The 461373-nt window shown below is 42.6% G+C and carries 399 protein-coding genes, 18 tRNA genes, 1 rRNA gene, 4 pseudogenes and 1 riboswitch; of the genes and pseudogenes, 130 read left to right on the top strand and 292 right to left on the bottom strand.

The genetic code is table 11. The features are described from left to right. The first annotated feature begins 9 nt into the window (after nucleotides 1–9). Together D0T18_RS02150 and D0T18_RS02145 are read left to right on the top strand one after the other, a co-directional pair. Nucleotides 10–1986 carry a DUF4037 domain-containing protein gene (locus D0T18_RS02150; protein ID WP_116440378.1) on the top strand — a complete coding sequence of 659 codons (1977 nt, stop codon included), beginning with the start codon at nucleotides 10–12 and terminating at the stop codon, nucleotides 1984–1986. Continuing rightward, nucleotides 1983–2693 carry a DUF4125 family protein gene (locus D0T18_RS02145; protein WP_420870289.1) on the top strand — a complete coding sequence of 237 codons (711 nt, stop codon included), beginning with the start codon at nucleotides 1983–1985 and terminating at the stop codon, nucleotides 2691–2693. The genes D0T18_RS02150 and D0T18_RS02145 overlap by 4 nt, the downstream gene beginning before the upstream one ends. On the opposite strand, the gene D0T18_RS02140 is transcribed toward D0T18_RS02145, so the two are convergent. The 3 genes from D0T18_RS02140 to sufU all read right to left on the bottom strand — a co-directional run bounded on the left by D0T18_RS02140 (nucleotide 2690) and on the right by sufU (nucleotide 4586). After that, entirely contained in the window at nucleotides 2690–3334 is a 645-nt protein-coding gene (locus tag D0T18_RS02140; protein ID WP_205411947.1) for an HAD family hydrolase, read from the bottom strand. The genes D0T18_RS02145 and D0T18_RS02140 overlap by 4 nt on opposite strands. Nucleotides 3335–3405: 71 nt before the next feature. Beyond that, on the bottom strand, nucleotides 3406–3879 hold the full coding sequence (locus D0T18_RS02135; RefSeq protein WP_004110664.1) for a metal-sulfur cluster assembly factor: 474 nt from the start codon (nucleotides 3877–3879) through the stop codon (nucleotides 3406–3408). A gap of 32 nt (nucleotides 3880–3911) precedes the next feature. Then, a complete protein-coding gene (gene sufU, locus D0T18_RS02130; RefSeq protein WP_116440375.1) occupies nucleotides 3912–4586 on the bottom strand; it encodes a Fe-S cluster assembly sulfur transfer protein SufU in 675 nt (224 codons plus the stop codon). Between the two features lie 342 nt (nucleotides 4587–4928). On the opposite strand from sufU, the gene D0T18_RS02125 reads away from it, so the two are divergent. After that, nucleotides 4929–5603 (top strand): DUF3800 domain-containing protein, encoded by a 675-nt coding sequence (locus tag D0T18_RS02125; RefSeq protein WP_116440374.1) that lies wholly within the window; start codon nucleotides 4929–4931, stop codon nucleotides 5601–5603. Nucleotides 5604–5672: 69 nt separating this feature from the next. Here the strand turns inward: D0T18_RS02125 and D0T18_RS02120 are convergent, their stop codons facing one another. From D0T18_RS02120 to D0T18_RS02025, 20 genes are all read right to left on the bottom strand, one after another. Then, nucleotides 5673–7004 (bottom strand): SufS family cysteine desulfurase, encoded by a 1332-nt coding sequence (locus D0T18_RS02120; RefSeq protein ID WP_162861130.1) that lies wholly within the window; start codon nucleotides 7002–7004, stop codon nucleotides 5673–5675. 69 nt (nucleotides 7005–7073) lie between these two features. Beyond that, nucleotides 7074–7850 (bottom strand): Fe-S cluster assembly ATPase SufC, encoded by a 777-nt coding sequence (gene sufC / locus D0T18_RS02115; protein WP_004110671.1) that lies wholly within the window; start codon nucleotides 7848–7850, stop codon nucleotides 7074–7076. Nucleotides 7851–7859: 9 nt separating this feature from the next. Then, a complete protein-coding gene (gene sufD / locus D0T18_RS02110) occupies nucleotides 7860–9107 on the bottom strand; it encodes a Fe-S cluster assembly protein SufD (RefSeq protein ID WP_116440372.1) in 1248 nt (415 codons plus the stop codon). Beyond that, nucleotides 9107–10561: a Fe-S cluster assembly protein SufB gene (sufB, locus tag D0T18_RS02105; protein ID WP_196218462.1), complete on the bottom strand. Its 1455-nt coding sequence runs from the start codon at nucleotides 10559–10561 to the stop codon at nucleotides 9107–9109. Before sufB ends, sufD begins: the two co-directional genes overlap by 1 nt. Before the next feature lie 416 nt (nucleotides 10562–10977). Continuing rightward, entirely contained in the window at nucleotides 10978–12660 is a 1683-nt protein-coding gene (locus D0T18_RS02100; protein ID WP_076002658.1) for a CTP synthase, read from the bottom strand. Nucleotides 12661–12722: 62 nt separating this feature from the next. Further along, a complete protein-coding gene (locus D0T18_RS02095; protein WP_004110700.1) occupies nucleotides 12723–13178 on the bottom strand; it encodes a type II 3-dehydroquinate dehydratase in 456 nt (151 codons plus the stop codon). A gap of 19 nt (nucleotides 13179–13197) precedes the next feature. Beyond that, on the bottom strand, nucleotides 13198–14880 hold the full coding sequence (locus D0T18_RS02090; protein ID WP_004110702.1) for a bifunctional shikimate kinase/3-dehydroquinate synthase: 1683 nt from the start codon (nucleotides 14878–14880) through the stop codon (nucleotides 13198–13200). Beyond that, nucleotides 14877–16064 (bottom strand): chorismate synthase, encoded by a 1188-nt coding sequence (gene aroC, locus D0T18_RS02085; RefSeq protein ID WP_012913896.1) that lies wholly within the window; start codon nucleotides 16062–16064, stop codon nucleotides 14877–14879. Before aroC ends, D0T18_RS02090 begins: the two co-directional genes overlap by 4 nt. 49 nt (nucleotides 16065–16113) lie before the next feature. After that, nucleotides 16114–16620 carry a peptidase A24 gene (locus D0T18_RS02080; protein WP_162861118.1) on the bottom strand — a complete coding sequence of 169 codons (507 nt, stop codon included), beginning with the start codon at nucleotides 16618–16620 and terminating at the stop codon, nucleotides 16114–16116. An 82-nt stretch (nucleotides 16621–16702) separates the two neighbouring features. Beyond that, nucleotides 16703–17893, bottom strand: a complete 1191-nt coding sequence (mltG, locus tag D0T18_RS02075; RefSeq protein WP_012913894.1) for an endolytic transglycosylase MltG — start codon at nucleotides 17891–17893, stop codon at nucleotides 16703–16705. Nucleotides 17894–17938: 45 nt separating this feature from the next. Then, nucleotides 17939–18397, bottom strand: a complete 459-nt coding sequence (gene ruvX / locus D0T18_RS02070; protein ID WP_004110340.1) for a Holliday junction resolvase RuvX — start codon at nucleotides 18395–18397, stop codon at nucleotides 17939–17941. A gap of 54 nt (nucleotides 18398–18451) precedes the next feature. After that, nucleotides 18452–21136 (bottom strand): alanine--tRNA ligase, encoded by a 2685-nt coding sequence (alaS, locus tag D0T18_RS02065; RefSeq protein ID WP_116440371.1) that lies wholly within the window; start codon nucleotides 21134–21136, stop codon nucleotides 18452–18454. A gap of 206 nt (nucleotides 21137–21342) precedes the next feature. Beyond that, nucleotides 21343–21588, bottom strand: coding sequence for a hypothetical protein (locus D0T18_RS02060; RefSeq protein WP_004105270.1), 246 nt, complete (start codon nucleotides 21586–21588; stop codon nucleotides 21343–21345). Continuing rightward, nucleotides 21588–22034 carry a DUF948 domain-containing protein gene (locus tag D0T18_RS02055; RefSeq protein ID WP_012913891.1) on the bottom strand — a complete coding sequence of 149 codons (447 nt, stop codon included), beginning with the start codon at nucleotides 22032–22034 and terminating at the stop codon, nucleotides 21588–21590. The genes D0T18_RS02060 and D0T18_RS02055 overlap by 1 nt, the downstream gene beginning before the upstream one ends. A gap of 150 nt (nucleotides 22035–22184) precedes the next feature. Then, entirely contained in the window at nucleotides 22185–22859 is a 675-nt protein-coding gene (locus D0T18_RS02050; protein WP_012913890.1) for a histidine phosphatase family protein, read from the bottom strand. Nucleotides 22860–23159: 300 nt separating this feature from the next. Continuing rightward, nucleotides 23160–23786 carry a 30S ribosomal protein S4 gene (gene rpsD, locus D0T18_RS02045; RefSeq protein ID WP_004105277.1) on the bottom strand — a complete coding sequence of 209 codons (627 nt, stop codon included), beginning with the start codon at nucleotides 23784–23786 and terminating at the stop codon, nucleotides 23160–23162. Nucleotides 23787–24220: 434 nt separating this feature from the next. Next, nucleotides 24221–25018 (bottom strand): ABC transporter ATP-binding protein, encoded by a 798-nt coding sequence (locus D0T18_RS02040; protein WP_116440370.1) that lies wholly within the window; start codon nucleotides 25016–25018, stop codon nucleotides 24221–24223. 2 nt (nucleotides 25019–25020) lie between these two features. Beyond that, entirely contained in the window at nucleotides 25021–26232 is a 1212-nt protein-coding gene (locus D0T18_RS02035; protein ID WP_116440369.1) for an FtsX-like permease family protein, read from the bottom strand. 38 nt (nucleotides 26233–26270) lie between these two features. Next, nucleotides 26271–26684: a DUF4418 family protein gene (locus D0T18_RS02030; protein WP_004110325.1), complete on the bottom strand. Its 414-nt coding sequence runs from the start codon at nucleotides 26682–26684 to the stop codon at nucleotides 26271–26273. A gap of 142 nt (nucleotides 26685–26826) precedes the next feature. Then, complete coding sequence (locus tag D0T18_RS02025; protein WP_116440368.1) at nucleotides 26827–29817, bottom strand: ATP-dependent helicase; 2991 nt, start codon at nucleotides 29815–29817, stop codon at nucleotides 26827–26829. Nucleotides 29818–30006: 189 nt separating this feature from the next. Here D0T18_RS02025 and D0T18_RS02020 point away from each other — a divergent pair, with 189 nt between their 5' ends. The 4 genes from D0T18_RS02020 (at nucleotide 30007) to D0T18_RS02005 (ending at nucleotide 35253) form a co-directional block, all read left to right on the top strand. After that, complete coding sequence (locus tag D0T18_RS02020) at nucleotides 30007–30588, top strand: xanthine phosphoribosyltransferase (protein WP_004110321.1); 582 nt, start codon at nucleotides 30007–30009, stop codon at nucleotides 30586–30588. Nucleotides 30589–31235: 647 nt separating this feature from the next. Further along, a complete protein-coding gene (locus D0T18_RS02015) occupies nucleotides 31236–32498 on the top strand; it encodes an acetyl-CoA C-acyltransferase (protein ID WP_116440367.1) in 1263 nt (420 codons plus the stop codon). Nucleotides 32499–32584: 86 nt separating this feature from the next. Then, complete coding sequence (locus D0T18_RS02010; protein WP_116440366.1) at nucleotides 32585–33916, top strand: hydroxymethylglutaryl-CoA reductase, degradative; 1332 nt, start codon at nucleotides 32585–32587, stop codon at nucleotides 33914–33916. A gap of 23 nt (nucleotides 33917–33939) precedes the next feature. Beyond that, the gene (locus D0T18_RS02005) at nucleotides 33940–35253 is read left to right on the top strand and encodes a hydroxymethylglutaryl-CoA synthase (protein WP_116440365.1); all 1314 of its coding nucleotides are present in this window, start codon (nucleotides 33940–33942) and stop codon (nucleotides 35251–35253) included. A 217-nt stretch (nucleotides 35254–35470) separates the two neighbouring features. Here the strand turns inward: D0T18_RS02005 and D0T18_RS02000 are convergent. Together D0T18_RS02000 and serS are read right to left on the bottom strand one after the other, a co-directional pair. Continuing rightward, nucleotides 35471–35555, bottom strand: a tRNA-Ser gene (locus D0T18_RS02000). 196 nt (nucleotides 35556–35751) lie between these two features. Next, a complete protein-coding gene (gene serS / locus D0T18_RS01995) occupies nucleotides 35752–37038 on the bottom strand; it encodes a serine--tRNA ligase (protein ID WP_116431903.1) in 1287 nt (428 codons plus the stop codon). A 106-nt stretch (nucleotides 37039–37144) separates the two neighbouring features. Here serS and trxA point away from each other — a divergent pair, with 106 nt between their 5' ends. The 3 genes from trxA to D0T18_RS01980 all read left to right on the top strand — a co-directional run bounded on the left by trxA (nucleotide 37145) and on the right by D0T18_RS01980 (nucleotide 40413). Then, entirely contained in the window at nucleotides 37145–37486 is a 342-nt protein-coding gene (gene trxA, locus D0T18_RS01990; protein ID WP_012913881.1) for a thioredoxin, read from the top strand. 148 nt (nucleotides 37487–37634) lie between these two features. Next, on the top strand, nucleotides 37635–38621 hold the full coding sequence (locus D0T18_RS01985) for an aggregation-promoting factor C-terminal-like domain-containing protein (protein WP_116440364.1): 987 nt from the start codon (nucleotides 37635–37637) through the stop codon (nucleotides 38619–38621). Nucleotides 38622–38784: 163 nt separating this feature from the next. Further along, nucleotides 38785–40413: an MDR family MFS transporter gene (locus D0T18_RS01980; RefSeq protein WP_012913879.1), complete on the top strand. Its 1629-nt coding sequence runs from the start codon at nucleotides 38785–38787 to the stop codon at nucleotides 40411–40413. 53 nt (nucleotides 40414–40466) lie between these two features. Here the strand turns inward: D0T18_RS01980 and D0T18_RS01975 are convergent, their stop codons facing one another. The 10 genes from D0T18_RS01975 to pgi form a co-directional block, all read right to left on the bottom strand. Then, the gene (locus tag D0T18_RS01975) at nucleotides 40467–41177 is read right to left on the bottom strand and encodes an HNH endonuclease family protein (protein ID WP_033888582.1); all 711 of its coding nucleotides are present in this window, start codon (nucleotides 41175–41177) and stop codon (nucleotides 40467–40469) included. A gap of 51 nt (nucleotides 41178–41228) precedes the next feature. Next, a complete protein-coding gene (locus tag D0T18_RS01970) occupies nucleotides 41229–43784 on the bottom strand; it encodes an ABC transporter transmembrane domain-containing protein (protein ID WP_102155414.1) in 2556 nt (851 codons plus the stop codon). A 269-nt stretch (nucleotides 43785–44053) separates the two neighbouring features. Beyond that, on the bottom strand, nucleotides 44054–45157 hold the full coding sequence (locus D0T18_RS01965; RefSeq protein WP_012913876.1) for a LacI family DNA-binding transcriptional regulator: 1104 nt from the start codon (nucleotides 45155–45157) through the stop codon (nucleotides 44054–44056). Nucleotides 45158–45170: 13 nt separating this feature from the next. Next, nucleotides 45171–45875, bottom strand: coding sequence for a ribonuclease HII (locus D0T18_RS01960; RefSeq protein ID WP_064621818.1), 705 nt, complete (start codon nucleotides 45873–45875; stop codon nucleotides 45171–45173). Nucleotides 45876–45967: 92 nt separating this feature from the next. After that, nucleotides 45968–46756 carry a signal peptidase I gene (gene lepB / locus D0T18_RS01955; protein ID WP_004110299.1) on the bottom strand — a complete coding sequence of 263 codons (789 nt, stop codon included), beginning with the start codon at nucleotides 46754–46756 and terminating at the stop codon, nucleotides 45968–45970. Nucleotides 46757–46785: 29 nt separating this feature from the next. After that, nucleotides 46786–47151 carry a 50S ribosomal protein L19 gene (rplS, locus tag D0T18_RS01950; protein ID WP_004105329.1) on the bottom strand — a complete coding sequence of 122 codons (366 nt, stop codon included), beginning with the start codon at nucleotides 47149–47151 and terminating at the stop codon, nucleotides 46786–46788. 247 nt (nucleotides 47152–47398) lie between these two features. Further along, entirely contained in the window at nucleotides 47399–48913 is a 1515-nt protein-coding gene (locus D0T18_RS01945; protein WP_116440363.1) for an ABC transporter ATP-binding protein, read from the bottom strand. A gap of 80 nt (nucleotides 48914–48993) precedes the next feature. Continuing rightward, on the bottom strand, nucleotides 48994–50742 hold the full coding sequence (locus D0T18_RS01940; RefSeq protein WP_116440362.1) for an ABC transporter permease: 1749 nt from the start codon (nucleotides 50740–50742) through the stop codon (nucleotides 48994–48996). A 268-nt stretch (nucleotides 50743–51010) separates the two neighbouring features. After that, a complete protein-coding gene (locus D0T18_RS06790; protein ID WP_162861117.1) occupies nucleotides 51011–51148 on the bottom strand; it encodes a hypothetical protein in 138 nt (45 codons plus the stop codon). A 109-nt stretch (nucleotides 51149–51257) separates the two neighbouring features. Further along, nucleotides 51258–51414: riboswitch (M-box (ykoK) riboswitch) on the bottom strand. A 170-nt stretch (nucleotides 51415–51584) separates the two neighbouring features. Further along, entirely contained in the window at nucleotides 51585–53279 is a 1695-nt protein-coding gene (gene pgi, locus D0T18_RS01935; protein WP_116440361.1) for a glucose-6-phosphate isomerase, read from the bottom strand. 353 nt (nucleotides 53280–53632) lie between these two features. Here pgi and D0T18_RS01930 point away from each other — a divergent pair. Further along, nucleotides 53633–53705 (top strand) — tRNA-Thr (locus tag D0T18_RS01930). A 70-nt stretch (nucleotides 53706–53775) separates the two neighbouring features. After that, nucleotides 53776–53856: transfer RNA gene (locus tag D0T18_RS01925), tRNA-Leu, on the top strand. A gap of 13 nt (nucleotides 53857–53869) precedes the next feature. Here D0T18_RS01925 and D0T18_RS01920 read toward each other — a convergent pair. The 3 genes from D0T18_RS01920 to D0T18_RS01910 all read right to left on the bottom strand — a co-directional run bounded on the left by D0T18_RS01920 (nucleotide 53870) and on the right by D0T18_RS01910 (nucleotide 57521). Then, nucleotides 53870–54556 (bottom strand): non-canonical purine NTP pyrophosphatase, encoded by a 687-nt coding sequence (locus tag D0T18_RS01920; protein WP_004110290.1) that lies wholly within the window; start codon nucleotides 54554–54556, stop codon nucleotides 53870–53872. Nucleotides 54557–54578: 22 nt separating this feature from the next. Then, nucleotides 54579–55340: a ribonuclease PH gene (rph, locus tag D0T18_RS01915; protein ID WP_012913873.1), complete on the bottom strand. Its 762-nt coding sequence runs from the start codon at nucleotides 55338–55340 to the stop codon at nucleotides 54579–54581. A gap of 66 nt (nucleotides 55341–55406) precedes the next feature. Continuing rightward, on the bottom strand, nucleotides 55407–57521 hold the full coding sequence (locus D0T18_RS01910; protein ID WP_116440360.1) for an ABC-F family ATP-binding cassette domain-containing protein: 2115 nt from the start codon (nucleotides 57519–57521) through the stop codon (nucleotides 55407–55409). Between the two features lie 127 nt (nucleotides 57522–57648). Here D0T18_RS01910 and rnc point away from each other — a divergent pair, with 127 nt between their 5' ends. Then, nucleotides 57649–58488 (top strand): ribonuclease III, encoded by an 840-nt coding sequence (rnc, locus tag D0T18_RS01905; protein WP_102155418.1) that lies wholly within the window; start codon nucleotides 57649–57651, stop codon nucleotides 58486–58488. 703 nt (nucleotides 58489–59191) lie between these two features. Here the strand turns inward: rnc and rpmF are convergent. From rpmF to D0T18_RS01870, 6 genes are all read right to left on the bottom strand, one after another. Continuing rightward, entirely contained in the window at nucleotides 59192–59386 is a 195-nt protein-coding gene (gene rpmF / locus D0T18_RS01895; protein ID WP_004574042.1) for a 50S ribosomal protein L32, read from the bottom strand. A gap of 184 nt (nucleotides 59387–59570) precedes the next feature. After that, a complete protein-coding gene (locus D0T18_RS01890; RefSeq protein ID WP_004110281.1) occupies nucleotides 59571–60257 on the bottom strand; it encodes a YceD family protein in 687 nt (228 codons plus the stop codon). A gap of 2 nt (nucleotides 60258–60259) precedes the next feature. Further along, on the bottom strand, nucleotides 60260–61297 hold the full coding sequence (locus tag D0T18_RS01885; protein WP_004110279.1) for an SPFH domain-containing protein: 1038 nt from the start codon (nucleotides 61295–61297) through the stop codon (nucleotides 60260–60262). Nucleotides 61298–61312: 15 nt separating this feature from the next. Continuing rightward, a complete protein-coding gene (gene coaD / locus D0T18_RS01880; RefSeq protein WP_012913867.1) occupies nucleotides 61313–61861 on the bottom strand; it encodes a pantetheine-phosphate adenylyltransferase in 549 nt (182 codons plus the stop codon). 126 nt (nucleotides 61862–61987) lie between these two features. Continuing rightward, nucleotides 61988–62317, bottom strand: coding sequence for a DUF3039 domain-containing protein (locus tag D0T18_RS01875; RefSeq protein ID WP_004110275.1), 330 nt, complete (start codon nucleotides 62315–62317; stop codon nucleotides 61988–61990). 234 nt (nucleotides 62318–62551) lie between these two features. Next, the gene (locus D0T18_RS01870) at nucleotides 62552–63889 is read right to left on the bottom strand and encodes a nicotinate phosphoribosyltransferase (RefSeq protein ID WP_004110271.1); all 1338 of its coding nucleotides are present in this window, start codon (nucleotides 63887–63889) and stop codon (nucleotides 62552–62554) included. 471 nt (nucleotides 63890–64360) lie between these two features. On the opposite strand from D0T18_RS01870, the gene cysS reads away from it, so the two are divergent. The 7 genes from cysS to trmD all read left to right on the top strand — a co-directional run bounded on the left by cysS (nucleotide 64361) and on the right by trmD (nucleotide 71279). After that, entirely contained in the window at nucleotides 64361–65998 is a 1638-nt protein-coding gene (gene cysS, locus D0T18_RS01865) for a cysteine--tRNA ligase (protein ID WP_033888634.1), read from the top strand. Between the two features lie 106 nt (nucleotides 65999–66104). Continuing rightward, entirely contained in the window at nucleotides 66105–67775 is a 1671-nt protein-coding gene (ffh, locus tag D0T18_RS01860) for a signal recognition particle protein (protein ID WP_116440358.1), read from the top strand. Further along, the gene (locus D0T18_RS01855; RefSeq protein WP_102703369.1) at nucleotides 67772–68947 is read left to right on the top strand and encodes an endonuclease/exonuclease/phosphatase family protein; all 1176 of its coding nucleotides are present in this window, start codon (nucleotides 67772–67774) and stop codon (nucleotides 68945–68947) included. The genes ffh and D0T18_RS01855 overlap by 4 nt, the downstream gene beginning before the upstream one ends. Before the next feature lie 116 nt (nucleotides 68948–69063). Then, complete coding sequence (gene rpsP, locus D0T18_RS01850; protein ID WP_033888579.1) at nucleotides 69064–69534, top strand: 30S ribosomal protein S16; 471 nt, start codon at nucleotides 69064–69066, stop codon at nucleotides 69532–69534. A 2-nt stretch (nucleotides 69535–69536) separates the two neighbouring features. Beyond that, a complete protein-coding gene (locus D0T18_RS01845; RefSeq protein WP_004105376.1) occupies nucleotides 69537–69770 on the top strand; it encodes an RNA-binding protein in 234 nt (77 codons plus the stop codon). A gap of 1 nt (nucleotide 69771) precedes the next feature. Continuing rightward, nucleotides 69772–70371, top strand: coding sequence for a ribosome maturation factor RimM (gene rimM, locus D0T18_RS01840; RefSeq protein ID WP_033888578.1), 600 nt, complete (start codon nucleotides 69772–69774; stop codon nucleotides 70369–70371). A 41-nt stretch (nucleotides 70372–70412) separates the two neighbouring features. Continuing rightward, the gene (trmD, locus tag D0T18_RS01835; protein ID WP_004110250.1) at nucleotides 70413–71279 is read left to right on the top strand and encodes a tRNA (guanosine(37)-N1)-methyltransferase TrmD; all 867 of its coding nucleotides are present in this window, start codon (nucleotides 70413–70415) and stop codon (nucleotides 71277–71279) included. A 37-nt stretch (nucleotides 71280–71316) separates the two neighbouring features. Here the strand turns inward: trmD and rsmD are convergent, their stop codons facing one another. The 15 genes from rsmD to D0T18_RS01760 all read right to left on the bottom strand — a co-directional run bounded on the left by rsmD (nucleotide 71317) and on the right by D0T18_RS01760 (nucleotide 88498). After that, the gene (gene rsmD, locus D0T18_RS01830) at nucleotides 71317–71901 is read right to left on the bottom strand and encodes a 16S rRNA (guanine(966)-N(2))-methyltransferase RsmD (RefSeq protein ID WP_116440357.1); all 585 of its coding nucleotides are present in this window, start codon (nucleotides 71899–71901) and stop codon (nucleotides 71317–71319) included. A gap of 254 nt (nucleotides 71902–72155) precedes the next feature. Further along, a complete protein-coding gene (gene uriT, locus D0T18_RS01825; protein ID WP_004110247.1) occupies nucleotides 72156–73580 on the bottom strand; it encodes a uridine transporter UriT in 1425 nt (474 codons plus the stop codon). Nucleotides 73581–73698: 118 nt separating this feature from the next. Continuing rightward, nucleotides 73699–74637 (bottom strand): uridine-preferring nucleoside hydrolase UriH, encoded by a 939-nt coding sequence (uriH, locus tag D0T18_RS01820; protein WP_033888576.1) that lies wholly within the window; start codon nucleotides 74635–74637, stop codon nucleotides 73699–73701. Between the two features lie 320 nt (nucleotides 74638–74957). Beyond that, a complete protein-coding gene (locus D0T18_RS01815; protein ID WP_076002633.1) occupies nucleotides 74958–76106 on the bottom strand; it encodes a PfkB family carbohydrate kinase in 1149 nt (382 codons plus the stop codon). 289 nt (nucleotides 76107–76395) lie between these two features. Next, nucleotides 76396–78816, bottom strand: coding sequence for an ATP-dependent DNA helicase RecG (locus tag D0T18_RS01810; RefSeq protein ID WP_116440356.1), 2421 nt, complete (start codon nucleotides 78814–78816; stop codon nucleotides 76396–76398). A gap of 103 nt (nucleotides 78817–78919) precedes the next feature. After that, the gene (rpmB, locus tag D0T18_RS01805) at nucleotides 78920–79114 is read right to left on the bottom strand and encodes a 50S ribosomal protein L28 (RefSeq protein WP_012913853.1); all 195 of its coding nucleotides are present in this window, start codon (nucleotides 79112–79114) and stop codon (nucleotides 78920–78922) included. A 128-nt stretch (nucleotides 79115–79242) separates the two neighbouring features. Further along, nucleotides 79243–81582, bottom strand: a complete 2340-nt coding sequence (gene fni / locus D0T18_RS01800) for a type 2 isopentenyl-diphosphate Delta-isomerase (protein WP_116440355.1) — start codon at nucleotides 81580–81582, stop codon at nucleotides 79243–79245. Between the two features lie 9 nt (nucleotides 81583–81591). Then, complete coding sequence (mvaD, locus tag D0T18_RS01795; protein ID WP_116440354.1) at nucleotides 81592–82689, bottom strand: diphosphomevalonate decarboxylase; 1098 nt, start codon at nucleotides 82687–82689, stop codon at nucleotides 81592–81594. Nucleotides 82690–82824: 135 nt separating this feature from the next. After that, entirely contained in the window at nucleotides 82825–83997 is a 1173-nt protein-coding gene (gene mvk / locus D0T18_RS01790; RefSeq protein ID WP_420870288.1) for a mevalonate kinase, read from the bottom strand. Nucleotides 83998–84267: 270 nt separating this feature from the next. After that, a complete protein-coding gene (gene rplI / locus D0T18_RS01785; protein ID WP_004110231.1) occupies nucleotides 84268–84714 on the bottom strand; it encodes a 50S ribosomal protein L9 in 447 nt (148 codons plus the stop codon). Nucleotides 84715–84730: 16 nt separating this feature from the next. After that, a complete protein-coding gene (gene rpsR / locus D0T18_RS01780) occupies nucleotides 84731–84979 on the bottom strand; it encodes a 30S ribosomal protein S18 (protein ID WP_004105399.1) in 249 nt (82 codons plus the stop codon). A gap of 135 nt (nucleotides 84980–85114) precedes the next feature. Beyond that, the gene (locus tag D0T18_RS01775; protein WP_004110230.1) at nucleotides 85115–85696 is read right to left on the bottom strand and encodes a single-stranded DNA-binding protein; all 582 of its coding nucleotides are present in this window, start codon (nucleotides 85694–85696) and stop codon (nucleotides 85115–85117) included. A 150-nt stretch (nucleotides 85697–85846) separates the two neighbouring features. Continuing rightward, nucleotides 85847–86143 carry a 30S ribosomal protein S6 gene (gene rpsF / locus D0T18_RS01770; RefSeq protein ID WP_004574062.1) on the bottom strand — a complete coding sequence of 99 codons (297 nt, stop codon included), beginning with the start codon at nucleotides 86141–86143 and terminating at the stop codon, nucleotides 85847–85849. 412 nt (nucleotides 86144–86555) lie between these two features. After that, nucleotides 86556–87110 (bottom strand): peptidase, encoded by a 555-nt coding sequence (locus tag D0T18_RS01765; RefSeq protein ID WP_103013806.1) that lies wholly within the window; start codon nucleotides 87108–87110, stop codon nucleotides 86556–86558. A 530-nt stretch (nucleotides 87111–87640) separates the two neighbouring features. Continuing rightward, a complete protein-coding gene (locus D0T18_RS01760) occupies nucleotides 87641–88498 on the bottom strand; it encodes a DeoR/GlpR family DNA-binding transcription regulator (protein WP_064621441.1) in 858 nt (285 codons plus the stop codon). A 203-nt stretch (nucleotides 88499–88701) separates the two neighbouring features. Here D0T18_RS01760 and D0T18_RS01755 point away from each other — a divergent pair, with 203 nt between their 5' ends. Continuing rightward, entirely contained in the window at nucleotides 88702–89856 is a 1155-nt protein-coding gene (locus D0T18_RS01755) for a quinone-dependent dihydroorotate dehydrogenase (RefSeq protein WP_103013805.1), read from the top strand. A gap of 143 nt (nucleotides 89857–89999) precedes the next feature. On the opposite strand, the gene D0T18_RS01750 is transcribed toward D0T18_RS01755, so the two are convergent. The 5 genes from D0T18_RS01750 to D0T18_RS01730 all read right to left on the bottom strand — a co-directional run bounded on the left by D0T18_RS01750 (nucleotide 90000) and on the right by D0T18_RS01730 (nucleotide 99141). After that, nucleotides 90000–92321 carry a transglycosylase domain-containing protein gene (locus D0T18_RS01750; RefSeq protein WP_103013804.1) on the bottom strand — a complete coding sequence of 774 codons (2322 nt, stop codon included), beginning with the start codon at nucleotides 92319–92321 and terminating at the stop codon, nucleotides 90000–90002. Nucleotides 92322–92379: 58 nt separating this feature from the next. Further along, nucleotides 92380–93090 (bottom strand): Crp/Fnr family transcriptional regulator, encoded by a 711-nt coding sequence (locus tag D0T18_RS01745; protein WP_004110206.1) that lies wholly within the window; start codon nucleotides 93088–93090, stop codon nucleotides 92380–92382. Nucleotides 93091–93272: 182 nt separating this feature from the next. Then, complete coding sequence (locus D0T18_RS01740; RefSeq protein ID WP_116440353.1) at nucleotides 93273–95753, bottom strand: S9 family peptidase; 2481 nt, start codon at nucleotides 95751–95753, stop codon at nucleotides 93273–93275. A gap of 89 nt (nucleotides 95754–95842) precedes the next feature. Continuing rightward, nucleotides 95843–97327: an App1 family protein gene (locus tag D0T18_RS01735; RefSeq protein WP_064622129.1), complete on the bottom strand. Its 1485-nt coding sequence runs from the start codon at nucleotides 97325–97327 to the stop codon at nucleotides 95843–95845. Next, nucleotides 97324–99141: a L,D-transpeptidase gene (locus tag D0T18_RS01730; RefSeq protein WP_116431919.1), complete on the bottom strand. Its 1818-nt coding sequence runs from the start codon at nucleotides 99139–99141 to the stop codon at nucleotides 97324–97326. The genes D0T18_RS01735 and D0T18_RS01730 overlap by 4 nt, the downstream gene beginning before the upstream one ends. Nucleotides 99142–99522: 381 nt before the next feature. On the opposite strand from D0T18_RS01730, the gene D0T18_RS01725 reads away from it, so the two are divergent. The 4 genes from D0T18_RS01725 to rpiA all read left to right on the top strand — a co-directional run bounded on the left by D0T18_RS01725 (nucleotide 99523) and on the right by rpiA (nucleotide 104493). Beyond that, the gene (locus tag D0T18_RS01725) at nucleotides 99523–100623 is read left to right on the top strand and encodes a diacylglycerol/lipid kinase family protein (protein WP_103013802.1); all 1101 of its coding nucleotides are present in this window, start codon (nucleotides 99523–99525) and stop codon (nucleotides 100621–100623) included. 30 nt (nucleotides 100624–100653) lie between these two features. After that, nucleotides 100654–102327, top strand: coding sequence for a phosphoglucomutase (alpha-D-glucose-1,6-bisphosphate-dependent) (pgm, locus tag D0T18_RS01720; RefSeq protein ID WP_004112076.1), 1674 nt, complete (start codon nucleotides 100654–100656; stop codon nucleotides 102325–102327). A 35-nt stretch (nucleotides 102328–102362) separates the two neighbouring features. Next, nucleotides 102363–103448 (top strand): ribonuclease H family protein, encoded by a 1086-nt coding sequence (locus D0T18_RS01715; protein ID WP_012913842.1) that lies wholly within the window; start codon nucleotides 102363–102365, stop codon nucleotides 103446–103448. Between the two features lie 346 nt (nucleotides 103449–103794). Then, a complete protein-coding gene (gene rpiA, locus D0T18_RS01705) occupies nucleotides 103795–104493 on the top strand; it encodes a ribose-5-phosphate isomerase RpiA (RefSeq protein ID WP_116440352.1) in 699 nt (232 codons plus the stop codon). 151 nt (nucleotides 104494–104644) lie between these two features. Here the strand turns inward: rpiA and D0T18_RS01700 are convergent, their stop codons facing one another. Together D0T18_RS01700 and D0T18_RS01695 are read right to left on the bottom strand one after the other, a co-directional pair. Further along, a complete protein-coding gene (locus tag D0T18_RS01700; RefSeq protein WP_004268639.1) occupies nucleotides 104645–104734 on the bottom strand; it encodes a 30S ribosomal protein bS22 in 90 nt (29 codons plus the stop codon). A 105-nt stretch (nucleotides 104735–104839) separates the two neighbouring features. Then, nucleotides 104840–105496 carry a hypothetical protein gene (locus D0T18_RS01695; protein WP_004109607.1) on the bottom strand — a complete coding sequence of 219 codons (657 nt, stop codon included), beginning with the start codon at nucleotides 105494–105496 and terminating at the stop codon, nucleotides 104840–104842. Nucleotides 105497–105603: 107 nt separating this feature from the next. Here D0T18_RS01695 and radA point away from each other — a divergent pair, with 107 nt between their 5' ends. Then, nucleotides 105604–107091 carry a DNA repair protein RadA gene (gene radA / locus D0T18_RS01690; protein ID WP_116440351.1) on the top strand — a complete coding sequence of 496 codons (1488 nt, stop codon included), beginning with the start codon at nucleotides 105604–105606 and terminating at the stop codon, nucleotides 107089–107091. Between the two features lie 28 nt (nucleotides 107092–107119). Here radA and D0T18_RS01685 read toward each other — a convergent pair whose 3' ends face one another. The 11 genes and pseudogenes from D0T18_RS01685 to nusA form a co-directional block, all read right to left on the bottom strand. After that, entirely contained in the window at nucleotides 107120–107677 is a 558-nt protein-coding gene (locus D0T18_RS01685; RefSeq protein WP_064621690.1) for a cysteine hydrolase family protein, read from the bottom strand. 42 nt (nucleotides 107678–107719) lie between these two features. Next, nucleotides 107720–109069, bottom strand: a complete 1350-nt coding sequence (locus D0T18_RS01680) for a purine-cytosine permease family protein (RefSeq protein WP_240318269.1) — start codon at nucleotides 109067–109069, stop codon at nucleotides 107720–107722. A 9-nt stretch (nucleotides 109070–109078) separates the two neighbouring features. Beyond that, nucleotides 109079–109243, bottom strand: coding sequence for a hypothetical protein (locus tag D0T18_RS06910; RefSeq protein ID WP_240318268.1), 165 nt, complete (start codon nucleotides 109241–109243; stop codon nucleotides 109079–109081). Between the two features lie 79 nt (nucleotides 109244–109322). Then, entirely contained in the window at nucleotides 109323–110444 is a 1122-nt protein-coding gene (locus D0T18_RS01675; protein WP_116440350.1) for a PfkB family carbohydrate kinase, read from the bottom strand. A gap of 18 nt (nucleotides 110445–110462) precedes the next feature. Beyond that, nucleotides 110463–111515, bottom strand: a complete 1053-nt coding sequence (locus tag D0T18_RS01670; RefSeq protein ID WP_116440349.1) for an ADP-ribosylglycohydrolase family protein — start codon at nucleotides 111513–111515, stop codon at nucleotides 110463–110465. Nucleotides 111516–111626: 111 nt separating this feature from the next. Further along, nucleotides 111627–112871: a bifunctional riboflavin kinase/FMN adenylyltransferase gene (ribF, locus tag D0T18_RS01665; protein ID WP_162861115.1), complete on the bottom strand. Its 1245-nt coding sequence runs from the start codon at nucleotides 112869–112871 to the stop codon at nucleotides 111627–111629. Between the two features lie 61 nt (nucleotides 112872–112932). After that, nucleotides 112933–114036: a tRNA pseudouridine(55) synthase TruB gene (gene truB / locus D0T18_RS01660; RefSeq protein WP_102703349.1), complete on the bottom strand. Its 1104-nt coding sequence runs from the start codon at nucleotides 114034–114036 to the stop codon at nucleotides 112933–112935. A 48-nt stretch (nucleotides 114037–114084) separates the two neighbouring features. Beyond that, entirely contained in the window at nucleotides 114085–114639 is a 555-nt protein-coding gene (rbfA, locus tag D0T18_RS01655; protein ID WP_076002622.1) for a 30S ribosome-binding factor RbfA, read from the bottom strand. 2 nt (nucleotides 114640–114641) lie between these two features. Beyond that, nucleotides 114642–117182, bottom strand: a pseudogene (gene infB, locus D0T18_RS01650) (translation initiation factor IF-2); the annotation flags it as partial. Between the two features lie 176 nt (nucleotides 117183–117358). Continuing rightward, nucleotides 117359–117506, bottom strand: a pseudogene (locus D0T18_RS07020) (translation initiation factor IF-2 N-terminal domain-containing protein); the annotation flags it as partial. Nucleotides 117507–117824: 318 nt separating this feature from the next. Then, the gene (gene nusA, locus D0T18_RS01640; RefSeq protein ID WP_116440348.1) at nucleotides 117825–118907 is read right to left on the bottom strand and encodes a transcription termination factor NusA; all 1083 of its coding nucleotides are present in this window, start codon (nucleotides 118905–118907) and stop codon (nucleotides 117825–117827) included. Nucleotides 118908–119077: 170 nt separating this feature from the next. Between nusA and D0T18_RS01635 the strand changes: the two genes are divergently transcribed. After that, nucleotides 119078–120079, top strand: a complete 1002-nt coding sequence (locus D0T18_RS01635; protein WP_102703347.1) for a hypothetical protein — start codon at nucleotides 119078–119080, stop codon at nucleotides 120077–120079. Nucleotides 120080–120351: 272 nt separating this feature from the next. Here the strand turns inward: D0T18_RS01635 and D0T18_RS01630 are convergent. From D0T18_RS01630 to D0T18_RS01415, 42 genes are all read right to left on the bottom strand, one after another. After that, a tRNA-Ser gene (locus tag D0T18_RS01630) sits at nucleotides 120352–120437 on the bottom strand. A gap of 90 nt (nucleotides 120438–120527) precedes the next feature. Continuing rightward, nucleotides 120528–121445 carry a tRNA pseudouridine synthase A gene (locus tag D0T18_RS01625; RefSeq protein ID WP_004109639.1) on the bottom strand — a complete coding sequence of 306 codons (918 nt, stop codon included), beginning with the start codon at nucleotides 121443–121445 and terminating at the stop codon, nucleotides 120528–120530. Nucleotides 121446–121563: 118 nt separating this feature from the next. Beyond that, nucleotides 121564–122841 (bottom strand): Mbeg1-like protein, encoded by a 1278-nt coding sequence (locus tag D0T18_RS01620; RefSeq protein ID WP_116440347.1) that lies wholly within the window; start codon nucleotides 122839–122841, stop codon nucleotides 121564–121566. 127 nt (nucleotides 122842–122968) lie between these two features. Continuing rightward, a complete protein-coding gene (rplQ, locus tag D0T18_RS01615) occupies nucleotides 122969–123403 on the bottom strand; it encodes a 50S ribosomal protein L17 (RefSeq protein WP_004129014.1) in 435 nt (144 codons plus the stop codon). Nucleotides 123404–123480: 77 nt separating this feature from the next. Next, the gene (locus D0T18_RS01610) at nucleotides 123481–124476 is read right to left on the bottom strand and encodes a DNA-directed RNA polymerase subunit alpha (RefSeq protein ID WP_004574084.1); all 996 of its coding nucleotides are present in this window, start codon (nucleotides 124474–124476) and stop codon (nucleotides 123481–123483) included. A 79-nt stretch (nucleotides 124477–124555) separates the two neighbouring features. After that, complete coding sequence (gene rpsK / locus D0T18_RS01605; protein WP_004105468.1) at nucleotides 124556–124954, bottom strand: 30S ribosomal protein S11; 399 nt, start codon at nucleotides 124952–124954, stop codon at nucleotides 124556–124558. Nucleotides 124955–125037: 83 nt separating this feature from the next. Continuing rightward, nucleotides 125038–125415 (bottom strand): 30S ribosomal protein S13, encoded by a 378-nt coding sequence (rpsM, locus tag D0T18_RS01600; protein ID WP_004105472.1) that lies wholly within the window; start codon nucleotides 125413–125415, stop codon nucleotides 125038–125040. A 144-nt stretch (nucleotides 125416–125559) separates the two neighbouring features. Continuing rightward, nucleotides 125560–125673 carry a 50S ribosomal protein L36 gene (rpmJ, locus tag D0T18_RS01595; protein ID WP_003842636.1) on the bottom strand — a complete coding sequence of 38 codons (114 nt, stop codon included), beginning with the start codon at nucleotides 125671–125673 and terminating at the stop codon, nucleotides 125560–125562. A 20-nt stretch (nucleotides 125674–125693) separates the two neighbouring features. Beyond that, on the bottom strand, nucleotides 125694–125912 hold the full coding sequence (infA, locus tag D0T18_RS01590) for a translation initiation factor IF-1 (protein ID WP_004105485.1): 219 nt from the start codon (nucleotides 125910–125912) through the stop codon (nucleotides 125694–125696). 142 nt (nucleotides 125913–126054) lie between these two features. Further along, nucleotides 126055–126615 carry an adenylate kinase gene (locus D0T18_RS01585; protein WP_012913828.1) on the bottom strand — a complete coding sequence of 187 codons (561 nt, stop codon included), beginning with the start codon at nucleotides 126613–126615 and terminating at the stop codon, nucleotides 126055–126057. A 28-nt stretch (nucleotides 126616–126643) separates the two neighbouring features. Further along, the gene (gene secY / locus D0T18_RS01580) at nucleotides 126644–127987 is read right to left on the bottom strand and encodes a preprotein translocase subunit SecY (RefSeq protein ID WP_004574086.1); all 1344 of its coding nucleotides are present in this window, start codon (nucleotides 127985–127987) and stop codon (nucleotides 126644–126646) included. A gap of 195 nt (nucleotides 127988–128182) precedes the next feature. Further along, complete coding sequence (rplO, locus tag D0T18_RS01575) at nucleotides 128183–128638, bottom strand: 50S ribosomal protein L15 (protein ID WP_004109667.1); 456 nt, start codon at nucleotides 128636–128638, stop codon at nucleotides 128183–128185. A gap of 2 nt (nucleotides 128639–128640) precedes the next feature. After that, on the bottom strand, nucleotides 128641–128823 hold the full coding sequence (gene rpmD, locus D0T18_RS01570; protein ID WP_004105491.1) for a 50S ribosomal protein L30: 183 nt from the start codon (nucleotides 128821–128823) through the stop codon (nucleotides 128641–128643). Next, nucleotides 128823–129551: a 30S ribosomal protein S5 gene (gene rpsE, locus D0T18_RS01565; protein WP_004574087.1), complete on the bottom strand. Its 729-nt coding sequence runs from the start codon at nucleotides 129549–129551 to the stop codon at nucleotides 128823–128825. Before rpsE ends, rpmD begins: the two co-directional genes overlap by 1 nt. Beyond that, nucleotides 129548–129919: a 50S ribosomal protein L18 gene (rplR, locus tag D0T18_RS01560; protein WP_004109670.1), complete on the bottom strand. Its 372-nt coding sequence runs from the start codon at nucleotides 129917–129919 to the stop codon at nucleotides 129548–129550. The genes rpsE and rplR overlap by 4 nt, the downstream gene beginning before the upstream one ends. 1 nt (nucleotide 129920) lies before the next feature. Beyond that, on the bottom strand, nucleotides 129921–130460 hold the full coding sequence (gene rplF / locus D0T18_RS01555; RefSeq protein WP_004109673.1) for a 50S ribosomal protein L6: 540 nt from the start codon (nucleotides 130458–130460) through the stop codon (nucleotides 129921–129923). A 16-nt stretch (nucleotides 130461–130476) separates the two neighbouring features. Continuing rightward, nucleotides 130477–130875: a 30S ribosomal protein S8 gene (rpsH, locus tag D0T18_RS01550; protein WP_004105495.1), complete on the bottom strand. Its 399-nt coding sequence runs from the start codon at nucleotides 130873–130875 to the stop codon at nucleotides 130477–130479. A gap of 86 nt (nucleotides 130876–130961) precedes the next feature. After that, nucleotides 130962–131147: a type Z 30S ribosomal protein S14 gene (locus D0T18_RS01545; RefSeq protein WP_003808046.1), complete on the bottom strand. Its 186-nt coding sequence runs from the start codon at nucleotides 131145–131147 to the stop codon at nucleotides 130962–130964. 1 nt (nucleotide 131148) lies between these two features. Continuing rightward, a complete protein-coding gene (gene rplE / locus D0T18_RS01540) occupies nucleotides 131149–131721 on the bottom strand; it encodes a 50S ribosomal protein L5 (RefSeq protein WP_004109679.1) in 573 nt (190 codons plus the stop codon). Further along, nucleotides 131718–132053 (bottom strand): 50S ribosomal protein L24, encoded by a 336-nt coding sequence (gene rplX / locus D0T18_RS01535; protein WP_012913827.1) that lies wholly within the window; start codon nucleotides 132051–132053, stop codon nucleotides 131718–131720. Before rplX ends, rplE begins: the two co-directional genes overlap by 4 nt. A 1-nt stretch (nucleotide 132054) precedes the next feature. Then, complete coding sequence (gene rplN / locus D0T18_RS01530; RefSeq protein WP_004574089.1) at nucleotides 132055–132423, bottom strand: 50S ribosomal protein L14; 369 nt, start codon at nucleotides 132421–132423, stop codon at nucleotides 132055–132057. 90 nt (nucleotides 132424–132513) lie between these two features. Continuing rightward, nucleotides 132514–132780 (bottom strand): 30S ribosomal protein S17, encoded by a 267-nt coding sequence (gene rpsQ / locus D0T18_RS01525; RefSeq protein ID WP_004114365.1) that lies wholly within the window; start codon nucleotides 132778–132780, stop codon nucleotides 132514–132516. A gap of 2 nt (nucleotides 132781–132782) precedes the next feature. Next, the gene (gene rpmC / locus D0T18_RS01520) at nucleotides 132783–133034 is read right to left on the bottom strand and encodes a 50S ribosomal protein L29 (protein ID WP_004105502.1); all 252 of its coding nucleotides are present in this window, start codon (nucleotides 133032–133034) and stop codon (nucleotides 132783–132785) included. Further along, complete coding sequence (gene rplP, locus D0T18_RS01515; protein WP_004109684.1) at nucleotides 133034–133453, bottom strand: 50S ribosomal protein L16; 420 nt, start codon at nucleotides 133451–133453, stop codon at nucleotides 133034–133036. The genes rpmC and rplP overlap by 1 nt, the downstream gene beginning before the upstream one ends. A 4-nt stretch (nucleotides 133454–133457) precedes the next feature. Beyond that, nucleotides 133458–134276: a 30S ribosomal protein S3 gene (rpsC, locus tag D0T18_RS01510; RefSeq protein WP_004574090.1), complete on the bottom strand. Its 819-nt coding sequence runs from the start codon at nucleotides 134274–134276 to the stop codon at nucleotides 133458–133460. Nucleotides 134277–134278: 2 nt separating this feature from the next. Then, nucleotides 134279–134638 carry a 50S ribosomal protein L22 gene (gene rplV / locus D0T18_RS01505; RefSeq protein ID WP_004105510.1) on the bottom strand — a complete coding sequence of 120 codons (360 nt, stop codon included), beginning with the start codon at nucleotides 134636–134638 and terminating at the stop codon, nucleotides 134279–134281. Nucleotides 134639–134654: 16 nt separating this feature from the next. Then, on the bottom strand, nucleotides 134655–134933 hold the full coding sequence (rpsS, locus tag D0T18_RS01500; RefSeq protein ID WP_004114357.1) for a 30S ribosomal protein S19: 279 nt from the start codon (nucleotides 134931–134933) through the stop codon (nucleotides 134655–134657). A 15-nt stretch (nucleotides 134934–134948) separates the two neighbouring features. Continuing rightward, nucleotides 134949–135779 (bottom strand): 50S ribosomal protein L2, encoded by an 831-nt coding sequence (gene rplB, locus D0T18_RS01495; RefSeq protein WP_004574091.1) that lies wholly within the window; start codon nucleotides 135777–135779, stop codon nucleotides 134949–134951. A 34-nt stretch (nucleotides 135780–135813) separates the two neighbouring features. Then, nucleotides 135814–136110 (bottom strand): 50S ribosomal protein L23, encoded by a 297-nt coding sequence (rplW, locus tag D0T18_RS01490; protein ID WP_004105515.1) that lies wholly within the window; start codon nucleotides 136108–136110, stop codon nucleotides 135814–135816. Nucleotides 136111–136115: 5 nt separating this feature from the next. Further along, nucleotides 136116–136781 (bottom strand): 50S ribosomal protein L4, encoded by a 666-nt coding sequence (rplD, locus tag D0T18_RS01485; protein WP_012913826.1) that lies wholly within the window; start codon nucleotides 136779–136781, stop codon nucleotides 136116–136118. A 5-nt stretch (nucleotides 136782–136786) separates the two neighbouring features. Beyond that, on the bottom strand, nucleotides 136787–137437 hold the full coding sequence (gene rplC, locus D0T18_RS01480) for a 50S ribosomal protein L3 (protein WP_076002619.1): 651 nt from the start codon (nucleotides 137435–137437) through the stop codon (nucleotides 136787–136789). A 16-nt stretch (nucleotides 137438–137453) separates the two neighbouring features. Next, nucleotides 137454–137762, bottom strand: a complete 309-nt coding sequence (rpsJ, locus tag D0T18_RS01475; RefSeq protein ID WP_003808013.1) for a 30S ribosomal protein S10 — start codon at nucleotides 137760–137762, stop codon at nucleotides 137454–137456. Nucleotides 137763–138084: 322 nt separating this feature from the next. Further along, complete coding sequence (gene adhE / locus D0T18_RS01470; protein WP_116440346.1) at nucleotides 138085–140790, bottom strand: bifunctional acetaldehyde-CoA/alcohol dehydrogenase; 2706 nt, start codon at nucleotides 140788–140790, stop codon at nucleotides 138085–138087. Between the two features lie 356 nt (nucleotides 140791–141146). Further along, a complete protein-coding gene (gene rpsI, locus D0T18_RS01460) occupies nucleotides 141147–141635 on the bottom strand; it encodes a 30S ribosomal protein S9 (RefSeq protein WP_004105525.1) in 489 nt (162 codons plus the stop codon). Nucleotides 141636–141652: 17 nt separating this feature from the next. Beyond that, nucleotides 141653–142102: a 50S ribosomal protein L13 gene (rplM, locus tag D0T18_RS01455; RefSeq protein ID WP_012913824.1), complete on the bottom strand. Its 450-nt coding sequence runs from the start codon at nucleotides 142100–142102 to the stop codon at nucleotides 141653–141655. Nucleotides 142103–142362: 260 nt separating this feature from the next. Next, nucleotides 142363–144537 carry a 4-alpha-glucanotransferase gene (malQ, locus tag D0T18_RS01445; RefSeq protein ID WP_102703343.1) on the bottom strand — a complete coding sequence of 725 codons (2175 nt, stop codon included), beginning with the start codon at nucleotides 144535–144537 and terminating at the stop codon, nucleotides 142363–142365. Nucleotides 144538–144545: 8 nt separating this feature from the next. Then, the gene (locus D0T18_RS01440; protein ID WP_116440345.1) at nucleotides 144546–145172 is read right to left on the bottom strand and encodes an AbrB family transcriptional regulator; all 627 of its coding nucleotides are present in this window, start codon (nucleotides 145170–145172) and stop codon (nucleotides 144546–144548) included. 10 nt (nucleotides 145173–145182) lie between these two features. After that, nucleotides 145183–145851: a YigZ family protein gene (locus tag D0T18_RS01435; protein WP_102155447.1), complete on the bottom strand. Its 669-nt coding sequence runs from the start codon at nucleotides 145849–145851 to the stop codon at nucleotides 145183–145185. Nucleotides 145852–145867: 16 nt separating this feature from the next. Further along, nucleotides 145868–146161: a metal-sensitive transcriptional regulator gene (locus tag D0T18_RS01430; protein WP_004109707.1), complete on the bottom strand. Its 294-nt coding sequence runs from the start codon at nucleotides 146159–146161 to the stop codon at nucleotides 145868–145870. A gap of 183 nt (nucleotides 146162–146344) precedes the next feature. Next, a complete protein-coding gene (locus D0T18_RS01425) occupies nucleotides 146345–149194 on the bottom strand; it encodes a peptidase (protein WP_116440344.1) in 2850 nt (949 codons plus the stop codon). Between the two features lie 307 nt (nucleotides 149195–149501). Next, nucleotides 149502–149588: transfer RNA gene (locus tag D0T18_RS01420), tRNA-Ser, on the bottom strand. A gap of 112 nt (nucleotides 149589–149700) precedes the next feature. Then, complete coding sequence (locus tag D0T18_RS01415) at nucleotides 149701–150633, bottom strand: EamA family transporter (protein ID WP_004105538.1); 933 nt, start codon at nucleotides 150631–150633, stop codon at nucleotides 149701–149703. Between the two features lie 109 nt (nucleotides 150634–150742). Between D0T18_RS01415 and dinB the strand changes: the two genes are divergently transcribed. Next, a complete protein-coding gene (dinB, locus tag D0T18_RS01410; protein ID WP_116440343.1) occupies nucleotides 150743–152053 on the top strand; it encodes a DNA polymerase IV in 1311 nt (436 codons plus the stop codon). 34 nt (nucleotides 152054–152087) lie between these two features. Here the strand turns inward: dinB and fdxA are convergent, their stop codons facing one another. The 10 genes from fdxA to D0T18_RS01360 form a co-directional block, all read right to left on the bottom strand. Further along, nucleotides 152088–152420 carry a ferredoxin gene (fdxA, locus tag D0T18_RS01405; protein WP_004109733.1) on the bottom strand — a complete coding sequence of 111 codons (333 nt, stop codon included), beginning with the start codon at nucleotides 152418–152420 and terminating at the stop codon, nucleotides 152088–152090. Nucleotides 152421–152542: 122 nt separating this feature from the next. Next, a complete protein-coding gene (locus D0T18_RS01400; RefSeq protein ID WP_064621619.1) occupies nucleotides 152543–154174 on the bottom strand; it encodes an APC family permease in 1632 nt (543 codons plus the stop codon). 290 nt (nucleotides 154175–154464) lie between these two features. Next, entirely contained in the window at nucleotides 154465–155736 is a 1272-nt protein-coding gene (locus D0T18_RS01395; protein ID WP_116440342.1) for an FAD-binding protein, read from the bottom strand. A 124-nt stretch (nucleotides 155737–155860) separates the two neighbouring features. After that, nucleotides 155861–156031 carry a 50S ribosomal protein L33 gene (gene rpmG, locus D0T18_RS01390; RefSeq protein WP_004105548.1) on the bottom strand — a complete coding sequence of 57 codons (171 nt, stop codon included), beginning with the start codon at nucleotides 156029–156031 and terminating at the stop codon, nucleotides 155861–155863. Between the two features lie 53 nt (nucleotides 156032–156084). Continuing rightward, a tRNA-Met gene (locus D0T18_RS01385) sits at nucleotides 156085–156158 on the bottom strand. Nucleotides 156159–156162: 4 nt separating this feature from the next. Beyond that, nucleotides 156163–156234: transfer RNA gene (locus D0T18_RS01380), tRNA-Thr, on the bottom strand. Nucleotide 156235: 1 nt separating this feature from the next. Beyond that, nucleotides 156236–156317: transfer RNA gene (locus D0T18_RS01375), tRNA-Tyr, on the bottom strand. Nucleotides 156318–156428: 111 nt separating this feature from the next. After that, nucleotides 156429–157526, bottom strand: coding sequence for a histidinol-phosphate transaminase (gene hisC / locus D0T18_RS01370; RefSeq protein WP_116440341.1), 1098 nt, complete (start codon nucleotides 157524–157526; stop codon nucleotides 156429–156431). Between the two features lie 193 nt (nucleotides 157527–157719). Next, nucleotides 157720–158013, bottom strand: coding sequence for a co-chaperone GroES (groES, locus tag D0T18_RS01365; protein ID WP_004114319.1), 294 nt, complete (start codon nucleotides 158011–158013; stop codon nucleotides 157720–157722). Nucleotides 158014–158185: 172 nt separating this feature from the next. Then, nucleotides 158186–159268, bottom strand: a complete 1083-nt coding sequence (locus D0T18_RS01360; RefSeq protein ID WP_116440340.1) for a hypothetical protein — start codon at nucleotides 159266–159268, stop codon at nucleotides 158186–158188. A gap of 309 nt (nucleotides 159269–159577) precedes the next feature. Between D0T18_RS01360 and D0T18_RS01355 the strand changes: the two genes are divergently transcribed. Continuing rightward, nucleotides 159578–159754 carry an FmdB family zinc ribbon protein gene (locus tag D0T18_RS01355; protein ID WP_004574103.1) on the top strand — a complete coding sequence of 59 codons (177 nt, stop codon included), beginning with the start codon at nucleotides 159578–159580 and terminating at the stop codon, nucleotides 159752–159754. A gap of 112 nt (nucleotides 159755–159866) precedes the next feature. Further along, a complete protein-coding gene (locus tag D0T18_RS01350; RefSeq protein ID WP_162861113.1) occupies nucleotides 159867–160646 on the top strand; it encodes a CpaB family protein in 780 nt (259 codons plus the stop codon). 131 nt (nucleotides 160647–160777) lie between these two features. Here D0T18_RS01350 and D0T18_RS01345 read toward each other — a convergent pair whose 3' ends face one another. From D0T18_RS01345 to D0T18_RS01240, 22 genes are all read right to left on the bottom strand, one after another. After that, nucleotides 160778–160981 carry a hypothetical protein gene (locus D0T18_RS01345; RefSeq protein WP_004109746.1) on the bottom strand — a complete coding sequence of 68 codons (204 nt, stop codon included), beginning with the start codon at nucleotides 160979–160981 and terminating at the stop codon, nucleotides 160778–160780. After that, nucleotides 160978–164736: a helicase gene (locus D0T18_RS01340; RefSeq protein ID WP_116440338.1), complete on the bottom strand. Its 3759-nt coding sequence runs from the start codon at nucleotides 164734–164736 to the stop codon at nucleotides 160978–160980. Before D0T18_RS01340 ends, D0T18_RS01345 begins: the two co-directional genes overlap by 4 nt. A gap of 17 nt (nucleotides 164737–164753) precedes the next feature. Beyond that, nucleotides 164754–166085, bottom strand: coding sequence for a variant leucine-rich repeat-containing protein (locus D0T18_RS01335; RefSeq protein WP_116440337.1), 1332 nt, complete (start codon nucleotides 166083–166085; stop codon nucleotides 164754–164756). Nucleotides 166086–166638: 553 nt separating this feature from the next. Beyond that, the gene (locus D0T18_RS01330; protein WP_116440336.1) at nucleotides 166639–167217 is read right to left on the bottom strand and encodes a peptidase; all 579 of its coding nucleotides are present in this window, start codon (nucleotides 167215–167217) and stop codon (nucleotides 166639–166641) included. A gap of 596 nt (nucleotides 167218–167813) precedes the next feature. Then, complete coding sequence (locus D0T18_RS01325) at nucleotides 167814–169070, bottom strand: ATP-binding protein (RefSeq protein WP_076002612.1); 1257 nt, start codon at nucleotides 169068–169070, stop codon at nucleotides 167814–167816. 210 nt (nucleotides 169071–169280) lie between these two features. After that, nucleotides 169281–169661 carry a 50S ribosomal protein L7/L12 gene (gene rplL, locus D0T18_RS01320; RefSeq protein WP_004105575.1) on the bottom strand — a complete coding sequence of 127 codons (381 nt, stop codon included), beginning with the start codon at nucleotides 169659–169661 and terminating at the stop codon, nucleotides 169281–169283. Nucleotides 169662–169758: 97 nt separating this feature from the next. Beyond that, nucleotides 169759–170280, bottom strand: a complete 522-nt coding sequence (gene rplJ / locus D0T18_RS01315; protein ID WP_004109752.1) for a 50S ribosomal protein L10 — start codon at nucleotides 170278–170280, stop codon at nucleotides 169759–169761. A gap of 390 nt (nucleotides 170281–170670) precedes the next feature. Next, entirely contained in the window at nucleotides 170671–172065 is a 1395-nt protein-coding gene (locus D0T18_RS01310) for an NCS2 family permease (RefSeq protein WP_076002611.1), read from the bottom strand. Between the two features lie 253 nt (nucleotides 172066–172318). Further along, a complete protein-coding gene (gene pstB, locus D0T18_RS01305; protein WP_004109757.1) occupies nucleotides 172319–173098 on the bottom strand; it encodes a phosphate ABC transporter ATP-binding protein PstB in 780 nt (259 codons plus the stop codon). 88 nt (nucleotides 173099–173186) lie between these two features. Then, entirely contained in the window at nucleotides 173187–174224 is a 1038-nt protein-coding gene (gene pstA / locus D0T18_RS01300) for a phosphate ABC transporter permease PstA (protein ID WP_004109758.1), read from the bottom strand. Next, a complete protein-coding gene (gene pstC / locus D0T18_RS01295) occupies nucleotides 174225–175172 on the bottom strand; it encodes a phosphate ABC transporter permease subunit PstC (RefSeq protein ID WP_100066732.1) in 948 nt (315 codons plus the stop codon). It abuts the gene before it with no gap. A gap of 106 nt (nucleotides 175173–175278) precedes the next feature. Further along, nucleotides 175279–176505 carry a phosphate ABC transporter substrate-binding protein PstS gene (gene pstS / locus D0T18_RS01290; RefSeq protein ID WP_116440335.1) on the bottom strand — a complete coding sequence of 409 codons (1227 nt, stop codon included), beginning with the start codon at nucleotides 176503–176505 and terminating at the stop codon, nucleotides 175279–175281. Between the two features lie 206 nt (nucleotides 176506–176711). Further along, entirely contained in the window at nucleotides 176712–177437 is a 726-nt protein-coding gene (mtnN, locus tag D0T18_RS01285) for a 5'-methylthioadenosine/S-adenosylhomocysteine nucleosidase (RefSeq protein ID WP_004109761.1), read from the bottom strand. Beyond that, complete coding sequence (locus D0T18_RS01280; protein ID WP_103013785.1) at nucleotides 177430–177936, bottom strand: hypothetical protein; 507 nt, start codon at nucleotides 177934–177936, stop codon at nucleotides 177430–177432. The genes mtnN and D0T18_RS01280 overlap by 8 nt, the downstream gene beginning before the upstream one ends. A gap of 113 nt (nucleotides 177937–178049) precedes the next feature. After that, nucleotides 178050–179231, bottom strand: a complete 1182-nt coding sequence (locus D0T18_RS01275) for a 3-deoxy-7-phosphoheptulonate synthase (RefSeq protein ID WP_004109763.1) — start codon at nucleotides 179229–179231, stop codon at nucleotides 178050–178052. A 199-nt stretch (nucleotides 179232–179430) separates the two neighbouring features. After that, a complete protein-coding gene (locus D0T18_RS01270) occupies nucleotides 179431–180765 on the bottom strand; it encodes a C1 family peptidase (protein WP_004105599.1) in 1335 nt (444 codons plus the stop codon). 111 nt (nucleotides 180766–180876) lie between these two features. Then, nucleotides 180877–182301, bottom strand: a complete 1425-nt coding sequence (locus D0T18_RS01265) for a coiled-coil domain-containing protein (protein ID WP_116440334.1) — start codon at nucleotides 182299–182301, stop codon at nucleotides 180877–180879. Nucleotides 182302–182477: 176 nt separating this feature from the next. After that, entirely contained in the window at nucleotides 182478–183443 is a 966-nt protein-coding gene (locus D0T18_RS01260) for a purine nucleoside phosphorylase YfiH/LACC1 family protein (protein ID WP_012913800.1), read from the bottom strand. A gap of 14 nt (nucleotides 183444–183457) precedes the next feature. Then, nucleotides 183458–184321 carry an aldo/keto reductase gene (locus tag D0T18_RS01255; RefSeq protein WP_076002605.1) on the bottom strand — a complete coding sequence of 288 codons (864 nt, stop codon included), beginning with the start codon at nucleotides 184319–184321 and terminating at the stop codon, nucleotides 183458–183460. Nucleotides 184322–184567: 246 nt separating this feature from the next. Continuing rightward, nucleotides 184568–187348 carry a polyribonucleotide nucleotidyltransferase gene (locus D0T18_RS01250; RefSeq protein WP_116440333.1) on the bottom strand — a complete coding sequence of 927 codons (2781 nt, stop codon included), beginning with the start codon at nucleotides 187346–187348 and terminating at the stop codon, nucleotides 184568–184570. A 345-nt stretch (nucleotides 187349–187693) separates the two neighbouring features. Further along, complete coding sequence (gene rpsO / locus D0T18_RS01245) at nucleotides 187694–187963, bottom strand: 30S ribosomal protein S15 (RefSeq protein WP_004109774.1); 270 nt, start codon at nucleotides 187961–187963, stop codon at nucleotides 187694–187696. A 130-nt stretch (nucleotides 187964–188093) separates the two neighbouring features. Then, nucleotides 188094–188837, bottom strand: coding sequence for a hypothetical protein (locus D0T18_RS01240; RefSeq protein ID WP_004109776.1), 744 nt, complete (start codon nucleotides 188835–188837; stop codon nucleotides 188094–188096). A gap of 227 nt (nucleotides 188838–189064) precedes the next feature. Between D0T18_RS01240 and D0T18_RS01235 the strand changes: the two genes are divergently transcribed. Beyond that, a complete protein-coding gene (locus D0T18_RS01235) occupies nucleotides 189065–189751 on the top strand; it encodes a DedA family protein (RefSeq protein ID WP_004109778.1) in 687 nt (228 codons plus the stop codon). A 115-nt stretch (nucleotides 189752–189866) separates the two neighbouring features. Beyond that, a tRNA-Ala gene (locus D0T18_RS01230) sits at nucleotides 189867–189939 on the top strand. Nucleotides 189940–190028: 89 nt separating this feature from the next. Here D0T18_RS01230 and D0T18_RS01225 read toward each other — a convergent pair. From D0T18_RS01225 to D0T18_RS01180, 10 genes are all read right to left on the bottom strand, one after another. Then, nucleotides 190029–192362 carry a hypothetical protein gene (locus D0T18_RS01225; protein WP_102703332.1) on the bottom strand — a complete coding sequence of 778 codons (2334 nt, stop codon included), beginning with the start codon at nucleotides 192360–192362 and terminating at the stop codon, nucleotides 190029–190031. Between the two features lie 35 nt (nucleotides 192363–192397). Continuing rightward, the gene (locus tag D0T18_RS01220) at nucleotides 192398–194311 is read right to left on the bottom strand and encodes a serine/threonine protein kinase (RefSeq protein WP_102155469.1); all 1914 of its coding nucleotides are present in this window, start codon (nucleotides 194309–194311) and stop codon (nucleotides 192398–192400) included. 190 nt (nucleotides 194312–194501) lie between these two features. Further along, on the bottom strand, nucleotides 194502–195863 hold the full coding sequence (gene murA, locus D0T18_RS01215) for a UDP-N-acetylglucosamine 1-carboxyvinyltransferase (protein WP_004109784.1): 1362 nt from the start codon (nucleotides 195861–195863) through the stop codon (nucleotides 194502–194504). Nucleotides 195864–195954: 91 nt separating this feature from the next. Beyond that, nucleotides 195955–197247: a metallophosphoesterase gene (locus D0T18_RS01210; protein WP_102703331.1), complete on the bottom strand. Its 1293-nt coding sequence runs from the start codon at nucleotides 197245–197247 to the stop codon at nucleotides 195955–195957. Between the two features lie 531 nt (nucleotides 197248–197778). Beyond that, nucleotides 197779–197850 (bottom strand) — tRNA-Gln (locus tag D0T18_RS01205). A gap of 40 nt (nucleotides 197851–197890) precedes the next feature. Beyond that, a tRNA-Glu gene (locus D0T18_RS01200) sits at nucleotides 197891–197963 on the bottom strand. A gap of 184 nt (nucleotides 197964–198147) precedes the next feature. Beyond that, nucleotides 198148–199710 carry a glutamate--tRNA ligase gene (gltX, locus tag D0T18_RS01195; protein ID WP_116440332.1) on the bottom strand — a complete coding sequence of 521 codons (1563 nt, stop codon included), beginning with the start codon at nucleotides 199708–199710 and terminating at the stop codon, nucleotides 198148–198150. A 56-nt stretch (nucleotides 199711–199766) separates the two neighbouring features. After that, complete coding sequence (locus D0T18_RS01190) at nucleotides 199767–200735, bottom strand: hypothetical protein (RefSeq protein ID WP_116440331.1); 969 nt, start codon at nucleotides 200733–200735, stop codon at nucleotides 199767–199769. 28 nt (nucleotides 200736–200763) lie between these two features. Next, a complete protein-coding gene (locus D0T18_RS01185) occupies nucleotides 200764–201456 on the bottom strand; it encodes a histidine phosphatase family protein (protein WP_116440330.1) in 693 nt (230 codons plus the stop codon). Between the two features lie 34 nt (nucleotides 201457–201490). Further along, nucleotides 201491–201997 (bottom strand): GtrA family protein, encoded by a 507-nt coding sequence (locus D0T18_RS01180; RefSeq protein WP_064622127.1) that lies wholly within the window; start codon nucleotides 201995–201997, stop codon nucleotides 201491–201493. A gap of 84 nt (nucleotides 201998–202081) precedes the next feature. On the opposite strand from D0T18_RS01180, the gene D0T18_RS01175 reads away from it, so the two are divergent. Then, nucleotides 202082–202429: a phenylpyruvate tautomerase MIF-related protein gene (locus D0T18_RS01175; RefSeq protein ID WP_004574134.1), complete on the top strand. Its 348-nt coding sequence runs from the start codon at nucleotides 202082–202084 to the stop codon at nucleotides 202427–202429. Between the two features lie 113 nt (nucleotides 202430–202542). Here the strand turns inward: D0T18_RS01175 and brnQ are convergent, their stop codons facing one another. Both brnQ and argS read right to left on the bottom strand, forming a co-directional pair. After that, on the bottom strand, nucleotides 202543–204099 hold the full coding sequence (gene brnQ, locus D0T18_RS01170) for a branched-chain amino acid transport system II carrier protein (protein WP_116440329.1): 1557 nt from the start codon (nucleotides 204097–204099) through the stop codon (nucleotides 202543–202545). A 257-nt stretch (nucleotides 204100–204356) separates the two neighbouring features. Continuing rightward, nucleotides 204357–206153, bottom strand: a complete 1797-nt coding sequence (gene argS / locus D0T18_RS01165) for an arginine--tRNA ligase (protein WP_116440328.1) — start codon at nucleotides 206151–206153, stop codon at nucleotides 204357–204359. Between the two features lie 112 nt (nucleotides 206154–206265). Here argS and relB point away from each other — a divergent pair, with 112 nt between their 5' ends. Further along, nucleotides 206266–206502, top strand: a complete 237-nt coding sequence (relB, locus tag D0T18_RS01160; RefSeq protein WP_102703327.1) for a type II toxin-antitoxin system RelB family antitoxin — start codon at nucleotides 206266–206268, stop codon at nucleotides 206500–206502. Then, complete coding sequence (locus tag D0T18_RS01155; protein ID WP_012913788.1) at nucleotides 206486–206752, top strand: type II toxin-antitoxin system RelE family toxin; 267 nt, start codon at nucleotides 206486–206488, stop codon at nucleotides 206750–206752. Before relB ends, D0T18_RS01155 begins: the two co-directional genes overlap by 17 nt. 95 nt (nucleotides 206753–206847) lie before the next feature. On the opposite strand, the gene valS is transcribed toward D0T18_RS01155, so the two are convergent. The 4 genes from valS to D0T18_RS01135 all read right to left on the bottom strand — a co-directional run bounded on the left by valS (nucleotide 206848) and on the right by D0T18_RS01135 (nucleotide 212757). After that, nucleotides 206848–209625, bottom strand: a complete 2778-nt coding sequence (gene valS, locus D0T18_RS01150; protein ID WP_116431952.1) for a valine--tRNA ligase — start codon at nucleotides 209623–209625, stop codon at nucleotides 206848–206850. A gap of 48 nt (nucleotides 209626–209673) precedes the next feature. Next, nucleotides 209674–211161 (bottom strand): ABC transporter substrate-binding protein, encoded by a 1488-nt coding sequence (locus D0T18_RS01145; protein WP_102703325.1) that lies wholly within the window; start codon nucleotides 211159–211161, stop codon nucleotides 209674–209676. A 130-nt stretch (nucleotides 211162–211291) separates the two neighbouring features. Beyond that, nucleotides 211292–211966: an endonuclease III gene (nth, locus tag D0T18_RS01140; RefSeq protein ID WP_004109815.1), complete on the bottom strand. Its 675-nt coding sequence runs from the start codon at nucleotides 211964–211966 to the stop codon at nucleotides 211292–211294. Further along, entirely contained in the window at nucleotides 211966–212757 is a 792-nt protein-coding gene (locus tag D0T18_RS01135; RefSeq protein ID WP_033888627.1) for a response regulator transcription factor, read from the bottom strand. Before D0T18_RS01135 ends, nth begins: the two co-directional genes overlap by 1 nt. Nucleotides 212758–212997: 240 nt before the next feature. Between D0T18_RS01135 and D0T18_RS01130 the strand changes: the two genes are divergently transcribed. Beyond that, a complete protein-coding gene (locus D0T18_RS01130) occupies nucleotides 212998–213789 on the top strand; it encodes a beta-carotene 15,15'-monooxygenase (protein ID WP_116440327.1) in 792 nt (263 codons plus the stop codon). 149 nt (nucleotides 213790–213938) lie between these two features. Here the strand turns inward: D0T18_RS01130 and D0T18_RS01125 are convergent, their stop codons facing one another. Continuing rightward, nucleotides 213939–214433, bottom strand: coding sequence for an inorganic diphosphatase (locus D0T18_RS01125; RefSeq protein WP_004105658.1), 495 nt, complete (start codon nucleotides 214431–214433; stop codon nucleotides 213939–213941). A 321-nt stretch (nucleotides 214434–214754) separates the two neighbouring features. Between D0T18_RS01125 and D0T18_RS01120 the strand changes: the two genes are divergently transcribed. The 5 genes from D0T18_RS01120 to D0T18_RS01095 all read left to right on the top strand — a co-directional run bounded on the left by D0T18_RS01120 (nucleotide 214755) and on the right by D0T18_RS01095 (nucleotide 222295). Next, nucleotides 214755–217175: an acyltransferase family protein gene (locus D0T18_RS01120; protein ID WP_081378953.1), complete on the top strand. Its 2421-nt coding sequence runs from the start codon at nucleotides 214755–214757 to the stop codon at nucleotides 217173–217175. 103 nt (nucleotides 217176–217278) lie between these two features. After that, nucleotides 217279–218859 carry a glucose-6-phosphate dehydrogenase gene (gene zwf / locus D0T18_RS01115; RefSeq protein ID WP_012913784.1) on the top strand — a complete coding sequence of 527 codons (1581 nt, stop codon included), beginning with the start codon at nucleotides 217279–217281 and terminating at the stop codon, nucleotides 218857–218859. Next, nucleotides 218856–219797, top strand: a complete 942-nt coding sequence (locus tag D0T18_RS01110) for a glucose-6-phosphate dehydrogenase assembly protein OpcA (RefSeq protein ID WP_004109831.1) — start codon at nucleotides 218856–218858, stop codon at nucleotides 219795–219797. The genes zwf and D0T18_RS01110 overlap by 4 nt, the downstream gene beginning before the upstream one ends. Nucleotides 219798–219851: 54 nt before the next feature. After that, complete coding sequence (pgl, locus tag D0T18_RS01105) at nucleotides 219852–220676, top strand: 6-phosphogluconolactonase (RefSeq protein WP_116440326.1); 825 nt, start codon at nucleotides 219852–219854, stop codon at nucleotides 220674–220676. 281 nt (nucleotides 220677–220957) lie between these two features. Beyond that, a complete protein-coding gene (locus D0T18_RS01095) occupies nucleotides 220958–222295 on the top strand; it encodes an ATP-binding protein (RefSeq protein ID WP_004109838.1) in 1338 nt (445 codons plus the stop codon). Nucleotides 222296–222384: 89 nt separating this feature from the next. Here D0T18_RS01095 and gndA read toward each other — a convergent pair whose 3' ends face one another. Further along, entirely contained in the window at nucleotides 222385–223839 is a 1455-nt protein-coding gene (gene gndA / locus D0T18_RS01090) for an NADP-dependent phosphogluconate dehydrogenase (protein ID WP_004109841.1), read from the bottom strand. A 425-nt stretch (nucleotides 223840–224264) separates the two neighbouring features. On the opposite strand from gndA, the gene nrdH reads away from it, so the two are divergent. The 5 genes from nrdH to D0T18_RS01065 all read left to right on the top strand — a co-directional run bounded on the left by nrdH (nucleotide 224265) and on the right by D0T18_RS01065 (nucleotide 229467). Beyond that, the gene (gene nrdH / locus D0T18_RS01085; RefSeq protein WP_102155485.1) at nucleotides 224265–224525 is read left to right on the top strand and encodes a glutaredoxin-like protein NrdH; all 261 of its coding nucleotides are present in this window, start codon (nucleotides 224265–224267) and stop codon (nucleotides 224523–224525) included. 3 nt (nucleotides 224526–224528) lie between these two features. Continuing rightward, nucleotides 224529–225029, top strand: coding sequence for a class Ib ribonucleoside-diphosphate reductase assembly flavoprotein NrdI (gene nrdI, locus D0T18_RS01080; RefSeq protein WP_004109846.1), 501 nt, complete (start codon nucleotides 224529–224531; stop codon nucleotides 225027–225029). Nucleotides 225030–225114: 85 nt separating this feature from the next. Further along, complete coding sequence (gene nrdE / locus D0T18_RS01075) at nucleotides 225115–227340, top strand: class 1b ribonucleoside-diphosphate reductase subunit alpha (RefSeq protein ID WP_102155486.1); 2226 nt, start codon at nucleotides 225115–225117, stop codon at nucleotides 227338–227340. A gap of 82 nt (nucleotides 227341–227422) precedes the next feature. Then, nucleotides 227423–228502: a class 1b ribonucleoside-diphosphate reductase subunit beta gene (nrdF, locus tag D0T18_RS01070; RefSeq protein ID WP_116440325.1), complete on the top strand. Its 1080-nt coding sequence runs from the start codon at nucleotides 227423–227425 to the stop codon at nucleotides 228500–228502. Between the two features lie 371 nt (nucleotides 228503–228873). Beyond that, nucleotides 228874–229467, top strand: coding sequence for a hypothetical protein (locus D0T18_RS01065; protein WP_041160459.1), 594 nt, complete (start codon nucleotides 228874–228876; stop codon nucleotides 229465–229467). Between the two features lie 212 nt (nucleotides 229468–229679). Here D0T18_RS01065 and D0T18_RS01060 read toward each other — a convergent pair whose 3' ends face one another. Further along, complete coding sequence (locus D0T18_RS01060; RefSeq protein ID WP_004109873.1) at nucleotides 229680–229967, bottom strand: addiction module antidote protein; 288 nt, start codon at nucleotides 229965–229967, stop codon at nucleotides 229680–229682. Then, nucleotides 229961–230239, bottom strand: a complete 279-nt coding sequence (locus tag D0T18_RS01055) for a type II toxin-antitoxin system RelE/ParE family toxin (protein ID WP_004109878.1) — start codon at nucleotides 230237–230239, stop codon at nucleotides 229961–229963. The genes D0T18_RS01060 and D0T18_RS01055 overlap by 7 nt, the downstream gene beginning before the upstream one ends. A gap of 409 nt (nucleotides 230240–230648) precedes the next feature. On the opposite strand from D0T18_RS01055, the gene D0T18_RS01050 reads away from it, so the two are divergent. Continuing rightward, a complete protein-coding gene (locus tag D0T18_RS01050; protein WP_076002593.1) occupies nucleotides 230649–230861 on the top strand; it encodes a hypothetical protein in 213 nt (70 codons plus the stop codon). Between the two features lie 189 nt (nucleotides 230862–231050). Next, nucleotides 231051–231311, top strand: coding sequence for a hypothetical protein (locus tag D0T18_RS01045; protein WP_012913776.1), 261 nt, complete (start codon nucleotides 231051–231053; stop codon nucleotides 231309–231311). Between the two features lie 38 nt (nucleotides 231312–231349). Here the strand turns inward: D0T18_RS01045 and D0T18_RS01040 are convergent, their stop codons facing one another. Together D0T18_RS01040 and D0T18_RS01035 are read right to left on the bottom strand one after the other, a co-directional pair. Continuing rightward, nucleotides 231350–232567, bottom strand: coding sequence for a sensor histidine kinase (locus D0T18_RS01040; RefSeq protein ID WP_116440324.1), 1218 nt, complete (start codon nucleotides 232565–232567; stop codon nucleotides 231350–231352). Further along, complete coding sequence (locus D0T18_RS01035) at nucleotides 232561–233301, bottom strand: response regulator transcription factor (RefSeq protein WP_103013776.1); 741 nt, start codon at nucleotides 233299–233301, stop codon at nucleotides 232561–232563. The genes D0T18_RS01040 and D0T18_RS01035 overlap by 7 nt, the downstream gene beginning before the upstream one ends. 194 nt (nucleotides 233302–233495) lie before the next feature. Here D0T18_RS01035 and D0T18_RS01025 point away from each other — a divergent pair, with 194 nt between their 5' ends. Continuing rightward, nucleotides 233496–233999, top strand: coding sequence for a hypothetical protein (locus tag D0T18_RS01025; protein WP_103013775.1), 504 nt, complete (start codon nucleotides 233496–233498; stop codon nucleotides 233997–233999). Between the two features lie 182 nt (nucleotides 234000–234181). After that, on the top strand, nucleotides 234182–234418 hold the full coding sequence (locus tag D0T18_RS01020) for a hypothetical protein (protein ID WP_162861111.1): 237 nt from the start codon (nucleotides 234182–234184) through the stop codon (nucleotides 234416–234418). A 12-nt stretch (nucleotides 234419–234430) separates the two neighbouring features. Here the strand turns inward: D0T18_RS01020 and D0T18_RS01015 are convergent, their stop codons facing one another. The 8 genes and pseudogenes from D0T18_RS01015 to D0T18_RS00980 form a co-directional block, all read right to left on the bottom strand. Beyond that, a complete protein-coding gene (locus tag D0T18_RS01015) occupies nucleotides 234431–235030 on the bottom strand; it encodes an FMN-binding protein (protein WP_103013773.1) in 600 nt (199 codons plus the stop codon). Nucleotides 235031–235074: 44 nt separating this feature from the next. Then, nucleotides 235075–235920, bottom strand: a complete 846-nt coding sequence (locus tag D0T18_RS01010) for an ABC transporter ATP-binding protein (protein WP_103013772.1) — start codon at nucleotides 235918–235920, stop codon at nucleotides 235075–235077. Nucleotides 235921–235960: 40 nt separating this feature from the next. Continuing rightward, on the bottom strand, nucleotides 235961–237328 hold the full coding sequence (locus D0T18_RS01005) for an ABC transporter permease (protein ID WP_116440323.1): 1368 nt from the start codon (nucleotides 237326–237328) through the stop codon (nucleotides 235961–235963). Next, nucleotides 237318–238652: an ABC transporter permease gene (locus tag D0T18_RS01000; RefSeq protein WP_103013770.1), complete on the bottom strand. Its 1335-nt coding sequence runs from the start codon at nucleotides 238650–238652 to the stop codon at nucleotides 237318–237320. The genes D0T18_RS01005 and D0T18_RS01000 overlap by 11 nt, the downstream gene beginning before the upstream one ends. Nucleotides 238653–238664: 12 nt before the next feature. Next, entirely contained in the window at nucleotides 238665–239936 is a 1272-nt protein-coding gene (locus D0T18_RS00995; protein ID WP_012913769.1) for a DUF2318 domain-containing protein, read from the bottom strand. Nucleotides 239937–240008: 72 nt separating this feature from the next. Next, the gene (locus D0T18_RS00990) at nucleotides 240009–240653 is read right to left on the bottom strand and encodes an iron transporter (RefSeq protein WP_004109905.1); all 645 of its coding nucleotides are present in this window, start codon (nucleotides 240651–240653) and stop codon (nucleotides 240009–240011) included. A gap of 95 nt (nucleotides 240654–240748) precedes the next feature. Further along, complete coding sequence (locus D0T18_RS00985; protein WP_116440322.1) at nucleotides 240749–242467, bottom strand: FTR1 family iron permease; 1719 nt, start codon at nucleotides 242465–242467, stop codon at nucleotides 240749–240751. Between the two features lie 241 nt (nucleotides 242468–242708). Then, nucleotides 242709–243347: pseudogene (locus tag D0T18_RS00980) on the bottom strand (type I restriction endonuclease subunit R, EcoR124 family); the annotation flags it as partial. Here D0T18_RS00980 and D0T18_RS07085 point away from each other — a divergent pair. Then, the gene (locus D0T18_RS07085) at nucleotides 243289–243708 is read left to right on the top strand and encodes a relaxase family protein (RefSeq protein WP_205411946.1); all 420 of its coding nucleotides are present in this window, start codon (nucleotides 243289–243291) and stop codon (nucleotides 243706–243708) included. The pseudogene D0T18_RS00980 and the gene D0T18_RS07085 sit on opposite strands and share 59 nt — an antisense overlap. 490 nt (nucleotides 243709–244198) lie before the next feature. On the opposite strand, the gene D0T18_RS00970 is transcribed toward D0T18_RS07085, so the two are convergent. The 27 genes and pseudogenes from D0T18_RS00970 to D0T18_RS00845 form a co-directional block, all read right to left on the bottom strand. Further along, complete coding sequence (locus D0T18_RS00970) at nucleotides 244199–245452, bottom strand: DNA cytosine methyltransferase (protein ID WP_116440321.1); 1254 nt, start codon at nucleotides 245450–245452, stop codon at nucleotides 244199–244201. Nucleotides 245453–245481: 29 nt separating this feature from the next. Beyond that, on the bottom strand, nucleotides 245482–247344 hold the full coding sequence (locus tag D0T18_RS00965; RefSeq protein WP_116440393.1) for an ATP-binding protein: 1863 nt from the start codon (nucleotides 247342–247344) through the stop codon (nucleotides 245482–245484). Between the two features lie 41 nt (nucleotides 247345–247385). Then, entirely contained in the window at nucleotides 247386–248342 is a 957-nt protein-coding gene (locus D0T18_RS00960; RefSeq protein ID WP_116440320.1) for a HaeIII family restriction endonuclease, read from the bottom strand. Between the two features lie 13 nt (nucleotides 248343–248355). Then, a complete protein-coding gene (locus D0T18_RS00955; RefSeq protein WP_116440319.1) occupies nucleotides 248356–249378 on the bottom strand; it encodes a DNA cytosine methyltransferase in 1023 nt (340 codons plus the stop codon). Between the two features lies 1 nt (nucleotide 249379). Next, a complete protein-coding gene (locus tag D0T18_RS00950; RefSeq protein WP_116440318.1) occupies nucleotides 249380–249601 on the bottom strand; it encodes a helix-turn-helix domain-containing protein in 222 nt (73 codons plus the stop codon). Nucleotides 249602–249747: 146 nt separating this feature from the next. Next, on the bottom strand, nucleotides 249748–250224 hold the full coding sequence (locus D0T18_RS00945; protein ID WP_431834806.1) for a hypothetical protein: 477 nt from the start codon (nucleotides 250222–250224) through the stop codon (nucleotides 249748–249750). A 55-nt stretch (nucleotides 250225–250279) separates the two neighbouring features. After that, on the bottom strand, nucleotides 250280–250408 hold the full coding sequence (locus D0T18_RS07080; RefSeq protein ID WP_431834805.1) for a hypothetical protein: 129 nt from the start codon (nucleotides 250406–250408) through the stop codon (nucleotides 250280–250282). Between the two features lie 266 nt (nucleotides 250409–250674). Beyond that, on the bottom strand, nucleotides 250675–251634 hold the full coding sequence (locus D0T18_RS00935) for a VirD4-like conjugal transfer protein, CD1115 family (RefSeq protein ID WP_240318265.1): 960 nt from the start codon (nucleotides 251632–251634) through the stop codon (nucleotides 250675–250677). 117 nt (nucleotides 251635–251751) lie between these two features. Then, entirely contained in the window at nucleotides 251752–251991 is a 240-nt protein-coding gene (locus D0T18_RS07075) for a hypothetical protein (RefSeq protein WP_240318264.1), read from the bottom strand. Beyond that, nucleotides 251988–252203 (bottom strand): DUF3801 domain-containing protein, encoded by a 216-nt coding sequence (locus tag D0T18_RS07070; protein WP_431834808.1) that lies wholly within the window; start codon nucleotides 252201–252203, stop codon nucleotides 251988–251990. Before D0T18_RS07070 ends, D0T18_RS07075 begins: the two co-directional genes overlap by 4 nt. A gap of 26 nt (nucleotides 252204–252229) precedes the next feature. Further along, nucleotides 252230–252472 carry a hypothetical protein gene (locus tag D0T18_RS07065; RefSeq protein WP_431834804.1) on the bottom strand — a complete coding sequence of 81 codons (243 nt, stop codon included), beginning with the start codon at nucleotides 252470–252472 and terminating at the stop codon, nucleotides 252230–252232. Further along, nucleotides 252472–253074 (bottom strand): DUF6017 domain-containing protein, encoded by a 603-nt coding sequence (locus tag D0T18_RS07060; RefSeq protein WP_205411945.1) that lies wholly within the window; start codon nucleotides 253072–253074, stop codon nucleotides 252472–252474. The genes D0T18_RS07065 and D0T18_RS07060 overlap by 1 nt, the downstream gene beginning before the upstream one ends. 558 nt (nucleotides 253075–253632) lie before the next feature. Continuing rightward, nucleotides 253633–253866 carry a CD1845 family protein gene (locus D0T18_RS00920; protein ID WP_116440317.1) on the bottom strand — a complete coding sequence of 78 codons (234 nt, stop codon included), beginning with the start codon at nucleotides 253864–253866 and terminating at the stop codon, nucleotides 253633–253635. 11 nt (nucleotides 253867–253877) lie between these two features. Beyond that, nucleotides 253878–254728: pseudogene (locus D0T18_RS00915) on the bottom strand (KilA-N domain-containing protein). 59 nt (nucleotides 254729–254787) lie between these two features. Then, nucleotides 254788–255600 carry a type I restriction-modification system subunit M gene (locus tag D0T18_RS00910; protein WP_116440316.1) on the bottom strand — a complete coding sequence of 271 codons (813 nt, stop codon included), beginning with the start codon at nucleotides 255598–255600 and terminating at the stop codon, nucleotides 254788–254790. A gap of 225 nt (nucleotides 255601–255825) precedes the next feature. Beyond that, the gene (locus tag D0T18_RS00905) at nucleotides 255826–256863 is read right to left on the bottom strand and encodes an FAD:protein FMN transferase (protein WP_162861122.1); all 1038 of its coding nucleotides are present in this window, start codon (nucleotides 256861–256863) and stop codon (nucleotides 255826–255828) included. Nucleotides 256864–257367: 504 nt separating this feature from the next. Then, nucleotides 257368–258087 carry a Fic/DOC family protein gene (locus D0T18_RS00900; protein ID WP_102155513.1) on the bottom strand — a complete coding sequence of 240 codons (720 nt, stop codon included), beginning with the start codon at nucleotides 258085–258087 and terminating at the stop codon, nucleotides 257368–257370. An 18-nt stretch (nucleotides 258088–258105) separates the two neighbouring features. Next, on the bottom strand, nucleotides 258106–258291 hold the full coding sequence (locus D0T18_RS00895) for an antitoxin VbhA family protein (protein WP_012913757.1): 186 nt from the start codon (nucleotides 258289–258291) through the stop codon (nucleotides 258106–258108). 737 nt (nucleotides 258292–259028) lie between these two features. Next, on the bottom strand, nucleotides 259029–259343 hold the full coding sequence (locus tag D0T18_RS00885; protein ID WP_033888552.1) for a F0F1 ATP synthase subunit epsilon: 315 nt from the start codon (nucleotides 259341–259343) through the stop codon (nucleotides 259029–259031). A gap of 2 nt (nucleotides 259344–259345) precedes the next feature. Next, the gene (gene atpD / locus D0T18_RS00880) at nucleotides 259346–260833 is read right to left on the bottom strand and encodes a F0F1 ATP synthase subunit beta (protein WP_012913756.1); all 1488 of its coding nucleotides are present in this window, start codon (nucleotides 260831–260833) and stop codon (nucleotides 259346–259348) included. Nucleotides 260834–260839: 6 nt separating this feature from the next. Continuing rightward, nucleotides 260840–261844: a F0F1 ATP synthase subunit gamma gene (locus D0T18_RS00875; protein ID WP_004574170.1), complete on the bottom strand. Its 1005-nt coding sequence runs from the start codon at nucleotides 261842–261844 to the stop codon at nucleotides 260840–260842. 3 nt (nucleotides 261845–261847) lie between these two features. Beyond that, nucleotides 261848–263509, bottom strand: coding sequence for a F0F1 ATP synthase subunit alpha (gene atpA, locus D0T18_RS00870; RefSeq protein WP_012913755.1), 1662 nt, complete (start codon nucleotides 263507–263509; stop codon nucleotides 261848–261850). A gap of 16 nt (nucleotides 263510–263525) precedes the next feature. Beyond that, nucleotides 263526–264107 (bottom strand): F0F1 ATP synthase subunit delta, encoded by a 582-nt coding sequence (locus D0T18_RS00865; RefSeq protein ID WP_064621453.1) that lies wholly within the window; start codon nucleotides 264105–264107, stop codon nucleotides 263526–263528. A gap of 99 nt (nucleotides 264108–264206) precedes the next feature. Further along, complete coding sequence (locus D0T18_RS00860; RefSeq protein ID WP_004109948.1) at nucleotides 264207–264749, bottom strand: F0F1 ATP synthase subunit B; 543 nt, start codon at nucleotides 264747–264749, stop codon at nucleotides 264207–264209. Nucleotides 264750–264804: 55 nt separating this feature from the next. Then, complete coding sequence (gene atpE / locus D0T18_RS00855; RefSeq protein ID WP_004109950.1) at nucleotides 264805–265038, bottom strand: ATP synthase F0 subunit C; 234 nt, start codon at nucleotides 265036–265038, stop codon at nucleotides 264805–264807. A gap of 77 nt (nucleotides 265039–265115) precedes the next feature. Further along, nucleotides 265116–265970 carry a F0F1 ATP synthase subunit A gene (atpB, locus tag D0T18_RS00850; protein ID WP_004109952.1) on the bottom strand — a complete coding sequence of 285 codons (855 nt, stop codon included), beginning with the start codon at nucleotides 265968–265970 and terminating at the stop codon, nucleotides 265116–265118. Between the two features lie 201 nt (nucleotides 265971–266171). Next, entirely contained in the window at nucleotides 266172–267203 is a 1032-nt protein-coding gene (locus tag D0T18_RS00845) for a homoserine O-succinyltransferase (protein ID WP_116440315.1), read from the bottom strand. 155 nt (nucleotides 267204–267358) lie between these two features. Between D0T18_RS00845 and D0T18_RS00840 the strand changes: the two genes are divergently transcribed. Beyond that, nucleotides 267359–267432 (top strand) — tRNA-Met (locus tag D0T18_RS00840). Here D0T18_RS00840 and D0T18_RS07005 read toward each other — a convergent pair. Then, the gene (locus tag D0T18_RS07005) at nucleotides 267392–267637 is read right to left on the bottom strand and encodes a helix-turn-helix domain-containing protein (protein ID WP_226988350.1); all 246 of its coding nucleotides are present in this window, start codon (nucleotides 267635–267637) and stop codon (nucleotides 267392–267394) included. The genes D0T18_RS00840 and D0T18_RS07005 overlap by 41 nt on opposite strands. A 165-nt stretch (nucleotides 267638–267802) precedes the next feature. On the opposite strand from D0T18_RS07005, the gene D0T18_RS00830 reads away from it, so the two are divergent. The 4 genes from D0T18_RS00830 (at nucleotide 267803) to D0T18_RS00820 (ending at nucleotide 273476) form a co-directional block, all read left to right on the top strand. Next, the gene (locus D0T18_RS00830; protein ID WP_116431970.1) at nucleotides 267803–268636 is read left to right on the top strand and encodes a tyrosine-type recombinase/integrase; all 834 of its coding nucleotides are present in this window, start codon (nucleotides 267803–267805) and stop codon (nucleotides 268634–268636) included. 198 nt (nucleotides 268637–268834) lie between these two features. After that, the gene (locus D0T18_RS00825) at nucleotides 268835–269893 is read left to right on the top strand and encodes a GumC domain-containing protein (protein ID WP_004109958.1); all 1059 of its coding nucleotides are present in this window, start codon (nucleotides 268835–268837) and stop codon (nucleotides 269891–269893) included. Nucleotides 269894–270078: 185 nt separating this feature from the next. Beyond that, nucleotides 270079–270471, top strand: a complete 393-nt coding sequence (locus tag D0T18_RS06895) for a hypothetical protein (protein WP_240318263.1) — start codon at nucleotides 270079–270081, stop codon at nucleotides 270469–270471. A 155-nt stretch (nucleotides 270472–270626) separates the two neighbouring features. After that, nucleotides 270627–273476, top strand: a complete 2850-nt coding sequence (locus D0T18_RS00820) for an LPXTG cell wall anchor domain-containing protein (protein WP_240318262.1) — start codon at nucleotides 270627–270629, stop codon at nucleotides 273474–273476. Between the two features lie 115 nt (nucleotides 273477–273591). Here D0T18_RS00820 and D0T18_RS06785 read toward each other — a convergent pair whose 3' ends face one another. Further along, nucleotides 273592–273957 (bottom strand): hypothetical protein, encoded by a 366-nt coding sequence (locus tag D0T18_RS06785; RefSeq protein ID WP_162861110.1) that lies wholly within the window; start codon nucleotides 273955–273957, stop codon nucleotides 273592–273594. 384 nt (nucleotides 273958–274341) lie between these two features. Between D0T18_RS06785 and D0T18_RS00810 the strand changes: the two genes are divergently transcribed. Together D0T18_RS00810 and D0T18_RS00805 are read left to right on the top strand one after the other, a co-directional pair. Further along, complete coding sequence (locus D0T18_RS00810; protein WP_226988337.1) at nucleotides 274342–274830, top strand: hypothetical protein; 489 nt, start codon at nucleotides 274342–274344, stop codon at nucleotides 274828–274830. Then, nucleotides 274814–276106 carry an MFS transporter gene (locus D0T18_RS00805; protein ID WP_076002578.1) on the top strand — a complete coding sequence of 431 codons (1293 nt, stop codon included), beginning with the start codon at nucleotides 274814–274816 and terminating at the stop codon, nucleotides 276104–276106. Before D0T18_RS00810 ends, D0T18_RS00805 begins: the two co-directional genes overlap by 17 nt. 408 nt (nucleotides 276107–276514) lie before the next feature. Here D0T18_RS00805 and D0T18_RS06985 read toward each other — a convergent pair whose 3' ends face one another. Further along, on the bottom strand, nucleotides 276515–276637 hold the full coding sequence (locus D0T18_RS06985) for a hypothetical protein (protein WP_255358933.1): 123 nt from the start codon (nucleotides 276635–276637) through the stop codon (nucleotides 276515–276517). A 78-nt stretch (nucleotides 276638–276715) separates the two neighbouring features. Between D0T18_RS06985 and D0T18_RS06890 the strand changes: the two genes are divergently transcribed. Then, a complete protein-coding gene (locus D0T18_RS06890; RefSeq protein WP_240318261.1) occupies nucleotides 276716–277264 on the top strand; it encodes a hypothetical protein in 549 nt (182 codons plus the stop codon). Nucleotides 277265–278000: 736 nt separating this feature from the next. On the opposite strand, the gene D0T18_RS00785 is transcribed toward D0T18_RS06890, so the two are convergent. From D0T18_RS00785 to D0T18_RS00770, 4 genes are all read right to left on the bottom strand, one after another. Further along, nucleotides 278001–278339: a hypothetical protein gene (locus tag D0T18_RS00785; protein ID WP_004109968.1), complete on the bottom strand. Its 339-nt coding sequence runs from the start codon at nucleotides 278337–278339 to the stop codon at nucleotides 278001–278003. Nucleotides 278340–278622: 283 nt separating this feature from the next. Further along, on the bottom strand, nucleotides 278623–279648 hold the full coding sequence (locus D0T18_RS00780) for a tetratricopeptide repeat protein (protein WP_102703311.1): 1026 nt from the start codon (nucleotides 279646–279648) through the stop codon (nucleotides 278623–278625). A gap of 41 nt (nucleotides 279649–279689) precedes the next feature. Further along, on the bottom strand, nucleotides 279690–280754 hold the full coding sequence (locus tag D0T18_RS00775) for a DUF8094 domain-containing protein (protein WP_004109972.1): 1065 nt from the start codon (nucleotides 280752–280754) through the stop codon (nucleotides 279690–279692). Next, nucleotides 280747–282543, bottom strand: a complete 1797-nt coding sequence (locus D0T18_RS00770; protein WP_004109974.1) for a hypothetical protein — start codon at nucleotides 282541–282543, stop codon at nucleotides 280747–280749. The genes D0T18_RS00775 and D0T18_RS00770 overlap by 8 nt, the downstream gene beginning before the upstream one ends. A 79-nt stretch (nucleotides 282544–282622) precedes the next feature. Between D0T18_RS00770 and D0T18_RS00765 the strand changes: the two genes are divergently transcribed. After that, nucleotides 282623–283612, top strand: coding sequence for an FKBP-type peptidyl-prolyl cis-trans isomerase (locus tag D0T18_RS00765; RefSeq protein ID WP_004109977.1), 990 nt, complete (start codon nucleotides 282623–282625; stop codon nucleotides 283610–283612). A gap of 97 nt (nucleotides 283613–283709) precedes the next feature. On the opposite strand, the gene nucS is transcribed toward D0T18_RS00765, so the two are convergent. The 24 genes from nucS to D0T18_RS00645 all read right to left on the bottom strand — a co-directional run bounded on the left by nucS (nucleotide 283710) and on the right by D0T18_RS00645 (nucleotide 306884). Beyond that, the gene (nucS, locus tag D0T18_RS00760) at nucleotides 283710–284417 is read right to left on the bottom strand and encodes an endonuclease NucS (RefSeq protein WP_064621458.1); all 708 of its coding nucleotides are present in this window, start codon (nucleotides 284415–284417) and stop codon (nucleotides 283710–283712) included. 36 nt (nucleotides 284418–284453) lie between these two features. Then, nucleotides 284454–285887, bottom strand: coding sequence for an amino acid permease (locus tag D0T18_RS00755; RefSeq protein ID WP_100066729.1), 1434 nt, complete (start codon nucleotides 285885–285887; stop codon nucleotides 284454–284456). A gap of 237 nt (nucleotides 285888–286124) precedes the next feature. Further along, nucleotides 286125–288878: an ABC transporter permease gene (locus tag D0T18_RS00750; protein ID WP_116440314.1), complete on the bottom strand. Its 2754-nt coding sequence runs from the start codon at nucleotides 288876–288878 to the stop codon at nucleotides 286125–286127. 13 nt (nucleotides 288879–288891) lie between these two features. Then, on the bottom strand, nucleotides 288892–289593 hold the full coding sequence (locus D0T18_RS00745; RefSeq protein WP_004105770.1) for an ABC transporter ATP-binding protein: 702 nt from the start codon (nucleotides 289591–289593) through the stop codon (nucleotides 288892–288894). Nucleotides 289594–289702: 109 nt separating this feature from the next. After that, nucleotides 289703–290323 carry a DUF5701 family protein gene (locus tag D0T18_RS00740; RefSeq protein ID WP_004109989.1) on the bottom strand — a complete coding sequence of 207 codons (621 nt, stop codon included), beginning with the start codon at nucleotides 290321–290323 and terminating at the stop codon, nucleotides 289703–289705. Nucleotides 290324–290375: 52 nt separating this feature from the next. Continuing rightward, nucleotides 290376–291443, bottom strand: coding sequence for an aspartate-semialdehyde dehydrogenase (locus D0T18_RS00735; RefSeq protein ID WP_116440313.1), 1068 nt, complete (start codon nucleotides 291441–291443; stop codon nucleotides 290376–290378). 101 nt (nucleotides 291444–291544) lie between these two features. Next, the gene (locus tag D0T18_RS00730; RefSeq protein WP_004105778.1) at nucleotides 291545–292114 is read right to left on the bottom strand and encodes an ACT domain-containing protein; all 570 of its coding nucleotides are present in this window, start codon (nucleotides 292112–292114) and stop codon (nucleotides 291545–291547) included. A gap of 63 nt (nucleotides 292115–292177) precedes the next feature. Further along, nucleotides 292178–292942: an aspartate kinase gene (locus tag D0T18_RS00725; protein WP_004105780.1), complete on the bottom strand. Its 765-nt coding sequence runs from the start codon at nucleotides 292940–292942 to the stop codon at nucleotides 292178–292180. Nucleotides 292943–293071: 129 nt separating this feature from the next. Then, nucleotides 293072–293680: a recombination mediator RecR gene (recR, locus tag D0T18_RS00720; protein ID WP_004105782.1), complete on the bottom strand. Its 609-nt coding sequence runs from the start codon at nucleotides 293678–293680 to the stop codon at nucleotides 293072–293074. Between the two features lie 6 nt (nucleotides 293681–293686). Further along, nucleotides 293687–296092: a DNA polymerase III subunit gamma/tau gene (dnaX, locus tag D0T18_RS00715; RefSeq protein WP_116440312.1), complete on the bottom strand. Its 2406-nt coding sequence runs from the start codon at nucleotides 296090–296092 to the stop codon at nucleotides 293687–293689. A 105-nt stretch (nucleotides 296093–296197) separates the two neighbouring features. Further along, entirely contained in the window at nucleotides 296198–296602 is a 405-nt protein-coding gene (locus D0T18_RS00710; protein ID WP_116440311.1) for an Rv3654c family TadE-like protein, read from the bottom strand. After that, a complete protein-coding gene (locus D0T18_RS00705) occupies nucleotides 296599–296979 on the bottom strand; it encodes a TadE/TadG family type IV pilus assembly protein (protein WP_102703309.1) in 381 nt (126 codons plus the stop codon). The genes D0T18_RS00710 and D0T18_RS00705 overlap by 4 nt, the downstream gene beginning before the upstream one ends. 29 nt (nucleotides 296980–297008) lie before the next feature. After that, on the bottom strand, nucleotides 297009–297284 hold the full coding sequence (locus tag D0T18_RS00700; RefSeq protein WP_033888546.1) for a DUF4244 domain-containing protein: 276 nt from the start codon (nucleotides 297282–297284) through the stop codon (nucleotides 297009–297011). Between the two features lie 138 nt (nucleotides 297285–297422). Then, nucleotides 297423–298070 (bottom strand): type II secretion system F family protein, encoded by a 648-nt coding sequence (locus D0T18_RS00695; protein WP_004110027.1) that lies wholly within the window; start codon nucleotides 298068–298070, stop codon nucleotides 297423–297425. 3 nt (nucleotides 298071–298073) lie between these two features. Next, the gene (locus D0T18_RS00690; RefSeq protein WP_004110029.1) at nucleotides 298074–298649 is read right to left on the bottom strand and encodes a type II secretion system F family protein; all 576 of its coding nucleotides are present in this window, start codon (nucleotides 298647–298649) and stop codon (nucleotides 298074–298076) included. 29 nt (nucleotides 298650–298678) lie between these two features. Continuing rightward, nucleotides 298679–299755, bottom strand: coding sequence for a TadA family conjugal transfer-associated ATPase (locus D0T18_RS00685; RefSeq protein ID WP_004110032.1), 1077 nt, complete (start codon nucleotides 299753–299755; stop codon nucleotides 298679–298681). Continuing rightward, a complete protein-coding gene (locus D0T18_RS00680) occupies nucleotides 299742–300917 on the bottom strand; it encodes a CpaE/TadZ family protein (protein ID WP_116440310.1) in 1176 nt (391 codons plus the stop codon). Before D0T18_RS00680 ends, D0T18_RS00685 begins: the two co-directional genes overlap by 14 nt. A gap of 123 nt (nucleotides 300918–301040) precedes the next feature. Next, entirely contained in the window at nucleotides 301041–302408 is a 1368-nt protein-coding gene (locus D0T18_RS00675; protein ID WP_004110037.1) for a ClC family H(+)/Cl(-) exchange transporter, read from the bottom strand. Between the two features lie 39 nt (nucleotides 302409–302447). Then, nucleotides 302448–302858 carry a fluoride efflux transporter FluC gene (locus D0T18_RS00670; protein ID WP_004110041.1) on the bottom strand — a complete coding sequence of 137 codons (411 nt, stop codon included), beginning with the start codon at nucleotides 302856–302858 and terminating at the stop codon, nucleotides 302448–302450. Further along, on the bottom strand, nucleotides 302858–303361 hold the full coding sequence (locus tag D0T18_RS00665; protein ID WP_033888544.1) for a fluoride efflux transporter FluC: 504 nt from the start codon (nucleotides 303359–303361) through the stop codon (nucleotides 302858–302860). The genes D0T18_RS00670 and D0T18_RS00665 overlap by 1 nt, the downstream gene beginning before the upstream one ends. Nucleotides 303362–303456: 95 nt before the next feature. After that, nucleotides 303457–304758: an adenylosuccinate synthase gene (locus tag D0T18_RS00660; RefSeq protein WP_004110044.1), complete on the bottom strand. Its 1302-nt coding sequence runs from the start codon at nucleotides 304756–304758 to the stop codon at nucleotides 303457–303459. Nucleotides 304759–304873: 115 nt separating this feature from the next. Next, a complete protein-coding gene (fbaA, locus tag D0T18_RS00655) occupies nucleotides 304874–305929 on the bottom strand; it encodes a class II fructose-bisphosphate aldolase (protein ID WP_116440309.1) in 1056 nt (351 codons plus the stop codon). A gap of 146 nt (nucleotides 305930–306075) precedes the next feature. Beyond that, nucleotides 306076–306417: a chorismate mutase gene (locus D0T18_RS00650; protein ID WP_004110050.1), complete on the bottom strand. Its 342-nt coding sequence runs from the start codon at nucleotides 306415–306417 to the stop codon at nucleotides 306076–306078. Between the two features lie 5 nt (nucleotides 306418–306422). Continuing rightward, nucleotides 306423–306884 (bottom strand): Lrp/AsnC family transcriptional regulator, encoded by a 462-nt coding sequence (locus D0T18_RS00645; RefSeq protein WP_004105907.1) that lies wholly within the window; start codon nucleotides 306882–306884, stop codon nucleotides 306423–306425. A 281-nt stretch (nucleotides 306885–307165) separates the two neighbouring features. Here D0T18_RS00645 and D0T18_RS00640 point away from each other — a divergent pair, with 281 nt between their 5' ends. Continuing rightward, nucleotides 307166–308371 carry a pyridoxal phosphate-dependent aminotransferase gene (locus D0T18_RS00640; protein WP_004110055.1) on the top strand — a complete coding sequence of 402 codons (1206 nt, stop codon included), beginning with the start codon at nucleotides 307166–307168 and terminating at the stop codon, nucleotides 308369–308371. A 96-nt stretch (nucleotides 308372–308467) separates the two neighbouring features. Here D0T18_RS00640 and rho read toward each other — a convergent pair whose 3' ends face one another. From rho to gatC, 7 genes are all read right to left on the bottom strand, one after another. After that, nucleotides 308468–310438: a transcription termination factor Rho gene (gene rho / locus D0T18_RS00635; RefSeq protein WP_162861108.1), complete on the bottom strand. Its 1971-nt coding sequence runs from the start codon at nucleotides 310436–310438 to the stop codon at nucleotides 308468–308470. A 337-nt stretch (nucleotides 310439–310775) separates the two neighbouring features. Further along, nucleotides 310776–312395 (bottom strand): NAD(P)/FAD-dependent oxidoreductase, encoded by a 1620-nt coding sequence (locus D0T18_RS00630; RefSeq protein WP_012913735.1) that lies wholly within the window; start codon nucleotides 312393–312395, stop codon nucleotides 310776–310778. Nucleotides 312396–312486: 91 nt separating this feature from the next. Then, a complete protein-coding gene (locus D0T18_RS00625; protein ID WP_004105898.1) occupies nucleotides 312487–312801 on the bottom strand; it encodes a DUF2469 domain-containing protein in 315 nt (104 codons plus the stop codon). Beyond that, nucleotides 312801–313709: a GNAT family N-acetyltransferase gene (locus D0T18_RS00620; protein ID WP_012913734.1), complete on the bottom strand. Its 909-nt coding sequence runs from the start codon at nucleotides 313707–313709 to the stop codon at nucleotides 312801–312803. Before D0T18_RS00620 ends, D0T18_RS00625 begins: the two co-directional genes overlap by 1 nt. Before the next feature lie 256 nt (nucleotides 313710–313965). Continuing rightward, complete coding sequence (gene gatB, locus D0T18_RS00615) at nucleotides 313966–315465, bottom strand: Asp-tRNA(Asn)/Glu-tRNA(Gln) amidotransferase subunit GatB (RefSeq protein WP_116440307.1); 1500 nt, start codon at nucleotides 315463–315465, stop codon at nucleotides 313966–313968. A gap of 32 nt (nucleotides 315466–315497) precedes the next feature. Beyond that, nucleotides 315498–317039, bottom strand: coding sequence for an Asp-tRNA(Asn)/Glu-tRNA(Gln) amidotransferase subunit GatA (gene gatA / locus D0T18_RS00610; RefSeq protein ID WP_102155533.1), 1542 nt, complete (start codon nucleotides 317037–317039; stop codon nucleotides 315498–315500). A gap of 4 nt (nucleotides 317040–317043) precedes the next feature. Beyond that, a complete protein-coding gene (gene gatC / locus D0T18_RS00605; protein WP_004105888.1) occupies nucleotides 317044–317340 on the bottom strand; it encodes an Asp-tRNA(Asn)/Glu-tRNA(Gln) amidotransferase subunit GatC in 297 nt (98 codons plus the stop codon). Between the two features lie 498 nt (nucleotides 317341–317838). On the opposite strand from gatC, the gene vly reads away from it, so the two are divergent. Further along, entirely contained in the window at nucleotides 317839–319389 is a 1551-nt protein-coding gene (gene vly / locus D0T18_RS00600) for a cholesterol-dependent cytolysin vaginolysin (RefSeq protein WP_162861107.1), read from the top strand. Nucleotides 319390–320246: 857 nt separating this feature from the next. Here the strand turns inward: vly and D0T18_RS00595 are convergent. From D0T18_RS00595 to clpB, 6 genes are all read right to left on the bottom strand, one after another. Next, entirely contained in the window at nucleotides 320247–321221 is a 975-nt protein-coding gene (locus D0T18_RS00595; protein ID WP_103013765.1) for an ABC-2 transporter permease, read from the bottom strand. Then, complete coding sequence (locus tag D0T18_RS00590) at nucleotides 321218–322210, bottom strand: ATP-binding cassette domain-containing protein (protein ID WP_116439814.1); 993 nt, start codon at nucleotides 322208–322210, stop codon at nucleotides 321218–321220. Before D0T18_RS00590 ends, D0T18_RS00595 begins: the two co-directional genes overlap by 4 nt. Nucleotides 322211–322355: 145 nt before the next feature. After that, on the bottom strand, nucleotides 322356–323162 hold the full coding sequence (locus D0T18_RS00585; protein ID WP_004110074.1) for a TrmH family RNA methyltransferase: 807 nt from the start codon (nucleotides 323160–323162) through the stop codon (nucleotides 322356–322358). A gap of 63 nt (nucleotides 323163–323225) precedes the next feature. Then, complete coding sequence (locus D0T18_RS00580; protein ID WP_004110076.1) at nucleotides 323226–324074, bottom strand: type I phosphoribosyltransferase; 849 nt, start codon at nucleotides 324072–324074, stop codon at nucleotides 323226–323228. Nucleotides 324075–324131: 57 nt separating this feature from the next. Further along, nucleotides 324132–325472, bottom strand: a complete 1341-nt coding sequence (locus D0T18_RS00575) for a DNA recombination protein RmuC (protein WP_004110078.1) — start codon at nucleotides 325470–325472, stop codon at nucleotides 324132–324134. A gap of 147 nt (nucleotides 325473–325619) precedes the next feature. Beyond that, a complete protein-coding gene (gene clpB, locus D0T18_RS00570) occupies nucleotides 325620–328214 on the bottom strand; it encodes an ATP-dependent chaperone ClpB (RefSeq protein WP_116440306.1) in 2595 nt (864 codons plus the stop codon). Nucleotides 328215–328509: 295 nt separating this feature from the next. On the opposite strand from clpB, the gene D0T18_RS00565 reads away from it, so the two are divergent. After that, nucleotides 328510–329325, top strand: a complete 816-nt coding sequence (locus tag D0T18_RS00565; RefSeq protein WP_102695081.1) for a fumarylacetoacetate hydrolase family protein — start codon at nucleotides 328510–328512, stop codon at nucleotides 329323–329325. A 25-nt stretch (nucleotides 329326–329350) separates the two neighbouring features. Here the strand turns inward: D0T18_RS00565 and D0T18_RS00560 are convergent, their stop codons facing one another. The 3 genes from D0T18_RS00560 to D0T18_RS00550 all read right to left on the bottom strand — a co-directional run bounded on the left by D0T18_RS00560 (nucleotide 329351) and on the right by D0T18_RS00550 (nucleotide 332142). Continuing rightward, nucleotides 329351–330151, bottom strand: a complete 801-nt coding sequence (locus D0T18_RS00560) for a YggS family pyridoxal phosphate-dependent enzyme (RefSeq protein ID WP_004110083.1) — start codon at nucleotides 330149–330151, stop codon at nucleotides 329351–329353. A gap of 34 nt (nucleotides 330152–330185) precedes the next feature. Next, nucleotides 330186–331235, bottom strand: a complete 1050-nt coding sequence (locus tag D0T18_RS00555; RefSeq protein WP_032841656.1) for a glutamyl-Q tRNA(Asp) synthetase — start codon at nucleotides 331233–331235, stop codon at nucleotides 330186–330188. Nucleotides 331236–331410: 175 nt separating this feature from the next. Beyond that, nucleotides 331411–332142, bottom strand: coding sequence for an MIP/aquaporin family protein (locus D0T18_RS00550; RefSeq protein ID WP_116440305.1), 732 nt, complete (start codon nucleotides 332140–332142; stop codon nucleotides 331411–331413). A 662-nt stretch (nucleotides 332143–332804) separates the two neighbouring features. On the opposite strand from D0T18_RS00550, the gene D0T18_RS00545 reads away from it, so the two are divergent. From D0T18_RS00545 to upp, 6 genes are all read left to right on the top strand, one after another. Continuing rightward, nucleotides 332805–335042, top strand: coding sequence for an RNA degradosome polyphosphate kinase (locus tag D0T18_RS00545; protein WP_004110091.1), 2238 nt, complete (start codon nucleotides 332805–332807; stop codon nucleotides 335040–335042). Nucleotides 335043–335474: 432 nt separating this feature from the next. Continuing rightward, a complete protein-coding gene (locus D0T18_RS00540) occupies nucleotides 335475–336800 on the top strand; it encodes an AAA family ATPase (RefSeq protein ID WP_033888543.1) in 1326 nt (441 codons plus the stop codon). Between the two features lie 55 nt (nucleotides 336801–336855). Beyond that, entirely contained in the window at nucleotides 336856–337578 is a 723-nt protein-coding gene (locus tag D0T18_RS00535) for an RloB family protein (protein ID WP_004110105.1), read from the top strand. A gap of 455 nt (nucleotides 337579–338033) precedes the next feature. After that, nucleotides 338034–339266, top strand: coding sequence for an NUDIX hydrolase (locus tag D0T18_RS00530; RefSeq protein ID WP_119522355.1), 1233 nt, complete (start codon nucleotides 338034–338036; stop codon nucleotides 339264–339266). A 46-nt stretch (nucleotides 339267–339312) separates the two neighbouring features. Then, complete coding sequence (locus D0T18_RS00525) at nucleotides 339313–339966, top strand: thymidine phosphorylase (RefSeq protein ID WP_116440303.1); 654 nt, start codon at nucleotides 339313–339315, stop codon at nucleotides 339964–339966. Between the two features lie 313 nt (nucleotides 339967–340279). Beyond that, nucleotides 340280–340918 (top strand): uracil phosphoribosyltransferase, encoded by a 639-nt coding sequence (upp, locus tag D0T18_RS00520; protein ID WP_004136544.1) that lies wholly within the window; start codon nucleotides 340280–340282, stop codon nucleotides 340916–340918. A gap of 145 nt (nucleotides 340919–341063) precedes the next feature. On the opposite strand, the gene D0T18_RS00515 is transcribed toward upp, so the two are convergent. The 8 genes from D0T18_RS00515 to ftsY form a co-directional block, all read right to left on the bottom strand. Then, nucleotides 341064–341483: a type II toxin-antitoxin system HicB family antitoxin gene (locus tag D0T18_RS00515; protein ID WP_012913716.1), complete on the bottom strand. Its 420-nt coding sequence runs from the start codon at nucleotides 341481–341483 to the stop codon at nucleotides 341064–341066. Next, the gene (locus D0T18_RS00510) at nucleotides 341483–341680 is read right to left on the bottom strand and encodes a type II toxin-antitoxin system HicA family toxin (RefSeq protein ID WP_032841657.1); all 198 of its coding nucleotides are present in this window, start codon (nucleotides 341678–341680) and stop codon (nucleotides 341483–341485) included. The genes D0T18_RS00515 and D0T18_RS00510 overlap by 1 nt, the downstream gene beginning before the upstream one ends. Nucleotides 341681–341760: 80 nt before the next feature. Next, nucleotides 341761–342555 (bottom strand): type 1 glutamine amidotransferase, encoded by a 795-nt coding sequence (locus D0T18_RS00505; RefSeq protein ID WP_004110122.1) that lies wholly within the window; start codon nucleotides 342553–342555, stop codon nucleotides 341761–341763. 5 nt (nucleotides 342556–342560) lie between these two features. Further along, the gene (locus tag D0T18_RS00500) at nucleotides 342561–343979 is read right to left on the bottom strand and encodes a Mur ligase family protein (protein WP_004110124.1); all 1419 of its coding nucleotides are present in this window, start codon (nucleotides 343977–343979) and stop codon (nucleotides 342561–342563) included. Nucleotides 343980–343994: 15 nt separating this feature from the next. Next, the gene (dnaB, locus tag D0T18_RS00495; protein WP_004110126.1) at nucleotides 343995–345455 is read right to left on the bottom strand and encodes a replicative DNA helicase; all 1461 of its coding nucleotides are present in this window, start codon (nucleotides 345453–345455) and stop codon (nucleotides 343995–343997) included. 65 nt (nucleotides 345456–345520) lie between these two features. Then, a complete protein-coding gene (locus tag D0T18_RS00490; protein WP_004110141.1) occupies nucleotides 345521–346882 on the bottom strand; it encodes an MATE family efflux transporter in 1362 nt (453 codons plus the stop codon). A 420-nt stretch (nucleotides 346883–347302) separates the two neighbouring features. After that, nucleotides 347303–349081: an ammonium transporter gene (locus D0T18_RS00485; RefSeq protein ID WP_102703298.1), complete on the bottom strand. Its 1779-nt coding sequence runs from the start codon at nucleotides 349079–349081 to the stop codon at nucleotides 347303–347305. A 162-nt stretch (nucleotides 349082–349243) separates the two neighbouring features. Next, the gene (ftsY, locus tag D0T18_RS00480; RefSeq protein WP_102703297.1) at nucleotides 349244–350425 is read right to left on the bottom strand and encodes a signal recognition particle-docking protein FtsY; all 1182 of its coding nucleotides are present in this window, start codon (nucleotides 350423–350425) and stop codon (nucleotides 349244–349246) included. A gap of 188 nt (nucleotides 350426–350613) precedes the next feature. Here ftsY and D0T18_RS00475 point away from each other — a divergent pair, with 188 nt between their 5' ends. Then, nucleotides 350614–350874, top strand: a complete 261-nt coding sequence (locus D0T18_RS00475; protein WP_004110149.1) for a glutaredoxin domain-containing protein — start codon at nucleotides 350614–350616, stop codon at nucleotides 350872–350874. A 71-nt stretch (nucleotides 350875–350945) separates the two neighbouring features. After that, a tRNA-Lys gene (locus D0T18_RS00470) sits at nucleotides 350946–351018 on the top strand. A 150-nt stretch (nucleotides 351019–351168) separates the two neighbouring features. On the opposite strand, the gene D0T18_RS00465 is transcribed toward D0T18_RS00470, so the two are convergent. Together D0T18_RS00465 and D0T18_RS00460 are read right to left on the bottom strand one after the other, a co-directional pair. Beyond that, nucleotides 351169–352584, bottom strand: coding sequence for a DUF4032 domain-containing protein (locus D0T18_RS00465; RefSeq protein ID WP_004110152.1), 1416 nt, complete (start codon nucleotides 352582–352584; stop codon nucleotides 351169–351171). Nucleotides 352585–352833: 249 nt separating this feature from the next. Further along, nucleotides 352834–353961 carry an ABC transporter ATP-binding protein gene (locus D0T18_RS00460; RefSeq protein WP_004110155.1) on the bottom strand — a complete coding sequence of 376 codons (1128 nt, stop codon included), beginning with the start codon at nucleotides 353959–353961 and terminating at the stop codon, nucleotides 352834–352836. Between the two features lie 240 nt (nucleotides 353962–354201). Between D0T18_RS00460 and D0T18_RS00455 the strand changes: the two genes are divergently transcribed. Beyond that, the gene (locus D0T18_RS00455) at nucleotides 354202–355161 is read left to right on the top strand and encodes a DsbA family protein (RefSeq protein ID WP_102703296.1); all 960 of its coding nucleotides are present in this window, start codon (nucleotides 354202–354204) and stop codon (nucleotides 355159–355161) included. 95 nt (nucleotides 355162–355256) lie between these two features. Here D0T18_RS00455 and D0T18_RS00450 read toward each other — a convergent pair whose 3' ends face one another. Both D0T18_RS00450 and D0T18_RS00445 read right to left on the bottom strand, forming a co-directional pair. After that, nucleotides 355257–356228, bottom strand: a complete 972-nt coding sequence (locus tag D0T18_RS00450; protein ID WP_116440302.1) for a DsbA family protein — start codon at nucleotides 356226–356228, stop codon at nucleotides 355257–355259. 132 nt (nucleotides 356229–356360) lie between these two features. Beyond that, nucleotides 356361–358190 carry a serine/threonine-protein kinase gene (locus D0T18_RS00445; RefSeq protein ID WP_116440301.1) on the bottom strand — a complete coding sequence of 610 codons (1830 nt, stop codon included), beginning with the start codon at nucleotides 358188–358190 and terminating at the stop codon, nucleotides 356361–356363. A gap of 164 nt (nucleotides 358191–358354) precedes the next feature. Between D0T18_RS00445 and D0T18_RS00440 the strand changes: the two genes are divergently transcribed. The 4 genes from D0T18_RS00440 (at nucleotide 358355) to D0T18_RS00420 (ending at nucleotide 361970) form a co-directional block, all read left to right on the top strand. Next, a tRNA-Thr gene (locus D0T18_RS00440) sits at nucleotides 358355–358431 on the top strand. Between the two features lie 448 nt (nucleotides 358432–358879). Beyond that, nucleotides 358880–360262 (top strand): aggregation-promoting factor C-terminal-like domain-containing protein, encoded by a 1383-nt coding sequence (locus tag D0T18_RS00430; protein ID WP_116440300.1) that lies wholly within the window; start codon nucleotides 358880–358882, stop codon nucleotides 360260–360262. A gap of 55 nt (nucleotides 360263–360317) precedes the next feature. Continuing rightward, nucleotides 360318–361214, top strand: coding sequence for a 16S rRNA (adenine(1518)-N(6)/adenine(1519)-N(6))-dimethyltransferase RsmA (gene rsmA / locus D0T18_RS00425; RefSeq protein ID WP_116440390.1), 897 nt, complete (start codon nucleotides 360318–360320; stop codon nucleotides 361212–361214). Nucleotides 361215–361343: 129 nt separating this feature from the next. Continuing rightward, nucleotides 361344–361970: a LytR C-terminal domain-containing protein gene (locus D0T18_RS00420; protein ID WP_116440299.1), complete on the top strand. Its 627-nt coding sequence runs from the start codon at nucleotides 361344–361346 to the stop codon at nucleotides 361968–361970. A 58-nt stretch (nucleotides 361971–362028) separates the two neighbouring features. Here the strand turns inward: D0T18_RS00420 and D0T18_RS00415 are convergent, their stop codons facing one another. After that, complete coding sequence (locus D0T18_RS00415) at nucleotides 362029–363501, bottom strand: CCA tRNA nucleotidyltransferase (RefSeq protein ID WP_162861106.1); 1473 nt, start codon at nucleotides 363499–363501, stop codon at nucleotides 362029–362031. A 42-nt stretch (nucleotides 363502–363543) separates the two neighbouring features. On the opposite strand from D0T18_RS00415, the gene D0T18_RS00410 reads away from it, so the two are divergent. The 5 genes from D0T18_RS00410 (at nucleotide 363544) to trxB (ending at nucleotide 371849) form a co-directional block, all read left to right on the top strand. Then, entirely contained in the window at nucleotides 363544–364320 is a 777-nt protein-coding gene (locus D0T18_RS00410; RefSeq protein ID WP_103013873.1) for an NUDIX hydrolase, read from the top strand. Beyond that, the gene (locus D0T18_RS00405) at nucleotides 364271–366694 is read left to right on the top strand and encodes a DUF6049 family protein (RefSeq protein ID WP_116432054.1); all 2424 of its coding nucleotides are present in this window, start codon (nucleotides 364271–364273) and stop codon (nucleotides 366692–366694) included. The genes D0T18_RS00410 and D0T18_RS00405 overlap by 50 nt, the downstream gene beginning before the upstream one ends. Beyond that, nucleotides 366691–368487, top strand: a complete 1797-nt coding sequence (gene murJ / locus D0T18_RS00400) for a murein biosynthesis integral membrane protein MurJ (RefSeq protein ID WP_064621505.1) — start codon at nucleotides 366691–366693, stop codon at nucleotides 368485–368487. Before D0T18_RS00405 ends, murJ begins: the two co-directional genes overlap by 4 nt. Nucleotides 368488–368653: 166 nt before the next feature. Then, on the top strand, nucleotides 368654–370873 hold the full coding sequence (locus D0T18_RS00395; RefSeq protein WP_116440297.1) for a protein kinase family protein: 2220 nt from the start codon (nucleotides 368654–368656) through the stop codon (nucleotides 370871–370873). Between the two features lie 34 nt (nucleotides 370874–370907). Further along, on the top strand, nucleotides 370908–371849 hold the full coding sequence (gene trxB, locus D0T18_RS00390) for a thioredoxin-disulfide reductase (protein ID WP_076002518.1): 942 nt from the start codon (nucleotides 370908–370910) through the stop codon (nucleotides 371847–371849). A 123-nt stretch (nucleotides 371850–371972) separates the two neighbouring features. On the opposite strand, the gene D0T18_RS00385 is transcribed toward trxB, so the two are convergent. The 8 genes from D0T18_RS00385 to rpmH all read right to left on the bottom strand — a co-directional run bounded on the left by D0T18_RS00385 (nucleotide 371973) and on the right by rpmH (nucleotide 378734). Beyond that, nucleotides 371973–373325 carry a ParB/RepB/Spo0J family partition protein gene (locus D0T18_RS00385; RefSeq protein WP_102155565.1) on the bottom strand — a complete coding sequence of 451 codons (1353 nt, stop codon included), beginning with the start codon at nucleotides 373323–373325 and terminating at the stop codon, nucleotides 371973–371975. After that, nucleotides 373325–374296 carry a ParA family protein gene (locus D0T18_RS00380; protein WP_004110194.1) on the bottom strand — a complete coding sequence of 324 codons (972 nt, stop codon included), beginning with the start codon at nucleotides 374294–374296 and terminating at the stop codon, nucleotides 373325–373327. Before D0T18_RS00380 ends, D0T18_RS00385 begins: the two co-directional genes overlap by 1 nt. 875 nt (nucleotides 374297–375171) lie before the next feature. Next, nucleotides 375172–375882: a 16S rRNA (guanine(527)-N(7))-methyltransferase RsmG gene (gene rsmG, locus D0T18_RS00375; protein ID WP_004109604.1), complete on the bottom strand. Its 711-nt coding sequence runs from the start codon at nucleotides 375880–375882 to the stop codon at nucleotides 375172–375174. Nucleotides 375883–376017: 135 nt separating this feature from the next. Beyond that, on the bottom strand, nucleotides 376018–376572 hold the full coding sequence (locus D0T18_RS00370; RefSeq protein ID WP_004109601.1) for a Jag family protein: 555 nt from the start codon (nucleotides 376570–376572) through the stop codon (nucleotides 376018–376020). Between the two features lie 136 nt (nucleotides 376573–376708). Then, nucleotides 376709–377722 (bottom strand): membrane protein insertase YidC, encoded by a 1014-nt coding sequence (gene yidC, locus D0T18_RS00365; RefSeq protein ID WP_064621826.1) that lies wholly within the window; start codon nucleotides 377720–377722, stop codon nucleotides 376709–376711. Further along, nucleotides 377722–378042: a membrane protein insertion efficiency factor YidD gene (yidD, locus tag D0T18_RS00360; RefSeq protein WP_076003119.1), complete on the bottom strand. Its 321-nt coding sequence runs from the start codon at nucleotides 378040–378042 to the stop codon at nucleotides 377722–377724. Before yidD ends, yidC begins: the two co-directional genes overlap by 1 nt. Before the next feature lie 38 nt (nucleotides 378043–378080). Beyond that, nucleotides 378081–378578, bottom strand: coding sequence for a ribonuclease P protein component (gene rnpA / locus D0T18_RS00355; protein WP_033888537.1), 498 nt, complete (start codon nucleotides 378576–378578; stop codon nucleotides 378081–378083). 21 nt (nucleotides 378579–378599) lie between these two features. Further along, a complete protein-coding gene (gene rpmH / locus D0T18_RS00350; protein ID WP_004106067.1) occupies nucleotides 378600–378734 on the bottom strand; it encodes a 50S ribosomal protein L34 in 135 nt (44 codons plus the stop codon). A 388-nt stretch (nucleotides 378735–379122) separates the two neighbouring features. Here rpmH and dnaA point away from each other — a divergent pair, with 388 nt between their 5' ends. The 7 genes from dnaA to D0T18_RS00315 all read left to right on the top strand — a co-directional run bounded on the left by dnaA (nucleotide 379123) and on the right by D0T18_RS00315 (nucleotide 389934). Then, entirely contained in the window at nucleotides 379123–380742 is a 1620-nt protein-coding gene (gene dnaA / locus D0T18_RS00345) for a chromosomal replication initiator protein DnaA (RefSeq protein ID WP_004109588.1), read from the top strand. A 429-nt stretch (nucleotides 380743–381171) separates the two neighbouring features. After that, a complete protein-coding gene (gene dnaN / locus D0T18_RS00340; protein WP_012913699.1) occupies nucleotides 381172–382296 on the top strand; it encodes a DNA polymerase III subunit beta in 1125 nt (374 codons plus the stop codon). Between the two features lie 98 nt (nucleotides 382297–382394). Continuing rightward, on the top strand, nucleotides 382395–383696 hold the full coding sequence (gene recF / locus D0T18_RS00335; protein WP_012913698.1) for a DNA replication/repair protein RecF: 1302 nt from the start codon (nucleotides 382395–382397) through the stop codon (nucleotides 383694–383696). After that, nucleotides 383696–384163, top strand: coding sequence for a DciA family protein (locus D0T18_RS00330; RefSeq protein ID WP_004109579.1), 468 nt, complete (start codon nucleotides 383696–383698; stop codon nucleotides 384161–384163). Before recF ends, D0T18_RS00330 begins: the two co-directional genes overlap by 1 nt. Before the next feature lie 180 nt (nucleotides 384164–384343). Then, nucleotides 384344–386419, top strand: coding sequence for a DNA topoisomerase (ATP-hydrolyzing) subunit B (gene gyrB / locus D0T18_RS00325; protein ID WP_102703288.1), 2076 nt, complete (start codon nucleotides 384344–384346; stop codon nucleotides 386417–386419). A 69-nt stretch (nucleotides 386420–386488) separates the two neighbouring features. Continuing rightward, nucleotides 386489–389119: a DNA gyrase subunit A gene (gene gyrA, locus D0T18_RS00320; protein ID WP_102703287.1), complete on the top strand. Its 2631-nt coding sequence runs from the start codon at nucleotides 386489–386491 to the stop codon at nucleotides 389117–389119. 245 nt (nucleotides 389120–389364) lie between these two features. Beyond that, nucleotides 389365–389934 (top strand): DUF3566 domain-containing protein, encoded by a 570-nt coding sequence (locus D0T18_RS00315; RefSeq protein WP_369827461.1) that lies wholly within the window; start codon nucleotides 389365–389367, stop codon nucleotides 389932–389934. Between the two features lie 85 nt (nucleotides 389935–390019). Here the strand turns inward: D0T18_RS00315 and mscL are convergent, their stop codons facing one another. Both mscL and D0T18_RS00305 read right to left on the bottom strand, forming a co-directional pair. Then, the gene (gene mscL / locus D0T18_RS00310; RefSeq protein ID WP_012913695.1) at nucleotides 390020–390430 is read right to left on the bottom strand and encodes a large conductance mechanosensitive channel protein MscL; all 411 of its coding nucleotides are present in this window, start codon (nucleotides 390428–390430) and stop codon (nucleotides 390020–390022) included. 23 nt (nucleotides 390431–390453) lie between these two features. Next, on the bottom strand, nucleotides 390454–391191 hold the full coding sequence (locus D0T18_RS00305; RefSeq protein WP_103013748.1) for a phosphatase PAP2 family protein: 738 nt from the start codon (nucleotides 391189–391191) through the stop codon (nucleotides 390454–390456). Nucleotides 391192–391346: 155 nt separating this feature from the next. Here D0T18_RS00305 and D0T18_RS00300 point away from each other — a divergent pair, with 155 nt between their 5' ends. Genes D0T18_RS00300 through pknB form a run of 7 tightly spaced genes read left to right on the top strand, consistent with a single transcriptional unit; the run spans nucleotide 391347 to nucleotide 400182 of the window. Continuing rightward, a complete protein-coding gene (locus D0T18_RS00300) occupies nucleotides 391347–392048 on the top strand; it encodes an FhaA domain-containing protein (RefSeq protein WP_012913694.1) in 702 nt (233 codons plus the stop codon). A gap of 33 nt (nucleotides 392049–392081) precedes the next feature. Continuing rightward, a complete protein-coding gene (locus tag D0T18_RS00295) occupies nucleotides 392082–392618 on the top strand; it encodes an FHA domain-containing protein FhaB/FipA (protein WP_004109549.1) in 537 nt (178 codons plus the stop codon). A gap of 3 nt (nucleotides 392619–392621) precedes the next feature. Continuing rightward, nucleotides 392622–394286 carry a PP2C family protein-serine/threonine phosphatase gene (locus D0T18_RS00290; RefSeq protein ID WP_116431997.1) on the top strand — a complete coding sequence of 555 codons (1665 nt, stop codon included), beginning with the start codon at nucleotides 392622–392624 and terminating at the stop codon, nucleotides 394284–394286. Further along, on the top strand, nucleotides 394283–395764 hold the full coding sequence (locus D0T18_RS00285; protein ID WP_004109544.1) for an FtsW/RodA/SpoVE family cell cycle protein: 1482 nt from the start codon (nucleotides 394283–394285) through the stop codon (nucleotides 395762–395764). Before D0T18_RS00290 ends, D0T18_RS00285 begins: the two co-directional genes overlap by 4 nt. Beyond that, the gene (locus tag D0T18_RS00280; RefSeq protein ID WP_004109541.1) at nucleotides 395757–397223 is read left to right on the top strand and encodes a peptidoglycan D,D-transpeptidase FtsI family protein; all 1467 of its coding nucleotides are present in this window, start codon (nucleotides 395757–395759) and stop codon (nucleotides 397221–397223) included. Before D0T18_RS00285 ends, D0T18_RS00280 begins: the two co-directional genes overlap by 8 nt. Continuing rightward, entirely contained in the window at nucleotides 397220–398182 is a 963-nt protein-coding gene (locus D0T18_RS00275) for a serine/threonine-protein kinase (RefSeq protein WP_004109538.1), read from the top strand. Before D0T18_RS00280 ends, D0T18_RS00275 begins: the two co-directional genes overlap by 4 nt. Beyond that, nucleotides 398179–400182 carry a Stk1 family PASTA domain-containing Ser/Thr kinase gene (gene pknB, locus D0T18_RS00270; protein ID WP_076002513.1) on the top strand — a complete coding sequence of 668 codons (2004 nt, stop codon included), beginning with the start codon at nucleotides 398179–398181 and terminating at the stop codon, nucleotides 400180–400182. The genes D0T18_RS00275 and pknB overlap by 4 nt, the downstream gene beginning before the upstream one ends. 402 nt (nucleotides 400183–400584) lie before the next feature. On the opposite strand, the gene D0T18_RS00265 is transcribed toward pknB, so the two are convergent. Further along, nucleotides 400585–401691: a class E sortase gene (locus tag D0T18_RS00265; protein WP_004109532.1), complete on the bottom strand. Its 1107-nt coding sequence runs from the start codon at nucleotides 401689–401691 to the stop codon at nucleotides 400585–400587. Between the two features lie 45 nt (nucleotides 401692–401736). Further along, nucleotides 401737–402492, bottom strand: coding sequence for a DUF881 domain-containing protein (locus D0T18_RS00260; RefSeq protein WP_076002512.1), 756 nt, complete (start codon nucleotides 402490–402492; stop codon nucleotides 401737–401739). A gap of 77 nt (nucleotides 402493–402569) precedes the next feature. Between D0T18_RS00260 and crgA the strand changes: the two genes are divergently transcribed. Beyond that, nucleotides 402570–402962 (top strand): cell division protein CrgA, encoded by a 393-nt coding sequence (gene crgA, locus D0T18_RS00255; RefSeq protein ID WP_004109527.1) that lies wholly within the window; start codon nucleotides 402570–402572, stop codon nucleotides 402960–402962. A 63-nt stretch (nucleotides 402963–403025) separates the two neighbouring features. Here the strand turns inward: crgA and D0T18_RS00250 are convergent, their stop codons facing one another. Both D0T18_RS00250 and D0T18_RS00245 read right to left on the bottom strand, forming a co-directional pair. Then, entirely contained in the window at nucleotides 403026–404339 is a 1314-nt protein-coding gene (locus D0T18_RS00250; protein WP_103013747.1) for a THUMP-like domain-containing protein, read from the bottom strand. Nucleotides 404340–404595: 256 nt separating this feature from the next. Continuing rightward, nucleotides 404596–405300 (bottom strand): rhomboid family intramembrane serine protease, encoded by a 705-nt coding sequence (locus D0T18_RS00245; protein WP_004109516.1) that lies wholly within the window; start codon nucleotides 405298–405300, stop codon nucleotides 404596–404598. A 161-nt stretch (nucleotides 405301–405461) separates the two neighbouring features. On the opposite strand from D0T18_RS00245, the gene D0T18_RS00240 reads away from it, so the two are divergent. Further along, on the top strand, nucleotides 405462–405671 hold the full coding sequence (locus tag D0T18_RS00240; RefSeq protein ID WP_004106126.1) for a hypothetical protein: 210 nt from the start codon (nucleotides 405462–405464) through the stop codon (nucleotides 405669–405671). Nucleotides 405672–405874: 203 nt separating this feature from the next. Here D0T18_RS00240 and D0T18_RS00235 read toward each other — a convergent pair whose 3' ends face one another. Then, nucleotides 405875–408364: a glycogen/starch/alpha-glucan phosphorylase gene (locus tag D0T18_RS00235; RefSeq protein WP_116440296.1), complete on the bottom strand. Its 2490-nt coding sequence runs from the start codon at nucleotides 408362–408364 to the stop codon at nucleotides 405875–405877. A 236-nt stretch (nucleotides 408365–408600) separates the two neighbouring features. On the opposite strand from D0T18_RS00235, the gene D0T18_RS00230 reads away from it, so the two are divergent. Further along, nucleotides 408601–409017 carry a sterol carrier family protein gene (locus D0T18_RS00230; protein ID WP_103013745.1) on the top strand — a complete coding sequence of 139 codons (417 nt, stop codon included), beginning with the start codon at nucleotides 408601–408603 and terminating at the stop codon, nucleotides 409015–409017. A gap of 117 nt (nucleotides 409018–409134) precedes the next feature. Here D0T18_RS00230 and D0T18_RS00225 read toward each other — a convergent pair whose 3' ends face one another. Then, entirely contained in the window at nucleotides 409135–409515 is a 381-nt protein-coding gene (locus tag D0T18_RS00225) for a DUF3073 domain-containing protein (protein ID WP_103013744.1), read from the bottom strand. Between the two features lie 145 nt (nucleotides 409516–409660). Here D0T18_RS00225 and trpS point away from each other — a divergent pair, with 145 nt between their 5' ends. After that, the gene (gene trpS / locus D0T18_RS00220; RefSeq protein WP_103013743.1) at nucleotides 409661–410752 is read left to right on the top strand and encodes a tryptophan--tRNA ligase; all 1092 of its coding nucleotides are present in this window, start codon (nucleotides 409661–409663) and stop codon (nucleotides 410750–410752) included. 98 nt (nucleotides 410753–410850) lie between these two features. Here the strand turns inward: trpS and D0T18_RS00215 are convergent, their stop codons facing one another. Continuing rightward, complete coding sequence (locus D0T18_RS00215) at nucleotides 410851–412572, bottom strand: threonine/serine exporter family protein (RefSeq protein WP_103013742.1); 1722 nt, start codon at nucleotides 412570–412572, stop codon at nucleotides 410851–410853. A 206-nt stretch (nucleotides 412573–412778) separates the two neighbouring features. Between D0T18_RS00215 and D0T18_RS00205 the strand changes: the two genes are divergently transcribed. The 13 genes from D0T18_RS00205 to D0T18_RS00145 all read left to right on the top strand — a co-directional run bounded on the left by D0T18_RS00205 (nucleotide 412779) and on the right by D0T18_RS00145 (nucleotide 426617). Next, nucleotides 412779–415535, top strand: coding sequence for a phosphoenolpyruvate carboxylase (locus D0T18_RS00205; protein WP_012913687.1), 2757 nt, complete (start codon nucleotides 412779–412781; stop codon nucleotides 415533–415535). A 228-nt stretch (nucleotides 415536–415763) separates the two neighbouring features. Beyond that, nucleotides 415764–416423, top strand: a complete 660-nt coding sequence (locus D0T18_RS00200) for a carbonic anhydrase (protein WP_004109491.1) — start codon at nucleotides 415764–415766, stop codon at nucleotides 416421–416423. Between the two features lie 55 nt (nucleotides 416424–416478). Then, a complete protein-coding gene (locus D0T18_RS00195) occupies nucleotides 416479–417582 on the top strand; it encodes a permease (protein WP_116440295.1) in 1104 nt (367 codons plus the stop codon). Then, on the top strand, nucleotides 417579–418349 hold the full coding sequence (locus tag D0T18_RS00190) for a TIGR03943 family putative permease subunit (RefSeq protein ID WP_012913684.1): 771 nt from the start codon (nucleotides 417579–417581) through the stop codon (nucleotides 418347–418349). The genes D0T18_RS00195 and D0T18_RS00190 overlap by 4 nt, the downstream gene beginning before the upstream one ends. Before the next feature lie 76 nt (nucleotides 418350–418425). After that, nucleotides 418426–419721 (top strand): hemolysin family protein, encoded by a 1296-nt coding sequence (locus D0T18_RS00185; RefSeq protein ID WP_012913683.1) that lies wholly within the window; start codon nucleotides 418426–418428, stop codon nucleotides 419719–419721. A 57-nt stretch (nucleotides 419722–419778) separates the two neighbouring features. Next, nucleotides 419779–420258, top strand: coding sequence for a Dps family protein (locus D0T18_RS00180; protein ID WP_012913682.1), 480 nt, complete (start codon nucleotides 419779–419781; stop codon nucleotides 420256–420258). A 126-nt stretch (nucleotides 420259–420384) separates the two neighbouring features. Beyond that, nucleotides 420385–420458 (top strand) — tRNA-Ile (locus tag D0T18_RS00175). 27 nt (nucleotides 420459–420485) lie between these two features. Next, a tRNA-Ala gene (locus tag D0T18_RS00170) sits at nucleotides 420486–420558 on the top strand. A gap of 309 nt (nucleotides 420559–420867) precedes the next feature. Continuing rightward, nucleotides 420868–421071 (top strand): hypothetical protein, encoded by a 204-nt coding sequence (locus D0T18_RS00165; protein WP_012913681.1) that lies wholly within the window; start codon nucleotides 420868–420870, stop codon nucleotides 421069–421071. 339 nt (nucleotides 421072–421410) lie between these two features. Further along, entirely contained in the window at nucleotides 421411–423642 is a 2232-nt protein-coding gene (locus D0T18_RS00160) for a heavy metal translocating P-type ATPase (RefSeq protein WP_116440294.1), read from the top strand. A gap of 308 nt (nucleotides 423643–423950) precedes the next feature. Then, on the top strand, nucleotides 423951–425429 hold the full coding sequence (locus D0T18_RS00155; RefSeq protein WP_064622088.1) for an FAD-dependent oxidoreductase: 1479 nt from the start codon (nucleotides 423951–423953) through the stop codon (nucleotides 425427–425429). 105 nt (nucleotides 425430–425534) lie between these two features. Beyond that, nucleotides 425535–426413 (top strand): M48 family metalloprotease, encoded by an 879-nt coding sequence (locus tag D0T18_RS00150; RefSeq protein WP_012913678.1) that lies wholly within the window; start codon nucleotides 425535–425537, stop codon nucleotides 426411–426413. Between the two features lie 130 nt (nucleotides 426414–426543). Further along, a tRNA-Gly gene (locus tag D0T18_RS00145) sits at nucleotides 426544–426617 on the top strand. 67 nt (nucleotides 426618–426684) lie between these two features. Here the strand turns inward: D0T18_RS00145 and D0T18_RS00140 are convergent. Continuing rightward, on the bottom strand, nucleotides 426685–429441 hold the full coding sequence (locus D0T18_RS00140) for a Rib/alpha-like domain-containing protein (protein WP_116440293.1): 2757 nt from the start codon (nucleotides 429439–429441) through the stop codon (nucleotides 426685–426687). A gap of 345 nt (nucleotides 429442–429786) precedes the next feature. Continuing rightward, nucleotides 429787–430965 (bottom strand): lipase family protein, encoded by a 1179-nt coding sequence (locus tag D0T18_RS00135; RefSeq protein ID WP_012913676.1) that lies wholly within the window; start codon nucleotides 430963–430965, stop codon nucleotides 429787–429789. Nucleotides 430966–431318: 353 nt separating this feature from the next. On the opposite strand from D0T18_RS00135, the gene ahpC reads away from it, so the two are divergent. The 3 genes from ahpC to D0T18_RS00120 all read left to right on the top strand — a co-directional run bounded on the left by ahpC (nucleotide 431319) and on the right by D0T18_RS00120 (nucleotide 434629). Next, complete coding sequence (gene ahpC / locus D0T18_RS00130) at nucleotides 431319–431882, top strand: alkyl hydroperoxide reductase subunit C (protein WP_012913675.1); 564 nt, start codon at nucleotides 431319–431321, stop codon at nucleotides 431880–431882. Between the two features lie 129 nt (nucleotides 431883–432011). After that, entirely contained in the window at nucleotides 432012–433685 is a 1674-nt protein-coding gene (gene ahpF, locus D0T18_RS00125; protein WP_102704530.1) for an alkyl hydroperoxide reductase subunit F, read from the top strand. A 41-nt stretch (nucleotides 433686–433726) separates the two neighbouring features. Next, nucleotides 433727–434629 (top strand): LysR substrate-binding domain-containing protein, encoded by a 903-nt coding sequence (locus D0T18_RS00120; RefSeq protein ID WP_103013737.1) that lies wholly within the window; start codon nucleotides 433727–433729, stop codon nucleotides 434627–434629. A gap of 166 nt (nucleotides 434630–434795) precedes the next feature. Here D0T18_RS00120 and trpB read toward each other — a convergent pair whose 3' ends face one another. The 3 genes from trpB to D0T18_RS00105 all read right to left on the bottom strand — a co-directional run bounded on the left by trpB (nucleotide 434796) and on the right by D0T18_RS00105 (nucleotide 440425). Continuing rightward, nucleotides 434796–435989: a tryptophan synthase subunit beta gene (trpB, locus tag D0T18_RS00115; RefSeq protein ID WP_116440292.1), complete on the bottom strand. Its 1194-nt coding sequence runs from the start codon at nucleotides 435987–435989 to the stop codon at nucleotides 434796–434798. Between the two features lie 576 nt (nucleotides 435990–436565). After that, nucleotides 436566–437147, bottom strand: coding sequence for a dCTP deaminase (gene dcd / locus D0T18_RS00110; protein WP_004109442.1), 582 nt, complete (start codon nucleotides 437145–437147; stop codon nucleotides 436566–436568). A gap of 287 nt (nucleotides 437148–437434) precedes the next feature. Next, entirely contained in the window at nucleotides 437435–440425 is a 2991-nt protein-coding gene (locus D0T18_RS00105) for a cation-translocating P-type ATPase (RefSeq protein ID WP_064621761.1), read from the bottom strand. 226 nt (nucleotides 440426–440651) lie between these two features. On the opposite strand from D0T18_RS00105, the gene rlmB reads away from it, so the two are divergent. Continuing rightward, nucleotides 440652–441647, top strand: a complete 996-nt coding sequence (gene rlmB, locus D0T18_RS00095) for a 23S rRNA (guanosine(2251)-2'-O)-methyltransferase RlmB (protein ID WP_064621762.1) — start codon at nucleotides 440652–440654, stop codon at nucleotides 441645–441647. Nucleotides 441648–441777: 130 nt separating this feature from the next. Beyond that, a complete protein-coding gene (locus tag D0T18_RS00090; protein ID WP_116440291.1) occupies nucleotides 441778–443583 on the top strand; it encodes an ABC transporter ATP-binding protein in 1806 nt (601 codons plus the stop codon). 135 nt (nucleotides 443584–443718) lie between these two features. On the opposite strand, the gene D0T18_RS00085 is transcribed toward D0T18_RS00090, so the two are convergent. Beyond that, complete coding sequence (locus D0T18_RS00085; protein WP_116440290.1) at nucleotides 443719–445503, bottom strand: S1C family serine protease; 1785 nt, start codon at nucleotides 445501–445503, stop codon at nucleotides 443719–443721. Between the two features lie 185 nt (nucleotides 445504–445688). On the opposite strand from D0T18_RS00085, the gene tgt reads away from it, so the two are divergent. The 12 genes from tgt (at nucleotide 445689) to D0T18_RS00020 (ending at nucleotide 459238) form a co-directional block, all read left to right on the top strand. Next, nucleotides 445689–447014 (top strand): tRNA guanosine(34) transglycosylase Tgt, encoded by a 1326-nt coding sequence (gene tgt / locus D0T18_RS00080; RefSeq protein WP_004109431.1) that lies wholly within the window; start codon nucleotides 445689–445691, stop codon nucleotides 447012–447014. A gap of 75 nt (nucleotides 447015–447089) precedes the next feature. Beyond that, nucleotides 447090–447172 (top strand) — tRNA-Leu (locus D0T18_RS00075). Nucleotides 447173–447318: 146 nt separating this feature from the next. Continuing rightward, nucleotides 447319–448089 (top strand): alpha/beta hydrolase, encoded by a 771-nt coding sequence (locus tag D0T18_RS00070; protein ID WP_004109429.1) that lies wholly within the window; start codon nucleotides 447319–447321, stop codon nucleotides 448087–448089. 74 nt (nucleotides 448090–448163) lie between these two features. Next, entirely contained in the window at nucleotides 448164–448625 is a 462-nt protein-coding gene (locus tag D0T18_RS00065; protein ID WP_064622043.1) for a nucleoside deaminase, read from the top strand. A 389-nt stretch (nucleotides 448626–449014) separates the two neighbouring features. After that, nucleotides 449015–450025 carry a LacI family DNA-binding transcriptional regulator gene (locus tag D0T18_RS00060; RefSeq protein WP_004109425.1) on the top strand — a complete coding sequence of 337 codons (1011 nt, stop codon included), beginning with the start codon at nucleotides 449015–449017 and terminating at the stop codon, nucleotides 450023–450025. 216 nt (nucleotides 450026–450241) lie between these two features. Further along, nucleotides 450242–451735, top strand: a complete 1494-nt coding sequence (locus D0T18_RS00055) for a sugar ABC transporter ATP-binding protein (protein WP_033888531.1) — start codon at nucleotides 450242–450244, stop codon at nucleotides 451733–451735. 171 nt (nucleotides 451736–451906) lie between these two features. Then, nucleotides 451907–452908 carry an ABC transporter permease gene (locus D0T18_RS00050; protein ID WP_004109423.1) on the top strand — a complete coding sequence of 334 codons (1002 nt, stop codon included), beginning with the start codon at nucleotides 451907–451909 and terminating at the stop codon, nucleotides 452906–452908. A gap of 263 nt (nucleotides 452909–453171) precedes the next feature. Further along, the gene (locus D0T18_RS00045; RefSeq protein WP_420870290.1) at nucleotides 453172–454110 is read left to right on the top strand and encodes a D-ribose ABC transporter substrate-binding protein; all 939 of its coding nucleotides are present in this window, start codon (nucleotides 453172–453174) and stop codon (nucleotides 454108–454110) included. Between the two features lie 294 nt (nucleotides 454111–454404). Beyond that, on the top strand, nucleotides 454405–454800 hold the full coding sequence (gene rbsD, locus D0T18_RS00035; RefSeq protein ID WP_004109421.1) for a D-ribose pyranase: 396 nt from the start codon (nucleotides 454405–454407) through the stop codon (nucleotides 454798–454800). Between the two features lie 46 nt (nucleotides 454801–454846). Beyond that, nucleotides 454847–455893, top strand: coding sequence for a ribokinase (locus D0T18_RS00030; RefSeq protein WP_004109420.1), 1047 nt, complete (start codon nucleotides 454847–454849; stop codon nucleotides 455891–455893). 242 nt (nucleotides 455894–456135) lie between these two features. Then, entirely contained in the window at nucleotides 456136–457104 is a 969-nt protein-coding gene (locus D0T18_RS00025) for a ketopantoate reductase family protein (protein WP_116440288.1), read from the top strand. A 214-nt stretch (nucleotides 457105–457318) separates the two neighbouring features. Continuing rightward, complete coding sequence (locus tag D0T18_RS00020; protein ID WP_116440287.1) at nucleotides 457319–459238, top strand: alpha-glucosidase; 1920 nt, start codon at nucleotides 457319–457321, stop codon at nucleotides 459236–459238. Nucleotides 459239–459263: 25 nt separating this feature from the next. Here D0T18_RS00020 and D0T18_RS00015 read toward each other — a convergent pair whose 3' ends face one another. After that, nucleotides 459264–460034 (bottom strand): SIR2 family NAD-dependent protein deacylase, encoded by a 771-nt coding sequence (locus D0T18_RS00015; protein ID WP_116440286.1) that lies wholly within the window; start codon nucleotides 460032–460034, stop codon nucleotides 459264–459266. Nucleotides 460035–460793: 759 nt separating this feature from the next. Between D0T18_RS00015 and D0T18_RS00005 the strand changes: the two genes are divergently transcribed. Beyond that, a 16S ribosomal RNA gene (locus tag D0T18_RS00005) occupies nucleotides 460794–461373 on the top strand; the annotation flags it as partial.

The following is a 461373-nucleotide window of genomic DNA, read 5'->3' as shown; positions in this document are numbered from 1 at the left end:
GGGGCTTTGATGGAGGACGCTGCGCAATTTTATAACGAGCTTGACGAAATGTTCGCGAATCACGCGAGCGCAGACGCGATTGAAACGTATCTTTTGCGAAAACTTACCGAAGCCAATCCCCTGCAACTGTCTATTCTCAACGAACTCATGGGCTTTTACCGTTCGCGCGGAGAGCACACAAAAAATCAGCCAATCATCAATCGCGCTCTAAATCTTGCAAACAAAATGCAATTAGCTGGCACCGAAGCTGGCACAACTACGCTAATTAACGCTGCTACTAGCCTCCGCACGGCTGGCGACTACGATCGCGCCGAAAAAATTTACACTCAAGCTCTTAACGAATCCGCTGAAACGCTCGGCACTAAAAACCGCAAGCTTGCCGCGCTTCACAACAATCTTTCGATGCTTTACAGCGAAACCGGTCGCACGCATGATGCAATTGAGGAGCTTAATCAGGCGCTTGAAATTTTGCAAAATACGAGCACGGATCCTGAGCGCGACATCGATATTGCCGCCACGCACACGAATCTTGCGCTTGCGATGCTGCAGGAGTGTACGAAGGAGTGCTCGCATCCCAACACCAGCACGAACAGCAAATCCGCAACTCTTGAATCCGCTTTTGAACACGCTTCGACCAGCGTTCGCATGTATATTGCGGGAAATAACGAAAATCAGCCGCACTACGCTTCTGCATTGGCAGGTTTTGCGCAAGTACAGTGCGCGCGCGGCGAGTACGCTCAAGCGGAGGAGAGTTACAGTAAGGCACTTGATTTGATTGCGAGATGCTACGGAAAAGATAGCGAATCTTACGTGATTACGACGGAAAATTTGCGGCAGACGCGCGAGTTGGCAGAAAAAGTTACGGAAGAATCTATAGAAATTCAAGAATCATCAAGCCAACAAACAGAAAACCAACACGCAGCAAACAATAACCCAGCAAACAATAACATAAAAACCGGCATGCAATTAGCACAATTATACTGGCAAACTTACGGAAAAGCACTACTAGCCAATCCAAAATTTGCGAAATACAAAAATCGCATTGCAGCCGGATTAGTTGGTCACGGATCGGAATGTTACGGTTTTGACGACGAGATTTCGCGCGATCACGATTTTGGACCAGGCTTCTGCTTGTGGCTTACCGACGAAGATTACGCGGAAATCGGCGCGGATTTGCAGGCTGCTTACGACGCACTTCCGCGAAAATACGCCGGTTTTGACTCTCGCAACGAAACGCCGCGCGCAAAATCATGCGAAAGCAGCAAACGCGTCGGAGTATTTCGCATAAGCGAATTTTTCGAAAATTTAACCGGCTTCCCCACTGCTCCAAGCCAAAACGAGCCACACTTATGGCTATCATTAAACGAGCCAACGCTTGCAGCAGCAACGAATGGCAAAATTTTCGCGGATCCTCTTGGAAAGTTCTCAAAGGCGCGCCAAAGCTTCAAGCTCATGCCGGACGATGTGCGAATCTCACTAATCTCGCGCAGACTTGGCATGATTTCGCAAGCTGGCCAGTACAATTTCCCACGCATGATCGCGCGCAAAGACGCATCCGCAGCATGGCTTTCTATCAACGAATTCGTGCGCGCAACTGCTTCCCTCGTTTTTCTGCTCAACAATCCTGTAACCGCAGGCTACTTGCCTTACTACAAGTGGCAGTTTGCGGCATTGCGCAAGCTCAGCAATCGCATGGCATCTAGGCTTCCGGAAGTATGCAGCAAACTTGAGTCGGTAATGCGACTTTCTTCCGCTGCATGCTTTGGCGGAGACGGTTCCGGCGGAGACGGTTTTGGCGAAGGCGGCAAGGGCGCTGGACTTGCGCAAAAGCAAGTTACGCAAATAATTGACAGCATTTGCGAAGATATTGTGCGAGAATTGCAATATCAAGGCTTAAGTGATTGCAGCGAAACTTTTTTGGAATGGCAGCGGCCGTACGTTGAAGCACATATTCACTCGCGTGCTGCGTGCTTAAGGAGCTTATGATGTGCGATTTATCGGCAACGAAAGCGCAAAATCCAAAAACGCAAAATCCAAAATCAGAAAAGCTTGCGGAAGCGCAAAATCCGAAAACGCAAAAGCTTGCGGAAGAAATCACTAAACTCGAGTGGGATCAGTTCCAGCTTACAGAAAACGAAGGCGGACGCGCGAATTGCCAAGGAAACTGGCCAACTTTTCACATTATGCGCATGAGTCAGTTTTTGGCGTGGCCGCTTGATTTGCAGGAGTCTTATAAACAGGATCTTGAGCGCGTGAATAGCGATGGACGCAATTTGATTACGGAAAAGTATGCGCGAATGATGGAGTCGACTGCGCCGGAAATTTTTGAGCGCACGATTAAGCCTTATATTAAGCCAATTTTGGAGCCTAGAAAAAGCGCGCAGGAGCAGATTATTTTAACGCAAGTCGAGTGGGCTGCGGATTTTCGCAATCGCTACCCGCATTTAGGTCTTGCGATGCGCGTGCTTAAAACTAGCGAAGATACGGCAGAGAATACGTCTTTTGAAACGTATTTGCGAGGCGAATTAAGCACGTATTCTGACGCAACTTTCGCTAAATACCAGCGTTTTGTACATAACTTGCGTGCGGAAAATCTCAATCTTACGCAAATGATTATTGCGAATACCGTGCACATGTATGGCTACGATTCGCTCGAAGCGGCCGAGCGCGCGCAGATTAGAAATGCAGCTTAAGAATAAAGCAGCGACACTGCAGAAGCTGCGCGAGAGTCACTTTCAAGAAAAAGCGCGGAAGCAGCGGAAAGACCGGTTTGTTGCAAAAACGTGCGGTAAAGCATTACGTCAGGTTTGCGCAAATGCGTTTCGTAAGATGCACAAACGCCGTTAAGCTCGCTGAGTATTGGGCAAGTTTTGCGCGCGCAGTTTAACCAATCGCAAGAAACGTTACCAAGTGCCCACACGCGCACTCCGCTCGCAATCAACTCACGCGCCACAGCCGAAGCATCCGCGCGCTCGCCAGCAAAACCGAGCTCGAAACGCTCAAAATACAAGCGATATAGCCACGTAACTGCCGGACCGTGATGCTCATCAAACGAATCCAACGCGCGACTCCGACTCCACCCAGCCTCGCGCAATGACTCGTGAAACTCAAATCCCCACTCAGGCTCGAAACTAAAGAGCACTTCCCCAATAAAATCCGGATAATCTGCATCCAGAGTGCGGCGCGCATCCCAATCCACAAGCAATTGCAAGTCGAAAACAACGTCAGTTATTCTGCGCAAAGCATACTCGCGGATACTATTTTCGCGCACATCACTTATTTCGCGAATATCACAGATACCGCTTGCACTAACTGCCTTTATTTCAGCGCCCATAATTCCCACTTGTGCAATACGTTGCTCTCAAAACAAAACAGCAAAACAGAAACAACACACAAACCAAATACTCACACAGTTGGCGGAATACCAGCACTCATTGACGCATCGCCAACTACGCCAGAACCGTACATTCCTGCAGCAAAATTCGCTTGCAAACTGTTGAGATTGTAGCCAAGCGCCTCAAGCTGCGCGCGACCGTCCTCATTAATGTTTTCAACGCTCCAACGCGGCTTCCACGTCCAATCAATACGAAACTCTTCCACCAAGCCTGCGAGCGCATTCGCACACTCATCCTCAATCAATTCAGTTAACGGACATGCAGGCGTAGTAAGCGTCATAGTAATAATTGCGCGCCCAAGCTCATCAATTTCAATACCATAAACCAAGCCTAAATCAACCACGTCAATGCCAAGCTCAGGATCCACAACATCGTGTAAAGCGTCTAAAATATCATCTTCTGTAACTCGGCCAATGTCATTCGCGCTTAAATTCGCAGGATGCGTTTCATACATCACCTCAGATGCCGATTGATTTTCTGCCATAATATTCCTTGCTTTTACGTTACATAAAGATTTTATAGTTCTTTCATAGCCTTTGCAATGCTGTCTTTTAAGCCTTCCCACGCCAAAAGCGCGCACTTAATTCGCATTGGGTAGCGCGATACGCCTTGCAAAACCATTGCATCTTCCAGCGCATCTTCGTCCTCTTCGCTTTGCAAACCTTCTCCGCGAGATTCCATAAGTTTGTGGAAAAGCGCGTCTAATTGTAAGGCTTCGTCAACTGATTTTCCCTCGACTAGATCAACCATCATTGAAAGGCTTGCTTGCGAAATTGAGCAGCCGTGACCATCCCACTTAATACTTGATACTATTGGTGTTTCGTCATTATTTGCGCTGCGTGAAAGCTCTACTCGCATGGTAACTTCGTCGCCGCAAGTTGGATTGAATTGGTGCGATTGACCTAAAGCAGAGTTTTCGTCAGATGTAACAGCGCAACTTTCGTGAGCATTATTTAAGGTAATTTCGGCAGATTCTGTATTTTTTGCAGATTCAGTAGATTCTTGAGTTTCTTCCTGCAGCTCCGCTTTTGCGAGCGCGTCCGTGCTTTCGAAATGAGTTTTGCCATGCGGATTTCGCGCAGCATCCAAAATCACTTCTTGATACATGCTTTCCAAGCCGTCACCAGCCGCATCTGAAAAACCAGCGCCCGCACCAAAACCAGCGCCCGCACCAAAACCCATATCAAACATACGCACTCCTTACCTACTCGCTAACTCGCTAACAACATTTAATCACTTATTTGCTTCATAAACGATCCACCGCATGAAATACTCCACAACTTTTCTTAAACAGAATAATCAACTTCATCAAGTCTATGCTTTATATTTTTAAATTCAATTATTTCAAATATTATTTTCAAACAATCGTAGTAATAACCACAAGAAATAAGTATTTAATAGTGTTGTATATGTGATATAATAATAGAAGGTCTTTTGATTGAAGGCTTCCAAGTGCCGGGGACGTTTTCCCCGGCTTTTGTTTTACTTACTTAGCAGTGTAGTTGGGTTATAAGTCAAAAAGTTGGGGAAAGTATGAGAGAACTTAGCATATTCATAGATGAATCAGGCAGCGATAACTTATCGGACTATTATTACATACTAACTATCGTACTTCATGACCAATCAAATAATTTAGATTATTCGATAAAACTTTACGAAAACTCACTTAAGCAAAAACACCTTCCTAATATACCCTTTCATGCTTCACCTCTTATGAACAAAAAAGATAATTATAAATGTTTAGATATGTCTACAAGAAAAAAATTATTGCAATCATTTAGAATATTCTTCAGGCACGTTGAAATTCATTACCATACTTTTGTATACACAAACAGAAAATACGAATCAACAAGTCAATTGTCTGCAGCAATGCGCAAAGATTTAATTAATTTTTTATTCGACAATATGGAATATATGCAACAATATGAAAAAATAAAAATATACTATGACAATGGTCAGCAATCAATAGTTAATGCAATACACAAAGCAATGGAATATAGTTTGTCAAAAAATGCGACCATATACAGATACGCAAAACAATCACAGTATCGTCTAGCACAAATAGCAGATTACATTTGCATGGTAGAACTTACAAAACTCAAATACGAAAATAAACACATAACAAAGACAGATGAAAAATTTTTTGGTTCGTGGTCTGACTTTAAAAAAGGCATATTAAAAGAAACAAGGCATAAAGCTATTGAATAAAACAATGCATGCTGACTCGTCAATTTGCTTGACTAACTTGCTAACTCTCCAACTCGCTCGCTAACAATATTATGCGCCAAAGTAGGCGCGAACGTGTGAGACTGCTTCAACAAGCGCGCGAGCTTCGTCAATCGTGTTGTAAACACCAACGGAAGCGCGATTCGAAGCATACACGCCAAAATGACGGTGAATCGGCTGAGCACAATGGTGTCCGACGCGAATCGCAATGCCCTGCGCGTCCAAAAACTGGCCAACATCATGCGGATGCACGCCTTCAACTTCAAAAGCAACTGTGCCAATTCGCTGGCTCAAATCAGTTGGACCCAAAACGCGAACGCCTGGAACATCCCGTAATTTTAGCAATTCTGCAGCAATTTCCTGCTCATGCTCTGCAACTTTATTCATACCCACCGCGCGCAACCAATCCGCTGCAACTCCGGCCGCAACCATTTGCGCAACCGGCTGAGTTCCAGCCTCAAAACGGTAAGGCGCATCCATGTATTGCGCCGGCTTGTTAAGCCACGCAAGCTCTACCATTGAGCCGCCGAAATTCGCCGGCGGAAGAGCGTTCAAAAGCTCGCGGCGACCATACAAGAATCCAACTCCTGTAGGACCATACATTTTATGCGCACTAAATGCCGCAAAATCAACGTTTAAAGCGTGAAAATCAACCGGAATATGAGGCACTGACTGGCATGCGTCGAGCACAAAAATCGCACCAACTTCGTGAGCGCGCTTGCAAATCGACGAAACATCCGTAATCGCGCCAGTAACGTTGCTAATATGCGTAACTGCAACGATTTTCGTGCGCTCGTCAATAATTGTTCGCAAATAATCCGCGTCCGTGCGCACGCGGCCGTCCTCTGTTACGTCAATCCAACGAAGCTCCGTTCCAGTGCGAAGAGCCAGCTCTTGAAATGGTAGCAAAACAGAGTGATGATCTGCGCGAGATACGACTATTGAGTCGCCTTCTCGAAGCGCAAAATTTTGGCGGAAATCAGCAGAATCATCGCTGTCTTTTTTGCAAATTCTCGCCTTCGCACTAGCGTTACCAATAGCAGTTGCGAGAAGATTAAGCGCGCCGGTCGCGCCCGGAGTAACAATAATTTCCTCGCTGCCAGCGTCCGCGCAAGCTCCAACGAGACGCGCAACTTTCGCACGCGCTTCTTCGAACGCAACCGTGGAAAGCGCCGCCAACTCATGCGCTCCCCTGTGCACACCAGCGTTAATTGTTTCGTAAAACTCTTTTTCGGCATCGATTACAACTTGCGGCTTTTGCGAAGTAGCTGCAGAATCCAAGTAAATCAAGGGTTTTCCGTGCACAGTATCGTGAAGCGAAGTGCCATGAACTGTGCGACTTAAAATCGGAAACTGCGAGCGCAAATCGCTAAATTCTCGCATAATATTTTCTTCAGTCACTGTAGTCATATTCTAAGCCGTTAGTTAAAACTATTATTTTATGAACCACGCTTAAGCCAGCGCCGACTCTGTTGCACCTTCCGGCAAATACTTGTCGTAGCCTTCTTCTTCCAGCTCGTCCGCAAGCTCCGGTCCTGCCGTCTTTACAAAGTGACCTTGCGCAAAAACGTGCACAATATCCGGCTTAATATACTTGAGGATTCGCGTGTAATGTGTGACCATCATAATGCCCAAACCGGTGTTTTCCTTGGCGCGATTCACGCCTTCTGACACAATTCGAAGAGCGTCAACGTCGAGTCCGGAATCAGTTTCGTCCAAAATCGCAAACTTTGGTTTCAAAAGCTCTAGTTGCAAAACTTCCGCGCGCTTCTTTTCGCCGCCAGAAAAGCCTTCGTTTACAGAACGCGACGCAAATTTTGGATCCATTCGAAGCTTTTTCATAGCCTCGCTAAGTTCTTTCACCCAGCTTCTTAAAGATGGAGCTTTGCCTTCGACTTCAGTTTTTGCAGTGCGAAGGAAGTTCGTCATAGATACGCCCGGTACCTCTACTGGGTATTGCATTGCGAGGAATAATCCAGCTTTTGCACGCTCGTCAGGAGTCATTTTCAAAATATCTTCGCCGTCGAGAAGAACTTGACCCGAATCTACTTCATACTTTGGGTGTCCTGCCAAAGTGTAGGCAAGAGTAGACTTTCCAGATCCGTTAGGACCCATGATTGCGTGAGTTTCGCCAGAATTAACTGTAAGATTTACACCTTTTAAGATTTGCTTACGACCTTCTTTTGTTTCTACAGAAGCGTACAAATCCTTAATTTCCAAAGTTGACATGTTTTTCTCCTATTCTTCCGTTCTTGCAAGACGGCGCTCAATTGCCTTCATTAAGTGATCGACAATTTCCGGAACGCCAATTTCTTCAATAAGCTCGTTAAAGAATCCGCGCACAACAAGCTTTCTGGCTTCAATCTCACTAACTCCGCGCGATTGCAAGTAGAAAAGCTCTTCGTCGTCAAATCTGCCGACTGAACTTGCGTGACCGGCACCAATAATATTGCCGTTTTCAATTTCCAAATTCGGTTCAGAATCAGCAATTGCTCCAGGAGTGAGCACCAAATTACGGTTCAACTCGTACGAATCTGTGCCAGGAGCTTCCGGCTTAATAAGCGCGTTTCCAACCCAAGTTGAATGCGCACCCTTTCCTTCCAAGGCACCCTTGTACACTACTCGCGACTTGCATTCTGAATAGTTGTGCACAACCATCGTGCGGTGCTCAACATGCTCGCCTGGATCCACAAAATACATGCCGAGCATGTTCAAATCACCCTGTTCGCCACCAAAATCCTGATCCATGCGAATGCGCACAACATCTCCGCCAAGAGTGACCATCGTGTGGCGAAGCGAAGCTCCCTCACCAACGTGAATACGCTGATTTCCAACGTGTTTACTGCCCGAATCCCACTCTTGAATAAAGGTAGTAGAAACGTGCGCGTGCTTTCCGAGGATGATTTCCACACCTTCAGCAAGTTTTGCGCAGCCGGTATGTTCGATAATAATGTCAGCATTCGAGCGAGAATCCGCTTCGATTACTAAGTGCAATGCGTCAAGCGTATTAACATTATCACCCTGAATTTTCAGTACGATTGGCTTTTTGATTTCGCCAGATACGTGAAGCACGTATGCAGATTTCGCTGTATTCCACGCGACTGCAGCTACACGATCAGACGGCTTCATATCGGTATGAGGAGCCTCGTTTTTCGGCTTTACTTGCAAACTTACGGAACCGTCGCTACCAACGTAAGAATCATCCAATGCAGCTCCACCAACACCTTCAAGAGTTACTTGAATACTATTAGATGGTTCAAAACGCTCGAAAAACTCGGAAATTCGCTCAACTGGAGTATATCGCCAATCTTCCTGCTTTCTAGTTGGAATCGCAAAATCTTCCACATTAAACGAGCGCACGGATTTATCTGCGCTAGAAGGCATTGCTGCAGGAACCGCATACGGATCATTAGGGTCTGCTATAGGAATATTAATTTCTTTTTCCGTCATTTTATTGCCTAAATTCTCTTTTAAATCTTCGCTCATCAGCCCACGGATCCTTCCATTTGCAACTCAACTAAGCGATTCAACTCAAGCGCGTACTCCATTGGCAGCTCGCGGCTAATCGGCTCCACGAAGCCGCGAACAATCATGCCCATAGCCTCTTTTTCTTCAAGCCCTCGACTCATCAAATAGAAAAGCTGATCCTCCGAAACCTTGGAAACAGTGGCCTCGTGAGCCATCGAAACGTCATCTTCGCGCACGTCAACATGCGGATAAGTATCGGACCTGGAAAAATCGTCAACAAGCAAAGCATCGCACACAACAGACGAACTAGAGCCCTTCGCACCCTTAATAATCTTCACAAGACCGCGGTAAGCTGAACGTCCGCCGCCGCGCGAAATCGACTTAGCAACAATCGTAGAACTCGTGTGAGGAGCTAAATGAATCATCTTCGCACCAGTATCTTGATATTGTCCGCGGCCAGCAAAGCTCAAAGACATAGTTTCCGCTTTTGCGTAAGGCTCGGCAAGAATACAAGCAGGATACTTCATAGTTGCCTTGGAGCCGATGTTTCCGTCAACCCACTCCATTGTGCCGCCCTCGCGCACGTAAGCTCGCTGAGTTACCAAGTTATACACGTTATTCGACCAGTTTTGCACTGTTGTGTAGCGCACGCGAGCATGCTTTTCCACAACAATTTCAACGTTTGCAGCGTGAAGCGAATCCGTTGAATAAATTGGAGCCGTGCAACCTTCAACGTAATGCACATAAGAGCCTTCGTCCGCAATAATAAGCGTTCGCTCAAACTGACCCATGTTCGGCGTATTAATTCTAAAGTAAGCTTGAAGCGGAATATCCACGTGCACGCCTTTTGGAACATACACGAACGAGCCGCCACTCCAAGCCGCGGTGTTAAGAGCCGCAAACTTGTTGTCGTCAACTGGGATCACGGTTGCGAAATACTTTTTTACAAGCTCCGGATACTTTTGCACTGCCGTATCCGTGTCAACAAAAATCACGCCTTGAGCTGCCAAGTCTTCGCGAATCGAATTGTAAATAACTTCCGACTCGTACTGTGCTGCAACGCCTGAAACTAAGCGCTTTTTCTCCGCTTCCGGAATGCCTAAGCGATCGTAAGTTTTGCGAATATCTTCCGGCAAATCGTCCCAAGTTTTTGCTTGATCGTGAACCGGGCGCACGTAGTATTTAAAATCGTCAGCGTCAAAACCGCTTAAATCCACGCCCCAATCCGGCATTGGCTTTTGCAAAAACGCGCGGTAGCCTTGCAAGCGAAGATTTAGCATCCACTCCGGCTCGTTTTTATCGGCAGAAATTGCGCGAACAACCGACTCGTCAATACCCTTTTTTGCAGCCTCGCCTGCAGCGTCCGAATCGTGCCAGCCGTAATTGTAATCGCCAAATTCAGCAACAATCTGCTCGTCTTGGCGGATTTTCTCTTCGTTTACGCGAGCGCGATCTGCCACATACTGGCTCATTTCAACGTCTGCAGCTTTATTTTTTGCTAGATTACCATCGCTTGCTGCAACGCTTGTATCGCCAGTAACGCCAGTATCATTCATATTGCCAGTATCGCTCATAAAGTCTGTAACACCTCCATACTTAACGCACACCTGCGCGCGGTACGTATCAATTGGCAAAAGCTGCTCCCCAAGCGCTACTTTTGCACTCTCCCCACTCAATTATCACCTATCTAAGGTTACCTCGTAATGCGATTTCTTGGTATAGCCGTGTTACGCGCAAAACGTAATGTTTATCACAATCTAATAAAACAAAAACGGCAGAAACTTTACGCGCGTGTAAAGAAAAGATCGGTTGCGAATGAAAAAGCGGCAAAACTTAGGAAAACCCAGTCTTACCGCTTATTTCTATTTACTTAATTCTTACTTAAGCCTTACTTATCAGCCTTACTACTAGCAGCAGCTTCCTGATGTTCCAGTGCTGCCGCAACCAATCCAGCAAACAGTGGATGAGGCTTAGTTGGACGAGACTTAAACTCTGGATGAGCTTGAGTTGCAACATAGAATGGGTGAACACTCTTAGGAAGCTCCACAAACTCAGTCAAATTACCATCTGGGCTTTGGCCGCTAATACGCAAGCCAGCTTCGCGCAAACGATCCTTATATGCCACGTTCACTTCATAACGGTGACGGTGACGCTCAGTAACATGCGTAGTGCCGTAAAGCTCAGCAACAATAGAGCCTTCTTCAAGCGTTGCAGGGTAAGAGCCAAGTCGCATTGTGTGACCCATATCTCCCTTACCGGCCACAATATCCTTCTGCTCTTCCATAGTCGCGATTACTGGATCGCCACAATCCTTCTCGAACTCTGTGGAATTAGCATCCTCAAGTCCAAGCACGTGACGAGCGTACTCAATAACCATGGACTGCAAGCCAAGGCAAAGACCAAGCGTTGGCAAACCGTGCTCGCGAGCGTAACGCAAAGCGCCAATCTTACCTTCAATACCGCGAATACCGAAGCCGCCTGGAATAACCATGCCGTCCATCTGGTCAAGAGCCGCAGCTGCACCTTCTTGAGTTTCGCACTTGTCGGCAGCAACCCAGCGCACGTTAACTTTAGCCCAGTTTGCAAAACCGCCAGCCTTAATAGCCTCGGTAACAGAAAGATAAGCATCCGGCAAATCAATATACTTTCCAACGATTGCAATGTTTAGCTCATGCTTTGGATGATGCACGCGCTCAAGCAAATCTTCCCACTCGTTCCAATCAACATCGTGGAATGGAAGCTCAAGCTCGCGAACAACGTAAGCGTCCAAGCCCTCGTTGAACAAAATCTTCGGCACATCGTAAATGCTTGGAGCGTCAACGCAGTTCACAACGCCTTCAGCATCGACATCGCACATAAGCGAAATCTTGTCTTTAATAGCCTGATTAAGCGGACGATCGGAGCGCAAAACAAGCGCGTCTGGAGAAATACCAAGCTGACGCAGCATCATCACAGAATGCTGAGTTGGCTTAGTCTTCAACTCGTGCGCTGCAGCAATATAAGGTACCAAAGAAACGTGCACAAACATGCAGTTTTCAGGACCTAAATCGCGACGAACTTCGCGAGCAGCCTCCAAAAATGGCTGGGATTCAATATCGCCAACTGTGCCTCCGATTTCCGTAATAATCACGTCTACATCGTCGGAAGCTTGCGCGCGCATACGCGACTTAATCTCGCCAGTAATATGCGGAATAACTTGCACGCACTGACCCAAATATTCGCCAGCGCGCTCCTTACGAAGCACAGATTGATAAATCTGACCTGTAGTTACATTCGCTTTCTGGCTTAAGAAAACATCGAGGAATCGCTCGTAATGACCAATATCGAGATCTGTTTCTGCACCATCTTCCGTAACATAGACTTCGCCATGCTGGAATGGGTTCATTGTACCCGGGTCAACATTGATATAAGGGTCAAGTTTTTGTTGTAATACATGCAATCCGCGACTGCGTAAAAGTCGACCTAAAGATGATGCTGTAAGGCCTTTTCCGAGGGACGAAACTACGCCACCTGTGACAAAAATATGCTTTGTAATATGCTCCTGAGAGTTACCATGTTGTCTTCTAACCATGGAACTCCATGGTATCTTCGAGCCTCGACGCTGGGTGTTGATTCGCAAAAAATCGAACAAAATCAAACAAGATGCGCAACAGCTTCCAAAGCGAGCTTATAGCCGTATAATCCCATGCCTGTAATAGTGCCGGTTGCAACAGGACTAATTACACTAATTTTACGAAAAGCATCGCGCGCAGCAGGATTAGAAATATGCACTTCCATGAGCGGAACTCCAGCATCCAAAACCATGTGAGCAGCGTCCGCGAGCGCGTAACTGTAGTGTGTAAAAGCGGCAGGATTCATAACAACAGGCGTATGAGTATCGGCAGCTTCGTGCATCCAGTGAACCATTTGCGCTTCGTCGTCACTTTGGCGCACTTCTACTTCAAACCCAAGTTCCGCACCCCACTTTTCGCATTTCTCGCGCAAAGTTTCAAAGTTCTCACTACCGTACACGTCCGGCTGACGCACGCCTAAACGACCTAAATTCGGTCCGCTTACAACAAGCACTTTTTTTGTATGCTGATTTTCCATTTTTACCTCGCAAGATTAATTATTTTTGCTTATAAACGCGCTCAAAAGCTTCACGAACAGCTTCAATAGGCGGATTGTCTAAATGCATAGGATTAGAAATACCATCCAAAATTACGAAACGTAGCATGTTGCCGCGCGCTTTCTTGTCGCGATGCATAAGGTTAAGCACACACTCAAAAGCAGCATCCGCATCTTTGGCACACTGCCACGAAGTTGGCAATCCAAGCGAATCCAAAAGCGAACGATGATACGCAACGTCTCCCGCATCCAAATATCCTAAAATTTGCGCAAGCTCCGCCGCAAAAACCATGCCAACAGCTACAGCGTTTCCATGACGCCAACGGAAGTGCTCAATCTGCTCAATAGCGTGACCAAGCGTATGCCCGTAGTTCAAAAACTCGCGCAAACCCTGCTCTTTTAAATCGCTCGATACGTGATACGCCTTTACTTTAACTGTGCGTTCAATAAGCTCCACGAGCAGTTCATGAAGTTCGTTATTATTTTCTAAATCATCCCCATTAAATTCACGCAAAAGCCTTGCGTTATTGGCATCGCTAAGAATCTTCAAAATTTCGCCGTCGCGAATAAAACCAGATTTTGCAACCTCGCCCAAGCCTTCAATAAGAATATCGTTTGGAAGAGTTGCAAGCGTAGAAGTATCTGCTAAAACGCCAGCTGGAGTGTAAAAGCTGCCGACTAGATTCTTTCCAGCATCCGTATTAATACCAGTTTTACCGCCCGTAGACGCGTCAACCATCGCAAGAAGCGAAGTAGGGCAGTTTACATAGCGAATTCCACGCATCCAAGTTGCAGCAACAAATCCAGCGACATCCGTTGCTGCTCCTCCGCCTAAACCAACAATTGCATCCGAACGAGTAAAACCAGCTTCTGCCAGGTTAGCCCACAATCCACTTGCAACTTTAATAGTTTTTCCAGCTTCTGCATCCGGAATTAACATGTCGAAAACTTCGTAACCAGATTGGCGCAAAATAGTTCGAGCTTTGTCGCTATGACGCTGAACAGGTTGCGTGTGAACTAACGCCACTTTAACTGGCTTAGTTCCAAGCATTTGCGGCAGAAGTTGCATTGCACCGTCACCAATTCGCACATCGTATGGTTCAATTCCTTCACCTGTTACGTGCACAATACGTTGCATAATCATGCTCCTTAATTTTTCTGCAGCCATATACGGAGTCGAACCTTTTGTTTGCATGTGGATATTCGATACCGCTCTAAAAACAGGGTCTCTCTGCTCAAATAATTCCATCCAACGCTTTTGCGCATCTTCTCCAGAAAACATAGGACGATTATTATTCCAGCTTGCGCGCTCAATAGCCTCTTTAGCATTGACTTGCAAATACACAACGCGACCGCCACAGCGCATATACTCACGCAAAACTTTTTGAGTTTCTTCACGCATAGGCGCACCGCCACCAAGCGAAACTATTCCCTTTGTAGAATCTTCTATAGGTGTATCTCCCAAAATTGCCTCTCGCACTATGCGAGCTTCTATTTTACGAAAAGCATCCTGGCCATATTCCTCGAAATATTGCGGTATTGACATATCAATATCGCACTCGATCATGTCATCTGTATCATAAAAAGGCAGATTCATAAGATGCGCAACTTCGCGGCCAACACGCGTTTTTCCAGCAGCAGGCATGCCAATAATAACAGCTAGCGGAAGTTTAGTGTTGCTCATTTCATATTCTCCGGCCAGGAAGCTACGTAAGACTCCACATTTCGGCGCGTTTCTTGCAAAGAATCTCCGCCGAATTTTTCCAAAGCATACTTAGCTAAAGTAAGCCTTACCATCGCTTCTGCAACTACAGAAGCAGCTGGCACAGCAGTGAAATCGGAGCGCTGATTAATAGCTTGAGCAGCTTCGCCAGTAAGCACATCCACTGTGCGCAAAGCGCGTGGAATAGACGGAATTGGCTTCATCGCAGCGCGCACGCGAATAATTTCGCCGTTCGACATTCCGCCTTCAATTCCTCCAGCTCGATTAGTAAGACGCTTAATTTTCCCGTTTTCGTCTGTTACCATTTCGTCGTGCGCGGCCGATCCGGGGCGATCTGCTTCTGCAAAACCGTCGCCAATTTCCACGCCTTTAATAGCCTGAATTCCCATAATCGCGCTCGCGAGAGCCGCATCCAAGCGACGATCCGACTCAACGTATGTGCCAACTCCTGCAGGCATGCCGTAAGCAAGCACTTCCACTACTCCACCGAGCGTATCTGCATTTGCTTTTGCTTCGTCGATGCGAGCCATCATTCGCGCTTGCGCATCTTTGTCGAGAGTGCGAACTGGAGAAGCATCCAAAGCAGCAACATCATCTGGTGTTGGTAAAGCTAAACTTTTGTTAGTGTATTCGCCGCCGATGCCGATAACATGCGCAACTGTGCGCACGCCTAAAGCTTGCTGTAAAAACGCATCAGCAATAGCACCCAAAGCAACGCGCGAAGCTGTTTCCCTAGCGCTCGAACGCTCTAAAACTTCGCGAGCATCATTAAAACCGTACTTGCGCATGCCAGTTAAATCCGCATGCCCTGGACGAGGGCGGCTCAAAGGAGCATTTCTGCCAACTTGCTCAACCTCGTGATCCAAAGGATCTGCACTCATTACTTCGGTCCACTTTGGCCACTCTGTATTCGCGATTTCTACAGCAATCGGAGAACCAAGCGTTACTCCGTGACGAACTCCAGTTAAAAGACGCACTTTGTCTTGCTCAAACTTCATACGCGCGCCACGACCATAACCAAGGCGACGGCGAGCAAGTGCCGAAACTACATCGTTGCTAGTAATGTGCACGCCAGCCGGCAAACCTTCAATCATGGCTACTAATGCTTCACCGTGCGACTCCCCTGCCGTTTGCCATCTAAGCATGCCATTTCTCCATTCTCAAGTAATTTACGCGTCTAAATACTTTACTCTACTAACTACCAAGTATTGAGCAGGTTGTTATTGACAGCAATGCTGCGAGTATTGCAGATATTGCTTCTACTGGTACGAATGGTATTGATACGTTAGTTGGCGAACAGATTTTGCAGTAAATTTTCCATAGCAAAAGCCAAAGTAAGCCAACTGCTCCAATTAAAGCGAACCAATAAATTAAGCAGTCAAAGCCGAATAATATCAAGGCTTGCGCAATCATCGACGCGCTCGTAACATCTCCGAAACCAATAGCATTTTTTGCGGAAATTTTTCGCATACCCCAGTAAATTACAAAAATAATTACGCAAGAAATCCAGCCGAAAATAAGCACGCTAATATTTCTAAATAAAATAATCGAATATATGAGATTCGCAAAAGATTGAAAAATTCCTGCAATAACAACCCAAAGTCTTGGCACTACGCGACTTTTTATGTCAGTTGCGCAAACTGAAATTAAACATGTGAGCGTTGGCAGCACCGATAGTATCGTAATAATTAATTGCTTCATTAAAGCAGATTACGAAAACTTGCGAAACTGTTACAACCTCAAAACATATATGTGGTTAAAAGCTATATTTTTATTTAACAGTTTAGTTGCCTTCAGGATTGTTGCGCTTGTACTCGTCGCGGAATTTCAAAAAGTCGTCTTTGTTATCCGCAAACTTCGTTTCGCCAGTTTTCAAATTCGTGGTGACGAAGTAAAGCCACGGACCGTCTTGAGGCTTAATAGTAGCAAGAAGAGCGTTGTCTCCAGCAATGCCAATAGGCGTAGGAGTCAAACCCTTATGAATACGTGTATTATACGGATTATTTGCATCGTCAAGCATTGCTTGCGTGAGTTTAATAGGTTTTACTCCCGCGCCGTAACCAACAGTAGAATCCATTCCTAACGACATATCTTTTGCCAAACGGTTCAGTATTACGCGAATAACTTTGCCATAATATTCGCGATTATTCACTTCAGCTTCGGCAATAGATGCCATAATTAAGGCTTTTTCTCTATCTTTACCTTTAGGAATTCCAAGAGAATCAAGTTTTTCAATACGCTTTTTTACCATTGCGGAAAGAATAGCATCCGCACTTTTCATAGCTTTTACGTTATAAACTCCAGGCTCTAGCCAGCCTTCAACACTACCGTTTGCTTCAGCAGGCAGAATTCCTGCAGCACCATCAGCTAACGCAGCCTTGAATTTATCTAAACTTATTCCAGATAATGTTGAAGCTTTTTGCAAAACGTCTGCTGCGTGATCCCCTGCACGAACTTCAAGGAATCCGCCTGCTTTTGTTTGATCTGAAAGAATATCAACTACATCAATAGCAGCCATATGTTTTTTCAGTGAGTAAACGCCAGGATACAAAATTTTATTATTTGCAGAAACAGCTGAAGTAAAAGCTGATTGAGATTTAACAACATTTGCCTTAACTAATTTGTTGGCAACGCTAATAGCACCCTCGCCGGTGTCAATAGTAAACTCAACCGTTCCAAAGCCTGGGCCTGGCCAATCTGCAACAGACTCGCTATTTTGAGATAATTTCCACGCGCGAACCGCACTGTATCCAAAATATCCAACAACAGCTAATACGAATACGAGCAGAATAGATAAAACGACTTTTGCTCTACGCCTGCGTTTTTTTGCTTCAAGACGAGCTTTAGCACGTTTTCTGGAGCTAACAGTCGAAGACTTGTATTTAGAAGAATTAGATGATTCTGACGACGGCTCGCCATCATGCTCAGTCCACTTTGCATGTTTGTCAAAAAATTCATCAAAATTGTCAGACACGCTATTCTCCTCTTCGCTATTTCTGCTTTTATTCGATTTTCAAAACTACTCTGCATTATTTGCGTCAAGCGCAGACTGCAAAATCAACACTGCCGACTGCTGATCTACCATTGGACGATGCTTTTTAGTAGAAAGATCCGCTTGCAAAAGCTGACGATGAGCACTTACTGTTGTCAAACGCTCATCTTTCCAAACTACTTCTGGCATATAATCCAACGCCCAATCTTTTTCGTCATGCAATATTTGCATGCGTTTTATTAGATTCTTCCCCCAGCGCAGAGCTTTTTTAGCAGATTTTCCTTCAGTGCCATCAAGTTGCAAAGGCAAGCCTATAACAACTTTTTCTACATTGTTATCTTCAATAACTTCAAGCACTTCATCTATAGCATGGAAGGAATCTCCAAACACTTGCACATTACCAATAGGATGTGCAAAGGTGAGACCAGGGTCGGAAAGTGCAAGTCCGACCCTTGCGTCACCTAAATCAATACCTAACCACACCATATTTCGTGTTGCTTTTGGTATAGATTCGTAAATTTTTAAGCTGTAAAACACGCACTAGGCGAGCTTAGCTACTTCTGATTTCGCAGCTTCGAGAGCTTCATCAAGCTTAGAAGCATCTGTACCACCGCCCTGAGCGAAGTCTGGCTTGCCGCCACCGCCGCCACCAAGCACCTTGGAAGCAGTACGAACCAAGTCGCCAGCCTTAGCACCAAGACCGCGAGCAGCTTCGTTTGTAGCTACTGCAATCATTGGTCGATCGTCTTCATTAACACCAGCAAGTGCAACAACCACTGGAGCATCTTCACCTAAACGAGCACGAATATCTAGGACTGTCTTGCGCAAAGCATCGAATGAGCCAAAGTTGCCAACATTCTTAAGAGCCAACTTAACTTTTTCGTTACTATTCTTTACTTCATCAACTAATGTTGGTACAGCTTCATTTAATTGAGCTTCGTAAACAGAAGCAAGCTTACGATCAGAATCCTTCATCTTGTTAAGCAAAGATTCCAAACGTTCAACCAACTCGTCTGGGCGAGCATTAACCATGTCTGCTAATTGCGCAACCAAAGTGTGCTCGCGGGCGCCATACTCGTACGCTGCCTCGCCGCAAAGAGCGTCGATTCTGCGCACACCAGAGCCAATAGAAGACTCGGAAAGGATTGTAACCATACCAATCTTTCCGGTGCTCTTAGCGTGAGTGCCACCGCAAAGCTCGCGGCTCCAACCGTCGCCGATTTCAACAACGCGCACAACATCGCCGTACTTTTCGCCGAACAAGTGCATTGCTCCAAGCTTAAAAGCGTCGTCGATTGGCATTTCCTTAGGAACAACCTGCAAATCGTCGCGAATACGCTCGTTTACGCGAGCTTCAACGCGAGAAAGCGCATCCTTATCAACAGCCTTTGGCCACTGGAAGTCGAAGCGCAAGCGGTCTGGATCAACCACGGAACCGCGCTGAGTTGCCTGTGGGCCAAGCTCTTCTCGCAAAGCCTTGTGAAGGGTATGCGTAGCAGTGTGGCTTCGAGCCAAAGCAGCTCTACGAACCTGGTCAATATTGGTGTTTACAGGAGCACCAACGCTAAGAGTTCCTTCGGTAAGTCGGCAGCTGTGAACAATCAAATCCTTGATTGGTCGCTGAACATCGTCAACTTCCAAAATCGCGCCGTCATCGGAAATAATCTCGCCCTGGTCAGCAATCTGGCCGCCGCGCTCAGCGTAGAATGGCGTGCGGTCGAGAATAATCTCAACGTTTGCAGGAGCAGTAACGCTTTTAACAGAGCCTTTACCTGCTTCAACAATTGCCAAAACGTTAGAACGGCTGGAGAAGTCAGTGTAACCGAGGAAGTCAATTGGCTTTTCGAGCGACTTCTTAATATCGTCGTAAACGCTAACGTCCACATTGTGACGCTTCTTCAAAGCGTCAGCGCGAGCGCGACCTTTCTGCTCGCTCATAAGCTCGCGGAACTTAGCTTCGTCCACTTTAACACCCTGCTCAGCTGCCATCTCCAAAGTCAACTCGATTGGGAAGCCGTAAGTATCGTGCAAAGTAAACGCGTCGGAGCCGCCAACCATAGGGTCATCCTTGTGCTCTTTCTTAGCTTTTTCAACAGCCAAATCGAGAATAGTCGTGCCCTTTTCAAGAGTGCGACGGAACGCGTCTTCCTCACCGTAAGCAGCTTCGCTAACCTCATGGAAAGTATCATTAAGCTCTGGATAGCTTGGTTCCATAGCAGCTTTAGAAACTGGGAAAAGCGTTGGCAAAACTGGATCTTGCACACCAAGCATACGCATTGCGCGAACAGTTCTGCGAAGAAGACGACGAAGCACATAGCCGCGGCCAACATTACTTGGGCGCACGCCATCGCTCATAATCATCAAAGCGGAACGCACGTGATCTGCTACAACGCGGAAACGCACGTCAGCATCATTATTATCGCCGTACTTTACGCCACTAAGCTTTTCCGCAGCTTCAATAACTGGGTAAACTTCGTCAGTTTCGTAAATATTTTCCTTACCTTGCATAAGGTAAGCCAAACGCTCCAAACCAGCGCCGGTATCAATATTCTTCTGATCAAGCTCGCCAGCAATATGCAAATCAGTTTTAGACTTGACGTTATCTACCTGGTAGTTTTCAAAAACCAAATCCCAAATCTCAATAAAACGAGATTCGTCAGCAGCCGGACCTCCATCGCGACCATACTTAGGACCGCGATCCACGTAGATTTCGGAGCATGGACCGCCAGGACCAGGACCGCCGGTAGTCCAGAAGTTATCTTCCATACCGAAAACTTGCATATGCTCTGGGTCGAAGCCTTCGTTCTTCCAAATTGCGCGGGCTTCATCGTCGTCAGTATAAGTAGTAACCCAAAGCTTTTCAGGGTCAAAACCGTAGCCGCCCTTATCTTGAGGAGTTGTCAAAAGCTCCCAAGCGTAGTGAATAGCTTCCTCTTTAAAATAATCGCCAAACGAGAAGTTACCAACCATCTGGAAGAAAGTGCCGTGACGAGTAGTCTTACCAACTTCGTCAATATCTAGAGTGCGAACGCACTTCTGATTCGAAGCCATACGACGCGAAGGAGGCGTCTGCTCTCCGAGCAAGTAAGGAATAAACGGCACCATGCCTGCGATAGTAAATAACGTAGTTGGGTTCGGCGAAATAAGAGAAGCCGAAGGAACAACCATATGACCATTCTTAGCAAAATAGTCAAGATAACGCTTTGCAATTTCTGCTGTGCGCATACGTACGAACTCCTTGTGTAATTTTTAGCAAGACCCACGCAAACCGTCACAAATAACCGTCACAAACAAAAGCCACATGCAACGCCCACACGAAATCGTGCCGCATGACGCACGACGCAATCATGCAAACATTCAATATAGTACTTCAATACTTAACTTAACTAAACTTAGCAAAGTAACGAAATTATGAAAAACTCGTTTTTTATTTAAAATTCCCTATTTCTACGATTAGCATAACGAGAATTAAGCTCAGCTTCATGCTCTTTACGGCTAGTATTGAAATCTTTAAACAATCCCATTACTGTGCGCAATGTGATATTTTTCGGTTCCTCATCAAAAATAAAACGACTAGCAGAAGACGGCATTTTTGCTTTAACATATGCACGAGCCTTCGTAACTGTAAGAACACCAATTACAATGCCAACAAACATCCAAAATAAACGCTTGAACATTACTCCCCCCTGCTTGCATTCTTAGTTGCATTCTTATCAGAGGATTCTTTTGAAGCGTTACGATTGGCACTATTCTTGTCTGTTGGCACAGTCGGCTTATTGAAGAAAGAAGAAACAGTATCTTTTAGAGCGTAACCGGCAGCTGCAATTTTTACGAGCGGTTTTCCAAGGAAAGCACCATACAAATCAGTAAGAGCACCAATATTCGTAACAGTTGTGCGCGTAGCTCCTGAAACAGCGTTTACATCGTCAAGAGTCTTATTAACTTGCTTAATCGTCGTCACAGACTCGTCAATTGCAGGCATCGCATGCTCACCCGACTCTTTGACAGTTTTCGCAATCTGATCGAACAACTTGCCCAATCTAATTAGCGGATAAATCAAAAAACCCGAAAGCACAGTAAACGCAATCGCGGCAATAAGAGCAGCTATGTCTCCAACGCTCATCGTAACCTCTTTCTGTACCATTTTTGCTTAAGACTTCACCGCGCTGAAAGCTAATACAACAGCAAATCAGACTACAGTTAAAACCATTCGCAATGACTTAAGACTAACGAACGGTAACGACGCATACGTTAAGAAAGCTGTAGCAAAAAGCTACTCATTGTAGCCTTGAATAGTAATAGCGTTATCAATAGGTTTAGTAGTGTCAAAATCGAGCCTAGTTACGCTTCCGTTTGCCGGGCGCTCGCTTAAATCGTAGCCTGCAGGCGCAAAACGGTGCATAAGACTTAGCAAAGTGTTGCCATGCGAAATTTGCAAAACATTATCTCCATCGTTAAGCAAAGAATTTGAAGCGATTAACGCAAAACCTTCTTCTACGCGAGTCCAATATTCGATATCTGACTCGGCATCGTGGAAAGGATCCGCTTCTTTAAGCATGTCACGAGTGGCTGCAAGCCCAAATTTTTCAACGATTTCGTTATAAGTGTGCGCTCCGTGAGGTGCTCCTGCAGCCCACCAAGCCATTTGCATATCTTGACCTTCAAAATAGCCGTAGCATTGCTCACGAAAATGCATATCGCTTACAAGCTTTGGGCGCGCGTTACCGGCAGCTTCATTTGCGTCGAGAATACGTTGTGCTGTGATTTGCGCACGCGTAGTATCCGAGCAGTAAGCTGCAGCAAAAGCAATATTTTCTAGCTTTTTTGCGGCCGTGTCCGCATCTTTCAAACCTTTTTCAGTAAGTGGAGAATTTGACCAGCCTTGCAGTCGATTATAGCGATTAAATAGCGTCTGTCCGTGACGCACTAAATAAAGATGCAGCAACATAGCTCCATTATTGCACTAAGCGGTACATAAGCGTCAGAAAGTTGCGCGACAACAAACGCCGGAAAAATTACCCACGTTTGGAGCGATACGCCAGACCAAAGCTCGCACTATAAGCGCTCGCTTACGAAACTCGCGTTGGAAGTCCACTGGACTTCCAACCTAAGCGAGTTTCCGCTCCGAGTTGCTTTCGCGCGCGCTGTGCTGCGCTCAAGCAGGTCGTCGCGCCAAACGCATTGACCCCTGCCACGCGAATGCGCAACAGGGGTCAAGCGGTATGTCCTTAAGAATTAAATCGGCGAATTAACGAGCGTAGTATTCGACGACGTACTGAATGTTGACTTCAACTGGAATCTGATCGACTTCCGGCTTACGAGTCAAAGTAGCCTTCAAAGAGGCAAGATTCACATCGAGGTAACCAGGAACTGCTGGCAAAACGTCGCGATGAACGCCTTCTGCAGCCATCTGGAATGGAACCATGGTCTGGCTCTTGGCACGAACCTGAATGGTCTGACCTGGCTTCACACGGTAAGATGGGCGATCGACAAGATTGCCATCAACCAAAATATGACGATGTACAACAAACTGACGAGCCTGGGCGGTGGTGCGAGCAAAGCCTGCACGCAAAACCAAAGCATCAAGACGAGTTTCCAAATCGGTGAGCATTGCGTCACCGGTCTGGCCTGCAGTGTGCGTACCCTTCTCGTAAGCAGCACGAAGCTGCTTCTCGGAGATGCCGTACTGAGCGCGAAGACGCTGCTTCTCGCGAAGACGTACTGCGTAATCGGACTCGGTGCGACGACGAGTGCGACCGTGCTCACCTGGAGCATATGGACGCTTCTCGAAGATACGCTGAGCCTTTGGGGTTAAAGCGATGCCGAGGGCGCGAGAAAGACGCACCTGACGGCGAGAACGCTGAATATTAGTCATAGCTAATCCTTTAATTCTGTCGTTATCTGAACGGAACGTGAACCAAGTTTTTAATCGATCGCAAAATCGCTTAAAATCATTCACGCTGAGCCGGCCTCTCCAGTGCTTCTTCGTGCTAACACACGAACGCGCAAGTATTAAAACGTTGAAATAACGCCATAACTACCGCGCGCCGACCCACTGATGGGCTAAGGCTCCAGATGATGCTTACACAAAATAGGCATCGTTTCTGATTCTACACACCCGTAAGAATAATTGTTGATATTTTTCGTACTGAGCGCGAAACTCACGTTGTAAGTTCCCCGGCAAATGTTCCACAAACCAGCCAAAACGCTCGCGCGAGTAACGCGCTCACTACGAAACTCGCGTTGGAAGTCCACTGGACTTCCAACTTAAGCGAGTTTCCGGATTGAAGTGCCTACGCGCGCTACGCTTCAAGCGCTCCGGCAAATCAATCCGCAATCCATTGTGTATGTGCGATCCGCACAGCGAGCAGCCTCAACATCGTGAGTTACCATGAGCACTGCTACACCATTTTTTGCAGCCTCGCGCAACATTTTCACAACTATGCGAGTATGCTCTACATCCAAATCGCCAGTAGGCTCGTCAAGAATAAGAAGCTTTGGATTGTTTATTAGCGCGCGCACAATCATTACGCGACGCATTTCACCACCCGAAAGCTCATTTGGGTAGCACCACAGTAAATCTTCAATATGCAATTGCTTGCAAAGTTCTAACGCGCGAGTCTCGTTTAAATCTTCGCTTACTTCAGACTTACTTACTTCAGACTTACTTACTTCAGCCTTACTTATTCCAGACTTACTTACTTCACAAGCACTAGCTGCAATTTGCACAGGTAAAAGTATGTTGTCATGCACAGTAAGATTTTGTAAAAGCGTCTGCGATTGCGTCACAAAACCTATATCACATGCGCGCAAACGAGACATTTTTGCATCACTAAAAGTGCGTTCAGAAATCTCTTCGCCGCAAACTTTTACACTTCCATGCGTTGGCTTCAATAACCCAGCAATCAAATTTAGTAAAGTAGATTTTCCGTTACCTGACTTTCCAACGATTGCCACAAAATCGCCGCTATTTAGCGCAAAACTCACGTTATTTACTGCAAAAAATTTGTGTTTTCTGCGCATAAATTCGCGAGTTACACGAGTAAGCTCAACAACAGGTAAAATATCAAACTCATTACTTGGCAGTTTTTGACTCTTATCTTCCATACTTACTCACCTGACCTAAGTGTCAAATACGTTTCGCGCATAGCAATACGCAATGTGGTAAGCGCTGAAGCTACAACAACTGCAACAAGCGCAAGTAGCACAGACACTAACATAAGCACTGCTACTGGTAGCGCAGTCACTTCCAAATACGGAAGCTGCAATTGTTCAGAAATAAGAGAACTGTAAGGGAACAATATAAGACTTGCAGATCCAACACCCAATACTCCACCAACTAAGCCAAGTATCGCAGATTCCCTAACGACAACGCCTAAAAGCATATTTCTTGTTGTGCCAAGTATGCGAAGAGAAGCAAACTCTTTTTTGCGTTCGTTTACAGATGTTGAAAACACTGCAACTAAAACTAGCAATCCAACTAGCCAGCACGCAGCAATTATAAAAGTCAACGTGCGAGTAAAAACACCAAGATTAGCTTGCGTAGTTGCTGTAATTCCGCCCGGAAAAACTATGCCAATGCTTGAAAGACCAGTTGTTTTGCGAATATTTTTTGCAACTTCTTGCGCGCTGTAACCCTTTTGTACTTTTACAAGTACTGCAGAAACTGCTTTTTTAGCATATTCCTTTGGAATAGCAGTGTGCCCTACTTTCGTTGAATACTCAACTACTTGCGGCACACTTTCGCGTCGCACAAACACTGAATTATCAATGCTTGTGCCGGTTTTTGCAAGCTGTGCAGCTACAGGCCATTGGTGTCCAAAAAGACGAACAGTATTCATATAAGACACGATTACATTTGCGCCAGCAATCATCTCGCCTTTTTGTAACTTCTGCTTATGTTGAGAATAAATCCAAGGACCTATAACAAAATCAGAATCGGGATCAAAACCAATAATTTGCAATTTTTCAGCGCAACATCCTGCAGAAAGCGAAGAAATATACGTTTGTGCACTCGCCTTTTGCACACCCGGAGAGCGTCTTACTAAATTCTCAATATCGTTAGTGAAATAAAAAGTGCTTGAACCACTGTTTGTAAGCAACGCTTCTGCCTTAGTGTGCGTACCTTGAGGGATAACCATAATATCGGCTCCCATGCGTTCTCGCATACTGTTCAAGCCGCGTTCAAGATTCATAGAAATCAGCGAGCCGCCGAAAAATATTGCAGACAAGCACGCAGATACAATAATAAGTGCAGCAGTGCGCAATGGCTTGCGTTTAAGATTTTCCAGCGGCAATCGCTTTAGCGTAATAGTGCGCATAATTTTGCTTTAGTAAGCTTTTCGAACTATTTGAACTATTAATCTTCTTTATTATCCAAATACACGGAAACAGCTGCGAACACCAATGCGAGCACAGACAGAACAATCAACGTTGGGCGCATAACGGATGCACAATGCATCATTGGGCTCTTGCACACGCCAATAAGGAATGTTGTAACAGCAAGCATAAGCAAAGCATTCACAACTACAGCAATATTTAAACCAATGCGAACATTTTCTTTAACAAATAACGCAATAATTCCAAGTACTGCAATAACTAAGCCGATTCCAACAGCTGCACGACCTGTGTAGTAGCATGCCATAGGTTGCATCATCATATGCATTTTGTGCATGCCTCCGGTTGAGCATGGCTTTGCAAACGTCAATGGTGCAATGGCAATAAGCAAGCCGAAAATAATTGCAGGAATTGATGCGAATAATTTGTTTTTCATAATTTATACCTCATTAAATGTATGTTTTTATTTTTTAGTGTCACATTTTCGTTAATGCAACACGCTTCTCGGCACCCACACCCGCGAATGCCACGTCCTTGTTAAAAATTTATCTTACATTAAAGTGCATAAATAGAAGATTTTATAATTTCTCGATTGGTGCAACTCTAAGCATTAGTCGCTTTACTCCATCGGAGCCGAAATCGACTGTAATAATTGAGTTTCTGCCCTTATCTTGCGTTGCTAGCACGGTTCCTAAGCCGTAAGTATCGTGAGTAATTTTGTCGCCAACTTGGAAGTCTTGAATATTTAGATGATTGTCTTTATTCATAACTGCGGAAGTTGAACCAACTTTTGTTGCGCTTGTTGAAGCCGCAGTTTTTGCGGTAACTTTGCGCGTTTTTACTGCACTTGACTTAGACCAATTCGATTTAGAATAAGAAGATCCGTAAGAAGAGCCATAAGACTTGCTATAAGACTTTCCGTAAGAAGATCCGTAAGAACTCGAGCCATACGATTTATTTCTTCCGTAAGACTTAGAGCCATGCGATTTTTCAGAACTGTAACTGCTTCCACCATAAGTTGTTTTTTCACTAAACGCATCGCTATAATCGTCATCCCAGCCGCCGAAGTCGCTATCAAAATCGCCGCCAAAATCACTATCAAAATCGCTATCAAAATCATCGCCGCGTCTAGACGAAGCACCCCAACGCTCAACATCAGACTCTCTGCGCTTCCAATCAATCAAATTATCTGGAATCTCATCCAAAAACTGGCTTGGAAGCATATCTTGAGCCTGCCCCCATTGCGCACGAACAGCAGCACGCGTAACATACAAACGCTGCTTAGCTCGCGTAATACCAACATAAGCAAGACGACGCTCCTCGCAAAGCTCGCCATCGTCTTCCAAAGCGCGAGAATGCGGAAAAGTTCCCTGCTCCATGCCAGTTAGGAACACAACCGGATACTCCAAACCCTTAGCCGTGTGAAGCGTCATCAACGTAACTTTACCAGTGTCCTCATTTTCATCCGGCAATTGATCCGAATCAGCCACAAGCGCCGTCGTTTCAAGGAAACCAGCAACACTAGCATCCGGCGTATTCTGCTCATACTCAGCTGCAACCGACTGCAATTGCGACAAATTATCCACGCGAGCGGCATCTTGAGGATCTTCAGAACGTTGCAAATCCTCCAGCAAACCACTGTCGTTCAGTATGCTGTCAATAACTTTAGAAGGTTTCGAGTCATTGTTTTGCATACACGTAATTAAGTTGTGCATAAGCTCGCGGAACTCTTTAAGCTTGGTTGCAGTGCGAGTTGGCATACCTTCGATTGACTCCAAATGTTCCAAAGCTTGCCAGAAGCTAACTCCTTGTGTTTGAGCATAAAGCGTTAACAAAGCCTCCGCACGCGCTCCAAGCCCACGCTTAGGCACATTCAAAATTCGACGCATATTCACATCGTCATCTGGGTTTGCCATAGATTGCAAGTATGCGAGCGCATCTTTTACTTCGCGACGCTCGTAAAACTTCGTGCCACCAACAAGCTGATACGGAAGACCTGCTTTAACGAGCGCATCTTCCAGCGAACGAGACTGCGCATTAGCGCGATACATAATCGCCATATCCGAATAAGCAACGCCCTCTTCACCTGCTAATCGCGCTATTTCTTGCGCAACCCAAGCTGCTTCCTGTTGAGCACTGTCTGCTGCATAACCAGTAATTGGAGTGCCCTTACCTAATACCGTCCACAATTTTTTAGGCTTTCGTCCTTGATTATGCGAAATAACTGCGTTTGCAGCGTCCAAAATAGTTTGCGTAGAGCGATAATTTTGCTCAAGCATAATAGTTGTAGCGTTTGGGAAATCTTTTTCAAAGTCTTGAATATTGCGAATATCTGCTCCGCGGAAAGCGTAAATCGACTGGTCGGAGTCGCCTACAACTGTGATTGATGCAGGAGTGTTATTTTGCTGAGATGGATTTGCACTATTTTGCTTTACATCCACTCCAGCAATCTCGCGAATAAGCTCGTATTGAGCGTGATTCGTATCCTGATACTCGTCTACAAGAATATAGCGGAACTTATGGCGGTAATATTGCGCAGCTTCTGGTACTTCGCGCATGAGTTGCACAGTTCGCATAATTAAATCGTCAAAATCAACCGCATTTGCTTGAGATAAACGATGCTGATATTCCGCATAAATAGTTGCGTAAACAGCTTCAGAATTGCCAGCGTGCGCAATTTGTTGACCTGCAACACCAGGCTTGTAATCGTTAGCATACATGTCTAGTTGCTCACGCCAAGTGATTAAACTATTTTTGCAATCCGAAATCTTGCCCAAAATGCTGCGTGGCGTAAAACGCTTAATATCAACGTTAAGCTCTGTTGCAATAATTTTTACTAATCGCTCGCAATCGGAAGTATCGTAAATAGAAAAGCCTGATTTTAAGCCAATATACTGTCCTGATCTGCGAAGTATTTTCACACATGCAGAATGGAACGTCGAAACCCACATAGTATTTGCTTCGCTACCAATAAGTTTGCTTAAACGTTCACGCATTTCGGCAGCTGCTTTGTTTGTAAAAGTGATGGCAAGAATTTGGCTTGGCCAGGCACCTTTTTGGCTTAATATCCAAGCTATTCTTCGCGTAAGAACTCGCGTTTTGCCGCTTCCAGCTCCTGCTCCAATAAGCAGTGCCGGTCCGTCGTACTGGACTGCTTGAGATTGTTGCGGATTTAAGCCGTCGAGTAGTTTTTGCGCGTCAACTGCAACTCTAGAATGTGCGAAATTTTGGGAATATTCTTGAGATTCTTGAGGAAGCAGTTCTTGTTGGGCAAGAGCTTCTTGTTGGGAAGGCACTGATTCTTGAGGAGGCACTGATTCTTGAGGAGGCACTGATTCTTGATCAGACGCATATTCTTGCTGCGTAAAATCAGGCTCTTTAGCGTAAGCGTCAGCATACTCGTCGTAACTGTAGTTGGCATAATCATTCACATCCGCAACATTCTCGTAAAAACGATCGTCAGAATCGAACGAATCAACTGGATTCCCCAACAAATCACTTACATATCCGTAATCGCTATCTTTTGCACTCATATTTGCATTCATACTTGCGCCCATACTTACGCTCATACTTGTACTCCATTAATGCTGCCAATTACCTACGTTTTAGCTTCAGCAATAAAACGCCCCCACGTTTTAATTGCGCACGTATTTAATCAGGTTTACCACATGCTGCAGTCGTTTTTACTCGTATTGTGTCACGAACTTGGGTATGCTTGAGCGTACTGCAATGTAATTGTTCGTAAGAAGGGGCGCATCGTGCAAGAACTGGAAGAACGCATTCTCCAAGATGGTATCGTAAAACCAGGCAATGTATTAAAAGTAGACGCTTTTTTGAACCACCAGTGCGATGTGAATTTATTTGATCATATGGGAGCCGCTTGGGCTGAGCATTTCCGCGACGCAAATATTACTAAGATTCTTACGATTGAAGCTTCTGGTATTGGAATTGCATGTGTTGCAGCACGTCATTTTGGCGGAGTTCCTGTAGTTTTTGCAAAGAAAGCTCAGTCAATTAATCTCGATGGCGACCAATACGTATCTACGGTATTTTCTTTTACAAAGCAGCGCGAGTTTCCGGTGATTGTGTCACGTAAGTATTTAAGTGCGGAAGATCGCGTGCTTATTTTGGATGATTTTTTGGCGAACGGCAAAGCTTTGCAAGGATTAATCGACATTTGCAATCATGCTGGAGCTAGCGTTGCCGGCATTGGAATCGCTATCGAAAAGGGCTTCCAAGGTGGTGGAGATGCGCTTCGTGAAGCCGGATATGACTTGGATTCGCTGGCGATTGTTGACGCGATGGATCCTGTTGACGGCTCGATTTCGTTCCGTAAGTAGCGCTCCGACCTGCTTTCGCGCTTAGAGCGTAGCGCGCGAAAGTAACTCGGAGCGGAAACTCGCGTTGGAAGTCCAGTGGACTTCCAACGCGAGTTTCGTAGCGAGCTTATTCCTCACGGCTATTGGTAGCCGTTCGGCTGATTTGGCTCAATTGTGAAGTACACCGTGCTTCACAATTGAGCCAAATCACGCTTTGAAGGAGCTTGAAATCCCAATGATTTCAAGCTCGGTCAAAGCGCTGCGCGAGCGTCCTTCGCTCAGTGCGAAAAATCTCAAATCTCTACCACACTGGTATTCGTGCAACTAAAGTCACAAAATTAAGCTGCGGTGGGGTGTGTGGTATTTGTGCCCGGTGTGACGTGTGCAGCAGCACGGATGTTAGCGTTCTTTGGACAGTAGTAAATCAACGTTTGCAGAGCATTACTGCAAAGCTTCAGAAGGTTTGGGAGAAATACGACTCTTAATTTACGCGGCTGTAAAGTTTATGCCGGATTCGGAAGCGCAAACTCATTGAAGCACGCTTAATTGTGAAGGAAACGAGAAAAATTTTTCGCAAATGGTAATTTTGTCGAAAAATACGATAAAGTAGTCCGGTTGGTATACTTCAACACGTATTGCAACAAACAATTGATTAGGTGGCTAAACATATGACTGAAGTGGTGATTGCAAGCGCTGTACGTACGCCTATTGGCAAATTCGGCGGCAGCTTATCTTCGCTTTCCTCAGTTGATTTAGGAACAATCGCAGCAAAAGCAGCAATAGAACGCGCTAGAATTAGCTCACACGACGTGGATCAAGCTATTTTTGGAAACGTATTACAAGCAGGCAGCGGACAAAACGTTGCTCGCCAAATTGCGTTAAAAGCAGGATTAGATACTTCTAGCTGCGCAATGACAATTAACGAAGTATGCGGATCCGGCTTAAAAGCAGTGCGCTTAGCACAATCCGCAATCGTTATGGGAGATGCGCAAGTTGTTGTTGCAGGCGGCACTGAAAGCATGAGCAACGTACCGTTTTACGCAACTAATTCGCGATTTAGCGGACACAAATACGGGAATTTTGCGCTTATTGACGGTTTGCAACGAGACGGCTTAAACGACGCTTTTACTGGCGACGCAATGGGCGTTACTGCAGAAAATGTTGCAGCAAAATTTGGTATCACTCGCGAAGCACAAGATATTTTTGCACTTAAATCTCACCAAAAAGCTGTTGCCGCTATTAAAAGAGGTGATTTTGCTTCTGAAATTGTGCCAGTAACGCTTGCAAACGGAACTGTTATAACTCGCGACGAGCATCCTCGCGAAGATACGTCTTTAGAGCAGTTGTCGAAATTGCGCACGCTTTTTAAAGCGTCGGAAGAAACTGCGGACGCGACTTGCGAAGTTGACAAGCGCGAAGTTGGCGAAAACGAAGTTTGCAAGCACGAATCGACTGTAACTGCAGGAAACGCAAGCGGAATTAACGACGGAGCTGCAGCTCTAGTGCTTATGAGCAAAGATTACGCGCAAGCGCACGGAATTGAATATCTTGCACAAATTGTGGGATTCGCAGAAGGCGGAATCGACCCAGATTTAATGGGATACGCTCCAAAACATGTAATGGAACGCATGCTAAATGCGACCGGCAGCAACGTTGACAACATTGACTTATTCGAAATAAACGAAGCGTTTGCAGCGCAAAGCATTGCCGTTTCGGAGCAACTTCATATTGACGAGTCAAAACTCAACGTACGCGGTGGAGCAATTGCACTCGGACATCCACTTGGCGCTAGCGGAGCGAGGATTTTGACGACGCTTATATACGCTTTGCGAGATAGCAATAAGTTAAATGGAGTTGCTGCGCTGTGCGTCGGCGGCGGAATCGGCGTTTCTATGCAAATTAGAATGCGAAACAATAAAGTCAGAATGTAAAACAATAAAGTCAGAATGCAAACAACCAAGTCAGAATGCAAAGCAATCAGAAGCATTCGTAGTCTACAAATCATGAGGTGATTTCGATGGCTGCTTTTCGTGAATTAAGCGTGGAAAATCGCATAAAAACCTTGCAAAATGAGGGCGCAATTAACGATACTGAGGCAGCATTTTTGCTTAAACAGTTTGCGGAAAGTTCTGATACTACAATTCCTGCAGACGTTGCAAATCATATGATTGAGCATCAAATTGGAAAGTATACGCTGCCGGTTGGCGTTGTGCGTGGGCTGATTGTGAACGGCGAAGTGCGTGACGTGCTGGTTGCAACTGAGGAGCCATCCGTGATTGCAGCTGCGTGCAATGGGGCGCGGATTGCTGCAACAAGCATTGAAGGCTGCATTGTAGCAAACTCGCCACAATACGTGACTACAGCGCAAATAGCTTTTGAGGACGCTGACGGGAGCGTGGCGGCGCGTTTGAGCAGAATCGTTGAAGATAAAGAAAAGGTTGCAGAGCTGTTGCGCATTGCAAACGAGTCACACCCATCAATGAGTAAAAGGGGTGGCGGCGCGCGAAAATGCCGCGCTTCAGCTTTGCACGGCTTCGCAAAGCTCGAGATTGACGTAGACACATGCGACGCAATGGGCGCAAACACAGTGAACACTATGGGCGAAGCCGTCAAAGCCCAGCTGGAAAGCTGGCTCGGCGTGCAGGCGCTAGTTGCAATACTCACGAACACCAGCCGCGTTGCCAGCACAGCAGAAGTGCATATACCGGTTGAAGCACTAGCATCCAGGCGGCTGGAAGACTCTGAACGAGAGCGCGAGGGAAAGCGCCTTGCGGGCCGAATCGCGGCATTGAGCGCGCTTGCCGCCAGCGACCCTGCACGCGCCGCCACGCACAACAAAGGAATCCTAAACGGAATCGCAGGAGCCGCGCTCGCGTCCGGGAATGATACGCGAGCGCTAGAATCGGCAGCACACGCGTGGGCGGCGCGTTCCGGTCGCTACCTACCACTGTCAAAGTGGAACACCGAAACTTTAAACGGAAAAACCATACTCCACGGCAGTATTGAAATTCCGCTACAGATCGGCATTGTCGGCGGCTCAATCTCATCGCTTCCAATGGCAAAACTCGCGATCAAAATCGGCAAATACAAAAACGCAAACGACTTTAGAAATACGCTTGCCGCGCTCGGTTTGGTGCAAAATCTTGCGGCTCTTCGCGCACTAGCAGGCCCTGGAATTCAAGCAGGTCACATGGCATTGCAGTCTTCAAACCTGGCAATTGCAGCAGGTGCCAAAGGTGCGGAAATCGCAGAAATCACGCATAATATTTTGCAACTTAGCCCTGCAGAAAGAACTACAGAAAAAGTTACGCAATTACTTCAAAAGTTACGAGAATCAAGTAAAAATTAAGAAAATTTAGGGGTTTATGACAAATGAGCACACAAAATATCAAAATATCAGCAACCGCAGCAGCCAACACAACCACAACCTCCGCAACCACTCCCCTTGCCGTCGGCATTGACCGCATCTCCTTCGCAACGCCGCACTATTACCTAAACCTCGAGGAATTGGCGGAACACCACGGAATCGACCCTAACAAATTCACAATCGGAATCGGTCAAAGCGAACAATCCGTGCCACCAAATCACCAAGACATCGTCACTCTCGCCGCGCAAGCCGCACTCCCACTGCTACCATACATCGATAGCAATCGCCTCAAAATGCTCATCGTCGGCACAGAAAGCGGCGTCGACGCAAGTAAATCCAGCGCGCTATACGTTCAAAATTTGCTAAAACTCACGCCGTGGGTGCGCTCTATTGAAGTAAAAGAGGCTTGCTACGGCGGAACGGCAGCTTTGATGATGGCATGCGATTACGTGCGCGCGCACGCAGAAAAAAATCCGCAAGTGCTTGTTATTGCAGCCGATATTGCGCGCTACGGGCTTGCTACCCCTGGCGAAGTTACGCAAGGCGCTGGGGCTGTGGCAATGCTTGTGAGCGCGAATCCGCACGTGCTTAAAATTAACGACGACAGCGTTGTAAAATCCGCGGATATTCAGGACTTTTGGCGACCTGTTTACCAAGACACCGCTCTTGCTCGCGGCAAGTTTTCAACCGAGCAATACATACAATTTTTCTGCGAAGTTTGGCAAAAGTATTGCGCGCAAAACGATTGCAATTTCAGCGATTTCGCCGGATTGTGCTTCCATTTGCCATATACGAAAATGGGTTTGAAAGCACTTAAGGCTGCGATGGATTCTTGCGCAAATTCTTGCTCTGATTCTTGCGATAATAGCAACCTAAGCGAGTCGTCGCGCAATCGCTTACTTTCGCGCTACGAAACCAGCACGAAGTACAGCCGTCGTGTAGGCAACATCTATACGGGTTCCCTGTATTTGGGATTGCTGTCTTTACTTGAGTTAGACGAATTTACTTGCGAAAATAGTGATCTTACTGCACTTAAAAGCGGCGATAAGATTGGACTATTTTCTTATGGTTCCGGCGCTGTTGGTGAATTTTTCAGCGGCACGATTGCGCCAGGATTTAGAGATGCGCTGTTTGCGCGCGAGCATGCGGATATGCTTGATTCGCGCGTGCATTTAAGCGTTGCTGATTACGAGGAGATGTTTGAAAGCGTTGCGCCTTACGCTCCGGAAGATTTCGAAAGCAGCACGTCTTGCCGCGAAGGTGCAAGCTTCTTCCTGGACGACATCACATCACAAGAGCGTCACTACTCCGCGCGCTAAAATCGAGCGAGCGCACGTTTCGATCGGATTCTCGCTCGCAAACGACCCTTCCTTTACACGACTGCAAACTTTCCGCCACCTTCACGCCCTTTCCCGTCAATCGAGACGAAGACAGACCGAGCTTTCACTGAAAGTACAGTGCACTTTCAGTCCTGAGAAAGCTCGGCAGAATAAAAAAGCTTCAAGCGCGAAATGCAGCTTGAAGCTTATTACTCTGCGGATGAGGCGAGATTCGAACTCGCGGTAGGTTTCCCTACAACGGTTTTCAAGACCGTCTCCTTAGACCGCTCGGACACCCATCCATTTGCGCACGAAAGCAATCAAATTGCCGCTTTCAACGCACAAGTGGTAAGCATATCATCACGTATAGAACGCAACACACAACACCCAGATTCAAAAAGCTTATCAACTAAAAAATAAAGCCCAGGCAATTTCCCGGGCTTTGTAGCTAATTAAACGGTTTTTTGAAACAAACGCCGTGTTTGTGCACGAGTAAACTCACGCTTCCCACTTAGTAGGCTCAATGACTTCCTTGCCACCCATATAAGCTTGCATAGCCTTTGGAATATCAATCGAACCATCTTCATGCTGATGATTTTCCAAAATAGCCACAAGCCAGCGAGTAGTAGCCAAAGTGCCGTTAAGCGTACTAACTGGACGAGTTCCACCATCTTCCATACGTTCACGCACATTCAAGCGGCGAGCCTGATACTCAGTGCAGTTAGAAGTAGAAGTAAGCTCACGGTAACGTCCTTGCGTTGGAACCCAAGCTTCGCAATCAAACTTACGAGCGGCAGAAGAACCAAGGTCACCTGCAGCAGTATCAATAATGCGGTAAGGCACTTCTACCTTAGCAAGCATTTCTTGCTCCATGCCTAGCAACTTCTGATGCTCAGCGCGAGAATCTTCCTGCTTGCAATAAACGAACATCTCAACTTTATCAAACTGATGCACGCGAATAATACCAGAAGTATCCTTTCCGGCAGCACCAGCCTCACGACGGTAGCAGCTCGACCAACCGCAATAACGCAAAGCACCATTGCTTAAGTCAAGAATCTCATCCTCATGCATACCAGCCAAAGCAACTTCGGAAGTACCGACCAAATACTGATCATCTGGTTCGCGCAAACGGTAAATCTCGTCCGCGTGAGAATTCAAGAAGCCAGTTCCGCGCATTACTTCTGGACGAACAAGCGTTGGCGTAATCGCAAGCGTAAAACCGTGCTCTTCGGCTTGATCAACAGCCATAGTAAGCATTGCGATTTGCAAGCGAGCCACAGCACCGCGCAAGAAGTAGAAGCGAGATCCTGCAACCTTCACGCCGCGACGCATATCAATTCCAGCAACGCCAGTTCCAAGAGTCAAATGATCCTTTGGCTCAAAACCTTCAGCTGCAAAATCGCGAGGCGTACCAACCTTCTTAACTACAACATAGTCGTCTTCTCCGCCTTCTGGAGCTTCATCTTCAACGATGTTAGAAAGCTTCCACATTGCTGTAGTGTAGTCGGCAGTAGCTTTTTCGGATTCAGCTTTGTATTCCGCAACTTTCGAAGCTAATTCTTTAGTTTCGGCAATAAGCGCAGCCTTTTCCTCTGCGCTAGCTGTTGCAACCTTCTTACCAATAGCTTTTTGCTCGGCGCGAGCTTCTTCAAAAGCCTTAAGAGCGGTTCGGCGCAAATCATCGCTGTGCAATACTTCATCGACGAGCTCAACGGATTCACCGCGCTTGCGCTGCGATTCCTTAACTACGTCGGCATGTTCACGAATAAATTGGATATCAAGCATGACTCCTAGCCTAGTGCCGCAAGACGACAGATAAGCGCACTATCGGCAACTTTATGCAAGGCGGCACGTACAATAAAGCAAATACGCAAAATATTGAGGGGGTAATATGGCAGCAATACATGCTACTACAGAAAATTTTGAGAAGATTGCTTCGACAAATGAAATAGTTGTTGTTGATTTTTGGGCAACATGGTGCGGTCCATGCAGATCTTTTGGTCCTATTTTTGAGAAGGTCAGCGAAAAATATCCCGAAATTCCTTTCGTAAAAGTTGATATTGACAAAAGCAACGAGATTGCTGCAGCTGCTCAAATCCAAGCTGTTCCAACAGTAATGGTTATTAAGCGCGGCGAAGTTATTTATAGACAAGCTGGAGCATTACTAGCTTCTGATTTGGAAGATTTGGTTGAACAAGCTAAATCTTACGAATCTGATGATTCTGAATCCTGATTTATAGACTATGCCATGAGATATAATACGTGAGGTTTTGCATATACGTTTTGCACATACATTTTAACGCATGTTTCTCATGTTTTATTAGTCTACGTTGCGGGCGTTTGCAAGTATCAATAGAGTAATTGCAGAAATAAGGAGGGTTATGGCCAGTCACCGTAAGCATACTGTTACGCTTGGTTCACTCAGTTTACGACAGTGGGCTAGAGTTAGTGCGGTTATTTTGGGCTTCGTTGCTTTGGTGATACTTGGTTTTACCTCGCGAGATTTTTACGCTTCGTCTAAAGGTCACGCTGTTCAGGTTACTTCTTATTCGGCAACCGATTCTTCGCAAGTTTCTCGTAGTGCTAGCCGTAGTATGTTACATAATGGTGCGACTTCATATATTAACGTTGTTATAAATGGTCATCATCGTACTATTTTGGGCACTAATTTCACTGATGTAAAATCCGTTCTTGATGCTGGAGATATCACTCTTGAGCCACACGATGTTGTTACTCCATCTCTTACAACTAAAGTCAGCGAATCAACTGTTATTACGATTAATCGTGCAGGCGCAAAATTAGAGAATTCCGACGACCCAATCGCGTTTAACGTCGTTAAAAAGGAAACTGCTGCACTTCCAAAAGGTACTGAGAAGGTGCAAAGTGAAGGCGCTAACGGCGTAATGGAAACAGCAAAAATAGTTACTCGAGCTAAGGGAAAAATAGTTTCCTCTAATATTTTTGCTTCTTATGTTAAAAAAGCTCCAAAAGATAAGGTTATTCTTGTTGGAACTGGCGGCTCTTCTGCCGCAATTGGCTTAGCTGCTTCTATCGGTACGACTGTTCCTGCTGGCGAGATGCAACAATGGGCTCACGACTGGCTTATCTCTAACGGTTATAGTGAAGCTGATTTTACTGCAACAGTATTTATTATTTCTCATGAGTCCGGTTGGCGCGTAAACGCAATGAATCCTTCTGGGGCCTACGGTTTACCTCAAGCTTTGCCAGGCGGAAAAATGGCTTCTGCTGGCGCTGATTGGGCAACTAACTATCAAACGCAGCTCCGCTGGTTCTGGAATTATTGCAATGGTCGTTATGGCTCCATTCAAGGCGCTTACAATCATTGGCTTTCCTACCACAGCTACTGATTAGAATCAGTCTAAATATCATTGTTTTGCGCAAAATAAATTTTTAAATAACTTTTGTTTTGCGTAAATTAAGTTTTGCAATTTTTGTTGTAATAGATAAGAGAATAGACTTAAGTCGATTGACTTTTGCCACCTATGCTTAAAAATACGCTTAAGAAAAACTATGTTTAAGAACAAAAAAGGATGTTTTATTTTGACGCACTCAACATGGCTGTCTAATAAAAGCCAAGATCTCAGTCATGCATTAACAGGCGAAGAAGCATACAATAACAATCGTCTTACACGTCCTGCTTTAATTTCTCTCGCTATTCTTACGTTTATTACATTTATCGGCAATTTCGCACAATTACAACTTACTGCAGCATTGCCAACAATAGTTCAAGAATTTGGTATAAGCGTCACAACTGGTCAGTGGCTTACTTCTATTTTCCAGCTGATTATGGCAATTATGGTTCCACTTACAGCATTTTTAACAAGACGCTTTTCTACTCGCCAAATTGTTATTACTTCCATGTCGCTTTTTACTTTTGGATCCGTACTTGCATGGCTTAGTAACGACTTTATGATGGCACTTGTTGGTCGAACTCTTGAAGCTATTGGCACTGGCGTAATGTGGCCTGTTTTACAAATTACCGTATTCTCCGTCTACCCTGTTACTCGCAGAGGTATGGCAATGGGAAGCGTTGGCATGGCTATGAGTATTGCTCCAGCAATCGGTCCTACTATTGGCGGTTTGCAAACTGATATTAATGGATGGCGTTCTATTTTCTGCTCTCTTACTATTATCGGAGCAATATCCGTCGTTTTGGCAGTATTTTTCTTGCATAATTTTGGAGAACACGATCTTAACGCGCATGCTGATTTCTTCTCGGTTGGCCTTTCGGTTATTGGCTTCGGCGGGCTCATGTTTGGATTCACTAATATTGAAGGATGCGGAATTTCACACCCATTATCTTGGGCTCCTATGATTATTGGCGCTTGTGGAATTGCTTGGTTTGTTACAAGGCAGTTGCGAGCGCAAAAACGCGGTCACACTCCTCTTCTTGGTCTTAATGTGCTTAAAAACCGCTACTTTATGGTAGGTACTATTTGCGCTTGCCTTACATTTTTTGCTTTCAGCTCAATTATGGTACTTATTCCGCTTTATATTCAGTCTGATCGTGGTTTTTCAGCAACTATGAGCGGCTTAATTCTGCTTCCTGGAGCGTTCGGCATGGCTATTTCGCAGTATTTTGGTGGTCGTATGCTAGATCGCTTTGGAGTGCGCCCAGTTGCTATGGCAGGCTCTATTATTCTGTTTTTTGGCACTGTAATGATGAGTCTTATTGACATGGATACGTGGATTTGGTGGATTTCCATTTGGCAGTTTACTCGCCAAATTGGCATGGGATTCTTGCTTATGCCAATAACTACGTGGTCGCTTAATTGTTTGCGTAAGGAAGAACTTGGCGATGGTTCGGCTGTAACTAATACTATGCGTCAGCTTTGGGGAGCTATTGGAGCACCTGTTTTAGTAGTTACAATGACAGTATTGACAACTCTTCACCATTCTGGCACAGGTCACGCTGCCGATGTTGCTGCTAGTATTTTCGGAGTTCAATGGACTTTGCGCATTAGTGCTATTATTACAGGAATTATGGCTCTTATCGTTATTTTTGGAGTCAAGGGCGAAGGCACGGGTTCTGCTCACAATCTTGCGCGTAGAGCTATTGATCGCATGCGCGTGTTGCATATTCCTCATTCAGCAGAGCATCACGACGTAATGCACGATCACACTCATAATCATTACTAAACGCTTATTAAACGCTTACTAAGTCACTTTACGAATACCAAACTGAGAAATCCTTACTTTGGTAATTTTTGTGCAGAACAGTTATGCAATACGCTTTCCATACTCTGCTTTTCTTCGCGAGTTACAGTTAAACCATATTTATACTTAACAGCTATTTGCCTAGCAACATATTCGCACCTGAAGGTTTTGTTTGAAGGAAGCCAGTAAGCTGCGGACGCGGAACCTTTTTCTTGATTAGCAGCTCCTTCAACCGCGAGTAGGTTCATCATATCGTTGCCAAATTTTAATCGTTTTGCACGATTCCATTTCCACGCTCCAGATTCCCACGCATTTTGTAATGCAACAACATGATCTATTTGAACTAATGCACTGGTTTTTCGCCCACGCACGAAGTGAATATCTTTGCCAGTATACGGATCATGCAACAAGCCGAAACGCACTTGGCAGGATCCTGCGTACTTGTATTTCACATTTTGTAAATCACGCGCTAAAACGTCTTCCCTAACGTCACATCCATTACCGTCATCGTCGGTAGTACGATATCCGAATACTTGACGCTCGTACCCGTAACGATAAGGCTTAGATATACGCAATTTTTCCAATGCTTGCGCAGCTTCTCCGCTTGCTTCATATTCTCCTGTAATTTTCCCAACGCTACTGTTTATTTTAGGAAGCAACAAGCCAATAACAATCCCACATAAAACAGCAAACAGCAGCATCCAGAACAGCGCAAGAAACTGCCTCTTGTTACAACGATTACGCATGCTCAGTCCCCCAACTCAACTTATGCATATTCAATATTTTTTAAATTAAAGTTAGCTACTGCTCTTAACTCTCATAACAGACGGTATTCTTTGTAAAACAACATCTACAACTTGCTGAATCATAATTACCAGCAAAACCATTGCCATAACAGCATAAACCGTACTCCATGCTGGAATATTAGCTGGCACCGGATGAATGGTGTGAGAAACTACTAGTGCGGCTACAGAAATGCTAATTAACGATATAGCAAGAACAAGTGCCGACATGCCTCCACTTTTACGAGCCAGACGCATTCTTTGTTGAGAAACTTTATGCATTGAAGTAACCATTCGATTAACGCAATGCTCACCTTGCCTAAATGCAAGTACTTCATCGATACCAAGCTCAATATCACTTACTTCATTCTCAACTTCATGCTGTTCAATGCGCACTTTATTTGCAATATGCTTGGAGCGTATAAGTAAGTATCGAGGAACAATAAACATAATAAACACGCACGAAACAATAGCTACATAAGACAAATTCGCATCGAAATAGTACAAAACAACCATAAGAGGTACAACTGCAAATATCATTCCAACATTCATGCTGATATGAGCTTTATGCCAATGTTCGTGATGCATATCTACACCTGCAAATGTTGTAACAAGAGTTAATGCACGAACTGCCATACAAGCAACAGCAACAAGCACGCACTGTTGCATTACAAAACCAAATATTGGACGTCCTGCAACAGCAAACATTGCTGAAACAATAGCAACAGGAATACATACTGCAGAAACAAGATTGAGAGCAGTACTAAACATTGATATAAAAGCAAAAATAGCACGTTTGAACTTTGAGATTGTTCTCACTTCATAAGTGTAAGCAATACTTGCAATAGAAGAAATATGCTTGTTTTTATTAGAATCTTGCTGAGCTTGCTCAACATTATGCGAGTTTTGCGAGTTTTGAGATTCGTTTAATTGATTTAGTTGCGTAATATTTTTAGAACTATCATTAGCAACATGACGATACGATTCTACAGTTGCTATTTCGTCCGTTGAGCTAATGCCATCATCATTTGGCATTAATACTATTACATTTGCATAACGCGCTATGCGACGCAATATTTTAACAATTTCTTCAGCCTCATGATTGCTAATATCACATTGGGAATAATCAAAAACGTACACTTTAGTGTGTCTTAAAATTGCTCTAGCAAGAATAACGCGACGCTTTAAATCTTCAGAATTATAGGATGCTTCAGGATTATTAAAAAGTCTATCTATTGGCATATCTAGACCGTCGTAATCGGCATAAACAACACCATCTATTCGCACAGCTCGCAATGCATCCCACATCGCAGTAGTCGTAGCTGTTGGAGCAGCCAAAAGTAAGTTTTCTCGCAATGTTGTGGAAAATAGATGACTTCGCTCGCTAACTATAGTAACAATATCTGCTAAAGCTGCAGAACTTGCATCGTTCAACGACAAGTAAGATGCACTATCGTTTGCGTCAAATACTTCAGAAACTACAAATGGAGAAACGTCGTCTTCATGAATATCATAACGGTCGCTATAAGAAAGCAATATGTCAGCAGATTTATTAAAACCTGTTCCAGAAAGTATTTTCTCACGCATAACATGATGATATTTACTTGGAATAACTTGCAATTCACCAGATTTTGCAATTATCGATAAACGCTGAGCTTCATTAGTATTCGCATTATTTTCCGAAATATTGCATCGCATACGCAAAGCAATATTGGTTGAGCCATCAGGCAAAGATAATGTTGAACCATCGTCACTAAATGCTATTGGAGCAGGAGAATCAGTAACCATTTGCAACAATGCTTCAACATGATTCAAACCATGAACAGCATGTTTAACTACATGCATATTCTTACCAACAATTCTCAGTGGCTGGACGCTTAACATTAACAAAGGCATTGTTAACAGAGCTGCAGCAAGACCTACACCTTTAACGGAAGATAACCAAACAGTTGCAACAATTGCGAGTCCAGCAATAACATAGGCAAATAATGCACTTACACAACGCCACGATACTGGGCTTAGTGCCAACGAGAATATAAGAGAAGCAACATTAAACAATGCAGCTAATGTGCAAATCCCAGCTATAGCAGGGTTAACTGTAAATAGTGCTGCAGAAACGACTACAGGAACAGGAATAGATGCAATAATTTGTGGAACTAAAGAAGCAACAAAACTTTGTATTGCAAAAATATCTTCATTTACGCGCAAAGAAGTAATGTCATGAGAATCTTCAACATCCACAGAGCGTAGAGATAATATTGCGCGCAACATTTTAGGGCGCAAACGCATAGCTATTCGCGACTCAATTTCTGCACAAACAGTACACGACCAGTAAAAAACTGCATATTTCAGCAAAATAATAGCAGCTAAAACAATAATGTAAGACGTAAATTCAACAGAACTCATTAAAGAAGTTCCAGTAGAACGAACAGGTCTTAATACTGGAGACAACATCCCAACGCAAACGTAGACAAAAGCTATGTTTACAAGATAAGAAATCGCAAGACACGCCGACCTTAAAACAACTAGATGCTTAATTCCTGGCACGAACGCAAAGCAGCGATTTATCATCTCCTGATCCTTTTCTTTATTCCATATTTATTCAAAAACCACACACTCCCAACAGATGTTAAGATTACGCTTCACACACACCATCAACACGCCGACAGCCGCGTAATTATGCTGATTTTAAGCCATTTTGCCAGATATTAGCATTAAGAAAATAAAGTTGTTTCACAACTGTTTCACGCAATATTTAAATAATCAAAAAAATAATTAAAAATACCATTTTTAATTCTATTCTCAATAATTTTTTAATACAATTTTTCACGATCGCAAAATTATCTCAATACTGCACCAATAGAAGAACGCAATTTTAAGCTAGCAGGTATTTGTCCAACTCCATGAGACATATCTGGGAATGCTGGTTCAGGCCCATGATTCATTAATCTCAAAGCTTCACGCACTGCCAACGACCCTAATTGCTGCATATCGAGACTCACAGTTGTAAGAGGTGGGAAAAAATCACTTATTGCCGGAATATCGCCGAAACCAACAACACTAATATCACTCGGAATTTTCAAACCGTGCTCATACAAGGAACGCACAACTCCTACTGCCTGCTCATCGCTTGAAGCAACAATAACAGTCGGCAATGCAATGCCATCTATACCAAATTTCTCAATCATATGATTCATTCGCGCGTAACTTTCAGAAGACTTCCACGAAGTACATTGCACAATATGCGAATGAATACCTTGAGCAGTTGAAAGTGAACGCCATGCAATGAGTCGCGTTGCAGCACCTCTCCATTGTGAAGGACCTGCTATATAAATGGCATTTCGATGTCCATAATGCGCAATAAGTGACACAATATCGTTCATTGCGCGAGATTGATTAATCCCAATCATTGAATACTCAACGTTGCTATGAGAACGCAACATATTCATGCCTTCATGCGCGCTTATTGCACCATGAGTAGCAGTAACACATACGCACGGCTTAAGAATACGCGTACGACACAGTGACGTAAATATTGCGTCTGTTGGAGCGTCAATTATTAATCCGTCGACATTTTGCTCTTCAAAACTCTCGCATAAATCTTGAATATCACTTTGTTCACATAACGTTTCGTTGACCATGCTAATAGAAAGAAAAAGACCACGAGATTTTGCTTGCGCTTCTATAGGAGCAATGATGTTTCGAGATGTTCTATTTTCTGCACCAACGATAAGCCCTAAAGTACGCGACCTCTTAGTCGCTAATGCGCGCGCTGAATTACTTGGATAATACCCAAGTTGCTCAATAACTCGCAGAACTTTAATTCGCGTGTTAGCAGAAACATCAGGAGAATTATTAATAACGCGAGAAACAGTTTGATGACTTACGCCAGCAGCATGCGCAACATCGATCATTGACACGCGTTTTGCTTCATTTTCTGCCATATATACCCCTCGCTTATAAATGCCAAGACAATCTATGCAAATCGCTAGGTCCTACTTTTTTAATGGCATTGCGATGAGCTAAAGAGCCGTAACCCTTATTACTTGCCCAATCGTAGGCTGCATATTTCGGATTTTTAGCAAGAGATACCATAAGATTATCCCTAGTAACTTTTGCCAAAACTGCAGCTGCAGCTACGCTCGCACACTGTCTGTCTGCTTTTACTAAAGTATGGACTTTTACAGGCTCAGGAATGTAAGGAGCGTCAAAAGTATTTGCGACTTTGTCAATATAATCGCAAGGTCCATCCAATATTGCTGCAATACGAGTGTTTTCTTTTTTACTTATTTGAATATCTTCCTCGACTTTTGCGATTGCTTTCAAAGCCGCAACGCCAAGCGTATAACTAATACCCCACTCATCTATTTCTTTATTAGTACAAGATCCAACAGCCCAAGAAGTACACCATTTTTGCAACGGTTCATAAAGCTCTCCTCGACGCTTTTCACTCAGCAATTTAGAATCAGCTAAGCCTTCAGGCATATAGTTTTCTTTTACTTGCTTAATTCCAATAACTGCAGCTCCTACCATCACAGGACCTGCAAGAGAGCCTCTTCCTACTTCATCAAGACCAATAACCCAATCATAGCCTTCGCAAAGCAAATCTTGCTCATATTTAAATGATGGAACAAGCGGTATATTGGATGATTTATTTGACATAATTAAAATTAGTTCGTATAAGTTTTGCTAATACAATTGCTCTAATACGATTGTGTTAATAACATTGCGTTAACAACATTGCGTTAATACTTTTATTTTGCAGGACGATCAGGCACATCTTTAAAATCATCATGGTGTTCGTCTAAAAGACCAATTCGATCAAGCGGCCACGATCTAAACACAGCAACGCCCTCGATTTTGGAAATCGGAACTAAGCCATCATCGCCATCATTGCGATGATATCGTGAATCCGCAGAATTAGAACGATTATCGCCCAAAACAAACACGTGACCAGCTTTAACTTTTACTTTAAACGGAAAAGCACTCGGGTCAACACCAGGACGAATATAGGAAGATTCTCGTATTGGAACACCGTTTACAACAATAGGCTGCCCAGCGCCTTTACACTCAACAGTATCCCCAGGCAAACCAATAAGACGCTTAATTAAATCCTTGCCAACAACACCGGAAGAATTTTCACCACTCAACCAATGTGCAGGATCCTCAAAAACAACAATATCTCCACGCTTTAATGGGAATAAGCGCGGAGTTAGCTTAGTCGTAATAACATAATCGCCAATATGAATAGTATCTAGCATAGAGCCAGAAGGAATTGTGTAAGCTCCAAATAGGAACACACGAATAAGTATCACTACTAATACTGGAATACCGAACCATGTTATAGCATCGCGCAAAGTTAGGCGGTCATTTTTAGCACGCTTAGAATGTGCAAAATGCTTACCTTTTCTATTTTTGCGCTTAAACATGCGAGAGCCGGAAGGTAAATCTCCTTCCGGCTCTGGCGGAACCGGTGAAGGATCTATACCATGACCCGCTACTGAAACGATATGAGTATCGCTAATTTGCGTGTCATCAGTCATAACAAATACCCTTCACATAAGTTCTAATTTTACTTAGCAGAGTTATCGCGACGCTCAGCAATACGAGCAGCCTTACCACGCAAAGCGCGCAAGTAGTACAGCTTAGCGCGACGAACGCGACCGCTACGAACCAGCTTAATCGAATCGATAGCTGGAGAATGAAGTGGGAAACGACGCTCAACACCAGTGCCGAAGCTCACCTTACGAACAACGAAAGTTTCACGCACGCCAGCACCCTTACGAGCAATCACAACGCCGGTGAAAGTCTGAATACGAGTGTTGTTGCCTTCCTGAATCTTAACGTTGACGTCAACGGTATCGCCAGGACGGAAAGCTGGAATTTCTTCAGCAGCCTTAAGATGCTTAGCATCAAATGCTTCTACAGCATTTACCATAATATTCCTCCATCGCCGCCGCATATCGACGCATAGTAAGCGTTAGCAACAAATGTGCTACGCAAATCTTTCCCCAAAAAGTTCGCTTTTTAGGGGGCTTCCGATCCGTGCAATCTTAAATAAGAAGCGACTAGACCTAAAAGATAAAAGAACTATGCGGCATCCCTTTATCGAAAGCATACAAGTATCAAATTTATGCTCAATAATGGACATTATTGAGCATAATTCCGCACTATTCCGCACTATTTCAGCGCACAACTCCATCGAGAGGAGCAGTTTCAACTGTACGAGTCAACTCGTCATCATCAGCGTCATAATCAAACAACTCGCCGTAACGACCCCAGCTAATTGCAATATCAAACTGCTGACGTGCCAAAGCATCCGTGTGCTTGCTGCGCAACAAATCCAAAATCAACTCGCCACGAAGCTTTCCGTTACGATTCCTACTCAAAGCTTGATCAATTGCGTGCACAAGAGGCGCATGTTCAATCGCAAGACGAGCAAAAACTTGCTTACTGTGCAAAATATCGGCATTATGCCACTCTTCACCCTCAGAAGTGATAGTAATATGACCGTTTTCTGCAGTAAGCAAATTAAGCATCGTGCCAGCATCGACAAGTGGGAACAAATCATCAATCTCAAACGACAAATCAGCTGCCAAATCAGCCAAATCAATGCCATCTGGGTTTTCAGAAATCACGTCAAGCAAACCAGCCATACCACCTGGTGTAGCGTTTGGAAGCAACCGAACAGCCACAGGCTCTGCCTTTGTCTCACCTGCTTCAGCTTCATCCTCACTTTGCTTATCTTCATCTTCATCGTCATGGTGGCGCTGAATAAGCATATCTGCAATTGCTGCAGCTTCGTTATCTTCAGCATCTTCATTAGTTGCATTATTTGCTTGATCTTGAGAATCAGCATCTTCGGAAGCTTCTTGCTCTGCAGTGCTTTCTGGAGCAGAACCAGTCAAAATAGCATACAGATTATCAACCATCGCTTCAAATTCAGCACTGTGCTTATCTCGAGGACGAGGTAAATCAACGTTCACATCAGCAATTAAGTGACCTGGATGAGATCCAAGAACCACAACGCGATCAGCCATTTGCACAGCTTCTTCAATATTGTGCGTCACAATAAGCACAGACTTAATATCTCGCTCCTCGCTAGACCACAACTTAAGAACTTCCTGACGCAAGTTTTCAGCAGTAAGCACATCGAGAGCAGAGAACGGCTCGTCCATAAACAATGCATCTGGTCTCAGCACCAACGCGCGCGCAATACCAACTCGCTGACGCATACCGCCGGAAAGTTCCTTAGGATACGCTGTTTCAAAGCCATCCAAACCGATTGCATCAATTGCAGCTAAAGCAAGCTCAGTACGCTTTTCTTTACTAACACCTCTAGCACGCAAGCCAAGTTCCACATTGTCTTGTACTGTAAGCCACGGCATAAGAGCGAAGGTTTGAAATACGATTGCAACTCCTGGGTTTGGGCCTGTCAGCTCGCGTCCGCGATATGTTACTGTGCCTTCTGTTGGCTGCACAAGACCAGCCATTGTGCGTAGAAAAGTTGATTTTCCAGCACCAGAACGTCCCAATATTGCCACGATTTCACCCTCGCGAAGAGTGAAAGAAATATCGTGCAAAACGTGCTGAGTAGTGCCACTGTCAGAAGTGAAGCTTTGACTGATGTGCTTTGCGTCGATAATATCGCTTGTAATTGAGGATTGCACTTTTTTTGCATTGCTCTTTAAAGTATTCATAATTTTGCCAATCTTTTCTATAAAATTTTGTTATTTTAAGCGATTTATTAGTAAATTTATTAGTCGATTTGTTAGTCGATCTAATTCAATACGTAACGTTTTTCGGAAATACGTTGCATTGGCGACCAGAATAATCGGTTGCTTAAAACAACAATCAAGCTCATAACAGTTACGCCAACTAAAGTGCGCGCAGAATCTCCTAAAGTAGTTGCATTAGTAATATATGCACCCAAACCCTGAGTTTCCATGTGGTTCTTTCCATATTCCACAATCTCAGACACAATCGAAGCATTCCAAGCACCGCCTGCAGCTGTAATACCGCCAGTGCACCATGAACCGAAAATAGACGGCAAAATAAGCGTCTTCCATCGCAAAGTACGATCCAAGCGGAAGCTGCGCGTCATTTCACGCAAATCATCCGGAATAGCACTAGCACCTGCAATAACATTGAACAGAATGTACCATTGCGTACCAAGAGCCATCAAAATAATACTTCCCCAACCAAGATCAATATGCCAAGACATAAACCAAGCCATAGCAAACGGGAAGATGAAGTTTGCTGGGAAGCTAGCAAGAATTTGCACTATAGGCTGCATAATACGCGAAATCTTAGGATTCATGCCGATTACAACACCAACAGGAACCCAAATAAGCGAGCTTATTAAAATCAACGCAGCAACGCGCATAAAAGTGATACCACCAAGCATGCCTGCAGTAATGAACTCATGCAAACCTGCAGTTGTATACACAAAGTAAAGCATATGGGCGGCGCCAGCAGCCACAATAATTAGCATAATAACGTTGAATACCCAATCACCAAGCTTATGCTGAGCAGCCTTATGAGGCCACTTGGAGCCTGTGCGACCGAATGGGCGCGTTACTTTTTCAAGCCACTCGCGAATTGGCAAAAACAGCTTACTAATAACTTCATCTGCATGAGAGTGACGAATAAGAGTCAAAATAGCACTGTGACGCTCATTATCAGATGCGCTTTGCGTAATGCGGAAACGCTCAGCCCAAGCTGTAAGCGGTTTCCACAAGAAGAAGTCAAGTGCCAAAACAACAATCACCATCGACGCAATAGCCCACCAAATAAGACCAAGCTTATTTTCGGCAGCAGCTTGTGCCACAAAACTACCGATGCCAGGAAGAGCGTAAGTGTGATTATTTACGGAAATCATTTCCGAAGCTGTAAGGAAGAACCATCCGCCTCCAACAGACATCATACAATTCCAAAGCAGCGGAATCATTGCGTTAGGCATGTCTAGCACCCAGAAACGTTGCCAATGCGTGAGTTGCAAACTACGAACTGCCTCATCCAGTTCCTTTGGCTCGCTGAGCAGCGAACGGTGGAACGAAAAAGTCATATTCCATGCTTGACTCGTAAAAATAGCAAAAATCGAAGCGGCTTCAACACCAAGCATCGATCCAGGAAAAATTACCAACCAAATAGTGACAGTTGCCGAAAGGAAGCCAAGAATTGGAACTGATTGCAAAATATCTAGAAGAGGAATAAGCACCTTGCCAAGCCTACGACTGCGAGCTGCAAGAGAGCCATAAACAATAGTAAATATAAGAGATGCAACTAATGCGATCAGCATGCGAAATACTGAGCGCAAAGTGTAGTAAGGCAGATTGATTAAGTCCGTGGATACCTTAGATGGTATGCCACTTGGACCAATCGGCTGATTTATGCGCTGAATAAGGAAGGCAGTTACGCCAAAAACGGCAATAATGCCAACGCACACAATAATATCCGACCAGAAACGAGTGTTCTCGTCGACTTGCGCACCTGCGCTTTCTTTGCGCGAAGTTGTAAATACGGTCATAATAAAGTCCTCGAATAGGCAATAAGTGGGTTCACCTTCATGTATTTTTTATTTCTATTCATTTATTACGCAGATATCTATTGAGATTTCTATGCGGATTTCTATTTAGATTTTCGTAAATTCTTGCGTAAAGATCTGCGTAACTTTTCTTGTGTAAATTCTTGCGTAGCCGTATCACCATTGATTACGTTACAGGCGCAAATAACTAGAACTCACGTTTTAACTTCGTAAATTATATTTCGCAAGTTGTATTCGTAAGTTATATATTTCACAAGTTTTGCAACCTAAATTCGGTGATTGCCGGCTTCATATATTCAGGAGGAACATCCGAACTACTACTGCCAATAGTGTCGGAGCCTTCATCAGTACGAGTACTAGAATTATGGCTTTTACTGTCATGTTTCACGGCAAATCACCTCCTTAAGTTAGTGCGCTGCCGGCGCAAATCTTCATCATTGAATCGGAGGTTTACAAGAGAACAGAGACGCACCAAAACACACAAATGCATGTTAAGCGTGCCACGTCGTTCAAGCTTCAGCTTCGCAGGGCGGTGGCGTTGCATTAGTCGAAGCCTTAAATTCGACAACGACTGTTAACCAGCGTGCAGTGTCTCCACTGTGTTGCGGCAGCAACCCTTATCCCCGTGGTAGCCTTACCTACCGACCGTGCTTATTATAAATTATTGTTGCAGTTGTGTCAACATGCAGCAAAACACATTGCAATGCACTTGAGACCTATAAAACTCAGCGACAGATGCTAAACAAAAAGTCTCTTGACGAATTAACGCCAAGAGACTTATAAACCAACAATCACTAAAAACGATTGCCTATATGACTACTATCTTACTTGCGATGAGCGCGATAGAAGCGAATCAAGCTCTGCGTAGAAGCATCCTGAGCTGCCAAAGCGTCATCATCCTGAGAAATTGCAGGAGTAATCTGCTTTGCAAGCTGCTTGCCAAGCTCCACGCCCCACTGATCGTAAGAATCCAAGCCCCAAACAGTGCCTTCAACGAAGGTGATGTGCTCGTAGAGAGCAATCAATTCACCCAAAGCGAATGGGGTCAAAGCTTCGCCGAAGATGGAAGTGGTTGGACGGTTGCCGCTGAATACGCGAGCTGGAACGATCTCTTCTGCAGTGCCTTCTGCGCGAACTTCGTCAGCAGTCTTACCGAATGCAAGAGCCTTGGTCTGTGCAAGATAGTTACCCAAGAAGAGCTCGTGAACGTCCTGATCACCATCCTTAGTAGGATTTGGCGTGTTCACAAATGCAATGAAATCAGCTGGAATAAGCTGAGTGCCCTGGTGAATCAACTGGTAGAAAGCGTGCTGACCGTTGGTGCCTGGCTCGCCCCAGAAGATTTCGCCGGTTTCGCTTGTTACAGGAGTACCATCCCAGCGAACAGACTTACCGTTGGATTCCATAGTGAGCTGCTGCAAATAAGCTGGGAAGCGGTGCAAGTACTGATCGTATGGAAGCACAGCGTGGGAAGCAACCTTGTAGAAGTTGCGGTACCAAACGTTGAGCATACCAAGAAGAACCACAACATTCTTCTCGAATGGGGTTTCAGCAAAGTAAGTATCGATTGCGTGGAAGCCCTTCAAGAACTCCTCAAAGCGCTCTGGGCCGAGAACAACGGCCAAAGAAGTACCAACAGCGGAGTCCACGGAGTAACGACCGCCAACCCAGTTCCAGAAGCCAAAGGCGTTGGTTGGGTTAATGCCGAACTCTGCAACCTTTTCAAGGTTGGTGGAAACAGCTACGAAGTGCTTAGCAACAGCTTCAGCCTTCTTTGCGTCGCTGCCGTCAATAGCGCCGCACTCCTGAAGCTTATTAAGCAACCAGGTACGAGCGGTACGAGCGTTGGTCAAAGTCTCCAAGGTGGTGAAAGTCTTGGAAACAATGATGAACAAAGTGGTTTCTGGATCCAAATCCTTGGTCTTTTCGGCCATGTCGTTTGGATCAATGTTAGAAACGTAGCGAGCGCTAATACCAGCGTCAGCGTATGGCTTCAAAGCTTCGTAAACCATGACCGGACCCAAGTCGGAACCGCCGATACCAATGTTTACAACAGTCTTAATGTTCTTGCCGGTAACGCCCTTCCAAGCGCCGGAGCGAACTTCGTTAGCGAAATCGTAAATGCGACCCAACACTTCACGAACATCTGCAACAGTATCCTGGCCGTCAACAATGAACTTGCCAGCATCCTCTGCAGGACGACGCAAAGCAGTATGCAAAACTGCACGATCTTCAGTATTGTTAATGTGCACGCCGGTGTACATTGCCTTAGTGCGCTCGTCAAGCTTAACTGCCTTTGCAAGATCTGCGAAAAGCTTCAGAGTTTCAGGCTTAATTAAATTCTTAGAAAGATCGAAGTGGAGATCTCCAGCTTCGAAGCTCAACTTATCCACGCGATTTGCATCCTCTGCAAACCACTTCTTCAGGCAAACGCCTTCTGATTGCAACTCGTCGTAATGCTTCTGCAATGCAGCCCACTCTGGGGTTTTTACGGCGTCAACTGGCGGATTGATGGCCATTGTAAGGTCCTTTCATTTCTTCAACTGACGTGACAGCAACCGTCACTATAGTCCAATTCACAAGATACTCACAAAAGCAGACAGAAACACGCGAAGCTTAACACAAAAATGAACACAATCACACTGATAATTTACACATAAAAATTTGTAGTTTGAGGATGTGCAGTGCCCCAAACGCGCGCAACCTACCCTGCATTTGGAGGGTTATCTGTGGTTTATCACTCCAAACGCGAGGAAATTATCTCACATTTGGAGCATTATCTATTGCACGACGCGCCAAATTGGACAAATTCAAAAATATGATATATAGTGTTTGATTTGTGCGCGAGTCGCGAATGCGTCTCGGGCAACATGCCACTTTAGCTCAGTCGGTAGAGCGTCTCCCTCGTAATGAGAAGGTCGACAGTTCGATTCTGTCAAGTGGCTCTCTGACTCACTCGAGTGTATTAATACTTTTGATTTGTTTTTATTCGCTCGATTGTTTATATGAGTCTATGCGCGAGTGGCGGAATGGTAGACGCGCAGGATTTAGGTTCCTGTGTCTTACGACGTGTGGGTTCAAGTCCCATCTCGCGCACGAAATTTTTCGCTTATTCAGTAATAAATAATGCCTGCAACTCCGGCAAAAGTGCGCGCAAAGCATTACCTCTGTGCGAAATAGCATTCTTTTCTTCTTGAGTCAGCTCTGCACTAGTCAAACCTTTCATTTGCACACCATCGCGAATAGGCTGAAGATCTGGCACAAACAGCGGATCATAGCCGAAACCATTAATTCCGCGCGCCTCGCGCAACAAGTGACCAACCATTTCTCCGACTCGAACAGTCTCAAAGCCGTGAGAATGCGACATAACACTGCCTTCAGGAACCTCACTGCACCCATCCGGAATAGCAAGAGCTGCAGCACAACGAAAACGAGCAGTACGACATTGATCTGGGATATCAGAAAGTTGGCGCAAAAGAAGCTCATTATTAGCTTTATCATCTCCATGCACACCACTCCACCTAGCAGAAAGAATACCAGGGGCAGCACCAAGCACATCAACGATAAGACCCGAATCGTCTGCAATAGCGGGATAACCTGTTCTTGCAGCAACATCACGCGCTTTGAGCAAAGCATTCTGTTCAAAAGTCACGCCAGTTTCCACAGGATCAGGCAAGCCAAGAGAACCTGCAGTTACTAACTCGAAACTGTCTGCAAGTTTCGACAATTGCTCCTCTAAAATTTGCTTGATTTCAACGAGTTTTCCCTCATTATGTGTTGCCACAATAAGCTTCACGCCCGTTCTCCTTCAATCTCTTCTATTTTGCTAAAGCGGCTTTTTGAGCAGCTTGCAATTCGCGATTACCTTTAGTTGCCAAATCAAGTAACGTATTTAATTCGTCGCGATTAAATGGACGATGTTCTGCAGTGCCCTGAATTTCAATGAAAGTACCGGAACCTGTCATAGCTACATTCATATCTGTCATAGCTTGACTGTCCTCAACATAAGGCAAATCCAGCATAGGAGTGCCGTTAATAACGCCTACAGAAACAGCGGAAATAGAATCCTTAATAACATTTGCAGCAGAGCGAATATGACCATTCTTTTCTGCCCAATGAAGCGCATCTACCAAAGCTACATAAGCTCCAGTTACGGAAGCAGTACGAGTTCCACCATCCGCTTGCAACACGTCGCAATCAATTTGAATCTGGCACTCACCCATCGCTTTCATATCGACTACACCGCGCAAGCAGCGACCAATAAGACGACTAATTTCGTGAGTGCGACCACCAATTTTTCCACGCACAGATTCGCGATCAGTTCGCTCAGCTGTTGCTCTAGGAAGCATAGAATATTCGGCAGTTACCCAACCCAAACCGGAATCTCTACGCCAACGAGGCACACCAACCGTAAAAGTTGCGGTACACATTACGCGCGTATTGCCACACTCAATAAGCACAGAACCTTCAGGAACATCAGTAAATTTACGTGTTATGTGCACAGGTCGGAGCTCGTCAACATCACGACCGTCAACGCGAATCGGTTTTACAGATTCCAACATATCCTTGATTTGAGTCATACCTCACAAATTTAGCACGTGGCTGTTATCTTCTATTTCATCTTCTTAGCACGCAGCAATTTTGTACTAAAGCTGCTCAGAAAGCTCCATCCACTCATCCTCAAGAGCACTTGCTTCTTGCTCGTTTTTTTGAAGATCTTCGTTAAGAGATTGAAGTCCAACAAAGTCACTTGGGTTATGCGCAGCCATTTGCGCTTCAATTTGCGACTTTTCTTCTTCAAGCTTTGTAAGTTTTCGCTCGATTGCTGAAACTCGCCTTGCAGCATCGTGATAGGCTTTGCCGGTAAGTTTGGGCTCAATTACTGTACTTTCTGAACTTTCTTTAGTTGTAGAATTTGCAGCACTCGAAGCATTCGCAGTACTTGAAGCGCCAACAGTACCAGTAGTACCACTACTATTTTCGTGATCGCGTTGCAGCTTTTCTACAATTTGCAAATACTCATCTACACCGCCTGGAAGGTGACGAATTTTGCCGTCAATAAGCGCAAATTGCTGGTCTGTTACGCGCTCAAGCAAGTAGCGATCGTGCGAAACAACAATCAAAGTGCCAGGCCAAGTATCGAGCAAATCTTCCATAACTGCAAGCATGTCAGTGTCGAGATCGTTTCCAGGCTCATCCATAATCAGCACGTTTGGCTCGTTTAGCAAAATCAGCAGCAGCTGCATACGTCGCTTTTGACCGCCCGAAAGATCCGCAATTGGTGTCATAAGCTGCTCGGGCTTAAAACCAAGCCTTTCCATAAGCTGACCTGGGGTCACTTCTTTGCCATCAATAATATAGCTAGGCTTATAGCGACTTAAAACTTCTTTTACTTTATATTTTCCAAGCTTTTCAAGCTCTTCTAGCCGCTGCGAAAGCACGGCAAATTTTACAGTCTTGCCAATATTTACGTGTCCAAGCGTAGGCTTTAGAGATCCGTCAATAATGCTTAATAATGTTGATTTTCCTACTCCATTCGCACCCACAATTCCAAAACGATCGCCTGGACCTATAAGCCAAGTTGCATCGTCTAAAATCATGCGTCCAGTAATAGTTTTGCGCGATGCAGCTGAAGTTTCTGCAATGTTTTCTGCGCTCGTAGCAGTACTTTCCGAAGTATTTTCCGCAGAATTTTCAAGAGAATTTTCTTGATTTTCGTCAACGGCAATAGTAACGCTTCCCACGTGAGTTGGTTGCGCAAAAGCAGATTCTACGATATCGACTTTATTTGATTTTTCTGCATTATCTTCACCTAAAGATGCGTTTTCTACGATATCCGGATCAATATTTTTTAACTGCTGAGCGTTATCGAAAATTTGCGTAACGTCAATTAAATCAACAACTTGCTTACCAAGACGCGAAGTTGCCATTTTCTTCAATTCAAGAGTGTCTCTTAGCGGCGGCACATCTGCAATAAGCTCGCGCGCTTGCTTTACGTGGAACTTTTGCTTAGTAGAACGCGCACGAGCACCCCTGGAAAGCCAAGCTAACTCTTTTCTCGCCAAATTCCTGCGACGCTCTTCGCGCACATCCGCTTGACGTTCGCGCTCCACACGTTGCATCATATAAGCGCTGTAACCACCCTCGAAAGGATCAATTACGCCATCGTGCACTTCCCACATCGAAGTGCAAACCTCGTCCAAGAACCAGCGGTCGTGCGTCACAATCAAAAGCGCACCTTGACCGTCCTGCCAACGGTGAAGAAGATGCTCCGCAAGCCAATGAATCGTCACAACGTCCAAATGATTCGTAGGCTCATCCAAAGCCAAAATATCCCAGTCGTGCAACAATAATCTTGCTAAATCTGCGCGCCTGCGCTGACCTCCAGAAAGCGTTCCAACTTTCGCTTCCAAATTTATGCCACCAAGAAGCGCTTCTACAATTTCGCGTGAACGCTGATCTGCAGCCCACTCGTAATCTTCGCGATTTTCAAGAGCAGCCTCGCGCACAGTTGCGTTATCGTCCAATGGATCGCGCTGATCCAACATGCCAAAAGTAAGCCCTCCGCGCTTCGTAACGCGACCAGAATCAGGTTGCATTTTACCGGCAAGTAGTCGAAGTAGCGTTGACTTTCCGTCGCCATTTTTTCCAACAATACCGATTCTGTCACCTTCAAAAACTCCAATAGTAACGTCTTTAAAAATCGTTTTTGTAGCAAATTCTAGCGAAACTCGTTCTAATCCCAAATCATACGTAGGCATAATCCACAAATATAGCTGAACACTTATACGAAAGGGTATAGAAGGAATATGGAAAAATGCGATTGCAAATGCGAACGCGAAGCTTAAAAGCGCTTGTGTTGGTAGTAGGACTATAATAATACGTGCTATGAAAACTCAGAACAATCAACAGAATCAACAGAATCAACAGAATATGCAGAGCAAACACAATCAAAATAATCAAAACAACTCGCATGTGCAACACAACGAAGATGGAGTTTTGAGATTAGATGGCGGTGAAACACGTCCTGGAGACCCAACGCAGGAACTTTTAAACGCTTTAGGCACAACTATTTCGCCGGATCTTTTGGTAGAAGCACTCACCCACCGCTCGTTCTCGCACGAGCATCCTGGCACACGAAATTATGAGCGACTTGAGTTTTTGGGCGATGCTGTGCTTGAGTTAGTTTCCACAGAAACGCTGTTTTCTGCACATCCAGACATGACTGAAGGTCAGCTTGCGAAGATGCGAGCGAAAGCTGTGTCTGAATGGGCGCTTTCTGCTGTTGCGCGCGAAAAGCTGCATGTTGGCGCGTATATTCTTCTCGGTCGCGGAGAAATGGAGCAGGGCGGAAATAATAAAGATTCAATTTTGTGCGATATTGTTGAAGCGCTTATTGGTGCAACTTTTGTTGAACATGGAATTGATGAAGCTCGCAGAGTTGTGCATCGTTTGATTGACGACACTTTGGCGGAAGTGCTAACTGAAGGACCAGCTCTTGATTGGAAGACTTCGCTTACAGTCAAAGCTCACGATATGGGTTTGGAAGATCCAGAGTATCGAATGGCTGTTTCTGGGCCAGAATACGCTCCAGTATTTGAGGCTCGCGCGGTTTTGGCACATAAGGATGGCGACGAAGTGTTGGGAGTCGGAAGTGGCTCTAGCAAACGAAAAGCGCAACTCGCAGCCGCCGAAATCGCTTGGCACGCACTCGACGCGCGTAAGTAACTACGAACTTTACCTGATTTGCGAACTTTGTCATCGATACTTCGAATACGATAAGCGACTATCAATCAAAGAACGCTAGCAGTATTGCTCTGCCATCACTACAGCAAAAATAACTACCGCACCACAAAAAACACTAACTATTTTCTGAGTAGTGAGGGGTGGGTGTTGCTTAAGAGGTACGAATATTAGTGTGGTAGAGATTTGAGATTTTTCGCACTGAGCGCGGCGAACGTCAGAGCCGCAGGCTGCTGATTCGCCAAGCGAAGAAGAAAAATCGAAAAATCTCTGCGATAAGGCACGGTTATTAACGATTAAACACGCAGAGTTTGGGGGATTTCTTTACGAGCGCTAAAAGAGGACTGAGGAAGCAACGTTCTTTTAAAAACAAAGCAGACAGTAAAGTCTTTAACAGCTAGAGCGACGAAGGACGGGACGCGCGAGGAGAGAAATCCCCCAAAACTCGCGCCACATTAAGTAAGAGCGTAGCGCTGTCCTCACGGCTAATTGCCGCTCGGCTGAGCTTGCGTGGAAAGTCCACTGGACTTTCCACCTGAGCAAGCTCACGCTCCGAGTTGCTTTCGCGAGCACAATGCTGCGCGAAAGCAGGTCGTCGCGCAAGCAACACCCACCCCTCACAGCCACAATACGCAAGAAAAAGAAAAACCCTGCCACCCGTCGATGGCAGGGTTTCTATTAATAAAACCTACTTGGTGTGCTCGGAGCGAATAGCTTCACGATAAACACGACCACGGAAGGTTCCGCAAGATGGGCAAGCCATGTGTGGGAATGCCTGAGAACCGCAGTTCGGGCAAGTCACAGTCTGCACGGCAGACGCCTTCCAATTAGCGCGACGCGAATGCGTATTAGCACGCGAGGTCTTGTACTTAGGCAGTGCCATAATTCTTTCCTCTATTTCGTTCAATCGATTGAGCTTAAGCGTTCTGTATATTACAGCAAGCGCCGTACAAATTGCTAATTTACGTGAACTTGAGTGAGATTTAAGCGAAATCTGTTTTGCGCAAAAGCTCGCGCTCTAAGCGCTCGCTACGAAACTCGCGTTGGAAGTCCACTGGACTTCCAACCTAAGCGAGTTTCCGCTCCGAGTTGCCTTCGCGCGCTAAATCGCAGCGCTCAGGCAGGTCGTCGCGCTTTTCATTCTGCTCAAGCTGAGCTTTCAAATCCTCTAAAGCAGCAAAACGAATATCCGTAACGTCATGATGATGATCTGGATGCTCGTTTAAGTTTTCGCCACACTGAGAGCAAAGTCCGCGACAATCCGGCTCGCACAACGGTTGCAACGGCAGCTCACTTACCATCGTGTCGCGAATAAGAGCCTCAATATCCGCAAAATCACCACCCGCAACTAGCGGATACACATTGCCCGACTCGTCATTTTCATCCCAAATTTGCGATTCAGCTTCATCCGCATCGCCACGAGTATTGCGATTATCCGAACGATTAGAACGCGAGTCAGCATATGGAAAGAATACGCACACATCCACTTTCCAATCGCGACGAAGCGGCATCAAGCATCGAGTACATTCTGCATGCACCGGGGCAGTAATACTGCCCTGAAACATTAAGCCGTCAACCACAGCATCAAAATCGCCATCAACCATAACATCACTGCCTGGCTTTACGCCAATAACGTAATCTCCAATACCTTCCGGCGCCGGAAATACGCGATGCAACGACATGCTACTACCAGCGCGCGCAGCCATTTGCGCTACTGGAACCGCCCATGGTGATTGGGATGGATGCGAAGCCATTACTAATTCCTTTCCTCTTCATCATCGTCATACAATGATGAGCTAATGTCATTTTGTACGTGCGCTGCAGCTCGACGACGATCTTCCAACACTCGCTGACCCGCTTGCACATCTTGTTCTAATTTATCTAGCTGCTGCTTTAAGCCTTCCATAACAGTCGCGCAATACTGATCCGCACCTTGCGTAAGCTTGTCTGATTTTGCTTGCGCAGTAGCGAGAATATCGCGAGCTTTCTGTTTTGCTAAAGCCGTTACGTTTTCTTGACCTGCTAAAAATTGAGCACGCTCTTGCGCTTCTTCAATTATTTCTGCAGATTGAGATTGCGCTGAAGAAACAATAGAGCTTGCTTGTGCTTGCGCTGTACGCAAACGTCGCTCTGCTTCTCGCATTAACGCAGAAGCTCGCTCCAATTGCACAGGAAGCATATCTTTCAAACGCGCTAACTGGTCAACGAACTCATCGCGATCAATTTTTACCATTCCTGCAGCAAACAAAACATTCTTGGCTTCCGAAAGAGTTGCTTCCATTGCGTCAATAATGTCGTAAACTGTAGTAAATTCAGCGCGGCTCTTTGAACGCGCTTCATCGCTTATTGTTTCTGCAGCTACTTTTGAAGTTTCAGATTCATTTTCTTCAAAGTCGATAACGCCACCATCTTCTCGCTCTCGTAAATCTGGAAGAGGGAAAGGAGAAAATGATGCTGGCGAAGAAGCTGCTTTGCTATTTTTCTTGTTCTGATTTGCACTATCAACGCCATTATCTCGCACATCTTCCGCAGCAGAAACACTTCCAACTGCCGCAACAGATGACGTTTCTGTATTGTCAGCATCTGCATCAACTAATAGGTCGCCTTCACGCGCACTTCGCACGTCGGAATGTGTTGTATTTACAACGCCGTCTTGAGCATCTTCTTCATCTGCGAGAACCGGATGTAATGGAAGCTTTTGATTGCGATCAACTTGCACTTCACGCTCCATCGTGTCGTCTCCTTCACTAGATAATCCAGAAGTCACGTCAGTAAGTTCATTTTTATTTGTCATCTTCTACTCTCCTGTTCAATTGTTCAGCATAGATGAATTATTATCTACGCCTAATGATTGCTCACTAAAAAGCTTTTTTAATAAGGGTATTACGTTATCTGGAACCATGCCAGTAACATTTCCCCCATGACGAGCAACATCTTTAACCACAGAGCTTGAAACATGCTCAAGCACAGGATCAGCAGGTAGGAAAAGCGTTTCGATACCTGCTAATTTGCGGTTCACTAGTGCCATTCCAAGTTCTGCCTCATAATCACCGTTTTGACGTAAGCCTTTTACGATTACTGTAGCACCAACTTTTGTACAGTAGTCAGTAATCAAACCAGCTGTTGAAGTTACTACTATTTTGCAATCGCGATTGAAGCTATTTTGAGATTGCGGCAAATTATTTATTGCTTCTTGAATAATTTTTACGCGCTCAGATTCAGAAAATAACGGAGTCTTTGCGGCATTTACCGCAACTAGCACATGTACTTCATCAAATAGATGCGTACAACGTTGTATTACGTCTAAATGGCCGGCAGTGACTGGATCATACGAGCCGGGGCACACAGCTATAGTCATGCTTTTAGATTATCACCCATTGCGCTCAGAACAAAAATATATTAAAAAATAGCGTTACTTTTATCGTTAAAGATAGAAGTAACGCTAATACGCAATATAAACTACTTAAATACGCAGCATAATTACTTAAAAATTAAACTTTCCTAATTCCTCGTATATGCGCTTGCATTCAGGGCAAACTGGGTAGTCATTTGCTTCGTGTCGAGGAATCCACACTTTACCGCATAAAGCTACCACTGGTCGACCAGTTAAGCGCGACTCTTCAATTCTGTCTTTTGACACATAGTGCGCAAAACGATCTGCATTACCACCATCATCTAGACGAGCATCTTCGTCAACTTCTGGACGTTCTAGAACAGAAGTGCTTGTGCCGGAACCAGAATCTGGATCTGCGGATTGCGAACCAGATTCCATAACAGCATCTAACGCATTATCTGCTTCTAAAGATGAAAACATATCGCATCCTTTCGTAACGCATTGTGTAACGAATTTCGTAGCGCACTAAAATTTAATTGAATTTTATTAGCAAAATCAAGCATAAAGCATTATCGCAACAAACGCTCAAAAAAGCTGTCAGAAACGTTAGTCTTTACGCATGAATTATTTACGAATTATTCGCGAAAATTATTTGCGAATCTTATTTAGTTATTTAGTAAAGTTTAGTTTTAAAAAGATTAATTTATAGTACTTTTACAGTACTTGAATTTCTGTTGGTATTGCAGGGTCTCCGCGCATCAAACTTTGCGCAGCCAAAGGCAGTCGCTTCAAAGCAGAAGCGCAATAATCCTGTGCGCGCATAATCGCATCGTGACCCATAAACTGTTCGTCAGCTTCACCGTCGACCATGTAATCAACTAGCAGATTTTCCCACGAATCCTTAGGCTTAAACTGAGCGAGCGCAACTTCCGAACCAGAAATCACGCGTTCGCAATCAGCTACACCGCAAGAATCGTTGCTGTAATCGTATGAACGATACGCCAACTTACGTCCAGGCACAGTCGCTTTATTCTTAGAACGCTTAGCAACAGGTTGCATTACACCATCTGCTCCCTCGCGCTCAGTAAGCTTATAAACCATTGCGCAAGTTGGAGCACCGGAGCCGGTTACAAGCATTGTGCCGATGCCGTAAGAATCCACAGGCGCATTTTGTAAGGAAGCAAGAGCATACTCGTCCAAATCATTAGTAACTGTAATCTTTGTGTTTTTAGCACCCAACTCGTCGAGCTGATTTCTTACGCGACGAGCCAAAGCGCACAAATCTCCAGAATCAATACGAATTCCACCAAGATCAGGGCCTGCAACTTCCACAGCTGTCTTTACAGCTTCCTCAATATTATAAGTGTCAACAAGAAGCGTAGTGCCTTTGCCAAGAGCGGCAATTTGAGAAGTGAAAGCGTCACGCTCAGTGTCGTGAACAAGAGTAAAGCAGTGAGCTGCGGTTCCGATTGCCTTCAATCCGTAAAGTTTTGCAGCAAGCAAGTTTGCGGTTCCCTTAAAACCGCCAATAACCGCTGCGCGAGATGCAGCAACTGCAGAATATTCGTTTGTGCGACGGCCGCCCATATCCATGCAAGGACGACCTGCGGAGGCAGAAACCATACGTGCTGCGGCAGACGCAACCGCGCAATCATAATTAAGCACAGAAAGAAGCACAGTTTCAAGCAAAGTGCACTCACCAAAAGTGCCTTCTACTTGCAAAATTGGCGAGTTAGGGAAGAACATCTCACCTTCGCGATAACCGGAAATTTTACCGTGGAATCGGAAATTTTCCAGCCATTCAATGGTTTCTGCGCTAACAATTTTACGATCACTTAAGAAACGCAAATCATCTTCCGAAAGATGGAATTTTTGCAGCTCTTCCAAAATGCGACCCATGCCGGCAACGACTCCGTAACGACGACCTTGAGGCAAGTGGCGCGTAAAAATTTCAAAAACGCACTTGCGATTTGCAGTGCCGTCTTTAAGAGCAGCGTCGAGCATAGTGTATTCATACATGTCCGTCATAAGAGCAGATGAAATCTCAGCCATGATATTCCTTTCAGTAACGAACAAAATAAAAACTAGTTACTAATTACCAATTCTTTGGGAGTGGCGTATTCGCGCGAGTAGTTAATAAGTATTCGCAACGTAACACTGGAATCATATTAGCTCTATCTACTGAGCTTGTTACTTGGCTGATACTTGGGCTGTGTGGGAAACAGCGAGCGCGACGATATACCTGAGCACTGCGCAACGGATAACGCTCCAAACGCGAGATAAGTTCCCCACATTTGGAGTGCCAAACCACAAGCTCGCACTATAAGCGCTCGCTTACGAAACTCGCGTTGGAAGTCCACTGGACTTCCAACCTAAGCGAGTTTCCGCTCCGAGTTGCTTTCGCGCGCGCTGTGCTACGCTCAAGCAGGCCGTCGCGCCAACGCGAGAAAAGTTGCGCACGTTTGGAGTAATAGACAAAGCAATGCCAAATCGCAGTATAAAGAAGCATTTATAATAGCAATTATGCTTAATAAGAGTTTGAACGAAGAGACTGCAAAAGTTACTAAAGCCGCAGAAAACCTGCACTTATACAACACGGCTTCACATTCAACGAACACTTTCGTACCTAAAAAGCATGGTCAAGTAGGCATGTACGTGTGCGGCGCAACAGTGCAAAGTTCTCCGCATATTGGTCATATTCGCGCAGCGATCGCATTCGATATAATCCGTCGCTGGATGCTGCGTTTAGGATACAAAGTCACGTTTGTTAGAAACGTCACAGATATTGACGACAAAATTATGAAAAAAGCCAACGAATCAGGGCAAAATTGGTGGGAACGAGCATATATTTACGAGCGCGAATTTACAAAATCCTACAATACTTTAGGAGTGCTTGCGCCAACAGTTGAGCCACGCGCAACAGGTCATATTACAGACATGGTTGAGCTGATTGAACGCTTAATCGAACGCGGTCACGCATATGTTATTAAAGACAATGACGGAAATCCTACTGGAAATGTCTATTTTGACGTGCCAAGTTGGGAGCATTACGGCGAATTAACGCACCAAAATCAGAACCAAAATGAAACTTGCGCAGATGAAGCCGCAGCTATCGCAGACGCGAAAGGTCCAAGCGTAGACGCTGCCGAAAACGATATTTACAATCCAACAGATCCTGCAGATGCTTCACCAGACAAACACGATCCTAGGGATTTCGCACTTTGGAAAGCACCTTGCGATTTCGATCAGCCGGATGCGCGCTGGAAAACTCCTTTTGGCGAGGGACGCCCTGGTTGGCATATTGAATGCTCTGCTATGAGCCATCGTTATCTTGGAAATGATTTCGATATTCACGGAGGCGGCCTGGATTTGCGTTTCCCTCACCACGAAAACGAAATGGCACAAACGCGTGCTGCTGGATGGGAAAGCGCCAATGTGTGGATGCATTCAGCATGGGTTACCGCCAAAGGTGAAAAAATGTCAAAATCGTTGGGAAATGGTCTTTCCGTACCAGTAGTTTTGGCAAATAATTCGGCTTGGGTTGTGCGATATGCTTTGGGAGCAGTGCAATATCGCGCAATGTTGGAGTGGTCTGACCAAGCTTTGGTGGAGTCAAAATCGGCTTATGATCGCATTATGAACTTCCTCGAGAGAGCTGACAGATTGCTTGACAAGAAGCCAACTTGCGAAGAAGTGCGCTCTGTTAACGCAGACGAGCTTCCGGAAGATTTCACTCGCGCTATGAACGATGACATTAACGTTTCTGGCGCAATCGCAGAAATATTTACTACAATTCGTCAAGGAAATACTCTTATTGACGACTGCAGCAAAGATTCTTCACAAGCACAAAGCGAAAGCGTACAAAAGCTCATATATCTCGCTGTTTTGCAAGTGCGAGCTATGTTAGATACTTTGGGCTTGGATCCTTACGCACAAACGTGGGCTTCGAACGATAATCAATCGCCTGCAGAAGGCTCAAACGGCAAGGAAAACAAAGAACACTCAGCTTTGGACTCTTTAATTACTTTGCAACTTAAAGCTAGAGCAGATGCTAGAAAAGCAAAGGATTTTGCTACTGCAGATGCTATTCGCGACGCGTTAAATAACGCAGGAATTGTAATTGTCGATACTTCGCAAGAATCATCTTGGCATTTGCAATAAACGAAAGTAACGCAAAAGCAAAAGAAAACGCGAAAGTATTAATTAGCAAATCAAGTTAGCAATTGCACTAAAGTTACGTTAGCAACAACAGGTAGAATGGAAAACTATGGCAGCATTTAGTTCGTTAACAGACCGCCTTTCCAATGCTTTTAAGCATTTGCGCAGCAAAGGCAAGCTATCAGAATCCGATATTGACGGCACAATTCGCGAGATTCGCCGCGCACTTCTCGACGCAGACGTTGCGTTGGAAGTAGTCCGCTCATTCACTGCTCGAATTCGCGAGCGCGCTCTTGGTGAGGAAGTTTCGCACGCTTTAAACCCAGCTCAGCAAGTTGTGAAAATTGTAAACGACGAGCTTACGCAAGTATTGGGCGCAGGTGTAGATAGGCAGCTTAATTTTGCAAAGTATCCTCCAACTGTAATTATGCTTGCAGGTTTGCAAGGTGCGGGTAAAACTACGCTTGCTGGAAAGCTAGGCTACTGGCTGAAGGATGCAGGCCATACTCCTTTGCTTGTAGCAGCAGATTTGCAACGACCTAATGCAGTCACGCAGCTGCAAGTTGTTGGCGAGCGCGCAGGAGTTCCTGTATTTGCTCCAGAAAAGGGCGTACAAACAGGCGGAAGTGCGATTTCTTTGCCATGGTTCACTAAAGGCGACCCGGTTAAGGTTGCGCGCGATTCTATTAATTATGCGCGCGAAAAAATGTATGACACTGTGATTATTGATACCGCAGGTCGTTTGGGTGTTGACGAAGAGCTCATGAAGCAGGCACGCAATATTCGCGATGCCGTGCAACCGCAAGAAGTGCTGTTTGTTATTGACGCAATGATTGGTCAAGATGCTGTTCGCACTGCTCAAGCTTTTAACGATGGCGTAAACTTTACCGGCGTTGTGCTTTCTAAGCTTGATGGCGACGCTCGAGGCGGTGCTGCACTTTCGGTTGCAAGCGTTACTGGAAAAGCGATTTTGTTTGCCTCTACAGGTGAAGGTTTGAAGGATTTTGAAATCTTCCATCCTGATCGAATGGCTTCACGCATACTCGATATGGGCGATATTTTGACGCTTATTGAGCACGCACAGAAGCAGTTCGACGAAGAAGAATCACGCAAGGCTGCTGCAAAAATAGCTGAAGGCAGCTTTGGTTTGGATGATTTTTTGGAGCAGCTTCAGCAAGTTCGTAAGCTTGGCTCAATGAAGAAGCTTTTGGGTATGATGCCTGGAATGGCTGCCCACCGTCAAGAGCTTGAGCAGTTTGACGATAAGGAAATTGACCGCACTGAGGCGATTATTCGCTCTATGACTCCTCAAGAGCGTAGAAATACAAAGATTATTGACGGATCTCGCCGCGCGAGAATTGCTGCCGGATCAGGTGTGAGCGTTTCGCAAGTTAATGCACTTTTGCAACGTTTCGAACAGGCTGCAAAAATGATGAAGCGAATGAGCGGTGGAGCTGGAATGCCTGGCATGGGCGGCATTCCTGGATTCGGTGGAGCCGGCAGTAAGTCGAAGCGCAAAGACAAGAAAGGCAAGAAGAAGGTCGGAAAGTCCGGAAATCCAATGCGCAGGGAAGCTGAAGAGCGCGCGTTGCGTGAGCGTCTTTCTGGCGAATCTACTAGCGACGATGTTGCAGGTTCTGCTTTTGCAAAGCCACAGCAACCAAATCTTCAGAATCTTCCTGAAGGACTTAAGGAACTTATGAATTCCAAAGACGCAAATCAAGATAATCAACTGCCACCTAACTTTGGCGGCGGATTAGCTGGCTTATTCGGTCGATGATTTTAGTATTGGCGTTTTTGTGGGTTATATTTGTGCCGCTTCTTTTGTGGCAGCTGATGCGTTGGCTGCCAGCAGGTGCGGATAAATATAACCCACTTCCGTATGTTATTGCGTTGCTTCCACTTGCAACTTACGTTGTGGGAGCACTGTTTTTGTGTAATTTTGGCGCTTTTTTGCTGTATACATGCTGCGCAGAGAAAGTAACGAAATCGCTTAATTTAGCACAATCTTACGCGAAATCTTACGGATATTTATGCGTTGCTTACGCTGCGCTATTTTTGATTTCGCTTAAGTCGCATACGCCGTACTGGTTTGAAAGATTGCGTAGGTTGCACGAAAGCAAATCGTCGCGCAAAAGCTGCAAGGAACGGCATCAAGAAATACGCGTGATGACTCTTAACTGCAGATACGGAAAAGCGAGTGCATCCGAAATAATAGAAATAACGAAAAAATATCACGTAAATACGTTACTTTTACAAGAATTAAGCGAGTCTTTAGTAAAAAATCTTGAAAAACTTGGAATATACGAAATTTTTCCAACTTCGTGCGTAGGTGCGCAAAGTGAGCATAATAACGGCGGATTCAACGCTATTTTTACGCAATATTCCGCGATTTCTACTTGCAATAATTCTGTAAAAATTGAAGCTGCAAGCGTACCAAGCGTTACAACTTGCTTAGATTTTGGTGCAAATGAAAAAGTTTTGGTGAAATTTGCTTCTGCACATCCAAAGTCACCGATGCGTGGGTGTGCTGCTTGGAGTAATGGAATTCGCGCACTTGCGACTATTGATTCTACTACTGATTCTTTCGCCGATTGCACTAACGAATGCGCTGACGAATCTACTTCGAAAACTTGCGATTTAGCAACTCTTACTATTGTTACTGGCGATCTTAATTCCACAGTCGACCACCCAAGCTTTCGCTCGCTTTTGAAATACGGATTTACAGACGTTGCGCTTTCGCTTGGAAAGCGTCTACGCACATGGCCTACATGGCTTAAGTGGCCAAATCTTACACTTGACCATGTGCTATTTTGCGCAAAAAACTGTAAATCTAACGCACTATGGCAAAAGAATGTAGTTGTCGACGGCACTGATCACTTAGCATACATCGCAGCAATCGACCTACAATCACTAGATAAAAACGTCCAAGCGCGCAGGCATAATAGATAAGTTATTCGCGTGAATCGGCGCCCTCTTCCCGACCACGTGAGGAACATGTGGAAGCTCGCAAGGAGTGCCCCACACCCGAACGAAATTCCACGACTCTAGTTATAAGGAGAGCCATTTTGGCAACCAAGATTCGTCTTAAGCGATTGGGCAAGAAGTTCTATGCCTTCTACCGTGTAGTCATTTCTGATTCACGCAACAAGCGCAACGGTCAGTCCATCGAAGAGATCGGCGTTTACGATCCAAACAAGCAGCCATCTATGATTCAGATTGATTCTGAGCGCGCACAGTACTGGCTTGGCGTTGGCGCACAGCCAACCGAACCAGTGTTGAAACTCTTGAAGATCACTGGTGACTGGCAGAAGTTCAAGGGTCTCGACGGTGCCGAAGGCACGTTGAAGACTTCTGAAGCTGGTCCAGACGCACAGGCTCGCGTTGAAGCTGTTGAAGCTGAAGCTCAGAAGCTGAAGGCCGCTAAGTCTGAAGCCGCTGCTAAGGCTCAGGCTGCAGCTGAAGCCGCTGCAAACGAAGCCGAAGAAGCCCCAGCTGAAGCTGCGGAAGCTGCCGAAGCCGAGGAAAAGGCTGAGTAATCATGCTGGCTCAAGCTGTTGAACATCTCATTAAGAACATCGTGGATTTTCCAGATGACGTGTCGGTACGTTCTCACGAAAATGCTCGCGGCGAATTGCTTCGAGTACGCGTGAATCCTGAAGATATTGGTCGCGTTATTGGACGCAATGGTCGTACCGCTAATGCAATTCGCATTGTTGTGCAAGCTTTGAGCAACCACAATGTGCGCGTTGACATTATGGACGTACGTAAGTGAGATGAACGTGGCATTAGACCAACAATCTTTTGACAACCCTCAGCAAAGTCGTAATGACCTGCTGAGGGTTTGTCGTATCGGTAAAGCCCAAGGTTTAAAAGGCGAAGTTACTGTACAAATTTTTACAGATGAGCCTTACGAACGTTTTGAGCCAGGAAATGTATTGTGCACTGCAGACGGCGAGCGCGAGTTCGTTATTGAGAACGCAAGAACATTCAAAAATCGTTGGATTTTACTATTCGAAGAATCACAAAATCGCAACGATGCGGAAGCACTTAATGGCACTGAATTGTATGTGCATGCGGAAGATGCGCAAGAACTTGCTGCCGAAAATGCTTGGTATATTAAGGATTTGGTCGGTTTGCAAGCGCGTTTGTGCGAAGAAAATCAGCTTGGGCTTACTCCTAAAATTATTGGAAAAGTCGTGGATGTGCTCGACGGCGCGCAATCGTTACTGAAAATCCGTTTAGATCATCCGGTTGACGAAGAACATAAAACAGCGCTCGTGCCATTTGTTGAAGCTATTGTGCCGGAAGTTGACGTTGCAAACGGGTATTTGACTATTAATCCTCCTGGCGGTTTAATTCCGGGGCTTTCGTAGTTTTCATAGTTTTATCAGTTTTCGTAGTAGAGTGCCTTATGATGGACATCGATATTATTTCCGTATTCCCAGAATATTTTCGCATGCTAGACCTAAGTTTGTTAGGCAAAGCGCAAAATAATGGTTTATTGCAAATTCGCGCATACAATTTACGCAAATGGACTCACGATGTGCATCAATCTGTTGATGACACGCCGGTTGGCGGTGGTGCTGGCATGGTTATGAAACCTGAGGTTTGGGCGGAATGCTTAGACGAGCTGCTTAGCTTGCCAAAATCTGAAGTAAAAAATACGTGCGATACGTGCGATAGTTGCGAAGAAGCAAAAATCGCGACTAATAAAATAGACTCAACTAAACCAATTCTTATATTCCCAAACCCTTCTGCCCCACTATTTACGCAAAAAGACGCAACAGAATTAAGCAACGCAAATCATTTAGTATTTGGATGCGGCAGATACGAAGGCTACGACGCTAGGATTCCAGAATATTACCGAGCGCAAGGAATTGACGTACGCGAGTATTCAATTGGCGATTACGTGCTAAATGGCGGAGAAGTTGCAGTAAGCGTTATGCTTGAGGCAATTACACGCTTAATCCCGGGGTTTATGGGAAATCCTGAGTCGATTGTTGAAGAGTCGTACACAGGCTCGGACGCACTTTTGGAACACCATCAATACACGCGTCCAACTACTTGGCGCGGTATAAGCGTTCCGGAAATACTCACTTCCGGAAATCACGCCAAAGTTGATCGTTTTCGTCGAGATGAAGCTATATCTCGTACAAGCGAAATTCGACCTGACTTGATTAAAAAATTGGACTGCCACAAGCTAGATAAATCGGATCGAAAAACGCTTATGTCGCTCGGATGGGAAGTTTCCGGCGAACATCCGCGCAAAAACTGTCAATAGTTTCGAATCATTTTAGAAACAAACGCAGAAAATCAAATCAATCGCGCTTAGACTGAATGAACAGCACGGAAGTTTCTCCGTAATTACGCGTATCAGACAGCTCCCAGCCCTCAGGCATAGTCGGCAAAACACTTCGCGCGCTACGCTCCAACACAATCAACGTATCCGCAGAAACGCTCGCAACTCCGCTCGCAATCATCGAAGTCAATAAACTTTCGCAATCCGCAGTTTCGTAAGCATAAGGCGGATCAATAAAAATCAAGTCAAACGCTTCCCCACTATAATCCGCAACGAACTGCTCCGCGCGCTTTCGAAGAACCCTCATAGAAAGCGCAGAATCCCAAACCTTTGAACTCTGCAACGCTTTCGACGTACGAAGTATCAGCGCAGCCGCTTGCGAATTTGCTTCAACAGAAACAAGCTCACGCGCGCCACGAGATAGCGCCTCAACTCCTAACGCACCTGTGCCGGCGAATAAATCAAGAACGCGAGCATTGTGCATAACATCCCACGAATCGAGCCTAGAAAATATCGCTTCTTTCGTGCGATCTGTAGTAGGTCTTGTACACGACTGCGCTGAAGTAAGCGGCAAAGATTTAAAACGTCCAGCAATAATGTGCATTCTTCTAGCTTATCCTCCCCCTCCCGACAGTCATTGTTACTCAATGCGATTTTGTGATTATTTAGTATTGTCTATGAGTTTTAAACACATTTGTTGGAGAATTTACTGGCATTTGTTTTCGGTTTCGATACTCGCTTTACAGCTGTGTAAAGGAAGTGTCGCACGCAGAAAGCAAAAAGCGGCAAAGCATAGGAAATCCTAGCTTTACCGCTTAATTTTATTCACTTAAGATTACGCAAACTCACGCGTCAATCTTACTTATTTACTTCTTCAGGATTCGGGATTAAGAAGGAGCAAGCAAACGCAAGCGCAAGCAACACAATGCCCGCAACCATCGAAGCCATGTATCCGCCTGTTGCACCATTAGTTCCTGCAACATTCGTCATCACAGCGTACAGGATTGCGAAGCTTAAGCCAGCACCCAAGTTAAAAGCACCAGCGTTCATGCCTGGCAAGTATCCTGGATTATCCTTTGGAGAAAGCACAATACCAAGTCCGTTAAGCATAATGTTTGCAACACCTGCGTAGCTTACGCCCAAAGCCAGCGAAAGCGCAACCAAAGACCACACCGATGGATTATTAGCAACATACATACCAAACACAACGCCAATCACACTGACAATAATGCCAGCACGAAGTACCAAACGGTAACCAAACTTGGCAGCCAGCATACCAGCCACAGGCCCAAACAAGAAGCCAATAATTGCGTAAGGCGTCAACGTTGCAAAGCTCACCACGTCAGCACCCAAGCCAGCACCAAACTTAGCATCCTGAGCAAGCTGCGGCACTACACCATTCATCAAAGCAAAAACGCCAGTCATGGTAAGCAGCGTGCAAGAAAGCAAGCCCCACGTGCGACGCTGCTTCATGTAATGCGTCGAAACCAAAGGAGCAGCAATCTTTCCTTCAATTCTCCAGAAAATCGCGAAGAAGATTACAGCCACTACCACAAGGCCTGCAACCATAGTCAAGTTAGCATTTGCAAGCTTATCAATTTCATTAATAGCAAGATATGCTGCAAGGAACGCAATACCAAGCGTCACAACGCCCAACCAATCCATCTTTGAAGTTTCCTCCGCATAAGATTCTTCAGCAGCAACAATCACCATAATCACTGCCGCTACAGCAATACCTGCCATAGTCCAGAACACCGAACGGAAACCAAACTTTCCAGCAAGCCAACCGCCAAGCAACGCATCAACGCCAGCAATACCACCGTTTACAGATGTCAAAATTGCCATTAGCTTTGCGTAACGCTTTTCTTCAGTTACGCGCACGCGAAGCATAATCAAGCACATCGGCACTACAGGACCAGAAGCACCCTGCAAAATACGTCCAAGCATCAAAATATTCACATCTGGAGCAAGCGCAGACACTACGCAGCCCGCAATCGTTGAAATCAAAATGCCAATAAGCACCTTCTTACGACCGACTAAATCAGATAAACGCGGCAAAAACAGTGAGAATAAAGCAGCAGCAGTAAAGAACACTGTTTGAGTTAAGCCGATTTGCGTATCGGTTGCGTGAAGCTCTTTTGTCATTGTTGCTAATGCTGGAGAAAGCATTGAAGCGTTGAGCTGGAAAGCAAAAATAGCAACGAGTAGCGCCGTCATTAGCGCAACAATTGATCGCCCACCCTTGTCTAGCATGGAAGGCGTTGGAGATGAAACTTCAGTCATAATAGCCTCATATCAAATTTCGTATAAATTTTATTTTTGCGCAACTTTACCGCTTTATTTTCTTTCGGTAAATTTGCAGTATTGTTGCGCAAAATATCGTGAATAATTCTAGTACAAATCAGCCGATACGCTTCAGCGCGTCAATAATCAAATCCCAGAATTTATCGAAATCAAGTTTGGTTGCAACTTGCGTATGGCATTCTTCTGCGGATGGTTCTGGTCCGCGCAAATCTGCAACGGTCATACCAACTGTTAATTCGCCCTTAATTTCAACGTCTACAGGGCAGCGACGAGTAGCCACCACACTGTGGTCAATCAAATAAGCAATCGTGCAAGGATCATGAACTGGCGGATCAATAAAGTCTTGATTATCCTTATACGCTTTACGGAAGAAGTCCATCAAACCGCTAGCAAACGCAGAAAGAGGCGTGCCAATAGCATTAATCTTTGCTTGCACTTCAGGAGTGCAAAGTGCCTGATGCGTCAAATCAAGGCCGACCATAGTAATAGGCCAATCCTCATTAAACACAACATGCGCAGATTCTGGATCAACCTTAATATTAAACTCAGCAACCGCGCTCCAATTACCAACGTGATATCCGCCGCCCATGAGCACAACTTCCTTCACACGTCTCACGATTCGTGGCTCAAGGCGCACTGCCATAGCAATATTGGTGAGCGGACCAGTTGGTACAAGCGTAATCGTGCCAGGTTCGTTGCTCATAATCGTATCAATAATCCAATTTACAGCGTGGCCTTCGTCCAATGGTCGCGTTGGTTCTGGAAGCGTTACGCCGTCTAAGCCGCTTTCGCCGTGCACGGAAGCCGCAACTTCCAGAGGGCGGACCATTGGTCGGTCGCAGCCTGCGTGAACTGGAATGTGAGTTGCACGAGCCATTTCGAGAGTTGCACGCGCATTATACGTGACTTTTTCGAGACTTTGGTTGCCGCCAACTGTAGTTACGCCGAGCAACTCAATATTTGGGTTACCAAGTGCCAACAGAATAGCCATGGCGTCATCATGGCCAGGATCGCAATCTAGGATGATTGAAGTCATCATTACTCCTTCGTAGATAACTAACTTCTTGTTAATAACTTACGTAAATAGTTTTCAGTTATTTTTGCTATTACGTTTGCTACTAACTGCTGTTAATTTATGCGTAAATTGCTCTATGATCCATGCTCGTACGCCACTACGCATTTCGCTGCACATACGCTCCATTGCATCATACAACACTAATTACCTAACATTTGTTTATATAACTAAACAAATGACTAATAACAAGTATAGCAGACCTACTATTGTATGCAAGAAAAATTTACAAGATTAATTCGTAAATTAAATAAAAGAAATAAAATCAGCGCAAAAAGCACTAATTAAATGCGCTCATGAATATTCGTCATGCGTTGAGAAATAAGTTCTGGATTAAACAACTCATGTACAGGCTGCATAGATTCAGTATTCAAAGCTGCAGCAGCAACCGCAAATCTGCCAGTTTTTGAAGAATCAAATTCGTTATATCGCGCGTAAATAAGCGCCGCAGTAGCAGCATCGCTAGAACCGTTGTCGTTGCCGACTGCTTCAACACCAACATTGCTATTTCCGCGAGTTAGCATCATTCTCTGGACGCGCTTAACTGGGACAGGATAGAACGACACTCCCTCATCTGCAACACCATAAGCAACTCCTGCGCGACCGGCATTTACAAATACACGTTTTACTCCACGCTTGAGAAGCACATTCGCACAGCGAATTGCAGAACGCTCGTCAACAGCATTAACGCCAGTTAAAGCCTGCGATTCAGCAGTATCTAAAATAAGGGTGTCAATACGAGACAATCTAGAAAGCACTCGAGGAGCTTTTGCATCCGTAATTGCACGAACAATAATAGGACGGCGATAACGGTCACATAGCCACTCAATTGACTTTTGCGGAATATTAGTATCCAACACCAAAATATCAGCATTTTCAATAATGGACATGCGCTCACGCAAAAAATCAGGAGTCATGTGGTCGTAAATACTCATATCGTCTAAAGCAAGCAAACGCTGACCAGAAGCGTCACCAACATACATGTACGAAGCAGTCATTGACTCAGGAAGTTGCTTCGCATAACCAATATCTAAGCCGTTTGCAGCAGCATCAATGCGGAAAAGCTCTCCGTTGTGATCGCCACCGTAGACAGAAACCATGCTTGTGCGAATATTAAGACGTTCCAACGCGACTGCAATATTCCTTCCAACACCGCCTAGCATATAGCGCACACGGGAAGCATTAGACGTGTAATCCATCAAATCTCCGCAAGCAATGCCAAGAACATCCATGCTAATTCCGCCAACAACAGTCACATAACTTGGAGGAGTAACAATATATCCCTTACCTCGTAAATATCCTTTGCGAATTAAATTGGAAATATGAGCAGCCACACCTGAACGAGTAATTCCTGCGAGATTTGCAAGTTCCTGTTGGCTAATCATCGGGTTTTGTTGAATCCAAGTCAAGATTTGTTGTTCGCGTTCGGTCATTGTCGCCTCATCTCTATTGTGATTACAAATGATGCCTACTATCTAGGATATTCACAATTCTCATAATATGCACGTAAATTTATGTAATTTTGTTGTTTTTTTATATTATATCCAACAAAAGTTGATATTAATTATCAATTAAAAATAGTTTCTTACCGTATTTTTTACTAAATTAAGTGCATAAATATGCAATAATTTTTTCTTTATACTTTTTTTATAGGATAATTTATTCATACAATATTGTAATCTTTATAAGATATTTTGCGCGCAAATTCAGAACTTTAGAATTTTAATTGCTTACGATTTGCGCACTTCCACCTCTCGTAAAATCAAGCACTGCACCTGCAAGATACGGCAACGAAACAAGATGAGTGTCTTTTTGCAAAGTCTCCAACGCATCTTCACGAGCCATAGCGATAATCTTTGCATCCTTAACAACTCGCAAAATCTTCAAACTCGAGCGACCACCCGACTGCTTATCGCCAAGAACATCGCCAACATTGCGCAATTCCAAATCTTTCTTAGCAATTACGGCACCATCTAGCGAATTTTCAACAACTTGCAAACGTTCTTGAGCAAGACTTCCATCCTCAGTTTGCGCAACCAAAAATGCCCAAGAATTCGTGCCACCACGCCCAACACGTCCACGCAACTGATGCAATTGCGCAAGACCAAAACGATCCGCGTCAAAAATCACAATGCAACTCGCTTGAGGCACATCAACACCGACCTCAATAACCGTTGTAGCTACAAGAACTTGCACATCTCCGCGCGCAAAACGTTCCATCGTTTCGCGTTTCGTAGCATCATCGTCGCGACCAGTAAGCTTAGCAAAAGTAACGCCTTTAAATTGCGGCAAAGCTGAAAGCCGCTTCAAAATGCCGTTAACTGTATGAAGTTTGCGCAAAGAATCTGCGTTATTTTCTTCAGATTGATTAGATTGCACAGATTGCGAAACATCTTCAAAACCTTCAGATTCATCGCTATCAAAATCCCTACCAAAATTACTAACAGAAGCACTACCAGAATCCCTACCAGAATCCTCATTAAAATCATCATCAATATGCGCGCAAACAACATACGCACGCTCACCTGCATCAATGCGAGCACGAATATGCGCAAACATTCTCGCCATAGTATTCGCATCCGATTCTTGCACAACAAAAGTGCGAATAGGTTTTCTACCTCCAGGCAGTTCAGTTAAATACGAAGCATCCAAATCACCGAACCACGTCATAGCAGCAGAGCGCGGAATAGGCGTTGCAGTCATTACTAAAAGATGCGGTGTAAAAGACTTTTCAGCACTATTATGCGAATCTACGCTCATTTTGCGCAACAAAACATCGCGCTGCTCAACACCAAAACGATGTTGCTCGTCAATAATTACCAAAGCTAAATTAGTCGGCTTAAAAGTCGACGAGAACGCTGCATGAGTTGCAACAATAAGCGAAGGCTCTCCACTTGCCACACTCGCTAGCGCACGTCTGCGATCCGCAAGTCTCATGCCTCCAGTTACGACGATTACAGGCACCTTTAGATTCGCGCGCGCAATCATTTGGCGCAAATTTTCGGCATGTTGAGACGCCAGAACTTGAGTAGGAGCCACAAGCACAGCCTGATAGCCTGATCCAACTGCCTCGAGCATTGCAGCGAGCGCAACAACTGTTTTTCCGGAACCAACTTCACCTTGAAGCAAGCGACGCATCGGATGGTGCTCACGCATGTCACGTACAATCTCATCAATTACATCTTTTTGACCTGCAGTAAGCTCAAACGGCAAACTTTCCACAAATTCATTTCTTATAAGAGAATTATTACAAGATTTTGCTTGATTATCTTTAGAATCTTCACGAGATCGCAATACAGCTACTTGGGAAATAAAAGCTTCTTCATAGCGCAACGAGTCAACAGCTTTATAAAATTCGTCAACTGATTGCGGATTATGAATTGAGTATATTGCTGACGCTCTAGTCATGAGGTTACGTTTTTTTAGCACTGATTCAGGCGTAATATCTGGGATTTGCAGGAATTCACTAGTGCAAGCTGCGGAATTTTTAGAAGCTGCGGAATCTTCAGAATCTTTAGAAAGTGCAGAAAGTATAGAAAGTATAGTTTCGTGAATATGCTCGCTGGAAATCCTAGAATTTGCATGATACACGGGCATAGGCGCGCTCATACGCGCCAAACCATCTTCCACACTTCTTACAGTATCGCGAGATTGATGCAAGCTATCGCTTTCTTCTACAGCAGATACAGTAAGAATTTGAGGATGCGTAAATTGCAATTTACCATTAAAAGCGCTAGACGTACCGCCAACAACAACCATTTCACCAACATGCATCTTTGCGGAAAGCCACTGAGCGTATTGACGATTTTTAGAAAAATAAATAAGTTGAGCTACCGCTTGCATATCTTGCAAAACGTTAATTTCGATTCTAAAACCGCGACGAGCGTTCATAGGCACAACGTTAATTGACTGAACTTGCGCATAGAAAGCCACTTCTTCGCCAATTTTTATATCTTTTAAGTTCGCAATTCTCAATGGACTTGTGACTCTAAACGGGTAGTAAGTCAATGCGTCTTCGACTGTGACTATGCCCAAAGATTTTAATGCAGAAACGCGTCGCTTATTGCTGATTATTGCACAAAGCGAAGTATGCATTTTGGCTGAGTTCGTGGGCGTATTTAGCATATTTCGATTATAAATCATTCGCAATCAGGAATATAACGTGCGCACGAAAAAATACGCAAATACAAAAAAGCCCCGAGCAACACTCAGGGCCTTACAATTTAAACGCAATACAATGCGCGAATCACGCCTCAACGCGCTGAACCTTGCCAGCCTTAATGCATTTCACGCACACACGAAGGCGAACGTTCTCGCCATCAATGGTGGTGCGAACCGGCTGAAGGTTCGGGCGGAAGGTGCGCTTATTGCGGATATGCGAATGTGAAACAGTGAAACCAGTCTGAGGTCCCTTGCCACATACTGCGCAACGAGCTGCCATAATTGGACTCCTATTTTCTTTGACTTGCAAGTCTTGCGTCATTCAAACACACGAACTACTTACGCAAATTACTTACGCACATTGCATAAACAAATAAGCACGCTTGAACGCACAACTACACAAGTATATCACTTACCAAGACAATCCGCGCGCACAAACTCAGTCTTTTCTTGTAAATCCTTGACTGTCTTGCATCCAAGAAGAGCCATAATCACCCTAATTTGCTTCTTCCAGTTATCAATTTGCAAAGAAAGCGCATCCTCACCTTCATGCATAAGCGTATGCAAAAACTCGCCAGCGACACCAACTGCAGAAGCACCCAAAGCCAACGCACGCACAACATCCAAAGGCGTGCGAACTCCTCCACTTGCGAAAACTTCCATATTTTTTAACGAATCACACTTGCGTATGTCAACCAGCGACTCAACAGTAGTAAGACCCCAATCAGCCAAATAATCACAGTCGCCTAAGTTCCTGCGAGCATTCTCTATTGTTACAAAATTAGTTCCGCCACGACCAGACACATCTACAGTGCGCACTCCAACATCTTTAAGACGATGAACATCTTTAGCAGAAATTCCGCATCCAGTTTCCTTCACAATCACAGGCACGCTTAGTGCTTCGCACGCACTGACAATAGACTCAATATTGCACAACCAATTTCGAAAATCGCGATCTCCTTCTTGCATAACCAACTCTTGTGCAGCATTTAAATGCACTTGTAACGCATTCGCATGAATCATGTTTACAGCACGCAATGCATCAGACGCGCTAGTTCCAGCGCTAACATTTGCCATCACAAATCCATGTGGATTTTCGCTTCTTATGACACTGAAAGTGCTGAGTAAAGTTTCGTCTCGAAGAGCAGCACTCAAAGATCCACTCGCCATAGCAACAGAATTTTTTGCAGCAACTCTAGCAAGACTTGCATTCACTTTTTTAGCAGCATCACTTCCGCCGGTCATTGCGTTAATATATATCGGCGAGCACCAATGCACAGAATCGCATACTTCGCTTCCTAGCACGTTCACGCTAGCGTCAATTTCTTCAAGCGCAACTTGTGGCAAAGCATTCGGCACAAAACGCACTTTGTCAAAATCTGAATCTGCACGAGTTTTATACTGCTTGTCCGCAAGCGCAATATGCGCGTCTTTGCGGTTTTGTATTGTGCAAGATTGAGCAGATTGTGCATTAGGTTCGCGACTCTTAGCAAACGCGTCTAATACAATATTTTCAGAAGGCTTACCAGTTCCAAAAATTTCCGTAACATCAATATTCAATGGCTTTATTCCATTGGCTTCCCAAGTAGATTTCATAGTTTCAATTACATTATTGTCGTAAATTGTCGACAGCGCAATTGCACAATCTCCCCCGCCTGCGCCGCTAGTTTTTGCAGGAATACCGGCACAAGTCGCAATTTCAATAAATTTTGTAAGTTCATGCGTTTCGATAACAGTTCCAGTAAGAGCACTTAATTTTTGTAACAACGCACGATTTTGAGCAAAACCGCTAGAAATTTCGCTTATTTCAAACTTTTCAATTGCGCGCGCAAGTTTTTGCACGCAAATCTCACTTTGTTTGCAAAAATCTTCGTAAGTAAAAAGTTGATTTTTATTGTCAAAAGCACTAGTTTCGACGCTACTTTCCGTACTACCTTCAGCACTAGTTTTAACGCTACTTTCTACGCTACTTACTAGCTTTGCGCTAGACGCAGGAGAACCAGTCCACCCGACTAAAAGTTTTAGCGACTTATCTGCATTTAAACGCTTAACTTCCAGTCGTGGCCACTTTTTGTGCAACAACTCATCGAAATCAGAGCATCCGGATTTTACTAGCGTCAGCTCAGCTTCAAGCCACTCTCGGCTATACGCGCGATACATAATCCAACCGCCATAAGAGCTGGCAGCAACATCTCCACCGCTTCCGGATTTTTTAACACTCGACGACGCAATCAACGCTAGCTTGCAAATTTCTGGAGTCGAAAGATTCAAACCATACCATTTGCACAACGCACGAATAACTGCAACAGTTACGGCAGCAGAAGATCCAAGACCGTATTTTCTACCAGTTTTTGCATCATCAAGTTCGCTAGAAATATGCACATTGTAACTTTTTCGGTTAATATTTGGCGCACATCTCTCACTAGCATAAGCGTCGACTACGCACATTGCAGCGAGCACATAAGCATATTTTCCGTCGTTTTGTATTTCAATACTTCCGTCGGATGCACGCGCCCAAAGAAGTGGTTCATATTTTTCACCATCTGAGGTAATTACACCACAATAATTTCTGTTGCTAGGCGCATTTTTCTGCAAATTTTCGCGTAACTCTTCGTTTAAGGTTTCATCACTTATGCTAACTGTTACATAACGATTAACAGCAGCAACAATTGCAGCACAGCCGTCAACAACAGCATACTCGCCAGCAATATAAAGCTTTCCTGGGGCACTAGAGCGCACTTGAGTCATATTATCCGCCTATTTTAAACTCGTACTCACCGTCACAGCGTCACCTGGCAGCGCAATCGCAAATTTCGGCTCGCAATATTCTGTATTACAAAAAACGCTAGAATTACGTAAACCATTCTCAACTCGCGAGCGCAACTGACACATCGCACGATAAGCATCATCTCCAGAAGTAAGCACCTTCACATTTGGACCAGCATCCATCGTAGACCACACCAGCCAACCATCTTTTCGCATATTTTTAACCGCTTCAAGCACAATATGCGTGCTGCTAGTTAAATAATTCACCGACGGAACAGCATTATGCATAGTTTCGTGCATTCCAAAAGCATTGCGTTCAACAACCTCACCCAATTGCTCAATATCTGCTTGCTTAATTGCGTTTTTAGCAATTTCAAGGTCGTCTTTCGACTGCTCAACCCATTGCATATACGTTGGCGAAGTTTCAACCGTTCTGCGCATCGCTTCTCGGCTAGAAATCGGCTTTTTGCTATCGTCCAAAGTAACAACAATCATAGCAAGGTTTAAATTTTTAAGCGTAACTTGTGCGTTTTCAATAGGCTCTGCGTAAGACGTTTCGTCGTCGCAGCCTGCATGCCAAATTGAAAGTCCTCCAAAAATCGAACGACAAGCTGAACCAGAACCACGTCTTGCAAGTCTAGAAAGTTCTCGTGGAGTTAGGTTTAATCCAGCAGCGTACGAGGCAGCAGACGCAAGAGCTGCAAAACCAGACGCGCTCGATGCAAGACCGGCAGCAGTTGGCACAATATTATGCGAAATAACGCTTGCTTTCGTTGAAATTCCTGCAATTTCACGCACCAAATCGAGCATAGCTACTACGCGACGAAAAGTTTTTGCAGACGGCGAAATCTTTTCATTATCTAAAGTAAAAGTATCTTGTTCAAGATTATTCACAAAACTTACGCTTGTAGTTGTAAACAAATCCGAAAGGGTGAGCGAAAGCGAGGAAGTATAAGGCAAAATCAGCTTTTCATCGCGCTTACCCCAATACTTAATCAGCGCAATATTCGCGTTTGCTTTAGCAAAAGCTGAGTTGGGTGAAAGATTAGCGTCAAACGTTATTTTTGGCTGAATTTCAACATTTTGCATACTGTTCCTTTTGCGGCAGATACGTAATTCTCGTTTGTTAATGTGCTAGTCAATGTTTTAGCAAAACAGTGCGCACAAGCTTCTTTTCTTTAAATAACTGTAAAGTTTATGCTACATTTCAAGTAAAAATAAGATTCAATTTATTGCAGAATCACCTATATTCACAATCCACGTATCGCAAGCTCCTGCATTTTTAAAAGCTTCACTCACTCGCTTAGCAGCATCCTCACTATCAGCCAGCGCAATGACACATCCTCCACCACCTCCGCCAGTAAGTTTTGCACCCAACGCGCCATGTTTGCAAGCAGCATCTACCAAAGTGTCAAGTTTCGCAGTACTTACGCCCAAATCCGCCAAAATACGGTGTGCGAAAGTCATTTGCTTACCCATATTTTCAATACGACCAAACGCCAAATCATCTTCTGCAACAGCCGCAATCTCCCCCAATTTATTGAGTTGCGCTCCAACTTCAACAGGATTCGATTCTAAACGAGAACGCAAAGCTTCAACTGTTTCGCGAGTCATTCCTTTGCATCCAGAATCCGCCAAAACAAGCCACGCACGCATGTTAATTTCCATGCGTTCAAAACAGCCACGACTAAAACGCACAGGCCAGGAAGCAGCGGTTGCAGTGGCATCCAAGCCTGAAGAACGTCCGTGAGCCACGCACTCAGCAGTCTGCGTCAACTTAAAAATCTCATCATCGCTAGCTGAAACGCCATAATAGTCAAGAATCGCACGAATTATAGCACCAGCAGCAGCCGCAGACGAGCCAAGACCTCGTTCTGCTGGAAAATCAGACTCGGTAAAAATGTGCAAATTCTCACCGCTCCACCCTGCAAACTCTAGCGACGCGCGAATTGCTGTTCGTATGCTATTAAAGCGCGTAGGAATTTCGGAAAGTTTGCCAGTAAAGTCAAGGCACGAAAGAGTTATATGTGAATCGAGATTCGTCGTAGATGCTAAAGATTCGCGTGATGCAGAAGATAAAGATTTACACGAAGCAGGTGCTAAAGATTCATTGCAACTAGTTACAACAGCGCGCATACGCAAGTTTTTAAGCGGCAAAGCTATTGCAGAATGGCCATAAACCACGGAATGTTCGCCAAAAAGAATAACCTTCGCGCAAGTTTCGCCATAACCTTTGTGATTGCTGTATTTTATTGCGTTTTCAAGATTTGCGCTTACGGAATTTTTACAAGCATACTCTTCGTCATTGCGAATAGCAGATATGCTGGCATCTTGCGCTTTTGCGTTCTTACTAAACTCGTCGGCCAGTTCATATTTGCTTTCCAGCACAGTTTGCATCTCCTTTATAATTTCGCAATTTTCCAACTGTTCTAATTTAGTCGAGTAAAACTTAAAAAACTACGTTACGCACGTGACACTTACAACACATTCACATTTTCAAAATATTGCAGCATAAAAAAACTCTGCGCAGCATCGCAATGAGAAAACTCAATACAACGCAAACGCAGAGCTAATGCTTAAGTTCAATCCACATGTATTACAAGCAAGAAACCACTAAAAGCAAGAATCTGCTTGTTGCAACATGTTTTGTAAAATTCACAAAGCTACTTACTCAGCCACAACCTTAACAGTGAAGGAAGCAGTGATTTCCGGATGCAACGTTACTGTTGCTGGGAACTCACCAGTGGTCTTAATAGTAGCAACCTTAATTGCGCGAGCCTCAACTTGAGCCTTGGAAGCCAAAGCGGCAGCAATCTTCTCGGCAGAAATGCCACCGAAAAGCTTGCCGGATTCGGAAACCTTAGCAGAAAGCTCCACAACGGTGCCTTCAATCTGAGCCTTAGCTGCAACTGCCTCTTCACGAGTGGCAACAGCCTTGGCAAGACGAGCGCGACGCATTGCTTCAATCTGGGAAGCAGCACCCTTGTTCCATGCAAAAGCAAGACCCTGAGGAATCAGGTAGTTGCGAGCATAGCCAGCCTTAACTTCAACAACGTCACCAGAGTGACCGAGGTTGGCAACAGTCTTGGTAAGAATAACCTTGGTTTCAGCCATATTCCTATCCTCTCAATCAGCGACCGGTAGTGGCGTAAGGAAGCAAAGCCATTTCGCGAGCATTCTTCACTGCCTTCGCGATCTTGCGCTGTTCCTGCACGGTTACGCCGGTGATACGACGGGAACGAATCTTGCCGCGGTCAGAAACGAACTTGCGCAGCAAAGCAACGTCTTTATAATCAATTTCAGTAATCTTGGCAGCCTTCAAAGGATTTGGCTTCTTCTTGAAAGGCTTGACCGGTGGTTGCGGCCTTTTGCGTGACATAAGATGTCCTCTCTCAAATCCGTTATGCTTTTTGCATAACATGTAACTGATGATGTATTTATAAGGATTAAGTAAGCGCGTAAATAAGTGCATAAATAAACAAATAAATACGCTATCTATAGCTCAACTAAAACGCTAGAACTCAGGTTCTTCAGAATCGCCGCCAAAATCAGAATTGGCACCGAAAGTTGAAAAACTATCGTTTGTTGGCGCAGCAGCACTCCACGGATCAGCCGCTGAAGAATTTGCGGCATGCTGAGAAGCAGCCTGGCTAGCAGCATAATTTGCTCCGCCAGCATAACCTGCGCCAGCAGCATTTGATGCGCGCGAGCCACCAGCAAAACCTGTTGAAGAGCTTTGGCGGTTAACTTGCGCAGTTGCATAACGCAAAGATGGACCAATTTCGTCAACCGTAAGTTCAACAACTGTGCGATTCGAGCCGTCTTGCGCTTGATACGAACGCTGCGACAACCTGCCTTGAGCAATCACGCGCGTGCCTTTAGAAAGGCTGTTTGCACAATGTTCTGCCAAGTCTCTCCACGCTGAGCAACGCATAAATAATGCAGGCCCATCCTCGAACTGATTCGTATTACGATTAAACGTTCTAGGTGTGGATGCAATGGTAAAGCTCGCAACAGAAGCACCGTTGGAAAGTGCCCTTAATTCAGGATCCGAAGTGAGATTTCCCACGACGGTAATAATTGTTTCACCTGCCATATCGTGCCTTTTCTTTCTCGCTTTACTCGTAATCACATATCAGTGATTACTGGCAATTTTGTGCGCAACTTATGCGCGGTTGTTTACGTATTTATTTAGCTTAACTAGTTTTTATTTAATTCACTAGAGCTTACTTAGTTTTGCTAGTTTTTACTTAGCGTCCTTGCGAAGAATCTTCGTGCGGATTACAGATTCATTAAGGTTCAAAACACGGTCAAGTTCGTCACTTACAGATGGCTCGGCAGTGTAGTTCACCACAACGTAGTTACCTTCGGTTTTGCCTTCAATTTCGTAGGCAAACTTGCGGCGACCCCAGTAATCGGTGCCGTCAACGGAACCGCCCTCGTTGGTGACAAGCTCAAGATACTGCTCGGTCAACTTCTTAAGACCGTGCTCATCCAGCTCAGGATTTGCAATGAACATCAGTTCATACTTATGTGCAGACATCACCCACCTCCTTCGGACTATCGGCTGTGGACCTTCCACAGCAGGAGTGTGTTTGCAAAATATGCGCGATATGTTTGATGATAAGCACCAAAACCGCACACAACTTTGCTATTTTACAGCACGCTCGTGACGACGAGAGTTACGCGCTTAAACGATGGTGTCAGGCGGCAGAAACTTTACAGCAGCGTAAAGAAAAAGCCGCGAAACCAGCAAATAACGACAGAAACTTTACAGTTGCGTAAAAAGAGGACGAAGACGTGAACACGAGCGTGCAGAGCACAAAATTGTCATAAAAAAACTTAGTCTAGCGCACCTTTCAGCACACTAGACTAAGTAATTCACAGAAAAACCGACTCAACGATCAACCAATAAGCTAAAGCCCAAATGATTCATCACTGAATCAGATTTCAGCTTAGTGACGGATCTTGCGAAGAGCAGCACCCATGCCAGCAAGCACAGAAGCAGCAACAGCAGCCAAAGCTACAGCAGCACCGGTCTTAGCCAATGGAGCAGCCTTCTTAGCTTCAGACTTCTTATCAGACTTCTTGTCGTTAGCCTTGTCATCAACCTTCTGACCATGACGCTTGAGGTAGTCAGCGACAGCCTTGCACTCGAGAGAATCCTTACCGTAAAGCTTCACACACTTCGCGTAATCCATGTCCTTATTGCCAAATGGAGAATGCTCATACTTATCATTCTCGTCTTCAGCCTTAGCCTTAGCTTCCTTATCAGCCTTCTCCTTAGCCAAACGAGCATCAAGCTCTCCAGCGTCTTCAGTCTTATAGAATGACTTATTATAAGTAGGTTCAGCAGGAGCTGCAGGAGCTGCAGGAGCAGCAGGAGCTGCAGGAGCTGCAGGAGCTGCAGGAGCAGCAGGAGCCTCAGCCATTGCTGGGACAGCAAAAGCGAAACCAGAGAGGAGGGTGGCGCCAGCAGCGAATGCGGCGATAGCCTTCTTATTCAACATAATATTTTCCTTTCTTCTTCTCCTTCGCACTAGGGTATGCGAAGAAAAATTTGCCATTTGCGGTTTCCCGCTCGTACCAGTGAACTAGGGATTCAACCGGTAACTGAGTTAAAACTTACCGCAAGCTCTCAGAAAACTCAACACTAAAATTCAGGTTTCTCAGCATCAAAAATACAAAAAATCTTGATAAATATTCGTTATATTCATTAAAAAGCAGAAATATTTACGGCATTTTTCTGTATTTTTTGATAAAAATTACACGACACGCCATATACTGGATTTTTTTAACATTTTTTCAGCTTTCTTTAAGGTTTGAGTTTTGTGATTTCTCTAACAGCCTTATAAAACAACAAAAAACGCAATATTTAACCATCGGCACGCTTTATTTAAACATAGCAAAATTTGTTTAAACATCGGCACACTTGAAACCAAACCAAACAGCAAGAACAAAATGCCCGAGTAAATAACTCACTCGGGCATTAAAATCATCAGCGCGCAAAATCAAACTTTGCAAAAATACTTGCAAAATACTAATCAAGCAAATCGTCAGAATCTTCAGAATTCGCTAAATCGTCACCATTAGATGCATCAAGAACATCTCGCTCGTCAATAACAGGTGCCAAAACCAAATCCTTTACAAGCTCACGCGTGCGAAGCTGAGAATCAGCATCCAAACCATCGTCGGTAATAACAGTATCAACCTGATCAAAACGAGCAAATAGCGAAAGCGACGTACAACTCCATTTAGTATGATCCGTCAAAATAATCGTGCGATCCGCAATATCCATTAACGCCATATCAGTAGCAGCTTCCAAAGAATTTGGCATAAGGAATCCGCGAGGAAGAGACACAGAATGCGTGCCAAGAAAAACGGTATTCACACGAAGAGAAGCAACAACTTTATCTGCAATAGGCCCAACAAGCGAATTGGAACGCGTAATCACGCCGCCGGTAACAATAACCTCGACATCCTTCGACTCTAAAGCTTGCACAAGCTCCGCAACAGGAATCGAATTAGTCAAAATCGTAATGCCAGAAGCCCTGCGAGACTCGAGCAAATGCTGCGCAAACACATAAGCAGTGGTACCGCCGCCAATAGCAATCACATCCCCAGGAGAAACATAGTCCACAGCCAAACGCGCAATCGCATCCTTCAAACCAATGTCCATTTGCGACTTTACAGAAAACAGCGGCTCCGAAAGCAGAGTATTAGTCGTTACAGCACCGCCGTGAACGCGCTTTAAAAGCCCACGATCCGAAAGCTCTGCGATATCCCTGCGAACCGTCATAGCAGAAACGTTCAGTTCTTTAGAAAGCGCAGTAATGCGAACAGCACCGCGCGTACGGAGACGACTTAAAATCAAATGTTGACGCTGTGAAGAAATCATACGAACATTATCGCACACGTAAACGCAAAAAACAAACGTAATTGAGCGTTTCAGGGCATTAAAACGAAAAGAACGCACATTTTGTTGTCAAGTAAAGCAGGTTTTGTGAAAAATCGCACAAAAACGAACGCGTACTAAGGAAGAAAACGCACAAAATACACTAAGGAATGGCGTATATAACAATAATGCCCTACTATATAAATATGTATTACGTTTCTGAACACTCATTGCACAATGTCGTCAATAAAACAACGACAGACCTTTTTACATTCTCATACAAACACATTATTAAACCGCATTTCGTTTTTAACATTCCTCCAGACGAAGCGCATGATCGCATGATTAATTTTTGCAAATTTAGCGAGCGCACTCCTGGGTTAATGTGGCTTCTTCGCGAAATGCTTAACTACACAGACCCGGTGCTAGAAACTAACGTTATGGGTGTGAATTTTGCAAACCCGTTTGGCTTAAGTGCAGGACTAGATAAAAATTGCCAAATGGCAACCGTGCTAGACAACGCCGGCTTTGGATTTGAAACAGTTGGCTCTACCACAAGCCGACCATGCGAAGGAAATCAAAAACCTTGGTATCATCGCCTTCCAGAATATGACTCTATTCTTGTACACGCAGGACTAGCAAACGATGGCAGCGAAGCCGTTGTTGCACGAGCCGAGAAAGCTTGGACGCACGCAACATCTATGAATATGTCTATTTCTATTGCGCGCACAAACGACGACTTAGTTGGCGACTTGGAAGAAGGAATTGAAGACTACCATATTTCTATGGAACGTGCAGCCGGAAAAAGCTCAATAATTGAAGTAAATATTTCATGCCCGAACACGCGTGTGGGTGAACCATTTAGTCAGCCGGAAGCACTTGACAAATTATTCACTGATCTTGACACTATTAAGCGACCTCAGCCAACGTTAGTTAAGATGCCGCTTAATTTACACGGCGGTTGGGAACAGTTCAAATCTCTGCTTGACGTACTTGCCGAACATAAAGTTGACGGAGTAAGTATTGCAAACTTGCAAAAGAATCGCGCAGGACTTGATGTTCCGGAAGATTGGCAAGGAGCACTTTCTGGAGGTCCTACCTACAGCGCAAGCAACGATCTTATTCGACGCACGCGCAAAGCTTTTGGTGAACGTTTTGCTATTGCAGGCATTGGCGGAGTATTTACGCCAAAGCAAGCATATGAGAAGATTCGCTCAGGCGCTGACTTGGTTATGTTTATTACGTCACTTATGTACAGAGGACCGCAACAAATTACGACGCTGAAACGCGGACTTGCGGATCTTTTGAAGCGCGACGGCTTTGAGCATGTTGCAGACGCAGTTGGTGCGGATTTGAACTAGCACAGTGCGTATTTGCGCTAAAAATGACCCTTACTTTGCTCACAATCAAGTAGCATAAGTAAGGGTTTATTTGTATAAGGAACAGCACAAAACAACTTAGTATTTAGTAAGTTAACTAGCAATTACGAGTTAACAAATACCATTTAGTAATTATCAGTTTCTGAATCACCATAGTCGTCGCGGCGAGCAGTGCCGTACTGATCTTGCGTGTTCTTTTGCGTCTTAGCTTCTTCCTGCTGTTCTTGTGCTGCCTGCTTTCTGGCGTCTTCATCTCGCTTCTGCTGATCAGTTTTAACAGTATTTTTAGGCGTGCCGGGCAGAGTTCCACCGGCAGTATACTTTGGATCAGGCTTGCCATAATCGTTGTCAACAGGAATGTTAGCAGCTTTCAAATAGTCGTTCATAAACTGTTTCCACGCTGGGGTTGCAATATACATACCGTACCAAGCTGCCATTGTGCGACCGTTAATAGTCATGCCATTAAAGCTTTTCTGTGATTCAGCGTTACCAACTGCCACAAACGAAGCAACTTGATACGGCACAAAACCAGCTGTAGTCATGTAGTACTGCTCGTTAGTACCAGTTTTTGCGAAAGTCTTGCGACCGCCATCAAGTTGTGTAGTTGAAGCCTCGCCACCAGGTTGCACAACACCCTGATTCAGCGCATAAGCAGCAGTTTGAGCGATTCCCTTTGGAATTGCTTGATGGCAATGCGCACTAGGAACTTTCAAACGCTTACCGTTTTTGTCAACAACTCGCTTAATAGCAATAGGATCACATGCCACGCCATCAGCACCAATAGTTGCATACACATTCGCCACAGTTAAAGGCGAAGCTTGCACAGAACCAATCGTCATAGGCGGATTAAGCGAGTTAGCAGAATACACGCTTTCCTGACCAAGAGGCGAATTGTGGTAGCCAAGTATGCGAGCAGCATCCGCGATTGAACACAGCTTAATTTGCTGAGCCATAGAAGCCTGAGTGGTGTTATGCGAGCGCACAAGACCTTGCAAAGGAGTTTCCGGATTAGTTGTGCCACCACCAGAGTTTTGAACTGACCAACTACCAACTCCGCGGAATTTGCTGCAATTAAAATCAGCATTATTATAAAGCATAGAAGTGCGAAGAGGCTGATTAATTGACTTTCCAGCAAGCATCCACGCAACCATATTAATTGGCTTCCAAGTAGAACCAATTTGCCAACCGAGACCGCCACCATCTCGTTCATCGACAGCGTAGTTCAAAGCCGTATGCGTAGGATCTGATTTTGCAGCATCCGTAGCATCATAAATACGATTGCTACCAAACGCCAAAACTTCACCAGTTCCAGGCTTAATTGCCGCAATTGAAACCTCAAAACCGCTCTTATCATTTACAGGAATCGTATCCCTAGCAGCTTTCATAGCAGCCTTACTAGCACGCAAATCCATAGTTGTGTAAATATCAAGACCACCCTCAGTAAGCAACTTCTCGCGCATGGCAGCAGTTTTACCAAACTCGCGAGAGTGCAAAATTTTCTTCGTCACATAATCGCAGAAGAATGCTGCATCTCCTGCAGCCTGGCATCCAATCTTAGAGACTTCCCTCTGTATGTTAAGAGTGCTTTTAAGAGGAATAGCAACAGCGGAATCATGCTCGCTCTTAGTAATAAAACCTTGACGAAGCATTAAATCAAGCACAATATTGCGCTGCTTTTGCGCTTCAGGCTGATTTGCTTCAATAGAAGGATCGTAACGCGAAGGATTCTTTGTAATTGCAGCAATAGTTGCCGATTGCACAAGATTAAGTTTTGCAGCACTCGTATTGAAGTAGCGATGAGCTGCAGTTTCTACGCCGTAAATATTATTGCTACCGAACTGCGCAATATTTAAATATCCCTGCAAAATCTCAAGTTTAGAGTATTTTTTCTCCATTTGAATTGCAATAAGCATTTCGCGTAATTTACGTGCAATAGTGCCTTCAGAAGCGTGATACTCAGCTAAAGGATCGTTATTTTCGCGAGCTTTAATCATAAGCACATTTTTTACATATTGCTGAGTTAAGGAAGAGCCACCTTGCATATCTCCCTTTTTAACGAATGTTTGCACGAATGCGCGAATAACACCTTGCATATCTACGCCGGAATGCTCAAAGAATCGACGGTCTTCACGAGCAACCATTGCTCGCTGCATATATTGCGATATGCGTCGAAGCGGCACTACAGTGCGATTTTGAGCATAAAAAGTTGCAATAATAGTTTTGCCATCAGAAGCGTAAAGTCGCGATTTTTGCGGCAACGCGGTAACATCAAAATCGATGCCGTCAACGCGAAGTGAAGGCACTACTGTTTTCACTACACTATTCACGCTCATTACGCCAGGAACAAACATAATACTTGCTGCAATACCTCCTGCAACACACAAAGTGATGTAGGTAAGGAACAGTGCTAACACACGGCGAACAGTCAGTGAATTCTTTTTCGGCATGCGTACTATTTTAAAGGTTTGCCTCTACTTGAAAACTGACATCATAAACATTCGCATTTTAACGTTCAGCTCGACGAATAAGCATGCCAGGCTTGTAGATAATAATTGACCTGCCTTGGCGCATAATCCAACCCCTGTTTGCAAAATCCATAAGCGCTTTGTTAACTGTTTCGCGTGACGAGCCAACAAGTTGCGCAAGCTCTTCTTGCGTTAAATCATGCGGAACAAGCAAGCCATCGCTCATAGGCTCACCAAATCTTGAAGCTAAATTCAGCAAAGTCTTTGCTAAACGAGCAGGAACATCCATAAAAACTAAATCGGAAATTCGCTCATTATTTGCTCGCATGCGCGCTGCAAGCACTTGAAGCATATCTACTGCAACACTAGGGTGATTGTTTAACCAATGGAATAACACGTCATTTTCTAGCCATAAAACTCTAGTATTGTTGGTAATAGATATTGCTGAAGCTGTACGAGGACCGCCGCTAGGGTCAAAAACGGGAATTTCGCCTAGAATTTCGCCAGGAGTGTGAATACTTAACAATTGCACACGATTGTCGTTTGAATGACGAACTAATTTTACTCTTCCACGCTCAAGCAAGTACATTCGATGGTCAGTATCGCCTTCATTAAAAATTGCAGAACCTTTTTTAAATGTTGATTCTTGTAAATACTGCATCAATTCTTTTACTTGATCAGCTGGAACTTGCTTAAACAATGCGGTATGTTGCAGTGAAAATTCATCGCTGTCAACGTTGAGTGTTGCCATTGCTGCTCTACCCCTTCATTAAGCAATAAGTAGATATCTCCATTGAACTACCTGTATGTAAATGAGCACAAACGCAAACGAAAAACGCAAGCGAAAAACGCACATCACTTGACCCATGATATCACGAAAGGCGTGGAAACGACATTTACTTTACAACGCAGTAAAGTTTCTGCCGCTTCCAACTAACTGTTTATACCCATAACATGCAGGCACCATGCGTTTTCATAAGCTAACTCCTGCCATTGCCTGTACCTGCCAGAAGTGCCACCGTGACCACCGTCAGTTTCAATACGAGCAATTGCGTCAACTCCAGAAGCTTGCAATTTAGCGAGCCATTTTAAAGGTTCCGTAACAAGCACGCGCGTGTCGTGAATAGAGGACGTGATTAAGATTTTCGGAAAATCAGCTAACTTTTTGCGACCATCTTCCGTTTTTACGCAAGGCACATTTTCGTAAGGAGTATACGATTTCATATAAGCATAAGCTTCAGGATCATCGAGCGGATTGCCCCACTCATCCCACTCTGTTACAGTAAGCGGCAAAGAAGAGTCGAGCATAGACGTAAGGGCATCTACAAAAGGCACGTCTGCTTCAATTCCTGCATAACATTCCGGAGCCATATTTGCTATAGCACCCATAAGCAAGCCTCCTGCTGAACCACCGTTTGCAACAGTATGGCAAGCGGAAGCAAAACCAGCATTTTGCAAAGCACGCGTGGCATCAACAAAATCTTCAAAAGTATGCTTTTTATTAACGCGCCTACCCTGTTCATACCACGCACGACCCATTTCGCCGCCACCTCGCACATGCACTTGCGCATATAACACGCCGCGATCCAGCAAACTCAAGCGACCGACAGAAAAAGTAGGGTCTGAACTAACTTCATACGCTCCATAACCAGTAATAAACATTGAGTCAGTTTGAGAAATTTTATCCGGACGCCACACAAGAGACACTGGCACACGCTCACCATCTCGAGCAGTAATCCAAACGCGCTTTTCAGCATAATTGCGCTCATTAAATTCACCTAAAATTTTACCTTGCTTGAGCAACACATCTTCGCCTGTTAAAGGATCCAACTCGCGAAGTTGACCTAAAGTCGCATAACTACCAAAAGCGTAACGCATACGCGGAGCTTCGTACGAAGGATTTCCAGTCATAGAAATACTCAATAGGCGATTATTGTTGATTTCTTCTTGTGAAATATTTGCGAGCGCAGCACGTGGTTCGGCTTGCGCTTGATCCGCAAGTTGAGAAGAAAGTTGATCCGTAAATTGATTCGCAAGCTGGGAAGAAAGCGGTCGCACTTCGCAAAAACGCCACGGTTTTGCTTGCAAAAAATCTTCAACAGCGCGCTTCTTGCTCATTACAGCCAAATGCGGCAAACCTTGAGAACGATAAGCTAGTGCCACATAATTTTTGTACATTGACAATCCGCTTATGCTCAATCCAACTGCATTTTGCAATATTTCAGGATTTTGAGGCGAATTATAAGGCTTTGTAATAGGCTCACTTCCAGCACCTTGTTGCCAAGCATCTCCCTGCTCGCAACCATAAGGAGAACCCGACGCAACACATACTCCATCCGAAAGCTTATACGTTATATGCTCATCAAACTTGCCGGAATTTCCTCTCATATCAATAATGTCAATTTCAAAATTAGGATTTTTAGCGTTATGGCACACAATCGCAATTGGAATATCTTCACCATTTTCGCCAGCATTCTCAAAGCAAGCGAAAGAAATATCGTATTCCACCCCCTCAACCGGCTCAATAACCATGCTGAATTCGCCTTCAGGATTGCTCAAAGGAAGCATAAGCACGCGCGACGTAGTCTTTGAACTACTGCTGATCATCATGTATCGTTCGTCAAAACTTTCATACACGTCAACAAAAAATCGCTCGTCAGTTTCTTCAAAAACTTTTACATCATTAGAAACGCTAGTGCCAACCTTATGCCTCCAAACTTGATAAGGACGCCAAGCATCATCAAGCTTTACATAAAACACCCATTTTCCATCTGGAGAAAGTGAAGCAGAAGCAAGATTTTCCCACGATTCTTCTAACTGCAACCAAGAACATGTTTTTGTAGAAAAGTCACGAATAAAATAGTTAAAGCGTTCATCGCCTTGAGTGTCGACACCGTACAGCATTCTCAAACCGTCGGTACTCAAATCCATTCCACCGACTCTAAAGAACTTGCCACCAGAGTGCTCAGATTCAAGGTTTGCATCAAATAAAATTTCTTCACCATCAGTTGTGCCAGGTTTTGCAGAATTGTCGATAGTTGGCGGATTCCAATCGTCACTATTTTTGACTTTCATACGGCATTGCACAGCGTATTGTTTGCCTTTTTCAGTGCGCACGTAATACCAGTAATTATTCATGCGCACAGGAACAGACATGTCTGTTTCTTGAACTCTTGAGCGCAACTCGTCAAATAATGTAGAACGCAAGTTTTCTAAGTGCTTTACACGCTGTTCAGTATAAGCATTTTGACTATTGATGTATTCCATAAGCTTAGGATTATTGCGATCTTTCATCCAAGCATATTCGTCTATATAAGTGTCGCCATGGAATTCACGCGTCGACGGTATGCGTTCTGCCGCTTTTGGCTTTGCAAAATCTTGATTATTCATAGCTACACCTCTTTTAATTTTCATTAAGTATTTTCTTCAGCTTTTATATATTAGTAACGAAATATTTTCTGCAATTCTTTAATATTACAAAATTATTTTGCAATTATTTTATACTATTTCGCAATCGCTTCCTCTATAAACGGAAGCATTGCTTTAGCTAAATCTTTGCCTTGAGGAGCTGCAAAAAATGGCACGCCTTGCAAAGTACCAACAGCACCTTCTGCTTCAATTATGCGCATTTGAGCATCATCAAAATCATCAATATCACCAGAAAACTCGTTAGCATTATGTAATTTTTCGATCGCCATAGTAGGAATTTCTTGCGCAGCTTCACACGTAGTATCAAGAGCATCCGAAAAAACATATGCACGCTTAGACGCACTTAAAGCAACCGCAAAATCACGAGATAATTTACGACGAAAATCCTCAACAGTAGCATGCTTACGCAATTGCCTAATACCTACTGCAAGCACACGACCTGGATGCTTACGAATAATATTCGCATACGTTAAAGGATCCTTTTGACCATCATCGCCAATAAGCACAAAACGCATACCCGGAAAATCATCCATAAGCTGAGTTGCAAATTCTAATTTATGCTGCGGTCCGTTTGGGATAAAAGTTTTAGGACGTGGATCCAAATCACGAAGAAGAAGAGGACCCTCAGGAAACTTTTCGCGATCAATAAAGTGACGAATTGAAGCCTCAACATTCCACGGAGAAGTAGAAAGATAGAAAAATGGAATATCGTCACGTAAACGCTCTAAAGACTGGAAAAACTCAGACATTCCAGTAACTGGCGAACGATGAGCAGGATTCATAATAAGCAAGTTATAAGCAGCACGAATTGGCGAAGGCGCTTGAGTTACCATAATAGTGTCGTCAACGTCCGAAATAACACCAACAGGAACATTTGCGTCAATAGCAAACAAGCTCGCTTTTACAGGCTCACGGTCACTAACAGAATACGAAACAACGTGACGACCAGGCTCTAAAGCGCGCTCAGTAATTAAATCTAAATACCCTGCACGGTCAGAAATACAATACTCTGCACTACCATCGCGCGAACCTTCAGGCTTATCGTATATTTCAGAATCGCCAATTTGAGCTGTTTCTACAGGAATACCGTCAATAGACAAAGCCACGCGCACACGCACAGCAGGAACAACAAGCATCGCGTAAATTCCGCGTTTTAGAGCAGAATGATGACCAAGCTTTGGAGCATACACAGTTCTGCAAATCAAGCGAGCATATCTATGCGTTCCATACCCAATATATGGCTCAACACTTGGAAACCAGCCAAGACGACGAGCAACACGACCAGCAAGACGCATCCACATGCCGACAATAGACGTAACGAGCCTGCGACCAAAACGCACAAGCAATGGCTTATTGTCAATACACTCAGCTTTAGACGGAGTGTCAAACAATGTTGCAGTAACATGCACAGGAATTGGCGCGCTGCTAATTCGTCTAGACGCAGCTAACTTCGGAGTAGATTGTGGACTTTGCACACACTCAAGATTAGAACGCGCAGAAAGCAAAAGTTCTTCGGCGCGTTCATCTTTGTTAAGTGAGTTACCCACAGATTCGCTCATTCGCGTACCGGACCATCTGGAGTCGTGCCAACAATTTGTACAATAGTGCCACGTGGGCAATTTTCAAAAATCCAGCGAGCATCCTGCTCATACATGTTTATGCAACCATGAGAGCCGTGATTTGCAGCATCGCCAGTTGCAATACCCTTATAATTCCAAGAAGCAGTGTGGAAGCCTTCTCCACCATGGTAATAGCTAACCCAACGCACTCCAGGAGAGAAGTAAGGAGAGCCATCGCCGTTCCTACCGCGCATATCTTGTGAAGCATAACGCAAGTAAATAAAGAATGTGCCGGAAGCTGAATCATCAGCACCGCGCTTACCTGTGCAAACAGGGAATGTTTTTACAAGTTCATCATTCTTATAAACAGAAGCCGTTTGGGTTGTTTTGTCAACAACAATGCGCATTTCAACAAGCTTCTTTTCAACGGTAAACTTAGTGATTTTCGCAGGAACAGCCATCTTGAAATCATTGCCATTGCGCAAAGATTCTACAGCCTTTTTCGCAACACTATTGGAATAGTTAATTTCAACACCATTAGAACCTTTAAGCGTTGTGAAAATAAACCTACCTTCTTTATCAATTGCATCTTCTTGATTAATTTTTTGCTGATTAAGTTCTTTTGGAAGAACTTGAGACAAATAATAATCTGCTTTATCTGCATCAATTGTGTAAGAAAGCTTACGGCGAGTCGTATCTGCTTTTATACTGATCCAAGACGCAATCGCTTCTTTTGGAACCGTAAAATCTTTACCGTCACCGTTATTAAACGTGATTTTTTTCTCAAGAAGTTTATTTAAATCATTTACAAGTTTCTGCGCTGCATCAAGCTTAATAGGAGCGTCAGTGCGTCGAGATGTAACAGAAACTTTTACTGTTTTACCAGGGTAAGCAATTAACTTTTTTACTGCTTCACGAACAGACATAGTTTCTATAGTGCGACCAGGTATGCCATCCTCTACCTTGTAAGATTCAGAATCCTTGTCGAAAACTGCACTATAAGGTACAGCACGATCCTTCTCACGAATAAACTTATGCAATAAGTACGAATCCAAAGCAGAATCATCACGTACAGCTTTCAAGCTCACAGTTTGATGAACCCAAGGCATAATACGAGTAAATAAATTATCTCGCTTAGCATTCATAATAGCTTTTACAGTTGCGTTCTTATCAATCTTGACACCAAGCTGACTCAAATCTGCATCAATACTATTTCCTTGATCGTCACTAATTTCTAATTCGCTATGATCCACAGCATTCTGAACAGTCTTGCTTACAGAATCTTCCTGATAGCCAGTGAGATTGCGCGTAATAGAAGCATCACCAAAATCAACACCTGGAGCAACTCGATTGTTGAAATACAAATGAAGTGCAAAAAATGCTGCTGCTAACAAAATAACAAAAATAAGAAGCGAATACATCAACGCCATTGCGGAACGATTCGTACGATGTTTCTTTGCTTTCGGCTCTACTACTCTAAATGAATCGGTTGCAGTTGAATCGGCAGGAGTTGCATTTGCATACATGCCATAAGATGCAGCATTATTACCAAACACATTCTTCTTATTACCGGCAATATCTTCAACGATATCGTCAACAATGTCTCCAGAAGTATCTTCTTCATCGGCGACTTCGTCTAAATTATCAGCAAGAGTTCCCTCATAATTAACAGAATTATCAGCTATTTGATCTTCTACATGACTTTGAGGAACCTGCATAAAAGCAACAGTATCGTCACTAGCATCATCAGGCATATTACTAGGTGTAATATTGAGGGATTCATCTCCCTCAAAATTTTGCTGTAATTCAGCCATATTCAAAACCTCTGCTCAATAGTTGTATGCGACAGATACGCTTGCACAGTTTACCACTAGCGACGCACGAAATTAGTATTAGCGAAGCAGGAGAGCATAACTGGTTACATAACTAGCTATATAACTAACTAAATATTTAGTACAGAATTAATGCGAATAATACACGTGAAAAACGAGCAAAGAACAAGCAAAAGCAGCAAAATGCACAATTAACTAGCAACTAGCCGACACCTGATGAGTAACTAATAAACATCTAATACAAGCAATAAACGGTATTTATAAAAACAATACATACTATACAAATGTGTAAAAAACGTAAATATTCGCAATATGCCGCAAAATTTAGTATTGTAGAAAAAATAATGTGCAAGAATAGGAGGTATGCCAACTATGCCTATTCAAGCGACTATTGCTCTTATGATGATTGTATTCGCGCTTGTACTCGCTCCATTCGTCATCATGATTGTTTCGCGCGCTTTAAAACGTCATCATTTGGCAGAAAAACTTGCTCAACGACATGGCGACTCAGTGCATTACGCATTCATACTTAATCCTTCAAAACCACAAGCGAAATCGTATCGCGAAAGTATTAAAAATTATTGCAAAGAACGCAATTTAACCTACGAAATTATTGATACACAGTTAGATAAAGATGGACGCGAATGCGCTTTAGAAGCACTTTCAAACGGAGCTAACGTAGTAGTAGCAGTAGGCGGAGATGGCACGGTTCGTACTGTTGCGAGCGCAGTAAGCGGTAAAGGTCACGCGATGGGAATTATTCCTATTGGAACTGGCAATCTTTTTGCTAGAAATATGGGAATTCCAGTAAACGACGTGGATGCTGCGTTGCGTGTTGCAACTTCTCACGGCTCTAGGCAGGTTGACGTTGGGCGCGTAACGATTCTCGACAATCCAGAAGAAGATCATGGACACGCATTCTTAATTATTGCAGGCATTGGTTTTGACGCGTTAATGATTGACGACACTGATCCAAACTTAAAAAAGAATATTAGTTGGCTTGCTTATTTTGTCTCTGGCGTAAAGCATTTGTTTATGCCAAAATATCGCGCAACCGTTACCTTACAGCGTTCGAATGGCGACGAAAGCGTGCTAAAAGGATTGACTTTCCGCACACTTATGGCTGGAAATTGCGGTCAGATTCCTATGTTTTCGCTTATGCCAGAAGCAGCATATGACGATGGTGTGCTTGATTTTGAGATTATTGACACTTCGGGCGGTTTAATTGGTTGGGCTAATTTGTTCCGAGGAGTAATACACCAAACGCTAACAGGGCGCGCGCTCCAGCAGGATTCGCTTTCTGCAGGCTCAAGAATTGACCAAACGCAAGGTTTTAGCGCAGAAGTGCAATTAGAAAAATCTGCTCCAGTGCAAGTAGACGGCGACATTTTGGGCTATACGAAACATTTGCGCTTCACTGTTGACAAGCAAGCATTGTGCGTAAGAGTGCCAAAAAATAAATAAAATACAAGCACCGTGGCAAAATAAAAAATTATGGTAGCAAAAAATGCGGGAATGCCCGCCACCCCAGAAGATCTAGTCGACGTCGACGCTTTGGTTGGCGCTTACTATGATGAAGTTCCAAATTCCAACATTCCAGAACAGCGCGTGATTTTCGGCACGTCCGGTCACCGTGGTTCTGCTTTAAAAACTTCGTTTAACGAAGCTCATATTGTGGCAATTACGCAAGCTATTGCTGAATATCGCAAGAAAGCTGGCGTAACTGGTCCTCTTTATATTGGTCGCGATACGCACGCTCTTTCTGAGCCTGCTCAAAAAACCGCTATTGAGGTTTTGGTTGCTAACGGAGTTCACGTTCGCGTGGATTCTCGCGGAGATTTCGTGCCAACTCCTGTTGTTTCTCAAGCTATTTTGACGCATAATCGCGCAGCCGACGGCACTCAGCGTTTTAGCGGCGACGGCTTGGCTGACGGCATTGTCGTCACTCCTTCACACAACCCACCAACCGACGGTGGTTTTAAGTACGATCCTGTAACAGGCGGCCCTGCACCTGCAGAAGTAACTAACGCAATTGCAGCTCGCGCAAACGAATTGCTCGACAATTACAAGTCCGTAAAGCGCGTACCTTTCGAGGAAGCAATCAAGTCTGATTTGGTTGAAGGCTTCGATTACCGCGAACACTACGTTAGCGATTTGGCAAACGTAATCGACTTCGACGTGATTCGTTCCAGCGGCGTGCGTTTGGGAATTGACCCACTCGGCGGCGCAAGCGTAAACTACTGGCCACTTATGAACGAAAAGTACGGCCTGAACATTGGCGTTGTGCGTCCAGAAGTTGACCCAACCTGGCGATTCATGACTATTGACCACGATGGCAAGATTCGTATGGATCCAAGCTCCCCTTACGCAATGAAGGGCTTAGTTGATCAGCTTAACGCTGGCGCTTGGGATAAGTACGATTTGGTTGGCGGCACCGATCCAGATGCTGACCGTCACGGTATTGTGTGCCCGAACTGGGGCGTTATGAACCCGAACCATTACATCGCGGTGTGCGTGGAGTACTTGTTCGGCGGTGCTCGCCCGGATTGGCCAAAGAATACTGCTATCGGCAAGACGCTTGTGTCTTCTTCCTTGATTGACCGCGTAGCTGCTTCTATTAACGCAAAGCTTGTGGAAGTTCCTGTTGGATTCAAGTGGTTCGTTGACCCACTCTTTAGCGGCGAAGTTGCTTTCGGCGGCGAGGAAAGCTCCGGCATGAGCTTCTTGCGCAAAGATGGTCGCGTGTGGACCACCGATAAGGATGGTTTGATTCCTGATTTACTCGCTGCGGAAATTACTGCAAAGACTGGCAAGAACCCAGCTCAGCTTCACCAGGATCAGGTTGCGCGCTTTGGCGAAAGCTGGTATAAGCGCGTTGATACCCCAACCACGCTTGAGCAGAAGCAGAAGTTCGCAGCTTTGAGCGGCAACGACGTGGAAGCAACCAAGCTTGCCGGCGAAGATATTACCGCAAAGCTTACAGAAGCTCCTGGAAACGGCGCAAAGATTGGTGGCTTGAAGGTGACGACGAAGAACAACTGGTTCGCTGCTCGCCCATCTGGTACCGAGAATATTTACAAGGTTTACGCAGAATCCTTCGTTTCTCCAGAAGCACTTGACAAGGTGCTTGAGGAAGCTACTGCTGTAGTCGACAAGGCTTTAGCGTAACGTAATAATCTTCCGTAAATAAAGAAATCTACTAATTGCGCTGGTTGCAATCTGCAGCCGGCGCATTTTTGAAAGGTTTTGTCATGATTGTTGTTTCAACAGACGGTTCCGCGCTCGGAAACCCAAATGGTTCAATGGGTTGGGCGTGGGCAGATCACATTGACGAGTCTGGTAGCTCTAACGAACATCATCACACAGGCAATGCAGATGCTGGAGGCGCAACTAATGGCACAAATCAAATTGGCGAATTATGCGCGGTTTTGGAAGCTTTACGAGCACATCCTGGAAGAGAGCCGCTCACAATCGAAAGTGATTCACAATACGCTATAAACTGCGCAACTACGTGGATTCACGGATGGAAAAAGAACGGTTGGAAAAACTCTAAAAATGAACCTGTTAAAAATGCCGAGCTGATTCGAGCAATCGACGCGGAAATTACTAAGCGCGAAGGCGCCGTAAAATTCGTGTGGGTTAAGGGTCATGCAGGAAACGAAGGAAACGAAAAAGTTGATACATTAGCGCGCGGATATGCGGAAGATTGCCGAAATGGTTTGAAGGACGGATACTTGCCTTTAGAAGGCTGGAAGTCGCTTCTTGCTTCTGAATATGCAAAAGGTACGAATGTGCCAAGTGATGCGAAAATGCTTTTAGACGGCAAAATTTCTCATGCAAAATACCATCTTGAACGCACAGTTGGCGAAGATATTAATCCTGATTTTTCTGCACAAAATAGTAAAAACACTAGTGATCTAACTGAATCTGCAAATGAATCAGCGCGCGAACAAGCGCGTGAAACAAAGCGTGAAACGTTAGAAAATAGCGAAAAAGATGCACTATCAATAGAAAATGAACAAGATGCACACCAGCAAGACGCACACCAGCAAGACGCTATAACTATTGTTCAAGAAGTTCCAAAAACAAAGCAAAATGTTACGCAAACTGCATCTAAACCAGTTCAAGGATTAAGTGTTTCTGGCGTGCTGCAATTTACTCCACCACCAAACACAAGCCCAAGTTTTAACGGCGAAGCGCGCTTTATTTCCGGCACAATCAACGTAAACGGCTACGTAGAACCAGACGGCACCTTGCATTTATCTCCAACCGCCTTCTACCTTTCATAGGTTACTTTGGAATTTGCTCGGCGTTGAGCTCCAAACGTAGTAGATCGCTCGCGCGGTCTAGGCGCGCTCGCTACTGAGCTTGCGTTGAAAGCACACCGTGCTTTCAACTTGAGCAAGCTCACGCTCCGAGTTGCTTTCGCGCGTTACACTTTGAGCGCGAAAGCAGGTCGTCACGCCCGCGTTTGGAGGGTGCGAGCGCCCAGCTCCGTTCAAAAAATCTGCACGCAGACTAATATGGAAATGTACGAAAACGAGGCACGCATAAAAGCATAAGCGCCTCTCCCGCAAATGCGATGGAAGTTCATCGACGAACTCGGGAATAACAAAACATAAGAAAGCAGGAATAATGGATAAAGCACAACAAGACGCGCTTAAAAAAGCAGCCGGCATTGAAGCCGCAAAGATTGTAAAGAATGGAATGATGGTTGGTCTTGGCACCGGCTCTACAGTGCGCTTCTTGGTTGACGAGCTTGGCCGCAGAGTTAAGGAAGAAGGCTTGAGCTTCACAGGAGTCACCACTTCTCGTCGCACACAAGAGCAAGCAGAAGGCTACGGCATTAAGATTCTCGACATTAACGAAGTGGATCACATTGACGTTACAATCGACGGCTCCGACGAAGTTGACAAGAATTTCAACGGAATTAAAGGCGGCGGCGCAGCTCTTCTTTGGGAAAAGATTGTGGCTATTAATTCCGATAGCATTGTGTGGATTGTTGACGCAAGCAAGGTAGTCGACACGATTGGCAAGTTCCCACTTCCTGTTGAGGTGATTCCGTTTGGATCTGCTCAGGTGATTCGTAAGTTCGAAAAGCGCGGATATAAGCCAGTTTTGCGTCTCGATGCTGACGGCAAGGAAGTACGCACTGACGAGAACAACTTTGTGGTTGATTTGCATATGGAGCGCATTGAGCATCCACAGGAGTTGGCGAAAGATTTGATTGAAACTGTTGGCGTTGTGGAACACGGCTTGTTCTTGAACATGGTTGACACTGTGATCGTCGGCGACCCTAACGGTCCTCGCACGCTTACCAACCCAAATAAGTAGCGAAACTAATCGCAACTAAATAAAACGAAAGTAGAGTCCGCAAACGCGGGCTCTATTTTTTTGTATATAAAAAAGCGCCGGAAAACCGACGCTTCAAAAAAAGTCTCACGTGCCTAAACGTTCAGACACGCATCAACGCATAGCAAGAAAATTACTTGCGCTGGTGACGAGTCTTACGCAGCAGTTTGCGGTGCTTCTTCTTGCTCATCCGCTTGCGGCGCTTCTTGATGACAGAACCCATCTGAAGCCTCCATTCCTATGTAAAGTGTGCAACTTGCCTAATGTTACACCGTTTTAACGACTTTGTGGAGTGATATTACAAAGAACATCATTTTTTTACAACAATTTACATTGGGAATCTGTGATAAAAACGCTCTACTGCTTGCTTTGCGCCGTTCACTTCAAAAACAGCGGTATCGTTCTGCCACAATGCACTAGCCTGTGATTTATCATTTTCATCATTTCGCAACACATAGCTACCGGAAGTCTTGCCAGAAACTTGAATTTTTCCACTTGCGATATCAGAACCCTTAAGTCCATCAACTAACGCCTCATACTGTTTGTTTGCAGAATCACGATTCGACCATTGAGCAACAGTTACAGACACTTCCCCATCTGGCTGACCAGTTGAGTACTTAACAGAATATTCCTCCAAAGGCGACGATTCAGTCCAAGTTGCACTAGGTATAGCGTCAACACGAGCGAAATCAAGTACGCTATCTGGCATAGCCTTAAGCAATGCCGTAGAAGATGCTGGCAAAGGTTTCGATGGTATAGAAGGCGTTTTAGGCATTACCATATGATTTTTGCTCGCAACGTTTTCGTGATTTAATGCCCAACCTGGCCACATAAATGCTGAAATTAGAGCCAAAACCACAATTACTGCAGCTGAAGTCAACACAACTAATAACTTGCTGTGTGATGAATTATTGACACTTGAGGAATTCATATTCAACGCACCCATCTTTGAAGCATTCATACTTGAAGCATTCGATTTCGACATACTTGCATTATGTCACATCGCGATGACGCTTTTAGTACGCAAAAGCGCTTTACAATCAAAAACAAATACAAAATATGATTGTCTAATAAAGCGTATAGCGTCGAGATATGGCTAGTAAATCTACTCTTCACTATTTATGTTCCGAATGCGGTTGGAGCGGCTCAAAATGGTACGGTCGCTGCCCTGAATGTGGCGAATGGGGCACAGTGAACGAGTTTAGAGAAGCGCGAGTTAGCGGATTATCTCGTACAACACGTACACCGCGCGCAACAACAGCATCGCGCGCATATTCACCAGATAGCATAACTACTTCTAATCGCAATAGCACACATTCAACTCTCGATTCAGCAACATCCGCGCAACCAATTAGCGAAATTCAAGCAGACGACGCAATGCGCATCCACACTGGTTTTAGCGAATTCGATCGCGTATTAGGCGGAGGACTTGTGCCAGGCTCCGTAACTCTTATAGCAGGAGAGCCAGGTATCGGAAAATCAACACTACTTCTAAAAACAGCAGCTTACGTATCTAAGCAATCAAAAGAAAGCAACACTCCCCCGGTATTGTATATTTCCGGCGAGGAATCAGCAGCACAAGTTAAATTGCGCGCGTCTAGAATTAACGCTGTAAACGATTATTTATTACTTGCAACAACAGGCGATCTTGACACTGTGCTGGATCTTATTGAAACGCATCACCCTACGCTTGCTATTGTCGATTCTGCGCAAACGATTTCCGCACAAGAAGTAGATGGTATTACAGGCGGTTCTACACAAGTTAGAGAAGTTGCGAGTGCACTTATCGACGTTGCTAAAGCTAACAATATTCCGATACTTTTAGTTGGGCACGTTACAAAAGATGGTTCAATAGCAGGACCGCGGACGCTTGAGCATTTAGTTGACACAGTATGTCAATTTGAAGGCGATACACAAACAGCGCTACGCATGCTAAGAGCCGTAAAGAATCGCTTTGGACCTACAGACGAAGTTGGCTGCTTCGATATGAGCGGTGAAGGAATTGAGGAAGTGCCAGATCCTTCCGGACTGTTTTTGTCTTCTACAGAAAACGATAATCAAGGTAAAAATGCGCAAGATGGCACAAACGACGGAACTTGCGTCACTTTTACACTTGAAGGACACAGAAGCCTGCCGATTGAAATACAAGCACTTGTAACGCAATCAGCCCTGCCCACTCCTCGCCGTGCAGTTTCTGGTGTTGATTCTAACCGTCTTGCAATGCTTACAGCAGTTTTGTATCGTCACGGACGCGTTAATTTGCTTGCAAAAGATTTGTACGTATCTACTATTGCAGGAGCGTTGGCAAAAGAGCCGTCTTGCGACTTAGCAATCGTAGCAGCTTTAGCTAGCGCTGCTGCCGGGAAAGCAGTAACTCCTAAAACTTGCGCAATTGGCGAAATGAGCTTAACTGGTCAAGTTCGCCCAGTGCCAAGAATAGAGCCGCGATTGCGTGAGGCTGCGCGAATAGGATATAAGCGCGCAATAGTTTGCCATATGCGGAAAAACGTTAATATTCCAGGATTAGAAATTATTGAAGTTAGCACAGTGCGAGAAGCGTTGAAAGCACTTGGGCTATAAGCTAAGCAAATGCCCAAGTGCTACTACTTTAAAGGATTTCGCTTGTGCTGCACACTGTTATAAGCGGCGTAAAAAGCTCCATAGTTTTAAGAGCTAGCTTATGATTTTCTGGCGTGCTTCCTGCACAAGCATCTTCTGCGATACGCACAGCAACGCCATTATCTGCTGCAGCTAAAGCGGTTGTTAGTACGCAACAATCTGTTGCGACTCCGCAAATTGTTATTTTGTGACATTCGCCTAATGCAGCTTTAAGCTTCGTACCCCACTTTCCAAAAGTTTCGCAAGTAACTACAGTGTGACCTTCCGCAAGTTCTGCTGTTTCTGGAGTGAAGTCATACATTGGGTCGTCAGGTTTTACGAGGAATTGTGGCCAATCTTTAAAATAGTCAACCCAAGCGTTTTCTGGCTTAAGCGGTGCTACATAGCGCGTGTAAATTACTCGATTACCATAGGCTTTTGCAAGTTTTGTAAAAGCTTCGGTTGTTGAATCGTAAGTGTGATCTGCGCACGCCCAAGTCGACCACTCACTTTCGCAAAAAACGCGCTGTCTGTCGATTACCACTAACCATTCGTCTTCTTTAATCATTTGAATATCCTTTCATACGAATATCCTTTTTCATTTTTATTTTTATTCTGCAATTTCGCTTGTCTGCAAACCTACTTCGCTTGTTGGCAAATCCGCTTCTTGCTTAGCAATATCTTTACGCTGGAAAATTAAAGAGCCAATTAAGCCGATTAGTAGCGCAACTATTACGCCCAAGTTTGCACCAGCCCAGCTACTTGATTTTCCGCCAACAAACCAAAGCAAATAACCTTGCCATGTAAGCCATTTCGCTGCAGAGTTTACGACCAAACCCCATCCAACAATCGTTCCAACGCAAAGAATTGCAAAAGCTTTAACATTCCAAGCACCGTAGAGACCTTCCGGCTTATACAAGTCCTCAGTGCAATAATCTTTTTTGCGAACAAGCACATCCGTAGTAAACATTCCAGCCCAAACAGCCATCGGCACTCCCAAAGTCGTTAAGAAGCCTTGGAATGGTCCAATAAATGTGTCGGAGAAGAACGTGACATAAACAACGCCAAGAGTAGTTAGAACTGCAGTAATAATTGCTGCAACAGTTCTAGGAATACGTATTCCAAAAGATAGCAACGCAAGACCGTTTGAATAATTGTCCATAATTGCTCCAGACATAAGTCCTAGAACCGCTACAATCGTGTACGGAATCAAATACCACGCTGGCAAGATTGCAGCAATTGCTCCAATCGGGTCGTTTCCAACGTTTTGAGCTAATTCCATATTAGAAGCTGCGAGTAGAAGACCGTAGAAAATTAGGAACACGTTTGCAATTGACGCTCCAAAAGTAGTCCAAAAAACGATTCCGCTATTTGAAAATTTTCTAGGCAAGTATCTAGAGTAATCAGCCGCAACATTAACCCAGCCTATGCCGAAGCCAGTCATAACGAAGAAGCAGCAACCGAGCATTGCAGGAAGAGATCCGTTTGGAATTTGACCAATCGCAGCAAAGTTTATGTGTCCCCAACCTAGTACGAAGAATCCAAGAGTGATTATTCCCGTTACAATTGTTATAACTTGCTGGCACTTCATAATTAAGTCGTAGCCGTAAATTCCAACAATTACAATTAATCCAACTACGATGATTGTGCTCACGATTTTAACACTCGTACCACTACCCCAGCCGATCTTTTCTGCTGCTGTTGCCATTGCAAGAACGGCAGTTATTGCTAGAGAAATCTCCCATCCGAGCGTTGCAATCCAACTTAGTGCTGCTGGAATGTTTGCTCCACGTACGCCGAACGTGGCGCGAGTCAATACCATTGTTGGAGCGTTTCCGCGTTTGCCGGCTATTGAGATTACCCCAACCAGCAAGAATGATACGATTACGCCGATTATTGTCATTAATGTTGCTTGCCAGAAGGATATTGCAAAACCTAATGCCCACGCTCCATACGACATTGCAAATACTTAAATATTTGCTGCAAACCACGGCCAGAATAAGCTTACCGGCGTTCCTTTACGCTCGCTTTCACTGATTGTGTCTATGCCTTGTTCCTCAATACTTAAGGAATGTTGACTCGACGAGTCTGTGGCTTGTTGAGTTTTAGATTCTCCTACTTGAGATTTACTCATTTTTCACCTAGCTTCTTTTTATATTGATTTTGTTTTATAGATTTGTGGATAATTTAAGAAAATCCATTAAATGTTGGTGTTAATAAACATTTGTTTTAATAAAATCTTCTATCTCCTTTTTTGTAGGACACGTTGCAGGTCCATATTTTGTGACAGCAATAGCAGCTGCAGCATTCGCGCATAAAACAGCCTGCTCAAGTGTCATTTTGTAGCCTATACAAGCCGCAAGTACGCCAGTATGCGCATCGCCAGCTCCATTCGTATCTACTGCTTTTACTTGGAATCCTTTAATATGCTCGGCTTCTTTACCTAAATCACACACCCAAGCTCCGTGAGATCCTGCATGAACGATGAGGGGAGCTCTTAGCGCACGCTGTAAACGCTCAATCTTTCGTTTTGTAAGTTGATTATTTGTTTCGTCATTAAAGTTTTTGCTATCAGCATCTTTGCTTTCGTCAGCATCTTCGCTGCAATCATCTTCGATTTCGCCATTTCCCCAAGCGTTAAGCCTTTTTGCTAAAATCTCAGCTTCTCTAGCATTACACAACCAAATTGGCGCGTAGTCAATCAAAGCTTTTAAATCTTCATCTAAAATATTTACAATCATTGGCGACGCATCAAAAATCGCTGTAAACCGGCGCTTGTGTTTATCAAAAGAACTCTCTAAAGCACTACTACTTAAACCGCACAAACCGCATGTTCTTAACATAAACCGCAAAAGCGCGCGCTTTATAGGACTCACAAACGTATATCCACTAATGTACACAACATCTTGCGGATTTGGGTTTACTAATTCAAAAGCATGCTCGTCACCACTAGTTTCTGCACCTTTAGTAGATATAAAAGTTCGCTCTGCGTTTTTATCCGTAAGAGCTATGCAAAATCCTGAATCAAGCATGGAATTTTTTGTGCCAATATGCGAAATATGCGCTTCGTTTAAAGCTTTAGAAATAATATTTGCAAAATCGCCTTCACCCAAAACGCCAGCCCATTGCGCTTTAGCTCCCATTTGACTTGCAGCAAATAGCATGTTGTAACTTGCACCAGCGCTCATACTATAAGAGTTTGCAAATATGTCTTCACCAGGCTTAGGAACAGAGCTAACTTTCATAGTTACATCTACGATAATTTGGCCGAGTGATATTATTCTAGGCGCAATCAAACTCGCTTTATTGCTCAAGTTTAGGTTTGATTCACGCATTGTAATCGCCTCTGAAAGCTATTGCGCAGTATTTTCTCTAATTAGACACAAATCATACACTGTCTTTTCTACATCATAGCAGTGTTCAATTCGCAAATTCTCTAAAACGCGTTCTCGTATTTTTTCATCGAACACTTGCAACCCATACTGTGAGCCCAACATCGCAGAACACATTGCAGCAATCGTATCGGTATCTCCGCCAATCGATGCTGCAAAACACGCAGCTTTGGTTGGTTCATTTGCAAAGCGAGTTGCAATTGCGAAAGCTGCAGCTACGGATTCATTAGCTTCAACACTTGTACCACAATCATTTTGCAACATTTCAGCAAAATCATCGTCACTTGCAGATAAGCAACTCAACTCCTCAGCTTTTTTAGTGAAAAATTCGACCCTACTTATAACGCTTGCTTTTGCGCTCCAATTACCATATTTTGGAAGCGATTTTACGAATTTTATTGCTTCTTTAAGCGGATTTTCACAACCTTCAATACCTAAACTTACTGCCACAGCAACGAGTGTTGTAGATTCAATTCCTTGAGTCGTATTGTGAGTAATTAAGCATGATTTTCTGGCTGCCTTAGCAAGCGATTCACCTGGTTTGAAAGCAATGCCAATTGGTGTCGCGCGCATTGCACCACCATTAGTTGTGCCAAATTTGCCTGTTTCTTCAGGACTTACTCCATTTACAAGCGCTTTTAAAGCTGACTTAGTTGACGGTCCTAACAAATCCAAAGAACCTTTTTCGCGCATTACATCTTCCCAATCTAGAAGATTTTGCGCATACTTGTTGTTGTCAATATTGCCATTATCTGCGATTATGCGTTCAGCAAGTAAAAAAGCTTGCTCCGTATCATCTGTTACAGAACCTGCTTTCATATTTGGCGCGATTGGCTGCTGACTTACAGCATCCATTAACCTTGTAATTGGACCGCCATAAAAACGGCGTATGCTTTGAGCACTCATACTCTGAGTTGGCATTCCAAGCGCATCGCCTATAGCAAGACCAACAATAGCTCCAAACGCGCGATTATATGTTTCACTTTGCTCAAGATTGATTGATGCGTTTATCATAAGTATATTTTATGCTTTAGCAAACACAATTTTAAAAGCATTTGGACTATAAGCTAAACGCAGCTAGCAAAAATAATCGCAACTAAAAACCACTAAGCGCAAATATCAAAATCAGACTTCAGCTTCAGCATCTGTAATCTCGCGCACTTGCTCAACATTAGCTTTGAGCATATCTTTTAGCGCGTCAACTGAGTCAAAAGCCTGTTGCGGACGCAAGAAACTAGCAAACTCAATGCAAACGCGATGCCCGTACAAGTCTTTCCAATCGTCGAACAATCCGTAAGCTTCAACAGTGCGCTCTGCATCTTCTTCGCCATCTTTATTAAATGTTGGCTTAGTTCCAATAGAAATCGCAGCAGGCCAACGCCACGGAGAATGAACGCCTAAATGAAGCTCATCACGACGCAAAACACTCACATCTGGAACAGCATTTTTCGATGGTCTGACATCGTTCTTATTGTCAGCATCTAAATCAACAACCCAGCCTGCATACACGCCATCAACTGGCACATAGCCTTCAATTTTTTCGCCAAGATTTACTGTTGGGAATCCAATCTCGCGCCCACGCTCGTCTCCATGAACTACTGTTCCTTCAACGCGATGCGGCTGATCCAAAATTTCACGCGCTTCTTTGACTCGACCAGTAGCCAACATCCAGCGCACATTTGTAGAACTCCAAGCACGCACTTTCTTATTTGGCATGCTCTTACTCCAAGCACGATATTCAGCTTTATTCATGCCCTCAGAAGGATCTTTAGGGTCTCCAGGCTCCTGTGGAACCTCACGAACAATAGGATCAGGCACGCGAACGTCGTCTGGACCCAAATCCTCTACTTCAATAAGCTCAAAAACTCCAGTTGCCTGAGACAACTCGCGAATTGCTTTAATATCACCAGCACAACGAGCACCAAGTGCAGCATCAGAGCCAAGAACTAATGCTCGCATACCAAGCTTTCCAACGAGCTGACCTAAGAAGAAACGGTACGATTTTGCAGCAAAAGCAAGGCTGTAGCGCACAATCACAACATGATCAACATCCAACTGTGACATCACACGCAAACGTTGACGCACGCTTGTAAGAGCATCCGGATCGTCCGGAAGTTTAGAATTAACATCGCCAAAATCATCGTATAAATCAGGATTAGCATGCACTACGCTTGGACGCGGGTCAAACATGATCACTACTGAAAACGCTCCATGACGATGCGCAAGATCCACAGTACGACGAATAACCTCGCGATGCCCTTTGTGCATACCGTCGAATACGCCAATGGTAACAACCGCTTTACGCTCCGCACTTAACGTTGGCCAATTAATCATGCCGTTGGCATCTGGTCGAATGTCGATGACCTTCATGATATCCTTACTATCCGCGTTCAAGCATTACTCAAGCAAACTACGCAAATTACGCAATTCGTTATTTTAAATACTTATCTAGTTTACCAGTCTTCTCGCTTGCCGGAAATACCACAATTGGTTTGATTTGATTACTTTTTATATTTTTTGTCAATTCAACTACTGCAACAACGTCACATTCCGCAGTATTTGCGTTTGGAACGTACGCTATTGCAGGATAATTTTCGTAATTTATGGCAGATTTAAGCTCAATCCAGCGTCCAAAACGCAAGTCTTTAGCTTGATTTTCATCAATGCTTAAAGTTGGAAGCGAATGCGAAGCTGCATCCATCATATTTAAGCAAATTTTAGGAAGCATATTATTTGCGTCAAAATCGTCACCAGGAACTGCTTTTGAGCGATGCTGCAATACTCCATTGCGATCAGTAAATTCTCGCATTTGAGCGCGGAGTTTAAGAACACGCGAATCAGTAACTGAAAAATCACCAACGCTCGTGCGACGAAGCTGAGTAAGATGCCCACCAACTCCCAGTAAGCGACCTAAATCGCGAGCTAAAGCGCGAATATATGTTCCACTACTGCAAGAAACTTTTGCGGATATATCGCATACGAGTTTCCCACTCACTCCCCTAGTAATTCGAGGATTACTTACTGAAAAATCACTAACAAATATCTCTCGAGGAGCAATCTCTACTGATTTTCCTTCGCGCGCTAAATCATAAGCTCGTTGACCATTAATTTTAATAGCAGAAAAAGCAGTAGGAGCTTGCATAATTTTGCCTACTAAATTTTCGCTAACAACTTGCTTAATTCGCTCAAAAGACAGTGACTTTTCAAAAGACGTGTCATCATTATCGACATGAACCCCCGGACCTATATTTAATGCATTATCCGGAAGAATCTCACCTTCTGCGTCATCAGTAGTAGTTGCTTCTCCCAAGCGGATTACTGCTTCATAGGTTTTATTGTGCCCCAACATATAATTTAAAAGTCGCGTTGCATTGCCAAAACCTATGATTAGCAATCCTGTTGCCATAGGATCAAGCGTTCCTGCGTGCCCAACTCGCTTTGTATGCAACAAATGACGAGCGCATGCAACAATATCGTGACTTGTAACGCCCTGAGGCTTATCTACAAGCAGTAACCCTGAATCTGGTATGCACATAAGTTAAATCTAGCTACTATACGATTCACATTGAGTTTGCTTTGAGATTTAATTGTTGTCAGACGATTCAGACGTGCCTTCAAAGTCGTCGCTTTCAAAGTCATCGCCCTCTTCGAAATCATCGTCGTCGAAATTATCATCGTCAAAGTCATCGTCAGATTCTTCAACTTCGCGCGGCTTCTTATACGGATCGACATCGCCAGCATACTTAGCATTTTCACGCAACTTAGCTAATTCTTCATCACGATGACGAGCTGCAACAAGAATATCCTCAATTTCGTGCGCTTCAGATGGCACTTCGTCATAAATAAATTGCAATTGGGGAGTCAAACGCAATCCAGCTTTTGCACCGACCAAAGAGCGCAGTCGACCGTGAGCCTGCTGCAAAGCTTGTGCTGCACGCTGACGCTCACCCTGCTCTTTACCTTCGTGACCAAGTTGCGTCCAGTAAACCTTTGCAATTTGCAAATCGTTCGTAACGCGCACTTCCGTAATAGTCACACTCGCCAAACGCTTATCATGCAAATGCGATTCCATATTAGAAGCGATTACGCGCTGAATTAATGCTGCAATACGTGCAGCTCTAGGATTCGTTCCTGCCATAATTACTTGCGCTCAATCTGCTTCATTTCAAAGGTTTCGATTATATCGCCAAGCTCAATGTCATTGAAGCTGCCGAGATTAATACCAGCTTCGTAACCTTCGCTAACGGATTGCACGTCATCCTTAAACCTACGCAAGCTGGAAATCTCCAGGTCGTTGACTGTAGCAACGCCGTCGCGCAAAATACGGCACTTCGTACCGCGCTTGACTTCGCCATCTTGAACCATAACACCAGCAATATTGCCGAACTTGGAAGAACGGAAGATTTCGCGAATTTCGGAATGCGAAGTAACAACTTCTTCGAATTCTGGCTTAAGCATACCCTTCAAAGCAGCTTCGATATCTTCGATTGCCTTGTAAATAACTGAGTAGTACTTAACTTCCACGCCTTCGCGGTCTGCCAAATCAGCAACTTGACGGTTTGGACGCACGTTGAAGCCAATAATCACAGCCTTATCGACAGTTGCCAAGTTCACATCATTCTGAGTAATTGCACCAACACCGCGGTGAATAACCTGGATGCCAACTTCCTCAGAGACCTCAATCTTCATCAAGGAATCTTCCAAAGCTTCAACAGAACCAGAAGAATCGCCCTTAATAACGATGTTCAGCATGTCAACTTCAGACTTAGCGAACTGTTCCTTAAGGCTTTCAAGAGACACAACCTTGCGGCGCTTAGCAAGCTGAGCTGCACGCTCTGTAGCTGCACGCTTTTCAGCAATTTGACGAGCAGAACGGTCGTCCGAAGTAACCAAGAACAAGTCGCCAGCGGTTGGAACAGAAGTTAAACCAAGCACCTGAACAGGAGTGGAAGGAGCCGCATCCTGCAAATGCTTGCCGTTCTCGTCAAGCATAGCGCGCACACGGCCATAAGAAGTGCCAGCAACAATAGAATCACCAATGTGAAGAGTACCTTGCTGCACAAGAACAGTAGCAACAGCACCACGACCCTTATCGAGTCGAGCTTCGATAGTTGCACCGCGAGCATCCATATTTGGATTTGCCTTAGGATCAAGCTCAGCGTCAGCAGTCAACAACACAGCTTCAAGAAGCTTATTGACGTTAGTGCCCTGCTTTGCAGAAATATCCACAAACATGGTGTCGCCGCCGTATTCTTCAGCAACTAAACCGTATTCTGTAAGCTGACCGCGAACCTTTTCAGGATTAGCACCTTCAACATCAATCTTGTTCACAGCCACAACAATTGGCACATGAGCAGCTTGAGCGTGGTTAATAGCTTCAACAGTCTGAGGCATTACGCCGTCGTCTGCTGCAACAACAAGAATTGCAACGTCTGTAAGCTCAGCACCGCGAGCACGCATAGCAGTAAACGCTTCGTGACCTGGAGTATCGAGGAACGTAATCTTACGAGGTTTTCCTTCAAGATTTACAGTTACTTGATAAGCACCGATACGCTGAGTAATGCCACCTGCTTCGCGATCGATAACATTCGACTTACGGATGGTATCAAGCAAGCGAGTTTTACCGTGATCGACGTGACCCATAACAGTAACAACAGGCGGACGAGATTGCAAATCGTCATCTTCTTGCAGCTCTTCTTCGTCCAAATCGATGTCAAACTGCTGCAAAAGCTCTTTATCTTCTTCTTCAGCAGAAACAATGCTAATATTCCAGCCGATTTCTTCACCCAAAATTTGGAATGTTGATTCATCCAAAGATTGTGTAGATGTTGCCATTTCTCCCAAGTGGAAGAGCACAGTTACCAAAGCTGCTGGATTTACATCAATCTTTTCCGCCAAATCAGAAAGAGTTGCGCCTTGACGCAAGCGAATCGTAGCGCCGTTACCAGAAGGAATACGCACGCCGCCAATCACTGGTGCTTTAAGCTCTTCGTATTCACGACGTTTCGCTAAACGATTCTTACGAGCCTTAGAAGATTTACCACCTTGACGACCGAATGCGCCTGCAGCTCCTGCACGACCTCGACCACCGCCACGCGATGGACCACCATTAGGTGCGCCTGCTGCAGCAGCCTGGAAGCTAGCTCCTTGAGATGCAAAACGAGATTCTGCAGATGGGCGAGAAGATGCACCAGAGCCAGCACCTGCGCCACCTTGACCACGACGCTGACCCGACCACTGCGATGAGCGTGCGCCACCTTGACCAGAGCGACCACCACGCGAGCGGCCACCGCGTTCTGCACGTTCACCACGCGAACCTTGAGGTCCAGAGCCAGCTTGACCTGGACGACCACCGCGGCCATTTTCAGCACCAGGACGAGACATCGGATGAGGACGTGGAATATCTCCAGGTGTAGGAGCACGCATACCTTGCTTACGGCTAAACGGATTATTACCAGGACGTGGAGCAGATGCGCCTGCACCTTGTGCATTCTGGTGCGGACGAGGGCGAGGAGGCATCTGTGAACGATCTGAGTGAGATTGACCTTGAGCTTGCTGTCGCGATTCGCCGCGATTATCACGATTATCATTGCGACGATCATTTTTTCTATTTTCGCCGGCAGCAGCATTAGAACGCGAAGTATTGTTTGAACGAGTATGATTTGCACCCGGCTTTGGAACAAAATGAGAAGCTGTGTTGTGCACAGGCTGGTTAGCAGAAGAGCCAGCTACAGAATCACTGTGTGACGAATCTTTAGCTTGAGGTTTAGCCTGCGGCTTAGCTTGAGACTTAGCTTTTGGCGCAGCAGGCTTACTTGCACTAGATGCCTTTTCGGACTTATTTCCGTCAGATGCTAACGCTGTTTGCAAACGACGAACTACTGGAGCCTCAACTGTTGAAGAAGCAGACTTAACAAATTCGCCCATGCTCTTCAAACGCTCCAACACGGTTTTACTGTCTACACCAAATTCTTTGGCCAGTTCATACACGCGCTTTTTAACCACTCAGTGTTCTCCTCTGTCTGTGGCAGCGCTAGTACACGCGACCACTTTACATTATTGCGAGCTTATTATTTATTATCGTGCGATATATCATCGTGCGACCATGATCTTATACCTCGTCTCCCGCCGGACGATGGCGATTGCCTTTCGCCCAGATTCCAGCTTTTAGCATACTCGAAACGTTGGATTGACTCGAGTGTCGCTAAATGCCACGCGAGAGACTACTTTATTTGCACACCACTAACAAAATAAACAATCAAGAAGTGCTAAACATTGCGGAAATATCAATCTAAAAATATTTAGCACTTCTCAATTAACAATCTATTCAGCAGCAGATGCGTTATTATTCAAATCAGCTGAAGCAGGCTGAGCATTTTGTGCTTGAGCTGCAGCAACCTTCTTAGCATGCTCTTCCGCAGACTCAATACCAATCTTCCAACCAGTCAACTTTGCAGCCAAACGAGCGTTCTGACCTTCTTTACCAATAGCAAGAGAAAGCTGAGCATCATGAATAAAAGCAACTGCAGTTTGATTCTTTTCACTCACTACTTGCACTTGTGTAGCAGTAGCAGGCGAAAGAGCAGCAGCAACAAACTTTGCTGGATCAGACGACCAATCGACAATATCAATTTTCTCTTGACCCAAGTTTTCCATTACAGCACGCACGCGTGAACCGCCAGGACCAATTAAAGCACCCTTTGGATTCACACCTTCAGTATTAGCTCTAACAGCAATCTTTGTGCGAGCTCCGGCTTCACGTGCAATCGACATAATAGAAACTGCTCCAGAAACAAGTTCCGGCACTTCTCGCTCAAAAAGACGACGAACTAATTCAGGATGTGAACGTGAAACAACAATTTCCGGACCACGCAGACCACGAGCAACATTTACAACATATACGCGAATACGCTCACCATGGCGGTAACGTTCACCTGGAACCTGCTCGCGACGCGGCAAAATAGCTTCAACGTCTCCAACAGCAACGTGAATGTTAGTACTATCTTTTGCGTCTTGTTGAATAATGCCGTTAATAAGCTTTCCTTTTTGACCAGAAAACGCACCAAACACGCGATCATCTTCAGCTTTACGGAAAATTTGACTAATAACTTGACGAGCCGTTGCAGCAGCTAAACGACCAAAATCATGAGGAGTATCGTCATACTCCTCTCCCAGCGTTGGAGCTGGATACGGGTTATCTTCAGTAGGTTTACCAGGAATTTCATCCCTAGCCCACACAGTGAACGAACCTGCACGTTCGTCCAATTCAACTCGCACATGCTTTGCAGGATGAGCGGTTTTCATATACGCAAGACGCAAGGCCTCGGCGAGCGCCTCGTCCAGCTCCTCGGCATTAATCCCCTGCTGTGCCGCAAGCTGATGCATTCCCGCCAAATCCAATTCCATCGCGCACGTCCTCTCGTTATAACGCATTAATTTATGATTATTAATTGTAACTATTAAAGCACACTTATTTTTTCTTCTAACGACAGTTAGCTTTAATTGTTGCAGACTTAGAACAAATACCAAATTAATAAATCGATATTGGTCACAGTCAGTGGCTATTTTAGTAGATTATGCAGACACTTTATGTTTTGTTAAATGACATGCGCAAACAAGTAAAACGCAGTATTGCCAGAGCACTCGTGCTTCTTATATGCGTTTTAATATCTCCACTGCTAACAGCCTGTGGAACATTACAAAACATTCACGTCGAGCATACAGTTCACACAGCAGCTCCAGAAAATGCATGTGCTAAAGCATACAGACTTGCGCAAAAAAAGCAGCGCGAAATCAAAAAGAACCAAAACAACACATCCATTAAGAATTTTGAAACCGCAGCAAAATATTGGAAAACTGTCGCTCAGCAATGCCCAGGAAGATTAAGTGAAAGCATTATATACAGCACGCAAGCTCAATGGGAAATGCTTTCGAAGAAAAATAGTAACGAAAATTCAAATAATGTAAGCAATAAAAGCGGAAACGAAAGCTCAGAAAATACAAAAACTACAACAGCGCAACAAATGGAGCACGATTCATACGCGAATCTTATAGAAGTAATAAATCATTACAAAAACTTCAAATGGACACATCAACCCTTAGCTCAAGCTGCAGAAGCTGAAGACAAACTTGCTTTTATTTTACAAACACTAGCAGCGAGAAAAGAGCAAAATATAACATTGGAATACAGCGATATGGCGTCGACAAACGCTCAAACTCTTATGCGAGTTGCAGGAGAAGGAACAGACTTGCGCAAAAAAGTTTACGATATTCCTCAAGAGGCGTTAGAAAGCGGAAAAACACATGATTCAGCAAGCGGAAAAGATCTGTCGATTACCGCTATAGCTTATATGGATTGCGCTAGAGAAGAGCTAGCTGCTTTTAATCAAATAATAACTATTACGTCAAAAAATAATAATGCATCCGAGAATAACGTTACTACAAAAAGCGATGATAACGATTCTGTAATACGCGCTCAACAAACTCTTAAAAATGCAACTGTGCAATTAATCACATCTAGACTGCTAAGAGCTTATGAACTTGGGTATCCTACTGATACGAAGCTTATTTTGAAGTAAAACTTAACCTTGGGGCTTTTAGCCTATAGGGCATTCCCTTTTACACACAAAATAGGACTTAACCACAAACGCGAGATAAGTTGCGCACGTTTGAAGCAATTTCCAAAACAAAACGCTCCAAACACGAGGAGACTCTATCACAAATGGAGTGTCACACAACCTCAAACACTCCAAACGCGAGAGAAAGTTCGCACGGATTACAATCGCTTACGAAGTTCGGCGAATTAAAAAAGCCTAAAGCAATTTTACATGCTTTAGGCTTGGTTAATTCGCGGATGAAGCGAGATTCGAACTCGCGGAGGATTTTACCCTCACACGCTTTCGAGGCGTGCTCCTTAGACCGCTCGGACATTCATCCACTTACGATTCGCGCAACAAAATCGCGCGCAAACGCAACTTTTCAATTGTAAACCATGGCGCGAATATAAATTTATGGCGAGTTGAAACGCTATAACTCAGCAGAATCACGGCGAGCGCGAATCTTTTCAGCGCGAGAAGCAAGCTCCTCATCAGGAGGATAAGCTACATATTCCAATGTCAATCCATGAGGATCAATTGGACCCGTCGAGCCTTCACGAAGAGGAACATTGATCTTTTCCTCAAACCAATCAAAAGAACGCTTCCCACAACCAATTTGCACACAAGCTTGCACAAGAGAACGCACCATATTGTGCGCAAAAGCATCAGCGACAATAGTAAATTCAAGCAAACCCTGCTCAACAGGCGGCACGCATCCAGTTTTAAGCTTAACGCGCACGTCATTAGCACGCGTTCCCACGCGTTCCCAACAGACACTTTTTACATCGCGAATAGTAGTGCCTCCAGGATTAGGGCGCGCAAAAGATCCAAAATCGTGAAGGCCAATCATAAGCCTCGCAGCCTGGTTCATTGCATCAACATCCAAAACATCATCAAGTTTCAAAACAAAACCGCGCATACGAGGGTCATAATCACAATAATCAGAAGCGTCGCAAATACGATACACATACGTGCGCTCTAACGCAGAAAAGCGTGCATCAAAACCAATGGGCGCAACGCTAACCTTATGCAACGAAATATCTTGTGGCAAAACATGCTTAAGCCTGTACTCGAGCGCGCAAACACCGTCCAATCCGGTATGACCTACGCATCGCAATAAAGTTTCTTCACAAACATCAAGATGACAAACCTGATGCGATGCATGCACGCCCGTATCCGTACGACCAGCAACAGTAAGACGCAACGATTCAGTAGGATCATTTTTCGGAACGCGCAAAACCATATGCAATGCTGCTTCAATATCACCTTGAACAGTGCGCAAAACCGGCTGCTTAGCCCAACCATAAAATCCGCCGCCGTCATAAGCCAAATCCAAGCGAAGTCGCATTTAAAAAACCTTCCATTCGTCGTAACTAAATAATTCCGCAATTAAATTCCGTTTACAGTTGCTTCCGCTTAGTATTACTTTCCATCTACAGTTACTCATAAAGCTTGCTTCACCACAGTTACTTCACGCCTACGCCAGCAACAGCAGCAATAATTCCGCGTATAAGCTCATAAGACTTCGCATCCAAGTGCGTTGCCATTCCAAGTAATTTTGGCACAAGCTCAGACCAATGAGAACCCAATAAATCAAAAGTAGGATAACCTAAACTCGACAAAACGTTATACACACTATCAATCCTGCGTTTTCGTTCCTCAACAGGCAAATCAAACATCCAAGAATTCATAGCTTTTGCGATTGCAGCAGCGCGAGCAGTAACTTCATCTCGATAGTCAAAATCACCATCCTCAACATGCCAATACATGCCAAAATGTTGCATTAAACCAACAGAATCAGCCCTAGCTACTTTATATGGCAATCCATTATCCATAAGAAGCCCAATAATCGAAGATTGCGGCACAACTTTCTCTATTCGACTTGCCACGCACGAAAAAACGCTAGTATCTACTACATCATTTGCAAAACCCGGCCCATCCATTGAATAAATTTTAGATACAAGATTGCCAAGTTTTTCATTTTCCGCATCCAATCGCATAGTAGCATAGGACGCCATATTCCCACCTTTTGAATGACCTGTGACAATAATATTCGGGCTGTTATTGCGCTTGTTATTATTATCGCGCTTATTATTGTTATCGCGCTTATTATTGTTATCGCAATTGTCACGCTTCGAATTAGTTGATTTTGCGAAAAACGAGGAAATTTTTTGTAATAAACTAGCTTTTTTTGCAATATATTTACTATATCTTTGTGTTACAGAAATTAAATATTCTGCTGCTGACTCCTGAGCTGGAATTGGGCAGCGAAAGGCCATATTAAAATCTTCTTTCCACCCAACAAGCGTATTATCAGTTCCTCTAAAAGCAACAACAATAGTATTCGGATTATCAATTCCTTCACAAGAACTAAGGTCAAAAGTAACACCAGCAAACTGCTGTTCACAAGATTCATGAGCATTCGATTTATCAAATCGTTCAAGAATTTCGCCTACTTTAATACCTCTGTAGCGCGGATTAGCTGCAACTGCAAAAAGTAACTCTTGACGAAACTTATCAACCTTAGCTACTCCAGAAGAAAACATCGACGAAAAATCTTCAAAACGTAGCAGATCGTAAATAGGCGTAGTCGAAATAACTTTTGACTCACTGTTATATAGCGGAATAGATTTTGGCATATTTATGTATGAAAGCTCACACAAAATCAAAGCATCAACAGAATTAAAACTTCTTTGAGCAAAAGTACGAAAATCGCTTCTTACTTGATCCAAAATATTCGGCATAACTTAATAATAATACAAACAAAAAACGAGCCGAGGAAATCCTCGACTCGTTTTAGCAATTCTTCAAGAAGCGATTAAACGCTTGCTTTAAGATTCACTTTACCGATGCGTAAAGCTGGAATGCAAACTACTCGGCAGCTTCTTCTTTAGCTGCAACCTTGGTAGCTGCTTCAGCTTCCTTCACAACAGCCTTCTTTGGGCTTACTGGCTCAGTTACGAGCTCAATAATTGCCTGAGGAGCGGTATCACCACGACGTGGAGCAATCTTCACGATACGTGTGTAACCACCTTCACGCTGCTTCATCTGCTCAGCAATCTGAGTGAAAAGCACGTGAACCACGGACTTGTTGCGAATTACACGCAACACACGACGACGCGAATGCAAATCGCCACGCTTAGCGAACGAAATCAAACGCTCAGCAAGCGGACGAAGACGCTTTGCCTTTGGCAACGTCGTTACGATACGACCGTGCTGGAAGAGGCTGGTCGCCATATTGGCCAGCATCAGGCGCTCATGAGCCGGGCTAGAAGCCAGACGAGGGCCTTGTTTCGGTGTAGGCATTATTACTCCTTATTGTCGCATCGTTCAGGTGGGCATCAACCCGAACATCCGAACGTTACGACGATTGCAGGCGGAACTTACTCGTCTTCAGGCGAGAAGAAAGTGCCACCTTCGAGATTATTGGCGTCGAAGCCAATCGGTGAAGCCTTCAAAGACAGACCCATTGCCTGCAACTTCTCTTTAACTTCATCGATGGATTTCATGCCGAAATTACGAATATCGAGCAAATCCTGCTCAGTGTGAACTACCAGTTCGCCGACTGTATGAATACCCTCACGCTTCAAGCAATTATAGCTACGCTGAGTAAAATTCATATCTTCAATCGGTATAGCCAACTGAGAATCAGCTTCATCATGAGTTGGCGCTGGACCAACTTCAACACCTTCAGCATCAACGTTAAGCTCACGGCAAAGACCGAAAAGCTCAACTAAAGTCGAGCCTGCAGATGCAACTGCATCACGCGGTGTAATAGCTGGCTTGGTTTCCACATCCAGGATGAGCTTATCGAAGTCCGTGCGCTGTTCCACGCGGGTAGCTTCGACCTTATAGCTCACCTTCAAAACTGGTGAGTAGATCGAATCCACAGGAATGCGGCCGATTTCGCTGTTCTCCTGCTTGTTCATCTGAGCTGGCACGTAACCGCGACCGCGTTCAACAGTAAACTCAATTTCAAGTTCACCATCTTCTGCGAGTGTAGCAATATGCAAGTCAGGATTAGCAATAGTAACACCGGCTGGAGGAGTAATATCTCCAGCAGTGGCCTCACCTTTACCATTCTTGCGCAAATACATCACTACAGGCTCGTCGTACTCACTCGTGAGCACGATGCCCTTGATGTTCAGCAGAATTTCAGTGACATCTTCTTCAACACCTGGCAGAGTCGTAAACTCATGCAAAGCTCCAGAGATGCGAACCGAAGTAACGGCAGCACCTGGAATAGAGCTTAACAAGGTACGACGCAGCGAATTGCCGAGAGTGTAGCCAAAACCTGGTTCCAGCGGCTCAATAGTAAAGCGAGAACGCTGGGGATTCAGTGATTCCTCGGTAAGTGTCGGACGCTGTGCGATAAGCACTTTGGTATCCTTTCAGCTTCTGGTCGGTGGTGCACTCGCCGCCCATAAGCGGGTTGGATGGATGGATTCGTAAGAGTGCTCAGACGCGGCGACGCTTTGGTGGGCGTACGCCGTTATGCGCTTGTGGGGTAACGTCGGTAATAGAACCAACTTCGAGACCCGCGGACTGGAGGGAACGGATAGCGGTTTCACGACCGGAACCTGGACCCTTAACAAACACGTCGACCTTCTTGAGGCCATGCTCCATTGCCTTGCGTGCAGCAGACTCAGCAGCCATACCTGCAGCGTAAGGAGTCGACTTACGGGAACCCTTAAAGCCGACATCACCGCCGGAAGCCCAAGAAAGGACTGCACCGGATGGATCGGTAATGGAGATAATCGTGTTATTGAATGTTGATTTAATATGCGCCTGCCCAACCGGCACCGACTTGCGGTCCCGGCGACGCGGCTTGCGCGAGGCTTGCTTTGCAGCTGCCATTGACCCTCGTTTCCTAATGACGAATGAGTTGGTATGTCTAGACGATGGAAATATATCCGTGGCCTAGAGCCGACCACCGACTACTATCGGGTGGCCTTCTTCTTCCCGGCGACAGTACGCTTCGGACCCTTGCGAGTACGAGCATTAGTCTTAGTACGCTGACCACGCACAGGAAGACCCTTGCGATGACGCTGGCCTTGATAGCAGTTGATCTGAATCTTACGACGGATGTCAGCGTCAATCTCACGACGCAAATCGCCTTCAATCTTGTAATTGGCCTCAAGATAATCACGCAAGGTGATCAGCTGTTCATCCGTAAGATCCTTGACGCGAGTGTCCGGATTAACACCGGTCGCGGCAAGCGTTTCCTTAGCGCGAGTACGACCAACACCAAAAATGTAGGTGAGGGCAATCTCAATGCGCTTCTCATTGGGAATATCTACTCCGGCAAGACGTGCCATTGTAATTCCTTTACTGTTACGCAGGTCGTGCACCAAGTCTTCCGCACTAATAGAAATTAAGTGCGGCCTGGGCCTGCGCACCCAGGGTTCAGCTTAGGCTGTGACTTAGCGCCTTATTCTTTGTATTCCGCGATGGAAATCTGCTCAGCCCTGACGCTGCTTATGACGTGGGTTAATGCAGATCACCATGACGCGGCCGTGACGGCGGATCACGCGGCAGTTTTCGCAGATCCTCTTCACGCTAGGGCTGACCTTCATGGTTTTCCTTTGCTTGTACCTTACTTATAACGGTACGTAATACGCCCACGATTTAGATCGTAAGGGCTCATCTCTAGCACTACACGATCTTGAGGAAGAATGCGAATATAATTTTTACGCATCTTACCAGAAATCGTAGCTAAAACAATGTGCTCATTCTCAAGCTGAACGCGAAACATCGCATTTGGTAGTGCTTCTACTACCGTGCCTTCGACTTCAATCACACCGTCTTTTGCCATGAGCCTCGTTCCGTTCCTTGGGCATACTACTTTGCGCATCCGAAGACACGCCAATCTTTTATAATACAGTAAATGCGTCCCATTCAACACTCGGCGTGTCGAACAGAACGCATTTTACTTTTTAAATTTAAAAACGCACTACTTAATTAAGTGATTCAACAATGCGATTATTGATTTCCTTAATATCTCCAACGCCATCTACTTCAACCAACTGACCGCGGCTATCATAGATATCAAGCAATGGAGCTGTTTCCTTCTCATACGTTTCTAAACGCTTAGCAATTACTTCTGGAGTATCGTCAGAACGACCTTGCTCCACTGCACGCTTTTGCATGCGTTCGAGCAAAACATCGCGCTCAGCCTCGAGAGCCACAACGTGATCGAGAGGAGTGCCAAGCTCTTCCAACATACGATCCAAAGCTTGAACCTGAGAAGCGTTGCGAGGATAACCGTCAAGAATCCAGCCGCTCTTTGCATCGTCCTGAGCAAGACGATCCTTAACAATGCTGTTAGTCAGCTCATCTGGAACCAACTCGCCCTTGTCAAGATATCCCTGAACCTGTTTTCCAAGCTCAGTATGATTCTTAAGGTTATAACGGAAAATATCACCAGTAGAAATCGCTGGAATGCCATAATGCTCACTTAACAAAGCGGCCTGAGTGCCTTTTCCAACGCCCTGTGGACCCATAATTAGTAATCGCATATTCATCTCCTTAGCTCGCTAACTGTAGTTACTTAGATACTTGCTTTTGCTCATCATGCTTGAACAAGAAACCAGCATACTGGAATTGTTCAGTCTGAGCCTTTGCTTGACGCAACGTATCCAAACCAACGCCAGCAATAATTAAAATTGTTGTACCACCAAATGGCAATTTTGTATTCAAATGCAAAGCCATAATCAAAACGGTAGGAATCAATGCAACAAAGAGCAAATAAATAGCACCGACAGTATTCAACCTATTCATAACATAGCTAAGATAATGACTTGTAGCACTACCAGCGCGAATGCCTGGTATGAAGCCACCATACTCTTTCATGTTATCTGCAGTCTCATCAGGATTAAAAGTAATCTCTGTGTAGAAGAAGCAGAAGAACACAATCATTACTGTGTAAAACGCAATATACCAAGCAGAAGTGGAATTAGCCAAATTAGCTTCAATCCAATTCACCCAAGCCTTGCTCTTATCTCCAAACTGAGCAATAAGGGTAGGAACAGCAAGAATTGACGAAGCAAAGATTGGTGGAATAACACCACTCATATTTACCTTTAATGGCAAATAAGTCGAAGAGCCGCCATACATTTTTCGGCCAATCATGCGACGCGTATACTGCACAGGAATACGACGCTGAGCAAGCTCAACAAAGTCAACAAATATGAGGATAACAATCAAAACGCCACCAACAATAGCGAACTTATTCCAATCGCCATTAGAACCGTTGGTTCCCCAACCAATCTCCCAAAGCTTTGGCAAGAAGCCAGAGCAAATAGACATAAAGATTAAGACAGACATGCCTTGACCGATACCCTTATCGGTAATGAGTTCTGCCATCCACATAATAAGACCAGTGCCGCCAGTCATGATCAAAACCATGACAATAAGGCTCCACATGCTTCCGTCTGGAATAATATTATTCCCGCACTGATAATTAAACAAAGCACCCGTACGTGCTGTTACCAAAATCGTAGTAGATTGCAAAATTGCCAATCCAATAGTTAGGTAACGCGTGTACTGCGTAAGCTTTGTTTCTCCAGACTGACCTTCCTTATGAAGAGCTTCGAAGCGAGGAATGACCACGCGCAAAAGCTGAATCACAATGGAAGCAGTGATGTAAGGCATAACACCCAAAGCAAAAATAGAAAGCTGCAACAGCGAGCCACCTGAGAACAAGTTAACTAACCCAATAAAGTTCTCGCTCGATGAAGCTAATTTAACAGTGCAAGCGTGCACAACTTTATAGTCCACACCCGGAATCGGAATAAATGAACCAATACGATAAATAATTATCATAGCGAAGACGAAGAGGATCTTGTTCCTCAACTCCTTCGTCCTGAAGGCCTGGATTAACGTTTTCACCTGGGTCTTCCTCCCTTTTTTCGCGCACTCCTAGGCGCAACAGTGCAAAAAACAAACTCTGAGACGATAGTTTAACCCACGGTACCTACTGAAATAGGTTATTGGTGAGTTTTGGTGATAAAAATAGTCCCTCTAGACAATGCTAGAGGGACTATCACAGATTTATAACTGCATCAAGCTTTAAGTAGCCTTTAACTACTCTTCGCTGATGGAGCCGCCGGCAGCCTCAACCTTTGCCTTAGCAGAAGCAGAAGCCTTCATACCCTTAAGAGTCAAAGCAACAGTCAATTCACCATCGCCAAGAACCTTTACAGGATAGCCATCACGTACAGCGCCCTTAGTAATAAGGTCAGCTACAGTAACCTCGCCACCCTTTGGGAAAAGGTCAGCAAGATCTGCAACGTTGACGACTTGGAATTCCTTCTTGAAAGGACTCTTGAAGCCACGCAACTTAGGCAAGCGCATGTACAGTGGGAGCTGACCACCTTCGAAGCCAGGACGAACCTGATAACGCTTCTTGGTGCCCTTATCACCACGACCTGAGGTCTTACCCTTAGAGCCTTCACCACGACCTACACGGATGCGATCCTTCTTAGCTCCTGGAGCTGGACGCAACGTGTGCATATGCAGCATTGGTTCTTCGTTAGCCATAATCAGTCGACCTCCTCGACGCTCACCAAGTGACGAACGGCCATAACCAAGCCACGATTGACGGGGGTGTCCTCGCGAACTACGCTGTGACCAATCTTATGAAGGCCGAGCGTATGAACATTCGCGCGCTGGCGCTCAGTTGTATGAACTAAACCATGCACCAGAGTGATCTTCAAATTTGACATCACTCACCATCCTTTGCTTCAGATGCCTTGGCGGCCTGAGCTTCTTCGCGAGCCTTGCGAGCTTCGGCAATGCCAGCAGCACGCTCACGGAGCAAAGCATCAGGAGCGACTTCCTCAAGAGAAAGACCACGACGAGCAGAAATCTCTTCTGGCTCTTCGAGCTTCTTCAAAGCGTCCACAGTAGCACGCACTACGTTTACAGCAGTTGCAGAGCCCATGGACTTGGTGAGGATGTCCGTGATGCCGGCGCATTCCATAACAGCGCGTACAGCACCACCAGCAATTACACCAGTACCTGGAGCAGCTGGACGGAGCAACACAGTACCAGCAGCATCGTGACCGAGCACTGGATGAGTGACGGTGCCACGAATGCGTGGAACAGTGAACATATGCTTCTTAGCGTCAAGCTGACCCTTAGCAATAGCAGCTGGAACTTCGCGAGACTTGCCGTAACCAACACCAACAGTGCCCTTACCGTCGCCAACAACAACAAGTGCTGCAAAGCTAAAGGTACGACCACCCTTGTGGGTCTTGGAAACACGGTTAATAGTAACTACGCGATCCAGAAGCTCTTCGCCACGGTTTTCTTCACGACGATTACGACGTTCGCCGCGTTTACCCTCGCCCTTGTTACGGCGAGAACGACGATCATCGTTACGCTCCTCAGCGGATGCCTGAGTGTTCTGAGTTTCTTCAGCCACTTGGGTTTCCTTTTCGTTGTCGCTCACAGTGCCAGACCTCCCTGACGGGCGCCTTCAGCCACTGCTGCGACGCGACCATGATATTTGTTACCGCCACGGTCGAAGACTACAGCGGTGATACCCGCTTCCTTCGCCTTAGCCGCTACTAATTCGCCAACCTTGGTTGCAGCTTCAGTCTTCGTGCCAGTGAAACCAGCGAAGTCAGCAGTCAAAGTGGAAGCACTTACCAAAGTAATTCCCTTGGTATCATCCACAATCTGAGCAACCATATGACGGTTAGAACGGGAAACAACTAAACGAGGACGTTCAGATGTGCCGGCAATGTGCTTACGAAGACGGGCGTGACGACGCAAACGTGCGACTTTGGTACCCTTACCGAAAATCTTAACGCTCATATCACTTACCAGCCTTTCCAGCCTTGCGCAGGATACGTTCATCGGTGTACTTAATACCCTTACCCTTGTAAGGTTCTGGAGCACGAAGCTTACGAATGTTAGCAGCAACCTGACCAACAGTCTGCTTATCGGTGCCCTTTACGATTACCTGGTTAGGATTTGGCAACTCGAACTCAATACCTGCCGGTGGTTGAACGGTAATAGTGTGAGAATAACCGAGCGAGAACTCAATGCCCTTGCCCTTCATCACTGCACGATAACCGGTACCGACAATATCCAAAGTCTTGGTGTAGCCTTCATGTACACCCTTCACCATAGAAGCAACAATTGCGCGAGCCAAACCATGCTTTGCACGAGTTGGACGCAAATCGTCAACTGGAGTCAGAACAATCTGATTGTCAGCGACTGCTGCGGTGATTCCCTCTGGAATTTCATAAGAATCAGAACCCTTAGCGCCTTTGACGCTGAAGGACTGACCTTCAATCTTTACTTCCACGCCTGCAGGAATGTCGACGGGGAGCTTACCAATATGCGATGCCATCTTCAGCTCTCCTTTCTCACCATACGTAGGCGACGATTTCGCCGCCAATGCCTCGATCGAGGCATTCCTTCTGAGTCAACAATCCCGAGCTGGTCGAGATAATAGCAATACCGAGACCACCAAGAGGCATTGGCAAAGCATCAGACTTTGCGTAACGACGCAAGCCTGGCTTAGAAATGCGCTTGATGCCTTGGATAGAACGCTGGCCATTGGAGCCATACTTCAACGTAATTTCCAACGTCTGTCCAACCTTAGCTTCCTTAGCAGCGAAGTCCTTAATATAGCCTTCGTGCTTCAGAATCTCGGCGATATTCGCCTTGAATTTGGAGTACGGCATTTCCACGGTATCGTGCTTTGCCGCGCTCGCATTACGCAGACGTGTCAACATGTCTGCGATTGGATCTGTCATTGTCATGTGGGCTAACGCCCTTTCTCGCCGTGGTTTCCACCGCCTCTATATGAGAACTTTGTCTTCAAGCAGTGGACCTTCAGCGTCGATATTTACCAACTGGACTTCGTAACACCCGGCAACTCACCGCGATGAGCCTTCTCACGAAGGCAGATGCGGCACAGACCGAACTTGCGATACACGGAGTGAGGACGACCACAAACCTGGCAACGCGTATAAGCGCGTACCTTGAACTTCGGCTTGGCGGCCGCCTTGTTTTTCAGAGCGGTTTTTGCCATTTCAGTTCTCCTTGAATGGGAAACCGAGGTGCTTAAGCAAAGACTTGGCCTCCACATCGTCCTTGGTGGTAGTCACCACGGTGATGTCCATACCACGCTGATGATCAATCGAGTCAGGATCAATCTCATGGAACATAGACTGTTCCGTAAGACCAAAGTTGTAATTACCCTGACCGTCAAACTGGTTGCCATTGATACCACGGAAATCGCGGATACGAGGCAAAGCCAGAGTGAGCAAACGATCCAAGAATTCCCACATACGATCGCCACGAAGAGTTACGTAAGCACCGATAGCCTGACCTTCGCGCAAATGGAACTGAGCGACAGACTTCTTTGCCTTAGTTACCTTTGGCTTCTGGCCGGCAATCAAAGTGAGATCCTTAATCGCACCTTCAATGAGCTTAGAATCACGAGCTGCAGCGCCGACACCCATAGAGACGACAACCTTCTGCACGCGAGCCACCTGCATAGGATTAGTGTGGCCGAATTCTTTCTCCAAGGCTGGTACGATTTCATCCTTGTATTGTTGCTTTAAGCGCGGAGTTGCCGGCAACTCAACTGTAGTATCGGTCATGCCAGCTCCTTTCCGGACTTCTTGGCGACACGCACGCGCACGGTCTTAACCTTGCCGTCACGAGCCTCTTGCTTAACAATCACGCCAACGCGTGTAGGCTGCTTGGTCTCTGGATCAATAACCATCACATTAGAGCGATGGATTGGAGCCTCAACCGAGACAATGCCCGCCTGCTGACCCTGCTGGGTGGCGCGAACGTGCTTCTTAACGATCTGAACGCCTTCTACAATCAAACGGTCATCGGCTAGTACACGAACTACTTTGCCTTCCTTACCGCGATCCTTGCCGCGAATGACCTTCACCTGGTCGCCGGACTTAATCTTGGCTACCATATCAGATCACCTCCGGAGCAAGGGACACAATCTTCATGAAGCGCTGATCACGCAATTCACGACCGACTGGTCCGAAGATACGAGTGCCTTTTGGTTCACGACCGGAGCCGAGAATTACGGCGGCGTTCTCATCGAACTTAATATAGGAACCATCGACACGGCGATGTTCCTTGACAGTACGGACGACGACAGCCTTAACTACGTCGCCTTTCTTGACCGACCCGCCAGGGATCGCGTCCTTGACGGAGGCGACGATGATGTCGCCGATGCCGGCATAGCGTCGCTTCGATCCACCGAGCACGCGGATGGCAAGTAACTCCTTAGCACCCGTGTTGTCGGCGACATGAAGCCGCGTTTCCTGCTGAATCATTGATTCTCCTTAGCCGAGCTGGTTCTCCCCACTCACCTGTGTCTACACATTAGCAGACACAGGTGAAGCGCGGAGCCTTGCCGAACTTGTTTACTTGGCGCGCTCGATAATCGAGTCGAGACGCCAACGCTTGGTCTTGCTCAGTGGCCGAGTTTCCATAATACTCACGAGGTCGCCAATATGTGCCTCATTGTGTTCATCATGGGCTTTGACCTTGCGGGTGGAGCGAACGACTTTACCGTAAAGCGGGTGTGTCGAACGCTGCTCCAGCTCAACGGCGATTGTCTTGTCCATGGCCTCGGACACGACGTAGCCGCGACGAACCTTGCGGAAGTTGCGCTCTTGGTTCTCAGCCATGCTTACTTCTCCTTGACCTCAGTGGCGCCAGGCTCTTGGCTGATGCCGAGTTCACGCTCACGCAGGATAGTATACATCCTGGCAATGTCGTGCTTGACCGCCTTGAGGCGAGCGCTGTTTTCGAGTTGACCAGTTGCTGCCTGGAAGCGCAAGTTAAATAGCTCTTCCTTAGACTTCTTCAAGAAGCCTTCGATCTCAGCATTTGTCTTCTCGTTCAAATTCTTGATGGTGTAGTCTGCAGTTCCGACTGGCATCAGATGTCACCGCCTTCACGCGCAATAACACGGCATTTCATTGGGAGCTTATCGATAGCGCGGCGCAAAGCCTCGCGAGCGATGTCCTCAGAAACACCACCGATCTCGAACATTACGCGTCCTGGGTGGATGTTGGCAATCCAGAATTCTGGAGCACCCTTACCGGAACCCATTCGCGCACCAAGCGGGTGCTTGGTTAATGGACGATCTGGGAAGATCGTAATCCACACACGACCGCCACGCTTAATGTAGCGAGTCATTGCGATACGAGCTGCCTCGATCTGTCGGTTAGTGATGTAAGCCGGAGCCAGCGCCTGAATACCAAAATCGCCGAAAGCGATCTCGGTGCCACCCTTAGACATGCCGCTACGGGTAGGACGGTGCTGCTTACGATATTTAGTCCTCTTTGGGATAAGCATCTGCTCACTCCTTCGTTTCCGTTGCGGCAGGAGCTTCAGCAGCTGCAGCTTCAGCTGGCTTTTCAGCCTGTGCTTCAGCAGCCTTCTGCTGGTTAGCAGGACGTGCGCCACGACGTGGACGACGATCGCCACCACGACGACCTTCACGCTTACCCTGCTGAGCCTGCTGCTCTTCGAACTCACGCTCGGTCATATCACCCTTGTAGATCCAGACCTTTACGCCGATACGACCGTATGTGGTCTTAGCTTCAAAGAAGCCGTAATCAATCAAGGCACGAAGGGTCTGCAGTGGAACGCGACCCTCGCGATAGAACTCAGAGCGGCTCATTTCGGCACCACCAAGGCGACCGGAGAGCTTGATACGGATACCCTTGGCACCTGCACGCATTGCATCTTGCTGTGCCTTACGCATAGCACGACGGAATGTAACACGGTTTGTCAACTGCTCCGCAATTCCCTGAGCAACCAACTGAGCGTCAAGTGCAGCGTTCTTCACTTCGAAGATGTTGAGCTGTACTTGCTTGCCTGTGAGCTTCTCGAGCTTTGCGCGAACGCGCTCAGCTTCAGCGCCACGACGACCGATGATAATACCCGGACGAGCAGTGTGAATATCTACACGAACGCGATCACGAGTGCGCTCGATAACGATACGAGATACGCCGGCACGCTCGAGGTCATGGCTCATTTCCTTGCGAATCTTGTCATCCTCAAGGACGAAGTCACGATAACGCTCGCCAGCTTTGTTGGAGTCAGAGAACCACTTAGAGCGATGATTCTCGGTGATGCCCAGGCGATAGCCGAAAGGATTGATCTTCTGACCCATCTTTAGCGGGCTCCTTCCTTAAGCGAGACGATAACAGTGATATGGCTTGTGCGCTTGTTAATGCGCGCAGCGCGACCCTGTGCACGAGCACGGAAACGCTTAAGCGTTACACCCTCGTCCACATAGGTTTCCTTGATGACCAAGTCCTGCTCACGGAATGGTTCACCGGCTTTTTCAGCCTTAACGCGAGCGTTAGCAATCGCGCTTTCAAGAACCTTACGCACCGGCAATGATGCGTCCTGAGGAGCAAACTTCAAAATGGTAATAGCTTCGCTTGCACGCTTGCCTCGGATGAGGTCGACCATGCGGCGAGCCTTGCGCGGCGTCACGCGAACGTGACGAGCGATTGCTTTAGCTTCCATGTGTCCTAACTCTCCTTTAGCGGCGTGCCTTTTTGTCGTCCTTCACATGACCCTTAAAGGTCTTGGTCGGGGCGAACTCACCGAGCTTATGACCAACCATGGCTTCGGTAACGAATACCGGCACATGCTTGCGGCCATCATGTACGGCAAAGGTGTGTCCAATGAAATCAGGAGTAATCATCGAACGACGCGACCAAGTCTTAATGACATTGTGCGTACCCTTGTCGTTTTGCTCGTCGACTTTCTTCTGCAAGTGGGCGTCGACGAAAGGGCCCTTCTTGATGCTACGAGTCATCTATTCGACACTCCCTTACTTGCGGTTCTTACCATTCGGGCGACGACGAACAATCATCTTGTTCGAAGCCTTCTTTGGACGACGTGTACGAACCTCGCCCTTGCCCCATGGAGAAACTGGTGGCTTACCACCACGGGTGCGACCACCATGTGGATGGTCCACAGGGTTCATGGATTCGCCTCGGGTGATTGGTCTACGACCAAGCCAACGTGCGCGACCTGCCTTACCAAGCTCGATATTGGCGTGATCGGAGTTACCTACTTCGCCAACAGTAGCGCGGCAACGAGCGTCCACGTTACGAATTTCGCCAGATGGCATACGCAACTGCGCATAAGCACCATCCTTAGCGACAAGCTGAACAGCAGCACCAGCGGAACGAGCAATCTTCGCACCACCAAGTGGACGAAGCTCAATCGCGTGAACCACGGTACCAGTTGGGATATTCTTCAGAGGCAGGTTGTTGCCTGGCTTAATATCAGCCTGAGCGCCGGTCTCAATAACATCACCCTGGGCAACGCCTTCAGGAGCGATAATGTAACGCTTCTCACCGTCTGCGTAATGCAACAAAGCGATGCGAGCGGAACGGTTAGGGTCATACTCAATATGAGCGACCTTTGCTGGCACGCCATCCTTGTCCCAACGCTTGAAGTCGATGAGACGATACTGACGCTTGTGACCACCGCCGCGATGGCGAGAAGTCATGCGGCCGTAAGAGTTACGACCACCAGTCTTGCTGAGTTTGCGTACCAGCGACTTTTCAGGCGTAGAACGCGTGATCTCGGCAAAATCCGAAACCGAAGCGTTGCGACGGCCTGCAGTCGTCGGCTTATAAACGCGGATAGCCATAATATAGTATTCCTTTACTTTTCTCGGCTAGCCTTCAGTTACCAAAGATGTCAATCGTTTGACCTTCAGCCACGGTGACAATAGCACGCTTCTGGTTCACACGACGGCCGAAACCAGTGCGAGAGCGCTTCAACTTGCCAGCGCGGTTCAAAGTGTTAACGTTTGTCACCTTGACCTTGAAGATTTCTTCGATAGCCTGCTTGATCTGAACCTTGTTAGCATCTGGAGCCACTACGAAAGTGTACTGACCACGATCAGAAGCTGCGTAACTTTTTTCAGAAACAACTGGCTTAAGAATTACGTCATGTGCTGGGTTATGGACTGCGACCATTTAAATCAGGCCTCCTTAACGACAGGCTCGGTCTTAGCAGCAACGAAGGCTTCGAAGCCTTCCTTGGAGAAGACGACGTACTGAGCTGTAACAACATCGTAAGTGTTGAGCTGATCAGCGAAGATCACGTGAACAGTTGGAATGTTGCGTACAGACATCCACTCATTGATGTTCTCACGAGAAAGAACAACAGTAGTGAATTGGTTATTGGTCACAGGAGTAAGTGCTGCAACAGCTGTCTTGGTGGATGGAACATCCTTAATACCAAAGTCAACTACAGCAATACGTCCAGCATTTGCACGATCCGAAAGAACGTAGCGAAGAGCAGCTGCCTTCATCTTCTTCGGGGTGCGCTGATCGTACTTACGAGGAACTGGACCGTGAACAACGCCACCATGTACCCACTGAGGAGCACGAATGGAACCCTGGCGAGCACGACCGGTGCCCTTCTGCTTCCATGGCTTCTTACCGCCGCCGGAAACATTAGCACGATTCTTCACAGCATGGGTGCCCTGACGAGCAGCAGCAAGCTGAGCGATTACGACCTGATGAACCAGTGGACCGTGAGCTAAAACGTCTTCGTTGGAGATGCCGAAAATTTCAGCAGGAGCTTCAACGGTTCCGTTTGCATTGCCCTTAGTATCAGTGACGTTCAGAGTTACGTTTGCCATAATTATCAGGCTCCCTTCACTGCCGAACGGACGAGAACGATTGCGCCCTTAGGACCTGGAACAGCGCCCTTAATAGCGAGAATGCCGTTCTCGACATCCGAAGAAACGATGGTGAGGTTAAGCGCGGTGGAAGTCACATGACCCATGCGACCAGCCATACGCTTGCCCTTCAAAATGCGGCTTGGAGTTGCGCAAGCGCCCACAGAACCTGGGCGACGTTCGTTCTTGTGCGAGCCGTGAGTACGACGATAGGACTTGAAGCCCCAACGCTTGATAGTGCCAGCAAAACCCTTACCCTTGGTAGTGCCAGTGACATCTACTTCAGAACCCTCAGCGAACAATTCAGCAGTCAATTCCTGACCTAGCTGATAATCTGCCGCGTTCTCGGTGCGCACCTCAGCGAGGTGACGACGAGGAGTTACACCAGCCTTTGCAAAATGACCAGCCAATGGCTTAGTCACCTTGGTAGGATCAATCTGGCCGTAACCGAGCTGTACTGCGCAATAACCGTCAGACTCTACAGTCTTTACAGCGGTAACTACGTTAGTAGCAACTTCAACCAGAGTTACGGGGACGAAGAAGCCGTTTTCATCCCAAACCTGCGACATACCCAGCTTGCGGCCGAGCAATGCAGTGCGATTCTTATTCTGCGACATTACTTTCTCCCCCTTCCTACAGCTTGATCTCGATGTTTACATCCGCAGGCAGGTCAATGTGCATCAAAGAATCCACAGCCTTTGGCGTTGGATCTACGATGTCAATGAGGCGCTTATGAGTGCGCATCTCGAAATGCTCGCGAGAATCCTTGTATTTATGAGGAGAACGGATAACAACAAACACGTTCTTCTCGGTCGGCAGAGGAACCGGACCCACTACTGTGGCGCCCGCGTTCGTCACCGTCTCGACGATTTTCTTCGCCGATTGGTCGATGACCTCATGGTCATAGGACTTAAGCCTGATGCGGATTTTCTGTCCCGCCATTGCCGTCCGCCCTTTCTAGCGATTCGTTTACTGTTTACCAACCTGAATTCAAGGGCACCGGCGAGAATAAACCCCTAGGGTAATTCCACATCAGTGCGCGGCATCAAAAACCTATTCATACAAAAAGATTTCGATTCAAAGTTTTTGCTTCCGCGCTCGCTTTTTTTAATTACAATATGCGAGCCTTAAAACAGGCAACTAAGTAATTAAACCATCAACCTTCGATTATTAAAAACCGGGCGTGTCGGCTATTTTCCAACAAAAAATGGCAGAAACTACAATTAGTTGAGCTTCTGCCATTATTAACTAGATATGCAAATAATTACGCCGCTTCACGCTCCAAGCGCATGCGATGGCCTTCTTCTTGAGAAACACCATAATATGCAGCAATAGCAATATCCTTCATATCCTCAATTTGCGGAATACGAGGATTTGCAGGCGCACACTGATCTTCGTAAGCACGCATGCCAATATTGTCAAGTATCGACCAGTAGTACGCTTCGTCTACGCCACAAGCCTTAAACGAAGCGTCCATTCCAAGCTTTTCATTTCGATACTCTTCAACAGCACGAGCAAGATTTTCAACGCCTTCTTCAGGAGTTTTACCAGGATCTACACCAAGATTCTTAGCGATCTCCTGATACCTCTCAAGAGCAATATAGCGGTTGTACTTTGGCCAGCTAGTTGGCTCTTGCGGAATTTGACCGTTATAGCGAATAACGTAAGGCAGCAAAATTGCGTTCGTATGACCGTGTACAACGTGGCACAAAGCACCAATAGTATGAGCCATAGCGTGGCACATTCCTAAGAATGCAGAACCAAACGCCATTCCAGCCATAGTAGCTGCATTATGCATTTTTTCTTTTGCTTCAATCTTGCGCTGAGAATCTTCACAATTCACAGAATCGTTGAGATTTTCCCAAATAAGTTTCGAAGCGTGCAAAGCCATAGCATCCGTAAAATCATTTGCGTAAACAGAAACATAAGCTTCCATAGCATGAGTTAAAGCATCAAAACCAGAATCGCACGCCAATCGACGCGGCTGAGTACGAGCCAAAACAGGATCGACTATTGCGACCGTTGGAGTCAAAGCGTAATCCGTAATAGGATACTTGTATCCAGTCTTGTGATCTGTAATAACAGCGTAAGGCGTAACTTCAGAACCAGTTCCGGAAGAAGTTGGTATGCAAATAAGCTTAGCTTTGCTACCAAGAGGCGGAATCTTAAATGCGCGCTTACGAATATCGAAGAACTTTTCTCGCAAATCAGCGAAAGAAATCTCCGGATGCTCATACATAAGCCACATAATCTTAGAAGCATCCATTGGAGAACCGCCACCAACAGCAATAATTGTGTCTGGCTGGAATTCGTCACGCATCATTGCGGCGCCACGCTCAACTGTTTCAACGCTTGGCTCAGGCTCAACGTAATCAATAATACGGAAGCTAACGCGATTATCTCGAGCACGAAGCTGATCAACAATCTTATCGACTACGCCAAGTTGCTCCATAACCTTATCGCACACAATAACTGCGCGCTCAACGCCGTACATATCTCTCAAATAACGAATAGCATTCGGCTCAAAATAAGTTTTAGCCGGAATCTTGAACCATTGCATATTATTATTCCTTCGTGCAATACGCTTAATATTAAGAAGATTTATAGCTTGTACGTTGCCAGAAACGGAATTTCCACCATAAGATCCGCATCCAAGAGTAAGCGAAGGAGCAATCGCGTTGTAAATGTCTCCAACGCCACCAAGAGATCCAGGAGAATTCCAAACAATTCTGCAAGCATGCATACGAACACCATATTCGCGCACAAGATCTTGATTATTTGTGTGAATTACAGCAGTGTGACCAGCTCCATGCACAAGCATCTGTTCACACATCTTGAAGCCTTGTTCCTTATTTTCTGCGCGAAGCATTGCGTGTACAGGAGCGAGCTTTTCCATAGTAAGCGGCTCCATTTCGCCAACTTCTTTGCACTCTGCAACCAAAATCACAGCATCTTCTGGAATTTCAAATCCAGCTTCGTGCGCAATATATTGCGGAGACTTACCAGGAACAACAGAATTAAGTTTTGGCGTATTTCCAGAATATGCAGTGCATCCAAACATATATTGTTCAAGCTTAGCTTTTTCGTCAGCGTTAACAAAATATGCTTTCCTGCGCTTCAATTCGCGAAGCAATGGCTCATATACATCCTTATGCGCAATAATTGCTTGCTCTGTTGCACAAATCATTCCGTAATCAAAATGCTTTGAAAGAATCAAATCATTTGCAGCACGCACAATATCAACATCACTATCGACATATGCAGGAGCATTTCCAGCACCAACACCAAGAGCAGGTTTTCCTGAAGAATACGCCGCCTTAACCATTCCAGGACCGCCTGTTGCAAGAATAGTTGCGATCTTTGGATGTTTCATCAATGCACCAGTAGCTTCAATTGAAGGATACTCAATCCACTGAATGCAATCTTTTGGCGCGCCTGCAGCCACAGCAGCATCGCGAACAATTCGAGCTGCTTCAGAAGAGCACTTTTGCGCGAAAGGATGGAATCCAAAAATAATTGGGCAACGAGTCTTAAGTGCAATAAGCGACTTAAAAATAGCTGTAGAAGTTGGGTTTGTAACTGGAGTGACGCCTGCAACAATACCAACCGGTTCAGCTATTTCGTCAATTCCGAGAACATCGTCCTCGCGAATAATACCAACTGTTTTTTGACCTGCTAGATAATGCGTAATATGTTCGCATGCAAAGATATTTTTTGTAGCTTTATCTTCTACTAAACCACGACCTGTTTCATCAACAGCCATCTTTGCAAGAACCAAATGTTTATTCAACGCTGCCACTGAAGCTTTAGCAACAATATGATCAATTTGCTGCTGATTAAGCTTCTCAAACTCATTCAAAGCGACAGTTGCTTTTTCAACAAGTTTATCAACTTCATTTTGAGCAGCTAACGCAATGTCATCAGCACTAGCAGTTTTGCCAGTTTCGGCTTGGTGTTGTGCCTCAACCATGAGTATCCTCCTCGATAGTTCCACCAGCGGTATCAATAGACTTATGAACAAACTAATTTAGTATTCACCGCTAAATATGTGATACAAGTCACAATTTAGTCTCTTTGCTGTACTTTCGCATCTTTGAAGCGAGTTGCGCTATTTATGAGCGAGCTTTATCCTCTATTGTTCGTTATTTGTTCTTTTTTGTAATGATTTATGTTCGATTAATAGATAAATTTTTCTAGAATGTCAATTTTGACAGATAATTACACACTATTTATAACATTTACTCAACAAATTTAATAAATAATAAAAAATACAAAAATGGCTCCCAGCAAAACCAGGAGCCATTTGTAAATATAAATTCGCGAAACTTAACGCTTCGAGAACTGAGGTGCACGACGTGCCTTGTGCAAACCAGCCTTCTTGCGTTCCACAACGCGAGCGTCACGAGTCAAGAAGCCAGCCTTCTTCAAAGCAACACGGTTTGCATCGCGATCGATAGCATTCAATGCACGAGCAACACCCAAACGAATAGCACCAGCTTGACCAGTGGTACCACCACCGTCAACGAGGACTACAACATCAAACTTGCCTTCAAGCTTGAGCAACACGATTGGTGAATTCACTTCGCGTTGCAACAAACGAGATGGGAAGTACTCCTCCAAAGTGCGACCATTGATAGTCCACTTACCGGAGCCAGGAACCAAACGCACGCGAGCAACAGCTTCCTTACGACGACCAGTGCCGTAGCCTGGCTCGATGGCGGAAGTACCAGTGCCTGCACCAGCATTGGTTTCAGTGGTGTAGCTAGTCAGTTCTTCTTCGTTCTCAAGAACCGCGGAGTTGTTATTTTCTGCCATATCTATTCTCCTTGATCTCACTTAGCCTGCTGAGAGACCTGAGCGATCTCGAAGACCTGTGGCTTCTGCGAAGTGTGCGGATGCTCAGCTCCGGTGAACACACGAAGACGGTCAAGCTGCACCTTAGCAAGACGATTCTTTGGAAGCATACCCTTAACGGCAGCCATGATAATACGCTTTGGATTCCTTTCCAAAAGCTCTGCATAGCTATCACGACGAAGGCCGCCCGGACGACCAGAGTGGGAATACAGTTCCTTGCTCAACTTATTGCCAGTCAAAGCAATCTTTTCAGCGTTAATAATAATAACGTGATTGCCAGAATCAGCATGAGGAGCAAACGTTGGCTTATTCTTACCACGCAGCAAGATTGCTACCTGAGAGGCCAAACGACCAAGTACCACGTCAGTGGCATCGATGATGTACCAGTCATGAGTTAAATCTGCTGGTTTCGGTGTGAAAGTCTTCACAATCGTACCTTTTCTCTATTGTGTTTCGAGCGTATATCTTCTTGGTTTATAGAAAATATTTTACTCATAATCCGTGGGCTCCCTGAAAGTCCTCGATGGCGAGTGGGAAAAGCGCTTTGAAGGACCCCTTAGGGAAACACAACAATCTGCAAGTATATCGCCAAGTGGCGACTACTTGCAAGTGTCTATTTTATATAAGGCTGAGACGAATACAAAACAAATTGCTAAACAAATTGTCAAACAAAATAAATCACAAAATGTTATGCATTCATAATCGCAGAAAGCGACTGCACTCGAGGCAAATCAAACATATTATCCAAGGACACAGGATTGCCTTCACCATCAGCTAATGGAATACGCCAATTCGGATACTCGTCATTCGTTCCAGGCTGATTTTGCACACGACACTCTCCAACTGCATCGACCAAAGAAGCAGCCAACAATCTGGAAGGAGCAGCCTTCAAAGCGCGGTACAATGCTTCAACAATCTCCTGAGTATGAGCATCCTCATCCTCAAGCAACTGAGCATCCAAATAACCACCTTTGACCAACATTCGCATCATAGCGCGATGCTCTGCCTCAGCTCCAGCGCGGAATTCTTCAACAGAACCAGTAAGCAAGTGCAAGCGCTCACGAATATTAACTTGCTCATAGCGCAAATAGCCGGCAGCAGGAGGCAAATCATGCGTATTTACAGATGCAAGCGTCATTTCGCGCCACTTGTCTGGAGTACGGAATTCGCCGTCACGCTCTTCGAACCATTCAACCGTGCAACCAAGCACAGCCTTCTTGCGCAACACTTCCAAAGCATTTGCGGGCAAAACACCCAAATCTTCGCCAACAACTACACCGTGAGCACGAGCGGCTTCAATTGCCAAAATGCCAAGCATAATATCAGCATCGTAGTAAACATAAGCACCGCCACTTGGAGCTGAACCTTCTGGAATCCACCATAAGCGGAAAAGTCCAAGAATATGGTCAATGCGAACAGCACCTGCTGAAGCAAACATTCCATGAACCATATCTCGGTATGTTTTAAAACCAGTCCGCTCAAGCTCAAATGGGTGCAAAGGTGGCTGAGACCAATCTTGACCTTGCTGATTGAAGTAATCAGGTGGAGCGCCAACAGTAGCTCCGTTAGCAAATCTCTCCGGATTCCACCAAACTTCAGATCCTGCAGGATGCACGCCAACAGCCATATCAGACATAATGCCGATTTTCATACCAGCTTTACGTGCAGCAACTTGAGCATCATGCAATTGCGTAAAAGCAACCCACTCAAGCCAACGATAAAACTCAAGAGTATCTGGGAAACGATTAGCTAATTCGCGAACTTGCTCAGAATCCTTAGTAAGAGTTTTCTCCCAGCAATCGTCACCCTTTGGAACACCCCACTTGTCGTAGCACAAGCACCAAGTGGCATAAGATTCAAGCCTGTCACCCATCTCATGCTTAAACTCATTAAAAATGCGAGCGCGATCTTCAGACATACCAGCCTTGAAAATCAGCCACAATGCACGCATTTTTACACGCCACATGGAATCACGGTCTATTATTTGCGCGTCATTGTTAAGCGGCTCAACCTGTCCATGAAGCTTTTCAATTTCTTTGCGAGTTTTATCATTTAACGTTTCGTACTCAGGAATACTTTCTGGGCTAATATACGTTACGTTTACCATTCCTCGAGCAACCGGCAGGTATGGGGATGGAGTAAGCGGAGTTATAGGCTCACCTGCATGCATTGGGTTTATTAACACAAAGTCAGCGCCAGTTTTTTGCTTAGCTTCAGTAAGAAGAGTCGCCAAATCAGCAAAATCACCAACACCCCAAGACTTCGAAGAACGGATTGAGTAAAGTTGTGCCATCCATCCCCAAAGCTGTTCTCCATTGGACTCTAAGGAATTCAGCGTATCAATGCTTTCTGGAGCACTAATAAGTGTTGCTTCTTCTTGTCTCTCACCAACTATCACACGCAATGTGTGATAACCCATTGGCACATCTTCAGGAATTTTTATAAGAGATGTTGCAACAAATTTTCCATTTACAGGGTATGCAACATCATTTTCGTTAGGAACAATAGTTAAATCGCCTTTATATTGTTCACCATTTTCCAATGTCAATGTTGCAACTGGGTATTCTAATATTCCCGTATTAACTGTAACTTCATCACATTTGCCAACAGTGTGCAAAACTGTTGGAGCAACAATACGACCGTGTCGATACGCTAAAACGTCGTTTGTAGATCTTTCTATTGTCTCATTTGTGGAAGCATCTACGCCTAATGCGCCTAAGACAGAAACTAATACGTTATCTTGAATCTCGTGTTTTTGATTATCCGAACCAATAAAACTCACGCCAACGCCCATTAATTCAGCAAGACGGTGTAATGGCTTCATTGCTACTTCTTCATCTGTTGTATTATCCATACGCTCCATTATTCGCGTTAGCAACGACTGCGCGCCGCTGATGATACATCTTCAGATTTATCGTTGCATAGTTCTTGCAGCACATTTTGTGGAACACAAGGATTTAGCGCAACAGCTCTTCGTACCATGGAAGCTAATACAATTGGAGCGTTTTCTTCTGCACTAACACCAAGGGAGGCGAGATATTTCAATGTTTCAGCACTTATGCCATCCGATTGCGCACCCTCTAAACGCATTTTCCAAGAAGCTTTTGGATTGCATAATGCAGCATTTCGAACTGCGTTACATGAATCTTTAGTAAGTCTTCCAACTAACCAATTTTTAGCATTTTTATTTTCAGCAACAGCCAAACGTACTTTATCAGCAGAATCTTCAGAAAGTTTCACTAATATGTTTGGGAAAGGCATTTCTGTAGCTAAATAAATACGGTCTTCTTCTGGAGTATTGATATTACCTGCAACTGCTTCAAGCAAGGAGGTGGCTCTAGAAAATGCCGCTTGGTCTGATCGATCCGGTAATTCTCTCCTAGCAAATTCATGAAGCTCAGCTGAATCTTCGCTATGTCGTAAATGCTCATATACAGCAGTTAAAGGTTCATAAGATGAATCGTCAATAGTGTTTGTTTTTTCATTAGTCTTTTCCATGAAATCACCTTTAACGCTTAGTATCTATCAGCTTATTACTTAGAGTACCATCTGCTTCCGGCACAACACTTCCAGAAAAAGCATTCTGAACCATATCAAGAAATTCTTGTGATTTTAAAGTTGGAATAGCAATATTAAGAGAAATTTCAGCACCATAAATTTCGTTGTCAATTATGCCTTCCATTTGGCTTACAATATGCTGCAACATTCGCAATTGTTGATATTGCAACTTGCAAGTAAAACGAGTGCACGTAATAATATCAACTATTTGCGCAGATTCTACTGCCATACTTGCTGCACGCGCATAAGCTCTGGTTAGGCCACCAGCTCCAAGCAAAATACCGCCAAAATATCGTGTTACTGTTACTACACAATCTGTTAAATTTGACGATCTAAGTACATCTAATATTGGTTTTCCTGCTGTTCCAGTTGGCTCACCATCATCACTCATGCGCTCACACAATTGAGCTTTCGACGAGCCACAAATTGCAGCATAAGCAACATGACGAGCTTTAGGATTCTTAAAACGCACTGATTGCATAAATTCCGCAGCATCGTCAAGATTATCAATATGACAAATGCATCCAATAAACTCTGATTTTTTCTCTACGAAAGAAGCCTCGAAAGGCTGTGATTGCAATTGACGAACAGTGTGCAGAATATTATGCGAATTAGTCACTAGATACTACCCAATACTACGCTTTTTCGTAACGCAATAACCTGTCAATGATACCAGAAATATCTTCCATTGCTGCATCGGCACCTTCTTCGGTACCAATTTTTACAGATTCATGTATTTCTTTATTGACATGTTCCCTTGCCACTATCACTGCTAAAGAATGTAAAGCAGCAGTTGCAGCGGAAAGCTGCATAAGAACATCTTGACACTTCGCATCGTTTTCAATCATAGTATTGACTGCTGCAAGCTGACCTTGTACTCGATGCATGCGTACTATCAGTTTTTCTTTATCAATATCATAATTTTTCATCGTTACTCCGATTTATCAATTACACAACCACATAAAGGTTATAACATCATATATAAATTAATACAATAAATCGTTGTATCTATATTATGCATCATCGTATTATTTATTGCAAAATGACGCGTTAATCTACTTCAAAAAAATCTCAATAGACTAACGCGCCAAATATTCTACATTAAAAATGCGCTATTTCACTAACCGACGCCTCATTGGAGGAATCCCGCCATGTCGCGCTCCACCAGACATTCTCCCATGCTTAGGAACTATAGATGAAAAACGACCTAACGATAAACCTGAAGCAAAGGTTAACGTAATAACAGCCAGAAGTATCACAGTTATTGAAGAAGCACCAGTAACAGCAAGCGATGTTGGAATTGTATTACTTCGATTAACATAATTCTTATTAGCATTTTCGTTGCTATTTGTGCTGTCGTGTTGATTGGAAGCATTATCATTCACATCATTTTTCGAATCAGTTGAATCATCACTGCCAGTTTTACTATGATTTTCTTCTACATTTTCTTTGTTTTCTTTATTATTCTCCTCATTTTCATCATTCTTAGAACGATCCTCGCCGCCGGAAACTTGCACAGTCTCTCCTTCTACACCCAATGCGTGAGTTGCTAAAGGATTACCCTGAGCATCGTAAACTTCAGCTTTCCAATAAACAGTTCCTTCATGATCTAATGTAATATCTGCAGAACTTACAGAAATAGAAGACTTTTTACTTTCTTCAGCTTGTTTATTTGTAATATTTACGCGAGATTGAGGCATTTTTTTCTCAATTTCAGCAGATATTACAGTTTCCTTAGTCTCTTTAGTTTCCTTAGCTTTCTTAGCTTTCTTAATCTCCTTAGTTTCAGAATCACTGCCATTCTTAGCATCGCCATTCTTAGCGTCACCATTCTTAGCATCGCTACATTTAGCTCCATTAGAATCACTCTTATTCCCCTTACCATCTTCATACTCGTATGCACTAAACACTACGTAACTTCCTTTTGGCAACGTGCCAGTAATACGAGCATTATCGTGGAACTTTTCACCAGCCTTAACTTTTTCATCGCTTACTCTAGTTGTAACAGATACAGGGGTAGTTAAAACATCCGGTTCAACTAAGGCACGACTCCACAATCCGTCATACGCGGATTTATGAGCTAAAGCGCGTGAAGAACCAGGAAAATCATAAACAAACACATACCATCCTGACTCACTATTTTTATTAGCGCGAATATGCACGTTATTTTCCAAAACTTTCGGCTCAGTAGTAGACCTATCAGTTCCAGCAATAGGTCTAAGCGTAATATTTCCGTTGCCAATCTTGTACACGCCATTAACTGCAGGAACATCCCACTTTGCAATCAAACGATGATGACTATCTTCTTTTGGCTCTTGATAAGACGGCTCGCCTTTAGATCCCGGCATATAATTTTCGTTGTCTTTTTTAGTAGGATTTTCGCTACCTGCACCAGCCCACCAAACGCGAATATGCGCTTTTTTATCTTCATTAAAGCCGTAACTGTTATTTCCCTTAAAAGATCCGTAAGTTTCAGGAAGACCTCTTACAGTAATCTCATTAACAATTTCCGTATTAAGCCCAACAGTTTGCTGCTTAGCAACAATATCTGAGCTCACGGTTGCTTGATGAACAGCCGTAGTGTCTGTAGAACCAAATAGCTGCACAACATCATCTTTCAGAAACTCTCGGTCAGATTTATTCTGAGAATCGCGAGAAATAATCCAAACCCATGTGCCAAACAAACCTGCTTCTAAATCATTTACTTTATAAGCTTCTGCTTTATCAAGATCAGATGCTGTAATATCGCCATTAGCGCGTTTTGCTACTGCAGTTATAGTTTCGCCAGAATTAGAGAAATTAGCTTTAGCCGCAGCAACTTGGCGCAAATTAGGCATAGAACGCATGCGATTCAAGTACTCTTTAGCAGATTCACCACTATTTCGCTGTTGAATATGCAAAATATCTTCAGCTGAACCTACAAAATAGTAGCCTTGCGCGCGAAGACGAACATTTTCTGGCCAAGAATCATTTCCTGCAACACTGCTAGTTACAGTACTATCTACCTGCTCTCCTGCACGCAGCTCATGCTTTGATATTTTCGACTTAAGTAACGGCTGGAAAGTTTTTTCTACACCAAAAGAAAAATCTTGCGGATACCATGTATTTTCAAAAGATCTAATCACATCTTGACCATCTGGAGAGAATAAACGTTCAGCTTTTGGAGCGTTAAAAGAAACTTCAATTCGAGCGTTTCCAGCATCAAGTGCGTTCCAAGTAATATCTAAACCTTCTTTTTTAGATTTTCCTTCAAAAGACTCAGATCCGTTAGCAAATTTAATAAGATTATTTGAGGATTTTACTTTAATAGGTACTCCTCCTAAAGAATCTCCATTAGAATTTTGCAGACTAATATGCATTACGCCAATGCGCTTGCCCTTAGTGTAATCATTTTTTAGCACAGCCTTAACCGGAGTTTCTTTAACACCCTGCTGCCACAACTTATCTGCCTTATTCCTTAAAGTTTCTGTTTCAACGTCTACAAATCCGTTTTCAACAGCCTCCTTCCATCTATCTTGATTAATATCAAAATGATTATGAATCATAAACGCCAAAGCAGCCTGAGTTAAATCATCGTCATTGTTGTTGTGCGTTTTAATAATATTTGCAGCAATACGATAATCTTCACCATTCATCTGCTTAATATTGCCTTTGTAATCTATAAACACGGAAGATTCCATGCAAAAAATAGAATTCTTTCTACCCTCCCACTTATCCGTAACAGGACCGAGCCTTAGCCTTGCAATCTTTTCGCTTAGCCATTCAACAGTATTCGACTTTTTGTAATAATAACCCGTTAATTTATCGACAGATCCCATAGCAATTTGCGAACAAAGCACCGAAGGAACTAGTACTGCGGAAGTAAACAATGCCAACATTTTGCGAATATTTTTTTGTTTCATGAGGTTTCGCAATTTATTCGCACAACTAAAATTAGTATGCTTCCCCAAATATGTTTCCATAAAAATCTCCTTTAACCCAACCCTTAATGCAATAGCGAATTATGAGAATAATTTTCTATTTGCATTGAACACTAGAGTAAGCGCTCATGACATCAACTATGACTTTAGAAAAGATTTGCGTAAATATTTTTTTAGTATTGTGGTTAAAAGGTAGTATTTGGATAAAAGTTATGCACAAATCCACAATTTTGCTTAAATCTCTTGCCTAAATTTTTGCCGTTTACCCGCCGCTTACCCAATTTTTTCATGTGGAGATTTTTAAAAAAACAAAAACTCCGGACTGCAAAAAGCAATCCGGAGTAATCCGCGGAGTCAGAGAGATTCGAACTCTCGAGCCGCTTACACGACTAACACCTTAGCAGGGTGCCCCTATCGGCCACTCAGGCATGACTCCACTTGTTTACTGTACATAACAGCAACAGATTGACACTATAGCACCTCTTAAGGACTGTAAACAAGCTTGGCGACACACTTTAAGATAACATTTAATATAACAATATCCAGTGCTACACAGGATTGTGATCTCCAGAAAACGTTACAACTACAGCAAACATAACAAGAATTATTCCTGCAATATCAGTCAATGTTGGAATTTCACCAAATCCCATTCCAATAATAACCGCGATTGCAGGATACAACGCTTGCATAACAGAGTATTTTGCAGAAGTAACACGTTTCAATAAAACCTGATCAAGCAAAGTTGGGAAGAAAGAAGCACATATTGCAATAACCAACATTAACGCAAGTAAAGCAAAAGAACCACCAGGGCGAGCAGCCCAAGTAGCTTCTGGTTTAGGCGAAATAACATGCTGCACTGCAGGAACAGCAAGAACAACAGATTGCAACAGCCAACCAATAAGAGCTGCAACACTTACACGATCAATAGCGTGCGAACTTTTTGCCAACATGCGACCTGAAACAATATATAGGCCCCACATTGAACCGCCAACAAGAATGGCGAATAACCCAATTAGAAAATGCGGGCTTACTGAACTATGTATAGAAGCGCTAGCTAACAGCATAATGCCACAAACAGCAATCACAATTCCCACACGCTCTCGCCATTCATGACCTGTAATAACAGCTACAAGCAAGGGACCTATGAATTCTATAGTTACCGCAACACCAACAGCCATGCAACTAATAGCAACATAGAACATAGTGTTCATAGCAACTAACGACACGCCAACAGCTGCAACAATCCCCCATTCTCGTAGCGTTTTTGGCAAAAGACTACGTTTGCTGCGAGAAAATGGTCTTCTCCAAGCCAAAAGCAACAATGTCATAAATCCTACGCGATACCACACTGCATACAGAGGATCCAATTGGCTAAAAGCTACTTTTGCAACAGAAGTTGCTGTATACACCATTGAAGCCTCAATGACGATAATAAGCAGCACAGGCATGCGATGTAAAAGATTGACGACAAATTGCTTCATAGCAACAACCCTACATGAATATTGATTCGACATACGCTTTTTTACAAAAACATTAGTTTAATCCACAAATTTTTTCCATAAAATCGAACGTTTGTTCTATTATAAACTTATGAGTACAGCACCGAGAGTACAAGCAGCGAAACGTGATTGGGGGCACGACACCTCAGGTTGTAACATACTTCATGTCGACATGGATGCATTTTATGCTTCTTTAGAAGTTGCAAGACACCCGGAGCTTAAAGGAAAGCCGCTTATTATCGGCACAGGCAATCGCGCTGTTGTTTCTGCAGCAAGCTACGAAGCGCGCGCTTACGGCGTTAATTCCGCTATGCCCGTTGTTAAAGCTAGAAATCTTTGTCCACAAGGAGTTTTCTTGCCAGTTGACATTCCTTACTATTCAAGCGTTTCCAAAAGTATTTTTGAAAATATTTTTTTGCATATTACTAATCAAGTTGAAAAAGTTTCTGTTGACGAATGCTATATGAATGTTAAATCGGCTTTATTACAGTGGAAATCGCCTGTAAATATTGGAACTTGGGTACGAAAAGAAGTATTTGAAAAGTATCATATTACATGCTCGGTTGGCATTGCCAGCAATAAACTTATTGCAAAGATGGCTTCAACTAACGCAAAACCTAACGGAATGCTTCTTATTCCGCAAAAATGTAATGAAGATTTTGTGTCAATAATGCCATTGCGCGCAATACCAGGAATTGGCTCATCTTTAATACATAAGCTTGAGGATTGGGGCTTATCTACTGTTGCGTCGCTTAAAAATGTTGACGAAGCAACGCTTACTCGCATAACGGGTTCGCAAATCTTAGCAAGAATGATATATCAATCAGTTAGGGGCATAGACGAGCGCACTGTGACTGCACATGCCCCTGAAAAATCCATTGGAACTGAGCGAACTCTTGATACAGATACCACGAACGAGAATGCTGTTAAACAATTACTACAGCAATGCTGCAGCGAAGTAACTCAACAGTTGCGAAACAGAAAACTTATGGCACGCACTATAACGTTAAAACTACGCTTTGGCGACTTGCATTATGTTACTAGATCTTCTACTTTGCAAAACGCAACTGATTCAACACACGAGTTTTACGAGCATGTCGTTGTTTTGCTTTCTAAAGCTAATCCAACTGTGCATAATTACATTCTTGGAGGCAATAACACAAAGCTTTTAAGCCCAGTTCGTTTAGCTGGTGTTACAGCGAATAATCTTGTGCCAGCAAACAAAGTTTCACTTCAGCCTTCTCTAAACGATATTCTGGAGGAAAATACTCGCGAATCTAAAAATCCTACACAAAACATCATGTCCACAATGAATAAAAATACTAGATTGCGTCGCGCAGAACACGCTTTAGATGCCGTTCGCAAAAAATACGGCAACAACGCTGCCCACATTGGATTGTAAACTCGCGCCACATTAAATAATACTTTGCAAATAATTAATTACTTGCTTTATCTGAACGCGGAGGCAAGGCTGCAACGCGAGCTTCATCCCATCCGGAAGCTCCAGCATCTGTAGCTCCTCCCAAATCTCCGAGCTTGTCGAAATAATCAACCGCAGCATCGCGATACCACTCCCAGTCTTCTGGCAAATCATCTTCATAAAAAATAGCTTCTACTGGGCAAGCCGGTTCACAAGCTCCACAATCCACACACTCGTTTGGGTTAATATAAAGCGTTCGATCGCCTTCATAAATGCAGTCTACAGGGCATTCATCTACACACGCTTTGTCTTTTACATCAACACAAGGCTCTGCGATTACATATGGCATAACGCCCTCCTTTCTGCTTTTATGCAACTTTTCTATTATAGAACATTTTTGAAAAGTCTATGACACAAAAAGTCGGCATGCGATATAACCGTATGCCGACTTCTTGCTAAATAAATAATTTATTAATTTTGACTATCTTGCGAGGCTGCAGCAGTCGCCTCAGCTTGAGCTTCTGCACGAGCCTGCTCCTCTGTTTCTCCTTCAGCTACCTTCTCTGCAGCAGCAGCATCTTGAGCAAACAAAGTTTCAACCGGAACACCGAGCTGCTTAGCTTTACGTAACTGCCTGCCAAGCAAAGAATTGCGGTAAGAGTAGCCGAAGTATACCGCAAAGCCTATTGCCAGCCACACTGCAAAACGAATCCAAGTCAATACAGACAAGTTAAGCATGAGCCAGAATGTAGAAAGTGCTGCAAACAGCGGAAGCCATGGATTGCCAGGAACGCTAAATGAACGGTGCAAATCTGGTCTGCGCATACGCATAATCGGCACACCAGCAGAAACAAGCAGGAATGCAGAAAGCGTACCAATGTTCACCATGTCGGAAAGAATGCCAATATCGAGAGTGGAAGCAACGACTGCCACGACAATACCAGCAACAATCTGAAGTCTTGCAGGAATACCACGCTTGCTTACCTTAGAGAAGCTACGTGGAAGCAAGCCATCGCGGCTCACAGCGAAGATAATGCGCGTAAGACCGAGCAAAAGCACCATCACAACGGTTGTTAAACCAATAACAATACCGAGGGAAATAATCTTTGCAGCCCAAGTAGCACCCACAAGTTCGAAACTTGTAGAAAGCGAAGGAGCGGCTTGCTTTGCCAAATCCTTATAGGAAACCATACCAGTTGTTACGACTGCGACGAGGATGTAAAGAACAGTAACGATAAACAAACCAAGGCCAATGCCTCGTGGAATGTTCTTGTGCGGATCCTTAGTTTCTTCTGCTGTTGTTGCAACAACATCAAAACCGATGAATGCGAAGAACACGAGAGCCGCGCCGGAAAGAATACCTGGAACGCCATAAACAGCTGGCTGCATGCCTGTTACCCACTGCCACAAAGGCTGTGCCATAACCCCAGAGACTTCTATTCCCTTTACACTTGCAGCGTCGGTTGCAGGTGGCACAAATGGCGTAAAGTTGGAAGCTTTAATGTAGAAGAAGCCCACAACAACCACGAATAGAACGATACCAATCTTCAAGATTGTTAAAGCGCCGTCGAAGCGTGCAGAAAGCTTAGTTCCAAGGACAAGCATAGTTGTAAAGAATGCAACGATTATAATCGGAGCAACATCAATAGTGAAACCACCTAAGTTAAAACTTGTGGTCATATTCAAACCGAAAAGCTTCATTAAATCGTTAAGATAAACGCCCCAATACTTTGAAATTACTGAGCCAGCCATCAGCATTTCTAGGATCATATCCCAGCCAATAATCCAAGCAATAAGCTCACCAACTGTAGTATATGTAAACGTATAAGCAGATCCAGCAACTGGAATCATAGAAGCAAATTCTGCGTAACACATTGCAGCAGAACCGCATACAATGCCTGCAATAATAAAGCTAATAATTACAGCAGGACCAGCATGAAATGCTGCAGCCTGAGCGCCAACAGAGAAAATACCGGCACCAACAGCGACAGCAACACCCATAACTGCCAAATCCCAAGCATTTAATGTACGTTTAAGATGGCGTTCACCATCCATAGTCTCAGCGATAGTCTGTTCAACAGACTTTTTTCTCCATATTTGCATAATAAACGCACTTTCGTTGAGGTATAGGTATAAAGGTATGCCGCAATCAGAAGCGCATCGACAAATTTGCGAAACAGTTGCGACTTCACCTATATAAAATTTCTACTTAATTTTCTTTATTTATTCCTGTAAATGTAATTAAATAAAAAATTTATATAGATAATGTAGGTAAATATTACACAAAACATTGCTTACACGGTAGTTTTACCGTGTGTTCCTTTATTATTTGTGAAAATTTAAATAATAAACTTATATATTACTGCATAAAACGCATCATATTCGTAAAATTTTCAGTTTATAGAAATATTTATTACAACAGGTTCAGGAATAAGCGTTACACCAAACTTACTTTGCACACCACGGATAATAGTTTTTGCCAAATTTGCAATATCGTCACAAGAAGCATTATTACGATTGGTAAGTGCCAAAGTATGCAATGAAGAAAGCCCCGCAGGCGAAGGTTTCCCATTTTCTATAAGCCTAAAACCCTTATGGAATCCAGCATGGTCAATAAGCCAAGCTGCAGAAGTCTTTATACCATGCGATCCATCTTGCATAATTGCATCAAATTTAGGAGCATCTTCTGGCAAAGTATCGGCTTCACTAGTACTAAGTATTGGATTCATAAAGAAACTACCGCAACTATGACGATCACTGTAAATATTATCGCTCTCTAAAAATTCGCCAGTAACATAGTCTTCACTTTGCAATCGCAAAGCAAATTCAACACCTTCAGCACACTTTGTACCACGCATCCACAGCTTATCGTAACGAGAAGCATCCTCAAGCATGCCTTTAGAGGCACGAACGCGCAAAACTTCACGACGTATTGCTGCTGTTTGCATGCGCTCACCCAATTCTACGTGCAAAGCATTAGCTAATTGCGAATGAGAAACAACGCCGGTTGAATTATGCTTCAAACAAAAAGTAACAGACAGTACAACGTAACGAGGAGTAGGAAAATACGAATCCGCAGGGACTCCTACTGAAGAGTACATACTTTTTTTAAGCAATGAAGTGCGATACCCAAAATTTAAAGCATCCTTTTGCAACTCCATAGTTGATTTTGTTTCGCGATCCCAAACTTCTACGGAAGTAACACTTTGAGATACTTCTTGACCATAAGCGCCAATATTTTGTACAACAGAAGCCCCAACAGTGCCAGGTATGCCAGAAAGACCTTCTACACCCTCTAAGCCAAGAGAAATCGTATGTGAAACAAAATCATCCCAATTACAACCAGCTTCAGCATTGATATGCACTAAATGAGCACCACTTTGCAAATCAATGCCATCTTCTGAAGGTGCTGCTTCATCAAGCACATGAATATCACGTCTAGCATCTCGCACAACAACGCCGTTGAAATCCTCATCGCTAACAAGCATATTAGAGCCGCCACCGATAACACATAAAGGCAAACCAGCTTCATCAGCATCTTCTACCGCTTCAATAACAGCAACGCGACTTTTTGGCTCTATAAAACGCGCAATTTTGCCACCTACGCCAACAGTTGTTATATCTGCAAAGGATGGATTATTTACTAAAGATGCTTGCATACTCATGGTTTAAATATTAACAGCAATAAATAACAAAAACCCCGCATTAAGCGGGGTAATAAGCATAAAATCTGCGCAACTAGCAATAAGCTTAAACAAGCCAAAATCGTGAGCGCAGTAAGCTGAAGATTCAGCGAGTCTCGCGATGAAGCGTATGCTTGCCACAGCGTGGGCAGAACTTGTTCAACTCAAGACGATCAGGCGTATTGCGACGATTCTTCGTCGTGATGTAATTACGCTCTTTGCACTCCGTGCATGCCATCGTAATGCCCGGACGGATGTCGGCGCTCTTGCTTGCCATTTCGTTCACCTCTACAATTCATTATTGGCCAGCCAGTCTCCTACTGGCCGTTGTAGCGAGGAAGAGACTCGAACTCTTGACCTTACGATTATGAGTCGTACGCTCTAGCCAGCTGAGCTACCCCGCCAGAGAGCCTCGAGTGAGAATCGGACTCACGACCTCTTCCTTACCAAGGAAGTGCTCTACCACTGAGCTATCGAGGCGTGGCGGGTAGTGGATTCGAACCACTGAAGCACGAAGCGGCTGATTTACAGTCAGCTCCCTTTGACCACTTGGGAAACCCGCCAGCAGTCTCCGTAAGAAGTGAACTTCAAACGGCAACTTTGTTATTTTGCCACGAAATCGCGACTAATGCAAGATTAAGACACGCCGAAAGCAAAACTTTTATGCAAAAAAGCTAGTTATTTAGCGAAAAACCCTCTTTTTTTAAATTTTCGCAAACTGTCAAAACTCTGTCATTAGCCTCGCGCTCGCCGATACTAATGCGAATACCTTCACCAGCAAAAGCGCGAACAGACAATCCTGCAGCAATAAAATGTTCTGTTACTTTCTCAGTATCTGCCCCAAATGGCATCCAGAAGAAGTTTGCGTACGCATCCTCAATATTCCAGCCTTGCTCGCGTAAAGCTTCAACAATGCGCTCGCGCTCAGCAACGAGAGATGCAACACGAGTACTCATCTCCTTGCTTGCTTCATCTTCCAAAGAAGCCAAAGCTGCGACCTGCGCTATTTGAGACACTCCAAATGGCACAGCAACTTTACGCATACCGTCTACGACTTCAGCCGGAGCAATACCATAGCCAATGCGCAAACCTGCCAATCCATAAGCCTTGGAGAATGTTTGAGCAACAACTACATTTGGATACTCATGGTACAGCTTTATGCCATTTGCAGTGCCTTTTGCTGTGTTAAACTGCACATAAGCTTCGTCAATAAGTACAAGAACGTCGCTTGGCACAGCATCTAACACCTTGCGAGCTTCCTTCTCGCTAAGTGAAGCAGAAGTTGGATTATTAGGATTATTCAAAATAACCAAACGCGTGCGATCGCTAATAGCCGCAATCATAGCGTCAATATCATGGGAACCATCAGCACGGTTAGGAATCTGAACGCTTGTAGCACCAGCTCCAGTCACAATAATCGGATAAGCTTCAAAGCTTCTCCAAGGATATATGACCTCATCTCCCGGACCTGCAACCAAGTCAACAAGCTGCGTAATAACTTCCGTAGAGCCGCAACCAAGCACGACTTCGTCTGCAGTCACACCAAAACGCTTGGCAAGTTCTTCAACAACTTCTGTGCCACACATATTAGGGTAACGGTTTATTACATTAAGAGCGCGATTTGAAATCGCTTCTTTTACGCTTTGCAAAGGCTCATAAGGATTTTCGTTACTAGAAATCTTATACGCACGAATGCCGTCCAATTTAGGAGCTGGCTTACCCTGCTTGTAGCTAGGAATTGTATCTACAATATTGCGGTGTTTGTATGTCATACTTCTCCATCATACTCCACACATGCCTTAACTGTGCAATAGCAAAAATCCGACCAAAACCTTACAACCACGTAAAGTTTCTGCCGCCTATCCAAATATTCCACAGACATTCTTACGTACCGCAATAAAAAACGCTGGGAACAACGTTTCCGTCATTTCCAGCGTAAGTTTTATTGTTTCAACCGGCTAAATACTAGCCAAGAATTGCAAGCACATCACGAGAAGACACGATTAAGTAGTCCTCACCTTCATAATGCACTTCAGTTCCGCCGTACTTGGAATAAAGGACCTTGTCTCCAACCTTAACATCCATAGGAATGCGCTCGCCCTTATCGTCGCGACGACCAGGACCTACGGCAAGAACTTCACCCTGCTGTGGCTTTTCCTTGGCATTATCTGGAATATACAAGCCAGAAGCAGTCTGAGTTTCCGCTTGAGCTTGCTTAACAATAATCTTATCCTCCAACGGTGTGAGCTTAATCGACACTGTTGCCACCCCTTTCATAAGAGATACTATTTCGTACGCAAGAAACAATCCGACGAGGCTGACGATCACGTCCGCAACCGCACTTACGCTCTATGCCTCATAATACCGCGAATTTAGCACTCTAACAACTCGAGTGCTAATCTTTTAAGAAAATTTTTAGAAAACTCTTAAATCATACATTTCGACGAGCAAGAACATCATGCAAATTTGCCACGCCGAGTGAGTCTTCAGAACTCTCTGGAGCATCCACTTCGCTCACTTTTTCTTTTTCGTGGAACTGAGAAGAGTTTGTAGCAGCAAAATTAGCAGCGTCATTGGCATTATCAACATTAGCAACTGGTACAGCTTTAACTACTTGCTTAGTTGACTTAATTTCCAAACTTTCTGGAGTACGAGATGCTAAATTAGCATTACCTGAATCAGACTTAGTTTGTGAATCAAGCGAGAACGAAATTAAATCTTGATTAGACTGATAGTTTTGCTCCGAAGCCACAAAAGCGTTAGAAGAATCGTATGCGTCTTTATTTTCCGCCTCAACGATATTAGACTCTTTAGATTCAGATTCTTCTTTATACAAACGCTCACGCAACGCTGCATTGCGCTCTTGCTCCGCACGATGTAACGCAACACGAATTTCGCTCTGCTCCATAACCGAAGTTTCAGTATTGTCACGAGACGCATCATTTCGAACAGGCACTACAGTCTGAGATACAGAATATTCAGCACTGTCGTTTTGAGAAATCGCATCACTACTGTTGATTTCTCCATTAAAATCAGAATCAGATGCAGAAGAATAATCTTTCAACTGGCGTATAACAGCACTATTGTGGCGTTCGCACAGCTCATCCTCAGCTTTGCATTTCGAAGCAGCGCGCATTGTTGCAATACGCACCTCCCAAGCACGAGCATGCTTAGAAGCACGAGCTCCAAAATAAAGCACTACTGCCAACATAGCTCCAGGAATAAGAGCAAAAACTGGAGAAAATATACCAGAGCATCCTGCTAAGAATACGACAAAAGTCAAGGCAGCAAGCGCAACTACCAACACACAACGACGGCGTATTGCAGCACGCCTAGCAGCGCGAATGCGCGCAATATATTCAGGAGTTAATGTTCGTTTTTGTTGTGTCGGTTGCATACAAGCCCCTTTTGCCAACATACTAGTACCGTCGCAAATGCGCGCAGTACTCCACTCACCTACAAGATGAAGTGTTGGTGAAAACCTATCCTCGCGATGCTCAAGCATAGACTTCATGCCGTTAACCGTGCGTTTAGGCAACCACCCGAACCATAAGGCTACGAGGATGACTAATACGAGTACCGCACTCACCGATTCATAACCCATAAGTATTAATATAAAGAAGTCATAGGATGTGTAGCAACATAAACATTTCGGCGTGTCGCCAAAATGTGGGATTATTGCGCGCGACATCACACAATATGCTGTGCCGCAATCATTCACTAAGCAAATTTAACACCTATAATAACTGTCATAGTATGTACTAGGATATGTGAAGGAACAGTAAGCTGCTACTTATGTGCTCGTGTAACTTCGGAGGGACTTTTGCCTACTTATCATTATCGTTGCAAGCAATGCGGATACGATTTTTCAGAACATCAATCATTTTCAGATGACCCTATTACCATTTGCCCTCAGTGCGGAAAAGATGCAGTGCACAAAGTGTACTCTGCTCCTCCAATCAACTTTAAAGGCAAAGGCTTTTATCGAACCGATAAATGATTTTGTAAAATTATAAATATTAATTATTGTTTAAATATTGCGCGCTAATAGGTTTTATCCACAGCGCGCAATTTTTCTTGCTCTTGCATTTTTTATATTTCAAAATGCAGGTATGAGCATAAATTTTTCTTTATTTAAATCTCAAAATAACGCAAAAAATAGTGCGTTATTGCAGCGAAGGCAACGCGCTTTCGTGCGGAAAATCATTATTGTGCTATGTGCTGGAATGATGGCTTTACTCGTTGTGTCAACTATTATTGACTCACAAGAAACTCAAGTTATAGCAGTAGCTAAACACAATATTCAGAAAGGTTCACGCGTTAGCGTAAACGATATTGCATACGTTCGAGTGCCTAAACATAAAGTATTTAATCAAGCGCTATCTAATAATATAAGCGCGAATGCTTCTATTATTGCAACATGCGAAATACGTAAAGGCATGCCAATTTTGCAAACACTATTGAGTAAAATTCCGCGCATTCCAGAAGGATTCACTTCTATTACCATTCATTTAGCTAGTGCAGATCACACACTGCTTCCTGGCGAAAAAATTGATCTAGCTTTTAGCAAGCCGGTACAAGATGAAGAAATTTCTAACTCTAAAAATGCAGAAAGTCACAACAACGAAAAATCTAAAAGCAGCACTATAGAAAATAACGATAAAAACAAAAACCACGATATTGAAGAAAACAATATTGCAGAAATTGACGAACGCTATGTTAGCGTAGTTCATAATGTTACGGTAATGCAAATAACTCAAAGCACCCAAGTTTCACAAAATCAGCAAAATACTACCACTCTTGCTATGCCTGCTGCAGATGCGTTGCGATTATTACAAGCTCAGTCTGCAAACCCCTCTTTGGCAATTGTTGCCATGAAATTGTCACAATGAGATTGCCGTCATGGAATACGTACACGATTAGTAGAAATCAGCGGTAATTATTAGCAATTAGCGATAATGACCAGTCAGCAACAAGCAGCAACAAGAATAAATCATTCTGCTACTTCTCGCGTATTTCAAGCTCAACTAATACGCTCGGAAAACACCGCCCAGTGAGGCGGCAATTCGCTTAAAATACGATTATCGTCGTCTTGATTACGCTGTTGCAAAGTAAGCTCGTCAGAAGGCTCGAGTTTAACGCCATCTGCATCAAAAAGCTCCGAGCCTTCACGAACAACCCTAACTGACCTGCGGGGAGATCTTCTATTGGGATCGTATTTACTCATTCGTTGTCACCATACAATTCCCCGAGACGAGAAACAACACGGTCAACCTCTTTTTCAGGATTGACAAAAGCTCCAACGCTCCACACTGTCATAACTGACCAGCCCAAGGATTCCAAATCCTGAATAATCATGCGATGACGTTCACGAGTTGATTGCACGCTCATAAATTGCGCATCATCCGTAAGCACAGCAACAGCAAATGACTTGTCCGCAAGTCCAACTACTAGAGGAATTCTAACGCCATTATCGAAGCCATAGTTGACTGCAACTTTTAATCCACGCGAGCGAATACGCTCAGCTAAATCAGTAAATAGCACATTTCTTTGTGCAGCTTCTGCAGCAATTTGCGCTTCAACATCGTTGGCATCTTCTGGACGAAGCGGCTTATCACTTAACTTCTCAGCCCATTGCAAAAGGTTCTTCAAAAGCTTTGGACCATCTTGGTGCAAACGCTCATCTTCCATATCTTTAGATGTAAACGCACTAACAATATCTAGATGACGACGAGCTAGAGCCAAAGCGTCAAGAAGCATACTGCTTCCACCTTCTTCTTCAAGCAATCCAAACTGCTGAAGAAGTCTGCCATGAGATGTTTTTGCATAGCAAAGCGACATAATTACATCTGTTGCTATTGCTCCAGAAGCTTCATTAACGCCCAAAAGTCTCACATGTCGCAAGAATCTAGCCATGTTTTCGTCTTTAATAGACAAAGACTTCAACTCTGCTCCTAAACGACTGCGGAACACGTTTGTCAACGTAACTACGACAAGCACATAGCTTGAAGGAACAACCGTAAACGTATTCGCACGCTGACGAATAAGCTCAACTACTTCATCAATTTCACGCTGGCTGCTTTCAATAAGCCCAGAAGACATTACTGGAACTCCAGTTGCTTCAATTTGATGCAAACGAACTTTACCTTGCAAACGTTCAACAGGAACGTCATGACGCAACTTTCCGTAACCATGTTCTTCCAAGAATCGCGCTAAACGAAGCGAGCGCCTTGTTGCTCTAGAAACTACTGTTACAGATGGTAGTAATGAAATAAGCGAACGCAAACTTTCAGAACTTACTGTTTGCTTATGCGCTAAAACTACTACTTGACGAGCACGAGACAAAATAGATAGCAACTCAATATTTGATATATGAGATGCTGAATCAATTATTACAGTATCTGCAATAGGTCTCAACGGAGTCATCATAGTAAGAGTAGATGGCATAGCTACAAGTATTGGTTTCGCAGCCAACACAAGTTCCGCATAATTGCGCAATAATTTATTAAAAGTAATTCCAGAACGGTTTCCTGCAAGCATAGTATGTAACTGATTAGCTTCTTGCGTGTGCGAGAACAATAAATCGCACAAATGCCTCATAGCTTCTTGCTGAACCATTGGACCGATTGAACGCACATGTTCTGTATCAACTTGCACGAATCGATCAGAGACATCTTGCATTGCGGAGCCATCTTGGTGAGAAATAATTGCAGAAGAATTAACGATATCTTCAAAAACAGTAGTCCACCAAGCCAATTGCAATTCACCGTCAATTGCATTACCTGTAACGTTGCGACGACGCAAATCGCTAACTAAATCAGATAAGCCCGCTTTGCTGAACTCACGCTCCAAATTGCAACGACCAGGGAGAGTATCTAGAGATGCTCTGTCGTCATGCAAATCTTGCAAACGAGCTTCAAGCTGCGCAAATTCAATATTTTCAAGATCTGCGCCCTTAAGAGTTGTTGCTAACACTGCATCAAGAGCAACTAAATGCCTTGCTAATAATTCTTGAGTATTTACAATATCATCCAATTTTGGCGGCAAAACAGGCCATCCGCCGTGAGGCACGAAAGTACGCCACTGAGCTGCTTGCTGCGCAACAATCTTTAATGCCTCATGCAAATCATCGACTTTAGCTCCAACTCTTAGCAAGCTGCGCGCTTCTCGAACATGATGTCTACGTTCCCAGAAGCCCATAATTGTGCCTTCGGCTTTACGCTGAACTTTCGGCTTACTCGCTTCAATCATTGCATCTAAATCGCGCTCAAAAATTTCAGGCTGGAATACGTCAAGTACACGTCGCAAATTTTTGAGAACTGTAACTTGACGACTCCACTCACGAGCTGTTGTTGGCACAGGGAAACCACAGCTTTGCACAGTGCTTTTAACTTGTTCTCGAGTTGCTGGAAGAAGCTTAAGAAGCACGTCTACAACACGCTGATATACAGATATAGCTTCATTTTCGTCAAATATCGACGCGCCAAACCAAGGAGTATCTTCAGGATTTATCCTAAACTCTCCAAGCTCATCGGCTTGGTGGAATTTTTTCGACCACTCTTCAATATGACCGGTCATGGCGTGCGCTGCAGAAACATCTAAACGCACATGCGTAGACGGATGGGTTGGAAACATTGCAATTGCTGCAAGATTCTGGATTGTTTGATATGCAGATACTCCCCAAGTTTCGTTGATACCATGAAGATCGCCTAAATAACGAGTAAGGCGAGAACGCACTCCAACCAACTCATCTGCAACCTGCTCAAATCGTGAAGTCGCAATACTATGTCTAGCACCAACTGCTGCAATCAACTGCGCATCGACATGCTTAGCAATATGACCATCCGCAACGTCTAATGCTAATGAGGAAATTTCATGCGTATTCAACGTGTAACGGAAACGCCTCTGCTGCTCAACAACATTAGGCACATACAACACAGAATGTCCTGCAATCACAGAACGAGAAGCAATCGCAGCAGCAATCGCAGCTGAATCTGAGCCCGAATCAATATCCACGAACAGAGAATTTCCAGAAGCAACAAGCTCCGCTGCATAACGCACAACGTTATCTACTTCACCAACTTCGCATTCGCTATGAGGATCTGCGTCGAAAGGACTATATTCTAGCTTATTTGCAGACTGAAGCTTATGAATAGCTCGATCATCGCCAGCCATAGCGTCAATCATCGCATTTCCAACATTGCCAGATTGCAAAGCGTTAATAATTTGTTCACTTTCTGCTACAAAACGCGAACCAGCATCTGTAAAGCAGCCAAGTATAATATCGCGCTCAATATCAAAATCTGTAAAAGCTGAGCGAGCTTGCTTACAAATAGCATCAAACACTACAGAAGTTTCTGGCGTTCCACTTTCATATTGAGATCCGTCGAATAAAACATCTTCCCTAAGTTGAACACCACGCTCACTTAAACGCGACACAAGCGAATTGTTCAGCCCAACACTTCCAGAGAAATAAATAGTGGCGGAGGTCTCATCTTGATTAGTGTCACGAACAACTTTCACAGGATACGTAAGAACAGGCACATGGTTGCCATTCCACGATGCAACACCAACTATTAAAGAAAGTTCGGAAACGCCACTTTCGTGTGCTTTTGCGTCTCTATCTTCAAAAACTCGATCTAGCCTTCGCCCAGCAGCCCGCAACATTCCAGCGTCTCGGAATAAAGATTTTAATGTTACTTTTCCGCTTGCAAAAAGTTGCGCAATTCCGGAAGGATGAGCATGCGTCAACTCTAATTGTGCAGCAAGTTGCGTTATATCTTCTAGTGGAGAAGGAGATAGCTGAGCCTGATATTGCTGCTTCCACCCAACTATATGTTGTAAAGCGTTAGTACGAGCGCTGTTGGTATTGTTAGAGCCAGATTTTTCTAAAGAATCATCTTCTGACGTAGTATTTTCAACTACTGTATCAGTAAAAACTTGCTCTGACGAATCCTGCTCCACGTTGTTTGTATCACTCATATTCCCACCCTACTTGCTTACTGTTCAATAGCTTTGCGATATGCACTATAACCGCTGTTTCTAGCTAGTGCAGCATCTACTTCAGAATTACCTTGAGCTGCGAGCCACGCGTATAAGTCATCATATAACCCAGTGTTTGCAGCCAAAAACGGAAGCAACTGCGAATATTGCGCCATCTCAAATTGCTTTGAAAAATCACTACTTTCTTCAGCTTCTTTTGACGTAAATCCGCCGGCTTCCACTACATTTTCTTGAGAGTCAAATTCGCCTTTTGATACTTTTTCAAATACGGAGCCTGGCTCAAATGCAGGTGTGTACTCCGCATCAGAATTGTTAATATCGAGATTATTAGAGTCGAGATTTGTAGTACCGAGATTCGTAGAGCCAAAACTGTTAATATCGAGATTATTAGAACCTGTATTTGCACCATTAAAAGCTGAAGTATTGGCAATATTTTCAGCAAAAGTTTCAGTTGAATTTAATGGAGATACTAGAAATTCTTGAGAACTTTCGTTTTGCAATACATTTGTTTCCGGATTAACTGGCGTAACCGGAGAAACCTGAGCAACTGAATCAGCTTGATCAACTGCAGAAACCGAAGAAATCACAGAATCTTGTTGCGAAGGTTCTTCTTTAGTTGAACTTTCTTGCTGAATCGCTTGCGCATCTGCAAATAAATTACGCGGCTCTACAGGAGCCTCCTGCTGTTCTCGCATAACAGGCAAAGTTACATCATGATTGATTGGAGCAACATCTGTTTGCGAATCATCATTGAGCTGAGTATGATTCTGCATGCCTTGTTTCCAAGACAATCCAGGATGCGAAACTGATTGAGCATGGAAAACACCTGTTGGCTCACCAGCGCGCAAATCAAGAATTTGATCTACTGATAAATCTGAAGCTGCAGGCTCATCATGCGATTCATCTGTAGCATAAGAGAACAGATTACGCACTGCGTTATCTTTTTCAACTTCAGCAGATTCTTCTTCTACACGCACAAAATCAACAGGAACATCACCGAATTGCATGCGCATTAAGTTATCTGGAAGCTGAAAATCAACATCAGGCTCTAGACGCAGCAAATCACCATTTGCGCTGACTAAATATGTACCGTTAGTTGAATGCAAATCTCGTATTGTTGCCACGCCTCGCATGTCTACAATTAGCAGCGCATGCCTCTTTGACATAGAACGTTTATTATCCACTATGTCGACGCGCGCGAAACCATCTTCACGCAACGGGCGTATAGGCTTTCGACCAATCTCTACAGACTGACCTGCACCCACACGTGCCTGCTCGACACCACCAACTGTAATCATCCAGCGCTGCACGGTTTGTCGCTCACTCACGTGATCTGCTCCCTTCAAAAAACACACTACTTACTATTGTGTCATGCTTTGTGTATATTGCGCTAGTATTTGTTGATTTTAAGCATAAAAATATCACATATTCATATTTGAAGATTTTACAAGAAAATTTATAAGGAATTTTACTAGAACTTTTGCAAAGAATTTTATTTGCAATAATTTTTAAAATCTTTATGCAAATGGAAATAACAAAAGGCTCGGAAGAAACTTCCGAGCCTCGAAACTTGCGATATTACCAACCGTCCCTAGCGGAAAGCAACAACGCAAAGTGCTCAGCATTAATCGGTTAACGAAGCCTGAATCAATAGTAAAAAAGGAAATTTGGCAAACCATATCAACAAGCAAACGCAAACCAATTAATTGCTGTATAAAACTAAAAGATCTACACAGCGTGCAGAGCACAAAATTTTTTACAAAAGCACTTAGTCTAGCGCACCTTTCAGCACACTAGACTAAGTAATTCACAGAAAAACCGACTCAACGATCAACCAATAAGCTAAAGCCCAAATGATTCATCACTGAATCAGATTTCAGCTTAGTGACGGATCTTGCGAAGAGCAGCACCCATACCAGCAAGCACAGAAGCAGCAACAGCAGCCAAAGCTACAGCAGCACCGGTCTTAGCCAATGGAGCAGCCTTCTTATCAGACTTCTTGTCATCCTTCTTGTCGTTAGCCTTGTCATCAACCTTCTGACCATGACGCTTGAGGTAGTCAGCGACAGCCTTGCACTCGAGAGAATCCTTACCGTAAAGCTTCACACACTTCTTGTAATCCGTGTCCATATTGCCAAATGGAGTATGCTCATACTTATCTTTCTCGTCAGCCGCAATCTTAGCAGCCTTCTCAGCATTCAAACGATCAGCAAGAGCTTGAGAGTCCTCAGTCTCATAGAGCCAATTATCATCCTTCTTACTCTGATCATCCTTCTTACCCTGATCAGCCTTCTTACCCTGATCAGCCTTCTTACCCTGATCAGTCTTTGGAGTAGTCTGATCAGCCTTTGGAGTAGTCTGATCACCGGTACCCTCAGCGAAAGCTGGAGCCGCGAAAGCGAGACCGGAAAGCAAAGTTGCGCCAGCAGCGAATGCGGCGATAGCCTTCTTATTCAACATAATATTTTCCTTTCTTCTTCTCCTTCATGCTAGGTACACGAAGAAAAATTTGCTGTGTAACCCCAACCGGAGCCACACACGCCTGTCAAACTAGGATTGACCGACGTTTGCTATTAACATACCCCCCCCCCGTTCGAAAAAGTCAAGAGCAGACACACAACTCATTAATAAAAAACATTCATATTTTTATGAAAATATTTCAGTCAAACTATTTTTAAAAGTAAAAAATACAGTATTACGCATTATTTTTCGTAAAAATGTCAATTTCAAGGTTTTTAAAGATTTTTCCCAGAAAACTCTCAGGAAACTCTTGAATACTCCCCCAACCAGCCGCAAAACCGTTGCAATATAGCCACTCTTGTGCGACACGCCAACAACCTGCTTCTCGCGTGTCGCACGCGGCAGAAACTTTACACGCGCGTAGAGAAAAGATCGTAAAACCGACAAAAAACGGCAGTTCCTTTACAACACCGTAAAATTTTGGTCGGATTATCGCGCGCAGTGCGCCTACATACTAGGCTATCCAACATACTCAAATTGGGTTTTGAAAAGTTAAGCTAAAATCGTCAACTTAACAAAATGAAGCTTCGAAATCGTTACTCAAACGCTTCACGATCCCATAGTGCGCTTAACGGTATTGCCCACAAATTATCCGCCCACTGCATAATTTTTTGACCCAAATAAACAACATATCCGCGCTTAAATTCAGTCTTTTGCGCAAGAGTCGTGAGACCCTTAAAATCGTTACGATTTACCATGCTAGAGCTTTTTACTTCAACACCAATCAGATTCCCACGAAAACTTAGCACAAAATCAACTTCTTTAGGACTGCTACCAGTTTCGCGCCAATAGAAACAATCCGGATGTGTTTTCGACCATTGCACAGCAGGCATAATCTGATTTACAACAAAACTTTCAAGCAAATTCCCATACATAACTGGATCTTCCAAAGGATTATGACCCTTACTAATCATTGTTTGAACACTTAAAGACGTATCAACCGGGTGTATTTTTGCTCTAGCAAAAGTTTGACGATTCGGAGCAGTTTTTATATTCGGAAGAGCATTTATTAAAAACCTGCGTAAGAATACGCTAATATAACGCTCAATTGTTCGCCTGTCTAATGCAAGATCTTGACCTATTGAACTCGTGTTAAGAATCCCACCAGGAGCGCACAACAACTTATTAAGTATGCTAACAGCAATACTTCTGTCTAATCGTTCTCCGGGAAGAATAGTATCTCCCAATACTGCAAGAATATCGTTTGACACAAGCTTTTCGCGTTCCCAATCTTCGTAAGAATCATATAATTGCTGATATTCTGGGAATCCGCCAGCAGCCATCATCTTATATGTTTCTTCTCTGCTTATTTCTTTTTCATATTTAAGATTTGGATTACTTTCTATAAGACTATCTACAATATTCCCACCATTTTGAGTGATTTCGCACTGAGTAAAAGGATTTATTGTAAAGTGTTGAGCGCGCCTAGCAAGAGGATCTTGACCATCTAATCCATTGCGATTTATAAGTGCACTACCTGTTAAAACATACTGAAGACTATTCGCCGTTGAATTATCAACTATTTCCTTTATTGCAAGTGGCATATCTGGGAGTCTTTGCGCTTCGTCAATAACAACTGGAGTACTAAGATTTTTGAGCCAACCATATAAATCTGTTGAGGCAAGCGCAAACGTATTTTCATCCGCAAGACTTACGTATGAGAAACCTTTAGTCACAAGCTGACGCTTTGACATCATAGTTTTGCCAACCGCTCTTGCTCCTTCGAGAATTACAACTTTTCTTTTTGCTTGAAGAATAGCATCAGCAATTGGTCTAGGAAAATACGCGCTCATAAAAATAACTATACACGAAAAACGTAGTTTTTGTACATTGAATGTATGATTTTTTGTACATTGAATGTACAAAAACTACAATTTGTACATATTTTTCTCTAGCAGCAAAGGTGCAACAAAAAAAGGCGGCAGGAATAATCCTACCGCCTAATTTTCACTATACACGCACGCATAAAACTGCGTTACGCGCAAAGCAACAAAAAGTTAGAACTACTTAAGTTCAACGGAAGCGCCAGCCTCTTCGAGGGCAGCCTTAGCCTTCTCAGCGTCTTCCTTCTTAGCCTTCTCGAGAACAGCCTTTGGAGCGCCGTCCACGAGAGCCTTAGCTTCAGCCAAGCCAAGGCTGGTCAAAGCACGCACAGCCTTGATGACTGCAATCTTCTTATCGCCAGCAGCGGTGAGAACGACGTCAAACTCGTCCTTCTCTTCCTCAGCAGCACCAGCAGCAGCTGGAGCAGCGGCAACAGCGGCTACAGGAGCAGCAGCTTCGACATCAAACTTATCTTCGAATGCCTTGACGAACTCAGAGAGCTCAACGAGGGTCATTTCACCGAAAGCTTCAAGAAGCTCTTCGTTAGTGAGCTTAGCCATAATTGGCTTCCTTTCTTACTTGGCCGGGCATACCTTATGCCTTACGACCATAACATTTTTACATTTGGTTGGTCTCATGCAGCAAGCTGCAAGGGAATCAAGCGGCCTTTTCCTGCTTCTCGCGCAAAGCGTCGATTGTACGAACTGCCTTGGTTGGCAATGCGTTGAACAGGTAAGCGGCCTTGGACATGGTGCCCTTGAGCGCGCCGGCCATTTCGGAAAGCAACTGTGGGCGCGACTTCAAGTCGGCGAGCTGCTTTGCACCTTCGGCATCGTAAACGGTTCCATCTGCGAAACCGCCCTTAATGACGAGGGCTTTATTCTCTTTGGCAAAATCACGCAAGGTCTTAGCAGCCTCAATGAAATCACCCTTAACGAAGGTGACTGCAGTTGGACCGGCGAGAAGCTCGTCGAGACCTTCAATGCCCGCTTCCTTAGCAGCAATACGAGCAAGCGTGTTCTTAGCCACAGAGTAGGAAGTATCGCGGCCTAGCTTTTCGCGCAGAGTAGAAATCTGCGGAACGGTAAGCCCGCGGTACTCGGTGAGGTAGATAGCGTCTGCATTACGGAAAAGTTTCGTAAGCTCGGCAACTACCGCTTCCTTTTCGGGCCTCTTCATGGCGTTCCTTCCTAAATTGGCCGTAGGTGAAAGAAATGCATCAAGCGTAATTAAACAGGGCAATAAAAAAGCCCTGCGCACTGGCAGAGCAACATAAGAAACACTAAAATGTGCTTAAATTTTCGACTCATAACGAAATTCGCTATAAATCATCGCTCAACCTGTGCTGGCCTGACACATCAATTTCAGGAATTTTTAATTCCGCCAACGGTCTGTGGTTTACGTTGGGCAAGTTTAATACGCCGTTAGGACAATGTCAAGAGAAATACTATAGAAATAAAAAAGAGGGCATGTAATTTACATACCCTCGAATTTTTTAATTTTTACTTTTATATTTTATGTTTCACAAGTTCACTACTTGCAAAATGCACCCTTACATTAAATGCACATTTACAGCACAGCATTAGCAACGAAATCAAGCAAGAACAGCAAGGAAACAATCCAAAGCATTGGATGAACTTCCTTAGCACGCTTCTTGCAAGTCATAACTAAGCAGTACATGATGAAGCCTGCAGCGATGCCGTAAGAAATGGAGTAAGAGAACGCCATGAATACGGCAGCAAAGAATGCAGGAATTGCTTCGGAAATATCGTCCCAAGCAATTTCCTTCAAGGAGCTTGCCATCATGCAACCAACAACAACAAGCACACCTGCAGTTGCTGCAGCAGGAACTGCAGAAGCAAAAGGCGCAAGAACAATAGAAAGCGCGAAGCAAATAGACACAACTACGGAAGTCAAACCAGTGCGACCACCGGCACCAATACCAGCAGCAGATTCTACATAAGTAGTGGTGTTAGAAGTACCGCAAATTGCGCCAACAGAAGTAGCAATAGAATCAGCAAACAATGCGCGATCCATCTTGGAGCTAAATCCGGAGCCGTTTTCAAGAGCCTTTTCGTCAGTCTCAGAGAAGATACCTGTACGACGGCCAGTACCAATAAAGGTGCCGAGAGTGTCAAAAGTATCCGACATTGAGAATGCGAAAATAGTTACCAACACAAGCGGCAAACGAGCAGGATCAGCAAACAAAGATGCAAAACCCTTATCGCTAAAAATAGCACCGAAAGTAGTTGGAAGCTGAGCAAAAGCATCAGTAACAGACACTGCATTGTTCAAAGAAGTCAATCCCAAAGGAATACCAATTAAAGAAGTTGCAATAATTGTAATAAGCAAGCTTGCGCGAACTTTAAGAACTGTAAGAACAATAGCAAAAAGAAGTCCAATAAGGAATAACCAAAGCACAGGGTTATTCATAACAGCAAGACCTGGAATAGCAGCAGTTGGTTTACTCTTTGCAGCGGCGGCAGGATCCTTGGAAGTAAAAGTAATCAAGCCAACACTCATCATGCCCACATAGGCCACAAATAAACCAATGCCACCGCCGATTGCTTGTTGAAGCGAAGTCGGGATGGCACGAATAATCATTTTACGAATTTTAGTAACGGTAATAATAATGTTAATTAAACCGCACAAGAACACCATGCACATGGCCTCTTGCCAAGTAAAATGCAGGCCGAAGCAAACTGTGTAAGTAAAGAATGCGTTAAGACCCATGCCAGCAGCCTGTGCGTAAGGTACGTTAGCAAACAAGCCCATAACAAGGGTACCAATGATTGCTGCGATGATTGTAGCGAGGAAAACGCCACCTTTAGGCATGCCAGTTTGGCTTAAAATCATTGGATTTACGACGATAATATACGACATTGCGAAGAATGTAGTGAGACCTGCAGTGATCTCCGTTGATACATTCGTGCCGTTTTCTTTGAGATGGAAGAACTTTTCCATATACTCTCTGTTCCTTGGTTTACAAGCGCAAAAGACCAGAAAAGCGCGGCGAAAGCACTTGAGCAATCGCGTACGCAATTACATTTGGGCATTCACGCAGAGGTTACTGCGACTCGTCGAATGAACGAAGGCATCACAAAATCTCACATAAAATTATGAAAATTGCGAAACCTTTGAACAACCGAACAGCTCTGACCTTACGCGCACGTGCTGACCAAGGAAATACACCGAAATCAAAGAAGTATATAACAACTCAGCCAAAACGACCGGAAATATAACGCTCAGCTTCAGCGTTGCGCGGATTGTTGAACATAGTAGTTGTGTCTGCAAAGTATTCCAAATGCCCCGGCTGACCTACAGCTTTCAAATTAAAGAATGCCGTGTAATCCGCAACACGCGCAGCCTGCTGCATGTTGTGAGTCACAATCACAATCGTGTAGTCACGCTTAAGCTCATTAATCAAATCTTCTACAGCCAATGTAGAAATAGGGTCAAGAGCTGAGCAAGGCTCATCCATAAGTAAAACTTGCGGATGCACAGCCACAGCCCTAGCAATGCAAAGTCGCTGCTGCTGACCGCCAGAAAGACCAATACCCGGCTTATCTAAGCGATCCTTAACTTCATTCCACAAGTTCGCGCCTCGTAAAGCCCACTCAACTAAATCGTCAGCATCACTCTTAGCAATTTTGCGATTATTCAAACGAACTCCAGCGAGCACGTTTTCTCGAATAGACATTGTTGGGAAAGGATTTGGACGCTGGAAAACCATGCCAACATCGCGGCGGACAGCCACAGGATCCACGTCTTTACCGTATAAATCGCGGCCTTCAAGAAGCACTTGACCTTCTACTCGCGCGCCAGGAGTGATTTCGTGCATGCGGTCTAAAGTGCGCAAAACTGTTGATTTTCCGCATCCGGAAGGTCCGATAAAAGCCGTCACTTTATTTGGCTCAATATTAATATTTACATCTTCTACAGCAAGAAAATCACCATAGTAAATATTTAAGTGCTTCACATCAATTCGCTGACCCATTTTATGCTCACTTTCTAAAAATTTAATTCGCTTTGCTTTGTTTTATTTTGCTTTGCTTTAACTCACTTTATTTAAGATTTACTTCGCTTTATTTCGTCTTTACAGAAAACACTCGAGCCACAACTCGCCCCAAAATATTTAGCAACAACACCAACACAATAAGCGTTAAAGCTGCAGCCCACGAGCGCTCCATCGGAATTGACGTTACACAAGAAGCCGGCGCATTAGCTGGACAATTCGCAGAAAGTTTGGAATATTCTTGGTAAACGTACACCGGCAAAGTCGTCATTTGCCCATCAAATAAATTGAGATTCGTGGAAGCAATAAAGCCTGAAGCCATAAGAAGTGGCGCAGTTTCGCCAATAACGCGCGCAACCGCAAGAATACAGCCAGACACAATTCCCGGAAGAGCAGTGCGCAAAACGATTTTTGTAATTGTGCGCTGCTGAGTAACTCCCAAAGCAAGAGACGCCTCGCGCAAATCGTTAGGCACGATTTTTAGCATTTCTTGAGAAGACTTCACAACTGTTGGAATCATAAGAAGTGAAAGAGCCACAGATCCTTCAAAACCATTGATTGTGCCAGGACCAGCAAGAAGAGCAAACATAGAAAATGCAAACAATCCAGCAACAATAGACGGAATACCACTCATAACGTCAACAAGCAGATTAATTATGCGCGAAATTTTGTTTCCGCGAGCATACTCAACCAAATAAACAGCACACATTAAACCAATCGGAATTGAAATAACCATAGCTCCTAGCGTTATTTCAAGAGTTCCAATAATCGCGTGCAAAATTCCGCCGTAACCGCCAGTTCCAGTAGCATTTCCGCCCACAACGTAAGTCATGTTATGAGTGAGAAAATCAAAATTTAAACGCTTAATACCATTGATAATGGTTGTTAAAAGCAAAGAAATAAGCGGAATAAGTGCCACAACAAAAGACAAGAAAATCAGCACGCGCATAAGCATGTCTTTACGTTTGCGCGCAGCTATGTGTGAGCGAGTTGGGCGGAATTTGTTGAAGTCAATAACCGGAGCCGCAGAATTTTCTGCGCGATTTTCTACGCAATTTTCTGCGAAGACTTCAGCACCTTCGTTAGATTTATTAATTTGATGCTCCATTTATGCGCCCGCCTTTCCGGTAATTTTGCGAGCAATAAAGTTGACTGCAAAAGAAATAACGAACAAAACTAAGCCGGTTGCAATAAGCGCACTTACGCCAAGTCCGTTCGCTTCCGGATACTGCGCTGCAATATTTGCGGCAATAGTTTGATTTTGAGAAGCCTTGAAAATATTGATACCAAAAGTAAATCCAGGAGACAAAATCATCAAAACTGCCATCGTTTCACCCAAAGCACGGCCCAGCCCAAGCATAGAAGCCGACACAATACCAGACTTTGCAAACGGCAAAACAGCTAACTTAATCATCTCCCACTTCGTAGCGCCGAGCGCAAGCGCACCTTCCTGCTGCAAGCGAGGAGCCTGCTGGAAAATATCGCGAGCCATAGAAGTAATAATCGGCAAAATCATCACAGCCAAAACTAATGCAACCGTAGCAGCAGAACGAGAAGGATTAGCCGCCGGACCAGAAAATAGCGGAATCCAGCCAAAAAGTTTAGAAACCCAATCCCAGAAAGGATACATAGCTGGAACCAAAACCAATCCGCCCCACAAACCATAGATTACGGACGGAATCGCAGCAAGCAAATCAATTACTCCACTCAAAAGCGGAACAATTTTTTTAGGCGCATAATACGAAATAAACAGAGCAATACCAATTGCCACAAAAAATGCGAACAGCAGCGCGAGCGCAGACATAAGCACTGTGCCAAAAATAAGCGGAGCCACATAGCTTATAAAATCATGCGCTTTACCACCAGTAAAATCAGCAAACACATGACTTACTTGATTGTGATTTCCACTTAATAACGGCAAAGCACGAAACAGCAGAAATACTGCAACTGCTGTAAGAACAAGCAAAATTAGCATGCCACAGCCTGCAGCCACGCCTTTAAAAAGACGGTCTGCAAGATGAGTGCCAACATAATTTTTGCTATTGCTCTCAGAAATTTGAGCAGTTTCGTTTGCACTATTCGCAACTGCTTTCGCATTTTTCGTAGAACTCAATCATTCTCCTTTATAACCGATACGTTCATAATATCAGTTTGTAAAGTTTTTACTTTCCTGTTTTAACAGACTTAATCGATGCGTTAATTTTGCTTACCAAATTTTGTGGAAGTGGAGCCGTTCCAGCAGCAGAAGAAGCAGCATTCTGCCCTTCCGCGCTAGTTACGTAGCTAAGCCAAGACTTCACAAATCGAGCAGTTCCAGCATCTTTATAAACCGGGCAAGCAATATCGTAAGAAACTAACACAATTGGATAAGCACCCTTAGATTGCGTATTGTGATTAATTTTCATAACAACACGATTAGGATATTTTGCAGAAGCGTCTGCGTCAATTTCAGAATCAGCTAAAGTTTGCGAAGCAGCTTCCGGAGAAATCTCATTGTAAGTATCCCCCACCTTCACTGCAACAGTACCGAGCTTACCGACCTGTGAAAAATCAGCGTAACCAATCGCACCATTTGCCATGCGAATAGTAGATACAACGCCCGAAGTGCCCTTTGCACCTTGACCGACACTATTTGGCCAGTTTTCAGAAAGATCATATTTCCAATCGTCCGGAGCAGCGTCTTTCACATAGCTTAAGAAATTCTGCGTTGTACCGGACTTATCGGAGCGGTGAACAACAGTAATCGGGGTGTCTGGAAGCTTTAGCTTAGGATTCTGCTTCTTGATATCGTCATCATTCCAGCGCGTAATTTTTCCGTCGAAAATTTTAGCAATCGTCGAAGCGTCCAAATTAATATGCTTGCCAGCATCCGAAACACCTTTAAGGTTGAAAATAATCGCAATTGGTGAAACATACACGGGCACATCGAAAGCCGTAGTTCCATGAGCACAAATCGACTTAGACTTTTCAACTTCGTCGTTACTCAACGCTTTGTCTGAACCAGCCCAAGCCGTGGCACCAGTCATAAAAGTGGTAACGCCAGCACCAGAACCAGTAGGATTGTAAGCAATTTTTGCACCCGGATTTTTAGATTGGAATCCTGCAATCCACGCTTCCATTGCAACCTGCTGGGAAGAAGCACCCGAGCCTTGGAAATTGCCGGAGATCTTAGTGTTTTGCGAACCTGACGCATTGGAATTATCAGCAGGAACATTGTCTCCGCAAGCAGAGCAGGTTGCACACAAGCCGAAAGTTAGCGCCGCCGCAGCAATACTGCGGAACTTAAGTGCGCTTTTAGTCGTATTAAATTTATTCATATTTGACTTATTCATATCGTTACGCATATTCTTCTTTCCTTTCGCGAAGAATTGCCTTGCACCCCACCACATTTTCGCGTTCCTATAGCCGTATTGCGAATTGGGCGCATTTTCTTAATTAATCCCTATCTTTTTTTATTAACGCAACCATCGTAAACAGGTGGGTAAAACCTCACCGGCAAAAATAAAGTGGGTACCAAAAATGGCGGTATTTGGCGCTATATTTAACGCGACTTAAGCAAAATGAAGGTCGGCGACCACATCAGCGTGTCGAAATGCTACAAATTGCGAAGAATATTTACCGTAATTTTTGCAGCAGTGTCCGCATACTCGGAAATATCAAAAGTGTGAAAATCCTCGTATTTTGTATCCGCATTATCGCTCATTGCGCGCACAACAAGTGCAGGAACGTCGTTACGAGCAGCCACATGCAAGACTGCTGCGCCTTCCATTTCCACAGCATCCGCTTGAGTAGCTGCAATTACCTCCGCTACTTTTTCTGGCGAATCAACAAAATATCCGCCAGATGCAATAGTGCCAGCAATATGCGTGATTTTCATATCGGTAAGCACTTTGCTAGCTACTTTAAGAAGATAATCATCCGAATGAAACTCGCTTGCAAACGGCTTCCATTGACCGATTAAGCGCATATCGGTATCGAGATATTTTACAGTTTTTCCAAGAACAACATCGTTCGTATGCAAATTTTTATTAAGATTTCCTGCAATACCAGAAAAAATTACGGCTTGAGGATTGTATGCGTCAATAAGATATTGCACAGTTGCAGCAGCATTTACCAGACCCATTCCGCCAACAGTAGCCGCGACTTCGATTTTACTGCCATTCGCCGAGTCAAGAGTGCCGCAAGATACATCAAGACTTGCAGACTTATCGTGAGTCACGTTTTCAAGCGCGCTAGCAATATGCGCAACTTCTTCCTCTAAAGCGCCAACAACAGCGACTTTAGTAATATCAGCTTCTGTAAGTTTTTCAATATTAGACATGAGCAGAATCATCCTTTTTTATTTCGCTACTTATGTATTTGTCATTACAATTAACCAAAAACACACATACTAAAGTCATAATAACAAAAGTTAAAGTCGCAATCTTCAGCAATGCTTCGCACGTAAAATCAAACCAAGGATTCACAACAGGAACATTGAAAAACGCAATAATTTGATTCTGCAGAGCAAGAAAAGCGAAAAATCCAGCTATAAGCAATACACAAACTAAAGTGCCAACAATGCGACGCCATCCGTTAGCAAAAACAAGCAAAGCAATTCCAGTTACAAACGGCATAAAAACGCTAAACCACAATGCAGAAAACGTAACAAGCGTATAACCAGCACTATGCGTGCCACGATACCATGCAAAAGCCAACAAAATAACACCAGTTGCAATCAAAGCTAACAATATATAACGCACCACCGGTAGTGCTTTACACATAAAACCTTTATTCGCATTATTCCCATTATTCGCTTTATTCAAGTCTTCGTTATACATTTCAACACACTCCCTTGTACGCAAAATATAATGCAAAAATAGGCGGCAAATACAGTAAGGAACATAAGCCAAGTAGAAATTAATTGAGATTATCTTACTACAATCTCTAAGCTCTAAGCTCTACGGCGAGTTGCTACAGATTTATCTAAAATTCTTAGCAAATTGGCAGTATCTTCCCAAGAAATACAACGATCCGTAATAGACTTCCCATATTCAAGTTCGCTAAGAGGAGCAGGATCCTGATTACCACCCTGTAAGAAGCTCTCCATCATCACGCCCTTAATGCCCTGCTCACCCGCAGCCAAACGATCCGCAATCTCACGCACAACCTCAATCTGGCGACGCTCATCCTTGCCAGAATTACCATGCGAGCAATCCACAACCACGCCGTGCGAAGCCATACAACCAGTGCCCAAACGCAAACGAATTGAAGCCACAGCAGAAGCAACCGACGCAGCATCATAATTCGGCCCCTTACTAGATCCGCGCAAAACCACGTGACAATCAGGGTTGCCAAGAGTCTGCACAGCACAAGCGCGACCAAGATGATCAATACCAAAGAACGTATGATGTTGGCTCGCAGCTAAGCAGCCATTTACAGCCGCAGAAACAGAACCATCCGTAGCATTCTTAAAACCAACCGGCATAGAAAGACCACTAGCAAGCTGACGATGAATCTGAGACTCAGTATTACGCGCACCAATCGCACCCCAGCTCACAGCATCCGCAATAAACTGAGGGCTGGTCGGCTCCAAAAATTCAGTAGCAGCAGCCAAACCAGCATCCAACACGCCGAGCAAAGTCTTACGCGCAAGCAACAAACCCTTATGAATATCATGCGTTCCGTCAATATCCGGGTCGTTAATCAAACCCTTCCAGCCAAGAGCTGTGCGCGGCTTTTCAAAATACACGCGCATAACAATAAGAAGCTCATCTTCAAGCTCCGAACGCAACTTAGCTAAACGACTCGCGTAATCAAGAGCAGCCTTAGGATCATGCACAGAACATGGGCCAACAATAACCAACAAGCGATCATCTTCGCCATTCAAACAGCTACGAATCTCATCGCGCGACTGCGCAACAATATCCTGCGCATACGGCGACAATGGTAACTCACCAAGCACCTGAGCAGGAGTTGGCAAAGGCTCCAGCTCAAGCACGCGGCGGTTTATTATGCGATCCACACCAACCTGGTCTTCCCAGCGCTGAAACTTCGCAGAATTAAGAGGGTTACGCCCCTCCTCAACTTCCTTCTTTACCGCGCGAGAAGTACGCTGCTCAGCTGTAGAAGCCATTTGTTCACCATCCTATAAAAACTGTGCTTGGTGTGATCGGTGGGTGCGAGGAGAGAATCAACCTAACTTGGTGGGGTCGGTGTACGCATCTTGAAATAAAGATGCGTACACCGCCGAGCTTGCGTTGAAAGCACACCGTGCTTTCAACTTTGAGCAAGCTCGGCGCATTAGCATAGCTTGAAATCCTAATGATTTCAAGCTATGCTAATGCGCCCATTGGATCCCACGCCGGTAATACGATTGCTGGTTCTTCTAGGGCTTTGCGATATTCTTCCGGAAGCAGATTCTTCGGCACTGCAACTTCATACACGTACTCAGTGAACCAATCGTCACTCATCGTAAAGTAACCCTTATCTGCAATATCAGTGCCCCAAGAGTTCTCTACGCGCCAACGACGAGTAGTCGTACCATCATCAGCAACATCCACACCAGCAAAAGCCATAGCGTGATTCATTGCAGAATCAGCAAAACGCACACGCGCTTCCTTATCCAAATCAAAATCAACGCCATAAACGCGACCATACTCGAACAAATCAGTAGCCCAAGCGCCATTCTCGCGATCCATCATAGGATGGCAATCGGCACCAAACCACACTGGAATGCCCTTCTCAACCAAAATCTTACGCACGCAATCCTTCATAAACTGGTTTGGCACGTTCAAATACTCGGTTGCGTCTCCGCCAGCAACATTACCCAAGTGCTCAATAGCAATCTTCTTGCCCTTAGGATGTTCAGCGCGAGGATCGTCAACCAAGCACACATAATCCTCAAGACCAGCATTCACATACTTCTTCCAGAACTCAACTGGCGTAATCTCACCATCGCGATGGAACTTGCCGTCGCTATCAGTCCACTCCCAATCGAAGCTCTTAGGTGGCTCACCCAAGTGAATTGTCAAAATCCTGTGACCTGCAGCAGTAGCATCCGCAATAATCTCATCAATTTCAGTGGCATTCGCATACATATGAGCAACAGCAGTATGCAAAAGCGCACGCAACTGCGTATTCATAGCACCAGTATTCTTAGAAGAAGCAGTTTCTGGGAACAAATCCTTAGGAACAGCACCATACTTCTTGTAAACATTCATAGCCATGGTCCACTGACCGCCATCGCCCATAACGTCATGCAACAAATGCTGAATCAAACGAGAATCTGAAGGCTCACCTGCACGCACCAAAGCAGCAACATCCTTCAAGAAGTAGTTAATTCGCTCAAGCTTGTCGTAGTACATTGCGTAGTTTTGAGAAAACTCAAATTCCTTCAATCCAAGGGATTTCTTCGCAATGAAACGAGCCACGTTCAACGAACTAAACAGCCAGCAACGGCCAGAACGATCCTGATGTGTTGCATCTCCGTTATCAACAATGGTAGAAAAACGACGCTGCAATAAGCGCGCACGATCATAATTACGCGCGACTTTATCAATACCAGCAGCAGTCACACCATTCATAGCTAAACGGTTTAAAGGATTTGCGTCAAAATCCTCACGCAAACCTTGTAATTTTTCATCAGTTAGAGCAGTGATTTCAGTCACAATGCTACCTTTCCTGTTAATTATCAATATTTATTTCAAATATTTATTCAAATACCAGCACATTCTAGCGTACGATGTTTAAGCCAATCTACAAATTTTACAATATTTTCTTTATTGATTATCTGTGTCTTGGTCTTCTTGAGACTCGTTAGCTTCTTCAGATTCAGCCAACGCAGCTTGAACATCTCGCTGAGCCTGCTTCGCATCTGCAGAAGATTGAACATCCGACGAATCCTCATTATCGTCAGAAGCTTGCGCAACTTGTTGGTTTTGTTGAGCATCCCCAAAATCAAATCCAGAGAAAGCATTCGCAAACAGCGAACGCAATTCCGTAACGCGCTGCGTAATAGTTGCCTCACGATGCTGCAATTGGGTTAATCGAGTCGTCATGCCATCAAGCTCTTGCTGCGCTGCAGCTCTACGCTCTTCAACCTGAGCAGTTGCCTCCTGCATAGCTTTGCGCACAATATCAGCAGCCTGACTATCCGCAGCCTGATGCGTTTGCGCTGCATATTCGTCAGCTTCTTGATGAACAGTTTTTGCGCGATCAACCAAAGCATCTGCTTCTTCCTGAGCTGCTCTTTCTTTCTCTTTCAAACCAGAAAGCAAGGCATTGACTTTCTTTGTAGCTTCCTCCTGTTGAGCAGCAATATCTGCTCGAATCTGCTCAACTTCTGCACTAACTTGGCTTAACGTACGTGTGCGTTCAACTTGAGCATCATCTGCAATTTCTTGAGCTTTAGCAGCAGCAGCATCCGCAATTTCGCCAGCTTTGCGCTGTGCGTCAGCCATCATCTTCGAAGCGTGTTCGCGCATATCAGCAAGCTTTTTATTTGCTTCTGCAAGAGCAGATTCAATCTGATCGTTTGTTTCAGCTTTAGCACGTGCAATCTCTTCGTTTGCAGCCGCACGCTGCTCAGCAATTTTTTGCGCAGCTTCCGACTTAAGTTGCGAAATGCTGCTTTCTTGCTGAGCGCGCTCAGAAGCCATGCGCTTCGTATGTTCTTCTTGAGTGTTTTGTAAAGCTAATTCTGCAGCGTCTTTTTGAGCTTGCACATCTTTAGCAGTAGTATCGCGCAAACGTGCAGAATCTTCTTGTGCAGCTTGCATAAGTTGTGTCGACTTTTGCGTGGCATTGGAAAGCATTGTGTCTGCTTTAGTTTGTGCTTCTTGCATTAAATGTGCAGCATCCAGTTTTGCATTGTTCAGCAAAGTTCCAGCTTGTGCTTGTGCATTCTTTTTAATTGATGCAGCATCTTGCTTAGCGCGCTCAAGCAATTGAGAACTAGTCTGCTCTGCAGATGCCAGCAATTGTTGCGCATTTGCACCTAAGGATGCAAAAGTATTTCCGCTTTTTGCACGTTTTACATTATTTTTTTCTTCTTGCAATTGCGCTTGTAATTGCAAAATTGATTCATCGCTTGAACGCACTTGTTCACGCAGACGAGAAATAGTACGCTCATAGTTTGCAAATGCTTCATTTACCTTGTCTTTATCGTACCCACGCAACGCGGTTGGGAATAAATCAGCCACCATAATATTCCTTTCACAAGCCCCCACACAGCTGCACAAAACGCTGTGCTACACCATCAGAATCAACGCTATCACTTACAAGCAAAAAACACTCGTGTGTTGCGCACGTTTTTGCTAAGCTCACACAACTGCACTTACTACCTAGCTCAAATACAGTAATGTTTATATAGCATATGCGATTATTTGTCGCGAATTACTAAAGCAAGAAGTCTACCTTCATGCGATTTTCCAGCTAAACTAGCACGTCGATGAGAATACCATAGCGGATTTTCCAAAGTGCACATTGGGTTTTGCAAATTTTGCAAACGTTCCGGCAAAGACTCGCCTTCCCCATCTACTTCGCAAATCGTGCGCAATTCCTCATCTTCCTGCAAATATTGCGTAGCTGCAGTAACTCTTGGCAAAGCGTCAACAATATTCGCAACTCCTGCGATCGCTAAATCAATGCGTGCAGCTTCAGCAATATCAATACCAATTCCACCGAAACGCGTTTTTGTTACAGTTTGCGGATAACGTTTTTCAAAATCGCGCGCAATACTCTCACCAACTTCGTAGCAATCTCCACAAATACACGGACCGAGCACTGCTTCTATACGAGAACGCTCAGCTCCCTTTTCGCACATTGCTTCGATGACAGCATCGAGTACGCCAGCCATCAATCCTTTTCGCCCACAATGCGCTGCAGCGATTACTCCAGCTTCGTCGTCCGCAAGTAAAACTGGCAAACAATCTGCCGCAAACATTCCTAAAGCAAGCGAGCACGCAGTTGAAACTTGCGCATCCGCCTCAATTCTCAATTGCGAATCTGCAAAACCTGTTGCATCAAAGCCGTAAGAAGTATTCCATGAATCTACTACACTATCTGCGTCAAATACTTCTCTGCTATGAACTTGAGCAACAAGCGACAAGTCTGCTTGCAAAGCTTTCTGTAAAGCTGCGCGATTGCTTGCTACAGCCTCCTCACTATCTCCTGCGCGTCCGCCTAAATTAAGTGAAGCAAATGAACCTTCAGAAATTCCACCCAGTCTAGTAGTAAAAACTGCATGAGTGCGAGACCCTAACGGCACTGGAATGGTTACAGGAATTGGCGTACCGTCCTCATCTTCGTGAGGCAATGGCATACCAGTTACGCTTGTTTCTTGCATTTTATTGTTTTCTTTCAGCCTAAATAAGCCAATTCTTCATTGCTTAATTGCAAATCGGAAGCTTTCAAACTATCTAAAATTGTAGCTGGTCTGTGAGCTCCAGGAATGACAAATATGTGATCGCCTTTAGCGAGCTCCCAAGCCAAAACTACTTGCTGATAACTTACGTTATGATCTTCAGCAACTTTGCGGAATGGATCGAAAAGATGCTCGTCATAAGGATGACGGAATCCACCTAATGGACTCCAGCAAACAAAAGCAATTCCAAGCTTTTCGCAATATTGCAACGTATCTTCATTCTCTAAATGAACTGGAGAATATTGATTTTGTACTGCTACTAGCTTTTCTCCTAAAATGTTGCGCGCAATATCGATTTGCTCCACAGAAGCGTTAGAAATACCGATTTCTCGAGCCACACCTTCATCAAGCAACTCTTGCATTGCTTCAATAGACTCATTGTATGGAACTTCTGGATCTGGCCTGTGGAAGTAAAGCAAGTCAATAGTGTCAACGCCTAGAGCCATTGCAGACTCTTTGGCATGCGCAATCAAATGCTCTGGCTTACCATCCTTACCCCACGTTGGTCGCCCGTCAGTAAAGTTACGGAAGTGACCGACTTTAGTAGCAACCAAAATAGAAGATTTGTCGCCTTTCCAGCTTTCTAAAGCCTCACGAACAAGCTTTTCGCCAGTTTGTTCTTCACCACCAGAGCAGTAATATGCCCAAGCTGTGTCAATATGCGTACAACCTGCATCAAGAGCTGCGTGAATTGTTTCAATTCCCATATCGTGACCAAGATTGTTTTCTATTGTCAATGGCATTTCGCCAAAACCAATAGCGGTTGTATCAAACGAACCTAATGCGCGATGCATAACCATATTTCACCCCTATTTTGTAAGTTTTATATTTTTCGTGAGTATTTATTATTGCATTACGCTACTTTACGCGGTCACAATATTTTACTACTTTTTATATTTTATTTTATTGCACAGATTGCATAAAACATTTAAATAGCTATCTAAAAGAAATGCCTCCAAACGCAAACGCAGCTTGAAGGCACTTCTACGAATATTTATTTTTATTTAGTATCTAGCAATAATTTTGCTTTAATACTATTTGCGCAATTAATCTTCCTCAAATGGATCAAAATCGCGACGCACGCGGCGACGAGGACGCTCTGCGCGCTCTTCGCGAGCCGAACGATACTCGTCATAGTGATCGTCATCAGCTGCATAACGCGGCTTTCTATCAGATACGCGACGATTTTCTGAATCTCGACGATTTGAGCGATCTTCACGGTCGTCACGATCTGCACGATCGTCACGGTCATCGCGATTTTCGTAACGATCGTCACGGTCATCGCGCACGCGGCGACGAGGACGCTCATCAAAATCGTTATCGCTGTAACGGTTATCGCGATCTGCACGATCTGCACGACGGTCGTCTCGACGAGTGTTGCGGTCATCATAACGGTTATCGCGATCCATGTATCGGTCATTTCGATCCATGCGATCTCGATCGTCACGGTCATCGCGCATGCGGCGACGAGGACGCTCATCGCGATCTGCACGATCCGCACGGTCATGATTATCGCGATCGTCACGGCGAGAACGACGGTAATCGCCACGAGAGTCACGAGAATCGCGATCGTCGCGAGAACTGCGGGAACGATTTTCACGCGCTGCTGGAGCAGAAGATTCTTGATCTTCAAAACCTGGAATAGCCAAAGAAATTTTGCCACGCTCATCTACGCTTTGTACGATAACTTCAACATTATCGCCTTCCTTCAGCACATCTTCAACAGTGTCAATGCGCTCACCATTTGCTAAATTGCGAATCTGTGAAATGTGAAGCAAACCGTCAGTTCCAGGAGTCAAATTCACAAAAGCTCCAAAGCTTGTGGTCTTAACAACCTTGCCTGTGAAAGTTTCACCAGCTTTTGGCACACGAGGATTTGCAATAGAATCGATGATTCCCTTAGCTTTCTCAGCAGCTTCTCCGCCTTCAGAAGAAATGTAAACAGTACCGTCATCTTCAATAGCGATTTCAGCACCAGTTTCTTCCTGAATTTGGTTAATCATCTTGCCCTTAGGCCCAATTACCTCACCAATCTTGTCTACAGGAATTGTGGTTGTAATAATGCGTGGAGCGAATGGACTCATCTCAGCTGGGCAATCAATGCATTCGTTAATAACTTCAAGAATCGTTGCACGAGCTTCATGTGCCTGCTGCAAAGCGGCAGCTAAAATATCAGCTGGAATACCATCAAGCTTCGTATCGAGCTGCAAAGCAGTGATGAATTCAGAAGTACCAGCAACCTTGAAGTCCATATCACCAAATGCATCTTCTGCACCGAGAATATCAGTCAAAGTCTTGAAGATATGCTTTCCATCAACATCACCAGAAACTAAGCCCATAGCAATACCAGCAACTGGAGCCTTCAAAGGCACGCCAGCAGCAAGCAAAGAAAGCGTAGAAGCACAAACGGAACCCATAGAAGTAGAACCGTTAGAACCAATAGCTTCAGACACCTGACGAATAGCGTATGGGAACTCTTCGCGACCTGGCAAAACTGGAACCAAAGCCTTCTCAGCTAAAGCACCGTGACCAATTTCACGACGCTTTGGAGAACCAACGCGACCAGTTTCACCAGTGGAGTATGGAGGCATTTCGTAATTGTGCATATAACGCTTAGTCTGTGGACCAGAAAGCGCATCAACCTGCTGCTCCATCTTAAGCATATTCAAAGTAGTCACACCCAAAATCTGAGTTTCACCACGCTGGAAAAGTGCAGAACCGTGTACGCGAGGCACAACATCAACTTCTGCAGAAAGCGTACGAATATCGCGCAAACCACGACCATCAATACGATAATCTTCAGTCAAAATACGACGACGAACAATTTGACGCTGCAATTCTTTAAACGCATTGCCGAGTTCCTTTTCCTTTTCGGCTTCGTCCATATCAGTGAATTCTTCAGCGATTGCAGCACGCACGCCTTCCTTAATTTCAGCGATGCGATCTTGACGAGGAAGCTTTTCAGCAATAGAAAGAGCTTCATTCAAATCAGCATGAGCAATCTCGTCAATACGAGCATAAAGTTCGTCAGTATATTCTGGGAAGAGTTGGAATTCCTTAGTTTCCTTAGCTGCAATACGCTTCAACTCATTTTGAGCATCGCAAATAACCTTAATAAATGGCTTTGCAGCTTCCAAACCTCCGGCTACGACTTGCTCATCTGGCTTGGTTTGACCATCATTGTAAATCAAATTCCAAGCATTCTTACCAGCACCAGCCTCAATCATTGCAATAGCAACATCGCCGTTTTCAATCACACGACCAGCCACAACAATCTCAAATACTGCACGCTCGCGCTCACTCCAACGTGGGAAAGCAACCCACTGGCCATCAATCAAAGCCAAACGAACGCCAGAAACTGGGCCCTCAAATGGCAAACCAGAAATCATAGTAGATGCAGACGCCGCATTCAAAGCAATAACATCGTAAGCATCATCTGGATTAATTGCCAAAATTGTTTCAACAACTTGCACTTCGTTACGTAAAGTGTGTGGGAACAACGGACGCAACGGGCGATCAATAATACGGCATGCCAACGTTGCTTCGTTAGAAGGACGACCTTCACGGCGGAAGAACGAACCTGGAATCTTTCCAGCAGCATACATTTTTTCTTCCACATCAACAGTTAATGGGAAGAAGTCGTAATTTTCCTTCGGACTAGATCCTGCAGTCGTCGTCGACAAAATCATGGAATCGTCATCCAAATATGCGGCAACAGCACCATCTGCTTGCTGAGCAAGTCGACCAGTTTCAAAGCGTAGCGTACGCTTACCAAATGAACCATTATCAATAACGGCTTCTACAGCCTTAATTTCGGGACCCTCCACGGGTTCCTCCTTTTCTTAACTTACCTAATCAACCAACATGCGTAATAACATTGACGACTTCGCATTATTACTTATATGCGAATATTTGCACTCTTTGCAACACTTGCGTTACGTCAATATTTCGTAGTGTTTTTTGTTTCGGTTACTTCAATCATCCGTATTCAGTTATACATCAATCTTTAATTATTTTTTGAATTATTCGTTAATTCTTTTTAGTTATAAATTTTAAATATTGTTCACAACACTTACCCCAAATCTGTGAATATGTGAACAATTTTTATGCGTACACGTACCTGCGTACAGCACAAAGAATACAAAAGCCCGAGCTAAGCCCGGGCTACAAGACTATCGACGCAAGCCAAGTCGTTCAATCAAAGAACGATAACGGTTGATGTCAACACGCTTCAAGTAATCGAGAAGACGACGACGATCACCAACCATGAGCAACAAGCCACGACGAGAATGATGATCGTGCTTGTGCTCCTTCAAGTGCTCAGTAAGGTCAGCAATGCGCTTGCTAAGCAAAGCGACCTGCACTTCTGGGGAACCCGTGTCACCCTCGTGCGTCGCGTATTCGTTGATAATATTCTTCTTATCTTCAGCCGTTAATGCCACGGCGTCCTCCTTAATATCACTGCGCGGTGCCACAACCTTCTGCTGTAGCGCTCTCAATCCGCGGGCGTTACACGCCAAGTCTCTATCATACAACCACTTGCAAACAACTTATTTTCGCAAAATCCAAATATTACATTGCGGTCATAAAGCCACCAAATAACACAACTAGAATTGCCAAAACCTCAATTGCATAAAACATTATGAACGACGCCCAACTACGCGTAAGAACATTCAAAGCCGAGGTTTTAGGAACAATGACAAGCAAACCAACAAAAATGACAGCAAATACAGCTACTCCAATACCTGCAGAAATAATGCCAAGATTTGCCGCATTCGCTAAACCTGAAGCATGACCATAGACCACATACGTCGAATACCAGAAGCTCATGTTTAGCATGCATAATCCGGCAATAAGTTGTTCTAAAGCCAGAAAAACAGCAAACATTATCCGCCAAATCCAACGATGAGTGTCAATCAACGCCATAGCAAGACTTGTAAAAGCAGACACTGTGATTACCCACGAAATAAAAACAACACCTTGCGAAGATAATCCAGAGCAATGCGAAATAACCCACGAAGTATGACGAGCTGCCATAGTGCGACCAATCCAATACGGAATAACAATAGCGACAAGCAGAACGCCAAAATAAATCCACCAATTCTTTGGATTAGAATGCTTACGAGAAAAATCAGCAATCGACAAGTCTGTTTCCGGCAAACCAATGTTTACATATTCGTCAGGAATTTTGCTTTTCGAATCATCATTCTTTTTTAAAACTTCATTAGCATTGATTACACGAGCAGAACGTTTCCTAGGCTTTAGCGGAGCAAAACTTTGTGGATATTCACCATCATGCTCATCATTTAACTTCATACGTTACTTCTCCTGCCAATCTTTAATTGCCAAGCAATTTCTCAAGTTTTAACCATGCAACATTACATTACTAACTATTATTGTATGTTATAACGCAATTAACTGATAGCGTGTGCACAAAAAGTGTCAACCGTTTATGGCGACTGCTAGGCTCAAAATAACAGTTGTTTCGCTTGATTTTTAATTAACAAGCGTCACTAAATACGCAAAATTTATGACAGGACATTATGGGATTTATTCATTTTATTGTTAACCTACTCAAGGATCCACGCTCAGCTATTGCAAGTTGGATTGCAATGGGCACAGCTCCAGCATTAGGCCTTATTTTTCTCATTGTTTTTATTGAAACAGGCGTAGTATTCTTCCCATTCCTTCCAGGAGATTCACTTCTTTTCGCAGCAGGGTTTTTTGCAGCTCCTGACGCTCAAACAGGTCATAGCGCGCTTCCACTTCCACTATTACTTGCCGTAGTGTGGCTAGCCCCAATTATTGGCGATCAGTGCAATTACTTTATTGGTCATTTCTTCGGACGAAAGATTGTAGAATCCGGGAAAGTAAAAGCGCTCACTCCAGAACGAGTTGCAAAAACCGAAAAAATGATTGATAAATGGGGTCCGCTGGCAGTATTCTTGGGTAGATTCTTCCCATTCATACGCACTTTTATGCCGTTCATCTCCGGAATTTCTGGAATGCGTTGGATACGCTTCACACCATTTTCTGTACTAGGCGGTCTCGTTTGGTCGTCGCTTTTCACATTTCTTGGATATTTCTTCGGCAAGATTGATTTCGTACAGAAGAATTTTGAATTAGTAATTGTTGCAATTTTGCTTATCTCGCTTGTGCCAACTTTTATTGGTTTATACAAAGCGCACAAAGCAAAGAAAGCAGCAAAACTTAATAAAGAAAACAAATAAACTAGTATTTTAACTTACGACACTCAAGCACGCTGCACTACAAGAAATGTTGTTTTTATACAAGCTTTGTAGTACAGTGTGCAGAGTTGTCGTAAGATGATTTGTCTTAGACATTGGGGCTATAGCTCAGTTGGTAGAGCGCTTCGTTCGCATCGAAGAGGTCGTGGTTTCGATTACCATTAGCTCCACTGAGCCCACTGCATTCATTCCACCGCAGTGGGCTTTTTATTTTTCTCGCACAATGCCTGTCAAATCTAGCAAAACTAATTAGAATAGTTTACTGATTGCTAATTTTCTTTTTAAAAATAATGCTAATTCCTAATGCAGCACAAAGAATTGCTATAATTCCAGTGCCAATATAAGCCACAATTTCTATATAATTTACCGATTTTCGCTTAAAGGAATCAGCATTTTCAAAAGATTTTTCCGATTTTTTCACTTGCGAACGAGCTATCCAATCATCGTTATCGGAGCTATTGTCGGAATCATCATCTAAACCATCATCAGAACTATCAGCATCTTTACTCTCGCTATTTTTAGATTTTTTATCTGCTTCAGATTTTTTTACAAGCTTATTTGCAATAGAAACAATTTTTACATTTTTATATTGCAAAGTTGTTATATTTCCCGCATAATCTGCAGCTTTTACTAATACGTCGTGAGTAAAACCGTCTGGTTTTAGTTTTATAGATAAAACTGATTTATTCACATCTTTACCGCTCCAAATACGATTTGTTTTACCATCAACATCGATTGTTACATATTGCAATGCTATGTTATCTTTTGCACTAATACGTAAAATTTTTCCTTCTTTATTAGTGCGATAAGTAGAATTATTTTGCATATCAAACACTGTTGTGATTGGAGCAAGATTATCTACTGTAAATTGCATGGAAGCTGGTGCAAATTGCAACATTCCTTCCTTTTTGCTAACTGCACTTTCGCTACAAGAATGATTGCCTGCCTTGTCTACTGACATAATGCGCACACGATAATGAGCGTTATCGGCAAAATTCCGTTTAAAAATAGTGTAAGTCAATCGTTGCCAGCCACGATCTGTGCGACTGTTTACAGAAAAATCCTGTTTTGATAAAATCTTCTCTACACCGTCTTGTATAACACTAATTTTTGCAGGACTTGCCAGTCCGCTAGGATTGAGTTCTTCAATATGAATATCTTTAGCATTTTGCAATTGTTTACGATTCATTGCTTTAGTGGAACTATCTATACTAAATGAGGAACCGCTTCTATTTATAGAAAATTGCAACTTACCAGAAATAACATGATCTACTAAATCTTTAGCACTCCACTGAAGCTGATATACGTCATCGTCTTGAATTCCATTATAAAAACCTGCGTATTGCACACTTACGCTTTGCGAATCAGCTTTTCTAGACACAAAAGAACGCAATTCCTTAGCATATCGCATTCTTCTCAGCGAATACGTTACGCTTGCAGGTTTTAGCCAACGATCTTTTATAACTAATGTTGGAACTACAGCATGAGAATACGCTCCGCCTTGTTGCACTCCAGTAATAGAAACAGTTGGCGAAAGCGTATCAATAATGAATTTATTACTGATAGAAGAACTCGCATTACCCGATAAATCTTCAACACAATAGCGAACATCCCAAGAAGCATCCCCCGAAAAAGAAACATCAGCATACCACACGTTTGTATGCACACCATCGTTTTTAAAGCTTTTAGCTGTAAGTACCATAACCTGCTTACCATCAGCAAAAACTTTCGCAATAGGATAAGAATCGTGAAGCAAGTACGAGAAAACGAACGAATCATCCTGTATTAATATTCTTGAAGCTCGATTATTACGAAAATATTTGCCTTCATACGATGCGTTGTTGTCATAACTAACACTCAAGCGAGGAACAGTTTTGTCAATAACAATATATCTTGGACGCTTGCTATAAGAATTATCTTTTGTTAAATCTGAAGCATTCAAAACTGAATCAGGAATACTTAATATTGGCTTACGAGAGCGCAATTTGTTGCCAGAAAGTTTACTTTCATTAGAAATATAGTTAGTTTGCTTTGAAACATGAGAATTAGAGTCAACTCCTCCCCATATGCGTTTAGGATGCATTGTTACAGCAGCAAGTCTTATAGAGATATCTTGCAAATCGTATATTCCTTCTTTTTGCAATTCAACTCTTACTATTCCTAATACTCGAGGTCGGATCTTATAACGAATATTAACTAGCGACGACACCGCCTCAATCTTAGCTAAATCAACTTTGGCACTCACTATTTGATATCTTCCAACGCTAACAGTAGCTTTATGCGCGTTCCTAATTTCCGAAGCGTCCAATCCATCAAAAGTTATAAGTAGCGAAGCAGCACGTTTAGTAAACATGTACTCGCCTTGAGTGCGAACAGTTTTCTGTTTTGTCATAACAGAAACATTTGCTATATGCAATCCTTTGGCTGCGTTATAGCTGCTTTTTGCATACGCAATAGAATTAAGTGGCAATAATGCAACAACTATAGCAGCACTAATAAATACAATAATCCCAATATAAACGCCAATGCGAGCGCAGCCGCATTTAAATCGCTTGAAAAACCACATATCCCCCAAATTTCTTTGTTTACACATTTATTCCCTCCTTTTTATTATTCCTTTTATTTCTTTTATTTCTTTTGCAAAAAAGCTAGATTAATTTCGTCTTGAACTTTTTTGACACTATCGATTGCGTTTTTCTTTCTACTTACAGCCTCATCATTTGACGCATGCGCTTGTTTAAGAAGATATTCTGCCTTGTCGCACATTTGCTGAATCTCTTGTTTACTGGCTCCGCTTTCTAGGAACATCGGCAACCACGAATGAATTGATTGCAAAACTAGTTCTCCAGTATCCACAAATAAAACGTCTCCGTGATCTTTCTCAACAATTTGCATTAGCTGCTGTAATTGATTCACATAATTTTTATACGTTTCTACGCTTGCACAATCTTTAGAAACATCAACAAGTTGCGCATAAGCGTCAGAAATAGCGATGTACGCGCTTAACATTTTTTGATTTGAAACAGTATGCGATATGCCATCAGAATTAGTTTCTACAGCTTGCGAAGACGCTTTATTCGCATCTTTCTCATATTTTTGAGCCTCTTGGAACCATACTTTTGCTACTCGCATACGAGATAATCGTTCTGTTTGCGAAACTTTTCCAGAAAATCCTGCAAAATAGTACCAATACGCTTTGCCTATTTCTATAGAAATATTCAACCAATCTTTATTTACAGGACGCAAGTTTTGCTCGTATTTATTAATCAAACCAACAAAACATTGCTCTTCGTTGGCACTCCATTGCTGATCTGCAAGTTGAATTTGCAATAAAATTTGGAGAGGTTTAAATGATATTTTGCTTATATATTTCTTCTTGATCATACTATTTTGCACTTGCATTGCATGAGAAATATAGCGACACGCAATATCCGAATTGCTTTCGCGCTCAGCTAATTGCATGTAAGAATCGTAGCTTTTATTATTTTTGCGTATTTCCTCAATTCTTTTACTACTTGGCTCACCATCAAAAGATTGCTTATTTCGATTTACAAAAGCATTCCCAACAAATAAACCTAAGCAGTTGAATAAAATTACTATAAAAACTAGTACTACAACAATTAATGCCGTAATTGCATAGCGCTTTTTTCTAGGCTTAAAACTATTTTTGCATTGTTTGCGTCGCAATACATTCGTAGAGGTGTCGCATTGTTGCGAATGCTTTTCTGTATGCTCACACGCTTCCAGTGCAGAAAACATTTCGTCGCAATCTTTATATCTATGAGATGGTTTAGTAGCTGTAGCTATTGCGAGCACAGACACTAATTGTTCTACTACTTCACGATTCTCATGAGGCAATAGTACAGCAGATTGCACGTTTGTTTTAGGCACTTCAGTTGGTAATAATGCGTAACGCAATGTCATTCCAATCGAATACACATCGCTTGAAGTAGTTGCTGCAGAGTTTTCGTTCAAAATTTCAGGAGCGGTAAAAATATTAGTAGCAAATCGCGCGTCGCACTGGTCTATTGTGCGCAAATCAAGCACTCCCCCGTTTGCATATAATTGCGTTGCAGCACCAAAATCAATCAAACGGACTGTGCCATCTTCTGAAATCATAACCTGAGAAGGCTTAAGATCACCGTATATAATTGGCGGATAATGCGAATGTAAATAAGAAAGTATTGAGCAAAGTTGCATACCTAAATCAAGAACAGTTTCAACATTTTGCAATCCAGATTCTTCTACAATAGATTTTAAAGAACGTCCCTTTACATAATCGCGAACAGCATAAGCTCTACCATTTTCTTCAAAAAAATCAACAATTCGCGGAATAGCTGGATGATCGCATTCCTTTAAAACATTCGCTTCAGCGCGTAAGGATTGAATAATATGTTGTTGATACTCTTCGTCTCCTTGCAGAAGCGTTTCTTTAACAGCCCATTGCTTGTGCAAAACGGTGTCAACAGCAAGAAACACTGTTGAAGTGCCACCACGCCCCAGCTCACCAAGCAGCTGATAGCGTCCGCCTACACAAACCATCGTTACGCCTCCGCAATATTGAAAACTCCAACTACTCATCAAATATTTCAGTTAATTTTTTGAGTAATTGAATTACAGTTGCGACTACTGTACCGATAAATTTATGCGTAAAAAAGCTTTTTCTAGCATTGTGGATAAAAGCTTATAAACCTACAAAACTCACGTTTTGTAGAAGAAGTAGAAGAATATATCAGTCGATATTAGCACCCAATGCTAAAAGTTTGCCTCTAAAATCTGCATATCCTCGATCAATTAGCGAAATTCCACGCACATTCGACGGACCTTGAGCAGTAAGAGCTGCAATCAAATGGCTAAAGCCTCCGCGCAAATCAGGTACATCAATATCTTGACCTGTCAACGGAGTAGGTCCGAAAATCACTGCAGAATGCTTGTAATTGCGCTGCTGGAATCTGCAAGGAAGCGAACCTAAGCATTCACGATAAAGCTGAATCATAGCTCCCATTTGCACAAGTGGCTTCGTGAAACCAAAACGATTTTCATAAACAGTTTCATGCACAATACTCAAGCCCTTCGCTTGAGTAAGCGCAACGACAAGAGGCTGCTGCCAATCAGTCATAAAACCAGGATGTACATCGGTTTCAATAGCAACCGGATGCAAATCCCCACCCGGATGCCAGAAACGAATTCCTTTATCTGTAACATCAAATTGTCCGCCAACTTTACGGAACACATTTAAGAAAGTCATCATTTCTGGCTGAGTTGCGCCCTTAATAAACACATCTCCGTGTGTTGCAAGAGCAGCAGAAGCCCAAGAAGCTGCTTCGATGCGATCAGTTAATGACGTATGAGTGTATCCTTGAAGCTCTTTTACTCCCTCAATACGGAAAGTACGGTCAACATCTACAGAAATAATCGCACCCATCTTTTGCAAAACGGCTACCAAATCCATAATTTCTGGCTCAATTGCAGCTCCGGAAAGCTCTGTACGACCTTCTGCAAGAACCGCTGCAAGCAAAGTCTGTTCGGTTGCGCCGACAGAAGGATAAGGCAAATGAATTTTAGTGCCATGTAAGCCATTAGGTGCAGTAATATGAATACCATCTTCGTGATCTTTATCTACATTTGCACCAAGTTTACGCAACGTCTCAAGATGAAAATCAATTGGACGGCCACCAATATTGCATCCTCCAAGCGCAGGAATAAACGCTTCTCCAAGACGATGAAGAAGAGGACCAGAGAAAAGAATTGGAATACGAGACGAACCAGAAAGAGTGTCGACGTCAGCTACATCTGCGAGCTGCACTTTTGTGGCATCAATTGTCACAATGCCTTCAGGTCCATTAACTTCAACGTCAACACCATGCAAACGCAACAAATCAGAAACTACATGAACATCGCGAATTTCAGGAACGTTTTTTAGAACAGACTTGCCAGGTGCCAACAAAGCTGCAACCATAGCCTTGCTAACAAAGTTTTTTGCGCCACGCACTTTAATAGTGCCATTAAGCGGCTTACCACCTTCTACATGCAACACATCTGCAGCGTCAATGCCACTATTGTTGTTCTGTTCAGCCGTATTGTGTGCGGACACATTTACCTCTTTCGTTCGCGCTAAAACACTATTCACTATAATACCGGCATATTTGCCAACGCGCTCATGCAATCTATTAAAACTGATTAAATTAGCGCGTAGATCGTTGACGCCATCGACGAATCAATCTAGTAAGTAATGATGGTTTACGTAATAAATCCACTTCTGGCAATTCATGCTCAGATTCAGCTGTAAGAGCATAAGTATAGGCTTTTTTGGAAGAAGGTTTGCCAACAAGATTCCCAAATTCAAGCATTTGCGTACGCGGTTCAAACGGGTGACGAATATCAAATTCGAGCAAGCGCACGCCTCTTTTAGCAGGTTCAGGGCCGTAAGATCCAAAACCACATGTAGGAGTGGCAACAAATAGCATATTACTCTCGTGATCTTTAGCTGCGAAAGAATTGCGGTGATCGTGACCGGCAATTAGCGCAAAAGCTCCTGCATCAAGCAAAGCAGCGTATTCACCACTATCGACGTCAGGGCAGCTGATTCCTTCACCTAAATACCCATCGGGCAGAACATGTTTTTCGTCAAGAGCATAATAGCGACCAGCAAAAGTACGATACCCTTCAATAGCATGTTCGCGCGCAGCAAGTTCTTGCGGAACTTCACGAAGAACACGATAATATTGCGGCAATGGAAAATGCTGAAAAACGCAAATATGCTCAGGCAAATAAGAAGGAAGACCAGAAATAAACTCAATAGTTTTTTTAGAAGGGCTACCATATCCGCCGGATTTAGCATAATCTCCAGAATCAACTAAAACTATTGAAAAAACAACCTTTTCATGCTTTTCATCCATAACAGGCAAGGCAAAAGTACCAGGCTCACATGTAAAAATAATCTGCTTTGGCAACACACATTTTGTCGATTGCATAGCACTTGCAGAAGATACATTAGAAGCACTGCGATTCATGCAACATGGAAAATCTTGATATATCTTATCAAGCTCTTCATTACTCAGACCGCACTGGAAATCATGATTCCCATAAGTAACAACCCACGGAATACTGCGATCTTCTAGTGGCTTCATTAACTTAGCAACAAATTCGTGCACCTTATCAACCAATTGCTTCTTATCAGAAGCTGAAATATTGGAAGATTCCTGCCAGAGTCTACGCTGAAAAGTTTTTGCAAATACTCTTTCATAACCTGCAATCTGGTTTCCAGTAAAAACTACAAGATCTGGTCGCACAGCATCGCAAGCAGAAGCAATAAGTCGAATAGTATCTTGTGAAATACGTAACCCATCTTGAACATCTGCACACTGAAGCACCCGGAATTTACCAGAAAGATGGAACTGCAAACGTCCTAAACGAGCCGAAATAGATAAAGGAAGTGCCGCAGATGCATGAGCTTCAGATTGTGCAGAATCAGTCATACTTTAAGCATACGGCAGATATGCCGCGACTCACTCAATTTTGTGCGCAAGTTTACATAAATTATTTACATTCAAAAATACTAAATTAAGCAAATACTGATAATAAATAACCTAAAAGCGATAAAAACGTGCAATTTCAGTAAAATAGTTACAAATTCACAGACAATTCACAGGTAATCGCATTACTGCACTCAGCATAAGGTGGTTATTATATATACATCAAAGGGAAATAAACTACAAGCAAGTAGTTGAATTTGACTTTAATAACTTAAACCTCTCTTCTTCTCTTCTTTCTCTAACCCCGGTCACGCACCGGGGTTTTTGATTTTAAGGCTACATAAGAAGCGTGCGGCAAGCGTGGTAAACGGGAGTAAACGGCAAAAACTGAGCATGTATGTAAAGAAACTGCCGCTTTCACGCCAACAAGCGGCAGAAACTTTACAGCCGTGTACAGAAAAGGTCGCGCGCTGAGACAAATCGCAGTAATACAGATAGATAACAAAAAAGCTCTCGTTCTACGAGAGCTATTCGCTGGGGTACCTGGACTCGAACCAAGAATGGATGAACCAGAATCACCTGTGTTGCCAATTACACCATACCCCAATTGGCAAGCTTCGCGGCTCTTGGAACCGTTCCGTCTTCGTACCCCCGACCGGATTTGAACCGGTGTTGGCGCCGTGAGAGGGCGTAGTCCTAGACCGCTAGACGACGGGGGCTTTCATTTATCAGCTACGCCTCTTGACGCAACAAATAGCGACTTTACAACATAAAGCAAATACTTGCAACCGCGGCGTGTCGAAAATATATTAAGCATAAAACAAATAAAAGGCGGAAATGCAGCAATAGTGCCACACTCCCGCCTTATTCAAATTTTATTTGCGCTTATAAATTATTTGTAATTTACAAATGCTCGCGCAAACCAGCCAAACGCGCCAAAGTCACGTCTTTGCCCACGATTTCCATGGACTCAAACAGTGGAGGCGAAACGCGACGACCAGAAAGTGCAACTCGCACAGGGCCAAACGCCAAGCGCGGCTTGTAACCAGCTTCCTCAACAAGCTTCTTGTTCAAAAGCTCGTGCAAGGAATCAGTATGCCAATCAGAAGCATCAACGTCCTTCAAGGCAGCGAGCGCAGCGTCAAGAACCTCTCCTGCAGATTCCTTCAACTGCTTACGAGCGTCATCATCTGGAGCAATGTAGCCATCTTCACTTAACAGGCTGCCAACCATTCCAGCGACCTCACCAAGCAAGCGCACGCGAGGCTGTACAAGAGACGCAGCAGCGGTGAGTACTTCACGCTCGCGGTCAGTTAACGCATCCCAATTATCCGCACTAACTACGCCATCCTTATGCAAGTAAGGCACAGAACGGTTCAAGAAATCTTGCGGATCGAGCATACGAATATGCTCAGCGTTAATCGAAATTGCTTTATCCAAGTCAAAGTGTGCAGGATTTGCCTTAACGTCGCGCACATCGAACTTTTCAACCATCTCGTCCATAGTGAACACGTCACGATCAGGCGCAATAGACCATCCAAGCAAAGCCAAGTAATTCAGCAAGCCTTCTGGAATAAAGCCGTTATCCCTATGCAAGAACAAGTTGGACTCTGGATCTCGCTTAGAAAGCTTCTTCTTACCTTCGCCCATAACGTAAGGCATATGGCCGTAAAGTGGAGTTTCCTTAGCAATACCCATTTCCATAAGGTAACGGTAAAGCACAATCTGACGAGGTGTGGAGCTCAAAATATCCTCACCGCGCAAAACCACATTCACATCCATTAACGCATCGTCAACAGGGTTCGTAAGCGTATAAAGTGGATCGCCATTCGGACGCACAATCACATAATCTGGAACAGATCCGGCTTTAAAAGTAATTTCACCACGAATTAAATCGTTAAAAGTAATGTCTTCATTTGGCATCTTCAAGCGAAGTGCAGGTTTGCGACCTTCGTCGCGGAAAGCTTGCTTCTGTTCTTCCGTAAGATTGCGATCGTAGCCATCGTAACCAAATTCAGCAGGACGGCCAGCAGCAATATTACGCTCCTTAATTTCTTCAGGAGTAGAGAAGGATTCATAAGCGTATCCTGCTTCAAAAAGCTTTTGTGCTACGTCTTTATAAATTTCCATACGCTGGGACTGGCGATACGGTCCGTTATCTCCGCCAACATCAATGCCCTCGTCCCAATCAATATTGAGCCAACGAAGAGCCTCAATAATCTGCTGGTAGCTTTCCTCACTATCGCGCTCATTATCGGTATCTTCAATACGGAAAAGCAATTTGCCGTGAGTATGGCGAGCCTCCGCCCAGTTAAATAGCGCGGTACGAACCATACCCACGTGAGGTGTGCCGGTTGGAGAAGGGCAAAAACGCACGCGAACATTCTTTGGAAGTTCAGGCTTTGCGGATTTTGTTGCATTATTAGCAACTTCTTGAGTTTCCTCGATATCAGTCATAGGTTCCATTGTGCCGCGCGTTACGGACGTGCAGCATTCGCATCAAACATAAGTCAACCTAAAAACTAATCAAGCGCCTGCGTAGATTCTTTATTACCCTCAACGTGCGCAAACTTCGCAGCAAGAGCCTCGCGGGACTTTCTATCATCCTCTTCTTTTGCGAGCTTCTTCGCAACTTCAGGATCCCACAGCACGTCTTCACGATGCTTTCCCCACTCTGAAATAAGCAGCGGCGAAATAAAATTGACCAACGCACTTATATCGCCACTTATATCACAATTACACTTATCGCTAGAATTGCGCACACAATCAACAATCTCACGCCATTGAGCATCCTTGAACATCATTCGCGGCAAACCAGCACACTCACATATTTCGTTAATATATAAGAAGATTGGTAAAGTTTCGCAAATCTCGTTAGTTTTTTTAATTAGATTTGTTAATAAGCTTAAAACTACAATAATTTTTTGCGTTTCCAATGATTTATTTTCATAACAAGAAACCATTTGTTTCGCATAATTAATTGCAAAGTCAATATCGCTAATACTCCAATTACCTTCAACATTTAACGTATCGGCTGCTGCATTTATTGCATTAGAATCTTCGGCAGAATGAGATGCAATCTTACTAAAAATAGAATTTATATTATTACTATTTTCTAGTATTGCTTCTTCTGCTTCATCATAGTTAGGCTCATAGCATGAATCCATATTGTCGTAAGCATCGGCGGCAGCAAGTAGCGCGTCTACTATTTCTTGCGGACGTCCAGGAATTTCATCCGCACCTTCATACACAAATTCAGCATCCGGCACAGTAACATCAAGATTCGTGAGTATTCGTGCTATTGCTCGCATTGAGCGCACCTCAAGATTTTCCGCATATTTTGCGTCGTTATCTAAGTGTCGCGCTTCCGTCAATGGCCATAATTCCGTTAGTTTTGCGGCAGATTGCGCTGCATCATTCAGCATTAGCATACTTTTTTCATTATTTTTAATATCTTCAGAATCTTTGACAGAATCAACAGAACTAACCATTTCAATGCTCCTTCGCATTATATGTTACTTACTTCACTCGCCCAGCAGGATCAACATACGTAATTGAAAGCACACGCAAAGTCTCGCAATCGTAAGTAATAGAAGTAATCGAAGCTAAAGCCGTGTGACGAAGAAGCATATTATGTTCAGCGTGGCCGGTTTCCAGTAGGTGTCTATAAGACCAGATTGGCGACTCATGAGTAACTGCAACGATTTGCTCACCCGGATGCTTACGAACCTGCTCGCGCACAAAATCGCCAACTCTAGTGGCAATACTTCTGTAGCTTTCTCCCCAACTTGGCTTCCACAAATTCGCAACAAGCTTCCAATTGTTGTTTTTCCACAGTGCGCCTTCACCGTAGCCTATGCGTTTCCCGCGGAAATTATTTCCAGCTTCAATTAAGCGTTTATCTAAAATAATGTCGCTTTCTTGAGATTGCGCAGAATCTTCGTCACAGTGCGCTTTTACATAGGCAGAATCTGCAATATTGCGCAAAGCATTTTCGATTTCACGCGCTGTTTCACATGTTCGCTCAAGAGGAGACGAATAAATTGCAGTAATTCCGCGCATTTGCGGAACAGTGGCAATATATTTTGCTGTAGCTTGCGCCATCCTCACTCCGCGAGCCGAAAGATGAAATCCAGGAAGACGCTCATACAACACGTGATTTGGATTATCAACTTCTCCATGACGCACAAAATGAATTGTCGTAGCTGGCATTGCGTTCTACTTTCTGTTTAAAAGATTAAATCAATTACTTGCGATTTTTTGTATGATTAAGCGACCACATTCCCAAACGGTGAGCAAAACTCGTATCTTCTTGCGCAACATACCCAGGCTGTTGAGATTTAGTATCATCGAGCAGCCACTTTCGTATAACAAAATTCCACACAGCAACAACAACAGTAGCTACAAGTTTTCCTATATTTGTGCGCAAAACGTATACTGCAGATCCGCGTAAGCTTTCAACCATTCCTAACGTACTAGCCCAAATAATCAAATCGTTTATAAGCAAACCTATAACTGCGGAAATAACAAAAATCAGAAGCTCCATCCACTTTGCCATATCTTCACGATGTTTAAAGACGTATTTCATACTGGCAATATAGTTGAAGATAAGTGAAATTACGAAAGAAATCGTACCCGCAACCACATTATTTAAGTGCGCAAGCATTAATAAATTGAGTAGCGCAACGTCAATAATAAGGGCAATAACGCCCACAATTCCAAACTTTACAACCTGTTCAATAAGCTTTTTCATAATATCCATTAAACACGCGGCTGCTAACAAATAACATATAATTGTTACGTAATAAAGCTTACCAAATTTAGCAAAGGAGCGATTATGCCAGTTATTCATACTCATGTTTCTGTAAGCACAACACCTGCCCAGCGTGACGCATTAAAAGCTGCTTATGGCAAAGCAATTAGCGCAGTTCCAGGAAAAAGCGAGCATTGGCTCATGTGCCCATTCGAGGACAATATGCCGATTTATTTTGCAGGAGACAATACTAAGCCTGCAGCTTACGTTGAGGTGAACGTGTTTGGTTCCAGCGTGCCAGGGTCTGCTTGGGAAAAGTTAACTGAGCAGATTATGGCAGCTTTAGAGCGAGAGCTTGGGATTCCACAGGATCGCACTTATATTCGTTACACTGCAACTACTGACTGGGGTTGGAACGGCGGCAACTTCTAGGCGCAAGTCGCAAGCCTCAATTAGCAAGTCGCATAAAATCGCCATATCTTGTTACGTAAAATACGCATCAAAATATGGCGATTATTATGACGTCTACGCGACGCTACAAAACTTTAGGATTGCTCACTAAAATTAGGTTCGTCAACAGTAGACTTAGCGGATACAGCGAAGTCAGCAGGCTCGTTAAACTCAGCATCGCTTGAAGAATAATAATCGTCGCTAGCAACACTGCCTTCAAGATCTGGACCAGCAGCTAGACGAGCCACCTCTTCCATGTCCTTGTTTTCAAATAAAACCATGCGGACATAACCAACAACAAATCCAACAACAGCAGGGCAAACCCACGCCATGCCAAATTCTGAGAACGGTAGCCAGTTTTGAACAACCACCAACATATCGTTCATATGCAATGCACTGCGTAAAGCTTGTGGCAAACTATTCAAAAAATCATATACCGCTGCAACACCAGTAAAACCAAGCGTCCAAGCGCACACGACTTTGGAATTTCCAAAAAGTCGACCGCACAAAGCCAAAAGAATCAATACGATTGACAGTGGATACAAGAACATCAATACTGGAACTGCATATTCGATGATTGTGCTCAAACCAAAGTTTGCAAGACCAAACGAAACAAGCGTAATCAACACAGACCAAACGCGATAGCTAGGACCCTTAGGGAATAACTTAGAGAAGGTTTCCGAGCAGCTTACAATTAAACCAACTGCCGTCTTTAAGCATGCAAGAGTAACAGTTGCAGCAAGAACAAGCAAACCAACGTTTCCAAGATGGTAGCGTGCAACTTGCGCCAAAGTTACGCCACCGTTTTCAGCAGGCTTAAACAGTGCACGGCTACGCACACCGACAACAACAATTGCGACGTAAATCAACGCCATAAGCAAGCAGCTAAAGAATCCAGATCGCACAGTATTCACTGCCACATCTTTAGGGTCTTTTACGCCAAAGGATCGAATAGTACTAACAACTATAATGCCAAAAGCCAAGCTAGCTAAAGCATCCATTGTATTGTAGCCATCTAAGAATCCTGTAAAGAATGATTCATTAACATACTTCCCTATAGGAGCAGCATCTGCAGAAGCGCCGCTTACAGGAGAAAACAGTGCAGTAAATACCAGAATACCTAAGAAAACCAAGAATATCGGCGTAAGAACTTTACCAACCCATGTAAGTATTCCGCTAGGCTTCATAGCAAAGAAGAATGCTAACGCGAAGAAAACCACAGAGAACAAGAACAAATACAATTGACCGTTTCCGTCTTGTGGAATAACGCGCTCCAAACCAACAGTGTACGAAGTTGTTGCGCAACGAGGAATTGCAAAGAATGGTCCGATTGTTAAATACAGCACACAAGTAAAGAACATGCCGTATTTTCTGCTCGGCTTACTAGAAAGTTCAAAAAGACCGTTTGCACGACTCATTGCAAGAGCCGTAACACCAAGCAATGGCAAACCAACGCCAGTAACAATAAAGCCAATTGTTGCAGGCACGAAATTAGTTCCTGCATTAGCTCCAAGGAACACAGGGAAAATCAGGTTTCCTGCGCCAAAGAACATACCAAACAACATGACCGCCACGTACGCGGATTCAATAATGGTCAAGTTCCTTTTTTTCGGGGCACTATCTGTGCTGACACTTTGTGTTGTGACGCTCATGCTTACACCTCCCATAAGGATAAATTTGTATTTACATACTATTCAGCTAAATCTCTTACTTTGTAATTTTGTGGATTTAAAGCAAAAATAATATTAGAGGGTATATTAATAAATTGCATGTACTTAATCGATAGAAACTTATAATTCGTGCGTGTCTCTAATAAAAAATAAAAAAGGACGCTGGCAAGCTACCAACGTCCTATGTAATCAAAAATGCTCTATAGCTTTGCTCTAAATCTTATATAAAATAAGCAAAATCACATCTTTTCTGGAGCAGAAACTCCAAGCAAATCAAGACCAGTTGCAATAACTGTGCGCACAGCAGCGTTAAGCTTTAAGCGAGCTGCAGCACGAGCTGGCTCTGGGCACTTTGCAATGCGCTGAGCTTCACGCTCGGCTTCTGGCAAACGATTTTCAGGGTCAGTTAACTCCATTGGTACAACACGCTCAAGGTTGTACCACTTGTGGTAACTTGCTGCCAAATCCTCAAGATAATGCGCAACTCTGTGAGGAGCGCGCAAATCGCCAGCTTGAGCCAAAGCAGCAGGCCATTGAGCCAAAGCAGCCAACACTTCGCCGTCAGCCTCGGTATTAAGCAAGCTTAAATCAGCGCCATCTTGCGTAATTCCAGCGTCAGCCGCATTGCGAGCCACATTGCAGCTGCGTGCGTGAGCGTATTGCACGTAATACACAGGATTATCGTTGCTGTGAGAAGCGAGCAAATCCAAATCAATATCAACACTTGTGTTGTAGTCGGTGCGAGCAAGCGAGTAGCGCGAAGCGTCAACACCAATTGCATCAACTAAATCGTCGATCGTAATAACGTTTCCAGCACGCTTACTCATACGTACAGGCTTACCATCTTTCATAACGTTTACAAGCTGACCAATAAGAATCTGCATGTTTTCGCCCGGCTTGTCGCCAAAAGCCGCGCACATTGCCATCATTCGGCCAATATATCCGTGATGATCCGCGCCGAGCATGTAGATTGCTACGTCTGCAGGATTCTGCTCGCGGTGACGCTTGTTGCGATAGTACGCAATATCTGCGGCAAAGTAGGCGTAATTGCCGTCGGACTTAATAATCACACGGTCTTTATCGTCACCATGCTTAGTGGACTCAAACCAAGTTGCGCCGTCTTTTTCGAAAATATCTCCACGAGAACGCAATTCCGCAATAGCGCGCTCAACTTCTCCATCCTCGTACAAGCTGTTTTCATGAAACCACACGTCGAATTTCACACGAAAATCGTGCATCGACTTGCGAATTTCCGCAAACATCATTGGAACTGCGCGCTTGCGGAACTCTTCGCGCTGCTCGGAATCGCCTTCGCCAAGCGGCAATCCTTCCTCGTCTTTTCCAAGATCAATTCGCGGCAATGAAAGAACATCAACGCCGTCCGCATTCGCTTCTTTTATAACAGAGTCCGCAATTTCGTTAATATACGCGCCTTTGTAGCCGTCTGCAGGCGTTTCTTCGCCATGAGCTGCAGCAACTAAAGACTTTGCAAAACGGTTGATTTGCTCACCGTGATCGTTGAAGTAGTATTCGCGCACAACTTTTGCGCCGTTCGCTTCCAAAACTCGAGCCATAGAATCGCCAACTGCAGCCCAGCGAGTTCCACCAATGTGGATTGGACCAGTTGGGTTTGCGGACACAAACTCAAGATTCAAAGTTTTGCCGCTCAAATGCGTATTCTTGCCAAAAGCCGCACCCTGCTTTAAGACTTCGTCTACGACCGCCGCCGCAGAAGCAGAATCAAGCGTTATGTTAATAAAACCAGGACCTGCCACTTCTACGCGCGCAATACCTTCCGCTTCTTGCAAACGCTCAGCAAAAAGTTCTGCTAAATCGCGAGGCTTCATACCAGCTTTTTTAGCGAGTTGCATAGCAACGTTCGTAGCCCAATCGCCGTGTGCACGATCTTTTGGTCGCATAACTGCAAGTTTTTCGGCAGCAGGAATCAAATCTTCTGTTAGATTGCCAGCTTTACCACTTGCTACTAAATCTTTAGCAATTTTTTCAATTAATTCACTTAAGCTTTCTGGATTCATGGTTTACAGTCTAGCGTTACCGCGCGATGCTTCGCGATTACAACTCATTGGATTGCATTATTCTGAGTGTAAGGTAATATATGTTTTACATGTTTTACATTGGAGATTAAAAATGGTCGCAACAATTACAGGATTAAGAGTACCCTCTAACGTTTTAGATCGTTATGATCGGCTCGCTAAAACCACTCACCGCACCCGTTCATTTTACATGAATCAAGCACTAGAAGCTCAAATTGATGAACTTGAACATGAATATGGTCTAATGGCAGATATTGAAGCATACAAACGTGGAGAATTAGAAACATCCCCACTCGACGACGTGGTGAAGCGCCTTGATTTGGAAGATTAATTTATCTAAAAGAGCTGAAAAACAGCTAGGGAAAATTGACAAAACGATTGCTAAGCAAATCGTTAAGGAGCTTCGCGAAATTAGCAATCTCGACAATCCTCGAATCAGAGGCAAGGCACTAACTGGCAACTATTCGGGATTTTGGAGATATAGAGTAAGGGATTACAGAATAATTTGTGCAATTGAAAATAATGTACTGACCGTTTTTGTTGTGGATATTGACCATCGCAGCAGGATTTATAATAAGTGATTATGCTTAGTTTTTAAATACACAAAAAGCGCTGGAGTCGAAGATTGACTTCCAGCGCTTTTGTTTTGCGATTAATTATTTTCGGTTACTTGCAACTACTTCTTTTTTGCAGGAGCTTCGCCGAGTTCGCTTTGAGCAACTGAAACGTTTACGTTAGCTGCATCAGATTCTGCAGAATCAGAAGCAGATTCAGATTCAGAAGCAGAAGAATCTCCAGCAACTGCAGCCTTAACAGCGTTAAGCTTTACTTCTCCAGTAACGCGACCAGCTTCAGCAACGTCATCCAAAGTCTCCTCAACAGCCTTGTAAGCGTTTTCTGCAACGTTCAAAGTTACTTGCAAAATAGGAGTCTTCATAGAAACTTTTGCTTCAGACTTAATCTTGCGCAAAGCAGCCAAAGCTTCACCCGCGTAAGCCAAAGTGTCTGCAGAAACTCCGTTTGCAGCAGCCTCATACGCCTTAGCGCATGGCCAGCTAGCACGATGCACGGATCCTTCGCCGTCATGCATCCAGCTCCACACTTCTTCAGTAGCGTAAGGCAAGTAAGGAGCAAGCAAGCGAGCCAAAGCGTCGAGTGCAAGACCAAGAGTTGTGCGAGCAGACTTCACAGCAGCTTCACTTGGAGTGCGTCCAGTGGATTCTGCAGTACCGTAAGCACGATTCTTTGCAAGCTCAATGTAATCGTCACAGAACTCCCAGAAGAATGTTTCGATTGCTTCCAAAGCCTTAGAATGCTCGTAAGATTCAAGCGCATCAGTCGCAGTACGAATAACGGATGCAAGCTTTGCCATAACAGAGCGATCCAAAACTTCCGTAACATCTGCAAAATCCCAATCCGCGCTGGCAGACTCAAGAACCTGATGCTCATCATCTTCGCGACCAATTGCGAGCGCAAACTTCGTAGCATTCAAAAGCTTAATCGCTAAACGTCGACCAATCTTCATTTGACCTTCGTCGTAAGTTGCATCCAAGCCAAGTTTTGCAGAAGTTGCCCAGTAGCGCACAGCATCCGCGCCAAACTCTTCGATTGGTTTATTTGGCACAACCACATTGCCCTTAGATTTAGACATCTTCTTATGGTCAGGATCAAGAATCCAACCAGAAAGCGCAGCATGCTTCCAAGGCAAGCAGCCATTTTCAAGATGCGCACGATCAACCGTACTAAACAGCCAAGTACGAATAATATCTTGACCTTGTGGACGCAAATCCATTGGGAAAGTAGCCTTAAACAAAGCTTGATTTTCCTCACCTGGCTCTTCCCAACGGGTCACAATTTGCGGAGTTAAGGAAGATGTTGCCCAAGTGTCCATAATGTCTTGCTCAGCAGTAAAGCCGTTTGGCTGGTCGCGCTGAGATTCGTCGAATCCTTCTGGAACATCGATAGTTGGGTCGATTGGCAAACGGTCTTCGCTAGGAGTCAAAGGATGCTCGTAATCCACTTCCCCATTTTCGTTTACTGGATACCAAAGTGGGAATGGCACGCCGAAGAAGCGCTGGCGAGAAATAAGCCAGTCACCATTCAATCCATGAACCCAATTCTCGTAGCGCACGCGCATAAAGTCTGGGTGGAAATTAAGCTCCTTGCCGCGCTCAATAAGCTCAGCATTCAACTTTTCGTCCGTGCCACCGTTCTTTAAGTACCACTGACGAGAAGTGACGATTTCCAAAGGCTTATCACCCTTTTCGTAGAAGTTCGTCATACGCTTTGTTGGCTTTGGTTCGCCTTCCATATCTCCAGCTGCTTGCAAAGCTTCAACAATTTCCTTACGAGCAGAGAAAGTGGTTTTACCAGCAATTTTCTCGAACATTTCGCGGCCGGACTCGTCCGTAATCCAATCAGGAGTGGTCATTACAATGCGGCCGTTGCGCTGAATGATTGGTCGAGTTGGAAGATTCAAGTCACGCCACCACTCAACGTCGGTTACATCACCGAAAGTGCAGCACATTGCAATGCCTGCACCCTTGTCCATTTGAGCAGCAGAATGCGCCAAAATTGGAACTTTCACCTTAAACAGTGGAGAATAAACTTCCTGACCAAAGTACTTCTTATAACGCTCATCTTCTGGATTTGCAATCAAAGAGGTGCATGCAGCAAGCAATTCTGGGCGCGTAGTTTCAATATAAATTGGCGTACCATCTTCAAAACGGAACGCAATCTTATGGTAGAAACCAGGATATTCGCGCGATTCAAGCTCAGCCTGAGCAACAGCAGTCTGGAATGTAACATCCCACAAACCTGGAGCATCTTTCTGATACGCTTCTCCGCGAGCAAGATTGCGCAAGAATGCTTTTTGTGCAACTCGGCGAGGCTGCTCACCAATAGTGTGGTAAGTTTGCGACCAGTCCACAGAAAGACCAAGCCTACGCCACAAAGCTTCAAAAAGCTTCTCGTCCTGAGAAGTTAAGCGTTCGCAAAGTTCAATAAAGTTCTGTCGGCTTACAGGAACCTGATCTTTTGCCTCAATCTTCTTACCTTCAGTACCTTCAAAAGGCGGCTTAAAATCAGGGTCATACTTCAACGAAGTATCCACTCTAACGCCGTAATAATTTTGTACTCGGCGCTCTGTTGGCAAGCCGTTATCGTCCCAACCCATTGGGTAGAACACGTCAAAGCCTTGCATGCGCTTATATCGCGCAATGACATCCGTATGCGTGTAAGAGAATACGTGACCTACGTGCAAGTGACCACTAACGGTTGGAGGTGGAGTATCGATAGAATATACGGCCTTACGGTCGCGAGAATTATGGAATGCGTAAGTCTTAGCTTCGTCCCAATTACTACGCCACTTGTCTTCAAGACCATCAACACCAACCTTGTTAGGCAATGGTGTTAAATGTGCGTGTTTTACTGCGTTATTATCCTGTTCACTCATGAACTGAATATTAGAAACTCAGCGCGACAACGCAAATCTTACGCTTTTCTATTTCACCACTATGCTCTGCAATGGCAGAAGCTGATCCGTCATATTTTTCGTATAGCCGCTTACATTAGACTTTACAGCCATAATGCTCTTTCGAGCATATAACCAGTGAGCTGCAGCATTATTGCTTACTTCGCGCGCATATGCACGAGCATTTGCCTCATATTCGTTTGCATTCTTAGAATGAACCGCATCGGTCCAAGCTTGTTGAGCACGCGCGTCTTGCAAAACGAACGGAGAACCGCTTTCTGCAAACATGCCTTCATCTAAAGTACGATTGCTCGTAGTAAGCGCAAGATCATACTTACCTTCACTAATACGCTTACGCATAGTTTGTTGATCAACTTCTTCAAGATTGACCTTAAAACCGCTCACGGAACTAATCTGTTTTGAAAGCTCGCCCCCAACTCCACCTTCGCCCTGTGGAACAAGAAAATTAATAGTTCCTAAATAGCTTGCGCTAAAGTAATGGAACAAAGGAGCAGCTTTGCCTGGATTATAAGGATACAATCCATTTAAATCTTCATAACCAGTTGAAAGAGGATCAATAGGTCCTCCTACTGGAACACCACCATTGCCATCAGCTGCAAGTACAGTTTGCGCATTCAAAGCGTATCTCGCAGCTTTACGAGCCTGCTCATCGCAGAAAATCGACGAAACTGTTGTATTTATTGCAATAAATCGCACTCTTGTGCTCTGACCCTCTACCATTTGCGTATTAGCAACAGCAGCAAGACGCTTATTTTCGTTACCTTCAAGCGGAACTGCCATTTGAATATTGCCCTTTTCCATTGCCTCAGCTAGAGCAGTATCGCTATTGAAATATTGCAAAGTAATACTTGCACAAGAAGCAGGGGTTCCCCAATATTTATCGTTGCGAAGTAATACTAAAGAATTGCCTTTATTGTAGTCACTTACAGTGAAAGGACCTGTGCCAAGAGCAGCACTTGCATAGTCGATCATCGATTTTGTGTCATAGACAATGCCAACACGTCCAGCAAGACGACGTAGAAGTAAAGCATCTGGATTATTAAGTGTAATTACTAAAGTGTAATCATCCGGATTATTAACAGTTTTAATGTTTGTAAGTGCGCTATAACCAGGATAATTATTTGTGATGCCTTGTTTCAAAGATTGTAATACGGAATTTGAAGTCATCTCACTACCGTTAGAGAAATGCACACCTTGACGCAAATTAAAACGATATGTTAAGCCGTCTTTCGAAATATCCCATGACTTCGCGAGACCTGGTTGCAAACTATTATCATCGCCACGTTTAACAAGAGTTTCGTAAACATTACCAATTAAAGCTTGCTGTAAAGCGTCACTGTCGTCGTTTCTAATATCAAGAGATTCAGGAGCAGTACGTAGACCAACTTTTAGCACTGAGTTACTAGCTGGATGCATTATTGCAGCAAAAGGCGAATGACCCTGGTACATTTGCCATCCACACCACAAAATGCCGCTCATTATTACAGACACAACCACAAACACAACCCATGGTATCCAGTCTGCACTAGTACGAGTATGATATGACCTGGAAGCGTGACACGCATATTTGCCTGTTCTTGACATAACCTACAGTCTATATCAATATCTGAATTGGGAACAACACGCTTTAAATAATTGCCGACGGACATGTTGTATTTAAAGGGCATGAAACACATTTTGGATTCCGAGCAGTGCAAATTTTTCTGCCATGCAAAATAAGTCTATGAGAGAGATTAGTCCACTCTTTAGGAGCAAAATAAGCAGTTATTTCGCGCTCAATAGCAACAGGATTTGGACGATTCTGAACCTTACGCCAACCAAGACGACCTGTAACACGTATTACGTGAGTATCTACAGGAAACCCCGGTAATCCAAATGCGTTGCCAAGAACGACATTGGCAGTTTTACGACCAACACCTGGCAACGATATTAAAGCTTCCATATTTGATGGCACTATACCAGAAAAATTATTAAGCAAACATGCAGATAATGAAATAATGTTCTGTGCTTTTACTCTATAAAATCCGAGAGGGTAAATAATTGACTCAACTTGAGATACAGGAGCAGCAGCTAAAGAACTCGCGTTGGGGAAAATAGAAAAGAGTTCAGGCGTCACGATATTCACACGCTTATCTGTAGTTTGCGCGCTTAATACAGTAGCAATTAATAGCTCAAATGGATTTTTGAAATTTAATGCACACTTAGGTTCCGGTATTTCTTTGCACAATAAATCGTACTCTGCATAAATACGAGCTAATTTCGCTTGTTTTGATTCTCGCATATTAGAACTTTGATAAATCATTATTGCGCAGACTGCTTATCTGCATCATTTTCAGAATCATCTTCAATGCTGCTTTCGGAAATCTCGCTATTCTCATCTGATTCCGAAGGATCGAAGCGATAGCCAACATTACGCACTGTGCCAATCAAATGTTCATATTCAACACCAAGTTTTGCGCGAAGCCTACGAATATGGACATCTACAGTACGAGTGCCACCGTAGTAGTCGTAGCCCCATACTTCTTGCAACAAATGAGTGCGAGTAAACACCCTGCGCGGATGCTGCACAAAGTATTTCAGCAATTCAAACTCTTTATAAGCTAAATCAACAGGATGACCATGCAAACTCACTGTGTAGCTACGCATATCTACAACAAGATCTCCAGAACGCATAGTTCCATTGTCTGAATTGAAAGAATCATCAATTTCAGAGCCTTGCGAATGCACAAATAAATCATCAGAAGATCCGTGTTGCAAAGAAGCCAAACGCAAACGACCTTCTACTTCTGCAGGAGAAGCATTAGTCAGCACAACATCAGAAATGTTCCACGAAGGATTTACTACAGTAAAACCACCCTCAGTTATAACTAATATGACAGGAACCGTAATATTTGCAACACGCAGAGAAGAACACATTGATTTAGCGAGAGCTAAATCCTCACGCGCATCAAGCAAAAGAATGGTTTGTGCGGGCAGTTTTGCCAAACTTGACGTATCCAAAGAAAGTAAACGCACTTTATGAGATAACAAAGTAAGTGAAGGTAAAACTGAAGAGGGAGAAGCACACGAAGTCATCAATGTGATATCAGTCATATGATGCCTCCAACAAACAATTGATGTAGTAGCAAATTCAGCCTTTACAGGAATTGTAAACCATACTGCGAAAAATAGCGATAAGCGCAACACTTGCATTTTCCAAAGATAAAAAATATCAACACAATAAAGCGCAGTGCAGGTTATAGGCTACATTAGTAAATAAACAAAGTAATTTGTTAATGTTTTACGGACATATTACGCTTTATAAATATAAAATTACGGCACTAGGGAGTGTGTATGAGCAATGAAACACGTATCTGCAATGACAAGATGCAGAAAAATGATAATTCTTGCGTAAATGTTCAAAAACATACCCGTATACCTAGCATGAACGCATTAGCGATGTTTGTAAGCCAAATTTTTGTTGTAGTACTTCTCGCAATTGCAGCAATATTGCCAATCGCAACAGCAAAAATAACACTTATATTATGCCTTATCATAATGCTTACATTTATAGCGTTGTGGCCACTGCACGGAAATGTAATTGACCGAGCTATTGCATTATGCGCAGGAATTGCTTCTACATGGTTTGCAACCGGAGTATTAAAGGGATGGCTACCAAAAAGCGTCATTATTGATAACGAAACTGTGTCAATGAGTAAGTTCATTGCTGCAATTCACCCTTACGAACGCTGGGCTGTATCTTTTGCTCTAATTCTTGTAGCAGCAACATTTGTAACATTCTTGAGGCAAATGCTGCGCGAGAATCGCACAAATTTAGTACGAAATCTTTCGCACACGCTTACTGCAAGTATTGCTTGTGCAGCACTTCCGGGTTGGCTATTTTTGCCGTCAATTATTAGCTTTATGCCATCGCTTCGCAATTTAGACGGTGGAATACTCGTTATAGTACTGTGCATATTTATGCTAATCGCGCTATCAGAACTTTCATATTTATGGGTTCGCAACAATTATGAAGAATACGAAACTGGAATAGTTTCACACGATATCGCTATTTCTATATTGCCAATAATGCTTTCAGGGATACTCGTGTATATTGCAGGCCTTGGAATGCTAGTAGCTGCTTAAAATTATTAAAAGCGTATGCAACGTTACGTTTTAATTTACTTCTGAAAGCAGCACGCACTTACATAAAAACGTCGAAAACACAGTATGTGTCTTCGACGTTTTATTTATTAACTTTTAATTTTTATTGTTTTACTCATTAAAAGCGAAACTTATTTTTCGCTTTCTTCCAAGCGCTTGCGAGCTGCAACGATCTCCTTCTCAGCCTGCTCAACGCCAGCCCAGAAGTCACCAGGAAGAACTTCCTTACCTGGTTCCAAAGCCTTGTACTGCTCGAAGAAGTGCTTGATTTCAGCCTTGTGATACTCGTTCACGTCATCGATATCCTTGATGTCGTCGAAACGAACGTCCGCTGGAACACACAAAACCTTGTCGTCTCCACCGGCTTCGTCAACCATGTGATACAAGCCAACAGCGCGGCACTCAACAACGCATCCTGGGAACACAGAATTTGGAATCATAACAAGAGCGTCGAGTGGATCGCCATCTTCGCCCAAAGTGCCATCAATATAACCGTAATCATCTGGATAACCCATAGCTGTGAAAAGGGTGCGATCCAAGAATACGCGACCAGTTTCGTGATCCACTTCATACTTGTTCTTAGAACCGCGTGGAATCTCTACCACAACGTTAAAAGTTTCTGCCATATTGGCTCCTTTGATAACTTTAATAACAATTCATATAACTGTTCTATCTCACTTTAGCGCGCACCGACGAACGACAGCAATAGAGCATATAAAACAAAATTTTGTTAACAAATTTCGTTAAATAATAAACGTTTTGTATCACTTACAGAAGTAGCATAAAATCACATATTTCTAGCACATCCTAGGCATAGCAACAAGACACGCTTTAAGCTATAAAAGTGTCTCAATACACAGTTACTATTGCTACGTTTTACACACGATATGTTGCATACATACCAGTATGGTTACCGAAGCGTAGGCAAGATGACAAAAAAGAGATGCGTGAACACTTCCACTGCTTCACAAGCAGGTCAATCCTTCAAAACAAAGAAGGTTCCTGCAGAAAAAAATGCTAGTAAAACGACCTCAACTAATCTTTCAGCAAACGCAAATAATACCGTAGAAAAAACTATTAATAGCGCAAAAGCTGAAAATAAACAATCATCTACTTTACCTACAAATACTGTTTCGAAGCGAAATAAAGCAATAGACGGTTTAAGAGCTCTAGCAATTATTGGTATTGTATGCTTTCATATGCGTCCAAGCCTTCTTATGGGAGGATTCCTTGGAGTAACACTGTTTTTGGTATTGGCAGGATATTTTTGCACGAGATCAGTTCTGCGCTATTTAAACGCAGATGAAAACGCAAAAAATGCAAAAAATATCGAAGATAATAATAAAAATACTCAAGGAATCAGGCATTACTGGGAGTATTTACTAAAGCGCGTAAAAAGAATTTGGCCGCCAACACTTGGAATTATCGCTATAACAGCACCAATTATGTGGCTTTTTTCGCCAAGTCTACTACCAAAGTTACAAGCGGATGCTCTTTCAGGCTCCGGATTCTTTAGCAATATAATGTATGTTGCTCGTAAGCTTTCATATTTTGAACAGTCCGGACTACCTTCTCCTATCAAACATCTTTGGTATCTCGGACTTTTAATGCAGGCTTTTGTTATATGGCCTATTATCCTTGCTGCACTTATTAAATTCGTGCGTAGCAAGCTAATACGCATGTATATCACAGCAGGCTTAGCCATACTTTCTTCTATTCTTACTTTTACTTTTGCCTACTTATTTAACAATTACACAACTCCAGCTCGCGTCTACTATTCTCTAGATACGAGAGCATCAGAATTCTTAATGGGTGCAATGCTAGCAATGTACGGTGCTTGGTTTGCCAAACATTCATTCCACGCGTGGCTTATTCATGCATTACATTTGCTGATGGGCAAAAAGAACATATCGGTCAGCTTAGCTTCATCAGTTAAGTTAGATAGTAATGCAGATAGTAGTGTAGATAATTCAGCACTAACGAAAAAATCAGATAAAGCCTACGCAAATAACGAAAAAGTATTTGCTGAAGATGGAATACCTGCTGACTTGCGCGAAGGATTACAAATTGATTTATCAGATAATAGCGTAGCTCCAGATATACAAGAACTTCCAAATAACGCATTCAATAAGCCAAAAACTGTTTTTTATAATCCACTTCATGCATGGCAGAGATCTTGCATTGGACTATTGGCAACAATTGTGTTGTGCTACTGCTTCGTGTATGCAGAAGGCACATCTTCAGTATTTGTTTTTGGCGGATACACAATAACAGCAGCCGCTTGCACACTAATACTGTGGTCGTGCACGCAAACTGATAATATTTGCTCGAGAATATTTGCATGGGCTCCGCTCGCTTATATCGGCAGACGCTCTTTTGCAATTTATTTAGTTCACTTCCCTGTTCTTGAATTATTCAACCCAGCAAATAGAACAACTGCTGTATCTACAGGAGAGCAAGTCTTGCAAGCACTAGTAATAGTTGCACTTGCAGAATGCTTGTATCAATTATTTGAAAAGCCAATACAAGATCAACAATTATTTAAGCTTATTCGCTCTGTCTCACTAACTTTGTGCTGCATAATTATTGTGTCGTTAATTATCTTGCCAGTAAATTGGCAAGATATAGCTAAGCATAGGTCAATGCAGCTTCGCCCAGAATTGACAGCACAAGTAGAGCAATCTTCATCGTCAAATAAAAAACCTACTGCTTTTGACAAAACTAATTCTAAGCAAGAAACAAAAGAAAAAGCAGTTCCAAAAGGTGTGCAAAAGAATGTAGTAAAACAGTCTCTTCCACCTACACCATCGAAGTATCGCATTCTCTTCCCTATTGCGGAAAAAGTTCCACGAAATCTTGTTACTACTCATACGCGGATCGACAAACGACGCAATACTTGTTCCGTAAACTTAACTATGGTTGGAGATTCTATTACTGAAGGCGCTAAACCATATTTGATGCAAGTTATGCCTAACGCTTATATAGATGGAAAAGTGAGTAGACAAATTTTCCACGGAGCTGATGAATACGAGAAAGATATTTCGGTAAAACACGCTGGAGATGTGGTGATTTTCGCTCTTGGAACCAACGGTCCTCCTCATGACGATAGCGTGCTTCAACACATGGTTGATGTCGCAAAAGGTAGACCTGTTTATTTCGTTACCACACGAGTTCCGCAACCTTGGCAGGATGCAACGAACGATAGCTTACGCAAGTTCGCAGCAACTCATCATAATGTTGGCATTATAGACTGGCATGGTTTGAGTAATGGTCACTCGGAATATTTGACTGACGATGGAGTTCACTTAACTCCAATCGGCGGTCCACAATACGCGAAGATGATTCGTTTAGCTGTATGCGGCGGCTGAAAATTAGAGTTATAACGCGCTAAAACTTTTTAATACTGTTATTAAGCATAATAAATTGCGTTTTGCGTGGTGAAAATAGCTACGAAATATTACGATAGTATCTATGACTGAGTTGAGGACACTACGTGATTCGCAAGACGCTGGGGAAAGCGTATCTACTTGGACGAATCCTTTGCGCGATCCGCGTGATTTGCGTTTAGCTCGCATTGCGGGTCCGTGCAGCCTAGTAATTTTTGGCATTACTGGCGATTTAGCACGCAAAAAACTTATGCCAGCAGTATATGATTTAGCTAATCGCGGGCTTTTGCCTCCAGGATTTGGTTTAACTGGTTTTGCGAGACGCGATTGGACGGATGAACATTTCGTAAACTTTGTGCGCGAAAATATTGAGCAGCATTGCAGAACGCCATTTCGTGAGTCAACTTGGATTAATCTCGCTAAAGGCATACGTTTCGTACGCGGCACCTTTGACGATGCGTCCGCGTTTGAGCGTTTAAGCAAAACAGTGAACGAACTTGATCGAGACAGAGGTACTCGCGGAAATCACGCTTTTTACATGTCTATTCCGCCTTCCAGCTTCCCAGTTGTTGCCCAACAGCTTGCAGCATCAGGTCTTTCGCACTCTTCTGAGCATGCTTGGCGACGCGTAATTATTGAAAAACCTTTTGGCCACGATTTAGCAAGCGCACGAGAATTGGATCGCGTCGTTTCTGAAGTTTTTGATCCTAATTCTGTATTCCGAATTGACCATTATTTAGGCAAGGAAACTGTGCAAAACTTGCTGGCTTTCCGCTTTGCTAACGCAATGTACGAGCCGATCTGGAACGCAAATTACGTCGATCACGTGCAAATTACGATGGCTGAAGATATTGGCATTGGCGGAAGAGCCGGATACTACGACGGAATCGGTGCTGCTCGTGACGTGATTCAGAACCATTTGCTTCAACTTATGGCTCTTACTGCTATGGAAGAGCCTGTAAGCTTCCGCGCTAGCGATTTGACTGCTGAAAAAACAAAAGTATTATCTGCAATCCGACTACCTCAAGACTTGGCTGCCAACACTGCTCGAGGACAGTATGCAGCAGGATGGCAGGGCTCTTACAAAGCTGTTGGATACTTGGAAGAACAAGGCATTGATCCTCAAAGCACTACTGAAACGTACGCTGCAGTGCGACTTGACGTTGATACTCGCCGTTGGGCTGGAGTTCCGTTCTACTTGCGAACCGGAAAACGTTTAGGCAAGCGCGTTACGGAAATTGCTGTTATTTTTAAGCGCGCTCCGCATTTGCCGTTTGAGTCTACTGCTGTGCGCGAACTTGGCAGTAACGCTATTGTGATTCGAGTTCAGCCGGATGAGGGCGTTACTATGCGTTTCGGCGCAAAAGTTCCTGGCGGCACAGCTATGGAAGTTCGAGACGTTTCTATGGACTTTAGTTACGGACGCTCTTTTACTGAAAGTTCCCCTGAAGCTTACGAGCGATTAATTCTTGACGTACTTCTTGGTGAACCACCGCTATTCCCAACTACGCAAGAAGTAGATTTAAGTTGGAAAATTCTTGACCCTATTGAGGAATTCTGGAGTTCGCTTGGCACACAACCGCAACCGTATCGCGCTGGAACGTGGGGTCCAGCAGAAGCTGATGCTATGCTTGCTCGAGATAATCGCCATTGGAGATTGCCATGATTATCAACCTTCCTGATACCAATACAAGCAAAATTGCAGCAAAAATCGACGAATTGCACGAAGAGCGCGGCGAATCCGCTACTGGTCGAGTGCTCACTTTGCTTATTGATACAACTCTTAAAGAATTAGAGCATGCACTTGATGCAGCAAACGCAGCTAGTCGCGAGCATCCTTGCCGAGTTATTGCAATGGTTCGAGATTGGTCTAGCGAACACGCTGCTGAGCGCGGTGAAGTTGTGCCAAATCTTGATGCTCAAGTGCGTTTTGGCGCAGATGCTGGAGCTGGTGAAATTATTATTTTGTATCCGCACAACGGTTTAGTTCGTCATCCGGATACGCTTGTTATTCCACTACTCGTGCCAGATGCGCCGATTGTTGCATGGTGGCCAACAAACGCTCCTGAAGATCCTGCTCACGATTTGCTTGGAGCTATGGCAAGTAGCAGAATTACTGACGCACAGCGAGCAGACGATACTCTTAAAACTGTGCAAAACTTGCGCAAAAACTGGTCTCCGCAAGATGCAGATTTGTCTTGGACGCGTTTAACTCCTTGGCGCGCGTTACTTGCTTCTATGCTCGATCAACCTCCACATTTGCCTATTCTTAGCGCGAAGATTGTGGGTCCTACTCATTACGTATCTTTGCACTTACTGGCAGCTTGGCTTAAGAGTAGCTTGCATGTTCCTGTAGAAATAGTTGAAAATCCTGAAGCTCAAGCTATTACTTCCGTAACTTTAGAACGCGAGGATGGCACATTGTCACTCACTCGCCCTGCTGGCGGAGATCAAGCTTTGATTAGTCTGCCTGGACAGGCTGCACAACCTATTGCGCTTCCTATTCGCACTCTGGATGATTGCTTAAGCGAAGAATTGCGACGCATTGATCCTGACGAAATTTACGCGCAGTTGGTGCGAGATAATCCTGCAGAAAATGCGTGAATCATTACGTGAAACAATTCGTGAAACATTTTCAATGGCATAAAAGGAACAACTATGACAAATAATGAAGTTACTTTTGCGCATAACGCAAGTATTTACGGATACGATAATCGCGATGTGCTTGCAGCTGTTGCAGCCCAACGCTTGGTGACTCTTATTATGGAATCACAGAATGATGTGCAAAATCTCAATAAACCATTCCATTTACTTCTTACTGGTGGCACAGATTCAATACGCATGTTCCAAATGCTTGCTAGCAATCCACTTTTACCAGCAATTAATTGGAATTTAGTGCATATTTGGTGGGCAGATGAGCGTTTCGTAGCTTATGATAGCGAGGATCGCAATGCACGCAAGGCTCGCGAAATGTTTCTTAACTTACTTACTTCTAACAAAGCTTTGGCAGAATCTCATATTCACGAAATGCCTGCAGATGAGCGTAATGCGGAGGAAATTGCAGCAGCCAGCGACGCTGAAAATGACGCTATTTTAGATGCTGCAGCGCGCGACTATGAGGAAGAAATTGTGAGCATACTTGGCAAAGAGCCAGTGTTTGATTTAGCAATTCTCGGTATGGGGCCGGATGCGCATATGGCTTCACTTTTCCCAGGATTACCGCAGGTTAATAATCGCGATCGCATTGTTGTTGGAGTAAATCACTCCCCTAAGTTGCCGCCTATGCGCTTAACTCTTACTGTTCCTGTATTAGCTCACAGTCACTGCACTTGGTTTTTGACTGCCGGAGCAGAAAAGGGCGCTGCTTTAATGAATTCACTTTCGGGAGCTAATAATCCTGAATATCCTGCGTCTTTTGCAAACGGAACAGACGAAATCTCTTGGCTAACCACCGCAGAAACTTTGCAAGCTGCAATTAAGTAGCTTTCATAGCTTTCTAGCAATATGCATAATATTCAGCAAGTCAAAGATTAAATGCGCTACACAAATTGGCGCAAATGCGAAAATAGCGTGTTCAAAACATGGCGCATTTGGGAAAATCGACCCCTAAAAACATGGCGCATTTGGGAAAATCTGCTTGACAAAATATGTCGCATTTGGGAAAATCTTTATAAAACCGTTGAAATTACAAGGAAAACCGCACTCGGCAACACTTGAACAAATCAAGCGCAAATTTGTAATAAAAGAAAGAGCACAAAAATCGCATGTTTGATAGAAAAATATACAAAGAAATGCTGAAATGGAAGCATGAATATGCGCCAAATTATGCGCTTTTTCTTAAAGGAGCAAGACGAGTTGGCAAAACAACATTAGCTGAAAAACTTGGCAAAGAAGAGTATAAGTCTTATATTCTTATTCGTTTCGATCAAACCGAAGAAGACATTAAGCAACTTTTTATAAACAGTCTAAGAGATTTAGATACTCTATTTAACACAATACAGTTAGCTTATAATACCAGACTTTATAAGCGAGAATCTCTTATAATACTTGACGAAATACAACTATTTCCGCAAGCTCGGCAAGCAATAAAAACTCTGCTTGAAGACGCTCGCTATGATTACATTGAAACAGGCTCACTTGCTTCTATTACAAAGAAAAGCAAGGATATTCTCATACCCTCAGAAGAGTACACGCTAGAAGTACTTCCACTTGACTATGAAGAGTATTTATTAGCGAACAATAACAACATGATTTTCCCTACTATTAAAGATCACTTTGAATCACTTAAACCTATGGGCAGTATGCACCAGAGCATAATGAAGTCTTTTAGAGAGTACATGTTGGTTGGAGGAATGCCACAAGCTGTTCAAGCATATGTTGATACAAAAGATTTTGCGAAGGTTGACTTTGCTAAACAACAAATAATCAATCTTTATAAGCAAGATATGCAAGACCAGGAAGAAGAAAACCCTAGTTACGTAACTAATTTTTTCGATAGAATTCCAGCAGAGCTTTCCAAACATGACAAACGTTACATGCTATCTCACGTAGATTCCAACGCGCGCATTAAAGAGTATAGGGATCCAATACGCTGGCTTGAAGAAGCGATGATAGTAAACATTGCAAACAGCGTTGAAGATCCGAGTGTAGCTTTGAATCTATCTACTATCAATCCTTCTTTCAAATGCTACATGATGGATACAGGACTCTTAACTTCGTTAGCATACAAAGATAAGCCTTACCTAGAAAACGAACTTTATAAGGCAATTCTGCTAGACAAATTACACATTAATGAAGGAATGATAATAGAAAATATTGTCTCACAGTGCCTAAAAGCAAATGGACACAACGCGTATTTTTACAAAAAAACAAATACCAATACCAAAAAGACAGTAATGGAAATAGATTTTCTCTTAAGAAAAAATAACAAGATTATTCCGATAGAAGTAAAATCTGGCAGCAGTAAAAATGTAAAGTCAATTACAAACTTTATGGAAGCTTTTAGTAAAACCAGCAGCGAAGGAATCGTGCTTCACCACGGAGAAATTAAGCGCGAAGGCAAACTGCTTTACCTACCGTACTACATGGCTTCTGTATTGTAAAAAGAAAGCGTCGCATGCAGAATAACAACGCATGTGACGCTTTTTACATAATTGACATTTTAAATTTTATATATACACTTTTACATGCACTAATCTTGCTTTACTTCTGGGCGATTAGGATCTGCCCACAAAGTGTGGAATACGCCTGGCTCGTCAATACGACCGTAAGTATGAGCACCGAAGAAATCACGCTGAGCCTGAATAAGCGAAGCCGGCAAACGCTTAGAACGCAAACCATCGTAGTATGCAAGCAAGCTAGAGAATGCTGGCACAGGCACACCATGCTCCACCGCACGCGCAATAACCCTACGCCAAGCAGCTTGAGACTTTTCAATTGCAGCCTTAAAGTACGGTGCAAAAAGCAAAGAAACGCTTGCTTCACCGGACTCAAAAGCCTCGGAAACGCGGTTCAAGAACTGAGCGCGAATAATGCAGCCGCCTCGCCAAATACGAGCAACTGCAGCCTGGTCAATCTTCCAATCATGCTCAATTGCAGCAGCAGCAATCTCGTCGAATCCCTGAGCATAAGAAACAATCTTAGAAGCGTACAAAGCTTGGCGAATATCCTCAATAAACGCCTTACGCTCAGCATCATTCAAATCAAAATGCACATCCGGACCAGTCAAACCTTGACTTTCGGCAGCTTCTCGCAAAGCAACCTGACTGGAAAGTCCGCGAGCAAACACGGCTTCAGCGATACCCGTAACTGGTATGCCAAGCGAAAGCGCAGATTGTACAGTCCAAGTACCAGTGCCCTTCATGCCAGCATGATCCACCATCATCTCAACCAAAGGCTTACCAGTCTTAGCATCCTTCTGGCGAAGCACATCCGCAGTAATCTCAATCAAATAAGAATCAAGCTCGCCCTTATTCCACTCGCTAAACACATCCGCGATTTCGTCGGACTTCATGCCCAAACCGCGAAGCATTAAATCGTAGCTTTCGGCAATAAGCTGCATATCCGAGTACTCGATGCCATTGTGAACCATCTTCACAAAGTGACCAGCACCATCGGTACCAATATGCGTTACGCAAGGCTCACCTTCAGCAACAGCAGCAATAGACTTCAAAATAGGACCAAGAGTCTTCCAAGATTCCTCAGTGCCACCAGGCATCATCGAAGGACCACGCAAAGCACCTTCTTCGCCACCAGAAACACCGCAACCAACGTAATGAAGACCACGCGCACGAATGTCACGCTCTCTGCGAATCGTATCTTCAAAATAAGAGTTTCCGCCGTCGACGATAATATCTCCAGGCTCCATAGCATTTGCAAGTTCTTCAATAACAGCATCCGTAGGAGCACCAGCTTTTACCATAATGATTGCGGTGCGCGGACGCTTTAGAGAAGCCACAAATTCTTCAACAGTTTTTGAAGGCACAAAAGCGCCTTCACTGCCATGCTCATTCATTAAAGTTTCAGTGCGCGAATAATGACGATTGTAAACAGCTACTGTATTCCCATGATGCGCAAGATTACGCGCTAAATTCGAACCCATGGCAGCCAAACCAACAACACCAATATTTGCCTGAGCTTGAGTCATAATGACACCTCTTATCTTGTACTTGTTTTGTTATTTGCACGCATGCTTTGCGCACCCAAGCAATCTGCATTATCTACAAAATACACAATTTTTTATTTTGCGTTACGCCCCTTCAAGAAACGCACTTAATAATTTTATAGGCGGATATGCACAAGGCTTAACAATGTGCAAGTTGAGTAGTTTCAAATATAAATTTTGTGAAATAAATTACATTTTTAATCGTTAAAACTAAGCTCATATTTACTTCATAAAACACGACACGCTTACAAACACGCTATTTTTAGCTATTTTAATAATAACTATATATAGTGTTTACACAGTCGACACACCACTATAAATAGTGCTTATTCAGAGTAAGCTAACTACTTGGCTTTTGTCGATACAACACGGAATTGCAAAATTCCCCATCACCAGAGGAGATTGAAATGACTATCACAGTGTTTACTAAACCTCATTGCCCACAGTGTGATGCAACTAAGCGACAGTTCACAAAACTTGGCGTGAACTTCGAAACTGTAGACTTGTCAAAAAGCCCCGAATCACTCGAACAGTTAAAAAATGCAGGATACCGTCAAGCTCCAGTAGTCATTGCTCCTGACGCATCCTGGAGTGGGTACCGTCCAGATTTAATTGCGCAAATTGCGGATAAACTCAGAACTTCCGCAGAGACAGCAAAAGAAGCATAAGAAATGTGTGAGCAAGAAAATATAACACAACAAAGCGAACCAGAATCTAGCGCACAAGGCGAATCAATCGGAGCTGTAGTCTACTTTTCCTCAGTTTCGGAAAACACGTTAAGATTTGTGCAAAATTGCGATTTTCCAAGCAATAACGTGAACGTATATCGCATACCGCTTCGTCCTAAAGAGCCGGAATTAAACGTGCGCGAACCGTACGTTTTGATTGTTCCAACTTACGGCGGTGGAAATATTGCGAAAGCAATACCGATGCAAGTTCGCAAATTCTTAAATAATCGCGAAAATCGTTCGTTTATTCGCGGAGTAATTTCTTCCGGAAATACGAATTTTGGAGAAGCATATTGCGCTGCAGGTGATCAAATTGCAGGAAAGTGTGGAATCCCAAATATGTACTCGTTTGAACTTACGGGAACTGCAGAAGATATAGAAAAAGTAGCGCAGGGCATACCGAGATTTTTAAAACAACTCAAAGAAACAGAAGAAACAAAATAAACAAAACAAACGAAATAAGTAAAAGAAACAAAACAAAAAGCATTTAAAAAAGCAAAAATAACGCATGAAGAAAGGAACAAACCCCATGAATAGCACGGATCCGATGAGCGAATCTACTTCGCTTAATCTTGATCACACTGATTCTGCAAGCGCAACTGCCAGTACAACAGCAGAGCGCATCCGCAACAGCCGCGACTACCACGTTCTTAACGCTATGCTCGGTCTTTTTGACCCAGAAAAAGGCATTCAGTTTGATAAAGATCAAGAAGCAGAAAAGCTTTACGTTTCGGGTTACGTGCAAGAACATAGCATGAAGTTTGCTTCCACTCGCGAGCGCTTGACTTATTTGATTGACAACTATTACTACAACGGTAACGTATTCAACAAATACAGCGATGAATTTCTCGATAAATTCTACGAGCATGCGGAAGCCGCACGCCACACTTTTGGCACATTCTTGGGTGCTTTTAAGTTCTACACTTCTTACGCTTTGAAGACTTTCGACGGCAAGCAGTATTTGGAAAACTTCGCTCAGCGCGCAGCTGCTGTTGCATTGGAACTTGCAGATGGTGACGAAAAAGCAGCGACCAACTACTTAGACGAAATGCTTGCAGGCCGCTTCCAGCCAGCCACCCCAACGTTCTTGAATCTTGGTAAAGCTCAGCGCGGCGAAGCTGTGAGCTGCTTCCTCGTGCGTTTGGAAGATAACATGGAGTCTATTGCGCGCGGAATTAATTCTGCTTTGCAGCTTTCTAAGCGTGGCGGCGGCGTGGCTCTGCTTCTTACGAATTTGCGCGAACTTGGCGCTCCTATTAAGCGAATCGAGAATCAGTCGAGTGGCGTTGTGCCTGTTATGAAGCTTTTGGAAGATTCATTCTCTTACGCTAATCAGCTTGGCGCTCGACAGGGTGCAGGTGCAGTGTATATTAGCGCGCATCACCCAGATATTATGCGTTTCCTCGATACTAAGCGCGAGAACGCAGACGAGAAGATTCGCATTAAGTCGCTTTCTTTGGGTGTTGTGATTCCAGATATTACTTTCGAGCTTGCTAAGCGTAAGGAAAAGATGGCTTTATTTAGTCCTTACGATGTTGAGCGCGAATATGGCAAGCCTTTTGCAGATATTTCTGTTACCGAGCATTACGATGAGATGGTTGCAAATCCTCGTATTCACAAGAAGTACATCGACGCTCGCGAATTCTTTATGACGATTGCAGAAATTCAGTTCGAGTCTGGCTATCCTTACATTTTGTTTGAGGATACTGTGAATCGCACGAATCCTATTGAGGGTCGCATTACTATGAGCAACTTGTGCTCAGAGATTTTGCAAACTCAGGAAGCAAGCACTTATAACGCCGACTTGTCTTATAGCCACGTTGGTCGCGATATTTCTTGCAATCTTGGCTCTCTTAATATTGCTAAGGCAATGGATGGCGACTTGGGCACAAGCGTTGATTTGGCTGTGCGTGCGCTCACTTCTGTTTCGGAGCATACTTCGATTGATTCCGTGCCTTCGATTCGTCGCGGTAACGCGGAAGGTCACGCTATTGGCTTGGGTCAAATGAATTTGCACGGTTTCCTTGCTCGCGAGCACATGCAGTACGGAAGCGAGGAAGCTCTTGACTTTACAGACATGTACTTTATGACGATTGCGTACCACGCTTATAAGGCTTCTCACGCTTTGGCTGTAGAGCGCGGCCACGCTTTTGCAAACTTTAAGACGAGCGCTTACGCTAAGCCTGCAGGAAAAGGCAACTACTTCGATAAGTACACAGATGGCAGCCGCTCACTTGAGCCTAAAACTCAAAAAGTTCGCGATTTGTTTGCCCGTTTTAACGTTGCGATTCCAACCGTCAGCGATTGGGAGCAGTTGCGCGACGAGATTTTGAGCGACGGAATTTACAACGAGTATTTGCAAGCTGTTCCTCCAACTGGCTCAATCTCGTACATCAACCATTCCACAAGTTCAATCCACCCGATTGCTTCTCGCATTGAGATTCGCAAAGAAGGCAAGGTTGGACGCGTCTACTACCCTGCCGCATACATGACGAACGACAATATGCAGTACTTTAAGGACGCCTATGAGATTGGCTGGAAGGCAATTATTGACACTTATGCCGAAGCAACTCAGCATGTGGATCAAGGATTGTCGCTTACTTTGTTCTTCCCAGACACTACGACTACTCGCGATTTGAACAAGGCTCAGATTTACGCATGGCGTAAGGGCATTAAGACTCTTTACTACATTCGTATTCGCCAGAAGGCTTTGGAAGGTACGGAAATCGAAGGTTGCGTAAGCTGCACGCTGTAAGTCGTAACGCTGTGAATTTTTCGCACGCCAAATCAAAAACTTAAAAATTTTATAAAACGTAAACACAGAATCAGGAGTAATAATGACAGAACTCAGCCCAACCGAGCTTAGAAGTAGCCTCGATAAGCCTTTCGGCACAAATCGCGTAATCGCAGATGACGCTATGATGGCAGCTTCTATCACACCATCTCAGTACCGCTGCCATCACGGATCGCGCGTACGCCCAGTTAATTGGAATAATATTGTTGACGACAAGGATTTGGACGTTTGGAATCGCCTTATTGCTAACTTCTGGCTTCCAGAAAAGGTTCCGCTGAGCAACGATATTCCTTCTTGGCGTTCCCTCACCGATCTTGAGCGCAAGACCACTACTCGCGTTTTTACAGGCTTGACTTTGCTTGATACCAGCCAGGCAACTATTGGCGAGCTTTGCCAGATTGAGCACGCTCGCACGGAGCACGAGCAGGCTATTTACACGAATATTGCTTTTATGCAGTCGATTCACGCTCGCTCCTACTCCTCTATTTTCTCTACTCTTTGCTCTAGCGAGGAAATTGACGAAGCTTACCGTTGGGCTGTTGGCAACGATGTTTTGCAGCAGCGCGTCACCACTGTGCTTTGCGAGTACGAGAGCGAAGATCCACTTAAGCGCAAGATTGCTGCAACTATGCTTTCTTCGTTGCTTCTTTACGCGGGATTCTATCTTCCGCTTTACTTTGCTTCTCGCGGCAAGATGATGAACACTGCCGATATGATTCGCTTGATTTTGCGCGATAAGGCAATTCACGGCTATTATTCGGGCTACAAGTTCCAGCGCGGTTTGGAGCTTAGAAGCGAGAACGATAAGAAGAATCTTGAAAAGTTCACTATGAACTTGCTCGACACTTTGTATGATCTGGAAGTTGAGTATTCTGGTCAGATTTATGAAGGATTTGACTTCCACGATGACGTTTTTGACTTCGTGCGTTACAACGCTAACAAAGCTTTAATGAACCTTGGCTACCCTGCTAAGTACAGCGAAGAAGAAACTCACGTAAGCCCAGAAATTCTCGCTGCTCTTTCTCCTGCAGCCGACGAAAATCACGACTTCTTCTCCGGCTCTGGTTCCAGCTACATTATGGGCAAATCAGTTGAAACCGACGACGATGATTGGGACTTCTAATCAAATAGTTGATTTACTAACTGATTTGCTGAATAACTGAATAACTAACTGATTGGTTAACTAATTAATTTAATTAGTTAACCAATTTTAATTTAGTTAGGTTAATTATTGCAGCTAAATAGAGTCTATATAAAAAGCTAAAAAGTCAGAAAGCAACACAGGTCACTCAGCCTCTATGGTACACTATGTGAAAAGGAACTGGTCTTGTTGATTCGTTTATGCAAAAATCGGCAGCGATTATCACTTCCTACTCATGCTCAAACCAAGATTTTTGAACTGAACTGAGCAGGCACTAAAGTTGGAGTTCAAATTTATAAAGATGACTAACATCCGTTAGACGCATCTACAAGAAGAAAGAAAGAAATCCATTTATGGGGAAAATGACTTATAAAAAATTACTTTGTGTTGTAGTGCTCTTCAGCTCGCTAGTGGGGCTAGCAGCCTGCGGTAACTCCGAAGCAAACAAACCAGTACCAACAAAAATAAGCCGTCATTCTACCAAAAAACATTCAAAACCAATCAAAAAAGCCTCAAAAAAGAAAATCGCCGAAGCTTTTGTAAAGGGACAAGAAGGGACTTTGGAAGCCCTAGGTGAAACTAAACGCGTTATTTGGGACGCTTATCCTGATCAGTTGGCTTACGTTAAAGATGCTTTCTATCACTGGACTCTTCAAGACGACTGGTTCCAGGTTAACACTGGCCATTATATGGTTGTAGACCGTTTGAACAGTTCAGGCATCTTATTAAAGAAACTCCAAAAAGGCATGCCAGTTAAATTAAACGGCAAAGATTACAAAGTGGCGGATTATAAAGACTTTGAGGGTGGCGGAAGCTCGGATAAGTTGCTAAAAGTATTCAAAGAGTACGTTGAGCAATTCCCTAAATCTGCTTACTTTATTCAAACTTGTCTCGATGCCAGAACTTATGGCGGACAACGTTTAGTAGTTCTTGATGTAGCAAAATAGTAAACGATTTAGCAATATAACTTAGATTAGTTTCCAAATTTTGTTGTCTTGAAAATATTGCCTGTGTATCGACGAGGTTGATGAACAGGCAATATTTTTTAACTAATTACGCGATTATATCGCGCAACTTTAATTGCATAGTCGCTATGGTATACGAGTTATCGTGGCAAAAATTGCAAAATTAGCAAAAACTGTCACGATAACTTGGTATGTCACGCATTTGCTGGTTCTATTGCAATGCGTCCACCTAACGCTTGAACAACTTTCGCAATAGTTTGAAAGCTAGGATTGCCATCTCGTCTTAGGCTTTTGTAAAGGCTTTCCCTTCCGACCTCAGCTTTTTGAGCAATCTCTTTCATGCCTCGAGCTTTTGCAATATCGCCTATAGCAGCTTGCAACAAGCGAGGATCGTTAAGTTCTGCTGCAGCATTGAGATACGCAATAACATCATCATCGTCCTCAAGATACTCACTCGCATCCCATTTACTTATATTTACCATTTTTTCTCCTCAATTAATTGTGCGAGAAGTATCTTCGCTTGCTTAATATCTTTACTTTGACTACTTTTATCTCCACCAGCAAGTAATAGCATTAGTTTTAAGCCTTTTTGTGCAAAATACACACGATACCCTGGTCCAAAAGTGAAACGCAGTTCACTAATACCATTGCAAACTGGATGTAAATCACCTACTGGCTTACCTGCAATTTCACATAATCTCAGTCTCGCGTTAATTCGAGCTTTAGATTGAGTATCGCGAAGTTTTTCATCCAATTGCGATACTCATCTGTTTTAAGTATCTCCATAAAAGTATTTTATCCTGTAGGATACAGTTTTGCAATATAAGTAAACAATCATATCAGTTATCGTGACAGTTTTTGCTAATTTTGCAATTTCTGCCACTATAACGTATGTGTTTGGGTTGATTTTTGCAGCATAAAATTTCTACTGAGCCAAAAATAACAATTACAAGTATTGCCAATTTTACTGTGTCGCTAAAAATAGTTACAGCTGATTACATGACAGTATTTTTTTATTACACTGAGACCCATTGCACAATTTATTTGTGCAGCAAAATAGCGTTTTAAGTAAAGGAGTTATGCGGTGAAGTGCTTAGCAAAGACAGTAGCTGCAGTAGTTACAACAGTGACAATGTGTCGCAACCAGTGGTAGGTAAATCATTATGAAAAAGCAAATCTTGGCTTATTTTAAGCGACTTATCAAACGAGAAGCTACTTATATGCCGTTAACATTTATTGGCTTGCTTGGAATTTTTGCAATATTTAGTGGCAATACAATTGCTTACCTTTCATCTCCAAATAGGTGGATTGAAACATTTGTTTTTACACTTATTGTTGCTTTTGCACGTGCCTTTATACCTGATGATCGTTATTGAACAATTTATTTCATGAAGATTAGCGAAATGCACACAGCACTTCGCTAATCTTCTATTTCATATTTTCTAAGTTATATTACGGTAGATTTTAATCCTATTTGGTTGTTTTTATTTATCAGTAACTTTTCGGTTGCTGTCTAAGATGCTAATATGCAATATTCATAGATTACATTAAGAAGAAGGAATGTCATGAGTCAAGATTTTGGAGTAAAAAATTGGAATCCATCTGCTGCAGCAAATATTAGTAACGATGACGATAATCTTTCTGAAGAAGATTTTGATAAATTGGCTGCAGAGCTTGAGCAATTCTTTACCAAGTATGTAGTGTTAGAAAATAATAAGTTTGTAGTTCATGACGATGCGATTATTGCCGATGGTTATGAAGAATATTTAGAAGGCTTTCACATCTTAGCAGAAAAATTCACTGCTGGTCTTGAAGAGGACAGGTAGCGTAAATTAACCACGATAAAGCGAGAGTCTGATTGATACTAGTTTAGCGGAATAACAACATTGACCAACCATGCATCATCATCTTTTTGCGCGTTTAAAGATCCACCTAAACGTTCCACGGATTTTTTGTGGAATAGTAGTCCTTTGCCAAAAACAAGTCTTCCACCAAACTTATTCGACAACGAATTCATACACATTATTTTGCATTCTCGCTCATCAACAGTAACGTTCATAGAAAAGTCAACGCTAGTACTGCAATGCTTACGAATATTAGTAAGCAACTCACTGCACATGCGAATAGCACATTGAGCTTTTTCAGTACTAACAGTTGCAGATGCAGCAAAATCACCACTCCCCGAACTTTTATCAACCACTGTTAGAGAGCCATAGTACCCAAGCTGCTCACAAATTTGCCGTTCAGCCTGTAAACGCGCACGAATATTGCATAAGAAATCAGCCAAATTCATGCAATCATTGCTATTAGAACTATAAACAAACTGCGTACTAGCAATATTTGAATCTAAAGAATCATCATACTTTTGTTCAGTTTGCTCAAGTAGGCTGATAACAAGTCTCGCTTTGGAAAGTGCATTACGCGAATGTTCAATAATCTGCTCTAACGATTCTTTTGTATGTTCATTGTTCTCAGCATATAAAGCATCCGTTGCAAGCAGTGTAATATCCGTAATCTCATTGTTCACATCGTCATGCAATTGCAACGCAACCGACGCAATATAAGACTGGAACTTACTCCGTACAATATCCATTTTTGCGCGATTATTTTCTTCCAACATGTTCAAATATTTGCGCAAAACGTAACCACAAATCATGGAAATAAGAATAAAACAAGGAAAAGTAAACGGAATGTACGCCATTTTTGCAAAGTACATAATATTCAGCGAAACTATGTACGCACAAAGCAAATACTTCCACGAATCATAAAAGCCTGCAACAAACATGCTAGCAATCAGCGCAAAAAGCACGCAAGTTGCATTTACACCTGGTACTGTTAACGTTACGCAATACAAAATCGGAGTTACGAGTGATACTTGACGCGGAAAAGCAATCAAAAGAAATATTGCAAACATCCAAACGTATTGACACGCAGATTGCTGCGGGTTATGCCACAGCCCAGCTGTATTGCACGATTGCACATCCATTGACACTACAAGAATCGCCAATATTATGAATAAAGTTCGCTGAATTTTCCAGCTTTTAACCAACTCAATAACGCGCGAAAATGTTTTCATTAACATGCGTTATCCGTTTCTTGAGAAGGATTCGGATGACTCTGCGGCGAATTATTAAAATATTGCAGATTGCTAGTTTGCTCACGATTTTGCATTGCAGCAAACGCGGACATTGCTTGCACTCGGTTAGAAACATGCAATTTTTTGTAAATCCTATGAATATGCGTGTTAATAGTGTTTGGCATAAGACCAAGTTGAGCCGCAACCTGATTTGTTGTGCAACCTTTAGAGAGCAGATCCATGATTTTTAGTTCTTGAGGCGGCAAAACGCTACGCGACCTTGATTTAGAAAGCCTAATAAAAGATTCTTGCGGAGTAGCAAAATCGTAAGCAACATCTTTAACACATCGGCAGCCATACACCTTCTGATTATCGCAATATTGCAAAGCTTCTGCTAACCCTTTGAAATTGTCTTTAGCAACCATTGCCTGCCCACCAACTTGCGCAACCATCGAAGCGTAGGATCTACAATCGTACGAAGTCATGCCAATTAAAACAATATTGCTGTTTTGTTCACGAATTGCGCGTATTACCTCTACTCCAGACATGTCTTTCATTGACATATCTATCAGAATATAATCCGGAGTAGTTTTTGTTACTTGGCAATATTTCAAAGCTTGCACGCCTGATTTTACGCACCATTTGCACACGTACTCGCTTGGCAAAAGCTTGCTGAGCACGTTTCGCATAACCGCTAAAACTAGCGGGTCGTTATCTACTATTGCATACGTTTTTTGCATAATGGCTTTCTTGCAATCTTATGCTACTTTCCTTATATTCTACTTTATAAGCATGCGCAAAGTAGGGCAAATCGTGTAGTAAAAAATGATTACAAGTACTGCGCGTAAATCATATGTGCTTATAATAAGTAACAATATGTGACTTTTAGTTGCGTTTGAAAATGCAGTTTCAATAATGATTGCAGCAGGATTATATGACAAAACGATTAGTAGTATTGCACTCCGCAGAAGTAGCTGCGATGGCACTTGCCTCAACAGCTGCTTTTATGCGTAGCTTTGGCTTTTTCGTTTTGTGGCTTGTTTTAGGACTTCTTTCTGTTGCATTGTATTCTTATGCATATTTTTTCTTGCGCAAAAGCGTTATTAAAGCAAAAAATGCGTATATAGAAAATAATATATCTAATCTTAACGGCGCAGGCGCTAACAGCATAAGTAGTGATGTTGAGAATATAGGAAACAACAAAGATTACATAACAACTCTTGAGCAAAAACGCAAAAAAGTCGAATCACAAAATAAGCAAATACTTAGCAATTATCTAAATAATTTAACAAATATTATTTCATGCTTTATTTGTGGGCTTATTCACGTTCCTTGGATTTATTACTACGGAATTGCAAATGGCGTCTTAACATTGGTGATTTTGTGGCGAGTAATAAAGCGTCCACAAGGTCACCCTATTGATGAAAGCGATTTGTAAAGATTTAAGACTTATTGGCAATCTACCATTACGTTGAGTATTAAGTTTTGAGTACATCATATTGCTGCAAAGAATTGCAATATTTATACTAGAAATACAAAATACATACGAACGAGAAGCAATGTACATGAATTAGCTACAATGCTCACAAACAAAACAGCAAATTGGAAAGAAGGCAACTCATGAGCAAGAACTCTATAAAAGTTATTAAAAAAACGCTTATTTGGATTCTTAAGTGGGCATTATTTACAGCAGTTGAGTTCCTTCTTTTGTATGTTGCAATTATTTCTTGGAATCATGATTTTGCACAGTTCATGGACGAATACAGTGATGCTATTATTCCATTTATGGCAGCAACCGGAGCCATGGCAGCAACAATGATTCGCGACGAAGGCACTATTCTTGAAGTCAAAGATTAAGGTGGTTGTAGATTATTTTGCGGATGCGATTGAAGCCTCTTGGCGAGCAACGTCAAGTGCTTTGTTGAAGGCATCGCTAGTCCAACTTGCTCCAGCAACAACTGAAATATGCAAATCTTTCAACGGCTTTCCAACGATTTTTCCTGGAATAGCCTTTGAGAATGCATCCATATGGCCTCTTGAAATCGGCGTAAACGGATGAGGCGTCATTTGCACATCGCTAACATTCCCATTTGCAACGCTTAAGCGCACATCGAAACTGTCTTCTGCAACCGGACCATACGTAGCTTTGACTTTATAGTCGCCATCTTTGTAATTGCCAGTGTCTGTTTTAGGCTGATTCTGCTGGTTCTGAGAATCCTCACTTTGCGCAGAAGATTTAGATTGCTGAGCACCAGCATCGTACTTTCCAGAAGGATTACCGCCATCATCCGCGCTTTGACCAGAATTACCAGCGAACTCATCGTTCATTGGTACAGCACTCGGCTCACCGCAAGCAGACAACATAGCAGACGATGCAGCTACAATTGCAAGCGTAGCAACAGTTTTTGCAACTTTTTTGGATTTCAAATCGTCGCGTGAAACATCGTGAAACATATTATCTGAAACCATAAAATCATCGCCTTCAAATCTTGTATATTTTAAAACCCACGCAACTAATCATCTAAATTCGCTAATTTAGGCGACTTAGTAGGCTCATGGTCTTGCAAAGCTTCCACAACACTTTCATCAAGGTGAGCACTCGTAAACGCAGGCTTGCCACCAATCGCCTCATACGCTTTGCGAGCATCCTCGTTATTCCAACGCTCACCAACAAGCACACCGTGGTTGAGCATAATTTCTCGATCTGCACATTGAGCAACCAAAGAATCGTGAGTTACAACAATAATCGTCGTACCTTGATTGTGCAGCTGCTTAAACAAGTCGAGCACAATCTGCTCATTTTTTTCATCCAAATTACCAGTCGGCTCATCCGCAAGAAGCAACTTAGGGCAGTTGATAAGTGCACGAGCAACGCAAACACGCTGCTGCTCGCCGCCAGAAAGCTGGCTTGGCAGATGGTGAGCGCGATCCTTCAAGCCCACGCGATCCAAAGCGTCCATTGCTTGAGCTTCGTCAACAACAGAATGATAGTATTGCGCAACCATCACATTTTCAACAGCTGTTAAATGCGGAACAAGATAAAACTTTTGAAAAACTAAACCGATTACGTTTTTACGAACGTCAGCGAGTTGACCGGCATTCAAATCCTCAAGTTTGCGACCTTGCAAAGACACGGAACCTTTAGATGGTGAATCCATGCAGCCAATAATGTTCATTAACGTTGTTTTGCCAGAACCACTGGAGCCAACAATAGAAAGCCACTCGCCTTCTGGCACAGTGAGCGACAAATCGTCAACAGCTCGAAGAGATCCGTAAATCTTGGAAATATGATCCAACGTCAACAGCATTTTTGGCTTAGACTCCGCGCTATCTAACTTATTTTCTATATTCTCTGTCATATTAAATCCTTAACTAATCACTCTAAAATCACTCTAAAAGCTATTCTTCTCGAAGCACAATCGCAGGGTCGATCTTTGAAGCACGCAAAACAGGCGGCAATGCAGCAACGCAAGACGCAGCAACGCTAAATACAATAGAGAACACGACTAGCCACCAATTCACGCCCAAATCTCTCGAGAACACCATTGCAGCAAGCAAGCGCGCAAACACATACCCTACCGCAGTACCAGCAATACCGCCAACGAAGCCATATACTCCAGCTTCAGCAGTAAACTCCACGCCAATACTCCGTGCGCTCGCACCCAAAGCTTTGCGCAAACCAATTTCATTTCGACGCTGCTGCACAATCGAAGAAATCGTAGTGCTCACGCCAACCATCATCAATACTAGAACAACTAGCGATACAATGCAGAACAGGCTGCGAAGCATAGTGATAATACCAGTGTCAGCAGCAGTAACTTTAGTAACTTGCTGAGCGCGCACGCGCATAGAAGTCATGTCGTTAATACTTCTAACAACCGCATCGACGCTAGGCGCAGAAGACGAGTAAGCAATCACGTCTGCTCCGCGCTTAACTCCCGTAAGAGTATTCACATCCGCATTAAGAGCGTAAAGCATAGAATCTTCAGCACCGCCCGTATCCAAAATGCCGCAAACGCGGAAAGTTGTGCCGTGAGTATCCATAATATCCGTTGAGACTCTGCCTTCAACAAGCTTTTGTTGAGAAGATTTTTGCGCAGACTGATCTGAAGAATTTGCAGCAGAATTTTGCGCTTGATTCTCTGCTGGCTTCTCTACAGACTGATTTGTAGACTTATTTGCAGATTCACTTGCAGACTTATTTGCAGACTTATTTGCAGACTTCTCTGCTGGCTTATGCGAGCCGACAGTATTATCCGAAGATCTATACGCAATCGCAATACGAGAGCCTATTTTTAAGCCCATCGCAAGAGCTACATCTCGCCCAACCATAACATTTCCACTGCTAGACCAAGAGCCGTCTACATTCCAATGCTTATTAAGAGACTTTACTGAACGAACATCTATTCCTGCTAAAACATATGGAGCTGCGTTAATACGCACGTTTTCGTAACGATATGTAGCAAATCGCATAGCACCTTTTGCAAGAACCATATCGTTTGTGTGCAAAACCATCGCGCGATCAATACCGTTTTTCCACTCACCCTCAATTGGAGTTACGATAATATTCGCTCCATAAGCACGCATTTCATCGCTCATTTGCTGAGGCACAACCAGGCAGATTGCAGCTAAACAAAACAGCGTAGCAGCACCAACAAGCGTTGCAATAACAGCCATCAAAGCACGCGATTTTCTACGAAATACCGCGCTAAATAGCATGGTAATAAACATAGAATTGTTGGAAGTCATATAAGATTTACCTGCCATGAAGCACCTCCGCAGGACGCACACTCAAAATCGAACGAATCGAAGAGCCTGCAGCCGCAAGCACAGTCAACGCAAGCAGCACGAACACCAGAACAAATACCATTGGTCGGAACAAAATCGAAGAGCCAAACACTGTGAAACCAATAATCTGCGCCACCGCAAATCCCAAAGCCATGCCGAGTAACGCTCCACCAAACGCAATAACCGCAGTTTCCATAAGCATAAGACGAGCAACAGCACCATCACGTGCACCCAAAGCCTTAAGCAATGCAAGCTCGCCAGAACGCTCAGAAATTGAAGCAGCCATAAGATTCGCCACAGCAACAGCAGCAGCAATTAAACTCAACGCAGTCATCAAAACCATAACAGCACGCGTCTTATTTAATACGTTACCCTGCAACGCCGCAACTTGACGAACCTGCTTTGCAACAGCTCCAGGAATTACCTCCTCAATTTGGTAAGTAATCGAACTCGGGTAAGCCGTGCAATACCAAGTTTCCCACTCTTCCTGGCTGAGCGCTGCCGGATTTTTAGCAGCCTTTCGCGCTAAATCATTTTCAGGAGTAGTAAGTGCCTTTACTTCAATCGAATCAACCTTATTCGGCTTATTTGCAAGGCTTTGAGCATCGCTAGAACTTGCGTAGATTGCGTTATTGTCATCGTCGCCAGAATCGTATACGCCAACCAAGCGCAACGAAACCTCGCGTCCGTCACGAATCAAACGCAAACGCTGGCCAAGTTTTAAGTGCAAACGCTCAGCTAGCTGCGCACCTACCATTGCTTCAGATTTATTATCTTTTGCCCAACGACCTGCATTAATCTTCCACCAAGAGCGCAAACCTCTAACACCAACAACTGTTGTTTCCCCGGAAGCGAGCGCAAGCTTACGATTAAACCAAGTTCCAATAATAGGCACTACCAAATCGCCAGAAGATTTCGCTTCAAGATTTGCATGAACAATTATTTTCGGCGCAAAATTAGTGATATTAAACGCCCAGAAAATCATTTTTATTTTTGCAGCATCAGATTCTTTTAGCGAAGCAGTAGACTCGTGGCTTTCCGCAGCCTTTAAACTCTCAGAACCATTAGTATCAATCTGCTCTCGAGAAGCATACAAATCATTTACAACAGCGCTAGATTTTGGCTGAACCACAATATTTGAACCATATGAACTCAGCTCTGCGTTAATTTTGTCTCCAACGTCATACACAACGCTAAGCATTGACACGCTAACGCACGCGCTTAAGCACACTACGAGCGCAATTAACACACGCTTTTTCAATTGCCGCACAAGAGATCGAGCAACCATGCGCATCATAAACATAGCAACTCTCCCTTACTTAAAATGCGAACTGAGCACGTCTAAATCAGCAGTATGAATTGTGATTTTGCCATGCCCAGCCTTATACGGGAACGGAATCGGATTGCAACCACCTTTAAAACCGATAGTTGCCAAATTAATTGCTACGTCGCACTTACGGCAAATAATCTTACCGTCTTTTTCATAGTAGCCTGCATCGCCGCAGTTTTCGCAAGCATCCAATCCAACGCCATACGCTCCACCATTCTTTTTAATGATTATAAAACGCATAATAGTGCCGTCTTTTGCTTTGTATTGGAAACGATGCAAATGACCATCTGAAACTTGAACGTAATTAATAGTTGCAACACCATCGTGCAATTCATACGGTTCTGGAGGCGTAAGAGTTGGTTTAATATTCATAATAGATACGCCTACAGTAAGCGTAAGTATTACTGTGATAGCAGCCAAAAGAGCTGCGAGCGCAGACTTCCGAGATTTCCTTTTAAACGCTCGCTTCGTGCGAATTTCTGCTGCATTTTCACCAACTACAGCCGTTTTAAAGCCGATTATTACGGATGCAGCAGCAGGAATCATGAACACGCTAATTTGCGCCATAATCATTAATGGAGCGTTATTAATTAGCCAAACAAGCACGCTAAAAGAAAAGTCATCCATATAAAGCAAAATGCTTCCTTGCATAATCTGCAAAAGTGAAGTTATGTGTTGCACTAGCAGAATAATCATGCTTAAAACTACAGCAATTTTGAAGCAAATCGCGTTAGATGTAGTGCGCAAAGAACGCACCATAAGACTTAAGCAGATAGCAGCAATAACACCAAGCACAAAACCAAGCGCGCGAAGTAACATGTCTGACGTAAAAGGCGGAGTGCTTGAATCTACGAAAATAGTAAGCTGCAAAATAACATCTGGCAAAGCATAAAACACAGTAAACGCTAAGCAACATGCACCAATAGCGTTGCTTATATGCATTAAAAGCGGGCAATTACGCCAATTTTTTATTATTTTGTGTGAAAAAATAACCACAATAATTGCAGCAATATCAAGCGGAACCGCAATGCATAACGCCGGCATATTAATAAAGTTTCGCTGATTAATTACTACAGATGCGCGAAGTATAGCAAAAATAAGAGCTGCGACTGTGCCTGCAGACAGCCCATACAATCTCCAACGTGCACTCAGAGGCTTATCTCGCCCCTCGCCAACAGTAAGCGACGTGCTTAATCCCATTGTGAGTAGCGCAAGAGGGAGCAGCCCAGGCATAACTGCCACAAACAGTCTGAGCATAACTCCCTCCTTTGCTATTACTTATTATTTACTAAAATTATTAATTAATCGCTAATTATTAACTAGCTATCACTACCACTGACGAGGAGTGTACTTCCAATCGTCGAAGGTTGCCTTAATTGGCTCAGTCCAGAAGCGACCGGTTACGCCGGTAGCAGGATCGACGTGAAGCATCCAACCCTTCTTTTCTGGGGATTCAATAGAAAGCACGAGCTTGTAATTTCCAGCTTTGTCAAGCTTAACGTTTGCACCGTAGTGAGGACCATCGGAAGCGTTCATCTGCATAAACGTGCCCTTACCAACGGATTCGCCGCTTGCCTTATCGACAATCTCATAATTCACAGTCAAATCTGGAATGAACTCGCCCTTACCGTAGCCAAGCTTTGTACCTTTTTGGTTAGCGTGGATATCGGCTTCAAGGTGGAAGCTTGCTTCGCTTGCCTTCAAGCCCATACCAGCTGGAACCATGTCCACTGGCTGGAAGTACACAGCGCCAATGGTAAGAGGTCCAATGTTCTGATCTTGGTGAGGACCAACTGGAACCTCCTCAAAGCCCTTATCGCCGCCCTTGTCATCAGCCTTGTCGTCAGCCTTCTGCTCGGTTGCTTGTGACTTAGCACCAGTTTTAGCGGAATTGCCATTAGAACCGCAGCCAGCGAGCGCAAGCAGTCCAGCAAGAGCCAAAGCTGCAATTGCCATCATTTTATTATTCTTCATATCTAACCTTCTGTGTTTGTTGTTAGTTATTTTTATTTAATTATTGTTATTGGTTGTTTATTAATTATTTATTAGTTGGTTATTTGTTGTTTTGCTTATTTATTTTCTACCGCGCGTTTCACACGACTTCGCGCAATAGATACGCAAAGCAGTGAAATCACAACAATTGCTGCCACAATTTGAGCAACAATCGTCTCAACATACGGATAGAACCCAAGCCAATCGTTAGTTGGCAAGCCTTGAATATACATTCCTTCGAGAGCATCGCCCTCGATTAACGCGTGCACACCACCGCCTGCAAAAATCACTACGAGAACAGACATAAGAGCACTTGTTCCAGTAAAGAATGGGCGAATTGGTATGTGCACAGATGCGAAACGAATCAGCAAGAATATCACTACAAGAACTGCAGCAGCGGAAATGAAGCCTCCCCAAATCATAGAGTCAGCTCCGTTTGAAACTGCAAAGATTGCTTGATAGAAGATTACAGTTTCAGCACCTTCGCGGAACACAGCAAGGAAACTCAATAACGTTAAAGAAACCAAGCTTCCCTTAGAAACTGCTGCCGTTGTTTGCTCACTAATATACTTATTCCATGCTTGCACTGAAGATTTAGAAATCATCCAGTTACTCGTGTAAAGCAGCATAAGCATTGCGAACAATGCAACAACGCCTTCTGTAATCTCCTGCTGCGGACCAGAGCCATTAAATAGCAAGCCGAATAGTGCAGCTACAGCAAGAGATGCCACAATTCCAGCCGCAATACCTAGGTAAATATACTTCACCATATTCTTGTGACCGGATTTAACAAGGTAAGCAATAATTGCTGCAACAACTAGCAACGCTTCCAAACCTTCACGAAGCAAAATCACGAAAGCTTGACCAAATGAGCTAGTTATGAATTGCATAAATGGATTTGCGCTTGAAGATGCGCCTTTGTCTAATTTTGCTGCGTCTTCAATAAGCATCGCTTTAAGATCCGTTACGAACTTTTTAGCTTGCTCAACAGTTGCACCGTTGTTCATTGTTTGGCGGCACTCTTTGAATTGATATTCGACAGTCGAAACGCGACTTCCGCTTATTGCATTCATCACGTTCTTCTCGAAACCAAGCTTTTCGTAATACTGGTAATAGGCTTCGTTAATTAAATCAACTGCAGATGCTACTTGAGTTTTATTACCTTTTGCAAACTTGTAGGTTGCAACCGATTTGTCGAGAATAACGTTCATTTCTCGAGCAACTTGACCCCACGTACGACCATTGCGCCCAAGGTTTTTCTTTTTTGCAGCATCTAGCTTTTTGCGCTCTGCTTTAATTTGCGCACGCAACTTTTGTGCATAAACATTTGGCTTATCCACTTTTAAGTTGGCATCGAGACTAGATGCAGTTTGTGCAACATCCGCTGCAAGAGCCGTTGAAATAGCACTTATTTGTGAACCTTGATTTTGCTGGTACACAAGCGTTTGCAGCTGCTGGAATTGATCAGTTTGTGCCTGAACTTTATTCTGCCCGATTGCATCTCGCACAACCGTAATCATGTTAGAAGCAACGTAAACGGAATTGTATGCTGCTTCAAATCGAGTTGCAGCTCCAGAATTATTGCCACTATTGTATTCTGATTGACCTTGTAGCAATTCATTGTCGATTGCTTTAGAAACTTCTGTCCAGCTAGTATACGAACGATCTGCATCTGTTGCAAAAGCTGGAATAGTTGTAACAAACGAGCTCACTATGCAACCTACCAACATGCACACAGCCAGAATCAGTGCAGCCGAGTCACGAATAATTCGGCGCACTTTTACACACGCGCGCATAACATCTCCTCGCGTTCTTCCGCGTCTTCTTGCGATTCCGCACTTCTCACGCGTTTTACGCCTTTTGCGTTAACGCATTTCCTGCATATCTACGCGCTCTACCCCAAATTGAGCGCACCCAACTAAAACTTGCCATTACAAAGGCCCCACAGGTACATAATATCGACATATCATGTAGATTGATATAGTTCAGAGCAAAAAATACGAAAATATTACAAAATGATATTGATAACGATAATTATCAATCTTTTTGCGAATCGTATTGAGAAAAGCCAATAAGCCCAACAAACTCATTAAACATGTTTCTCATACTTTCTACAATGCGACTTTTCTTCTCAGCGCGCGCCTTAGCCGCAGCGCCAAATCTGCTCATTCTAGGCATTAAATCATTAATGTCTGTACCAAGCTCACTCACTTCGCCAGCGCTAAAAGATTTCTCCATAAACTTGCGAGTCAAAGCATCGTTTAATCCTTCGCTTTGCACGAGTTGCGCCAAGTCATGATTATACTTTTGCTCAACATACTCGCTCCAGCAATCAACAATACTCACCTTGTTGCCGTTCGAATCGTAAACAGTAATGTTACCTCCAGAATCCACAAGCTTATCAAGCTCATTCTCGTTAAGCTGCGCAATAAACCCTTCAATAAGCTTCTTTTTACTACGCAACTGAGAGCTTGCATCAACCATCAACCTAATAGAAGCAAGAACATTTTTATCTTTACAATGCCTGCTATGGTACTGTTCTACTAACATCAAAATATAGTCAATATTTACTTCTACTTGGCGCACAAGCTCCATCTCAAACACAACATCGTCCGTAATGTTTGCAATCTCGCCTTTTTGCTCTTTGCGCTTCCACTCTTCATTTATAGAAAAATACAAGACTAATGGTAAGTCATGGTATGAAAACGACCAATTTAAGAAAGGTACTTCTTGGAAAAGTAGGCTTCAATTCGATATAGATAGAGCTATTAAACAATCCAAAGATTGGGATGATTTTATAAAGAGAATGGCTGCCCTTGATTATGAGATTAAGTATGGAAAACACATTGCATTTAAGCACAAGAACAAAGAAAGATTTACAAGAGCTAAGACTATTGGAGAAGATTATACTGAGGATAGATTAAAAGAGCGTATCTTAGATAATGCTAATCAAAGAACCTATACTGTTAAAAAACGCGTAGGAAATATTATAGATATTGCAAATAATGAAAAGATAAAAATCAAGCAAAGGCTATGAGTATTGGGCTACAAAACATAATTTAAAAACTGCAGCCGATACTGTACTTTTGATGCGTGAAAAAGGATTTAAGTCTATCTCCCAGCTTGATGAATTCATTAAGGAAAGTGCATTAAAAGGACAAGATTTACAGGATTAAATCAAAGTTATTGATAACAAAACTTCAATTCTATTAAATACTATGGAAGAAGTTCATACCGTAAAAATGTATCGTCAAATCTATCTGGAATATAAGAAAGATCCATCTGATAAGGCTTTTTTGAAGAACATAAGTCAGAAATAACACTCTATGAAAATGCCATTTCAAACCTAAAAAAAATATTACTCAAAACTTCCAAACTCCAAGAATATTTTGAAAGAACTTGATTCATTGCATGAAAAAAGAATACCCTAATGCAAGAGTATTCTTCTTCAAAATCCAATATGAAAGAACTGTATCAAATCAGAAAAAATTATGAGAAGTATATGGGTAAAGAGATGGAGAGGTAATTCATTCTCCTTTTTGTCCTCTCAAAAAATCTATAATGGCCATTGCAATTTTTTTAGATAAAATTGGTGGAACGGCATTGCCGATCTGTTTAAATGCAGCTGTTCGTGAATGTTCAAAATAAAAATCATCTGGAAACCCTTGTATTCTAGCGGCTTCTCTTACTGTAATTGAACGATTCTGTCTTAAATCTGGATGAATATAGTAATGTCCATCTTTCGCAATATGAGCAACAACTGTATGACTAACAGAGCCATAATCCAAAGCTTTATATCTATCTAAAAAAGATGTTGTATTAGAATGAGTTTGCAGTTCTTCAGGAATATCGATATACCTTAAATTCTTACCTTTTTTCTTAGCTTTTAGTACCAATTTATATATCTTCAAATCATTTTCATTATGAGGTCTTGCAGCATGTTGTGTTAAAATATCATCTTTTTTACGAATATATTTTTCAACAAACTGACTTGAAACATCACAACGATACTTATGAGAACTTCCTCCAGACTTTATACTTGGCAAGTCCTCAAATAATTCTTTTATAGTTGGGGCAGCTTCAACATATTCAGCCAAGCAGTCAAAAAATGAGTTATCGAACACTAAATCTTTTCGATGTCCGACAAGTATTAAACGTTCTCTTTTTTGTACTACACCATAATTACTTGCATCTACTATTTGATAATCTACCTCATATCCGCACTTATCAAATTCGCAAATTATTTTTGGCAAGAGTAACTCTCCTGATAAATCCTTAAAAGAAAGCAACCCTTTAACATTTTCAAAAACAAAGAACTTTGGTTTATATTTATCCAGAAAATCTAAATAATGTTTATACAGATAAATTCTTTTGTCAGTAGATTTTTTCGACTTGTTATTGGCTCTACCGATTGTAGAATATGCCTGACACGGTGGTCCACCAATAATACCATCTAATTCATTATTGCCTAATCTTTGGTCAATAAATTCAAAAATCGAAGGTATAGTATCTTTACTTATTTCCTTATTCAATATATCTTTAGTTAGATTTCTTGGTATAATCGAGTACAAATCATCTCTCGAGATTTTCCCTTGAATATATTCAAAATATGGAGATAGGTTATTTTCTTTTTTTAAATAGTAATATATGTTTCTTAATTCTAAAGAAGAGCAAGCATCTTTATCCATTTCTATATGACAAATAAAATTATAATAGTCTTTATACCTAAATCCTTCGGTTAATCCACCCGCCCCTGAAAACACATCTACTATATTTAGCATAACCACACCTCCTTTCGTATTTGATTAAATCAATTATCATACACTTCTTTAATTTCTTCGTATTTATTTATAAATTCTTGATTAAACTTTTTTGCATCTCTTAACAAGTCTGAATATGATCTAATAAATAAATCACCACTTTGTTCTAATGAGTTTGCAGTAGTTCTAACTATAGGATCCATATCATATCTGTCAGACATCAAAAATGTTGTTACTTTATCCAACTTATAATGTTTTTGAACAAAAATTTTATAATCTAATGCTTGATTTATTTCCTCTGTTTTAATTTTAATATTCGGCCTCTTCAATTCAATAATAATTAATTCACCATTTACTAAATTACAAAGAAAATCAATCCTACGATTACTGCCCTCTAGTGTTTCATCTGGAAACTTACTTTTTAAAATGCTACTATATGTTTTTTCTCTTTCAAATGTTGTAATTCTAGGATCTAAAATCCAAGGAAACTTTTCTAGAAATGGTTGAATTACTTTAGATTCACTCTCATTTCCATTAACATACTTTTCAAATTGTTCTATAGCTTTTATTCTACCAACTGCAACTTTTGCAAGCTCTTTAGCCTCTATATATTCCCAATCCGAAGTTATTTTTTCAACTTCATCAACCGTTAAATTCTCTTCTTTCAAGTTTTCTATATATGACTGAAAGCTCTCAAATTTATATAAATTTTTTAAGTTGTCCAAAACACGTTTAATTGATTCTATATCATCTGTTTCTGTGGAATTTGTTAATAATGTATCTTTAACTTTCTTTATACTACTTATCTCTGTTGGTGTTAATCCCTTAAAAAATGATTCATCTAAATTAATAAGTTCTTCTTTTTTCTTTCTCCTATTTTCTCTCCATAAAGATGATATTTTTGAAATCAACTTATTTAAATCATGTTTTAATTGAATTGTATTTTCATTTTCTTCCCAAAGGATTGACTGTCTAGCTGTAGATATATAATCCTCTTCATCTGAGTCATCTATAAAATCAATATTAAAAAATCCAGTTACATAGCTATTAAATCTATCATTTGCCCTATCATCAAAAAATACATTTTCTGAAGCCAATTTATTTCTAACATATAACAAAAAACCACTATCCTTTTTCCTTAAAGGAGTCGATTTAGTATATACCCTTCCAGTAATACCATAATCTTTTAGTCTTTTAAATTCTTCTACGCTATTAATATCATTCAAAAAGTCTTCTGGAAATTTCCATTCAAATTCTTTTTCTAACTTCTCAAAATAAATTGATTTTGTAATAGGTTGCTCTTGTTGTGAATTTTCATCAATGAGTTTAACCTCAAACTCGGCATCATAAAATGAAAATCTTCTGGACAAGTTATATGCTAAATCCTCAATACCCATTATTGTATTTTGCCTAATTTCTTTGATTTTAACCACAGTCCCAGATTGTTCATTGGTATTTTCATTTTCACAAATCACTTTTGGCTTATATTCTGATTCACTTTCTGCTTTCATCTCATCATAATTAATACTAAAAGCATTTTTCATGCCATCTTTTATAGAATATACCTCTATAGTCTTTGCAATACCAAATACAGCTAATTTACCTAGGCCTTTCTTTCCTGTCACTTTTCTTTTTTTTACTTTAGAAACGCCTGTACCTTCAGCTTTTCTTCTGTTTCTACCGATTACCAAAAAATTCTGATTTAATTCATCATGGTTCATTCCTGTTCCATCATCTGTAACTGTTACTACCTTTTCATCATAGTTGATTTTTATCTCAACATTTTCAGCATCTGCATCGTAAGAATTTGAAATTAATTCAGCAATAACAGGAGGGAATGAACTATATAATTTTATCCCTAAATGATCAATTGTATTCTTATCAAATTTAATTTTAAATCCACTATTTTCCATAATATTACATCTGATAAAACTATCAGACCCTCCTAACATTCCTATTTCCATCTACAATCTATCGATATAATTGTTGTAGGCATACCTATGATTTGTATATCAAACTTCAAACTTGATTCAACCTTAGTCGAAGCATTATGAATTCTGAAACTAAATTGCCAACCGCCATCAAGGTATAGTTCCAATGTATTCTTACTGTCTGGTTTATATTCCAAGCTAACAATCCTTGTTGGAAGTGTTGATATTGGCAATTCATCGCTTCTTTTACGCTTTTTACCCTCTCTATTCAACGTTCCTCTCAAATTGTAGCTTTGAATTTGAGTTATCTTTTTATTATCAATCCCAATTACTTTATAAAAATCAAATTCTCCAAGCAAATACTCAACCATAAATCTAGGAATCTCTTTACCAAACAAGCAATTTTGTCTCTCCAGTTCCGCTTTAAATGCATTTAATAAAGGAACATATACATCATCTTCTTTGTTAGGTAATTCACTCCACTTAGAACCCTTTTGTTTTTCAGAATCAAGATATTCAAATATTGGTTTAATATCTGTCCAATATTGTTCAGAACAATCTATTCCATACCACTCTTTCCCAAAATCTAAATTCTTAGATAATCTACTATGTTTTACAGCAAAATGATTGTGTTTTACGCTAAGACCAATTTCCCACTCAATACCTCGTCTAATAATCAGTACATCTCTTACATCGCCTTCTTTGCCCTTGTCATCTGATTGAATTTTCAATTCCAGCTCATCTAATCCATCATCTAAAATCAAAGGTTCAAGTTCAAATATAGTATTTACTCCAGCTAATGCACTAATCTTGTATATAGCTTTTTCAGAATCGATTAAAGTATTCCATGCACGTTCTGCAGCATAAAAGCTACTGTTTTTTTCTATCTTTGCCGGACGAACTTTTGATATTTCTTCAAACAATGTAGTTAAATAAGAAAACTCATATGCCCTTCCTTGATTATTACTTTTTTCACTCATAGATTACCTCCGCCTAATTATCTGTTCCTGTTTTTAGGGACCTCAAATTTGAACTAGAATTACGCAAAGCTTCTAAAATTGACTCCGCCATAACATACGCTAAGTTCACAGGAACAGCATTACCGATCATTTTATATGCATCGTTCAAATTCGTATAATAGAATTTAAAATTATCTGGAAATCCTTGTATTCTTGCACACTCTCTCACGGTTAATCTTCTGTATAGTGATTCCTTACCAGGTTCAAATATATTTTTATTTTTTTCTACTTTAGGCATAACTGGTGCTTGCGGATGTAGTTGGCACTGTCTTCCAGATGCTTGGACTGTAAATGCCTGTTCATCCCATTGTCTAACTCTATTTCTACTCATAAATATTGGCGAATAAGCACCAATAAAGTATTCATGATTCAAAACTTTACAGTTATCACCATTCGTCTTATTTTTTTCTAATGCTGGAATTGCCGAATCTTTTAAATCAAATATCGCATCTTTAAAAGTTAACTTTGACTCGTATGGTTTAGGTGGTTCAAATTTGATGTTTAAATCCTTCCTAAATCCAACATAGAAAACTCTTTTTCTATCCTGAGGAACACCATAATCACTAGCATTTAACAAATGAATGAAAACATCGTAACCAGCTTCCTCAAATTGAGAAACAATATTTTCAACAGCACTATTATGCCTTTTCGCCATCATACCCTTAACATTTTCTGCTAAGAAGAACTTCGGCTTTTTATCTTTCAAAATGCGTATGTACTGATAAAATAATTGCCCTCTTGGATCGTCAATCCCCTTTAATGACCCCGCCTCACTCCAAGACTGGCATGGCGGACCTCCTATAATACCATCACATTCAGGAAACATCTCTGAAGGAATACCACAAATATCTCCCTTAATAAGTTTTGTATCATGATTTTTTTCATATGTTTCCCAAATTGTTTTATCGTATTCATTAGCAGCTACCACATTAAACCCTGCTTTTTCAAAACCCAAGTCTAATCCTCCTGCTCCTGAAAACAAACTAATTAAATTCATTTTATATTTCTTCCGAAGAATCATTAACACATTCTACAATCTCTGAAATATCGCATTCCAATACATCACATATCCTTAGCAATACATCAGTAGTAACATTTTCGCCATTTTTTATTTTGTAGAATGTACTTTTACTTACTTTGGCTTTTTTCATAAGCTCAGTATTTGTCATTTCTATATCTATTAATTTCTTAAATAATTTTTTATAGCTTAGTTTTGACATGATTATCCTTCAGTCTTATCCATCCTAATATCACATCGTTTCTATTATAGCATAATAATAGAACTTTTAATAGTATTATCTTCTTTTTTCTCGAACTAATTTTGCAATAAAAAATTGGTGCAACCCTAAGACCACACCGACATATTCTATCTCTCCGTTTCCTTTGAAGATTCTTTCTTTTCTACAGGTTTTGCTTTTTCTTCAGCCTTATATTTCTTTATTGCTCCATGTACTGATTCTTTCTTTTCTTCTTGCTTCTTTATCTGTTCTTTTGCTTTTAAAAGCTTAGACGATAGTATTCTAACATTAGTATGTTCCTTTCCGTTATCGTCAATGGATGATCTCACCTGTCCAAAAAGCTTTACAAAGTCTCCTTGCTTAAAGTTCTTTGGGATATCTCCCTTATCCCCATAAGCTGAGCAATTAGTGTAAATCTTATTCCCCTCATCATCTTTTGACACAACCGAGAAATTAACTACTTTAAAGGCTTCTCCATTCTTATTTTCTCTTTCAATTGTTTCAACCTCACCTACGATATTCCCAACAATATTCACCAGATCATTGTCTTCTTTTTCAATTGCTACACTATCTTTAATCTGTCCATTTTTCTCTAAGTTCATCAATCAAATAATCAAACTCATCATTAAGTAAGCTCATACTATCATTATCCATATATTCCTAGTATAACTTGTCCAAGGCATCTTTATCATTGATTCCTTTTTCAAAACTAATTAGTGCCTTTGCAAAATCTTCGTGATTTTCGTTTGCCATTTGTTCTAGTGTATTTCTCATTCCTGTGTAGTTCATAATATACCTCCATAGTTTCTAAAAAAGTAAAAAGGAGCTTGTAAAAAGCCCCTTAACGTTCATCATGTTCTTTTGATTTATTTTCTCGTGTTTCTGCTTGTTTTTCTTCTGACTGATATGACTTAATCTGTCATAAGATAGACTGCTTTTCAGATACCTTTTCTTTGCTTTCTGCCCTTGTGTGAATATTATCCTCTACATCATAAGTAGTTTCAAAGTAGTCACTGTCTCTAAAGTCATTATCACATCTATCTGGCACACCATCATTATCCAAATCTTTTAATCAATTTTTCGAATTTTGGAATTAAGCCGATATTGGCAAACTCATCAAGCAAGCACCTTACATGAACAGGTAATCTCCCTCCATACTCATCATCTGCCTTATCACATAAGAAGTTAAATAGCTGTGAGTACATAATAGACACCACAAAGTTAAAGGCATCATCCGTATCAGAGATAATAACAAAGAGTGCTATCTTTCTATCCCCAAGAGTATCAAGCTCAAGTTCATCTTCTTTCATCAAGTCCCTAAGCTCTTGAATATCAAATGGAGCAAGTCTTGCACCACATGAAATTGGAATAGACTTTGCTGTTTTTCCAGCAGCAAGTTTGTACTTTTTATATTGCTTTACTGCAAAGTGTGTAGGCTCTTTCTTTTCCAATGCTTCAAATAGTCTATCAATAGGATTCATATATGTTTCATCATCTTCCCTAACTTCTGAAGCATCTATCATGTCCAACAATGTCGCAAAGTTCTTTTCTTCTCTTGGAGCTTCATAGAAGATATATCCAATAAGAGCTGTATAGTAAAGTTTTTCGGCTTTTACCCAAAAATCCTCACCTGCTTTTTCACCCTCCCCCTTAGTGTTTGCAATGATTGTCTGCACTAATTTGAGGATGTCTTTTTCACTTCTAAGATAAGCAAAGGGATTGTACTTCATACTCTTTTTGAAGTTGATGGTATTTAAGATTTTTATTTCATAGCCATTATCTTCAAGCATTTTGCCACACTCAATGACTATTGTTCCTTTAGGATCTGTTACACAATATGACGAGTGCATTTGCATTAGGTTCGGTTTTACATAAAATCTTGTCTTTCCGGAGCCTGAACCACCTATAACAAGTACATTTTTATTTCTTGCATACTTTGGATTTGCCGGTCTGCCATTCATAGTTAATCGCTCAGTCTGGGTAAGCAAGATATTATTTTGGAACTTTTCATCCATGTATGGCTCTATATCTTTTCTTGTTCCCCATCTTGCTGAACCATACTCTTTCCCTTGCCTAAACTTTTTTGCATTTTTACCTTTTGTATAGACTATAAATTTAATTAAAACTGCTACTCACACGTCCATTAAAATATCAGTTGGATGAATACTCAGAATAAAGCTCATAGTATTAAGCTCTAATATACCTTGAAAGATTTTGTCTATCACATCTCCACCAGTATAGACTCTTACATGGTGAGAAAAGATGTTGCCCGCATAGAAAAATGCAAGATAGGGAATGTTCTGCTTTAGAAACTTTGCCTTATCTTGCACTTTGAATAAACCTTTGATGTTCTTTGGTATCTTATCTATCATAGGCTTTGCTCCTTTTGTTTATTCTTGACTTTATCTTTAGAAACAGAGTTCTTTGCCTTCTCCTTGAACTTCTCAATATTCTTGTGAATTGACTCCTTATTTTTCTCTTTCTTCTCAATATTTGAAAGAACATTTTGAAAAGCTTTATTCATAACCTTTGTATCTTTTGCTTGGAAGAATACTGAATGTGTCCCTGTTTCCTTATCTTTCATCACTGAGAATTTAACACCATGTTTATTCAATTCTTTTTTAGTTCTTTTAATTCACCATCTTTAACATTGATTTCTTCAAGCTGACCTTTCTTAACCATATCTTTGAGTTTTACTTCATTTCCCTCCGCCTTGATAAGTTTATCTAAGCCACCATGTTGTTTTGATCTCTGTTGTAACTTCTTTACTTGACTTAAGATTTCTTGATAAGTTGCCTTTAATACATTAACTTCAATGTTAACTACTCTATTAGAAATTTCTTCATTTATCATCAGTAACCTCCTTCCCTCATATCATAACTAACAAGTGCCGTATAATAGGCATCCATATTGCTTGGTGCATTATATGCTGCCGTTAAAATAAAAGCTCTTACATTTCTTATTTTCGATTCGTTCTCTGATAAAGCATTTACAAGATACTCCATATGCAAAGAATCTAATTCTCTAAATCTCTCTTGAACAACATATGCTGGTAATTTTGTTTGATTTATTGTCACTGTATCTTCTGCATTCAATACCATAACATCAGCTAAAACTTTTATTATTTCATCAAAGGTTTTAGCAACAATCTTATTACCTAGCTTCATGTGTTCGTTATATCCTGTACTTTCTCTTAATTCTTCTAAACAAGATTTATATGATTTTATTTTTTTACGTCCATCCTCCATTCCATCCCTTAAATAAAATATATCTTTTTCATAGATGGGCAGGTGGGAGGAATTCTCTGTAGAAATATATGAAGTAATCTTTGATGAATTATTTGTAGTAATCTCTGGTAATGGTTCATGCAAGTTGCAATAATGCACTGGTTGATTTTCATCAAATGCATCGGTGCTAAATACCTCATTGCATTGGTTGATTTTGCCCTCTTCCATTGGCGCATTTTGCCCTAATGCATTAGGTATAGCACTTTTACTTACTTGTTCTAATACTTTTCTTTCTTTCTCGTGTTTTCTTTGATTTAGTTCAAAATAAAGTTCTTCTAATTTATTGTCATTTATTGTGTACCACTTCGTTTTATCTCTAAGATCTTTATTATAGTTTCCAACTAAAAGATAGTCCGCTTTTTCAAGCTTAGAAAAAGTTCGTTTAACTGTATCAACACTTAAATAATCGAAATCTTTTTTCTTGCCATGCTCTTATTGAGTTATATGTCCAACACTTGCCATCATGATAATTGTTGCCAGACTTCTTATTTATTTCAATCCAGTAATTTATTTGTTGAAGCACAAGAGCTTCATTTAAGCCTAATTCTCTGGCTAACGCCTTATTTGCCAGTATAGGCTGTTCATTAAAACAAATACATACTCATATTATCGCCTCCTTTCTCTTAAATTTAGGCATAGAAAAAGACGATAGATTTATATTCCATCGTCTTAACTCTCTTATATTTCCTTTAATGTATCTTTCGCTACTTCAAGGTATGCTGTAATCTACAGTGCAATTTTAGGTAGCCCATAAGGACTGATTAAGAATGCTAGTAACAATGCTACCATTCCAGTTGCCATTTCTTTTTGTACAAAGCAAGCTACTGCTCCTATAAATACTAGAAAAGATATTATACCTAAAATCATTCCACTAACTTTTATAATAAATTTTAGAAAAGCAATTAGTATCGACAAGAGCAATATTATTGGAAATAAGATAATTTTCAATGCCCATCTCATAACAAACCTCTCTACTTCTTTGACTTATCCTCTAAACTTTTAATTCCTGTATTGTTCAACTTCTCAATTGACATCAGCTGAGTTCTGGCAAGCTTTCTAAGTTCTATCATTCTTTCTTTTTGTTCCATACCTTTACCGATAAGAACCGCATTATAGCTTTCCATATTTGCAAGTACAAGTAACTCATTCAAACTTGCATAATCTCTCATGTTACCCTTTAAGTCAGGATTTTCTTCACGCCACTGTTTAACTCTCTTGTTAAATAAGGCAACATTGAGCATATCTGCTTCACTTGCGTATTTATAAGATAATTGTTCGCTAGTAAGATCTTTTAAGAGATATTCTTTGATTGCATCTGAATGGATTTTGTAGTTAATCTTAGAAATTTCTCTATTCAAATTCCAACCTAATGATAGCTTAGAGTTTTCATCTGACTTAAGTCTTTTGTAATCCTGAATTACATACATCTTAAATTCAGCAGAAATCCATGAAGCAAATTCAAAGGCAATATCTGTATGTGCAAATGCACCACCATATCTTCCGCCTTTTGAAATAATTCCGATAGCTTCTGTTTTTTCTACCCATTTCTTAGGAAACAATGTAAATGAATTATAACCCGCCTCCGATTTAATTCGGTCGAATTCGACCGAATTGAAATTCATGTTGTTTAAGCTTTCCCATAAACCAAGAAATTCAATTGTATCTTTTCTTCTCATCCAATTTTTAATTACATCACTTGGTTCATCGCTTTTATATCTAGCAATATCTGTTAGACTTATTTATAGTCGTTTTTAAAGTCTTCAGTATAAATTTGAATAGCAAAACCTTTTGCTTCAATCGTGTCTTTTTTTGCCTTAGACATGTGAGTTCCTCCTTTATGCTGATGTACTGTTTACAACATTTATTTTCGTAATAACTGCTCTAAACAGCACACCAACAATTCATATTTTTGATTTTAAACTTTGGTAGAAGCTCTAAAACCCTTATATTTACTTGACTATTTGCCTGTGTCATTATTATGACACGAAACCCGCACGCAGGATCGTACACGCTGGAAATGCTTGATTTTCCAACAGTTCCAAGGCGCGTGAGCAGCATTGAAACTTCTGCAGGCGTAAAGTATTCGCCGCCAGACTTGCCAGCGTTAGACGCATACAAGCCCATCAAATACTCGTAAGCATCACCAAAAGCCTCAATCACGTTGTTGTTTACGCTACCAAGCTTCATCTCACTAATCACTTGTAGTAACTTAACAAAACGCTTATTTCTGCCTTCAACAGTATCTGCAAGCTTAATATTATTCACATCGTAATCGGAGAATAATCCCTTAAAATCGTCAGACGAATCAGTTCCTTGAGAAGAAGCTTCAATATTGCGGAACACACGACTTAATGTTTCGTTTAGATTGCTATCTTGAGGAGCGTTCTTAAGCACATTGCAAAACAGCTCGCTAGGAAGTATAAAGAAGCCTTTAGCTGAAATCATCTCACTGCGAAGAGGCTCGGCATCTTCATCGCTTATTTTCGCATAATCAAAGTTTGGATCGCCGCCTTCAGATTCATGCTCGTTTTTATTAATATAATCGCATAAATTCTCGGAAATATAACGATAAAACATTGTGCACAATACGTATGCTTTGAAGTCCCAGCCATCAACAGAACCTCGCAAATCGTCTGCAATCTTCCAAATCGTGCGATGCAATTCCGCGCGTTCTTCTTCTTTGCGAGTGTCCATTTTGCTGCTCCCTATTCGTGCAATTCGTGCAATTCGTGCAAGCGTATGCGCAATATATAAGCTAATTAAACAAGCGCAATATTACGCAATAATTAAATAAGCGTTCTTTAATATTCTACTGTAAACGCGCACAATCAGCAGCAACGCCACTCGCATCGCTTGCGCCTAGCTTCGATTCTTGCAGGCAAGATAGCTCGCATAGTCATTATTGGGCATTAGTTGGAATTATTCAGCATTAGTCAACAAAAAGTGCGCTGGGAATGCACGCGTTTTGCGAAGCGCACGATTTGGCGAGATTACAGCGAACTCAGCGCTGGTAGTTTGCACGATTTTTTGCAAATCGCTTTCTTGCGATACAAACAATGCCGTTGCGAGCGCATCGGCATAAGCTGTTGGAAAATCGCAAGTTTTGCTAGGCACATACGCCCAGCTTGCGCATAAATCGCAAGCAGGAATGCCATCAAGCGCATTAATCAAGTGAGTCGCAATTAAATTAGACTCAAAGCCACTTGCATCTTTACCTAAGCAACTTGCTTCTTTTACTTTCCATCGCCTTCTCGCATTAGACGACGCACACAACGCTCCGCTTGCGATTGATGCCACTCCAATTGCTTGAGTTGTGTCAAAAGGATTTTCCAGAGCCACTTTTATTTGACTATTCTCTTCGCTAAAACAAGCGCGCATATCTCCGCCAGCGTTTACAAGAAAATCAAAATCCGCAAGCGAATCACAATCCGAAGGCATCTCACTACCAAGCTCCTCTTTAATAATCTGTGTTACGAGATCTACAAAATAGCCCTTTCCAGCTGCACCAAAATCAAGCTGCACTGACTGATTTGTGCAAAGCGTTGCACTGCCGCTATCTTGCGAAATATCTGCCCACGTAATCGGCAAAGAGCGACGATAATTAGCCCAACTGCCTATATTAGAACTCGCGCTAGCTGCCGACTCTGGAACGAATTGCACAGAATTGTTGTAGCCAAGCGCAAGCAGATCCGCGCCAATGCACGCGTCGAAAGCACCGTGCGTGGCAGAGTAAAACTCGCTATAAAGTGCAAAAAGTGGCCCAGCCCATGCTGGAAACTCAAACTCGCCGCCATGCTCCGCACGAGCCATACGCGAAACTAGCGAATCTGCACGAAAGCGCGAAAGCACCGATTCATACTCTTCAACAAAGGCACGAATCCGCTTCTGCACGCGCTGCGAAATCGGCACGCTGCTAGAGATAATAATCCCCGTGCCAAGCGCGCGCTCAATCGCCATTACATTCCTAAACATCGCTTGCTTCACTCCCAACATCAAACACTCTATCAATCATCAAAAACCACAATAATATCCACCAAAAGCCACAAAATAGCAAAATGTCGTCATGGTTTACAGAAAGACATGTTCTATACCGACATTTTGCCAAAATGAAGGCATAGAGAGCAAAAAACATTCGTCTATACCGACATTTTCACAAAACAGCGGTATAGCACGCAAAATATATTCGCCTATACCTACATTTTGGTAAAAATGCACTATAGAAAAATCGGCAGCACTGGCAACATAAGGCCACTCGTTTCGGCGTAGAATGATTTACAAGCTTTAAACCGAGCAAATCCCATTTCGCAAATTTGAAAATTTTTTAATTTTGCGAAGTCAGATGATATTCACACAAGCTGCAAAACACAAAAAACAGAACGCAATCGGAAAATGCATAAAGAAAAGAGCCTTCGCGCAAGCGCAAGCAAGAAAACAAACAAGCGAACGCGACGAAAGCCCTAATCAATCTATACCGTAACGCGTTTTATACGCAGCGTAATCCTTATCTTGCAAAACACTAGCCACATTCGGCGCATATTCGTATTCTTCTTCAACAAGATGCGCAAACTGCTGCTGAGCTAAAAGCTCAACATTCAAAGGCTTTGTAATAATGTGGAACATATCCTCAAGAAGCTTCGTATCGTTAGCATCTTTAGCCTGGATTGAAGCTTCGTCGTTAACGCGCTGAGTTATTAATCCCCAATCAAAATGGTATCCAGCATCTCTCGCAACTATATCCCAAAAAACGCGCCGTGTTCTACCATTGCCCTCACGAAATGGGTGCAAAACATTAAAATTATTGTAATTTACGCTTAGCTTACTAATAAACTCATCAATAGATAAACCTTGCAATAAATTATCATTTTTAAGCGTTTGCTCACAGTAACAAATCCCAACACCCATGTATTCAAGCGGATGAAACGGTTCGCCGCCGCCTTTAGTCATGTCTATAGTGCGAATCTGGTCAGCCCAATCGTAAACATCTTGGAAAAGATAATGATGAATCCACTGCAATTGTTTAACAGTTCCTTCAACATGTGGCAAGTTTTCGTACAAAATAGAACATCTTGTGAGAACAGCATCGTTCTCATATTTATCTAATTCAATCTGATTATTTATATTAGATTTGTTCTTCAATACCCTTGTGTGAGGAATAAGATAAGGGTCAAAAACTGTTTCCACGACACACAACCCAATAACTTAATCCATCACGCCATATCTAGAACGCATTCTAGCAACAAATTCATTGCTACTTATAAGACCATTAGCATATTGATTTGCGTCATAAAGAAACTCTTTTGAAGGCGAATTGCCTTCAAGTTTGCCTGAAGCTATTGCAAGACCCAAATTTTCTTGACGCCTACGTTGCGTTTCTTTATCAATCATTTCTTCTCCCTGCCAGAACCCGCTCAAAAATCAAAAATAACTACGTACTAGTTTACTATTCGCAATGCATTTTGATTACAGCATATTTTGCGATTTGACGAATCCAGCATAGGCAAGATACAGCCACTCGTTTCGGCGTAGCATGATTTACACGCTTTAATGCCAGGCAAAATCAATTTCGAGAAACTAAGCAAACTCCACTTCGCAAATTTGAAAATTTTTTAATTTTGCGAAATGAAACGATATTCGCACAAGCCGAAGAACCCAATAAACAGAACGCGATCGAAAGATGCGAAAAGAAAGAGCCTTCGCGCACGAACGCAAATAGGCACTCACTTTCAAAAGTGAAAAAATTTTACAGTTTTGAAAGTGAAAGTGCAAATCTGCTTGCAAACACTCGTCACGATTCTTACGACATTGAAGGAATCCGCGTAATAGACATAGCGCAATGGCTGCTCGAAACAAACACGTCGTTTCGTTTGTGAGCGTTACTTTCTCAGTCGGCTAACTGAGTTTTTAACAGTGTTTTGCCAATCACCGTTACTTTCTCAGTTCGTTAGCTGAGTTAGTAACAGTGCTTCGCCTCTGAGATCTATTTTCTTTACAAACGCGCTATAAAAACAAAAAGGCAGGAGCTTGAGAATATCCCAAACTCCTGCCTTAGAAGAGATTACCTTGCTTACACAAGTTCATAAACTTACAAAAGCAACAAACTTACATAAGCAACAAAAGCAACCTTAAATCACCTTAGCGTTAGGCAGCACGTTGCCGTCTTTATCAACGTTACAACTATGCTCAACAGCAATCGTAATATTGTCAGAGTCAACCGAGTAGAAGCCATCCGTCACCTTAAAAACGTGACGCACGCCTTTCAAATCGTCAACCTTCACAAAACCGTGATCAATCAACGCAAGCACAGCCTCATGTCCAGGAAGCACGCCCATTGCGCCATTCACAGAAGGAATAACCACAAACTTGGCGTCACCTTCCCAAACAGGATGCCTGGCTGCCACCACACTAACGTGCAGCGATTTTACTTGCTTCTCCGACATAATCACGCACCAAACTCTTGCTGCATATCGTGCCAACGACGCTCAAGATCATCAATGCCACCGATACCAGAGAATGCCTGCTCAGGAATCTCATCGTAAACACCATCGCAAATGCGAGTGAATGCCTCAATGGTTTCGTCTGCTGGCACATAAGAACCTGGACGACCAGTGAACTTTTCAGCCACATAGAAGTTCTGACCAAGGAACTGCTCAATCTTACGAGCGCGGCTGACAGTAGTCTTATCTTCCTCACCAAGCTCATCGATACCAATCAAAGCGATGATGTCCTGAAGCTCCTTGTTACGCTGCAAAATAGCCTTAACGCGGTTCGCGCAATCATAATGAGCCTGACCAACGTAACGCGGATCCAAAATTCTAGAAGTAGAAGTCAAAGGATCCACAGCTGGGTAAATACCCTTAGCTGCAATATCACGCGAAAGCTCAGTAGTTGCATCCAAGTGCGTAAAGGTTGTTGCAGGTGCAGGATCAGTGTAATCATCTGCAGGAACGTAAATAGCCTGAAGTGACGTAATGGAATGGCCGCGCGTAGAAGTAATACGCTCCTGTAATGCACCCATTTCATCTGCCAAGTTTGGCTGGTAACCAACTGCGGAAGGCATACGACCAAGCAGCGTGGAAACCTCAGAACCAGCCTGAGTAAAGCGGAATATGTTATCGATGAACAGCAACACATCCTGATTCTGCACATCGCGGAAGTACTCAGCCATAGTCAAAGCGGTAAGAGGCACGCGAAGACGAGTCCCAGGAGGCTCATCCATCTGACCAAAGACAAGCGCTGTTTTCTCCAAAACGCCAGCATCAGCCATTTCGCCAATCAAATCGTTACCTTCACGGGTACGTTCGCCAACGCCAGCAAACACAGACACACCACCGTGATTCTGTGCAACGCGCTGAATCATTTCCTGAATCAACACAGTTTTACCAACGCCTGCACCACCGAACAGACCAATTTTACCGCCCTGAACGTAAGGGGTAAGCAAATCGATAACCTTAATACCAGTTTCGAACATCTGAGTCTTAGACTCAAGCTGATCAAAAGCAGGTGGGTTACGGTGAATTGGCCAACGCTCAGTTATTTCAATGTGCTCGCCAGGCTTAGCATTCAAAATGTTGCCTGTAACATCGAACACGTGACCCTTAGTAACATCACCAACAGGTACAGAGATTGGGCCGCCAGTATCTCGCACTAAAGCACCACGAACCAAACCGTCAGTAGGCTTTAAAGCAACTGCACGCACAGTCGAATCACCAAGGTGCTGCTCAACTTCCAGCGTAATCTCGTGGACGGTATCTCCCTCGGTGTTTCCAACGGTGTTGATATCGACTTTGAGAGCATTGTAAATATCCGGCAGATAGCCGACCGGGAATTCAACGTCAATCACGGAACCCTGAACGCGGGTTACGCGACCAGCTGTTGGATCGACCTCCTGCTCAGCTTCTGGAGGCGCTGTGGTCTGATTTTCAGCCATATGCTCCTAATCCTCCTCATTATTCAGCGCATCAGCGCTGCCGATAATTTCGGTAAGTTCTTGAGTAATGGATGCCTGACGAGAAGCATTAAGCTTTCTTGTCAAATCATCCACCAAATTGCGGGCGTTATCTGTAGCCGTATGCATAGCGTTCTGTCTGCTTGCCGTTTCGGAAGCAGCAGAAGTAAGTAAGCACTCGTGAATACGAGACTGAATATACTTCGGCAAAACAGCATCCAATACTTCATCCGGGCTTGGTTCGAAGCAATACTCCACAGCTTCTGGATTGCTGCGGCTCACTGCTTCTTCACGAGCCGAAACTGCGCTCGTAGACGACAATGCTGCTGAAGGACCAGAAGCTGCTTCATAGTCAGGACGATGCATAGAAAACTCTTCACCGTCCTTCAAAGGAACCAGCTCAACTGGCAGCATGCGCAACGTACGAACTTTTTGCCTCACCATATTTATAAATTCAGTGAACACAATATACAGTTCCGAAACTCCGCCTTCTGCTTCCGGCGTCATATAAGCGTCCATTAAAGTATCGGAAATCTTTTCAGCAATAGTAACGTCTGGGTGGTCAGTAGAACCTTCCCAAGTACCTGCCACATCGCGATTGCGATACTTGTAGTAAGTTGCACCGCGTCGACCGTACACGTACAGTTCTGCATGCTTACCTTCTGCATCGAGTTTTGCAAGAAGTGCTTCAGTCTCACGAATAATCGAAGACGTAAACGCACCTGCCATACCACGATCAGAAGTAAGAGCTAAAACTGCTACACGATTGCCAGCATGCTCTTTACCAAAAATAGGATGCTTAATATTTGCTTCGTGATGAGCTACCAACGCCTGCACGGCATCGAAAATTGCGTCACTATAAGGCTTAGCATTAAGCGCAATATCTCGCGCTTTAGCGATATGAGAAGACGCAATCATTTCCTGAGCCTTAAAGATTTTACCCAAAGACTGTGTGGAAATAATTCTCGATTTCAATGCAAGTTGGGAGGACATACGCTACTTCCCCTCAGGCTCGCGACTGTCTGCTTTCGGCTTAGCTACGAGCTGTTCCTTCTCAACAGGAGCAGGGTTTTCAGCCGGCGGCAAAGAATCCTTTACAATCAAAGGCTTGCCAGCAGATGTCTTAAACGTCCTACGGAAATCATCAATGGCTGCATCAAGCTTAGCTTCAGTTTCCTTAGTGAAGTCTTCAGTATCGCGAATTACTTGCAAAATGTCGGTTCCCTTATCCAAGTAATCCAACAATTCGCTTTCGAAACGCAACACATCCTTCACAGGAATATCGTCAAGCTTGCCATGAGTACCAGCCCACACAGAAACAACTTCTTGCTCCATTGCTCGAGGAGAGAACTGCTTCTGCTTAAGTAGCTCAGTCAAACGAGCACCGCGAGTAAGCTGCGCCTTTGAGGCTGCATCCAAATCAGAAGCGAACATTGCGAAGGATTCCAAAGACTTGTAACGAGCCAAGGAAATCTTCAACATGCCGGAGACTTTCTTCAAAGCCTTAGCCTGAGCTGCACCACCAACACGAGACACGGAAATACCAACGTCTACTGCTGGACGCTGACCGGCGTTGAACAAATCAGACTGCAAGAAGATCTGACCATCGGTGATAGAAATCACGTTGGTTGGAATGTATGCAGAAACATCGTTTGCCTTGGTTTCGATAATTGGAAGACCGGTCATAGAACCGCCACCCAAATCGTCAGAAAGCTTAGCACAACGTTCAAGCAGACGAGAGTGCAAGTAGAACACGTCGCCTGGGTAAGCTTCACGCCCAGGTGGACGACGCAAAAGCAAGGAAATTGAACGGTATGCTTCTGCTTGTTTCGACAGATCATCGAAAACAATCAAAACGTGCTTGCCGTTATACATCCAGTGCTGACCGATTGCAGAACCAGTGTAAGGTGCAATGTATTTAAAACCTGCAGAATCAGAAGCTGGACTTGCCACGATTGTGGTGTACTTCATAGCTCCTGCTTCTTCAAGGCTTTGGCGCACTGAAGCAATAGTAGAACCCTTTTGACCGATTGCTACATAAATGCAGCGAACCTGTTTCTTTGGATCTCCAGTTTCCCAGTTAGCACGCTGGTTAATAATCGTATCTATTGCGATTGCAGTCTTACCTGTTTGACGGTCACCAATAATCAACTGGCGCTGACCACGACCTATTGGCGTCATTGCGTCAATAGCCTTCAAACCAGTAGACAATGGTTCATCGACTGGATGACGGTGAATAACGTCTGGAGCCTGGGCTTCAAGAATACGACGCTCACTGCACTCAATCGCACCCAAACCATCGATTGGATTACCCAACGGATCCACAGTACGACCAAGATAAGCGTCACCAACCGGCACAGACAACACCTCGCCTGTGCGGTATACTTCCTGCCCTTCCTCAATGCCTGTAAAATCGCCGAGAATAACGACGCCGATTTCGTGTGCATCAAGGTTGAACGCAAGACCCAAGGTATCGTTCTCGAATGTGAGCAGCTCGTTTGCCATGCAGCCGGACAATCCAGCTACGTGCGCAATGCCGTCACCAGCCGTAACAACATAGCCAACTTCTTGCGTTGGCATGTCGGTAGGCTTATACGAGTCAACAAACCCGTCGAGCGCCTTGCGTATCAGGGCGGGATCAATAGATAGTTCCGCCATAATTCTCCTTAATTTACTACTTCACTGCCTGTGTCCAAGCACCATTTCGCGCAGAACGCTGCAACTGCTTAAGCTGCATCAACATGGTGCGATCGGTTATTTGATCACCGATTTGTATACGCATACCACCAAGTACGTTTGGATCCACAATTGGGTTAATGTATGCACGATGACCCAACTTATTGCTGTAGATTTCAATCAAACGCTTAATTTGCTTATCTGTAAGCGGCTGAGCAGTAGTGACTGTAACCAATGTTTCGCCAGCTTCACGCTCAAATCCTGACCAAGCACCACCGAAGCTACCGGTTTTACCGCTTTCGGCACCTCCGTGCCAAGTTCCTACTAGATAATGCATAATGCGCAATACAACAGGGTGCGCCTTACCTCCAATAAGCTCGTCAATCAGGCGAGACTTATCTTCCGAAGACCTATTCGGATCAGTAATCGCATCAGAAAGCTCAGGATACTTATCAATCATGTCCATCATTGACGAAAGCTCGTCTGAAATGCGCTGCGCTTCATCGTGCGCATCTGAGATGGCCTGAGCAAGCGAAGAACGCGACAAACTATCGTTTACTCGCGATGCCTTTTCTGGCATTCTTACCTCCTCGTTTCTGTAAAAAACGAAGTAATGCAAATAATACAAAATGAAATAACCGTAATTTTATTTTGCGATTATTCAGTTTTGTACATTACTTTACTTGCTTTGATCCGAATTTTTAGTGTCTCCAACTTCATCGATCACATGATCAATAATCTTGGAGCTGACGGTATCGTCATCCAATTTGGATGCAAGAATCTTGCCAGCTAAAGCTGCTGCAAGAACCGACACCTCTCCTTGGAGGCTGGACATGGCATGCTTATGCTGAGCCTCAATGGAATGCTGCGCTTCACTGATAATCTTCGCAGCATCCTTTTCAGCGCGTTGTCTAGCTTCGCCAATAATTTTTGAAGCTTCCGATCGAGCCTCTTCACGAGTCTTTGCAGCATCAGTTTGAGCTTGAGAAAGTTCGTTTTCAATCTGGCTCTTCAACTCGTCTGCTTCACGCTGCACATTAGCAGCCTTAGCCATTCCGCCTTCAATTTTTTCTGCACGCTCGTCGAGAATTGCCTGGAATTTAGGCATAACAAACTTGTAGAAAAACGCTGCAAGAACTACCAAAACTACTAATGACCACAGTACGTCATAAGGCTCAGGCAAGAACAACGCCAACTTATTACTTCCGGCTGCATATGCCATGGCTTGTCCTTTCTATTCTTTCAACACTATTCGTGTTGTGCATTGTAAGTTTTGTTCAGGCTCCCATAATGTAGGAAACGAAGCCAAGCAAGCCCAAAACCTCAATAAATGCCAAGCCGACGAACATAAACAGCTGAATGCGGTTGCCAACCTCTGGTTGACGTGCAGTAGATTCCATAGCCTTAGACACTACTATTGCCATGCCGAGTGCAGGGGAAATAGTTGCTACAGCAAAGCCAAGAATGCTCAGGTTGCCGGTCAAACCTGCAAGAGCGATGATACTATTCATTGGTTTCCTTTCTGTTGAAACAGTAACCAGTATAAACCCGTAAGATATGTAAAATCTGAAAATCTAAACTACTTTTATTAAGCAGCTACAACAGCAGACTTTTCTTCCTCTTCCGGATAACTTTCCGAAATGTAGACTGAAGCAAGCACTGTAAAAATAAATGCCTGCAAGCCAGCTACCATAATTTCGAATAGGGTAAACAGAATGCCACCAAGCAGCCACAAAGCACCGCCTAAGGCAAGGAGTTTATTGCTGGAATCCACCACGAAGAAATTGGTGAATACTAAACAAGTGGCCACCAGCAAATGGCCAGCAATCATATTCGCAAACAAACGAATTGTAAGCGAAAGTGGTCGCACAATTATTAATTCTATGAGCTGCAATGGCGAAAGAATAAAGTAAATCGGCCATGGCACACCCGCTGGGAACAATGCTTCGCGGAAGAATCGCAAAAAACCTTTTTCGCGAATGCCAGCAATAAGATATTGGCAAACAACCCACAAAGCAAATACCAACGGACAAGCAATGGTTGCGGTTGCAGCCATATTTAATCCTGGAATCACAGAACAAAGATTAAAGAAGAAAATAGTGAGGAATAATGTGGACATCATTGGCACATAGCGCTTGCCGCGTTCCTCGCCAATCATTTCGTAAACAATGTTGTAGCGCACAAAATCCATCAAAATTTCAAGCACGCTTTGGAATCTGCCAGGAACAACCTTTGCTCGCATAGCACCAATTCCAAAAATAATCATTACTACTACTGCCATAAGTAAGCGCACTAAAATAATGCGATTCATGGCAAATGGAGTGCCTTGGAACAAAATTTCTGGAGGCAAAAACTCACTAATATTAGGTAGCTCTGGTTTATTCGAAGCTACAGTAGAAGCTACAGTTGTGGTCTTCTGTAAAACATCAACCATTACATCCATAAGTGCCTCCTTATAGCAATTCGTTCACACGCCTCAATTCAGTGCCGCTCACTCACATACTCAATTCATTCATTCTTGCGGCATATATATCAACTAGATCATATGTTTCATATTTCGTAAGGCGCGGGGCACGAAACGAAAAATATATCTAATTGCTGATTGTACTCTTTGCTTGTACATAAAATTACGCAACGTCAAAATTTATTTATTCATACCGTACTTAACTCCGTCAAATGGATAAAAATTATCGGAGCGCGGAGAAGCTGGCTCATGTCTTATAGAACATTCAGTTCCAAGCCTTCCAGCAGTTCTTAAATGAGGAATATCAGAAAGATTGTAAGGCGTAGTTTCGTACACCCAATTAAGCCAGTTGCGCCAAAGCAAATTCGCGTGCGCGCGCCAAGAAAATAATGGCTCTAATTTTGGATCGTCATGAGGGAAATAGTTGTAAGGAAATGGAACGTTGCTCAAACCTTTTAACATGTCACGCTCATATTCCTGCGCAAGAGTCATTTTGCCATATTCCCAGTGTCCTAGCGCAAAAACTTCAGAAAAATCACGCGTAGCAACTAAGCCCGGACCAGATTCGGGACCATACGTAAGAATTTGTAAACGCTGATCTGCAGAAATGCTGTCAACATCAACACTCGCTATTCTAGAATGCGGTTGTAAAGCGATTTCATCAAAACCATTTGTAAGAAAACAGTACTCATCCTGCAAATATTGCGGGAACACACCAAAAACTTTTTTGCTGAGAACATGCTTTTTTACGCCATATCGATAGTAAAGCGCACCCATTGCACCCCAGCACAAATACATTGTTGAGAAAACGTGTGTTGATGCCCAGTCAAGAATTTGCGTAAATTCGTGCCAGTAGTCGACATCTTCAAATTCCATATGCTCAACAGGAGCTCCCGTCACAACAAATCCGTCGTAATAGTTGTTACGAAGTGCGTCAAGATTTTCATAGAATTTTACTAAATGATCAGCGCTAACATGCGTTGATACATGCGTAGAAGTTTTCATAAAATCGACGTCGACTTGCAAAGGAGACTTAGAGATGAGTCTCAAAAGCTGAGTTTCTGTCTCGATTTTTTTGGGCATAAGATTCAAAATCAACAAACGAAGTGGTCGAACATCCTGCTGTTCTGCTTCTGGGCGTTCCAATGCAAAAATTCGCTCAGCATCTAATATGCTTCGCGCTGGCAATCCTTCAGGAATCTTAATAGGCATGTGTTTATTATACTCCACACTTGTTTATGTTTATTGTGCCTATGTCACTCATGTGCACGAATCGTAAAATTCTAACCAAATACAGCGAGACACGCCCGAAAGTTGACAAATTTAAATTTGCACCTATCGTAGATAGAGCTGCTAAAAGTAGCCGACGCGGGGTGGAGCAGCTCGGTAGCTCGCTGGGCTCATAACCCAGAGGTCCATGGTTCAAATCCATGCCCCGCTACGAATAAGGTCGTAGGTTCTACTTTTAAGAATTCTGCGGCCTTTTCTATTTCCGGAACACGCCATGGAGTGGCTTCATTTAATCTCATATTGACCGACGGTCGTGTCATATCTAATACTTCCGCCAATTCATTTTGCGTACGTCTTTGACCCGCCAAAAGCATACGAATATTCATTGTCACAATCTGATTCAATGTCAAATCCATTATCATTCATCTTTCTTTCCTAAAACCAACTAGCCTTTTCATCCTATCGGTTAGTTACATATATAGTATATCACATATTATGTATTTGTAAAAAAAACGGACTTGAAACCGTGTAACGAAACAATACGTAAAATCTTTTCTCTACGTATTCTAGTCTATGTTTTTATGTTAAAAATCAAAAGAAAACTACTCCCTAATAGTTGGGAAACATATGTTACACATTGGCTGGAATATCTTGAAGCAAGTGGATATACAGAAGATACGATTAGATGCCGCTACTACAAAATCAGTCGGCTTGCACGCCTACTTAATCAGCCACCAGAAGATATTACAGGACAACAACTTGTTGAGCTTTTTGCACACCAAGACTGGAAACGAGAAACGCGCAAAGGTTATTCTTCAACAATACGCTCGTTTTACTCATACATGATTGAAGAAGAAATTATTGATGTCAATCCAACAGTAAAGTTACCTAAAATTCGTAAAGAATACGCAATACCTCATCCATGTCCTGATTACATCATTCGTGGTGCTTTAGCCCGAGTTAGAGGTAACAAGGAGTATGAAGCCATGCTCAGGCTCGGGGCAGAATGTGGATTACGACGTAGTGAGATAGCACAAGTATCTTCATCCGATATTATGATGCTTAATACTCATCCCCAGCTTCTTGTACACGGTAAAGGACGCAAAGAACGCACTGTCCCCATCGCGCCAGATCTCGCACAAATCATCGCCAACAAGCATGGATACATGTTTCCTAGCAGATGGACCGGTCACGTCGAAGCATCCTATATTGCGCATCACATCTCTCAGCTTCTTGGTAACGGATACTCCACACATAGTCTCAGACATCGATATGCCACTAAGGCATATGAAAGTACACACGACCTTCTCTTAGTATCTAAACTCCTTGGCCACGCTAGTGTAGAAACCACTCAAATATATATCAGTCTCACATTCCCTGATAGCAGTGCCATTACAGAAGCTGTTCGCCTCTAAAACAAGACAATATGAGGGGAGCACACGAGCATATTGACTTTATATCAAAAAGTTGCCAATCGTATTCTCACTACTATGTATAAAGCAAAAGTTATCGAGATTAGGAAAGAAAAATTAGAACGACACTAAGTATGTATATATCTTTCACCTGAATATTTACGTATAGTAAAAACATAGATAGAAAGACGAAGGATAATTATGGCTAATATGGATAAAAATCAGATTATTAAACAAGAAACCGAGATTACGAGACTAGATGCTATTTCTGGTCGCGGTGACCAGAAGCCAGGGAGCAAGAAGAAGCGTAAGCTTATCATCATTGCTACTGCGGTTGTTGTAGTTATAGCTTTGCTGGTTGCGAGTATGCTGGGTGTGAAGTCTTTAAGAGATTCCAAGACTCAAGCGTGCATCCAGGCAAACAGTGCGTACGCCAAAGCGTGGGCACAGTACGAGAAGACACGCCAGGATGCTGATGAAACTGCTAAGACTGTGACTAGTGTGGAGCAGGTTGCAAACGCTAAAACCTACACCACATTCACAGCCCAGCATGCTAAGAGTAAAAAGGTAAGTAAGGCGCAGTCTTTGAATTGTGCTATCTCCTACACTCAGGCTTTCAACGCGACCATGTCTAGTCTTGATAAGACTACAGCACAGCTTAATAAGACCACTAAGGCTCTGAAAAACTCAGTCGTTCAGGTCACAAAGTCGAAGAATGTGAAGGATCTTGAAAATGCTAAGAATATGGTGAAGGCGAAGCTTGATGAGATGAATAATCTGCTCTCCTCATCAGACGGTCAAGTGGCTGATAATGCTACTCGTGATAACCTGCAAAACCAGATAAACACGCTTACCGCAGCGTTGAATGATAAGAAAGCAACCGTCGAGTCTTTGACTAAGGCTCTTGAGCCAGTCCAAGGCGCAATCGACAGTGTAAACGCAAGTATACAAGCGAAGCAGCAGGCAGACGCTGCCGCAGCGGCTGCGGCGCAAGCAGCTCCGCAGGCTCGTTCCCAGTCTGCGGCTCGTACTAGCTCGGGAGCTCCTCGTTCAAGTACTCGTGGTGGGTCTTCTTATAGTGCGCCAGCACAGAATAAGAATTCGGGTGCGGTCGACTGGGATAAATACCTTGCTGACGGGAAAGCATATAATGAATTACATAGAACACCTAATCAATGTCGATATATCTATCGCTGTGGCACTGGATGGAATACCGATGGAACACCAGATGGTGACGGTGATGTAACTAATAGCAAATAGTTTCCATCTTTACTCATTTTCCCTTTACATAGTGGTTGGTTTTAGACGACTTCTAAAACCAACCATTTTTATCAATACCAAATTTTTATTGATATAAAATAAAATTTTTTCATTTTCTCATTACTGAATGTGAAACTTTTTGGTTTCGCATTTCATAATAAGCAATTTGAAAAAGGGAGACTTTTATGTCGCTTTTCGCTAAGCATAAAAGTATGAGAGACAAGATCCGACAAGGTTCACATCGCGCTCTTGCTGGTATCGTTGTCGCATCAACAATGTTGACAGGATCCGCATTTGCCGCTGGCGGTGCCGGATGGACAGGTGGAAACACTGGCGGATCTGGCACATATAAATCGAATACATTCTGGGTTACCGATGATAACCTAGGTTCCGCATCAGATAATGAAGCAGTGGTGCGCGCTATCCAATCAGAAGGTGTAGCCATCGGTATGCTACCCGCGAAGCAGCAGCTAGAGCGCAAATTAACGCTGCATTATCCAAGGCTCGCGGTGATTGTGAAACAGAGTATACTGCGCGAGGTGGCACTGGTTCGGCAGACTGCCGCATCTGGGGTGTAGGCTTCACCGCAACAACAGCAGGACCAGGAATCACAAAACCGGAATATAACAATACTTCTAGCGCGCAAGCAACTGGCGCTCAATGGTTATCAGCATGGAACAACGAAACACAGAACGGTACCAGAAAATATAATCACGGCGGTAGCGAATACACAGTGTTTGATGATATTGATTCAGCTAATACACTCGCTTCATTCGCTGCTCAGGGTATGAGTACGCCAAATACTGATTTGATTGTTATCGTTCTTGCAAAAGACCAGCCTAAACTGTGGGACTTTACCCCTGATAAGTCCTGGGTAAAATACTCTAACGGCAAATGGGCAACCGTTATTGATGCGAAGCATACCAACACCACCGGTGCAGACACCCAAACCATCCTTGATGGTGACAAGCTCGGCTCTGTGGTTAACGGTAGCTTGGGCGAGAACCTGGGAGATAGCCTCGACACATTCACCCTGTCTGATGATTACACGGCTGCTGACTATTTGTGGGATCCAGATATGAGTGATGTGCATGTGTATGCTGCTCCAATCCCTGAGGCATCAACTACCGTCTCCTCAGTCGATGACATCATCACTAAGGGTACTGACGTGACAAGCCAGTTCACTATCCAACAGGCTGGCACGACCATTACTGCTACCATGACCAGTCAAGCTCTTGCTGCTGCACGTAGTCTTGCTACCCCTATGCAATACACGCTGCTTATCGGAGGCAAGGCGAATTATGCAAATGGTAAGGGTGCAGCCCAGGTACGCGCTGACGCAGGCAAAAAAGCTACGAATGAAGTCGAGTTTTGTGCTGATCCAACCACAGGCGCAGCCCTCAATTCTCATGGTTTGAAGAATAAAGGCTCAGAGTCTGCCGCGGGCAAGACAAAGACTACGAACGAACCATACGTGTGTGGTTACGTTCCACCAGTAGCAAAGGCAGTCATATCTGAGGCCTCTCAGGGTGGTGACCAGGACGATATTAATGGTAAGAGTGTCATGCCAGGACAGAAGCTGGAATACGAACTCACTAGCGAACCAACCATTCCAAACAACCTGAGTTATGCTATCGAGTCTGTTGCATTCACTGACACGTATGACCAGTATCTTGAGCTTGACAAGCAGACTATCGAGCTGCGTGACCTTGAAACCGGTCACACCATCAGTAAGAAGAACTACACGCTTACTGCAGATACCGAGAAGCATGAGTTTACTATCGAACTCAACAAGGATTACGTGACAGCGAATATGACCGCGGGATCTAAGCATCGTTTCCAGGTTCGTTTCGAAGGCACGGTATCCAAGAACGCTCCAACAGACCATAGTGTGGATAATCAGTGGGGTTTGAAACTCAACAATAGTTTGACCTCGTCTAACGTGGTATCGAATAAGCCGGTAGAGCCAAAGCCTGAAAAGAAGGATGAAACCAAGACTGGTATCAATATTGATGGCAAGACCGCATACGTAGGAGACGATATTTACTACCGTCTCACTTTAAGCGCAGCCACGTTGAAGGACACTGCGTATAAGGTTCACCGTCTCGGCATGATCGATGACTATGATGATGAGTACTTGCAGCTCAATGACAAGAATATCGAAATCCTAGACGCAGCCGGTAAGGACGTCACCAACAAGTTCAATATCCAGGTTAAGGATGGTGTCGTCTACGTGTTCGCTAAGACCGTAGACACGGAGTATCTCGGAGATATTCTTCCAGGGGATCCACAACCAACAGATTTAAAGGCCTACGCTGGCAAGGTATTGGATGTGACAAAGGATCCTGCAATCGACCAGTCTCTCCTTGGTCAGGATTACACCATCGTGCTTCCTATGACAGTCAAGCAGGTCAAGGACGGGTATGTAGTGAAGAACACTGCCACCCAGATTACAAACGATCGCAAGGATGTAACGAACACGGTAACTAACCCGTTAAAGGTTATTAACCCGAAGAAGGATGTGACTGTTAAGGTTAATGGCGAAAGTGCGAATGGTAAGAGTATTTATAAGGATCATCAGTTCTTGTATCGTCTCGATAGCTCCAAGATCGCTGGTAACCGTGCCTACAAGCAGATCAAGAATTGGCGCATCGTGGATGATTATGATGAAAAGTTTGACAAGCTAACCGGCCAGTGGGCAGTCTATGTCAACAACGACATTAAGCTCGCTGACGGCACTGTGATCTCCAAGGGTAGCCGTATCGACGGTAGCGGTGTTGATGCCGGATATTTCACTTTCACCGAGGCTAATGGTGCGTTTACTGTAGAGGCAACACAACAGTTCCTTGATATTGCATCTGCTATGGATAGTGACTTGTCCTGGACAGCGTACGTGCAAATGACCCGTTTGGGCGTAAGCGATCGCGTAGAAAACACGTTCGTGGAAACCATGAATGATGTTGAACGCGAATCCAATATGGTGTGGACCAAGACCCCAGACCAGACCCCTGCTATTAAACTCATCAAGTACGACGCAGCATCTGGTCTTGAAGCGGGAGACCGTAACACACCAAGCGAAGCCTTGAAGTCTACCAAGAACGGCACCAAGATTGTGTTCCGTATCATCAACACCGGTAAAGTCAACCTGACCAAGATCACGTTAGATGATAAGACTATCGCAGGCTCCGGTACGGTAACTAATCTGGAGTATCCAGCAAACTGGTCTAACCTGGTATTAAAGCCTGGCGAATACGTAGAAGTCAAGGGCACGTTGACTGGTATGAACACGATGAATCATACCGACCGTGGTCACACGACTGGTACACCTATCGTGCCATGCGCATCCCATAACGATCACCCATTCGACCCAAACGGTGGAGATAATGGTAATGGTGGTAATACGGGTGTGTGCTATGACACTCCAGTCGAAGATTCTGATGATTGGAACGGTGTTACTGCTGCACCATTGGCTCAGACTGGTAGCGCGGTCGTGTCTATCGCTATCGCTGCTCTTGCAGCCCTGGGCGCAGGAGCAAGCATCATGATCACTAAGCGTAACAAGGAAAATGCTCGTAAGCATTAACCCGTAAACACGCTTAGTATTAACTGGCGAGGGGTCGCACATGCACACGGGACTATCTCCGTGCAATGGTGTGGCCCCTCACTCTATATTTTCTTCTTCCTCTATTGATTTCTTATTAATCTTTCACACGTAACGGTTCATACTCATGAGTAGAAAAGACACAGCCTTTACCCCTAGTCAACGTGCTTATCTCAACAGTCTTCCAGCTATCAAACACGCGACAGCCACACGAATCTACTACACAAGCCAATTCCACAAAGACGCTGTCCAGCAATACGATAACGGTGTCAGACCGTCTGTTATTTTTGCACAGGCTGGAATGCCGTCCACCCTCATCGGGCGCAAAAGGATTGAACGCTGCATCAACAGGCGGGAAAACACCGACTACACACAGTCCGGCATGCCAGAACAAGTACACAAGCAAGTCAGCATATTCCTCGACCAGATGGCGAGCAGAGTTGAGGGTTTTGATTGAAGCCAAGCGTTACACCTTATCCACCAATTCCACAGAAAGAATCCTGACATACGAATAGCCGGACTCTGCCAAACAGTAGGGATATCAGAAAACACGTACTACGAGCTGAGACTGGTAAATAGTTAAGGTCTAATAATGTACTACTAATTTTTATATAAAATTATTCCACAATAAGAGACACACTTGGAAAGAATGCGAATCCTGTATTAGGATTATTTGCATCTTCATAGATGAAGATGCAAATAAGATACAGCATTGTTCTTATGAAAGGAGACAAAGATGAACAAGAATAGCAAGCGCGGCGGAATCAACCCACGACCTCGACCATATCCTCATATGATTTAGGCATAATTTATCCGCACATATTCACACCAAAGGTTAATAATGAACATGACTTCGTACGAAGAAATGTTTGATGAGTATGTGAAATCAAGTGCAGCATATTGCGCTTCTCTATTTGAAGCAACAGAATATTTTTTCAAAGCAAATGCTGCACTTGAAGCCACTATCGTCAGTACAAACACAGCGAAAACATCCACCATCCATTCAATACAAGAATATTTCGAGACATGTAAAATATCGCTTATTAAAACAATTGATTTGCTACGGACATTCCAAGAAATACATACGACTATCCCTGGAGAGCAAGTAGAAGTCGATTTCGCACAACAATACTTCTATATAAAGAAAACATTATCTTGCGTCGAGCAGATTATTCAACTCTTTAGCACAGTGCGTGATGACAAGAACCTACAGCAACAGATTTGGGATAACGACGACTTTACAACATACTTCACTACTAGTGCCGATAGCATCTCTCAAGCAATAATTTGGCAATGTAATTTCGCGAAACGAGCAAACCTTGACGAATCTATTTAAACCTTACCGCGGATATCTGCGTTTAGCAGCTAGTGATTTTCTTTCTAACTATGCAACTACACTAGCCTCAACTACTATTCAATTATGGCTATTGAACTCACTTTTTATCGGTTTTCAGCAGTCAAGCCATTATTTATCGCTTTACCTCACCCTCACTGCAATAAGTGAATTAGTAGCAGGCCTTTTCTCAGGAGCACTAGCTGAGCATGTAGGAATTTTCAGGACAACAGTTGCTGCATGCTTAGCAAGAATGATTGCGGGATTATGTATTATCGCAATTGTATCGGTATCCTTCTCAACCCCATCTGCTAACAAGTTGCTCCTATTTTGGTGTGTTTGTATACTTGTAATGGTTACGACAGCATGTGATACTTTCTATTTTCCTGCTATTACTTCCTTTGTTAATCGTGTAACAAAAAATGATGATCTTATTAATGTTCTTTCACTTCTTCGCTTTACAAGCCTCATGGGTACATTAGTAGGACCAGCAGTTGCAGGTTTTGCGAGTAGTAAATATTTATACATTCCAATTCTATTTACAGAAACTATCGCATTAGCAGGAATAATAATTTTTATTTATTTTATTTACAAGCATGCAGTTAGAACCGGAATTTATACTTCAGACGTCGCAGATGAAAATCCAGAATATTCTCAAGGCTTTTTGGCAACTTGGGCTAGGGGAATGGCAACATTTGTAAAAAACCAAACGTACAGGACTTTAGCTCCATTTGCAATACTCGAAGCTATCGCATCTACTGGCATAAGCTTTGCTGGAGTCCTCTTATTCTCAATGGTTCTACATAGTGCAGAAGGATATGGCTGGTATTTAAGCGCAATGTCACTTGGGTATGCCCTCAGCTATCTCATCGCGCCAAAAGTGTCCAGCAAAATGTCCTTCTCTATGCTACTCACTCTTTCACATATACTAGTGACTCTTTCTATAATAGGACTGGCATTAGCGCCTAACGCTATAGCAGCAGCCGTGTTTGGTTTCCTTTTTGCTTTCTTCCAAGGAGTAGTAAATCCACCATTCCAAACAGTATTTATTCATGCAGTAGATGATAATCTCGTTGGACAGGTAATGTCTGTATTCATCTCAGTTGTTGCCGCTATAGGAGCAGTAAGCTATCCGCTATGGGATTACGCTTATTCCCACATGACCATTCCATCTCTACATGCAGAGTCAGGAATAATTGTCATAGCTGCTCTTATCCACTTTATACTGGTGCTTATCTGCATATTCGATAAGCGATTGCGTTCAATTAAAGCAGAATAAGATGCAATAAATATTGTAAATACGAGCACAACTACAAGCTGCGCTGTGAAAGTTCACTACAGAAGTTTCACAGCGCAGCTTATTTTTAAATTAGAACGCTTTCAATTCAGACATCTAAGTTAACCGAGTGAACCATACTTTATCTGTCATAGAGTGTTCATTTGTGCCGTGAGCAAATAGCACCAACATCTATATCTAGGATATTTATAACTGATGTCCCGTCTGTAAATTCTTTTGACTAACATCATGAGAATTAAAAGAAATATCAGCACCATACCCGGATCCACTAAAAAGTCTGGGCGGCTATTGTCTCCACGAGTTTCACTCGTGGAGACTGTACTGTTGTGGCGCAGCAAGAATGCTGCCACCGGTCGCCGCCCCCACTTTCTCGTGTTGGTAGCCCAGAGGCTAGCACACCCAGTCCAAAGACCACACGCCAGCCTTGTCACGCCACCCAACAAGCTCACCCCTGCCAGCCCATTCCACAACATGTTCCACGGGCTGACCGGAGTCGAGCCTGGAGCGTCGCACAAGGACTGGGAGTGTTCTTGTGGGTTTACGGGTGTGCCTGCCCTGGAACTACCAACACACAAGGAAAGGATAAAAAAAATGGTTACCATCAACAGCGACCACACGGTCACACTCCTAATAGGAGAGGTAGAAGCTCTCGTAGCATTCCACAACTACCTAGCAGGCTTTACCACGAAAGGATTGGACGAGAACACACTACGCTACGGTATCCAAGCATTAAGCAGTCTCCTCATCGTGCGTGACATGTTCCTTATTGATAGTTTCCATGGCTGCACCATGCAAGACTTCCTCGATAACGTTGAGCACCCATTCGCTGAGAAAACTGTCCACTATGTGCGTTCAAGCCTCGACCTGGTTTTTAGAGATGACAATTTCACCCTCGACACACGGCGCATCCATCGTGCAATAGCACTGCTGACCACCATGCTGGAACTTAAAGGATTAAGTCAGAGGGAAACTGTCACAGTCTGTGGCACACTGTCATACTTGTATTGGCTGAAAAATGACACGACAAACGCTCGTATCACAGCCCAGAAAGCACTCACGATAGACGAGAAGTACTGGCTTGCACGCATCACTACTACAGCGCTCCTTCACCACATCACACCCCACTGGTGCCAGAAGTAAGCAGAGGGTTTGCTGGCAGAAAAAGAAGCGCAACTTTTTCTGCCAGCCCCTGGTGGCTTATCGCAGCCACCCTCCCGCGCGGGGCGCGTCTTACCCCTAGGGCATGCCCTGAACAAAATTCCATAAATTTTAGGGCATTACCCCCAGGAGCAAGCCGCGCTATTACCACGCGAGAAGGGTGGCTACTATGCTTCCATAAGTTCACACAAAGATGTGTGAACCAGCCGCCACCAGCAGAACAAAGAATCTGCCACCACTATCATGGCGGCAGACCCATTATCATCGCATGGAACACCTGCGGTGTACTCTCATTTTTTGCTTTTTATGACGTGTTCTTGACACTTCCCACTCTAAAAAACGGGTCACTTCCGCCAACTTCCCCGCGTCCTCCACTCGCGTTACGGACACGCGCGAAGCTAGGGCCCGCAAGGGGTTGGCTCCAGCGCATTCCGTTTTTGTCCCTTCCAGTGTTCAACAACACGAACGAAAAATAATCACACCAGGGTTTTTATATAAAACCAAACCATAAGAAAAATCATATACAAGTAGAAAGGAAAACAAGAATGAAAATTAACAGCAAGCCAGTCACCGGCACAAGCTTCGCATACGACGGATGCCACAAAATCTACATCTGCGAAAACACACAAGATGAGCAAGACGCGCAAAAAAACCGGATACACCATCCACCCCATAAGCGAGCTTGAAAACACATACGAAAACTCGTGCGACCTACGCTTCATCCACAACTGGACACTCGATAAAGACTATGTCTCCCAACTAGAGCCCGCCTTATTCCAAGAATAGCCCATGCTTCACCAGAAAGCGCCGTATTTAATGCAATGCAGAAGTCTGCAACATTATTGTTAGCAAGCTCTACGCTATCAATCGTTGTGACAAGTTTTTCGCGCAACTGTTGCGTAGTAGTATGTGCCCAATTCATTTGAGCATCAGGATTAAGAGAGCGAATCTCTTCCCGTTTTTCCTCGTCAAACTGGAGAGCTGCGGAAGGAGCATTAAACGTTACAAGATCGTTGACGTTATCATCTGGGTTGGTTAAAATATTAAGTACTTTCATCAAAAGACTCCGCATTGTTTCTTGATGAAAAGGCTTATTCGATAGCTCAGAGGTATTGCTCTGAGCTATCTTAATTTTTAGGAAAGGAAAGATATTAAAATTTGTGGCTTTGTAAGAGATTAGTTAGGAAACCCAGAGGTCCATGGTTCAAATCCATGCCCCGCTACTGAAGCCAAGAATCACACGAATTTCTCACGATTGTTGTGGTTCTTGGCTTTTTTATTTAATAACGCATAAGTCAGTCAATCTGCAATCGCCAAAATACAAGTCATCTTCATAAGAATCAATAAAGAAGTATTGCAAGGCGACGGCGAGCGCGCGCTAATCGAGCATCATCTGCAGGAAGTATGGCAAAATACTCAAGCATACGAGAACGAATAGCATCCGCATCACTCTTATGACCAGATGCAAGGAAGTCAAGCAGTCGCCCAAAAGCGTCATCAATATGACCGTCAATCATATCTACATCTGCTACTGCAAGCTGCGAATCTAAATCATCCTTATTATCGCCAGCAGCCTTTCTAACCGCAGCAACATCAGTATTAGTATTACGCGAAAGCAACAAAGCTTTTGCATGTTCACGCGATGCGAGCACATCATGAGGATCCGCTTCCATTACTTTTGCATACTCACGTGCAGCACCTTCATAATCACCCTTCATAGCAAGCGAATGAGCTTGCTCATGAGCAGGTGGAACACTCTCAACAGAATTATTCTCGGAACTATCTTGATCTGCATCTTTAGACGTTTCAGACTTTTTCTCAACCGAGGATTCCACAAAAGGAGCAGTTCCAGCAACACCAGAGCGTTCAGCAACCTGAACCAATTGCGGCAAAATAGTGCCACAAATCTGCTGTAATTCCTCATCGCTAGGTAAACCTTGCGCAATAGGCATAGGGCGTCCGCCAATTAAACCGTAAATTGCAGGAAGCTGCTGCGCTTGCAATGCTTGAGCAATACTTGGGCTTTCATCAGAGTCGATACGAGCTAACTGCATACGACCGTCAAGCGCGTTAACAGCATCCGCTAATTTCTGCGCCACATCATAATAGGCCTCGTCATTAGCTTGCCAAAGCAAAATAACAATTGGGAAACTTACAGACGTTTGCACCATCGCCTGAAAAGACTGCTCATTAACATCGATTACATAGCCGCCAGCTTTTGGAGCAGAAGAACCAGTAGAACCCGACGCAGCTTTAGCAGCTTGCTTAGCTTGAGCTTCTACACGACGCTTTACGCCTTCTAAATCTACAGCCCCAGCAAGCGAAAATCCGCCAGGATTCATGCCTTGCGCTTTGCTACTCACCATTTTTCCTCTTTTCCAAGCACACTACATTGCACTTACAAAATTTATAAAGCTTCTACCTTAATAGGCTGACGCTCAGCACCAACAGGAATAATCTTCATATGAGAACTAGCTGGAGGAACTACTAGAGCAATAACATTTACGTAAGTTACTCGCATAGTACCTTTTGCTTTACCGTCGCCAAATAATGCTTTTTCTTCATCAGAAGCAGGACGAGATTCACGCCCTTCACCAGCTTTACGAGTCCACACAGAATCTATGCGCGCAACAACCAAATCACTTCCATCGCTTGAACGCATAATGCTTATTTGTTTGAGATTTGGTGTAAAGACTTGTTCTTGAGAGCCTTTATTTCGCTCCATTCCAGCTTGCACTGCTTTAGAAAGTTCAACTAACTTTTTACGCAAATAATCGTCAGCAAAATGCTTTGCGTACTTGCTGTTTTCACCATTTTGTAAAACGTCAGCGTACGCAGCTACCGCTTCATCTGGAGTCATCACCAAACCAGTATCGTTAGATTTACCCATTGAAGAACCAATACTTGGCACAGCAAATTTAGGAAGATGCACTCCAGGGAATAAGCGCGCAACAGCCCAAAGTTTATAATTCGAACGCGCTCTCTGTTGACGTAAAACCAGCAAACGTTTTGACTGCTGATCTTTAGTAGTAGTTGTAATAGTCATTAAATCTCTTGGCCAACCAGAATTAGTTGGCACAATAGTTTGCGCGGCTTCACGCGGAATAGTGGCCTTAGGATCTAAGTTTCCAGTTTTGTTTGCAATCGTAAGCTCGCTCGTACGAATATCGAGAGCAGGTCCAGAAACTGCTTGAGATAATGAATCCACATCTTTTTCGTCGTTTGCCTTTTCTAGAGTGCGAAGCAACCCCAAGCGGATATCTTTTTCTTGCAGCATAGTCACATTAGGTAACTCTTGATTACTACGCGCTTCAGCAGGTTTCGGCACCTGCCCATCGCAAGCAGATAATCCGGTTACCATAACCGTTGATACAACACATGCTATTAATGTGACTACGTTGTTGCGCAATACGCCTCTATTTTTACTTTTTACTCGGTGAATATCGACATTACTATTACGCATTTTACTCATTTCCTCGCTCACTTGAAGAATTACCGCGGTAGCCTTTCCCATTTTTTCTGTAGCGACCGTTACCGCCGTCTCCTCTAAACCCATTTCGTTTTATGCGAGATTGCTTATCGTTGCTATTTTTAGACGAATTTTGACGTTTGTTTGATTCTGAGTTGCGATAGTTTTCGTGCTCATTAAGCTTTTTCTTACTAGATTCATGTGAAATCTTGCTATTACTATCTGAAGGCTTGACCGTTTCTAAACGTTTCTTTGCAAACTTTTCAGAATTATTAGCATTATTTCTATCGTTCTGACGATTACGCCTCTTGTTATTCTGCTGTGCATACTTATTTTGCTGCTGACGCTTATTCTTATAATCGTTCAGACTATTGCCATCCGACGCGCTTGCGTAAGATTTTTTCTTATTTCGCGGAGTCTTAATATTCTGAGAATTCCGCTTATATTGCTTATTTTCTGAATTTGCTGATTCTGCTGAATTTCCAGAATATTTCGCATTTCCTATATCTTCCGCATTTGCTAAATCTTCTCCGTTTGCCGCAGCATCCTGATTGTGCAAATCATTAAATTCATCATCAGCATTGTCTAAATCATCTAAATAAGAATTATCGTCATGTTGCTGCATAAAGCGCGTGGCAAACGCAAGCATTTCATCTTGCGCAATAACAGTAGTTTCAGCCAAAGAATCAGTAGATGCAACCGCTGTAGAAGCAGACGCAATTCGAGTTTGCATACCATTTGAGTCGCCGCTTTGCATTGAATCTTTGCGACGACGCGCATGATCTCCATGCCTTGCGTGGCTTCCAGAATCCTTCTTGTGTCGTTTGTGACCAAAAATACCAGACATGGTTCCAGAAATCGCCTCAGCAAAGGTGACTTCGTCACGCTGTGCAGACTTTACTGCCAACACTCCTGAACGGCTAGCTATTAATTGCTTATTACGACGACGATGCGGAGCCATTGCAAAAATAGTTGCAGAAAGTATAGCTAATACTGCAAAAAGCACTCCTACAAAATATAAAGGCGTTGCAAAATCTGGAATTTGATTACGACGCCACCGCAATTCTACGGAAGCTTCCGGCACATTATCCCCCAAATCAATTAGCAAAACACGTCTAGCAGCCTGCGAGCGCAGTGAAGAAGAAGACGCATCATGACTATTTGACTTACTAGCGCGAGTGCCCGATTTAGGCATTGTGCCGCTTGCAACAGCATGATCATACGACGCAGAACCAGAAGATTGAACATAATCTGCAGTATTTATTGCCAATTTCGCTAAACCAAGCTGGCATGTAACTATAGGCCATAAATTAGATTCTTGGAATTTTACGTCAGGATCCTTAATGTCCACAGAGTCACCCGCTTGCACAGAGGTTTTACCAGACACTTCAGAAACTGAAAGATTATTCCAATCACGCAAACCAGTAATTCTTTGTACTGGAGAACCTGCCACCCAGCCTCTTACGTCTTTCGTTAAACCTACAGCAACACAAATAGGCTTACGCGTATGCAAAGCAGCAACACTAATACGAACCCTGTTATCTACAAGATTCAAAACACCAGGATCAGTGACAATATAACGAGTTCCAGATACGTTAGCGTACGCAATAACAACGTTGCTAGGCTTCCAAAATGTTGCGTTAGCAACTCCAAGAACAACGCTTAATACTGCAAGCAAAGCAAAAAATGGAGCTACAACGCCGCGCATGATTTTACTGCGCAAAGTGAGCCGTCGCATTGGTCGTCGCATTGGTCGTCCTTCTGTATCAGAAGCATCTTCTATATTTGTCATAACGATACCATTCTACAGTCTTTTAATATTACTTGCATGTTTTGATGTAAAAATCAGCGTCAAGCGGTAATGTGAGGCTATGAAAAAAATCAAAACATTAGAACAAAAATCCTTTTTGCTTCGCACTTTTGCAACTATTAGTGCAGTGGCAATGTGTGTAGTACTCGCTTCATGCGGAGAAAGTTCCAACAACAAAAACAATTTAACTGATGAGAACGCTCAAAAAGCTGGAATGCAGTTGCTGGAAGGCGTAAGCGCATCTGGAGCACTTGGGAAAAAGCCTAAAATAACGCTGAAAACGCCTGTAAAAGTAAAGCAAAATACTTATGCTGTTTTGCAACGAGGCAACGGAGAAACAATTAAAGAAGGCGATCGCGTATGCTCTCAGGGCATTGTGTTCGACTCCAAAACCGGCAAAGAGCTTATGAATACTTGGGAAAAAGGCAAAGCTGATTGCTCGATTTACATTAATAAAAATTCTACAAGCCGCCCATATTACGCTTTGATTAAAGGTAAGAAAATTAATACAACTATTGCTTTTGGCGTAAGTGAAGGATATAAAAATCCTTCATATGTTATGGTTCTTACAATGGTTTCGCGATCAAAGGCTATAACTAGAGCAACGGGCAAGGCTGTTACGAATATTCCCGCAAATTTGCCGAAGGTAACTCTTGATAAATCTGGAGCACCAACCTTAGATAAAAATAACTACGTTCCAGACGGAAAGCTTGTTTCTCAGACTTTGATTGAAGGAACCGGCAAAAAAGTAACTGCAAAAGACACAGTTTCTGCTCATTACACTGGCTGGACTACTGATAAAGACGGCAAATTGCATCAATTTGATTCTTCTTGGCTTCGTGGCATACCTGCAGACTTCCAACTTGCTGGAGGAGTAATCCCTGGTTGGACTAAAGGCTTAACTGGAAAGAAAGTTGGCTCCCAAGTTCTTTTGGTAATCCCACCAGAAGATGGCTACGGTAAAGAAGAAAAGAAGGACGCGCGCGGAAACGTAACTATTCCTGCAAATGCCACGCTGTACTTTGTAGTCGATATTCTCTATGCTTCGTGAGATTTGTAATTTTGCAAACTGTTGCAGAATTAACTAGCGATTCATAAATAATAAACCCCTCCTTCCCGAGGGGTTTTTACATATTTAGAACACATATTTAGAACAGACGAAGATCGTTGGACTCGACTCCACGCATTTCATCGTAATCCAATATTAAGCAAGTAAATCCACGATCCTCAGCCAAAACGCGAGCTTGCGGACTAATAGTTTGCGCAGCAAAAATACCTCTAACCGGCTTAAGTAACGGATCTCTATTCAGCAACTCACAATAACGCGTAAGTTGCTCAACGCCGTCGATACCGCCATGCCGCTTAATCTCAATAGCGACATGTACACCATCCGCGTCCTGAGCCATAATATCCACTGGGCCGATAGCCGTAGGATACTCACGGCGCACCAACGTTGCACCATCGCCGATTCGTTCAATCTGCTCAGCCAAGTAACGTTGCAAATGATCCTCAACACCATCTTTAATTAAGCCAGGATCCTCACCCAAATCGTAAGTATTATCGCTATAAACATGCTCGAGCGAAACCATAAGCAAATCATCGCTTTTAGCGGCAGCAACACGCAAAATACAGCCATCTACAACAACGCCAGCATCGGATTCGCCGCTATCTTCTTTACGTAAAACACGCATACTACAAGGAGCTACCATCCAATTAAGAGGTTTATATGCACCAAGCTCAGAAAAAATAAGTACGCTGCCATCTGCTTTAATAAGCAACACTCGCTTAGCTAAAGGAAGCGTGGCATTTAACCTACCTGTATACTCTGCACTGCAATCTGCAACAATAATTCGCACACAGCAAGCATAACAGAAATCAAGTAAAGAAGTACCTTACTTCCCCAAAGCTTCAGCTAAATCGCGATTCTGCCAATGTTGATGTAAGGCGCAGTATCCGCCGAACAATACGAGCCACACTAGTCCGCCAATTGCAGAAGCTCGCGTATCGTCGCTAATAAACAAAGTCACATACACAAAAGCAAAGAACGCTATAGTAAGAGAATTCAAAAGCTTATAATGCGGCATAACGAAGCCGTCTGGCATAAAATCAGCAGATTCACGGTATTTACGATGCGTAACCATAATCAAAATATAAATCATGATTATCACTGCCGAAGAAGCCGAAGCAAACAAAATAAACGCACCATGAATACCAGGGATCGAATTAATAATTGGTGAAAGAAGAATCAAAGCAGACGAGAACAAAATCGCGCGAGCAGGAACCTTCGTGCGTGAAACCTTACGCAACTTACCCAAAAGAGGCGAAGGTGACTCAAGCGCGATTTGATACATGTGGCGACCAGCAGAATACAGCAAAGAATTAAGCGCAGAAGAAGCAGCTGTAATAACCACAAAGAACACAAGCGCAGAAGCCCAATGCAATCCCGCGTATTGGAACACCATAATGAATGGTGACATAAATACGCCTTCCGCATTCGTAGCCCTAAACTGTTGCCACGGCACAATAAGCATAATCGCTATGAGAGCACCAACATAGAAAACCAGAACGCGTACAATAATCTCGTTAACAGCCTTTGGCAAAACCTGGCGAGGATTCTTAGTTTCCGAAACAGTCACACCAACAAACTCAATAAGCTGGTACGCGTAAAACACCATTTGGAAGCTCATTAAGAAGGAAAGCCAGCCATTTGGCATAAGCGAGAAATTGTTGAAAATATTATCTAATCCAGCGTGACCAGCAGGACTCATTACACCACCATGCAAAGGAGTTGCAGAGTAATGGTAACCAATTAAAGCCATAACTACGGCTGTGACAATAAGAGCAACAATTAGCGTAATTTTAATCATTGAGAACCAAAACTCAGTTTCCCCAAATAGCTTTACAGCTACCAAATTTATGCACACTAAAGCCGCTAAAAATACTACTTCTATCAGCCATTTCCAATGACTTACGTCAATATCGAAAGTTTGGAAGAATGTGACACAATACGTACTAACTGCCGTAATTTCGCTCATACCAATAAGTACAAGCACAAACCAATACGACCATCCGGCAAAATTACCCCAACCTCTGCCAAGATAACGTGTAATAAAACTAATAAAAGTATGCTGGTTCGGATCCTTATACATAAGTTCGCCAATGCCACGCATCAGCAGGAACATAATCAAGCCCACAATAATGTAAACGAATACGATACTAGGACCTGTTAAGCTAATAGATTTTCCGGAACCAAGGAATAAGCCTGTGCCAATAGTGCCACCAATAGCAATAAATTGCACGTGACGCTTGGTAAGACTACGCTCCATTTGGTTTGCATTGCTACTTGCATTTTCTTGCGCAGATACGCGAGAAGATTGGTTTGAAGATTGATTATGAGAAGATGTGCTATTGTGCGTCTCTGCAGATTCTGTTTGTTTAGAACCTACATTAATGTCACTATTCACAGTCTCACTCATTATTACAACTCCGTTCCTTAATAGCCACGAATTTCTAATTTTATAGGAACCCTTAACTATTCATTACGCATTCCACAATTCGCGCAACTATTCCACACTTTTAAGTGAGCTTACTGGATCTATGCGATCCAAAGCTGGGTTGGTAGCCCATTGCACAATTAACGCAAAAATTAGTGTTGCAACGCCAGCAATGCAATAGCTTAAAGGAGCTACTTCAACTTCAAAATACAAAGACGGCATACGAAGCGCGCTAGTCAACAATCCTGCAATAAGCCTTCCTAATGGCAATCCAACTGCAATGCCGATAACAGTTAAAGTAAGCATTTCTTTATGCACATAGGAATGAACTTCTCTACGATAAAAACCAAGAACTTTCAGCGTAGCCATTTCGCGAGTACGTTCCGAAATATTAGTACTTGCAAGAGTAAAAAGCACAGCTAAAGCTAAGCCAGCAGCCAAAGTTACGATTAAAGCAACAACAGCATTCATAAGATCAAAACTAAAAGCATGCTTCATACGCGTAATATTCATAACAGCAAGCACACCGTCACGTTCAGAAACCTTGTCGGCATATTTAATTTTATTATTATCGCTACCTCGCAAACGCAAAATTAACGCATTATGTTTCAAAAGCTTACTGTTTTCTCCATTAAATAAGCGTTCGTAGCAATGTTCAGTCATGTAAATATTAGAACCGATAAGATTACGAACAATAGCTTTAACTTTAACCTTCGCACGTTTAAAACTAGTATTCGTCACATTAATTTCGCTACCACGAGTAATGTCCAGAGATGCAGCAGCGCTTTGAGAAAGCAACGGACCTTCATCCGTAAGTTTAACAGTTTGCAAATTATTGTTCACATCCTGCAAATTTACAAGATGAGACAAAGCTTTTGTGTCTTTTACAACAATCAACTGCACGCTTTCCGCATCCTCAACATGACGACTATTCGACTTATTTGATTGATTTTTAGCTATTTCTCCAGAGCCCACATAAGCCGGAAGTATAGTTTCTACTTTATTATTTGACTTGTCTTGCTCAACGCTTTTCTTCATATTTTGGAAAGATCCTGGAGCCGAGATAGAAATCATATCGTATCGATAAATTCCCTCGTATTGGCGAATACCCAAGGTCGCAACAGTATCGTTCAAAGCAAGACCGCAAACAATAAGCGCTGTGCAACCGGCAACTCCACCAATAGTCATGCACAATCTGCCTTTGAATCGCGCCAAATTGCGAACAGTAACCTTATTTAAGAAACTCATTCGCTTCCAAATCCAAGGCAACCTTTCAAGAAGAACGCGAGAACCAGCTTTTGGAGCTTTTGGTCTTAACAAAGCTGCAGGAACTTGCTTTGTTTCTCGCCAACTAACAACGATTGTGCATATTGCAACAGGAATCACAAATGCTAGCACACACAAAGAGCCATATAGCCAGTCATACTTCAACCTAACGTCTGGAACGGCGTATAAACCACGCAAGATTTTTAGTAAAAGTGAAGGGATTGCAAGAAAACCCATAATATCGCCAATTCCGCCGCCAACAAAGCACGCAAATATTGCGAAGAAAGCATGTCTTGTTACTGCAGTAGAACGACCGTATCCCAAACTTAAGTATGTGCCAATAAGCCCTCGCTCTTCTTCAACCATACGAGCCATAGCAGTTAAACTCATCATCATTGCTACAACAAGAAATACTGCCGGGAAAGCGTATCCAAGTGACTGTATTGAAGCAACGTCAGAACGCAAACTAGCATAACTATCGTTAGCTATACGAGTAGATATATGCCATTGAGCTTGAGGAACACGTTTTTGAATCTCTGACTTAATTTGTTTACGAATTTGCTTTTTTGCTTGCTCTTTAACAAAATTTGGAGCGCGCTGAAGTCTAGGATCGTTTGCAATAATGTTTTTTAATTCTGAGTTAACTTGGTTGTCGATAATTTGATTACGTCGAGCTGTTTCTCGCTTAGATTGCACGCGTTCTTGAATCTGTTCAGATGCATCGTCGACAATGCCCCGATAATCTTTAGAAAAAACATTGACATGTTGAGTATCATTCAAACGTACCGATATTGCTGTATACGGCAAGCCGGTCACGTTATCAGGAGCAGCAGAAGTAAATATTGGATATCTAGACGTCACAGAGTTACGAAATGCTTTAGATTGATAGCCATCAGGATTGTTTAAATCGTTGCTATCTAGCACGCTACCAGTTATGCGCAAACGATAAGTTTTAGACTTTGAATTAGAAGAATCAAGATTTCCAACGTCCACATTTTGCTGCATGTTGACTACTATCACATTGCCAATGCTCAAGCCACTATCGTGTAAAAATCGCTGAGTTACAACAGCTTCACTATTATTTTTAGGCATATTGCCCTTAAGCAAATGCAAACGATTAAGATTTTTTTGCGATTCTACATAATGCACGAAATTCATTGCGTATGAAGACTTTGCATCATCTGTCGCGTGTGCTGTTGCTTTCCAAGAACGCTCTGCTTCAACTTCACTCACACTTGGCAACGCGCGTAATGCTGCAACATCGTCTTTAGTTAAACCAAGAGTAGATACGATTTGCAAATCATAAGCATGCAATTTCGCATACATATCGTTAGTAGCGAGAAACATGTCGTTGCAGCCTGCATAAATACCAGTCATAACAGCAACGCCAAGCATTGCAATAACCGCAAGAACACAGAAGCGACGCCATTCGCGAACCCACATTCTAATTGCGCTAATAAATACTATTGGCAGCAATGAGTGCGTGCGCTTACCTTCACTGCCATTATTGGCGTTTTTATTATCAGATTGCTTTGAAACTGCTGTTACTTTCCGCATAACAACCACCTAATCACCACTCAATATCGGCTATAGCCATAGGATGTTCTTGCACAGTTTCGTCTACAACTTTTCCAGAACGGAAACGAACAACTTTGTGAGCCATCGGAGCAATGGCAGCATTATGAGTAATAATCAGCACTGTCATGCCTTCAGTTCGGCAAATATCTTGCAATAATTGCAATACTGCCTTACCTGTTTCATAATCCAAGGCACCAGTAGGCTCGTCACATAACAATAATTTAGGTTTTTTAGCAAGAGCTCGCGCAATAGATACGCGTTGCTGCTCACCGCCAGAAAGTTGAGCTGGGAAATTATGTAGCCTTTCTTTCAAGCCAACATCAATAAGCGTTTGAGCAGGGTCAAAATGATCTGCACAAATTTGCGAAGCTAACTCTACATTTTCAAGAGCAGTTAAATTTGGAACTAAATTATAAAATTGAAAAACAAAACCAATGTCTTCTCTGCGGTAGCGAACCAAATTACGACCTTTTAGCTTAGTAACATCGCAATCGCCAACAACAACACGACCGCTTGTTGCAGTATCCATACCACCCAAAATATTTAATGCTGTAGTTTTTCCCGCGCCAGATGCACCTAAAATTACTGTAAGCTCACCGCTCTGTGCAGTAAAACTGGCATCATCTAAAGCTCGCACAGCACCAGAACCTGATGGGTATTCTTTCACTACATGATCAAAAGTTATATATGCCACAACACACCTTCACAATATGAGAAACTATAAAAATTCAACTTCTATTTATTTGTATTATCTACCGTTATATTTCGTACTATTTTACTAAATGAGCGCAAAATTCGCTAACTTACTTCAGCGATGACACTCCACATCTTTCCATGCAATACGCATTACCAAGCCAAGTATGACGAGAATTTGGCCAGACAGCACCTAAACGCGGAGCACATTGACTCATCCATATACTTGGCACACGCCCATCTGCGCTTTGCGAACCAAGCAAATTAAATCCATTCTTGCTTTCAAGCCAATCTGGATGTTGTGTTGCAATAGCAAGCCCTTCTTCCAGCGTAAGAGGCAAACGCTCATCAGAATCAATAAGCTTACGAGCAACATCAGGCTCTCGATTCAAATACGATGAGCCAGTATGCGGATCGACAACTATATAGAACGGACCTTCAGGAAACTCATACCCGTCTTTAGGAAGAAAACTTATGATATCTCGCGGAGGCATAGTAGTGAATCCAGCCATGCGATTAATACTCGTCCGAGAAATCAACGATTCAGGCGAAACTAATTCACGCGTAGGAATCAATAAAATATTCGCACCTAAACTACTATTTTCAAGCGCACATAATATAGGATTTGCCAACTTACGAAAAGCATTGGCACTCATATCAGCCACATCTGGATACCCAAGTGCCACTATACGATCGAGTTGCTGCTGTATTTCTTCAGATGCTATTGACATAATTCCAGTTTACGCAAAATCTTACATAATCGCGAGCGCAATATAACCATAATTAGTTTAGGAAATTACGCTTTTTAGCAATAATTTCCGCCAATTGCACAGCATTTAATGCAGCACCTTTTCGCAAATTATCGTTAGTGATAAAAAGTGCCAATCCCTTATTTCCATCTACTGCTTGATCTTTCCTAATTCTGCCAACATAACTTGCAGATTTTCCGGCTGCTAGCTGAGGAGTAGGAATATCGTTAAGTTCAACTCCTTCAGCATTGCTCAATACTTCGCGAGCCATGTCTGGAGTTACATCATGCTCAAACTCAGCGTTTACACTCATGCCGTGACCAGTGAAAACACCTACTCGCACACAAGTACATGAGGCTGCAAGATTTGGCAAATGCAAAATCTTACGGCTTTCATTGCGCAATTTTTGTTCTTCGTCAGTTTCTTCAGATCCGTCATCAACTATTGAACCAATAAAAGGCACTACATTAAAAGCAATAGTACGAGCAACTTTTGTAGGCTCAGGGAAATCTATTGCGCTACCGTCGAAAACGAGTTTATCTGCTCCTTGGTTTAATGCAGCTTGAGCCTCATTCATGAGTTGCAAAGCACCGGCTCGACCGGCACCAGAAACAGCTTGATAAGACGAAACTATTAAACGTTTTAATCCAAAAGCATCAGCAAGCGGCTTTAATACAGGCATGCAAGCCATAGTTGTGCAATTTGGATTTGCTACTATTCCTCTTGGAATAGTATCTAAATCTTCAGGGTTTACTTCCGCAACTACTAAAGGCACATCGTTATGCATACGCCATTGCGAAGAATTATCTACTACAATTGCGCCAGCTTCAGCGAATTTCGGAGCCCAAATTTTTGAAGTTCCGCCGCCTGCAGAAAAAATAGCTATGTCAATTCCGTGCAAATCTGCTTTTTCTACATCTTCTACGACTACGTCTTTGCCGCGATATTGCAAAACTGTGCCAGCAGAATGAGCGGAAGCCATAAAACGTAAATCTTTTATTGGAAAATCGCGCTCGTCAAGCACTCGACGCATTACCATACCAACTTGGCCAGTTGCGCCAAGTACTGCCACGTTCACGCCTTTTTCGTTGATAATTGTCATCGAGACTCCCCTAAAAGTAAGTACGTATAATTTCTACAGTTTTTACAATTCTACAATTTAAATAATTTAGTTAATTTATTAATTCAATAATTTAAATTGCTTCAGCGCCCGCTTCCGCCGTACACTACTGCTTCAACCTGACTTGCGTCCAAACCGTAAGCAGTATGCAAAGCACGAACAGCTTCATCAATTTGTTCAACAGGAACCATGGCAGCAATACGAATTTCCGAAGTAGAAATCATCAAAGTATTTATACCATGTTCACTTAGCGCAGTGAAGAAGGTAGCAGCTAGGCCTGAATGTGTTTTCATACCAACGCCAACAACAGCTACTTTCCCTACTACTGGAACGACATCCATAGAAGTAAATTTCAATTCATCATGCGCTTCTTCTAGAACTTTACGGACTGCTTCCATTGACGCTCCTGGAGCAGTAATAGAAATATCTGCTGTACCAGTAGAAGCACTTGCTTGTGCAATCATGTCAATATTTACATTTGCTTTTGCAAGAGTTGTAAATACTTTCGCAGCCATACCAGGAATATCTGGAATACCGCGAACCGTAATCATTGCCTCACTGCGATCATGAGCAACGCCAGAGATAACAGGAGTTTCCGGACCTAAATCAGGAAATAAATCGCCCATAGTCGAAAGAATATCGTGGTTTACCATTGTTACCGCCTTTAAGCTCGAAGATTATTTGACATTATCTATTAATATTTAGTTTTGTATTTTCTAACTCAGATTAGGCAAATCGTTCGGATTAATATTATTTGGAACTATAAGCGTTCCGTTCCTATGTGAGAATGAACTTCTAACATGAAGAGGCATACCGAAACGCTGAGCGTACTCAACACAACGCAACGCAAGCACGCGCGAACCGCAAGATGACATCTCAAGCATCGAATCATAATCGATTACAGGAATACGTTTTGCAGTTGGCACAATACGTGGGTCTGCAGTAAATACTCCATCTACATCCGTGTAAATCTCACATATATCAGCACCTAAAGCAACCGCAAGAGCTACAGCTGAAGTATCTGAACCACCTCTACCAAGAGTCGTGTCATCTCCAACTTCGTTAATTCCTTGGAACCCGGCAACAATTGCAACACTGCCTTTGCTAAGAGCTCTTCTGACACGATCAGGCTTAACCGCACGAATATGCGCAGCTCCAAACTGAGTATCTGTCATAAATCCAGCTTGAGAACCAGTAAAAGAATAAGCATGAGATCCTTGAGCATGAATAGCCATTGCAAGCAAACTCATAGAAATTCGTTCGCCTGCTGTCATAAGCATATCCATTTCGCGAGCAGGAGGATGGGTATTTACACTCATTGCTTGATCAATTAAATCGTCAGTTGTATCTCCCATCGCTGAAACTACAACAGCAACATCATTGCCTTCTGCTTTTGTAGAAAGAATGCGTTTGGCAACACGTTGTATGGAATCCGTATCCGCTACAGAAGAACCACCGTATTTCTGTACGATAAGCGCCAATTTTTACCCCTTGCTCATGTCAATATTGATAAACGCACAGGATATGCCGAATAATGGCTTCGATATCAGACTACCAACTATGCCCTATTTATTGATAATGACTTGTGCGCATAAAAACAATATTCAAAATTACACAGATTGACGACCAGAAAATGCACGACCTAAAGTGATCTCATCCGCATACTCTAAATCTCCACCAACAGGCAATCCACTTGCCAAGCGAGTAACTTTAATTCCTAGAGGATCGAGCAATCGAGCCAAATACGTAACAGTCGCTTCACCTTCTATATCAGGATCAAGCGCAAGAATAATTTCTTGAACTTTTGCATCTTTAAGACGCTCAAGTAATTGCGTAATTGCTAAGTCCCCCGGTCCAACATTTGCCATTGGGTTAATTGCACCACCAAGAACATGATAAACACCTGAATACTCATGAGTTCGCTCAATACTCATAATGTCTTTAGGTTCTTCAACTACGCAAATTTTGCTATGATCGCGCCGAGGATCTGCGCATACTATGCAAGGGCTCTGCTCACATACGTTTCCGCATACATCGCAAAAACGCACACTTTCTTTCATGTTATTAATTGCGTCTATTAGTTCTTGAACATCTTTATCCGAGGAAGAAAGTAAGTAAAACGCAATACGCTGAGCGCCTTTAGGTCCAATCCCTGGAAGCTTTGAAAATGCTTCAATTAAGCGACCAATTGCTCCATCATATGACGATGAATTATGCACTGTAAACTACTCCTCTTGCTTTTTCTTAACGCTCATAATCGCATTTTTAGGATTTTTAGGATCAGTGGAAGCAAATTCTTCAACAGATTTAACTTCAAAAATTTGTTTAAGCTCATCAGTGCTTACAGACGTTGCGGATTCTAATGAAGCATCATCCATCGAACATTCGTCAGCAGTAGCTCCATTCGTAGGAGAAACAGTAGTCTGAATTGATTCAGTAGACAATTCTGAAGTATTAGTTGCATTCTGAACTTGAGAGTGTAGTTTAGCTTGATCCAAGACACCAGAAATAGCTTCAGATTGGTTATGAGAATGCGAACTCTTCTGTATTGCAATCTCGTCATCATGATTCATAGGCTCATCTTCAATAGAAGAGTCTTTAGAAGAAGACTCTTCAGAAGAAGAGTTTTCTGGCATTGCAATCACATCCGACATAGGCATAGACGACATATCTGCCCAAACATCATCATCCGCATTCGCAACATCACTTAACTCATCCGCAGTATTTTCAGAAGCTACTGATGCTGCGGAGCCATCAGCGCCACTAAAACCCGAAGATTCTTTTTTAGTAGGATTTTTATTTATTCCGCTGCCATCAGAATCAGTTTTATTACTAAATCCAGCAGATAGGCCAGTTTTGCGTAATAAAATATCTCGCTTAACTTTGGCAAGATTTTGCGGATCCATTCGAGCAACAGATTCTACTTGTTCACCATTAGCAGCAACTGGTGCAGGAGCAATCATTACTTGCGCACCAAATACTTCATGCACTTCATTCATTACTACTTTTGGCACTTTTTGCCCATCATATGGAGAAGTAGTGCATACTGCTAGCGCAAATGCATGTTGACTCATAGGCTCATTAAAAGTCAAAATAAGACGCTGCCGACCTGATTGTACTGGAGTAAGTTGCACTGTAGGAACATACTCACGAGTTACATATTCACGTACGTCATCAGGCAATTTTGAAACTACTTTATCCCACATTGCATCAGTATCCATGGAATCATTCTTTGCATTAGCATTATGTGCATCGTTCAAAAACGCTTTTTTAGATTCCATTTCTTTTGTGCGTGGAGCAGATTGCGTTTCTGCTTTAGCAATAGGAGATGCCGTAGTTTCAGAAGGTAGCGAAGAATTTGAAGTACTATTATTCTCACTATTTGCAGAAACATATTTTTTATTGCTTGTAGAACCTACGAAATGAGCACCAGAAGATACTTTATTTTGAATATTCTGCTTAGAAGTTGAAATATTTTGTTGCTGCACGTTATTGATGCGCAAATTAGTTGCAACAGTATTTGAAGTTTCGCTGTCTGCAAGCAAACGAGCAACTAAAATTTCCAAATTCATTCGAGGAGAAATTGCACTAGCCATTGCACTTAAAGCATCATTAATTGTTTGAGCCATACGTGCTAAATCATGCAATGTCATGCTTGCAGATTGCTTATTCAATATTTCCAAATCTTCTGGAGAAACATCATTAAGTAAGCTTGAAGCCGCTTTAGGACCTGCAGATACCATAAGCAACAAATCACGAACTCTACCTAATAAATCTTCTACAAACTTACGAGTATCGTAGCCTCCAACAATAACGCGACGAACTACATCGTATATCGAAGCACCATCATGATTAATAAGATCGTCAATGAATTCGCTAATCAATGAATTAGGCGTAAAACCTAATAAAGCAACCGCAGAATCCAAAGAAATTGAACCATCAACAGCACCCACCATAAGCTGATCGAGCACAGATAACGTATCTCGCATTGATCCTGCACCAGCGCGCATAACAAGACGAAGAACTCCCGGCTGTGGCAGAATACCTTCCTTTTTGCAAATATCTTCAAGATATGGAGACATTACCTCTGGAGGCACAAGTCTGAAAGGATAATGGTGTGTACGCGAGCGAATAGTGCCAATAACTTTATCCGGCTCAGTGGTAGCAAAAATAAACATTACATGCTCAGGCGGCTCTTCTACAATCTTAAGCAAAGCGTTAAAACCTTGCTGCGTAACCATATGAGCTTCATCGAGAATGAAAATCTTATAACGGTCACGAGCAGGAGCGAAGCCAGCACGCTCACGCAACTCTCTAGCATCATCGACACCGTTATGGCTTGCAGCATCAATCTCTACAACGTCGATAGAACCGGCACCGCCAGTAGCTAAATCTTTACAGCTTTGGCACTCTCCACATGGTTGCGAAGTTGGTCCTTTTTCGCAATTAATGCAGCGAGCTAAAATTCGCGCAGAACTTGTTTTACCGCATCCACGCGGCCCAGAAAATAAATATGCATGCGTTATTTTTCCTTGGTCTAATGCTCTAGACAAAGGTATGGTAACCTGATCCTGCCCAATAACACCATCAAACGTGTCAGGACGATATCTACGATACAGTGCAAGTGCCATGTTTCCTAACCTACCGCGACCTAACTATTTCCCCGATATATCTTAGTTAAGACTATCAGCAGCCGCCACCCGACTGCTGATATTTATATTCGTTTTTGCTACTTACTACTTATTGCAATCTTCTAGTCCTGCTCTAGCAGAAACTTCCACGTTAGAAGCAAATGGAATATTTAGCCCAACAGAAACACGAACAGTTACATCATTACTAGTAGAGTTGCAAGATTTCAAAAAAACATTGCTTGAAGCAACAGTACGCGCAACAACCTCACACGCATTATCCTCCATCCTTTGCAACGCAGAAGCACCAGATAAAGCAGCAGAAGTTGCAACAGCATAAGCTTGATGTTTAGCTCCGAGAACATTACATAAAATAGCAGAAAGCACTACTATTGAGCAGACTGCGATCACTAGCATAATGCCAAGCATAGTGCCAGAACCGCAGTCAATGCCCTTACATCGCTTATGAATGAAATTTATTGAATGCTTCACAAAATTCTTGCGCCTACTCATACTAAAACCTGGCTTACATGACTTTCCACTAGAGGCGGCAAAATATGAAGAGGATCGGGAATAAGAGGACATTTAACAACAATATTCGCCATATTATTGCTACGACTTATTTTCACCGACGCTCCTTGACCTGCGACCAACTGCACAATACTTGCGGCAGCTTTATCGTCCTTATGAGTCACAAGATAATACGCAACTTGCGCAGCAGCATCATGACAATTCATAGTACATACAACTGCTCTACCTATGCCAATTAATACAAATAACAGTATTAATGCACAAGGCAAAACAATAGAAAATTCAGCAGTTACCGTCCCTCTGTCATAATCACTAATTTTGCGCAACAATCTTTTGCACACAATAACTTTCCGCATCATAAGCTCATTTCATCTGCTAAAACATGCCGTTAGCCGATTTTCAATGCTTTTTTCACTAAATCTGTCAACGTTGTGCGAACCGTATCTGATTTCAAAATAGCAACTAGCAGTGCAGCAAAACCAGTAGCAGCAATAATAACTACTGCATACTCAGCTGTTACAGCTCCAGAATCCTTATTTTTAAGACCTTCAGCGTACAGTTTTCTTTTTTGACACAAACGTGACTCAATATTCACTAATTGTTCATTTACTTGAAGCATAGACACAGCGTATCGTGCAACAAGTTTTTGCATTATCCCAACCATCATCTTGTACCTTTCACTTCAAACTATCCGAAATTTTCGGATAGAAATATTATTACAACTTGTTTTGCGAATGAAAATAAAAAAATTGCATTGTGGATAAAAGCTAATTTATTTTTCTAAAAATTTATTTTTAAAAAGCTAGCGCATAAGCGACATAACTGTTGGCAAAATTCCTATGCATATAAAAGACGGCAAAAAACATAATCCAACAGGAAGCAGCAATCGCACAGACAACTTAGAACTTTCTTGTCTAGCAATATTGGCCATATTTATCTCATAATGTTGAGCAAGTGCAGACAATACAGGAACTGGAGATGAACCATAACACCATGATTCTTTTAAAGATGTCATTAACCATCTAGCTAATATTTCTGAAGAATCTAAGTTTTTACGATTAGTAAATTTTGATTTATTTTCTAATTCAAAATTATCTTGTTTAGTATAAGTAGAAGACCATGCTTCATGCCACGTATCTCCTGCAAGTAAAGCATTGGAAACAGAGCAAAGCCACATGCCTTGACCACAAGGAAACACTTCTCCAACAGCACTAAGAGCCCTAGTAATAGCAACACCACTACGAAGTGAAACAATAATCATATGTAAACCAAGAAGAGGATCTACATATGAAACTTTGGAGTTACGCCATTCGTATTTAACTAGCATAATTTTACTGTTAAAACGCATACGATTATCTAATGAATCGCACTCTAATTTCAAACTCACCCATTGCCAAACAATTACAACAAACAATGGGATGATAAACAAAAGCTGCTTTGTGGATTCCATAAATCATCCTTCCAGCGAGGCAGCATCCATTGCATGCTGAGATATTTGCAACATAGAACTAACCCATGCCAAACCCAATCCATAACATATTCCACCTATTGTTAATAAAATCCATCCATTTACTGTTGTAATTAACATCAAAATAGGGTGCCCACCTAATAATTCACCAGCAAAAAGAGCCAAAATAGGTAGAGCAGTAAGTAGTTTTATTGTTGCTTTTGGCATTGCAGCTACGTCAGCACGTAAATCTTCTGCACGCTTCTGAGCATGATATGACGCTGCCGTAGCTTCCACACATTCTGCCATAGCACAACCAAGAGTATTACTCAATTCATATGAAGCCATAAGACTTTCAGAAACAGTATGCATATGTTTTTCAAGCTGACGACGTTGATTCTTATTCATATTGCGGTTCTTTGGAAAACAACGTTCATAAAGCCATTTATAAATAATTTTTGTATTAACTGCACTACTGCAAATACATTGTTGAGACTTAGAGTCACTGTGAACAATCATTGCAAAAGTAGAACCAGAACGTAATGCAGCAATCATTCCAGCAAGAACTTCTTCAATATCCATTTTTACGCTCCAAGCAACACAATCGACTACTAATTATTTGAACTGTCAACACATATGTTGGCCATATTTTCGGGAAGATTCCAATAATTTGAAAACTTAACCCATGCAGGCAAAAATTTCATGACAATACTGCCGTCAATTCCACAAGATAATTGCAAAACTGGAATGCCACACAGCAACGAAGCGCTAGAAGCGTATTGCAAAATACCGAGTTCTTTGATCATTCGACGCCCGTTAGAGGATCTCTCTACATGAATAACAACATCGAATGCTCCAGCAGCTAAAGCACATAAAGCTGCAGGCTCCAACCCAGCCAATAACCCTAATGCCATAAGACGAGCGGGAACTTTTTCTATTTCATCTGCATGAAGAGTTGTCATTCCACCCTTATGCCCGGAAGTAAACACTCTCAACAAATCAGCAATTTCTTCCCCACGACATTCACCAAGAATAATGCGATCCGGGCGCATTCTTAATGTTGCTTTTACTAATTGAGATAAGCCAATTTCTCCTACACCTTCTACATTAGCTTCTCGCGCACTTAACGAAACATGATTTTGTGTCAACTCGCCGAGCTCTCTAATTTCTTCAACAGATACAATACGATCTTCGCAATCAGCAGCAGCCAACAAAGCCTTCATAAGTGTGGTTTTCCCAGATCCAGTACTTCCAGTGATCATTATATTTGCTCGCTTTTTAACTAAAACGCTTAGAATACAAGACAATTCTTTTGGAAACATGCCTTGATCGCTTAAAGAAACAAGATCATAACGATTAACTGAAGGAAAACGAATTGACAATGCTGCTCCTTGAGATACAAGTGGTGCTAAAACAGCATGTATGCGAATGCCAGAAGTACTTGAAGCATCAGCAATAGGACACGCATCATCCAGTCTTTTGCCTAATTGTGCACAAAGCCATACAGCATATTCTCTTAACAAAGCAGGGTTGTTAAGCGGAACTCGAGTTGCGCGTTCCTTGAGACCTTGCCCACAATCTACCCACACACGACCGGACTCACTTACAACCATGTCTGTAACTCTTACATCATTGGCAAATTCCTGCAGAATTCCAAAATCGATATCACGAATATTATTTACGATCATATTTACCTCTTGAGTATTTCGAACGACGATATTGCGAACGACGATATTTAGTTACAGCATTTTTTGTATTTGATATAACATCTCCGATAAGCCAATTATTTATGCGTTTCATGGTTTCCTTCATTGAAGATGGCACATTTCGAATACCATATCCCCCTATAATGTCGGCGTACATGCGAGCATCGTGTTGCAAAGAACCAAGAAATGTAGTTGATAGATATTCAGAAGCTTCATCGATACTTAAAACATAAGATTTTTGCGTTAAACCACGAGGAGACAATCCAACAACAGCAAATTTATTAAACTTTACTTCAGAATCACACAAAGTATCTAATTTTTGTAGCAACGCTCTAAACCTTGCTAAATCAAGCACAGATAGCTCAACAGCAGCAAGAGTCACACTGTCAATAAATTGCGGAATATTATGGTAAGACTTCATAGCAGTCTCGCCAGAACCTATATCTACAATAACTACATCAACAGCATCAGCTAAACCTCTAATAGCAGCCTCTAAAACCCAAGGTTCAGGATACTTACCATGCCATGGAGAAAATGCTAAAACATCCACATTGTCCCAATGCAATAGCTCATTGCGTAACACATAGCCATCGCATTTACCTAAAGAAGCATCAACTTCTTGCAACCTGCGGCCTTCATCTGATTCCAAACCAAGCAGAACGTCTAAACCACCATGAGTCAAATCAGCATCTACAAGAGCAACACTATGACCTTGTTCACTTATATAGCGCGAAAGAATAGATAGCGAAGTGCTTAGCCCAATGCCATCTGCAGCAGACATTCCAACTAAAATATTTTTAGGCAACGGATCTAAAGAATCACGCGCAATAAGATTATCTTCTTCAGAATTATTAAACATGCAAGACTTATGCTTAATAGAAATATCTTGTGAGCGTTCAGTGTGTTGAAAACTCTCCACATCTTGAGAACTCTTAGGCAAAAGAGTCATAACAGTATGATCGTCAGCTATACAAGGCGTGCTTTTTACACCATTAGACGCAGATTCGTATATAGATTTATCTGCAACTTGAGGAGGATAAACATAACGTTTAACATCTCTAAATGCGCCTACAGCTTCGCCATTGTTATAATTTTTATCAATCTGCTTAACGCCAATTGATTTGTTGCTTACACTCATATTCATACTCATGCGCCTATTGAAACGCATACAGCAATGAGTTTTCAACAATATTCATGCAATGTGGTTAAAAGCTCAGGAAATATTAAGAATAAGCAAATATTGCACAAAAATTATCTATAAAAACATCTATTTTACAGAATTTACAGATGGCAATACTAAATCTTTATTAACTTTCATATAGCGTTCAAGTAACTCACCATAAATTGGCTTAGTTTTTAGAATATCCGAAATAAGCAATGCGATAAATGCAGAAGCTGCAACTGGAAGCGTATGAATCATAGTTCCAGACATTTCAACAGTAAGCAAAATCGAAGTGAGTGGAGCTTTTACAGATGCAGACAACGTACCAGCCATAACGCAAACTGCAAACACAGATACAAATTTTGTATCAATGCCAAATGCTGAAACGCTAGTAATCCAGCGCGCAGCAACACCACCTGCGAGCGCACCTACTGCAAGAATAGGCATAAAAATACCACCGGGAGCGCCACAACCAAAACTCGTAGAAGTAAACAACATTTTTGCCACAAATAGCAAACAAAGCATTGCAAGACTTGCTTTTCCATATTCAGAAAGTCGCACTAAATTAGATCCGCCACCAAGAACTTCAGGCAGGAACAAGCCAACTGGTATTGCAATTAAGCAAGCAATGGCAACAGGCATCCACTTTGGCAAATATCCGTATAATGTTTGCAAACCAAGTAACGAACGATTCATTATCGAGCCTACAAAACCTGCAAAAATACCAAGAGGAATAATCCAAATATGCAAGTTCATTGGCAAATCTGGAATCTGACCAAAATCAAGAACTGGACGCAACCCGAAACAAGTTTGCGAAACAAAATCAGCACATAAAGCAGCTGCAGCAGCTCCTATAAGAACAATTGAAGTTAAGCCGTGCTGAATCTCCTCCATAGCAAACATAACTCCAGAAAGTGGCGCAGAAAACGCAGCAGATAAACCGGCTGCAGCTCCAGCAGTTACCACATAATGCTCTTTAATATCGTCACGCCTACCTTTACGAAAAATTCGAGACAACATCTGAGCACCACATGCACCTATTTGAATAGATGGACCTTCACGTCCAAGAGACAATCCAAATAAAGAACCAAGTAAACCGCCAACAAAACGCACTGGCAGAATCGTGTGCCATCGCATATTCAAACCGCGATTAACATATCCCACGACTTGAGGAATACCACTTCCAGAAGCCATACTTTCTTTACGACTCATCCAGCCAATAATTAAACCTGCAATTACAGCAAAAATTAAGCATGGCAAAATCCACCATGCGTTATGCCGGATTTGTAAATACATCCAACGCGCAAAATCTGTACCGTATTCAATACCAAGCCTGTAAGAAGCTACTAATGAACCAGAAACAACGCCGACAAATATCCCAGCTAATATTACTTTCCAACGAAGCTGGCAAAAAGTTTTTGATATTTGCTTTAAGTTATTACTCAAAAAGCTCAATGCATTCTTAAACTTCACTACAACTCGATTCTGCGCACAACACTTAACTTCTAAATACTAAATTACGTACAGTAACAATATTTGCGAAACAATATACCCAACAGAAGCAGCAAAGAATGGAACAATAAGTTCTGCAAAAAGCAAGAACACTCCATCTTTTATGCGCTTTCTTTGAATAAGATCCACACCTTCAAAAATTGCAGTAGAAAACGTGGAAAATCCACCCAAAAATCCCAAAATCATCAAATAAGCAAAACGTACTCCACATATTGCAGCTGCAACCATGAAAACATTAGACATAACACCTATAGCAAATGAAGCAACGCAATTGATAAATAGCGTTGCAACTGGAACTTCGCTTTTATGAGCAGCTGAAATTTTTTTAGTCATTGCGCATCTTAAAACAGCACCTAAACCGCCAAAAAAGCAAGGCAAAATAAACATAATAAAAACGTATAAAGAATTCATCACTTCATCACCTTAGTATTAGCTTCTGCAACAGATCGAGTTTGCTTTTTGTTCATGCAATTCGCAATTCCTGTTCCAACCCAATTACCAACAAAAGCCATAAAAACGCCAAAAAGCAGCGAAAAAAGCATGCCCAAAACAACAAGCGTTATGCGTGGAGACATAAAAGACATTGCACTTTCAAACGCGAAAGTAGACATAGTCGACAATCCGCCACAAAAGCCTGTTCCTAGCGCATATTTATACAAAGTTTGCTTTTCTTGCGTTAAAGCTTTAACAGATATTGCAGTAACAAGAGCAAAAATAAAGCATGCAATCATATTCGACAAAAAAGTTCCTAAAGTAAGCTGACCAAATATAAATGATTGTCCGTCTACTTGGTGAATCGTGTGCGCATAAGAAGAAATTACTGCGCGCACGAAAGCTCCACATGTACCACCAATAAAAACTAAAAAGTATAATCGACAATTATTTTTTTTATTTTTTCCGCTTATTTTACTCATTTTCACTCTTTTTGAAATTATCGTCATAAACCAAAACGACACTCCCAACCGAGAAGTGCCGTTTTGCTAAGTTGATCATAAAATAATAAACAATTTCAGTCAGTTAGTGAGTGAACACTAATGATATGATCACGCTGCGGACCAGTTCCAATAGCAGAAATACGGCAATGAGAAAGCTCTTCCAAACGCTTTACATAACTTTGCGTATTTTGAGGCAAATCTTCAAACTTATGAATTTGAGAAATATCCTCATTCCAGCCTGGAAGCATCTCGTATACTGGTTTCGCAGAAGCAAACAGTGATTGATCTACAGGCATTTCTTCCATACGCTGAACTGTTCCATCAGACAAAGTCACATCATAAGCTACGCAAACTGGGATTTCCTTCAAACCAGTCAAAACGTCAAGCTTAGTAAGAACAATATCCGTCAAACCATTTACGCGAGTTGCATAACGGCTTACTACAGAATCAAACCATCCACAACGACGAGGACGACCAGTTGTAACACCATATTCATGGCCTTGCTCACGCAACCAGTCACCCTGCTCATCCAAAAGTTCAGTTGGGAATGGACCTTCACCAACACGAGTAATATACGCTTTCGCTACTCCAATTACGCGCGTAATACGAGTAGGACCAACACCAGTACCCGTGCAAGCGCCACCAGCAGTAGGGTTTGAAGAAGTTACAAACGGATAAGTGCCATGATCGACGTCAAGCATTGTGGCTTGTCCACCTTCAAACAGCACAGTTTTGCCTTCATCCATTGCTTCATTCAATACTAATGAAGTATCAGCAACATATTTCTTCAAGCGTTTGCCAAGCTCCACAAGTTGAGCAGTAACTGCATCAATATCAATAGGATGTTGATTATAAAGTTTTACAAGCATTTGATTCTTTTGATGCAAACTTGCTTCAACTTTGTCGCGCAAGTGATCAGCATTAAATAAATCATGCACTCGAATACCAACACGATTAATTTTATCTGCGTAAGTAGGTCCAATACCACGACCAGTCGTGCCGATCTTGTGTTTGCCAAGAAAACGCTCAGTTACTTTATCAATAACTCGATGATACGGAGTAATAACATGCGCAGCTTCGCTCACAAGCAAGCGCGAACAATCTACACCGCGAGATTCCAAAGCGTCAATTTCTTCAAGCAATACCTCTGGATCAACAACAACACCATTACCAATTACAGGCGTAACATTAGGGCTGATAATTCCGCTTGGAAGTAAATGTAATGCATAAGATTTATCACCAACAACGACAGTGTGCCCAGCATTATTACCGCCATTAAAACGTGCGACAATATCAACCTTTGAACCAATTAAATCTGTTGCTTTGCCTTTACCTTCGTCACCCCATTGAGCTCCAATAAGCACAATACCAGGCATGCCGCACCTCCATTTTTGAGCTAACGCTGCTCAAATAAGCACAATCCTTACCTGTTAAGACTATCTCTATGCCCCTACCGAATAAGAAAATGAAATATATAAAATTAAAAATTTACTATTTCAGTGCTTTACCAGCAGAACCTAACTGCACACAAGCTTCTGCTACACGCTGAGCCATGGCTTTTTCGGCTTCACGACCCCAAGATCGAGGATCATACAACTTCTTTTCGCCAACTTCTCCGTCTATTTTAAGAACAGAGTCATAATTGCTGAACATGTGACCAGCGATTGCACGAGTAAAAGCGTATTGAGTGTCGGTATCTATATTCATTTTAATTACGCCGTAACGCACAGCTTCAGCAATCTCTTGAGCAGTAGAGCCAGATCCGCCATGAAATACCAGCAGGAACGGCTTTTTAGAAGCGCCAAAGGTGCGAGTATCACAAATATTTTGATAGTTCTGATATACAGTTTTTTGGATTTCTTGCAATAATTTAGGATGCAGTTTTACAACGCCAGGCTTATAGGCTCCATGAACGTTGCCAAAAGTAAACGCTGCCATATACCTGCCACGTTCACCCAAGCCAAGTTTATCTACAACACGCAAAGCATCTTCAGGCGTAGAATACAATCTCTCGTCAATATCAGCACGATGCCCATCTTCTTCTCCACCAACAGCACCAATCTCAATTTCAAGAATTGTGCGAGATTTTTGCGAAGCATCCAGCAACTGTTCTGCAACGTCTAGATTATGTTGCAAAGGCACCGTTGAGCCATCCCACATATGCGACTGAAATAATGGTTCTTCGCCTTTTTTGACTCGTTCTGTTTCATAAGAAATTAGTGGTTGAATCCAATCATCTAAATATTGCTCAGCACAATGATCTGTATGAAGCGCAATAGTGATATTAGGATATTGAGCTGCTACTTCGTGCACAAATTTTGCAAATGCTATTGAACCAACAACACGATTATTGAGAGATTGACCCGAAAAATAAGCAGAGCCACCGACAGAAACTTGGATAATGCCATCAGATTCAGCTTGAGCAAATCCCTGCAAAGCTGCATTAAGAGTTTGCGTACTAGTAACATTGATAGCAGGGTATGCGTAGCCACCTCGACTTGCAGCATCAAGCATATGCGCATAACGTTCAACAGTTGCAATAGTCATACTTGTATTATCCGCCTTTATTACTCAGATAGCCACGCATATGCACAAAAACATTACATACCGATATGCGAAAATCTATTTTCAAAATCTACAAACTGATTGTGATTCATAGTTCAACGCAATTAAAATAACAGAAATATCTAATCTCAAGACTGCATTTGCTGATGACGTTTCTTAGCCTCAGTAACAACAAACTCGTGATATTTCAACGCAATCGAAGAATCTAATCCGGCATTTTCTGCAATATTTAGCAAACTTTCTATTTGCTGCTGCTCTCTTTTAGAATCCTCAGGAGCAAATCCAGCTTCAGCCTTCAACTCACCAATTCGTTTCGTAGTTTTAAACCGCTCAGCAAGCAGCGCAATTATTGCATTATCAAAATTATCAACAGATTGACGCAACACAATAATCTCTTCGGCAGCAACTTTGCAACATGTCGTAAGAGATGTATCGCGCGCGTCAACCGTTGTTTCAGAAAAATCACACATATTATTTAATCGAAATATGTTTGCAGAACCATAGTTGTTTCTGTACTGACAGGGACTATGCGATGAATGGTATTAATAAGTTCTTCCAATTTGCTTGGCGTAGCAACACGCACTACCAGCATAAAACTTGGACTACCAGTAATCGAATAGCAAGCTTCAATACCAGAAATATCACGCAATTTGTTAGGTATTGTAGCTTCCTGCCCAAAATCAAGTGGCGTAACAGACACAAATGCGCTTACAGGTAAACCACGACGCTCATAATCAATTAACGCGCGATAACCAGTAATAACACCTTTACGCTCAAGCTTTTGCACTCGAGATTGAACTGCAGAAACAGACAAACCCGAAGCCTTCGCCAAACGAGTTAACGTCGCTCGACCATCATGTTCGAGAATATCAACAATGATTGCATCAGTTGAATCCATAGCTATACTAGTTTCAGCTTTATGAGGATTTCCAGCCATACGTCCTCCATTCTCCAGTCGACGCTGAATTGAGAATCTAAAACGAATCTATGTAGCGCCACATTGCAGTCTCTTTCATGGTACAGTATTTTTTACAGAAAAAGAACAAATTTATTCAAAAAATAATAAAAAATACAAATTATTACGTTAAAAATAATTTTTCTTTTAACATCAGCCGTAATAGTGTTGTACAATTCGCATAATAAGCGTATAAACGAAGCCTATAACCTTTAAAGATTATTCTTATAAAATCAAAACCAACAATCAAAAAGGAGCACAGCATGGCAAAAGTAGCGAAACATGCAATTTCAATACCTCGTTCAGGTATTAGAGATGTATTTGACCGTGTAGAACAAATACCAGACGCTATTTCACTATGCCTAGGAGAACCAGGCGAAACTGCTTCCTCACACATTGTTGAAGCCGCGTGCAACTCATTACGAGAGGGAAAAACAAAATACACAGACGTTTTAGGCATACCAGAATTCCGCGAGGCAGCTGCAAATTATACGAATAGAGTAAAAGGTTTAAACTACAACGCAGACACAGAAATTCAAGCCGTTGACGGCGCTACTATTGGATTATATTTAGCTATTAAATCAGTAATAGATCCGGGAGATGAGGTTATTATTCCATCTCCATACTTCACATCATACGATGCAGAAGTGCTAATGTGCGAAGGAATTCCAGTAACTGTAGCCCTTAAGCCAGAACATGGAATGCATATTAATGCAGCAGAAATACGCAAAGCTATATCGCCACGCACTAAAGCCATCATTATCAATTCTCCATGCAACCCAACCGGTGCTGTAACAACCGCAGAAGAACTCGAAGAAGTTGCAAAATTATGCCAAGAATTTAATCTTTGGGTAATTTCTGACGAAGTCTACCATCCATTCGTATTCGCAAGCAATCCAGAAACTGAACCTTGCGGAAATGCTGTAGCACCATCTATTGCAGCAGCTGAAGGAATGCACGAACGAACCATTATTGTAGAAAGTTTATCGAAAACTTATGCAATGACAGGATGGAGAATTGGATATATTCTTGCACCAAGTCAAGTTATTGAGCAAACCAGCAAAATTGCAGAAATGATGCATTCTTCTGTAAATTCTACCGCACAATATGGCGGCGTAGCTGCATTAACAGGTCCGCAAGATCACGTGCGCGAAATGAGAGAAGAATATCGTGCAAAACGTCAGCTTGTTATAGACGGATTGGCAAATTGCAATGCATTGCGTCTTATAGAGCCTCAAGGTGCATTCTACGTTTTTGTTGACGTTCGACCAACTGGTTTAAGTTCAGAAGAATTTAGCAAAAAACTTTTAGATGAAGAAAAAGTTGCTGTTGTGCCAGGAGAAGCCTTTGGCGCAGAAGGAAGCGGATTCGTGCGACTATCTTACGCTGGGAAAGCAGAAGAACTTAAAGAAGGCGTAGCGCGCATAAGCAAATTTGCACTTGCGCAACAAGCTTTACATGCTGCATAAAATATTAGTTATTAACGAATATAAATATAAATAAAATTATTGCCCCTTGGTAGATAATCCAAAGGGCAATAATTTTAATTCCTTACGAAATAAGAACTACGCAATAGTCATAGAAGAAGAATTATTCGTAGCAGTGCCAGTTTGTTGAGTTATGGCAGCCAAGAAATCACGGTTTGAAGCAGTTTTCTTCAATCGAGGAATCAAAGTCTGATACGCTTGCTCTGCCTCAAGACCACCAAAGAGACGGCGCAAACGATAAATAACTGGCAAATCTGCAGCTGGAGTAATTAACTCCTCGCGACGAGTTCCAGAAGCATTAATATCTACTGCTGGGAAGAGACGCTTATCAGCCAAATCTCTACTCAAACGCAATTCCATATTTCCAGTGCCCTTAAACTCTTCGAAGATTACTTCATCCATCTTAGAGCCGGTTTCAACCAATGCAGAAGAAATAATCGTCAAAGAGCCGCCGTCTTCAATATTTCGAGCAGCACCGAAGAACTTCTTTGGTGGGTACAACGCCTGAGCATCAACACCACCGGAAAGAATACGACCAGAAGTAGGAGCAGCAATATTGTAGGCTCTAGCCAAACGAGTCATAGAATCAAGCAAAACCACAACATCCTGGCCAAGCTCAACCAAACGCTTAGCGCGCTCAATAGCAAGCTCAGCGACAGTAGTGTGATCCGTTGCAGGACGATCGAATGTAGAAGAAATCACTTCGCCTTGCACAGTGCGTTCCATATCGGTAACTTCTTCTGGACGCTCATCGACAAGCACAACCATAAGATGCACTTCAGGATTATTTGTAGTAATTGCATTTGCAATATTCTGAAGAGTAATAGTTTTACCAGCCTTTGGTGGCGACACAATCAAACCGCGCTGACCTTTACCAATTGGGGCAACTAAATCAATGACACGTCCCAACATGCGATTAGGAGTAGTTTCTTGCTTTAAACGCTCCTGCGGATATAACGGCGTCAACTTAGCAAATTGCGGTCGAGACTGAGCTTCTTCAACGCTCATGCCATTAATGCTATTAACAGTTTGCAACGGAACAAACTTCTGACGCTGATTCCTGCGATCACCCTCGCGAGGAGCACGAATGGAGCCTTGAACTGCATCACCCTTGCGTAAACCATATTTTTTAATTTGGCTCATTGAAACATACACATCGTTAGGACCAGGCAAATAACCAGAAGTGCGCACAAATGCGTAAGATTCTAAGACATCAACAATTCCGGCTACTGGTACGAGCTCTTCCTGAGGCTCTTCACGGCGAGTCTCGCGTAAATCATGTTCTTCACGAGAGTCACGTGCATCACGCGCATCGCGATCAAGACGAACATTGCGATCATTACGATCTTGACGTTCTCCACGCTCAGCACGACGTTCATCACGATCGTCACGTTCTACTCGATCCATGCGTTCTGAACGATTCTGTCGATCTGAATAATCTGAACGAGACTCATCGTAATCACGCGCACGACCGCGCATACGACGCTGGAAACGATCAGCACGATTTTGCTGTTCTTCTCTATCAAAGTCACGAGAAGCTACACGCTGACGACGCTGCTCACCCTCTGCGTGAGAATCTTCACCAGGTAATGTTGCCAAAATTTGATCCAACTCATGCGAATCCATCCCATCTTCTCTACGATCGCGATTATCATTACGATCTTCTGAGGAACGACGACGCTGGAATGTATTATTACGATTCGCATCGCGTCGATAATTTTTATTCCCAAAATCTTCTTCGTCTCTATATCGACGATCTGAAGCAGCATTGGGAACCAAAACTTCTAACGCTTCTAAATCACTATTGTCTTTCGATGACCTAACATCTTCTATATCCGTACTAGTATCTGCAGTTTTATTAGCATTCACAACATCACGAGGAACACGCACACTTACACCTGCAGGCGCTTCTCCCCCATTACGAGCAGCCGTCAGTGTAGCCACCAACTCAGGCTTACGCATTGTAGATGTACCACGCAAACCCATTTGTTTCGCAAGATCTTTCAATTCTGAAAGCTTCATTTTTTCAAGATTCTGGCCTGTTGCCACAATTTTACCTTTCCTTAACTCGCACGGAATAGAGACCCGGCAAGTCTTTACATGGAAGATTACGGAAAAATCCGTCACGAACTCGTTGCTATTTCATAACAATTCATATGTACATAACAACGAACATTATGTATGCTACTACAGCTATACGACGCTGTACAATGCGACGCGCCATAGTATTTAGTATTTTATTGCAATTTCTATAAAGCCTTTAAAGAGCTACTCACATAAACAAAAAGCGCCAATAACCTGGGTAACACCCAGTATTATTGACGCTATATCGCTAAATTATTTGCGCTTTAAAATCAAACGCTCAAATTTATACGAGAATTAATTACTACTTCTTTTCGTGATACGACTTTTCAGTATTAACAGACCACACGTTCTTCTTAGAAGTTTCTCCAGTTCGGATATCTTCTACAGCCTCAATAGCAGTTGCCATTGAATGATCTTGGTTATTATAACGATGCTGTCCATTACGACCAACACAATACAAATTACCAAAGCCATCAAGATAATCAATCAATTCAGGCATCTGAGCGTATGTGTCAAAGTAAGCAGGATATGCCTTTGGAACTCGCTCACGGTGAGAATCAAGAACATCTTCCTCACCATTGATAACCTGCATACGAGTCAACTCGTCAATAGCCATCTTGCGAGCATCATCATCACTCATATTCCAGAAGTCGTCGCCTTCGTCGCAGAAGTACTCAAGACCAATCCAAACAGTGTTATCAACATCCTTAACGAGATATGGGCTCCAGTTGTTGAAGATTTGCAAACGTCCGACTTTATATCCAGGATCCTGCACGTAAATCCAGCAATCAGGAACAATAGGAGGATTACCAAGCGTTGGAATAGTGGTAGTATTACGCAGACGCACGCGCTTAACAAGCAAGCCTACAGTCACAAAATCGCGATAAGGCAAACCTTTGGCAACGCGTTGCATTTCTGCTGGAACTTCAGCCTTTTCGTCACCATTTGCACCCTGCTCAAGAGCAGCTACCAAATCCTTAATTGGCATAGAAGATATAAACTGGTCGGCGTGCAATTCTGAACGCTCTCCATTTGCATCTTCAACTACAACACTGGAAATCTTTCCGTCTGCTTGCTTAATAGCAACTACCTTTGCGTCTGTGCGCACAGTAGCACCGTTTTCGCGGCAACGACGCTCAACCGTTTCCCACAACTGACCAGGACCAAGCTTTGGATACCAGAATTCCTCAATTAATGAGGTTTCTACTTCCTTTTCCTTGCCTTTTTTCTTAGGGAAAAGCTTGGAAAAAGCGTTCTTCAACACTTCCACAATGCTCAAACCCTTAACACGCTGAGCACCCCAATCGGCAGAAATCTGGCTTGGATGCCTACCCCAAAGCTTCTCTGTATAGCCCTCAAAGAACATGGAATAAAGTTTCTTGCCGAAACGATTAATGTAGAAATTCTCAAGATTAGTTTCTGGCAACTTGTGAATCATAGACCACAAATAGCTGAAGCCAACCTTCATAGTCAAGATAAAGCCCATAGAACGCAAGGTTGCTGCAGAAAGAGAAATTGGATAATCAAAGAAATGATGATTCCAGAAAATACGAGAAACGCGATGACGCTTCAACATCACTTCATCTTCAACTTCAGGATCAGGTCCACCTGCTTCCAAATCATGATGACGACCAAGCTTTTTATCATCATATGAAGGCGCACCCTGGAGAGGTAGCATTTCACGCCACCACTGCATAATACGGTCATCTTTTGAGAAGAAACGATGACCGCCAATATCCATACGATTGCCGTTATACTTCACAGTACGCGAAATGCCACCAAACTCACGCGTGGCTTCGAGCACTGTTACGTCGTAGCGGCTAGATCCGCCATCCTTAACGAGTTCCCAGGCTGCCGTCAACCCTGCCGGACCACCACCAATAATTACCACAGATTCCTTTGGGGATTGTGTATCCGTCACTTGTCCTCCATCTTAATACATCAAATTTTTACGAAAACACTTTGCGTGCTAGGTAAGCAATTCCTATACATCCTTATTGAGCATACGCGCATCACGCGATAGATTCAGGAATGTCAATGTCTGTTTTTTGTACTTCTTCAACATTTACATCTTTAAAAGTTACTATTCGTACATTTTTAACAAAACGCGAAGGGCGGTAAACATCCCATACCCAAGCGTCCGTAAGTTGAACATCAAAATAAACATCCTGACCTGCTGAACGCACATTAAAATCGACTTTATTGGCTAAATAAAATCGTCGCTCTGTTTCTACAACATAAGTAAAAAGCTTAATAACATCACGGTATTCTTTGTATAACGCAAGTTCTGCATCGGTTTCATAGTTGTCGAGATCTTCGGCGCTCATTACTTACCTTCCGTATTACGTTTGCGTCCACGACCTATAATGCGCCACCAAGCTTTTTTTGATGAACTTCCTTCAGAGACGTTTACATTGTACGGCCATGCTTCATCAAGATTATCACGATGCACAGGTATAGCCACAGAATGTTCATGCGCACTCAAAGCTTCAATTACACCAGGATTTTCTTCAATAACGTGTAACCCAAAAGCATCTAGCGAGCGAATAGCATCATATTCATCTACAAGAGTGTCCATTACAACAAAATCTTGATATTTTTGATTCTGGGCATCCCATAATGCATCGCGCGCAGTGCCTGTTTTTACAAAGCCAAGCGATTGATACACCGAAAGCGAACGAGTATTAGTTGCCGGAACTCCCACCCAAATTCTATGCAACCCTAGACCAGTCGGCTCTGATGCAAAAGCATAAGTCATAACTCTAGGCATCGCATCGCGCGAATAGCCTCTTCCTCGATAATTTTTGCCTAAAACAACTTGAATTCGAGCACTGCGAGACCATCCGTCAATATCTATAAGGAAAATCATGCCAATAATGTCGCCGGAAGCGTTATTTGAATCATCCAAAACATCAGGAACAATCGCCCACGCAATAGTGTGACGCAATTGAACATCGCCAGCAAAACGACAAGATTCAGAAGGATTTTCGCCAATAAGACTATCTTTAGTCCATTGCATAGAGCTTTCAACCCACGAATGAACCATAGAACGCTCTGAATTAGCATCCTTTCCAGTAATAACTGCAGCACCATCAAATGCGCACAAATCATCCATTCTTTGCAAATCATTGCACGTAGCTGGACGAAGGTGCGCCATCTCTCCGCGAATTTGAGGAATTACTATAGATTTTGGTAACTCGCGAGAGTTAATAACACCATCATTGGTTTGTTGCATAGTCACCTACTTGTATTGTGCCTTTGAGAATTAAGCCCTTCGCATAATTCTCATGTCGCATAATATATGATAATCCCGAAGACGAAAAATGCCTCGCAATGTTGATAAATAGTAAATTCTGCGCACCTGCTACACAAACAAATCTGATTTGAGCATGCAGCAAGTACGCAGCACTTACTTTTGAATATTGATTACGCTTTTACGTTTATACATTAGCGTTATCAAATATTAAATTTTTCAGCCTTTACGGCACTTTTCAGCCTTTGATTTTTGCCATCACAATCTTAGTAACAGCCTTAGCATCAGCCTGACCTTTAGTCGCACGCATGACAGCGCCAATAATTGCACCCATCGGCTTCATGTTTCCAGACTTAAGCTTTTCGGCAACTTCAGGATCGGCTGCAAGAGCAGCGTCAACAGCAGCTTCCAAAGCACCGTCGTCGTTCATAACCTTAAATCCGTGCTTCTTAACAACTTCATCAGGTTTACCCTCGCCAGCCAAAACGCATGCAACAGTTTGCTTAGCGAGCTTATCGTTAAGATTGCCGTCTGCAATTAACTTTTCAACTTCAGCCACATCTTGCGGAGTAATAGGCAATTCTTCCAAAGTCACGCCACGAGTGTTTGCTTCGCGAGCAAGCTCACCAAGCCACCACTTCTTAGCACCTGCCGCACTTGCGCCAGCCTTAACGGTTTCTTCAACCAAATCAAGAGCATCCGCGTTAAGAATATCTCGCATTTCAAGATCGCTAATACCCCATTCGCTTTGCAAACGGTTACGACGCTCGCGAGGCATTTCAGGCATTTGCGCCTTCATGCGCTCAATATGCTCTTTAGTGATGTGAAGCATAACCAAATCAGGATCTGGGAAGTAGCGATAATCGTCAGCATCCGACTTCACACGACCGCCAGCAGTAGTCTGAGTTGCCTCATCCCAGTGACGAGTTTCCTGCAAAATCTCGCCGCCTTCACTCAAAATAGCAGCTTGACGACGAATCTCATATTGGAGCGTCTTTTCGATTCCGCGGAATGTGTTCACATTCTTAGTTTCTGAACGCGTACCAAATGGATCGGTTGGCTTGCGACGGAGCGAAACGTTCACGTCAGCACGCATATTGCCCTGCTCCATGCGAGCGTGAGAAATGTTGAGAGCGCGAACAATATCGCGAATAGCACGCATGTATGCGCCTGCGATTTCTGGAGCGCGGCTGCCAGCGCCTTCGATTGGCTTAGTTACAATCTCGATTAAAGGCACACCTGCGCGATTGTAATCAACCAAAGAATGATTTGCGCCTTCAATACGGCCGTCAGCACCACCAACGTGCGTATTCTTACCAGCATCATCTTCAATGTGAGCGCGCTCAATCGGAACGCGGAACACGGTTCCATCTTCAAGCTCAACATCCAAGTAACCGTTGCCATTAGTAGGCTTATCGTACTGGGAGATCTGATAATCGCGAGGCATATCTGGGTAGAAGTAGTTCTTACGAGCGAACTGGCTCCACTCAGCAATTTCGCAATGCAATGCCAAACCAAGCTTAATTGCATAATCAACTGCAGCCTTGTTTACAACTGGCAAAGAGCCTGGCAAACCAAGACTTACAGGAGTTAGCTGAGTATTTGGCTCACCGCCAAAAGATACTTCTGCTGGGCAGAACAGCTTTGTGCGCGTGCTAAGCTCAACGTGAGTTTCCAAACCGAATACTGGATCAAACTGCTCAACAGCATCGGCGTATTTCATAAGTTTTTCAGCCATGAGAATCCTTCTTACTTAAGCTTTGCTTAACTTTACTTAGCCAATGAATCGAGCCAGCCAGCCTTAAGCGACTTCCAGATTGAGCCGCCCCACTGCTCTTCGAGAGCAGCTTCCAACGCTGCTGCAGGCTTGTACATCTTTTCATCATGGCATTGCGGAGCAATAATCTGAATGCCAACAGGCAAACCGTCGTCACTTAAGCCAGCTGGGAGACTCAAAGCAGGAACTCCAGCCATGTTTGCAGGAATCGTAGCAATATCGTTCATATACATAGAAAGCGGATCGTCCATCTTCTCACCAAACTTAAATGCCGTTGTAGGGCTTGTTGGAGAAATAAGAACATCTACTTTCTTAAACGCTTCTTCGAAATCGCGAATAATAAGCGTACGAACTTTCTGTGCAGAACCATACCAAGCATCGTAATAGCCAGCGGAAAGCGCGTAAGTACCGAGAATAATACGGCGCTTTACTTCGTCACCGAAACCAGCTTCACGAGTTGCAGCCATCATATTTGCGGCCGTCTGAGGCTTGTCTGCTGGCGGCATTACGCGCAAACCGTAGCGCATGCCGTCGTAGCGAGCCAAGTTGGAGCTAACTTCGGAAGGCATAATAATGTAGTAAGCAGCCAAAGAATAAGGGAAATGAGGGCAGGAAACTTCCGTAACCTCTGCACCCATATCCTTAAGCAGCTGCACCGCCTCATTAAAGCGAGCTTCAACGCCTGGCTGGAAGCCTTCGCCACTAAGCTCTTTAACTAAACCAACCTTCAAGCCCTTCAAATCACGGCGAGCACCCTCGCGTGCAGCCTGAGCCATTGGAGGAACAGGAGCTGGAATAGAAGTAGAATCGCGCCTATCGTTACCACCGATAATTTCCTGCAAAAGCGCAGAATCAAGAACGGTACGAGAAACAGGTCCAATCTGATCCAAGGAACTTGCCATAGCGATTGCACCAAAACGGCTAACACCGCCATAAGTTGGCTTTGCGCCGACTGTACCAGTTAAAGCACCTGGCTGACGAATAGAGCCACCTGTATCTGTACCCAAAGCAATAGGAGCCTCGAATGCAGCAACAGCTGCAGCTGAACCGCCGCCGGAACCACCAGGAACACGCTCAGTATCCCAAGGATTGCAAGTAGTTTGATAAGCAGAATGTTCTGTAGAAGAACCTTGAGCAAACTCATCCAAATTAGTCTTGCCGAGAATTGGCATGCCAGCTGCTTTGAGCTTTTCAATAACAGTAGCATCGTAAGGTGGAACCCAGCCTTCGAGGATCTTCGATGCTGCAGTGGTTGGAATGCCTTTAGTGACAATCATGTCTTTAATTGCAATTGGAACGCCTGCAAGCTCAGGCAAGCCTTCAGTCTCACCATTAGCGTTCTTAGCATCAAAAGCATCTGCCTGCTCGAGAGCAATATCTGCAGAAACATGCAAGAATGCCTTAATTTCTGGCTCTGCAGATTCAATGACTGCCAAGTGAGCTTCAACAAGTTCACGGCTAGAAACTTCTTTAGCTTTTACAGCCTTTGCCATATCGGCAGCAGAAAGTTTTACCAAATCTTGAGTATTAGTCATGTTTTTATTCCTCCCCCAAAATTCGAGGCGCTACAAACATGCCAGACTCACTTCTAGGAGCATCCGAAAGAGCTTCTTCTTGAGTCAAAGGTGTAGCAGGCTCATCTGGACGCAAATAAGCTTCCAAAGGCACTGGATTTGCAGTAGGTGGCACATCTTCGCCAGCAACTTCCTGCACTTTATTAATAGATTCTGCAATGACGTTCAATTCGCCTTGCAAGCGACTGATTTCTTCGTCGCTTAAAGCAATCTGGGATAAAACGCCCAAATGCTCAATTTCTTCGCGTGTGAATGTAGGCATAACCTCAACTATATGTGTGATACGTGACCTTCGTTAGTAGAAAAAAGCAATGTGGATAAAAGCTTTATGAGAATTATTTGTTGATTATTTTGTTTTATTGAGAAAGTACTACAAATTAATTCTTTAAGACTGAAGCAATTAAAAATTGCGCATGTGTAACACTAAATAATACTTGCACAAATATTTTGCATATATTTTCACAAAATTATCACGAATCAAAATACGTAAAATCCGTTCATTTTATCTGTCAACACGCCGAAACGACAAAACTGACGTAACAAAAAAGTGTTGGTATTTCAGCATTATTTAAACTTTTGTTTGAAACTTAAAAAATTATTTTAAACAATTATCGCATAAATAAAAAGTGTGTAATAATCGTGTGATGTGAGAAGCTGAAGCTGATGCACTGAAGCATATATATGCACTGAAGCACGTATTTGCAGCATCTCACTGAAAAAATAATTTGAAATAAAATCTAATAAAAATCGAAGGATACATATGAAGAGCACAAAGTTCTACCGTAATGCAGCAATGTTGTTGCTCGCGGGCGCGACTATTATTCCACAATGCTTAGCAGTTCCAGCAATGGCAGATTCTTCTGCAAAGCCTTCTGCACCAGCTGCATCTTGCGCAGCTAGCAAGGACTCGCTGAACAACTACTTGTGGGATTTGCATTACGATAAAACGAATATTCTCGCACGTCACGGCGAAACAATTAACAATAAATTCTCTAGCGATAGCTTCAACAATAACGGTGAATTCGTTGTTGTTGAGCATCAGAAGAAGAACATCACCAATACAACGTCAAACTTGTCGGTAACTTCGGCCAACAATGATCGCGTGTATCCTGGTGCATTATTCCGCGCTGACCAGAATTTGATGGATAACATGCCAAGCTTGATTTCAGCAAATCGCGCACCATTAACTTTGAGCATTGATTTGCCAGGCTTCCATGGCGGCGAGAGTGCTGTAACCGTGCAACATCCAACCAAGAGCTCCGTTACTTCAGCAGTTAACGGCTTAGTTTCTAAGTGGAATGCACAATATGCAGCAAGCCATCATGTGGCAGCTCGTATGCAGTATGATTCCGCAAGCGCACAGAGCATGAACCAGCTCAAAGCTAAGTTTGGTGCTGATTTTGCAAAGATTGGCGTACCGCTGAAGATTGATTTCGATGCAGTACACAAGGGTGAGAAGCAGACTCAAATTGTGAACTTCAAGCAAACTTACTACACAGTAAGCGTTGACGCTCCAGATAGCCCAGCAGATTTCTTTGCTCCATGCACTACGCCAGAAAGCTTGAAGAACCGTGGCGTTGACAGCAAACGCCCACCAGTTTACGTGTCAAACGTAGCTTATGGTCGCTCAATGTACGTAAAGTTCGATACCACCAGCAAGAGCACTGATTTCCAGGCTGCAGTAGAAGCAGCAATTAAGGGCGTAGAAATTAAGCCAAACACCGAATTCCATCGCATTCTCCAGAATACTTCTGTTACTGCAGTGATTCTCGGCGGCAGCGCTAACGGCGCAGCAAAGGTTATTACCGGCAATATCGATACGCTGAAGGCTTTGATTCAGGAAGGTGCAAATTTGAGCACCTCTAGCCCAGCTGTTCCAATCGCTTACACTACTTCCTTCGTAAAAGATAACGAAGTAGCAACTCTCCAGAGCAACAGCGATTATGTTGAGACTAAGGTTTCTGCTTACCGTGACGGTTATTTGACCTTGGATCACCGTGGAGCTTATGTAGCTCGCTACTACGTCTACTGGGATGAGTACGGCACTGATATCGACGGAACTCCATACGTACGTTCTCGCGCTTGGGAAGGAAACGGCAAGTATCGTACCGCTCACTTCAGCACAACGATTCAGTTCAAGGGCAATGTGCGCAATCTTCGCATTAAGTTGGAAGAAAAGACCGGCTTGGTATGGGAACCATGGCGTACAGTGTACAACCGTACTGATTTGCCGTTGGTTCGTCAGCGCACAATCAAGAACTGGGGCACAACCTTGTGGCCTCGCGTTGCTGAAACTGTAAAGAATGACTGAACTCATATTGCAATTGAGCATAAATAAATAAAACTGAAAAAATTAAGGACTTTATCTTGTAGCCAGTTACAAGATAAAGTCCTTAATTTTTTACACAAATAGGGTTTCTATTACATTTTTCGCAGTAGGATTTAGTTATGTTAGAGATACAAAATATATCCAAGTACTATAAAAACAGCAAGTACTCAATAATATTTCTTTTGTAGCAGAAGATAGCAAAGTTACGGGATTTGTTGGCCCTAACGGTTCAATCAACTGCGCTATATTGCGCATTGGGACTCATAAAAGCCAATGAAGGTGAAGTATTATTCGACGGCGTCCCATACAAAAAGCTTAATTCCCCAATAAAAACAGTCGGCAAAGTATTAGATTTAAAAGCTAATTATAGAAATACTAGTTCTATAAAAAGCTCACATTCGTTGCAAAATATTGTAAAATTCCAAAAAGTCGCGTATCAGAGATTATGGATATTGCCGGAATCAGCTCTATGCAAAATATGAAAATCAAAGAAATATCAACCGGCATGCGCAACCACAACATACTAAGCCTACTACCGAGCTACCATTGCCTGATACTTCATATATTGGACCAGAGTATGCTCATCCTCAATTTGCTAAAAAGAAACAAGATGATCAGGATTCTCAAGAAAATGCACAATGAGCTTAGTGCCAGAATTAGTGCCATCTATTATTGCTATGGTTGCTTGAGCCGTTGTGCTATTTGCAGTGGGTGCTTTACTTCTAGCAAAAAGAATTAAAACTAGTATCAGCAAATAGTTGCAACAAATAAACCCCGCTCGTTTGCTCAGTAATGATTGCAATCGAACGGGGCTTATTTTTTATTTATACTTACTATGTTTAAATATCGCGATGCTTTTCAATAACGTAGCCAATTGCGTACATGATTACAGCCCAAGCAAGAACCACTAAACCGGACTGCCACCATGTAAAAACATATGCGTTTGGTGGAAGTTGCAGCCCAGAATTAGCGGAGGCTTCTAAGAATTGGCTTACAGCACTGCCTGGCAAAATCTGAATAAGTATTGAAGTCCACTTCGCAAAATTGCTTGCAAGCATAATAATGCTAACAATGGTCTGCAGAATCACCACGGCTCCAATAACGCACATAATTCCGCCAGCAGTTGACTTGCAAATCATGCCAAAACCGTACGCCATTGCTGACACAACAACCATAATTGCAGGAGAGCCAAGGAACAGAGTAAGCGGCAATTTCCACACGTTGCTTCCCGATAATCCGGAAATGTTATCTCCCATAAAAGCTAATTCTGCAGCAGCTAGCGAAACTGTCATTGCAATAAGTTGGGCTACAAAAACGTAGATTGCAACCGCAACAAATTTAGCCGTAAAGAACATACCCCTTCGAGGTACAGCAGTAAGAGAAGCCTGAATCGAAGTTGTAGAATGCTCCGCGGTTACAGCAAGCACTGCAAAAATCGCCAAAACAATCAAAGATATAGAAGCAAAGCTAATAACTAAGCGGAAAATGCCTTCTTGAGATGCAATAAGATCACTTTTATCGCTCGGCCCAACGGTAATCGCAGCACTTGATTTGCTACCAGCTGCACCATTGTTATGAACGTCAACTTTAGACATTGCTTTCTGCACAAGCGCGATAATAAAACTAAAAATTACTGGCAAAACAATTGTTAATGCCATGCACCACCACGTAGACGCAAGTCCGCGCAGCTTAACAATTTCAGATTTAAGCGTGTGCATAAATGTAAGGCGTAAGTGCTGAGCGTTCATGCTGCGGCCTGTTTTGTAAGAATTGCTCGCCGGATATTCAACAGCTTGTTCAATTTGCCCACTCATTTTGCGCTCCTTCCATCTACATATTGCGTTCCAGTCGCAGCAGTAGTATTTGGCAATGCTTTTGTTACGTACTGCTCTTGACCGTGCGTAAGAGCCAAATATGCTTCCTCAAGCGAAGCATGCTCTTGATTCAGCTGATATACCAAAATCTGATTATCCGCAATTTCGCGCGCAATCTGGTTGAGCTCGCAACCTGTTACCTTAAAAAGTTCGCCTTCTTGAGCGTCTTGAGGCGTGCGCTTATCAGGCAAAATCTTGCATTCGGGATGATTTTGTGTAAGCACTTGCTTTAGTTTTTCACCTTCTGGAGTTACAAGTCGCACAGCGTGCTGAGAATGTGCATTAACAAAATCTTGTACTGTTGTGCGCTCCAAAATTTCTCCGTGCGCAATAATCACAAGATTATCTGCAGTAAGAGCAACTTCGCTCATTAAGTGGGAACTAAGTAAAATTGCACGGCCTTCGCTTGCATAATACTTGCATAATTCGCGAACCCACTTAACACCTTCCGGATCCAAGCCGTTAACCGGTTCGTCAAGTATGAGATTGTGCGGATCTGCTAAAAGAGCCGCAGCAATGGAAAGACGCTGACCCATGCCAAGCGAGAATGAACCTGCCTTGCGATTTTTTACACTAGTCAAACCAGTAATATCAATGACTTCATCGACACGTTTCTTTGATATTCCGTGAGTTAAAGCCAATGAATACAGGTGATTGTAAGCCGTTCGACCTCTGTGAGCAGACTTTGCATCAAGAACCGCGCCAACTTCCGTCATTGGGGATGTGATTTTTGCGTAAGGTTTTCCGTCAATAAGAGAAGTGCCACTATTGGCGTGAATAAGATTTAACGCGCAACGCATGGTGGTAGATTTACCAGCGCCATTAGGACCTAAAAAGCCCGTGACTTTACCGTCTTCGGCGACGAAAGAAACGTCGTTAAGCACTGTTTTTGCGCCGAAACGCTTTGTAATATGTTGAAATTCTAACATAAATTAACAATATCACAAATAAAAAAAATACACATTAAATGTAAGCGTTTATAAGTACAAGCTGCTACGTTTTAACTAATATTGCTGATGAGATTCTGCTGACAAAATTCTGCTACCGAAATTCTAATTAATATTTTATTAAGATTCAGCAATTTGGTACTGCATGCTGAGCAATCCACGCGTGCATAGAAACAGCTGCAGCAGCTCCTGCATTTAGTGAGCGAACAGAGCCGAATTGCGAAATATAAACAACGTCATCCGCCATCTCTAGTGCTTTTTTAGAAAGACCTGGACCTTCTGCACCAAAAAGCATAAGACAACGTTTAGGGAACTTGTAGTTTTCCATAGCAACAGCACCTGGAATAATATCGAGCGCTATAACGCGAGCGTTTTTAGCGTCTTGTTCCTTAATATTTGCGATTTTTTCGGCTTCTTTATTGCCTTCTGCTTGTGCTTTAAGCAAAAATTGATGCGCTTCTTCTGCTTCTTTAAGCATATTTTCGCGCCAATTAGTTACTAGAGTTTCAATAGTTGGGCAGCACTCAACGTATTGGTAAAGCTCAGTCATTAACGAGCCTTTACGATTCCATTTATGAGGCCCTACGATATACACTTTTTTAGCAGTAAATGCGTTTGCAGTGCGAACCATAGAGCCTATGTTGAAATCGTGAGTCCAATTTTCTACAGCTACTTCAAACTCATGACGGCCCTTAGAATCGAGATCCGCTTTTATGGTCTCTACTTTCCAGTACCGGTAACGGTCTAAAACGTTACGCTGGTCGCCTTCGTCTAGTAATTCAGTGCTAAATCGCGCATCATAATTTGGCGATTCTGGATTATCTGGGCGAGGTTCACCTGGATGCTCTTCTTCCCACGGGCCAACTCCTATAGGTCGGAATTCTGGCTCATCGGAAGCTTTTGCAGCCAAAGTAATTGGATTCGGTTCGTGCATGTGTGAGTTTTGCTCCGCTTAAAGTATTAATTTGCGCTTAGTATTGGCAGCTAGTAATTGCAACTAGTCTTGGCAGCCGTCAGTTGCGCAATCACCTGTGCAGCCTGACTTGCAGTGACCGCCACAGCAATTGTCCTCGCAGCATGGCTCAGTGCAACCATCATGAGCACAATCACCAGTGCACTCTACCTTGCAATGACCGCCACAGCAGTTATCTTCACAGCATGGCTCAGTGCAGCCGTCATGCTTACAATCGCCAGTGCATTTAACCTCGCAATGACCGCCACAGCAATTGTCGTTGCAGCAATCGTCGTGATCTGCATCTGCACGTAATTCTTCTTCATCGAAAGCTTGAACAAATGCCATTTTAGTACTCTCCTCACTTATTGGATTTACTAATTGAAGATGCCTTGTGCCTTGTTCGTCGGCGTCAACACCACCAATTAATGCAACTATAGCAAGAATTTGCGCGCCTTGCTGATGAACAATGCCAAAATCAAGACTTAATTCATTTCCGTGTCGTAAAGTCACAAGCGAAGAAGTTTGAACATACGATTTTTCAGAAAGCCAAGAGTCAAGCAACAGCACTCGCTTGCCTTTAACTGACGGGCCTTTTGTTGCAGGAAAAACAAAATCCATAACAAAGCCGTCGAGTGCAATTCCTTTACGTTCTGCAGCATGAATAAGCGCAAAAACCATCGGCACCGCAGCAGCAGTTAACGCGCCAACAGCGTCAACATCGCGTTCTAACGAATACCCAGCTTTCTCAATTGCGTCAAAAAGAACATCTCCAACCAGCTTAGAGCCACGCTGAGCAAATGTAACAGAAAACAGTTCACTAAATGGTTTCGCAATCATATCTGCACAAAGCATGCGTTTAAGCTCAGCGCGTTCCTCTTGTAATTCTGCCATTTTTGCACTCCTTAGCGTTAGAGTTCTTCAATTTTTGATGCTTTAATGTTTTTATGCTTAACGATCTTCTACTGATACTTCCGGAGCGCTCAGCTCTTTAACATCAGCTTTATCGGAATCTATAAGATCTATTGAAGCAATAACTTTACTTTGATCTAACTTCTGAAGTTTACGCGCTGTTACCAACACTCGCGACTCAAGCGAAGAAGCAAACTTATTGTAAGCTGCAACTGTTCTTGCCAAAGATACGCCAAGTTTTGAAGCATTTTCTCCAAGAACTGCAAAGCGATCGTACAATTCTCGAGATAAATCGAAAAGTTCTTTTGCATCATCTGTGAGACTTTGCTGCTGCCATGCGTACGCAACAGACTTAAGCACAGCCCACAAAGTAACTGGCGAAGTGAGTGCTACTTTTTGCGCAAAAGCATCATCCATAAGCGTTGGATCCGCTTCAAGAGCCGCCTGAAGCAACGCTTCGTTTGGAATAAATGCAACTACAAAATCTGGTGCTGTTTCAAAAGCCTGCCAATATGCTTTAGCTCCCAATACTCTAACGTGTTCTCGCAAAGCCTTAGCATGCGCTTTTAGAAGCTCACTTCTTCTAGCTAATTCTTCGTCACTTGCATTATCTGGTATTTCGCAAGCGCGTTGATAATCCGCATATGGAACTTTTGCATCAACTGGAATTGTTTTGCCTCCTGGCAGATGCACAACCATATCTGGCCTCTGCTGTTCGCCATTTACTCCAGTTACAACAACCTGCGTATCAAAATCAACATGTTCAAGCAAGCCTGCGGATTCCACAATATTCTTTAGCTGAGCCTCGCCCCAAGCTCCGCGGACCTTGTTATTTCGCAATGCTGCAGAAAGCGAACTTGTTTCGCGGTCAAGCCTTGTTTGCTGCTCGCTTAAGCCTTTAAGCTGAGTGCTCAGCACACCCATTTCTTGCTTACGTCCTTCTTCAATCTGCGAAACTTTATTCTTCAGAGCTTCAAGATTGTCTTTTACTGGAGCAAGCGCTTCCAAGACTTTACCTTGCTCTTTCAAAGTTTTTTCACGATTTAACCGTTCGCGTTCTTCTCGCTCTGCACGCAATTGTTCTTCGCGATTCACTCGCAATTGTTCTGCTTGCTGCGCTTTTAACAACTCAGACTCAACAAATTTCAATCGCTCAGCAAGCTGCTCTGCTTGTGTGCGATATCGTATAGCCTGATTGCCATTTTCTTGCGCTTGAGTGCGCGCTTGTTCATACTGCGAGCGCAATTCGTTAAATTCGCGTTGACTTACGCCATTAGCGCCTTGCATTCCAGAGTTGTGCTTAACAATAGCCAGCACAACAATGGCGGTTATTACGACAGCAACCACCATTAAAACAAGCATCACAATATTATCGAACATACGTTCTATTAAACACTATTGAGTTGACTTTTAAAACATAACTAGACACGTGCATTATCTAATACAAAAATAGCGCGCTGTCTACTGGGGAATAATCCAATAAACAGCACGCTTTGTTTTATTTGACTACATTAAAGAATGCAGGCACTACGCAATCTTTAGAATCACATGGTCGCTAGTATTCTCACAATCCGCAACTACACGAGCGCCATCATGCATCTTTCCAGAAAGCAGCAACCGCGCAAGCTGGTCGCCAATTTCTGTTTGAACCAATCTGCGTAACGGACGAGCACCATAAACTGGATCGTAGCCATGCTCCGCAAGCCAAGCGCGAGCAGAGTCACTCACATCCAAGCTAATACGGCGGTCGCTCAAGCGCGCAGCCACTTGACGAACTTGAATATCCACAATTCCGCCAAGCTCTTCGCGGCTCAACGGATGGAACATAACAAGTTCATCCAAACGGTTGATGAACTCTGGCTTAAACTCAGCGTGAACAGCGTTCATAACAGCCTTGCGCTTAGCAGCATCGTCCAAGCCTTCTTGCACAAGGAATTGCGAACCCAAGTTTGATGTCATAATCAAAATCGTATTCGTAAAATCAACCGTTCTACCTTGTCCGTCAGTCAAACGACCATCGTCCAAAACCTGCAACAAAACGTCGAATACTTCTGGATGTGCCTTCTCAACTTCGTCAAAAAGCACTACAGAATACGGGCGCCTACGCACGGCTTCAGTAAGTTGGCCGCCTTCCTCGTAGCCAATGTAACCAGGAGCAGCACCGATTAGACGCGAAACGGAAGCCTTTTCCATGTACTCGCTCATATCAATGCGAACCATTGCACGCTCGTCGTCAAACAAAAAGTCAGCAAGAGCCTTCGCAAGCTCCGTCTTACCAACGCCAGTAGGACCCAAGAACAAGAAGGAACCAGTTGGGCGATTAGGGTCTGCAATTCCAGCGCGGCTTCTGCGCACAGCATCCGCTATAGCCTGAATTGCTTCACTTTGACCAACCACACGCTTAGAAAGCTCCTTTTCCATGTTGAGCAGCTTCTCATTTTCGCCTTGCATCAAGCGACCAACAGGAATGCCCGTCCATTCGCTAACGACTCCTGCAATAGAATCAGCATCAACCTGGTCTGGAACCATCGGCTCTTTCGCTTCACTCTTAGCATTAGCAGCCTCGGACTCCGCTTCTTCCAAAGCTTTTTGAATGCTTGGAATTTCGCCATACAAAATACGGCTTGCTTGTTCCAAATTGCCTTCACGCGTGAATTTGTCGGCTTCTACGCGCTTAGCGTCGAGTTGCGCTCGCAAATCACCAACCTTGTTATGACCAGCCTTTTCAGCATCCCAACGCGCTTTCAATCCAGTAAGCTTTTCACGCGAGTTAGCTAATTCTTCTTGCAACTTTTCTAAGCGTTCTTTAGCAGCAGCATCTTCCGCTTTCTTTAATTGCATTTCCTCCATTTCAAGACGCGTAACTTTGCGCTGCAATTCGTCGATTTCTTCTGGCTGAGAATCAAGCTCCATACGCAAGTGAGCTGCCGCTTCATCCACCAAATCAATCGCCTTATCTGGAAGCTGACGACCGGTAATATAGCGGTTTGAAAGCGTTGCTGCAGCTACGATTGCATCGTCACTAATCGTCACCTTGTGGTGTGCTTCGTAACGTTGCTTAAGTCCGCGCAAAATCGTCACAGTATCTTCAACAGACGGCTCGCCAACAAACACTTGCTGGAATCTGCGTTCAAGCGCAGAATCCTTTTCAATATGCTCACGATACTCGTTAAGCGTAGTCGCGCCAACCAAGCGCAGCTCACCGCGCGCAAGCATTGGCTTAAGCATATTGCCAGCATCCATTGAACCTTCTGCAGATCCCGCGCCAACAACAGTGTGAATTTCGTCAATAAACGTAATAATTTGACCGTCTGATTGTTGAATTTCCTTCAACACTGCCTTCAAGCGTTCCTCAAACTCGCCGCGATACTTCGAACCTGCAACCATCGAAGCCAAGTCAAGACTGATAAGACGCTTGTTTTGCAAAGTCATAGGCACATCCCCTGCAACGATTCGCTGAGCTAATCCTTCTACAACTGCCGTTTTACCAACGCCCGGCTCGCCAATTAGCACAGGATTATTCTTCGTGCGGCGAGAAAGAATCTGAATCACGCGGCGAATCTCCTGATCGCGTCCAATTACTGGATCAAGCTTTCCCTCACGAGCGCGCGCAGTCATATCAACAGAATACTTTTCAAGCGCTTTGTAGTTACCTTCAGCATCCGGACTTGTCACTTTTGCGCCACCGCGTACAGTTGGCACAGCTTTTCGCAACGCGTCTGCGGAAACGTTGTGCTTTTTGAAAATATCCGCAACAGCATTCGGCGCGCTTGCAACTATGCCAATAAGCATGTGCTCCGTAGAAACGTATTCGTCTCCCATTGCGTGCATCTCTTTTTCTGCCTGGCTTAGCGCAGCCAAAAGCTGACGACTTGCATCTGGCTTAGTTGTAGTTGAGCCAGTAGATGAAGGCAATGCCACTAATGCGTTGCGAATTTCAGCACCGATTTGTTGCGCATCTGCCCCCGTTTGCGCAATAAGCGCGCGAACGACGCCCTGCTCTTGACGAAGTAAAGCATCTGCCAAATGTAACGTATCTACTTGCGCATTGCCAGCAGCCGCTGCACTTTGCACAGCATCACTTAATGCGTCTTGCGCTAAGGTTGTAAACTTTTGTTCCATATCTACCTCATTTCCACGAAAGCTGTAGAAACCATTTCAGTTAAGTCAAATCGCTGCAACTTTTATTGCAATTTTTATTGCAACTTTCGTTGCAACTTCAAGCTTTTTGACAATACTTTCGAGTTCTAACGAGCTTTCACTTTCATGTATCTGATACGTATAACAGATTTTCCTATAACTTTATTCCTAAAACTTGAGTGTACTAGACTCAAGTTTTGTTTTCAAGAACTTTCAATCGCAAATAATTTACGCAGATAATTTAATTAAGTAGTAAATATGTCGTAATCTTAAAAACATGAGAATTGCACGTTTTTCATATAATGAAGTTCCGCAATACGCTTTCGTTCAAAAAGACGAAACCGACGGTAAAGATTATTTAGTAGCGCTTGAAGGTCATCCTTTAAGTCCACAAGGAGTTAAGCCAACTGGTAAACGTTACGCGTTAGACGCCGATGGCGTGCGCTTGCTTGTGCCTGTAATTCCGTCAAAAGTGTACGGATTGGCAAAAAATTACGATACTCGTTCCGATGACGAGCGCGCTACTTCTTCTGCAGCTTCTTCGCATACTGCTGCAGACATGGTGATCTTTACAAAGCCAAGCACTTCTGTAATTGGTCCAGACGATCCGATTGTGATTCCTGCTTGCTCAAACGATATGAATTTTGAGCCAGAAGTGGCAGTTGTTATGGGCAAAATCGCCAAAAACGTAACGGCAGATACCGCAATGAATTACGTTTTTGGTTTTACGTGCGTAAACGACGTAACTTTGCGAGATTGCGCAGGAAGCGACCCAATGTGGACGCGCGCAAAGGGCTTCGACACTTCTTGCCCGCTTGGACCTTGGATTACAACCGAGCTAAATTGGCGCGATGCACATATTTCGTTTACGCTTAATGGTGAAAATGTGCCGGAAGCTGACGGCACTACAGCTCGACTTATTCACAGTATTCCTGAGCAAATTGCTGCGATTTCAAGCTTCTCAACGCTTCTTCCGGGAGATGTGATTTTGACAGGAACTCCGTACCCAGCTGGAACTTTGCGAGCTGGTGACGAAGCGATTGTACACGTAGATGGTATTGGCTCGCTGCGCAATGTGATTGTGCATGCGTAACTAAAATCATCGATTTGACTTAAAACTACACAAATGCGCGTGGGCCAAAGATTGCCGAACCGATTCTGACCATTGTTGAACCTTCGGCAATCGCCCACGCAAAATCACCAGACATTCCCATCGAAAGCTCTAATTTTACAGAGCTTCCATCATAATCTTGCACGAGTTGTTTACTCACACAATCTCTAATTTCTCGCAATTTTGCGAAACCGCTTCTCACTATTGTTTCATCATCCACGCGCGCTCCAAGCGTCATAAATCCGTGCAAATTAAGTGCCGGAAGACTAGATATAGCGAACGCTTCGTCAATCGCGCGTTCTGGCGCGCACCCCGATTTCGTAGCTTCTCCCGAAACGTTCACTTCCAACATAACGTCTACACAAAGTCCCAAATTTTGCGCGCGAGCAGATATCTTTTGCGCAAGTTCAATGCCGTCAACCGACTGAATACCATTTGCAAGTGGTAAAACTTTGTTTATTTTATTGCTTTGCAGTTGACCGATTAAGTAGAGCGGAATTTCGCCGTTTACACCAACGCTTAAACCTTCTCTAGCAGCTTCCGCGCGTAAAATTTCGGCTTTTGCAACGATTTCTTGTGGGCGATTTTCCCCAATTACTCTCACCCCAGCTTTAAGCGCTGCCATAATTTCGCCAACATCTCGCGTTTTAGTTGCGGCAAGTAGCGTAACCGACTCAGCTTTGCGACCATAATGCGATTCGGCTTGAGCAATGGCGTCTTGCACGCTGTGCACGCCGTCGGCAATTTGACGCGCACGAACACAATCAACCTCAGTATTCGCTAAATCTTTTTGCGCCATATATGCCATTTATTGCCCCAATCTATCAATCTAAATACATAGTTTAGTCGAGGAAGGGCACGGATTTGTCGGCTAGGTTTGCGCGAACAGAACCCCACGGCGTGTCAAGGCTTTTAAATAACGCAAGCGCATCGTCGGCACTCATATCTACAGGCTGATTTTGACCAGGCTTTTTGTATCCCAAAAGATACATGCAATAGCCAATCATGCGCTCGGCACTCCAGCCAGATTCACGAAGAGCACCGACGTCTAGCGAGTGCTTACTTTTTGCAAGTCGCTCGCCTTGTGCGTTATCAATCAGCGGTAAATGCGCAAATTGCGGACGCACATAGTGCACGCCATAAGCCGCAAAAAATCCCGATTTTTCAAGCAGCTCACCAATCCAAATTTGAAGCGCTGCCGAACGAAGCAAATCGCGGCCGCGCACAATATCATTTACTCCGCTCAAAACATCGTCAACAACAACCGCAAGCTGATAAGAAAAAACGCCATCCGCGCGGCGAATCACCATATCTCCCAAATCGCGATTAATGTTAAACGATTGCGCGCCAAAAATCGCGTCTTCAAAACTCACATTTGCTTGCAGCGAATCAGCAGACGGCACTGCAAGTCGCAAAGAATGTTGCTGGTTATTTTGCAAACGCCTTTCGATTTGCGCCAAGCCTTCCGCAGTTTTGCACAGATTTCTGCACGTACCCGGGTAGCGTATAAAACCGTCGCCTTCTTGCGGAGCTGCGATTGCACGAATATCGGAACGCGAGCAAAAACACGGGTAAATCAACGAATTTCCGTCAGCATCTTGCAAAGATTCTAACGCATCAAGAGCTTCTTGGTAGATTGCAGTGCGCTTATGCTGATAAGTAGGCTCACCAACCCAATCAAGACCAGCCCACTTCAAATCGTCAATAACTCGCGCGCTAGCATCTTTCGGCATTCGCGCAATATCAAGATCTTCCAAACGCAAAAGCATGTGGCCACCCTGCGATTTTGCAGAAAGCCACGCAGCCAACATTGCTACCATGTTTCCAATATGCATACGCCCGGAAGGAGTCGGCGCAAAACGACCAATTGCAATAGTTGACTTCGAAAACATGATTTCGTCTTTCTTAAAATCTTTCTTAAAATCTTTTCCAATATTTTTCTTAATAAGCACAAGCTTGCAAAGCATAAGCTTGCAAAATAAAAAGCGCGTAACGCATTCATACTAGCATTACGCGCTTCTTACAATCGCAATAAACCGCAATCAATCACAGTTAAAAGCAAATGTTTTATGCAAATAACGACTTATACATAACCACACCCAAGATTGCGCCGGCAATAGGAGCAATAACTGGAATCCACGCTTCACCCCAGCGAGAAGATCCCTTGTGCGGAATTGGCAAAATTGCGTGAAGCAAACGCGGCATAAGATCACGAGCAGGATTCAAAGCAGGACCAGTTGGACCACCCATAGAAGTCACCAAGCCCCAAACAACGAAGCCAACGACGATTGAAGCGCCAGCCAAATTCTTCTCACCCCAAGGAGAAGTAAGGCAGCAAAGTGCAGCTAAAACAAGCACAAGCGTGCCGAAGAACTCGTTAAGGAGGTAGTTAATTTTGTTGTTATACGCATCCGTAGTGCAGAAAGTGCCAAGAATTGCTTCTGACTCCTCAGTTTCGTTGTAATGCGGCAAATAAGTTACGTACACAATAAGCTGACCAACCAGCGCGCCTAAAAGCTGAGCTACAATATAAGGCGCAACGTTAGCCCACGGGAACATGCCGTTTACAGCTTGCGCAATTGTCATAGCAGGATTGATATGCGCACCTGAGATTCCGCCAAACATGAGCACTGGGAACATCACGCCAAAACCGTAGCCCATAGCAATATTTAGCCAGCCAGCATGGTGTCCTTTAGTATTTTTTAATTCAACGTTTGCTACAGCACCGTTTCCGAAAATCATGAGAATAGCAGTGCCAATAAATTCTGCAGCCAACATTGCCATAAACGAATGTTGCATGGTCCTTCGATCCTTCTTACTTGTTTCAAACTCCACACACGTAATCACGCGTATAAATAACGACTCGTCGCTTAACAATCGTCCAACAACTCGCAATTGCGATTAGCACAGCATGGAACACAATATATTCTCATTTTCAAAGAAGCTAAGAAAATGAATTCCAACATTTATTCTTTGATAGTTTCCCTTATACGCGCGACAGTCTGCGTAAATAGTAAAATCGCCCTCACACCAAAAGAGGCCCGCCACCTTGGCGAGCCTCTTATCTACAAAAACAATATCTGCGGTTTCATCTTCACAACATCCTCGTTGCAACGGTTAAAGTCTTAAATATCCCGTCCAACGTCCACGGATTTCATATCCATACACTTTTGTGGGTTACCGCTATCTCTTTTTTGTTTTTGTAATTATTATTATCATCGTTTTTTGCCTAATAGTAAAGAGCAAATTAGCCTTTGTTAACATATTGTCACTACTGTTCAATTGCACACGAAAAATCGCAACTCTTGCGGCATTTTGTGAACATGCAAAGGTTATCATGTTAAATTACGTTCGCATGAGACACACTCCGGCGTGTCGCAAGATATTTTTAGAGCGCAAAGCAAGCAATAAAATCGACACTCAGTCGCGCACTTCCCTTGCAACGCATACAATTACAGAATATGGTACAAATTTTTGACGCTCCCTCAAAGGCGATACTGCGCGGTCAAATTGCCGAACACATCGCCGAAGATGAAAAGGCAGAAAAGCGTGAAGCTCGTGAGGGTGAGCTACCGTTGCCAAAAGATCGTTTCTTCGACCGAGAATTAAGCTGGTTGAAGTTCAATCGTCGCGTGCTCGAGTTGGCTCAGAATACAGATTTGCCACTTCTTGAACGCGCTAATTTTGCTGCTATCTTTGCGTCAAATCTCGACGAATTCTTTATGGTTCGAGTTGCAGGATTAAAGCGCAGAATAGATTCTGGAATAGCAGTAACTGCAGCATCCGGCTTAAGCCCTCGTCAGCAATTGCGCGCTATTAGTGAAGTAACTCACCGCCGTCAAGATGAGCACGCTCACTATGTTATTGAGCACATTCTTCCTGAGCTTGCCAAACAGCGCATTGTGTTGCTCAGCTGGGATAAGCTTACAGAATCAGAAAAAGCACGTTTGTCTGATTACTACAAAAAGCAAGTATTCCCTGTTCTTACGCCTCTTGCAGTGGATCCTGCTCACCCATTCCCATACATTTCCGGCAAGTCTATTAACTTGGCTGTTATCGTCGAAAATCCAAATTCTGGAAAGTCGCATTTTGCGCGCGTAAAAATTCCAGATAATTTGAATCGCCTTGTACCAGTTGACGATTTAACAGACGAAGAAGGTCGCGAAGAGCGCTACGGCTTCATCACTATGGAAAAGCTGATTGCAGCACACTTGGAATCACTTTTCCCAGGAATGATTATTAAGGAAGCTCGCTCTTTCCGCGTTACGCGTAACGAAGATATTGACGTTGAGGAAGACGATGCAGAAAACTTGCTTAACGCTATGGAGAAGGAACTTCTTCGCCGCCGCTTTGGACCGCCAATTCGTTTGGAAATTTCTAACGAGGCCAGCCCATTCCTTTCTCAGCTTCTTGCAAATCAACTTCGCGTAAGCCCTGAGGAAGTCTATCGCTTGCCTTCGCCGCTTGATATGACGGTATTGTTTGAATTGCAGGCGCTTGACCGCCCAGATTTGAAGTATCGTCCGTTTATTCCTACTACGAACCGTCAGATTGCGGAAGTTGAAACTAGCCACGCTCAAGATATTTTCGCTTCTATTCGCGAGCATGACATTTTGCTGCATCATCCTTACGATTCGTTCTCTACTTCTGTACAGGCATTCCTCGCGCAGGCTGCTGCAGATCCAAAAGTGCTTGCAATTAAGCAAACTTTGTATCGAACGTCTAGCAATTCGCCAATTATTGACGCTCTTGTTGACGCAGCTCACGCTGGCAAACAGGTACTTGCGCTGGTTGAGATTAAGGCACGATTTGACGAAGACGCAAATATTGCTTGGGCTCGTAAGCTTGAGCGCGCAGGCGTTCACGTTGTGTACGGCATTGTTGGTTTGAAGACTCACTGCAAGCTTTCACTCGTGGTACGCCAAGAAGCAGAAGGGTTGCGTCGCTACTGCCACGTTGGCACAGGTAATTACAATCCTAAGACTGCTCGCCTTTACACTGATTTGGGGTTGCTTACTTGCGATCCTGTAGTCGGACAGGATTTGACTCGCTTGTTTAACCAGCTTTCCGGTTATGCCCCAAAGTCAAGCTTCCATCGCTTACTTGTAGCTCCACGAACCGTTCGCACTGGCATTATTCAGCGTATTCGCCGCGAGGAAGCCGCAGCTCTTGCTGGCAAGGAAGCGTGGATTAAGATTAAGGTCAATTCCGTAGTTGATGAGCAAACTATCGACGCTTTATACCGTGCTTCTCAAGCTGGCGTGAAGATTGATATTGTTGAGCGTGGAATTTGCTCACTGAAGCCTGGCATTGAGGGATTGAGTGAGAATATTCGCGTTCGTTCTATTCTTGGTCGATTCCTTGAGCACAGCCGTATTTACGCGTTCGCTAATTCTTGTGGCCCGCAGATTGGTGACGGTCCTGCAAGTGGTCCAGAAGTGTGGATTGGCTCGGCTGATTTAATGCACCGCAATCTTGATCGTCGAGTTGAAACCCTAGTTCGCATTACTGCGCCTGATCAAGTTGAAGCATTAATTCAGTATATTGATTTGCAAATGGCTGATTCAACTGTTTCGTGGTGGATGGATGGCGACGGCACGTATACCTTGCATTCTCGTGATAAGGAAGGCCGTCCGCTCGTTGACAGCCAGGCTTACTTGATTCATACTCACACGCGCAAGCCTCGCGGCGCGAATTAATCGCAAATAACTAATAAACAATAAGCAAGAGCCAGATTCAGTAACATGTTTCTGGCTCTTGTTGTGTTTATTAACCCTTTATAATCTGGCTAAATCTCAAGCATTTCCGGCAATAGCCGAAATTTCTACAGCACCATTTGTCAGTTTTAGGAAGTTTTTTACGCCATAATTTGCCAGTTTTGGGATGTTTGAGAATATAGTGTTGCCAATGTTTTAATACAAGTCAATTACACGCGCGAGAACAATAATCTTATTCTTTAAATTTTCAACTGCTTTTATGTAGATTTTATACAAAAAAATGTTTGTAGATTGTAAATATGACATTTTAGGATATTATTATATTAAGGAATATCGCTGTAGATAGTAGATAATAATCAGAAAAATTTTGATGCTACTCGTAAACAAACAGCAAACTGGACACTGGAGGCAACTATGTTGCTTAATTTTAGCGTAGAAAACGCACTAAGTTTTCGTCAATCGCAACAATTCAGCATGCAAAGAACCGTACATGCAAAAAACAGTTCGTGGCCTCATCCAGATGTATCAACTCTTGCAGCCATTTACGGAGGAAATGCCTCAGGGAAAACAAATCTGTTAAAATGCATAGCATTTCTAAAAAATTTTGTGGAAGGAAGCTTCAAAAGCGGTAACTCAAATTCAAAAATAAATGCACTTCCTTTTCTTTTGAACAAAGAGTCTGAAAATAAACCTTCAACATTCTTTATAGAATTTATTGCAAAAGATAACAACAGATATAAATATTGGTTCACTTTCAATAATAATTACATTATTGAAGAAGGACTATGGCTTTTCCGCTCTACAACAAACAGAAAAACTGTGCTGTTTGAACGAGAGCATGGCAAGCCAATGCGATTTGGCTCAAACCTAAAAACCATAGGGAAGACTGTAGAAAAAATTACAAGAGACAACGCATTATTTTTATCTGCAGCTGCAGCATCAGGAGTGCAAGCATTGCAAGCTGCATACGAAGAAATAACTTCTACACAGCAATGCAAAACAGTTGACTTTGATAGGTATTCCAATAATTTGATAAAAGTTTTACAAGAAAATCCAGATTTTGCATCCAACATTAGCAAGTTGCTAAAATATGCAGATTTAGGATTAAAAGGTGTAACAGTCCAATCCGAACAGCTAGATGCTAAACAATCAGAAAAACTAGCGAGACTCGCAAATCTTCTTAATGAACTTGACGGAGACAACAATAAACTTACAGATAACACTTCTGAAAACACTGAAAAATTGCAAAAATTCAGTGTTTCACGTTTAATGTTTACACATTCTGGTCAAAAAGATTGCCAACTTCCTGAAGATTTTGAATCTTTAGGAACTAAAACAGCATTATTGCTATTTGCTTTCGTTATAGATGCATTATCAAAACATTCCATACTTCTAATCGATGAAATCGACACAAGTCTAAGCATGCAATTCGTGTCTGAAATACTCAAGCTTTACAGTAATCCAGAAACGAATCCTAACCAATCGCAATTAATTTTTACTACTCACGATTTAAGTCTTATTAGTAATTCTGGAACCGACAAAACTATTCTCGACAGAGATCAAATTTGGTTTATAGAGAAAAATACATTAGGCGAATCTTCACTACATCCACTTACGGAATGGGAAAACCGCAATGTAAACTTTGGTAAAAACTATCAACACAACATATACGCTTCAGCACCACAACCGTCTCTATATGATGTTTTTGCGGAAATACTTACAAATACTAACAGAAGCTAAAACACTACCAGTATTCAAAACAATATAAAACACTAGTATTCATGAGGAGCGGGCTATGGTTCATGTTCCATCACACGGCCGTTCGAAGAAACAGTCGAAACGAAATAAAAGATTCCTCATTGTTTGTGGCGGTGTAGTTACAGAGTTTGAGTATTTTAGCTATATAAAATCAGAAGTAAGTAAATATTGTGCTACATCATGGAATATTCATAAATCAATTAACATAGAAAAAGAGGGCGTAGATCCACTCACTTTAACGAATTATGCGATTAAACTTGAGAGATTAGACTGCAAAGAAGCAAAAAAAGAAAACTACGATCCTTTTACGCTGGTATGGGTTGTAACAGACGTTGATGAGTTTGGAGAAAAAATTCAGCAAGCTCAATCTAAGTCGGATTCAACTTTCGGGAAAGTAAAATTAGTAATTTCCAACCCTTGCTTCGAAGTATGGCTTATTGACCATATAAAAAGCTGTCCTCTTTCTTGCACAGAAACGCGAGATTGCCAAAAAGAAGCAAAAGAACTTGGACTACTGCACAACACTACTGGGAATAAAAATAAGCATATTCAATTAGAAAAATTAACCGGAAACTATGAGAATGCTTTTAAAAACGCAAAACAACATATGCAAACAGAGCAAAAAGAAAAGCGAAAAAATCACCCTTCAGTAACTCAAAAGTCAAACTACGCTCCTTGGACAGATGTACCAGAAATAGTAGAAACAATATTAAATGAATGCAAACATGCTTCAGGAATAGATTTGTCAGAAAGATTGTGAATTAATAATGTAACTGTATACACATTCATTGCTGCTATTAACAGCAATGAACGCGGGGCGCGTGAAATTATAAAGAGGTTGTAAGTGATATGATAGCGCGATATTGGTGAGATATCACAGCCATAAATGGGGGGGGTATCACAGTCACGGAAGTCAAAATGACTGTCATAAGTCGACACATCTCGGTCAAAATACATAAGATCACTGTCAAAATATAGCCAATCACGTTCAAAATCGAAAAAATGACAGTCATATATACGAAAATCACTGTTACGAACGAGAAAATGACAGTCACAACACTTTTATCACAGTCATGGCCATGATAAACGTAAGCAGCGCAAATATACAAAAATCAGCAACTAAATTGACTCTAACCAAATGAGCAAATAATCGAATTGCAATAAATAACCAAGCATAACTAAAATTTGCGAAAGAAAACCGCTAAAATAGTGAATATGAGTGCAGTAACGACGCAATACGTTGAAGCAGCTGGCGGAATTATTTATCGCAAGCGCAATACTACAAACAGCTCAAATGCAGATGAAGAGACAAAAACAGACAGCAATGCAATAAATCCAAACCATGCAAATAAGCCAATCAGCGCAATAAAGTCTAGCGACGACGATTTTGAGCTTTGCCTAGTCTACCGTCCTAAATATGACGATTGGAGCTGGCCAAAAGGAAAGAATGAGCCAAACGAATCGCATCGCCACACAGCCGTGCGCGAAGTTGGAGAAGAAACAGGATATTCAGTCACGCTAGGTCCACACATTGCCAAAATAGAGTATCCGCTTGAGCGCGAAGGCAAAAAGTCTTCCAAGAACAGCTCATCAAATAACAGCCAAAATCGCAATTCCCAGCCGGAAGTAATAAAGCGAATCCACTACTGGATGATGCGCTTAATCGACAAGCCAACTGCAGCAAAGCGTCTCCCTGCTTTCGGACCAATTAAGCCAGCAAAACCTACTGAAATTGGCAATGTTTTATGGCTTACTCCTTCTCAAGCGCGAAAAAAGCTTACGCACGATAGCGACCGTGAAGTGCTAGACGCTTTCTTAGAAAAGCTCCACGCAGGTAAAGCAGAATACAGCACGTTGCTTCTAGTGCGTCACGGAAAAGCTGAGTCTCGAAAAACTTGGCAAGGAAGCGAAGCGACTCGACCAATCACACCTCTTGGAGCAGCCGCATCATACGCTCTAGGACGCGAGCTTGCCTGCTACGCGCCGAATAAAATCATATCGTCACCTTGGAAGCGTTGCGTTGAAACGGTTGCGGCTTTTGCACACGACTCTTCACTTCAAATAGAACAGGTTGCGGAACTTACTGAAGACCATCACGAGAAACAACCAAAATCTACATTGTCTGTGCTTATAAACGAAATACAAAATCTTGAGTGTAACGCACAAAATACAAGTAAAACTAGCAATGTAAGCACAGCCAACACCGAAAGCACAGCCAACAGCGCAATCGCATCCAACAACGCAACCGTCATGTGCTTGCACCGCCCAGTGATTGGCACTTTCTTCGATTATTTGCGCGAAATAACAAAGCCTCGAGCACACAAGCGCATACTCAGTCAAAAATCTCCATACATGCCTACAGGAAGCGCAATAGTTTTGCATATAATTAATACCCCTAAAGGTGCTCGCATTATTGATATTGAAAAGGTTCTGCCAAGTGTCTACTAGTTTAAATTCACAATCGAGTTCTATTCATTCAAGCAGATCTGCTTTTATGCCAAGCCCTACAGGAGCTTCACGCCCAAGCCGACCTGCACAAATGGATCCTGCAATGCTCGCGCAGATTGAAGGCGGCACGGATCCGCAGGTTGTAAACGAAATTAGCCACACTTCCGCTGCAGTTTTGCTTAACCGCGTTCATAAAACGCAGTCGCCGGAAATCGTTGAACGCGTGCTGAATTTAGTTGAAAATGAAGGCATTGAAGTTATTGCAGATTTGTGGAGTCACGCGGAGGCTGAGTCTCTTCCTGGAATGTTGTGGCGACTGTACTTACTGCGCATGTCTCTACGAAAGCAGCGCGAAGCTTACGCCGAGTACTGGAGTCTTGGCGAGCCTGAAACAACAAGCGCTTCAGCTATTACAGGAATTGACGACACTCCTACCGGAGAAGATATTGCGCAACTTGCAGACTCTATTCTTTCTGGTGCTTTTACAGGCGATTTTGCCGTAGCTCTTTACCGCGCTTCAGCTTTTACTTCGATTATTGCGCGCGGAATGCGAGTTTACACAAAAAAGTTAGATGAGCAAGCAAATACAATGCGCACGCAGAAAATTGCAAAAGTTTTGCACATATCCGCAAATATACACGCACTTTCGTTATCTTTTGCTCATGGAGCGAAATTATGGCGCGCAGGAAAATTGGAATAAATTATTTGCGATTAAAATTGTGCGGCGCGTGAAAACAGAAAACAAGGTATACTCAAAATGATGCTGGCTTGTGTTTAAGCCCCGGGCTCCATTTTTTGCCGCTGCGAGCGGCGTTTGCGCCGACAGGCGCTTTCGCAAGTCAGTATCGTTTCTGCTCTGAGTCTTGAATTTTAAGTTTTAGATTTTATATTTTAGATTTTGCTAGCTAATTTTAGATAAAATATATATTTTTACTCACATTTGTTTATATTTTGCGCAAAAATAACGGCACGCCGATAGCTTAACATGCCATGCTTGCATTACCCTAGAAGGTATGGATCTTCATGTTTTACATCATCCGCTGGTGGACCACAAGCTCACCGTTTTGCGTGATAAGAATACACCTTCTAATATTTTCCGCGAGTTGGTTTCCGAATTGGTAACCCTCGAAGCATACGAAGCAACCCGCAATTTGGAAGTTAGCGATCGCGAGATTGAAACTCCTATTTGCAAGATGACTGGCAAGCATTTGAACCGCCCACGCCCAATGGTTGTGCCGGTTTTGCGCGCTGGTCTTGGCATGCTCGATGGCATGACTCGCCTTCTTCCAACCGCTGAAGTTGGATTCCTTGGCATGAAGCGCGACGAGCAGACGCTTGACATTGTCACTTATGCCAACCGTTTGCCAGAAGATTTGACCGGTCGTCAATGCTTCCTTCTTGACCCAATGCTTGCCACTGGTGGCACTCTTATTGCCGCTACGCATTATTTGGCTGAGCGCGGCGCTAAGGATGTTACTGCTATTAACATTTTGGCAGCCCCAGAAGGCTTAGAGCGCTTGGAGAAGGAACTTGATCCTTCCATCGATTTTAAGGTTGTTGTTTGCGCTGTTGACGAGCATTTGAACGACAAAGCTTATATCGTTCCAGGTCTTGGCGACGCTGGCGACCGCTTGTATGGTTTGATTGATTAATACACTCACCAAATCAAGCGAAAACTAGAATCAAAAACTACAAAATAGCCTGCTGATTTGCAACACTTTGCAAGTTCAGCAGGCTTTTGTGTTAATTGATTGCACAATATTGCATTACAAATCAGATAATATAGCTCTAATATAACTAAGCTTTATTCACAGCTCCTTTAGCATATAAAGATTCTAAAGCATCGCGTAAAGTCCCACTGTAGCTGATGCCAGCTTTTTGCGCCCAAGTGTCAAGCCAAGCTGGAAGAGTAACATTTTTGCGAACTGACTGAGAACCGTATTTTGCAGCATAAGAATCCATATCAAGCGCAACCATAGATAACTTTGAATTAGGATTTTCTACAACAATATCATTAATATCGCTAGCTTTTGGCGCAGTCTTGCCACTTTCTAGTTCTGTAAGAACCCATCCGCTTGCTGCGTCTTCTGCCATAATCAAAGCATCTGCAAGATTACTACCGCCAGTTACACACCCTGGCAAATCAGGAACTTCTGCAACAAAACCCCCACTATTATCTTCGTATGGAGTAAGAATAACAGGATACGCTAATTTCATCATTTCACCTTTGTCTCACTAATTCCTGCCTGGCGCCAGATTGACTTAACAACCGATGGGTTAATATCACCTGGATGTTTAGGCACTGTGACTTTACCCGTTTTGGTTTTATGTACGAATTGGCAATGACTTCCACGCTGTGCAAAAAGTATCCATCCGTCTTTCTTAAGACGTTTTTCAATCTCTTTGTATCTCATAAAAAGATTATACACACTATGCGCATAGAATAAAATAATTGATCAAATTTTTACTAAATCATACATACGCCTATGCTCATTTACCGCGGACGAGTTACGGCCACTTTGCGAGCGCGCTCTGCTAATTCGTCTAGTTTCGCAAGCTCCGCGCGCTGGGCATCAGTTCGCTTGGGCGAAAATTCGCCGTAACGATTTTGTGCAGCGGTACGAATTAAAAAGTCAGCCAGACGCGGATTTTTCGGCAAAACTGAGCCGTGCATATACGTTCCAATAACATTGTATTTGCGCGCTCCTTCCGTGTGATCTTTGCCATTGTTACCGCAATTTTCACTATCAACCGAGCCAAGTGGCAGCGTGCCATCTTCCAAGCTTGTGCGCCCAGAATGGTTCTCGTATCCCACAATATCGCCAAAATCGGCACTATGCTCCACAAGATTTCCAATCATGCGCACGTCTTGACCAACCGTATGCTCGCCAAGTATTTCAATTCCTTTAAGCTTTTGACCATCAACGGTTTCAAAATACTCTCCAAAAAGCTGGTAAAGACCACAAATCATAAGCATTGGAACGCCATCTTTTGCAAGCCCACGAATCGCGTCTGCTCGCGCAAATAAATCTTCAGTGACTCTACTTTGACCATGATCTTGACCACCGCCACCAAGAATCATATCCACGTGTTCTGGCCATAAATCGCCAACATTGTACTCGCGTAGCACAGGCTCGTAGCCATACAATTCCGCTCGGCGCATAATTGTAAGCACATTCCCGTAGTCCCCGTAAATATTCATGTCTTTCGGGTACAACGACACAATATCTAGCACGCGATTTTCTTCAAAAGTAGCATTTGCTTTACTAATATCACTGGAACCATTCATGACAATTACTTCCCAACTCCAACGTCTTTAACTTCCGCAAGTTGTGCTAAAGCAGCGCGCACGCGAAGCATAGCAGTATACGTGCAATATATGCGCTTAGCATTTTTAGTATTGCCACTAAAATCGCCATTTACAAAAGCTTTAGCATCTTCTTCCAAATCCGTATTCACATTGCGAGCCTCAACCTTATCGTATTGCAACCGCAAAGCCATATCCCATGCGCGAGTGCCCGAAACACACGCAACTCCAGTGCCGCTAAAGCTTGCAAAATCAACGTCCCACAGCCAGCTCATATCTCTACCGTCAGCGTATTCGTCACAAATTGCAATCATGGTATCGTGATTTTGTGGATGGTCCGAAGCAATCGCAAGTCTAAAACCAATAGGATTCTTCACTAAAACAAGCTCAACAGGAGCGCCATTAACTTCAATTACTTCTCCTCTACCAAAAGCAGGAGTTACGTGCGAAATCGCTTCCATAAGCGCGTCGTCGTCGAATTTTTGCAGCGCAGAATTTTGTTTTGTAGCATCCGCTAATATAGCGCGAACTACTGTTGCAGCTGCAGCAGCGTTGAAAATGTTGTAAGCGCCGTCGAGTTTTACAGATGTGGTTTTACTCTTGCCATCAAGTATAAACTCGGCCTCATGGTCTCCAACTTTTGAAAGCACAACGTCTGCTTTAGGAAGATTGTTAGCCTTGCTTTCTGCAGTATCTTTGCAATTTTCGCTTTTTTCAGCAGTATTGTGCAAATCATCATCCGTTGGGAACATGCTTTTTACTGCGTCATCCAAACCAAAATACCGCACACAGGTCCCGGAAGGAACAACTTTTGCAAGCGCGCAAATACGTGAATCTTCGCGATTTAGCACTACCGTTCCTTCAGTTGCTGCAGCTACATTGCTTAATAGTTTTGCAGTTGTGTCAATTTCGCCGAATCGATCGAGCTGATCTCGCATAACATTTAGCAATAAAGAATAACGAGGCTTGATTTGATTTACAAAATGCACTGCGTACGCTTCGTCGAGCTCTAAAACTGCAATATCCGCATTTAATTTTGTGCCAAAAGCCGGCATTATTTTTGCAAGAGATGCCACTACTCCTCTAGTAAAGTTTGAACCGGTTGGATTAGTAAATACATTAAGCCCTGCGTCACGCAGCATAGAAGTTACCATACGCGTTGTGGTAGTTTTGCCATTAGTTCCGGAAATAAGAACTATTCCGTATGGCAATGATGCAAGAGTACGCGCTAGAAAGCCGGAATCAAGGCTCTCAATAACTTTCCCCGGCAATGCGCTTCCGCCATGATGTAGCACCCTAGAAAGAGCGCAAACAAGTTTACCAACAGCAGGCATTGCAAAACTGTACCAATGCTTATGCAAATTTTGACGCAACTTTTTATGCGATTCATGGTCGCGGCTTGACATACTAAATCACACCCCTTATTGCTGGTAGTCTTGCGGCATATCCATGAACTTGGAAGTTGCACCCAAGAAGGCAAGATTAAACGTGTCAGTAGGGCCGTTACGATGCTTTGCCATAATAATATCTGCTTCGCCTGGGCGATCTTCCTTATTGTAAAAATCAGGGCGATGCACTAGGAACACAACGTCAGCATCCTGCTCAATAGAACCAGATTCGCGCAAATCTGAAAGCTGTGGTTTCTTGTCGTTTCGCATTTCCGGCCCTCGGTTAAGCTGGCTCAATGCCACAACTGGCACTTCAAGCTCTTTTGCAAGCAACTTAAGCGCACGTGAGAATTCCGAAACTTCCTGCTGTCGGCTTTCCACGCGCTTGCCGGAACTCATCAGCTGAAGGTAATCAATAACTACCAGTTTCAGATCATTAGTTTGCTTCAAACGACGGCATTTTGCGCGAATTTCCATCAAGCTCATATTTGGACTGTCATCAATAAAAAGCGGAGCGTTTTGCATTTTTGTCCAAAAAGTATTAAGAGTATTCCAACGATCCGGAGTAATATCTTCCGCTCTTCGCATAGCAGCAAGCGGAATATTAGTTTCTGCAGCAATAATGCGCTGAGCCAATTCCACTTTGCTCATTTCTAGAGAGAACACAATAGACGTCATATTGTGGTGCAGTGCTGCTGAACGAGCGAAATCAATGCCAAGTGTTGACTTACCCATAGCCGGACGACCAGCAACAACAATCATTTGACCAGGCTGCAAACCTTGAGTAACTTCGTCAATATCTCTAAATCCAGTCGGCACACCTTGCTCAAGTTCATGATTTTGCATTTTATCGAGCTGATCAAGAGTATTTTGCAAAACTGGGCCAATAGCAACGTAATCTTGACGCACTTTGCCGGCACTCATCTCATACACTTCTGATTGCGCAAGATTTACAATATCTTCTGCTTGCGCTCCGGAAGCAGAATAGCCCATTTGCGCAATTTTTGTGCCAGCAGTAATAACGTTACGAAGAACAGCATTTTGGTGCACAATATCTGCGTAGTACATTGCGTTTGCGGCTGTTGGCACAGAAGCTACTAGGCTGTGCAAATAGTCAGCTCCGCCAACTTTATCGAGATTTCCATCTTTCATTAATTCGTTAGCTACAAGCACAACGTCAACAGGCTGTGAGCCAGCGAAAAGCGTAAGAATAGCATCATAAATTGTTTGGTGCTGCGGTAAATAAAAATCTGATGTTTCAAGCAATTGAGACACTTCGCCAATAGCATCTTTGCTCATAAGCATTCCGCCAAGCACAGCCATTTCTGCATCGACATCGTGAGGAGGCACACGATCAAACAACGTAGCACCTACTTCAGCACCACGATTTGCAACGCCAGAACCATATGCAGAGGCGTCACCATTGCCACCACGATTGCTCCCTACGCGGATAACATTGCCTTTAGTAGATTGCCACATATCATTATCTGCCATAAAAACGAGTATAAACGCGCGCACGTATTATGAAAAAACGTAAATGTATTAACACAAAACTTTATTTACATTTTTAGCGCAGAGTCCATCCACGTATCATTTCTTATGCGCAAACTATTGCCTATTGCACGCCCCCCAATATAAACAGCATTTAAAACAACCCATAAAGTAATAGTTCTTACCACGTCATTAGCGTCGACGACGACATCAAAAACGCTTGTGAGCGCCAAAAATGTTAAATACACAGCAGCCATTACTGAGCAAGCTTTTGCTAAGTAACGGTGATCGCCTGCGCCAATTAATACGCCATCTAGTGCCCACATCCATCCAGCAAGAGGCAAGAACAATCCTAATATTGTCATACCTACAGAAATTAAAAACTGGATATCTGTATGCTGACTAAATAGTGGCGCGCAACTCCAACCCACGAAAATCATGAATAAACCGACTCCTACGCTGCTTACAGCTCCCACTTGAGCACAAATACGCGTAATCATTCCTGCGCGCTTACGACAGCCTGCACCTAGTGCTGCAGCAACAATAGTCTGCGCAGCAATACCAATTGCATCTAAAATATTCATAACAAAATTCCAACAAGAGTTAGCAACCTGATACGCGGCGAGAGTATTAGTACCGAGATGAGTCGCAGTAACAACCGTAGCTACCATGCACACGCGCAATGCAAGTGTACGAACAAACAAAGGCATACCAGTTCCAGCAGAATGTAGAATATGCTGGAAATGCGGTTTGAGACGCGCACCACTTTGAGTAGCCCAAATAACTGCAGGAATAGTGAGAACAAGTCCCATGTACCATTGCGCAATCATTGTTGCAATACCAGAACCAGCGATTCCCATATTGAGACCAAATACTGCGATTACATCGAGAATGGTATTTAGAACAGCTCCACTTACAGCAGCAAATAATGTTATGCGCACGTTGCAAAGACCGCGAAATATGCCATTTGCTGCATACACGAGCAACATCGCAGGCAATCCAGGCATAACCATTTGTGTGTAAACAATAGCATTTTGCAACGTAGAGCCACGCGCGCCTATTGCGTAACATAACGGTTCAGCGGCGAAAATAAGTATGACTGTAAGAATTATGCCAAGCAATAATGCAAGCCACAACCCATCCATACCAATGCTAAAACCTTCTCGACGCTTACCTGCGCCTAAGAGACGCGCAACCTGTGAAGTTGTATTGTAAGCCAAAAATAAGCAGAGACCTGTAGTAGTAAGAAGTACCGTTGATCCAATAGAAAGACCCGCTAGAGCACTTTTGCCAATATGACCAATAATAGCAGTGTCAATGAGTACAAATGCCGGCTCAGATATGAGCTGTCCAAAAGTCGGTACAGCTAGTAGCCAAATATTGCGCAGTACGTCTTTTTTGTTCTGGTTGTCCAACTTTTGATTTGTCATAATGCTTCATTCTACTGCTACTTTGTCACGCTTGCATAAAAGAAAATTGCAATATGCTAACAAATTTTATGCAAAAGCAATTGCGAGTGAAGTAACACAAATATGCGTAAATCGCAAATAAAAATATTATTTTAAAAAGTTATCCGCAGGATATCCACAATGTTATCCCCACTATGTGGATAAATTTGTGTGATGTCCACGTAGACACGCCTAAAATGTGGATAACTTATCTTTTTTATCCACATCAAGCAATTCGTGCGTGTCATATGAATAACTTATTCACTAAAAATAAGTTATTCATTAAAAAACTTGATTTTAAATTAGCAAAAATAGCAAAACCGCATATCTTAGATAAGACATGCGGTTTATACCAACATAATTCGAACTTGCTGCTAAATCATAACGCTTACGCACATGCGTCTATTCTTTAGCACTATTATTTCGTTTTTCTGTTTTTTTATTCTTTTGCGATGATTCATCTTTTTTTACAGTTTCAAACTCTTCTTCAGAAGAAGACTCTTTTTGCTCAACTTCAGATTTAGAATCAACCTCAGAATCGCCTTGCTCAGGATTTGCCTCAGATTGATTAACCATAAAATCAGATTGTTCAACCTCGTTTTCACCCATATCAATATCAACAGAAGTAAGAACAGCCATTTGAGTTTTATTTGCATCATCATCTGCAACAGCAACTACAGCGCCATCATGACTTTGTGCAATAGAAGAAAAATCGTAAGCACGCTCTCCTTGATCAACCAAATCAACGCCCTTACGTTCCTTAGCTTCCGAAATACGCCATCCAAAAAGCTTTTCAAGAACAAAAGCTAATACTGCAGTTACAGCACCTGCATAAAGCACCGTAATCCCAATTAAGCACAGTTGTGCAACTAACTGATGCCAATCACCAACAGCAAGTAATCCAGAACCATCAGCAAATAAGCCTACTGCAAGCACACCAATAAGCGCAGCAACACCATTCACGCTAACTACATGCAAGGCACCATCGTAGCGCACAAAAGTACGAGAGTGAGTCACTAGAGAAGTAATAACACCAGAAAGAACACCCAAAACTAAAGCCCACAATGGAGCAATAACATCCGCGGCTGCAGCACTTGCAGCCAATCCAGCCATAACACCAGACGCAGCTCCCAAAGCAGTAAAGCATCCAGAGTGTAAACGTTCAGTCACACCCCAGGCAAGCATTGAAGCAGAAGCAGTTATTGTGGAACTCACCCAAGCATAACCTGCAACTCCAGGAACGCCTGCAGAAGAACCAATCATTAACCCAAGCCAACCGAACCAAATCAAGAAAACGCCAAGCATAACGAAAGGAACATTATGCGGATGGCGAGCAGCAACACCATTTTCAACGGCTGACTGCGTTGCAGTGGATTCAGCAGCAACCTCAGTCACTGTAGCAACTGGAGAGACAACAGTCTCACTAGCAGCATTTTTAGCATGCTCAACATCAGCCCACAATGCGCGCGATAAACGACTTTTAGAATTACGCGAATTAGTAGCTCCAGAATTAGCATTGCCACTCGTATGCGCAACATTCTTAATATGCAAAACAAAACGCTTAAGAGGGAAGTGAGCATGTCCGCCAATAATCATAACAATTGCAAAAGCCGAAACAGCCGCAGCAATATGCAATATAGAGCCACCCGCGAAGTCATGCACTGAAATACCTAACGCCTGTGAAATAGCACCATTAGGCGAAAGCAATCCACCACCGCACACCATATGTGCTAATGGAGCGAATACTAAAGTAATCCACACAGCTACGAAAATAAGCCAAATAGCGTAACGCACTCGACCGGCTAGAGCTCCAGTAATAAGCGCTACTGCAACAACAGCACATGCTAAACGAAAAGCTGCAGGAATGCCGCCAGATAATCCGGAATTTGCGTCCATAGACGTAAACACACCATGATCTGCCACCATCGAATCACGGAATAGCAAACCACTCAATGGATCACCTATAACACCACCAGCCATATCTTTGCCAGCAAAAGCTAACGACCATCCCCACAGCGTCCAAACCAGTGTGGTTACAGCAATAGCGCCAGCTGAAAGCATCATCATATTCACCATGGAAGTAGCGCGTTCACGGCCTCCATAGAACAGGGCAATACCCGGCGTAATAATAAACACCAACGCGCCAGCCAACAATGCCCATTGCGGATCCATTGTGGTCATTTTTCACCTCAATTATTTGAAACAGCGCAACAATAACATCATTGCAGCTTAAGTATTACTTTATATAACTATTGTACCGAGAAACTCTTATAGCCAAAACTCATAAAGACTTTAGTGGAACATTAAAAACTACCACTCATGCAACTACATCAATGCTCAGCATTAAGCGAGCAAACCGTCTACGAAGCTTTGAGCATCAAACGGCACTAAATCATCTGGTCCTTCGCCAAGACCTACTAGCTTAACCGGTACACCAAGTTCACGCTGTACAGCTATAACAATTCCACCTTTAGCGGAACCATCAAGCTTAGTAAGGACTACGCCCGTAATGCCAATAGCTTCAGCAAATACTTTTGCTTGAGACATGCCATTTTGACCAGTAGTAGCATCCAATACCAGCAATACTTCATCAACAGGCATAGTTTTTTCTATAACCCTACGAATTTTGCCAAGCTCTTCCATTAAATTTGCTTTATTCTGCAAACGACCAGCAGTATCTACAATCAATAAATCAGTTTGCTCTTCTTTTGCCTTATTCGCAGCAATAAAAGCAACAGAAGCAGGATCAGCACCATCTTTATTTGCACGAACAACTGGCACGCTTACTGCAGACGCCCAAGTTTCAAGTTGATCAGCTGCAGCCGCACGAAAAGTATCTGCTGCAGCAAACATTACTGAACGTTTTTTGGCAATAAACAATCGCGCTAATTTACCAGCAGTAGTGGTTTTACCGGTGCCATTAACGCCGACCATCATAATAACGCTAGGATGATGCGCATCTGATTTATCTACATTTAAGCGTCGATCAGCGTCTTCATCTACTATTTTCAATAGTTTCGTACGCAATGCTGAATGCACATCTTCTGAATTAGAGGTACCAGCAATGCGTGCATCTTTGCGTAGATCTTCTACTAATTCTTCACTAGCTCGAGAACCAACATCGGCCATAAGAAGAGTATCTTCTACATCTTCCCAATCTTCTTCCGAAAGATGGTCCTTGCTTATGATATTAAACAATGCACGACCAAATGGATTTGCACTATGAGCCAAACGTTCGCGAAGACGTTTAATACGCGAAGAAGTACTTTCTGGCAATAATTCAGACTTTACTTCTTCATTAGGTACAACAGCGACGTTACTTTCTATCTGTTTTTCAGATTTTTTTGTTCCACGCGCTTTAGTTTTGCTTGTATCGATTGCACTATCAACGCTTTCAGGAATTACTGGTCCATGACTATTGCTGTGAATGCGCAAAATCACTGCAACTGTTACTAATAAGATGACAATAACAACAGCCGCAGCCGCAAACCAAATTAGCATGTTCATATCCATAACCATATTCATGACATCAAGACTATGAAAGTCAAGGGACACTAGCAATATATTTCACTATTTTTTCTCATCTTTGTTACACTTCAACGTCAATATGCTTAGGTACACCTGCATCTATTACACTAGTAAAAGTAGTAATAAATAGCACGAGCTATTTATTACGCAAAATTTGAATTCACAAAATCATTGAGGAGGATTTTATGTCAGATCAGCCTACCGTAAATGTATACGGTGCAGATTGGTGTGGAGATTGCAAACGTGCGAAAGCTGCGCTAATCCAGTATGGTGTGGCATTCGTTTGGCACGATATTGAAACAGAAGAGGGTGCTGAAGAAAAAGCGATTGAAATTAGCAATCAAAAGCATATTCCAGTTGTTACTTTTGCAGATAATACTTTTATGGTTGAGCCATCAGCAACACAAATAAAAGCAAAACTTGAGTCACTCGGAATACTGCAATAAATATATGTAACACGCATAAGTTAACACGATATTCACTTCGTCGATTGAATGTAGTACACTTAGCATTTGTTGCCCCTTTAGCTCAATTGGCAGAGCAGAGTCCTTTTAAGTCTTGGGTTGTGGGTTCGAGTCCCACAGGGGGCACTTTTTTATACCCAAATTTAGGGTAAGCGAGTAAACTGCAATAAAAAAACGGGGAGTTGAACTCCCCGACGAAAAATTCACTTAAAATCAAAGACGGCAATCAATGCCGTACTTATTGAAAATTAGCTAATTACTTATATAACACAATACTCAACTTGCCCAAACACTAGCATCTTGATCATCTTCATCTATATCGTGACCTACAGGTGCTGGAGAAGAATACGTGTATTCATCATCCACAACGCCAGAATCAGCATCTGCATTAATAGCAGCAAGAACATGCTTATCCATTTTGTACTGAGGAAGCACATTTTTAATATAGCTTGTCACAGCATCTTGCATAGCAACGTCATGGCCAACTTTTTCTGCCATAAACCAACGATGATCCAACACTTCATGGAAGAACTGAGCTGGTTCAATTTGCGAACGGAATTCAGGAGGTATCATACGAACTGTTGGCTCGAAAATTTCACGCATCCAATCAGTTGCGACGATTTCCAGCTCTTCACCTTGACGCCATGTAGAAGTGCGATATGCATCCAAATCGTTTAGCAGCCTTCGAGCCTGATTCTCTTGAACATCCAATCCAGTAAGACGAAGAAGCTTGCGGGAAGCATAGCCAGCATCCACAACTCGAGGTCGAACCAAAACCCTTCGACCATCTTCTGAAGTCTTCATCTCCAACTCATCAACATCGAAACCAAGCTCATTTAGACGATTAACACGACGTTCAATTCGCCACATCTCATCAGGACTGAACTTATCAACGTCAGTAAGCGTACTCCAAAGCGAATGATAGCGATCTACTAGACGATTGCCTATACTGATTTCATCTACTTCTGTCGGTAAAAGCTGACCGGAGCTCAAATCCATAAGCTCACCAATAATGTTGGTTCGAGCTAAATCGATATCGTATTCTCGTTGACCTTCTGTTAAACTTCCATGCAAATCACCAGTTTCTGCGTCAACTAGGAATGCAGAAAAAGCATCTGCATCTCGCAAAAACAGCACGTTGGAAAGCGATACATCGCCCCAATAGAAGCCAGAAAGATGCAAGCGCACCATAAGAACAGCAAGCGCATCGATAAGGCGCTCTGCAGTATCCGGACGCAACGTACGAGCAAATAATGCACGATATGGTAGTGAGAACTTCAAATGTTTCGTAACTAACATTGCCTCAAGCTTTTCACCATTAGCGTCATGGCGTCCTGCAACAACAGCTATAGGAGTAACTGTAGGCAACTCAAGTTTACGAAGCCTACGCAAAAGCTCATACTCACGTTCTGCAACTTGACGAGTAATTTCCTTCATTGCATACACTTCATCGCCAACGTGAACAAATCGCACAACGTGGCGAGAAATACCACGCGGCAAATTCACGAATAAATCAGCAGGCCATTGAGAAAGTGGTAATTCCCAAGGCAGTGTAAACATTTTTGGATTTGAACTAGCCGCAGTAATCTTCAGTGCCTGCGGCTCTTGAGAAGACGCATTCTCGTCCTGTGCAGATACCGAAGTTGCTTGCACAGCACGCGGGTCTAATTGAGGAGCGTCATTCCATTCCATAAAGTTTATTTACCAATCAAGCTCATGCCAACGATATCACTGCATTCCAGATAAACACAGCTCAACCACCGACGAATTATTGATAACAACTATATATAATAAGCGATGCATTGTAATGATGTATTATTGTACACTTATTATGCTGCTTTTTTGTGCCAAAAACGGGGTTCGCGTCATATTGCGAACCCCGCTCTATACCTTATACCGAAAGTTTGCTCATTAGCTTATATAAGCAGGCAAACCAACGTTTTAGTTCAAACGCAACTCCGTAGAAGGTGCGAACAGATGCATCTTAGATGGATCAATCTTGATCTTCACGGTGTCGCCAACCTTTGGAAGAGCACGTGGGTTCACGCGAATAGTCGTGAGCTTATTTTGATCAGACATCATAGTAGATGCTTCCTCAGGAGAACCATCGGTGATGATATTGCCATAGATATAGCCATCAGAACCGAGATCTTCCACGTTCATTACCTTCAAGGAGAACGCATTTGGATCATCGGATGTTGCCAAGCTTGCATCTTCTGGACGGAAGCCAACAATAATCTGTCCGTTATCTTCTGCAGTGAGCTTGTCAACAGCCTCAGCTGGAAGAAGTATAGAATCCTCACCAATCTGAGCTCGACCGTTTACAACTGGATGCTGATTGATATTCATAGATGGTGAACCAATGAAGCCTGCAACGAATACGTTTGCAGGGCGGTCATAAAGCTCAGTAGGAGCTCCAACCTGCTGCAATACGCCAAGCTTAATCACTGCAATGCGATCGCCCATGGTCAAAGCTTCGGTCTGATCGTGGGTAACGTACAGAGTAGTAACACCAAGCTGACGCTGCAAAGCAGCAATCTGAGTACGAGTCTGAACGCGGAGCTTAGCGTCGAGGTTGGAAAGAGGCTCATCCATGAGGAATACTTTTGGTTCACGAACAATTGCGCGACCCATAGCAACACGCTGACGCTGACCACCAGACAAAGCCTTCGGCTTACGATCCAAATACTCTGTCAAATCCAACACTTCTGCAGCTTTTTCAACACGCTTGCGGATTTCTTCCTTAGGAACACCAGCAATCTTCAAAGCAAAGCCCATGTTATCAGCAACTGTCATATGCGGATACAGTGCATAATTCTGGAAGACCATTGCAATATCGCGATCCTTTGGCTGCATTGTAGTAACATCCTGACCACCGATGAGGATACGTCCTTTGTTAACCTCTTCAAGACCTGCCAACATACGCAAAGTAGTTGACTTACCGCAACCAGATGGACCAACGAGTACGAGGAACTCACCATCTTTAATAGTCATGTTCAAGTCATCAACCGAAGGCTTATCGTTGCCCGGGTATATACGAGTCACATGATCAAATACAACTTCTGCCATGATATGTCCTTTCATCGGCAGGTACGTGCCGAACGATCCGTAGTGAAGGGTGTGCACTCATGACCCCAATTCCTACATCGGCGGGTATCAATCGTCCACAGTTTACTTACCTGGTCCATTGAAGGTTCTCTTCGTTGAGCCATGCCTTAATATATCATGTTTATCTTAGAAAAACAGCAAAAAATCAGTATTTTGCATAAACTCGGCGTGTCGAGTAAGGCGCACAAAAGGAGAATAACTATGGATCAACAACAAGAAACAACAAATAATGAAATGCAAAAATCAAATACCCCTTATAGTAAAAGCTTAATTGGCATCGTAATAGCACTAATTATTCTTGCATTCGCTGCAGGAGCTGGGTTTATGACTTATTACAATTCAATCAATAAACCACAAGTAAAAATTGAAAATCCAACAACCAATAAGCCAGATACACAAACTGAGGATACAGCAGACTCCCAAATAACCAAAGAGATTAAAAAACTGCCTTCTTCTGACATCCCACCAGCATCTAATTTACAAGGCGGAATTCTTCTTAGCAAAGATGGGTACGGCAAGCAAGCTGCTGGTGCTCCTACAGTTGCCACTTATTTTGATCCTTTGTGCCCTGGTTGCGGATCCTTTAATCGTACTGTTGATGAAACTTTAATTAAAATGGTTGAAGCAGGTCAAATTAACCTAGAACTTCACCCAATGTCATTCTTAAATCGTTTTAGCTCAGATCAATATTCTTATCGCGTCTCAGGCGGTATTGCCTATATCGCTTCGCACGACAACGATCCAAAGCATTTGCTTAAGTTCATCAATAGTATTTTTAGCGAAAGATTCCAGCCGGAAGAAGGCGACGGATACCAAGCAACACCAAATAAAGCTCTTATTGATTTAGCTGAAGATGCTGGAGTTGCAGATAAGATTGCGAATGAAGCATTTAACTTACACTATGTTAAGTGGCAAGAAGTTATTAATGAGAATACTCCAGAAGAAAAAGCTTTATGGAATGTTTCTGGCTCTAATAAAGGCGCTATGACAACTCCAACAGTAACAATTAACGGTAAGCTAGTAGATCTCAATGCAGCTTCTGAAAAGCAAATGGATCCTTTGGAAGCTATATTAAAGTCTTTGGGAATCGATAAAAAACATGTTGGCAAATCTGGTCATATGCCGAAAGTTACGTATAAGAGTAAGCCGCTTGAATTATAAATAAAATTAAGTAATCTCTATACTAAAACGGACGTTAAGAATACACTTAACGTCCGTTTTTATTTAATAATTTAGATTTCTATAATTTAGCTTATTTACAATGCAATAGGGGAACTAGTGTCAGACACTTTAGGCATCTGACCTGCAACTCCAACTTGTTTTTTATCCAGGCCGATGCAATGAAGCAGAGCATCAAGCACCTTCATTTTTTTCTCATTAATGGCATTCATATCAAGCAATTTATCGTTAATAGTTACAGTCGGCGTTGTCATAGATCCTTTATTTGGACCGCTGACATTCCACAATTCCTTACGATCAGGAGTGTATTTATTAACTAGCAGCTGCCACTTCAAATATTGGCGGTTAAAAGCTTTACTTGCAATTTCGTTTGGAATTCCAGATTTCTTAGCCAGTTTAATCAACTCTTTATTGCTTACAGGCTTATATCCCTCGCTTTCTTCCGGCTGGAATTTTTCGTTAAAAATGCCATTGATAAACTGAAGCAAATGCTTTGGATTGTTATCATATGAAGCGATATAAGCAATAGCACTAGAAACACGAGTCGAGTAATGGTCAGTAGAAAGTCCATCCAAGAATGACATTGGGTGAAGTTCTAGGTTAATTTGACCTGCTTCAACCATTTTAATTAAAGTTTCATCAACAGTACGATTAAAGGATCCGCAACCAGGGCACAAAGGATCAAAATAAGTGGCAACTGTAGGAGCACCAGCAGCTTGCTTGCCGTACCCATCCTTGCTAAAAAGAATGCCATTCTTAGAATTAACGCCGCTTGGACGAATACTTGGATCAATACTATCCAAATTATGATTAGATTTTGCAGATTGCTCTATTTTTTTCTGAGGCTGAACGTAAGCTGCCTGATACGCAGTAATGCCTACAGCAGCCAACATAGCCGCAACAATAATTACTACAATAACGCCGATAATTGCTTGCTGACGACGCTCACGCGCCTCACGCGCTGCACGTTCGCGATTTTCTATAGTTCTTTGTAGGCGAGTAGCAGATGAATCTCCCTGCTTATTATCACGCATCTGAATTTTAGGCATTGTTATCCTTCAACCATTTATTTCGCACACTAAGACTCGTTCCTAGCAGCATTCTTGCTAATGAAATAATAACTTCACCACAGTTTAGTAGATGGCATCAACGGAAAATACACATTACGTATCATACTATTTTTATTTTTCAAATGATTTTCCAGAATAAAATAACGCACCTAATCCTAAACGGAATTTTGTAGTCCACTTAACTGCAGCAAAAACAACCCATGCAACAATAAATCCTAGAGCATATCCAACTGCAGTACTTGAAAAAATATTAGGTGAGTAAGTTGGTAAAAGAATACGCAAGGATCCAACATCTATAGAAAGTAATTCAGGATTATTACCGCAGAAAAATGGATATATAACAGCTCCAATACCTCCAGAAACAACAATAGCTATAACTCGTGGAAGCATGTAAACAAATCCTCGAATAATATGCCACGGTAAAGTTGCAATAAGCACTACAGAATCATGGCGAGGAATTATTCCATCGTTAAGTTGCCATCTTCGCAAGCTTGATGAAATACTGTAGCCGGATGTTGCACTAATCCACATAAAAACCATCGCAAAACCAATAGAATCGAGAATGCTTAAGCAAGCAATGGCTAAATGAAGAATTATACAAATCAGCAGTATCCATGTTCCTCTACGCGCATAATCATGTTTATTAAGAGCAGGATCAACAGAAGACACTTCATCACTTTTAACGTGTAGAGAATCACCTGCTTCATTTTCAATATTGCCATTATCAAAAGTGTTATCAGAAGAACGAATAAGTTTTGAAGATTGTGCAATGCGTGAATTGTTTGAATTGTCGTCCTGTATATTCTGAAAATCTACATCGTTTAACGCATTAATTCGTGTTTTTTCATCCACACAAAATGTTTTATCGTCTTCACTATTATCTAATGAATGTGGCATAACAGTAGTAGAACGAACAGTTACGGTTGGCATTTCTCCATCAGAATTAAGATTTGTTATGCCAGCTGTACCAGCTGCATCGCAGGTACGAGAATTTGTTAGTATAGCAGTTTTTTCTTTTGTTTCACACCACATTTTACGCATAGTTATGTTAGTGGCATTACGGTCAAAAGGGCGGTTCACCTCCGGCCAGGCTAAAGGATCCATAGCATCTTGACTAATTGCATTTTCTAAATCAGATGGCATGCAACGCTGCTCTCGAATCGGATTCAAAGCCTTACGAAAAGCAGCCATTGTTCTAGGAGGTAACCCAGTTAAATCTGCATTGCCTGAGGCAGCACGCTCCAAAACCGCCATCATAGGCTTTGTGCCAAAAACAGGCTTACCGGTAGCCGCAAATGCAAGCACAGCAGCAACAGACCACCAATCTGTAAGTTCATCTGAATCTCCGCCTTCAATAATTTCTGGAGCAATAAAACCAGGAGTGCCCATCACTAATCCCGTGCGAGTAACATGGCTTTCACCTTCACCCATCGCAATCCCAAAATCTACCAATACAGGTCCAGTAGCAGAAATCATTACATTAGTTGGTTTAATATCGCGATGAACAATACCGGCTTCATGAACTGCTTTAACAGCTTCAATAAGCTTATGCGCAAGACGCTCCAAATCATCTGCAATATAAGGTCCATTCTCATCCACGTCTTCGCGCAAATTATGTCCTTCAATCAACTCTGTCACAATAAAAGCGATTGAAGCATCTAATTCCATATCCACTATCGCGCAAACACCTGGATGATGAATCCTCTGCAAAGCCAAAGCTTCACGTTTTAAACGTATTCGAGCGCGTTCCTGCTCAGAATCTTCATCTTCACTCTGTTTTGCATGAACAGACGCACGTAATATTTTCATAGCATATTGATTGCCGCCATCGTCATTAACGCGCCAAACTGACCCCATTGCGCCGCCGCCAAGCCTAGAAATAAGCGTGTATCCGCCTACATTATTCCCTGGTTGCAAATCGAACATGCTTGTATCTTCCATACTGCATTATGTTAATGCCTTATATTGCCAAATACGCAAATATAAACAACAAAAAACACGCCGTTTCTATATTCAACATCGCCGTAATTTTGTAATGACGTGGCATATGGTACACTAATCAATTGTTCTACTTAGCATGATTCGTCATGCTAACGAGAAACTTCGCCTCCTTAGCTCAGATGGCCAGAGCGGCCGCCTTGTAAGCGGCAGGTCGCCGGTTCGATCCCGGCAGGAGGCTCCATTTTTATTCCACTCGTTTCGCGAGTATTTCTTATTTTCCATTCACATATTCCAGAACTATAGTTTTGTTATCTTTCGTATCACATATAATGACGTGAAATGATTAAAGCAGAGGGGATAGTGGCTAATTAACTATTCAAAAATAGAAAAGATTTTTATTTTTCATATACAGTGCCAAATTATGGCGTATTATGAAAATAACAAATCTATATCTGTGCACATGATCATCTTTATAACAAAACTTTTCGCGAGTAAGAACTCGGGAACCTTCCCCCAACTCAGGGTTTCCGAGGTGAGAGTGGAGCGTCCCCCAACCAGCTCCACCTCATAGGGGGCGGGAATATCCCCTTCTCTCCCGCCCCCACTTTTATTTTGTTTTGCACTCAATTTTGAATGCAATACTGAAGGTATAATAGAGAAGTTAGCATTATTGCAAAGGGAGTGATTGTATGGCACGTCGATGGACGCCTAGACGATTAATAGTGATGCGTCGTGCAAGAATAATCGCCTGCGTTTTATCTATATCACTCACAGCAACAAGCTTGTTTATATTTACAGCTAAAAAATCTGTTGCAATGATCATAAATGGAAAAACGCATATTGTAAGCACTTATTCAACAAATCCAATACGTTTATTGGAAGAACAACACGTGCCAGTAAAAACTCACGATCAAATTATTTCTTCTTCTGGAGATATTCTCACAAATCATTCTACTGTAACAGTTCGCAGTGCTTATCAAACTTCTATCACTGTAGATGGAGTAACTATACCGTTCTGGACTGTTGCAACTAGTGTCGATCAATTAATCGGCTTTTTTAAAGCTAATGCTAAGAACGCTTCACGAATTACAGTAAATTTGCAAAATATTTACGATAAACTCACTTGCGGCTTATCAATTAATAAAAAAGGTCCAATTAGCGTTATCGCTGACAGGAAAACACGCATTGTGCAAAATGGAGACTTACCTGCGAGCGCAATTCTTGATTCTCAAGGTATAGTGCTCGGCAAGGAAGATCGCGTAAGCGTAGAAGAAGATGATGGAAATACTGTTTTACGTGTTTCTCGAGTTACTCATGGCAAAGAAAGTCGTACAGTTTCATTACCTTTTGCCACACAAACTGTAGTAGATCCTAAACTTCCAGCGAATTCTCGCGTTGTACAACAAGTTGGCGTGAATGGTGAGCGCGAAGATGTTTATAACGTTACATACGTAGATGGCAAAGCAGAAAGCGCAACTTTAGTTTCGCAAAATTTGGTAAAGCCTGCAGTTAATCAAGTTATTGCTGTAGGTAAGGCTGCTCCCGCACCAATTCACAAAAATAATACAAATACACAAAAGTCAAAACAATCCAAACAACAAACAAACACTCAACACAAAAAGCAGAATACTGAGCAGCCTGCAAAACAGGAGAAGAAAAACAGCCAACAGCAAACTCAACAACAAACCGCATCTGCTGCCCCCGCACCTGCAGCTAATCCACCTGCACCCGCTCCAAGCTCTAATCCCGATAGCCTTGTACATGCTACTCCACAACAAGCTAAACTATTTGCTCAGGGCGCGGCTGCGCAAATGGGTTGGACCGGTAAAGAATGGGAAGATCTTTTATGGTTATGGAATAGGGAATCTGGATGGAGATGGAACGCAGAAAATCCTAGCTCACACGCTTATGGCATTCCTCAAGCTCTTCCTGCAAATAAAATGAGCAGCGCAGGAGCGAATTGGCATGAAGATGCCGCAATACAAATTAGCTGGGGTCTAAGTTACATTAAGAGCAAATATAAAACACCTAGTGGAGCAGTAAAGCATTCGCGCGAAATTGGCTGGTATTAAAAGGCAGCATCGTGTTTTAACGCACTTTGGCGCAACGGATTAATTGTTACGAAATTTGGACGGTAAAACTTTGACAGAAATCAGCATTGAAAATGAAGGTCAGCTTTTAGGTGCAGCAGATATTAGACGTATTGCTGCCGAGGAAGGCATTACTCCTACCAAAAAGTTTGGTCAAAATTTCGTTATTGATCCTGGTACAGTGCGAAAAATAGTAGCGGCAGCTGAAGTTAAATCTGGCGATATCGTTATGGAAGTAGGGCCTGGTCTTGGTTCTCTTACTCTTGCAATATTGCAAACAGGAGCACAGCTTACTGCAGTAGAAATAGACCCTCCGCTAGCTCGACGATTGCCGCATACTGTAGAAGAATTTATGCCTCAATCCATGCGAAAATTTAATGTCATTCTAAAAGATGCTTTGACAGTAAATGCCGATGATGTTCCACAGATTGCGCAGGCTAAACAATTTACTCTTGTTGCAAACCTGCCATACAACGTTGCGACGCCTATTATTCTTACTTTGCTAGAAAAATTTAGTAACTTACAGAATTTTCTAGTTATGGTTCAAAAAGAGGTAGCAGATCGTTTATGCGCACAACCTGGGAATAAAGTATATGGCACACCAAGTGTTAAGTTGGCGTGGTACGGCAAAGCCCAACGCGCAGGGCTTATCGGTCGTAATGTATTTTGGCCATCGCCAAACGTTGATTCAGCATTAGTTTCTTTTACTCGCAATTGCACAGGCAAAGGTGACAATAATGAACGTGAGGGAGTATTCGCTTTCATTGATGCCGCCTTCCAGCAACGACGTAAGACATTGCACGCAGCTCTTAAAAATCAAGTTCCAGAAGAAGCATATAAAAATTCTGGAATTGACCCAACTAGACGCGGCGAGACGCTTACTTGCGATGAATTTATTGCTTTATATCGCGCATGCAAAGATTGTAAATTATAAATAAAACGCATATTTATTCGTTGAATAAATATGCAAAATAAAATATTACGCAATGAAATATTACGTATATTCTGCAGCTTGTGTAAACTTGCTGCTAACAAAGTTACAAACCACAGATCGGAAGTGAACATGACGCAAGAATACGACGAACGTATTGCTCGTAAAGCTTTCATGTATCAAAGAAAAAGATCTGTACTCACTACAGTGGGCGTAGGCTTGGGCGTCACTTTTATATTTGCTTTACTTGTGCAATTCCACGCTTTTGGCATAAATTCTGTGCGTGCTCCAAAAGATAACCCAAATTACGGCGTTCCAGCTCCATGCGCAATAATAGGAAAAGAAGGAGCCAAAGCCCCTTACGTAGATAATAGATCTGTAGCAATCAGAGTTCTCAACGGCACAAAGTTCCGCGGTTTTGCTCGCGCGGTTGGCGAAGCTTTAAACGCTCGCGGATTTAACTTAACAGAAGTTAACAATAACAAATCCAGTAACATTAAACGAACAATCATTTACTTTGGAAAAAACGCTATTAATGAAGCTTATACAGTAAACGCTAATTTTACCGATGCAATTATGCGAATGGATGATAGAAAAGATAAGCTCGTCGATATTGTGCTTGGCTCTACTTTTAATAATCTTCGCCCTAAAGTAGATGTTCCAGCAGCAGGCGCAGCAATACATGAAGTGCAAGGATGTATAAGAGCTGACCTTATGAAAAATATTCCCAAGGCAGATCAGCATAAGGAAGTTAAATAAAAAAGAGTAGCAGTAAAATATTTTATACTGCTACTCTTTTATTTAAGTGAAGAAACTTTTACTTTTTGTACGTTTCCTCATACCATCGCTGTAATTCTTCTACAGCAATATCATGGTCTACCGGACCATTATCGAGACGGTAATCAAGCATATGCTTATAAGCCTCACCAACTGTTGGACCTGGTTGCAAATGCAATAATTGCATTATTTCATTACCGTCTACATCAGGTCTAATAGCGTTAAAATCTTCCTGCTTTTTAAGCTCCTTTACGCGCTCTTCCATCTCGTCCATCGCATGCTCAAACATTAACGATTTGCGACGATTCTGAGTGGTTGCATCTGCTCTAGTAAGTCGGTTCAACCGCTCATACAGATGTCCTGAATCTTTTACGTAACGACGAACTGCAGAATCAGTCCACGGTTCATCAACATACCCATGAAAACGCAAATGCAAATTCACTAATTCAGTAACATCTTCGATAAGATGATGATCAAAATGCAGTGCTTTCAAACGTTTACGAGTCATTTTTGCGCCAACAACATCATGGTGGTGGAAACTAACTTTCCCTCCATCTTCAAATTTTCGAGTTTTTGGCTTCCCAATGTCATGCAATAAAGCAGCTAGACGCAATGTTAAATCTGGAGACGGCACTGAACCTTCCTGATCTGTTTCCAAAGCTATAGCGCGCTCAAGAACCATCATTGTGTGTTCAAAAACGTCCTTATGACGATGATGCTCGTCAATTTCAAGCTGTAAAGCTGGAATCTCCGGAAGAACACGCTGAGCTATACCAGATTCAACAAGAGCTTCTAATCCTTTACGAGGTCTGTCCGAAAGTAACATTTTAGTAATTTCGTCGCGAATTCTTTCAGCAGAAACAATATCTAACCTATCTGCCATGTCTACAATCGCTTCAGCAGTATTTGCTTCGATACTAAACCCAAGTTGCGCAACAAAACGAACTGCACGCATCATACGCAAAGGATCGTCATCAAAAGATTGACGAGGATCAACCGGGGTTCGCAACACGCCTTTAGCTAAATCACTGGCACCGCCAAAAGGATCCACAAACTCTAAATCTGGCACGCGCAACGCCATTGCGTTGACAGTAAAATCACGCCTAGAAAGATCACCTTCTAAAGTATCGCCATATTGCACTTCAGGTTTACGAGAATCTGGATCGTACACATCAGAACGATATGTAGTAATTTCAACTTTTACTTCTGTACCATCAGCACGTCGACGCATAGCTCCCAACGTGCCAAATTTACGACCCATATCCCAAAAACCATCATGTCCCCAGCGACGCAAAATATGTTCAAACTCTTCGGGTCGAGCTGATGTACAAAAATCAAGATCATGCGACACGCGATGCAGTAGCATATCTCTCACAGGACCACCAACTAATGCAAGTTCATAATGACGCTCAGCAAAAAGTCGCCCCAACTCTATAGCTTCAGGCCAAACTTCGAAGTTCTCAGTCACCCTTACCGACACCCTTTCAGCAAAAATCAATCTATATTCCAGCATACCGTTACCCCAATGCACAGCGGATTGAGTAATGTTGACTATATGATCACTCCTGCAGACTTACGACGTACGCTCGCCAAGCTTGCGGATAATCATGCCCAAAATCAAGCTGCTCCTGTTATTACGCCACTTGATTTAGCTAAAATGCATAGAAAAAAGTCTTGCCATCAAGACAGTTGTGAAGAACAAAATGTTGTTGATATTCCGCTGTTTTCTAAGGATGACAGCACTGCGCAAGACTCAGGATCGCCGGAAGATAATCTTCAAAAAACATCTTCTTTCTCAGGCGTATCTCCAGCACTTATGCCACCACGCAGACAGGCAGATACTCCTACAACTTTTGCTTCTTTAGATGCGCAAGACTTGCCAATTATTCGAGAATATTCCGCAGGCGGTTTAGTATTTGACTCTCTCGGGCGTGTCGCAATTATTGCTCGTCATTCAAGAAGCGGACACCTTGAATGGTGTCTACCAAAAGGACATATAGAAAAAGGTGAAACACCTCAAGAAACAGCAGTTCGCGAAATTCATGAGGAAACGGGTATAGTTGGCGAAGTAGTAGATTCGATTGCCACAATCGACTATTGGTTTACAGGCACAACGCATAGAGTACACAAGCTAGTGCACCATTTTGCGTTACGTTACGTAAGTGGCGACTTATCTGTATTAGGAGATCCTGATCACGAAGCAGAAGACGCAATATGGGTGAATTTTAAAGAACTTAATGCAATATTAAGCTATCCAAATGAACGTAAAATTGCATGGCTTTATGCCAAAAAAGCACATAGGCGGTCTAACAGTGAAGAAACTCACGCGTAAACATCAGACCACAAATGCGTCTACTGTTCTAAAGCAGAAGGCACTTTCATACGTATTTTCTTTATTACGAGTTACGTTACATACTTGCTTAATTTCTGCACGTTTTATTTTTATATTATTCGTAGTATTTGCAACAATTTTTGCTTTTCCAACAGCAAAATATGCAGGATTAGCAAATTACGCATATGCAAACACGAAAAAAGCAGATTTATCTGACAAAACTTCTACAAGACAAAATAAAAAACAATCTACGTATGAGAATCCGCATAGCAAGGGCATTGAAATAGATATAACTCAAGCAACGCCTGTAGTAACAGATAAAAGCGGATACCACCTTACTGCAACACTAAAAGCCGTAAAAACGGCACTTCCAGAAGGCACTTTACAACTTTCTATAAATTCCAATTACACTTTTGTTTCGCGCACGGACGTGCAAAATTGGTCGCAAGAGGAATCTCTTATACCAACTCCTCAAATTTTAGATTCCGTAAAAACTCCAAGTTTAGCTTCCGGTCACACGTGCACTCTTAGCTTTAACATACCTGCAGATAAACAAGAATTACGTTCCATCCTGAATTGGGGTCCCAAACCATTAAAAATTACGTATTTCTCACAAGATTATTCAAAATACAAATCGATACATTCTTTTTTGACAAGAGCAAATATTGGCATGCACTCAGCTAACTTACCAGCGATGAAACTTACTGCGCTCATGCCAATATTAATTCGTACACAAAACGATTTACGCAATTTTAAAGCTAATAACATTCAACCTAGCGATCATTTAGAAATGTTACTTAGAGCAGACAAAGATAGTATTCACAACATTATTGGGAAAGCTGATTTAGCAAATAAACACTCAAAATTACAAACAATCGCAGATTTAAGCACAATACAAGCATCGCATTTAACACTCAAACCAAGCGCTTATATGCAACAATCTGGTTTTGATATCAGTGCTTATGCAGATGACAATAATGACGATTTGTATAAATCGGCAGGAATTACTAAAGAAAAATGGTCTGCAAAAAATTCGCAATCGCAGAAAAATATTACTAAAGCAAATAATTCAAAACAAACAGACTCAACTAATCATAATTTAAATAAAGCTTATGCATGGCAAACATACGGCAAATGGACTATTCATGCACTAGAGCAAGCAAAACGTAATGGATATGAAACTGTTATTGCAACAGACGAATTTGACAATAATGCTTCACAGTTTGCTGTTAGAAATGGCATATACGATATAGATACGCCTGCAGGGAATGTGCGAGTTTTGTCACCTCAATCAGTGCTTACTCTTCTGGCAAACGGAAAGCCTACAAGCGATAACGCAACAAGCGAACGAACTCAGGCTGGGCGCATTAATCGTTTAGTGGCACAAAGCGCGTTCTACCAAATGGAACAGCCGTATGTTGATAGACATATTCTCATTACTTTTTCGAATAATGCATCTAATTCAAATATTGATGCTGTTATGAACGCATTAGAACAATCTCCTTGGCTGTCGTTAAGCGACTTGCAAACAATGGCAAATACGAAGCAAAATGCCTTGCCTGACTGGAAGAAAAATTCCATAATGCGTGAAATATCTCGCAACAGCTCTATAAGCGAGAATATTACTGAAAAACGACGCTCTTGCCTAAACGATTTGTCACATTCAAGGAAAGACGTTTTACGTTTTACTAAGAATATTCTCGACTATAGTTCCGCTAAGCATCCTCATAATACTGAGGGTGACGCTCAAGCACTTGCAAAACAAACAGCCAAAACAAAAAAACTTATTAACATAAAAGACTTAGAAAAGTATTTATTACGCTTATACGACGATATTTCTTTGCACGAATTTACCAATAATACGATCGAGCAGCAAGATTCAGCCAAAACTACTGCACACAGCAAGAAAAATAACAAGTCTTGTATAAGTAAAAATACTGCTAAGACTTTTGCAAATACACTGATGAATGGCATTCACATAATCCCACCGCATGATATTACTGCCGTAAGCGAAACAGCAAGCATGCCTATTACGATAAGCAACACATACTCTTACCCTGTGCAAGTGTATTTATCTGCAAATACTCATGCTATGGAAATTGTTACACGCCGTAAAACTTTAGTAAAAATTCCAGCTAATAGCGAAACTCAAGTAACTTTACCACTGAGAATCACTACATCAATTCACACAAAAGCTACTTTTGTGCTTGAAGACAATCAGCATCGCGTATTTGCAAAAGAACAAAGCACACTTATTACTAGTACACTGCAAATTAGTGATAAAAGCGGTACGATTATTATAGTATTTGCTTTCATTCTTGGTCTTCTTGGCCTTTGGAGGCAATTCCACCGTAAGAAGGATCCAGACGAATGAGTTCAGTAGGTCGAAATTCTGTAATTATGGCTAGCGGAACAGCCGCATCACGCATTACAGGTCAAATACGTACTATCTTATTAGCAGCAGCCCTTGGAACAACAGGTTTAGCAGCAAACGCATATCAAGCTGGATCTATGATTCCACAGCTAATATATACGCTTGTTTCAGGTGGAATTTTCAACGCTGTATTAGTACCGCAAATTGTTCGCACTCTCGAAAAGAAAAATGCCGAGGAACGCTTAAATAAACTTATTACATTTGCAATTCTTCTGCTTCTCGCGCTAACAGTTCTTATGTCTATAGCAACGCCTGTGCTCACTATGCTATACGCCGGCGGAAGCGCCGAAATGCAAACATTAACATGTTCATTTACTTTATGGTGCATGCCTCAAATTTTCTTTTACGGTATTTATACAGTACTTGGGCAAGTTTTGGCAGCAAAAGAGCATTTTGCCATGTACGCGTGGAGTTCAGTTGCAGCAAATATTATTAGTTGCCTAGGCTTTGGCGTTTTTATCATCATCTTTGGTAAAGCAAATAGGATGCCACTAAGTTTTTGGAATGGCAATACTCTTTTGCTCACTGCAGGATTCTGGACTATTGGCGTAGCAGCACAAGCCTTAGTGTTATTCCTACCTCTTATAAAATGCGGAATACACTACAAGCCAAGTTTTGGTATACGAGATATCGGTTTAAGATCAATGGGCCCTGTTGCTGCATGGAGCATGGGCATTGTTATTGTTACACAAATAGTTGTAATGATTACTACACATATAACAACAAGCGTCCCATTTGTTGCCGAAAAACGTTTAGGATTAGATCAGTTTGAAGTAGCAGGTAATGCTACTTATCAAAACGCTTACACAATGTTCCTATTGCCCTACTCTTTAGTTGCAGTATCTGTTGCAACAGCAATTTTCCCTAAAATTTCACGCTCCATTGCATCTCACGATTTACATAGCGCGCGCAATGATTTAAGTGAAGCACTCAGGCATGTAAGCATAATTATGTGCTTCTTTACAGTCATTTTTATTGTTATTCCGACACCTATTTCGTTAGCTTTAATACCATCAATAAGTGTTCAAGAAGCAAACCTTATGTCTGCACCTCTAATGATGCTAGCTTTTGGCTTGCCTTTAACTAGTAGCTATTTGATTATTCAACGCACATTCTTTGCTTTTGAAGACGGTAAAAGTCCTTTTATTTTCGCAGCAGCGCAACTTCTTACTGAGCTTTTTGCCTTTGTATGTTGCATTAATGTACTGCCACCTACTTATTGGGTTACAGCTTTAGGCTCATCAGTTTCAATAAGCTACTTCTTGACTTTCCCATCACTTGTTCATATGCTTCGAAATCGTTTCAACAATGACTTAGATGATCGAAATCTTGCAATTACGCATATAAAAATTACTATTGCTTCAATAGTATCTATTGTTGTTGGTCTCTTAGTGAGTAAACCGCTATTGCATGTTTTAAACTTCAATTCCCCACATATGCATGGAATATTAAGGTGGGTATACGCAATACTTATTTGCGCAATAACAACAATTATTATTGCTGTTGTTTATCTGTCAGCACTCTTACTTTTGAAGACCAGAGAACTTGTAGATTTGTCTGCCCCAATAATTAGTAAGCTTGCCCAAAAGATTCCTGCTCTTGCTCCTCTTGCTAAAATTTTTGAAGAAACTGCAAAAAGTCAATCACAGCACGAACAGAAAAATCTTAGAATTCCGCGTAGAATACAATCCGATGCAAAATATCATGATTCTTCTAACAGCAAAAACTTCTAAGAGCGTAGTTTCATATTGAGCTTTTCCTTAAAATATGTGATTATTTGGGAAATTATTTCAATAACAGCAAAATGCTGTACATAACATGACGGCTCACCAGTACAATTATGTGTTAGTAAAAAATGTTAAGTTACTTATTGCACATGCGTAGGAAGATGAGGAACAAATGGAACCTCGGTTAGGAGATATTGTACTAAATCGATACGTACTAGTATCGCTTTTGCGCAACGAAGCAGGCTTGCAAGTATGGCAAGCCAATGACCGCATACTTACGCAGGATTGCCAGCTTTTTATTGTACGAGATTCACGTTTTTTGCCGCAAGTAAATACAATTGCATCAACCTTGGCTTCATCGCATAGCCGCAAGTTTACGCAAGTACTTCAATTACGGCATCATGATTCTGTTGCAATTATTGTTACAGCTTTAGATCGCGGTATTACTATCAATGATTATTTGGCTCTTAAAAAAGCACCTTTAAGCTACGAAGCAATAAGAACTATTGTTGCAGAAACTGCACAAGCTTTAAGCAGATTACTTGCTAGCAATATTACTCACCACGCTGTTTCTAGTGACACTGTTCGCATAAGTTCTTCAGGAATTGAGTTAGCAGATACTCCAGTAAGTCCTCTTTTGGAAGATGTGACTCAAAAAGATGATGATCAAATTCCAAGGCAAAATGTTGAACATATTGCAACTAAGCAACTTGCATCATTGTTATACACTTTGATTACTAGAACTTCTTCTCGAATACAAGCTCGTTTTGATGCGTCTCTTTTGCCAGATAATACTCCTTCAGAATTTAGGATGATTTGCACAAGAAGCCTAGCTTCAAATAAAAATAACAACGTAATACCTATGGCGTCTATTGCAGAATTAGTAGCATTATTAGGTTCATACACGCCTTTATCGAAGCTCGCAACAAGAGATATTGTGCTTGATGGTAAAACAAGTGTTGCTTCTATTAGCAATGTTCGACTTTGCGAAGCAAAAGATGATTGTATACTACCTTTGCCTGAAGGTCTTTCACAAAGTGAAGAAGAATTTGATGCACAATTAATGCAAAGAAATAATCAGGATTCTAACGATTTTTCTTCAACTAATTCAGCCAACACTATTTCAAATAATACAAATGGATCCGCTAAGTTAAGTGATAGCTTCAAAAATGCTGGAAGAACATTGGGATCTCTTCTTAAAAGAAGCAATACTAACTCAGATTCTGAAGGCATTGGTAACAATAGTTTTAGTGACGAAACTAACACTAATACAGATATAGATTTTCATGATATTGCAGCAGCAGAAATGGCTAGCATTCTCGCTCCTACAGAACTTGATACAGACGATGCTCTTTTCCCAACATTGTCTGCTTCATATAAACATTTTCCCGATACTGCTACGTCTAAAAATATTTTTGATCACGTTGAAAATACAAGAAATCAAACTTCCAAAAATACTATTAGCGAAACAGGCGTAGTTAGTAGTTTTGATTTTGGGCATCTTCTTACTGAAAATAATCAACACACAGAATTAATCTCAAGACCACAAAACTTAACTTCAGAAGGCGAAGCTACTGGTCGCGTTCCTGTTGTTGATTCTCACGGAAGATTTGTAGCTCCTGGAGAGGAATCAGCAAGAGCACTTAGAGACGAAATAAACAATGCCCAAAACGACGATATCCAAGAAAATGGAGCACTTTCTTTGCCGCCAAGCTTCCAGCCTCTGGAACAAACTGCTAATTTGCACAAACAAAAGCAGAATACACAAAATAACAACACTATTGCAGATGCTAAGATTTGGTGGGGTCTTTCAACCAAAGTTATTGTTATCGGGGCTGTTTCGTTACTCCTTGTAGCTGGATTAGCTTTGGCATTACATGGTTTATTTGGCAATCATGAAAGCACAGGTAGCTTCGGAAACAACGGCTCATGGGATAGCACTAGTCTAGAAAATGTTCCGTTTGGTAGCCAAGGTATTCTTCCTCAAGAAAAACAACCTGTTAAGAAAAATATGGGTCGTAAGCAAGTAAAACCTGTGCCTAAGCCTAAAATTCCTACGAATAACGTTGCTTACGAAGCTGATCGTTATCAATTCTTAAGCTTCCCAGCTAATCAAGCTGGATATGGATACTATATCCACTTAACTGAACCACAAACTGTGTATCGCTTCGTTGTTTCGATACGTTCCTCTGGAGGTCACGCATATTTGTTGGCAGATACTAAGGATGATCCAACTAAGGGAACTCAAGTAGCAGAATTTACATTCGATGAAAGCGGAACAACAGATGTAAAACTTAAGAAGATTGTAAAATCTCAAGATTTCATGCTATGGGTTCCAAAAGATAGCATGCCTAAGAACAGTTTGTACATCAATTCTGTAAAACTGTATTGAATCTCTTAAATAAGTGCTTTTAAGGAAATAAGTAATGGAAAATAAACTTCGAAAAGTTATCATAATTGGATCCGGACCTGCAGGATACACTGCTGCAATATATTTGGGTCGCGCTGGGTACAAACCACTTGTTATTGCTGGAGCTCTTACTCCAGGCGGTCAATTGATGAACACAACGGAAGTAGAGAATTATCCAGGATTCCCAGAAGGTATTTTAGGTCCTGACTTAATGGAGTCTATGCAAAAACAAGCTGAAAAATTTGGCGCAGAAGTATTGCTGAACGAGGTCGCTTCTGTAGACTTTAAAAGCGCTGTGAAACTCGTTACTACCGATGACGGTATAACTTATGAGTCCGACGCAGTTATTGTCTCTACGGGCTCGCAAGTGCGCAAATTGGGTGTTCCAGGAGAACTCGAGTACTCCGGCAGAGGTGTATCTTATTGCGCAACTTGTGACGGCTTCTTCTTCCGAGGAAAACCAATTACTGTAGTTGGTGGAGGAGATTCTGCTTTTGAAGAAGCATTGTTCCTCACACGATTTGGTTCTTCTGTTACTTTAATTCACCGCAGAGATGAATTCCGCGCTTCAAAGATTATGGTTGACAGAGCAAAAGAAAACGAAAAAATCAAATTTATTACAAATAGCGTTGTAGATGAAGTGCACGGCAACGATGTAGAAGCTACTTCACTTACTGTTCGCAATGTTATTACAGGAGAAACTCAAGAAGTTGAGTCAGCTGGATTGTTTGTGGCAATTGGTCACACTCCTGCAACAAAGTTTTTAAACGGCCAATTAAAACTTAATGAAGATGGAACAATTGTTGTTGATGGTGCAACTACTCGCACTTCTGTTGAAGGCGTTTTTGCTGCGGGAGATGTTGTCGACAACATGTATCGTCAAGCAATTTCTGCAGCAGGAATGGGATGCAGAGCAGCTCTTGATGCTCAAACTTATCTTAACGAAAAATACGCTTAAATCTTACTTATTACACAAAGGCTTACTAAAAGTAAAAGCATAAATACAATTAAATTTACGTGTGACATTACAGTCTAAGCTATTATATTGTAGACAAATGTCACACGTATTTTATTAAAACTACTATTCTTTTTTAGAAACAAGTAAACCAATAATTCGTTGCATTTCTTCAGGAGAAGAAAAGACAATCTCGATTCTTCCATGATTTTCTGTGCCCTTAATAGAAACTTTGGTAGCAAAATGCTCCTCAAGCTGCTTACGCACAGGCGAAGAAGACCACCGATTATTGCGACGCACACGCGTACGTGCTGCTCCATGAGATGTATCTTCATTCTTCAACGAAACAATCTCTTCAGTACTACGAACTGACAATCCTTCTGCAATAATGCGATTGGCTAGACTTTCCATATCTTCTGGATTTTCCAAGCCAAGTAGTGCTCGTGCGTGACCTGCAGAAAGCACGCCTGAGGCGACATGTTTTTGCACGCTAGCAGGAAGATTGAGAAGTCTTAAAGTATTAGCAATTTGTGGACGTGATTTTGATACAGACTGAGAAAGCTGAATCTGTGTTAAACCAAAATCATCTATCATCTGAGAATATGCTGCCGCTTCTTCAAGAGGATTAAGAGCAACGCGATGAAGATTTTCAAGCAATGCATCTCTTAACATATTTTCATCAGCAGTTGTGCGCACAATCGCTGGAACTGTATCAAGTTCAGCTAGCTGAGAAGCACGCCATCTTCTCTCGCCCATAATAAGTTCATAATGTGCAATTTGTTCATCATTTTTATCTGCATCAACAATAGGTCGCACAACTATAGGCTGTAAAACGCCGACTTCTTTAATAGATGACGCAAGTTCTCGCAGCTCATCTTCATCAAAAATTGTTCGAGGTTGATGCGCATTAGGAACAATATCTAACGGCTTAAGATAAGCTAAATATCCACCTTTTACTGGCTTCAAAGGCTCATTTTTTGCGGTTTTATTCGATTTTTCAGCAGCGTTATTTTTTTCACCAATAACGGTTTCTTCATTATTTTTTGCCTTAGACGACATAAATGTCGTTGATGCTGAATCTCCAAAAAAGAAATCCATAGGTCTAGTGACATCTCCAAGAGATGGCATAGTTGAACGTTTATGAGAATGCTTGTTAGTATGAATTGACGGCACGGTTTCACGTGAAACATTCTTTATTTTGTTATTATTCTTATCCGCGTGAGGAGCAATTGAATTGCTCATACTAGGGACCTTTGTTTCATGTGAAACATTTTTTGATTGATTATTATCTTTATGTAACGTTTCACGTGAAACTTTTGCTTGTTCTTCTAATTGACTATCCACAGATTCGGATTTTTTTGTTTCATGTGAAACATTAAATTGCAAATTATTAGATGCATCGGCAAGCGCATCCTCGCCAGGCAAAGCTGGGAACAAAGCACCTAAACCTTTACCCAGGCGAGACTTATTTCCACTCATTATTGATTCTCCTGTTGTTGTTCTTGTCGATTAGCATCTTGCTTTGCTGCAATAACAGATAATACTGTCTTAGACCTTTTCGCTATTTCTAACGCAGCTTCGCGATAAGAAATCGCTCCTGATCCATGAGGATCATAAGTAATAACACTTTGGTTAAAACTTGGCGCTTCAGGTATTTTCACAGTACGAGGAATCGTAGTCTCAAGCACAATATTTGGATAATGTTTTTTAACTTCTTGGAAAACTTCTCTGCCTAATAAAGTTCGCTTGTCAAACATAGTAACAAGCATTGTAGAAACAACTAAAATTGGATTGTAATGTTGCTGGACTAAACCAATAGTTCTTATAAGCTGTCCTAAACCTTCAAGAGCATAATACTCAGCTTGAATTGGTATAAGCATTTCACGTGCTGCACACATGGCATTAATCACTAACAAGCCAAGCGACGGAGGACAATCAATAAAAACATAATCGTAATGTTCGCTGCTATTATCAAGATATTCTTGCAAGGCATCCTTTAACAGATTATTACGATTATCCATATCTGCAAGCTCTAATTCAGCACCACTTAAATCAATGGATGCTGGCACAACATCAAGTCCTTCAATATCTGGGCAAGCATGTTTTACTTCAGCGATACTTTTTCGCCCTTCAAGAACATCGTAAACCGACAAATTACCAGAAGCATGAGGAGTATTTAATGCAGTTGACGCATTCCCTTGTGGATCCATATCAATAAGAAGTACTTTTGATCCACTTACTGCCATAGCTGCAGCAAGATTTACAGCAGAACTTGTTTTTCCTACTCCACCTTTTTGATTAGCAACAGCAATAAAACGCGTTTGCTTAGGCTTAGGATATTTCGCTTGTTCAATGGAATGAAAACGAGATGTCAAATCTGCCAATTCAATACCTAGGGAGGATTTTGAATCTCCAAAAATTCGTTGAATCGTTTCAGCAGCTGATTCCACGACGTATCACCCCCAATTAAATATGCGAAACTCTTAAAACAAAAATATCGTGTTTTAAGTTTCGTCGTTTCCATGGACATAAAAAGCACAAATTTTTTGATGTTTCACATGAAACATCAACACCTTATTCCATAACTAACTACATATTTTTCTAATCATAGAACACTAATATTAATGCTACTGCACACTACAAAATAGAAACAATCAATGCCTCGCCCTCCCCAAAACCTAATTGAACAATTTATATTCATGTGTGAGATTTTTCGCATTGATTGGATGCTTGTATGTTTCTGTAGCTTTGCACCAATGCTTTGCAAACGTTGCACATGAAGCTTTGCAGTAATGCTTTGCAAACGGCGATTATTTATTGATTAGCAAACTTTAACAGTATTGCTCTGCGGACGTTGAATATTTATCGCATAGAGAACACTAGCATCCGTGCTGCTGCGCACGTCACACCAGGCACTCCTACCACACCAAAAACACTAGCGGTTTTACTAATAGTGGGAGATAGGAATTGCTTGGTCGAGCAATATAAAAGCGGAACGATAGTAATAATCTTGTTGATGAATACTATTTTTGCAGAAAAAGTAAGTAAAAAACTAAACTTAACTACACAACCGCTAAGTCCAAATAAGGTATAAGAGCGGAGCGCTGCGAGACAAGTAATTCCTATCTCACACAGCCACACAAAGAAACCCGCCAGCCAAACACCCGCTAAAACTCACGCCACGCCAAACAAGAACTTTCGAGGCTCATCAGACCGTTTTCAGAAAACACCAGTCAAAACTCATAGACGATACGCAAGAACATCGCAAATAAAATTGCATCATACTAAACGAAAACTTGCGCAAACACAAATTTTAATTAAAAAATTAGGCTTTATTTACTATTACAACTGTAGTTGGTTGTAAGCCAGATGCAACAGGTGCCTCAAAAACATGAGTATCTATTCCACCGGCTTTTCGAATCATTTTTACAGCTTTTTCTACTTCTGCTTGAGCAGATTTACCCTTTAATGCTATTAATTTCCCGTGCTTATTCAATAGAGGAATAGTCCATCCAGCTAATTTCGTCATAGGAGCTACAGCCCTGCATGTTACTACATCAAACGCTGGAATTTCATGTGACTTAACTTTGTCAATAACTTCATCTGATCTGCCGTGAAATATAGTAACATTTTTTAATTTCATAAGAGCAACGCACTCACGCAACCAATCAACACGACGCTCCATAGGTTCAATCAAAGTAACGTCATAATCAGGTAAGCACGCAGCTAAAACTAGACCAGGAAAACCTCCGCCGCTACCTACATCTGCAACTCTTTTATTTTTTCTACCAACTATTGCTTCTTTAATAAAAGGAACAACTGCTGCAGAATTTAATATATGCCTTTCCCAGAGAATATTCATATCTCTAGGACCGATAAGACCTCTTATTAATCCTTCTTGCTGAAGTTTCACGTGAAACAGCTTACACTTTTCTAATGCTTCACCTAAAACCTCGTTCAGCAACGGGGATCCTTCCAATTCGTCCGCTATTTTTTGTGTATTTTCCTCGTATTTTTTATCTAAATTAGCTTCCATATTTTCCCCAAAACAAATAAAAGCAATATAAAAAATAAATAAAAAGTAACACAACAAAACATTTTTTGTTCCATTGTGTTACTTTTCATTTTATTTCTCTTTTCCTTCGAAAAGAAACAATTAAATAAAAATTAATTATTCTTCAGAATATTCGCCTTCTACATCGTCAATTTCATCAATATTCTCATCTTCAGAAGCAACTGAAGGCATGTAAACAGTTACATAGCGGCGTGGTTCTTCCCCATGTGAACGGGAGCGCAAACCTTCATCACGTACAGTATCATGCACAACTTTACGCTCAAAAGAATTCATTGGCTTCAAATTCACAGGTTCACCAGTTTCACGCACCTCATCAACAGCATCTAACGCAATATCGCGCAAATGCTGGCGCTTACGCTTTAAGAATCCATCTACATCAACTATAAGATGCGAACGATCACCAGTTTTTTGTTGAACAGCAAGACGACTCAATTGCTGCAAGGCATCGACAACCTCACCATTGCGACCAATTAAATTCTTAATATCAGTGTCATCATCTGCAACAATCTGAATCATTGGGCGATTATTGCGCACACCCATCTCAATATCACCCTCATAATCAGCAATATCGAGTAAGCCTTCTAAATAATCTGCGGCAATATCAGCTTCTTCATTGAGTTGATCAACCGTCCTCTTCTCATCTTGTACCATTAATTACTCCTTATCGTGAGAAAATTCACGTTTTACAAATTCCTGAAGTCTAGTTTAGCGGATAATAAAGCCAAGTTACTAACTTATTTTCAAGTCATAAAAATGACTTTATATATCCGCAAAATGTATCTAAATATTAGCGCTTTGCCACCTTACGTTTACGTTGTGGCTGTTTGCGCTGGAATCCCTCAATCTCTCTACGCTCAGCTTCTTCACGAGCTTTTTGAAGATTCTCTTCTTCAATAGAAGGCAACCCTTCGCGCTCACGACGAGCAGTTTCTTTTTGATAGTCACGCTTTTCTTTTTCTTCAGCTGCAGGAGATCCAGGAGTTGGGAATGCGTAAACCTGCCAAATTGAACGCAACATATTTATAACATTGTTTACTAACCAGTAAACCAACATTGCAAATGGCATAGCAAACGCAGAGAAAACGTAAATCAACGGGAATCCCCACATCATGAGCTTTTGTACAGTATATTGGCTACCCTGCTTAGACTCAGGCGGAAGATTCTTACGAATATTATTGAATTGCATGTACCACATTGCAGCACACATAAGTACAACAAATATAACTATGACAATTTTACCTGCGCCAGCAGTTGTCATAAAAGTATCTGCAACACCAACCCCAAATACGCGAGTTTTAATGAATTGCTGTGCTGTTGCAATATCAAAGGCACCAAGAGCTGCATGCTTACCACGAGCAATAAAAGGAATAACGGAAAGCGTATACCAAATACTCATAAACGCAGGACCCTGAATCATCATAGGTAGGCACGAACCAGCAGGATTGGCTTTGTTATCTTGATAAAGCTTCATCATTTCACGCTGCATAGCTTCTTTACTTGCAGGATCATTTTTGCCTTTATATTTTTGCTGTATTTTCTTAATCTTAGGCGCAATAGCTTGCATTTTGCGCATGCCTTTAATGCTTTTAATAAATGCAGGGAAAATGCACGCATGCACAACTAATACCAAGAATACGATGGAAAAAACCCAAGAGAAGCCAACTTCATTCATTCCCAGAAGAGTTAATAACTTATGGAATAATGACATAATTTGAGTCATGAGCCACTCAACTGGCGTCAAGATTTTATAAAACCATCCCAAGAATCCATTATCAAGTATGAAGTTATCTTGATTAAACATTAGTTTTCCTTGTCTTCTTCAGCCAAGGGAGTTAGCCGTGGCTCTTCATGTGCTTTAGACCAAGCACATCTGTAAAAAATCGAATATTTGCGGGGTACATCATCAATACTGCAGCTTGTCCAAGGTCTACAGCGTAGAAGGCGTAATAATGCAAGAATACCACCTTTAAACGTGCCATACCTAGCAATTGCTTCAATAGCATAACGCGAACACGTAGGATAGTATCTACAGCAAGCTGGTCTATTTGCAGAAATCGTGCGCTGATACCATCTAATTGCACTAATTACAAACTTAGAACTTAAACTTTTTTTACTACGCATAACAATAACCACCATTTACTCAAAATAATATATTTCAATTATCCTTGATTCTGATTATTCTCATGCATTTTGCAATTTTGTGTAGAACATAAATCTGCACTAATTTTGCCAAAAAGCTTTTGTATCTGGCATTGTAACGAATCAAATGAAGATTGAGCTGCAGAAGGTTTTGCTCTTAGCACCACATCACAACCTGCAGGTAATAAAGATTCATAATTTTTTGCGATTACTCGCAGACGTCTTTTTACCTTATTGCGAACTACAGCTTTCCCCACTGATTTAGATACAGCAAGACCTAGCCTCTTTACATGTTCAAATTTTTGATCATGTAAGAAGGTATCAGAAAATGCCGCGGGAGTATCACTTTCAAAACCCGTGGCAATATAATCTAAACTTGCACTTCTATCTTCGTTAAGTGTGCTCTGCACGGCTATATCGTCACGCATAATGTAATGCGCGACGATATCCCGAGAACTCACCTTGCGCCGTTTTTTTAGCACCGCAACAAAATCACGGTGGCTTTTCAGCCTTTCCATGCCTTACGACGCTACCTTAACTCAGGCAGACAGTGACTTGCGGCCCTTGGCACGACGACGATTAATTACTGCGCGACCTGCACGCGTACGCATGCGAACGCGGAAGCCGTGCTTCATGTGACGACGACGATTATTCGGCTGAAATGTCCTCTTCATAACTAATGCTCCTGTATTCAGCCACGCAAAAGCATGGCCCCGTATGAGTCAAGCTATACCAAAATACTATTACCCCTCACCAATGCTCAAAACTCCACATTTTCTTATTGAAGAATCAACATTGTCAGATATAAATAAAAATGATTTATTCACATTTCTATTACAATTTATTGTACACGCAAAATCGTTGAAAAATAGCCAAATCTCAGCTTTAAACTTATCCACAAATTACACACATGTTATTCACAATTAAACAATTTCAACACGCTAGACTGTGGATAACTTCGTAGGGTCAGAGTAAACATATCTTACTGATACTTATTACACACGTGCGCGCGTAAACAGAATCAGCATTATTACATGTGCTAAATGCAAGTTTGGGGGTGAAATGGCTGATACATTAGGCGATTCTACATCGCAAGCTGCTTTGGTATGGTCTAATACGCTTACTGTTTTACAGCATAACGCCCTTTTAACTGCGCGCGATAAAGGTTGGTTTGAAGGTGTTAAACCAGAAGCAATCTTTGGAACGACCATTGTTTTGTGCGTATCCAATGCTGAAACGCAACAAGCTTTGCAAAATGAATTAAATTCTCCTCTACTTACAGCATTAAAAATTTGCACTGGTAAAGATATGTTTCCTGCTTTTAGGATCGTCCCTCAATCTGAATATCAGGAAAAAGCTGCACAAAATTCTTCAAATTCTTTATCTCATCAAGCACAGAACAATGCGAATTTAAATAAAAATAAAATAGTAACTGATAATACAGTTTTGCCTGTTGATAATATTTCAGTTTCATCATCTAATAATTTGTCATCGGTTACAGCAAATAATTCATCTCCTGTACAACCAGATTTTGATCATGCAACTGGAATATCTACTCTTCAACAAACTGATATTTCTACTGAACAGGCTGCACAGCAAAAAATGCCTGTCTCTGTTCAACGCGATGCAATTACACATTTAAATACGTGCGCAACTTTTGATACTTTTGTGCCTGGCGATTCAAATCGTTTTGCAAGAACTGTAGCTTTGGCAGTCGCAGAGGGTTCCGGCAGAGATTTTAATCCTTTATGTATTTATGGTGGCTCCGGTCTTGGCAAAACTCACTTGCTTAATGCAATTGGCAATTATGCTTTAGTAAAAGATTCTTCACTTAAAGTGCGTTATGTAACAAGTGAGGAATTCACTAATGAATTTATTGAAGCTCTTCAAACACCAAATCAAAGTCAAGGTCAAATCGCTGATTTTAATAGGCGATATCGTGAAGTAGATGTTCTTCTTATTGACGATATTCAGTTCCTTGGTGGAAAAGAAGCAACACTTGAACAATTCTTCCATACTTTTAATTCTTTATATCAAGCAAATAAGCGAATAGTTATAGCTTCAGATGTTGCGCCAAAAAATCTTAAGGGATTTGAAGCACGCTTAATTTCCAGATTTGAATCAGGTCTTACGGTTGATATTAAACCGCCAGATTTGGAGACGCGTATTGCAATTCTGAGAATGATGGCATCAATGAATCACTGTAATGTTCCAAGTGACGTACTTGATTTAATTGCTGAACGTTTTACAGAAAATATTCGTGAACTTGAAGGTGCATTGACACGCGTTACTGCTGTAGCATCTTTAAGTAATCAGCCTGTTAGTAAAGCTTTAGCTGAACAAGCATTACAAGATTTCTTTGCTACAGATATTGAAGTAAGGCCAACTGACATCATTAGTCAAGTAGCTCAGTATTTCCACATGACTTTTGATGAACTTGTTGGTCGTCAGCGCACAAAGAATGTTGCACTCGCTCGTCAAATTGCAATGTATCTTGCAAGAGAAATGACAAGCATGAGTTTGGTTGATATTGGCGAAGTTTTTGGCGGTAGGGATCATACTACAGTTATGCATGCTTATACTCGAGTAAGTGGCGAGATGCAAGAAAAGCAAGAAATTTATAACTACGTTATGGAATTAACTGTTCGTTTAAAACAAAATCCTGTTGAGCGTAGAAATTAAACTTATTTTCCACATATTCATGAATAAATGTTTAAAAGTTTATAAAAAGTTATCCACATACTTAATAACAAATGTGGGTAAAAGCTGAGCATAACTCGTGGAAAACGCCGCGTAAAAATGTTATTAAGTTGTTTATAAGGCATTTAAAAATGTGGAAACTCTAAAAAATAGAAAAAGTTGTGGATAAGTTCCCCACTTATACACATTGTTGTTCTTGTGTTATCCACATCTTTTAATTGTTAATAAGTCTTTTTAAAAGCGGTTTTTGAGCACTTTTCCACATATACACAGTCTTTATTACTACTTTTATTTACTACTTAGTTAATAAGAAAAATAACAATTGCAAAAGCAATGCAAACATTGAAAAATATTTTTTGTAGACACCCTCATACTGTAGAATAAATGCAGACTTTACAGAAAAGAGGAAGCATGAAAGTAGAAGTCAACTCTGCATCATTTGCTGATGCTGTAGCTTGGACTACACGCGTAATTGACTCACGCCCTGCAAACCCTATTCTTGCAGGCTTAAAAATTGAAGCAGCAAATGGCACATTGCAGCTTTCTGCATTCAACTATCAAATTTCTAGCTGCCATCACATTGAAGCTGGTGTTGACGAAGAGGGAAGCATACTTATTCTAGGCAAATTGATGGCAGATATTACTAAGTCTCTTCCTGCAGAAAAAACTTATCTAAAATCTGAAAATAATACTTTGACTATTACTTCCGGAAAATCAACATTTACTCTACAACTTATGCCTCTTGGAGAGTATCCTGACTTGCCTGAACTGCCTCATAAATTAGGTCAGGTTGATGCACCAACATTTATTCAAGCTGTAAATCAAGCATCTGTTTCTACATCTAGAGAAGAAAATAGACCGGTTCTAACTGGAATTAGGATCCAATTTGAAGATGACACCGTTACTATGACTTCTACTGATAGATTCCGTCTATCTAGATCTACTTTTAAGTGGACACCAGAACATAATGACATTCATTCGACCACTCTTACTCGTGGGTCATTACTAAGAGATATTGCTCATTCTCTCGACGATCATCAAAATGTTATTATCCATTTTAATGAGGAAGATAAGTCACTTTTAGGTTTTGAAAATTCCGGTCGTACAAGTACTTCACAAATAATTGATGGAGAATTCCCTTCTGTAGATCGACTATTCGTAGATGAATATCCTATTCACGCAATTATTAATAAACAATTATTGATAAATGCAATTAAGCGAGTATCTTTAGTCGCCGAAAGAAATGCTCCTATTCGAATGATTTTTTCAAATCAGGAGTTAACTTTGAGTGCTGGTACTGCTGACGAATCACAAGCAAAAGAAGTACTTGATATCGATATGGATGGAGAAGACATAACTGTTGCCTTTAATCCGAACTACTTACTTGAAGGGTTAGGAGCTATTCCAGAGCCATTTGTGCATATGAAAATGGCAACAGCTGTAAAACCTGTTGAATTTAATGGTCAGCAGGAATCAGATGGTGATGAATCAACAGATTATCGCTATTTGCTTGTTCCTATGCGTTTTAATAATTAATATTGTTGCGATATTGCATTGTATTTTAGATTATTTTTTGATGTACAATGTAATATCGCATTTTTCTTTTAAAACTATTAAGAAAGGGTAATTAAGCAATGTATATTTCGCGAATTGCCCTTGATACATTTCGTTCTTGGAACCATATAATTTGTGATTTCAACCCTGGAATAAATGTTATATATGGCAATAATGGTTTAGGAAAAACCAATATTGTAGAAGCATTAGAAGTTACTGGTACTGGAATAAGTCACAGAACATCTTCAACATTGCCTCTTATTAAAAAAGGCTATGAAAAATCAATAATAAGAATAAATACCATTAATAATGATATAAATTATAAAAAAGATGAAACAAATACTGGCTTAAGTAATATTGCATCTTTAGAAAGTAATTTAAATCAAACAACTTATGAAATAGATCTTTATGTAAAAGGTTCTAATAGAGCACATATAAATTCTGGTAAAGCATTATATGTTAAAGACATTGTTGGATTATTGCCAATAGTTTCTTTTACTCCAAGAGACCAATTTCTTATAATTGGTGATCCTAATGTTAGACGTACTTTTATCGATCAAGCTGGATCTTTGTTAATACCAAATTATGTGCAATTATTGCAAGAATTTAAACATATTTCTAAACAGCGTGCTGCATTACTAAAAAATATTAGAGATTTTTCATACAAAAATCAGACAGTTTCATTATCCGGATTAGAAATTTGGACTGGTAAATTTATTGAAAGTGGTATTAACTTAACAAAAGCACGCCAAGAAACTGTGCAAATTATTAATAAATATTTCAAAAATATAATTAAATCTTTTACTAATGAAGAAAATACGGAAATAATATATGTTCCTTCTTTTGAAGAAGTATTATTTGAAAAAAAGAGTGATGAAAATATTGAAGATAAAAACGAGCTTTTTTCTAAAATAAGTGAGCATTTTCAACGTATTTATGATGGAGAGCTAGCTAGAGGATGCAATCTTATTGGCCCTCATCGTGATGATATTGACTTTGCTATTAATAATATTTCTGCTAAAGATTTTGCTTCGAATGGTGAATCTTGGACAATTGCAATAGCTTCAAAAATGGCATTATGCAAGGCATTAGAAGAAAAAAATAATGATAAACCTATTGTTATTCTTGATGATGTATTTGCACAACTTGATGAAAACAGGCGTATAAGAATATTAAATTTTGCACTTAATCAAGGTCAAGTTTTTATTACTACTTCTTCTCTTAGCGACATTCCTAATAAAGAATATATTAAAAAAACAAATCTTATAAATATTGGAAAACTATTAGAAAAAAATAATGAAATTAATAATTTCAGTGAAGAGCATAATAATATTTTGCTTGATGTAATAGAACAAAGAAAAAATAAGCAGGAGGAAAAATAATGATTCCTGTTAATATTCTTTTAAAAATTGATACTCGAAAATTACCTGCAATTATTTTTGATCCTATTAATAGAAAAGCTGAACGCGAAAATAATCGTGAAAAAAATGCAGAACAAGCTTGGGAAAATTTTGGAAAACCTGGTAGAGATCCTAAATCATTCTGTGGTATTTTAAAAAATTTTGCTTCTGAAAGTAATTGGAATAGTCAACTTTCTATAGCAAAATTACGTTCTTCTTGGCATAAAGTAGTAGGGGAAAGTATTGCAAAACATTGTGAAATAAGTCAAGTTGTAAATGGCGTGCTTATTGTTCGTGCTCAATCAACAGTTTGGGCAACTCAACTTTCTTATTTAATTCCACAATTAAAAGAAAAAATTAATAATAACCTTGAAAATATTGAAATAAAAGAAATTAAAGTTATTGGTCCAACAACGAGTGGATTAGGATTTTTAAGAAATAAATTTTAATAATATTATTATATTTTTTAAAAATAGTAAAAATGCCTATTTCTGAAGAGAGGTCATAGTATGTGTGTAGAATGTCATGTATTATGGCTAAAACGCTAGAATCCCCTTTTATGTGCTTTCTGGCATATGTTGGCTCTATAAATGCCTTTTAATATGAGGCAATTTGTGAAGGGACCTAAAGTGGCAAACACGGAAGATAATTCGATGGATAATGCCGTCGAAGAGCATAAACTCGATGATGCTCAACTCGATGATTCACTTGCTCCTGAACATTATGATGCGAGTGACCTTCGTGTTCTAGAAGGATTAGAGGCAGTTCGTATTAGACCAGGCATGTATATTGGTTCTACTGGTCCTCGTGGATTGCATCATTTGGTTTATGAGATTGTTGATAATTCTGTTGATGAAGCTTTGGCAGGATATGCTTCGCATATTGAAGTAACAATTTTGCCTGATAATGCTATTCGTGTTGTCGATGATGGTCGAGGTATTCCAGTAGATGAAGTGCCAGGCGAAGGTGTTTCTGGTGTTGAAACAGTTATGACTAAGCTTCACGCTGGCGGTAAGTTTGGTGGCGGCGGTTATGCTGTTTCTGGTGGTTTACATGGTGTAGGTATTTCTGTTGTTAATGCACTTTCTACTCGTGTAGAAATTGAAGTTCGTCGTCAAGGATTCCACTGGACTCAAACTTATGTTGATCAGCATCCAACTGCTCCTTTGGCAAAAGGTGAGCCAATGACAGAAGGAGAATCTACTGGAACTTCTGTGACTTTCTGGCCAGACGGAACAATTTTTGAAACAACAGTTTATGATTTTGAAACCTTGCGTTCTCGCTTCCAGCAGATGGCTTTCTTAAATAAGGGTTTGAAGATTTCTTTAACTGATTTACGTAAGCCAGATGAAGCTGGAGATGAAGTTGCAGGTGATTCCGAATCTTCTAGTGAAGAAAAGCATAGAAGCGTAAGCTACCAGTATGAGCATGGTATTAAAGACTATGTTGATTACTTAGTTAAATCTCGAAAAGCTGTTCCAGTAGAGCCAGATGTTATTGACTTTGAGGCTGAAGATCTTGAAATTGGTATTTCTGCGGAAATTGCTATGCAATGGACTGTTGCTTATTCTGAAGCAGTTCACACTTTTGCTAATACTATTTCGACTACTGAAGGCGGTACTCACGAAGAAGGATTCCGTGCAGCGCTTACTACTTTAGTTAATCGTTATGCTCGCGAAAAGAATATTTTGAAAGAGAAAGATACTAATCTTTCTGGTGATGACGTTCGCGAAGGCTTAACAGCAGTTGTTTCAGTAAAGCTTACAACTCCACAGTTTGAAGGTCAGACTAAAACAAAGCTTGGCAATTCTGAAGCTAAGACTTTTGTGCAAAGAGTCATGACTGAAAAGCTTGGAGATTGGTTTGATGCTCATCCAAATGAAGCAAAAAATATTATTCAAAAAGCTATAGAAGCTTCTCGTGCTCGACTTGCTGCTAAAAAAGCTCGCGAAAATACTCGTCGCAAGTCTATTTTTGAAACTGCTGGAATGCCAGATAAGTTGAAGGATTGCCAGTCAAGTAATCCTGAAGAATGTGAATTATTCATAGTCGAGGGTGATTCTGCAGGTGGCTCAGCAATTCAAGGTCGCGATCCTATTACGCAAGCAATTTTGCCTTTGCGTGGTAAGATTTTGAATACTGAACGCGCTTCAATCGACAGAATGATGAAGTCTGAAACTATTGAATCCTTAATTACTGCTGTTGGTGGTGGTTATGGAGAAGACTTCGATTTAAGCAAGGTTCGATATCACAAAGTCATTATTATGGCTGATGCTGATGTCGACGGTGCTCATATTGCTACTTTGAATTTGACATTATTTTTCCGCTATATGCGTCCTATGATTACTGCAGGATACGTTTATGTTGCTATGCCGCCTTTGTACCGTTTGAAGTGGAGCAAGGGAGCACATGATTTTGTTTATACGGATGCTGAGCGAGACAGAGTTTTGGCAGAAGGTAAAGCTGCTGGTCGTCAACTTCCTAAAGGTGAAGGTATTCAGCGATACAAGGGCTTGGGTGAAATGAGTTATCAGGAGTTGTGGGAAACAACAATGGATCCTGAGCATCGTATTTTGAAGCAAATTCATATTGAAGATGCTGCTCGAGCTGATGAAACATTCTCCATGCTTATGGGCGATGAAGTAGAGCCTCGTAGACTCTTTATTCAAAGAAATGCTCATGATGCAAGGTTTATTGACGCTTAAAAGTATTAATTTATTCGAAAAGATAAAAAGAAAAAACTTTAATTTTTATAAGATTAAGAAGGAATTGAAGTGGTAGACGAAATAAATTCCGCTCGTGATGGTGCTGAGCGAGATCAGCTTCCAGATGGTTCTATGGAACCACAGAGCCCTCAGGAAGCAGATAATACTGATTATGGCTTAATGAAGGGTGCTCGCGTAAAGAACATGGATTTGCAGCAGGAAATGCGTGAATCTTATTTAGCTTACGCATTATCTGTTATTGTTGAGCGTGCTTTACCAGATGTTCGTGATGGTTTAAAACCTGTTCACCGTCGTGTTATTTATGCAATGTATGATGGAGGATACAGGCCTGATCGCGGATATAACAAGTGTTCTCGCGTTGTCGGTGATGTTATGGGTAAGTATCACCCTCATGGTGATTCTGCTATCTATGACACTTTAGTGCGTATGGCTCAGTCTTGGTCAATGCGCTATATGCTTGTTGATGGTCAAGGAAACTTTGGTTCTCCTGGTGATGATCCTGCAGCAGCAATGCGTTATACGGAATGTCGTATGGCACCGTTGGCTATGGAAATGGTACGAGATATCGATAAAGATACCGTTGATTTCCTGCCAAATTATGATGGTAAAACTCAAGAGCCTACGGTTTTGCCAGCTCGTTTCCCGAATCTTTTAGTTAATGGTTCTGCTGGTATTGCTGTTGGTATGGCAACCAATATTCCACCTCATAATATGCGTGAAGTGGCTGATGGTGTGCACTGGGCGTTGGATCATCCTGATGCAAGCAAAGAAGAACTTCTTGAAGCTTTAATTCAGCGAATTAAAGGACCTGATTTCCCTACTGGAGCAACAATCTTAGGTCACAAGGGAATTGAGCAAGCGTACCGCACAGGTCGCGGCTTAATTACAATGCGAGCAGTAGTTAATACTGAGGAAATTAAGGGACGCATGTGCTTGGTTGTTACCGAGCTTCCATACCAAGTTAATCCTGATCGCTTAGCTGCTTCTATTCGTGAAGCTGTACGAGATGGCAAAATTCAAGGTATTGCAGATATGCGCGACGAAACGTCTGGTCGTACTGGTCAGCGTTTGGTTCTTGTTCTTAAGCGTGATGCTGTTCCAAAAGTTGTTTTAAATAATTTGTATAAGCATTCGCAATTGCAGCAAACTTTCGGCGCAAATATGCTTGCTTTGGTTGATGGCGTTCCTAGAACTTTGAGTTTGGATGCGTTTATTCGTCATTGGGTAACTCATCAGCTTGAAGTAATTGATAGGCGTACACGTTACTTAAAGCGTGAAGCTGAAGAGCGAGATCATATTTTGCAAGGCTATTTGAAAGCTTTGGATATGATTGATGAAGTTGTGGCTTTAATTCGTTCATCTAAAGATGTTGAAACTGCTCGTACTGGTTTAATGAATTTGCTTGATGTTGATGAAGTTCAAGCGGATGCCATTCTTGCAATGCAACTTCGTAGACTTGCAGCTTTGGAACGTCAGAAGATTCTCGACGAGCATGAAGATTTGATGATTAAAATTGCTGATTACAACGATATTTTGGCAAGCCCAGAACGTCAGCGCAAAATTGTTGGCGATGAACTTGATGAAATTGTTGCAAAATATGGTGATGATCGCAGAACTAAGATTCTTCCATTCTCTGGTGAAATGAATGTTGAAGATCTTATTGCTGAAGAAAACGTTGTTGTAACAGTAACTCGCGCAGGTTATATTAAGCGTACTAAGGCAGACGAGTATCGTGCTCAACATCGCGGTGGTAAAGGCATTAAGGGTGCAAAGCTTCGTGAAGATGATGTAGTTGATCACTTCTTCTTAACTTCTACACACAATTGGTTGCTCTTCTTTACTAATCGTGGTCGAGTTTATCGTCTGAAAGCCTACGAACTTCCAGAAGGATCTCGCGATTCTAAAGGTCAGCATGTTGCTAATTTGTTGCAATTTACTCCTGGAGAAACAATTCAAGCAGTGTTATCAATTCCAAATTATGATGTTGCTAAATACTTGGTATTGGCAACTCGTTCCGGGAAAGTTAAGAAAACTGCATTGCAAGAGTATGATTCTCCACGTCAAGGCGGTTTGATTGCTGTACGTTTGATGGCAAATGAAGAAACAGGTGAACCTGTCGACGAGCTTATTGGTGCAGCTTTGTGCAATTCAGAAGATGACATTATTCTTGTTTCTAAGCTTGGAATGAGTTTGAAGTTTAGAGCAGATGATGAACAACTTCGACCAATGGGTCGTCAGACTGCCGGCGTTCAGGGTATGAGATTCCGTGAAGGTGACGAATTACTCGATATGGACGTTGTTGCGGCAGAAACTAGTAAAGATCTTCTTGTTGTTACTAATGAAGGTTTTGCTAAGCGAACTGCTATTGAAGAGTATCGTTTGCAAGGAAGAAACGGCTACGGTGTTAAAGCTGTTCAACTTGCAGAGGGTCGTGGTTCATTAGTTGGAGCTTTGATTGTTGAAGAAACAGATCAAGTAATGGCAATTATGAAGTCCGGTAAGGTAATTCGTTCTGACGTTAATGAAGTGAAGCGCACTGGTAGAACAACTCAAGGCGTAACCTTAGCTAAGCCGGATAAAGGCGATGAAATTATTTCTATTGCCCGTAATGAAGAAACGGATGACGAAGAAAATCAATTAGAAGAAAAAGAAGCTACTTCAGAAAATGAGGAAGCTTAAGAAACTTCTTATGTGGAATAATATTAATAATATTATTCCACAAAAATTTGAGAGTACTAATAAAAACTGTTCTAGTCTGTTTTTATTGGTACTCTCATTGGTATAATGACACTGATTATAGGCAAATTAATAAGAGAAGGAACACTGAGATGAGCGAAAATTTTGAGCCATCGCAAAATCCGATGAATATGAATGAGGAATCTGCAAGATTTTTGTCTAATGACACAGAATTATCTGCAGAAAAAATGGTTCCTTCTAAGGAAGTTAATTATTCAAGTGAAGAAAATAATTTTGATGAAATATCTGGTAATTCTTCTTTAGGAAATATTGTTAAAAATTCATCATCTTCTGGACGTGTTAGTGGTAGTTCCAATACGTATCGTCGTACAATTGGTGGTGCTGCTTCATCTATTTCCAATAAATCAAATGCAACAAAATCGGGACGTGTTCCGCGTGCTCGTCGTATGAGTCTTTCTTTAGTAAGAGTAGATGCATGGTCTGTAGCAAAAGTAACATTCCTTTTAAGCGTTGCAGGAGGAATTATTCAAGTTATTGCTGCAGGTTTAGTGTGGTTGTTCTTGAATATGATTGGTGTATTTGATCAAGTAACGCAGATTGTTTCTTCTACTGGTTTGGATAGTAACGGTTTTAATCTTGCAGATGTGTTCTCACTCCCAACAGTATTAAGTACTGTGACTATTTTTTCAATTGTAGAAATAATTATAATAACCGTATTATCTGCAATAATTGCTCTTCTATATAACGTTGTTGGTTCATTAGTTGGAGGAATTCACATTACTTTAGGTGACGACTGATAGTGTGAATAATTTAGCTTTGGATAATAAAATTCCCACTGTTTACTACGAAGCAGTGGGAATTTTTTATAAGAAAAATAAGAAATTAACGTTTTACTAGTTCGTCACGAATATCTTGTAACAGTTGAATAGTTTTTTCTTCACGCTCTTTTCTTTTTTCTTCTTCAGTTTTTTCATGTTCAATTTGCAACAAATCTGCACCAATTTCACGCAATTTATTAATAGGTAAAACAATGCAGAAATAAACTGCTGTAGCAACAATAAGGAAATTCAATAATGCTCCAATTACTGCGCCAAAAGAAATTGTTGCACCATTCATACTAATAGTTAGAACACCATTAAGTTCTGGCTTTCCAAAAATCATTGCAATAAGAGGATTAATAATATAATTAACTATCGTTGTTACTACTGAAGTTACTGCACTACCCATAACAACACCGACAGCCATGTCGATTACGCTGCCTCGTAAAATAAATTTTTTAAATCCTTTTATCATTAGTATTTTCTTCCTTTTATATATTATTGAATATTAGATTGTGAGTTAGAATCTAATATTTGTTCTTCGTAAGTAGATTTGTCATTATTTCTGTTGTCAATATATAAATTATGTCGCTGGAACGAGCGCAAAATTGTAACAGAAAGTAGTGGATATATAATTGCTGCAGCTAATACATCCGTAGGGAAATGAGCAGCGACAATAATACGTGAAACAGCAACTATAACAACAAGAATTGCGCTAAAAAGTAATCCAAATTGAATTGATGATGGTTTATTGATGTAAAGAATCAACATTGCCATAACGCAAACTGCTACAGCTGCTGAAGTGTGTCCACTTGGGAAACTTGGATCAGTTGGTAATTTAATATTCAAACCAATGTACGGACGCGGACGATTTACAGCAAATTTAACTGCAAAAATGTAAATCATAGGAAGAAGCGAAATTAAAAGTTGAATTATTGTCATCTTCCAATTTTTATTTATAAATAATGAAAGCGCTGCTAATAAAACAAGTATTGCTATGCAACCCTTAGTTGAAAAAACTAAAGCTAATATTTTTGAAATACTGAGAATTACAGAGGGAACACTCTTGTGGAACCAAGAAACTATGGATGATTCATAAGTGCGCTCTTTACTAGTAACTAGTAGTGCTTTTCCTAAGCACGGAATAACAACTGCGAGTAATAGTGTAAAAATAGTAGCGGAATTTCTAGTGAAAACCGATAATCCGCTGTGATTATTGTTATTTTTCTGCATCATACTTGTTAAGATTACACGCACAATGATGTAAATGCACGTTGGAGAGTACGAAATAATATGTATAAAAAAGAAAATATATTAGAAGAAAAGCGTGTGGTAGTTGAACACCGTACCCGGTGACGAGTACTATGATGAACAGATAGAAAGGGTTTACCATGAGCGTGTTTGACCGATTTGAGAAGAGCGTGGAAGGTGCAATGAACAGCGTCTTCGCAAAATTCGGCTCCAAAGATTTGCAGCCAGTCGATTTTTCGAGTGCTTTGGAACGTGAAATTGACGCTGAAGCCATGCCTATTGGCAGAGATCACACAGTTGCTCCAAATGAGTACCGTTTTAAGCTGAGTACGCCTGATTTTGATCATATTGAACAATGGGGTAGTGAAGCATTAGCTAATGAGCTTGCAGATAATCTTACTCAATATGCTAAGAGTCAGCATTATGCTTTCGTAGGACCTGTAGTTGTTATTTTTGAAGAGGATTTGGAATTAACTAAAGGTAATTTCCATTTGACATCTGAATCTGTTCAGGGTAATGCTGTTCCTGTTACTACTGAGGATCAATCGCAGAATCACCCGATGCTTGAAATTAATGGTAACCAGTACTTGCTTACAAAGGATCGTACTATTTTAGGACGTGGGTCTGGTTGCGATATTGTAATAGATGATCCAGGTATTTCTCGTCATCATCTTGGTATTGATATAACTCCTGACGGTGTTATTGCTCGTGATCTTGGATCTACGAATGGTACATATGTAGAAGGTCATCAGGTTCCTGCAGCAACATTGGTTGATGGCAACACTATTACTATTGGTCGTACGCGTATTCTTTATTGGGCATCGTCTCAAGACCAGGAGTAATAAGTATTTCCGAGCTAGGAGACGATAACGCGCATGATGTTTACTGAATTAACGTTTGCAATACTTAAGTATGGCTTTTTAGTCTTACTTTGGATTTTTGTATGGTGCGCTATCCGTTCGCTTCGCTGCGATATTGAAGTATTTAGTCCTAAAAAATCTCGTTTTTGGAAGAAAAGTTCTCGTCGTAATTCTCGTGAAGCAAAGTTTTCACAAGTTATGCAAGTGCGTGAGACGCCAGTATTTGCCAAAGCAGAAAATCAAGAAAATACATCCGGTTCTCCAACTTTGTTAGTTGTTATTGATGGACCTTTGGCAGGATCTTCATTCCCATTGAACGCTGCTGGTGTGACTCTTGGTCGTGCTGCTTCTAATACAGTCGTATTAAATGATGAATTTGTATCTTCACACCATGCTCGTGTTTATTTTAATCAATCAGTTAATTCTTGGGTTCTTGAAGATTTAGGTAGCACAAATGGAACCATGATTGGTCATAATCGTGTTACTGAGCCTGTTATATTAGCTCCGCGTACTTCTGTGCGAATCGGCGCAACAATGTTTGAATTGAGGTAACAAATGAAACAAATCAATTCAAATAACGAAGAAGAAATTCAGACCGCAGTTACTGGGCAAATAGAAAAAATATCATCTATAACAGATAAAAATGATATTAAAGAAAATCGCGCAAATTCTGTAGAAAAAATACTTTTTATGTATGCTACGGCTGTCAGTGATGTTGGAACTGTTCGTAGTAATAATCAAGATTCTGCATTTGCTGGTGAACATTTAGCTGCAATTTGCGACGGAATGGGTGGTCATGCTGGAGGAGATACAGCTTCTACTATAGCGATTCGTTCTCTTGCACATATTGAACAAGATTCAAGACCGCATGATGTTAAAACTGTTTCTTCAATGATGGAAACATCGATTATGGCTGCTCATGATGCGATTGTTGGTAAAGCTAAGCGTGAGCGCCGTCTTGCTGGAATGGGAACGACAGTTACTGCAGTAACTCTTGTAAGAGGATACTGGGTTCTGGCTCATTTAGGTGATTCTAGAGCGTATCTACTAAGAGATAATCATCTTATGCGCATGACTACTGATCATAGTTATGTTCAGCATTTGATTGATACAGGTCATATTACGCCTGAAGAAGCGCGAAATCATCCTCAACGAAATGTTGTTATGCGAGTACTAGGTGATTTTGATATAGATCCTCGTCCTGATATTGCTTTGCGTTCAGCTCATCCTTCTGATCGTTGGCTTCTTTGCTCTGATGGATTGTGTGGAGTTCTTGAAGATTCAACTATTCAAGATGTGATGAGTAGTATTTCTAATCAAGAAGAATGCGCTCAAAAATTAGTATCTATGGCACTTCGTGCTGGTAGTACAGATAATGTTACAGCCGTTATTGCAGATGCAACGCTTGCACTTGATGCTGATGCATTTGATCTTCCGCATCAAACTCCACTTATTGGAGGAGCTGCAAGTAAGGATCTCGAGTCAATTGCAGATATCGTAAATAAAGCAGTAGCTTCAGCACCGGCATTGCGCGAAGATAAGAATTCACCAGCTCAAAGAGCAGCTGCGCTAGCTCAAGATGATGATAATTCTAAAAATCCAGATGAAGGAACAATATCTATTACAAGAATTGTGCAACCTTCACACATTCGTGAAGAAGTTGGAGAATTACATACACCTGACACTAATGAGATCCCTATAGTCAAAAAAAAGAATGGTAAAGTTTCAACAGATCCTCATGATCCAGATGTTGCTCGTGCTGTTAAACATGAGCAGGATGAGGCACATCGTGCTCATTCATTAAGGCGTAGATGGACTCGCATAGGCATATCTTTGGGAATATTACTAGTATTATTTGTTATTTCTGGAGTAGGTTACGGAGTATATGCGTGGACTCAAACGCAATATTATATTGGAAAAGACAGTAACAAAGTTGTTATTTATCAAGGAGTGCCAACAAATATTTTTGGTATTGCATTATCTCACAAAGTGGAATCTACTGACATCTCTGTTAATAAACTAGATAAATCTTGGCAGGATCAATTAAAAGAAGGTATTAGTTTTGGCAGCTTAGTTGAGGCTCGTGGTCATGCTTCGTTAATTCGTCGAGAAATGCGTGCGCGAGAACAAGAAAAACTTAATGAACAGAATCAAAAGAAATTAGAAAATAAAATAAATAAAAATAAAGATAACGCGAAGCAAGGGGGTAAAACCTCATGAATATGATTGCTACGCGTATCAGACAGATAGCATTGTTGCTTTTTGCAACATTGCTTTCTGGCATGGCATTTTTACAGATGTTTTTCCGTATTGACGGTTATATTTCTGCTAATTATGCAGCAATGTTGATTCTCGTTATGGCACTGTTTTTCGTATTTTGGGGTGTTCTTCTTGTTAAACAGCCATATGCAAGTCAAGCTATTTTACCTTGTATTATGCTTTTAACTGCAATTGGAACAGTTCTTATAGCTAGAATCGATAGGCAAAATAATACAAATGTTGCAATAAAACAAATGGTGTGGATTTGTGCAGCATTAGTATTATCAATTATTTTCGTTATTCTTTTGAAAGATTATCGCATTTTAAGGCGTTTTTCTTATGTGAATATGGTTATAGGCTTGATTCTTTTGCTTTCACCTATGGTTCCTGGATTAGGTAAAGAAATTGGTGGAGCGAGAATTTGGATAGGTTTTGGAGATCACACAGTGCAACCAGGAGAGTTTGCTAAGCTTTTCCTGTCATTCTTCTTTGCTGCGTACCTGTTTAATCATCGTGATCGACTTGCTGTAGGTGGAAATAAGGTTTTGGGAGTTCACCTTCCTCGCTTACAAGACATGGGACCTATTGCTTTAGTATGGGCAGCATCAATGGGTGTGCTTGTTATCCAGCATGATCTTGGAACGTCATTGATGTTTTTCGCAATGTTTGTGTCAATGTTGTATGTGGCAACAGGTCGCAGAGGATGGATTGCTGTTGGGGGTATTGCTTTTGTAGCTGGATGCTTGATGGCAGTAAAGTTATTCGCACATGTGCAATATCGTGTGGATTCGTGGCTTCATCCATTTGATAATGCGGTTTATAATCGTTTCCCTGGTGGCTCAGCGCAAATTGTATCTGGATTGTTTGGTTTGGCTGCTGGAGGAACAACCGGAACAGGTTTAGGACAAGGTCATCCTTCTATAACACCGCTAGCTAATTCTGATTTTATTTATGCTTCTGTTGGTGAAGAGCTTGGTCTTACTGGGCTTCTAGCCGTATTGGTTTTGTATTTAATTATTATTGCATCCGGAATGATTACTGCAATGAAAATTAAAGATGGCTTTGGAAAATTATTAGCTTCAGGGCTTGTTTTTACTATGGCTTTCCAAGTGTTTACTGTTGTTGGTGGAATTACTTTGGTTATTCCATTAACCGGTTTAACTTTGCCGTATATGGCAGCTGGAGGTTCTTCTTTAGTAGCAAATTATTTGCTTGCATCTTTGCTTATTGTTATTTCTCACGCTGCAAATAAACCTGAACCTGCTCCTGTTTCCGATACTTTCCAATACGCTGCCTTAGCAGCGTTGCGCGAGCGTGAATTGCAAGAGCGAGCTAATACGAATACAAATAATAGTGAATATAACAATACAGATTATGAAAATAATATAGATGCTTCTGCTGTTATTTCCTCTTCAGAAAGAGGTGATAACAATGAATAAAAGTCTTAGAGAACTTTTTACTGCAGTATTGGTACTTTTTGTAATACTTGGTATTTCAAGTACAATTATTACTTCTATTAAAGCGAATGCTCTAAATTCTGATCCTCGAAATCGCAGAGCTTTATACCATGAGTTTGGCGCTCCACGTGGAGCAATACTTACATCAGATGGCACAGTTATAGTGAAATCTGAACCATCTAAAGATGCTTTTGTGTATCAACGTCAGTATTCTAACGGATTAGTATATGCTCCAGTTACTGGATATTTTTCTATTAGCCAGCGTGCAGATAGAGGAATTGAAGCTTCTCGTAATAGTTTATTAAGTGGAGAATCAGATGCTCTGTTCTGGCAAAGATTCCGTTCATTATTTACTGGAGCAACTAATCGCGGAGCTTCTATAGAAACATCAATTGATTCACGTTTGCAAAATCTTGCTTACAATCTTCTTAAAGGCAAAGACGCAGCTTTAGTTGCAATTGAGCCAAAAACCGGAAGAATTCGCGCCATGGTAAGCACTCCAAGTTATGATCCGAATGATCTTGCTCTTCACAATATTAATGAAGTAAATAAATCGTATGAGAGAATAACATCAGATGTGTCAAATCCTATGCTGAATCGTGCTGTTTCTGAGCTTTATGCTCCTGGCTCTACGTTCAAAACTGTTGTTGCAGCAGCAGCATTAGAATCTGGAAAATACAAGCCTGATACGAAAATACCTGCTGGTGCGAGCTATGTTTTGCCTGGAACCAAGACGTCTCTTACAAATGTCACTTACCAAGCGAATGGCGTTGATGGAAAAATATCTTTTGAGGATGCTTTAGCATATTCGTCTAATACTGCTTTTGCTCAATTGGGTAATTCTTTAGGATCTGACGTAATTGTAAAGCAGGCAAGAAAGTTTGGATTCTTCGATTCGCTGCCTATTGATGGTTCTGATTCTACTGGATTCCCAATACGATCCGTGAAATCTACTTTTTCTATTAAGCCAACTCCAGATAGACTAGCTCTGGAATCAATAGGTCAAGGTGATGCTAAGGTTACACCTTTGCAAAACGCTATGATTGCGGCAGCTATTGCAAATAATGGAACATTGATGAAGCCTACTCTTGTTGATTGTGTAAGATCTAGCGATTTGTCAGTATTGTCACAAACTAGACCAACCGTTATGAACCAAGTAATGAGTAGTGACAGTGCATCTAAATTAACTTCTATGATGCAGGCTGTTGTTACAAAAGAAAATCCTAATCTTGCTTTACCTAATATTCATGTTGCGGCTAAAACAGGTACTGCACAGATTGGAATGTATAATCAAGCTGCTAATGGTTGGGTTATTGGATTTGCTCCTGCTGAAAATCCTAGAATAGCTATAGCGGTTATAGTACATAACACAAGTACATTTGGTAGTTACGCGGCAGGACCTATTATGCGACAAGTGATGGAGGAGGCGCTTAAACAATGAAACTCGTTGAAGGACAGTTAGTTCATCATCGTTATAGACTTGATCGCCGCCTTGCTCAAGGCGGTATGGGAGAAGTTTGGAAAGGCTTTGATATTCAACTTGGGCGAATTGTTGCCATTAAGGCGTTACGTACAGATACCGTAAACGTTGAAGCAAAATTACGTCGTCTTCGTGCTGAAGCGCATAATTCAGCAAATTTAGCGCATCCTAATATTGCAGCATTATTTGACTATTATGAGCACGATGGTATTGGATTCCTAATTATGGAATATGTGCCAAGTAAATCATTGGCAGATTTGTATCATAAAGAAAAAATAATTGATCCTACCAAGTTACTTCCTATTCTTATTCAAACAGCTCGAGGACTTTTTGTAGCTCATTCTCATGGCGTAATTCATCGCGATGTAAAACCTGCAAATATTATGGTTTCTGATACTGGCAATGTGAAAATCACAGATTTTGGTGTGTCATATTCCAGTGACCAAGAACAGATCACTCAAGATGGCATGGTAGTTGGAACAGCTCAATATATTTCTCCAGAACAAGCACAAGGTGAACAAGCTACTGCACAATCTGATATTTATTCGTTAGGTGTTGTGGCATATGAAGGTTTGTGCGGACATCGTCCATTTACTGGAGCAACGCCGGTAGATATTGCTGCTGCACATGTTAATGATCCTGTACCACCTTTGCCAGAAAATGTTGATTTGCAATTACAACAGTTTATTATGTCTATGCTTGCAAAGAATCCAAAAGATCGTCCAAAAGATGCATTAGTTGTGTCGAAAGTATTATCTCGTATTGAGCGCAGACTGCTAGATCAAGAAACAGCCTTCAACAATACAACAGGAGTACTTTCTACAAATTTGCGACAACGAAGATGTATTAAAAGTATGCCGCAAAACCAAGTAAATATTATTAATATTTTTAATACCAATGATCGCAAGGAGCAGCAATGAATACCACAATGCCCACCTCATTAGCGAATGGTCGATACGAATTAGGGGAGCTTATTGGCCGCGGCGGCATGGCGGAAGTGCGTGTTGCTGTTGATAAGCGCTTAGGTCGTACAGTTGCTGTGAAAATCATGCGTTCCGATTTAGCGAACGATGAGATTTTCCTTTCGCGATTCCGCAGGGAAGCGCATGCCATTGCGCAGATGAACAATCCTAATATTGTGAATATTTATGATTCTGGAGAAGAATCTGTTATAGCAGAAAATGGCTTAGAAGAGCGTTTACCGTATCTTGTAATGGAATACATTAAAGGTAAAACATTACGCGATATTCTAAAAATGAATGGAGCTTTAAGTCAGAGAGACGCTGAACAAGTTATGCTTGGCGTGCTCAATGCTTTAGAGTACTCACACAGAATGGGTATTATTCACCGCGATATTAAGCCTGGAAATATTATGATTTCCGAGCAGGGCATGGTGAAGGTAATGGACTTCGGCATTGCTCGTGCTCTTGACGATTCTGCAACAACTATGACACAGTCTCAAGGTGTTGTTGGAACAGCACAATATTTGTCTCCAGAGCAGGCTCGTGGTGAACAAGTAGATATGCGCTCTGATTTGTATTCTGCAGGATGTGTGCTGTATGAAATGCTAACTGGACGTCCTCCTTTTATTGGAGATTCAGCTGTTGCCATCGCATATCAGCATGTTTCAGAAGTGGCGACACCTCTTAGCACACTTGTTCCAGGCATGCCTGCTATGTGGGACAAGATTTGTGCTAAAGCAATGGCAAAAGATAGACAAAATAGATATGCCACAGCATCAGAGTTTAAGAATGACATTCTAGCGTTTATGAACGGTGGAGTGCCTGTTGCAGCAGCGTTTAACCCATTGACTGATTTAGCTAATATGAAGGCGCGTAAACAGGCTGAACAGGATGCTGCAACTATGGCTATGGGCATGACAGATGGTGCTGCAACTCAATCGTTCAATCCTATTACTGGTCAAGTTGAATCTGCAAATATTGCATTTTCTCCTAGCACGCGCGCGTCACAAAGAGCAACAATGCAAGCGCAACGTCGTAAACGAGTAGTAATCGGATCTATAGTTGGAGTATTAGTAACAGTATTAGTTCTTCTGGGTGTGCTGTTTATGCTCAATCGAAGTCGTGCTACTGGAGATGTTGTAGTTCCAACATTTATGGAGACAACAACGCAGGATGCTGCTCGTGAAAAGTTGCGTGCACTTGGTTTGGTTCCAGATATTCGTGAAGATGATCATTCTTCTCAACCTGAGGGAACTTTTACTAAGCAATCACCGCGTGGAGGTGAGCATGTTGCTTCTGGATCCAAGGTGACTGTATGGTTCTCGGTTGGACCACAATCAACTCGCGTGCCAGATGTAAGTGGTAAAACGCAAGAAGCTGCTCGTAAAATGCTTGAGCGTGCTGGGTTTAAGATTGCTAATGTTCGAGTAGAAGATAGTGCAGATATTAAGAAAGATCATGTAACTCGCACAGATCCTGACGCAGATTCGTTTGCTGATAAGGGTACGTTAATTACTTTATATATTGCATCCGGTTTAACTAAAATTCCTGACGGTCTTGTTGGTCAAAGCAAAGACATTGTGGTTAGCCAATTAGAGAATTTTGGTTTTACTACGGATGTAGTTAAGGAAGATTCAGATAATGTGCCTGAAGGTTCTGTAACTCGACTAAATCCGTCGTCTGGTTCCTCTGTTAAACCACACAGCTCTATTACTGTGTATGTTTCTCAAGGTGCTTCGAAAGTTGAAGTTCCTAGTATAGATCTTGGTACTGTTACCTTCAAACAGGCGAAGAAAATACTTGAAGCAAAAGGTTTGAGAGTAGTATCTGATTCAATGGCAAAAGATGACGATATAGTCATGAGCATGTCTGAGGAAGCAGGAAGCAAGGTTGAGAAGGGCAAAGCGATTACATTAGTTACACGTCCAAGCCTTGGTTCTTCATCTGATTCAGACTGATTTAGATTTGTATTAGATTAAGTCTGTAAAAAATAATGTATATGCTGCTTGTTCTACAAGAAAAGTAGAACAAGCAGCATTTTTGTATCTCTAATGTTTGTATCTCTAATAAAATCCGTATATTACTTATAAAAATTGATGCGTGAAAATAGATCTGCATAAATAGACTTATATTAGGTTGCAAAGTATGTGATAAAACGAAAAAATAGCTGTTTAAGATATGTTTGTTTATTTAGACATAGTTTTACAGCAATGCGTTATTTTATGTGTTTCTATAGGCTTTTATTTTATTAATATAAACAAAAGGCGACTGCGCTTCATACGCAATCGCCTTAAATGTTTTTATTTTGTAAGTTTTAAAGCAATCGTAAGAATATTTAAAACTTACTACTTAACCCGTTATCATACAGTTGTTGAGTAATTAGACATCTGCTGAAGGAATGGAATTGTAGATGCGCCCCAAGGGAAAATCCACTGGAATAATGCTAATACAATGAAGAAATAAATCAGAATCGAAAGAATCCAACGAATCGCTGTAATACCTGGTTGTATGCGCAAAAGACCGCCAAAAATGCTTGCATCAGGCTTTTTCTTTAATCCAGAATGAATAGCGCGAAGTTCTGGCCATTGCCAAGCAATTGCTCCTGCTACGAAAATCATCATATACACTAATAAAACAACCACCATAACTGGCACTAGTGAAGAAAGACGAGAAACTAGAGATTGTTGCTCATTGTTAATAAACTTCACTTTTCCTTGCTCATCAATAGTAGAAAGTTCTTTTGGAATGCCATCGCTAATCTTTGCCCAATAAGCGAATTTTGCGTAGCTAATCCAGCGATGAGTTGCAGCAGTATACTTAGGTTCGCACGTTGTAAGAGTAAGCATACGTTTTGTTGGTTTCTCACCAGGATGATCAGGATTTGCATCAATAACTTCACCGTGATCTGGTGTAACAATCTTGTAAGAAGTGTACTTATAGACGAACCAATAATCCTTTGTACGAACTACTATTGCGTCGCCAGGCTTCAGTAAGTCTACATCTCCCAATGGCTGACCATAACCATTTCGGTGACCTGCTACTGCAAAATTACCTATTGCGCCAGGCATTTGTGTGGTTGGATAATGACCTAAACCACGCTTGCTTAAGATGTCTGGCGTAATGCCTTCTACAACATTTCGTTCCCACTGATTTCCAAAACGTGGTATGTATAAACGAGCTACAAGGTCTTCAGACTTTGGTTTGCTTAAAGCAGGTGGGTCAGTATTCTGTGGTAAAGCAATCTTCGTTTTATCACCAGTTTTTGGGTTTTGCCAAGATATTGCTTGACGTGCCTCTACTTGAGTGTGCTCAGCCTGCTCTCCAGTCCACCACATTTGCCATGCAATGTACAATGCGCAAATAACTGCAAAAGCTATCAACAGTTCGCCAATAATTCCAGCGGCTTGCCACCAGAAATTCGAGCTGCTACGCTTCGTTTTTCCTTCCTGCATATTAGCAGATTGCATAGTGTGCTACTCCTTTATTGATGTATGAAGACTTTGCAACATATTTTATTTGTTTAGCACTTTAGGAACTGTTGCGTACCTTAATGGTTGCAACAAAGCCGATGCTTCAGGGAATCGCAGATTATTCTTTTTCTCCACTTTCCATCCTAATCCAAACGAACTTACATACTCCTTGTAGGTGTGTATGGCTGGTGAATTGTTTAGAGCATCAACCATGCTATCCATTGGACCAATAGCAGATATTTTATACGGTGGCGAGTACTGATGACCTTGCAACATAAGAACGTTACCAATACAAACAACTGCGGAGTTAAATAATACTCGCTGATCCTGAATAGTTATTGCTTCTGCTCCGCCGCGCCACAAAGCATTTACTACAGCTTCAATATCTTGCTGGTGGATTACGTAATCATTAATGGTTCCGGATGTTCCGGAACCATTAACTGCGCCTTTCCATAGAGGAGAGTCGTTGAGAGTTACAACAATTCCAGGTCCTTCAAGTTTTGGAAGTACGGTACTACTTCCAGTATCAGAAGATTCTTTTCCTTCATTAGTGCTGCTACCAAGCGTTTTATTAAGTAAATTAATTTTAGAATCTAAAGATTTTATATCTTCTCGTAAATTTTTTGTGCGCTGTGAATTTCTTTCAACCATTTGACTCGTATTAGAAGTCACAAAAGCAGAGCGGTTTACGCGCAAGTTAAGAACGAATAAATAGCCGGTAAGAAATACTGCAACGGCAACAGCAAAACTGCTTAACAGCGAGTGTTGAGCACGATGTTTCCCAGTTCTCTTAGCCATATTTTATCTTCATCCTTCACGCGTTCGAGTGTAACCACTATTATAGCGTGTAGCCGATTGATTGGAGAGTTACAGTTATGGCTGATGAAGAATTGCACACGACTGCAGCTGACGACGCTGCAAAGAAGAGCGATACGTCAAATGAGAATACTTATGGCGTTCCTATGGACGAAGTTGAAGCAGTGTTGAATGCTACTGCGGATAAAGCAGCGCTTTCTCCACAGATTCAGCAAATGATGCAGAGACAAGCTGAAAATAGGCGACGTGTCGAAGAAAGCATTAAAGGCACAAAAGCTAATGCTGCATGGTTTGTGCCGCTGTTCTGCACATTAATGGTCGTTGGATTAATTTGGGCTGTTGTTTATTATTTGAACCCTGTGCTTCCAATTCCTGGAATTGGTGCATGGAATTTAGTTATTGCATTAGTAATAGTAATGACTGGATTCATTATGACAATGTGGTGGCGTTAGTCTGTAAAACAAACTGCTTAATATGTTTTAAAAGTAGCTATGCAAATGTTGCGTAGCTACTTTTTATTTTGGTGCTGCTACTGCTCGAATAAGTATATGGTTTTTATTGCTATCAGTTGTTGCAATAATTCTTGTATTTCCGCCATCTTGTAGGTTTAATTTTTTGCGTAATGCTTCTACAGGTATTGGAAAGTTACGAGTAACAATATTTGCATGAGTGATATCATCAAAAGTTTGTTTTATTTCGCGTTTATTCATGCTGCATATATTTTCAATTTTCCATATTTTTCCTGGAAATTCTGAGTAGTATTCTTCCGATACGTAAACATGACTATTCGCACTGATTTGTTGTATATTGTATTGAGTTTCTAACAATGAAAAACAGCCAGCTTTCATGATTGCTGCATTTGGCTCATAAACGTATTGCGACCATTCTTGCCAGTTATTTATATCTAAATTTTCATATTTTTTATTATTTTCTTCTTTATTATTTAAAACATTTGATTCAGGCTGTATTGATACCTGATTTGTTGAAGTATTGTAAGTTGCTTGTACAACAGTTATCTGATCATCGTTTGCGCAATATACTGGTACTTTTGTGTGCTGAGAGTTGCTGAGTATTATCAATAGTTCCTTGCACTCGTTACTATGTGCGACTATATGTACGGCTTCTACATTGCCACTAAAATCGCTAACTGTTTTGTGCCAATCAAGCATTGGAGAAAGTTTAATAATCACTATTTCTGCTTTAGTGAGCAATTGATTTTTAAGATCTAATACGTTTGGAGTGCAATCTTCAATAGCGTATGTGCGAGATCCTTGTTTGTTACGACGAGCTGGATCGACGTATATTATCGTTGACTTAGGAATATTTTTGAGTGCATCAAGGCTATTGTTGTTGTAGCACTTTACGTTTGTAATACCAAGTGCATTCATATTGTGATGTGCAATGCTAGAAAGTTCGTTTTGCTGTTCAATGCAAATAGCAGAATCGAAAACTTCAGACATTATTGTGCAATCAACGCCAAAGCCGCCAGTAAGATCCACAAGTGTGCTACTAAAATTTTCTGAATTTAATTTGCTGAGTAATTCTTTTGCAACATTTGCTTTGTATTGTGCTGTTGATTGAGAAGAACACTGTTCCATAGAAATATGCGCAGGGTATATAACTTCGTTGCAGGAAGCCCATTTCGGTAGTTTTTGTTGCGCAATCTGTCTACCTGCTATTTGGTTAATTGCAAAAGGTATGTCGATATTTGCGTTGCGTGGTGCTTTAAGAGCAGCTTTGCTTGGTGACAATTGTGCGTTTTCTTTAATAAAAGTGAGTGTAGAAGCGTTTGCTGGTTCGATTGTTTTTGGAACTTGAAGTGTAGGCATGAATCTCATTCCTTGTTGAGGTGTAGAAAATTTTAGAGCAAGTAAAAGTTAAAATTATGTAGTCGATAGTTTAGTCCACAAAAAACTTAAATTGTGGATAACTCTTATACACTTGTGCACAGGTTCAAAAAAGGCAAGTTATCAACGTTTGTGATTAACTATGTGGATAACTTATATAGTTGTCACCAATTTAGGCACAACTTATACACAATCCTGTGCACATTGGTGGAAAACTACACACGTGTAATTTAACAAATTATGCCTTCAAACAAAACATTGCACAAGCAGTGAGAATAGCAAATAGTGATACAAAATATACTAAGAAACGCGTATTAAACGAAGCTTTTTTAAGTAGCGGATTTTGTACGCCGAGCAATGCTGCAATTGCGGTACCAGAAACTAAGCCTCCAACGTGTGCTTGCCAAGCGATATTAGGCACAATAACTGGCATAGCGAGAGTAATAGCAATCCAAATAATTGTTCCTCGCATGTTTTCTCCTAGTCGCCATTGCGCTACGAGAAGTGCGCCTATAAGCCCCATAATAGCTCCCGAAGCACCGTATGAAGCGACGAACCAATTATTAGTGAGTTTGCACCATACAATATCAGCTACGCTTCCGCCAAAGCCGGATATTAAATATAATCCAAAAAACTTCCATTTACCGAAGAATCGTTCTAATTCAACTCCGAGCGACCAAAGACATAGCATATTGAAGAAAATATGGGTTAAATTTGGTGCGTGAACAAACATTGATGTGAACCAAGTCCAAGGTGTCTGTAACGCAGTGATTGGAAGAAACGCAGTATAGCTTATTAGAGTCGAATAATAATTTGGATAGGCAAAGTTCAGTATCATTTCCAATATCCAAATAAAAATGCATGAATATACTAAAATGGCTGTGGTTGTGTTAAAACGAAATCTTATATTATTTAAAATATTTTTAATATCAAAGTTGTGCATATGCTTATGATATCGGTTTTACTTCACAAATTTAATCAATAACATTATTTAAAAAAGATGCAACTCTGAAGAAAAGCAACTATGATAGTTATTACGCGACAAAAAGCGGTATAGATTGTTGACTTGGACGAGCAGGTCAGCTTAACCGGAAAGGAGCCATCATGGAGAACAGATCCTCTGGCGGTTGGAAGTTCTTTGCACTGCTCTTCGGAGCACTGCTCGCAGGTATTGCTGCGTTGTATGTGTACAAGCAGCATAATCCTGATTATGACCCTTGGGAGGAACCATGGGAGAACAGTTCTTCGCCAATTGACCTAGGGTTAGAAAAAGAAGAGAAAGAAGCTAACGATACTCCTGCCGCCGAGGCATAAGTGACATTTGCTTTATACAGTCCAAAATGAAGGCGATTGCGTATATTCGTAGTCGCCTTCATTTGTAATTACTAAAGAATTGTTGTAAACAAAAGCGTTTGTCTTACATGCAATTTAACTAAAATTTACACAAATAAAAGGCGGAAACTGATTAACAGTCTCCGCCTTTTATTTTCTATGTATTGCTATTGGAGAATACTCAATTACTCAGCAACAGGTGTTGGAAGAGCACCAGTGTGCCAAATGCGATCGAGGTAATCTTCGATAGAGCGGTCAGAAGAGAAGTAACCAGAGTTGGCTACGTTCAAGACTGCCATGCGAACCCACTTCATTGGATCGCGGTAAGTTTCCTCAATCTGAGCCTGAATATCCATGTAAGAGCTGAAGTCAGCCATTGCCATGAAGTAATCATGGGTGAGCCAATCGTTAACGAGTGGCTCGTACACGCTCTTGTCGCCATTGGAGAAGGTGCCGTCAGCAACCATGTCAACAGCGGTCTTCAAGCGAGGATCAGACTCGTAGTACTTACGGGAGCCGCCGTGATCGTATCCTTCAGCGTAGAGCTTATCAACTTCGTCAACGGTCATGCCGAAGAGGAAGAAGTTCTCTGCGCCAACGCGCTCGCGAATCTCAACGTTTGCACCATCGAGAGTACCAACAGTCAAAGCACCGTTCAAAGCAAACTTCATGTTACCGGTACCAGAAGCTTCCTTACCAGCCTGAGAAATCTGCTCATCCAAATCGGTGGCAGGAATCAAGTTCATAGCCAACTCGATGTTGTAGTTTGGTGGGAAGAACACTGCAAGCTTGCCCTTGCATGCTGGGTCGTTATTCACCACGCGAGCAACATTGTTAATGAGCTGAATGGTGAGCTTTGCCATAGCATAGCCTGGAGCAGACTTAGCGCCGAAGAACACGGTGCGTGGAAGCATCTTGTCTACGTCGATTGTGCCATTCTTGATTCCAGCGTATGTGGAGATAACCTGGAGGATCTTCATGGACTGGCGCTTGTACTCGTGCAAACGCTTAACAATGGTGTTGAACATTGTGTCTGGGTTGATCTCAAAGCCATACTTCTGCTTTGCAAAATCAACGAAGGCAAGCTTGTTCTGCTTCTTAACTTCAGCAAACTTCTTAACGAACGCCTTGTCGTCAGCCAATGGCTTCAAGCCTTCAAGAAGCTCCAAATTACCCTGCCATGCGTCTGTGCCCAAGCCCTCAGTAATAAGAGCAGACATGCGTGGGTTGCTCAAGCGCACGAAACGACGAGGAGTTACGCCGTTAGTAACGTTCTTGAACTTATCTGGGTAAACGCTGGAGAAGTCCTTCAAAGTGACATCCTTCAACAACTCAGAGTGAAGTTCAGCAACACCGTTAACGTAAGAACCGCCGTAGGTAGCCAAGTAAGCCATGCGAACTACAGCACCTTCGCCATTTTCGTCAGCGTCGGTAGCGATGCGCATGCGCTCAACCTGATCCTCAGCAACGCCCTTACCGCGAAGCTCGTTGCGGAACTGCTCGCTAATGCCCTGAATGATTTCAAGGTGGCGTGGCAACAGTTCGCCAATAAGCTTGGCTGGCCAAACTTCCAAAGCTTCTGGAAGCAAGGTGTGGCAAGTGTAGTTGAAGGTCTTGGTGGTGATACCCCAAGCGGTGTTCCAATCGTAGTCGTACTCGTCCATAAGAACGCGCATAAGCTCTGGAATGCCGATAACTGGGTGAGTGTCGTTCAACTGGAAGTTAATCTTGCTTGGGAAGGTAGTGAGATCCGGCTTATCCTGACCTGGGTAGAATACGCGGATTGCATCATGGATAGAAGCAGCTACGAAGAAGTACTGCTGCTCAAGACGCAAAGCCTTACCTTCTGGAGTGGAATCTTCTGGGTAAAGAATCTTAGAAATGTTTTCTGCTGCAACCTGTGGCTTTACAGCATCCAAGTACTCGGACTTGTTGAAGGTGAGCAAATCAAACTCATCGTAAGACTTAGCGGTCCACAAACGAAGAGTATTTACGCGACCAGAATTATAACCTGGAACCATGTAGTCAACTGGTACTGCGCGAACAGACCAAGCTGGCTTCCAAACGCGCTTGCCGTTTTCCTCTACAACTTCACCACCGAAGTTGACGCGCTGGTCACGACCATAATCAATGTGACCCCATGGCTCTTCGTTGCTAAGCCAGTAATCAGGGGTTTCAACCTGCTTACCTTCTTCATCAAAGCGCTGCTTGAAGATGCCGTAACGATACTGGATGCCGTAGCCAAATGCTGGAACGCCAATAGAGGCGAGTGAATCGATGAAGCAGGCTGCGAGACGACCCAAACCGCCATTACCTAAACCTGGCTCATACTCAGCATTGATAACTGCCTTTGGATCGAAGCCAAGCTTAGTAACAGCCTTATTGAATTGGTCAGTAAGACCAGCGTTCAACAAAGCGTTCTCAAGCTGCTTACCCATCAAGAACTCTGCGCTCAAATAGCCCACAGCCTTGGTGTTGCCATTAACCATGTCATGCTGAGTCTGCATCCAAGAGTCCATCAAGTGACGACGAACTGCGGTAGCAGCGGCAACATACACATCTGCCGTAGTGGCCTGCTCTGGCGTTACACCCTGGGTGTACTTGAGGTGCTCTTGAAGTTCTTTGGCAAATGCCGTCGCAGTAGTTTTGGCTTTCGGCGCGACGTGTTTAGTCATATTTGACTCCTTGTGCCGTTTGATATATTTCCTAAAAGTGTGCAGCCTAAAACTTTGTGTTTAGACAATTAAACCATCACCATTTTGCAGATAACCTTTGCAGATAACTACAAGAGGCATGTGAATGCACACAATAACCCCAAGAGTACCACAACCTAATCCCTTTAAATATTTGTATATAACGTCTTAATACAAATATATTGCTGAAAGTAGGTTGTTTAGAAGATAATAAAAATATGTCAGTAATACTTGAACGAGATATAAAACAAGGACAATGTGCTTGGCAATTCTGGCGTGAATCTGCTATTAAAGCACTTGGCAATGGCATAGAAGCCATGCAAATAAATAGTAATATTTTAAATATCTCTTTAAACGACGAAGCTTTAGCGGTTAGATATTCGCTATATCTTCTTGAGGATAAAGTGCCTGGGTGCGCAGTAGAAGTAAGAGTTGCGCCTTTTGGTGCAGTAAAAATTTTGGAAGGACCAGCTTCGGATCCGCATAATCTCACACCGCCAGATGTTATTGAACTTGAGCCTAAAGTATGGCTTAGATTAGCGAGTGGTGTTACTAAATGGCATCAGGAACAGGACTTTGGCAACATAAGTGCAATTGGCGAGCGTGATGATTTAAGCGATATTTTGCCGCTGTAAGTTGGCTTTATTGTAGCTTAATTGCGTATTTACAGCGTGTATTTACAAATATCCTGGGCAAACAGTATTTCGAATGCCCAGGATACGTAAATAAAATAATTTTAATAAATTTAATTTTTAATTGTCGTGTTTGTGTATGAAGTTTGGAATTGGCATAGGGATATGATGATGCGCTGGCGTGTGCGCTCCTGAGTTTGTAGAAGAGTTTTCGCTGCTAACGGCTTTTGCAGCTGCTTCCGCAGCCCACTTGGCATACTCGTCTAAATCATCTTCGTTTGAAGCATCAACGGCATCATTTTCTTGATCTGTGTCATTCTCTTCTGGAAGATATGTATCTTCCTCATAGCTTTCGCTCGACGCAAATGGATCGAAGGATCCTTGTCCGGGTTCGCTGGAATTAAGTTCCTTAGCAAGCTCGTCATAATCCGTATCGGTCGTCAGGTATTTGAGCTTACGGGCAATTTTCTGTTGCTTTGCCTTCTGTCGTCCGCGGCCCATCTGACCCCCTCTAAAAATTAAGTAACAATCAGTTCATCACACAAGAGCGTACCACTTAACCGCAACCGAGTATATTGTCTGTGTAAACTTTTACCATAAAAGCCATATTTTCAGCGTAAAAATACGCACAATTAAGGAGCCTAAAATGCCGGAAGAAGCACAGGTTACAGCTGCTGGTAATGAGATGAGCGCAAGCTTCCTTGCAGCGCGTAAACGTTCAGATGCAACGCTTGAAAAGTTACAAGCTAGCCCTTCGTCTTTTACTATGCTTACTGGAGATCGCCCAACTGGTCGTTTGCATTTAGGACATTATTTTGGATCTATTCGTGAGCGTGTTGCAATGCAGCAGCGCGGAGTAAAAACCAATATTATTATTGCAGATTATCAAGTAATTACTGATCGTGACACCACTGAGCATATTGAAGATAATGTTTTGAATTTAGTGCTGGATTATATGGCTGCCGGAATTGATCCTGAAAAAACAATGATATTTACTCATTCCGCAGTTCCTGCAGCAAATCAGCTTATGTTGCCTTTCCTTTCGCTTGTTACAGAAGCAGAATTACACAGGAATCCTACTGTAAAGTCGGAAATGGAATCATCTGGACATGCTTTAACCGGATTGCTCCTTACGTACCCAGTGCACCAGGCTTGCGATATTTTGTTCTGTAAAGCTAATGTTGTGCCGATTGGTAAAGATAATTTGCCGCATGTTGAAATCACTCGTACGATCGCGCGTCGTTTTAATGAGCGATATGCAAAAAAGAATCCAGTGTTCCCAGAGCCGGCAGCAATTTTGTCTGATGCTCCTGAAATTCCAGGATTGGACGGACGAAAGATGAGTAAATCTTACGGTAACTCGATTATGCTCGGGGCTACTGCCGAAGAAACTGCCAAATTAATTAAGAAGAGTCCAACTGATTCTGAGAGGATGATTACTTTTGATCCAGTAACTCGTCCGCAAGTTTCTGCGCTTCTTACTACCGCAGGTTTAGTTACAGGTAGAGATCCTAAAGATATTGCTGCAGAAATTGGTAACGCTGGTGCTGGCGCATTGAAAGCTTACGTAATTGAAAATGTAAATAATTTCTTGGCACCTCACCGTGAGCGTCGTGCAGAACTTGCAAAAGATATGGATACTGTTCGAGACATTTTGCATGATGGCAATAAGCGTGCAAATGCTATTGCAGAAGAAACGCTTTCCCAAGTGCGAGATGCTATGGGAATGAAGTATTAATTAAATTTCAATAAGTAAATTAATAAAAAATAAAGCCGCTCGCAAGAAAACTTGTAAGCGGCTTTTTGTTAAAAATTAACGAACTGAAACTTAGAACATCACACGTCGTAACGCCAGCTTTTATCTGTAATAACGCGTGCTACAGCAAGACCAATAGGTAAGCAAATAATTACCATGAAAGCGCGGAAAGTCCAGTCTAACGCTGGAAGCGTGTGAAATTGACCAAGATAAAACATTGCGCGATACATATAAAGTCCAGGAACCATAATTACGATAGATGGAACCGTAAGACCTATTCGTGGATAACCCAAATATTGAGGCGCTAATCCGTGACGAACGATAGTTCTCCAAGTAGAAGCTAGCAAACCTGCCAATAAAGCACCGCTGAAAGCTGCAATTTCGGCAGCAACTCCAAAATCTGTCATAGTTAAACGCAATGTGTCAGTAATAGCGCCAATAACGCCAGCAACTAAGCACATTCGTTGTGGAGAATTAAACAGAACTGAGAAGCCCCATACTCCGGCAAAAGCTGTAATAAATCGAAGAACTGCGTTAAGCCAAGGATTTAATCCGAGAGGAGGGAAGCCTTGAGGATTGAGATGTACAAGGCTTGCAACTGTCCATCCCGCAAGAGTTCCCATCAAAATAATAGCCATTGTGTAACAAAGTCGTTGAATTCCTGAAGGGAAATCAATTTTTGCAATATCTAAACCGCCTGTAATAAGAGGGAATCCAGGAATAACAAACAACACTGAGCCAATATATGCAGTTGTGTGATTGAGCGCGCTAGGGTCAAAGAAGCCAATAAGACGCAAAGCCCCAATGCATGATAGTGCACCTATTGCAACAGCTACGAATGTAACTACAAACTGGTTTAGATGCTTCATAAACATTCTGCGACGAATATAGTGACCGATTCCTGCTCCAATAAAAGCACCAATCATGTCGTAAATGCCACCGCCAAGCAAGAACGCAAAGGATGCGCAAGCAACTGCCGAAGCAAGACCAGCAAACCACGGTTTGTATAGCGGTTTCCTATTTTTAATCAAATCAAGACGGTCGTGTACTTCCCTAACTGTAAGAGGATGATCATTTTTAGATTCGTCATTACTATTAGATGCGTTTACGTGCGAAAAATGTTCAGCGTAAGCACTTTCTGGCTGCAATGCAAAAATGCCGCGTGGTTTTTCTTTTTTTATAGCTTCTTGCAACGCTTTCTTTTTTGCAATTTTAGTAGCATTTTCTTCAGACTGCTTAGCTGTTTGTACAATGGTATGTTCGTCGTCGCTCGCTTGCAATGTGTCAACTAATTCCTTAGAAACAGCAGCTTTAGAGTGATATAAAGAATCGTTTCCAAGCTTGACGTTAAACCAATCTGCAAAATGTTCTAGAAGCCAAATGCGCTCAGTGTTAACACCTGTGGTTGGAAGATCTACAACTTCAGTAATTCGCTCATGCTTATCAGTACAAGTTGCCTCAATATCTGTGAGATTCACGTCTGCGCGCACATGTACACCCATTGGTTCGCCGATTCTGTGCATAAGCTCGCGAACTCGGTAGCTTCCTGTGCCTGCTCCTAAACCGAGCGCACCGACGCGAATAATAATACTCGATTTCGCAGCAATTCCTGCTTGCGTAACTGGCTTATCCCAATCTCGCTCAACATCGTCCATATCGAGTGGAATAGCATGAGTATGAAAACGCCCAGAAGGTTTTCCGACTATATGACCAGTCGAAAGAATTTCAGGCTTATCGCAATCGCAGTTGTTGATGCTGTTGTCGTATTCATTATTCTCAATATTATTCTCTGCTGTACTCACAATTTTTTAGTATACGCAACCCCGTTGCCGAGTTATATTTTGTTGCTAAATCAGCATTCTTTACTACGTCCGGTGGTAGTTTCACAATTAACTTGGTATCTCGCTGGAAACAAGGCTGTGGGCTTGCAACTTCTGACCTACATAACCGCGGAGGAGCTGCGGAAGTCAGACGACCAAGCAACCTTAGTCTGGCGTAAGGAGGTCTGATGGCAACAGAAAATCAGCAGGTTACTCCGGCAGACGCAACTATTGTTACGTCTGGTTTAGGGCGAAAAGGCCCAGAGGAACGTGACCTTCCAGCATCACTTAAGCAAGACATGGATTTGTGCTTGCATATTCTTCGCGATGTTCTTGGCGAATTCGATGAAAAATTATTAGCAGTATTCGACGATGTGCGTTTGAATGCTGTAGAAGCTAGTGCGGCTCATTTTGCGCAAATGGTAGACGCAAAAGTAACTGCAGATGATGGCTTAAGTAAAGCTGTTAGCAAGCTCAACGGAATGAATTTGCACGATACGCAGCTTTTAGCTCGTGCTTTCGCAACATATTTCCACTTGGCAAATTTGTGCGAGGAAAATTATCGTGTTTCTGTACTTCATCAGCGTGAATGTGAAGTTGAAGATTCATTGCCTGTTGATCCAGTTAACGAACTAACTTGTGCTTATCACAAGTTGCTCACTGAAATGAGCCCTGCTGAAGCGAAAGAATTGCTTGCAAAGCTTGAGTTTCATCCTGTATTTACCGCGCACCCAACTGAAGCTCGTCGTAAAGCCGTTGCAGGTAAGATTCGCAGAATTTCGCAATTACTAAGCGAACATCATCGTTTAGGCGGATCTGATAAGCGCGAAAATTATCGACGTCTCTATAACGAAATTGATGCGCTTCTTCGCACTTCTCCGATTGCTTTGAAGAAGCCAACTCCAGTTGAAGAATCTGACACCATTCTCGACATTTTTGACGCCACTTTGTTTGACACGATTCCAGTCGTGTATCGTCGATTTGACGATTGGCTGCTTGGTAAGAAGGCTGGATTAGTTCCTCCGCGTTGCCCTGCATTCTTCCATCCAGGAAGCTGGATTGGTTCAGATCGAGATGGCAATCCTAATGTGACAGCTAAAGTGAGCCGTCAAGTCGCTCGAAAGTTTAGCGATCACGTGCTAGCAGCTTTGGAGAATCGCACGCGCGAAGTTGGCAAGTGCTTAACTATGGAAACTCGCACAACTCCTCCAAGCGTGGAGTTGCTTGAGTTGTGGAATCGTCAGCGCGAAATGAGCGAACAGCTTACAGAAAACGCTTCAGACGTTTCTAATAGTGAGCCACATCGTGCAGTAATGTTGGTAATGGCTGACCGTTTGCATCGCACTATTAGCCGCGATACGGATTTGATGTATCATTCTTGCGAAGATTTCATTGAGGATTTGCAAATTGTGCAACGCTCTTTGGCAGAAGGCGGAGATCCTCGTGCTGCATATGGTCCTTTGCAGGATTTGATTTGGCAAGCGCAAACCTTTGGATTCCACATGGTTGAAATGGAATTCCGTCAGCATTCTCTCGTGCATTCTCGCGCTTTGGAAGATATTCGCGAACATGGATTGCATGGCGAACGCGGTCCGCTTCAGCCAATGACTCGTGAAGTACTCGATACGTTCCGCGCTTTGGGAGCAATTCAAAAGCGCAACGGTATGCGCGCTGCTCGACGTTATATTATTTCCTTCGCAAAATCTGCTCAGCATGTACGTGACGTATTTGAGCTAAATCGTCTTGCTTTCGCTCACCCACAGGATGCGCCAACAATCGACGTCATTCCGCTGTTTGAGCAGTTGGAAGATTTGCAAAACTCTGTAAATGTGCTTGAGGAGATTATTAAAATTCCTGAAGTGCAAGCTCGTCTTAAGGCTACTGGCCGCAAGATGGAAGTTATGCTTGGCTACTCGGATTCTTCCAAGGATGCTGGTCCTACTTCCGCAACGCTTGCTTTGCATTCTGCTCAGGAGCGCATTGCTAAGTGGGCTAAGAAGCACGATATTGATTTGACACTGTTCCACGGCCGCGGCGGTGCTGTTGGTCGCGGTGGCGGTCCTGCAAACCGTGCAGTGCTTGCTCAGCCAGTTGGTTCCGTCAACTGCCGCTTCAAGCTTACTGAGCAGGGCGAAGTTATTTTCGCACGATATGGCAATCCAATTCTTGCTATTCGTCACGTTGAATCCGTTGCTTCTGCAACTTTGCTTCAGTCTTCGCCAAGTGTTGAGAAAACTAACACTGATATGACGAAGAAGTATGCGGATATGGCTGCAAAACTTGATGTTGCAGCTCATGAGCGTTTCCTTGATTTGCTGCAAACGGATGACTTTACTCCATGGTTCTCTACGGTTACGCCGCTTAGTGAGATTGGTTTGCTTCCAATCGGTTCTCGCCCAGCTAAGCGCGGTTTGGGTGCGAAGTCGTTGGATGATTTGCGCACAATCCCGTGGGTGTTCTCCTGGGCTCAGGCTCGCATTAACTTAGCAGCATGGTACGGATTGGGTACTGCTTGCGAAAAGTTTGGCGATTTGGAAACTTTGCGTCGCGCTTACGAAGAGTGGCCGCTGTTTAGTACTTTTATTGACAATATTGAGATGTCTTTGGCTAAAACGGATGAGCGTATTGCTCGCATGTACTTAAGCCTTGGAGATCGCGAAGATTTGAGTGATAAAGTACTTTCAGAAATGCAGCTTACTCGCAAGTGGGTTTTGCAAATTGTTGACGACAAGTGGCCTTTGCAACATCGTCACGTGCTCGGTCAGGCAATCCGCGTGCGCTCGCCTTATGTTGACGCGCTGTCTGTAATCCAGTCGCTTGCATTGCACAAGCTTCGCAACAAGGTAGACAAAGAAGAGCTTAGCGAAAGCCAACAGGCAGAGTTCATCTACCTTATTCTTTGCACTGTTTCTGGTGTTGCTGCAGGCTTGCAGAATACTGGATGATTTTATAAGTTTATGTGATTAAGAAAAGCCTTCGTACTGCTTTATTAGCTGTGCGTTGGCTTTTCTTTTTATAATCATATTTTATAAATTTTGTTAGCTTTTATAGCATATTTTCTATTTAACACAGTAACGATAGAATATGTTTTATAAGTCGAAGTGTTTTTCAAAATTTGTTGATAGCTTGTATTTGTCATCTTTGCGCAAGCGCATCAATACAAGGAGGTAATAATGCACGAGACAGTCAAAGAAGATCTTTTAAAAGAAGATTCACTTTTGGCTACATCTGTGTGGAGCGCGATGCTAGCTGGTAATCGTAAGTTTGCAGAAGGCTCATTAAATTGCCATGGACTTAGTGAAGAAACGAGATTATCTCTTATTGAAGGTCAGCATCCTGGAGCTGTTGTTCTTTCCTGTGCTGACTCGCGCGTGGCTCCAGAATTTGTGTTTGGTGCTGGTTTAGGTGATATTTTTTCTGTCCGCACTGCAGGCGAAGTGCTTGATGATGCTGTAATTGCATCTTTAGAATACGCTGTAAGCGATTTGGGAGTAAAAGTGCTTGTTGTTCTTGGACACGAGCATTGCGGTGCTGTACAAGCCGTTTTGCCGAATGTGCAAAAGCTGGTTTCTAAATACGGCGAAGATGAAACAAGCGAAATAATTGAGTCTAGCGGGTCAATATTGCTTCGTTCTTTAGGGCCGGCTGCGCTCGCAGGTATTGAAGAAGACTTGAGCACGGACGATATTGAGCGCATTCACGTGTCTAATATGTTGGCTGAAATTTGCGATAAATCTCAAATTATTCGTGAAGCCGCTTTTAACGATAACCTTATGCTAGTTGGCGCTAGGTATAGAATGAGTGATGGTTTAGTAGAGGTTCTTTCATGCTAAGTAGCATGTAGTCGCATTTTTAACAGAATTATTAATACGTTGTTAGGTTACAGATATGAATCAATCATCTAAAGATACGCTTGATGCAAATTCTGCAAATTCTGCAAATTCCGCTAATTCTACGAACTATCTTTTCTTGCTTGTCGGAGCTCCTTTAGTAGCTTTTATTATTGCAGCTGCTCCTGCTTTACAAGGGCAACATCCTTGGTTTCTCGTTGATACAACAATTCGAGGTGTTTCCGGATTGTTGCTACAAGCTATACCTTTTACGCTCATAGGTGTGCTTGTTTCTGCTGCAGTAGAAACTTGGGTAACTGCTGATTTTATTGAGAAACATGTTCCAAAATCTACAGCAAATGGTTTCTTGGCTGCCATATTAGCCGGCGTCTGTATGCCGGTTTGTGATTGTGTAGTCGTTCCAACGTTTTCTCGTTTAGTTGCAAGAAAACTACCATTGCCGTGCGCCATAACTTTTCTATGTGCAGTTCCTGTTGTAAATCCAGTATCTGTATTGGCAACATTTTATGCGTTTTCTGACGCTCCAGCTGTTGCTATTATGCGTATTGCTCTAGGTGTTGGTATTGCATTATTAGTTGGATTAAGTTTTGTTATATTCCCTTCGAAAACCAATATTTTGCGTAAGAAAATTTTAGTAGAAAGCGAATCTTCTTTACATTGTTCTTGCGAATTGAATAACGAAAGTAATCTCACAAAAAATAATATTGAAAAGCATAGTATTTCTGCGCAAATTCGCAAATATGTGCAGCATATACATCAGGATTTAATAAAATTAATTCCAATTATTGTATGTGGAACTATAGTTGCTTCTGTAATTCGCGCATGGCTCGGAGCTGATCCTGCTTCTCGCGTGCAAGTGAGTAATGTTTTCATTGCTATTCCTGTAATGATGGCTATTGCGTACGCAAGCTCTCTATGCTCCAGCTCAGATGCTGTAATTGCAAGAAGTTTAGCAACATCATTGCCTATGTCGTCGGTGCTAGTATTTCTGCTGTTTGGTCCTATGCTTGATTTAAAGAATACGCTTATGCTCGTTGAGGATTGCCGTGGTAAATTTGTGTGGCGCTTAACATTAACTATTGCTTTTGCGTGCTTCCTAGCGTCATTATTAGCTCACTGGGCTTGGGGGTTCATCGCATGAAAAAGCAAAAATGTGTTGAGCATAATGCTTGTAAAAAAATCACTTTAGCTCAATTGGTAGAAGCTATTTTATTGCTATTTTTTGCAGTCATAATTGCGAAAGTTACTTTAAGCGGTAGATATACGCTTTTTACTACGCCTAGAGCATATTATTATTTGTTAATTACTGCTATTTTGCTATTTATTTTGTCTATATGTGCTGCGATTGGATGGTTTTCTGTTTCTTCGCGCGATGTTTGGCGTATGTTTGTAGCTTTCGTTGTTCCTGCGCTACTTATTATTGTTCCTTTGCGTTACGCTCAAAATATTAGTGTAGATGGATTCGACCAGTATGCTGGCGGTCGTGCTATTGCTATTCGTAGCCAAAATTATCCTTTGCCAGGATTGTATGAAAAATCTCATGAGATAACAGTTGATGATGATGATTTCGGCTCCTGGTATGACGAAATCGATCATAATGCTGCAAAATATGATGGATACGCGATTACTCTTACAGGTTTTGTCAGCAGAGATTCTACGTTGAATGCAAATCAATTTAGGGTATCTCGTCAGCTTATGTCATGCTGTATTCTCGACATGTCTCCGTTTGGATTAGTTGCCGAAAAATCAAATATTGGCGAAATTCAAGATCATGAATGGGTGCGTGTTCGTGCACGCGTTTCTAGAGGCAATATTGGCATTCCTGGATATCAGCATCCTGGAGTTGTGCTGCACGTTATATCAATGCAAACAGCTCAAGCTCCAACTGGATATTTTTATCGCCCATAAATAATTTATCTTCGTTAATGGTGATAATTATTTTAGAATTGTTGATATCGCATAGAAGTAAACTAAGATAACAAGTATGGCGATTGGTTTTAATATTCTACTCATTATGATTTTTTTGCTATTTGGTTCCGTATTTGCGGCAACCGAATTAGCTTTAGTGAGCTTGAGAAGTTCGCAAATTGATCGCATGGAATTGCAGGATGCGCGTGGTGCTAGAGTTGCAAAAATTGCCCGCGACCCTAACACTTTTCTATCTGCTCTACAAATTGGAGTAACTCTTTCTGGCTTTCTTTCTGCATCGTTTGGTGAGTCTGCTTTAGCTCCGTATGTTGTGCCGGTTGTATGTTCATGGGGTGTTTCTTCGCACGTTGCTGGCCCACTTACAACAATCTTTCTAACTCTTGTTATTTCTTACTGTTCTATTGTTATTTCTGAATTAGTTCCAAAACGTATTGCTATGCAGCGTGCTGAGCAGATTGCGCGAGCGGTTGTGCCGGCGGTTGATGTTTTCTCAAAGATTTGCAAGCCTTTAATTTGGCTTATTGGAAAGAATACTAACGGTTTTGTGCGCATTCTTGGCTTTGATCCTAATGAGAAGGAAAGCGAAGTTTCTGACGAAGAATTGCGTGTTCTTGTCAATAGCAATAAACGTTTAAGTCAGGATGAGCGTACTATTTTGGATGATGTGTTTGATGCGTCTGAAACTATTGTTGCTGAAGTAATGCGTCCTCGTGCTGATGTTGAGTTTTTGGATGGTTCATTGAGCCTTGAAGAAGCTGCCGCGAAAATTCGTGAGCTTCCGTATTCTCGCTACCCTGTTATTGGCAAAGATTTTGATGATGTTATAGGTTTTGTGCATGTTCGTGATTTGCTAGATGTGCGTGATCCAAATGCAAAAACTGTTGCAGATGTAACTCGCGAAGGAATTAGTCTTCCTGGAACTTCCAAACTATTGCCGAGCCTGGAACTTCTTCGTAAACGTGGTATTCATTTGGCTGTTGTCATCGATGAATATGGTGGAACTGACGGTATTGTTACGCTTGAGGACATGACAGAAGAGCTAGTTGGAGATATTCGCGATGAATATGATTTGCCTGGTGAAACTGAGCAAAATAATGTGAATAAAACAACTGCTTTTGTAAATGGTGTTGCAAAAATTGATGGCGGTATGACCATTGAAGATTTTGCTGACATTACCGGCATTGAGCTTGAGGACGGTCCGTATGAGACTGTTGCAGGCTACTTTTTAGCGCATACTGGTTCAATGGGAAGTGTTGGAGCTGTTTTGCATGATGCGGATGGTTACGATATGACTGTGACTGCGGTTGATGGTAGGCGTATTGCGACGATTGAAGTGCGTCGCCGCGCGTAGTTTAAGCCATAGCAGTAGAATAATAACGGTATTAACAAACCTAAGGAAGGATAGAACATGGCTTTGTTGCATATTTTGCCAGGTCTCGACGAAGCGGCCAGTGAAAAGGCTGTTGCCATTTTACAGAATCGTTTAAGCCACGAGCAGGAAGCTGCTTTGGTGCTCAAGCATGCGCATTGGAATGTTACTGGTCCAGATTTTATTGCAGTGCACGAAATGCTTGATCCACAGGTTGCTGAAGTTTTGGCGCAGGCGGATGAAACTGCTGAGCGAATTGCAACTTTGGGCGGCTCTCCACTTGGCCGCGCAGACGATGTTGTTGCTGCTCGCACATGGAAGCGTTTTGCTTTGACTGGTCGCAAGTCTACAAAGGAGTATTTGCAAGCGCTTATTGAGTACTATAACGATATGATTGCAGACGATCGCAAGGCTATCGCGGAACTTGATGAGCTTGATTTAGTTAGCTCAAATATTATTCAAGATCATGTTCAACAGTTGGAAAAGTTCCAGTGGTTCATGCGTAGCCATCTTGATTAATTATTCTCTGTTTAATTTTTTTGATTCAAACCGCAACACGCTGTTTTCTTTTTATGGCGTGTTGCGGTTTGACATTTTCTGTGTCTGTGCTAATGTAACTACTTGTATGTTTTAGGCATACGAGTTGGGCCCGTAGCTCAGGTGGTTAGAGCGCATCCCTGATAAGGATGAGGTCGGAGGTTCAAGTCCTCCCGGGCCCACGATAGAATGACATCATTCTTTCGAATGGGGCTATGGCGCAGCTGGTAGCGCATCTGCTTTGCAAGCAGAGGGTCAGGAGTTCGAGTCTCCTTAGCTCCACGAACAGGGTTCTGATTGATTTTTCAATCAGAACTTTTTGTTTATCAATTTCTTTCTTGTCGCGTGCCCATTCAATTTTTGGGGAATAACCCAATTTTTTACTGATTACCCCTAATAAAATTAGGGTGACACCCTGATATTTGTCAGTGTTGTAAAAAATATAAAAATGTTTAAATAGTTGAATCTCTTCCCAGAGATTGCGGCATATATTTTGCTGTGGAACTATACACAATATATTGTTAACTTGAAAGGTATTAAAGAGAGATGAAAACCATAAAGGTTTTCATTTTAGACGGAAGGATGTAAAAAATGATTTATAAGATAAAACAAAATATTGCTGATATTTCTGCTGGCGTAGTTTCTTTATTAGTAGCTTCATTTGTTAAAGGTCAAGGTTGGAATATTCAAAATATTATGATTTGGCTTGCAACATTCGTAGCAACATATATCACACTACGTCTATTATTTATGCTTTTCAAAATTGTAAGAACTCTTTTCACTAAAGAACAGTAAATTTTAGGGTTATAGGCCGAATCTATGGCAAATAAATTGGCCTATAACCTAAATTTTAAAAAGATATGAAGCATAAACTTATTAATTTAATAATTCAAATAGTACAATTAGTAATTGTTGGAACTCATTATGGTGCTTTTTTGGAAGCATAATATTTACATGAGAATGCTTCTCATCAAGGCCTATTGGTATACTAATCACATATAAATAAACATGAATATCTTTACGCCGTGTATTGAGTGCAGCTAAATCAAATCTGCTCTCAATGGGTTAACAAGGCGTGAAATCGTGTGTTGGCAGCGTCTTAAGCGGTTAACCTGATCAGCGTAAGGAAAGTGTATGCGTAAACTTTTAGCATATTGCCGTCGTGCACCTCAATTAACAGTCGTAATTCTTGCTTTTCCGTTTATTGTGGCTTTGTACTCGTATAATTTGCCTATATTAACTACTTTCTGTGAGCAAATATCTAATCTTTCGCAACGAATTTTTGATTTCTTAAATCTTGATTTCGATATTTCAATAAGTATTAGTCTTGGCAAAACTATTATCGCTATTCTCGTTTTATATACCAGCCTTATTTCTTTGCGCAACATGATTAAAAATTTATTGCGCGGAACTTTAGGTATTGATTTGCTAGCTTTTGTTGCATTACTTGCAACGCTTTGTATTGGTGAGTTTTGGGCAAGCTATTTGATTGTTGTAATGGTTTGGACGGGAGAGGCAATTGAAGATTTTGCGCATATGAAAGCCCAGCGCAATCTGTCTCTTTTAGTAAGCGCAGCTCCAAAAACTGCTCATCTTATGACTTTGCCAGGTATTGAGTATGAAATGGATAATAATCAAGCAAATGATGAATCATACGAACCGCCATGTTTGAGTGAAAATCAGTGCAAGCCTAGCTCGTGTGTTCTGTGCCGGCATGCTGAATTCAGAAAAGTGGATGCCGCTAATTCTAAGCAATCTAATATTAGCGAGCAAAATTGCGACTATAAACACAATATTTGTCCATTTTTGCAATCAACTACAGACGGCGAAATCTCCTCAAATTTGCAGCGTTACAAAACGGTTCCAGTTGATGAATTAAATATTGGAAACGTAATTATTGTGCTTCCTGGCGAAACTGTGCCAGTTGATGGTGAGCTGTTAAGCGGTTCTGCAATTTTAGACACAAGTGCTATTAACGGAGAATCCGTTCCTAGAGAAGTCTATGCGGGAGCTGCAGTGCTTTCAGGCTGTGTAAACGGTGGAGTTGTGCTTATTATGCGCGTAACAAAGCTGTCTAAAAACTCGCAGTATCAGAAAATCATGCAGCTTGTTGAGTCTGCTAGGTCTTCTAAAGCTGCAGTAGTTAGATTTGCAGACATGTTATCTGTGCCATTCACTGTTTTGTCTTTTGTAATTGCTGGTTTTGCTTGGGGCTTTTCTGGAGATGCTCTTAGATTTGCGCAAGTGCTAGTTTTGGCAACTCCTTGCCCGCTGCTTATTGCGGTGCCGGTTGCGTGCATGGCTGGAACTGGGCGTTTAGCGAAACTTGGAATTGTTGTTAAAAGTCAGGATGTGCTTGAGCAATTAAGTCGTGTAACAGATGTATTTTTTGACAAAACTGGCACGTTGACTGTAAAACAGCCGCAAGTTGTAAACGTAGACGTAATCGATACTACCCAGAAGGCTGATCGTATTGTAATGCTCGCAGGTGTTCTAGAGACGTATTCTCAGCACATACTTGCAGGTGGTATTGCTAAAGCGGGAGCAAGCTTGTGGGAAAATGCTCACCCATCGTCGGTTCCGCAGCTTCCTAGCGTGCGAGAATACCCTGTAGTGCACAGTGTTAAAGAAACTGCAGGTCAGGGTATTCAGGGCGTTGTAGACGGTATTTTAGTACGTGTAGGCAGACGCAAGTACGTTACAGAGCAAAACGCGAATCAAACTATAGGCAAATCTCTCGCAGCAGACGAAATGGCAACCTACGTGTCTTTTGACGGCGTGCTGGTAGGAAGAATCGTATTAAAAGACGTGCCGCGCGATAATGCGAAATCAACTATTGACACATTGCGTACACTTGGTGCGCGCTCAATATCTATTCTTACTGGCGATAGTTTGCAAGCTGCAACAACAATTGGTAAAAGTGTTGGAATTGACACAATATATGCAGATTTGCTTCCGCAAGATAAATTAGCGTATGTAAAAAAGCACAATTACAATGCAGCCAAAAGTAAGAAAGATTCGACTGTAACAATGATGGTTGGAGACGGTGTAAACGATGCTCCAGTGCTTGCGGCTGCAGATATTGGCGTAGCGGTAACGGATGGCACAGATACGGCAGCATCTGAATGCGCACAGGTAGTTATTATGAACAACGATATTTCTTCTGTTGCAAGCGCAATAAGAGTAGCAAAACATACTAAACGCGTTATGGTTCAGTCAGTATTGATGGGCATTGGATTAGCAATTATAAGTATGATTTTTGCGGCTTTCGGTTTTATTCCAGCAGTTATTGGCGCAATGATGCAAGAAGCAATTGATGTTGTTGCTATTATGTGGGCTTTAACAGCATTGCGCGAACGAAAATAAAAATATTTTTTGGCAATATTTTTACGATATTCATTACGACACCTTTAATAATATTCGTTTGAGTATTTTATCGTTTGAGTATGTTGTAAGACGAAGTAATGCGCTAGTCTAATTATGAAAGCATACGAGTTAGCTGCAAACGGTAACGGCTCAAGCTTGTACGTAACTTATTTCTGGCGAAGAATTACATATAAACGCTTTACAGTTACGCTGCTGAGTGATTGAGGCAACCTATGCTTGTAGGCCGCGCTAAATAGCGCGAAAACGGCGAAAAGTGCCGTATAATACAGTTCAATATGGGGATAATAATGGAAAAAAATAACTTAAACGAAAATGTTTCACAAGAAACATCTCAACTGCGTATTGCTGTAATAGGAGCAGGCCCTGCAGGAGTGTACTCTTCCGATATCTTCTTACGTCAGATTGCAAAGCGTGGAGAAGAATTGGGATTAGGCTCTAGCGCTCGCATTGATCTTTTTGAAAAATTGCCAGTGCCTTTCGGCTTAGTGCGTTACGGAGTAGCTCCTGACCATCCAAGTATCAAATTTATTGCGGATGCGCTTGAAAAGACGCTTGATAATCCAAATATTCATCTTTATGCAAATGTTGAATTTGGTAAAGATATTGCATTAGAAGATTTACTTCATAGATATGATGCTGTGTTATTTGCAACGGGTGCTGTGAAAGATAGGCCTCTTCGAGGAGTTCCAGGTGCCGATTTAGACGGAGTGTACGGAGCTGCAAAATTCGTAGAATGGTACGATGGATACCCAACTAGCAATCGAGAATGGCCGCTTGAAGCCAAGGAAGTAGCTGTTATTGGTGGCGGAAATGTGGCAATGGATGTTGCTCGTGAGCTTTTACGAGATCCTGATTATTTGCGCGCTCATACGGATATTCCAGATGACGTGTATGAGGGATTGCAAAAAAATAAAACCCAAACCTTGCATTTATTTATTCGTCGTGGAGTTGCCCAAGCAAAATTCTCTGTTCAAGAATTGCGCGAAATGGAAAAGTTATCCGGAGTGCAAATTGTTATTAATGAGGATGATTTTGAACTTGACGATGAGACTATTGAAGTAGCCGGTAACGATAAGCTCACGCGTCAAATGGTTGAGGAGCTTTTCGCTATTCGCGATATGGCTGAAGACATGGAAGATGGCGGAAACGTTGATTTTGAGGGGAAGCCAGCCAACAAACGCTATATTATCCACTTCAACTGTGCGCCGGTAGAAATTCTTGGTGAAGATGGACATGTGAAAGCAATACGAGTTGAGCGCACGACTACAAGCGCCGATGGCAAAATGACTCGTACTGGAGAGTTCGAGGAATACGCCGTTCAAGCTGTATACCATGCCATTGGCTACCATCCTGCAGAAGTTGCAGGTATTGCTTACGACGAAAAGCGTACTTTGCTTGCAAATATTGATGGGCGCTTAGTGGAGTCTGTGGAAAATGGCGAAGTTCGTGAGCGATTGTATGCAACTGGCTGGGCTAAGCGTGGGCCGGTAGGATTAATCGGTTCTACAAAATCTGATGCTCTTTTGATTGTTAATAATATGCTTGAAGATTTATCTAAAGCTGGCAATGCTGGGCGAATCGCACCTGATCGCGATGAAAATTCTATAGATAAATTATTGGCAGAAAAGGGCATTAAACCAATTGATTACGCCGGTTGGAAGCGAGTTGACTCTTATGAGCGTGAACTTGGAGCCAATGAGCAGAGAACTCGAAAGAAAGTTGTTTCAGCTTCTGAACTTGTAAATATTGCTTTAGGTAGCAAATAATGCCCTAAATAAACTGAAAATATTACTTAGTATTTAAGTTTGTAGTTAGTAAATACGCAGTATATATTCAGAAAAATTTAAGTTCGCATTATTAAGATAGCTCATATGTTGAAAGGCTTGAGAATACACTATGGCAGCTTAAAAGCCGCACTATTTTTTGTTGTTGTGTGGCTTTTTCTTGCCTTATGTTGGGTTCTTACTGGCTCGCATCTGTCTTCACTAATATGGTTCATTATTCCTGGTATTGCATTTAGTGTTTTTGCTTATTGGTGCTCAAGTAAGCTTGCGATTATTGCTATGCATGCTACAGAGGTTAGTGAAGAAGAAGAGCCTGTGCTTTACGCAATGGTCAGAGATTTATCTGCTCGAATTGGTAAACCTATGCCGCGAGTAATGGTTTCTCCCTACGAAAGTCCTAATGCTTTTGCAACTGGTAGAAGTGAGCGTCATGCGAGTATATGTTGTACTCGTGGTTTGATTAATATTCTTAACGAGCGCGAGTTACGTAGTGTTATTGGTCATGAATTAACTCATATTTATAATCATGATATTCTCGCTTCTTCGCTGGCTACTGCTACAGCAACAGTATTAACGTACGTTGGTTCTTGGCTTGTTTATGTCGGTGATACATATCGTCGTGATATTCGCAAGTATTGCAAATTTATTGGTAAGTTTTTGAATATTTTATTCGCTCCTATTGCTTCTGTTATTATCAATGCAATTATTCCTGGTTCGCGTGAATTTGACGCAGATAAGGGAAGTAGTGAAATTACTGGAGATTTTGCTGCGCTTGCTTCCGCACTTAATAAAATTACTTACGGCATGCAGCTTCACGAGATGAAATCTACTGCTGGATTGCAGGCTGTTGCTTCTTTGATGATTATTTGTCCATGGAATAATAACGCCCCTGCGCTTGTGCATTTGTGTACTGCGCGTCCTACTGTTCAGGATAGGATTGGGCGTTTAATGAGCATTGCTGCATGAATATTTTGTTTGTTGAACTTGCTTGTCTTGTTTATTGAGTTCATAAACTGATTCCTAAATATTGAAGCGGTAAGCTGTGCATGATACCCTTAGATGGTTGTTGAAACTAGTTTACTTTTAGTTACAGCATGCGGATGTAGTTCATCGGTAGAATGGAAGCTTCCCAAGCTTCAGAGGCGGGTTCGACTCCCGTCATCCGCTCCATTCAGATTGTAAAATTGTATAAGTTGTAGTTTTTGTACATTGGATGTATAAAAACTACAACTTACGCTTAGTTAAACTTTCTTTTTCTTGCAATTGTCACAATTGTGCTAGCAAACAGCATCAATGCAACGCTAAGTGCAATTGGAATTATTTGTATTCCAGTACGAGGGAGTGCATTATTGGCTATTGTGGATTGTTTGTGTAAATGGAGGTCTTTCTTTACTAAAGTATTCGTCCACGCAACTTGTTTACCGTTTTCGTCAATAAGGACAATCGTATGATTGCCTTTATAGTCTTCCGGGATAACTACGTCGAATACAATTCTGCCATATTCATTAATGTGAACTGTTACATATTTCATTCCATTTGCGCTATAAAGAAGTTTAGGGTTGGAATATATGTAGGCATAAGCTTTTACTGCTTTTTCTAGTTGTAATCTGCGCATGAATTCTGATGTTGCATTTACTGTAACAGTGATATGGTTGTTTTTTCCCGCATAAGCAATGTTATTATTCCCGACGGTGAGAGTGTTGCACAACGCTGGAAGTAAATCTGCAATACTCTTTGGTGCTGATGGAATCTGTTGCTGTAATGTGTGTGATTCTGAGTTTGCGTTAAGCTCTATGTGGTTTTCGCGCATAGAATCGTTACTAACTGCAGGAGTTTGTAGAGTTTTGGAAGGATGTGTTGGTTCGGGAAATCCCATGCTTGGAATTTCCTTATGGTCTTGATCGAACTTATTAGTCTGTGGGGTTGTGCTATTTGCAGACTTATCAGGTTCGCCATTGCTAGAGTGTTCACTGTTGTCAGAATGAGATTCTGGTGTTGGTGGAACAGGTTGTGGCTCTGGTTTAGGCGCAGGTTTTGGCGGAACGGGTGTTGGATTCACCGGGTTTGGTTTCGGCTGCAGAGGCACTGCAGGTTGTTGATCAGGCGTCGGTGTCGGCGTAGGCGAAGGCGTTGGTTCCGGTGTCGGTGGAACAGGTGTCGGAGGTACGGGAGTTGGTGTTGGAGCTGGTGTCGCTGGTGTTAGCTCGATCCATGGTGTTGATTTCTTTGCAGGAATTAACTCGGCCCACGTAATACTCTTTTTAGCTGGGTTTAGTGGTGTTGCTGGAATGATTTCTACAACGTGAGCTTTAAGAGTTACTTTCTGTTTTGCTTTGTTTGCAAAGGTTATTTCTATGATAAATGTTGTTTCTCCAGTGTTTGTTGTGTTTGGTTGTTTTACAACTTGTACTGTGCTGTTTTCTGGTAAGTTTTTTAAGTATGGTTTGAAGTCGAAATTATCGGGGATTTTATTGTCTTTTTTGACTTCTATTTTCTTGCCAGGTTCAGCAGTAACATTTGGAAGTTCCTCGATATTAGCCAATCGTTTATGAATGGTTATTGGAACTATAATAGTTTTTAATATTCTACCAGATAGTACGAGTAGTATTTTCCCTTCGTAGTTGCCGCATTGAGAAGTGTCAATTTTGTCGTATTCTGTAATGTCTGTAATGGTAGAGCCTTGCGGTATATCGTTAGGATTAAGAAGATGCTTTATTGTTGTGCCTTTTGGCAATGGATCATTTTCCATAATGTCAATATTCGTAATTTTAGGTTCGAAAGCTTGTTCGTCAGTTTTAATAACTGGTTCGTTAACTAATCCGTCGAGTGCATCAATTTTGCGACCGGTTCCCTCAATTTTATTGCGTTCGCCAACTGTGAATCCTTGGAAAGCATTCATTCTAGGCTCAAAGTAGCTTCTGGATCCATGACCGGCTCCAGAACTTCCTACGCTTATTGCACCTTCGAAATTTCCTATTCCGCCTATTACTGTATCGTTATCAACTTTATAATGAACGGCATAACCTTCTTTAGTTAGTTTATCGCCAAAATCAGATGTTTCCCAAAGCCATCTGTTGAATATATTACCTTTGATTCTCGGAGCGTTAAAAGTATAAGCTTTAATATTAAAAGTTGCGCCACTACTTTTAGCTCGAATTAAGGCTCTTTGTGCTAAGTACCCACCTAAAGAGTGACCTGTAACATATAAATTGCTTACAGTGTTCTTTTGTTTATATTCATCAATTAATTTATCTATATCAGCAGCTTGGCCTGGGTTTGAGCCAGTTCCAAGCAAGACATCATTCCATACATCTGTTGCGCCTTTAGTGCCGCGAATTGCTAATACTTGCACGCCGTTTTGCTTAATAAATGGGTACGCAGGATTCACATTTTCAAAAAGGATAGCGTCAAACCCACTCCCGAAGTGGTAGGTTTCCTTAACTTTCCAGAATGGTGCAAGCTCGTTGTGCATAAGGCGGTACTCATTGCGATTTTCATAAATAATCCTGAGCGGTTTTGAGTAGTCAAGTACTTCTTTGACGTAGCTGTCTTCCCTATACACAAGCTCCATAAACAGCGCCATATCGCGAGGGCTAATATCCCACCTGCGAGGATTGCTATCGTTTTTGTCATCTAATCCGTCGCCGTCGGTGTCCTTAATAAGTGGATGCGAATTATATCCGTAATATGTGCGTCCGTTTTTTACGTAAGTGTAAAGCTCTTCGCTGTTCTTCAGACCGTCGCCGTCGCTATCTTGATCTGGATCTAGCGCGGCTTTATGGTAAAGCAAAGAATCAATCTGATTATTTTCCAAACGAATTCGACCAGTAGAAATGTCGTGAGCGGTTTGTGCGGTAAGAGGTACGTGCACTGGTGATGTTTCTTCTGCCGCTGCGGTTGTTGCTAGCGAAGGTATGTAAACCAGCGATGAAATGATCAAACCAAAAGTTAATACAATTCCACTAATTGTGTGAACGGTACTTACTTTTCTCATACTGCTATTCCTTACTTTTTGTACAGACTTCTACTTTATTTTGAAAATATTTTTGCGAGCAGCACAACAGATTTAGCTCAACGTGTTGGTTTTATCAGATTTAACAACTTTATAAAATTGTATCTAGTTGAATCAGATAATTTTAATAAGTACCAAAAGTTAATACTTAAGCTGATGCGGTGTAATAGGAAAGAATTTCATTAGATTAATTGATATAGGAAAAGCACTGAGCTACTTGTGATATTAATGAATCATCGGTAAATCAGCACTTAGCTTATTGTTAATAAATTACACGAGATAGCTATCTATTGCTGGTGCTAATTAATAATCATTAATTAGCAGTAATTAGAACGTGCGAACATCGTAGAAGTTGTTAAGTTCTTCCATCCAACGTCCAGTGCCAGAAATATCTCCTCTAGTACCTACGGTGAAACCTGGGAAATTGTTCATACGGGCCTCAAGATAGCTTCGAGAGCTATGTCCTTGCGCAGAATTGCTGACGCTTATAGCTCCAGCAAAATTGCCAACAGAACGAATAACCTTGTCGTTGTCTACTTTGTAATGAACAGCGTAACCTTCTCGAGTGAGCTTATCGCCAGTATTGGCGACGGCACGCAACCAACGGTTGAAAATATTTCCCCAAATTTGTGGTGAATTGAATGTGTAAATTTTCTTAATCCAGTTGTAGCCTTTGCCTTTAGCACGAATTAAAGCACGCTGTGCAAGATATCCTCCGAGGGAATGTCCGGTAATATACAAATTGCTAACAGTATTTTCGCGACCATAACGCTCAATCAACTGCTCAACATCTTTAGCTTGATCTGGGTTATGACCTACAGCTATTGCAAAATCATCATCGTAATCATTAAATTGGGAAGTTCCACGAATTGCTAGTACTTGAACAGTGCCTTGTTCTAAGAATGGGTATGGACTTACATTTTCAAACAAAACAGCATCAAATCCTCCCCTTTTGTGGTAGGTTTCCTTAACTTTCCAGAATGGTGCAAGCTCGTTGTGCATAAGGCGGTACTCACTGCGATTTTTGTAAATGTCGTGAAGCGGTTTAGTGTAATCGAGTACCTTATTTATGTAATTATCATCTCGATAAGAAAGTTCAGAGAATAAAGCCATATCGCGAGGACTAATATCCCACCTGCGAGGATTGCTGTCTTGATTATCTGGAATACCATCGCCATCGGTATCGTTCATCATAGGGTGAGAATTGTACCCATAATAAGTCTTACCGTCTTTAGTGTAAGTGTAAATTTCCTGACTATTAGTTAAGCCGTCACCATCTAAATCAGCTTGTGGATCAAGAGGCTTCTTGTGATATAAAGACATATCCAAAGCCCCAGGTAAATCTAAGCCTATAGTTCCATTTGCGATTTGTTTAGCTGTTTCAGCAGTAAGTGGAGTTTTTGCATAATTATCTGCGGTTGTTGCCATTGCTGGCATTGCGAAAGCAGATAGGCTCAAGAGCATGCATAGGCTAGTTAAAAACCCTGTTACTGCATTGCGTTTCATAGTATCCTCCCATATTTTGTTTAGTTTTGTAGTCAACAAATGTATAGGACGACTGTTTACGATTTGTAGCACCTCTTTGTTAACTACGTGCGTTATATAAATTAATCGAAATTTATTTTGCCGCCACAATTGCTATTCTACACAGTTCATCAATTGTATAGTCTACATAAACAAAAGTCCATACTTCTAAATAAATGTTGTTGCTCCTTTTTTGTTTACTAAAATCATTGACGATGTGTATAAGAGTCATAGAAAACATCTATATAACTAGAATTATCAATAGCCATAATCTATTCTTAATAATGAAAATAAAAGCGCAACGAAGGCGCAAATGACCTATTTAGGAGAATGATATGAGTTTAATGAACACACATATTCTTCCATTCAAAGTAAATGGTTATAAGAATGGCGAATTTGTTGAAGTAAGTGATACTGATGTTCTTGGCAAATGGGCAATTTTCTTCTTCTATCCAGCTGATTTTTCATTCGTATGCCCAACTGAATTGGAAGATCTTGCAAACCACTATGAGGAATTGCAAAAGCTAGGCGTTGAAGTTTACTCAGTCTCTACGGATACACATTTTGTACACAAAGCATGGCATGACGATTCTGAAGCAATTGCAAAAGTAAAGTACACTATGTTGGGTGATCCTTCCGGAGCTCTTTCGCGTAATTTTGACGCTTGGAATCAAGAATCCGGTTTAGCTCACCGAGCTACATTCCTCGTGAATCCGCAAGGTGTGATTCAGTTCTTTGAGATGACCGCAGACGGAATTGGTCGTAACGCCGACGAGCTGCTTCGTAAAGTTAAAGCAGCACAGTATATTGCAGCGCACCCAGGCGAAGTTTGCCCAGCAAAATGGGAGCAGGGCGAAGAAACCTTGGAACCTTCTATCGATTTAGTCGGCAAAATCTGATTTTTGCAATTAAATATTAAAGAATATTTTTTTAAAGAATCATCTCAATGCGTAGGGAGCTACGTTCATAGTTTCCTACGCATTTCTCTTATTTTTGCTTGTGACTAAAATTGCGGAAGGAAGTAAACTATGTCTTTGTTGAATGCATCATTAACTGCTCAGCTTTCAGAATTACTAAAAAAGATGGTATCTAAAATAGAAATCATTTCTTACGTTGATAATTCTGAAACATCTCAAAAAGTTAAATCCTTACTGGAAGAAGTATCTCAGCAAAGTGACAAAATCAGTATTTCTGAAGTAAATAATAATGAAATTAGCAATGTAAAGCGTAAGCCAAGCTTTGAATTGCGTAGAAAACTAGATAATCCAGTAAATGGAGAATCTACTGTATCGGTTAGTTTTGCGGGATTGCCTTTAGGGCACGAATTCAGCTCTTTAGTACTAGCACTTCTACAAGTAAGTGGCTATGCGCCAAAAATTAGTGATGAGCAACGCGATGCAATACTAAAGCTTGGTTCACACAATGTGACAACATACATGTCGGTAATTTGCCTGAATTGCCCAGAAGTTGTGCAATCGCTTAACACCATTTCTATTATTAACCCTAAAATCCAGCATACTGTAGTTGAAGGTAGCGCTTTCCGTGAAGAAGTAGATAAACTCGGTGTAATGAGCGTGCCAGCAGTTTTTGAAAATGGCAAACTTATTTCCTCCGGACGGGCAGGAATTGACGAACTTGTATCTGTGCTCGCAGAACAAGAAAAATCTGTTGAGCAAAATGAGAATGGCAATAATGGTAATAGCGTTTCTTCGGCAAATGTTGCGCTCGCAGAAAAAATGAATTCGCAAAATCCATACGATATTGTTATTGCTGGCGGCGGTCCTGCTGCTTCTGCTGCCGCAATTTACACTGCTCGTAAGGGTTTGCGTACAGCTATGATTATGGATCATCGTGGCGGACAGGTTGTAGAAACTGAAAGTATTGAAAATCATATTTCCCAAACGCATACGACTGGTTCTCAACTAGCAGCAGATTTAACTAAGCATATTTCGCAGTACGATATTGACGTATTTACTCCTGATTGGGCAGACTCGCTCGATTTATCTAAGGAACCATATGGGTTACATACTATTCATGCGCGTTCTGGCGGATCTTTGAAAGCGCGTGCAGTGATTATTGCAACTGGCGCGACTTGGCGTACGTTGGGCGTTCCTGGAGAAGATGAGTATAGGAATAGAGGCGTATCATTCTGCCCTCATTGCGACGGCCCACTTTTCAAAGATAAGAATGTTGTCGTTGTTGGCGGCGGAAATTCTGGTGTTGAAGCTGCTATTGATTTAGCAGGAGTTGCAAAACATGTGACGGTGGTTGAGTTCATGGATGTGCTTAAAGCTGATCAAGTATTGCTTAATACTTTGCATAAATTACCTAACGCTGAAGTTATTACGAGTGCTGCCGTAAGTAGTATTGAAGGTAATGGTAGTAAAGTTACTGCAATACGTTACATAGATCGCAATAAAGCAGACGATGATGAAAACAGAGAACATATTGTTGAAACCGATGGGGTTTTTGTGCAAATTGGTTTAGCTCCGAATACTCGTTGGCTTGTAAATAATATTTCTCTCAATAATCGAGGAGAAATTATTACGAATCGCGCTGGATGCACTGATACTCCGGGTGTTTTTGCTGCTGGAGATTGTTCAGACGAACCGTATAAGCAGATTGTTACAGCGTATGGTTCTGGAGCCAATGCTGCGTTATCTGCATTTGACTATCTTATCCGCAGCCCGCAAAATAAATAATTTATAAAATTTATTATGCAATAAACAATGGGAGGCGTCTTATGAATATTAGAGCGTTAGAATATCTAATAGCTTTTGCACAAGAAGGAAGCTTTACCAAGGCGGCTGTTCGTATGCGCGTCTCTCAGCCTACTCTTTCAACGCAAATTAAAAAACTTGAAGAGACTTTAGACGTAGAACTTATTGAGCGCACTCCCGGGAAACAAATCTTAACTCCTGCTGGGAGGGAAGTGGTTTATTACGCTAAACGTATTCAGGCAGATATGTCACGTATTCGACAAGCTGCAAGACGCTCAGAAGATCCATGGTCATCTACAGTAGTTTTGGGTGTGTTCCCAACGTTAGGACCATACTTACTTCCAAGAATTATGCCTGCACTCAGGCGTTTAAAACCAAAACTTACTATTCGTTTTATAGAAGAAAAATCAGCGAAACTTATTGATTTGCTAGATAGTGGTCAAGTCGACGCAGCTATATTAAGCGAAAGTTTGAATGCGCCTTCAATAAAAGTGTGTCATGTTTTTGACGAAGATTTTCTTCTTGCGACTTCTACAAATTCTTTGCTAGGACACGAGAGTAAACCAATTGAACTTTCAGATTTGTCTACTCAGAAAGTGCTTTTACTAGAAGATGGGCATTGTATGCGTAGAAGCATGCTCGATGTATGCCAAAAAGTGGGGGCGAAGCAATCAGAATTTAGGGCAACGTCGTTAGAAACTTTGCGATATATGGTTGTAGGTAGCAAAGATGTGACATTATTGCCGCGTCTTGCAACTGTACCTCCAATTGTGCAACCAGTTGGTTTGATGTTGCGTGAGTTTAAGAATCCTAAACCTTATCGATCGTTATATTTGAATTGGCGCGCAGCTTCTCCAGTAGACAAAATTATGGAAGGATTGTGCACAATAATTAGTTCAGCATGCTCTGATTTGCATAAAAAATAAGTGGGATATTCTGCTTAAAAATAAAAATAAAAATAGGCACTTCTGTATGCTATGTTAGCTACAGAAGTGCCATGTTCTTCTTCTCTTACTTTTTATTCTCACTTTATTTTGAGAATTATCTGCCTCGTTTTATTTGCTGTGTTTTATTTGTTGCTAAATTAATGATTTATAATTCAATTCCAAGATAGCGTGCTACTTGATTCACATCCTTATCTCCACGGCCGGAAACTGTTACTAAAACAATGTCATCCTTACTCATCTTTGGAACCATCTTCATAGCTTGTGCTATTGCATGTGAGCTTTCCAAAGCTGGGATGATTCCTTCAACTCTAGAAAGTGCGCGAAAAGCTTGAACTGCTTCATCATCAGTGATTGCGTAGTATTCTGCGCGACCAGAATCCTTTAAATATGAGTGTTCTGGGCCGACTCCAGGGTAATCCAATCCCGCAGAAATAGAGTAGGCTGGAAGCTCGTTACCGTCATCATCCATAAGAACATAAGTTTTCATGCCATCCGTAATGCCAACTTTTCCATTCGTCATAGTAGCAGCATTTTGAGGAGTATCAGCGCCTTTACCTGCGCCTTCAGCACCAATCAATCGTACAGACAGATCATCAATATATGCTGCAAAAGAACCAATTGCATTAGAACCGCCACCAATGCAAGCAATTACAGCATTCGGCAATCTGCCTTCCTTTTCTAGGATTTGCCTTCTCGACTCTTTGCTAATAACGCTTTGAAAATCGCGAACCATTTGTGGATAAGGGTAAGGTCCCACTGCGGAACCAACGATGTAGAAGGTATCATCCAAGTGCTGTGCATAATCCATAAATGCTGCAGTTACAGCATCTTTTAAAGTTTTTGTGCCTTCTTGAACAGCATGAACTTTTGCACCGAGCAAAGTCATTCTAAAAACGTTAAGTTTTTGGCGTTCGCAATCAAGTGCGCCCATAAAAATTTCGCATTCCATACCGAATTGTGCTGCTGCAGCAGCAGTGGCAACGCCATGCTGACCGGCTCCGGTTTCAGCGATAATGCGCTTTTTACCCATGCGCTGAGCGAGTAAAATTTGTCCGAGAACATTATTCATTTTGTGAGCGCCGAGATGGTTTAAATCTTCGCGCTTTAAATATACTTTTGCGCCGCCTAAATATTTTGTGAAAGATTCAGCATAGTATAAAGGTGTTTCGCGACCGTCGTAATCTTTTAATAATCCAGCTAATTCATTGCGGAACTCTGGATCGTCTTTGTATTGTAAGTAAGCTGCTGCTACTGCGTCGAGTGCTGGACGAATCATATCTGGTACGTACTGTCCGCCAAATTCACCGTAATACATGTTTTGTTCAACTGCGTTTACCATAATTTTGCCCTTCTTGTGCGTGCCGAGGAAATCGGCATTAAGTTTGTTCTTTATTATTTTTATGTTGATTATTTTGTAAATTTGAAGGGCGTGTGCTCAGATAACAAAAAAGCTGGATGGCAGCTTATATGCCATTCAGCTCAAATAATGTTGATGATGAATCCGGCATAGCCCCGTTGATTGTTTAAAATCAGCAAGCCCACACCGATATGTGAACTCGCTTTTAACTACGCCAGCTGCGCCAGAAACGAGTATTCATGTTCATCAACCTCCAATCTTGTTGCACAAGTTTAGCCTTAGCTGTGACAATGTCAACCTTTTTAGTGTTAATTCGGCGTTTCGTGCAGAAAAAATTTAACCCCGGCGTCTATGCGCCGGGGGAATAAAGGAGAGAAGAAAAGAATAAGTTTTAGGTGCGCTGCACCTGTCTTTTTGTCGACAATATTATATAATCACACTATTCTGAGCAGAACAGTAACGCTAACTGATAATTACCTGAGAATTATCTACTTTTCTTCTAAATCTTGCTATTTTAGGAATTACTTTTCTAAAAACGGAATCATTTTTCTAAAAATATTATTCGCTTAAATCAGCACGATAGAAATGTTCATACGAACGTGACGGAGTTGGACCGCGTTGACCTTGATAGTGTGATCCGTTAACAGCTGAACCGTACGGGTTTTCACATGGTGAGCTTAACTGGAAGAAGCACATTTGACCAATCTTCATGCCAGGCCAAAGTTTAACTGGCAAAGTGCTAACGTTTGAAAGTTCCAAAGTAATATGACCTTCAAAACCTGGATCGATGAAGCCAGCTGTGGAATGTGTCAAAATACCAAGACGACCGAGCGAGCTTTTGCCTTCCAAACGTGCAGCAATAGTAGCGTCAAGTTTTACATACTCCCATGTAGCGCCGAGTGCGAACTCTCCAGGATGAAGAATCCATGGTTCGTCAGGAGCTACCTCGAACTGTTCCGTAAGTTCTCCCTGATTTTCTGCAGGATCAACATACGTGTAAGCATGATTGTTAAATAATCGGAAGAAACGGTCGAGGCGCACGTCAATTGACGCTGGCTGTACCATTTCCGGGGTCCACGGGGTCAAATCAATGTGACCCTCATCATGAGCTTTGAGAATGTCGTGATCAGACAACAGCATGACGTCAAATCTCCTTGCAATAAAGCTTATACATCAGTAACTTCATTGTTCGCACGAAATATTTATTGCTATTTTGCGCGAAAAATACAATACGCACAATTGTAGCGCGTGCCGCGGTCTGTGAGTATTCTGCAAGCTATTTCCTGAAAACAAATAAATATTCATGAGCAATAAGCAAAAAATTTTATAGAAAATAAAAACACAAAACGCGGCACAGAAACGTAGGTTATGTAAGAAAACTACGTACTGTACCGCGTATTTGCAAAACAGCTTAATAATGTATTTTATTAAGCGGCAATAGTTAAGGCGTTCGCTGCTTTACGTTTTGCAATGAAACGAAGCACGCATTTACGCAATTCGGAAGCAATTAACACGACCATTGAAAGACCAAGGCACTCGAACCATTCCGTTACACTCAAAGGAACAGTGCCAAATGGCTCATTCAAGAACGGTATGTAAATTACAGCCAACTGAAGCACAACAGAAACTGCTATAGCACCCCAAAGCCAACGATTTGCAAATAAGCCTACAAATACGCTTTGTGAGTCTGAACGAGATGCTAACGCATTCAGCATTTGCGCAAACACAAGAATTGTAAAGCCCATTGTGCGAGCGTGAGTAAGCTGAGCAGCGTGATCCATAATTCCAACAGAACGGTCTGTAAAGAATCCGCCTGCCAAATGCATATCCATACCGATTAACGTAATAGCAGCCATGATTATGCCGATAAATACAATATCTCCCCACATTCGTCGGTCAATAACGCTATCGGTAAGCTTTCGAGGCTTTCGATCCATTACGTCGTCAGTTTGCGGATCAACGCCCATCGCGAGTGCAGGAGCTGCATCCGTAAGCAAGTTAATCCACAAAAGCTGAGTTGCAAGCAAAGGCAAAGTTACACCAACAGAGTTTGGCTGTGTAATTCCCAGTGCGCCAGCGAAAACAACGCCGCCGAAAACAGTACAGACTTCGCCAACGTTAGAACTGAGCAAGTATCGCAAGAATTTACGAATATTGTCGAAAATTCCGCGACCTTCGCGCACTGCTGCAACAATTGTAGAGAAGTTATCGTCAGCCAAAATCATCTTGGCAGACTCTTTAGTTACTTCTGTACCAGTAATGCCCATAGCAACGCCAATATCGGCAGACTTTACGGCTGGAGCATCGTTTACGCCGTCACCAGTCATAGCAACAATGTTTCCTTGACGTTGAAGCGAAGAAACGATAGCTAACTTGTGCTCAGGGGCTACTCGCGCGTACACGCTAGTTTTACTGATAGCTTCATCAAAAGCAATATTATCGTCGTTGCGTGAAAGCAATTCGTCAAGTTCGTCGCCTGTAAGTGCATGCTCATCTTTTCCAATAATTCCAAGATCTCGAGCAATACGCGTAGCCGTAAGAGGATGGTCGCCTGTAATCATAACAGTACGGATTCCAGCGCGATGAGCTTGAGCTACACTATCTCGAACTTCAATTCGCGGAGGATCAATAATTCCAACCATACCATTCCAAATCAAATCAGATTCTAGTACGTCACTTTGTTCCGCAACGTCCGCGATTTGACCTGCAGCGTTAGAAACCATGCCATCAACTTTTGAAAGACTATCGACTCCAAGCGGCCTATAAGCCATTCCAAGCGTGCGGTAGGCTTCTCCAGAAAGACGTTCAACAGTTGCTAAAATATCTTCGCGATCGCCGTCAGTAAGCGGACGCACGGCACCAGCTACTGCAATACGCGTGCAATAAGAAAGCAACACGTCCGGAGCGCCCTTAGCGCAAACAATCAGATTTCCAGAATCCGAACCATCTTTAACAACAACAGACATACGTTTGCGTTCAGAAGTAAAAGGTACTTCCGCAACTCGAGTCAAATGAGCGTAACGTTTGTCCGCTTTTGTTTTACGAGCTGCTACTACTAGCGAAACTTCTGTAGGGTCTCCAACTGGCTGCCAACTTTTAGTAGTTTCGTCATAATGTAAATCGCCGTCGTTGGCCAAACATCCGGAGCCTAACGCGCCTAATACTTCTGTAGCAAGATTTTGCGGTACTGCTAAATCTGCGTCCGCAGAACCAATTAATATCATGCGTCCTTCAGGCTTGTAGCCGCTTCCTGTAAGCTGAACTTCGCCGCTAGGTGTTACTACGCGTTCAACAGTCATCTCGTTTCGAGTTAAGGTGCCTGTTTTATCGGAGCAAATAACAGAAGCAGAACCAAGTGTTTCCACGGATGAAAGCTTTTTTACAACAGCATGATGCTTCACCATTCGTTGCACGCCAAGCGCAAGAACTACTGTCAAAATCGCAGCTAAACCTTCTGGAACAGCAGCAACAGCTAGGGAAACAGAAAGCAGCAGAGAATCAATAATATCTTGAATACTGTGGAAGCCTTCAATCAGCCACATGGAAGCAAGAACAACAGCTGCAATAATGCACACCGCAATTCCAAGAACTTTAGAAACGTGTACCATTTCTTTCTCGAGAGGTGTTGCTTCGTCATCTGATTTTGAAAGCATATCCGCGATTTTGCCAACTTGTGTGCGCATACCTGTAGAGGTGACTACAGCGCGACCGGTTCCTTGCGTAACAGCAGTTCCGTTGAAAACCATATTTGTGCGATCGCCTAAAGCTTTTGCAGACGAAAGCGTATTCGGACGTTTGCTTACTGCAACAGATTCGCCTGTAAGACTTGCCTCAGCTACGCGTAATGAAGCCGCTGCTATAAGTCGACCGTCTGCAGACACGGCATCTCCTTCGCCAAGCACTAAGATATCGCCTGGCACAACTTCTGCAGTATTAATGCGCACCACGCTACCATCGCGCAAAACTGAAGTTTGCGGAGCACTCATTCTAGCTAAAGCTTCGACTGCTTCTTCTGCTCGCGACTCTTGAATGTAGCCAAGCACTGCGTTTGCAATCAAAATAATGATAATTACGATTGAATCAAACGGCAGAATCTCTCCACCGCTGTTTCCTTTATGTTGTGCGCGCTCAACAAACCACGCAATTGCAGAAATAATAGTTGCTGCAATAAGCAAGTAAACGAGCGGATCTTTAAATTGATCAAGGAACCGTTTCCATGCTGGAATTTTAGGAGCAGCAGCAAGTGCATTTGGGCCGAATTGATTAAGTCTTTTTGCAGCTTCCTCAGAGCTTAAACCGCATGTAATATCTACGTTAAGTGATTTAGCTACTTGCTGAACATCGCACAATGATGGATCTTTGCTATTAGCTGAAGAGTCAGCTGTTTTATTGGATTGATCAAGAGCGTGATCAACCATATCTTCCCCCTTGGGAGTGCCGCGGAGTAGTCAATAATCGCAATGCTAACGCTATTTTTAGCGCTTCGTATTGTAACTATTGCGCGGTTGTGGAATATTGCAATAGTTTGCAACAATTAAGTACCGTTCTATTATGCCATACAACGCGCCGAGCTTAGAATCAGCAGACTTTGCCAGCTTCAGAAAGCTATTAAACAATGCCTTGGGGGCATGTGAGAATAGGAGTATGACTACGAAAAAAGGGCCGACCAAGGGGTCGGGTGGAAAACATCGCAATGCTTTGCGCGGAAAAGGTCCTACTCCGAAGGCTGAAGATCGCGTGTATCACAAAGCTTATTTTGCTAAGAAAGCTGCTATTAAGCGCACATTTGCAGATCCGCGTTTGGCTGCGCGCCGCAGAGTGGATAAGCTTGGTAGCGATTCAGATGAGTTGGTAATTGGTCGCAATGCTGCTTTAGAGGCGTTAAGAGTTGGAGTTCCAAGCACTCAATTGTATGTGGCTAATCGCATTGAGCATGACGATCGCACGCGCGAAATCGTGAAGTTAGCAGGCATGCAGGGTTTGCGTTTGCTTGAAGCGGATCGCCTTGAAATGGATCGTATTGCGCATAGTACGAATCATCAGGGCATTATTTTGAAAGTTCAGCCTTACCAGTATCACTCTTTGCAAGAATTGGTTGAACGAGCGGAAAAGAAGGCGCGCGCAATGGAAGCTGCTGATTCAGATTCTGCTCGCATTAATGCTCGACCATTGTTTATTGCTTTGGATGGCGTTACGGATCCTCAAAATTTGGGTGCTGTTATTCGTTCTGCAGCAGCTTTCGGTGCTAATGGTGTGATTTTGCCTGAGCGCAGAAGTGCTTCCGTAACTGCTGCTGCTTGGAAGGTTTCTGCTGGTGCTGCAGCTCATTTGCCAGTTGCTAGAGTTGTTAATTTAAATAAGGCAATTCAAGGTTTGCGAGAGCGCGGATGGTATGCAATTGGTCTTGATGGCGGCGGCGATAAGCTTGTTGGAGAAACTGGCTTTGAAACTGATCCGTTAGTTGTTGTGCTCGGCTCTGAAGGTAAGGGCATGAGTCGCCTTACGAGAGAAGCGTGCGATGCTATTGCTGGAATCCCAATTTCTAGCGCGGTTGAATCTCTTAACGCTTCTGTTGCAGCAGGCATCAGTTTGTACGCTGTTGCTAACGCTCGTCGTTTGGCTGCATTGAATCAAAACTGAAATTTTCAAACTTTAAAATCACGCTTGCACTGTATTGTTACGGTGTTAGCGTGATTTTATTTGGTTGGGGCTTTGGATTTGCTGAAGTTTAGTACTTACGCAATTTTGAAAGAAATAATTAAATAGAAATATGCATATTAGCGAAAATACTATAGAAGAAAATAAAACACTTATGAACGAAAATACTGTTACAAATACAGGTACAAATACGAACACAAGTACGTCAAAAACAAAAAAAACTTTAAATGTGACAAAAACTTTAAAAACAACAAATAAATTATGGTTCGTAAAGAATGCTCGTTCGCTTATTTTTATTGCATACCTATCTGTCGTCGTAGCAGTTATGTGCTTCCACGAGCCTTGGTTTGATGAAGCTCAAAGTTGGCTTATTGCACGCGATTCTTCGTTTGCTGATTTGTTAACTCTTCGACCACATTATGAAGGCCATCCGCCGCTTTGGACTTTGCTTCTTTCCATACCTGCAAAAACAGGAGTTCCATACGAAATTGGTCTTAAAGGCGTGCAACTTCTATGCACTGCGCTTTTGGGTGGCTGGCTTATTTTCCGCGCGCCTTTTAGTAAATTGGCTGTGTTTTTGCTTCCGTTTACGTATTTTTTGTGCTTCCAATATGGCGTTACTTCACGCCCGTATGCTCTTCTTTGCGCGGTTTTGTTCATGGTTGCGCATTATTGGAAACAATCTGATTCTAAGTCTTCTGATACTTGGAAACTCGCTTTAAGTCTTGTACTTTTATGTGCAATCAGCGCGTATGGCATTGCTTTAGCAGCAGGTTTTGCTTTTGCGTGGATTTGGAGAGTTGTAAAATCTGCAGGAATTAAAAAAGCTTTCGCTGAAATAGTCTCTAACACTAACAGATTAGTAAGCTGGATAATCCTTGCTTTAGTTGGAATTGCAAGCATTATTTGCATTTGGCCTGCTGCTAACGCTTTCGCATCGCGTGAAACATTCGACGGAAATTCTCCTCTTACGCAATTCTTGTCATTTATTTTCGTTATGCCATCAGAAAGTATGTTCACTCAATTTGCCGGCGATGTCTCTTTACGCAGACTTACACTAAGCGTACCGTCCGCAATTATTTGCGTTATTATTTCGATTTTAATATGGTCTTTCGCTGTAAGAATCGCTTATCGAAGGGGCATGCTTGTTTCTTTGATACTCCCTTACTTGACTTTTGCGGCAATTGCCACGCAATATTTCACTTTGCACCACGCAGGAATCGTTTTTGCATTCTTCGTAGCTCAACTTTGGATGTGCATTGCGCGTAAGCCACTGGAATCTAAAGATATTCCGGCGATTATTTTTAGGTTGTTCAAAGCTGCAAATAAAGCTGAAAATAGCAATAGTAAATCTGCAAGTAAATCTGCCGGAAGCAAAGTTATTGCTGGCATTATTATTGTTGTTTTATTATCCCCAAGCTTGATTTGGAACGCGTATTCTTGCGTTAACGATATTCGATTCGACTATTCGGGCTCGCGTGCACTTGCGCAATTTATTAAGCAAAATCATGCTGAAAACATGCGATTCGTAACGTCTTGGCTACATCAAGATGAAAAAACGGATAAACAAGGTAATGTTATCGTTCCTGAATTTGAAGATATTCATCAATATTCGTGGCAGCTTATTACAGCAAATCCTTATTTCTCAAAGAATCTTATTGATTGCAGTTATAAGAATAGTTCGTTTATTACAAATGAGCAGCCATCTCAAGAACAAGCATCAAATGAAATGGATGCTTGCAAAGCAAAGAAAGAACCTAAATTCTTTGTCACAGAATCAGATAAGCCTTGGTATTATTTTGTGTATTTAAACTACAATATTGACCATTATACTAAGCGTACTATTGCTAAAACAAAATCATCTTGGAAAGCAGGGACCTCAGAAGGAAGAATTATTGTATACGAGCGTAAAAAATAATTAGCGCATTTATATAAATACATTTAAATATATTTAATTACATTATGAAAATGCCCCTGCGTAAGTTAACTAACTTATTTAGGGGCATTTTTATTACAATGTCTTACTTTTTAATAGTAAAACATGCGGTTTTATTTACCAGAAACCGAATGGATCAAATATTCCACCATCGTCACCATCGTCATCTCCACGTTGTTGTAAATCGTCATCGTCACCATCGTACGAGTTACTTCCGCGTTTTTTACCAGGCTTCTTTTGGTTTTTCTTTAATTTCTTTTCTTGCTTATTTGTGCCATTAACAGCAGTTTCTTCTTGGTTGAATGTAACTTGCAACTTAAGTGTGTTGCCGTTACGAACTATTGTGAGCGTAGCTTTTTGATTGAACGCTGTTGCTCTCACATACCCGAGGAGTGCGTAATTATTGGATACAGGCTTATCGTCAAAAGCAACAATAGTGTCATTGGCTTTGAGTCCGGCTTTTTCAGCAGGGCTTCCTTGATTGACAGAAACAATTTGAGCTCCTCCGCGAGTAATTCCTTCGGACTCAACTGCTGTGCTTTTAATCATGATCCCTAGTACTACGTGCTTTACAGAACCATTCTTAATAATTTCTGTAACTACTCGTTTCACCAGATTTGCTGGAATTGCAAAGCCGATGCCGATAGATCCTGTAGTCTCCCCTTGAGCTGATGTCGCTGCAATAGAAGAATTAATACCTATGACCTTTCCGGCAGCGTTAAAAGTTGGGCCGCCTGAATTTCCTGGATTAATAGCTGCATCAATTTGTACTGCATTAGTTACAATTTCAGAGCGGCTTTGGTCGTCCATAACTGATACTGGACGATTTAAAGCCGAAACAATGCCTGTGGTAGCTGTATCGTCATATCCAAGCGGATTTCCGATTGCCATAACCGGTTCGCCAACGGAAAGCAGATTAGAATCTGCAAATTGGACTGTCTTTAAATTATTTGGTGAATTGTCTAATTTAAGTACTGCCAAATCAGTAGTTTTATCTGCTCCGACTAATGTAGCTGAATAAATTTGACCATTAGAAAGGGTTACTTGAATTTCTTTTGCATTAGCAATTACGTGATTGTTTGTTACAACATAACCTTTTGAATCAATGATTGCTCCAGAACCCTTCCCCATGCCTTTCTCTAAACGAGTTTGTATAGAAACAACGGCTCCGGAAACATTTTTTGCAACTCCTTGCCAATCCGGAGATTGTCCGCCTTTAACTACTGCGGTCCCAGGGCCAGAAGAATGAGAGCCGATGTTTGCGAAAGAGCCGCTTTGTGGAATTGAAATAAGACCTTGCGAGATTACAAATAGAACTACAACTACGCAAACTATTGCAGAAATTGCGGAGGATAAAATGGCAACAAAAGCAGTTGACGAAGAGCTTTTTGTTTTTCTTTTGTTACCTTTTTTGTTTGTGTCGTTCGTATTTGCTGCATTTGTGCTAATAATGCTTGTTTTTGCTATATTTTCATTTTCTTCGTTACTTGCATTATTGTTAAAATTCTGTTGCGCTGGTGTTTGATTGCCAACTTCATTATTTGGGTAAGAATTATTGTCTGTGCCGTAATTATACGGATTTCCGAAGCCGTTAAAATTATTATTTCCGTAGTAATTTTGTGATTCAATGTATTGCGTAGGAGCATTGTTGATATTTGTATTATCCGCATCGTTATTTTGGTTTACGGCGTAATTGTTAGCTGGATACTGTGTAGTGTTTGTACCAACTTCATTTTCGTTATTTGTTGGGCCGTAAGCTCCGAATTCAGGAGCTGGGCTATATGTTTGTGCTGTTTGCGTTGGTTGTGCTGGTTGCGTCGGCTGTTCCTGCTGCTCGTAATATCCATTATTTGCAGTTTCATTGGATTCCTGCTGATTTGCACCATACATATCGTCAGCCATTCATCCTCCTTACAAAAGACTCTTAACACACCATAATAAACCATGCCATTATCTATGTAAGAGATAGTATGTTTTTTTATAATTTTTTAAATAATTTGCCTTGTAAATTTCATAAATTTTGCAAATTAATTTGGATATTGTCACAGAAAAATATAAATTGTGTGTGTTTTTTATTTATACTCGTCATGCCTTCTAATAAAGTAAATGCTATGACAAGTCTTCTTGAACATCCACGCGGAGCTGAGCCTGGGAAGCCTGGTGACCGCAAAGAATTTTCGTTTACAACTAAAACGCGACTTTCCAATACTGCTGAAGGTAAAGGTCGTGACGGTGCTCGCTATGGGCGCACCGGCGTAATTCACACGCCTCACGGAGATATTCAGACCCCAGCATTTGTACCTGTTGCAACGCAAGCTGCAATGAAGGCAGTGTTGCCAGAAAGCATTAAGGATTTGGGCGCTCAGTGCATGCTTTCAAACGCTTTTCATTTGTACGAACGTCCTGGCGCGGATGTTCTTGACGAAGCTGGCGGATTGGGAAAGTTTATGAACTGGGATAAGCCAACCTTTACGGATTCTGGCGGTTTTCAGGTTCTTTCTTTGGGTGCTGGTTTTAAGAAGACCCTTGCAATGGACGTTACTGGCATGAAGTCGGATGATGTTATTGCAGCCGGTAAGGAGCGTATGGCTTTTGTTGACGAGGATGGCGTAACTTTTAAGTCTCCTCTTAACGGAGCTAAGCACCGTTTTAGTGCTGAAATTTCTATGGGAATCCAGCATAAGCTGGGCGCGGATATTATGTTTTCTTTCGACGAGCTTACTACTTTGATGAATACTCGCCGATATCAAGAGGAATCTGTAGAGCGCACTTTCCGCTGGGCAAAGCGTTGTGTTGCAGAGCATCAGCGTTTAACCGAGGAGCGTGTAGGCAAGCCGTATCAAGCATTGTATGGCGTTGTGCAGGGTGCTAATTATGAGGATTTGCGTAGGCATGCGGCCGAGCAGATTGCTTCTTTAGATTTTGATGGCGTAGGCATTGGTGGCGCTATTGAGAAGCGAATTATTGGTGATACTTGCGCTTGGATTTGCGATGCTATGCCGGAAAATCGCCCACGCCACGTGCTTGGTATTGCAGCCGTGGATGATATTTTTGCTTGCGTTGAAAACGGCGGAGATACTTTCGACTGCGTGGCTCCAGCTCGCTGCGGAAGAAACGGAGCAATTTTTACTCGTCATGGTCGCTACAACGTAAAACGTGCAGAGTTTAAGCATGATCAGCGTCCGCTTGAAGAAGGCTGCGATTGCTACACTTGCACGCATTATTCCAGAATGTATGTGGATCATTTGTTGCGCGCTAGTGAAATGAATGGATTTACGCTTGCAACCATTCATAATGAGCGTTTCTTTGTGAAGCTGCTCGACGATATTCGAGCTTCTATTGACGGCGGATATTTTGAAGAGTTCCGCGATGAGACTCTTGCACACTATTACGAAAACGGTTCTAAAGGCTGAGAGTAGTTTTGAGCGCAAAATGCTAGGTTAAATATTGCGAATTTATGTTAAATATGATAGCCTTGCACTTTGTATGCGAACGTGGCGGAATGGTAGACGCGCTGTCTTCAGGTGGCAGTGAGCGTATGCTCGTGCGGGTTCAAGTCCCGCCGTTCGCACTAGTTAAAAAGGCTGGAATTGCAAGGGCTTTGTCTCTTACTATTCTGGCCTTTTGTGCAAATATAAGGCAACTATATTGCAACTGCAATGCAAAAAAGTGCGAGTATTGTACAAACTTTTATTTATTACAAGCGACGGTGATGTAATGAACACTAACGATGAACTAAATATCAATAATGTAGGTGACAATTCTTACGATCCACATATTGGTCGCGAATCTCACGTTGTGCCGGGTCGTTTTGGTGAGCCTTTAAAAGTTATGAATGCACAGTATTCGCAAGGGAATGCTTCAGCTCATCCAACGCATCCGCTGCTTTTGCTCCTTCACGGTTGGGGTTCTAACGAGGAAGATTTATTGGATTTGTTGCGAGTAGTTGCACCATATAATGATGCAATCGCTTTACGTGCTCCACTTAAGCTGGCAGAAGGCGCTTACAGTTGGTTCCACGATGCTGTGCCGCAGCGAGAAGATTTAGATTACGATATGTATGCTGCTGCTGTAGCAATTGACGAATGGGTGCATGAAAATATTCCAGCGAATCGCGACATTGTGCCATTTGGTTTTTCGCAAGGCGCTGCGCTCGCGGTGCACGTTTTGCGTTTGAATCCTTCGCGCTACCGTGCGGCCGTTTCGCTTTCCGGGTTCATAGCGCCTAGTGTTCCTGCTTCCTCGGAAGAAATCGCATTACAAGATAACGATTTAGCTGAGCGTAATACTCCTGTATTTTTCGGCTACGGATTAGAGGATGGCGTGATTCCTCCTTACGAATTCTCGGCTGCTGCAGCGTGGCTTGAGGAGCACACTTGGCTTGAAGAACGTCGTTATCGCGGGTTGGATCACGCTGTTGATATGAACGAAATTGGCGATATTCGCAAGTGGTTCGTAACTCACGATATTTCTTCTGGGCTTATGTAAATTTACTTAGATTTATGTAAATTTATTCGATTTTGTTTTTTCTTAATCTGTAAATTAATTTGTAAAGTGATTTCATGAATATGCGCGATGAGATAGTATTTGCAATGAATCAAGCCTTGAATTTGGCTCGAGAGTCTGCTTCTGCAGGCGAAGTCCCAGTTGGAGCAGTTGTGCTTGATGGTAGCGGTAATATTATTGGCAAAGGCGCAAATATGCGAGAGCAGAGCGCTGATCCTTTGGCTCATGCTGAAGTGCTTGCTATGAAAGATGCTGCTACCTCGCGTAAATCTTGGAATCTATCTGACTGTACTCTGGTAGTAACTCTTGAACCTTGCCCTATGTGTGCTGGAGCTGTGCTGCAAACGCGCCTTAAACGCGTGATTTTCGGGGCGTGGGATGCCAAACTTGGTGCGTGTGGTTCTGTATGGGATATTTTGCGAGATCCTCATGTTGGCTCACGTCCGGAAGTCATTGGTTCAGTATGCGAATCTGAGTGTGCTCAACCCTTGCGAAACTTTTTTGCGCATCAACGTTAGATAAGTGTTGCATTATTTTTTAATGTTGCGTTTAATTCAAGATAACGCAGTGCATGAAAAGTAATTTTTAGCGTGTTCCCCTTGTGTTCATTCTAGCAAAATGTTATAGTTGCGGTAACGTTACCGCATGAGGTAAGTTGAAGAAACCGACAATTGTGGGAACGTTATCTCAATTGCGGATTCTATTCAGCGCTGATGAAGCTGCTCATTGAGAATAAGATTGCACAGAGGCTCTTATGCATGGTTGCATAGTGCTGTTTTTCTCCAACGAGAGGAGTATATGGAAAAACGTAGTATAAAACATGGAGTACAAGCTAAAATCAAAACATATCGATAACAGTGCAAAATTGTTAACACTGGTTGAGCATAAGAGATGAGCTGGAGGTGTCATGTCGTACATTACGATTCGCGATGTTGCGCAACGTGCTGGTATATCAGTATCAACTGTTTCTCGCGCATTGAATAATACGGGTCGTATATCGGCAAACACTAAGGCGAAAGTTGAGCGTGCAGTTGCGGAACTAGGTTATATACCAGATTCTCGCGCTCAGGCGATGCGGTCATCTCGTACTAAGACAGTGGGGCTACTTGTGCCAGATATACGCAATGCGTATTTTGCTGAGCTTGCGTATACTGTGCAAGACTCGTTGTTTGATGCCGGCTATTGTGCGTTTATTGGAACATCTTCTGAGAGTGCAGCTCGTCAAGATTCATTCATTACAAGTATTCTTTCTCAACGCATTGATGGTGCGATTATTGTGCCTCAAGGTGAGGAAACTGATGCTATGAGAATGTTGATGGAGCAGCATCTTCCACTTATGTTTATGGATCGACATGTGGAGTCTCGGACTGGCGATTTGACGCATGTGCCAGTTGTGGATTCGGATCCAGAGCAAGGTATTCGTGAAGCATTATTGGATGTTAAACAACATGGTTTTTGCTCAGTTGGCTACGTGTCGGGTCCAATTATCGCTTCACCGTCACTGCAAGAACGTGAACAAGTATTTCGTACAGTGGCTTCGGAGATATTTGGCGAAGAACATGTATTTGTAGAATCTACGGGATTTGAACAATCCTCATGCGCTAGCGTGTTGCATCGCATGATTAGCGTTGGTGTAAAAGCACTTATTGTCGGTTATTCGCCAGATGCGCTGCGAGTGATGGATGTAATGGCTCGTGAAGGATTAGTGATAGGCAGTGACATTTCACTTATCTCGTTTGATGATGTTGAAATATTCCGCTTAGCAACGCCGCGTATTTCTACTATTTCGCAACAAGTTCAGCGCATTGGTCGTACTAGTGCTGCACTTTTTTTGGATATGTTAGAACATAATGTTGATGTTCAATCGCAGCGAGTAGAAACTATGTATATTCCGCGTGAATCGTTAGGAAATGCGTAGCTGTAAGGCTGTTATTCTATAGCTTGACACTATTGTTATTGATTTTTGTACCGTGACTTTGTAAGCGTGTGCAGCAATCACCTGAGCGTACCGTTGTTGTTACGTTTTTGCATGCACATTGCGGCATAATTCTCATCCAAAGTACAAGCGTAATGTAGCGTAATTTATTGCATTTTCGTGGCAGCAGTGGTGCTGTAGCGAAGAAAGAGGTAAGACATGACGGAACTATCGCTAGTAGGAGTATCGAAAATATTCGGTAATTCTACGGTAGTTGACAATGTGTCTGTAACAGTAAAACCAGGTGAAGTGCATGTTCTCCTTGGTGAAAATGGTGCGGGCAAGTCAACAGTTATTAAGATGATGAGCGGCATTTATCAGCCAGATAAAGGTCATATTGAGATCAATGGTGAAACAGCGCGAATTCCTAATGTGGATACTGCTCGCAAATTGGGCATTGCTGTGATTCACCAAGAGTTAAATTTGGTGCCAGAACTTTCTATTATGGAAAATTTGTTCCTTGGTATGCTTCCTACGAAAGCTGGTTTTGTTAGTCGCGCGACGATGCGTGCTCGTGCGGAATCTGCATTGCAAGTTATCGGTTTAGATGAAGATGTCAATAAGCCAATGGGACAACTTGGTGTAGCTCGTCAACAGATGGTAGAAATAGCCAAAGCACTTATGCAGCATGCATCTATCCTTATTCTTGATGAACCAACAGCTGCTCTAACAAAACCAGAATGTGAACAGTTATTTAACATTATGGAAGATTTAAAATCCAAAAATGTTGGAATGGTGTTTATTTCTCATCATTTAGATGAAATTGCGCGTATTGGTGATGTTGTAACCGTACTTCGCGATGGCAAATACGTCGATACTGTTGATGCGCAAGTTCCTGAGAAGGAACTTGTAAAACTCATGGTAGGTCGTGATATTACAAATCAATTCCCTCATGGCAAACGTAGTCAAGGCAAAGAGCTGCTAAAAGTAGAAGGCTTAACGCGAAAAGGTACGTTAGAAAATGTATCCTTCAGCGTTCATGCTGGCGAAGTTGTGGGTCTTGCAGGTTTGGTAGGTGCTGGTCGTACCGAAGTTCTTCGTGCAATATTTGGTGCAGATAGTTATGATTCAGGTTCAATAACTGTTGATGGTAAATCTATTGCAAAAGCGAATATTGCAGGAAGCATCGCAGCTGGTCTTGGTTTAGTCCCAGAAGATCGTCGAGTACAAGGGTTGATTCTTGAAGCATCTGTTGCAGAAAATTTGGGAATTTCTACATTAGTTCCTACAGCACATGCAGGATTTGCGGATTTGAAAGGGCAGCGTACTCGCGAGGAAGAAACTGCAAAAAAATTGCGTATTCGTATGGCAAACATTGATCAACTCGCTGGTTCGCTATCTGGCGGTAATCAACAAAAAATCGTGTTCGGCAAATGGTCTATGGCGAACGTGAAAGTGCTATTGCTGGATGAGCCTACTCGTGGTGTTGATGTTGGTGCTCGTGTAGAAATTTACGAGTTGATTAACAGTATCGTAGAAAATGGAGGTGCTGTGCTGATGGCATCCTCAGATTTGCCTGAAGTGCTTGGCATGTCAGATCGCGTATTGGTGATGTCGAACGGCAGAATCAGCGGTGAATTAGCTGCAAGCGAGGCTACGCAGGAAAGTGTGATGGAACTTGCAGTGACTCACCTTAATACATCTGGTATTTGAGCATACAGGAATGAGTAAAACCTTACTGCTTTCAATATGAAACTGATACATGAGCCATATTGAAATCTTAAAAATTAAAGTTACCAATCAAACGTAAAACTTGCATACAACAATTTATTGCACACAGCAGTGCAGTGAGTTATAGCAAAATTTGTTAAAGGAGTATAAATTATGGCTGCTACGAGTAGTGCAAAATCTGAGCATTTGGGATACGGTGCAGTTGATAAAGGATTTTTGCCTGCAGCGAAAAAGTTTGCATCACGCAATGGCGCTCTTATCGGCTTGATTATCTTGTGTGCTGCGCTTTCGTGCGCCACGCCAGCATTTTTGACAAGTGTGAATATTCTCAATGTGGGTATTCAAGCTGCGACAGTTGCTATTTTGGCATTCGGTCAAACCTTTGTTATCGTGTCCGCTGGTATTGATTTGTCAGTAGGTGCGGTGGCTGCAATTTCTAGTATGTTGGTTGCGTATACAGGCGTTTCTATGGGTTTGCCACCAGTGTTAACTGTTGTTGTAGGCATAGTAACCGGTGCGCTTTTTGGTCTTATTTCAGGTGTTGCAAACGCTTTTCTTAAGTTACCGTCGTTTATTGCTACATTGGCAATGATGTCTGTTGCGCGTGGACTTACCCTTGTTGTTTCAGACGGTCGTCCTATTTCCACTTCTGGCATGGTGAATTTCTTTGGTGCCAAGATATTAGGTATTCCAATGCCAATTGTGATGATGATTATCATGGGTGTTATTGCTGCAGTAATACTGAACTTCACCACTACTGGTCGTTCTATGTATGCTGTTGGTGGAAATATGGAGGCTTCTCGCCTTTCTGGTATCAATATTCATAAAACGCAAATTATGGTGTTTGTTTTTTCCGGTATTTTCGCTGCCATCGCTGGTTTAGTTATTGCCGGTCGTTTACATTCCGCTCAGCCTCAGGCTGCCGCTGGCTATGAAATGGATGCTATTGCTTCTGTTGTTATCGGTGGTGCTTCGCTTTCGGGCGGTAAAGGTAAGATTTCTGGCACTTTCGTAGGAGCAATTTTGCTGGCTGTAATTCGTAATGGCTTGAATATTTTGAATGTTTCCTCCTTCTGGCAGCAAGTAGTTATTGGTTTGGTTATTGCCTTTGCTGTGAGCCTTGACACTTTGCGCCGCAAGGAAGATACGCACTGACAGCAAATTAATACTTTTTATAAACTTGATCTTCTCGTAGGAAGGAGGTGAATCTTGCAAATGTTGATTCGTAAGTGGCGAGTAATCAATATTTTCAGCAAGAATTGAGACGATTTGGAATATTATAACTGAACTTTATAACTCAAAACTACGTAACAATAAGGTAAAGAGATGGTGAAACATCAGCCTTATGTCACTGCAACATTGTGGATTTATCGAACTAAAACTTGCGGTAGCACAGGGCAATAATCAAAGGAGATATGATGAATTATCCAATTATGCGTCGAGGCGTAAAGATTGCTTGCGCGGTTGCAGCAGCATCTGCACTTATTGTCAGCATGAGTGCATGTGGTAGTACTAATGGTGGCGATAAAGTCGCATTGCTAGTTTCTACTTTGAACAATCCGTTCTTTGTGGATTTGCGTGATGGTGCCCAAGCTGAAGCAAAGAAACTTGGTGTTGATTTGCAAGTTTCCGACGCTCAGAATGATTCTGCAAAGCAGCAGGATCAAGCGCAGAATGCTCAATCACAAGGTGCAAAAGTTGTTATTATTAACCCTGTAGATTCTGATGCTGCTGGTCCTGCAGTTGCCCCGTTGCTAAGCGCGAACTTGCCTGTGATTTCTGTTGACCGTTCTGTAACTGGTGAAAAAGTTACTTCGCATATTGCTTCCGATAACGTTGCTGGTGGTGCTCAGGCTGCTGACACGCTAGCTAATAGTATGGGCGAAAAGGGTGAAGTTTTGATTTTGCAAGGTATTCCTGGAGCGGCTTCTACTCGCGACCGTGGCAAAGGATTCAAAGATCGTATTAAGAAATATTCAAATATTAAAGTTGTAGCAGAACAAACTGCTAACTTTGACCGTGCTGAAGCATTAAATGTGGCTACTAATTTGTTGCAATCGCACCCGAATGCAACCGGCATTTACGCCGAAAATGACGAGATGGCATTAGGTGCCATTCAAGCATTAGGAGCTAAAGCTGGTAAAGAAATTAAAGTAGTCGGTTTCGATGGCACTGTTGACGGTATGAAAGCTATTAAGGCCGGCGCAATGGCTGGAACAATTGCTCAGCAGCCAAAGGAACTTGGTCGTTCCGCCGTTGCTGCTGCTGTAAAAGCTATTAAAGGGCAAAGTGTTCCAAAGACTGAACCAATTACTGTGAAAACAGTGACAATAAAGAATGTGGGTGATTTTGAGTAATACATATTTGCATAAAACTATGTAATTCTGTATATAAACATTAAAGTTTATGTTGAGTAGTTTTATGGATTAATATAGCTAATGCAAAATTTATATGGTGTTGAGAGCATTCATGATGCTTTCGTGAAAATAATCGCAACAGTAAAATTTATTAATACCGTATGCTTTAGTGTTCTCAACGCCATTGTTTTCTTAATAAGATTTTTTATCATATATGTTCGTGGTGGCGCACTTGTTATGAAGGTGATGATCATTGTTGATGTCACTTTCATGAGCCACGATATGGGGTGAATTATGTTAACTCATGGTATTTTGAACGCACAATTAGCAGCTGCTATTGCAAAATTGAGGCATAAGGATCAATTTGTTGTTTCTGACTGTGGCCTGCCTGTCCCAGCGGGCGTAGAAGTTATTGATTTAGCTTTGGTTTTTGGAATACCGCGATTTCCTGATGTGCTTGCATCAATAAAGGATGATCTTGTTCTTGAGTCTGGTATTATGGCGGAAGAAGCTTGTGATGATGTTCCAGAAACATGGATCAAGGATTTGCTTGGTGTGCCATTGACTTATGTGCCGCATGATGGCGAACGAGGGTTTAAGGCTCTTGTTTCGCAAGCTAAATTCGTGATTCGAACGGGTGAGACTACTCCGTATTCTAACGTGTTGCTGCGTTGTGGCGTTCCATTCTAAGCTTTGTTTTGCGCAATATTTAGGGAGAATTATGTGTAGTTATCATATGCTTGACTCGTTAGAGAGTTTAGAAAAGATTAAAGTCATTCAGCCTGTTAACGTGGCTTTGCAACATGAGACATTGCCTGCGTTACGAAATATGAAGATGCCTACTGTAGCGATAGTTGGTTCTATGAATGCGGATTATACTATTGTTGCTAATCGTCTTCCTATGCCTGGTGAGACCATTAAAGGTAACGAAATACGAATACTGCCTGGAGGCAAGTCAGGTAATCAGGCAGTATCTGCTGCAAAGCTTGGTGCGCACGTATGTATGTTCGGTGCTGTAGGTGATGATGCTAATGCTGATTTTCTTACTGGTGCTTTGCGAGAATCTGGTGTTGATACGACGTATGTACGTCATGTACCCAATTGCAACAGTGGCGCAACAGTGATTACAGTGGATGCGCAAAGTGGCGAAAATACTATTGTTTATGCGCCTGGGTCTAACTCGCAAGTTGATATTGATTATATTCAGTCGCCATCTGTGCAAGCTGCTATTACTAATGCAAAAGTATTAGGGCTTTGCTTGGAAAGTCCATTAGAATCGGTTACGATGTGCGCTCGCTTAGCGCATGAACATGGCGTAAAAGTTTTGCTTAATAATTCGCCTTTTTTGGATACATTACCGCAAGATCTTATACGATCTGCAGATATCTTACTGGTCAATGAGCATGAAATGGCACAGCTATTGCATATTTCAGAACCAGATAGCGGTGATTGGGATTCATTTGATTGGAAGCATACGCTTCATGCAATGCATGAGTTTGGCTTTAATGAGGCAATAGTAACACTTGGCTCACGTGGGTCTATGGTTTTGGATTATGCTGATAATTCGGTGCATCGAATTATGGCTCAGCATGTCAATGCCGTTGATACTACGGGTTGTGGCGATGCCTTTATGGGTACTGTGCTTGCGTGTTTGTCTGTGGATATGCGGTTGGTTGATGCAGCGTCACTCGCTTCTTATGTAGCTGCATATGCTGCTACTGGATTTGGCGCACAAGCTTCTTACGGTACAGTTGCTCAAATTCGTCAATTTTTTCACTTGTAAGTAGGTGATGCATGCATAAATTGTAAGTATATTCAGTTGACGTTCGCGCCTTGCCGATGCGCAGAATTTTGACATTCTTCTAAAACTGTGTAATATGCTATAAAAACCAAAAAGCAGTTGGCTGATTTTAGTCACTACAATCAGCCTTACTGCTTTTTACTATATTTACAGTCGCTTCGACGAATTTTCATGTATGCACGAATTTCGCCTAAGCACATTTTTACCTAAAAGGAGGTGTCACTATGAGTGGCATGAAATATGCAATGATCGGTTCGGGAGCTATGGGATATCGCTATGGCGTTTTGTTGCAGGAAACGGCTGGTATTCATGTTGATTTCATTGACGCCTGGGATGAGAACGTGAGCAAGGTGCGCGAGCAGGGTGGTGTAATGGTGAGCCGAGACCATGAAAACCGTCATTTGGTGCCGATTAATATGTATACGCCTGAAGATTACGACGGCGACCCGGACGTGTGGATTGTGTTTATGAAGCAGATGCAGCTCGCGGAAATGTTGGAGCGTTGCAAGCATCTGTTTAAGGACCATCAGGTTGTGTTTGCTGCAATGAACGGTTGGGGTCATTTTGAAAAGTTGCAGCAGTATTTTAGTGACGATCGTATTTACGGTGGAACTGCCATGATTGCGACCGTTTTGAACGGCCCTGGAGACGTTGATTTTATTGGTAAAGTCGGCGTTGGAAGCATGAATATGTGCGCGTTGAATGAGCAGGTGAGCGACGTTGAGCTTGCTATGCGAGACGATTTTAAGGTTGCCGGCCTGAACCCTACTATTACGGAAGATTTTAAGGGTACTTGCATGGCGAAGGTGATTTTTAATTCCGTAATTAATACTTTGTGTACTATGTATCAGATTCAGATGGGTCAGTTTATTTCGTACCCAGGAGCAATGGATATGGCTCGTCAGCTTATTAACGAAGCGTACGATGTGTGCGATCGTGCCGGAATTCGTATGGTTAATACGCGTCAGCAAGAGATGGAAGCTATTGATTACGTAAGTCGCGTGGCAAATCCTTTGCACTATCCTTCTATGTACCAAGATATGAGTCGCGGACGAAAGACTGAAGTCGATTACATTAATGGTTACATAGCAAAGCTCGGTCGCGAAAATGATTACGTTTGCCGTACTCACGAATTCTTAACGCACGGAGTTCATTTGGCAGAACTCGCGTTCAAGCTTCATAATCAGCAATAATTTAGAGAGTATCCCTATAGCTCTTGCAATGAATGAGAAGGAGGAGCGGCTCGCGGTTTTTACTGCGGGCCGCTTTTTATGATCCGCGCGTAACATCTAATATGCTGATAAAATTTAGAGTCTAAAATCATCAATACTATTAAATAAATAAAATTATTTGTAATAAATAAAACTGTAATAAAAATACTTATTAACGTAAATTAATGGGGTTTATATGACTACTTTTGACAGAGCAAACTTGCCAGAATCCGTGCGCACAAACGGCGCTACGCCAAACCCTTGGTGGGCGAATGCAGTAGTGTATCAGATTTATCCGCGAAGCTTCCAGGATACGAACGGTGACGGCATTGGTGATTTGAAGGGAATCACTTCACGTCTCGACTATTTGGCTGATTTAGGTGTTGACGTGCTCTGGCTCAGCCCTGTTTACAAGTCTCCGCAAGACGATAACGGTTACGATATTTCCGATTATCAAGATATCGACCCGCTTTTTGGCACTTTGGAAGATATGGACGAACTTTTGGCTGGCGCGCACAAGCGTGGGCTTAAAGTTGTGATGGATTTAGTAGTAAATCACACTTCTGACGAGCATGCTTGGTTCCAGGCTTCAAGAGATGCTTCTAGTGATTACGCTGATTGGTATTGGTGGAGGCCTGCGCGTGAAAGTTGTGTGCCTGGTGAGCCGGGTGCGGAGCCGAATAAGTGGGGTTCGTATTTCGGCGGTTCCGCGTGGACTTACGATCCGAAGCGCGGAGAATACTTCCTTCACCAGTATTCTCCAAAGCAACCAGATTTGAATTGGGAAAATCCCGCGGTTCGCGCTGCCGTGTACAAGATGATGAATTGGTGGATGGATCGCGGAATTGACGGCTTCCGCATGGATGTGATTACGCAAATTTCCAAGCATGTTGATTCTGAAGGTCGTTTGCCTGGGGAAGTTGGCTGCCAGATTGAAGATTTTCCAGCTGGTGCTGACGGCTATTCTTCGCCGTTCCCGTTCTGCTCGGATGGTCCTCGTTTAGACGAATTCTTACGTGAGATGCGTGCAGAAGTTTTCGAAGGGCGCGAAGGTTTCTTAACTGTTGGTGAAGCTCCGGGAATTTCTCCGCACCGTAATACTTATATTACTGATCCTACTCACAGTGAACTCGACATGTTATTTCTGTTCAATCACGTGGATATCGATTGCGAAAACGGAACTAAGTGGAATCCTGTGCCGCTAAAGCTTACGGAATTAAAGCGCGTGATGGCTGAGCAGCAGCAAGCTGTAGCGGACGCTGGTTGGGCGAGCCTGTTCTTTAATAATCACGATCAGCCGCGTGCGCTTTCTCGCTGGGGAAGTGAATCTAGCGATGAGATGCGTGTGCGATCCGCTAAGGCAATTGCAATGCTTCTTCACATGCATCGCGGCACTCCGTACGTGTATCAAGGTGAAGAAATTGGTATGACTAACGCGCACTTTACTCGTCTTGATCAGTATCGCGATTTGGAAGCGTTGAACATGTTTAAGCAGCGCGTAGAAGAAGCGCATATTCAGTCGGCGGAGTCTATGATGGATGCGCTCGCAAAGCGCGGTCGCGATAATTCTCGAACTCCAATGCAGTGGAATGCTTCTAAATACGCGGGATTCATACCTTTTAATGTTCCGTCGCTAAACAATGCGGAGCCATGGATTAGCGTGAATCCTAACTACGTAGATATTAATGCAGCTGAGCAGATGGAAGATTCGGATTCTGTTTACGCTTTTTACAAGTATTTAATTGCATTGCGTCATTCGGAGCCGATTGTTTCTGCCGGCTCTTGGAATTTGGTCGATGCGGATGACGAGTGCGTGTACGCTTTCGTGCGCGAGCTTAAATCTGATTGCGAAAAGCAGGATGACTCTGCAGAGACTGCTGCGGAATCTGCTGCAAATTCTGCGGAATCTACAGAACGCATGCTCGTAATGATTAATATGACTGATTCAACCGTGCCTATACCTACGCAGAGCGCGCAATTATTGCAAAATCGCGCCTCTAACGCTTTTGTAGGGCGTGACGTAATGGTTACAACTTACGACGTGAATCACGCGCTTACATCGCTTAAAAACGGTACGCTTGCGCCTTGGGAAGGTATAGCTGTTACTTTGCAATAGTTTTAATAGCGTTACTGTGCAATAATCACTTTGCAATAGTTTCGTCTACTAATTTTGGCAGAGCTTTCGCAATATCTTCGCGAATAATACGCTCTGCCAAATAGTCGTATTGTGTAGAGCCCAAGTTCATTATCGTAATAGGCACTCCTGCACGCGCGGCTAACGGTACTAGAGAAGCAGCTGGAAATACTTCTAGCGTGGAACCAATAACCCACAGCTCGTCCGCTTTAACTATTGCTTGCGCGCTTCGTTCCATTGCTCCTTCAGGAAGTGCCTCGCCAAAATATACAACGTCTGTTTTGATTAAACCGTTGCAAGGCATATTGCTACGGTATGGAAGAGCGCGTCTGCAATGCGGATCTGGATGCTCGTCTAAGTTGCGCATAATATCGGCAGTTTTATAGCTCGCGTGGCAGCTCATGCAGTGTGAGGTTCCAATGCTTCCGTGCAAATTCACTATAATATCTGGGCTATTGCCAGCTTTTTCGTGAAGTGCGTCAAAGTTTTGGGTGGCTATTAAATCTAGCATTCCAGCTTTCTCAAGTTTTACAAGTGCCTTGTGTGCTGTTCCTGGCTGAGCGTTCCAAACAGGTGACTCTTTTTGCCAGCGCCAAGAGTAAATGCGTTCTTCTTCGCTGCTTAAAAACGCGTCTATATCGTAAACACTCATTTGCTCTGGGTGCTTAGTCCATACGCCATCTGGTCCGCGAAAATCAGGAATGCCAGCACTTGTGGAGATTCCTGCTCCGGTTAGTACAACAATATGGCGTTTGCTGTTCGATTGCTTGTTGCTCATTCTTCTGATCCTTCTTTTTATTAATGTCTGTTAATATCCTATTCTTTTCTTCTTTTCTTTATGCGCTTTATGCTTTTTGTGTTTTTATGTGCTTTGTATTCTTTATAAAAGTTTATTTAATAAGTATCTATTTATACAGGTATTTCTTATTTCGTATGTATTCCATATATCGCACTCATATATTTTTGTGTTATCTAATCGTATATCTCATCTTTTTCGGCTTTTATTGTGTCTTTTTCGCGTTGATTCTGTATTAATTGCGTATTTGTTGTTGTTTTTCTTAATGCGTGGGTGCGCGACACTCCCGATTTTGAGGTTTTTGGGGCTATTTTTGATTATTTTTTGTTGGTTTTGATTATTGTTCCTGGTTTTGTGTTGGTTTTTGGGTGTTTTTTGCGTGGTTTTCGACACGCCGGTGTTTTGGCTTGTTTTCAATGGTTTTGGGGTGTTTGTTTTTGGTGAGTTTGCGTTTTAGCGTGGGTTGGTGTAAGTTTATCTCTTGCTGCTCAGCGCGGCTGGTTCTCCTCGGTTGAGGTTGATGGGCCGGCTGGTGTGGTGGTGGTTTGAGAACTCAAGAGCGTGTCTGTACTACTTATTAGTTAATTATTGCCAGTTCATTGCCTGCCTTGCAGATTGCAGGGTGCCTGAGAGATGGTTAAATGGTGGTGAGGTTTTTTGTTGGGATGTTCTTTCCTTAAAGAATGTCTCGTCTTTTTCTTTTTAATATTGGAGCCTTTTGTTGGCTCTTCATTGAAGTTTTTCGTGGAGGGTTCGATTCTGGCTCAGGATGAACGCTGGCGGCGTGCTTAACACATGCAAGTCGAACGGGATCTAGTCAGCTTGCTGACTGGTGAGAGTGGCGAACGGGTGAGTAATGCGTGACCAACCTGCCCCATGCTCCAGAATAGCTCTTGGAAACGGGTGGTAATGCTGGATGCTCCAACTTGACGCATGTCTTGTTGGGAAAGTGTTTAGTGGCATGGGATGGGGTCGCGTCCTATCAGCTTGTAGGCGGGGTAATGGCCCACCTAGGCTTCGACGGGTAGCCGGCCTGAGAGGGCGGACGGCCACATTGGGACTGAGATACGGCCCAGACTCCTACGGGAGGCAGCAGTGGGGAATATTGCGCAATGGGGGAAACCCTGACGCAGCGACGCCGCGTGCGGGATGAAGGCCTTCGGGTTGTAAACCGCTTTTGATTGGGAGCAAGCCTTCGGGTGAGTGTACCTTTCGAATAAGCGCCGGCTAACTACGTGCCAGCAGCCGCGGTAATACGTAGGGCGCAAGCGTTATCCGGAATTATTGGGCGTAAAGAGCTTGTAGGCGGTTCGTCGCGTCT

The sequence above is a fragment of the Gardnerella swidsinskii genome (genome assembly GCF_003397705.1).
GTDB classification, from domain to species: Bacteria; Actinomycetota; Actinomycetes; order Actinomycetales; family Bifidobacteriaceae; genus Bifidobacterium; species Bifidobacterium swidsinskii.
Note: the sequence above shows the minus strand (reverse complement) of the source record. Positions and strands in the feature narration are given on the sequence as shown.

Excerpts from the sequence above, each read along its gene's own strand:
- rplL (WP_004105575.1), bottom strand. The coding sequence starts at position 169,661 with ATGGCTAAGCTCACTAACGAAGAGCTTCTTGAAGCTTTCGGTGAAATG.
- D0T18_RS02120 (WP_162861130.1), bottom strand. The coding sequence starts at position 7,004 with ATGCGAGAATTTAGCGATTTGCGCTCGCAGTTTCCGATTTTAAGTCGC.
- brnQ (WP_116440329.1), bottom strand. The coding sequence starts at position 204,099 with ATGAGCGTCACAACACAAAGTGTCAGCACAGATAGTGCCCCGAAAAAA.
- fni (WP_116440355.1), bottom strand. The coding sequence starts at position 81,582 with ATGACTCAAGTGCGCTCTAGTGCCCCAGGAAAGCTTTATATTGCTGGC.
- nrdE (WP_102155486.1), top strand. The coding sequence starts at position 225,115 with ATGAATAGCACGGATCCGATGAGCGAATCTACTTCGCTTAATCTTGAT.
- pknB (WP_076002513.1), top strand. The coding sequence starts at position 398,179 with ATGAATACCACAATGCCCACCTCATTAGCGAATGGTCGATACGAATTA.
- murJ (WP_064621505.1), top strand. The coding sequence starts at position 366,691 with ATGAGTTCAGTAGGTCGAAATTCTGTAATTATGGCTAGCGGAACAGCC.
- rplC (WP_076002619.1), bottom strand. The coding sequence starts at position 137,437 with ATGTCGCAGAATAAGAATCGCACTGCATTGCTCGGCCGCAAGCTGGGT.
- D0T18_RS00090 (WP_116440291.1), top strand. The coding sequence starts at position 441,778 with ATGCATATTAGCGAAAATACTATAGAAGAAAATAAAACACTTATGAAC.
- D0T18_RS01875 (WP_004110275.1), bottom strand. The coding sequence starts at position 62,317 with ATGTTTTCATCTTTAGAAGCAGATAATGCGTTAGATGCTGTTATGGAA.
- D0T18_RS00315 (WP_369827461.1), top strand. The coding sequence starts at position 389,365 with ATGGTTCCTTCTAAGGAAGTTAATTATTCAAGTGAAGAAAATAATTTT.
- D0T18_RS00525 (WP_116440303.1), top strand. The coding sequence starts at position 339,313 with ATGCCAAGCCCTACAGGAGCTTCACGCCCAAGCCGACCTGCACAAATG.
- D0T18_RS00370 (WP_004109601.1), bottom strand. The coding sequence starts at position 376,572 with ATGGTACAAGATGAGAAGAGGACGGTTGATCAACTCAATGAAGAAGCT.
- trxB (WP_076002518.1), top strand. The coding sequence starts at position 370,908 with ATGGAAAATAAACTTCGAAAAGTTATCATAATTGGATCCGGACCTGCA.
- D0T18_RS01685 (WP_064621690.1), bottom strand. The coding sequence starts at position 107,677 with ATGATTAAAGAAGACGAATGGTTAGTGGTAATCGACAGACAGCGCGTT.
- rplD (WP_012913826.1), bottom strand. The coding sequence starts at position 136,781 with ATGGCAAACGTAACTCTGAACGTCACTGATACTAAGGGCAATGCAAAC.
- upp (WP_004136544.1), top strand. The coding sequence starts at position 340,280 with ATGGATCTTCATGTTTTACATCATCCGCTGGTGGACCACAAGCTCACC.
- D0T18_RS00845 (WP_116440315.1), bottom strand. The coding sequence starts at position 267,203 with ATGCCTATTAAGATTCCTGAAGGATTGCCAGCGCGAAGCATATTAGAT.
- ahpF (WP_102704530.1), top strand. The coding sequence starts at position 432,012 with ATGTCTTTGTTGAATGCATCATTAACTGCTCAGCTTTCAGAATTACTA.
- D0T18_RS01670 (WP_116440349.1), bottom strand. The coding sequence starts at position 111,515 with ATGATAAACGCATCAATCAATCTTGAGCAAAGTGAAACATATAATCGC.
- rplQ (WP_004129014.1), bottom strand. The coding sequence starts at position 123,403 with ATGCCTACACCGAAACAAGGCCCTCGTCTGGCTTCTAGCCCGGCTCAT.
- lepB (WP_004110299.1), bottom strand. The coding sequence starts at position 46,756 with ATGACTGATGACACGCAAATTAGCGATACTCATATCGTTTCAGTAGCG.
- D0T18_RS00205 (WP_012913687.1), top strand. The coding sequence starts at position 412,779 with ATGGCAACAGAAAATCAGCAGGTTACTCCGGCAGACGCAACTATTGTT.
- rnc (WP_102155418.1), top strand. The coding sequence starts at position 57,649 with ATGAAAACTCAGAACAATCAACAGAATCAACAGAATCAACAGAATATG.
- D0T18_RS01755 (WP_103013805.1), top strand. The coding sequence starts at position 88,702 with ATGTATTACGTTTCTGAACACTCATTGCACAATGTCGTCAATAAAACA.
- D0T18_RS01940 (WP_116440362.1), bottom strand. The coding sequence starts at position 50,742 with ATGACCGTATTTACAACTTCGCGCAAAGAAAGCGCAGGTGCGCAAGTC.
- coaD (WP_012913867.1), bottom strand. The coding sequence starts at position 61,861 with ATGACTATAGCTGTGTGCCCCGGCTCGTATGATCCAGTCACTGCCGGC.
- D0T18_RS01350 (WP_162861113.1), top strand. The coding sequence starts at position 159,867 with ATGAGCATAAATTTTTCTTTATTTAAATCTCAAAATAACGCAAAAAAT.
- D0T18_RS01745 (WP_004110206.1), bottom strand. The coding sequence starts at position 93,090 with ATGGCAACACTCAACGTTGACAGCGATGAATTTTCACTGCAACATACC.
- D0T18_RS00875 (WP_004574170.1), bottom strand. The coding sequence starts at position 261,844 with ATGTCCTCCCAACTTGCATTGAAATCGAGAATTATTTCCACACAGTCT.
- D0T18_RS00265 (WP_004109532.1), bottom strand. The coding sequence starts at position 401,691 with ATGCAATCTGCTAATATGCAGGAAGGAAAAACGAAGCGTAGCAGCTCG.
- nrdF (WP_116440325.1), top strand. The coding sequence starts at position 227,423 with ATGACAGAACTCAGCCCAACCGAGCTTAGAAGTAGCCTCGATAAGCCT.
- D0T18_RS00060 (WP_004109425.1), top strand. The coding sequence starts at position 449,015 with ATGTCGTACATTACGATTCGCGATGTTGCGCAACGTGCTGGTATATCA.
- D0T18_RS01235 (WP_004109778.1), top strand. The coding sequence starts at position 189,065 with ATGGGATTTATTCATTTTATTGTTAACCTACTCAAGGATCCACGCTCA.
- D0T18_RS00785 (WP_004109968.1), bottom strand. The coding sequence starts at position 278,339 with ATGAAAGTACTTAATATTTTAACCAACCCAGATGATAACGTCAACGAT.
- D0T18_RS07065 (WP_431834804.1), bottom strand. The coding sequence starts at position 252,472 with ATGATAAATGAAGAAATTTCTAATAGAGTAGTTAACATTGAAGTTAAT.
- rlmB (WP_064621762.1), top strand. The coding sequence starts at position 440,652 with ATGACTACGAAAAAAGGGCCGACCAAGGGGTCGGGTGGAAAACATCGC.
- D0T18_RS01425 (WP_116440344.1), bottom strand. The coding sequence starts at position 149,194 with ATGGAAACATATTTGGGGAAGCATACTAATTTTAGTTGTGCGAATAAA.
- rplO (WP_004109667.1), bottom strand. The coding sequence starts at position 128,638 with ATGGCTAACGAAGAACCAATGCTGCATATGCACACGTTGCGTCCAGCT.
- D0T18_RS00030 (WP_004109420.1), top strand. The coding sequence starts at position 454,847 with ATGCTTGACTCGTTAGAGAGTTTAGAAAAGATTAAAGTCATTCAGCCT.
- rpmJ (WP_003842636.1), bottom strand. The coding sequence starts at position 125,673 with ATGAAGGTCAGCCCTAGCGTGAAGAGGATCTGCGAAAACTGCCGCGTG.
- D0T18_RS00155 (WP_064622088.1), top strand. The coding sequence starts at position 423,951 with ATGGAAAAAAATAACTTAAACGAAAATGTTTCACAAGAAACATCTCAA.
- gatC (WP_004105888.1), bottom strand. The coding sequence starts at position 317,340 with ATGCCTACATTCACACGCGAAGAAATTGAGCATTTGGGCGTTTTATCC.
- D0T18_RS01985 (WP_116440364.1), top strand. The coding sequence starts at position 37,635 with ATGGCCAGTCACCGTAAGCATACTGTTACGCTTGGTTCACTCAGTTTA.
- D0T18_RS00195 (WP_116440295.1), top strand. The coding sequence starts at position 416,479 with ATGAATCAATCATCTAAAGATACGCTTGATGCAAATTCTGCAAATTCT.
- D0T18_RS00250 (WP_103013747.1), bottom strand. The coding sequence starts at position 404,339 with ATGCCTACACTTCAAGTTCCAAAAACAATCGAACCAGCAAACGCTTCT.
- D0T18_RS00025 (WP_116440288.1), top strand. The coding sequence starts at position 456,136 with ATGAGTGGCATGAAATATGCAATGATCGGTTCGGGAGCTATGGGATAT.
- D0T18_RS02135 (WP_004110664.1), bottom strand. The coding sequence starts at position 3,879 with ATGGCAGAAAATCAATCGGCATCTGAGGTGATGTATGAAACGCATCCT.
- D0T18_RS00935 (WP_240318265.1), bottom strand. The coding sequence starts at position 251,634 with ATGGATGAAAAGTTCCAAAATAATATCTTGCTTACCCAGACTGAGCGA.
- gatA (WP_102155533.1), bottom strand. The coding sequence starts at position 317,039 with ATGACTAATACTCAAGATTTGGTAAAACTTTCTGCTGCCGATATGGCA.
- D0T18_RS00460 (WP_004110155.1), bottom strand. The coding sequence starts at position 353,961 with ATGGCAGAAGTTGTATTTGATCATGTGACTCGTATATACCCGGGCAAC.
- D0T18_RS00420 (WP_116440299.1), top strand. The coding sequence starts at position 361,344 with ATGACGCAAGAATACGACGAACGTATTGCTCGTAAAGCTTTCATGTAT.
- mscL (WP_012913695.1), bottom strand. The coding sequence starts at position 390,430 with ATGATAAAAGGATTTAAAAAATTTATTTTACGAGGCAGCGTAATCGAC.
- D0T18_RS00585 (WP_004110074.1), bottom strand. The coding sequence starts at position 323,162 with ATGCACGAACCGAATCCAATTACTTTGGCTGCAAAAGCTTCCGATGAG.
- D0T18_RS00070 (WP_004109429.1), top strand. The coding sequence starts at position 447,319 with ATGAACACTAACGATGAACTAAATATCAATAATGTAGGTGACAATTCT.
- D0T18_RS00775 (WP_004109972.1), bottom strand. The coding sequence starts at position 280,754 with ATGAGTAAAATGCGTAATAGTAATGTCGATATTCACCGAGTAAAAAGT.
- trmD (WP_004110250.1), top strand. The coding sequence starts at position 70,413 with ATGGACATCGATATTATTTCCGTATTCCCAGAATATTTTCGCATGCTA.
- ftsY (WP_102703297.1), bottom strand. The coding sequence starts at position 350,425 with ATGAATATGGTTATGGATATGAACATGCTAATTTGGTTTGCGGCTGCG.
- atpE (WP_004109950.1), bottom strand. The coding sequence starts at position 265,038 with ATGAATAGTATCATCGCTCTTGCAGGTTTGACCGGCAACCTGAGCATT.
- D0T18_RS01025 (WP_103013775.1), top strand. The coding sequence starts at position 233,496 with ATGACAAAACGATTAGTAGTATTGCACTCCGCAGAAGTAGCTGCGATG.
- trpB (WP_116440292.1), bottom strand. The coding sequence starts at position 435,989 with ATGGTAAACGCAGTTGAACAAAACATGTATTACGGTGAATTTGGCGGA.
- D0T18_RS00865 (WP_064621453.1), bottom strand. The coding sequence starts at position 264,107 with ATGCCAGAAAAGGCATCGCGAGTAAACGATAGTTTGTCGCGTTCTTCG.
- malQ (WP_102703343.1), bottom strand. The coding sequence starts at position 144,537 with ATGGAGCGTATGGATAATACAACAGATGAAGAAGTAGCAATGAAGCCA.
- D0T18_RS01585 (WP_012913828.1), bottom strand. The coding sequence starts at position 126,615 with ATGCGATTACTAATTATGGGTCCACAGGGCGTTGGAAAAGGCACTCAG.
- D0T18_RS00150 (WP_012913678.1), top strand. The coding sequence starts at position 425,535 with ATGTTGAAAGGCTTGAGAATACACTATGGCAGCTTAAAAGCCGCACTA.
- rph (WP_012913873.1), bottom strand. The coding sequence starts at position 55,340 with ATGACTCAAATCAAGGATATGTTGGAATCTGTAAAACCGATTCGCGTT.
- D0T18_RS01185 (WP_116440330.1), bottom strand. The coding sequence starts at position 201,456 with ATGCCAGCTACGACAATTCATTTTGTGCGTCATGGAGAAGTTGATAAT.
- rbsD (WP_004109421.1), top strand. The coding sequence starts at position 454,405 with ATGTTAACTCATGGTATTTTGAACGCACAATTAGCAGCTGCTATTGCA.
- dinB (WP_116440343.1), top strand. The coding sequence starts at position 150,743 with ATGAGTACAGCACCGAGAGTACAAGCAGCGAAACGTGATTGGGGGCAC.
- D0T18_RS00910 (WP_116440316.1), bottom strand. The coding sequence starts at position 255,600 with ATGGACACTCGCAAAGAAGAAGAACGCGCGGAATTGCATCGCACGATT.
- pgi (WP_116440361.1), bottom strand. The coding sequence starts at position 53,279 with ATGGCCATCAATCCGCCAGTTGACGCCGTAAAAACCCCAGAGTGGGCT.
- D0T18_RS01340 (WP_116440338.1), bottom strand. The coding sequence starts at position 164,736 with ATGAGTGATACAAACAACGTGGAGCAGGATTCGTCAGAGCAAGTTTTT.
- rpsJ (WP_003808013.1), bottom strand. The coding sequence starts at position 137,762 with ATGGCGGGACAGAAAATCCGCATCAGGCTTAAGTCCTATGACCATGAG.
- D0T18_RS00540 (WP_033888543.1), top strand. The coding sequence starts at position 335,475 with ATGTTGCTTAATTTTAGCGTAGAAAACGCACTAAGTTTTCGTCAATCG.
- D0T18_RS01970 (WP_102155414.1), bottom strand. The coding sequence starts at position 43,784 with ATGATAAATCGCTGCTTTGCGTTCGTGCCAGGAATTAAGCATCTAGTT.
- D0T18_RS00105 (WP_064621761.1), bottom strand. The coding sequence starts at position 440,425 with ATGGTTGATCACGCTCTTGATCAATCCAATAAAACAGCTGACTCTTCA.
- D0T18_RS01775 (WP_004110230.1), bottom strand. The coding sequence starts at position 85,696 with ATGGCAGGTGAAACAATTATTACCGTCGTGGGAAATCTCACTTCGGAT.
- D0T18_RS01750 (WP_103013804.1), bottom strand. The coding sequence starts at position 92,321 with ATGCCGAAAAAGAATTCACTGACTGTTCGCCGTGTGTTAGCACTGTTC.
- adhE (WP_116440346.1), bottom strand. The coding sequence starts at position 140,790 with ATGGTTGAGGCACAACACCAAGCCGAAACTGGCAAAACTGCTAGTGCT.
- D0T18_RS01175 (WP_004574134.1), top strand. The coding sequence starts at position 202,082 with ATGCCAGTTATTCATACTCATGTTTCTGTAAGCACAACACCTGCCCAG.
- D0T18_RS00770 (WP_004109974.1), bottom strand. The coding sequence starts at position 282,543 with ATGACAAATATAGAAGATGCTTCTGATACAGAAGGACGACCAATGCGA.
- rpsC (WP_004574090.1), bottom strand. The coding sequence starts at position 134,276 with ATGGGTCAGAAGATCAATCCTTTCGGCTATCGCCTGGGCATCACCGAG.
- rplJ (WP_004109752.1), bottom strand. The coding sequence starts at position 170,280 with ATGAAGAGGCCCGAAAAGGAAGCGGTAGTTGCCGAGCTTACGAAACTT.
- D0T18_RS00780 (WP_102703311.1), bottom strand. The coding sequence starts at position 279,648 with ATGGTGAGTAGCAAAGCGCAAGGCATGAATCCTGGCGGATTTTCGCTT.
- aroC (WP_012913896.1), bottom strand. The coding sequence starts at position 16,064 with ATGCTTAGATGGCAAACGGCAGGGGAGTCGCACGGTGAAGCATTAGTA.
- D0T18_RS02100 (WP_076002658.1), bottom strand. The coding sequence starts at position 12,660 with ATGGTTAGAAGACAACATGGTAACTCTCAGGAGCATATTACAAAGCAT.
- D0T18_RS00920 (WP_116440317.1), bottom strand. The coding sequence starts at position 253,866 with ATGAGATGGGCATTGAAAATTATCTTATTTCCAATAATATTGCTCTTG.
- D0T18_RS00120 (WP_103013737.1), top strand. The coding sequence starts at position 433,727 with ATGAATATTAGAGCGTTAGAATATCTAATAGCTTTTGCACAAGAAGGA.
- D0T18_RS00565 (WP_102695081.1), top strand. The coding sequence starts at position 328,510 with ATGAGAATTGCACGTTTTTCATATAATGAAGTTCCGCAATACGCTTTC.
- D0T18_RS00415 (WP_162861106.1), bottom strand. The coding sequence starts at position 363,501 with ATGCTGGAATATAGATTGATTTTTGCTGAAAGGGTGTCGGTAAGGGTG.
- D0T18_RS00690 (WP_004110029.1), bottom strand. The coding sequence starts at position 298,649 with ATGGATATTGAAGAAGTTCTTGCTGGAATGATTGCTGCATTACGTTCT.
- zwf (WP_012913784.1), top strand. The coding sequence starts at position 217,279 with ATGACTGAGTTGAGGACACTACGTGATTCGCAAGACGCTGGGGAAAGC.
- D0T18_RS06910 (WP_240318268.1), bottom strand. The coding sequence starts at position 109,243 with ATGAGTAAATCTCAAGTAGGAGAATCTAAAACTCAACAAGCCACAGAC.
- D0T18_RS01395 (WP_116440342.1), bottom strand. The coding sequence starts at position 155,736 with ATGAGTATGCAAGCATCTTTAGTAAATAATCCATCCTTTGCAGATATA.
- rpiA (WP_116440352.1), top strand. The coding sequence starts at position 103,795 with ATGGATAAAGCACAACAAGACGCGCTTAAAAAAGCAGCCGGCATTGAA.
- fbaA (WP_116440309.1), bottom strand. The coding sequence starts at position 305,929 with ATGACTATTGCAACTGTTGAACGTTATGCGCATATGCTTGATGCTGCA.
- D0T18_RS01545 (WP_003808046.1), bottom strand. The coding sequence starts at position 131,147 with ATGGCAAAAACCGCTCTGAAAAACAAGGCGGCCGCCAAGCCGAAGTTC.
- nrdI (WP_004109846.1), top strand. The coding sequence starts at position 224,529 with ATGTGTGAGCAAGAAAATATAACACAACAAAGCGAACCAGAATCTAGC.
- rplI (WP_004110231.1), bottom strand. The coding sequence starts at position 84,714 with ATGGCTGAAACCAAGGTTATTCTTACCAAGACTGTTGCCAACCTCGGT.
- D0T18_RS01620 (WP_116440347.1), bottom strand. The coding sequence starts at position 122,841 with ATGCCGAATATTTTGGATCAAGTAAGAAGCGATTTTCGTACTTTTGCT.
- D0T18_RS00405 (WP_116432054.1), top strand. The coding sequence starts at position 364,271 with ATGCCAAAAAAGCACATAGGCGGTCTAACAGTGAAGAAACTCACGCGT.
- D0T18_RS01135 (WP_033888627.1), bottom strand. The coding sequence starts at position 212,757 with ATGACTGATATCACATTGATGACTTCGTGTGCTTCTCCCTCTTCAGTT.
- recF (WP_012913698.1), top strand. The coding sequence starts at position 382,395 with ATGTATATTTCGCGAATTGCCCTTGATACATTTCGTTCTTGGAACCAT.
- D0T18_RS01210 (WP_102703331.1), bottom strand. The coding sequence starts at position 197,247 with ATGACTGATTCTGCACAATCTGAAGCTCATGCATCTGCGGCACTTCCT.
- D0T18_RS00165 (WP_012913681.1), top strand. The coding sequence starts at position 420,868 with ATGATTTATAAGATAAAACAAAATATTGCTGATATTTCTGCTGGCGTA.
- dnaB (WP_004110126.1), bottom strand. The coding sequence starts at position 345,455 with ATGGCAGATAATGATATGTGGCAATCTACTAAAGGCAATGTTATCCGC.
- rplP (WP_004109684.1), bottom strand. The coding sequence starts at position 133,453 with ATGCTTATCCCAAAGAGGACTAAATATCGTAAGCAGCACCGTCCTACC.
- D0T18_RS00280 (WP_004109541.1), top strand. The coding sequence starts at position 395,757 with ATGAATAAAAGTCTTAGAGAACTTTTTACTGCAGTATTGGTACTTTTT.
- D0T18_RS00385 (WP_102155565.1), bottom strand. The coding sequence starts at position 373,325 with ATGAGTGGAAATAAGTCTCGCCTGGGTAAAGGTTTAGGTGCTTTGTTC.
- rpsM (WP_004105472.1), bottom strand. The coding sequence starts at position 125,415 with ATGGCACGTCTTGCCGGAGTAGATATTCCCAATGAGAAGCGCATTGAG.
- D0T18_RS00650 (WP_004110050.1), bottom strand. The coding sequence starts at position 306,417 with ATGTGTGATTTTTCTGAAACAACGGTTGACGCGCGCGATACATCTCTT.
- D0T18_RS01440 (WP_116440345.1), bottom strand. The coding sequence starts at position 145,172 with ATGGAAAAGACTAATGAAAAAACAAACACTATTGACGATTCATCTTAT.
- D0T18_RS00765 (WP_004109977.1), top strand. The coding sequence starts at position 282,623 with ATGAAAAAAATCAAAACATTAGAACAAAAATCCTTTTTGCTTCGCACT.
- D0T18_RS01255 (WP_076002605.1), bottom strand. The coding sequence starts at position 184,321 with ATGGTTATGCATCGCGCATTAGGTTCGTTTGATACAACCGCTATTGGT.
- D0T18_RS00530 (WP_119522355.1), top strand. The coding sequence starts at position 338,034 with ATGAGTGCAGTAACGACGCAATACGTTGAAGCAGCTGGCGGAATTATT.
- mvk (WP_420870288.1), bottom strand. The coding sequence starts at position 83,997 with ATGCAAACTGTGCTGGAAAGCAAATATGAACTGGCCGACGAGTTTAGT.
- D0T18_RS01810 (WP_116440356.1), bottom strand. The coding sequence starts at position 78,816 with ATGATTTATAATCGAAATATGCTAAATACGCCCACGAACTCAGCCAAA.
- atpA (WP_012913755.1), bottom strand. The coding sequence starts at position 263,509 with ATGGCGGAACTATCTATTGATCCCGCCCTGATACGCAAGGCGCTCGAC.
- D0T18_RS00685 (WP_004110032.1), bottom strand. The coding sequence starts at position 299,755 with ATGATCGTAAATAATATTCGTGATATCGATTTTGGAATTCTGCAGGAA.
- D0T18_RS00200 (WP_004109491.1), top strand. The coding sequence starts at position 415,764 with ATGCACGAGACAGTCAAAGAAGATCTTTTAAAAGAAGATTCACTTTTG.
- dnaA (WP_004109588.1), top strand. The coding sequence starts at position 379,123 with ATGGCTGATACATTAGGCGATTCTACATCGCAAGCTGCTTTGGTATGG.
- D0T18_RS02010 (WP_116440366.1), top strand. The coding sequence starts at position 32,585 with ATGGCTGCTTTTCGTGAATTAAGCGTGGAAAATCGCATAAAAACCTTG.
- atpB (WP_004109952.1), bottom strand. The coding sequence starts at position 265,970 with ATGGATGTAATGGTTGATGTTTTACAGAAGACCACAACTGTAGCTTCT.
- D0T18_RS00680 (WP_116440310.1), bottom strand. The coding sequence starts at position 300,917 with ATGAATATGAGTGTAAGCAACAAATCAATTGGCGTTAAGCAGATTGAT.
- D0T18_RS00695 (WP_004110027.1), bottom strand. The coding sequence starts at position 298,070 with ATGGAATCCACAAAGCAGCTTTTGTTTATCATCCCATTGTTTGTTGTA.
- argS (WP_116440328.1), bottom strand. The coding sequence starts at position 206,153 with ATGAATCCAGAAAGCTTAAGTGAATTAATTGAAAAAATTGCTAAAGAT.
- alaS (WP_116440371.1), bottom strand. The coding sequence starts at position 21,136 with ATGCGCACAGCAGAAATTGCAAAGCGTTATCTTGACTATTTTGCTAAG.
- D0T18_RS00045 (WP_420870290.1), top strand. The coding sequence starts at position 453,172 with ATGAATTATCCAATTATGCGTCGAGGCGTAAAGATTGCTTGCGCGGTT.
- D0T18_RS00710 (WP_116440311.1), bottom strand. The coding sequence starts at position 296,602 with ATGAGTAGGCGCAAGAATTTTGTGAAGCATTCAATAAATTTCATTCAT.
- D0T18_RS00290 (WP_116431997.1), top strand. The coding sequence starts at position 392,622 with ATGAAACAAATCAATTCAAATAACGAAGAAGAAATTCAGACCGCAGTT.
- D0T18_RS06890 (WP_240318261.1), top strand. The coding sequence starts at position 276,716 with ATGGTTACCATCAACAGCGACCACACGGTCACACTCCTAATAGGAGAG.
- D0T18_RS01280 (WP_103013785.1), bottom strand. The coding sequence starts at position 177,936 with ATGTATAACGAAGACTTGAATAAAGCGAATAATGGGAATAATGCGAAT.
- pstB (WP_004109757.1), bottom strand. The coding sequence starts at position 173,098 with ATGGGTCAGCGAATTGATGTGAAGCACTTAAATATTTACTATGGTGAT.
- D0T18_RS01975 (WP_033888582.1), bottom strand. The coding sequence starts at position 41,177 with ATGCGTAATCGTTGTAACAAGAGGCAGTTTCTTGCGCTGTTCTGGATG.
- D0T18_RS02150 (WP_116440378.1), top strand. The coding sequence starts at position 10 with ATGGAGGACGCTGCGCAATTTTATAACGAGCTTGACGAAATGTTCGCG.
- D0T18_RS01400 (WP_064621619.1), bottom strand. The coding sequence starts at position 154,174 with ATGCAAATATGGAGAAAAAAGTCTGTTGAACAGACTATCGCTGAGACT.
- D0T18_RS00660 (WP_004110044.1), bottom strand. The coding sequence starts at position 304,758 with ATGCCTGGTATTGTGCTTATTGGAGCTCAATGGGGTGACGAAGGTAAA.
- truB (WP_102703349.1), bottom strand. The coding sequence starts at position 114,036 with ATGTGCATACCAGATTCAGGGTTACTGCTTGTAGATAAGCCTCAGGGC.
- rplN (WP_004574089.1), bottom strand. The coding sequence starts at position 132,423 with ATGATTCAGCAGGAAACGCGGCTTCATGTCGCCGACAACACGGGTGCT.
- rnpA (WP_033888537.1), bottom strand. The coding sequence starts at position 378,578 with ATGGAAAGGCTGAAAAGCCACCGTGATTTTGTTGCGGTGCTAAAAAAA.
- D0T18_RS02055 (WP_012913891.1), bottom strand. The coding sequence starts at position 22,034 with ATGAGCGTTGGAGACATAGCTGCTCTTATTGCCGCGATTGCGTTTACT.
- rplS (WP_004105329.1), bottom strand. The coding sequence starts at position 47,151 with ATGGTAAATGCTGTAGAAGCATTTGATGCTAAGCATCTTAAGGCTGCT.
- tgt (WP_004109431.1), top strand. The coding sequence starts at position 445,689 with ATGCCTTCTAATAAAGTAAATGCTATGACAAGTCTTCTTGAACATCCA.
- D0T18_RS00560 (WP_004110083.1), bottom strand. The coding sequence starts at position 330,151 with ATGGCATATATGGCGCAAAAAGATTTAGCGAATACTGAGGTTGATTGT.
- D0T18_RS00235 (WP_116440296.1), bottom strand. The coding sequence starts at position 408,364 with ATGACTAAACACGTCGCGCCGAAAGCCAAAACTACTGCGACGGCATTT.
- D0T18_RS00990 (WP_004109905.1), bottom strand. The coding sequence starts at position 240,653 with ATGAAGAATAATAAAATGATGGCAATTGCAGCTTTGGCTCTTGCTGGA.
- nth (WP_004109815.1), bottom strand. The coding sequence starts at position 211,966 with ATGATTTATCAAAGTTCTAATATGCGAGAATCAAAACAAGCGAAATTA.
- D0T18_RS01415 (WP_004105538.1), bottom strand. The coding sequence starts at position 150,633 with ATGAAGCAATTTGTCGTCAATCTTTTACATCGCATGCCTGTGCTGCTT.
- D0T18_RS00500 (WP_004110124.1), bottom strand. The coding sequence starts at position 343,979 with ATGTCAAGCCGCGACCATGAATCGCATAAAAAGTTGCGTCAAAATTTG.
- D0T18_RS01325 (WP_076002612.1), bottom strand. The coding sequence starts at position 169,070 with ATGAGCGCGTATTTTCCTAGACCAATTGCTGATGCTATTCTTCAAGCA.
- D0T18_RS00575 (WP_004110078.1), bottom strand. The coding sequence starts at position 325,472 with ATGTTCGATAATATTGTGATGCTTGTTTTAATGGTGGTTGCTGTCGTA.
- rpsR (WP_004105399.1), bottom strand. The coding sequence starts at position 84,979 with ATGTCACGCAAAAGGCCGCAACCACCGGTCAAGCCTTTCAAGAAGAAG.
- D0T18_RS00410 (WP_103013873.1), top strand. The coding sequence starts at position 363,544 with ATGATCACTCCTGCAGACTTACGACGTACGCTCGCCAAGCTTGCGGAT.
- uriT (WP_004110247.1), bottom strand. The coding sequence starts at position 73,580 with ATGACTGAAGTTTCATCTCCAACGCCTTCCATGCTAGACAAGGGTGGG.
- mtnN (WP_004109761.1), bottom strand. The coding sequence starts at position 177,437 with ATGTCTAATATTGAAAAACTTACAGAAGCTGATATTACTAAAGTCGCT.
- D0T18_RS00395 (WP_116440297.1), top strand. The coding sequence starts at position 368,654 with ATGGAACCTCGGTTAGGAGATATTGTACTAAATCGATACGTACTAGTA.
- D0T18_RS00665 (WP_033888544.1), bottom strand. The coding sequence starts at position 303,361 with ATGAGTAAAATAAGCGGAAAAAATAAAAAAAATAATTGTCGATTATAC.
- D0T18_RS00860 (WP_004109948.1), bottom strand. The coding sequence starts at position 264,749 with ATGGCATATGCAGCCGGAAGTAATAAGTTGGCGTTGTTCTTGCCTGAG.
- infA (WP_004105485.1), bottom strand. The coding sequence starts at position 125,912 with ATGGCAAAAGACGGTGTGATTGAAGTCGAAGGCACGGTAGTAGAAGCA.
- rpsQ (WP_004114365.1), bottom strand. The coding sequence starts at position 132,780 with ATGGCTGAGAACCAAGAGCGCAACTTCCGCAAGGTTCGTCGCGGCTAC.
- gatB (WP_116440307.1), bottom strand. The coding sequence starts at position 315,465 with ATGGCTGAAAAACTTATGAAATACGCCGATGCTGTTGAGCAGTTTGAT.
- D0T18_RS01675 (WP_116440350.1), bottom strand. The coding sequence starts at position 110,444 with ATGCGTGAATCAAACCTAAACTTGAGCAATAAAGCGAGTTTGATTGCG.
- D0T18_RS00485 (WP_102703298.1), bottom strand. The coding sequence starts at position 349,081 with ATGACCACAATGGATCCGCAATGGGCATTGTTGGCTGGCGCGTTGGTG.
- D0T18_RS01765 (WP_103013806.1), bottom strand. The coding sequence starts at position 87,110 with ATGTTGAATAAGAAGGCTATCGCCGCATTCGCTGCTGGCGCCACCCTC.
- D0T18_RS01910 (WP_116440360.1), bottom strand. The coding sequence starts at position 57,521 with ATGCCTACGTATGATTTGGGATTAGAACGAGTTTCGCTAGAATTTGCT.
- D0T18_RS00455 (WP_102703296.1), top strand. The coding sequence starts at position 354,202 with ATGGATCAACAACAAGAAACAACAAATAATGAAATGCAAAAATCAAAT.
- rsmD (WP_116440357.1), bottom strand. The coding sequence starts at position 71,901 with ATGCACATTATTGCTGGACGTTTTAAATCTTTGCCGCTTACTTCAGCG.
- D0T18_RS00135 (WP_012913676.1), bottom strand. The coding sequence starts at position 430,965 with ATGAAACGCAATGCAGTAACAGGGTTTTTAACTAGCCTATGCATGCTC.
- nusA (WP_116440348.1), bottom strand. The coding sequence starts at position 118,907 with ATGGAATTGGATTTGGCGGGAATGCATCAGCTTGCGGCACAGCAGGGG.
- D0T18_RS02060 (WP_004105270.1), bottom strand. The coding sequence starts at position 21,588 with ATGTTCAAGCGTTTATTTTGGATGTTTGTTGGCATTGTAATTGGTGTT.
- D0T18_RS00160 (WP_116440294.1), top strand. The coding sequence starts at position 421,411 with ATGCGTAAACTTTTAGCATATTGCCGTCGTGCACCTCAATTAACAGTC.
- pstS (WP_116440335.1), bottom strand. The coding sequence starts at position 176,505 with ATGTGGTGGGGTGCAAGGCAATTCTTCGCGAAAGGAAAGAAGAATATG.
- dnaX (WP_116440312.1), bottom strand. The coding sequence starts at position 296,092 with ATGGCACTTGCACTGTATCGTAGATATCGTCCTGACACGTTTGATGGT.
- D0T18_RS00015 (WP_116440286.1), bottom strand. The coding sequence starts at position 460,034 with ATGAGCAACAAGCAATCGAACAGCAAACGCCATATTGTTGTACTAACC.
- D0T18_RS00190 (WP_012913684.1), top strand. The coding sequence starts at position 417,579 with ATGAAAAAGCAAAAATGTGTTGAGCATAATGCTTGTAAAAAAATCACT.
- D0T18_RS02030 (WP_004110325.1), bottom strand. The coding sequence starts at position 26,684 with ATGAAAAACAAATTATTCGCATCAATTCCTGCAATTATTTTCGGCTTG.
- D0T18_RS00580 (WP_004110076.1), bottom strand. The coding sequence starts at position 324,074 with ATGGCAGAATTACAAGAGGAACGCGCTGAGCTTAAACGCATGCTTTGT.
- D0T18_RS01730 (WP_116431919.1), bottom strand. The coding sequence starts at position 99,141 with ATGGCTGAATTACAGCAAAATTTTGAGGGAGATGAATCCCTCAATATT.
- rplX (WP_012913827.1), bottom strand. The coding sequence starts at position 132,053 with ATGGTAGCCAAGATTAAGTCCGGCGACCAGGTGAAGGTCATTCGCGGC.
- D0T18_RS00735 (WP_116440313.1), bottom strand. The coding sequence starts at position 291,443 with ATGACAATTATCAACGAAAAAGGCGTGAACGTGGCAGTACTTGGCGCA.
- D0T18_RS07085 (WP_205411946.1), top strand. The coding sequence starts at position 243,289 with ATGTTTGCAATCTCGCCTTTTTGCTCTTTGCGCTTCCACTCTTCATTT.
- D0T18_RS01000 (WP_103013770.1), bottom strand. The coding sequence starts at position 238,652 with ATGTTTATGATGCGCATGGTTGCTCGATCTCTTGTGCGGCAATTGAAA.
- D0T18_RS00730 (WP_004105778.1), bottom strand. The coding sequence starts at position 292,114 with ATGGTAAACCACGATATTCTTTCGACTATGGGCGATTTATTTCCTGAT.
- trpS (WP_103013743.1), top strand. The coding sequence starts at position 409,661 with ATGCCGGAAGAAGCACAGGTTACAGCTGCTGGTAATGAGATGAGCGCA.
- D0T18_RS02035 (WP_116440369.1), bottom strand. The coding sequence starts at position 26,232 with ATGCGCACTATTACGCTAAAGCGATTGCCGCTGGAAAATCTTAAACGC.
- D0T18_RS00510 (WP_032841657.1), bottom strand. The coding sequence starts at position 341,680 with ATGAGATACAAAGAGATTGAAAAACGTCTTAAGAAAGACGGATGGATA.
- yidD (WP_076003119.1), bottom strand. The coding sequence starts at position 378,042 with ATGCGTAGTAAAAAAAGTTTAAGTTCTAAGTTTGTAATTAGTGCAATT.
- relB (WP_102703327.1), top strand. The coding sequence starts at position 206,266 with ATGGTCGCAACAATTACAGGATTAAGAGTACCCTCTAACGTTTTAGAT.
- D0T18_RS01240 (WP_004109776.1), bottom strand. The coding sequence starts at position 188,837 with ATGAAGTTAAATGATGAGCATGATGGTGAATATCCACAAAGTTTTGCT.
- D0T18_RS02025 (WP_116440368.1), bottom strand. The coding sequence starts at position 29,817 with ATGAGCGTAAGTATGGGCGCAAGTATGAATGCAAATATGAGTGCAAAA.
- D0T18_RS00050 (WP_004109423.1), top strand. The coding sequence starts at position 451,907 with ATGGCTGCTACGAGTAGTGCAAAATCTGAGCATTTGGGATACGGTGCA.
- rplV (WP_004105510.1), bottom strand. The coding sequence starts at position 134,638 with ATGGAAGCTAAAGCAATCGCTCGTCACGTTCGCGTGACGCCGCGCAAG.
- D0T18_RS01885 (WP_004110279.1), bottom strand. The coding sequence starts at position 61,297 with ATGACAAATAAAAATGAACTTACTGACGTGACTTCTGGATTATCTAGT.
- crgA (WP_004109527.1), top strand. The coding sequence starts at position 402,570 with ATGGCTGATGAAGAATTGCACACGACTGCAGCTGACGACGCTGCAAAG.
- ffh (WP_116440358.1), top strand. The coding sequence starts at position 66,105 with ATGGCAGCATTTAGTTCGTTAACAGACCGCCTTTCCAATGCTTTTAAG.
- D0T18_RS01015 (WP_103013773.1), bottom strand. The coding sequence starts at position 235,030 with ATGGTTTCAGATAATATGTTTCACGATGTTTCACGCGACGATTTGAAA.
- D0T18_RS00465 (WP_004110152.1), bottom strand. The coding sequence starts at position 352,584 with ATGGAATGGAATGACGCTCCTCAATTAGACCCGCGTGCTGTGCAAGCA.
- yidC (WP_064621826.1), bottom strand. The coding sequence starts at position 377,722 with ATGTTTAATCAAGATAACTTCATACTTGATAATGGATTCTTGGGATGG.
- D0T18_RS00225 (WP_103013744.1), bottom strand. The coding sequence starts at position 409,515 with ATGGGCCGCGGACGACAGAAGGCAAAGCAACAGAAAATTGCCCGTAAG.
- pgm (WP_004112076.1), top strand. The coding sequence starts at position 100,654 with ATGGTAGCAAAAAATGCGGGAATGCCCGCCACCCCAGAAGATCTAGTC.
- D0T18_RS00515 (WP_012913716.1), bottom strand. The coding sequence starts at position 341,483 with ATGAAATTAGCGTATCCTGTTATTCTTACTCCATACGAAGATAATAGT.
- D0T18_RS01725 (WP_103013802.1), top strand. The coding sequence starts at position 99,523 with ATGCCAACTATGCCTATTCAAGCGACTATTGCTCTTATGATGATTGTA.
- rplW (WP_004105515.1), bottom strand. The coding sequence starts at position 136,110 with ATGGTCGCAGTCCATAACCCAGCACATGACGTAATTCTTAAGCCAGTT.
- uriH (WP_033888576.1), bottom strand. The coding sequence starts at position 74,637 with ATGACTTCAATCATCCTAGATTGCGATCCTGGCCATGATGACGCCATG.
- D0T18_RS01110 (WP_004109831.1), top strand. The coding sequence starts at position 218,856 with ATGATTATCAACCTTCCTGATACCAATACAAGCAAAATTGCAGCAAAA.
- rpmH (WP_004106067.1), bottom strand. The coding sequence starts at position 378,734 with ATGAAGAGGACATTTCAGCCGAATAATCGTCGTCGTCACATGAAGCAC.
- D0T18_RS00535 (WP_004110105.1), top strand. The coding sequence starts at position 336,856 with ATGGTTCATGTTCCATCACACGGCCGTTCGAAGAAACAGTCGAAACGA.
- D0T18_RS07060 (WP_205411945.1), bottom strand. The coding sequence starts at position 253,074 with ATGGAAGAGGGCAAAATCAACCAATGCAATGAGGTATTTAGCACCGAT.
- rplF (WP_004109673.1), bottom strand. The coding sequence starts at position 130,460 with ATGGCATCGCATATTGGTAAGCTCCCCGTCGACATTCCTGCAGGCGTG.
- D0T18_RS01330 (WP_116440336.1), bottom strand. The coding sequence starts at position 167,217 with ATGTTGAATAAGAAGGCTATCGCCGCATTCGCTGCTGGCGCAACTTTG.
- rpsD (WP_004105277.1), bottom strand. The coding sequence starts at position 23,786 with ATGACTAATATTCAGCGTTCTCGCCGTCAGGTGCGTCTTTCTCGCGCC.
- serS (WP_116431903.1), bottom strand. The coding sequence starts at position 37,038 with ATGCTTGATATCCAATTTATTCGTGAACATGCCGACGTAGTTAAGGAA.
- D0T18_RS00555 (WP_032841656.1), bottom strand. The coding sequence starts at position 331,235 with ATGTTTTCGAAGTCAACTATTGCAATTGGTCGTTTTGCGCCGACTCCT.
- D0T18_RS00450 (WP_116440302.1), bottom strand. The coding sequence starts at position 356,228 with ATGCCTAAAATTCAGATGCGTGATAATAAGCAGGGAGATTCATCTGCT.
- sufC (WP_004110671.1), bottom strand. The coding sequence starts at position 7,850 with ATGTCAACTTTGGAAATTAAGGATTTGTACGCTTCTGTAGAAACAAAA.
- D0T18_RS01345 (WP_004109746.1), bottom strand. The coding sequence starts at position 160,981 with ATGAGTAAATACGATCCCAATAGAAGATCTCCCCGCAGGTCAGTTAGG.
- clpB (WP_116440306.1), bottom strand. The coding sequence starts at position 328,214 with ATGGAACAAAAGTTTACAACCTTAGCGCAAGACGCATTAAGTGATGCT.
- dnaN (WP_012913699.1), top strand. The coding sequence starts at position 381,172 with ATGAAAGTAGAAGTCAACTCTGCATCATTTGCTGATGCTGTAGCTTGG.
- D0T18_RS01275 (WP_004109763.1), bottom strand. The coding sequence starts at position 179,231 with ATGGCTTCTACAGCTGAGCAGCGTACTTCTCGCGCGGTAAAGAAGGAA.
- rpsH (WP_004105495.1), bottom strand. The coding sequence starts at position 130,875 with ATGACAATGACAGATCCAATCGCAGACATGTTGACACGTCTGCGTAAT.
- D0T18_RS00670 (WP_004110041.1), bottom strand. The coding sequence starts at position 302,858 with ATGAATTCTTTATACGTTTTTATTATGTTTATTTTGCCTTGCTTTTTT.
- D0T18_RS00550 (WP_116440305.1), bottom strand. The coding sequence starts at position 332,142 with ATGCAACATTCGTTTATGGCAATGTTGGCTGCAGAATTTATTGGCACT.
- D0T18_RS02015 (WP_116440367.1), top strand. The coding sequence starts at position 31,236 with ATGACTGAAGTGGTGATTGCAAGCGCTGTACGTACGCCTATTGGCAAA.
- D0T18_RS01190 (WP_116440331.1), bottom strand. The coding sequence starts at position 200,735 with ATGGTTAGTTCTGTTGATTCTGTCAAAGATTCTGAAGATATTAAAAAT.
- D0T18_RS00625 (WP_004105898.1), bottom strand. The coding sequence starts at position 312,801 with ATGAGCGCCGAAGATCTCGACAACTATGAAACCGATGCAGAACTTGCG.
- D0T18_RS02005 (WP_116440365.1), top strand. The coding sequence starts at position 33,940 with ATGAGCACACAAAATATCAAAATATCAGCAACCGCAGCAGCCAACACA.
- D0T18_RS01040 (WP_116440324.1), bottom strand. The coding sequence starts at position 232,567 with ATGTTAATGAAAACATTTTCGCGCGTTATTGAGTTGGTTAAAAGCTGG.
- D0T18_RS02140 (WP_205411947.1), bottom strand. The coding sequence starts at position 3,334 with ATGGGCGCTGAAATAAAGGCAGTTAGTGCAAGCGGTATCTGTGATATT.
- D0T18_RS00330 (WP_004109579.1), top strand. The coding sequence starts at position 383,696 with ATGATTCCTGTTAATATTCTTTTAAAAATTGATACTCGAAAATTACCT.
- D0T18_RS00950 (WP_116440318.1), bottom strand. The coding sequence starts at position 249,601 with ATGTCAAAACTAAGCTATAAAAAATTATTTAAGAAATTAATAGATATA.
- rpsK (WP_004105468.1), bottom strand. The coding sequence starts at position 124,954 with ATGGCAGCTGCAAAGCAAGCCTCGCGCAAGCCGCGTCGCCGGGACCGC.
- D0T18_RS00295 (WP_004109549.1), top strand. The coding sequence starts at position 392,082 with ATGATGTTTACTGAATTAACGTTTGCAATACTTAAGTATGGCTTTTTA.
- D0T18_RS00825 (WP_004109958.1), top strand. The coding sequence starts at position 268,835 with ATGGCTAATATGGATAAAAATCAGATTATTAAACAAGAAACCGAGATT.
- D0T18_RS02080 (WP_162861118.1), bottom strand. The coding sequence starts at position 16,620 with ATGAAGCAATTAATTATTACGATACTATCGGTGCTGCCAACGCTCACA.
- ribF (WP_162861115.1), bottom strand. The coding sequence starts at position 112,871 with ATGAAGGTCATCGACATTCGACCAGATGCCAACGGCATGATTAATTGG.
- D0T18_RS01010 (WP_103013772.1), bottom strand. The coding sequence starts at position 235,920 with ATGACAGAGAATATAGAAAATAAGTTAGATAGCGCGGAGTCTAAGCCA.
- D0T18_RS00245 (WP_004109516.1), bottom strand. The coding sequence starts at position 405,300 with ATGCACAACTTTGATATTAAAAATATTTTAAATAATATAAGATTTCGT.
- D0T18_RS07005 (WP_226988350.1), bottom strand. The coding sequence starts at position 267,637 with ATGGATTTGACATTGAATCAGATTGTGACAATGAATATTCGTATGCTT.
- D0T18_RS02040 (WP_116440370.1), bottom strand. The coding sequence starts at position 25,018 with ATGGAAGATAAGAGTCAAAAACTGCCAAGTAATGAGTTTGATATTTTA.
- D0T18_RS01635 (WP_102703347.1), top strand. The coding sequence starts at position 119,078 with ATGCAGACACTTTATGTTTTGTTAAATGACATGCGCAAACAAGTAAAA.
- D0T18_RS00285 (WP_004109544.1), top strand. The coding sequence starts at position 394,283 with ATGAATATGATTGCTACGCGTATCAGACAGATAGCATTGTTGCTTTTT.
- rsmG (WP_004109604.1), bottom strand. The coding sequence starts at position 375,882 with ATGGAAGCTAATTTAGATAAAAAATACGAGGAAAATACACAAAAAATA.
- rpsI (WP_004105525.1), bottom strand. The coding sequence starts at position 141,635 with ATGGCAGAAAATAACAACTCCGCGGTTCTTGAGAACGAAGAAGAACTG.
- D0T18_RS00985 (WP_116440322.1), bottom strand. The coding sequence starts at position 242,467 with ATGCGCGCGTGTGTAAAAGTGCGCCGAATTATTCGTGACTCGGCTGCA.
- sufB (WP_196218462.1), bottom strand. The coding sequence starts at position 10,561 with ATGAGCCAGTATGTGGCAGATCGCGCTCGCGTAAACGAAGAGAAAATC.
- hisC (WP_116440341.1), bottom strand. The coding sequence starts at position 157,526 with ATGACATACAAACACCGCAATATTGTAGATACAATTCCTAGCTACAAG.
- D0T18_RS01700 (WP_004268639.1), bottom strand. The coding sequence starts at position 104,734 with ATGGGTTCTGTCATCAAGAAGCGCCGCAAGCGGATGAGCAAGAAGAAG.
- D0T18_RS02090 (WP_004110702.1), bottom strand. The coding sequence starts at position 14,880 with ATGAGCAACACTAAACTTCCGCTAGCTGTTATTATTGGCATGCCTGCT.
- D0T18_RS01960 (WP_064621818.1), bottom strand. The coding sequence starts at position 45,875 with ATGTCAAATAAATCATCCAATATACCGCTTGTTCCATCATTTAAATAT.
- D0T18_RS01680 (WP_240318269.1), bottom strand. The coding sequence starts at position 109,069 with ATGTCGTATGGAGCGTGGGCATTAGGTTTTGCAATATCCTTCTGGCAA.
- D0T18_RS01870 (WP_004110271.1), bottom strand. The coding sequence starts at position 63,889 with ATGGCTGAGATTTCATCTGCTCTTATGACGGACATGTATGAATACACT.
- D0T18_RS00445 (WP_116440301.1), bottom strand. The coding sequence starts at position 358,190 with ATGGAAGATACAAGCATGTTCGATTTGCAACCAGGGAATAATGTAGGC.
- gndA (WP_004109841.1), bottom strand. The coding sequence starts at position 223,839 with ATGACTCAAGCTCAGGCAAATATTGGTGTTGTTGGTTTGGCTGCCATG.
- D0T18_RS00140 (WP_116440293.1), bottom strand. The coding sequence starts at position 429,441 with ATGAGAAAAGTAAGTACCGTTCACACAATTAGTGGAATTGTATTAACT.
- D0T18_RS00595 (WP_103013765.1), bottom strand. The coding sequence starts at position 321,221 with ATGAGTGGGCAAATTGAACAAGCTGTTGAATATCCGGCGAGCAATTCT.
- D0T18_RS01125 (WP_004105658.1), bottom strand. The coding sequence starts at position 214,433 with ATGGCAGAAACTTTTAACGTTGTGGTAGAGATTCCACGCGGTTCTAAG.
- D0T18_RS00055 (WP_033888531.1), top strand. The coding sequence starts at position 450,242 with ATGACGGAACTATCGCTAGTAGGAGTATCGAAAATATTCGGTAATTCT.
- rplR (WP_004109670.1), bottom strand. The coding sequence starts at position 129,919 with ATGAGCGTTAAGATTTTCGGTAAGGGTACCAAAGTCGCACGTTTGCGT.
- D0T18_RS07075 (WP_240318264.1), bottom strand. The coding sequence starts at position 251,991 with ATGATAGATAAGATACCAAAGAACATCAAAGGTTTATTCAAAGTGCAA.
- D0T18_RS00740 (WP_004109989.1), bottom strand. The coding sequence starts at position 290,323 with ATGTCAATAGCATCTGAAGAAATACAGCAGCAACTCGATCGTATAGTG.
- D0T18_RS01225 (WP_102703332.1), bottom strand. The coding sequence starts at position 192,362 with ATGTGTAAACAAAGAAATTTGGGGGATATGTGGTTTTTCAAGCGATTT.
- D0T18_RS07070 (WP_431834808.1), bottom strand. The coding sequence starts at position 252,203 with ATGAAAGATAAGGAAACAGGGACACATTCAGTATTCTTCCAAGCAAAA.
- D0T18_RS00590 (WP_116439814.1), bottom strand. The coding sequence starts at position 322,210 with ATGTTAGAATTTCAACATATTACAAAGCGTTTCGGCGCAAAAACAGTG.
- rimM (WP_033888578.1), top strand. The coding sequence starts at position 69,772 with ATGAACGTGGCATTAGACCAACAATCTTTTGACAACCCTCAGCAAAGT.
- D0T18_RS00300 (WP_012913694.1), top strand. The coding sequence starts at position 391,347 with ATGAGCGTGTTTGACCGATTTGAGAAGAGCGTGGAAGGTGCAATGAAC.
- D0T18_RS00305 (WP_103013748.1), bottom strand. The coding sequence starts at position 391,191 with ATGATGCAGAAAAATAACAATAATCACAGCGGATTATCGGTTTTCACT.
- rpmD (WP_004105491.1), bottom strand. The coding sequence starts at position 128,823 with ATGTCAAATTTGAAGATCACTCTGGTGCATGGTTTAGTTCATACAACT.
- D0T18_RS00970 (WP_116440321.1), bottom strand. The coding sequence starts at position 245,452 with ATGCTAAATATAGTAGATGTGTTTTCAGGGGCGGGTGGATTAACCGAA.
- D0T18_RS00895 (WP_012913757.1), bottom strand. The coding sequence starts at position 258,291 with ATGATTGATAAAGAAACGCAACGTAGGCGTCAAGAAAATTTGGGTCTT.
- D0T18_RS01045 (WP_012913776.1), top strand. The coding sequence starts at position 231,051 with ATGAGTCAAGATTTTGGAGTAAAAAATTGGAATCCATCTGCTGCAGCA.
- D0T18_RS00085 (WP_116440290.1), bottom strand. The coding sequence starts at position 445,503 with ATGGCTGACGATATGTATGGTGCAAATCAGCAGGAATCCAATGAAACT.
- D0T18_RS00750 (WP_116440314.1), bottom strand. The coding sequence starts at position 288,878 with ATGCGGAAAGTAACAGCAGTTTCAAAGCAATCTGATAATAAAAACGCC.
- D0T18_RS01980 (WP_012913879.1), top strand. The coding sequence starts at position 38,785 with ATGTTTAAGAACAAAAAAGGATGTTTTATTTTGACGCACTCAACATGG.
- rpmG (WP_004105548.1), bottom strand. The coding sequence starts at position 156,031 with ATGGCAAGCAAGAGCGCCGACATCCGTCCGGGCATTACGATGGCATGC.
- rpmB (WP_012913853.1), bottom strand. The coding sequence starts at position 79,114 with ATGGCAGCTCGTTGCGCAGTATGTGGCAAGGGACCTCAGACTGGTTTC.
- D0T18_RS01735 (WP_064622129.1), bottom strand. The coding sequence starts at position 97,327 with ATGAGCGAATCTGTGGGTAACTCACTTAACAAAGATGAACGCGCCGAA.
- sufU (WP_116440375.1), bottom strand. The coding sequence starts at position 4,586 with ATGTTTGATATGGGTTTTGGTGCGGGCGCTGGTTTTGGTGCGGGCGCT.
- D0T18_RS01845 (WP_004105376.1), top strand. The coding sequence starts at position 69,537 with ATGCTGGCTCAAGCTGTTGAACATCTCATTAAGAACATCGTGGATTTT.
- D0T18_RS01740 (WP_116440353.1), bottom strand. The coding sequence starts at position 95,753 with ATGAAAATTAAAAGAGGTGTAGCTATGAATAATCAAGATTTTGCAAAG.
- D0T18_RS01945 (WP_116440363.1), bottom strand. The coding sequence starts at position 48,913 with ATGAATACTTTAAAGAGCAATGCAAAAAAAGTGCAATCCTCAATTACA.
- D0T18_RS00430 (WP_116440300.1), top strand. The coding sequence starts at position 358,880 with ATGGCACGTCGATGGACGCCTAGACGATTAATAGTGATGCGTCGTGCA.
- vly (WP_162861107.1), top strand. The coding sequence starts at position 317,839 with ATGAAGAGCACAAAGTTCTACCGTAATGCAGCAATGTTGTTGCTCGCG.
- D0T18_RS00645 (WP_004105907.1), bottom strand. The coding sequence starts at position 306,884 with ATGGCTGGAAATCCTCATAAAGCTGAAACTAGTATAGCTATGGATTCA.
- gltX (WP_116440332.1), bottom strand. The coding sequence starts at position 199,710 with ATGGAACCTATGACTGATATCGAGGAAACTCAAGAAGTTGCTAATAAT.
- D0T18_RS02125 (WP_116440374.1), top strand. The coding sequence starts at position 4,929 with ATGAGAGAACTTAGCATATTCATAGATGAATCAGGCAGCGATAACTTA.
- D0T18_RS00810 (WP_226988337.1), top strand. The coding sequence starts at position 274,342 with ATGACTTCGTACGAAGAAATGTTTGATGAGTATGTGAAATCAAGTGCA.
- D0T18_RS06895 (WP_240318263.1), top strand. The coding sequence starts at position 270,079 with ATGTCGCTTTTCGCTAAGCATAAAAGTATGAGAGACAAGATCCGACAA.
- D0T18_RS01430 (WP_004109707.1), bottom strand. The coding sequence starts at position 146,161 with ATGAAAAATTATGATATTGATAAAGAAAAACTGATAGTACGCATGCAT.
- D0T18_RS01890 (WP_004110281.1), bottom strand. The coding sequence starts at position 60,257 with ATGGCTTCGCATCCATCCCAATCACCATGGGCGGTTCCAGTAGCGCAA.
- D0T18_RS00885 (WP_033888552.1), bottom strand. The coding sequence starts at position 259,343 with ATGTCGGAGAAGCAAGTAAAATCGCTGCACGTTAGTGTGGTGGCAGCC.
- D0T18_RS01695 (WP_004109607.1), bottom strand. The coding sequence starts at position 105,496 with ATGTCGAAATCGAATGCTTCAAGTATGAATGCTTCAAAGATGGGTGCG.
- valS (WP_116431952.1), bottom strand. The coding sequence starts at position 209,625 with ATGAGTGAACAGGATAATAACGCAGTAAAACACGCACATTTAACACCA.
- rplB (WP_004574091.1), bottom strand. The coding sequence starts at position 135,779 with ATGGCTATCCGCGTTTATAAGCCGACGACTGCAGGCCGTCGCAACGCT.
- D0T18_RS01360 (WP_116440340.1), bottom strand. The coding sequence starts at position 159,268 with ATGAAGTCTATGCTTGAGCATCGCGAGGATAGGTTTTCACCAACACTT.
- radA (WP_116440351.1), top strand. The coding sequence starts at position 105,604 with ATGGCTAGTAAATCTACTCTTCACTATTTATGTTCCGAATGCGGTTGG.
- D0T18_RS00905 (WP_162861122.1), bottom strand. The coding sequence starts at position 256,863 with ATGGCGATTGAGCGCGCGCTTGGCACGGGGATTATTATCTCTAGCAGC.
- D0T18_RS01060 (WP_004109873.1), bottom strand. The coding sequence starts at position 229,967 with ATGGTAAATATAAGTAAATGGGATGCGAGTGAGTATCTTGAGGACGAT.
- D0T18_RS07080 (WP_431834805.1), bottom strand. The coding sequence starts at position 250,408 with ATGAACTACACAGGAATGAGAAATACACTAGAACAAATGGCAAACGAA.
- D0T18_RS00705 (WP_102703309.1), bottom strand. The coding sequence starts at position 296,979 with ATGATGCGGAAAGTTATTGTGTGCAAAAGATTGTTGCGCAAAATTAGT.
- D0T18_RS01965 (WP_012913876.1), bottom strand. The coding sequence starts at position 45,157 with ATGGCAGAAAATGAAGCAAAACGCGTGTCAATGATCGATGTTGCGCAT.
- D0T18_RS00020 (WP_116440287.1), top strand. The coding sequence starts at position 457,319 with ATGACTACTTTTGACAGAGCAAACTTGCCAGAATCCGTGCGCACAAAC.
- D0T18_RS01220 (WP_102155469.1), bottom strand. The coding sequence starts at position 194,311 with ATGGTTTGTGTAGGCGGACGCTATCAGCTGCTTGGTGAGCTGGGGCGT.
- mvaD (WP_116440354.1), bottom strand. The coding sequence starts at position 82,689 with ATGCAAAATGTTGAAATTCAGCCAAAAATAACGTTTGACGCTAATCTT.
- cysS (WP_033888634.1), top strand. The coding sequence starts at position 64,361 with ATGCTTAATAAGAGTTTGAACGAAGAGACTGCAAAAGTTACTAAAGCC.
- D0T18_RS01130 (WP_116440327.1), top strand. The coding sequence starts at position 212,998 with ATGAGCAATGAAACACGTATCTGCAATGACAAGATGCAGAAAAATGAT.
- D0T18_RS00700 (WP_033888546.1), bottom strand. The coding sequence starts at position 297,284 with ATGGTTGGGATAATGCAAAAACTTGTTGCACGATACGCTGTGTCTATG.
- D0T18_RS01050 (WP_076002593.1), top strand. The coding sequence starts at position 230,649 with ATGAAAAAGCAAATCTTGGCTTATTTTAAGCGACTTATCAAACGAGAA.
- D0T18_RS00545 (WP_004110091.1), top strand. The coding sequence starts at position 332,805 with ATGGTACAAATTTTTGACGCTCCCTCAAAGGCGATACTGCGCGGTCAA.
- D0T18_RS01020 (WP_162861111.1), top strand. The coding sequence starts at position 234,182 with ATGAGCAAGAACTCTATAAAAGTTATTAAAAAAACGCTTATTTGGATT.
- D0T18_RS00260 (WP_076002512.1), bottom strand. The coding sequence starts at position 402,492 with ATGGCTAAGAGAACTGGGAAACATCGTGCTCAACACTCGCTGTTAAGC.
- D0T18_RS02095 (WP_004110700.1), bottom strand. The coding sequence starts at position 13,178 with ATGGAAAATCAGCATACAAAAAAAGTGCTTGTTGTAAGCGGACCGAAT.
- ahpC (WP_012913675.1), top strand. The coding sequence starts at position 431,319 with ATGAGTTTAATGAACACACATATTCTTCCATTCAAAGTAAATGGTTAT.
- D0T18_RS00960 (WP_116440320.1), bottom strand. The coding sequence starts at position 248,342 with ATGAGTGAAAAAAGTAATAATCAAGGAAGGGCATATGAGTTTTCTTAT.
- D0T18_RS01265 (WP_116440334.1), bottom strand. The coding sequence starts at position 182,301 with ATGGTGGCTGATTTATTCCCAACCGCGTTGCGTGGGTACGATAAAGAC.
- D0T18_RS01310 (WP_076002611.1), bottom strand. The coding sequence starts at position 172,065 with ATGGAAAAGTTCTTCCATCTCAAAGAAAACGGCACGAATGTATCAACG.
- rpmC (WP_004105502.1), bottom strand. The coding sequence starts at position 133,034 with ATGCCAGTCGGAACTGCAGACTACACCATCAAGAATTTGAACGAGAAG.
- pgl (WP_116440326.1), top strand. The coding sequence starts at position 219,852 with ATGACAAATAATGAAGTTACTTTTGCGCATAACGCAAGTATTTACGGA.
- rbfA (WP_076002622.1), bottom strand. The coding sequence starts at position 114,639 with ATGGCAGGAACGAATCCTAGAGCTGCACGTATTGCAGCATTAATTCAG.
- dcd (WP_004109442.1), bottom strand. The coding sequence starts at position 437,147 with ATGCTGTTGTCTGATCACGACATTCTCAAAGCTCATGATGAGGGTCAC.
- rpsS (WP_004114357.1), bottom strand. The coding sequence starts at position 134,933 with ATGACTCGTAGCATCAAGAAGGGCCCTTTCGTCGACGCCCACTTGCAG.
- D0T18_RS01095 (WP_004109838.1), top strand. The coding sequence starts at position 220,958 with ATGTTTGATAGAAAAATATACAAAGAAATGCTGAAATGGAAGCATGAA.
- D0T18_RS00275 (WP_004109538.1), top strand. The coding sequence starts at position 397,220 with ATGAAACTCGTTGAAGGACAGTTAGTTCATCATCGTTATAGACTTGAT.
- sufD (WP_116440372.1), bottom strand. The coding sequence starts at position 9,107 with ATGAGCGAAGATTTAAAAGAGAATTTAGGCAATAAAATGACGGAAAAA.
- D0T18_RS00490 (WP_004110141.1), bottom strand. The coding sequence starts at position 346,882 with ATGACAAATCAAAAGTTGGACAACCAGAACAAAAAAGACGTACTGCGC.
- D0T18_RS00180 (WP_012913682.1), top strand. The coding sequence starts at position 419,779 with ATGGCTTTGTTGCATATTTTGCCAGGTCTCGACGAAGCGGCCAGTGAA.
- D0T18_RS01035 (WP_103013776.1), bottom strand. The coding sequence starts at position 233,301 with ATGCAAAAAACGTATGCAATAGTAGATAACGACCCGCTAGTTTTAGCG.
- rpsF (WP_004574062.1), bottom strand. The coding sequence starts at position 86,143 with ATGTCTGCACATAAGTATGAACTGATGTTCATTGCAAATCCTGAGCTG.
- fdxA (WP_004109733.1), bottom strand. The coding sequence starts at position 152,420 with ATGCCATATGTAATCGCAGAGCCTTGTGTTGATGTAAAAGACAAAGCG.
- D0T18_RS01855 (WP_102703369.1), top strand. The coding sequence starts at position 67,772 with ATGATTTTAGTATTGGCGTTTTTGTGGGTTATATTTGTGCCGCTTCTT.
- D0T18_RS00640 (WP_004110055.1), top strand. The coding sequence starts at position 307,166 with ATGGCAAAAGTAGCGAAACATGCAATTTCAATACCTCGTTCAGGTATT.
- ruvX (WP_004110340.1), bottom strand. The coding sequence starts at position 18,397 with ATGGTGTGGTTAGGTATTGATTTAGGTGACGCAAGGGTCGGACTTGCA.
- D0T18_RS01625 (WP_004109639.1), bottom strand. The coding sequence starts at position 121,445 with ATGCGACTTCGCTTGGATTTGGCTTATGACGGCGGCGGATTTTATGGT.
- atpD (WP_012913756.1), bottom strand. The coding sequence starts at position 260,833 with ATGGCTGAAAATCAGACCACAGCGCCTCCAGAAGCTGAGCAGGAGGTC.
- D0T18_RS00755 (WP_100066729.1), bottom strand. The coding sequence starts at position 285,887 with ATGGAGCGTAGTCTTACCAAGCGTCACGTGCAATTTATTGCTATTGGT.
- D0T18_RS01260 (WP_012913800.1), bottom strand. The coding sequence starts at position 183,443 with ATGCAAGAAACAAGCGTAACTGGTATGCCATTGCCTCACGAAGATGAG.
- D0T18_RS00955 (WP_116440319.1), bottom strand. The coding sequence starts at position 249,378 with ATGAATTTAATTAGTTTGTTTTCAGGAGCAGGAGGATTAGACTTGGGT.
- D0T18_RS00995 (WP_012913769.1), bottom strand. The coding sequence starts at position 239,936 with ATGCTCAGACTGTTTGTGGCAGTTATGCCTGGGCTGCTCCCTCTTGCG.
- D0T18_RS00620 (WP_012913734.1), bottom strand. The coding sequence starts at position 313,709 with ATGCAACAAACCAATGATGGTGTTATTAACTCTCGCGAGTTACCAAAA.
- D0T18_RS01760 (WP_064621441.1), bottom strand. The coding sequence starts at position 88,498 with ATGATTTCTTCACAGCGTCAACATTTGATTTTAAGTCGTCTCCGTACG.
- pstA (WP_004109758.1), bottom strand. The coding sequence starts at position 174,224 with ATGGAGCATCAAATTAATAAATCTAACGAAGGTGCTGAAGTCTTCGCA.
- D0T18_RS01005 (WP_116440323.1), bottom strand. The coding sequence starts at position 237,328 with ATGGCAGGTAAATCTTATATGACTTCCAACAATTCTATGTTTATTACC.
- rpmF (WP_004574042.1), bottom strand. The coding sequence starts at position 59,386 with ATGGCACTGCCTAAGTACAAGACCTCGCGTGCTAATACGCATTCGCGT.
- D0T18_RS00240 (WP_004106126.1), top strand. The coding sequence starts at position 405,462 with ATGGAGAACAGATCCTCTGGCGGTTGGAAGTTCTTTGCACTGCTCTTC.
- D0T18_RS00185 (WP_012913683.1), top strand. The coding sequence starts at position 418,426 with ATGGCGATTGGTTTTAATATTCTACTCATTATGATTTTTTTGCTATTT.
- D0T18_RS00965 (WP_116440393.1), bottom strand. The coding sequence starts at position 247,344 with ATGGAAAATAGTGGATTTAAAATTAAATTTGATAAGAATACAATTGAT.
- D0T18_RS02050 (WP_012913890.1), bottom strand. The coding sequence starts at position 22,859 with ATGTTGCTGCATCTTTATTTAGTGCGTCACGGACAGACGCTATTTAAT.
- trxA (WP_012913881.1), top strand. The coding sequence starts at position 37,145 with ATGGCAGCAATACATGCTACTACAGAAAATTTTGAGAAGATTGCTTCG.
- D0T18_RS01180 (WP_064622127.1), bottom strand. The coding sequence starts at position 201,997 with ATGAAAAAGCTTATTGAACAGGTTGTAAAGTTTGGAATTGTGGGCGTT.
- D0T18_RS00830 (WP_116431970.1), top strand. The coding sequence starts at position 267,803 with ATGTTAAAAATCAAAAGAAAACTACTCCCTAATAGTTGGGAAACATAT.
- rplE (WP_004109679.1), bottom strand. The coding sequence starts at position 131,721 with ATGACCGATACTACAGTTGAGTTGCCGGCAACTCCGCGCTTAAAGCAA.
- D0T18_RS00475 (WP_004110149.1), top strand. The coding sequence starts at position 350,614 with ATGTCAGATCAGCCTACCGTAAATGTATACGGTGCAGATTGGTGTGGA.
- D0T18_RS01815 (WP_076002633.1), bottom strand. The coding sequence starts at position 76,106 with ATGACCGAACGCGAACAACAAATCTTGACTTGGATTCAACAAAACCCG.
- D0T18_RS00230 (WP_103013745.1), top strand. The coding sequence starts at position 408,601 with ATGTCAGTAATACTTGAACGAGATATAAAACAAGGACAATGTGCTTGG.
- D0T18_RS02145 (WP_420870289.1), top strand. The coding sequence starts at position 1,983 with ATGATGTGCGATTTATCGGCAACGAAAGCGCAAAATCCAAAAACGCAA.
- D0T18_RS00065 (WP_064622043.1), top strand. The coding sequence starts at position 448,164 with ATGAATATGCGCGATGAGATAGTATTTGCAATGAATCAAGCCTTGAAT.
- D0T18_RS00505 (WP_004110122.1), bottom strand. The coding sequence starts at position 342,555 with ATGAATGGTTCCAGTGATATTAGTAAAGCAAATGCTACTTTTGAAGAA.
- nrdH (WP_102155485.1), top strand. The coding sequence starts at position 224,265 with ATGACTATCACAGTGTTTACTAAACCTCATTGCCCACAGTGTGATGCA.
- D0T18_RS01065 (WP_041160459.1), top strand. The coding sequence starts at position 228,874 with ATGGGGAAAATGACTTATAAAAAATTACTTTGTGTTGTAGTGCTCTTC.